314 protein-coding genes, 9 tRNA genes, 1 other RNA gene and 1 pseudogene are annotated in these 351,005 nt (G+C 64.2%); 109 read left to right on the top strand and 216 right to left on the bottom strand.

Going from position 1 to position 351,005, the window contains the following annotated elements; all coding sequences use genetic code 11:
• Positions 1-923 precede the first annotated feature (923 nt).
• Both rng and API01S_RS12170 read left to right on the top strand, forming a co-directional pair.
• Positions 924-2,405, top strand: a complete 1,482-nt coding sequence (gene rng / locus API01S_RS12175) for a ribonuclease G (protein WP_061304602.1) — start codon at positions 924-926, stop codon at positions 2,403-2,405.
• A gap of 183 nt (positions 2,406-2,588) precedes the next feature.
• Positions 2,589-3,290 carry a DUF3053 domain-containing protein gene (locus API01S_RS12170; RefSeq protein WP_006218494.1) on the top strand — a complete coding sequence of 234 codons (702 nt, stop codon included), beginning with the start codon at positions 2,589-2,591 and terminating at the stop codon, positions 3,288-3,290.
• An 18-nt stretch (positions 3,291-3,308) separates the two neighbouring features.
• Here the strand turns inward: API01S_RS12170 and API01S_RS12165 are convergent, their stop codons facing one another.
• From API01S_RS12165 to msbA, 3 genes are all read right to left on the bottom strand, one after another.
• Positions 3,309-4,775, bottom strand: a complete 1,467-nt coding sequence (locus API01S_RS12165; RefSeq protein WP_050727658.1) for a sensor domain-containing diguanylate cyclase — start codon at positions 4,773-4,775, stop codon at positions 3,309-3,311.
• A gap of 560 nt (positions 4,776-5,335) precedes the next feature.
• On the bottom strand, positions 5,336-7,144 hold the full coding sequence (locus tag API01S_RS12155) for a monovalent cation:proton antiporter-2 (CPA2) family protein (RefSeq protein ID WP_061304600.1): 1,809 nt from the start codon (positions 7,142-7,144) through the stop codon (positions 5,336-5,338).
• A 220-nt stretch (positions 7,145-7,364) separates the two neighbouring features.
• Positions 7,365-9,140: a lipid A export permease/ATP-binding protein MsbA gene (msbA, locus tag API01S_RS12150; protein WP_050727660.1), complete on the bottom strand. Its 1,776-nt coding sequence runs from the start codon at positions 9,138-9,140 to the stop codon at positions 7,365-7,367.
• A gap of 107 nt (positions 9,141-9,247) precedes the next feature.
• Between msbA and API01S_RS12145 the strand changes: the two genes are divergently transcribed.
• Genes API01S_RS12145 through API01S_RS12135 form a run of 3 tightly spaced genes read left to right on the top strand, consistent with a single transcriptional unit; the run spans position 9,248 to position 11,279 of the window.
• Positions 9,248-10,219 carry a glycosyltransferase family 9 protein gene (locus tag API01S_RS12145; RefSeq protein ID WP_050727661.1) on the top strand — a complete coding sequence of 324 codons (972 nt, stop codon included), beginning with the start codon at positions 9,248-9,250 and terminating at the stop codon, positions 10,217-10,219.
• Between the two features lie 17 nt (positions 10,220-10,236).
• Positions 10,237-11,001, top strand: a complete 765-nt coding sequence (locus tag API01S_RS12140; protein ID WP_006218488.1) for a YdcF family protein — start codon at positions 10,237-10,239, stop codon at positions 10,999-11,001.
• Positions 10,998-11,279: a YkgJ family cysteine cluster protein gene (locus API01S_RS12135; RefSeq protein WP_006218487.1), complete on the top strand. Its 282-nt coding sequence runs from the start codon at positions 10,998-11,000 to the stop codon at positions 11,277-11,279. The genes API01S_RS12140 and API01S_RS12135 overlap by 4 nt, the downstream gene beginning before the upstream one ends.
• 24 nt (positions 11,280-11,303) lie before the next feature.
• On the opposite strand, the gene API01S_RS12130 is transcribed toward API01S_RS12135, so the two are convergent.
• The 7 genes from API01S_RS12130 to dnaE are packed head-to-tail and all read right to left on the bottom strand — an operon-like array spanning position 11,304 to position 20,474.
• The gene (locus API01S_RS12130; protein ID WP_061304598.1) at positions 11,304-12,458 is read right to left on the bottom strand and encodes a glycosyltransferase family 4 protein; all 1,155 of its coding nucleotides are present in this window, start codon (positions 12,456-12,458) and stop codon (positions 11,304-11,306) included.
• Positions 12,433-13,158 carry a polysaccharide deacetylase family protein gene (locus API01S_RS12125; RefSeq protein ID WP_085947650.1) on the bottom strand — a complete coding sequence of 242 codons (726 nt, stop codon included), beginning with the start codon at positions 13,156-13,158 and terminating at the stop codon, positions 12,433-12,435. The genes API01S_RS12130 and API01S_RS12125 overlap by 26 nt, the downstream gene beginning before the upstream one ends.
• Before the next feature lie 9 nt (positions 13,159-13,167).
• Positions 13,168-14,292, bottom strand: a complete 1,125-nt coding sequence (locus API01S_RS12120) for a glycosyltransferase family 4 protein (protein WP_061304596.1) — start codon at positions 14,290-14,292, stop codon at positions 13,168-13,170.
• Positions 14,289-15,041 carry a glycosyltransferase family 2 protein gene (locus API01S_RS12115; protein WP_061304593.1) on the bottom strand — a complete coding sequence of 251 codons (753 nt, stop codon included), beginning with the start codon at positions 15,039-15,041 and terminating at the stop codon, positions 14,289-14,291. Before API01S_RS12115 ends, API01S_RS12120 begins: the two co-directional genes overlap by 4 nt.
• The gene (locus API01S_RS12110; protein WP_061304591.1) at positions 15,038-15,886 is read right to left on the bottom strand and encodes a polysaccharide deacetylase family protein; all 849 of its coding nucleotides are present in this window, start codon (positions 15,884-15,886) and stop codon (positions 15,038-15,040) included. Before API01S_RS12110 ends, API01S_RS12115 begins: the two co-directional genes overlap by 4 nt.
• Positions 15,883-16,983 carry a glycosyltransferase family 4 protein gene (locus API01S_RS12105; protein ID WP_061304589.1) on the bottom strand — a complete coding sequence of 367 codons (1,101 nt, stop codon included), beginning with the start codon at positions 16,981-16,983 and terminating at the stop codon, positions 15,883-15,885. Before API01S_RS12105 ends, API01S_RS12110 begins: the two co-directional genes overlap by 4 nt.
• On the bottom strand, positions 16,983-20,474 hold the full coding sequence (gene dnaE, locus API01S_RS12100; protein ID WP_050727666.1) for a DNA polymerase III subunit alpha: 3,492 nt from the start codon (positions 20,472-20,474) through the stop codon (positions 16,983-16,985). Before dnaE ends, API01S_RS12105 begins: the two co-directional genes overlap by 1 nt.
• 126 nt (positions 20,475-20,600) lie before the next feature.
• On the opposite strand from dnaE, the gene lpxO reads away from it, so the two are divergent.
• Positions 20,601-21,500 carry a lipid A hydroxylase LpxO gene (gene lpxO / locus API01S_RS12095; RefSeq protein ID WP_006218479.1) on the top strand — a complete coding sequence of 300 codons (900 nt, stop codon included), beginning with the start codon at positions 20,601-20,603 and terminating at the stop codon, positions 21,498-21,500.
• Between the two features lie 65 nt (positions 21,501-21,565).
• On the opposite strand, the gene hrpA is transcribed toward lpxO, so the two are convergent.
• The gene (gene hrpA / locus API01S_RS12090; protein WP_082305929.1) at positions 21,566-25,756 is read right to left on the bottom strand and encodes an ATP-dependent RNA helicase HrpA; all 4,191 of its coding nucleotides are present in this window, start codon (positions 25,754-25,756) and stop codon (positions 21,566-21,568) included.
• Between the two features lie 215 nt (positions 25,757-25,971).
• Between hrpA and argA the strand changes: the two genes are divergently transcribed.
• The 3 genes from argA to API01S_RS12075 all read left to right on the top strand — a co-directional run bounded on the left by argA (position 25,972) and on the right by API01S_RS12075 (position 29,825).
• The gene (argA, locus tag API01S_RS12085; RefSeq protein WP_061304587.1) at positions 25,972-27,330 is read left to right on the top strand and encodes an amino-acid N-acetyltransferase; all 1,359 of its coding nucleotides are present in this window, start codon (positions 25,972-25,974) and stop codon (positions 27,328-27,330) included.
• Between the two features lie 114 nt (positions 27,331-27,444).
• On the top strand, positions 27,445-27,717 hold the full coding sequence (locus API01S_RS12080; protein ID WP_006218476.1) for an oxidative damage protection protein: 273 nt from the start codon (positions 27,445-27,447) through the stop codon (positions 27,715-27,717).
• Between the two features lie 158 nt (positions 27,718-27,875).
• Complete coding sequence (locus API01S_RS12075) at positions 27,876-29,825, top strand: phosphocholine-specific phospholipase C (protein ID WP_082305930.1); 1,950 nt, start codon at positions 27,876-27,878, stop codon at positions 29,823-29,825.
• A gap of 151 nt (positions 29,826-29,976) precedes the next feature.
• Here API01S_RS12075 and phoU read toward each other — a convergent pair whose 3' ends face one another.
• From phoU to rmuC, 5 genes are all read right to left on the bottom strand, one after another.
• Positions 29,977-30,699 (bottom strand): phosphate signaling complex protein PhoU, encoded by a 723-nt coding sequence (phoU, locus tag API01S_RS12070; protein WP_006218474.1) that lies wholly within the window; start codon positions 30,697-30,699, stop codon positions 29,977-29,979.
• Between the two features lie 240 nt (positions 30,700-30,939).
• Positions 30,940-31,623 (bottom strand): ribose-5-phosphate isomerase RpiA, encoded by a 684-nt coding sequence (gene rpiA, locus API01S_RS12065; RefSeq protein WP_061304586.1) that lies wholly within the window; start codon positions 31,621-31,623, stop codon positions 30,940-30,942.
• Between the two features lie 39 nt (positions 31,624-31,662).
• Entirely contained in the window at positions 31,663-33,348 is a 1,686-nt protein-coding gene (locus API01S_RS12060) for an isovaleryl-CoA dehydrogenase (RefSeq protein WP_061304584.1), read from the bottom strand.
• A gap of 21 nt (positions 33,349-33,369) precedes the next feature.
• The gene (locus tag API01S_RS12055) at positions 33,370-34,899 is read right to left on the bottom strand and encodes an amidase (RefSeq protein WP_061304582.1); all 1,530 of its coding nucleotides are present in this window, start codon (positions 34,897-34,899) and stop codon (positions 33,370-33,372) included.
• 210 nt (positions 34,900-35,109) lie between these two features.
• Complete coding sequence (rmuC, locus tag API01S_RS12050; RefSeq protein WP_409360605.1) at positions 35,110-36,495, bottom strand: DNA recombination protein RmuC; 1,386 nt, start codon at positions 36,493-36,495, stop codon at positions 35,110-35,112.
• A 144-nt stretch (positions 36,496-36,639) separates the two neighbouring features.
• Between rmuC and API01S_RS12045 the strand changes: the two genes are divergently transcribed.
• Positions 36,640-37,350 carry a PhoP regulatory network YrbL family protein gene (locus API01S_RS12045; RefSeq protein ID WP_006218469.1) on the top strand — a complete coding sequence of 237 codons (711 nt, stop codon included), beginning with the start codon at positions 36,640-36,642 and terminating at the stop codon, positions 37,348-37,350.
• A 43-nt stretch (positions 37,351-37,393) separates the two neighbouring features.
• Here API01S_RS12045 and API01S_RS12040 read toward each other — a convergent pair whose 3' ends face one another.
• The 9 genes from API01S_RS12040 to API01S_RS12000 all read right to left on the bottom strand — a co-directional run bounded on the left by API01S_RS12040 (position 37,394) and on the right by API01S_RS12000 (position 46,310).
• Positions 37,394-38,161 (bottom strand): DNA-3-methyladenine glycosylase, encoded by a 768-nt coding sequence (locus API01S_RS12040; protein ID WP_061304578.1) that lies wholly within the window; start codon positions 38,159-38,161, stop codon positions 37,394-37,396.
• 16 nt (positions 38,162-38,177) lie between these two features.
• Positions 38,178-38,534 carry a Spx/MgsR family RNA polymerase-binding regulatory protein gene (locus API01S_RS12035; RefSeq protein WP_061304576.1) on the bottom strand — a complete coding sequence of 119 codons (357 nt, stop codon included), beginning with the start codon at positions 38,532-38,534 and terminating at the stop codon, positions 38,178-38,180.
• Positions 38,531-39,340: an ABC transporter permease subunit gene (locus API01S_RS12030; RefSeq protein WP_006218466.1), complete on the bottom strand. Its 810-nt coding sequence runs from the start codon at positions 39,338-39,340 to the stop codon at positions 38,531-38,533. Before API01S_RS12030 ends, API01S_RS12035 begins: the two co-directional genes overlap by 4 nt.
• Positions 39,337-40,257, bottom strand: coding sequence for an ABC transporter permease subunit (locus API01S_RS12025; RefSeq protein WP_006218465.1), 921 nt, complete (start codon positions 40,255-40,257; stop codon positions 39,337-39,339). Before API01S_RS12025 ends, API01S_RS12030 begins: the two co-directional genes overlap by 4 nt.
• Positions 40,254-41,381: an ABC transporter ATP-binding protein gene (locus API01S_RS12020; protein ID WP_006218464.1), complete on the bottom strand. Its 1,128-nt coding sequence runs from the start codon at positions 41,379-41,381 to the stop codon at positions 40,254-40,256. Before API01S_RS12020 ends, API01S_RS12025 begins: the two co-directional genes overlap by 4 nt.
• Before the next feature lie 6 nt (positions 41,382-41,387).
• Positions 41,388-42,491, bottom strand: a complete 1,104-nt coding sequence (locus API01S_RS12015) for a polyamine ABC transporter substrate-binding protein (RefSeq protein ID WP_006218463.1) — start codon at positions 42,489-42,491, stop codon at positions 41,388-41,390.
• A gap of 141 nt (positions 42,492-42,632) precedes the next feature.
• A complete protein-coding gene (locus tag API01S_RS12010) occupies positions 42,633-43,367 on the bottom strand; it encodes a 3-deoxy-D-manno-octulosonic acid kinase (RefSeq protein WP_050727671.1) in 735 nt (244 codons plus the stop codon).
• The gene (locus API01S_RS12005; protein ID WP_006218461.1) at positions 43,357-43,779 is read right to left on the bottom strand and encodes a group II truncated hemoglobin; all 423 of its coding nucleotides are present in this window, start codon (positions 43,777-43,779) and stop codon (positions 43,357-43,359) included. The genes API01S_RS12010 and API01S_RS12005 overlap by 11 nt, the downstream gene beginning before the upstream one ends.
• Complete coding sequence (locus tag API01S_RS12000; RefSeq protein ID WP_082305931.1) at positions 43,779-46,310, bottom strand: ABC transporter permease; 2,532 nt, start codon at positions 46,308-46,310, stop codon at positions 43,779-43,781. Before API01S_RS12000 ends, API01S_RS12005 begins: the two co-directional genes overlap by 1 nt.
• 101 nt (positions 46,311-46,411) lie before the next feature.
• Here API01S_RS12000 and API01S_RS11995 point away from each other — a divergent pair, with 101 nt between their 5' ends.
• From API01S_RS11995 to API01S_RS11985, 3 genes are all read left to right on the top strand, one after another.
• Positions 46,412-47,386: a TRAP transporter substrate-binding protein gene (locus API01S_RS11995; protein WP_050727673.1), complete on the top strand. Its 975-nt coding sequence runs from the start codon at positions 46,412-46,414 to the stop codon at positions 47,384-47,386.
• A 102-nt stretch (positions 47,387-47,488) separates the two neighbouring features.
• A complete protein-coding gene (locus API01S_RS11990; RefSeq protein WP_006218458.1) occupies positions 47,489-47,989 on the top strand; it encodes a TRAP transporter small permease in 501 nt (166 codons plus the stop codon).
• Between the two features lie 36 nt (positions 47,990-48,025).
• Positions 48,026-49,303, top strand: coding sequence for a TRAP transporter large permease (locus API01S_RS11985; protein WP_050727674.1), 1,278 nt, complete (start codon positions 48,026-48,028; stop codon positions 49,301-49,303).
• A gap of 101 nt (positions 49,304-49,404) precedes the next feature.
• Here the strand turns inward: API01S_RS11985 and API01S_RS11980 are convergent, their stop codons facing one another.
• The 8 genes from API01S_RS11980 to API01S_RS11945 all read right to left on the bottom strand — a co-directional run bounded on the left by API01S_RS11980 (position 49,405) and on the right by API01S_RS11945 (position 58,510).
• The gene (locus tag API01S_RS11980) at positions 49,405-50,388 is read right to left on the bottom strand and encodes an ABC transporter ATP-binding protein (protein WP_050727675.1); all 984 of its coding nucleotides are present in this window, start codon (positions 50,386-50,388) and stop codon (positions 49,405-49,407) included.
• On the bottom strand, positions 50,378-51,397 hold the full coding sequence (locus API01S_RS11975) for an ABC transporter ATP-binding protein (protein WP_050727676.1): 1,020 nt from the start codon (positions 51,395-51,397) through the stop codon (positions 50,378-50,380). The genes API01S_RS11980 and API01S_RS11975 overlap by 11 nt, the downstream gene beginning before the upstream one ends.
• Positions 51,394-52,881, bottom strand: a complete 1,488-nt coding sequence (locus tag API01S_RS11970) for an amidohydrolase family protein (protein ID WP_061304575.1) — start codon at positions 52,879-52,881, stop codon at positions 51,394-51,396. The genes API01S_RS11975 and API01S_RS11970 overlap by 4 nt, the downstream gene beginning before the upstream one ends.
• Positions 52,881-54,074: an amidohydrolase family protein gene (locus tag API01S_RS11965; protein WP_061304573.1), complete on the bottom strand. Its 1,194-nt coding sequence runs from the start codon at positions 54,072-54,074 to the stop codon at positions 52,881-52,883. The genes API01S_RS11970 and API01S_RS11965 overlap by 1 nt, the downstream gene beginning before the upstream one ends.
• A gap of 25 nt (positions 54,075-54,099) precedes the next feature.
• A complete protein-coding gene (locus API01S_RS11960; protein ID WP_006218452.1) occupies positions 54,100-55,041 on the bottom strand; it encodes an ABC transporter permease in 942 nt (313 codons plus the stop codon).
• Positions 55,031-56,023, bottom strand: coding sequence for an ABC transporter permease (locus tag API01S_RS11955; RefSeq protein ID WP_006218451.1), 993 nt, complete (start codon positions 56,021-56,023; stop codon positions 55,031-55,033). The genes API01S_RS11960 and API01S_RS11955 overlap by 11 nt, the downstream gene beginning before the upstream one ends.
• A 76-nt stretch (positions 56,024-56,099) precedes the next feature.
• Positions 56,100-57,677, bottom strand: a complete 1,578-nt coding sequence (locus API01S_RS11950) for an ABC transporter substrate-binding protein (RefSeq protein ID WP_050727680.1) — start codon at positions 57,675-57,677, stop codon at positions 56,100-56,102.
• 95 nt (positions 57,678-57,772) lie between these two features.
• Positions 57,773-58,510, bottom strand: coding sequence for an aspartate/glutamate racemase family protein (locus API01S_RS11945; RefSeq protein ID WP_061304570.1), 738 nt, complete (start codon positions 58,508-58,510; stop codon positions 57,773-57,775).
• A gap of 260 nt (positions 58,511-58,770) precedes the next feature.
• Here API01S_RS11945 and API01S_RS11940 point away from each other — a divergent pair, with 260 nt between their 5' ends.
• Positions 58,771-59,490 (top strand): GntR family transcriptional regulator, encoded by a 720-nt coding sequence (locus tag API01S_RS11940; RefSeq protein WP_039883046.1) that lies wholly within the window; start codon positions 58,771-58,773, stop codon positions 59,488-59,490.
• A gap of 283 nt (positions 59,491-59,773) precedes the next feature.
• Here the strand turns inward: API01S_RS11940 and API01S_RS11935 are convergent, their stop codons facing one another.
• Positions 59,774-60,064 carry a DUF3579 domain-containing protein gene (locus API01S_RS11935; RefSeq protein ID WP_013392635.1) on the bottom strand — a complete coding sequence of 97 codons (291 nt, stop codon included), beginning with the start codon at positions 60,062-60,064 and terminating at the stop codon, positions 59,774-59,776.
• A 187-nt stretch (positions 60,065-60,251) separates the two neighbouring features.
• Here API01S_RS11935 and API01S_RS11930 point away from each other — a divergent pair, with 187 nt between their 5' ends.
• Positions 60,252-61,433: an aspartate aminotransferase family protein gene (locus tag API01S_RS11930; protein WP_061304568.1), complete on the top strand. Its 1,182-nt coding sequence runs from the start codon at positions 60,252-60,254 to the stop codon at positions 61,431-61,433.
• Between the two features lie 57 nt (positions 61,434-61,490).
• A complete protein-coding gene (argF, locus tag API01S_RS11925; RefSeq protein WP_039884000.1) occupies positions 61,491-62,432 on the top strand; it encodes an ornithine carbamoyltransferase in 942 nt (313 codons plus the stop codon).
• A 187-nt stretch (positions 62,433-62,619) separates the two neighbouring features.
• Here the strand turns inward: argF and API01S_RS11920 are convergent, their stop codons facing one another.
• The 5 genes from API01S_RS11920 to API01S_RS11900 form a co-directional block, all read right to left on the bottom strand.
• Complete coding sequence (locus API01S_RS11920) at positions 62,620-63,480, bottom strand: alpha/beta fold hydrolase (RefSeq protein ID WP_084802413.1); 861 nt, start codon at positions 63,478-63,480, stop codon at positions 62,620-62,622.
• A 30-nt stretch (positions 63,481-63,510) separates the two neighbouring features.
• Positions 63,511-64,074: a DUF4286 family protein gene (locus API01S_RS11915; protein WP_061304566.1), complete on the bottom strand. Its 564-nt coding sequence runs from the start codon at positions 64,072-64,074 to the stop codon at positions 63,511-63,513.
• A 12-nt stretch (positions 64,075-64,086) separates the two neighbouring features.
• Positions 64,087-64,617, bottom strand: coding sequence for a carboxymuconolactone decarboxylase family protein (locus API01S_RS11910; protein WP_061304565.1), 531 nt, complete (start codon positions 64,615-64,617; stop codon positions 64,087-64,089).
• 2 nt (positions 64,618-64,619) lie between these two features.
• Entirely contained in the window at positions 64,620-65,573 is a 954-nt protein-coding gene (locus API01S_RS11905) for a Bug family tripartite tricarboxylate transporter substrate binding protein (protein ID WP_061304563.1), read from the bottom strand.
• Positions 65,574-65,639: 66 nt separating this feature from the next.
• On the bottom strand, positions 65,640-66,506 hold the full coding sequence (locus API01S_RS11900; RefSeq protein WP_174544673.1) for an amidohydrolase family protein: 867 nt from the start codon (positions 66,504-66,506) through the stop codon (positions 65,640-65,642).
• Between the two features lie 96 nt (positions 66,507-66,602).
• On the opposite strand from API01S_RS11900, the gene API01S_RS11895 reads away from it, so the two are divergent.
• Positions 66,603-67,511, top strand: coding sequence for a LysR family transcriptional regulator (locus API01S_RS11895; protein ID WP_061304559.1), 909 nt, complete (start codon positions 66,603-66,605; stop codon positions 67,509-67,511).
• A 146-nt stretch (positions 67,512-67,657) separates the two neighbouring features.
• Positions 67,658-68,998, top strand: a complete 1,341-nt coding sequence (gene argG, locus API01S_RS11890; RefSeq protein WP_006218438.1) for an argininosuccinate synthase — start codon at positions 67,658-67,660, stop codon at positions 68,996-68,998.
• A gap of 100 nt (positions 68,999-69,098) precedes the next feature.
• On the opposite strand, the gene API01S_RS11885 is transcribed toward argG, so the two are convergent.
• The 12 genes from API01S_RS11885 to rnr form a co-directional block, all read right to left on the bottom strand.
• Positions 69,099-71,027: a potassium transporter Kup gene (locus tag API01S_RS11885; RefSeq protein ID WP_006218437.1), complete on the bottom strand. Its 1,929-nt coding sequence runs from the start codon at positions 71,025-71,027 to the stop codon at positions 69,099-69,101.
• The gene (locus API01S_RS11880) at positions 71,024-72,139 is read right to left on the bottom strand and encodes a sensor histidine kinase (RefSeq protein ID WP_085947649.1); all 1,116 of its coding nucleotides are present in this window, start codon (positions 72,137-72,139) and stop codon (positions 71,024-71,026) included. Before API01S_RS11880 ends, API01S_RS11885 begins: the two co-directional genes overlap by 4 nt.
• Before the next feature lie 66 nt (positions 72,140-72,205).
• Positions 72,206-72,877: a response regulator transcription factor gene (locus API01S_RS11875; protein ID WP_006218435.1), complete on the bottom strand. Its 672-nt coding sequence runs from the start codon at positions 72,875-72,877 to the stop codon at positions 72,206-72,208.
• Positions 72,878-72,943: 66 nt separating this feature from the next.
• Positions 72,944-73,438, bottom strand: coding sequence for an ExbD/TolR family protein (locus tag API01S_RS11870; RefSeq protein WP_006218434.1), 495 nt, complete (start codon positions 73,436-73,438; stop codon positions 72,944-72,946).
• Complete coding sequence (locus tag API01S_RS11865; protein ID WP_006218433.1) at positions 73,438-74,376, bottom strand: MotA/TolQ/ExbB proton channel family protein; 939 nt, start codon at positions 74,374-74,376, stop codon at positions 73,438-73,440. Before API01S_RS11865 ends, API01S_RS11870 begins: the two co-directional genes overlap by 1 nt.
• Position 74,377: 1 nt before the next feature.
• Positions 74,378-75,175 (bottom strand): energy transducer TonB, encoded by a 798-nt coding sequence (locus tag API01S_RS11860; RefSeq protein WP_039883042.1) that lies wholly within the window; start codon positions 75,173-75,175, stop codon positions 74,378-74,380.
• A gap of 419 nt (positions 75,176-75,594) precedes the next feature.
• Positions 75,595-75,670, bottom strand: a tRNA-Val gene (locus API01S_RS11855).
• A gap of 169 nt (positions 75,671-75,839) precedes the next feature.
• Positions 75,840-76,112 (bottom strand): HU family DNA-binding protein, encoded by a 273-nt coding sequence (locus API01S_RS11850; protein ID WP_003812968.1) that lies wholly within the window; start codon positions 76,110-76,112, stop codon positions 75,840-75,842.
• Positions 76,113-76,467: 355 nt separating this feature from the next.
• A complete protein-coding gene (locus API01S_RS11845) occupies positions 76,468-77,148 on the bottom strand; it encodes a Fe2+-dependent dioxygenase (RefSeq protein WP_050727687.1) in 681 nt (226 codons plus the stop codon).
• 55 nt (positions 77,149-77,203) lie between these two features.
• Positions 77,204-78,448: a cystathionine gamma-synthase family protein gene (locus tag API01S_RS11840; RefSeq protein ID WP_061304557.1), complete on the bottom strand. Its 1,245-nt coding sequence runs from the start codon at positions 78,446-78,448 to the stop codon at positions 77,204-77,206.
• A 51-nt stretch (positions 78,449-78,499) separates the two neighbouring features.
• Positions 78,500-79,237: a 23S rRNA (guanosine(2251)-2'-O)-methyltransferase RlmB gene (gene rlmB / locus API01S_RS11835; protein WP_006218429.1), complete on the bottom strand. Its 738-nt coding sequence runs from the start codon at positions 79,235-79,237 to the stop codon at positions 78,500-78,502.
• A 140-nt stretch (positions 79,238-79,377) separates the two neighbouring features.
• Positions 79,378-81,843 (bottom strand): ribonuclease R, encoded by a 2,466-nt coding sequence (rnr, locus tag API01S_RS11830; RefSeq protein WP_050727689.1) that lies wholly within the window; start codon positions 81,841-81,843, stop codon positions 79,378-79,380.
• A 255-nt stretch (positions 81,844-82,098) separates the two neighbouring features.
• Between rnr and API01S_RS11825 the strand changes: the two genes are divergently transcribed.
• A tRNA-Leu gene (locus API01S_RS11825) sits at positions 82,099-82,183 on the top strand.
• Between the two features lie 113 nt (positions 82,184-82,296).
• Positions 82,297-82,381, top strand: a tRNA-Leu gene (locus API01S_RS11820).
• Positions 82,382-82,613: 232 nt separating this feature from the next.
• Here API01S_RS11820 and API01S_RS11815 read toward each other — a convergent pair.
• Entirely contained in the window at positions 82,614-83,225 is a 612-nt protein-coding gene (locus tag API01S_RS11815) for a tRNA-uridine aminocarboxypropyltransferase (protein WP_050727690.1), read from the bottom strand.
• 161 nt (positions 83,226-83,386) lie between these two features.
• Between API01S_RS11815 and API01S_RS11810 the strand changes: the two genes are divergently transcribed.
• Positions 83,387-83,471 (top strand) — tRNA-Leu (locus tag API01S_RS11810).
• Positions 83,472-83,616: 145 nt separating this feature from the next.
• On the opposite strand, the gene API01S_RS11805 is transcribed toward API01S_RS11810, so the two are convergent.
• The gene (locus API01S_RS11805) at positions 83,617-84,066 is read right to left on the bottom strand and encodes a GNAT family N-acetyltransferase (protein WP_409360607.1); all 450 of its coding nucleotides are present in this window, start codon (positions 84,064-84,066) and stop codon (positions 83,617-83,619) included.
• Between the two features lie 112 nt (positions 84,067-84,178).
• Here API01S_RS11805 and API01S_RS11800 point away from each other — a divergent pair, with 112 nt between their 5' ends.
• The 5 genes from API01S_RS11800 (at position 84,179) to API01S_RS11780 (ending at position 90,470) form a co-directional block, all read left to right on the top strand.
• On the top strand, positions 84,179-85,069 hold the full coding sequence (locus tag API01S_RS11800) for a DMT family transporter (RefSeq protein WP_050727691.1): 891 nt from the start codon (positions 84,179-84,181) through the stop codon (positions 85,067-85,069).
• 33 nt (positions 85,070-85,102) lie between these two features.
• A complete protein-coding gene (locus API01S_RS11795; RefSeq protein WP_006218424.1) occupies positions 85,103-86,044 on the top strand; it encodes an AEC family transporter in 942 nt (313 codons plus the stop codon).
• Between the two features lie 11 nt (positions 86,045-86,055).
• Positions 86,056-87,336 carry an arsenic transporter gene (locus tag API01S_RS11790; protein WP_039883996.1) on the top strand — a complete coding sequence of 427 codons (1,281 nt, stop codon included), beginning with the start codon at positions 86,056-86,058 and terminating at the stop codon, positions 87,334-87,336.
• Positions 87,337-87,490: 154 nt separating this feature from the next.
• Positions 87,491-88,714 (top strand): YeeE/YedE family protein, encoded by a 1,224-nt coding sequence (locus tag API01S_RS11785; RefSeq protein ID WP_039883995.1) that lies wholly within the window; start codon positions 87,491-87,493, stop codon positions 88,712-88,714.
• Between the two features lie 115 nt (positions 88,715-88,829).
• Positions 88,830-90,470 (top strand): FMN-binding glutamate synthase family protein, encoded by a 1,641-nt coding sequence (locus tag API01S_RS11780; protein WP_061304555.1) that lies wholly within the window; start codon positions 88,830-88,832, stop codon positions 90,468-90,470.
• 40 nt (positions 90,471-90,510) lie between these two features.
• On the opposite strand, the gene API01S_RS11775 is transcribed toward API01S_RS11780, so the two are convergent.
• Together API01S_RS11775 and API01S_RS11770 are read right to left on the bottom strand one after the other, a co-directional pair.
• The gene (locus tag API01S_RS11775; protein ID WP_254598566.1) at positions 90,511-92,013 is read right to left on the bottom strand and encodes a phospholipase D-like domain-containing protein; all 1,503 of its coding nucleotides are present in this window, start codon (positions 92,011-92,013) and stop codon (positions 90,511-90,513) included.
• 14 nt (positions 92,014-92,027) lie between these two features.
• Positions 92,028-92,360: a DUF883 family protein gene (locus API01S_RS11770; protein WP_006218417.1), complete on the bottom strand. Its 333-nt coding sequence runs from the start codon at positions 92,358-92,360 to the stop codon at positions 92,028-92,030.
• A 333-nt stretch (positions 92,361-92,693) separates the two neighbouring features.
• Between API01S_RS11770 and egtD the strand changes: the two genes are divergently transcribed.
• The 5 genes from egtD to API01S_RS11750 all read left to right on the top strand — a co-directional run bounded on the left by egtD (position 92,694) and on the right by API01S_RS11750 (position 96,133).
• On the top strand, positions 92,694-93,671 hold the full coding sequence (gene egtD, locus API01S_RS11765; protein ID WP_050727693.1) for an L-histidine N(alpha)-methyltransferase: 978 nt from the start codon (positions 92,694-92,696) through the stop codon (positions 93,669-93,671).
• Between the two features lie 35 nt (positions 93,672-93,706).
• Entirely contained in the window at positions 93,707-95,023 is a 1,317-nt protein-coding gene (gene egtB / locus API01S_RS11760) for an ergothioneine biosynthesis protein EgtB (protein WP_039883035.1), read from the top strand.
• A gap of 128 nt (positions 95,024-95,151) precedes the next feature.
• Positions 95,152-95,228, top strand: a tRNA-Met gene (locus tag API01S_RS11755).
• A 178-nt stretch (positions 95,229-95,406) separates the two neighbouring features.
• Positions 95,407-95,700 (top strand): type II toxin-antitoxin system RelE/ParE family toxin, encoded by a 294-nt coding sequence (locus API01S_RS28820; protein WP_006218414.1) that lies wholly within the window; start codon positions 95,407-95,409, stop codon positions 95,698-95,700.
• Positions 95,701-95,788: 88 nt separating this feature from the next.
• On the top strand, positions 95,789-96,133 hold the full coding sequence (locus tag API01S_RS11750) for an addiction module antidote protein (protein ID WP_006218413.1): 345 nt from the start codon (positions 95,789-95,791) through the stop codon (positions 96,131-96,133).
• A gap of 297 nt (positions 96,134-96,430) precedes the next feature.
• Here the strand turns inward: API01S_RS11750 and API01S_RS11745 are convergent, their stop codons facing one another.
• The 3 genes from API01S_RS11745 to API01S_RS11735 all read right to left on the bottom strand — a co-directional run bounded on the left by API01S_RS11745 (position 96,431) and on the right by API01S_RS11735 (position 98,181).
• A complete protein-coding gene (locus API01S_RS11745; protein WP_050727694.1) occupies positions 96,431-97,339 on the bottom strand; it encodes a hypothetical protein in 909 nt (302 codons plus the stop codon).
• A gap of 197 nt (positions 97,340-97,536) precedes the next feature.
• Positions 97,537-97,728: a hypothetical protein gene (locus API01S_RS11740; RefSeq protein WP_006218410.1), complete on the bottom strand. Its 192-nt coding sequence runs from the start codon at positions 97,726-97,728 to the stop codon at positions 97,537-97,539.
• Positions 97,729-97,863: 135 nt separating this feature from the next.
• On the bottom strand, positions 97,864-98,181 hold the full coding sequence (locus tag API01S_RS11735) for a hypothetical protein (protein WP_231689313.1): 318 nt from the start codon (positions 98,179-98,181) through the stop codon (positions 97,864-97,866).
• Positions 98,182-98,377: 196 nt separating this feature from the next.
• On the opposite strand from API01S_RS11735, the gene API01S_RS11730 reads away from it, so the two are divergent.
• On the top strand, positions 98,378-98,569 hold the full coding sequence (locus API01S_RS11730; protein ID WP_006218408.1) for a hypothetical protein: 192 nt from the start codon (positions 98,378-98,380) through the stop codon (positions 98,567-98,569).
• Positions 98,570-98,602: 33 nt separating this feature from the next.
• Here the strand turns inward: API01S_RS11730 and yddG are convergent, their stop codons facing one another.
• On the bottom strand, positions 98,603-99,508 hold the full coding sequence (yddG, locus tag API01S_RS11725; protein ID WP_050727695.1) for an aromatic amino acid DMT transporter YddG: 906 nt from the start codon (positions 99,506-99,508) through the stop codon (positions 98,603-98,605).
• Positions 99,509-99,684: 176 nt separating this feature from the next.
• Here yddG and API01S_RS11720 point away from each other — a divergent pair, with 176 nt between their 5' ends.
• A complete protein-coding gene (locus tag API01S_RS11720; RefSeq protein WP_039883032.1) occupies positions 99,685-99,924 on the top strand; it encodes a hypothetical protein in 240 nt (79 codons plus the stop codon).
• A 34-nt stretch (positions 99,925-99,958) separates the two neighbouring features.
• On the opposite strand, the gene API01S_RS11715 is transcribed toward API01S_RS11720, so the two are convergent.
• Positions 99,959-101,533 carry a sensor domain-containing diguanylate cyclase gene (locus API01S_RS11715; RefSeq protein ID WP_050727696.1) on the bottom strand — a complete coding sequence of 525 codons (1,575 nt, stop codon included), beginning with the start codon at positions 101,531-101,533 and terminating at the stop codon, positions 99,959-99,961.
• Between the two features lie 258 nt (positions 101,534-101,791).
• Here API01S_RS11715 and API01S_RS11710 point away from each other — a divergent pair, with 258 nt between their 5' ends.
• The gene (locus API01S_RS11710) at positions 101,792-103,690 is read left to right on the top strand and encodes a DUF4153 domain-containing protein (protein ID WP_061304553.1); all 1,899 of its coding nucleotides are present in this window, start codon (positions 101,792-101,794) and stop codon (positions 103,688-103,690) included.
• Between the two features lie 30 nt (positions 103,691-103,720).
• On the opposite strand, the gene API01S_RS11705 is transcribed toward API01S_RS11710, so the two are convergent.
• From API01S_RS11705 to API01S_RS11695, 3 genes are all read right to left on the bottom strand, one after another.
• The gene (locus tag API01S_RS11705; RefSeq protein ID WP_061304551.1) at positions 103,721-104,818 is read right to left on the bottom strand and encodes an AI-2E family transporter; all 1,098 of its coding nucleotides are present in this window, start codon (positions 104,816-104,818) and stop codon (positions 103,721-103,723) included.
• A 67-nt stretch (positions 104,819-104,885) separates the two neighbouring features.
• On the bottom strand, positions 104,886-105,590 hold the full coding sequence (locus API01S_RS11700) for a DUF3053 family protein (RefSeq protein ID WP_061304549.1): 705 nt from the start codon (positions 105,588-105,590) through the stop codon (positions 104,886-104,888).
• Positions 105,591-105,773: 183 nt separating this feature from the next.
• A complete protein-coding gene (locus API01S_RS11695) occupies positions 105,774-106,280 on the bottom strand; it encodes a GNAT family N-acetyltransferase (RefSeq protein WP_061304548.1) in 507 nt (168 codons plus the stop codon).
• Between the two features lie 114 nt (positions 106,281-106,394).
• Between API01S_RS11695 and API01S_RS11690 the strand changes: the two genes are divergently transcribed.
• The 3 genes from API01S_RS11690 to API01S_RS11680 all read left to right on the top strand — a co-directional run bounded on the left by API01S_RS11690 (position 106,395) and on the right by API01S_RS11680 (position 108,581).
• The gene (locus API01S_RS11690; protein WP_061304546.1) at positions 106,395-106,754 is read left to right on the top strand and encodes a hypothetical protein; all 360 of its coding nucleotides are present in this window, start codon (positions 106,395-106,397) and stop codon (positions 106,752-106,754) included.
• A 733-nt stretch (positions 106,755-107,487) separates the two neighbouring features.
• Positions 107,488-107,769 carry a hypothetical protein gene (locus tag API01S_RS11685; protein WP_006218399.1) on the top strand — a complete coding sequence of 94 codons (282 nt, stop codon included), beginning with the start codon at positions 107,488-107,490 and terminating at the stop codon, positions 107,767-107,769.
• Positions 107,770-107,888: 119 nt separating this feature from the next.
• Positions 107,889-108,581: a cytochrome b/b6 domain-containing protein gene (locus tag API01S_RS11680; protein ID WP_006218398.1), complete on the top strand. Its 693-nt coding sequence runs from the start codon at positions 107,889-107,891 to the stop codon at positions 108,579-108,581.
• A 104-nt stretch (positions 108,582-108,685) separates the two neighbouring features.
• On the opposite strand, the gene API01S_RS11675 is transcribed toward API01S_RS11680, so the two are convergent.
• Positions 108,686-109,144 (bottom strand): c-type cytochrome, encoded by a 459-nt coding sequence (locus tag API01S_RS11675; RefSeq protein WP_061304544.1) that lies wholly within the window; start codon positions 109,142-109,144, stop codon positions 108,686-108,688.
• Between the two features lie 58 nt (positions 109,145-109,202).
• Positions 109,203-110,579: an adenylosuccinate lyase gene (gene purB / locus API01S_RS11670; RefSeq protein ID WP_050727702.1), complete on the bottom strand. Its 1,377-nt coding sequence runs from the start codon at positions 110,577-110,579 to the stop codon at positions 109,203-109,205.
• 161 nt (positions 110,580-110,740) lie between these two features.
• On the opposite strand from purB, the gene API01S_RS11665 reads away from it, so the two are divergent.
• A complete protein-coding gene (locus API01S_RS11665; protein ID WP_006218395.1) occupies positions 110,741-111,352 on the top strand; it encodes a glutathione S-transferase in 612 nt (203 codons plus the stop codon).
• Between the two features lie 145 nt (positions 111,353-111,497).
• Here API01S_RS11665 and API01S_RS11660 read toward each other — a convergent pair whose 3' ends face one another.
• The 3 genes from API01S_RS11660 to API01S_RS11650 form a co-directional block, all read right to left on the bottom strand.
• Complete coding sequence (locus API01S_RS11660; RefSeq protein ID WP_006218394.1) at positions 111,498-112,319, bottom strand: sulfite exporter TauE/SafE family protein; 822 nt, start codon at positions 112,317-112,319, stop codon at positions 111,498-111,500.
• A gap of 107 nt (positions 112,320-112,426) precedes the next feature.
• A complete protein-coding gene (gene mnmA, locus API01S_RS11655) occupies positions 112,427-113,545 on the bottom strand; it encodes a tRNA 2-thiouridine(34) synthase MnmA (RefSeq protein ID WP_061304542.1) in 1,119 nt (372 codons plus the stop codon).
• 7 nt (positions 113,546-113,552) lie between these two features.
• Positions 113,553-114,479, bottom strand: a complete 927-nt coding sequence (locus API01S_RS11650; RefSeq protein ID WP_006218392.1) for a LysR substrate-binding domain-containing protein — start codon at positions 114,477-114,479, stop codon at positions 113,553-113,555.
• A gap of 258 nt (positions 114,480-114,737) precedes the next feature.
• Between API01S_RS11650 and API01S_RS11645 the strand changes: the two genes are divergently transcribed.
• The 5 genes from API01S_RS11645 (at position 114,738) to API01S_RS11625 (ending at position 119,766) form a co-directional block, all read left to right on the top strand.
• The gene (locus tag API01S_RS11645) at positions 114,738-115,727 is read left to right on the top strand and encodes a Bug family tripartite tricarboxylate transporter substrate binding protein (protein ID WP_006218391.1); all 990 of its coding nucleotides are present in this window, start codon (positions 114,738-114,740) and stop codon (positions 115,725-115,727) included.
• A gap of 70 nt (positions 115,728-115,797) precedes the next feature.
• Positions 115,798-116,673: an N-formylglutamate amidohydrolase gene (locus API01S_RS11640; RefSeq protein WP_006218390.1), complete on the top strand. Its 876-nt coding sequence runs from the start codon at positions 115,798-115,800 to the stop codon at positions 116,671-116,673.
• Between the two features lie 218 nt (positions 116,674-116,891).
• Positions 116,892-118,010, top strand: coding sequence for a Re/Si-specific NAD(P)(+) transhydrogenase subunit alpha (locus API01S_RS11635; protein WP_006218389.1), 1,119 nt, complete (start codon positions 116,892-116,894; stop codon positions 118,008-118,010).
• Positions 118,011-118,012: 2 nt separating this feature from the next.
• A complete protein-coding gene (locus API01S_RS11630; protein WP_050727705.1) occupies positions 118,013-118,330 on the top strand; it encodes an NAD(P) transhydrogenase subunit alpha part 2 in 318 nt (105 codons plus the stop codon).
• On the top strand, positions 118,327-119,766 hold the full coding sequence (locus API01S_RS11625; RefSeq protein WP_050727706.1) for an NAD(P)(+) transhydrogenase (Re/Si-specific) subunit beta: 1,440 nt from the start codon (positions 118,327-118,329) through the stop codon (positions 119,764-119,766). The genes API01S_RS11630 and API01S_RS11625 overlap by 4 nt, the downstream gene beginning before the upstream one ends.
• Positions 119,767-119,878: 112 nt before the next feature.
• Here API01S_RS11625 and glcF read toward each other — a convergent pair whose 3' ends face one another.
• The 6 genes from glcF to tldD all read right to left on the bottom strand — a co-directional run bounded on the left by glcF (position 119,879) and on the right by tldD (position 128,222).
• A complete protein-coding gene (gene glcF, locus API01S_RS11620; protein ID WP_050727707.1) occupies positions 119,879-121,114 on the bottom strand; it encodes a glycolate oxidase subunit GlcF in 1,236 nt (411 codons plus the stop codon).
• A 3-nt stretch (positions 121,115-121,117) separates the two neighbouring features.
• A complete protein-coding gene (glcE, locus tag API01S_RS11615) occupies positions 121,118-122,224 on the bottom strand; it encodes a glycolate oxidase subunit GlcE (RefSeq protein WP_050727708.1) in 1,107 nt (368 codons plus the stop codon).
• A 12-nt stretch (positions 122,225-122,236) separates the two neighbouring features.
• On the bottom strand, positions 122,237-123,736 hold the full coding sequence (locus API01S_RS11610) for an FAD-linked oxidase C-terminal domain-containing protein (RefSeq protein ID WP_006218384.1): 1,500 nt from the start codon (positions 123,734-123,736) through the stop codon (positions 122,237-122,239).
• A 163-nt stretch (positions 123,737-123,899) separates the two neighbouring features.
• Positions 123,900-125,309: an FAD-binding oxidoreductase gene (locus API01S_RS11605; protein WP_039883027.1), complete on the bottom strand. Its 1,410-nt coding sequence runs from the start codon at positions 125,307-125,309 to the stop codon at positions 123,900-123,902.
• Positions 125,310-125,409: 100 nt separating this feature from the next.
• Complete coding sequence (gene aroG, locus API01S_RS11600; RefSeq protein WP_006218382.1) at positions 125,410-126,483, bottom strand: 3-deoxy-7-phosphoheptulonate synthase AroG; 1,074 nt, start codon at positions 126,481-126,483, stop codon at positions 125,410-125,412.
• Between the two features lie 278 nt (positions 126,484-126,761).
• The gene (gene tldD / locus API01S_RS11595; RefSeq protein ID WP_006218381.1) at positions 126,762-128,222 is read right to left on the bottom strand and encodes a metalloprotease TldD; all 1,461 of its coding nucleotides are present in this window, start codon (positions 128,220-128,222) and stop codon (positions 126,762-126,764) included.
• 813 nt (positions 128,223-129,035) lie between these two features.
• Between tldD and API01S_RS11590 the strand changes: the two genes are divergently transcribed.
• A complete protein-coding gene (locus tag API01S_RS11590) occupies positions 129,036-129,419 on the top strand; it encodes an H-NS histone family protein (protein WP_006218380.1) in 384 nt (127 codons plus the stop codon).
• An 88-nt stretch (positions 129,420-129,507) separates the two neighbouring features.
• On the opposite strand, the gene API01S_RS11585 is transcribed toward API01S_RS11590, so the two are convergent.
• On the bottom strand, positions 129,508-130,146 hold the full coding sequence (locus tag API01S_RS11585; RefSeq protein ID WP_039883024.1) for a DUF4136 domain-containing protein: 639 nt from the start codon (positions 130,144-130,146) through the stop codon (positions 129,508-129,510).
• Between the two features lie 150 nt (positions 130,147-130,296).
• Between API01S_RS11585 and pepN the strand changes: the two genes are divergently transcribed.
• Positions 130,297-133,002, top strand: coding sequence for an aminopeptidase N (gene pepN, locus API01S_RS11580; protein WP_061304540.1), 2,706 nt, complete (start codon positions 130,297-130,299; stop codon positions 133,000-133,002).
• A gap of 10 nt (positions 133,003-133,012) precedes the next feature.
• Complete coding sequence (locus API01S_RS11575) at positions 133,013-134,032, top strand: class 1 fructose-bisphosphatase (protein ID WP_006218377.1); 1,020 nt, start codon at positions 133,013-133,015, stop codon at positions 134,030-134,032.
• 73 nt (positions 134,033-134,105) lie between these two features.
• On the opposite strand, the gene API01S_RS11570 is transcribed toward API01S_RS11575, so the two are convergent.
• The 4 genes from API01S_RS11570 to alaC form a co-directional block, all read right to left on the bottom strand.
• Complete coding sequence (locus API01S_RS11570) at positions 134,106-134,327, bottom strand: YgdI/YgdR family lipoprotein (protein ID WP_006218375.1); 222 nt, start codon at positions 134,325-134,327, stop codon at positions 134,106-134,108.
• A 182-nt stretch (positions 134,328-134,509) separates the two neighbouring features.
• Positions 134,510-135,919 (bottom strand): threonine synthase, encoded by a 1,410-nt coding sequence (gene thrC / locus API01S_RS11565; protein WP_061304538.1) that lies wholly within the window; start codon positions 135,917-135,919, stop codon positions 134,510-134,512.
• Positions 135,916-137,220, bottom strand: a complete 1,305-nt coding sequence (locus tag API01S_RS11560) for a homoserine dehydrogenase (protein WP_050728147.1) — start codon at positions 137,218-137,220, stop codon at positions 135,916-135,918. Before API01S_RS11560 ends, thrC begins: the two co-directional genes overlap by 4 nt.
• A 47-nt stretch (positions 137,221-137,267) precedes the next feature.
• On the bottom strand, positions 137,268-138,455 hold the full coding sequence (gene alaC, locus API01S_RS11555) for an alanine transaminase (protein WP_006218372.1): 1,188 nt from the start codon (positions 138,453-138,455) through the stop codon (positions 137,268-137,270).
• Between the two features lie 328 nt (positions 138,456-138,783).
• Here alaC and API01S_RS11550 point away from each other — a divergent pair, with 328 nt between their 5' ends.
• Genes API01S_RS11550 through API01S_RS11540 form a run of 3 tightly spaced genes read left to right on the top strand, consistent with a single transcriptional unit; the run spans position 138,784 to position 141,466 of the window.
• The gene (locus API01S_RS11550; protein ID WP_050727711.1) at positions 138,784-139,245 is read left to right on the top strand and encodes an Mth938-like domain-containing protein; all 462 of its coding nucleotides are present in this window, start codon (positions 138,784-138,786) and stop codon (positions 139,243-139,245) included.
• Positions 139,242-139,706, top strand: a complete 465-nt coding sequence (locus API01S_RS11545; protein ID WP_061304536.1) for a peroxiredoxin — start codon at positions 139,242-139,244, stop codon at positions 139,704-139,706. The genes API01S_RS11550 and API01S_RS11545 overlap by 4 nt, the downstream gene beginning before the upstream one ends.
• Before the next feature lie 56 nt (positions 139,707-139,762).
• Positions 139,763-141,466, top strand: coding sequence for a PhoH family protein (locus API01S_RS11540; RefSeq protein ID WP_061304534.1), 1,704 nt, complete (start codon positions 139,763-139,765; stop codon positions 141,464-141,466).
• Positions 141,467-141,545: 79 nt separating this feature from the next.
• Here the strand turns inward: API01S_RS11540 and API01S_RS11535 are convergent, their stop codons facing one another.
• From API01S_RS11535 to API01S_RS11505, 7 genes are all read right to left on the bottom strand, one after another.
• Positions 141,546-141,677, bottom strand: a complete 132-nt coding sequence (locus API01S_RS11535) for an entericidin A/B family lipoprotein (RefSeq protein ID WP_006218367.1) — start codon at positions 141,675-141,677, stop codon at positions 141,546-141,548.
• 39 nt (positions 141,678-141,716) lie between these two features.
• Entirely contained in the window at positions 141,717-142,412 is a 696-nt protein-coding gene (locus tag API01S_RS11530; protein ID WP_061304533.1) for a fumarylacetoacetate hydrolase family protein, read from the bottom strand.
• Positions 142,413-142,582: 170 nt separating this feature from the next.
• A complete protein-coding gene (locus API01S_RS11525) occupies positions 142,583-142,885 on the bottom strand; it encodes a Dabb family protein (protein WP_006218364.1) in 303 nt (100 codons plus the stop codon).
• Positions 142,885-144,762 (bottom strand): ABC transporter permease, encoded by a 1,878-nt coding sequence (locus API01S_RS11520; protein WP_039883019.1) that lies wholly within the window; start codon positions 144,760-144,762, stop codon positions 142,885-142,887. The genes API01S_RS11525 and API01S_RS11520 overlap by 1 nt, the downstream gene beginning before the upstream one ends.
• A gap of 13 nt (positions 144,763-144,775) precedes the next feature.
• Positions 144,776-145,468 (bottom strand): ABC transporter ATP-binding protein, encoded by a 693-nt coding sequence (locus tag API01S_RS11515; RefSeq protein ID WP_061304531.1) that lies wholly within the window; start codon positions 145,466-145,468, stop codon positions 144,776-144,778.
• Between the two features lies 1 nt (position 145,469).
• Positions 145,470-146,240, bottom strand: a complete 771-nt coding sequence (locus API01S_RS11510; protein WP_006218360.1) for an ABC transporter ATP-binding protein — start codon at positions 146,238-146,240, stop codon at positions 145,470-145,472.
• 10 nt (positions 146,241-146,250) lie between these two features.
• The gene (locus tag API01S_RS11505; protein WP_061304529.1) at positions 146,251-147,030 is read right to left on the bottom strand and encodes an SDR family NAD(P)-dependent oxidoreductase; all 780 of its coding nucleotides are present in this window, start codon (positions 147,028-147,030) and stop codon (positions 146,251-146,253) included.
• A 175-nt stretch (positions 147,031-147,205) separates the two neighbouring features.
• Here API01S_RS11505 and API01S_RS11500 point away from each other — a divergent pair, with 175 nt between their 5' ends.
• The 4 genes from API01S_RS11500 to API01S_RS11485 all read left to right on the top strand — a co-directional run bounded on the left by API01S_RS11500 (position 147,206) and on the right by API01S_RS11485 (position 150,520).
• Entirely contained in the window at positions 147,206-147,604 is a 399-nt protein-coding gene (locus API01S_RS11500) for a cupin domain-containing protein (protein ID WP_006218357.1), read from the top strand.
• Positions 147,605-147,695: 91 nt separating this feature from the next.
• Positions 147,696-148,907, top strand: coding sequence for an ABC transporter substrate-binding protein (locus tag API01S_RS11495; RefSeq protein WP_006218356.1), 1,212 nt, complete (start codon positions 147,696-147,698; stop codon positions 148,905-148,907).
• Positions 148,907-149,668, top strand: a complete 762-nt coding sequence (locus tag API01S_RS11490) for an SDR family oxidoreductase (RefSeq protein ID WP_006218355.1) — start codon at positions 148,907-148,909, stop codon at positions 149,666-149,668. Before API01S_RS11495 ends, API01S_RS11490 begins: the two co-directional genes overlap by 1 nt.
• 15 nt (positions 149,669-149,683) lie before the next feature.
• On the top strand, positions 149,684-150,520 hold the full coding sequence (locus API01S_RS11485; protein WP_050727717.1) for an IclR family transcriptional regulator: 837 nt from the start codon (positions 149,684-149,686) through the stop codon (positions 150,518-150,520).
• On the opposite strand, the gene ppa is transcribed toward API01S_RS11485, so the two are convergent.
• The 13 genes from ppa to metE all read right to left on the bottom strand — a co-directional run bounded on the left by ppa (position 150,521) and on the right by metE (position 166,982).
• Positions 150,521-151,051, bottom strand: a complete 531-nt coding sequence (ppa, locus tag API01S_RS11480) for an inorganic diphosphatase (RefSeq protein WP_006218353.1) — start codon at positions 151,049-151,051, stop codon at positions 150,521-150,523.
• A 32-nt stretch (positions 151,052-151,083) separates the two neighbouring features.
• Entirely contained in the window at positions 151,084-152,697 is a 1,614-nt protein-coding gene (locus tag API01S_RS11475) for a heme biosynthesis HemY N-terminal domain-containing protein (RefSeq protein ID WP_061304527.1), read from the bottom strand.
• Between the two features lie 5 nt (positions 152,698-152,702).
• Complete coding sequence (locus API01S_RS11470; RefSeq protein WP_050728148.1) at positions 152,703-153,896, bottom strand: uroporphyrinogen-III C-methyltransferase; 1,194 nt, start codon at positions 153,894-153,896, stop codon at positions 152,703-152,705.
• Between the two features lie 37 nt (positions 153,897-153,933).
• On the bottom strand, positions 153,934-154,734 hold the full coding sequence (locus tag API01S_RS11465; protein WP_061304525.1) for a uroporphyrinogen-III synthase: 801 nt from the start codon (positions 154,732-154,734) through the stop codon (positions 153,934-153,936).
• Positions 154,734-155,681, bottom strand: a complete 948-nt coding sequence (hemC, locus tag API01S_RS11460; RefSeq protein ID WP_050727719.1) for a hydroxymethylbilane synthase — start codon at positions 155,679-155,681, stop codon at positions 154,734-154,736. Before hemC ends, API01S_RS11465 begins: the two co-directional genes overlap by 1 nt.
• 9 nt (positions 155,682-155,690) lie before the next feature.
• Positions 155,691-155,813 carry a hypothetical protein gene (locus API01S_RS29520; RefSeq protein ID WP_006218348.1) on the bottom strand — a complete coding sequence of 41 codons (123 nt, stop codon included), beginning with the start codon at positions 155,811-155,813 and terminating at the stop codon, positions 155,691-155,693.
• Entirely contained in the window at positions 155,800-156,519 is a 720-nt protein-coding gene (locus tag API01S_RS11455) for a TerC family protein (RefSeq protein WP_039883011.1), read from the bottom strand. The genes API01S_RS29520 and API01S_RS11455 overlap by 14 nt, the downstream gene beginning before the upstream one ends.
• Positions 156,520-156,630: 111 nt before the next feature.
• Positions 156,631-157,329, bottom strand: coding sequence for a TerC family protein (locus tag API01S_RS11450; protein ID WP_050727720.1), 699 nt, complete (start codon positions 157,327-157,329; stop codon positions 156,631-156,633).
• A 289-nt stretch (positions 157,330-157,618) separates the two neighbouring features.
• Positions 157,619-158,500 carry a succinate--CoA ligase subunit alpha gene (gene sucD / locus API01S_RS11445; protein ID WP_006218345.1) on the bottom strand — a complete coding sequence of 294 codons (882 nt, stop codon included), beginning with the start codon at positions 158,498-158,500 and terminating at the stop codon, positions 157,619-157,621.
• A 103-nt stretch (positions 158,501-158,603) separates the two neighbouring features.
• A complete protein-coding gene (gene sucC / locus API01S_RS11440; RefSeq protein ID WP_006218344.1) occupies positions 158,604-159,764 on the bottom strand; it encodes an ADP-forming succinate--CoA ligase subunit beta in 1,161 nt (386 codons plus the stop codon).
• Between the two features lie 10 nt (positions 159,765-159,774).
• Positions 159,775-160,377: a DUF2889 domain-containing protein gene (locus API01S_RS11435; RefSeq protein ID WP_039883991.1), complete on the bottom strand. Its 603-nt coding sequence runs from the start codon at positions 160,375-160,377 to the stop codon at positions 159,775-159,777.
• Positions 160,378-160,536: 159 nt separating this feature from the next.
• A complete protein-coding gene (locus tag API01S_RS11430) occupies positions 160,537-164,499 on the bottom strand; it encodes a Pls/PosA family non-ribosomal peptide synthetase (protein WP_061304523.1) in 3,963 nt (1,320 codons plus the stop codon).
• A gap of 185 nt (positions 164,500-164,684) precedes the next feature.
• Positions 164,685-166,982: a 5-methyltetrahydropteroyltriglutamate--homocysteine S-methyltransferase gene (metE, locus tag API01S_RS11425; protein WP_050727722.1), complete on the bottom strand. Its 2,298-nt coding sequence runs from the start codon at positions 166,980-166,982 to the stop codon at positions 164,685-164,687.
• Positions 166,983-167,126: 144 nt separating this feature from the next.
• On the opposite strand from metE, the gene API01S_RS11420 reads away from it, so the two are divergent.
• Positions 167,127-168,047, top strand: a complete 921-nt coding sequence (locus tag API01S_RS11420) for a LysR family transcriptional regulator (protein ID WP_061304522.1) — start codon at positions 167,127-167,129, stop codon at positions 168,045-168,047.
• A 12-nt stretch (positions 168,048-168,059) separates the two neighbouring features.
• On the opposite strand, the gene recX is transcribed toward API01S_RS11420, so the two are convergent.
• Both recX and recA read right to left on the bottom strand, forming a co-directional pair.
• Positions 168,060-168,827 carry a recombination regulator RecX gene (recX, locus tag API01S_RS11415; protein WP_061304519.1) on the bottom strand — a complete coding sequence of 256 codons (768 nt, stop codon included), beginning with the start codon at positions 168,825-168,827 and terminating at the stop codon, positions 168,060-168,062.
• A 164-nt stretch (positions 168,828-168,991) separates the two neighbouring features.
• Positions 168,992-170,053 carry a recombinase RecA gene (gene recA / locus API01S_RS11410; protein ID WP_006218338.1) on the bottom strand — a complete coding sequence of 354 codons (1,062 nt, stop codon included), beginning with the start codon at positions 170,051-170,053 and terminating at the stop codon, positions 168,992-168,994.
• A 347-nt stretch (positions 170,054-170,400) separates the two neighbouring features.
• On the opposite strand from recA, the gene API01S_RS11405 reads away from it, so the two are divergent.
• The 3 genes from API01S_RS11405 (at position 170,401) to API01S_RS11395 (ending at position 174,462) form a co-directional block, all read left to right on the top strand.
• Entirely contained in the window at positions 170,401-171,090 is a 690-nt protein-coding gene (locus API01S_RS11405) for a response regulator transcription factor (RefSeq protein ID WP_006218337.1), read from the top strand.
• 112 nt (positions 171,091-171,202) lie between these two features.
• On the top strand, positions 171,203-172,579 hold the full coding sequence (locus tag API01S_RS11400; RefSeq protein WP_156487109.1) for a sensor histidine kinase: 1,377 nt from the start codon (positions 171,203-171,205) through the stop codon (positions 172,577-172,579).
• Positions 172,580-172,800: 221 nt separating this feature from the next.
• Positions 172,801-174,462, top strand: a complete 1,662-nt coding sequence (locus API01S_RS11395; protein ID WP_050727726.1) for an MFS transporter — start codon at positions 172,801-172,803, stop codon at positions 174,460-174,462.
• A gap of 411 nt (positions 174,463-174,873) precedes the next feature.
• Here API01S_RS11395 and API01S_RS11390 read toward each other — a convergent pair whose 3' ends face one another.
• A complete protein-coding gene (locus API01S_RS11390) occupies positions 174,874-175,083 on the bottom strand; it encodes a hypothetical protein (protein WP_039883006.1) in 210 nt (69 codons plus the stop codon).
• A gap of 151 nt (positions 175,084-175,234) precedes the next feature.
• On the opposite strand from API01S_RS11390, the gene API01S_RS11385 reads away from it, so the two are divergent.
• The gene (locus API01S_RS11385; protein ID WP_006218333.1) at positions 175,235-176,134 is read left to right on the top strand and encodes a recombination-associated protein RdgC; all 900 of its coding nucleotides are present in this window, start codon (positions 175,235-175,237) and stop codon (positions 176,132-176,134) included.
• Between the two features lie 104 nt (positions 176,135-176,238).
• Here API01S_RS11385 and API01S_RS11380 read toward each other — a convergent pair whose 3' ends face one another.
• The 5 genes from API01S_RS11380 to API01S_RS11360 form a co-directional block, all read right to left on the bottom strand.
• Complete coding sequence (locus API01S_RS11380; protein WP_050727727.1) at positions 176,239-177,660, bottom strand: diguanylate cyclase; 1,422 nt, start codon at positions 177,658-177,660, stop codon at positions 176,239-176,241.
• A 125-nt stretch (positions 177,661-177,785) separates the two neighbouring features.
• Positions 177,786-179,078 (bottom strand): aspartate carbamoyltransferase, encoded by a 1,293-nt coding sequence (locus API01S_RS11375; RefSeq protein WP_006218331.1) that lies wholly within the window; start codon positions 179,076-179,078, stop codon positions 177,786-177,788.
• A 107-nt stretch (positions 179,079-179,185) separates the two neighbouring features.
• On the bottom strand, positions 179,186-179,596 hold the full coding sequence (locus tag API01S_RS11370) for a hypothetical protein (RefSeq protein ID WP_061304515.1): 411 nt from the start codon (positions 179,594-179,596) through the stop codon (positions 179,186-179,188).
• A 3-nt stretch (positions 179,597-179,599) separates the two neighbouring features.
• The gene (locus API01S_RS11365; RefSeq protein ID WP_006218328.1) at positions 179,600-180,031 is read right to left on the bottom strand and encodes a BPTD_2524 family lipoprotein; all 432 of its coding nucleotides are present in this window, start codon (positions 180,029-180,031) and stop codon (positions 179,600-179,602) included.
• Positions 180,032-180,160: 129 nt separating this feature from the next.
• Positions 180,161-180,289 carry an entericidin A/B family lipoprotein gene (locus API01S_RS11360; RefSeq protein WP_039883990.1) on the bottom strand — a complete coding sequence of 43 codons (129 nt, stop codon included), beginning with the start codon at positions 180,287-180,289 and terminating at the stop codon, positions 180,161-180,163.
• A gap of 263 nt (positions 180,290-180,552) precedes the next feature.
• On the opposite strand from API01S_RS11360, the gene API01S_RS11355 reads away from it, so the two are divergent.
• Both API01S_RS11355 and API01S_RS11350 read left to right on the top strand, forming a co-directional pair.
• Positions 180,553-180,912, top strand: a complete 360-nt coding sequence (locus API01S_RS11355) for a hypothetical protein (protein WP_006218326.1) — start codon at positions 180,553-180,555, stop codon at positions 180,910-180,912.
• 61 nt (positions 180,913-180,973) lie between these two features.
• Positions 180,974-181,381 (top strand): hypothetical protein, encoded by a 408-nt coding sequence (locus tag API01S_RS11350; protein WP_061304513.1) that lies wholly within the window; start codon positions 180,974-180,976, stop codon positions 181,379-181,381.
• Positions 181,382-181,399: 18 nt separating this feature from the next.
• On the opposite strand, the gene API01S_RS11345 is transcribed toward API01S_RS11350, so the two are convergent.
• The 4 genes from API01S_RS11345 to API01S_RS11330 form a co-directional block, all read right to left on the bottom strand.
• Complete coding sequence (locus API01S_RS11345; RefSeq protein WP_255221296.1) at positions 181,400-182,662, bottom strand: TIGR03862 family flavoprotein; 1,263 nt, start codon at positions 182,660-182,662, stop codon at positions 181,400-181,402.
• A 305-nt stretch (positions 182,663-182,967) separates the two neighbouring features.
• A complete protein-coding gene (locus API01S_RS11340; RefSeq protein ID WP_006218323.1) occupies positions 182,968-183,312 on the bottom strand; it encodes a hypothetical protein in 345 nt (114 codons plus the stop codon).
• 182 nt (positions 183,313-183,494) lie between these two features.
• Positions 183,495-183,571 (bottom strand) — tRNA-Met (locus API01S_RS11335).
• A 24-nt stretch (positions 183,572-183,595) separates the two neighbouring features.
• On the bottom strand, positions 183,596-183,973 hold the full coding sequence (locus API01S_RS11330; protein WP_061304512.1) for a hypothetical protein: 378 nt from the start codon (positions 183,971-183,973) through the stop codon (positions 183,596-183,598).
• A gap of 168 nt (positions 183,974-184,141) precedes the next feature.
• On the opposite strand from API01S_RS11330, the gene API01S_RS11325 reads away from it, so the two are divergent.
• Positions 184,142-185,581 (top strand): aminotransferase-like domain-containing protein, encoded by a 1,440-nt coding sequence (locus tag API01S_RS11325; protein ID WP_061304509.1) that lies wholly within the window; start codon positions 184,142-184,144, stop codon positions 185,579-185,581.
• Positions 185,578-186,141 carry a DedA family protein gene (locus API01S_RS11320; protein WP_006218319.1) on the top strand — a complete coding sequence of 188 codons (564 nt, stop codon included), beginning with the start codon at positions 185,578-185,580 and terminating at the stop codon, positions 186,139-186,141. Before API01S_RS11325 ends, API01S_RS11320 begins: the two co-directional genes overlap by 4 nt.
• A gap of 7 nt (positions 186,142-186,148) precedes the next feature.
• Here the strand turns inward: API01S_RS11320 and API01S_RS11315 are convergent, their stop codons facing one another.
• On the bottom strand, positions 186,149-186,421 hold the full coding sequence (locus API01S_RS11315; protein WP_231689314.1) for a hypothetical protein: 273 nt from the start codon (positions 186,419-186,421) through the stop codon (positions 186,149-186,151).
• Between the two features lie 198 nt (positions 186,422-186,619).
• Entirely contained in the window at positions 186,620-186,865 is a 246-nt protein-coding gene (locus tag API01S_RS11310) for a hypothetical protein (RefSeq protein WP_006218317.1), read from the bottom strand.
• A 173-nt stretch (positions 186,866-187,038) separates the two neighbouring features.
• Here API01S_RS11310 and API01S_RS11305 point away from each other — a divergent pair, with 173 nt between their 5' ends.
• The 5 genes from API01S_RS11305 to API01S_RS11285 all read left to right on the top strand — a co-directional run bounded on the left by API01S_RS11305 (position 187,039) and on the right by API01S_RS11285 (position 190,638).
• Entirely contained in the window at positions 187,039-187,644 is a 606-nt protein-coding gene (locus API01S_RS11305; RefSeq protein WP_006218316.1) for a hypothetical protein, read from the top strand.
• A 77-nt stretch (positions 187,645-187,721) separates the two neighbouring features.
• Positions 187,722-188,180 carry an Lrp/AsnC family transcriptional regulator gene (locus tag API01S_RS11300; protein WP_006218315.1) on the top strand — a complete coding sequence of 153 codons (459 nt, stop codon included), beginning with the start codon at positions 187,722-187,724 and terminating at the stop codon, positions 188,178-188,180.
• Positions 188,181-188,274: 94 nt separating this feature from the next.
• Positions 188,275-188,583 carry a hypothetical protein gene (locus tag API01S_RS11295; RefSeq protein WP_050728150.1) on the top strand — a complete coding sequence of 103 codons (309 nt, stop codon included), beginning with the start codon at positions 188,275-188,277 and terminating at the stop codon, positions 188,581-188,583.
• Positions 188,580-189,560 carry a 4-hydroxythreonine-4-phosphate dehydrogenase PdxA gene (pdxA, locus tag API01S_RS11290; protein WP_082305936.1) on the top strand — a complete coding sequence of 327 codons (981 nt, stop codon included), beginning with the start codon at positions 188,580-188,582 and terminating at the stop codon, positions 189,558-189,560. The genes API01S_RS11295 and pdxA overlap by 4 nt, the downstream gene beginning before the upstream one ends.
• A 100-nt stretch (positions 189,561-189,660) precedes the next feature.
• Positions 189,661-190,638 (top strand): bile acid:sodium symporter family protein, encoded by a 978-nt coding sequence (locus tag API01S_RS11285; RefSeq protein ID WP_006218312.1) that lies wholly within the window; start codon positions 189,661-189,663, stop codon positions 190,636-190,638.
• A gap of 72 nt (positions 190,639-190,710) precedes the next feature.
• On the opposite strand, the gene API01S_RS11280 is transcribed toward API01S_RS11285, so the two are convergent.
• The 12 genes from API01S_RS11280 to API01S_RS11225 form a co-directional block, all read right to left on the bottom strand.
• Entirely contained in the window at positions 190,711-192,093 is a 1,383-nt protein-coding gene (locus API01S_RS11280; RefSeq protein ID WP_006218311.1) for a replicative DNA helicase, read from the bottom strand.
• Positions 192,090-192,929, bottom strand: a complete 840-nt coding sequence (locus tag API01S_RS11275; protein WP_061304508.1) for an RIO1 family regulatory kinase/ATPase domain-containing protein — start codon at positions 192,927-192,929, stop codon at positions 192,090-192,092. Before API01S_RS11275 ends, API01S_RS11280 begins: the two co-directional genes overlap by 4 nt.
• Before the next feature lie 129 nt (positions 192,930-193,058).
• On the bottom strand, positions 193,059-193,514 hold the full coding sequence (gene rplI, locus API01S_RS11270) for a 50S ribosomal protein L9 (RefSeq protein ID WP_006218309.1): 456 nt from the start codon (positions 193,512-193,514) through the stop codon (positions 193,059-193,061).
• 15 nt (positions 193,515-193,529) lie between these two features.
• A complete protein-coding gene (gene rpsR / locus API01S_RS11265; protein WP_006218308.1) occupies positions 193,530-193,802 on the bottom strand; it encodes a 30S ribosomal protein S18 in 273 nt (90 codons plus the stop codon).
• Positions 193,803-193,920: 118 nt separating this feature from the next.
• Positions 193,921-194,244 (bottom strand): primosomal replication protein N, encoded by a 324-nt coding sequence (gene priB / locus API01S_RS11260; RefSeq protein WP_046802801.1) that lies wholly within the window; start codon positions 194,242-194,244, stop codon positions 193,921-193,923.
• 51 nt (positions 194,245-194,295) lie between these two features.
• Positions 194,296-194,670: a 30S ribosomal protein S6 gene (rpsF, locus tag API01S_RS11255; RefSeq protein WP_006218306.1), complete on the bottom strand. Its 375-nt coding sequence runs from the start codon at positions 194,668-194,670 to the stop codon at positions 194,296-194,298.
• Between the two features lie 244 nt (positions 194,671-194,914).
• Positions 194,915-195,838 (bottom strand): DUF817 domain-containing protein, encoded by a 924-nt coding sequence (locus API01S_RS11250; protein ID WP_061304507.1) that lies wholly within the window; start codon positions 195,836-195,838, stop codon positions 194,915-194,917.
• Positions 195,839-195,845: 7 nt separating this feature from the next.
• Positions 195,846-196,643, bottom strand: coding sequence for a GTP cyclohydrolase FolE2 (gene folE2 / locus API01S_RS11245; RefSeq protein WP_050727738.1), 798 nt, complete (start codon positions 196,641-196,643; stop codon positions 195,846-195,848).
• Positions 196,644-196,825: 182 nt separating this feature from the next.
• Positions 196,826-198,694, bottom strand: a complete 1,869-nt coding sequence (dxs, locus tag API01S_RS11240; protein WP_061304505.1) for a 1-deoxy-D-xylulose-5-phosphate synthase — start codon at positions 198,692-198,694, stop codon at positions 196,826-196,828.
• Between the two features lie 53 nt (positions 198,695-198,747).
• Positions 198,748-199,659, bottom strand: a complete 912-nt coding sequence (locus API01S_RS11235) for a polyprenyl synthetase family protein (protein ID WP_006218302.1) — start codon at positions 199,657-199,659, stop codon at positions 198,748-198,750.
• A 7-nt stretch (positions 199,660-199,666) separates the two neighbouring features.
• Positions 199,667-199,933, bottom strand: coding sequence for an exodeoxyribonuclease VII small subunit (locus API01S_RS11230; protein ID WP_006218301.1), 267 nt, complete (start codon positions 199,931-199,933; stop codon positions 199,667-199,669).
• A gap of 82 nt (positions 199,934-200,015) precedes the next feature.
• Positions 200,016-200,870: an IclR family transcriptional regulator gene (locus tag API01S_RS11225; protein ID WP_050727741.1), complete on the bottom strand. Its 855-nt coding sequence runs from the start codon at positions 200,868-200,870 to the stop codon at positions 200,016-200,018.
• A gap of 170 nt (positions 200,871-201,040) precedes the next feature.
• On the opposite strand from API01S_RS11225, the gene API01S_RS11220 reads away from it, so the two are divergent.
• The 3 genes from API01S_RS11220 (at position 201,041) to API01S_RS11210 (ending at position 204,818) form a co-directional block, all read left to right on the top strand.
• Positions 201,041-202,009, top strand: a complete 969-nt coding sequence (locus API01S_RS11220) for a Bug family tripartite tricarboxylate transporter substrate binding protein (RefSeq protein WP_050727742.1) — start codon at positions 201,041-201,043, stop codon at positions 202,007-202,009.
• A gap of 211 nt (positions 202,010-202,220) precedes the next feature.
• Entirely contained in the window at positions 202,221-203,231 is a 1,011-nt protein-coding gene (locus tag API01S_RS11215; protein ID WP_050727743.1) for an acyltransferase, read from the top strand.
• A 441-nt stretch (positions 203,232-203,672) separates the two neighbouring features.
• Positions 203,673-204,818, top strand: coding sequence for an aromatic ring-hydroxylating oxygenase subunit alpha (locus tag API01S_RS11210; RefSeq protein WP_006218295.1), 1,146 nt, complete (start codon positions 203,673-203,675; stop codon positions 204,816-204,818).
• Between the two features lie 90 nt (positions 204,819-204,908).
• Here the strand turns inward: API01S_RS11210 and API01S_RS11205 are convergent, their stop codons facing one another.
• The 5 genes from API01S_RS11205 to API01S_RS11185 all read right to left on the bottom strand — a co-directional run bounded on the left by API01S_RS11205 (position 204,909) and on the right by API01S_RS11185 (position 210,964).
• A complete protein-coding gene (locus tag API01S_RS11205; RefSeq protein ID WP_061304503.1) occupies positions 204,909-206,039 on the bottom strand; it encodes a TIGR03364 family FAD-dependent oxidoreductase in 1,131 nt (376 codons plus the stop codon).
• 13 nt (positions 206,040-206,052) lie between these two features.
• Positions 206,053-207,075, bottom strand: a complete 1,023-nt coding sequence (locus API01S_RS11200) for a putative 2-aminoethylphosphonate ABC transporter substrate-binding protein (protein WP_050727745.1) — start codon at positions 207,073-207,075, stop codon at positions 206,053-206,055.
• Positions 207,076-207,204: 129 nt separating this feature from the next.
• Positions 207,205-208,026 (bottom strand): phosphonoacetaldehyde hydrolase, encoded by an 822-nt coding sequence (gene phnX, locus API01S_RS11195; RefSeq protein WP_061304501.1) that lies wholly within the window; start codon positions 208,024-208,026, stop codon positions 207,205-207,207.
• Between the two features lie 24 nt (positions 208,027-208,050).
• Positions 208,051-209,883 (bottom strand): putative 2-aminoethylphosphonate ABC transporter permease subunit, encoded by a 1,833-nt coding sequence (locus tag API01S_RS11190; RefSeq protein WP_254598565.1) that lies wholly within the window; start codon positions 209,881-209,883, stop codon positions 208,051-208,053.
• Between the two features lie 7 nt (positions 209,884-209,890).
• Positions 209,891-210,964, bottom strand: a complete 1,074-nt coding sequence (locus API01S_RS11185) for a putative 2-aminoethylphosphonate ABC transporter ATP-binding protein (RefSeq protein ID WP_006218290.1) — start codon at positions 210,962-210,964, stop codon at positions 209,891-209,893.
• Positions 210,965-211,107: 143 nt separating this feature from the next.
• Here API01S_RS11185 and API01S_RS11180 point away from each other — a divergent pair, with 143 nt between their 5' ends.
• Together API01S_RS11180 and API01S_RS11175 are read left to right on the top strand one after the other, a co-directional pair.
• The gene (locus tag API01S_RS11180) at positions 211,108-211,971 is read left to right on the top strand and encodes a LysR family transcriptional regulator (protein ID WP_039883985.1); all 864 of its coding nucleotides are present in this window, start codon (positions 211,108-211,110) and stop codon (positions 211,969-211,971) included.
• Between the two features lie 54 nt (positions 211,972-212,025).
• Positions 212,026-212,595 carry a phosphonate degradation HD-domain oxygenase gene (locus API01S_RS11175; protein ID WP_006218288.1) on the top strand — a complete coding sequence of 190 codons (570 nt, stop codon included), beginning with the start codon at positions 212,026-212,028 and terminating at the stop codon, positions 212,593-212,595.
• 64 nt (positions 212,596-212,659) lie between these two features.
• Here API01S_RS11175 and API01S_RS11170 read toward each other — a convergent pair whose 3' ends face one another.
• Together API01S_RS11170 and API01S_RS11165 are read right to left on the bottom strand one after the other, a co-directional pair.
• Complete coding sequence (locus tag API01S_RS11170; RefSeq protein WP_061304499.1) at positions 212,660-213,511, bottom strand: sulfurtransferase; 852 nt, start codon at positions 213,509-213,511, stop codon at positions 212,660-212,662.
• Positions 213,512-213,542: 31 nt separating this feature from the next.
• A complete protein-coding gene (locus tag API01S_RS11165; protein WP_006218286.1) occupies positions 213,543-214,397 on the bottom strand; it encodes a DMT family transporter in 855 nt (284 codons plus the stop codon).
• A 153-nt stretch (positions 214,398-214,550) separates the two neighbouring features.
• On the opposite strand from API01S_RS11165, the gene htpX reads away from it, so the two are divergent.
• A complete protein-coding gene (gene htpX / locus API01S_RS11160) occupies positions 214,551-215,432 on the top strand; it encodes a protease HtpX (protein WP_050727747.1) in 882 nt (293 codons plus the stop codon).
• Between the two features lie 90 nt (positions 215,433-215,522).
• On the opposite strand, the gene API01S_RS11155 is transcribed toward htpX, so the two are convergent.
• Positions 215,523-216,914, bottom strand: a complete 1,392-nt coding sequence (locus API01S_RS11155; RefSeq protein WP_039883984.1) for an L-serine ammonia-lyase — start codon at positions 216,912-216,914, stop codon at positions 215,523-215,525.
• Positions 216,915-217,088: 174 nt separating this feature from the next.
• On the opposite strand from API01S_RS11155, the gene API01S_RS11150 reads away from it, so the two are divergent.
• A complete protein-coding gene (locus tag API01S_RS11150) occupies positions 217,089-218,750 on the top strand; it encodes a Na/Pi cotransporter family protein (protein ID WP_050727748.1) in 1,662 nt (553 codons plus the stop codon).
• A 42-nt stretch (positions 218,751-218,792) separates the two neighbouring features.
• On the opposite strand, the gene API01S_RS11145 is transcribed toward API01S_RS11150, so the two are convergent.
• The 3 genes from API01S_RS11145 to polA all read right to left on the bottom strand — a co-directional run bounded on the left by API01S_RS11145 (position 218,793) and on the right by polA (position 223,313).
• Entirely contained in the window at positions 218,793-219,581 is a 789-nt protein-coding gene (locus tag API01S_RS11145) for a dienelactone hydrolase family protein (RefSeq protein WP_050727749.1), read from the bottom strand.
• Positions 219,582-219,637: 56 nt separating this feature from the next.
• Complete coding sequence (locus API01S_RS11140) at positions 219,638-220,477, bottom strand: ZIP family metal transporter (protein ID WP_006218280.1); 840 nt, start codon at positions 220,475-220,477, stop codon at positions 219,638-219,640.
• 118 nt (positions 220,478-220,595) lie between these two features.
• Entirely contained in the window at positions 220,596-223,313 is a 2,718-nt protein-coding gene (gene polA / locus API01S_RS11135; protein WP_061304497.1) for a DNA polymerase I, read from the bottom strand.
• Here polA and API01S_RS11130 point away from each other — a divergent pair.
• Positions 223,312-223,992: an LOG family protein gene (locus tag API01S_RS11130; RefSeq protein ID WP_006218278.1), complete on the top strand. Its 681-nt coding sequence runs from the start codon at positions 223,312-223,314 to the stop codon at positions 223,990-223,992. The two genes, polA and API01S_RS11130, sit on opposite strands and share 2 nt — an antisense overlap.
• A 68-nt stretch (positions 223,993-224,060) precedes the next feature.
• Here the strand turns inward: API01S_RS11130 and API01S_RS11125 are convergent, their stop codons facing one another.
• Entirely contained in the window at positions 224,061-224,924 is an 864-nt protein-coding gene (locus API01S_RS11125; protein ID WP_006218277.1) for a LysR family transcriptional regulator, read from the bottom strand.
• A gap of 107 nt (positions 224,925-225,031) precedes the next feature.
• On the opposite strand from API01S_RS11125, the gene API01S_RS11120 reads away from it, so the two are divergent.
• Positions 225,032-225,430, top strand: a complete 399-nt coding sequence (locus API01S_RS11120; RefSeq protein ID WP_061304495.1) for a tautomerase family protein — start codon at positions 225,032-225,034, stop codon at positions 225,428-225,430.
• A 96-nt stretch (positions 225,431-225,526) separates the two neighbouring features.
• Here the strand turns inward: API01S_RS11120 and typA are convergent, their stop codons facing one another.
• The 8 genes from typA to scpB all read right to left on the bottom strand — a co-directional run bounded on the left by typA (position 225,527) and on the right by scpB (position 237,314).
• Positions 225,527-227,350 carry a translational GTPase TypA gene (gene typA / locus API01S_RS11115; RefSeq protein WP_006218275.1) on the bottom strand — a complete coding sequence of 608 codons (1,824 nt, stop codon included), beginning with the start codon at positions 227,348-227,350 and terminating at the stop codon, positions 225,527-225,529.
• The gene (truB, locus tag API01S_RS11110; protein WP_061304493.1) at positions 227,347-228,099 is read right to left on the bottom strand and encodes a tRNA pseudouridine(55) synthase TruB; all 753 of its coding nucleotides are present in this window, start codon (positions 228,097-228,099) and stop codon (positions 227,347-227,349) included. The genes typA and truB overlap by 4 nt, the downstream gene beginning before the upstream one ends.
• Before the next feature lie 38 nt (positions 228,100-228,137).
• Positions 228,138-228,539, bottom strand: coding sequence for a 30S ribosome-binding factor RbfA (rbfA, locus tag API01S_RS11105; protein WP_006218273.1), 402 nt, complete (start codon positions 228,537-228,539; stop codon positions 228,138-228,140).
• A 23-nt stretch (positions 228,540-228,562) separates the two neighbouring features.
• Positions 228,563-231,619, bottom strand: coding sequence for a translation initiation factor IF-2 (gene infB, locus API01S_RS11100; protein ID WP_061304491.1), 3,057 nt, complete (start codon positions 231,617-231,619; stop codon positions 228,563-228,565).
• A gap of 95 nt (positions 231,620-231,714) precedes the next feature.
• Complete coding sequence (nusA, locus tag API01S_RS11095) at positions 231,715-233,193, bottom strand: transcription termination factor NusA (protein WP_006218270.1); 1,479 nt, start codon at positions 233,191-233,193, stop codon at positions 231,715-231,717.
• The gene (gene rimP / locus API01S_RS11090) at positions 233,190-233,690 is read right to left on the bottom strand and encodes a ribosome maturation factor RimP (RefSeq protein WP_039882985.1); all 501 of its coding nucleotides are present in this window, start codon (positions 233,688-233,690) and stop codon (positions 233,190-233,192) included. Before rimP ends, nusA begins: the two co-directional genes overlap by 4 nt.
• 571 nt (positions 233,691-234,261) lie before the next feature.
• Positions 234,262-236,088, bottom strand: coding sequence for a pseudouridine synthase (locus tag API01S_RS11085; RefSeq protein WP_061304488.1), 1,827 nt, complete (start codon positions 236,086-236,088; stop codon positions 234,262-234,264).
• Between the two features lie 35 nt (positions 236,089-236,123).
• Positions 236,124-237,314 carry an SMC-Scp complex subunit ScpB gene (scpB, locus tag API01S_RS11080; RefSeq protein WP_061304486.1) on the bottom strand — a complete coding sequence of 397 codons (1,191 nt, stop codon included), beginning with the start codon at positions 237,312-237,314 and terminating at the stop codon, positions 236,124-236,126.
• Between the two features lie 62 nt (positions 237,315-237,376).
• On the opposite strand from scpB, the gene API01S_RS11075 reads away from it, so the two are divergent.
• A tRNA-Met gene (locus API01S_RS11075) sits at positions 237,377-237,453 on the top strand.
• Between the two features lie 773 nt (positions 237,454-238,226).
• Here the strand turns inward: API01S_RS11075 and API01S_RS11070 are convergent.
• From API01S_RS11070 to API01S_RS11060, 3 genes are all read right to left on the bottom strand, one after another.
• The gene (locus API01S_RS11070) at positions 238,227-239,132 is read right to left on the bottom strand and encodes a LysR family transcriptional regulator (RefSeq protein WP_156487100.1); all 906 of its coding nucleotides are present in this window, start codon (positions 239,130-239,132) and stop codon (positions 238,227-238,229) included.
• Positions 239,133-239,235: 103 nt separating this feature from the next.
• Positions 239,236-240,249 (bottom strand): CobW family GTP-binding protein, encoded by a 1,014-nt coding sequence (locus API01S_RS11065; RefSeq protein WP_061304484.1) that lies wholly within the window; start codon positions 240,247-240,249, stop codon positions 239,236-239,238.
• 204 nt (positions 240,250-240,453) lie between these two features.
• A tRNA-Asn gene (locus API01S_RS11060) sits at positions 240,454-240,529 on the bottom strand.
• 256 nt (positions 240,530-240,785) lie between these two features.
• Between API01S_RS11060 and API01S_RS11055 the strand changes: the two genes are divergently transcribed.
• The 4 genes from API01S_RS11055 to API01S_RS11040 all read left to right on the top strand — a co-directional run bounded on the left by API01S_RS11055 (position 240,786) and on the right by API01S_RS11040 (position 244,565).
• Positions 240,786-240,861 (top strand) — tRNA-Thr (locus tag API01S_RS11055).
• 192 nt (positions 240,862-241,053) lie between these two features.
• Entirely contained in the window at positions 241,054-241,713 is a 660-nt protein-coding gene (locus API01S_RS11050; RefSeq protein WP_006218264.1) for a response regulator, read from the top strand.
• Complete coding sequence (locus API01S_RS11045) at positions 241,710-243,044, top strand: ATP-binding protein (protein ID WP_061304482.1); 1,335 nt, start codon at positions 241,710-241,712, stop codon at positions 243,042-243,044. The genes API01S_RS11050 and API01S_RS11045 overlap by 4 nt, the downstream gene beginning before the upstream one ends.
• Before the next feature lie 78 nt (positions 243,045-243,122).
• Positions 243,123-244,565 (top strand): DegQ family serine endoprotease, encoded by a 1,443-nt coding sequence (locus API01S_RS11040; protein WP_061304480.1) that lies wholly within the window; start codon positions 243,123-243,125, stop codon positions 244,563-244,565.
• 20 nt (positions 244,566-244,585) lie between these two features.
• Here API01S_RS11040 and maiA read toward each other — a convergent pair whose 3' ends face one another.
• From maiA to API01S_RS11025, 3 genes are read right to left on the bottom strand one after another with little or no spacing between them, the layout of a single operon-like run.
• Positions 244,586-245,230, bottom strand: a complete 645-nt coding sequence (maiA, locus tag API01S_RS11035; RefSeq protein WP_039882979.1) for a maleylacetoacetate isomerase — start codon at positions 245,228-245,230, stop codon at positions 244,586-244,588.
• Positions 245,231-245,274: 44 nt separating this feature from the next.
• Positions 245,275-246,252, bottom strand: coding sequence for a 4-hydroxy-3-methylbut-2-enyl diphosphate reductase (gene ispH, locus API01S_RS11030; protein WP_006218260.1), 978 nt, complete (start codon positions 246,250-246,252; stop codon positions 245,275-245,277).
• Positions 246,252-246,728, bottom strand: a complete 477-nt coding sequence (locus API01S_RS11025; protein WP_006218259.1) for an FKBP-type peptidyl-prolyl cis-trans isomerase — start codon at positions 246,726-246,728, stop codon at positions 246,252-246,254. Before API01S_RS11025 ends, ispH begins: the two co-directional genes overlap by 1 nt.
• A 50-nt stretch (positions 246,729-246,778) precedes the next feature.
• On the opposite strand from API01S_RS11025, the gene radC reads away from it, so the two are divergent.
• The 6 genes from radC to API01S_RS10995 all read left to right on the top strand — a co-directional run bounded on the left by radC (position 246,779) and on the right by API01S_RS10995 (position 252,981).
• Positions 246,779-247,456: a RadC family protein gene (radC, locus tag API01S_RS11020; protein WP_061304479.1), complete on the top strand. Its 678-nt coding sequence runs from the start codon at positions 246,779-246,781 to the stop codon at positions 247,454-247,456.
• A gap of 135 nt (positions 247,457-247,591) precedes the next feature.
• Complete coding sequence (gene kynB / locus API01S_RS11015; RefSeq protein WP_006218257.1) at positions 247,592-248,218, top strand: arylformamidase; 627 nt, start codon at positions 247,592-247,594, stop codon at positions 248,216-248,218.
• Between the two features lie 183 nt (positions 248,219-248,401).
• On the top strand, positions 248,402-249,250 hold the full coding sequence (kynA, locus tag API01S_RS11010) for a tryptophan 2,3-dioxygenase (protein ID WP_006218256.1): 849 nt from the start codon (positions 248,402-248,404) through the stop codon (positions 249,248-249,250).
• A gap of 212 nt (positions 249,251-249,462) precedes the next feature.
• Positions 249,463-249,729: a type B 50S ribosomal protein L31 gene (locus API01S_RS11005; RefSeq protein WP_006218255.1), complete on the top strand. Its 267-nt coding sequence runs from the start codon at positions 249,463-249,465 to the stop codon at positions 249,727-249,729.
• 124 nt (positions 249,730-249,853) lie between these two features.
• Positions 249,854-251,584, top strand: coding sequence for an ArnT family glycosyltransferase (locus tag API01S_RS11000; RefSeq protein WP_039882974.1), 1,731 nt, complete (start codon positions 249,854-249,856; stop codon positions 251,582-251,584).
• A complete protein-coding gene (locus API01S_RS10995) occupies positions 251,581-252,981 on the top strand; it encodes an MATE family efflux transporter (protein WP_061304477.1) in 1,401 nt (466 codons plus the stop codon). Before API01S_RS11000 ends, API01S_RS10995 begins: the two co-directional genes overlap by 4 nt.
• 81 nt (positions 252,982-253,062) lie before the next feature.
• On the opposite strand, the gene paaK is transcribed toward API01S_RS10995, so the two are convergent.
• The 9 genes from paaK to paaA all read right to left on the bottom strand — a co-directional run bounded on the left by paaK (position 253,063) and on the right by paaA (position 261,261).
• Positions 253,063-254,382, bottom strand: coding sequence for a phenylacetate--CoA ligase PaaK (paaK, locus tag API01S_RS10990; RefSeq protein ID WP_006218252.1), 1,320 nt, complete (start codon positions 254,380-254,382; stop codon positions 253,063-253,065).
• Positions 254,383-254,519: 137 nt separating this feature from the next.
• Positions 254,520-254,990, bottom strand: coding sequence for a hydroxyphenylacetyl-CoA thioesterase PaaI (paaI, locus tag API01S_RS10985; RefSeq protein WP_039883982.1), 471 nt, complete (start codon positions 254,988-254,990; stop codon positions 254,520-254,522).
• Positions 254,990-255,778, bottom strand: coding sequence for a 2-(1,2-epoxy-1,2-dihydrophenyl)acetyl-CoA isomerase PaaG (gene paaG / locus API01S_RS10980; RefSeq protein WP_061304475.1), 789 nt, complete (start codon positions 255,776-255,778; stop codon positions 254,990-254,992). The genes paaI and paaG overlap by 1 nt, the downstream gene beginning before the upstream one ends.
• A gap of 14 nt (positions 255,779-255,792) precedes the next feature.
• Positions 255,793-257,457: a phenylacetic acid degradation protein PaaN gene (paaN, locus tag API01S_RS10975; protein WP_061304473.1), complete on the bottom strand. Its 1,665-nt coding sequence runs from the start codon at positions 257,455-257,457 to the stop codon at positions 255,793-255,795.
• Between the two features lie 45 nt (positions 257,458-257,502).
• The gene (paaE, locus tag API01S_RS10970; RefSeq protein WP_006218248.1) at positions 257,503-258,588 is read right to left on the bottom strand and encodes a 1,2-phenylacetyl-CoA epoxidase subunit PaaE; all 1,086 of its coding nucleotides are present in this window, start codon (positions 258,586-258,588) and stop codon (positions 257,503-257,505) included.
• A gap of 13 nt (positions 258,589-258,601) precedes the next feature.
• Entirely contained in the window at positions 258,602-259,108 is a 507-nt protein-coding gene (gene paaD, locus API01S_RS10965) for a 1,2-phenylacetyl-CoA epoxidase subunit PaaD (RefSeq protein ID WP_039882971.1), read from the bottom strand.
• Positions 259,105-259,869, bottom strand: a complete 765-nt coding sequence (gene paaC, locus API01S_RS10960; RefSeq protein WP_061304472.1) for a 1,2-phenylacetyl-CoA epoxidase subunit PaaC — start codon at positions 259,867-259,869, stop codon at positions 259,105-259,107. The genes paaD and paaC overlap by 4 nt, the downstream gene beginning before the upstream one ends.
• 15 nt (positions 259,870-259,884) lie before the next feature.
• Positions 259,885-260,169 (bottom strand): 1,2-phenylacetyl-CoA epoxidase subunit PaaB, encoded by a 285-nt coding sequence (gene paaB, locus API01S_RS10955; protein ID WP_006218245.1) that lies wholly within the window; start codon positions 260,167-260,169, stop codon positions 259,885-259,887.
• Between the two features lie 102 nt (positions 260,170-260,271).
• Positions 260,272-261,261, bottom strand: coding sequence for a 1,2-phenylacetyl-CoA epoxidase subunit PaaA (paaA, locus tag API01S_RS10950; RefSeq protein ID WP_006218244.1), 990 nt, complete (start codon positions 261,259-261,261; stop codon positions 260,272-260,274).
• Between the two features lie 172 nt (positions 261,262-261,433).
• On the opposite strand from paaA, the gene paaX reads away from it, so the two are divergent.
• The gene (gene paaX, locus API01S_RS10945) at positions 261,434-262,363 is read left to right on the top strand and encodes a phenylacetic acid degradation operon negative regulatory protein PaaX (protein ID WP_050727763.1); all 930 of its coding nucleotides are present in this window, start codon (positions 261,434-261,436) and stop codon (positions 262,361-262,363) included.
• Positions 262,364-262,426: 63 nt separating this feature from the next.
• Here the strand turns inward: paaX and API01S_RS10940 are convergent, their stop codons facing one another.
• Together API01S_RS10940 and orn are read right to left on the bottom strand one after the other, a co-directional pair.
• Positions 262,427-263,056, bottom strand: a complete 630-nt coding sequence (locus tag API01S_RS10940; protein ID WP_061304469.1) for an NAD(P)H-hydrate epimerase — start codon at positions 263,054-263,056, stop codon at positions 262,427-262,429.
• A 78-nt stretch (positions 263,057-263,134) separates the two neighbouring features.
• Complete coding sequence (gene orn / locus API01S_RS10935; RefSeq protein WP_006218241.1) at positions 263,135-263,680, bottom strand: oligoribonuclease; 546 nt, start codon at positions 263,678-263,680, stop codon at positions 263,135-263,137.
• A gap of 61 nt (positions 263,681-263,741) precedes the next feature.
• Here orn and API01S_RS10930 point away from each other — a divergent pair, with 61 nt between their 5' ends.
• Both API01S_RS10930 and rsgA read left to right on the top strand, forming a co-directional pair.
• On the top strand, positions 263,742-264,992 hold the full coding sequence (locus API01S_RS10930) for a M48 family metallopeptidase (RefSeq protein ID WP_050727766.1): 1,251 nt from the start codon (positions 263,742-263,744) through the stop codon (positions 264,990-264,992).
• Entirely contained in the window at positions 264,989-265,945 is a 957-nt protein-coding gene (gene rsgA / locus API01S_RS10925) for a ribosome small subunit-dependent GTPase A (protein WP_006218239.1), read from the top strand. Before API01S_RS10930 ends, rsgA begins: the two co-directional genes overlap by 4 nt.
• 81 nt (positions 265,946-266,026) lie before the next feature.
• Here rsgA and API01S_RS10920 read toward each other — a convergent pair whose 3' ends face one another.
• Positions 266,027-266,758 carry a CoA pyrophosphatase gene (locus tag API01S_RS10920; protein ID WP_085947646.1) on the bottom strand — a complete coding sequence of 244 codons (732 nt, stop codon included), beginning with the start codon at positions 266,756-266,758 and terminating at the stop codon, positions 266,027-266,029.
• Positions 266,759-266,881: 123 nt separating this feature from the next.
• Complete coding sequence (rplS, locus tag API01S_RS10915; RefSeq protein ID WP_006218237.1) at positions 266,882-267,262, bottom strand: 50S ribosomal protein L19; 381 nt, start codon at positions 267,260-267,262, stop codon at positions 266,882-266,884.
• 211 nt (positions 267,263-267,473) lie between these two features.
• Here rplS and API01S_RS10910 point away from each other — a divergent pair, with 211 nt between their 5' ends.
• Complete coding sequence (locus tag API01S_RS10910; protein WP_006218235.1) at positions 267,474-268,346, top strand: DMT family transporter; 873 nt, start codon at positions 267,474-267,476, stop codon at positions 268,344-268,346.
• Between the two features lie 163 nt (positions 268,347-268,509).
• Here the strand turns inward: API01S_RS10910 and API01S_RS10905 are convergent, their stop codons facing one another.
• From API01S_RS10905 to API01S_RS10825, 17 genes and pseudogenes are all read right to left on the bottom strand, one after another.
• Positions 268,510-269,094 (bottom strand): hypothetical protein, encoded by a 585-nt coding sequence (locus API01S_RS10905; protein WP_061304467.1) that lies wholly within the window; start codon positions 269,092-269,094, stop codon positions 268,510-268,512.
• Positions 269,095-269,465: 371 nt separating this feature from the next.
• Positions 269,466-270,758, bottom strand: a pseudogene (locus API01S_RS10900) (PA0069 family radical SAM protein); the annotation flags it as partial.
• Positions 270,759-270,970: 212 nt separating this feature from the next.
• Entirely contained in the window at positions 270,971-272,269 is a 1,299-nt protein-coding gene (locus API01S_RS10895) for a sulfate adenylyltransferase subunit 1 (protein WP_061304464.1), read from the bottom strand.
• A gap of 40 nt (positions 272,270-272,309) precedes the next feature.
• Entirely contained in the window at positions 272,310-273,218 is a 909-nt protein-coding gene (gene cysD / locus API01S_RS10890) for a sulfate adenylyltransferase subunit CysD (protein ID WP_061304462.1), read from the bottom strand.
• 43 nt (positions 273,219-273,261) lie between these two features.
• Positions 273,262-274,008, bottom strand: a complete 747-nt coding sequence (locus API01S_RS10885; protein WP_061304460.1) for a phosphoadenylyl-sulfate reductase — start codon at positions 274,006-274,008, stop codon at positions 273,262-273,264.
• Positions 274,005-275,069, bottom strand: a complete 1,065-nt coding sequence (locus API01S_RS10880) for a sulfate/molybdate ABC transporter ATP-binding protein (protein WP_050727771.1) — start codon at positions 275,067-275,069, stop codon at positions 274,005-274,007. Before API01S_RS10880 ends, API01S_RS10885 begins: the two co-directional genes overlap by 4 nt.
• A 23-nt stretch (positions 275,070-275,092) precedes the next feature.
• A complete protein-coding gene (gene cysW / locus API01S_RS10875; protein WP_006218228.1) occupies positions 275,093-275,995 on the bottom strand; it encodes a sulfate ABC transporter permease subunit CysW in 903 nt (300 codons plus the stop codon).
• Positions 275,992-276,882, bottom strand: coding sequence for a sulfate ABC transporter permease subunit CysT (gene cysT, locus API01S_RS10870; protein WP_061304647.1), 891 nt, complete (start codon positions 276,880-276,882; stop codon positions 275,992-275,994). Before cysT ends, cysW begins: the two co-directional genes overlap by 4 nt.
• Positions 276,883-276,906: 24 nt before the next feature.
• Complete coding sequence (locus API01S_RS10865) at positions 276,907-277,935, bottom strand: sulfate ABC transporter substrate-binding protein (protein ID WP_061304458.1); 1,029 nt, start codon at positions 277,933-277,935, stop codon at positions 276,907-276,909.
• A gap of 214 nt (positions 277,936-278,149) precedes the next feature.
• On the bottom strand, positions 278,150-278,791 hold the full coding sequence (locus tag API01S_RS10860; RefSeq protein ID WP_006218225.1) for a peroxiredoxin: 642 nt from the start codon (positions 278,789-278,791) through the stop codon (positions 278,150-278,152).
• Between the two features lie 150 nt (positions 278,792-278,941).
• Entirely contained in the window at positions 278,942-280,768 is a 1,827-nt protein-coding gene (locus API01S_RS10855) for an acyl-CoA dehydrogenase (RefSeq protein ID WP_006218224.1), read from the bottom strand.
• Positions 280,769-280,837: 69 nt separating this feature from the next.
• A complete protein-coding gene (gene aspT, locus API01S_RS10850; RefSeq protein ID WP_061304455.1) occupies positions 280,838-282,538 on the bottom strand; it encodes an aspartate-alanine antiporter in 1,701 nt (566 codons plus the stop codon).
• A 25-nt stretch (positions 282,539-282,563) separates the two neighbouring features.
• The gene (locus API01S_RS10845) at positions 282,564-284,411 is read right to left on the bottom strand and encodes a bifunctional aspartate transaminase/aspartate 4-decarboxylase (protein ID WP_061304453.1); all 1,848 of its coding nucleotides are present in this window, start codon (positions 284,409-284,411) and stop codon (positions 282,564-282,566) included.
• Positions 284,412-284,523: 112 nt separating this feature from the next.
• Positions 284,524-286,215, bottom strand: coding sequence for an aspartate-alanine antiporter (gene aspT / locus API01S_RS10840; protein WP_061304452.1), 1,692 nt, complete (start codon positions 286,213-286,215; stop codon positions 284,524-284,526).
• Between the two features lie 199 nt (positions 286,216-286,414).
• On the bottom strand, positions 286,415-287,344 hold the full coding sequence (locus API01S_RS10835) for an electron transfer flavoprotein subunit alpha/FixB family protein (RefSeq protein WP_006218220.1): 930 nt from the start codon (positions 287,342-287,344) through the stop codon (positions 286,415-286,417).
• A gap of 2 nt (positions 287,345-287,346) precedes the next feature.
• Entirely contained in the window at positions 287,347-288,096 is a 750-nt protein-coding gene (locus tag API01S_RS10830) for an electron transfer flavoprotein subunit beta/FixA family protein (protein ID WP_006218219.1), read from the bottom strand.
• A 70-nt stretch (positions 288,097-288,166) separates the two neighbouring features.
• Positions 288,167-289,090, bottom strand: a complete 924-nt coding sequence (locus tag API01S_RS10825; protein ID WP_081451514.1) for a histone deacetylase family protein — start codon at positions 289,088-289,090, stop codon at positions 288,167-288,169.
• A 10-nt stretch (positions 289,091-289,100) separates the two neighbouring features.
• Here API01S_RS10825 and mltB point away from each other — a divergent pair, with 10 nt between their 5' ends.
• A complete protein-coding gene (mltB, locus tag API01S_RS10820) occupies positions 289,101-290,255 on the top strand; it encodes a lytic murein transglycosylase B (RefSeq protein WP_050727777.1) in 1,155 nt (384 codons plus the stop codon).
• A 93-nt stretch (positions 290,256-290,348) separates the two neighbouring features.
• Here mltB and cysM read toward each other — a convergent pair whose 3' ends face one another.
• The 15 genes from cysM to gyrA all read right to left on the bottom strand — a co-directional run bounded on the left by cysM (position 290,349) and on the right by gyrA (position 307,085).
• Positions 290,349-291,257, bottom strand: a complete 909-nt coding sequence (gene cysM, locus API01S_RS10815; RefSeq protein WP_006218216.1) for a cysteine synthase CysM — start codon at positions 291,255-291,257, stop codon at positions 290,349-290,351.
• Positions 291,258-291,338: 81 nt separating this feature from the next.
• Positions 291,339-291,815: a ComEA family DNA-binding protein gene (locus API01S_RS10810; protein WP_254598564.1), complete on the bottom strand. Its 477-nt coding sequence runs from the start codon at positions 291,813-291,815 to the stop codon at positions 291,339-291,341.
• Between the two features lie 170 nt (positions 291,816-291,985).
• Positions 291,986-292,975, bottom strand: a complete 990-nt coding sequence (gene rfaD / locus API01S_RS10805) for an ADP-glyceromanno-heptose 6-epimerase (RefSeq protein ID WP_061304450.1) — start codon at positions 292,973-292,975, stop codon at positions 291,986-291,988.
• Positions 292,972-293,913 carry a D-glycero-beta-D-manno-heptose-7-phosphate kinase gene (rfaE1, locus tag API01S_RS10800; protein ID WP_006218213.1) on the bottom strand — a complete coding sequence of 314 codons (942 nt, stop codon included), beginning with the start codon at positions 293,911-293,913 and terminating at the stop codon, positions 292,972-292,974. The genes rfaD and rfaE1 overlap by 4 nt, the downstream gene beginning before the upstream one ends.
• Positions 293,910-295,124 carry a lipopolysaccharide assembly protein LapB gene (gene lapB / locus API01S_RS10795; RefSeq protein WP_006218212.1) on the bottom strand — a complete coding sequence of 405 codons (1,215 nt, stop codon included), beginning with the start codon at positions 295,122-295,124 and terminating at the stop codon, positions 293,910-293,912. The genes rfaE1 and lapB overlap by 4 nt, the downstream gene beginning before the upstream one ends.
• Before the next feature lie 60 nt (positions 295,125-295,184).
• Positions 295,185-295,499, bottom strand: coding sequence for a LapA family protein (locus API01S_RS10790; RefSeq protein WP_006218211.1), 315 nt, complete (start codon positions 295,497-295,499; stop codon positions 295,185-295,187).
• Positions 295,500-295,676: 177 nt separating this feature from the next.
• On the bottom strand, positions 295,677-296,036 hold the full coding sequence (locus tag API01S_RS10785) for an integration host factor subunit beta (RefSeq protein ID WP_006218210.1): 360 nt from the start codon (positions 296,034-296,036) through the stop codon (positions 295,677-295,679).
• 3 nt (positions 296,037-296,039) lie between these two features.
• Positions 296,040-297,752: a 30S ribosomal protein S1 gene (rpsA, locus tag API01S_RS10780; protein ID WP_026382780.1), complete on the bottom strand. Its 1,713-nt coding sequence runs from the start codon at positions 297,750-297,752 to the stop codon at positions 296,040-296,042.
• A 390-nt stretch (positions 297,753-298,142) separates the two neighbouring features.
• Positions 298,143-298,829, bottom strand: coding sequence for a (d)CMP kinase (gene cmk / locus API01S_RS10775; protein WP_006218207.1), 687 nt, complete (start codon positions 298,827-298,829; stop codon positions 298,143-298,145).
• A 15-nt stretch (positions 298,830-298,844) separates the two neighbouring features.
• Positions 298,845-300,167 carry a 3-phosphoshikimate 1-carboxyvinyltransferase gene (aroA, locus tag API01S_RS10770; protein ID WP_061304448.1) on the bottom strand — a complete coding sequence of 441 codons (1,323 nt, stop codon included), beginning with the start codon at positions 300,165-300,167 and terminating at the stop codon, positions 298,845-298,847.
• Positions 300,168-300,172: 5 nt separating this feature from the next.
• Entirely contained in the window at positions 300,173-301,075 is a 903-nt protein-coding gene (locus tag API01S_RS10765) for a prephenate dehydrogenase (RefSeq protein WP_050727780.1), read from the bottom strand.
• Positions 301,072-302,193, bottom strand: a complete 1,122-nt coding sequence (hisC, locus tag API01S_RS10760) for a histidinol-phosphate transaminase (RefSeq protein ID WP_061304446.1) — start codon at positions 302,191-302,193, stop codon at positions 301,072-301,074. Before hisC ends, API01S_RS10765 begins: the two co-directional genes overlap by 4 nt.
• Positions 302,194-302,201: 8 nt before the next feature.
• On the bottom strand, positions 302,202-303,287 hold the full coding sequence (gene pheA / locus API01S_RS10755; RefSeq protein WP_061304445.1) for a prephenate dehydratase: 1,086 nt from the start codon (positions 303,285-303,287) through the stop codon (positions 302,202-302,204).
• Positions 303,280-304,410, bottom strand: coding sequence for a 3-phosphoserine/phosphohydroxythreonine transaminase (gene serC, locus API01S_RS10750; RefSeq protein WP_061304443.1), 1,131 nt, complete (start codon positions 304,408-304,410; stop codon positions 303,280-303,282). Before serC ends, pheA begins: the two co-directional genes overlap by 8 nt.
• Positions 304,410-307,085, bottom strand: coding sequence for a DNA gyrase subunit A (gene gyrA / locus API01S_RS10745; RefSeq protein WP_006218201.1), 2,676 nt, complete (start codon positions 307,083-307,085; stop codon positions 304,410-304,412). The genes serC and gyrA overlap by 1 nt, the downstream gene beginning before the upstream one ends.
• Before the next feature lie 412 nt (positions 307,086-307,497).
• Between gyrA and ompA the strand changes: the two genes are divergently transcribed.
• The 5 genes from ompA to ssrA all read left to right on the top strand — a co-directional run bounded on the left by ompA (position 307,498) and on the right by ssrA (position 311,639).
• On the top strand, positions 307,498-308,079 hold the full coding sequence (gene ompA / locus API01S_RS10740; RefSeq protein ID WP_006218200.1) for an outer membrane protein OmpA: 582 nt from the start codon (positions 307,498-307,500) through the stop codon (positions 308,077-308,079).
• Between the two features lie 134 nt (positions 308,080-308,213).
• Positions 308,214-308,942: a bifunctional 2-polyprenyl-6-hydroxyphenol methylase/3-demethylubiquinol 3-O-methyltransferase UbiG gene (ubiG, locus tag API01S_RS10735; protein WP_006218199.1), complete on the top strand. Its 729-nt coding sequence runs from the start codon at positions 308,214-308,216 to the stop codon at positions 308,940-308,942.
• Positions 308,939-309,613, top strand: coding sequence for an HAD-IA family hydrolase (locus tag API01S_RS10730; protein ID WP_061304441.1), 675 nt, complete (start codon positions 308,939-308,941; stop codon positions 309,611-309,613). The genes ubiG and API01S_RS10730 overlap by 4 nt, the downstream gene beginning before the upstream one ends.
• 345 nt (positions 309,614-309,958) lie before the next feature.
• Positions 309,959-311,137, top strand: a complete 1,179-nt coding sequence (locus API01S_RS10725) for an MFS transporter (protein ID WP_006218197.1) — start codon at positions 309,959-309,961, stop codon at positions 311,135-311,137.
• Between the two features lie 112 nt (positions 311,138-311,249).
• Positions 311,250-311,639: a transfer-messenger RNA gene (ssrA, locus tag API01S_RS10720) on the top strand.
• Between the two features lie 89 nt (positions 311,640-311,728).
• On the opposite strand, the gene API01S_RS10715 is transcribed toward ssrA, so the two are convergent.
• Positions 311,729-311,974: a hypothetical protein gene (locus API01S_RS10715; RefSeq protein WP_006218196.1), complete on the bottom strand. Its 246-nt coding sequence runs from the start codon at positions 311,972-311,974 to the stop codon at positions 311,729-311,731.
• Positions 311,975-312,151: 177 nt separating this feature from the next.
• Here API01S_RS10715 and wecB point away from each other — a divergent pair, with 177 nt between their 5' ends.
• The 4 genes from wecB (at position 312,152) to API01S_RS10695 (ending at position 320,102) form a co-directional block, all read left to right on the top strand.
• Positions 312,152-313,324 (top strand): non-hydrolyzing UDP-N-acetylglucosamine 2-epimerase, encoded by a 1,173-nt coding sequence (gene wecB / locus API01S_RS10710; protein ID WP_061304439.1) that lies wholly within the window; start codon positions 312,152-312,154, stop codon positions 313,322-313,324.
• 95 nt (positions 313,325-313,419) lie between these two features.
• Positions 313,420-315,636 (top strand): cellulose biosynthesis cyclic di-GMP-binding regulatory protein BcsB, encoded by a 2,217-nt coding sequence (locus API01S_RS10705; protein WP_061304438.1) that lies wholly within the window; start codon positions 313,420-313,422, stop codon positions 315,634-315,636.
• Between the two features lie 14 nt (positions 315,637-315,650).
• A complete protein-coding gene (locus API01S_RS10700; protein ID WP_061304435.1) occupies positions 315,651-317,345 on the top strand; it encodes a glycosyl transferase family protein in 1,695 nt (564 codons plus the stop codon).
• A gap of 546 nt (positions 317,346-317,891) precedes the next feature.
• Positions 317,892-320,102, top strand: a complete 2,211-nt coding sequence (locus tag API01S_RS10695) for an NfrA family protein (protein WP_254598562.1) — start codon at positions 317,892-317,894, stop codon at positions 320,100-320,102.
• A 60-nt stretch (positions 320,103-320,162) separates the two neighbouring features.
• Here API01S_RS10695 and API01S_RS10690 read toward each other — a convergent pair whose 3' ends face one another.
• The 5 genes from API01S_RS10690 to API01S_RS10670 all read right to left on the bottom strand — a co-directional run bounded on the left by API01S_RS10690 (position 320,163) and on the right by API01S_RS10670 (position 324,540).
• The gene (locus tag API01S_RS10690; protein ID WP_084802409.1) at positions 320,163-321,113 is read right to left on the bottom strand and encodes a DUF4434 domain-containing protein; all 951 of its coding nucleotides are present in this window, start codon (positions 321,111-321,113) and stop codon (positions 320,163-320,165) included.
• 63 nt (positions 321,114-321,176) lie between these two features.
• A complete protein-coding gene (locus API01S_RS10685) occupies positions 321,177-321,590 on the bottom strand; it encodes a YidB family protein (RefSeq protein WP_039882946.1) in 414 nt (137 codons plus the stop codon).
• Between the two features lie 121 nt (positions 321,591-321,711).
• The gene (locus API01S_RS10680; RefSeq protein WP_156487098.1) at positions 321,712-322,947 is read right to left on the bottom strand and encodes a lytic murein transglycosylase; all 1,236 of its coding nucleotides are present in this window, start codon (positions 322,945-322,947) and stop codon (positions 321,712-321,714) included.
• A gap of 37 nt (positions 322,948-322,984) precedes the next feature.
• Complete coding sequence (locus API01S_RS10675; RefSeq protein ID WP_061304431.1) at positions 322,985-323,698, bottom strand: MOSC domain-containing protein; 714 nt, start codon at positions 323,696-323,698, stop codon at positions 322,985-322,987.
• Positions 323,695-324,540, bottom strand: a complete 846-nt coding sequence (locus API01S_RS10670) for a ferritin-like domain-containing protein (protein WP_050727788.1) — start codon at positions 324,538-324,540, stop codon at positions 323,695-323,697. The genes API01S_RS10675 and API01S_RS10670 overlap by 4 nt, the downstream gene beginning before the upstream one ends.
• A 95-nt stretch (positions 324,541-324,635) precedes the next feature.
• Between API01S_RS10670 and API01S_RS10665 the strand changes: the two genes are divergently transcribed.
• A complete protein-coding gene (locus API01S_RS10665) occupies positions 324,636-325,766 on the top strand; it encodes a GNAT family N-acetyltransferase (protein WP_061304428.1) in 1,131 nt (376 codons plus the stop codon).
• Between the two features lie 14 nt (positions 325,767-325,780).
• Here API01S_RS10665 and API01S_RS10660 read toward each other — a convergent pair whose 3' ends face one another.
• Together API01S_RS10660 and API01S_RS10655 are read right to left on the bottom strand one after the other, a co-directional pair.
• Positions 325,781-326,251 (bottom strand): cyanophycin metabolism-associated DUF1854 family protein, encoded by a 471-nt coding sequence (locus tag API01S_RS10660; RefSeq protein ID WP_061304425.1) that lies wholly within the window; start codon positions 326,249-326,251, stop codon positions 325,781-325,783.
• A gap of 21 nt (positions 326,252-326,272) precedes the next feature.
• On the bottom strand, positions 326,273-328,558 hold the full coding sequence (locus API01S_RS10655; RefSeq protein WP_061304423.1) for a cyanophycin metabolism-associated ABC transporter: 2,286 nt from the start codon (positions 328,556-328,558) through the stop codon (positions 326,273-326,275).
• A gap of 269 nt (positions 328,559-328,827) precedes the next feature.
• On the opposite strand from API01S_RS10655, the gene cphA (API01S_RS10650) reads away from it, so the two are divergent.
• Both cphA (API01S_RS10650) and cphA (API01S_RS10645) read left to right on the top strand, forming a co-directional pair.
• Complete coding sequence (gene cphA / locus API01S_RS10650) at positions 328,828-331,443, top strand: cyanophycin synthetase (RefSeq protein ID WP_061304421.1); 2,616 nt, start codon at positions 328,828-328,830, stop codon at positions 331,441-331,443.
• A 14-nt stretch (positions 331,444-331,457) separates the two neighbouring features.
• Complete coding sequence (gene cphA, locus API01S_RS10645; protein WP_006218182.1) at positions 331,458-334,028, top strand: cyanophycin synthetase; 2,571 nt, start codon at positions 331,458-331,460, stop codon at positions 334,026-334,028.
• A gap of 109 nt (positions 334,029-334,137) precedes the next feature.
• Here cphA (API01S_RS10645) and API01S_RS29515 read toward each other — a convergent pair whose 3' ends face one another.
• Positions 334,138-334,266 carry a hypothetical protein gene (locus API01S_RS29515; RefSeq protein ID WP_006218181.1) on the bottom strand — a complete coding sequence of 43 codons (129 nt, stop codon included), beginning with the start codon at positions 334,264-334,266 and terminating at the stop codon, positions 334,138-334,140.
• 379 nt (positions 334,267-334,645) lie between these two features.
• Here API01S_RS29515 and API01S_RS10640 point away from each other — a divergent pair, with 379 nt between their 5' ends.
• The 3 genes from API01S_RS10640 to API01S_RS10635 all read left to right on the top strand — a co-directional run bounded on the left by API01S_RS10640 (position 334,646) and on the right by API01S_RS10635 (position 335,488).
• Positions 334,646-334,846, top strand: coding sequence for a CsbD family protein (locus API01S_RS10640; protein WP_006218180.1), 201 nt, complete (start codon positions 334,646-334,648; stop codon positions 334,844-334,846).
• A 44-nt stretch (positions 334,847-334,890) separates the two neighbouring features.
• Entirely contained in the window at positions 334,891-335,055 is a 165-nt protein-coding gene (locus API01S_RS28815; protein WP_006218179.1) for a DUF1328 domain-containing protein, read from the top strand.
• A gap of 100 nt (positions 335,056-335,155) precedes the next feature.
• Positions 335,156-335,488, top strand: a complete 333-nt coding sequence (locus API01S_RS10635; protein WP_006218178.1) for a BON domain-containing protein — start codon at positions 335,156-335,158, stop codon at positions 335,486-335,488.
• 143 nt (positions 335,489-335,631) lie between these two features.
• On the opposite strand, the gene API01S_RS10630 is transcribed toward API01S_RS10635, so the two are convergent.
• From API01S_RS10630 to API01S_RS10585, 10 genes are all read right to left on the bottom strand, one after another.
• Entirely contained in the window at positions 335,632-336,504 is an 873-nt protein-coding gene (locus API01S_RS10630) for a PhzF family phenazine biosynthesis protein (protein WP_061304419.1), read from the bottom strand.
• A gap of 88 nt (positions 336,505-336,592) precedes the next feature.
• Positions 336,593-337,990: a 4Fe-4S binding protein gene (locus tag API01S_RS10625; protein WP_061304417.1), complete on the bottom strand. Its 1,398-nt coding sequence runs from the start codon at positions 337,988-337,990 to the stop codon at positions 336,593-336,595.
• A gap of 39 nt (positions 337,991-338,029) precedes the next feature.
• Entirely contained in the window at positions 338,030-338,881 is an 852-nt protein-coding gene (locus API01S_RS10620) for an FTR1 family iron permease (protein ID WP_006218175.1), read from the bottom strand.
• Positions 338,882-338,894: 13 nt separating this feature from the next.
• The gene (locus API01S_RS10615; RefSeq protein ID WP_174544672.1) at positions 338,895-339,248 is read right to left on the bottom strand and encodes a cupredoxin domain-containing protein; all 354 of its coding nucleotides are present in this window, start codon (positions 339,246-339,248) and stop codon (positions 338,895-338,897) included.
• A gap of 2 nt (positions 339,249-339,250) precedes the next feature.
• Positions 339,251-339,787 (bottom strand): iron transporter, encoded by a 537-nt coding sequence (locus tag API01S_RS10610; RefSeq protein WP_006218173.1) that lies wholly within the window; start codon positions 339,785-339,787, stop codon positions 339,251-339,253.
• A 231-nt stretch (positions 339,788-340,018) separates the two neighbouring features.
• A complete protein-coding gene (phaR, locus tag API01S_RS10605) occupies positions 340,019-340,585 on the bottom strand; it encodes a polyhydroxyalkanoate synthesis repressor PhaR (protein ID WP_006218172.1) in 567 nt (188 codons plus the stop codon).
• Positions 340,586-340,706: 121 nt separating this feature from the next.
• Complete coding sequence (phbB, locus tag API01S_RS10600) at positions 340,707-341,444, bottom strand: acetoacetyl-CoA reductase (RefSeq protein ID WP_050727793.1); 738 nt, start codon at positions 341,442-341,444, stop codon at positions 340,707-340,709.
• A gap of 77 nt (positions 341,445-341,521) precedes the next feature.
• Complete coding sequence (locus API01S_RS10595) at positions 341,522-343,156, bottom strand: PHA/PHB synthase family protein (RefSeq protein WP_039883974.1); 1,635 nt, start codon at positions 343,154-343,156, stop codon at positions 341,522-341,524.
• Between the two features lie 123 nt (positions 343,157-343,279).
• Positions 343,280-344,044 (bottom strand): peptidoglycan editing factor PgeF, encoded by a 765-nt coding sequence (gene pgeF, locus API01S_RS10590; protein ID WP_061304414.1) that lies wholly within the window; start codon positions 344,042-344,044, stop codon positions 343,280-343,282.
• Positions 344,032-345,063: an RluA family pseudouridine synthase gene (locus API01S_RS10585; RefSeq protein ID WP_082305940.1), complete on the bottom strand. Its 1,032-nt coding sequence runs from the start codon at positions 345,061-345,063 to the stop codon at positions 344,032-344,034. The genes pgeF and API01S_RS10585 overlap by 13 nt, the downstream gene beginning before the upstream one ends.
• Before the next feature lie 107 nt (positions 345,064-345,170).
• Between API01S_RS10585 and API01S_RS10580 the strand changes: the two genes are divergently transcribed.
• A complete protein-coding gene (locus API01S_RS10580; RefSeq protein ID WP_006218167.1) occupies positions 345,171-345,959 on the top strand; it encodes an outer membrane protein assembly factor BamD in 789 nt (262 codons plus the stop codon).
• Positions 345,960-346,098: 139 nt separating this feature from the next.
• Here API01S_RS10580 and API01S_RS10575 read toward each other — a convergent pair whose 3' ends face one another.
• Positions 346,099-348,201 carry an ATP-dependent DNA helicase gene (locus API01S_RS10575; RefSeq protein WP_061304413.1) on the bottom strand — a complete coding sequence of 701 codons (2,103 nt, stop codon included), beginning with the start codon at positions 348,199-348,201 and terminating at the stop codon, positions 346,099-346,101.
• Positions 348,202-348,415: 214 nt separating this feature from the next.
• Between API01S_RS10575 and tex the strand changes: the two genes are divergently transcribed.
• Positions 348,416-350,794 carry an RNA-binding transcriptional accessory protein Tex gene (tex, locus tag API01S_RS10570; protein WP_050727796.1) on the top strand — a complete coding sequence of 793 codons (2,379 nt, stop codon included), beginning with the start codon at positions 348,416-348,418 and terminating at the stop codon, positions 350,792-350,794.
• The last annotated feature ends 211 nt before the right edge of the window (positions 350,795-351,005 follow it).

Raw genomic sequence — 351,005 nt, 5'->3', positions numbered from 1 at the left:
CATTGTGCTTGTGATCCGAGACCAGGTTTAACCCCAGACTCGAAGTCACAAGCGCATCGCATCAAGCGCCCACACTTATCGGTTGTTTAATTGTTAAAGAGCGGTACTGCAAATTCGGTACTTCTTACTGCTACGCTGCTCGGCGTTTTGCCTTGCAGCGCTTGCTGTTTTCAGCAGCAGAGAGGCGAGATTATGGAGAAGTTTTTATCGCTTGTCAAGTCAGCGTCGTTTGCTTTCGCACCCTTGCTTTCCTGCCTGCGACCTCTTCAAGTCTGCTCTCTTTAGCAGCTATCGAAACATCAGAACCACCCATCCGGGTAAACCCTAAGTTTTCGGCAACTGCCAAGCCTGAAACTATAACACGACTTTTGCAGATTATGCAACCGGCTCTTGCCTAATTTGCATCCTATCTTGCAACCCCGCCACTCGCTTTTCCTTGTGGCGACTCTGGAAACCAGAGGTCGGTTACTGCTCAGGTGACTTGCAATGTTAATCCGGGCAAACCCTTAATCTTCATCACCAGCCAAGCCCAAGACTATAGCACGATTTTTGCAGATTGCGCAACTGACTTTTGCCTAATTCGCTGCAATCCATGCAATAACCGCTTCGCTGCCATTCCTGGCTGCTTGGCGGCAGGCTGGGTAGATTTCCTTGCGGATCACTGCCGTGGGGCCTGTTGCGCTGTCTTGTCTTCCCGGTTCAAAACTGTCTGAACTGCGAAGGAGCGAGACTATAGCACAAGTTTTCGAGCCGTCTGGCTGGGAACGCAAGAAAGATGCATGAATCTCAAAACGACACCCGGAGCGGACGATCACCGCTCCGGAAGTCCCTCTATATATAGATAGTTGGCCGGCGGGCTTGCCTGGGTGCGGGGTACGTTTACTATTCGCTGTACGCCGCATCTACTTGGAGACGAGCACGCTATGCCCCCAGCCATCGCCCAGAGCGAAGATATCCTGATCAATGTGACCCCTTTTGAAACCCGCGTTGCGCTGGTGGAACAGGGGTCAGTGCAGGAGCTGCATGTGGAACGCAGCATCCAGCGGGGCCATGTCGGAAATATCTACCTGGGTCGTGTGGTGCGTGTGTTGCCAGGCATGCAAAGCGCCTTTATCGATATAGGGCTGGAGCGTGCCGCCTTCATACATATCGCCGACCTGCGCGAAAACCGGGGCGAACGCAGCCAGGGGTTGACGCCGACGCCTATCGAAAAGCTGCTTTTCGAGGGACAGACCATCATGGTCCAGGTGGTCAAGGACCCGCTGGGAACCAAGGGTGCGCGCCTGTCTACCCAGATCAGCATGGCTGGGCGGATGCTGGTGTACCTGCCCCACGATCCGCACATCGGTATTTCGCAGAAGATCGACTCCGAATCCGAGCGCATCCAGCTACGTGAACGCTTGCAGGCCCTGATGCCGGCAGAAGAGAAAGGCGGCTTCATTGTCCGCACCCAGGCGGAAGGCGCCAATGATGACGAGCTGACCGCCGATCTGGAATATCTGCGCAAGCTGTGGAGCAGCGTCCAGGCCGCCGCTCGCACCCAGCCCGCCCCCGCCCTGCTGCACCAAGACCTCACGCTGGCGCAACGCGTGTTGCGTGACATGGTCGGACCGTCGATCGGCGCGATCCTGGTGGATTCGCGCACGACCAGCGCGGCGATGCTGGAATGGGCGCGCATCTACACGCCATCGGTGGTGGACCGCATCAAGCATTACAGCGGCGACCGCCCCCTGTTCGATACCGCCAACGTTGACGACGAGATCGCCCGGGCGCTGTCGCGCCGGGTGGACCTGAAATCGGGCGGCTATCTGATCATCGACCAGACCGAGGCATTGACCACGGTGGACGTGAACACCGGCGGCTTCGTCGGCGGCCGTAATTTCGACGACACCATCTTCAAGACGAATCTGGAAGCGGCCCAAGCCATTGCGCGCCAGCTGCGCCTGCGTAACCTTGGCGGCATCGTCATCCTGGACTTCATCGACATGGAAGAACAGGAGCATCGTGACACGGTGCTGGCCGAATTGAAGAAGGCACTGTCGCGCGACCGCACTCGCATGACCGTCAACGGTTTCACGCAACTGGGCCTGGTCGAGATGACGCGCAAGCGCACGCGCGATTCGCTGGCGCATCAATTATGCGAGCCCTGCCCCATGTGCGAATCGCGTGGAAATGTCCGCACGCCGCGCACGGTTTGCTATGAGATCCTGCGTGAGATTCTGCGCGAGGCCCGGCAATTCAATCCGAAGGAATTCCGCATTTTGGCGTCGCAGGACGTCGTGGATTTGTTCCTGGAGGAAGAGAGCCAGCATTTGGCCATGTTGGGCGATTTCGTGGGTAAACGGGTATCGCTGGAAGTCGAGAGCACTTATTCGCAAGAGAAGTACGACATTATTTTAGTTTGACGCGCGCGCGTAGCAGAAACAGACCGCTCATTCATATCAATGTTCCCGGTTTGTGTGACCTAACGATTCGATTGAAATCAAGTTTGAAACGAATGGCGATGGACCGAGGTAGCCGATAAGCTCGCGGGCGCTTTCCAGGGTTTACCCTGAATCGCGCCCTATTCATGCTTTCGGAGCTATTCAATGAAGTCCCTATTCCGTCCGTTCCTGCTGCTGGTAGCGGCATTGCCGCTGGTGTTGGCCGCTTGCGGCGACAAGGAACCCGAGCAACGCGCGGCGTTCACGCAGTATCTGCAGACCCGCATTGTCGACAAGCCCGGCGTGCGCGTGCCGCAACTGACGGATGAGGAAAAGAAGTCGTTCGGTGATTACACCTCGCACTACGCGGTGATCACTGACTTCAATGCCGGCATGGATGCCGCCACCAAGCCGCTGTCCGGCATCATTCAGAAAGGCGCGATGCGCTCGCTGAACGACATCGTGACCCGTCGCGACGATCTGAAGACCGTTCAGCAGTCGCTTGCCGACATGGGCGTCGCGTTGAAAGAACAAAAAGCCAAAGCAGACGCCGCGCGCGCGCAGCTCAAGCAGCCCGCAGATCTGGCTGCCGTGTATGACAAGGCTTATGAAAAGACGGTGAGCTTGCCCGCCGACACGTTCCGCGACGTACTGCCGCAATTGAGCGCGACCTTTGACAGCGGCTTGAAGATTGCCGACTACGTTGAAGCGCATAAAGCTCAGATCGAGATCTCGGGCGCGATCGTCAAAGTGAAGGATCCGGCGGTACAGGCTGAATTGAATCAGCTGCTGCAAAACCTGAATGAGCAGGCCAGGAACGTCCAGCAGGCGCATACGCGCATGCAAGCATTGATGCTGGGCCGATAAAACAGCAGTACTCAAGCATCAAGCCGCGGCGACCCGGTTGCGCCCGGCTTTCTTGGCCTGGTAGACGGCGGCATCAGCAGCCTCGACCAGACGTGACAAGGTATCCGTACCCGTCGGCACGGCGGTCGCTACGCCGATGCTGACCGTGACGACGCCGCCTTCGTTGTCTTCATGCGGTACGGCCAGTTCCGCGATGGCCCGCCGTATGGTTTCGGCGATGGCCACGGCTTGGCGCTTATCGGCGCCCGGCAGCAGCACCACAAATTCTTCTCCGCCATAGCGCGCCGCCAAATCCCTTGGGCGACGCGCTTTTTTCTTGAGCGCCAGGGCCAGCATCTTCAACAGCTCGTCACCCTCTTGATGGCCGTAGCGGTCGTTGTAGCGCTTGAAATAATCCGCATCCAGGAACAGCAGTGAAATTGGCGTGCCGTCCCGGCGCGCCACCGCCCATTCACGCTCGAGCACTTCGTCGAAGGTTCGTCGATTGGCGATGCCCGTCAAGCCATCGGTTTGCGCACGTTCTTGCAGCTGCTGTTCAAATGCCCGGCGCCAGCGCATTTCCCGGCGAAACAGCACGATCTGCGCCATGACCGAGAAGAACAGCGCCAGCGTAACCGGCACAATCAACGCCGCGCGCCGCTCCCAAGGCGCCAGGATGTCATCGACGGCCAGCGCCACGTCGATGACCAACGGCGTGTTCTCAATACTGTTGAACGTGTATAGACGGTTCACGCCGTCGGGCGTCCAAGCGCCCACGAATGTATTTTCTCGACGGATCAGAAATTGTTGGAATGCCAGCGCCCCCTGCCCGTCGTCGCCCCCGTCCACCATTGAATACGGATTGCGTACAAGCTCCACCCCGTCGTTGCGGAAAATCGTGATGACGTCGTGTGTGCCTATGGAAAGTTCGGCGAATCGATCGCGAAAATAAGCCATCCGCAACGAGCCGGTGACAACCCCGGCAAAACTGCCGTCCGGATTATCGATGCGGCGGCTGATGGCAATGCTCTCGTCGCCAGGCCGCAGGCGGCTGATATAAGGCCGGCTGACATACAAGCCCGCGTCGTGCGCGTCGCGGTGCACGCGAAAGTAATCGCGATCAGCGAAATTCAGCGGCGCAGGGTTGATCGAGGTCGAGTCGTAGCGGATATTTCCATCGCGATCCAGGACCACGATGGCGCCCAGGTATTCGGCGGAGGAAGATCGGTCGAACAGAAACCGTTGCAGCGTAGCGCGATTGACATCGTTGATATCCGCTTCGCCCAGCCGCTCCACAACGCCTCGCAGCGACAGATCGTAAATCTGGAGCGTCCGGCTGATGTCGGCCGACAGCACGCCGGTGATGTTGCGCGCGGACTTGTACGCCGACGCCCACGTCCCTTGCCGGTCGATCCACAGCAGCGCGACCGCCGCCAGACAGATGCCGATGGCCACCAGTCCAGCCAACGCGTACAACGCGCCGTGCACAAAACTGCGAGACTTCAAACCGGCGCTCCTTGGCGAGGCGTTCAAGTGTCGTGGCTTACGTCCTTGGAAGATCCAGCAAGATAATGCCGCCGCCAAGCGCGGGGCGCAAGGCTGCACTCGCAGGCGGCAAGCCTGCGGATGACCATGGCAACAGGGAAACGCCGCGGCGAATGCGCGCGGGCATCAGGGATGAACCGCAAGGCCGGGCGCGCGGCCCGGCCGGCAATCAGGAAACCGCCGCCGCGCCGATCCGGAACGGGAAGGCGCCCGCGCCACGGACCCTGTCCGTCTCCCGGTGCGCGTTGATCGCCCAGGCGGGAGCGGCGCTGCCTCCCGGCAAGAGCAGCCGGCGCATCGCGTCAGCTGAAAATCCGCACTGCAACGCCAAAGCCTGGCGTCGGGCAAGCTCAACCCCTACAGCGTGCGGTGTCGTGAAACTCCGGTCCGAATGCAGCATGGCAGCCCCCTGGCAAATGCTCTTCATAAGTGAAGAGTCAGTACGGATAAATCTAACGCAGTCGGCCAAACGTGCACGTGAAATGATACGAAAAGTTGTGCAAAGAAAGCGATATACAGCGTTACGCGAGGGGATTGGCCGCCGCTTCCGCGGCTTCGCGATCAGGTTTGTCGTTACGGCCATCGGCCGGACCGGTCATATTCCCGTACAGCAACGATCGGCCGGCAAAGAGACCGCCCGCGACCTCCAGGTCGAACCGCTCGGTGTCGCGTCGGCGCACGTCTTGCAACACCTCGGCCGCCTCGTCGGCCGGCACCCCGATGGCGCGCAGCGCGGCCTCGCCGAACACCAGCGCCGACTCCAGCGTTTCCCGGACCTGGTAGTCCACCCCTTCCTTGGCCAGCGCCAGGGAATGGATGCGGTCATAGGCGCGCACGACCACGCGCACCAGCGGGAATTCGGACTTGATCAGCCGGACCATATGGTTCACGGCCTGGGGGTTGTCGATACAAATCAGGATGGCGCAGGCGTTCTCGGCCCCGGCAGTGCGCAACATGTCGATGCGGGTACCGTCGCCGTAATACACCTTCACCCCCCATTTGGCCGCCGCCCGGATGGCGTCGGTATCGATATCCAGGATGGATACTTTCAGGTCGCGAGCCAGCATCGCCTGCGTGACGATCTGGCCAAAACGGCCGAAGCCCACGATCAGCGCGCAACCATCCAGGTCTTGCGCAACGTCCACCCCGTCCATGGACGGCTCGGGAGGCGGCAGCAACCAGCGCAGCGACAGTACACATAATGGGGTCAGAGCCATGGAGATAATGACCACAGCCGTCAGGACCGCGCCCGTGTGCGCATCGAAGATGCCAGCGGCCGCCGCTGCCCCATAGAGCACGAACGCGAATTCACCGCCCTGCGCCAGCAAGGCCGCACGAGTGACCGCTTCGGCATGCGAGGCCCGCAACAAGCGCGCGACGACGTAGACGCCCACCGACTTCACCAACATGAACGCAACGACGGCGGCCAGGATCAACGGCCATTCGCGCGCCACGGCGGACAGATCCAGCGACATGCCGACGCCCAAGAAGAACAGGCCCAGCAGAATCCCGCGAAACGGTTCGACTTCGGCTTCCAGCTGATGCCGAAAGGTGGATTCGGACAGCAGCACGCCAGCCAGGAATGCGCCCATGGCCATCGACAGGCCGCCCAATTCCATCAACAAGGCCGCGCCCAACACCACCAGCAGCGCCGCGGCAGTCATGACTTCGCGGGCGTGGGCGGCAGCAAGCAGTCGAAACAAGGGGTTCAGCAACCATCGACCGGCGGCCAGCAATGCCAGGACGCAACCCACGGCGATGGCGGACTGCGTCCAGGGGTCACCGTGGTCAGCACTGGCGCTCGCTGGCGCCAGCAACGCCACCAGGGCCAGCAATGGCACGATGGCCAGATCTTCGAGCAACAGAATGGACACGATGCGCTGCCCCTGTGCGCTGGTGCTTTCGTCCCGCTCGCCCAGGATCTGCATGACGATTGCCGTGGAGGACAGCACGAAGCCCATCGCCGCCATGAAAGCCGCTGGGCCGGACAAGCCGGCCAGCAGGCCAACCACCGTCAGCAGGCCGCCGCAGGCCACCACCTGCGCCACGCCCAGGCCGAAGATTTCGCCCCGCAGCTTCCATAGACGCGACGGCTGCATTTCCAGGCCGATGATGAACAGGAACATGACGACGCCCAGTTCCGCCACATGCAGGATGGATTTGGGGTCGGAAAAGAAACCGAGACCAAATGGGCCGATGGCCAGCCCGGCCGCCAGGTAGCCCAACACCGAACCCAGCCCCAGGCGCTTGAAGATGGGCACGGCGATGACTGCCGCGCCCAGCAGGACGACGACGTTGACGAGTTGATTACCTTCGATAGGCAGAGCCATGAGGCGCTCCTGGTTACACAGTGGCCCCGCGCCGGAAGAAGCCCGGCCCGCAGCGGATGGGGCTAGCGCCATTTTCCGACTATCCGCCGGATTGGCAATGAGAAACTACGGCGGCCCAGGGCGATCGGCGGGTCGACGCCGCCCACCGCGCCCGGTGCAACCGGAATGAAAAAGGCCGCCGCGCTGGTTGCGCGGCGGCCGGAGCCGATGAGGGTCGCGTTCAGTCGTCGCGGAACTGCATCTTGTACAGCGAGGCGTACAGGCCATTGGCAGCCAGCAGCTCGGCGTGCGGGCCTTGTTCGACGATCCTGCCCGCGTCTAGCACGATGATGCGGTCGGCGTTCTGGACCGTGGACAGGCGGTGGGCGATGACCAGCGTGGTACGGCCTTTCATCAGGCGTTCCAGCGACGCCTGCACCTGGCGTTCGGACTCGTTGTCCAGCGCCGAGGTGGCTTCGTCAAGAATCAGGATGGGCGCATTTTTGATCAGCGCGCGGGCGATGGCCAGGCGTTGGCGCTGGCCACCGGACAGGCGGGCGGCGTTCTCGCCCACCGGCGTGTTGATGCCTTGGGGCAGCCCCTCCACGAATTCGAGCAGGTTGGCCGCCGCCAGGGCGTCGCGCACCTTCTGTTCGCTGGACTTGCCCAACGCGCCGTAGCCGACGTTGGCCGCGATGGTGTCGTCAAACAGCACCACGTCCTGGCTGACCAGCGACAGATGCGAACGCAGGCTGCGCAGCGTCAGGTCATTGATGGGCGTGTCATCCACCAGGATCGTCCCGGCGTCAGCCAGCACAAAGCGAGGCAGCATATTGACCAACGTGGTCTTGCCGCTGCCCGAGCGCCCCACCAGCGCGACCGTCTGGCCGGGCTCGACGATGAAGGAAATGTCGTTGACCGTGTCGCGCTCGGCGTCCGGAAAGCGATGCTTGACGTTGCGGAATTCCACCTTGCCGCGCACGGGTTCGGGCAGTTCCTTGGTGCCGGTATCGTTTTCGGGAGTCTGGTCGATCAGCGTAAACACGCTTTCGGCGGACACCAGCATTTTCTGCATGCGGGCGGCCACGTTGGTCAGGCGCTTGATGGGATCGAAAATCTGCGCAAGCGCGGCCATGAACGACGCAAAGCTGCCGACCGTCAGCGAACCGCTGTTGGCCTGGCTCAGGGCCACGGCGATAACCGCGCCCACCGAGATCGAGATGCAAACCTGGGTCAGCGGCGTCAGGGCGGCGTCCGCCGTGGCGGTGCGCATGGCGAAACGGCGCAGGCGGCGGCTGACGAAATCGAAGCGGCCGCGTTCGACCTCATAGCCGTCGAACAGCTTGATGACGCGCTGGCCGTCGATGCCTTCGCCAACCACCCGGGTCAGTTCGGCGTTCATGTTGACCGTGTCGCGGTTGATGCGGCGCAAGCGCTTGATGAAAAAGCGCGAGATCAACACCGATATCGGCAGCATGACCAGGATGATCAGCGTCAACACCCAGGACATGTACAGCAGCACGCAGATCAGCGCGATGACCACCAGGGTTTCGCGCACCAGCACCGTGATGACGTCGGTGGCGTAGCCCGTGACGTTGCCCGCGTCGATGGTGAAGCGGTTGAGCAGCCGGCCAGTGTCGCCGCGCTTGAAGTCGGCGTCGGGCAGGCCCAGAAGGCGCTCGAACATATCCCGGCGCATGCCCAGCAGCACGTTGTTGGCCACCCAGGCGAGCAGGTAGTCGCTGAAGAAGTTGCAGATGCCGCGCAGCAGGATCAAGCCCACCACCGCCAAGGGCAATGCCCAGACATAATAGGGTTTGGCGCCTGAAAAGCCGCCATCCAGCAACGGCTTCATAATGACGGCCAGTACCGGTTGGGTCGCGGCAGCGCCCGCCATCAGCAGGACGGCCAGCAACAAGCCCTTCCAATAGGAACCCACCCGGCTGTAGATCCGGCTCCAGAGTTCGGCCTTGACGGGATTGGAGTCCGCGGGTGTGTTGCGTGCGGGAGAATTCAAAGGGAACACTCGCTTTTATACAATTGTGCCCCGGATTGTACTGGCTACGCGCCGCCGCGCTGAGTCGCCCACCCTCCGATAAGACTAATTTGCCTTCCCACCCTTCCATGTCCGATATCAGCTGTTTATACGTGCGCTTGCCCAACTGGGTGGGCGACGTCTGCATGAGCCTGCCCAGCCTGCGCGCCTTGCAGGCCAGCGGCCTGCCTCTGGTGATCTGCGCGCGGCCATGGGCCCGCGACCTGCTCGACGGCGTGCCCAAGAAGGATTTCATTCCCATGCGCGGCAAGGTCGGCCCCGATCGCGCCGCCGTCAGCGCGCACCGCCGCTCGCTGGGCGCCATGGGCCGGCGCGCGCGGGGCCTGCTGCTGCCCGACTCGCTCTCCAGCGCCCTGGTGTTCCGGCTGGCAGGCTTGCCTTGCGCCGGCTACCGCGACGATGGCCGCAGCTTTCTGCTGCGCTGGCCGGTCGCCAAGCCGGACGAGGCGCTGCATGCCGTGCAATCCTGGCATCACCTGACGCGCGAGGCCCTGACCCGCTGGGGTCTGCCCAGCGGCCCGGTCCAGCCCGGCCCCACGCTGGACCTGCCGCTGACGCCGTCCCATCAACAAGCCGCCGATGACGCGTTGCAAGCGGCCGGACTGTCCGCGCAGCGCTTTGTCCTGATTGCCCCTACGGCCACCGGCCTGCACAAAGGCAAGATCAAGGTCTGGCCGGGATTCGATACACTGACGCGCGCCTTACAGGCACAGGGCCATACCGTGGTAATGTGCCCCCCTCCGGCCGAAACCGACGAGGCGCGGCGCAACGCCCCCACGGCGCAATTGCTGCCCCCCTTGCCGCTGGGCGCGTTTGCCGCGTTGACGGCTCGCGCGGCGCTGGTGATCTGCAACGACTCCGGGGTGTCCCACGTTGCAGCCGCCGCGTCGGCCCGGGAACTCGCGCTGTTCGGCGTGACCCGTCCGGGACGCACCGGCCCCTGGTCGCCCCGGGCGGTTTGCGTCGGGTCGGAGCATGCGTGGCCGACCGTCGAAGAAGTAGAACGGCAGGCGACCAGCCTGCTGAGCGGGACGATGTAATCAGGATTGCTTTTGACATGAACCTTTCCAGTTACCTTACGAATCTGATCATTCCCTACAACCTGTGCGTGACGCTGGTCATCATCGGTCTGGCGCTGGGATGGTTCCGGCTGCGCAAGACCGGGGCGGCCATCATCGCCGCCGGCTTGCTGTGGGCGCTTGCCTGGTCATTGCCCGTCACCTCGCTATGGCTGGGCGGTGCGCTGGAGAATCGCTATCCGCACCTCGCGCCCGCCGATTCGCCCACGGCCGACGCTATCGTCGTGCTGGGCGGCAATACGGCCAATGGCCGCGCCAATTGGTTCCTGCCGTATGACAAGGACACCGCCGTCGTGCGCGTGGACACGGCCGCGCAGCTGTATCTGGCCGGACGCGCGCCCAAGGTGCTGCTGTCGGGCGGCGCGCTGGAAGGCGACGTCAGCGAAGCGCGCGGCATGGCGCATGCGATCCGCCAGCAAGGCGTGCCGGAATCGGCCTTGATCCTGGAAAACAGCAGCCGCACCACCTACGAGAACGCCGCCTTGACCGAAGACGCGCTCAAGTCTCGCGGTATCACCAAGGTGTTGCTGGTGACCTCGGCGTTGCACATGCCGCGCGCCATGGCGGCGTTTTCCAAGCAGGGCGTGGAAGCCATCGCCGCGCCGGCCCCGCCGCAGATCGTCGCGCCTGCCGACGGTTCGCTGTCGCCATGGGTGCCCGACCAGCGCACCTTCGACGCCAGCCGCTCCATCATCAAGGAATACGCAGGCCTGTTCGTCTATTGGCTGCGCGGGTGGGTATGAGCCTGACGGCGCCGGCGCTGGATTGCCGGGCGGGTTGCGGCGCATGCTGCATCGCCCCGTCGATCACCCGACCGATTCCGGGCATGCCCCACGGCAAGCCGGCCGGCGTGCCCTGTATACAGTTGCTGCCGGACATGCGCTGCGCGATTTTCGGCCAGCCTTCGCGCCCCGACTTCTGCGGCGGGCTTGAACCTCAAGTCGAGATGTGCGGGCCGGATCGGGAACACGCGATCCTATGGTTGGCCGACCTGGAGCGCGCCACGGCGCCCGGGTCTTGAAGCCTTGAAGCTGGCGCGGCGCCATCAAGCCTGTTGCCGCGCCTCCAGCACCTTTTCATACAGCGTCTCGTAGCGCGAGGCGACCGTTTCCCAGCTTTGTTCGCGCGCGATCTCCAGCCCGCGCTCGGTCAAGGCCGCCCGCAGTTCCGGTTCCGAACCCAATCGTTCCAGCGCTTGCGCCAGTTGGGCGCCATCGCGGGGGTCTTGCAGGATCAGCGCGTCCTTGCCTGCCGACAGATATTGCGCAAACCCACAGTAGGCGGGCGAGCTCACAACCACCGGCAGGCCATGCGACATGGCTTCCAGCGGCGCCATGCCATAGCTGTCATTCAGCGTGGGATGCGCGTAGATATCGGCTGCGGCGAAATACTGGGCCACGCCTGGCGTGGGGTCGATCAGCGTGACGCGATGCGCGATGCCGCCCGCGGCGCGCACGCGCTCGCGGGTGGGTTCATCGGCGCCCACCACCAGCAGCTTGTATTGCGCGGGCAGTTGCACCAGCGCGTCCAGCAAGGCCGGCAAGCCCTTGCGCAGCGGGTTTCTGGCCACCAGCAGGCAGCCGATGGTGTCGGCGTCCCAGCCCAGGCTGGCGCGGGTGGCATCGCGGCCCGTGGCCAGATCGGGCGATGGCAGCTTGACGCCCGGCGCGATGATATCCACCGGCAGCTCGGGACCATAGCTGCGATGCAATTGGTCCATGATCAGGCCCGACACAGCCACCACACGCCGTGCCGGCGACGGGCGCACGCGCCACTTTTCCAGCACCAGGTAGGTAGCCAGGCGCGGGCTCGTCCAGGCGCGCAGGCGCTGTAGCGGATTGACGCGCGCGACGCGGTTATAGCGGACCGGCGTCACGTGCATGACCTGGATTTCCCCCGCCCAGCCATTCATGTGCGAATGCACGATGTCAAAGCGGCCACGTGTCAGGCGGTCGGCGCGCCAGGCGAAATACAGCACGCGCATCCAGCTGGGCAGCCAGCCGGGAAAGCGCACGGGCAGGAAATCGAATGGCAGATCGCTGTCGAAGTCCCGCGCGACGACGGACACGTCATGACGCTCGCCCAGCACGCGCATCAGCTCCACGCCATAGGCTTCGGCGCCGCCAAAGCGGTTGCCGAAGCGATCCACCAACAGCGCGATGCGGAGCCGCCGCTCAGCGGCGCCGGCGGGTGTCTTCATACCGGGTCAGGCACTTCTGCAGGAAACGGATGATGTTGGTCGAACGCGAGACCGTCACCCGAGGCAGGCCGAAAGGATCGTCCGAGGATGCGGCCAGCCCTCGCTGGGTCAGCGTGGCGTTGTCGTAGCCGGCCTCGCGCGCCATCGCGCGATGTTCGGGACCATGATCGCCATAGGGATAGCAAAACGCGGTGACCGGCGCGCCCAGCGCCTGTTCAAGCTCGTGCTTGGATTCGACGATCTGGCGGCGCGCCTCGTCGGCAGGCAGCTCGGGCAGGTGCACGTGGTCCAGCGTATGCGAGCCCACTTCATTGCCCGCCTGCGCCCATTCGCGCATTTCGTTCACCGTCATCAGCGCGGAAAACGGAATCCCTTTTTGCAGGTCCCAGACGTTGCCGCCGTCGAACTGCCGGGCAACAAAATAGTTGGTGGCGGTGAAGCCGAGTTCGCTCAGGACGGGCATCGCGTTGTGATGCACGTTGCGATAGCCGTCATCGAACGTGATGCCGAAAACCTTGCCTTGCCGCTCGCCGCGAACATAAGGCATGACGTCGCGCATCGACAGGCCGCGATAGCCCAGCCGACGCATCCAGCGCATCTGGCGGGCGAAGCTGTCGGGGTGCACCGTCAACCCACGAAACGGCGTGCCCTTGGGATTGGGCTCGCCGATCTGGTGGTACATGAGAATGGGGATAGACATAGGTGCGGATTATAGAGCCCGACGTCCATCCAGCGTACGCTGGTAGACATCCACTGTGGCAGCCGCGAAACGTTGCAGATTGAAGTCGCGCAGGCTGGTTTCGCGAGCCCGGATTCCCATTTCGCGAACCTTCTCGGGATGGTCCAACATGAAGCGCAGCTTGTCGGTCATCGCGGCCACGTCGCGCACCGGCACGATCCAGCCGTCCACTCCGTCGGTCACGTTCTCGGGCAGGCCGCCGGCGTCCGTCACCAGCGCGGGCAAACCCAGCGCCATGATTTCGCGGCAGGCGAAGGACAGGGCTTCGCGGTACGACAGCACGAAGCCCGCATGACAGGACGCCAGTGAGGCGCGCACGTCGTCCAGCAAGCCGGGAAAGCGCACCTGATCGATCATGCCCAGTTCACGCACGCGCGCCAGCTTGGCTTCGGACGGCGGGTCGCCCGCCACCATCAACAGCACGCGGCCCTTGTCCTCGGATGGCAGGGCCGCCACTGCGGCCACGAGGTCGAGCCAGCCCTTGTCGTAGTCGGTGCCGCCTGCACTGCCCAACAACAGCTTGCCCTGCCAGCCTTCGCCGAAGATCAGCGTGCGCAGCTTTTCCAGGCTCTCGGCCGGCGGCGGCGCGAAGAAATCGGTATCGATACCGTGGCGGATCGTGGTGATGGGGCGCTTGCTGTAAGGCGAATGCTGCATCAGGCCATGAACGTAATCACTGACCGCGATGCCATGATCGGTAGCCAGCGCCACCCGCAGCTTGTGGCCAAAGCTGGAAAGCGGATGGTCGTTGTGCTTGGTGAATACGATGCGCGGACGGCGCGCCATGCCCAGGGTCGCCAGCATGACTTGCTTGTGGTCGGCCGAACCATTGGCATGGATGATGTCGAAGCGCCCGCTCTTGATCAGGCGGCGCAATTTTGCACGGTCCTTGAACCAGGACGACGGCCGCGTCGTGTACAGCATGTCCACCACCGTCACGCCAGGAATGGCGCGCGCGTAGCGATACAGCCGGCTGGTGGGCGGCGCGGCCACGGTGATCTCGTGGTCGCGCGCCAGCGCCTTGGCCAGGTTCACGATATAGGTGACGTGGCCCCCGCCGTTGTTCGCATGGAAGTTCGTGTAGAGAATCTTCACTTCTGCTTCTCGGCCAGGAACATCAGCTTGGAATAGCGAAAGAAGCTGCCGGCCGCAGCCGTCACCGCCAGCACCAGGCCGTGCCGGCCATCCAGGAAACCGCGCCGGATCAGGTAGATACGCACGAAGGTCCAGAAACCATGGCCCAGCGCGCCAAAGACAGACGTGCGGCGACCCTTGGCGTACATCATCGCGGCGGCGTCGGACGAATAGCGGTTGATCTTGTTGATCAGCGCGTCCAGGTTGTCATAGGGATAGTGATTGAAATAGCCCTGCATCTTCAGCGGCTGGCCGCTGGTGGGCACCACCCGTTCATGCACGGCGGCATCGGTGAAGCGCGCCGTGCCGCGTTTGAACAGGCGCAAGACGTAGTCAGGCCACCAGCCGCTGTGGCGGATGTCCTTGCCGCAGAAATTCGACAGGCGGGCAATTTCGTAGGCATCCGCGCGCGGCTGGGCCAGCACGTCCTGGATTTCGCGGGCCAGTTCAGGGGTCACGCGTTCGTCGGCGTCGATGGACAACACCCAGTCGCCCGTCGCCAGGTCCAGCGCGCGGTTCTTCTGCGGGCCGAAGCCGGGCCAGTCCGCAGTGATTTCCACTCGGGCGCCCAGCGCCTGGGCCAGTTCAACGGTGCCGTCAGTGCTGCCCGAATCGACCACGATGAATTCGTCGGCGAAGGACACGGACTTCAGGCAAGCGGCGATGTTGGCCGCTTCGTTCTTGGTGATGATGATGACTGATAGCTTCATCCGCGATTCCTAAGACGCTTTTTCCAGGCTTTCCAGGCGTGGTAGCGCGGTCCCCAGAACGGGTTGCGCGACAACCAGATGCGCCGGTTCAGCCAGCTTCCGCCCTGATTGCGCACGGCGAAACGGTAGATGTGTGCAGGGTCCGCGCCGGGGGTGTTCTGCCCGAAAGGGTCGGTAGTGTACAAGTGCGCGAAACCCGCCTGCCGCGCGGCGGCCACGTAGTCGGCGTCGAAGTAGCCCTGCGGCCAGCACAGATGGTCGCTGACCGAGCCCAGGCGCTGCACCAGGGTCTGGCGGGAATCGTGAAGTTCCTGCGCGATGTGCTCGCGCTTGGCTTGCAAGTCGTCGCCACAAACCTTGTCCCAGCGCGTGTGCGTGTGGGTGTGCGAATGAAATTCAAAGGTGCCCGCCGCTTGCATCGCTTCGATCTCGCTCCAGCGCAACATCGCCTCGTCGGCGCGGCCCGAGGCCACCAGTTGCTTGCAGGCATCGTGATCGGGCGTGGCCGGCAGCGCGCCGCCCTGGCCGGCATGCGGCCGCACGGGGCCGTCGCCGATCCAGCCCGTGATGGTGAACAGCACGGCGCGCATGCCATGGCGGGCCAACACCGGATGCGCGTGCACCCAGTTGTTCAGATAGCCATCATCGAAGGTGATCAGCACCGAACGCTCGGGCACTGGCTGGCCGGCCAGGTAGCCGGCGAACTGCGCGGCTGTCAGCGATTGGTAGCCCGCGCGCGCCAGCCGCGACACCTGGGCTTCGAAGACGTCGGGGGTCGCCGCGATCATGCCGCCCGCCGGGGTGACATGGTGGTACATCAGCACGGGCACGTTGGGCGCGTTCATGCGGCGCGTTCCGCCAGCCATTTCAAGTAGACGGCCTCGGTGGTCTCGGCAAGACGGGCGGGAGAAAACACGGCTTCTTCCCAGACCATCTTGCGCCCCGCCGCGCCCATCTGGCGGCGCAGGGCGGGGTCATCGATCAGGCGCTGCAACGCATCGACCAGCGCCTGGGGATTCTTGGGCGGCACCAGAATGCCTGTCTCACCATCGCGGAACATTTCGGAAACGCCGCCCACGTCGGTTCCGACCACCGGCAGGCCGCTGGCCTGCGCTTCGACAAACACGGTGCCCGAGGCCTCTTGCTGCGTGGCCAGCGCGAACACGTCGAAGCCCGCCAGCAGGTTGGGCACATCGCGGCGCATTCCCATCAGGTGGATGCGATGTTCCAGGCCCAGTTGGGCGACGTATTCCTGCGTCTGTTCGAAGACCGGCGAGCCTCCGCCGACAAACACCAGATGCAGTTTCGGACGAGTCTGCATCAAGGGGGTCATCGCGTCGATCAGGTCCTTGTGGCCTTTGGTGGCGCGCATGACCGCCACGCAGCCCACGACCACGTCGTCATCGGCCAGGCCGAGCTCGTCACGCAAGGTAGAGTGCTCGACAGGCGCCGGCAGCACGATAGGCGAATAGACCGTGGCGATCCTGTCGGCGGGCACGCCGCGTTCGATCAGATATTCGCGCACATGATCGCTGACCGTCGTGACCCGATGCGGCAGCCACGTGTAGGACCACATGGAACCGACCTTGTTCGACAGGTGCCGGGTGCGCACGATCAGGGGCGTGCCGGCCAGCCGCGCCCCCATGGCCGCGATGACCGTATCGCGCCGGCTATGCGTATTGAGCACGTCAAAGCGCCCTTCTCGCAGAATTCGACGCACGGCGGCCACGCCCTTGAAGTAATTCACCGGCCCGTCCATCTCGACCTTATGCACGGTGAACCCGGCATCCGTCAGGCGCTCGACCAACATGGCCCGTGGCTGGACGATGGCTTCAACATGATGGCCGCGCGCGCGCATGGCCGTCATTTCCTTGAATATGCGCCCTTCCTGGCCACCGAAACTGGTGGCCGCTTCCGAATGCACGATACGCAGGCTTTGCATCAATAGGTCACCTCAACCCCATCGGGTTTGGTCCAGGCGTTCAGGTTTTCGAGCAGCGTGTCGGCCATCCGGACGCGCCATTCTTCGCCCAGCCGCACGGTGCACAGAAAATTGTTCTTGGTATAGACGATATCGACCGGCACGCCGGGGATGCCGTTTTCGGGTTCGGCGCGGAACGGGTTCAGCATCTGGCGCAGGCGCGCCGCATCGGCCGATCCGTTGAGCTTGACCCGCAGCGACTTCGCGCGGGCCTCGCGCGCCAATTGCAGGTCATACAACTGTTCGGCCACGATGCGCATGCCGCCGGAATAGTCGTCGTTGCTGACCTTGCCTTGCACGATGACGAGCTGGTCTTCGCGCAGGCGGTTGCGGTGCTTTTCGTAGAGCTCGTTGAACACCGAGATCTCGACCTGGGCGGTGCCGTCATCCAGCACCGCGAACACCATCTTGCCGCGCCGCGTCATCATGACGCGCACGCTGGCCAGCACGCCGCACATCCATTGCAGATCGCGCTGCGGCTCCACGCGCGCCAGCTGCATCGGCACGATGCGGCGCACTTCGTCGCGCCAGGCGTCGAACAAGTGGCCGCTGTAGTAATAGCCCAGCGCGGATTTTTCTTCCGTCAGCTTCTTGTGCAGGTCCCAAGGCGCGACCTTGGCCAATTCGCCCGCGACCACGTCACCGCTGTCATCGCCGAACAACGACGCCTGGTTGGCGCTGCGCGCCGCCTGTTCGGCCGCTTCCATGGCGGTCGGCACCGAGGCCAGCATCGCGGCGCGGTTCGGCTCGATAGTGTCGAACGCCCCCGCCTTGATCAGCGCTTCGATGGTGCGGCGGTTGACCGCCTGCTTGCCCACGCGGCGGCAGAAGTCGAACAGGTTCAGGAACGGACCGCCTTCCTTGCGCGCGCGCAGGATGTCTTCGACGGCGCCCTGCCCCGTGCCCTTGACGGCGCCCAGGCCATAACGCATGGTGCGCGGCGGCTTGCCCTTTTCGGTGTATTTGTCCTTGACGGGTTCGAAGCGGTAGCCCGAGAAATTGACATCGGGCGGCAGCACTTCGACGCCGTTGTCCTGCGCGTCGCGGCAGAAAATCTGGACCTTGTCCGTGTCGTCCATATCGGAGGACATGGTGGCGGCCAGGAATTCGGTCGGGTGATAGGCCTTGAGCCAGGCGGTCTGGTAGGAGATCAGCGCATAGGCGGCCGAGTGCGACTTGTTGAAGCCGTAGCCCGCGAACTTTTCCATCAGGTCGAACAGCTTGACCGCCAGGTCCGGGTCATGGCCCTTTTCCTTGGCGCCCTGTTCGAACAATTCGCGGTGCTTGGCCATTTCCTCGGGCTTTTTCTTGCCCATGGCACGGCGAAGCAGGTCGGCGCCGCCTAGCGAATAGCCGCCGATGATCTGCGAGATCAGCATCACCTGTTCTTGGTAGACGATGACCCCGTAGGTGCTCTTGAGCGTGCCTTCCAGATCGTTGTGGAAATAGTCCACCGCGGCGCGGCCGTGCTTGCGGTTGACGAAGTCGTCCACCATGCCCGATTCCAGCGGCCCCGGTCGATACAGGGCCAGCATGGCGATGATGTCTTCGAACGTGTTCGGGCGCAGCTTCTTCAACAGCTCTTTCATGCCGCGCGATTCCAGCTGGAACACGGCGGTGGTGTTGGCGTCGCACAGGATCTTGTAGGCGGCCGGATCGTCCAGCTCAAGCGCCATGACGTCGAAGTCGCGCTTGTCCTCGTTGAACTGGCGCACGTAGCGCACGGCCCAGTCCAGGATGGTCAGGTTGCGCAAGCCCAGGAAGTCGAACTTGACCAGGCCGGCGGCCTCGACGTCGTCCTTGTCGAACTGCGAAACGGCGCTGTTTTCCTGGCCCGGCTGGCAATACAGCGGGCAGAAATCGGTGAGCTTGCCGGGCGCGATCAGCACCCCGCCGGCGTGCATGCCGATGTTGCGCGTCAGGCCTTCAAGCGGCTTGGCCAGGTCGACCAGCGCGCGCACTTCCTCTTCCTGCTCGTAGCGGTCCTTGAAGGCAGGCTCGTCCTTCAGTGTGCGTTCCAGCGACCACGGATCCATCGGGTTGAACGGGATCAGCTTGGACAGGCCATCGCAGAACATATAGGGCATGTCCAGCACGCGCCCGGCGTCGCGCACCACGGCCTTGGCGCCCAGCGTACCGAAGGTGGCGATCTGGCTGACGGCGGCGCGGCCGTATTTTTCCTTGACGTAGTCGATGACGCGTTCGCGGTTGTCCTGGCAGAAGTCGATATCGAAGTCGGGCATGGAGACCCGCTCGGGATTCAGGAAGCGCTCGAACAGCAAGTCATAGCGGATCGGATCCAGGTCGGTAATGCCCAGGGCATAGGCGACCAGCGAGCCCGCGCCCGAACCCCGGCCCGGGCCCACGGGCACGCCGTTGTTCTTGCCCCAGTTGATGAAGTCCTGAACGATCAGGAAGTAGCCCGGAAAGCCCATCTGGATGATGGTCTTGCATTCCCAGCGCAGGCGCTCGTAGTACTGCTCGCGCTTGGCCTCGCGTTCGGCCTCGTTGGGAAACAGGAATGCCATGCGCTTTTCCAGGCCCTCTTCCGACAGCTGGACCAGGTAATCGTCCAGCGTCACGCCGTCGGGCGTGGGGAAGTTGGGCAGGCGCGGCTTGCCCAGCACCAGGCTCAGGTTGCAACGCTTGGCGATTTCGACCGTGTTGGCCAGCGCCGACGGCACATCGGCGAAGCGCCGCGCCATTTCCTCGGAACTGAGCAGGTACTGCTCTTTGGTGAACCGGCGCACGCGGCGCGGGTTGGCCAGGATTTCGCCTTCAGCGATACAGACACGGGCCTCGTGCGCCTGGAATTCGTATTCGTCCAGGAATTGCACGGGGTGCGTGGCCACCACCGGCAGGCCGGCTTCGCCCGCCAGGCGCATCGCGGCCTGGGTGTAGGCTTCGTCGCCGTCCATGCCGGCGCGCTGCAATTCAATGTAGTAGCTGCCCGGAAACAGGTGTGCCCATTGGCGCGCCAATGCCAGCGCCGATACCGCGTTGCCGGCGTCCAGCGCCTGGCCCACGTCGCCCATGCGGCCACCGGATAGCGCGATCAGGCCCTGCTGGCCCTGGAGCCATTCGCGGCGGATCTCGGCGCGGCCCTTGCCCTGGTTCGTCAGGAACGCCTTGGACAGCAATTCGCAAAGATTCAGGTAACCCTGATGGTTGCGCACCAGCAACAGCAGCCGGAATGGCTTGGACGGATCGTCGTCGTTGCTTAACCAGACGTCGCAACCGGCGATGGGTTTGACCCCCGCGCCGCGCGCGCCTTTATAGAACTTGATCAGGCCAAACAGGTTGGACAGATCGGTCAGCGCCACGGCGGGCTGACCCAGCTTGGCCACGCGCTTGATCAGGTCGGGAATGCGCACGATACCGTCCACGACCGAGAACTCGGAGTGGACGCGCAGATGCACAAAAGGGGTCGGGTTTGTTACGGCTTCGGACATAGCGGGAATTGTACCCAGGGATCTTGGTCCAAGCCCCTGCGTCCGCATTTTCGGAATCGGCGCTTATGAACCTTGTGTAACAATAGAGGGTCGATCGGACCCTACAGTCGCAGGACGCCGCTACATATGAAATGGTTAATCCCCGGGATCTGGCTGGCCGCCATCCTGTTCGCCCACTTTCGAGGCCGGGTCAAACTGCCGCTGGGCCGGCAAATGCTGGACCACTCGGTGCTGCTGGCCCCCGTCAACGCCTTCATGGTCTTGGCATCGCGCGTGCCTTCCACGCCCTACCTGACGACCAGCGAAATCGCCGAGCTCAAGGTATTGGACGACAACTGGGAAACCATCCGCGAAGAAGCCGTGCAAATGGCGGAAATGCGCAGAATCCGCGCCGCCGACGCCCATAACGACATCGGCTTCAACTCTTTCTTCAAGTACGGCTGGAAGCGTTTCTACCTGAAGTGGTATGACGCCCGCCACCCGTCCGCCGAAGAACTCTGCCCCAAGACCGTCGCCATCCTGAAGACGCTGCCCAAGGTCAAGGCCGCGATGTTCGCCGAGCTGCCTCCCGGCGGCCAGTTGAACCCGCACCGTGACCCCTTCGCCGGTTCGCTGCGCTACCACCTGGGCCTGGTGACACCGAACGATGACCGTTGCCACATCATCGTCGATGGCGAAACCTACAGCTGGCGCGACGGCGAAAGCGTCGTGTTCGACGAAACCTACGTGCACGAAGCCTATAACCGTTCGGAACAAAACCGCATCATCCTGTTCTGCGACGTCGAACGCCCGCTCAAGTGGCGCTGGGCCGAAGCGTTCAACCGCTGGTTCGGACGTGTCGTGATGTCGGCGGCCAGCTCGCCCAATGACGGCGGCGACCAAACCGGCGCCATCAACCGCCTGACCCACGCCCACTGGGTCATCGACCAGAAGCGCAAAGCGTTCAAGGCCTGGAACCGCACGGTCTACAAGGCCACCAAGTTTGGTTTGATCGCGCTGGTGATCCTGGGCTTTATCGCTCTGTAGAGTAAGCATTCGGCCGGGCGGCCACGCGCGCTTTGCGCGCGGGCCCCCGCCAACCGGAATCCCCCTCAGCGCTTGAGCGACTCCCAGCTTTTCATCAGCCGCTTTACCGAAACCGGCATCGGCGTGCGCAGCTCCTGCGCGAACAACGCCACCCTCAGCTCTTCAAGCAGCCACCGGAACTCGTCCAGGCGCGGGTCCGGCGCGCCCTTGAGCGCCGACCGCGCGCGCTGGTACTGCGTCAGCAGCGGCGCCATCTCGGCCACCAGCTTCGCATCGCGCGCCGGATCGGCGCGCAACTTGTCGATACGGGCGACGGCCGCCTTCAGGTAGCGCGGGTAGTGCGACAGCTGCGCGTAGGGCGTATCGCGGATGAACCACTTGGGCATCAGCGCGCCCAGCTGCTGCTGCAAGTCGGCATACGCCGATGCGTGCGGCTTGGCCTGCGGCAGCTTGCGCTGCACAGCGGCGTACTCGGTCAGCACGGCGCCGGCCAGCCGGGCCACTTCCTGCGCCAACAGCCCCAGCCGTCCCTTGCCTTCCGCCCGACGGGCATCGAATTGCTGCTCGTTCACCGGCCACGGTTCGGCCAGGCACGCCTGCCCCAGCGCGCAGTCGATGATCTGGTCGCGCAATTCTTCCTGCGTGCCCAGCGTCATGTACAACATGCTGATCTTGGTCAGGTCGGCCAGGTTCTTTTCCAGGAACTTGACCTGCTCGCGCAGCCCCAGCCGGAACAGCCGCAGCAAACCTGCCCGATGATGCTTGCGGGCCTCATCCGGGTCATCGAACACGTCCAGATCGCAATGCGTGCCACGGTCCACCAACGCCGGATAGCCGATCACTGACTGGCCGCGCCGCTTGATCTCCATGATCTCGGGCAAGGGGCCGAACGACCAGGTCGTCAGGTTTTCATGCGCCAGCGCCTGCGCCACCTGCGTATCGCTGGCGGCCAGTTGCTGGAACGTGGCCTGCGCCTGCTTGCCGAATTCGGCCCGCAACTGCGCCAGATTGCGGCCGGCCGCCAGCATGCGGCCGTGTTCGTCCACCACGCGGAAATTCATGAACAGATGCGCGGGCAAGGTTTCAAGCTTGAAGTCGCCCACGGCGGGGCGCACCTGCACCTGGTCCCACATGTCGGCAATGATCGCCTCGACCAGCCCTTGCTGCGGGTCGGCTTGCCGTTCAAACCAGCGCTCGTAGAAGCCGGCGGCGTAGTCCGGCAGCGGCACGCAGTGGCGACGCAGCTTCTGCGGCAGCGACTTCAGCAGCAGATGCACCTTTTCCTTGAGCATGCCGGGCACCAGCCACTCGCAGCGGGCCGGATCGATCTGGTTCAGCGCAAACAGCGGCACCGACAGCGTCACGCCATCGCGCGGCGAACCCGGCTCGAAGTGGTAGTCCAGCGCCATGGTCACGCCCTGCCATTCCACCTTTTTGGGAAAGACATCGGTCGTGACGCCCGCGGCTTCGTGACGCATCAGCTCGTCGCGGGTCAGCATCAGCTTGGCGGCGGCGGCCTTGTCCAGGCTGGCCACCCACTTTTCCAGCGACGCCGTCTGCGAAATGTCGGCGGGTAGCTGGCGGTCGTAGAACGCGTAGATCAGCTCGTCGTCCACCAGGATGTCGGGGCGGCGAGTCTGGTGCTCCAGTTTTTCGATGCCCGCGATCAGCTTGCGGTTGTGCGCGACGAACGCCAGGCGCGTGTCGATCTCGCCGGGCACCAGGGCCTGACGGATGAACAGTTCGCGCGCCTGCGTCGGGTTGACTCGGCCGTAATGGATGCGCCGGCCGGTGTATATCGTCAGCCCGTACAGCGTGGCGCGCTCGTTGGCGACCACCTGCCCGGCCTTCTTTTCCCAACGCGGGTCTGACCAATTCTTGCGGATCAGATGCGCGCCCACCTTTTCCAGCCACACCGGATCGATGCGCGCCACGCAGCGCGCATACAGGCGCGTGGTCTCGACCAGCTCGGCCGCCATGATCCAGCGCCCCGCCTTCTTGACCAGGCGCGAGCCCGGATGGATGTGGAAGCGGATTTCACGCGCGCCCTGGTAATGGCCGCCTTCGTCGCTCTTGAAACCGATATTGCCCAACAGGCCCGACAGCAGCGCCAGATGCAGCTGCTCGTAGGTGGCCTCGGCCTGGTTCACGCGCCAGCCCTGCTCGCCCACCAGCGCCGCCAGCTGCGTATGCACATCGTGCCATTCGCGCAGCCGGATGGGCGACAGGAAGTTCTGCCGCAACAGGCCGACCAGCTTGCGCTGCGAGGCCTTGTGCTGGACCTGCTCGCCATACCAGCGCCACAGCTTCAGGAAGGAAATGAATTCCGATTTGTCGTCGGCAAACTTCGCGTGCGCGGCCTCGGCGGCTTCGCGTTCCTGCATGGGCCGGTCGCGCGCGTCCTGCACCGACAGCGCCGAAGCGATGATCAGCATCTCGGCCAGGCATTGATGTTCGCGCGCGGCCAGGATCATGCGGCCGATGCGCGGGTCCACCGGCAGCTTGGCCAGTTCGTGGCCCGTCTGCGTCAGCACAAAGGACGCGCCGGTCCGGGTGGCCTCGGCATCGTCGTCCGACGTGGACGCCAGTTCGATGGCGCCCAGCTCTTGCAGCAGGTGATAGCCGTCGGCCACCGCGCGGCCCGGCGGGGCCTCGACGAAGGGAAACTGTTCGATATCGTCCAGCTTCAGCGACTTCATCCGCAGGATGACGGACGCCAGCGACGAGCGCAGCACTTCCGGGTCGGTGAAGGGCGCGCGATTGTTGAAATCCAGCTCGTCGTAAAGCCGGATGCAAAGGCCCGGCCCCACGCGGCCGCAACGGCCCGCGCGCTGGTTGGCCGAGGCGCGGCTGATCGGCTCGATGCGCAGTTGCTCGACCTTGTTGCGCCACGAATATCGCTTAATGCGCGCCAGGCCGCTATCGACCACGAAGCGGATGCCGGGCACCGTCAGCGAGGTTTCGGCCACGTTCGTGGCCAGCACGATGCGGCGCGCATTGGTGCGCGGATGGAAGATCTGTTCCTGCTCGGCCTGCGACAGGCGCGCGTACAGCGGCAGCACTTCGGTGCCGGCCGGGTGGCGCTTGCGCAGGGCCTCGGCGGATTCGCGGATTTCGCGTTCGCCCGGCAGGAACACCAGCACGTCGCCCGGGCCATGGCGCGCGCATTCGTCCACGGCGTCGACGATGGCGTCGATCAGGTCGCGTTCTTCGTCGCCCGACATGCGTTCGCGGTCGCGGCCCGGCTTGGCGGCGGGCGCGGCCGCATCCTCGGCCGGCTCCTCACGCACGGGGCGATAGCGCACCTCCACCGGATAGAGGCGGCCCGACACCTCGATGACCGGCGCGGGCTTGTCTTCCGACGCCGCGAAATGCTTGGCGAACCGGTCGGCGTCGATCGTGGCCGACGTGATGATCAGTTTCAGGTCCGGGCGGCGCGGCAGCAGCTGCTTGAGGTAGCCCAGCAAGAAATCGATGTTCAGGCTGCGCTCGTGCGCCTCGTCGATGATGATGGTGTCGTAGCGGCGCAGCAGCGGATCGCGCTGCGACTCGGCCAGCAGAATGCCATCGGTCATCAGCTTGATCGACGCGTTCGGACCGGTGCGGTCGTTGAAGCGCACCTGATAGCCCACCACTTCACCCATCGGCGTGTTCAGCTCTTCGGCGATGCGCTTGGCGACCGAGGTAGCGGCCAGGCGGCGCGGCTGCGTATGGCCGATCATCTTCTGGCGGCCACGGCCCAGCTCCAGGCAGATCTTGGGCAACTGCGTGGTCTTGCCCGAGCCCGTCTCGCCACTGACGATCACGACCTGATGGCCCGCAATCGCGCGCGCGATTTCCTGCCTGCGCGCACTGACGGGCAGGTCTTCGGGATAGGTGACGACAGGGATCGGGCGCTCGGGACGGTCGACGCGGTCCCCGCGTTCTGGACGTTCAGCGCGCGCAGGACGGTCGCCACGTTCAGCGCGTGCCGGACGGTCCCCGCGTGCGGGACGTTCGGCGCGGGCAGGACGCCCCCCACCCTCGGGACGCTCCGCACGTGCGGCGGGGCGCTCGCCCCGTTCAGCATGTTCGGCACGCGCGGGACGTTCAGCACCCTCGGCAGTTGCAGCGCGCGCCGCACGCTCGGGGCGTTCGGCGTTTGCCGGGCGTGGCGATCGGCGGGGTGCGCGCGAAACCTCGGTCGGGGCCGACGACGCGTCGGTAGCCCCCGGAGCAGCCGCTTTGGGCGCCCGCGGGCGGGATGATTCAGGCATGTACGATAGTCCGGTTAGCCCGGCATTATAAATTTCTATGGCTTGTCTGCCGGCAAGCACTCTGATTTCGTGGAAATCCGGCACTAAATTAGCGCTGATTTTCCGCCTGCGCATCTTCCCGTGGGCCATATAATTTCGCCACGCCGTCACGCGACGGCGCTATGACGCGGCAGGCGCCGCGTTTTTACCGACTCTCAGGAATCCCTCCGCCCATCATGCCCGACCTGGAACCAGACACCGTCTCCGCCCTTGAAGCCCCAGAATTCGCACCCGCCCAGTTCGTCCGATGGTTTCGAGACGTGGCGCCCTATGTGCACGCATTCCGAGGCAAGACGTTCGTGGTGGCGTTCGGCGGCGAACTGGTGCAGGCCGGCGCGCTCAACGCGCTGGTGCAGGATCTGTCGCTGCTGTCTTCCCTGGGCATCCGCCTGGTGCTGGTGCACGGCTCGCGCCCCCAGGTCAATGAACAGCTGCGCTTGAAGGGCTACACCCAGCAATTCGACCGCGGGCTGGCTCCCACCGACGCGGCCGCGCTGGAATGCGCCAAGGAAGCCGCCGGCGAAATCCGCCTGGATATCGAGGCCGCGTTCAGCCAGGGCCTGCCCAACACGCCGATGTCGCACGCGCACATCCGCGTCATCTCGGGCAATTTCGTCACGGCCCGCCCCACCGGCGTGCTGGACGGCGTGGACTACAAGCACACCGGCCAGGTGCGCAAGATCGACGTCGAGGCGCTGAAGTTCGCCATCGAGAAAGGTTCGTCGGTCGTGCTGCTGTCGCCGCTGGGCTTTTCGCCGACCGGCGATGCGTTCAATCTGGCCATGGAAGACCTGGCCACCAGCGTCGCCGTGGCGCTGCGCGCCGAAAAACTGATCTTCCTGTCCAGCTCGCAGGGCGTGCTGAACGATGACGGCTCGCTGGATACCGAACTGGCGCGCATTGATGCCGACGCGCTCCTGGCGGGCGGCGAACTCGACGAAGAAACGCACGCCTTCCTGCAATACGCATCCCTGGCGGTCAAGCGCGGCGTAGCCCGCGCGCACCTCTTGCCCTTCGCGCTGGATGGCAGCGTGCTGCTGGAAATCTTCACCCACGATGGCGTGGGAACCATGGTGGTGGAAGACACGCTGGACGATCTGCGCGCCGCCACGATCGACGACGTAGGCGCCATCCTGAGCCTCATCGAACCGCTGGAAGCGGACGGCACGCTGGTGCCGCGCCCGCGCAGCGTGATCGAGCGCGACGTGGAAAACTTCACCGTGCTGGAGCACGACGGCGTGATCTACGGCTGCGCCGCGCTGCACACGTTCGCCGACGAACAGATGGCCGAAATGGCGTGCCTGATCGTGCACCCGGAATGGCAGGGCTCGGGCGAAGGCGAGATCCTGCTGCGCCACATGGAATCGCGTGCGCGGGCCACCGGCGCCAAGCGGCTTTTCGTGCTGACCACGCGCACCTCGCACTGGTTCATGAAGCGCGGCTTCGTGCAAGGCGGCATCACCGACCTGCCGCGCGAAAAGCAGAACAATTACAACCGTTCGCGCAACAGCCTGGTGTTCATCAAGAAGCTGTAACGGGCGAGGCAGGCACGGGGCAGCCCGGCCTTCCCCAGTGTCCGAAGGGGCTTGGCGCCCTTACCGCGCCAAGCCCGCTAAAATACGGCGTTATCCTATTTTCGGCAGCGAACCATGTCCCGTATCGTCAACTGTGTGAAATTGAAGCGTGAAGCCGAAGGGCTGGATTTCCCCCCCTATCCCGGTGAACTCGGCACGAAAATCTGGCAGAGCATTTCCAAGGAAGCCTGGGAAGAGTGGAAAGCCATCCAGACGCGTCTGGTCAATGAAAACCGCCTGAACCTGGCCGATGCCCGCGCCCGCAAGTACCTGAAGGAACAGATGGAACGCTTCCTGTTCGAAGACGGCACGGTGGAAGCCCACGGCTACGTTCCGCCCTCGGCCTGATCCAGGCGCGCCGCCCTGCCGCGCGGCGGACGGCGCCCCCCTCATCGAGCCCCTCGTTCGCGAGGGGCTTTGCTTTTTCGGACGACGTCGCGAAAGCGCGCCCAAGCCACCTGAAGCAGCCCTTAAGATCGAAGTTTGCCGGCCGTATTAATGCTGTCATGAAACAAGAATCGCGCTTGCCTCTCCCCGCCGATCCGCCGTCGTCCATCCAGCGCGCCATGGCGATCGAGCCCGACCGCCAGACGGGCACACTGCGCGACGTGCGGCACGTTGTCGTTCTGATGCAGGAAAACCGGTCGTTCGACCACTATTTCGGCACCATGCCCGGCGTGCGCGGTTTCGCCGACCCACATCCGGTTCCAACGCTTGCCGGCAACGTGCTGACGCAAACGGACGGCGCCAACGCATGCCGGCCCTATCCGCTGAACGCCGAGTACGCGAGCGACACGCCCGTCGGCTACATCACGCCGCATACCTGGAGCGACGCGCAGCAGGCATGGAACGACGGCCGCATGGACCAATGGCTGCCGGCCAAGGGCCGCCTGGGCATGGGCGCGTACACCGGCCAGGAAGTCGCGTTCCAGACCGCGCTGGCCAACGCATTCACTGTGTGCGATGCCTATCACTGTTCGTTGCACGCGGGCACCAACCCGAACCGCCTGTTCCTGTGGACCGGCACGAACGACCCGACAGGCGCGGCAGGCGGACCGGCACTGGTGAATCATTACGACCGCCTCGGCCCGGCCAGCGAAGGCTATCGCTGGACCACCTACCCCGAGCGCTTGCAGGATGCCGGCGTGGACTGGCGCATCTACCAGGACATGGCGGACAACTTCAATGACAATCCGCTGGCGGGTTTCCGGCAGTATCGCGAGGCCTACGCCAGCAGCGCGGAATCCGTCGCGCTACGCGACCGTGCGCTGTCCACCCATACGTTGCAGGATCTGGCGCGCGACGTGGCTGCGGGCCAGTTGCCGGCCGTCTCCTGGATCATCGCGCCCACAGCCGACTCCGAGCATCCGGAAGTCTCTTCCCCTGGACGGGGCGGCGCGTATGCGGAGCGTGTGCTGGACATTCTGACCAGCAATCCGGAATCCTGGAGCCGCTGCGTCTTCCTCGTCACCTACGACGAGAACGATTGCTTCTTTGACCACGCCCCTCCCCCCGCCCCGCCCGCGCGTCATACGGACGGTTGCTCGGGCGGACTGTCAACCGTGGAGTTGGACGGTGAATACCATGACGCCCGGCTGGGGCGCAGCGCCATTTCCGAAGACCCGGTGGCCTTGCATGGCCGCGCGTTCGGCCTCGGGCCGCGCGTGCCGATGCTGGTGGTGTCGCCCTGGAGCCGTGGCGGCTGGGTCAATTCGCAGGTGTTCGACCACACCTCGGTGATCCGCTTTCTGGAAGCGCGCTTTGGCGTGACGGAACCGAACATCAGCCCGTGGCGGCGTGCCGTGGCGGGCGACCTGACTTCGGCCTTCGATTTCAGCGGCGACCGCGGACCGCACCATCCCGACAGCAACCGCCACGCGTGCGCGCTGCCCTACGCGCTGGAGGCCGTGGGCCGCATGACCGCCGACGCCGAGCACTATCGGCTCACCTTGCGCAACCCCGGCAGCGCGGCCGCCGTGCTGCACGTCTACGACCGCCACGACCTGGCCCGCGCGCCCCGCCGCTACACCATCGGCTCCGGCGCGCGGCTGGATGACGGCTGGCGGGTTGGCCCCGGAGGCATCTACGATCTGTGGCTGCTTGGTCCCGACGGCTTTCATCGCCAGTTCAAGGGCGATGCGCAGGACGGCGGCACGCTGGAAGCGCAGTTGGTGCCGGTGACCTCTGGCGTGCGCGTGCGGCTGGTCAATCACAGCGACACGCCGCAGCCCGTGAAGCTGGAATCGCGCATGGGCGACGGGTGGCGCGCGATGGCGCACGTGCCCGCCGGCGGCGCGCTGGAACTGAAGTACACGGGCTGCGAAGGTTGGTACGACGTGGAAGTCAGCGCTCCCGCCCTGCCCGCATTCGGACGCCGGCTGGCCGGACGCATCGACGCGGGCAAGCCGGGCGTGCCGGACCCACGGCTTTGCCAGGGCGCGACGCTGCCGCTATAGCAGTTGCGGTTGCTGTTTTTGCTGCCGCAAGCGCTGGCCCAAAAAAAGACCCCGTCGCATATCGCGCGGGGTCTTTGTCTGTTGATATCCAGGCAGGCAATCGCAGCCTGACCGCGTGGCGGCGTACTGCCTGGCTACCGCGAGGACGTGATCAGGCGTCGTCTTCCGACTCTTCTTCGCCGCGAGCCAACCGCTCGGTGTTCTTCACGCCCGTGTGACGCACATCGGCGCCCTTGACCATGTAGATGACGCGTTCGGACATGTTCTTGGCGTGGTCGCCAATGCGCTCCAGCGCGCGCGCGATGAAGATCATGTCGATAGCGCGCGAGATGGTGCGCGGGTCTTCGATCATGTAAGTGATCAGGTGGCGCAGCGCGCCCTTCCATTCCTTGTCCACTTCCTTGTCGCTGCGCACCACGGCGGCGGCCTGGATCGGGTCAAGGCGCGCGAACGCATCCAGCGCCTGATGCAGCATGGTGCGCACATTGGCGGCCATGTGGCGCAGTTCGATCACCGGAATGTGGCGCAGCTCGGCCTCGTGAATGCGGCGCGCCACGGTGGCGACCTTCTCGGCCTCATCGCCCGAACGCTCCATGTCGGTCAGCATTTTCGAGACGGCCATCAGCATGCGCAGGTCGATTGCGGTGGGCTGGTGACGAGCCAGGATGCGGCTGATGCTTTCGTCGATCTCGACTTCGTGGCGGTTGACTTCCTTTTCCCGCTCACGGACCTTCTCCACCAGCGACAGGTCGCCCGTGGCCAGCGCGTCGATCGCTTCCTGAATCATGGCTTCCACCAAGCCGCCCATTTGCAAGAACTGCGAACGGACGCTTTCCAGGTCGGCGTCAAACTGCTTGTTTGTATGCTCCGTCATCCGGGCTCCCTGCGTAGTTGATCTCATTGCATTGCCCCGAAATAAGAGAGTTACGAGATGGGCCTGCACAACCGGCAAGGTTATGACCCAAGTGTGACAGGATTATGAATCGAGGCCCCGCCGCCCGCAAGGCGGGGCGGCAGGCGCGGTACGCAGGTGAAGCAAGAGCAACCTGGGGGGTATCCGGCCCGGCTATCGGCCGAGGTACAGACGCCACCCCGAGTAAAGACCGCCCCTGATTTACGCCGCCGCGCGATCCAGGCGACGGATACCCGATTGCGTGGCCAGCAACGCCACATCGGCGCCGGCCAGCGCGAACAGGCCGCAGGTGACCACGCCGGGCAGATTGTTGACCCGCGCCTCGAACGCGCGCGCATCGGAAATTGCCAGGCCGGACACGTCGAGGATGATATTGCCGTTATCGGTGACGAAACCTTCGCGCAGGCGCGGCTGGCCGCCCATGGCCGCCAGCGCGCGCGCCACGGACTCGCGCGCCATCGGAATCACTTCGAGCGGCAGCGGAAACTTGCCCAGCGTCTGGACCAGCTTGGATTCATCGGCGATGCAGATGAAGCGTTCGGCCACCGAAGCAACGATCTTCTCGCGCGTCAGCGCGCCGCCGCCGCCCTTGATCATGGACAGATCCGCGTCGATTTCGTCCGCGCCATCGACGTAGATGGGCATCGTCGCCACGTCGTTCAGGTCCAGCACCTTCAGGCCGTGGCGGGCCAGACGTGCGGCGCTGCGCTCCGAGCTGGCGACGGTGCCGCCGATGCGACCCTTGAAACGCGCCAGGCCGTCGATGAACAGATCGGCGGTCGAGCCGGTGCCCACGCCGATGATGACGTCCGGGCCGGCGACCTCTTCAACGAATTGCAGGGCGGCGTCGGCGGCTTGTTGCTTGAGTTCTTGCTGGGAGAGCATGGCGGAAATGATGCGGAAAGGTTGTTCAAGCGGGGAAATTTAGCATGCGGCGGCGGCCGGCCAGGCGCGGGCCAGGATCGCCGTGGTGTCGGTGTCCGCCGGCAGCTCGCCGAAAATGCCGCCATCGGCCCGCAGGCGGCTGGCAACGAATGCCTGCGAAACCGCCGAGGGTGCATGCTGGATCAGCAGCGCGGCCTGCCACAGCCGCGCCAGCCCGCAAGCAATGCGGCGCGCCTGGAATTCGGCCTGCGGGGCATCGGCCAGCAACGTCCGCCATGCCGCCAGCGCGCGGGCGTATGCCTCGTTATGCATCGCCGGCGCAAATTCGCGGTCCAGCGCGGGCATCGCGTCGGGTTCGCGCTGCAAGGCCCGCAGCACATCCAGCGCCATGACGTTGCCCGACCCTTCCCAAATGGAGTTGACCGGCGCCTCTCGATACAGGCGCGGCATCGGGCCTTCTTCCACATAACCGTTGCCGCCCCACACTTCCATGCATTCGGCGATGGCGTTGATGGCGCGTTTGCAAATCCATAGCTTGGCCGCGGGCGTGCCCACGCGCACGAGCGCACCGGATGACGCATCGGCGCGTTCATCGACCGCGCGGGCCAGCCGCAATGCCAGCACCATCGCCGCCTCGCTTTCCAGCGCCAGATCGGCCAGCACGTTGCGCATCAGCGGCTGCGCGATCAGCGGCTTGCCAAACGCCTGCCGATGCTGGGCATGATGCAGCGACTGCACCACCGCCTGGCGCAGCAAGGCCGCGCTGCCCAGCACACAATCCAGCCGCGTGGTGGCCGCCATCTCCAGCAACACCGCCAGGCCGCGTCCGGGCTCGCCCACCATGACGCCCCAGGCGTTTTCGAACTCCACTTCGGCGCTGGCGTTGCTGCGGTTGCCCAGCTTGTCTTTCAGGCGGCGCACGCGGATGGCGTTGCGCGGCCCCTCGGGAATCCAGCGCGGCACGAAAAAGCAGCTCAGGCCTTCATCCGTCTGCGCCAGCACCAGGTGCGCGTCCGCCTGCGGCACCGAGAAGAACCATTTGTGGCCTACCAGCTGATACGCGTTGCCACGGCCTGATGCGCCCAGCGGCGCGGCGCGGGTGCTTACCGCGCGCAAGTCGGAACCGCCCTGCTTCTCGGTCAGGCCCATGCCGATCAGGGCGCTGCGCTTGGCCGTCAACGGCGCGTCGGCCGGGTCGAACTCGCGCGAATACAAAGCCGGCAGCCATTGCCCGGCGAAGTCCACCGCGCCCGCGGGCTCGCGTTGCAGCAGCGGCACGGCCGCGAACGTCATCGTGGTGGGGCACAGCGTGCCGGCTTCGACCTGCCCTTGCATCAGGTACGCGGCCGCGCGCGCCACCTGGGCGCCGGGCACCGGTTGCGCCCACGCGCGGCTATGCAGGCCGCGCGCCAGGATGCCGCCCATCAGCAGGTTCCAGGCCGGATGAAAGTCCACGTGATCGATGCGATGGCCGCCACGGTCATACGCGACCAGCCGAGGGGGACAGCGGTTGGCTTCCTGGCCCGCCGCCAGCGTCTGCGCCCGGCCCAGCCACGCGCCGTGCGCCGCCAGGTCCCCGTCCCAGGCCTGCCCGCCTTCGCGCCGCACCGCCTCGCGCAAGGCGGGGTCGGTGTCGTACAGCGAATAGTCTTCCAGCACGGGCACTTGGTTCTGCACGGTGTGCGTAGCAAAAGTGGCGGACGTGGTCGACGCGAACGAAGACATGGGCGACTCCAGGAAAGAGGTCTATCTGGCCATGGGCGCCACCCGGGCCCACGGCCGCAAGGTTTCGACCTGCGCCGCCAGCTCCAAAAGCAACGCCTCGCTGCCCAGCGGACCCATCACCTGGATGCCGATGGGCAGGCCATCGGACGACATGCCGAAAGGAATCGAGATGGCGGGCATGCCGGTCAGGTTGGCCAGCGGTGCGAACGGGGAATACCCGATCACGCCCTTCTTGCCAAGACGGTAGGCCAGGTAATCGGCGTTGTCCATGGCGTAGCGACCCAGCGGCGCGGGCGGCTGCGCCAGCACGGGGCTGAGGAAAAGATCATGGCCCTGGGCGCCGTCCCGATGCAGGAAACGGCCGATGCGGCGGGTGATCTCGTGGCAGGTGTCCACGCACGCGACGTACTGCGCCCCCGAGATGGCCCGGGCGTATTCGCGCGCGCCCAGCGTGGTCGGTTGCAATTCGTCGGCGGCCAGCCGGCGGCCGCGCTCGGCCACGAAGCCGTCGATGGCATTGGCCGCCGCGCTGGCGATCAGCGGCAGCATGGGCGACAGCACCTCTTCGGACCCCACGGGCGGCAGGGCCGGCGTCAATTCGTGGCCCAGCGATGCGAAAAAGCGAGCCGCTTCGTCCACGGTGGCGGCCACTTCCGGATGGATCACGCCGCCTTCATAAGTGGTGTTGATGAAGGCAATGCGCCGGCGCGTTGCGCCGTGGGGGTCCGCCGCGACGCGCGCCACGACCGCCCGGTAGGACGGGGCGGCCAGCGCCGGCGCGGCATAGGGCGCGCCCACGTCCGCCCCCGCGCTGATGTCCAGCGACGCGGCGCAGTCGCGGACCGAAATGGTCATCATGTGTTCGGTGGCCAGACCGCCCCACCCTTCGCCCTTCAACGGGCCCAGCGGCATCAGCCCGCGCGAGGGTTTCAGGCCAAGCACACCGCAGCAGGACGCGGGAATACGGATCGAGCCGCCGCCGTCGCTGCCGTGTGCGATGCGCACCATGCCGCTGGCCAGCGCCGCGCCGGCGCCGCCGCTGGAGCCGCCCGCGCTATGGCCGGCCTTCCAGGGGTTTTGGGTGGGTGGCCCGTAGGCGGGCGATTCGGTCGTGGGGCTCAGGCCCAGTTCGGCGCTGGTGGTGCGGCCGAACGGGATCAGGCCGGCGCGGCGATAACGTTTGACGATTTCGGCGTCCAGGTCCCATTGCACCTGGCCATACAGAACCGAGCCCATGGCGCTGGGCAAACCCAGCGCCGCCGTGCCCAGGTCCTTGAGCAGCGTGGGCACGCCCAGGAAAGGCCGGCTTTCCAGTTGCGCTAGCCGCTGTTCGGGTGACAGCGCTGCCAGCTCTTCGTCCAGCGCTTTTGCCAGGCGCAGCCCGGCCTCTGCCTGGACGCCGCACGCCGCATTGATGGTGGGATTGCGCGCCGCCACCCGTTCCAGCGCCTGCTGCATCGCAGCAAGCGCTGTGGTGACCCCCTGGGCGATATCGGCGCCCAGCGCCGTCGCGTCGAGGGATGAGGAATCATGGCGGTCAGCGGTGCTCATGCTTGCGATGCTCCAGGGTTCGACGGCGAAATGCCGCACACCCCAGGATATCGACAGTCTGCGCCAGCAACAAGCCAGCGCGGCCCGCGTTCGGCGCGGTGTCACCGCAGGGACGGATGAACCCGCCCCGCGAGCGCGGAGAAAACTGGCGCCCCGTGGTGTTCGAGCGCGCCGCCATCCGCGCTACGGCAGCCCCGGTCGCAAGCCGCGTTATGGCCGGGAGTTGCTGTCCGCGCTGTCGTCCGCGCTGTCATCGGCCTCGTTGCCGGCCACATCCGCCTCACCCTCTCCCAACAGCCGCAAGGCCTCCGCCTCCGGCAGCGCCTCGACGTTCTTCAGGTTTTTCAACATGGCGCGCGTGCGCACTTCGGTCTGGCCGATTTTGTTGCTGGCGGTATCCAGCGTCTTCTTGACGCTCGCCAGCGCATCGCCGAACTTGCCGAACTCGGTTTTGACCGCGCGCAGCACCTGCCATACCTCGGACGACCGCTGCTCGATCGCCAAGGTGCGAAATCCCATCTGCAAGCTGTTCAAAAGCGCCGCAAGATTGCTCGGACCCGCCACATTGATGCGCAGGTCGTGCAGCTTGTCCAGCAGCCCGGGGCGACGCAGCACTTCGGCGTACAGGCTTTCGGTGGGCAGGAACATGATGGCGAAGTCGGTCGTGTACGGCGGCGACACGTATTTGGTGGCGATCAGCCGCGCCTGCACTTCCACCGCGCGGCCCAACGCCGCACCCGCCGCCTTTACGCCTTCGGCGTCGGCGGCGTCTTGCGCGTCCATCAGGCGCTCGTACTCTTCCTTGGGAAACTTGGCGTCAATCGGCAACCAGACAGGCGCACCGCCGTCGCCGCGACCCGGCAGGCGGATGGCGAATTCAACCGCCGCATCGCTACCCGGGACCGGCTTGACGTTGCTGGCGTACTGGTCCGGGGTCATGTTGTCTTCAATCAGGCGAGCCAACTGCACTTCGCCCCAGGTCCCGCGCGACTTCACGTTCGTCAGCACGCGCTTCAGATCGCCCACGCCCGCAGCCAGCGCCTGCATTTCACCCAGGCCCTTGTGCACGGCTTCCAGCCGATCCGACACCAGCTTGAACGATTCGCCCAGGCGCTGTTCCAGCGTGGCGTGCAGCTTTTCGTCCACGGTACGGCGCATCTCGTCCAGCTTGGCGCTGTTTTCCGTCTGCAACGATTGCAGGCGCTGGTCCACCGTGGCCCGCACCTCCATCAGACGGCGCTCGTTGATCTGGATCAGGCCTTGCAACTGCTCGCCGAAGCCTGCGGCGAAACGCGCCAGCGACTCGGCCGATTCCGCGCGCGCGGCCTGGGCGTCGCGCGCCAGGCCCGAACGCAGTTCGCCTTGGGACTGCGCAAGTTCCACGCGCAATGCGCGGGTCGATTCCGAAAATTCGCTGCGCAGGCCGCGCTGGCTTTCCGCGATGTCGGCGCGCAACGCGCGTTCCGTCCTTTCCAGGCCTTCCAACAACGCGTCCAGCCGAGCCTGGTCGGCCGAGGGCCGCAACCAGGCCAGCAAGGCCACCACGCAAGCCAGCACCGAGCCGCTCGCGGCCACCCAAAGCAGAATTTCATTCAAAACAGGCATCTCCAAAGGCGCAAATTGTAGGCCGCTTCATTACCACGTTGTAACCAAACGAAATGCGCTGACGCACGCCAGCCCGACCGTGCCGTCGCAACGGGATTAAACTGCCCCAACCTTGAACAAGACGTTCGACCAAATTTGAATTCCGCCGATCCTTTCTCTCGCCGGCCCAGCACATCGTTCCAGTCGGTCTTCGGCCCCCTGAACCTGGATGCCGAAACGCCGCTCGTCACGGGCGGCGACCGCCACATTTTCCAGCATCCGCACTTTCCCGCCCTGCTCGTCAAGGTCATGGACATGCAGGCCCGCGCTGCCTACCTGGAGTCCCGCCCTTTCAAGCGCTGGTACAAGCAATACCAGCGGGAAAGCGCCTACCGCGTCTATCTGAACGAAATATCCGAGTATGTCACCACCACCACGCGCCCCTCCGGCGTGTGGCAGGTGCCGATGGCGCGCATCCTGGGCGTGGCGCAAACGTCGCTGGGCCTGGGCCTGCTGGTCGAGAAGATCGTCGACGCGGATGGCAATATGGCCCCGACGGTGGCCGATCTGGCCAGACAGGGTCAGGTGGACGCACGTTTTTTTGAGCAATTGGACGAATTCTTCAACGACCTGGCCGACGCGCACGTGGTCCTGAACGATATTTCCGCCAGCAACGTCGCCTGCGGCATGAATGCGGACGGCAAGCTGGGCTTGTACCTGATCGATGGGTTTGGCGTGATGCCCCTGGTGCCGCTGTACGCGTGGAGCAAAAGGCTTAACCGCAGCCGCATCAACCGCAAGTACCGCTTGATGCGCCAGTCGCTGCAAGCCCGCATCCAGGCCGCTGGCAAGGCCTCGGGCGCCTAGCGCGCGGCGGGGCTTTGGCGGCGTCCGAGCCTGCTGCCGTGCCCTAACCTTGCACCGCTGCGGGGCCAGCGCCCGTTTCGAATCCTGCCGGGGCGTCCGGCAGCACGATGCCCTGCCGATCGACCCACACGTAATCATGGCCGGCACGCTGGCCGCGCCGCAACGGATTGCGCGTGCAGAATGCGGCGTAGGCCGGATCCACGAAACGGTAATGCAGATGTTCGTCGCGTCCCGGCGGGATCCCCAGGCGCGTGGTGCAGATCAGCGCCTCGGGCGAATCGCCCACGTCGTGAACGTACAGCGCCTCGGGCTCGAAACGGCGCGCGTCCCACTCAGGCACTTTCAGGCCGAGCGACCGGCACAGCAAGGTCTGCCCGGCACACAGCCGCGCGGCGGGGCGCGGCAAACCTTGCGCGTCGGGGTTCAGCGCCTGCATCCGGGCCAGCGCCTCGGGGCCGGACAGCGCATCGATCCACGGATAGCCGGATTTGATCAGCACGGCATTGCCGGGGCCGGCTGCGCTGAAATTCAGCGAATCGCCGCCCCGCGCGTAATACATATAGATGACGCCGCCATCCATGAACAAGGCGCGGCGTTTATGGGTGTAGCCCAGCGAAGCGTGGCTGCCCTTTTCTTCCAGGTAGTAGGCCTCGGTTTCGATGATGCGCGCCGACAGCCACAGCCCGCTCACGCGATGGCGGATGACCTTGCCCAGCAGATCGCGCGCCAGCGTGCAGGCATCGCGATTGAAAAACGCATCGGGCAACGCCTGGCCGGCGCCGCGCGATGCCTGGCCCGGGTAAGCCGTCATCGCTGCCCGCCCGCTCTCAGGCGAAGCGCTCGCCGTAGCGCTTTTCGCTGAAGCCCACGGTGACTTCGCCGTCGGGCGTCACGGTGACGGGGCGGCGCACCAACGCTGGATATTCGGCGATCAGGTCGCTCCACTGCTTGTCGGTATGGACCGACTTGCGGTCTTCTGGCAGGTTGCGCCACGTCATCGACGAACGATTGACCAGCTTTTCCCAGCCGCCGACCTTGTCGGACCAGGATTTCAGCGTAGCCGCATCAACGGGCTGATCCCGGTAATCCACGAACGCGTGATCGACGCCATGTTCAGACAGCCAGTCGCGCGCCTTGACGCAGGTGCTGCACTTGGTCAGGCCATACAGGGTGGTTTGCTTCATTTGGATTCAGACTCCTTGCGCCATTGCAGGCGGTTGGCCAGGATCACGCAGGTGCCCACGGCCAGGATGAACAAGGTGGCAAGCGCGTTGATCTCGGGCTTGAGCCCGAGCCGCACGCGCGAGAACACTTCCATCGGTAAGGTGCTGGAGCTGGGGCCGGACAGGAACGAGGCCAGCACGACGTCGTCCAGCGACAGCGTGAAGGACAGCAACCAGGCCGATGCCAGCGCCGGCGCGATCAGCGGCAGCGTGATCTTGAAGAACACGGTGATGGGCGTCGCGCCCAAATCCAGCGCGGCCTCTTCCAGCGAACGGTCCAGGTCGCGGATGCGGGTCTGGATGACGACCGCCACGAACGCCATGCACAGCGTCACGTGCCCGACCCAGATCGTGAACACGCCGTTTTCCGACGGCCAGCCCAGGCTGCCACGCAGCTCGACGAACATCAGCAACAACGAAATGCCCAGCACCACTTCGGGAATGACCAGCGGCGCGCTCAACATGCCGACGTACAGTGAAAATCCGCGAAAACGTCCCATGCGCCCCAGCACGTAGCCCGCCCACGTGCCGATGATGACGGCAGCCGTGGCCGTCAGCGCGGCGATGCGGAACGACAGCCAGGCGGCGCGCAGCAGCGCATCGTCATTGGCCAGCGCGTGATACCAGCGGAACGAGAACCCCGCCCACGACGTGACCGTGGGGGACTCGTTGAACGAAAACACCATCAGGCTGAGGATGGGCACGTACAGGAAAAAATAGCCCAGCCCCAGCACCACGGCGCGCAACGTTTTATTGGGGCCCTTCATTTGCGGCCTCCGTTACCTTGTTCCTGCTGCTTGACCTGGTTGTACTGGAACACCACCAGCGGCACGAGCAGCAACAGGACCATCACGCAGGTCACCGCCGAGGCCATGGGCCAGTCGGCGTTATTGAAGAACTCGTTCCACATGACGCGACCCATCATCAGCGTGTTCGCGCCGCCCAGCATTTCGGGAATGACGTATTCGCCCACCGCCGGAATGAACACCAGCATCGCGCCGGCGATCACGCCCTGGCGCGACAGCGGCACGGTGATCTGCCAGAACGCCTGCCAGGGCTTGGCGCCCAGATCGTAGGCGGCTTCGAGCAGGCGCAGGTCCATCTTCACCAGCGTCGCGTACAGCGGCAGGATGAAGAACGGCAGGTACGCGTAGACCATGCCGATATATACGGCCACGTCGGTGCGATAGATTTCAAGCGGGCTGGAAATGATGCCCAGGCTTTGCAGCAGATTGTTCAGCAGCCCGTCGTTGCGCAAGATGCCGACCCAGGCATACACGCGCAGCAGCAGCGACGTCCAGAACGGCAGGATCACGCCCAGCAGCAACAGGTTGCGCACGCGCGGCGAGGACCGCGCGATGTAGTACGCAATGGGATAGCCGATCAGCACGCAGATCAACGTGGTAATGCCGGCGATCTTCACCGAGCTGAGGTAGGTCTTGAAATACAGGCTGTCGGTGAACAGCAGGATGTAGCCGCGCAGGTGCAGGCTGAACTGCACCGCCTCGTCCTGGAATTCGGCCAGCGACGTGTACGGCGGAATGCCGAATTTGACTTCGGCGAAGCTGATCTTCAATACCAGCAGGAAGGGCAGCAGCAGGAACACCACCAGCCAGGCAAACGGCGGCACCACCGCCAGCGCCCGGCCCGACGGCAACCAGTCGCGGGGCGAAAACCGGATCATGACGCCAGCACCGTCGCGCTGTCGGCGCCCCAGCTGACGAAGATTTCTTCGTCGATGCCCGGCGCGTCCATCTGGGCCAACAGCAGGCTGGGCACGCTGGCCTCGACCGTCTTGCCGGAATCCAGGCGGATCTGATAGAGCGCGTAGCTGCCCATCCAGGCCATGTGGCTGACCATGCCGTGCGCCCAGTTGTATTCGCCTTCGGGTTGGTCGCGCGACACCAGCAGGCGCTCGGGCCGGATGGACACGTGCACTTCCATGCCCAGGGGTTCGCTGACGCCGTGGTTCACGAACAGCGGCCGGGTCAGTTCAGCGCATTCGATGGCGACGTGGTCGGGCTCGTCCACCACGATCGTGCCGGTGAACATATTGGTGGTGCCGATGAAGCTGGCCACGAAGCGCGAGTTCGGAAATGCGTAGACGTCCTGCGGCGTGCCGCACTGGACGATCTGCCCTTCGGTCATCACGGCCAGCCGATGCGCCATGGTCATGGCTTCTTCCTGGTCGTGCGTCACCATGATGCAGGTCACGCCCACCTGTTCAAGAATCTTCACCAGCTCGATCTGCGTCTTCTGGCGAATCTGCTTGTCCAGCGCGGACATCGGTTCGTCCAGCAGCAACAGCTTGGGCCGCTTGACCAGGCTGCGCGCCAGCGCCACGCGTTGCTGCTGGCCGCCCGACAGCTGATTGGGCTTGCGGCGCGAATAGCCGGCCATCTGGACCAGGTCCAGCGCTTCGAATACGCGGTCGTGGATTTCGGCGCGATCGACGCCTTCCTGCTTCAGGCCGAACGCCACGTTGGCTTCCACCGTCATGTGCGGAAACAGCGCATACGACTGGAACATCATGTTCACGGGCCGCCGATAAGGCGGCACGCTGGTGATGTCCTCGCCGTCCAGCAGGATCTGCCCCGACGTGGCCTCTTCGAAACCGGCCAACATGCGCAGCAAGGTCGACTTGCCGCTGCCGGAGCTGCCAAGCAGCGCGAAGATCTCGTTGCGCTTGACGGACAGGTTGACGGAACGCACGGCGACCACATCGCCAAAAATCTTGACCACATCGGACACCCGGACGAATTCGTCCGGGTCGACCGTATGCGGCGCCGAGTAACGGCTATCGCTCATGATGACTTATCTTCCAGACTTCAGCTCGGACCACATCCGGTTTTGCAGGCGTTGAATGTTCAAGGGCAGCGCCTTGATCACGTAGAGGGTCTTGGAGACCTCTGCCGGCGGATAGATCATGGGGTTGTCCGCCACGTCCTTGACCACGTACTGCCGCGCCTCTTTGTTGGCGTTGGGATAGAACATGGTGTTGGTGATGGCGGCGTGGACCTTCGGCGTTTCAATGTAGTTGATGAACGCCAGGGCCTCTTCGGGATGCGGCGCATCCTTCGGAATGACCATCAGGTCGAACCAGGCCGGCGCGCCGCCCTTGGGGATGAAGTAATTCACTTCATACGACTTCTTGGCTTCCTGCGCGCGCTTGCGGGCGATCATCACGTCGCCCGAAAAGCCGTAGACCATGCAAAGGTCGCCCACCGCGAGTTCGTCGATGTAGCCCGACGAGCTGAACTGGCGGATGTACGGACGGATCTGCTTGAGCACGTCCAGCGCGGCCTTGTAGTCGTCGGCGTTGGTGCTGTTGGGATCCTTGCCCAGGTACTTGAGCACGGCCGGGAACACCTGCGCGGCTTCGTCCAGCATCGAGATGCCGCACTCTTTCAGCTTGGCGGCGTTCTCGGGCTTGAAGATCATGTCCCAGTTGGCCAGGTCGACGTTGTCGCCCATGATCTGCTTGACCTTGGTGACGTTGTAGCCCAGGCCATTGGTGCCGTAGCCCCATGGGATTGCATATTGGTTGCCCGGATCGACGGAGGCGACCAGCGCCATCACTTCGGGATCCAGGTATTTCCAGTTGGGGATCTTGGACTTGTCCAGCTTCTGGAACAGGCCCGCCTCGATCTGACGCGAGGCGTAATGGGTGGACGGAACAACGACGTCGTAGCCGGACTTGCCGGCAAGCAACTTGGCTTGCAGCGTGTCATTGCTGTCGTACACGTCATAGCGGACCTTGATGCCGGTTTCCTTTTCGAAACCCGGAATCGTGTCCGGCGCCGTGTACTCGGCCCAGTTATAGACGTTGACGACCTTGTTCTGCGCGACCGCCGACGATGCCGATGCCGCGACCAACACCGCTCCAAGCGCCCAGCGCATTCCCGCCCTTAGTTCCATTACAAGCCCCCTTGCCGTATGCCGTGTATGTCAGGACTACCAAAAGGCGAAATGATAAAGCCTTTTAGCGTTGACCTGCCCAACTTTACCGGCGAGTTCACGCAATTAGCGGCCGACCGCAAGACGGGCCGCGCCGGGCGGTCAAGGCTGCACGCCCACGCCCCACGCCGTCCAGTAGCTGTCGCGCAGCTTCATCCAGTAGCGATCGCCGTCTTCACCCGCCACCTTGACGAGAGAGCGGCGCAGGCGGTCCAGGTTGCCCTGGCGCTGACGTTCGGACAGCGCGCCCTGCGTGCCCCGGTCGAAGTCGATCAGCCAGACCTGGTCGTCCGCGCCGAGCAGGATGTTGAAGGCGTTCAGATCGGCATGCCACACGCCCGCGCGATGCATGCGGACGATGGCCTGCGCCACCGCGCCCCACAGCGGTTCGGCCAGTGCATGGGCCAGCGGCCGCACGCCGGGGATGCGTTCCACGATGATCGCCGCGCGGTAGATCGGACCTTGGCGCCAGTAGGCGGCGGCCAGCGGGGCCGGCACGGCCAGGCCTTGGGCGCGCATCGCGGCCAGCAAACGGAATTCACGGAAGCTGCGGGTGCGGTCTTCGCCGTTCCATAGATAGGCGTCGCGGCTGATGCGGGCGACCATGCCGCCGCGCCGGTAGCGCCGCAGCACGCCCTGCCAGCCCTGCCCCTGCACGAACCACGCCGCCTGGCGTCCGCCCGCGTCCACCGGCCGCGCCCGGTCGCCATAGTGGCCGGGGTTGAAGATGTCGGGGCCGGCGTTGCCCAGGCGCGCGGTGTCGCTCAACATGGCGCCAGCCAGTGGGCTGGGCCAGGACTGACGCAGCGCGCCCGATTGCGGGTCGTCAGCCTTCACGATTGCGCATCCAGTCGGCCACGCCGTAGAAAGATTCCAGCAGCCTGTCCGTCAGGGCCGGGTCCAGGTCCTGGTCCTGCATGGCGCGGCCGATGCACGTCACCCACTGGTCGCGTTCGATCTGGCCAATGGAAAACGGCAGGTGGCGCGCGCGCAGGCGGGGGTGGCCGAAGCGTTCGATGTAGTGGTCGGGGCCGCCAAAGTAGCCGCACAGGAACCAGAAGAGCTTGTCGCGCGCCTGGTCCAGGCTGGGGCCGTGCGCCGCGCGCAGTTCTTTCAGGTCGGGCTCCATGTCCATCAGGTCATAGAAACGGTCGACCAGCGCGCGCACGCCGGGTTCGCCACCAAGAAGGTCAAAGATACTGCGGGAATTTTCCACGGGTTCGCTAATGGTATGGACGCGGGTTGTCATCAGGTTTCTCGAAGGGTGACCAGCGGCGGGGTCCGCAACACACCGCGCAGGGCCAGCGCGCCGCCCGCCCAGGCGCCCAGCATCCCTGCGCCAATGCCGGCCAGCCAGGGCCACAGGCTCAGGGTGATGGTGAAGTCGAACACCTGGGTCGACAGCGCCCAGGCGATGGCGGTGGCTCCCGCCGCCGCCAGCAGGCCCGCCAGGCCGCCCACCGCCCAAAGTTCGATCCTCTGCGAGCGCGCCAACTGCGTGCGGGTCGCGCCCAGCGCCCGCAGCACCGCCGCCTCGCGCATGCGCTCGTCGCGCGTGGCCGTCAGCGCCGCCGACAGCACCAGCACGCCGGCCGCCAGCGTAAACAGGAACAGCAGTTGCACCGCCTTGCCCACCTCGTTCAAGACAGACTGCAACTGTTGCAGGATGGCGCCCACGTCGAACACGGTCAGGTTGGGAAACTGGCGCACCAGCGCCGGCAAGGCCGACGCTTTTTCTGGCGGCAGGTAGAAAGAAGTGATCCAGCTTTGGGGCATGTCGGCCAGCGCGGCGGGGGTCAGGATGGCGAAAAAGTTGACGCGCATCGTATCCCAATCCACGCGCCGGGTGCTGGTGACGGCGGCCTCGACCTGCTGGCCGGCCACGTCGAAGGTCATTTTGTCGCCCAGTTTCAGGCCCAGCGATTTGGCCAGCCCGGACTCCAGCGACACTTCCGACGCGCCCGGGGTCAGCCAACGCCCTCGCTCGATCTTGTTGGACGAGGGCAGCTCATCGCCATAGGACAGATTGAATTCGCGGTCCACCAGGCGCTTGGCGCGGGGCTCTTCGTAGTCGTCCGGGCCGACCGGCTTGCCATTGATGGCGATCAAGCGCCCCCGCACCATCGGCGACAGCGTGATGCGGCCCAGGCCCTCGCGGGTCAGCGCGTCTATGACGGGCTGGCGCTGGTCGGGTTGCACGTTGATCAGAAAGCGGTTGGGCGCATCGGCCGGCATGGTGCGCTGCCAGCCCTGGATCAGATCGGTACGGGTCATCGTCAACAGCAACAACGCCATCAGGCCGACCGCCAGCGCGCAGACCTGAGTGATCGTGGCGGCGCGGCGGCGGACTACGCCGGCCAGCGCGAAACGCAGCGCGGGCAGACCGCCCGCCAGCCGACGCACGCGCGCCAGCCCCAGGATGCAGAGCCATGCCACCAGCGCGAACACCGCGAACGCGCCCAGGAAGCCGCCGGCCACCACGGCGCCCAGCTTGGCGTCGCCCGCGAACCACCAGATCAGCAGCGCGAAACCGGTCGCGCCGACCGCATAGCCGAAGGCGCTGCGGGCGCTCAGGGTGTCGGCATCGCGCCGCAGGACCCGGGCGGGCGGCACGTGCCGCAATTGCGCCAGCGCCGGCAGAGCGAAGCCCAGCAGCAGCAACAGGCCGGTCAACACGCCTTGCAGAGCGGGTATCGCAGACGGCGCGGGCAGGCTCGTGTCGATCAAGGAGCCCAGCAGCATCACCAGCACCTGGTGCACGGCAAAGCCCACCAGGCAGCCGGCAGCCGACGCAAACAGGCCCACCAGCGCGAATTCCAGCGTCAGCATGCGCGAGACCTGCGTCTGCACCGCCCCCAGGCAACGCATGACGGCGATGCCGTCGCGGTGGCGGGTCATGTAGCGGCCGGCGGCCAGCGCCACGGCGACGGCGGAAATCAGCACCGCCAGCAAAGCCACCAGTGATAGAAAGCGCTGCGCGCGGTCCAGCGTGCGGCGCACTTCCGGCCGGCCCGATTCCAGCGTCGCGATCTTCTGCCCGCGTTTCAGGTTCTGGTTCAGCCACGTGGCGTAGCCCGCCACGGCGTCCGGCTGGCCGGCGATCAACATGGCGTAGCCGATGCGGCTGCCGGGTCCGACCAGCCCGGTGGCCGGCAGGTCGCTGGCGCGCAACAGCACGCGCGGCGCCACGTTGACGAACTGCATGCCGCGATCCGGCTCGTAGGTGATGACGCGGTCCACGCGCAGATGGGCGTCGCCCACGTTCAGCGTATCGCCCACTTTCAGGTTCAGGAGTGACAGCAGTTGGGCGTCCACCCACACCGCGCCTTCGGGCGGAATGTCGCGCGTGGGCGCGTCGGGCGCGAACGGGGCGTCGGCCACGCGCAGCGCGCCGCGCAGCGGATAGCCGGGTTCGACGGCCTTGATCGCGGCCAGTTGCGCGCCATCGCCAGCGCCCACCATGGACGGAAACTGCCACGTGCTGGACAGGGTCAGGCCGCGTTCGCGGGCCTGGTCCAGGAATGTGGCGGGCACAGGCTCGTCGGCATCCAGCACCAGGTCGGCGCCCAGCATCTGGCCAGCGTCGCGTTCCAGCGCCCGGCCCACGCGGTCGGCCAGGAATCCGACGCTGGTGACCGCGGCCACCGCGACCACCAGCGCCAGCACCAACAGGCGCAGTTCGCCCGCCCGGGCGTCGCGCATCATCATCCTGGCGCCCAGGCGCAGGGTGGACCAGAAACCGGGGCGCTTGGCCTGTGACATATCAGGGAAATCCATCATTCATCATTGTTAAAAACCGCGAATCGGGCGTCCGAATCCCGATATCATCCCGGGGCGGGAGGCAACGCCGCCTCTAAAGATACCTAATACCGGAGAAGACAATGCGTAAATCCTGGCTTGCGGCCACGATTCTGGCCGCCTGCGCGGCCGCCACATCCCTGCCCTCGGCAGCCCAGACCACCCTGAAGATGGCTTACGCCCTGTCGACCTCGTCGCACTATGGCGCGGGCGCCGACGCCATGGCCAAGTCCATCGAAGCCTCTTCGAACGGCAAGTACAAAGTACAGCAATTCGCCAACAGCGCGCTGGGCGGCGAACGCGAAGTGATCGAAGGCCTGCAGATCGGCACGATCGACCTGGCCATCGTTTCGACAGGCGCCACCCTGAATTTTGTTCCCGAAACCGGCGTATTCGATATCCCCTTCCTGCTGCGCGACCTGCAACATGCACGCGCCGTGCTGGACAGCAAGATCGGACAGGACATGCTGGCCAAGTTCCCCAGCCGGGGCATCATCGCGCTGGCCTGGGGCGAGCAGGGCTTTCGCCACCTGACCAACAACGTGCGCCCGGTCAAGACCCCGGCCGACGCCAAGGGCCTGAAGATCCGCACCACGGAAAACCCGATCCACATCACGGCTTTCCGCCAGATCGGCATCCTGCCCACGCCGATGGCCTGGCCCGAAGTGGCCACCGCCTTGCAGCAAGGCACCATCGACGGCCAGGAAAATCCGCTGTCGGTGATCACCTCGGCCAAGCTGTCGCAAATGCAGAAGTACCTGTCGCTGACCGGCCACGTGTATGGTCCGGCGCTGGTGCTGATGTCGGCCAACGTCTATGACGGCCTGTCGTCCGCCGACAAGGCCAACTTCGACAAGGCCGGCAAGGAATCCGCCATGGCCATGCGCGCCTACGTAGACAACATCGAGAAGACCGGCGTCGAGCAGTTGAAGAAGGAAGGCATGCAAGTGTCCGAAGTGGACCGTGCCGCCTTCGCCGCCGCCGTCGAGCCGGCCTACCCCGAGTACTACAAGAAGTTCGACAAGAAGCTGATCGACTCGATCCGCGACACCAAGTAAGCGGGCGGCGCCCGGCTCGGGCGCATCGTCCCTGGCGGCGGGATCACCCTCCCGCCGCCTGCCGTTTTCCACCCTGTGCGTCCAACGCCATCGGGATTCATCATGCGTTTGCTCTGCGCTTTCGACCGCGGCCTGTTCAAGCTGGTTTCGGTCCTTGCCCAACTTTTGCTGGTCGCCGCCGCGGCGGCCGCCTTCTACCAGGTCATTGCCCGCTTCGTGCTGCATTCGCCCGCCGACTGGAGCGAGGTGCTGACCCGTGCCCTGCTGATCTGGACCGTGCTGCTGGGTGTCTCGCTGGCCTTTCGCCACGGCGCGATGATCAGCGTTGAAATGCTGCGCAACCTGCTTGGCGGCACCAAGCGCCGCGTGCTCGAAGCCGTGATCGGCCTGATCTGCGCCAGCTTCCTGGGCTTTCTGGCCTGGATCGGCGGCAACATGACCTATCGCGTCCGCTTCCAGACCGTGCCCAGCCTGGACATCTCGATTTCCTGGATCTACCTGGCAATTCCCGTCGGCGCGACGCTGGCCGCCATCGCCGTGCTGGCTCGCTGGTGCGCCGGTGAAGAAGACGACGTGCCCGTGCGCAACGACGCGCAAGGCTGAAGCCGCCCCAATCGAATTTACGCAGCAGATATCGCCATGTCCCAATTAATGATTGTCTCGATGCTGATCTTCTTCGGGCTGTCCGTGCCGGTCGCCGTGTCGATCGGCCTGGCCAGCCTGGCGGGGGTCGGCAGCACCGGCCTGCCCTGGGTGGTGGTCGCCCAGCAGTTGTACGCCGCGCTGGACAAGTACCCGCTGGTCGCCATTCCTTTCTTCATCCTGGCCGGCAACCTGATGGAAGCCGGCGGCATCTCCGAACGCATGGTGGAATTCGCCAAGAGCGTGGTGGGCGGCATCCAGGGCGGGCTGGCCTGCACCTGCGTGCTGACCTGCATGATCTTCGCAGCAGTCGCCGGCTCCAGCGTCGCCACCACGTTCGCCGTGGGCGCCATCCTGATCCCCGCGATGATCCGCCACGGCTACCCCGCGCCCTTCGCGGCGTCGCTACAGGCCAGCGCGGCGGAATTGGGCGTGATCATCCCGCCTTCGATTCCGATGATTCTTTACGCCGTGTCCACCGACACGTCCACGGGCGAGCTGTTCATTGCCGGCGTCATGCCCGGCATCCTGATCGGCGTGGCGCTGATGTTCTACGTGTGGCTCTACGCCAAGCGCAACAACCTGGGCAAGCGCGACGGCGAAGGCCGGTTGCCGCTGTGGCCGGCGCTCAAGAACGCCTGGTTGGCGTTGATGATGCCGGTCATCATCCTGGGCGGCATCTATGGCGGCGTGTTCACGCCGACCGAGGCCTCCGTGGTGGCCGTGATGTACGCGGTGGTGGTGGGCAAGTTCGTTTACCGCCGCCTGAGCTTCAAGCAACTGTCCACGACCTTGCACAAGTCGGTCGTGTCCACCGCCGTGATCATGTTCGTGATCGCGAACGCCGGTGTCTTCAGCTTCCTGCTCAACCGCGCAGGCATCCCGGACGCGCTCGGGGTGTGGTTGTCGCAGATCTTCGACACGAAGTTCTCGTTCCTGATGGGCATGAACGCGGCGCTGTTCGTCATCGGCATGTTCATCGAGACCTCGGCCTCGATCGTGGTGCTGGCCCCCTTGCTGCTGCCGGTGGCGCTGAAGTTCGGCGTGGAGCCCGTGCACTTCGGGATCATCATGGTGGTGAACCTGGCGCTGGGCATGATCACTCCGCCGTTCGGCGTGAACCTGTTCGCCGCGTGCGCGGTGGCCAAGCTGCCGCTGGAGCGGCTCATCAAACCCTTGGTCCCGTTCGTGGGCGTGGTGATTGTCTGCTTGTTGGTGATTACGTACTGGCCCGGCCTGTCGCTGGGCTTGAGGGATCTGGTCTACGCGAAGTGATCGCGTGTGTGCCCGGGCCTGCGCGCCCGGGATGCTGATTGCAACGAGGCCCCTTCGCGGGGCCTCGTTGCATTCTGGGGCTTCGAATTGCAGCCTTCCCCTCAGGCCGCCACCGCCCTCTCCCATTTGACCGCGTGGCAGCGCAGTTGCCGTCCTCCCGTGCGGGTGACCGGCGGCGCGCTGACGCGGCATTCGTCGCGGGCCTCGGGACAGCGCGGGTGAAACGTGCAGCCGGTAGGCGGCTGGATCGGGTTGGGCACTTCACCGCCCATCGGGTCGCGGTCGCGCCGAGGGGCGTCCAGGTCGGGAATCGTGTCGAGCAGCATGCGCGTGTACGGATGCTGCGGGGCGTCGAACAATTGATCGGCCGGCGCCTGTTCGACGATCCTGCCCAGATACATCACCGCCACGCTATCGGACACGTGGCGCACCACCGACAGGTTGTGGCTGATGAACACATAGGTCAGCCCGAATTCCTTTTGCAGATCGCCCATCAGATTCAGGATCTGCGCCTGCACCGACACGTCCAGCGCAGAGGTGGGCTCGTCGCAAACCAGGAATTCCGCCTCGGTCGCCAGCGCTCGCGCTATCGAAATGCGTTGCCGCTGCCCACCCGAGAACTCGTGCGGAAAGCGGCCCGCGTCGCTGGCGGACAGGCCCACCAGTTCCAGCAGTTCGTCCACGCGGCGGCGCGTGTCGGCGGGCGATCCGCGCAGGCCCAGGGTGATGATGGGCTCGGCCACGATGTTGCCCACCCGCCAGCGCGGGTTCAGGCTGGCATAGGGATCCTGGAAGATCATCTGCGGATACAGCACGCCGCCCGTCCGGTTGCGGCCATATTGCAGCGTGCCGCGCGTGGGCGCGACCAGGCCGACCAGCAGCTTGGCCAGGGTGGACTTGCCGCAGCCGGATTCACCCACGATGCTCAACGTGGAGCCTCGGGGCACCGACAGCGACACCCCATCCACCGCCTTGAGCGTCTGCATCGGCTGGCGCGACAGCGTGCGCTCCAGCCAGGGCGGCGATACGTCGAACCAGCAGGCCAGGTCATCGGCCCGCAACAGCACATCATCGTTACGCGGCATGAGCGACTCCTTCCTGATGCAGCCAGCAGGCGCTGACCGTGGCGCCCGATGGCGTCGGGGCGAGCGGCGGCCGGGTTTGCGCGCAGCGCGGGCCCGCCAGCGCGCAACGCGGATGAAAGGCGCAGCCATCGGGCATGGCGTGCAGGCGCGGCATGGCGCCGTCGATCTGGTTCAAGCGCGCGGCCCGATGGCGCAGGCCGGGGATGGCGTTCATCAGGCCCTGCGTATAAGGATGACCGGGCCGGCGCAGCACATCCATCACCGGACCGATCTCCACGATGCGGCCGGCGTACATCACCGCCACGCGATCCGCGGTTTCGGCGATCACGCCCATGTCGTGCGTCACCAGCAGCACGGCGGTGCCCTGCTCGCGGCAAAGCCGGCGCAGCAGCGCGGTGATCTGCGCCTGCACCGACACGTCCAGCGCCGTGGTGGGTTCATCCGCGATGATGAGCTTGGGGCGCGCCGCCAGGGCCAGCGCGATCACCACGCGCTGGCGCATGCCACCGGAGAACTGGTGCGGGTAATGGTCAATACGCTTGTCGGCGGCCGGAATGCCCACCGCCAGCAACAGCTCCAGCGCGCGAGCACGGGCGGCAGATGCGGACACCTTGTCGTGATGGCGGATGGTTTCGATCAGCTGGTCGCCTACGGTAAACAACGGGTGCAGGCTGGTCAGCGGGTCCTGGAAAATCGCGCCGATCTCCTTGCCTCGCAAGCGCTGGCGCGCCTTGGGCGGCAAGTTGTCGATGCGCTGGCCCGCCAGCAGGATCTCGCCCGCGCCCAGGCGGCCCGGCGGCTCCAGCAGGCCGATCACGGCCATGCCGGTCAAGGATTTGCCCGCGCCGGATTCGCCCACCATGCCCAGGATTTCACCGGGCCGGATATCGAAGCTGATGTCGCGCGTGGCGACCAGCGTGCCATGGCGGGTCGGAAATTCCACGGACAGTCCGCGCACGGACAAGGTGGGCACGCCAGCCGGCGCGGTGTGGGGGTCGGTTGCCATCATGACGGGCTCCTTGCGGGACGCGGATAGCTGGAAGAGAAAATCTGTTCAACGGGCGGATGGCCCCAGGTGCGGTCGGGATAGCGCGCGATCAGGCCATCGAATTGCCGCTGCGCCTGCTCTTGCGCCAGACGCGCATCAAAGCCGGGGATGCGTCCGTCCACCATCACGAAGCGCCCATCGATGACCACCTGCGACACGTCGCGTCCGCTGCCGCTGATCATCAGCGTCTGGATGGGGTCGATCATCTGGCCGTTGCGGTCGTGCGAAAAATCGAAGACGACGATGTCGGCCTTGGCGCCTACAGAAAGGCGACCCAGGTCGGGGCGGCCCAGCGCGTCGGCGCCGCCGACGGTCGCCGCGTCGTAATAGTCTTCGGCGCGCACGGCCTCGGTGGAGGCTTCCTCGACCCGGCACAGCATCAGGCCCACCTGCATGTTCTGCACCATGTCGGGCGGCCACGTGTCGGTGCCCATGCCGATGTTGATGCCCAGCTTGCGATAACGCGCGAACGACGACAGCGTTGCGCCATGCCGCGCCGACACCAGCGGACAGTGGACGATGCTGGCGCCCGCGTCGCGGATGATTTCAAGGTCGCGCCCCGGCTGCGGAATATGGCGCGACCCCGACACATAGGTGCCGTGCGGCAGCAGCGCGCGCGGCGACAGAAAGCCCAGGCTTTGCAGCCATTGCGGCGGACTCATGCCGTGCTGCTCCTGAACCAGGTCGTATTCCAGGCGCGACTGGCAGCAATGCAGCCGGATCGGAATGTCGAGTTCCTGGGCAGCCCGGGCCGATGCGCGCAGCAGTTCCGGCGTGCAGGTCTCGATACGGTCGGGCGCCAGCATGGCGCGCACGCGGCCCCCATGACGGCCTTCGACTTCATCGCAAAATGCAATCGCCTCGTCCAGCCCGGCCATGCCGCGCGCCGGATCATAGTGGCAGCGGATCTTGCCCTCGGCATCCACATAGGTGTGGCCGCTGCGGTAAGCCGGCCCCAGGTAGACGCGCAGCCCCAGTTCCCCCGCCGCGTTCGCCGCCGACAGGAATTCGTCACGGGTCTCGCCCCAGACGCGGTAGAACAGCGACGCAATCGGCAGCGCCGTGGTGATGCCGTTGCGGATCAGCTGCGCAAAGGCGTAGCGCTTCTGGAACGCCAATTCGGCGGGCGTATACATCTCGTAAGGCCCCTGCTTCATGTACGTCTCGGGCCAGATGCGGCCTTTGCGCCAAGCGGGGGAATTGTCGAAACCGAGGATGGTCGTGTCCAGGTCCGACAATGCATCCAGGTCCACGAAGCCCGGCCCGATCACGGCGCGGCCATAGTCATGACGGCGCGCCACGGGACCCGGATAGCGGTGGCCGACGTACAGGATGCGATTGCCTTCAAAAACGACTTCGCCGTTCTCGTACAGGCAGTGCCGGCCGTTTTCGTGGCCCACGACCCAGCGGGCGGTCAAGAGGACGGGGCCTTGCGCATCGGGCATCACGGCGCGCTCACCAAGGCACGGCCGTCGCGCGCCACCACCTTGCCGCGCTTGACCACCAGCTTGCGCACGGGCCGGGCCGCGATGGCTTCGGCCACCGTTTCGGCATCGACCAGCACAAAGTCGGCATGGCAGCCCGGCGTCAGGCCGTAGTCGGCCAGTTGCATCACGCGTGCGTTGCCGTAGGTGGCCACGTCCAGCGCCAGTTCCAGTTCGTCGTCGCGGCGCAGGTTGTTGCGCAGGCCGACCAGCATGGTCCGCTCCAGCATGTCGGGCTTGCCGTAAGGGCCCCAGGTATCGCGCATGCCATCGTTGCCGGTGCAGACGGTGACGCCGGCCTGCCGCAGCCGCGCCACATTGGGCACCGGGCGCGAGGCCGAACCGGTGGTCATGATGTGCACGCCCGCTTGCAGCAGCCCATCGGTCAGCGCTTGGACGGCCTGCGTGTCGGGCATGCCCAGACAGAACGCATGCGACAGGGTCACCTTGCCCTGCATGCCCAGCGCCAGCACGCGGTCGATCGTCATCTGCATGGAAAACGCGCCCAGCTCGCCGGCCTCGTGCAGATGGATGTCTATCGGTTTGCCGTGCTTGTCGGCCAAGGCGAAGATCGCGTCCAGATGGCCTTTGGGATCGCGGTCCATGCCGGCCGGGTCCAGCCCGCCCACCACGTCCGCCCCCATGCGCAGCGCCTGGTCCATCAACTCCAGCGTGCCGGGCCGGATCAGCAGGCCGCTTTGCGGAAACGCCACCAGCTCCACGTCGATCTCGTCGCGGTACTGGTCGCGCGCGCGCATCACGCCTTCGATAGCCGCCACGCCGATGTCCGTGTCCACGTCCACGTGGCTGCGGATGTGGCTGGTGCCGTCGCCGATCGACATCACGATCTGACGCGCCGACTGCCGGTAGGGATCGATGCCCAGGCGTTTCTTTTCTACGCGCTCGTTCTCGATCTTGTCGATCAGCCGGGGGCCGACTTCATTGCGATACCAGGGCATGCCGTACATGGTCTTGTCCAGGTGCGCGTGGGCGTCGATCAGCCCGGGCAGCATCAGCGCGCCGCCTCCGTCCACCACCGGCACGCCCGCGGGCGCGGCGCCGCCCAGCGCCTGGATGCGGCGATCGTGCACCAGCACCGTGGTTGGCTCGCCGCCAGCCAGGCGGACTTGGGTGTGTAACGTTGCGTTTTCCATGCTTGACCTCTTTGTAGATGCGCTGTCAGCGCAGACGGGGATTGAGCGCATCGCGCAGCCAATCGCCCAGCAGGTTGACCACCAGCACGATCAGGCTCAGATACAGCGCGGGGAACACCACGACCCACCACTGCCCCGAAAACAGGAATTGGTTGCCCAGCCGGATCAGCGTGCCCAACGAAGGTTCGGTGGGCGGCATGCCGACGCCAAGAAAGCTGAGGGTGGCCTCGATCAGCACGGCCAGCCCCAGGTTCAGCGTGGCCGTCACCATCACGGGCGTCAGCGTGTTGGGCAGGATGTGCGTCAGCATGATGCGCAGCGAACTCACGCGGATCAGCCGCGCCGCCTGCACGTATTCCTTGCCGCGCTCGACCAGCGCCGACGCCCGTACCGTGCGCGCGTACTGCACCCAGTTGGTCATCGAGATGGCCAGGATCAGGATCACGGCCGACAGCGTTTCGCGCAGGCCCGGTGGCAGCAGTTGCCGAAACACCGCCGTCACCAGGATGGCCACGAGAATGGTGGGAATACTGAGCAGCGTGTCGCCCACGCGCATCAGGGCGTTGTCGACCCAGCCGCCGAAATAGCCGGCCGCCAAGCCCACCAGCAGACCGATCGCCAGCGACAGCACCACCGTGGCCAAGCCGATCGCCAGGGACATGCGCGAGCCGTACAGGATGGCCGACCACACATCGCGGCCCTGCGTGTCGGTGCCCAGCAGGAACTGCGGGTCGGCCCCGTCCACCCAGAAGGGCGGCAGCTCGGCGTTCAAGAGATCGAGCTGCGCCAGGTCATAGGGGTTCTGCGGCGCGATCCATGGGGCGAATATCGCCAGCAGCACCACGACCAGCAGTACGATGCCCGCCCCCATGGCCACGTAATCGTGTCGCAAACTCCACCACAGATCGCTTTGCAGGAAGCGGGACAGCCGGCTCTGCGCGCCGCCGGAAAAAGGTTTAGTGAGCATTGGCGCCTCCTTTGACGTGCTGGCTGCGCAGGCGCGGATCGACCACGCCATACATCATGTCCACCAGGGTGTTCAAAGCCACGAAGATGAAAGACACGATAACCAGATAGGCGGCCATGACGGGAATGTCCACGAACATGACCGACTGGATGAACAGCAGGCCCATGCCCGGCCACTGGAATACGGTTTCGGTGATGAGCGCGAAGGCGATCAGGTTGCCGATCTGCATGCCGGTCACGGTGATGACGGGCATCAGGCAGTTGCGCAGCGCCAGGCGGAAATGCACGATGCGATCCGGCAGGCCGCGCGCGCGGGCGAACTTGATGAATTCGGTGCGCAACGTTTCGAGCATTTCGGCGCGCACCAGCCGCATGATGAGCGTGATCTGGAACAGAGCCAGGGTGATCGACGGCAGCACCAGCGCGGCGCGGCCGGATGGCGTCAACAGGCCGGTGGACCACCAGCCTATCTTGACCGTCTCGCCCCGGCCGAAGCCGGGCAGCCAACCCAGCTGCACCGAGAAAATCAGGATCAGCATGATGCCGACCACGAAGCTGGGCAGCGAGATTCCAAGAATGGACACGAACTGCAAGGCCTGCGCCAGGCGCGACTTGCGGTAGATGGCGGTGAGCACTCCCAGCGGCACGCCGATCACCAGCGACAGCAGCGTAGCCATCATCACCAGCTCGAAGGTGGCGGGAAAGCGCTCGGCCACCAGCGCAAAAACGTCCTGCTGGTTGCGGTACGAGATGCCGAACTCGCCCTGCGCCGCGTTGGTGACGAAGTGCACGAACTGCATGCCCACCGACGCATTCAGCCCCAGGCGCTCGCGCAGCTCGTCGCGCTGCGTCTGCGAGGCTTGCTCGTTGAGCATCATGTCGACGGGGTCGCCGACAAAACGAAATATCACGAAGGCCAGCAACGCCACCGCCAGCATCACGCCAACCGCGTTACAGACCCGTCTAACGATGAATGCCAGCATGTGCGGCCTCCTTCAGACCCGATATCGGACTTGCATGGCGCCGCGCGCGGGGCGCGGCGCCCTCACGCACGGCGCGCTACTGCATGCGCACCGTCCACAGCCGCGCCTTGTTGTCCGGCATTTGCAGCACGTCGCCCACCTTGTCGCCCACGGCCCAGGCCATCGGCTGCTGGTGCAGCGGCAGGAAGCGCACGTCGTCATGCAGGGTCTGCAATACCTCGGCCATCATCTGCACGCGCTTGTCGCGGTTCATCTCGCCAGCCGCCGCGTCGATCTTGGCGTCCAGCGCGGCATCGCCCCACTGGCCCCAGTTGAAGACGCCAGCCGGGCCGGTGCGGCTGTGCATCACTTGCAGCAGGATCGACAGCGCATCGATCTGCGGCTCATTCGCCCAGCCGTGGATGGTGATATCGAACTCGCCGCGCGCGCGCTTCGGGTTCTGGAGCGAACGCGGTCCGCTGGCCAGCGACGCCTTCACGCCGATGCGCGCCCACATCGACGCGGCGGCCTGGCACAGCTCTTCCTCGTTCACGAACATGTCGTTCGAGCACAGCAGCGACAAGGTGAAGCCGTCGGGATAGCCGGCGTCGGCCAGAAGCTGCTTGGCCTTGGCCGTGTCGAACGGCAAGCGCACTTCCTGCTTGACGTCGTAGCCGGGAATGGACGGAGCCACCAGCGCGCCGGTGGTGCGCGAGAGCCCGCGCATCACGCGCTTTTGCAGCAGGTCGGGCGACAGCGCCATGTACAGCGCCTGACGCACGCGCAGGTCTTTCAGCGGGTTCTTGTCAGTGATGTTCGAGCCCACGAGCTTGTCGCCCAGGTTCATGCCGAAGTACAGCGTGCGCAATTCGGTGGCGGCCAACACCTTCACGTTCGAGGCGGCGCGCAGGCGGTCCAGGTCTTGCAGCGGCGCGTTCTCGGTGAAATTGATGTCGCCGGACAGCAGCGCCGCCACGCGTGTCGGCGCGGAAGCGATCGGCGTGAATTCAATGCGATCCAGGTTGTGGCGGGGCTTGTCCCACCAGTCTTTGTTCACGACCAGCACGGTGCGCGTGTCCGGCCGGTACGACTCGACCTTGAACGGGCCGGTGCCATTGGCGTTGTGCGTGGCGTAGCCTTCGATCTTCTTGGCGGCGTCGGTCGGACGGGTGCTGTTGTTGTCCACCAGCCACTGACGATTGAAGATGAAAATGTTGGTCAGATCGTTCAGCATCAGCGGATACGGATGCGTCATTTCGATGTCGACCGTGTAGTCGTCCACCTTGCGCACGGCCTTGAACGCCGGCAGATTGCCCTTGAGCGGCGAGGCCTCGTCGGACACGCGGGTCATCGAGGCCACCACGTCGTCCGCCGAGAACGACGCGCCATTGTGAAACTTCACGCCCTGGCGCAGCTTGAAGCGCAGCACCGTGGGCGAGACGGCTTCCCAGGATTCGGCCAGCGCTGGCGTGATGTTGAACTTGTCGTCGTAGCGGATCAGCGCTTCGTAGACATGGTTCAGGAAGGCCAGGTTGAATGTGCTGCCGTAGGAATACGGGTCCAGCGAATCGAGGTCGCGCGCGGCGCCCCATTTGAGCGTGTTGGCGGCCGAAGCCCCCGTGATGGCCGACAGCGCGATCACCGCGCCTGCGGTCCATTTAAGCAACGTCTTCATGGCTGCAACTCTCCCTTGTCTATCGGGCGCTTGACCCGGTTTGATGTCGCCGGGTCGGGCCCGGCGCGATTTGGATCGCGAACGGACCTGGCCCGTCAGGTCAACGCGCACAGGCGTTGCGCCCGCTCCAGCGAAGCCAGGGCCAGTACTTGCGCCAGCGCGGCGCGGTAGGAATCGATGATGGGCACGGAGGGCCGGCGCGGCAGCACCGGCAGATAGCCGGCCAGCGCGGCCCCGGCCACGATGATCACGTCGGCGCCCTCGGCCACCGCCGCCTCCAGCGCGCGGCTGACGGCGGCGGCCGATTCGGGCGAGCGCGATACGTAGTCCAGCGCATTGCCCGGCAAGGCGATGATGGCGGCGCAGCGGGCGTCCAGGCCCAGTTGGCGGATCTGTTCGCGCAACATGCCCGGCCAGCGCTGCCCCACGGTGACGATGGCGTAGCGGTCGCCGCGCTGCATGGCGGCCATGATGGAGGCCTCGGCCATGCCCACGACCGGCACGCTCAGGCATTCGCGCACGGCGCCGATGCCCGGTTCGCCGAAACAGGCCAGCACGCAGGCATCGAACGGCGCTTCGGCGCGGGCCACTTCGCGTTCCACGGTTTCCAGCACCGCGTGCGCCGCCACGGCGGCCTCGACGCGGCTGGCGATATAGGCGGGCCCGAACAAGGCCGTGACGGCATGCACGTGGGCTGCGCCATCAAAGAACACGCGCGCCTGGGCGGCCAGGCTATGGGTCAGGTCGGACGTAGTGTTGCCGTTGACCACCAGCAGGCGGTACGGGGCATGGGCGGGCCGGTCGATGGCGACGGCGTCGGTCAGGGCTGGCATAAAACAAACCTCGGTCGGTTTGTATACAAGTTGATTTATCAATACATCCATGTACGGATAGTTTTGTATAAATGTTTGTATACGATTTATGCCGACAATGTACGCCGTTGGATCCCTCATTCAAGCTATCGCTAACCCTTAGCGGCGGTTGTAGTATGCTTGCCCACACCCGCGGTGCGCAGCGGCTGCGGCACTCACAGCCGAAGTATTACAACGACAATGACAACAAGAGCGCGCCCGTTCAGGAGCCACACAAGACGATGAAACCTCTCGCGCAGCCGGCCAATGAGCCCGCCAAGAAAGACACAAATCGCAGCGAAATCGTATACATAAATTTGCGCCGCGCCATCATCGAGCAGGCCTTGCTGCCGGGCGACAAGCTGCCCGAGGACATCATCGGAGAACGTTTCGGCGTCAGCCGCACGATTGTTCGCGGGGTGTTGACGCGGCTGTTCAGCGAGGGGCTGGTGGACTTGCGCCCCAATCGCGGCGCGGCGGTCGCGCGCCCCAGTCTGGAAGAAGCCCACGATATTTTCGAAGCGCGGCGCTGCCTGGAGCGCGACGTGGCCCGGCGCCTGCTGCAACACATCACCGAGGCGGGCCTGACGCGGCTGGCGCGGCATGTGGAAGAAGAGGAAGCGGCCCGCAAGCGCAACAGCACGAATGAATCCATCCGGCTGTCCGGCGAATTCCACATCCTGATGGCCGAGCTGTCTGGCAACGCTGTCTATGCCCGCTACGTGAACGAGATCGTGTCGCGCTGCTCGCTGATCCTGGCGCTATATGGCCGGCCGCATTCCAGCGAATGCGCCGTCAGCGAACACCGCGACATCGTGCAGGGCTTGCGCGCGCGCGACGAAAAGCACGTGCTGCATCTGCTGGAACATCATCTGGAATCCGTCACCGCGCGCGCCCTGTTGAGCACCGACGGGTCCGGCGTGCGCGATATACGAAAGATCCTGGACCGTTACGGGACTTGATTGGGTCGGCGCTTGAGCGCGTTGGCTTGCCGGCGGACGAACCCGCGACGCTTGAATTTTGGCGCTTGAATTTGGCCGCTTGAATTTGGCCGCTTGAATTTGGGCGCTTGAAAATTTGGCGCCTGAATCTGGCGCTTGCAGGCCGCCCCTCTCGCGCGTGCAGGGCGCCGCGCGAAACGCGCGAGCGTCCAGACGCGGCATAGGGGCGAACCCGCCCGAGGGGCGTGAGAGTCCAGCACGAATGAGAAAAGCGCCCGGTCGGGGCGCTTTTTCGTTCGGGCACTTAGATTTCGCGTTCTTCCGTCTTGAGGTTGTTGTCGCGAGCGAAATCAACCACGAACTTGTACGCCAACGGTTCCAGGTCGCGCAAACGCAAGTCGACCACGATACCGCGCACACCGTCGATCACGACGGGCAGCACATAAGGCGAATAAGTGAGGTGGTTACCAGCACAGCCGGCGGGCCGGAACTGTGCCATTACGCCAGCGAGCCGCTCCGCCCAATCGCTGGGGCGGAATCGGCTACCGCTTTCGGTAACGCCATGAATTACGAATTGTCTGACGCGAGTTGCCATGAGTTCTTCACTACAGCGCGCCTTTCACGAAAGCCGGATCTTCGGCGTGATCAAACATGCGCCCTGCGCCGCGAATTGTATATGATTGATCCTTTGCCCTCTTCCAAAAGCCGATTCCGCCCCGCTTTCGCCGGGGAATCCATCGAATTGAGGGCGGCTTTTTGGTAATCCCCCAGGAGGATCCGCAATGACCTCGCCTCTGGCCAATATCTATGCCCGCCTGCCGGTCGCGTTCACGCACGGCCAGGGCGTATGGTTGTGGGATGCCGAAGGGCGCAAATACCTGGACGCGCTGGCCGGCATCGGCGTGTCCTGCCTGGGTCATGCCCATCCGAAATTGGTGGCCGCCATCAGCGAGCAGGCGGCGCGCGTCATCCACACCTCGAACATCTACGAAATTCCGCAGCAAACGGCGCTGGCCGCCCGCCTGACCGCGTTGTCGGGCATGCAGGAAGTGGCCTTTTGCAATTCTGGCTCCGAAGCCAACGAAGCCGCCATCAAGCTGGCGCGCTATTACGCCTACCAGCGCGGCAACCAGCACGCCCACATCATCACCATGGATTCGTCCTGGCATGGCCGCACGCTGGCCACGCTGGCGGCCACCGGCAGCGACAAGGCGCGCAAGGGTTTCGAACCGCTGCCCAGCGGTTTCATCCAGGTGCCCTATAACGACCTGGACGCCGTGCGCGCGGCGGGCGATGCCGAACCGCGCACCACGGCAGTGCTGCTCGAAGTCTTGCAGGGCGAAGGCGGCATCCGCCCTTCCGACCTGGCCTATTTGCAGGAAGTGCGCGCGCTGTGCACCGAGCGCGGCTGGCTGCTGATGATCGATGAAGTGCAATCCGGCATCGGCCGCACGGGCAAGTGGTTCGCGCACCAGTGGGCCGATGTCAAGCCCGACGTCATGACGCTGGCCAAGGGGCTGGCTGGCGGCGTGCCCATCGGCGCGATGCTGGCCGCCGGCCCCGCCGCTGGCGTGTTCACGCCGGGCAGCCATGGCACCACGTTCGGCGGCGGCCCGCTGGTCTGCGCGGCGGGCCTGGCGGTGCTCGACACACTTGAAAACGATCGATTGCTGGACAACGCCCACACCGTGGGTAGCTACCTGAAAGAGACGCTGGCAGACGCCTTGGCGGGCACCAAGGGCGTCACCGAAGTGCGTGGCCGTGGCCTGATGCTGGGCATCGAGCTCGCGCGTCCCTGCGGCGTGCTGGCGCTGCGCGCGATGCAGGCCGGCCTGCTCATCAACGTTACGCGCGACCGTGTCATCCGCATGCTGCCGCCGCTGATCCTGACCAAGCAAGAGGCGGACCAGATCGTCGCCACCCTGGTTCCGCTCATCCAACAATTTCTGGCCGAACAACCATAATCAACGTCCCGATCGGGCCACGAGCCCGGACGGGCCCAATGACCTCGCGACAACACCATGACTCCTCCCACGACTCAAAACGGCCCGTTGCGGCATTTCCTCCAGTTCAAGGACTTCTCGTCCGCCGAAATCGCCTACGTGCTGGACCGCGCACGCCTGATCAAGGAAAAGTTCAAGCGCTACGAACCCCATATGCCGCTGCACGACCGCACGCTGGCGATGGTGTTTGAAAAGGCCAGCACCCGCACCCGCGTGTCGTTCGAAGCCGGCATGTACCAGATGGGCGGTTCGGTCATCAACCTGACCTCCAACGACTCGCAACTGGGCCGCTCCGAACCCATCGAGGACACCGCGCGCGTCATCTCGCGCATGGTCGACATCGTCATGATCCGCACGTTCGAGCAAACCCGCATCGAGCGCTTCGCGTCGCATTCGCGCGTGCCGGTCATCAACGGCCTGACCAACGAATTCCACCCCTGCCAGATCCTGGCCGACATCTTCACCTACATCGAACATCGCGGCCCCATCGCGGGCAAGACGGTGGCCTGGGTGGGCGACGCCAACAACATGGCCTACACCTGGCTGCACGCCGCCGAAATGCTGGGCTTCACGCTGCACGTGTCCACGCCTGCCGGCTACGAACTCGAAGCCGCCCGCATCGGCACGCCGTCGGACAAGGTGCTGCGCCAGTTCAAGGATCCCATGCAAGCGTGCCAGGGCGCGCATCTGGTCACCACCGACGTGTGGACCAGCATGGGCTACGAGGCCGAAAACGAAGAACGCCGCGCCGCGTTCGCCGACTGGTGCGTGGACGCCGAGATGATGGCCGCCGCCGACCCCGAAGCCGTCTTCATGCACTGCCTGCCCGCGCACCGTGGCGAGGAAGTCACCGGCGAAGTCATCGACGGCCCGCAGAGCGTGGTCTGGGACGAAGCCGAAAACCGCCTGCACGTTCAAAAGGCGCTGATGGAATTCCTGCTGCTGGGCCAGATCAAATAAGCCTGCGGTAAAGAAAGAAGGGCCTGGATATCTGCTGATATCCAGGCCCTTTTGTTTGGATGGCGTTCAACCCGGGCGTTCAGCGCCAGCGTCCAGCCCAAGCGCTTAGCGCAGGCAGGCATTCAACCCAATCGTTCAGCCCGAGCATTCAACCAAAGCGTTCAACGCAGTCGATCAACCCAAGCTTTCAGCGCAGCGTGCGTTCCCACTGCGTGATGGCGTCCACCACTTCCTGCGGCTTTTCAGGCACCAGCGCGTGGCCCGCCCCGGCGATAACCACCACGGACACGCGCTCGCCGAATTCGTCGCGGATTTCGTTGCGCGTGGCCGGCGGCTTGAACAGATCCAGTTCGGCCTGCAAGTCCAGCAGCGGCTTGGCGCCGCCCGACCACCAATCGGATTGGCGAGTGGCCTTGCCCGCCAGACGCTGGCTTTCACTGACGTCCGGATACCAGCCGTTCAGCCAGACGCGCGCGTCGTTGCCGGGCGCGAAGAAGGCGTACTGGATGGAGGCCAGGCGCTCGGCGTCGGGCAAGGACAGTTCGGCGCTGCGGTCCACGTGTTCGCTCAGGCCCTTGGGATATTGCTTGGCCGCGGCCGCCACGATCACCACGCCGCGCACGAGTTCCGGGTGATCCACGCCGGTCGCGCGAGCCACCCAATTGCCGAACGCGTGGCCGACCATCACGACCGGCTCGCGCGCCACGTTGCGTATCACGGCGGCCTGGTCATCGGCCAGGTCATGCAGCGTAATGCCGGACATGGGCCCGGTACTGCCGCCGATGCCGCGCGGCTGCGGACGCAGCACGCGGTAGCCGGCCTTTGCGAAGCGAGCGGCCAGCTCGTCGAAGTCCTGCGCGCCGCGTCCGCGCGACGGCAGCAACACCAGCGCGGGCCCCTGCCCCTGCTCCAGCACTTCGATCGACGCGCCATTGCCCACCAGCACGTTGACCCGCTTGGGCACATCGGCCAGCGCCGGCGTAGCCGCCACCACCGCGCACGCCATCGTCAGCCCGGTCAGCCCGGTCAGCCATTGCTTCATCATCATGTCTCCTTGCCGGCCTGCGCCGGACTGCCCTTAAAGGATCTTCTGGAACATCGTGCGGCGGGTGTTGCGAAACGAAGGGCGCACGCGGCTGCTCCAGTCGGTGGCGCGCACGGCAAGCCACGGCGGACTGCCGAAGGTTTCGCGGGTGGCCAGGTCGTAGCAAGCCAGGTATCGCGGCGACTCGTCGCGGCATTCGTAGCGCATCGCTCGCACCGTGCCGGGCACCGAGGCCAACCCGGGCAGATGCTCCTGGTCATACCAGGCGTTCAGATCCTGCTCGGCTTCGGGCAGCACATCGGTTTCCACGATGTAGTGCCACGGGGCGTCCTGCCCTGCCGACGCGCCGGGCAGATCCAGCGTCCGGTGCAGCACGCGTGCCCGGGCGCCCGGAAAGCTCTCGGCCAAGCGCGCCTGGATTTCCGCCAGCGCGGGCGCAGCCCCTCGCACGTACACATACGTGTCCGCTTCGTCTACCGCCGCGAAGGCGCTGACGCCAACGCCGTCCAATCCGCCGGTCAGGCGCTGCGCCATGTCGGCCGCGCGCGCGTGGTCGAAGCGTTCACCCAAGGACACCAGCAATATCGTTTCCTGCACTGTCTTCTCCTTTCAATGGCCGACGCGTAACGCCACGAGGAAGCGCGACACCATGTTGTAGGCGCCCACCGTCGCGGCCAACTCGACCAGTTGCGTGTCATCGTAGCGAGCGCGCACGGGTGCGAACACCGCGTCGGGCACCTCGATGTCGCGCGTCATGGCGTCGGTCAGCGCCAGCACCTCGGCCTCGCCGGGAGCCAGACCCTGCACTTCCTGGGGCGCCGGGTTGGCGCGCAAGGCATCGATCACTGCCTGCGGCATGCCGCCCGCCAAGGCATGCGGCACGTGCGCGTCGAATTCATAAGGGGCGTTGTTCAGGGTCGCCACGCGCAGGATGATGAGTTCGCGCAAACGCGGCGACAAGGACGTCTTCTGGCGGATCGCGGTCAGCATTGCTTCCCAGCCATCCACCACGGCGGGGCTGTTCAACAACACCTGATAGAGCGGCGAAATGCGGCCGCGCGCGGCGCTGATGCGCGCTTCGAGCGGGGCCAGTTCCTGGCGCGTGCCCGGTACGACGGGCGTGACTCGGCTGGCGCTCATGCTTACTCCGGACGGATGTTCTTGCGCTGGATCAGCGCGGTCCACTTGTCGCGATCGGACGCGATCAGCGCGGCCAATTCCTGCGGCGAGCTTGGGGCGGCCTCTGCGCCGAACTTCTCAAGCTTGGCGCGTACCGCTTCGTTGCCCAGCGCCGCCCGCACGGCCTGATTCAATTTGTCGACCGTTGCGGCCGGCGTGGACGACGGCGCCACGATGCCGTACCAGTTGTTCGACTCGACACCCGCAATGCCTTGTTCCGCCAGCGTCTTCACGTCGGGCAGCAGCGGGTGGCGCGTCGGTGCGGCAATACCCAGCGGCTTGAGCTTGCCGCCCTGGATATGGCCGATCAGTCCCGGCACGTCGCCGAAGAAGCCCGCCACCTGATTGCCCATCACGTCGTTGATGACGGGCGCGGCACCCTTGTACGGCACGTGCAGCACCTTTGCCTTGCTGGCGTCGGCGAACATTTCCATCGTCAGGTGCGGAATGCTGCCGATGCCCGATGAACCGATCGCCACCGACTGCGACGCCGCCTGCGACTTTTTGACGAAGTCCGCCGCGTCGGTCGCCGGGTTGGCCGGATTCACGACGAAGACCGTCGCGTTGTTCACCACCCTGGACACTGGCGCAAAGTCGCGCACCGGGTCGTAGGGCAGGTCTTTGTACAGCGCCGGGCTGATCGCCACCGCGCCCACGCTGGTCAGAAACAGCACCGAGCCATCGCCCGGCGCCTTGGCGACGTAGGCCGCAGCGATGTTGCCGTTGGCGCCGGCCTTGTTTTCGACGATGACGTTCTGCTTGAGCTCTTTACCCAGTTGTTCGGCCAGCACCCGGCCGACCAGATCCACCGGCCCGCCGGGCGGGAATGCAATGATCAGGCGGACCGGGCCGTCAGCTTGGGCCGCGCCTACCGCGGACAGACTCAGCACGGTGGCCGAAAGCAATTTCTTGAACATGATGTCTCCTCGTTGAATCGATGTTTTTTTGCAGCCGCCGGCATCACGGCCTCGGCTTGCGGAGGGTCAGTTGAATCCGTACAGCCTGGCCGGGTTGTCCACCAATACCAGTTGGCGCTGCGCGGCATCCGGGCAGGCCTGGAAGAATGTGTCCACGAGCTCGCCATCATCGGGCATGTCGCCGGCAACATTGGGATGCGGCCAGTCCGTGCCCCACAGGCAGCGCTCGGGCATGGCGTTCACCAACGCCTGGACAAAGGGAATGCCTTCGGCAAAGGGACGCTTGCCGGATGCGATGCGGTCGATGCCGGACACCTTGACCCACGCCTGCGGCACATCGGCCAGCGTCAGCAACGCGCGCATCGCGGGCGAATCCAGGCCATCCGCCGCCTTCAGCCGGCCCATGTGGTCGACCACGAAAGGCACCGGCAAGGCCAAGAGGCGCGGCAGCAGCTCGGGCAGCATCGCGCCGTCCACATGCAGGCAAAGATGCCAGCCCAGCGGTGCGATGAGCGCGACGACGTGGTCGAACACGGCCGGGTCCGGCGCTCCGCCCAGGTGCGGCACGAAGTTGAAGCGCGCAGCGCGCACGCCGCCATCATGCAGTCGCCGCACGCTGGCCGCCGTGGCGTCGGCTCCCAGCAGCGCCACGCCGCGATAGCGGCCGCCGCTTTGCGCCAGCGCATCCAGCAGCGCGCTGTGGTCCGAACCATGGCAATTGGCCTGCACCACCACCGCGCGCTCGATGCCGAGGTGCGCGTGCAGCGCGGCCATGGCGGCATAGGGCGCGTCGGGCGGCGTGTAGGACCGGCCCTCGGCATAGGGGAAGACGTCGCCCGGCCCGAAGACATGGCAATGCGCGTCGCAAGCGCCCGGCGGCAAGGCATGGCGAGGACGGGACGGAGACGCAAGTGGCGGGCGGCAATCGGGCACAGTCGGTTCCTGCTGGAAAAACGACATCGTCGCGGATTGCGAGGCGACTAACAATGCTATATCTTTGATTTCAGATATTGAAAAAGCGTATATCTCATGGACCTCAAGCAGATCGAGTACTTCGTCTGCGTAGCGGAGCGGCGCAGCTTTTCGGGCGCCGCCCAGATCCTCGACGTGGCGCAGCCCACCTTGAGCCGGCAAGTGCGCCTGCTGGAACTGGAGCTGGGCCAGCACCTGCTGTATCGCAACGGCCGGGGCGCGGAGCCCACCGAAGCCGGCCTGCGCTTCCTGGAACACGCGCGCGCGCTGCTGACGCTGGCCGAACGCGCCAAGGAAGATTTGCAGACCTTGCGCGCCACGCCCACCGGCAAGGTGGTGGTCGGCTTGCCGCCACGCATCGCGCGCGTGTTGACGCCTCCGCTCGTGCAGGCGTTTCGACGGGGCTTTCCCGATGCGTCCATCGCGGTCGCCGAGGGCTTGAGTGCGCAGGTGCGCGAATGGTTGCTGGCCGGCCGCGTGGACCTGGCCCTGCTTTACGACCCCGCGCCCTCGCCCCAGCTTGCGTATGAATCGCTGTTCCGCGAAGACCTGGTGCTGGCTGCGGCGGCGGATCATCAGCCGCCGCTGCCTGCCCGGGTGACGGTCGCGCAATTGGGCGGTTATCCGCTGGTGCTGCCCAGCCTGCCCAATGCGATCCGGACCCTGGTTGAAAGCGTGTGCCGCGCGCAAGGCGTGCGGCTGAAGGTGGCGGCCGAGGTCGACGCGGTACAGACCATTGTGGAACTTGCCGCGCAAGGCGACGCCTACGCCATCCTGCCGCGCTCGGCCGCGCGCGGCCCTGCCGCCGAGCACGCGCTGTCGCTTTGCGACATCGAATCGCCCCGGATCACCAACAACCTGGTGCTCGCCAGCGCCCGCCACCGGCCGGCAACGCGCCTGGCGAGTGCCACCGCGCAGCTGATCCGGCAACTGAAACTTTCCGAACTGTTCGCGCCGGCCGGCTGATGCCCACTGGCGGGCTGCGGGTTGCGGGTTGCGGGTTGCGGCGACCCGTAGCTGGCCCCCCGGGGCAAAAGAGTTAAAATGCCCGCTACCTTTCTTGTTTGGCGGCTCGTTGCTGTCAAAGTCCTGTTGGCCCATCACCTCAAACAATGACCACTATCCTCCCGAACCTTCCCACCGGCCAGAAGGTCGGCATCGCCTTTTCCGGCGGCCTCGACACCAGCGCAGCCCTGCTGTGGATGCGCAATAACGGCGCCATCCCCTACGCCTACACCGCGAACCTGGGCCAGCCCGACGAGTCCGACTACGACGAAATCCCCCGCAAGGCCCTGGCCTACGGCGCCGAAAATGCCCGCCTGATCGACTGCCGCGCGCAGTTGGTGGCCGAAGGCATCGCCGCCCTGCAATCGGGCGCGTTCCACATCTCGACCGCCGGCATCACCTACTTCAACACGACCCCCATCGGCCGCGCTGTCACCGGCACGATGCTGGTGGCCGCGATGAAGGAAGACGACGTCAACATCTGGGGCGACGGCAGCACGTTCAAGGGCAACGACATCGAGCGCTTCTACCGCTACGGCCTGTTGACCAACCCGGACCTGAAGATCTACAAGCCCTGGCTCGACCAGCGCTTCATCGACGAACTGGGCGGCCGTTCGGAAATGTCCGAGTACATGCGCCAAGCCGGCTTCGACTACAAGATGTCGGCCGAAAAAGCCTACTCGACCGACTCCAACCTGCTGGGCGCCACCCACGAAGCCAAGGACCTGGAACAACTGAACTCCGGCATCCGCATCGTCAAGCCCATCATGGGCGTGGCGTTCTGGCGCGATGACGTGGCCGTCAAGGCCGAAGAAGTCACCGTGCGCTTCGAAGAAGGCCAACCGGTCGCGCTGAACGGCGTCGAATACAGCGACCCGGTCGAACTGCTGCTGGAAGCGAACCGCATCGGCGGCCGTCACGGCCTGGGCATGAGCGACCAGATCGAAAACCGCATCATCGAAGCCAAGAGCCGCGGCATCTACGAAGCCCCGGGCCTGGCGCTGCTGTTCATCGCCTACGAACGCCTGGTCACCGGCATTCACAACGAAGACACCATCGAGCAGTACCGCGAAAACGGCCGCAAGCTGGGCCGCCTGCTGTACCAGGGCCGCTGGTTCGACCCGCAAGCCATCATGCTGCGCGAAACCGCCCAGCGCTGGGTTGCTCGCGCCATCACCGGCGAAGTCACGATCGAACTGCGTCGCGGCAACGACTATTCGCTGCTGAACACCGAATCGGCCAACCTGACCTACGCGCCCGAGCGCCTGTCGATGGAAAAGGTCGAGAACGCACCGTTCACGCCGGCCGACCGCATTGGCCAGCTGACCATGCGCAACCTGGACATCGTCGACACCCGCGAAAAGCTCTTCACCTACGTGAAGACCGGCTTGCTGGCATCGAGCGGCACGTCGCTGCCGCAACTGACGGACGCCGCCAAGAAGAAGTAATGCTTCAAGGCCTATGAAAAAACCCCTCGGCTTACACCGAGGGGTTTTTTTTCGCCCCGGCCGCGCAGGGCGACCAGGACACAAGGCAGGCAAGGCAGTTTTAAAGCTCGACCTGCATACCCATTTCCACCACACGGTTGGCGGGAATCTTGAAGAACTTGGTGCTGCGCGTGGAATTGCGCGCCATGAACGAAAACACGGCCCGGCGCCAACGCCACAACGCCGGCTTGCGCGCGGCCACCACGGTTTGGCGCGACAGGAAATAAGACGTGCGCATCGGCTCCAGGTCCAGCTCGGGATACGCCTCGGCCACCAGCCGCAGCGCCTCGGGCACGTCCGGGTCTTCCTTGAAGCCGTAGTTGACCGTCGCCGTCCAACTGGACGCAGACAGCTTGTTCACGTCGAAACGCTCTTCGGGCGAAACATAGGGCACGTCGGCCACCCGGATGGTCAGGAACAGCACGTGGTCGTGCAGCACCTTGTTGTGCTTCAGGTTATGCAGCAGCGCGGGCGGCACGTTGCCGGAATTCATCGTCATGAAGATCGCGGTGCCGGGCACGCGCGACGGCGGATACTCTTCCAGCTGCTCCATGAATTCCTTGAGCGGCTGGCGATCGCGCTGCTGCATGTCCGACAGCAGCCGGCGGCCCCGGCGCCAGGTCATCATCAGCGTGAACACCACGATGGCCACCAGCAGCGGCAACCAGCCACCCTCGTGGATCTTGAACACGTTGGCCGAAAACAGCAGCACATCGAACAGCAGCAAAAAGCCCAGCACGCCAAACCACAGCATGCGCTTGACGCCCGTGGAGCCGCGCGGCAGCACGGCGAACGCCAGCACGGACGTGGTCAGCATGGTGCCCGTCACGGCAAAGCCGTAGGCGGCGGCCAGGTTGTCGGAATTGCGGAACAGCAGCACCAGCACCAACACCGCGCACAACAGCAGCGCGTTGACCTGCGGCAGATAGATCTGGCCCTTCTCCACCGCCGAGGTGTGCAGGATCTGCATGCGCGGCCAGAAGCCCAGTTGCACCGCCTGACGCGTGACGGAATACGCGCCCGAGATCACGGCTTGCGAGGCCACGATGGTTGCGATGGTAGCCAGCGCCACCAGCGGCACCAGGCCCCAGTCGGGCGCCATCAGGAAGAACGGATTGCGTATGGCCTCGGGATCGCGCAACAGCAGCGCGCCCTGGCCGAAGTAGCACAGCGTCAAGGCGGGCAGCACCATGCTGAACCAGGCGCTGCGGATCGCGGGGCGGCCAAAGTGGCCCATGTCGGCATACAGCGCCTCGGCGCCGGTCAAGGCCAGCACGACGGCGCCCAGCAGCACGAAACTGATCAAGGGGAATTCGACGACGAAGCGCAGGCCCCACATGGGATTCAAGGCCGCCAGCACTTCGGGCGTCTGCCAGATCTGCCAGCCGCCCAGCGCCGCCAGCGTGCCGAACCAGACCAGCATCACCGGCCCGAACAGCTTGCCCATCAGGCCCGTGCCGTGCGACTGGATGGCGAACAGCGCCACCAGCACCACCAGCGCAATTGGCACCACCCAGGCGTCCAGGGTATGGGAAACGATGCCGATGCCTTCGAGCGCGGACAACACCGAAATAGCAGGCGTGATCATGCTGTCGCCATAGAACAGCGCCGCGCCGAAGATGCCCAGCACGATGAGCACCCAGCGCATCTTGCCATCGCGGTTACGCACCGCCAGCTCCAGCAGCGCAAGCGTGCCGCCCTCGCCCCGGTTGTCGGCGCGCAGCACCAGCGTCACGTACTTCAATGACACCACCACCATCAGCATCCAGAACAGGATGGACAGCACGCCCAACAGATGCGCGGGTTCCAGGTCGGTGTGCACGCTGAGGCCGGTCAGGCAGGCGCGCAACGTGTACAGCGGGCTGGTGCCGATGTCGCCGTACACCACGCCCAGCGCGCCCAGGATAAGCGCGGCGCGCGAGGACGGCGCATGCACGCCGCCCGCATGGGGGCCGGTGGGAAGGGGGGCACCAGCCGTGGCTTGGCTCATGATGTGGGTTCTTGACGGGTAAGTTGCGCCCCCTTGCGGGGGCCGGGGAACACGACGGAAAGCCGGGTTCCGGAGAAATCGGGGCGGCTGGTCAACTTCCACCAGGCGCCGTGCGCGTGCGCGATCTCGCGCACAATCGCCAGGCCCAGCCCCGAGCCGCCCGCCGTGGCGGTGGGTGATCGATAAAAGGCTTCGAAGACGCGGTCGCGCTCTTCAGGGGGAATGCCGGGGCCATCGTCCTCGACCGTCAACGACGGCGGATTGGCTCCCACGATCAACGTGATGCGGCCGGTTTCATTGCCGTAGCGCAAGGCGTTGTCGATCAGGTTGCCCAGCAGTTCGGCCAGCAGCAAGGGATCAGCGTCGATCCAGATGGGCGCATCGGGCGCAACCAGATCCAGTTCGTAGCGCGCCTCGCGCACGCGCGGAAACCATTCAGCGCCATGCACGCGGACCCATTCGCACAGGTCGATGCGCACGAAGCTGTCCTGCGGCCGGGCGTTGGGATCGGCGCGCGCCAGGACCAGCAGTTGCTGACCCAGCCGGATCATCCGGTCGCTCACGGCCTTGATGCGCTCGGCGCGCGCCCGCACGTCGTCGGGCAGCGGGCGAGCCAGCATCAATTCAGATTCCAGCCGCAGGCCAGACAAGGGGGTGCGCAGTTGGTGCGCCGCATGGCCGATGAAGCGGCGCTGCGCGGCCAGCGAGGCGTCCAGGCGCAGCAGCAGGTCGTTGGTGTGCGTGACCAGCGGTTCGATTTCGACCGGCACGCCCGCCACTTCCAGCGGCTGCATGTCATCGATGGAGCGTTGCCGGATTTCCTCGGACAGATGATTGACGGACCGCAGCCCGGATCGCACGCCCTGCACAACCACCCAGGTAAACAGCGCGATCAGCGCCACCTGCCCCACCACCATCAGCCAGAAGAAGTCTTCCAGCATCCACAGCGACATGTCGATCTTGTGCGTGATCACCCACGTTGCCGCCAGGTCCAGCAGGACAAGCAGCAGAATGGGCGGCATCAGCCGGATCACCAGATGCCGGGCAAGCGAGCGGGAGGGGAGCAAGGGGCGAGTCGCCTTGGGAGCGGGAGGAGTGCGTTCGTGCGTCATGACGCGAGACCCTCGCTTGGGTGGATGCAGAAGCTCCGCCGGCGCGTGCCGGCGGCGCGCAGGCCGTCAGGCCGTTTCCACATCCAGCATGTAGCCGAAGCCGCGCACCGTCTGGATGCTGGCGCCCGTACCTTCCAGGCGCTTGCGCAGGCGGTACACGTAGACTTCGACGGCGTTTTCGCTGAAATCGGCGTCCCAGGCGGACAGCGAATTCACGATCTGGCGCTTGGTCACGACACGGCCCACGCGGGCCATCAGCATTTCCAGCACCGAGAGTTCGCGCACGGACAAGGACAGGCGTTGGCCGTTGGCGCGCACTTCGCGGCCGACCGTGTCGAACACCAGCGGACCGACTTCGATGAGCGGCTGCGCCTGACCCGCGCGGCGGCGGCCAAACGCACGTACGCGCGCGGCCAGCTCGGGCAGTTCAAAGGGTTTGGTGACGTAATCGTCGGCGCCGGCATCCAGGCCCGCGACGCGGTCTTCGATACCGTCGCGCGCGGTGAGGATCAGCACGGGGACCTGATTGCCGTCTTGGCGCAATTGCCGCAACACATCAAGCCCGCTCATGCCGGGAAGGTTCAGGTCGAGCAGCATGAGGTCGTAGGGCTGGCCAGCCAGGGCGCCCAGGACTCGGTCGCCTTCCGTTAGCCAGTCGACCGCATAACCCTGGTCGGCCAGGAATTCCTGGAGCGCATGGCCCAGGGTGGTGTCGTCTTCGATTACCAGAACTCGCATGCCGCGATTCTAGCGCGATCCGAAAAAAAAGGGGCGCGAAATGCGCCCCCTATCCGTGGGTTTCGTTCACCCGCCGGACGCTGCCCCGGCAGGAGCGGGGGTTGCGGCGCCCGCGGCAGGCGCATCGCCCGCTGCGGCGCCCCCGGAAGGCGGCGTCGTGACGAAGCCGATGCGCGACATGCCCGAACGGCGCGCCGAGGCCATGACCTTGGCCAGCGTTTCGTAGCGCGTGTTCTGATCGGCGCGAATGCGGATCTCGGGCTGCGGCTTGGTGCCGGCGATCGACTTGAAGCGATTGGGCAGGTCATCGATATTGACCGGCTTTTCGTCCCAGAACAGCGCGCCGCTGGCGTCAATGGCCAGGTCGACCGTCTTGGGCTCTTCTTCGATCTGCTCGGCGGCCACCTGGGGCATGTTGATCTTGATCGAGTGCGCCAGCAGCGGCGCCGTGATGATGAAGATCACCAGCAGCACCAGCATGACGTCGATCAGGGGCACCATGTTGATCTCGGACACCGCATGGCTTCCGGACCCTTTTCCCTCGAAGCTGCCAAAGGCCATTATTCTCTCCCGCGTTGAACCGCGGCGCCGTTACCGTTCTGGCGGCGCAGGGCGCGGACCTTGCCGTCGGACAGCGCAACTTGCTGGCCGGTGGTCAGGAACGCGAACAGGTCATGGGCAAAAGCGTCCAGGCGCGACAGGAACACGCGGTTGTTGCGCACGAACGTGTTGTACGCCAACACGGCGGGAATGGCTACGGCCAGACCCAGGCCCGTCATGATGAGCGCTTCGCCCACCGGACCGGCAATGCGGTTGATGGTCACGCCGTCCGACAGGCCGATGCCCACCAGCGCATGATAGACGCCCCACACCGTGCCGAACAGGCCGACGAACGGGGCGGTGGAGCCCACCGAGGCCAGCACCGTCAGGCCGTTTTCGAGCTTGGCGGTTTCTTCGTCGATCACCTTGCGCATGGTGCGCGTGACGAAATCGGAATTGCTGCCGGACTCTTCCAGCTTGGTGGCGCCGAATTTGTTGTGGTGCGCCTGGGCGTGCATGGCATGGCTGGCCAGGTGCGAGAACGGATCGCGCGCGCCGTGCGTGCTGATTTCGTGCTCGACCTGCTCCAGCGAGCTGGCGTTCCAGAACTTGTTCAGGAAGTCGGCCGAGCGCTTGCGCATGCTGACATTGCTGGCAGCCTTGACCAGGATCAGGTACCAGGTCACCAGCGACATCAGGATCAGGATGATGAACAGGCTCTTGCCCACGAAGTCGCTCTGCGCGACAAAGTGCAGAAAGCCCATGTCGGGAGTGGCGACAGGCGCGGTCGGGGGCAGCGCGGCGGCGGCGCTTTGCAGCGCATCGGCCGATTGCTGGACGACGCCCGCGCCAGCCGTGGCGGCTTGTTGGGCTGCGGGCGCAGCGGCGGCGGCGGCCGGCGCTGCCGGGCTGGTCGTCGCCTGCGCCACCAGGGTGGCGCCTTGCAGTGCGTTGGACATCTCAGTTCCTCATTACGAAATCGAACGGAATTTTGGCTTTGGCGGCATAGGCCACGCCGTTACGGGTATAGGGCTTGAACTTGGCTTTGCGCGCCGCGGCCAGCGCGGATTCATCCAGCCTGGAAAAGCCCGATGACGTGTCGATCGTCGCGCGCTCCACCAGACCCTGCGTGTTGATCTCCACCAGCACCAGCACCCGCCCCTCTTCCCGCATGCGGCGCGAGGCCATGGGATAGGTGGGCATGGGCCGCGCGCCCTGGAACTCGATGCTCGACACCAATACGGGCTGATCGGGCGGCGGTCCCTGTTGCGGACTCTGCGACGCTTGCGCGCCATCCACTGCGCCAGCGGGCGGCGTCTGCACAGGCGGGGTCTCGGGTTTGACTTCCTGCTTGGGTTGCGGTTTGGGCTGCGGCTTGGGTTTGGGTTTCGGCTTGGGTTTGGGGGCCGGCATCGGCGGTTTCTCAACCACCGGCTCGGGTTCTGGTTCAGGTTCGGGCTTCAATTCGGGCTCGGGCTCGGGGTCCGGCTCGACTTCGGGCTGCGGCTCGGGGGGCGGTTCCACCACCGGTTGCGGCGGCTCGGGCGTAGGCTCGGCCTTGGCCACCTGCGGAACCGGCGCGTCGATCAAACTGACCATGACCGCCTCGGGCTGCTCGAGCTCAGGACGATGCTCGGGCGCCATGAAAATGGCCCCGATCACTGCGGCATGCAGTGCGACAACCGCCAGCCCGGCGCCAGCGCGTATACCAATTGAAGACGGCGAAGAAGAATTCCAACCGCGTTGAAAACTAGGCATGAATCAGCCAGGGTGCATTGACTTATCCGGCCAGCTGGACGAAAACGCGCGCCAAAAAAAAGCGGCGTGAGCCAGCCGGTACAAGCCGATCATAATATCTTAAATGCGAATGATTCGCACGTCCTATTTCGTCTGCAATAGCGTAACACTGCCCTACCGGGCTCAACGAGAAACCACAAGAACGGATCAAAAAGGCTTGCGCGAACGCAAAGAGCGCGCGGGTGCGGCGAAGGGAGAAGGTGCCTGAGGGATGGCTTGGTTGCCGTCTGCCGGCGCATCGAGCACGGTCTTCATGCACACGGCGTGCTGCGCGTGACGTGGCTTGCCGGATGCTCAAGCATCGATGCCAAAACAAAAAACCCGCCACGGTTAAGTGTGCGGGTTTTGCGGGCAATTCAAAGAAAGTCTGACGTTGCTTCTGGTGGGTGCTACAGGGGTCGAACCTGTGACCTACGCCTTGTAAGGGCGCCGCTCTACCAACTGAGCTAAGCACCCGATCCTGACACTTTCAGCGCCGCCTCATCACGATGATACGCATGGGGCAGTGACTAACTCGCAGCCAACTCGGGGTACTCAAAAGCAATACGCGGGCCGGAGTATACCGGACCGCGTCATTGTCGGCAAATCGCTTGGGGACCATGCCCGGCGACCGCCTTGCCGTCCATTAGTTGACGGCGTCCTTCAGGGCCTTGCCCGGACGGAACTTCGGCACCTTGGCCTTTTTGATCTTGATCGTTTCGCCGGTACGCGGGTTGCGGCCGGTGCGCGCAGCGCGAGCCGACACGGCAAACGTGCCAAAGCCAACCAGCGTTACCGTACCGCCTTTCTTCAGCGTGGTCTTGACGGCACCGATCAGGGCGTCGAGCGAACGGCCTGCGGCAGCCTTGGAGATATCGGCCTTGCTGGCGATGTGATCGATGAGTTCGGTTTTGTTCATTCAGGAGTACCCCTCACAAGGTATTGAGTCTGCGAGGCCGAGCGGTTCATGGCTGTCATGCAGGGACGCCACCAACTAAACGCAAGGCCCGACAAACGACGAACAGACAGTGGATGGACTTTTTCTTGCGCTGCAAAGCACAACTTTTAAACTGCTGCGCCGCCTGGATTCAAGGGCATATTTGCCTTCAAACCGTCAGCGACGCAGACGTGTATTAGGCCTTGGCGTAGAGCGGCTGTCAAGCGAAAACCTCACCACAACCCGCGCCAATACTAGCTTTTAGCCGTTTTCGCAATAAACACAAACGCGCATTTCGGGGTTTGCGCGACACTGAAAATATCACTTCAAGCCTGAATCAAACATCGGCCCAGCGGCGCAGCAAATTGTGATAAATGCCGGTCAGTTGCACGATAGAAGCATGCCCCGCCACATCGTGATTCAAACGCTGGATGGCCACGTCCATATCAAGCAACAATGCACGCTGACTGTCTTCGCGCACCAGGCTTTGCATCCAGAAAAACGAACTGATGCGCGCCCCACGCGTCACCGGGTTCACCTTGTGCAAGCTGGTGCCGGGATACAGCACCATGTGGCCCGCCGGCAGCTTTACGGCGCGCGGCCCGTAGGTGTCGTCAATGACGAGCTCGCCGCCATCGTAGGAATCCGGGTCCGAGAAGAACAGCGTGGCGGACAGGTCCGTGCGCACGCGCTCGGCCGTGCCCGTGATGCCGCGCACCGCGTTATCGACGTGGTAGCCAAAGGCTTCGCCGCCTTCGTAGCGATTGAACAGCGGCGGAAAGATCTTGCGCGGCAGGGCCGCCGACATGAACAGGTTGTTGGTCGCCAGGCGTTGCAGAATCAGGTTGCCCAGTTCCTGCGCCAGAGGATGCTGCTCGGGCAACTGGCGGTTGCGCTTGACCTCGGCCGACTGGTAGCCCGCCGTGACCTTGCCATCCACCCATTCGGACGCATCCAGCCGCTGGCGGATATCAGCCGCCTCTTGCGGCGAGAAAACATCTGCGATCTGTATAAGCATGAGCCTGATCCTTGGACCCTGCCGTGCGCGAGCGCGCGCGGCAGGCGGTGCCGAATTATCCCTTCAGGCACCCATTGAGCGCCTGATCGAAATCAAACAGCAGATCGGCTTCGTCCTCGATGCCTACCGACACGCGGATCAGGCTGTCCGCGATGCCCATCTGCTTGCGGCGCTCGGCGCCCATTTCGTAGTAGATGGTGTGCGCGGCGGGCAAGGCCAGGCTGCGTGTGTCGCCCAGGTGCGTGGCCATCAGCACGATGCGCAGGCGATTCAGGAAATCGAAGCAGTCCACGCCATCAGCAAGCTCGATGCCCAACAAACCGCCAAACCGCGACCCGAACAGCGCCGCTGCGCGCGCATGCTGTGCATGATCAGCCAGGCCCGGGTAATGAACCTTGGCCACGCCGGGATGCTCATTCAGGAAGCGCGCCAGCGCCAGCGCGTTGGCGCAGTGCTTGGCCATGCGCAGCGCCAGCGTCTCGGCGCCGACCGCGATGCGGTGCGCGGGTTCCGCAGCCAGCGTGCCGCCCATGTCGCGCAGGCCCTTCTTCTTGATCTGGGTCAGACCCCAACCCGTGGACAGGCCCTTGCGATAGGCGTCATAGATATTGGAATAGCCGGCCCAGTCATACAGGCCGGTGTCCGTCACCGCGCCGCCCAGCGCGTTGCCATGGCCGCCAATGTACTTGGACAGCGAGTTCATCACGAGCGAAGCATGGACGGTGGACGGCCGGAACATCCAGGGCGACGTCAACGTGTTGTCGACGACGTAGACCAGATTCTTCTCGCGGCAGATTTCGCCGATGACCGCCAGGTCGGCCACTTGCGTGCCGGGGTTGGCGATGGTTTCGGTGAAGACCATGCGCGTGTTGGGCTGGATGGCGGCGCGCACTTGCGCGGCATCGGTCGCGTCCACGAAGGTGATCTCGACACCGAGTTCCAGCAGCGTGCCCAGCAAGCTGTTGGTGTTGCCGAACACGTATTGGCTGGAGACGAGGTGGTCGCCCCGGCGCAGCAGCGTCGTGAAGATCGCCGACAGCGCCGCCATGCCGGTGGCGAAGCTGACGGTGCCCTTGCCGCCTTCCATATGGTTGATCTTCGCTTCCAGCGCCGTCGTGGTGGGCGTGCCCTGACGCGCGTAGGTGAAGCCCGCCTTGCCCTGGAACACCGCCGCCAGTTCGCGCGCGTCGTCGTAGGCGAATTCCGATGACGGATGCATCGGCTTGTGCACCGCTCCGTGCTCGACGGATTGTTGGCGGTCGGAATGGAGAATCGTGGTGGTAAAGCCGTTCTGGTGCATGATGGGCAGACGCGTAAAGGAAGAGCTACAAGGTAGTCGGGGCGGGCAGGATCAGGCCTGGCGCTGGCGCACGGTTTCGTACAGGCAGACGGCGCTGGCCACGCTGACGTTCAGGCTTTCGACCGAACCGAGCATGGGGATGTTGACCAACTGGTCGCAGGTTTCGCGGGTCAGGCGTCGCATGCCCTCGCCTTCGGCGCCCATGACCCACGCCATCGGCTGACGCGCGTCGATCTTGTGCATGCTGTCGGTTGCCTGATCATCGGTGCCCACCAGCCACACGCCACGGTCTTTCAGACCGCGCATGGTGCGCGCCAGATTCGTGACCATCAGATAAGGAACGGTGTCGGCCGCGCCGCAGGCGACGCGCTGCACGGTGGCGTTCAGGCCCACGGCGCGATCGCGCGGGGCGATGACGGCGTGCACGCCCGCCGCATCGGCGGTGCGCAGGCAGGCGCCCAGGTTGTGCGGATCGGTCACGCCGTCCAGGATCAACAGCAGCGGCGGACCCTCGATGACGTCGAGCACTTCATCCACGTCCACCGCCAGTTGGCGTTCGTCGGCCAGGGCGACCACGCCTTGATGCCGCGTGCCACGCGACAAACCGTCCAGGCGCTCCATCGGCACCGGATGCACGCGCCGACCGGCCTTCTCGGCCTGTTCGATGAACGTCTGCATACGCTTGTCGCGGCGCGATGCCTCGACATAGATTTCCTTGATTGACTCGGGCGCGTGGCGCAGCCGCGCGACAACCGCGTGAAACCCGGCCAGAACTTGGGTCGACGCCATAAATGCAATACCTTTAGATAAACGAATACCCGCCCCAGAGGGGGCGGGCCACCGGACAAGCCGGCCATCAGCGCAATGTTACCCCTTATGGCCACGCCGCCCTACGGCGGGCAGGCCATGAAGAGGTCACCAAACGCCCATCAATGACGCTTGTGCGTCGCCTTCTTGGCCGGCGAGGCGCGCTTGGACGCACGCGGCGGCTTGCCTGCCTTCTTGGCGTCGGCACGTCGCTCTTTGGCGGTCTGGCCCTTGAGGGCCGCCGGCTTGGGCGCCGCAGCCTTCTTCACGCGGCGCACCGGTTCGTCGGGGCCGCGCGCCGCCGCCTTGCGCAGGGCGTCGAAGCTCGTGCCCTGCACCAGACGGAATTCGATACGACGCGCTTCCAGGTCGACGCGCGCCACCTGGACCTGAACCTTGTCGGTCAGGCGGTAGCGCATGCCCGTGCGCTCGCCGCGCAGCTCATGCAGGCCATCATTGAACTGGAAGTACTCGCCGCCCAATTCGGACACGTGCACCAAGCCTTCCACGTGCAGCGTATCCAGCGTGACGAAGATGCCGAAGCTGGCCACGCCCGTGACGGTGCCGCTGAAGTCTTCGCCCACGCGCTCCTTGACGAACCAGCACTTGAGCCAGGCCTCGACGTCGCGCGAGGCTTCGTCGGCGCGGCGTTCCGTGGCCGACAGCACCAGGCCCATCTTTTCCCAGATGGCCTGTTCGTGTTCCTTCTGCGTGCGCCCGATGACGACCGCGTGGTCATCCAGGCTGGGCACATAACGCTGCCCCGCCAGCAAGGCCTTGATGACGCGATGGGTCAACAGATCGGGATAGCGGCGAATGGGCGACGTGAAGTGGCTGTAGCCGGGATACGCCAGGCCGAAGTGGCCCATGTTGTCCGGGCTGTAGACGGCCTGCTGCATCGACCGCAGGCACATCGATTGCAGCAACTGGTAGTCGGGACGGCCGCGCACGGAGTCGAGGAAGTCGCCGTAGTCCTTGGCCGTGGGCGTATCGCCACCACCCAGCGACAGCCCCATCGTGCGCAGGAATTCTCGCAGCGACAGCAGGCGCTCGGGCGTGGGCCCTTCGTGGATGCGGTACAGGCCGGGATGCTTGCTGCGCGTCATGAAGTCGGCCGCGCAGGTGTTGGCGGCCAGCATGCATTCTTCGATCAGCTTGTGGGCGTCGTTGCGCACGGACGGCACGATCTGTTCGATGCGGCCCAGTTCGTTGCAGACGATCTTGGTTTCGACGGTATCGAAATCGATCGCGCCGCGCTTCTTGCGGCCTTGCACCAGCAACTGGAACAGCTCGTACAGGTGCTGCACATGCGGCAGCACGTTACGCATCGCCGCGGCTGCCGGGCCGCCCGGCTGCTGCAACGCGGCCCAGATGTTCGTATAGGTGGTGCGCGCATGCGAGTGCATCACCGCGTTATAGAACTGATAGGCGGTAACCGTACCCGCTTTCGCGCCGGTGGCCGGAATCACCATGTCGCAAACCAGCACCAGGCGGTCGACGTCGGGGTTCAGCGAACACAGGCCATTGGACAGCGATTCCGGCAGCATCGGGATCACGCGGCGCGGGAAGTACACGCTGGTGCCGCGTTCGATGGCGTCGTCATCCAGCGCATCGCCCGGACGCACGTAGTGGCTGACGTCGGCAATCGCCACCAACAAGCGCCAGCCAGGACGCTTGCGCTGGCCGGTGCCCAGTTCGACGGGCTCGCAATACACGGCGTCGTCGAAGTCGCGCGCGTCTTCACCATCGATGGTGATCAGCGGCACGTCGCGGAGATCGACGCGGTCTTTCAAGTCGCTCTTGCGCACCACGTCGGGCAGGCGCGCGGCCTGCTTGCGGGCGGCTTCGGAGAATTCGACCGGCACGTCGAACTTGCGCACAGCGATCTCGATTTCCATGCCGGGGTCGTCGATTTCGCCCAGCACCTCGGCCACGCGGCCCAGCGGCTGCGTATGGCGCGTGGGCTGCTCCATGATTTCCACCGCGACCACCTGCCCGTGCTGGGCGCCGTTCGTGTCGCTGGGAGGAATCAGGATATCGTGCTTGATGCGCTGATCTTCGGGCACGACGATGGACAGGCCGTGCTCGTGCAGGAATCGGCCCACCAATTTGTTGGTGCGGCGTTCAATGACTTCGACGATGGTGCCTTCCGGCTTACCGCGATATTCGCCAGTAGGTTTGACCAGCACGCGGTCGCCATGCAGCACCTTGAGCATTTCGCGCGGCGACAGGAACAGGTCCGGGCCGCCATCATCGCGCAGCAGGAAGCCAAAGCCATCGCGATGGCCAAGCACCTTGCCGGCGACAAAATCCAATTTGGTCGCCAGCAACAAAACGCCCTTGCGGTTGGGCATCAACTGGCCGTCGCGTTCCATCGCGCCCAGGCGGCGCTCGAAACCCACCATCGTCGCCGCTCGCTCAACGCCCATGCGCTCGGCCAGTTCCACCGGAGACAACGGCGAACCCGCGGAACGCAGCGCGGTCAGGATGGCTTCACGGGACGGGACATCAGGATCGAAGTCCGGCGGCGCTTCGGGCAAGGGTGTTGATCTGTTGTTTTTCGATTCGTTATTCGATCGTTTTGCCAAAGCTGAAATTTCCGTATATAATGCGCAGCTTCTGTGGTTCGCCCAAGGCTGAACACTGAAGCAGAAATGGTCAGAAGGGGTTGAAAACCAAAGCGGTTGCAAACCCCAGGTCGAAAGACCCATTGTAAAACCAAGTACGCTCAGGACGCATGTTTTAGTTAAGTCAGTATGTTGAAAACAACGTACTTGCTGTAAACCAAAACAATGCAACTAGAGCGGCAGCGTAGCACATAGTTCTGACAAGTATCTCTCAGTGCCCAGGTGGCGGAATTGGTAGACGCGCACGGTTCAGGTCCGTGTGCCGCAAGGTGTGGAGGTTCGAGTCCTCTCCTGGGCACCACGGAATTTAAATCGGATTCGCTGGCGATTATCAGCGGATCGGATAGTGAAAAGCAGTACCGGCAATATCAGAAGTACCAGCAGTAAACCTGTAGAGCTCAAGGCTCTTTCAGTGCCCAGGTGGCGGAATTGGTAGACGCGCACGGTTCAGGTCCGTGTGCCGAAAGGTGTGGAGGTTCGAGTCCTCTCCTGGGCACCACCCGCATATATGTCGGAACCGCTATACGCTGGTTCGACAGCAAGGCTCAAAGCCCCGAAAATCGCAAGATATTCGGGGCTTTTGCTTGGGCGATTGCATTCGGCTTTATGTTTTATGGCCGGCTTGTTAACTCCGGCCAAACAAATCCTGCTCTTGCCTTTGCATTATCAAAGCCGCAAGCCGGCGCCCCACCCCCGCATTAATCGCCTTCGCTTTCGCCATACCTCGCCCTTCAGCGCCACGGCACCTTGCGCTGCAAGTGATGGCGCGCATAAAGATCCGCACCCATGCCCTCGATCTGCCCGTCGATCAAGGCCTCGAAGGGACGCAGCAGCGCATCGACATTCGTCGGAAATTCAATGGCGTTCAGCGCGTGGGTCACCGCTTCGATAGTGGACAGCGCCCCGTCGATGTCCGCATGACGAACGCGATAGCGCGTCTTCAGGCCGGCAGGCAGCATCACGCGCGGCAGCGCCGCCAGCTCGGGATTGATGTGCAGCAGCTTGCGCGCATGCCCCCATGTGCCATCCGGCACGATCAACTGAATCGGCTGTTCGATATCGCGGCCGTACCCCGGACCAAGGACTTGCGCATCAGGCCCGGGAAACAACAGCCGTGGCGTGTAGCCGGGCTCGACCCAGTCGCTTGGCGTAAAGCGTTCGCCCACCACGCGCCGCGCGCCGCGCAAACCCAGCACCGCCAACCGGGCCGTGTTCAATGCGTGACGCGCTTCGCTTGGGTGCTGCAACACCACGACGCGCGTGCGGCACGACAGGCTGGGAATGAGCGCGCAAAGGCAGTGGGATTCGGGACGCAGGCAACGCGTGCAAAGGGTACGTGACATGGGGCGACACTATATCGAAAGCCGGCCGCGCGGCGCGTGCGAAAAAATCAAAAAAAGGCGGCCTGCTCGCTTGCGCACGAAATAAAAAATGTGCATAATCTCGCTTCTCTGCTGCTGAACAAGAAACGAAGCGAAAGCGACGCAACAAGTGAAGCACCAGCGCCCAGGTGGCGGAATTGGTAGACGCGCACGGTTCAGGTCCGTGTGCCGCAAGGTGTGGAGGTTCGAGTCCTCTCCTGGGCACCAATTATTACATCACGAGGTACCTGCGTGATGCGCCAAGAAAAACCCCGATCGTGCAAACGACCGGGGTTTTTTCTTTTGCGGCCAGCGTATTGAAGAGGCAGGGCCTCTGCACCACGCCCTCCTCTACATTGCGCGATGCTTCCCGCTATTTGAGTTCGCGCGTCATCACCACATGCGCGATGCCGGCCTCGACAAACTCTTCGCCTTCCACGGCAAAGCCGTGCGCCTGATAGAAACCGGCGGCGTGCGTTTGCGCGTGCAGCACCAACATGCGGTGCCCGTCGCCGTGTCCCTGCTCGATCAAGGCATCCAGCAACTGCCCGCCGACCCCCATGCCACGCGCCCGCTTTCGGACGGCCATGCGGCCGATATGCCCATCGGGCAAGAGGCGGCCGGTGCCCATCGGCGCGCCGTCCGGCCCATACGCCACCGCATGCACCGACACGGCGTCGTCGTCATCCAGCTCGACTTCGGGCGGCACCTTCTGCTCAAGCACGAATACTTCATGGCGGACGGCGGACGCGTCTTCGCGCAAGCGGTCCCAGGTACCCAGGGCAATACGCACTGCGGGTTGTTTGTTGGTCGACATCTGCATTTCCTCGCGCGCGGCAATCAACAATAAATATCCTACGCCGCATTCTCGGCAGGAATGATAACGCGGTGAAAAGGGGTACGATCGCGGCTTGCCCCCGTTGCCCCCAACCAACATGACGCCCCCCACCGCCCCGACCTGGTTGAAAGCCGCGCCCGCGCTTTTCCTCTTGTTGTGGTCCAGCGGCTTCGTCGTGTTGAAGATCGGCCTGGCCTACGCCGATCCGCTTACCTTCCTGGCCGTGCGTTACGCCTGCGTGGTGTTGATCCTGTTGCCCTTCATGCTGGTTCTACGACCGGCGCTGCCGCGCGGGGCACGCGCGTGGGGGCATCTGGCCATGGTGGGCCTGCTGCTGCAAGCGGGCTATTTCTGCTGCACGTATCTCTCGCTCAAGCTGGGCATGTCGGCGGGTGGCCTCGCCTTGATCGCCTCGTTGCAACCCATCCTGATCGGCCTGCTGGCGCCGTTGATCGCGCATGAACGGGTCGACGCCCGCCGCTGGGCGGGGCTGGGCCTGGGCGTTGCGGGAGCCGTGCTCGTGATCGTGGCCAAGGCCTCCATCGATGTGCTGGCTCCGCTGGGGCTCTTGTTCGCCGTGGGCGCGCTGCTTTGCATCACCAGCGGCACGCTCTACGAAAAGCGCTTCGGCGTGGCCACGCATCCGGTCACGTCCAACCTGCTGCAATACGCCGTCGGCCTGGCCGTGACCGCGCCTTTGGCGTTCTGGCTGGAGCCCATGCGCATCGAATGGACCGGCCCGCTGCTTGCCGCGCTGGCCTATCTGGTGGTGGGCAATTCGCTGGTTGCCATCACGTTGCTGCTGACCATGATCCGGCACGGAGAAGCCTCGCGCGTGTCGGCGCTGTTCTTCATGGTGCCGCCCTGCACCGCCGTCTTCGCGCTGCTGGCGCTGGGCGAACCCATCCCGGCATTGGCCTGGCCCGGCATGGCGCTGGCCGCCCTGGGCATCCTGCTGGTCACGCGCGGTACACGCACTGCCAAGTAGAATGAGCGCCTTCCCGCGCCCACGCTCCCATCCATGAACGCCGTCATTACCGCCGCCCTGCCGGTCTTTGCGCTGATCCTGACCGGCTGGCTTGCCGCCCGCGGCAAGGTGCTGGGGCCCGGCGCCACTGATGCGCTGAACCGCTATGTGGTCTACCTGTCGCTGCCGGCGCTGCTGTTTCGCGCGATGACGCAGGTGGATCTGGCGCACATGGCGCACTGGGGTTTCGTGTGCGCCTTCGCGGGCGGCATCGCCGTGACCTTCCTGGTGTCGTTCCTGCCCGGCCGTGGCGGACGCCGCCCGCTGACCGACCGCAGCATCGAAGGCCTGGCGGCGTCCTATGCGAACGCCGGATACATGGGCATTCCGTTGTGCGTCGCGCTGTTCGGCGCTGAAAGCCTGGCGCCTGCGGCATTCACCACCCTGCTGACTGCCAGCGTGCTGTTCGGCTTTGCCATCGCGCTGATCGAATTCGACCGGCAACAGGCCCCCAATGCCGCCGCCACGCTGCTCAAGGTCGGCCGCGCGCTGATGCGCAATCCCTTGCTGGCCGCGCCCGTGCTGGGGCTGGCGTGGGCCGCCACCGGACTGACGCTGCCCGAAGGCATCGACCGCTACGTCGCGCTGCTGGGCGCATCCGCCAGCCCTTGCGCGCTGGTGACCATCGGCCTGTTCCTGGCCCAGACCGAAACCGCCACCGCCGGCCCCGGCGTGCTGCGCCTGGTGACGGGCAAGTTGCTGCTGCAACCGGCCGTCACCGCCGTGCTGGCCTTCTATGTGTTTTCCATGCCGCCGTTGTGGGCCTGGACGGCGGTGTTGATGAGCGCGCTGCCCATCGGCACCGGCCCGTTCATGCTGGCCAAGATGTACGGGCGCGATGCCCGCGTGACCTCGCGCGCCATTCTGATTTCCACCGTCGCCTCCGTGCTCACCGTCAGCCTGCTGGTGGCATGGATCAGCGCCCATCCCATTTAGTGTTGAACGCCATGCTGCTTGCCGCCGCCATCTTCGTCTTAACCATCACGCTGGTCATCTGGCAGCCGCGCGGCTTGTCGATCGGCTGGAGCGCCGTCATCGGCGCGGGCCTTGCCCTGGCGACCGGCGTGGTCCACCTGGCCGACATCGCGGATGTCTGGCGCATCGTCTGGAACGCCACCGCGACGTTCATCGCCATCATCGTCACCAGCCTGATCCTGGACGAGGCCGGCTTCTTCGAATGGTCCGCCCTGCACGTCGCGCGCTGGGGCGGCGGGCGCGGACGCCTGCTGTTCGTGCTGATCGTGCTGCTGGGCGCGGCGGTCTCCGCGCTGTTCGCCAATGACGGCGCGGCGCTGATCCTGACGCCCATCGTCATGGAAATGCTGCTTGCCCTGGGCTTCGGGCCCGGCGCGTCGCTGGCGTTCGTGATGGCGGCGGGGTTCATCGCCGATACCGGCAGCATCGCGCTCATCGTCTCGAACCTGGTGAACATCGTCTCGGCCGACTTCTTCGGCATCGGCTTCGGCGAATACGCCTCGGTGATGCTGCCGGTCAACCTGATGGCGGTGGGGTCCACGCTGGTCGTGCTGCTGCTGTTCTTTCGCAAGAGCATCCCGCCCCGCTACGACGTCAGCCAGCTGCCCACGCCGGCCTCCGCGATTCGCGACCCCATCACCTTCCGTGCCGGCTGGATCGTGCTGGCGCTGCTGCTGGCGGGATTTTTCGTGCTGGAACCCATGGGGATACCGGTCAGCGCCATTGCCGCCGCCGGCGCGCTGGGCCTGCTCGTGATCGCCGGACGCCAGCACATCGTGGGCACCCGCAAGATCATGCGCGAGGCGCCGTGGCACATCGTGATCTTCTCGCTGGGCATGTACCTGGTCGTCTACGGCCTGCGCAACGCCGGCCTGACCGCGCATCTGGCGCAGGTGCTGGACCGCTGCGCCGAATATGGCTTGTGGGGCGCGGCGATGGGCACGGGGCTGATCACCGCGTTCCTGTCGTCCGTCATGAACAACCTGCCCACGGTGTTGGTGGGCGCGCTGTCCATCGCCGACACCAGCGCGACCGGCCCGCTCAAGGACGCGATGATCTACGCGAACATCATCGGCAGCGACCTGGGGCCGAAGATCACCCCGATCGGCAGCCTGGCCACCTTGCTCTGGCTGCATGTGCTGGCGCGCAAGGGGCTGCGGATCACCTGGGGCTACTACTTCAAGGTCGGCATCGTGCTGACGCTGCCCGTCCTGCTGTTGACATTGGCGGCGCTGGTGTGGCGGCTGCAATAACGGGCGGCGTGCCCGCTTAATGACTTTTAGTTATTACTCAAGCATTAAATTATGGTTTGAGCGATTAAAGCGCCACCGTAAACTTTCAGGCATCACCACGGGCGCCCCTCTACGCGCCCGTTTGCTTTGACGAATCAATCCCACCGGGATGCCCATGAGCTCCAACGCCTCGACCCTGCCCCTGCCCTCGGCCCTGCCGCCCATCCATATCAACCGCAAGCCGCTGTGGATCGCGCTGCTGTTGCTGCTGGCCGGCACGCTTTACCTCTTTCAAACCGTCAGTTGGCGCCAAGGCGCACTGTGGGTGATCGGCGCGTTGCTGGGCGTGACGCTGTATCACTCGTCGTTCGGTTTCACGCAGGCCTGGCGCGTCTTCGTGTCCGACCGACGCGGTGCGGGGCTGCGCGCGCAGATGTTCATGCTGGGGGTCGGCGTACTGCTGTTCTTCCCCTTCCTGGCCGCCGGCACGCTGTTCGGCCAACCCGTCACGGGCTTCGTGTCGCCACCGGGCGTGTCCGTCCTGCTGGGCGCGTTCCTCTTCGGCGTCGGCATGCAGCTGGGCGGCGGCTGCGCGTCGGGCACGCTGTTCGCGGTAGGCGGCGGCAACACCCGCATGCTGGTCACGCTGCTGTTCTTCATCGTGGGCTCGGTCATCGCCACGGCAAACTTCGGCTGGTGGTCCGCGCTGCCCGCGCTGGCGCCGACGTCCTTGATCAAGACCTGGGGGCTGGCCCCCGCGCTGATCGCCAATCTGGTGGTGTTCGGGCTGATCGCCTGGGCCGCCACCGCGCTTGAAAAGCGCCGACATGGGCACGTCATTTCCTTCGCTTCGCGCACCGCGCGCCCGGTGTCGTTGCTGCAAGGCCCCTGGCCGCTGATCTGGGGCGGCGTGGCGCTGGTCGTGCTCAACTTCGCAACCCTGGCCTTGGCGGGACGCCCGTGGGGCATCACCTCCGCCTTTGCGTTGTGGGGCGCCAAAACCCTGAATGCCGTCAGCGGCGACGTCGCAAGCTGGACTTACTGGAGCAAGCAGCCGTCGCTGGGCGCACCGCTGCGCCAGGACGTCACGACGGTCATGGACATCGGCCTGATGCTCGGCGCGCTGGCCGCCGCCAGCGTGGCGGGCAAGTTCGCCCCCGTATGGAAAGTGCCTGCGCGCTCGCTGGCCGGTGCAGTCATCGGCGGCCTGTTGCTGGGCTATGGTTCGCGCCTGGCCTTCGGCTGCAATATCGGCGCGTACTTCAGCGGCATCCTGTCGGGCAGCCTGCACGCCTGGTTGTGGCTGCCGGCCGCTTTCGCCGGCAGCGCCCTGGGCGTGCGGCTGCGTCCCGCCTTCGGCCTGGCTGTAGAGAAAACCCCTCCGGCCTCCAGCTGCTGACGCTCGATACTGAAAAACAGTGTTCCACGCACCGCCCCCTTTTTAAGGGGGCTTTCTTTTTTCGGGAGGGCTGGCTGGTGTATGGTGGCGTCACTTGCGCACCGCGGAGAGGAACATGAGTTGGATTCTTGGCCGTTACACGGCCTTTTTGTTGACCCTGATAGGCGCCGTCGTCACCGCCGTCCTGGCGTTCACCAGTTCGCTGGGCTGGCTATGGGCCGCCGTTCCGCTGGCGATGCTGGGCGTGCTGGGCGTCTATGACCTGAACCAGACGCGCCACGCCATCCGACGCAACTATCCCGTCATCGGCAACCTGCGTTTCTTGTTCGAATTCATCCGCCCCGAGATCCGCCAATACTTCCTGGAAGACGACACGCAGGCCGCGCCGTTTTCCCGCGCGCAGCGATCCATCGTCTACCAGCGCGCCAAGCGCGAAATCGACAAGCGTCCCTTCGGCACGCAGGAAGACGTGTACGGCGACCGCTACGAATGGATCAACCATTCCATGTCGCCCTCGCACATCAACGACACGGACTTCCGCGTCACCGTGGGCGGCCCGGAGTGCAAGCAGCCCTATTCCATGTCGGCCTTCAACGTGTCGGCCATGAGCTTTGGCGCGCTGTCCGCCAATGCTGTGTTGGCCTTGAACGAGGGCGCGCGCCAGGGCGATTTCGCGCACGACACGGGCGAAGGCGGCATCAGCCGCTACCATCGCCAGCCCGGTGGCAGCCTGGTGTGGAACATCGGGTCGGGCTACTTCGGATGTCGCGATGAACAAGGCGCTTTCTCGGAAGAGGCCTTCGTCAAGAACGCCTGTACGCCGCAGGTGAAGATGATTGAAATCAAGCTGTCGCAAGGGGCCAAGCCGGGCCACGGCGGCATCCTGCCCGCAGGCAAGGTCACTCCCGAAATTGCCGAAGCGCGCGGCGTGGCCGCGTGGCAGGACTGCAATTCCCCCGCCAGCCATTCGGCCTTCGACACGCCGATCGGGCTGATGAAATTCGTGGCGCGCCTGCGCGAACTATCAGGCGGCAAACCCGTGGGCTTCAAATTCTGCGTCGGCCACCCTTGGGAATGGTTCGCCATCGTCAAGGCCATGCTGGAGACCGGCATCGCGCCAGACTTCATCGTGGTCGATGGCGCGGAAGGCGGCACCGGCGCGGCCCCGGTCGAATTCGTGGACCACGTGGGCACCCCTTTGCGCGAGGCGCTGCGCCTCGTTCACAACACGCTCATCGGCGTGAACCTGCGCGACCGCATCAAGATCGGCGCGTCGGGAAAAATCATTACGGCGTTCGACATGGCGCGCGTGATGGCCATGGGCGCCGACTGGTGCAATGCGGCGCGCGGCTTCATGTTCGCTATCGGCTGCATCCAGGCCCAGGCTTGCCATACCGGCAAATGCCCCACCGGCGTCACGACGCAAGACCCCTTGCGGCAACGCGCGCTGGTCGTGCCCGACAAGGCGCAGCGCGTCGCCAACTTTCATCGCAATACGCTGCACGCGCTGGCCGAGCTATTGGCCGCCGCTGGCTTGACCCATCCCGGCCAACTGCGTCCGCACCACATCGCGCGTCGCATATCGTCCAGCGAAATCCGTTTGTTGTCGGCGTTGTTTCCGGAGTTGGCGCCGGGCGAGCTGCTGCGCGGCGAGTTCCGTCATCAGGTGTTTCGCGTGGGTTGGGGTATGGCGCAAGCACAGTCGTTCCAACCGACCCAGGACATCACGACGGCGTTGGCGGACCACCGCGCATAGCGGCACGCGTCGCCACCCTGTGCGGGTGGCGACGACGCCTCTAGAGCCAGCGTTCAAACATGCGCGAAAAGAATTCCATGAAGCGGTCGTCAGCGCCACGCTGACGCCACGCTTCCTGCGTGATGGGCACGGAATCGGCCACGTCGCGCTGGAACAGGGCTTCCATCTGGCCAGCGAATTCCGGGCCCAGCACGACCGCGTTGATCTCGTAGTTCAGCGCGAAACTGCGCCAGTCCATGTTGCTGGAGCCCACGGTGGACCAGACCCCGTCGACCACCGCCGTCTTGGCATGCAGCAAGGCATCGCGACGCTCGTAGAGCTTGACACCGGCCTCCAGCAGATCGATGTAATGCGAGCGTCCGGCGTTGAACACCAGCGACGAATCGCTGAAGCCGGGCAACACCAGCACCACGTCCACGCCCCGCCGCGCGGCAGCCGCCAACACCTCGATGAAGGCCGGGTCCGGCACGAAGTACGCCATCGTGATGTGGATAGATTTCTGCGCGCTTTCGAACGCGGACATCAGTGTCAGATAGACGGTGTAGCCGTCACTGCGATCCGGCTGATTCGCCAGGATGCGAACGGAAGTCGACCCAGACGGCGGCGCCACATACGTGCCACCACCCCTGATGGGTTCGTCGGACTGTGACGCCCAACCCGCCTGGATGACCTGCTCCAACTGCGCCACGGCGGGCCCGTCGATGCGTAGATGCGTGTCGCGCCATGGCGCCGCCTTGGCGTCCGGTTTGGAATCTGGCTTGGATTTCGACTTCGCATCCGCGCCGCTGGCGGATCCACCGCCCGAGCCCGGGCCGGAACCTGCGGCCGACCCCGGCGCCGATTCGTAAACGCTGCTGACATTGATGCCGCCGACGTATCCCACCTTGCCGTCCACGACCAGCACTTTGCGGTGGTTGCGCTGGTTCGGCGACCAGCCCGCGCGAGCGCTGACCGGGTTGACGGGATTGAACACCGCCACTTGAACCCCGGCGTCGCGCAAACGCTGGAACAAGGCGTCGGGCGTCTTGATGGTGCCTACCGCGTCCACCATCAGCGAGACTTCCGCGCCACGGTTGCGCGCGGCGATCAGCGCTTCGGCAAAGCGCGCCCCTTCGGCGTCGTCCTCGAAGATGTACGTTTCCATGTGCACATAGCGGTGCGCCTGCGCAATGGATTTCAACATTTCCCGGTAGGTGCTGGGGCCGTCCGCCAACAGCTTGACCTGGTTGCCCGCCGACAGCGGCGTGCCGCTGACAGCCTGCTCGACCGCCAGGTGCCGCGCCAGAAAATCATCTTTAGGTGTTTTCGGGTCGGCCGCAATGTGCTGGCCGCGCTGGTAACTATCGCGCGCCGCCTGGGCCGACAGCCCCGCTTGCGTTTTCCGCGCCTCTCGGTCGGCGGCATCCGGCACGCTGGCACAGGCCGCCAGCAACGTGGCGACGCAAGTGAAAGCCAGCGCACGCGCCCAACGGCAAGCGCCGGACGCCCCAGAAGGCGCGCCCGGCGCTTGTCCAATCCGGCCCGAGGCCGGCGGTACTTTCATGGCGACGGCGCGACTTAACGCCGGCCGCTGGCCACCAGGCAACCCAGCAGGGCGCCTACCAATGCCGCCACGCCTACGGACTTCCAGGCGTGTTCATGCACATATTCATCCGCGTAGGCCTTGGCGCGATACGCGCGTTCACGCGCAGCGCCTTCCCAATCGCCAGCATGGTGGCGCGCTTCGGCAAGCTGCTGCTTCAGCCGCGCACGGGCCGATTCGATTTCGGAGCCCGTATAGGAAGCCGTCGAACGCAGAAGGTCTTCGGTGCCCGACAGCAGATCGCGGAAGCTATCGTTGACGCGGTCACGGTGCAGAGCCATCTCGGCGCGTTGGTGCTTTCGATTCATAGTCGCTCCTTTTGAAGATTGGGGTCGTAAGAATTGGAAGGCGCCGCAACCCATGCCGCGTCGCCATGCCAACGTGTTGACCATGTCCCCATTGTGCCGATCATTTCGCGCTACTGCTCCAGCTTTCGCAACCAGCCGTAATTCGATATTTCAGCGGCCCGAAACTTGCTGGGGAATCTGCGTGGAGCCTGTTCCGCCCCGACTGGCGGCCGGTTCCGATTTCGTAAAAGTCCATTGCATTCAGCGGCTTAACGCTTGACACCGGAGCCCCACCGGCCGCCACAATAACCCCCTTGCAATGCGCTTCAACCGCCTAAAAAAGGAAATGAACGCATGGTTTCCCCTTCTGCAATGCTCGCTCCCGCCGCGCCGTCCTTCGTTGCGGACGACGCCCAGGCCCCCAGTCCCGAGCAGGCCGAACTGCGTGATGGGCTGCTGGACGACCCCGCCCATATCGACCCCAAATTCCTATACGACGCGTTGGGTTCCTCGCTATTCACCGCCATCACCCAACTGCCCGAGTACTACCCCACGCGCTGTGAAGCAGAGATCTTCCAGACCCATGGCCAGAACATCGCGCGCCACGTCGGGCCGGTGCAATCGATGATCGACCTGGGCGCGGGCGATTGCGTCAAGGCCGAACGCCTGTTCGCGCGCGTGCGTCCCAAGCACTACATTCCCATCGACATCTCGGCCGACTATCTGCAAGCCGCCGTCGAACGGTTGCGGCTGTCATATCCCGAATTGAACGTTACGCCCGTCGGTCAGGACTTTTCACAAATCCTGGCCCTGCCCGCTGGCGTTCCCGACGCGCAGCGCCTGTTCTTCTATCCCGGTTCCAGCATCGGCAACCTGAATCCCGAGAATGCGCTCGCCATGCTCAAGCGGATCCGCGCGCAGTGCGACGGCGGTGGCTTGCTGGTGGGGGTGGACCGCGTCAAGCCCAAGCAGGTGCTTGAACCCGCCTACGACGACGCGCTGCATCTGACAGCCGCCTTCAACCTGAACCTGCTGCGTCACGTCAACTCGGTGCTCAATAGCGATTTCGACGTGGCCGATTGGCGCCACGTCGCCTTGTTCAACAGCGCCCGCTCTCGCGTGGAAATGCACCTGGAAGCACAACGCGCCGTCCGCGTGTCCTGGCCGGGCGGCAAACGCGAGTTCCGGATCGGTGACCGCATCCACACCGAAAACTCCTACAAGTTCACACCCCAAGCGTTCTCGGATCTGCTGCAACGCGCGGGTTTTCAAGACATTGCTCACTGGTCGGATTCGCGCGGCTGGTTTTCGGTTTTCAGCGCCCGCGCATGACGCGGGCAGTTCATCAACGCCACTGGAGGATCGCCATGGAACCTGCCTGCCTGCTGACTCACCCCGCCACCGGACCCTACGCCAGCGGGCAGGCCGGCCAGCACGATCGCTACGATGCCGTGCGTTCCACCAGCACCGCGCTCGCCGCCCCGCTCAGTCCCGAAGATTGCCAGGTGCAGTCGATGCCGGACTGTAGCCCCGTGAAGTGGCATCTTGCGCACACCACCTGGTTTTTCGAAACCTTCCTGCTTACTCACTTCCACCCGGCCTATTCCGTCTTTCATCCGCAGTACCGCATGCTGTTCAATTCCTATTACAACGCCATCGGCGCGAAGCATCCGCGCCCGCAGCGTGGCCTGCTGTCGCGCCCGGCGCTGTCCGAGGTGCTGCAATATCGTCAGCATGTCGATGCGGCCATGCACGATCTGATCTCGCGCATGGGGGGTAGCGATCCCGCCTTTGACGCCCTGCTCGAACTGGGCCTGAACCACGAGCAGCAGCATCAGGAATTGATCCTGACGGATCTCAAGCACATGCTGTCCTTCAATCCGCTCAAACCTGCCTACGTGGCGGGCGGCTCGCCGGCGTTGCCGCCCGCCACGCCGGCCGGCTGGACGCGTTATGGCGGGGGCATCACGCGTATCGGTCACGACGGCCGAGGCTTTGGCTTCGACAACGAAGGCCCGGCCCACGAGGTCCTGCTGACGCCCTACTACCTGGCCGACCGCCTGGTCACGCAGCACGAGTATTTGGCATTCATCCGCGACGGCGGCTACAAGCGGCCCGAGCTTTGGCTGTCGGCAGGTTGGGACCGCGTCTGCGCCGAGGGTTGGCAAGCCCCGCTCTACTGGCAAGGCCAACGCGACGACTGGCAGGTCTTCACACTACGCGGCATGCGCGAACCGGAATTGCAGGCGCCCGTCACGCATATCAGCTACTTCGAGGCCGACGCCTACGCACGGTGGGCGCGCGTGCGCCTGCCGCGCGAAGCCGAATGGGAGCACGCAGCCCGCCAACAGACGGATCCGGTCTTTCCCGGCCGCGCGAACATGCTGGAAAACGGCCACCTGGAACCCCGCCCCGCTCCGGCGCGCAACAGCGCGGGCGGCCCCGTCCAATTGTTTGGCGACGCCTGGGAATGGACCGCCAGCGCCTACGATGCGTATCCCGGCTACAAGCCGGACGCAGGGGCGGTAGGCGAATACAACGGCAAGTTCATGTGCAATCAATATGTGTTGCGGGGCGGCTCGTGCATTACGCCGCGCGATCATATCCGCGCAAGCTATCGCAACTTTTTTCCGCCCGAAGCACGGTGGCAATTCTCGGGCATCCGCCTCGCGCGAGATGCTTGATTCGGCTTGCTGATTTTTTGCGACGCACCCGCTTGCACGCGAAAAAACTTTTATGCTAGAATTTCGTTCTTCGCTGATCAGCGCTGCGGAAATCGAACAGATGACCGGCACTGAAAGACGAAAAAGATGGCGCATTAGCTCAGCCGGTTAGAGCGACGGAATCATAATCCGCAGGTCCCCTGTTCGAATCAGGGATGCGCCACCAGAATTTGTAATGCAAAAGGCCCTCACTTCGGTGAGGGCCTTTTGCATTGGCGGACCCAGGCGACGCTGATCGCCTTGCACGTATCCTAAAGGCTACATAAACTTGGCCTTTATGTATCCCATAGGATACGATTCACTCTCATGACCGAGGAGGGAGCGAGACGTGAGGGGATCAAGAAATGAGAGTAGTAGCAAGCACCAGCGACTACGATGAGTTCGAAGCGAATTTAAAAGATCTGCGGGCTCGCGCGAGGATCCAGGCACGTATTGAAAGGTTGCGCGGAGGCAACCCGGGTGACCACCGAAACCTCGAGAAGGGTGTTGCAGAACTACGGATCGATGTAGGCCCCGGTTATCGGGTGTATTACACACAGCGCAATGATGGAACGCTGGTAATCCTCTTGGCAGGGGGTGATAAGTCTACTCAGCAAGCTGACATTGCAAGAGCTTACAGGCTAGTCGCCCGCCTTTAACCTCTTGCCTTTTAAGAAAGGCAAAGCGTGTTTGCAGTAGTGGCAAGCGCGCGTTCAGATCAGGCTCCCTGCGTAAAGGAGCGGGAACATGGAAAAGCTAAAAACTAGAAAATACGACGTTGCAGAGCGGCTTCGTACACCCGAAGAGATGGCGCTTTATCTGGATGCGTGCATAGAAGATAGCGAAGGCGATGCCGCGTTTATTGCAAAAGCGCTGGGAGATATCGCTCGCGCGCAAGGCATGACAAAAATAGCAAAGCAAACTGGCATGTCCCGCGAAAGCCTGTACAAGGCACTTTCCGGTGATAGATCCCCAGATTTCGCGACCATCCTGAAGGTTATGGGCGCGCTCGGAATTTCTTTGCACGCGGCTCCCGCCGCCCGGACAAATTCTGATGTTGCAGCCTTCGGCAACATTGTCTCTCTCGTATAAAGAGGCGAGCGTCGCAGACCTCCATCCACATCGCCGCCAACCAGGGTGCAGCCGAGAGCCGCTATCGCTCGCCCTCGCCGCCCGACCAAGGCGTAGGCCATCACGCAGGCGGCCATCATGCCGATAGACGATTGAAAAATAACACCCTCGCGACATCATGATCTGAAGGTCGCCTGTTCGAATCCGCGAATGCGCTACAAGAATACAAAAGGCCCTCACCGAAGTGAGGGCCTTTGGCATCGCAGAGCTGAGGGAACTATCAAGGCCAAGCTTGAACTCTCTAGACCCTAAGTTTCCTCAAAGCTTACGCAGCATATCGCGGCGCTTGCCGCCCCAGGTTGCGGCCAGGCTGGCGACGAAAGCGCCGATCAGCATCGATGCGAAACCCCACAGCGCGAACGCGGCGGCGGCCTTGCGTGCCTTGTCGGCAGCTTCCTTGGCCTTTTGCTTGGCGTCGTCGGCTGCCTTCTTGGCGTTGGCGATAGTCTGCTCGACGCGGCGCTGCGCAACGGCGGGATCCTGGCCGGTCTGCGCGGCCACCACCTTCACGACGTAGTCACGATCTTCGGGCGTCATGTCGCCGCGAGCCAGGCTCATCGCCACGATGCGGCCCACTTCCGTGCGGGCGGCGTCGCGATTGCCGGTGGCTTCGGGACGATCGGAACGCATCAAAGTGTCGGTGAAGTAATCCGTCGCGCGATCCATGCCGCCGCCACTGGCGCCGGCCGCTGCCGTGGCAGTGACCGCCGTACCCGCACCGGCCGCTACCGCAGCACCGGCCTTCGCCGCTCCCGAGGCCAAGGTCGCAAGAGCGGAGCCCAACAGGGCCGCGCTGACCACCGCGCTCAACGCCCAGACCAGAAAGCCATGCGCCGTGTCGCGGAAATAGATTTCATCCGAATGCACATCGACCCACTTGGTGCGCAGACGACCGGCGACGTACCCACCGATACCGTATGCCACGATCTGCGTGAACAGCATCCATGCGACGATGCTGATGCCTACGGCAGGCGCCGACATGCCCTCGTCGCCCCACGGCGAGACCGACAGAAAGCCCAGCCCGGAGCCACCGGCGAACAACGCCAGCGACAGCGCTGCGGCGATCACGGCGCCCGCGAATACCGCAGCCCAGGACACCGCCGAAACCGCCGACTCGCGCGGCGGTATGGCGCCGTAGGGTTGGCTCAAAGATGATGCGTTTTCCATGGTGATTCCTTGTTCATTGTTATTTCACGTCGGTATCGCGCAGTGCCGAACCGACGCCGATGCAAGAGCCGACCAGCATCAATGCCAGAAAAGCGCCAGCAGGATGATGATGGGAATTGGCACGCCAAGCAGCCACAGCAAAATGGAACGCATGACAGACTCCTTTTCAGACTTATCGGAAAATTCGGACGTGGCGCTCAGGCCAGGTCGATCGTGCCCGGCAACCGGGGATCCGGCGCGGGTGGCGTGGGGTCAACGGCCGGAGGATCATCCGGCGGCTGATTGGGGTCCGGCAGCGGGTCGTCGGGCGGCAGATTGCCGGGCAACGACGGATCATCCGGCGGCAGATCGTCCGGCAGGCCGGGCTCTCGATGCGGGGATTGGGACATGATGATTTCTCCTCTTGCGGCGCAAAGCGCGCTGCCCCCGTCTTCAGCAAGTGCCGTTCCCGCTCCACGCCGCGCGCGCGGCCAATAAAAAAGCCCTCATGCGAGGGCTTTTGAGCATTCATCGATAACGCGCGCCTACGGCCTGGGCTTACCGTCGCGTCCTGGAACCGCGCCGATCTTTCCGTCTCGACCCAAAAATTCCACGACCGCGGCCTTGCCGGCTACCGAGGCTTCATCCTGGCTGCCGTAGCGCTTTTCTGAATAATTGGTGCTCTGCACATTGCCTGTTTCGGGGTCGAGCAAGGTAATGATCCAGGCAAATTCGCCCGGCATCAATTGCCTGACTTGAAGCGTGGCCCGCGTGCCAGGGCGCAATCGGTTCGGCATGTTGCCGCCTTTTTCCGGGATGAGACGCCGCCATCGTAGCGCAATCCGCTCATTGCCGAAGCGCATTGCCTACGCCGTTTGAATTGCTGCGGGCGCACATGATTTATTGCTGCACACCGCGCGGCAAAAACGCCACACCGCGATCATTGCGCCAGGAAAACCCTAGGGCCAAGTCCGCAAATACAGGCGCACAATCAGCACAAACATACAGACCGCACAACGCGGCGCCGAATCCCTTTAATCAGGCGAGGACGGAGACAACATGACTTACGTAGCAGTGGTAATCAGCTGTTTGATGGTTATGGGTATCGTCGGTTTGGTGATTCAAACGATTCGAAGCGCGGGCCCCGAGCCCCTGCTGAAGATATCGGCGGCGATTGTCAGTTCAACCTTTGCATCGCTTTTGCTGATCCCGTTGGGATACGCGGTCGCGCAGTCCATGCTGATCGACTGACGGCATACACACCCCGGTTACCGCCGCGCGAGGCTACCCGCCTTGAGCGGCTTTGCTTTTCGTCGCCGCCCAGCACAACAAAGAACCGGCGGTGACCATCGCCACCCCTTGCCAGAACGACGCGGTCAGGTGGGTGGCCAGCCAAACGGCTGCGAAAAAAGTGGAAAGCACCGGGGTGAAATAGGACGCCGTCGCCAGCAACGTGAGATTGCCTCGCAGTATTCCCACGTTCCACAACGCGTATCCGGCAGCCATCGCGCCGCCGGTGACACAAAGCTCCAGCGTGGCCGCAGCGGTAAATACCAGCGGCGGCTCGGCGCTGATGAAATATTTTGCCCACAGGGCCGTGGCGGTGAGCGTAAAGAACAACGCCACGCCATTTTTTCCCTGGGCATATCGTTTGGTCACGTTGCAGTACACGGCCCAGATAATGGCGCCACCCAACGCCAGCCCATAACTGAGGGGGTTGCTGGAAATGTTCGTCAGCGTGCGTTCCCAAGACAGACTCGATCCGCCCACGACCCAAACGATTCCGCATACCGACAGCAATATGCCGGGCACTACCCATGCATTGGCGCGCTGCCCGTTCATGACGATGGCAAACAACACCGTCAGGCACGGCCACAGGTAATTGACGATGCCCAATTCAATTGCCTGGCTGCGATCCAGCGCGAAGCCCAGCGACAGCGACAGACAGATTTCATAAGCGACGAAAAGCACGCTTCCGACAATGAGATAAGGGCGCGGAAAACTTCGTAACGTTGGAAACCCGAGCAGACACACAAGAAAGGCGGAACCTACCGTATAAATTAGCGCGGCGCCTCCGATGGCGCCGAAATGCTCGCTGACGCTACGGATCAGACCAACGACCGTGCCCCACAGCAAGATCGCCAGCAGACCGAAAAATGTGGCCGTATTTCGGCCGGGAGACAATGGCATAACCGCTTCCGCTTGTTGGCTTTAACCCTTCCGCCGTCCCCGTGCACCAGCGGCGGCAGGCGGGCAGTGTAGCGAAAACCAATCGTTATCGTAGTGACCCAACCGACGCGGCGATATCCGCGTCAGGATACATAACAGACCCACAGCAGCATCCAATAAGAGGGAGTATCAGGCGCATGGCTATTTCCATACGCAGATTGAGCGATGTGTTGGCCAGCACAGAGTCTGGCCGGCTCTATCGGATCGAGGTTTTCCTGCAAGCGGATGATCCTGGCCCGTCAGACCCGCCGCCGATCGCGGCGTCGCGCTACATCATGAGAACGTCTGAAGGAGAAAGCGTTATTGCGCTGGGCGAACGGCGTTATCGCCTGACATCGGGCGAAGTGCTGACGGCTTTGGCGCCTCAGCAAACCTGACGGCCCGATGCCTGAAAGGCGCGTGGCTGGGGCCTTATCGGTCCCACGCCACGCGCCGCTTGCCCTCTTTCTTTGCCTTGTAGAGCGCCACGTCGGCCCGCTCCAGCAGTTGCAACATCGTGATGCCCGAGTCGGGATAGATGGCGATGCCAACGCTTGCCGACACCGCCACGTCGATGCCTGGATACGGCAGCGACAGGCTTTCAACCAGCGCTTCGGCCACCGCCTGCGCTTGCTCCTGACCCACGCCCATCAGCAGCACGGCAAATTCGTCGCCGCCCAATCGAGCCGCTACGTCCGACACGCGTATCGCCCGCGCCATGCGATCTGCGGCTTCCTTCAAGACGGTGTCACCCGCGGCATGGCCGTGCAGGTCGTTGACCGCCTTGAAGCCATCCAGGTCGATTGCCAACAGCGCGAAGGATTCGCCGCTGCGCTGGGCGACGGACAGTTCGCGCAATACCAGTTCGCCGAACAGCACCCTATTGCACAGGCCGGTCAACGGATCGTAATGCGCAAGGTGCTGGGCGTGGGCCAACATGCGCGACGCTTGCAGCAAGGCGGTACCGACTTCTTCGGCCTCTTTGACGCTGGTGCCAGCGAGTTCGACGGTGCGGCCTTCGCCCAACGCCAGCGCCGGCCCGACCAGGCCCTGCACGGCCGAGGTCAGGCGATTGGCCAGCCGCAGCGCCAACCATAGCCCCAGGCCGAAGGCAAACAAGGTGCCCAACGCCAGCCAGCCTATTGAACGATATAGATCCGTCGTCACCAGACTCATGGGCGCGCCAGCGGCCACCGTCCACCCCGACACGGAGGATCGGCTGAAGGCGGTGTAGACGGGCGTGCCGTCCTTGGTGATGGATTCGAACGCGCCTTCGTTTTCTTGTTGCACGGCCCGCGCAAGTGCGGGCACGGCTTTTTGCCCGACAAATTTCGCGCCGTCGCGCGTGCGCGCGACGATCGTTCCCGAGCCATCCAGCACCGCCGCCACCCAGCCTTCTGGCAGACTGCGCCGGGCCAATGCGTTGCCGATACGGTCCGGCGACAAGCCCACGTTCAAACTGTAGATGACGCGGTCCCCGCGCACGACCGGCACGCCCAGCGCGATGGTCTGCTTGCGGCTGACGCCCCCGGTGAACAGACTGGTCAGCACCGGTGCGCGCGTGGTGAACACCCGGTGCAGCTCTTCCGGCGCGCCGCTGGACGGAAGCGGCGAACCAAAAGGGGCAAGCGTGTTGATGACCTGTTGCCCGTCCGCGTCGGTCAGGACATAGCTGTCCACGATCTGAAAGCGCAAGGAATCCCGCGCACGCTGGTGAAAGCTGGCCAGGTCGCCACTGAGCAGGTCCGGCGATGCGGCCAGCATCTGCAAGCCAGATTCCACGCCCGTCATTTCGCGATCAAGTGTGGAGGCAAGGTTGCGGGCCAGGAAAATCGTGTCCCGCAAGATGCGTTCTTTCTGCACGACATAGCTTTCGTAAACCGCCACCGACGCCACCACCAGGGCCGGCAAAATACAGGCAAATACGAGTGTCAGCAGACCGGCGCGCATCGAGTACCGGTGTGGAGGGCGCGTGCGCACGCCAGGCAGGCTTTCAGCATCCGCCATTGTCTTGCCCCTTGGAACCATGCGCCTCCCGATACGTCCCCCCCGACGGGTCGGGACGGATGAAATTCAGAAATTATTGCAGATGCCCGCAACCGCACAATCCGCGCTCAGACGCCTTTTTAAGGTGCTTTCACCTCTTTCGGCTGCGATGTAGCGCGTCCCCAATTTACTCCGAAAAATCGGCGCGGGCGACGATTTGATGACGGTTTCATCCACCCCGGCGCGCGCGATGGCGGGCGGATTGCTACTATCGCCGCCATGAATAATCTGTCCCTGAAAAGCACCGGCACAACGCGTCTGGACGCGTCGGATCGGACCGTCCTGATCCATGGCGCCATCGCCGCGCTGCTCGGCGCGGGCTTGCATCAATTGATCGCGCACCGGGCCTGGCCTTGGGGCCATCCTTTCGCCTTGTATTTCCTGCTGCAATGGCTGACGCTGACTCCGCTTGCGGCGGCTTTGCTTTCCGGCATGAAAAGCCTGCGGCGCTGGGGGGTGGCACTGGTTGTCTTTGGCGTAGCGCTGCCCCTGGTCACTGCTTACGGCATGACCGCCGCGTTTGGGTCCCTGCCGAACGAAAACGGCGGATGGGCAGGCCGAGGCGAAACCGCAATGGCGCTGTTGCTGACCGGCATCGCAGGTTTCATATCGCTGCCGTTGATACAGGCTCTGGACGTCAACCGCGCTGGCTGGAACTACCCCGCCCTATTCCGAGCCGCTTGGCGCAACGCGGTCCACCTGGGGTTGAGCCTTTGCCTGGCTTCATCCGTGTACCTGCTGATGGCCGCTGCCGGAGCGATGTTCGACATGATCGGCATTCGAGCCATACGCAATCTGGTCGAAGACACGACGTTCCGCTTTCTGGTGTGGCCGATGATTCTTGCCGCGTGCCTGGTGGGCGTGCGCCGCCGGCCCGCGTTGACCGATATCCTGCAACGCGCATGGCTGACCCTCAACGCGTGGCTGCTGCCGCTGGTATCGCTGGTGGGCCTGGCTTTCACCATCGCGCTGGCCGCCAGGCTGGCGCTTGGCCTGCAAGCCGTGCAATTGTCCGCAGGCGCGTTGATCGTGTTTTCGCTGGTGTGGATCAAGCTGATCAACGCGGCGTGGCAGGACGGAGCGCATGCGGATCCCTTTGGACCACGCTTGCGCCGGCTGCTGCGCTGGGCCATGGCGTGCCTGTTGCCATTGGCAGCCGTAGCCTTGTACGGCGCGGCGGTTCGCGTCGAGCAGTACGGGTGGACGGTGCTGCGCGCGTGGGGCGTGGGCGGGGCCGCGATACTGGTGTTGTACGGAGCGGGCTATGCGTGGGCCGCGCTGCGCGGCGCGCACCATCACGCGGCGCTCGCCGTCACCAATCTGGTAGCGGCTTTTGCGACGCTGGCATTGCTGCTGGCGTTCAGCACGCCGCTTGCCAACCCGCTGCGGCTGACCGCCGACAGCCAGTTGCAGCGGCTCATCGACGGGCGCAAAGAACCGCAGGATTTCAGCTTTCACGCCATGCGCAGCGACTACGGCATATGGGGGCTCGACGCGCTGCGCCGCCTGGCCGATGGCGCGGCGGATGCGCGCGACCCTCGCATCGCCGAGGCCGCAAAAGAAACACTCAAGGGGGGTTATTTCCGCTGGGACGACCCGTTGGAACAGAGGGCAGCCCAAGCTTCTGACGAGCCCGGGCCGCTTGCCACCGTGCCCGAGGGCCGCGACATTCCGCCGGATTGGTGGCGCTACCTGCGGCGCGAATATCCCGCCTTGGCGCGGGCCTGCACAACCTCGGCGGATACACGCGATGCCGATCTACACGAGGCTGATCCGCGCGAGGCCGATCGGCGCGTGGCTCATCCCGCGCCGGCGCAGCGCTGCCGCGTGATCTTCGCCGACCTGACGGGCGACGGCAGTGATGAATTGATCCTGTACGTGGCGCCGACGGCGGCCGCACAATACCCCGAGCGCGAAAAGTTCAGCGTGTTCGCGCCCGACGCCGCGGGCCAATGGCGCCACCTGGGCAACCTGCACGCCATCAGCTTTGAACAGCCCATCGACGACGTCACGGGCGTGGACGATGTGGAACAGGCCCTGAAGCAGGGGCTGGTACGTACCCGCCCCCGCACCGACCTGGACCTGATCATCGGCGACCGGCTATTGCGCCTGCACTGACCGAAGCCGGGCAAACGCGGACCGATGCCGCTACTTTGGCGGCAGCGGCAGCTCGTCCTGGCGCTCGGGCGTGGACCTGGGCGTGGGCGTGGGCGAGAAAAGATCCCAGCTTGCCATGAACAGCGCGGCGATCAGCGGACCGATCACAAAGCCGTTCAGGCCGAACAGCGCCATGCCGCCCAACGTGGAAATCAGCACCACGTAGTCGGGCATCTTGGTGTCCTTGCCCACCAGGATCGGGCGCAGCACGTTGTCGACCATGCCGATGACCAGCACGCCGAATGCGATCAGCACCGCGCCTTTGACTACCGCGCCCGTCAGCAGGAAGTAGATCGCAACGGGCGCCCAGATCAGGCCCGCGCCAACTGCCGGCAGCAAGGACAGAAAGCCCATGATCACGCCCCACAGCAGCGCGCCCTGGATCGACAAGACCGAAAAGATGATGCCGCCCAACGCCCCTTGCGCCGCCGCTACCGCGATATTGCCCTTGACGGTCGCGCGCACCACGGTCGTGAACTTGCGGAACAGATGCTGCTTGTGCGCTTCGCTCAGAGGCATGGCGCGCTTGATGCGTGCCGACAGTTCCGGCCCGTCGCGCAGCAGGAAAAACAGCAGATAAAGCATGATGCCGAAGCTGATGACGAATTGGAACGTGTCCTGTCCGATGCTCAGTGCCTGGGTCGCCAGGAACTGGCTGGCCTGCATCGCGCCCGCACTGAGCTTTTCCTGAAGGCTGGGAATGTCGGCCAGGTCAAAGCGGGCCAGCACGTCGTGTACGGACGGGGGCAACGCCGCCATCGCCTGCTGAAAGTACGCGCCGAAATTCAACTCACCGGATTTGATGCTTTGGTAAAGATTCGCGCCTTCGCGCACCAACGAACCGGAGATCGCCACCAGCGGCAGGATGACCAGCAGTAGTACGCCCAATAATGTGATCAGCGCCGAAAGGTTGCGCCGACCGCCCATGCGCTTGACGAGGCGCCGCTGCAAGGGTCCGAAGATGATCGCAAGAATGGCGCCCCAGAAAACAGCGCCGTAGAAAGGCCACAAAAGCCAGCCGAACGCGATGGAGACCACCACGAGCAGGAGCAGAAAGGTTCTGTGGTGCAAGCTGGATGATTCGCTCATGTTCCGTTCCAGGCACGGCGAACGCCGCGAGACCCGCATTGTACAAAGCCCGCAAGTCCGCGCCGGGTCACTCGCCGCGGCGCGCGGCCAGCAGGATCGTGCGACGCGCCTGGGTCAGTGCGTCCGATTGCGCGTTCAGCCCTTGCAGGCGCAGGTTCAGCTCCTGCTGTAGCGTGGGCGTCGCCACGCGCGCCTGGCCCTCCACCAACTGGATATCGGCGGCGTTGGCCGCCACGAAGGCCGCGATGCCAAGCGCATCGCGCGCCACCGAGTCCATTCTTGAAGCAGCCCGCATGAGCTCAGTCGCAGGGTCGGTCACGGCCTCGTCATAGACGCCGTCATACACGGGCGCCAGGTCGGCCGGCAATTGCAGCTTGGCGCGCGCGCTATCGGCCTTCGAACGCGCATCCTCAAGCCGGCCCGCGCTGTCGGCCAGCGTTTTCCGCGCGACCTCGAGTCCGGCCTGCCGCTGCATGATTTCACCCACTGACCGGATCGTCTCCAGCTCAAGCACCGCATGCATGTCTTGCGCCGACTTGGCCATTTGCAGCTGGAAATCGGTAATGACCTCGTAGGCGTCGGCGTAGTCGCCCACGGCTTTTTTCTCGGCCTTGTCCAGCGTAGGCAGCGGCAACAAGGCATCGTCATTGACCCGCGCTTGCAGCAGTTGGATGAACGCTGCGCGCTCCTGGGGTTCTTTATTGACGCACGCCGCTATCAACAGCATCGACGCCATCGCCAGCCCTGTCAGGCAGGCTCGCCATAGTGACATGCGTATCCTCCTTGTCTTCAGCGGATTGATGATCGGACTTGCCTGGGTGCGCCTTACGGACAAGCGCAAGCAGGCGCATGGGGGCAGATTATCCCGAAGCGCCCGCTGCGCGCCGACCGAGGGCGGAATTTGTTGCGATCGAAGCGAGTTGACACAGAGGACTGTCGGAAGCATCAGGTGCGTTCATCGAGCCAGCGGATAGGCCATCACGCAGCGTCGTTCGGGGTCAAAGCCAGCCTGCACTTCGGCCAGCAAACGCGCCTGCAATGCCGCTGAATAGGGCGGCGCCACGTCATGAAAGCCCAGCCTCCGGTAAAACGGCGCGTTCCAAGGCAGTTGGCGATCCGTCGTCAGCAGCACGGCTTCGTATCTGGCCGCATTGCGCGCATGGTCCAGTACGGCCTGCATCAGCGCGCGGCCGCATCCCTGACCTTGCGCGGGCAAGGCCACGGACACTTCCGTCAGGAAAAGGTCGCCCTCCACAGGCGTGGCCAGCGCAAAACCACACACCTGATCTTCGCGTTCGGCGACCCAGAGCAAGCCGGCCAGCAGGGCCTGCAGTAGAACATCCAAAGACAGGGGATCGCCGTCTGCGGCCCAATCCATGGCCGTGCCGCGAAAACGTTGCGCGGCCGAACGTTCGATATCGGCCAGGCAGGCCAGGTCGCGGGAATGGGCGGGTCGGATCATAAGGCTCGAAAGTATGCCTCAAGCCCGTTGCGGCCGCAGCCGGTGCGCCCGCCCTTTCCCTTAAAATGCGCAATTCCGGCCAACCGGCCGCTCGCAACCTGGCCCGCATCACCCATGACCCAACACGCTACTCCCACCCCTTGGGGCTTCACTTTGCCCGATTGCAGAGGCGCGGCCGCGCTGCTGTACTTCATGGACGACCTGGCGCGTCTGGTGAACCAGTACCTGGGACAAGGCCAGTTGTCGGACGAGGCCCTGGCAGACGCCCAGAAGGCGGTGGATGCGCTGCTGACGCGCTACGTTGAAATCGAAGCCGCGCCCGAGGCGTTCAATGACGAAAGCATCAGCCTGGCGCTGGAAACCGAACGTCAGCCCGACGGGTCGATGGGCGCGCAAGTCGCGCTACGGATGTCCCCGCGGCTGGAAGGACTGATCATCGAAGCCCAGCGGCAGGCCCGCCCGGCCCAGCACTGACACGCCACAGGGACAGACTTGCCGCGCCCGGCGCTTCTGTCCCCTTCCAAAAAAACACTTGCCAAGCCGCACCTGACGCGATAATATCGACGACTAATGCTTTTTCGCGCCCCATATTTCGCAGAATAAATTGGCCGAAAATAGCAGATCAGGGGCATAAACATGGGTACCCGCCCGCGAAAACCGCGCGCCACCCGGCCTCCCGGACGACAGTCCGATTTGCGACAACTCCAGGTTTGCAAAAACCCATAACGCGAAAACGCAAATCGCCAGCGTCCATCCGGATCCCTTGCATTACCCCGCCTCATCTTCACCAATCCGCCAGTCCGGTTTGGCAAGAAGCGACAACACTCGTTGCAGCCCGGTCGTGATAACCCATCACAGCCCAGGTCGCACAGCACCCGCCAGAGTCAACCCGCTCTGAGCGAACCTTGAGCCCGCAGGCACATGCTTTGACATGACCGCCCACAGGCTCGAACCGATGCCGTCCAGGACTGACCGATGGCGCCGGATCGCAGCACCCCCGCAGCACCCCGTTACGCGCGCACGCAAAAAACATGAGAATGCGCAAACTGACGGCAACACTTATGCGTTAGTGTCATGCCTGCCCTGTCTGAATTAACCCGGCGACAGGGCAAACGCGAGGACGCGAGGCGCTTTTGGTACGTCCGCCCTTCGCAGCATGCGCAACACGCAGCTTTTCTAATAACTAGAACTTAAGAGAACACACACCATGAATACTCGTTTCACTACTTCGGATCTGATCCGCCGCCCGGCTCACACGACGCTGGACAACACCCCGATTCACATCGGCGACATCGTTCATCTGCAACCGGCCAATGGCCCGGCCATCCGCGCAACGGTCATCTTCAACGCGCCGATCAACGGCACGACGACCTACACCACGGAAGTCGTGGCTTGCGGCAATACCACGCAGAAGGCGCCCGGCCAGCGGATCCGCTTTCGCCACGAGCATGTGCATCGTATCGAATCGGTGCGCAACGCTTCGCACTAAAGCCCATCGGCGCGACGCGCCGATTCGCTGAAAACCTCGCCGCGCCTGATGCGCGGCGATTTCATTGTGGCGTGATAAAGTCGCTCGCAACACAGCCCCCTGCCCCTGGCAATCTCAACATGCAGAACAACCGACTCGCGGTTCGGATCTGGGATCTTCCCACTCGTCTATTTCACTGGGCGCTTGTCGTCTGTATCGTTGGCGCGTTCGTCAGCGTCAAGTTGGGTGGCCTGTATATGGACTGGCACGTGCGCTTCGGCTGTACCGCGCTGGGCCTGATCATCTTCCGCCTGCTCTGGGGCATTGTCGGCCCCCGCTATGCGCGCTTCGCCACCTTCGTGCGCGGCCCTGGCGCGGTGGCGAAGTACCTGAAAGGCGCGGCCGCCCCCGCCGGGCACAATCCGCTGGGCGCCTTGTCGGTATTGGCGCTGCTGCTGGTCATCGGCTTTCAAGCCGTCAGCGGCCTGTTCACCACCGACGACATCATGACGCAGGGCCCGCTGTTCGGTCACGTCAGCGAAGCCACCGCCGCCGCGATGACCTCATGGCACAAGCTGAACGAGTGGGTCATCATCGGCCTGATCGCGCTGCACCTGCTGGCCGTCGCGTGGTACGCGCTGGTTCGCCGCAAGCGTCTGGTGCGAGCCATCATCACCGGCAATGTCGACGCCAAGGACGTGCCCGCCGGCACGCCTCCCGCCCACGACGGCTTGGTCGTGTGGTTGCGCGCGCTGGTGCTGGGCGCGTGCGTGACGGGCCTGGTGCTGTGGATACGGTCACTGGAAATCGTGGCCGATATGTCATTTTCGTAATCAGCCAACGCGCCGATTCGTTTGCCTGAAAACAAAAAGCCCCCCGATGCATCGGGGGGCTTTTTGTTTGGCAAGCATCGACGCCGTCCGAAGACGGCAGCGGCTTACTTCTTCTTGCGATACGCGTCGTGGCAAGCCTTGCAGCTGGCGCCCACGTCGCCGAAGGCGGCACGCAGCTTGTCCAGGTCGCCAGCGTCGGCAGCAGCCGACAACTTGACGATATTGTCCTGGAAAGCCTGTTGCTTTTGCTTGAAGCCGGCAGCGTCGCTCCAGATTTCGGGGCGCGCATCGCCGCCTTCCGTTCCCGGCCCGAAAGCCGTCCACGGCAGCGCCGACAAGGTCTTGAGCACTTCGACGTTGGCTTTGATCTGCGCGGCGTCGTAAGGCGCCTGGCCCTTGACCACCGGCGTCATGCGACCGAAGTGCGAAGCCATCAGCGTCAACGCCGATTGACGATACTTGACCGCGTCTTCGGGCTTGGCGAACTGCGCCGACGCGGTCGTCGCGAGCAACGGCGCCACGGTCATACAGGCCAACGCGACAAGCGTGGACAACTTTTGCATTGCAATCTCCCGTAAGAACAACAAGTGCGCCGCGCGCATGACGCGCGCGGCATGGCGACTATACCGCCCGCGCCAGCTCGGCGGCCAGCCCGATGTATGACCGGGGTGTCATGGCCAGCAGACGAGCCTTGGGTTCTTCGGGCAATGCCAGACCCTGGATGAATTCGCGCAGGGCCTCTTCGGTGATGCCCTTGCCACGGGTCAATGCCTTGAGTTGTTCGTAGGGTTGCGGCAAACCATAGCGGCGCATGACGGTTTGCACGGGTTCAGCCAGCACTTCCCAGCAAGCGTCGATGTCGGCGTCGATCGCAGCCGTGTTCACTTCCAGCTTGCCCAGGCCGCGCATGCACGCATCCCACGCCACCAGGCAGTAGCCCAGGCCCACGCCCAGGTTGCGCAGCACGGTGGAGTCGGTCAGGTCACGCTGCCAACGGGAAATCGGCAGCTTGTCGGCCAGGTGGCGCAGCACGGCGTTGGCCAGGCCCAGGTTGCCTTCGGAGTTTTCGAAGTCGATCGGATTGACCTTGTGCGGCATGGTCGAGGAACCGACCTCGCCTTCCTTCAGGCGCTGCTTGAAGTAGCCCAGCGCCACGTAGCCCCAGACGTCGCGGTCCAGGTCCAGCACGATGATGTTGGCGCGCGTGATGGCGTCGAACAAGGCCGACATCCAGTCATGCGGCTCGATCTGGATGGTGTGGCGGTTCTGGGTCAGGCCCAGGCCGGCCAGCACGCGCTGGCTGAACGCGGGCCAGTCGATTTCCGGATAGGCCGACAGGTGGGCGTTGTAGTTGCCGGTGGCGCCGTTCAGCTTGGCCAGGGGTTCGACGGCCTGCACGGCGGCGATGGCGCGGTTCAGGCGCGCGGCCACGTTGGCGAATTCCTTGCCCAGCGTCGTGGGGCTGGCCGGCTGGCCGTGCGTGCGCGACAGCATCGGCTGATCGGCCTGAGCCACGGCCATGTCGTTCAGCTTGGCGGCCAGTTCCTGCAAGCGCGGCACCACGACCTGGTCCCGGGCGCGCGACAGCATCAGCGCGTGCGAGGTGTTGTTGATGTCTTCGGAGGTGCAGGCGAAGTGGATGAATTCGGCGGCGCGGGCAAGCTCTGCATCGTCGGCCACTTTTTCTTTCAACCAGTATTCAACCGCCTTCACGTCATGGTTGGTGACGCGTTCGATGTCCTTGATGCGGGCAGCGTCGGCTTCCGAAAAATCCTGCACCAGCTGTTGCAGGCGCTGGCGTGCGGCCTGGGAAAAGGTGGGCAGTTCGGGCAGGCCGGCGTCGGACAGGGCGACCAGCCAGGCCACCTCGACTTCGACACGGTGCGCCATGAAGCCGGCTTCCGACAGCAGACCGCGCAGCGCGTCGCTCCGGGAAGCGTAACGGCCATCCAATGGCGAAAGGGCATTAAGTTGGCTCAACTGGTCGGCGATTTGCATGGTCTGGAGAAGAAAGGGCTGCGGATGGGAAAACCCGACGATTTTATCATCCGAGGGCGCGCAACATTGTGGCAAACTGGCGAAGATTCCGGCCGGCGGACGGTGTGACCCTCTTACGGCCTGCTATACTTCGGCCGCTTTTCGACTCCGCTTGTGACTCCATGAAACTGATCGGCTCGCTTACCAGTCCATACGTACGCAAAGTGCGTATCGTCATGGCCGAGAAAAAGCTGGACTACCGGCTTGAACTCGAAAACGTCTGGTCCGCCGACACGCAGATCCAAACGTACAACCCGCTGGGCAAGGTTCCCTGCCTGGTCATGGAAGATGGCGGCGCGCTGTTCGATTCGCGCGTCATCGTCGAGTACCTGGACACCCTGTCGCCCGTCGCACGCCTGATTCCGCAGCAGGGGCGCGATCGCGCCGCCGTCAAGTGCTGGGAAGCCATCGCCGACGGCGTGCTGGATGCCTGTGTCGCCATCGTCAAGGAAAACCAGCGTCCCGAGGCGCAACGCAGCCCGGAATGGATCGAGCGCCAATACGGCAAGATCCACGCCAGCCTAGACGCCATGAACAAAAGCCTGGGTGACAACGCCCACTGCATGGGCATCAACTACAGCCTGGCCGACATCGCTGTCGGTTGCGCGCTGGGCTACCTGGATCTGCGCTTCGCCGCGCTGGACTGGCGCGCCAACCACTTGAACCTGGCTCGCCTGTACGACAAGCTGGCGCAACGCCAGTCCTTCATCGACACCGTGCCCAAGACGGCCTGAACCCCCTTCGCCTGCCCGTCTTGCACGGGCGATTGACCACCGGCCGCCTTGCGGCCGGTTTGCATTGCACGCCCGGAAAACAAGATGGGCGGCGACCACGGGTTCAACCATGGCCGCCGCCCACGCCTGCCTTGCGCAGCAGCCCTTATTGGGCCGCGAAAGTCTGCCAGGCCTTGAACAGCATGTAGGCCGCCAGCGCGAACAGCAAGCATGCGAACACCCGCTTCAAGGTCTGCACCGGCAGGCGATGCGCCATGCGCGCGCCCAGGGGCGCGGTCAAGACACTGGTGCACACCAGCGCCAGCAAGGCGGGCCAATAGATGTAGCCCAGCATGCCGGGGCGCGAGGTCCCTTCATTCAGACCCGACACCACGTAGCCCACGCTGTTGGCCAGCGCGATGGGAAAGCCCAGCGCGGCCGACGTCGACACGGCGTTGTGCAAGGCGACGTTGCACCAGACCATGAACGGCACCGACAGGAATCCCCCGCCCGCGCCAACCAGCCCGGACAAGAACCCGATGCCCGCCCCCGCCGCGCTGGTGCCCACCACGCCTGGCATCTGACGAGCCGGCTTGGGCTTTTTGTTGCGCAGCATGCTCCAGCCCGAATAGCCGACGAACAACGCGAAGAACAGCGACAGCCACAATGTGCTGAGTGCGGCAAACACCGCGCCGCCGGACACCAGGCCGCCGATGATGATGCCGGGCGCCATGGCCCACACGATGTTCCATTTGATCGTGCCGCGCTGCTGGTGCGCCCGCACGCTGGAGATCGAGGTGAACAGAATGGACGTCATCGACGTGGCGATGGCGGCGTGCACGACAAGCTCGGGCGGCATGCCCTGCCAGGCGAACAGCATTGTCAAAAATGGCACCAGCAGCATCCCGCCGCCGATGCCCAGCAAACCCGCCGCGAAGCCGACCACCGCGCCCAGCACCAGCAGGCAAATCACCATCGAAACATCCACAACCTTCTCCTCTCGTTTTGAATTCTTGGTCTTATGAACAAGGCCCCGCAGGCGTCGCGCCCACGGGGCCTTGCTGATACACGCACGCACCCGGCCGGTGCGCCTCGCTACAGAATGATGCCGCCACCCAGGCAGACTTCGCCATCGTATAGCACGGCCGACTGGCCCGGCGTGACGGCCCACTGCGGCACTTCGAAATCCAGCGCGAACGTGCCGTCGGCGGCCTGATCCAGACGGCAGGCCGCGTCCGCCTGGCGGTAGCGCGTCTTGGCGCCGTAGCTGGCAATCGCTGGCGGGTGGCCCGCCACCCAGCTGGCGTCCTGCGCCTGCAACTGGCTGGACAGCAGCCAGGGATGGTCATGCCCCTGCACCACGTACAGGATGTTGCGTTCCAGATCCTTGCGCGCCACGTACCAGGCTTCGGCCGTGCCGTCTTCGCGCTGGCGTCCCTTCACGCCGCCCACGCCCAACCCCTTGCGCTGGCCCAGCGTGTAGAACGAAAGACCCTCGTGACGCCCGACCTGCTGGCCTTCCGGCGTCAGGATCGGACCGGGCTCGGTAGGCAGGTAGCGGTTGAGGAATTCGCGGAACGGGCGTTCGCCAATGAAGCAGATGCCGGTGGAATCCTTTTTGGCGGCATTGTGCAGGCCGATCTCGTGCGCGATGCGGCGCACTTCGGTCTTGTGGATGTCGCCCAGCGGGAACAGCGTGCGCGACAACTGCGCCTGATTCAGCCGATGCAGGAAGTAGCTCTGGTCCTTGGACGCGTCCAGCGCCTTGAGCAGCTGGAACTGCGTGCCGCCGCCTTCGGCCGGCACTTCGCGCACCCGGGCGTAGTGGCCCGTGGCGATGTGTTCCGCGCCCAGCGCCATCGCGTGGTCCAGGAAAGCCTTGAACTTGATTTCGGCGTTGCACAGCACGTCGGGGTTCGGCGTGCGGCCAGCGGAGTATTCGCGCAGGAACTCCGCGAACACGCGGTCTTTGTATTCAGCGGCGAAATTGACGAACTCGAACTCCACGCCGACCAGATCGGCGACGCTGGCGGCGTCCAGCAGATCCTGGCGGGTGGAGCAGTATTCGGAATCGTCGTCGTCTTCCCAGTTCTTCATGAACAGGCCGACAACCTCGTAGCCCTGCTGCTTGAGCAGCCAGGCGGTGACCGAAGAATCGACGCCGCCCGACATGCCCACGACAACGCGGCCTTTCTTGGTAGATATTTGACTCATGATGCGGCTATTTTAGTTCGGACAAAGCGTCTTCTTGAGGCTGCGGTTCAGCCGCGCGCGACACTTCCATCAGCCAGGCGCGAAACGCCTGCAAAGTGGGCAGGTTTGCTTTCTGCTCGGGATAACACAGGTAGTAGCCCATGCGCGCGCGGATCGGCAACTGCATGGCGACGGCCAGCTTGCCATCGCGCAACTCGTCTTCTATCAGGCAGCGCGGGATCAGCGCGACGCCAAAACCGGCCGCGGCCGCCTGCGACAGCAGCGCGTACTGATCGAAGCGCGCGCCTTCCAGGCTGCGCCGGCTATCGCAACCGGCCTGCTCGAACCAATCGCGCCAGCCTTCCAGCGCCGACGTGTGATGCAGCAGCGGATAGGCCAGCAACGCTTCCGGCGAAGGACAGCCACCGGGGATCAGGCGCGGACTGCATACCGGGACGATCTCGCGCCCGACGATGTAGTCGGCCCCGCTTCCCGGCCAGATGCCTTCGCCGAAGCGGACGGCGGCATCCAATTCAGGCGTGGAAAAATCGTAGCCCTGACGGTGGGGCAGGAATTCGACATGGATGTCCGGGCGCAGCCGCATGAAGGCCGTCAGGCGCGGAATCAACCAGCGCGCGCCGAAGGTCGGCATACAGGTCAGGTTGAGCGTGCCGCCCTGCCCTTGATGCGCAATCAGCTCCACCGTGGCCGCTTCAATCTGGCCCAGCCCCGCTTGAACCTTGGTCAGATAACTGCGGCCCGCCTCGGTCAGCACCAGGCCTTGCCTGATGCGCAGGAATAGTTCGACGCCTACGAACTCTTCCAGATGTTTCACCTGTTTACTGACCGCGCCTTGCGTGACGCACAGTTCCTGCGCCGCGCGCGTGAAACTGCTGTGCCGCGCGGCCACTTCAAACGCTTGAAGATCCGTTAATGAGGGACAGAAACGTCGCATATATCGCCCCCACGTCGTGTGGGGCTCCCGCCCCGGCGGGGCTTGATCGGGGGAGCTTCCCCCCTGCCTTCGGACGGCCTGCCGCAGGCGGAAAAGTTACACAAAAGTAACGCCCGAACCGTGCTGGCAAACCGGAGGCATGAAAAAAAGTCATAGCTTACGGAGAAACTTTCGTTTGCGCAAACCGCCCCGCCAGGAAAGAATCGTTGCGTTTGCGAGTGCCTTTGCGCATTCGCTTTCCATTTATTAGGGGAATCCATGCAACGCCGTAACGTAGTACTGGGCCTGTGTGTCGCTGCCGCGACCCTGGCCATGCCGCTGACCTCGGGTATCGCGCACGCTGAAGATGCGTATCCGACCAAGCCCATCCGCCTGATCGTTCCCTTCCCGCCCGGAGGCACCACCGATATCGTCGGCCGCCTGTTCGCGGACAAGCTGGGCAAGGAACTGGGCCAGACCGTCGTGGTGGAAAACCGCGGTGGCGCCGGCGGCTCGATCGGCAGCGCCTTCGTTGCCAGCAGCGCGCCGGACGGCTACGTCCTGGGCATCGCCACGGTCAGCACGCACGGCATCAACCCGGCCATCTACCCGAACCTGCCGTTCGATGGCGAGAAGGACTTCACGCCCATCTCGAACCTGGCTGCCGTGCCGAACATCATGACGATCAACCCCAAGGTTGACGCCAAGAACATCGCCGACTTCATCAAGCTGGCCAAGAGCCAGCCGGGCAAGCTGACGTACGCGTCCGCCGGCAACGGTTCGGTTTCGCACATGATGGGCGAACTGTTCAAGATGGCCTCGGGCACCGATCTGATGCACGTTCCTTACCGTGGCGTGGGCCCGGCGCTGAACGACGCGCTGGCCGGCCAGGTCGATGTCATGTATGACAACCTGCCGTCCACGCTGCCGCACGTTCAGTCCGGCCGCCTGATCGCCATGGCCGTCGCCTCGCCCAAGCGCGTCGCCAGCCTGCCGAACGTGCCCACGTTCGCCGAAGCCGGCCTGCCGGCCGTGAACGACGCGTCGTGGTTTGGCCTGGTTGCCCCGGCCAAGCTGCCGGAACCCATCCTGGCCAAGTTGAACGCCGCCGTGCAGAAGGTCAGCGCTGACGCCGACGTGAAGTCGCGCCTGGAAGGCCTGGGTGCTGAACCCGCCGCCAACAGCTCGGCTGACTTCGGCAAGCAGATCGCCGCTGAAATCGCCAAGAACAAGCGCATCGCCAAAGAAGCCAACGTGAAGATCGACTAAGCGATCTTCGGCCCGCGCCATGCCACAAGGCGCGGCGCGGGCCTCCGATACACGAACGCAACACCTCTATATGCGAATTACCCAACCCCTGTCTTACCGGCTCGACCTTCCGCAGCAATATCCGGATTCGGAGTCCTCGGCCCCGCTTGTGCTGGACTCTCCGCACAGTGGCACCGCCTACCCTCCCGACTTCGCCGCCGCGGTGGACTTTGGCGCGCTGCGCACTGCCGAGGACACCTGGGTTGACGACTTGTGGGGCGACGCGCTCGACATGGGCGTGCCGATGGTTGCCGCCGCGTTTCCGCGCGCCTACATCGACGCCAACCGCGCGTCCGACGAGATCGACGAACTGCTGCTGGACGCCGCCTGGCCCGATGCCATCAACGCATCGCCCAAGGTCAAGCTGGGCAAGGGCCTGATCTGGCGCATGCTCGATGACGGCACGCCGCTGTACAACCGCAAGCTGACGGTTGAAGAAGTGCGCCATCGCATCGAAGCCTGCTGGAAGCCTTACCATGCGGCGCTGGCCCAGGTGCTGGATTCGGCGCACAAGAAATTCGGCAAGGTCTGGCACATCAACTGTCATTCCATGCCCAGCGTTGCCGGCGCCTTCGCCACCGACCGCCCCGGCCTGGTCCACCCCGATTTCGTATTGGGCGACCGCGATGGCAGCACCAGCGATCCGGCTTTCCGCGAATTCATCGCGGCCTGGCTGCGCGAGCGCGGCTACAACGTCACGGTCAACGACCCGTACAAGGGCGTCGAACTGGTGCGCGCCTTCGGCCGCCCCGAGGAAGGCCGCCACAGCTTGCAGATCGAGATCAACCGCAAGCTGTACATGGACGAAGTCTCGCTGCGTCCGACTGAAAACTATGGCCGCCTGAAGGCCGATCTGCGCGACCTGACCGCCGCGCTGATCAACTGGACTCGCGCGCAAACGGCCTGACGCCGGACGTTTGCGTGCAAGTAGCCGGCCAGCGGCGTGGTAAGACTGGCCGGAGCAAGTGGGTTGCAAAACCCGAGCCCCATGGTTCGCCATGGGGCTTTTTTTTGCCCGTCCCAACGCGAACCCTCGGTCCCGATCGCCGCGCGCATTTGCAATGAGTGCGCGTGGCGGCGGCAAAGGCTGTATAACTACGGCGAACCTTCTGAGGAGAGGCGTCGATGCACATCGGGATACCCAAAGAGACCCGAGACGGGGAAACCCGTGTCGCAGCAACACCGGAGACCGTCAAGAAGTACATAGGCGGCAAACACACCGTTGTCGTGGAGCGTGGAGCCGGCGCCGCCGCCCGCTATCCCGACGACGCCTACGAGGCCGCGGGGGCCACGCTCGGTTCCGCCCAGGATGCCTTGGGCGCGGACCTCGTCATGAAGGTTCGCGCCCCCTCCCCCGAAGAATTGCCCCATATGAAACGGGGCGCCGTCGTCATCGGCATGCTCGATCCGTTCGACGCCGAGGGCATGGAACAGATGGCCGCGGCCGGGTTGACCGGCTTCGCGCTGGAATCCGCGCCGCGCATCACGCGCGCGCAAAGCCTGGACGTGCTGTCTTCCCAGGCCAACCTGGCCGGCTACAAGGCCGTGCTGCTGGCCGCGCACCACTACGGCCGCTTGATTCCCATGATGATGACCGCCGCTGGCACGCTCAAGGCCGCGCGCGCCGTGGTGCTGGGCACCGGCGTTGCCGGCTTGCAGGCCATCGCCACCGCCAAGCGCCTGGGCGCGGTGGTCGAGGCCTCGGACGTGCGCCCCGCCGCGCGCGAACAGGTGGAATCCCTGGGCGCCAAGTTCATCGACGTGCCCTTCGAAACCGACGAGGAACGCGAAATCGCCGAAGGCAAAGGCGGCTATGCGCGGGCCATGCCACCCGGCTGGATGGCGCGGCAGGCGGCGCTCGTCTCCGAACGCTGCAAGCAGGCCGACATCGTCATCACGACCGCGCTGATTCCGGGTCGCCCGGCCCCGACGCTGGTGTCCGCCGACACCGTCGCAGCCATGAAGCCCGGTTCGGTGCTGGTCGATCTGGCGGTGGAACGTGGCGGCAACTGCCCCTTGTCCGAACGCGGCCAGATCGTCGAAAAGCACGGCGTGACGATCATCGGCCTGACCAATCTGCCCGGTCTGGTCGCCACCGATGCGTCCGCGCTCTATGCGCGCAACATCATGGACTTCCTGAAGCTCATCATCAATGCGGACGGCGCGCTGGCCATCCAGCGCGACGATGAAATCGTGGCGGCCTGCCTGGTATGCGAAGGCGGCAATCTGATGCAAAGGACCTGAACATGGAAGTGATCAACCCCACCCTGATGAATCTCATCATCTTCGTGCTGGCCATCTATGTCGGCTACCACGTCGTCTGGAACGTCACGCCCGCCTTGCACACGCCCTTGATGGCGGTGACCAACGCCATTTCAGCCATCATCATCGTGGGCGCCATGCTGGCGGCCGCGCTGACCGAAGGGGGGCTGGCGCGCGGTATGGGTGTGTTCGCCGTCGCGCTGGCCGCCGTGAACGTGTTCGGCGGCTTCCTCGTCACGCGCCGCATGCTGGAAATGTTCAAGAAAAAGGATCGCAAGCCGGGCAAGGAGGAAGCGAAATGATCTCGCTCAACCTCGTCACCCTGCTCTACCTGATCGCCTCGGTCTGCTTCATACAGGCGCTCAAGGGGCTCTCGCATCCGACGACTTCGCGCTTGGGCAACGCCTTCGGCATGGCGGGCATGGCGATCGCCGTACTGACCACGGCGGCGCTCATCATTGGCCTGGCACGCGAGGGCACGGCCACCATCGGCCTGGGCTGGGTCTTGCTGGGCCTGCTCGTGGGCGGCTCGATCGGCACCTTGATGGCGCGCCGCGTCGAGATGACGAAGATGCCCGAACTGGTCGCCTTCATGCACAGCATGATCGGCCTGGCGGCGGTCGCCATCGCGGTCGCGGTCGTGGCCGAACCGCATGCGTTCGGCATCGTGCCGGCCGGCATGCTGATTCCCACTGGCAACCGCTTCGAGCTGTTCATCGGCACCTTCGTGGGCGCGATCACGTTCTCGGGCTCGGTCATCGCGTTTGGCAAACTGTCGGGCAAGTACAAGTTCCGGCTGTTCCAGGGCGCGCCCGTGGTGTTTCCCGGCCAGCACATGCTGAATCTGGCGCTGGCTCTGGTGATGCTGGGCTGCGGCGTGTGGTTCATGCTGACCCAGCAATGGACGCCCTTCATCATCATGACGCTGGTGGCCTTCGTGCTGGGCGTGCTGATCATCATCCCGATCGGCGGCGCGGACATGCCGGTGGTGGTGTCGATGCTCAACAGCTACTCGGGCTGGGCGGCGGCCGGCATCGGCTTTTCACTGAACAATCCGATGCTGATCATCGCCGGCTCGCTGGTGGGATCCTCCGGCGCAATCCTGTCCTACATCATGTGCAAGGCGATGAATCGATCGTTCTTCAACGTGATCCTGGGCGGGTTTGGCGGGCAGGCGGGCGCTGCGGCGGACGCGGGCTCGGGGCAGCAGCGCAGCGTCAAGTCTGGCAGCGCGGACGACGCGGCGTTCCTGATGACCAACGCCGAAAGCGTGACCATCGTGCCCGGCTATGGCCTGGCCGTGGCGCGCGCGCAGCACGCGCTGAAAGAGCTGGCCACCAAGCTCACGGAACGCGGTGTGACGGTCAAGTACGCCATCCACCCCGTGGCGGGCCGCATGCCGGGCCACATGAACGTGTTGCTGGCCGAAGCCGAAGTGCCCTACGACCAGGTCTTCGAAATGGAAGACATCAACAGTGAATTCGCGCAGACCGACGTGGTGCTGGTGCTGGGCGCGAACGACGTGGTCAACCCCGCCGCCAAGAACGATCCCAAGTCGCCGATTGCGGGCATGCCGATCCTGGAAGCCTACAAGGCGCGCACCGTGATCGTGAACAAGCGCTCGATGGCATCGGGCTACGCCGGCCTGGACAACGAGCTGTTCTACATGGACCGCACGATGATGGTGTTCGGCGACGCCAAGAAGGTGCTTGAGGACATGGTGAAGGCGGTGGAATAGACCGCCGTCTTGCCGCGAACGCCCAAGGCCGGGCGTTCGTGGCAAGCCGTACTGCGCGGCGACTTCGCCATTGGCCCTTGGCTCTTAGTCCTTGGCCCTTAGCCCTAATCCCTTATGACGCGTCCGCGCGGCGCAGTTGCTCGTCGACCACTTCCACCCAATGCCGCACCGGCGTGTCGGTGCCGCTTTGCAGATGGCCGATGCAGCCGATGTTGGCCGACAGGATCACGTCCGGCCCACCCGCCGCAATCGCGTTCAGCTTGCGGTCGCGCAGTTGCAGCGCGATGTCCGGGTGCAGCACGGAATAGGCGCCCGCCGAGCCGCAGCACAGATGCTTGTCGGCGAAGGGTTGCAGGTCAAATCCCAGGTCTGCCAGCAGTTGCTCTGACAAGGGCCGCAGCCCCTGCCAATGCTGCAACGTGCACGGCGGATGGAACGCGGCGCGCGTGCCTTCGGCCAAGCGCGCGCGCAGTTGCGCGGCATGCGGCGCCACGATCTCGGCCACGTCCTTGACCCGTGCAACGATGTCCGCGGCCTTCTGCGCATAGGCGGGATCGTGCTTGAGGTGATGCGCATATTCCTTGACCATCGCGCCGCAGCCCGAGGCATTCATGACGATGGCCTCGACCGCCGTGTCCTGCAACAGCGGCCACCACGCATCGACGTTGGCGCGCATCTGTGCCAGCGCGGCCTCTTGCGCGTCCAGATGGAAACTGACGGCGCCACAGCATCCTGCGCCGGGCGCCATGCGCGCGCCGATGCCCACCGCATCCAGCACGCGAATGGTCGCGGCATCGATGGTTGGCATCATGGCCGGCTGCACACACCCGGTCAGCATCAGCACTTGCCGTGCATGCCCGGACACGACGGGCAACGCGCCCGCATCGCGCCGCTCCGGCACCTTGCGCTTAAGCGCATCGGGCAGCATCGCCCGCATGGCCTGCCCGACCCGCATCGCGGGCGCGAACATGGGCGACAACATGGCGCGCCTCAACAGGTTGCGCTTGGACTTGTCCGCCCACGAACGCGGCACGCGTTCGTCGACGATCTTGCGGCCAATGTCGATCAGATGCCCGTACTGCACACCCGACGGGCAAGTGGTTTCACAATTGCGGCAGGTCAGGCAGCGGTCCAGGTGCTGCTGCGTGGATTGCGTGGGCTCGGCGCCTTCCAGCACCTGCTTGATCAGATAGATACGGCCGCGCGGACTGTCGAGCTCGTCGCCCAGCACCTGATAGGTGGGACAGGTGGCCGTGCAGAAACCGCAATGCACGCAGCGCCGCAAGATGGCGTCGGCCTCGTTGCCCAATTCGGTATCGCGGGCCCAGGATGCCAGGTTGGTTTGCATGCGTTATAGCTCCAGAACCAGGCGGCCAGGATTGAACAGGCTGGCCGGATCAAGCTCTTGCTTGAGCCGGCGTGTGATGGCCGCGATGCCGGGCGCCAGCGGATGGAATACGCCATCGGCCGGCGGCCTGCCGTTGCCCACGCGGAACAAGGTGGCGTGCCCTCCCAGCCGCGCGGCGGCGTCGCGCAATTCGGTGGCATCATGCATGCCCGAGAGCCAGCGCTGCCCGCCGCCCCACTCGATCAGCGTGGGCCCCAGGTCCAGCGCCGTGGCCGTTGGAGGCAGGGCCAGCCGCCATAGCGGGCGGTTCGATTGGAAAAATTCGTGGGTCTGCTCTCGCAGCGACCGCCACCACGCAATCGCCGCATCCGGCAGCAGCGGATCGCCCCCGATGACCCGGCGCGCGCTGGCCAGGGCTGGCGGTGCGCCCGACAGACGCACGTGCATGAGGCCTTCGGCATCGCCATCGCCCCCCGTCCAGTTGGTGGCAGAAATCGGCAAAGGCTTGCCACGCCACAACGCAAAACTGGAAAGCGCCTGCGCCTGCGTGGCGGGCAGCACCAGCGTCAGCTCTTCCATAGGCCGGGGAACCACCTTCATCGACACATCCAGAATCGCGCCGAAGATGCCGTGCGACCCCGCCAACAGTCGCGACACGTCGTACCCCGCCACGTTCTTCATGACTTCACCGCCGAACGACAGCATGCGCCCTTCGGAGTCCAGCAACCGGGTGCCCAGGACAAAGTCGCGCAAGGCGCCCGCGTTCATGCGCCGTGGCCCGGACAGCCCCGCCGCCACGCAACCGCCCACCGTGGCAGCTTCGCCAAAGTGCGGCGGTTCAAACGCCAGCATCTGGCCGTTCTCAGCCAGCTCCGCTTCCAGCTCGGACAAGAGCGTGCCGGCACGCACCGTCACCACCAGCTCGGAGGGGTGGTAGCTGACGATGCCGCGATACGGCGTCATGTCCAGCAGGCAATGGCCGTCTTGCGGCCTGACCGGCCGATAGTTGCCGTAGAACGCCTTGCTGCCACCGCCCATCACGAACAGCGGCTTGTGGCCGGCACGAGCCGTCATGACCTGGTCGCACAATTCCGACAGGACAAATTCCATGGGGGATACGTCCTAGAATCGGGCGAGGTCGGGGAATCGCAGCTCGCCCGCATGGACGTGCATCTTGCCGTATTCGGCGCAACGAGCCAGCGTGGGAATGACTTTTTCAGGATTCAGCAGACAAGGCGGGTCGAACGCCCGCTTGACCGCCAGGAACGCGTCGAGTTCTTCGCGAGAGAATTGCACGCACATTTGATTTATTTTCTCCATACCCACACCGTGCTCTCCGGTCACGGTGCCTCCTACCTGCACGCACAGCTCAAGGATCGCCGCGCCGAATTTCTCGGCGCGCTCGACCTCGTCCGGCTTGTTCGAATCAAACAGAATCAGCGGATGCAGATTGCCGTCGCCCGCATGGAAAACGTTGGCGCAGCGCAAGCCGAATTCATCTTCCATCTGCTCGATGGCGCCCAGCACGCGCGCCAGATGGCGACGCGGAATCGTGCCATCCATGCAGTAGTAATCGGGCGACACGCGCCCTGCCGCGGGGAATGCGTTCTTGCGGCCGGCCCAGAATTTAAGGCGCTCGGCTTCCGATGTGGACACCTGGCAACGCGTGGCGCCGGCGTCACGAAACACCGCTTCCATGCGCGCGATCTCGTGCGCCACTTCGTCGGGCGTACCGTCCGATTCGCACAACAGGATGGCTTGCGCGTCCAGGTCGTATCCGGCGCAGACAAAGGGCTCGACCATGTGCGTGGCGCGGCGGTCCATCATTTCCAGACCGGCCGGAATCATGCCAGCCGCGATCACCTGCGTGACGGCGTTGCCCGCCGCCTCGACACTGGAAAAACTGGCCATCACGACCTGCGCGCACGCAGGCTTGGGAATCAGCTTGACGGTCACTTCGGTGACCACGCCCAACATGCCTTCGGATCCGATGAAGACCGACAGCAGATCCAGGCCTGGCGCATCGGGAGCCTCGGAGCCCAGTTCGACGATGTCGCCATCGATGGTGACGACTCGCACGCGCAGCACGTTGTGCACGGTCAGCCCGTATTTCAGGCAATGCACGCCGCCGGAATTTTCGGCGACGTTGCCGCCAATCGAGCAGGCGATCTGGCTGGAAGGGTCCGGCGCGTAATACAAGCCGTAGGGCGAAGCGGCCTCGGAGATGGCAAGGTTGCGTACGCCGGGCTGCACGACGGCCGTGGCGCTGGCCAGGTCGATGTGCTTGATGCGGTTGAATTTCGACAGGCCCAGCAACACGCCCTGGCTGTGCGGCATCGCGCCGCCAGACAAGCCGGTGCCCGCGCCGCGCGCGACCAGCGGCGCATTGAGCCGCTTGCAGATCCGCATGACGGCCTGCACCTGTTCTTCGGTTTCAGGAAGCGCCACCACGGCGGGCAGCGCGCGATACAGAGAGAGGCCGTCGCACTCGTAGGGACGGGTATCCTCTTCGCGGAACAATACGCAGTGCGCGGGCAACGCGGCCGACAACGCCTCGATGAGCTGCTGCAACGAATAAGGCGCCTGCACTTGTGCCAGGCCGGTTTCGACCAGTGAATTCATGAGCGCAACAATAGCGCGAGCGCTCTATGAAAACAGGCCGGGATTTACCCGCATCCATGGGATCATCGCCGTGACAGAGTCGTAACCAGCGGTAATCGAACCCGGCGAGGACGTAAAAAAGCCGACGGCAAAACCGTCGGCTTTCAGGGATGATCTGGCCGGATTACCAGGACACGATCTTGCCCGGGTTCAGGATGTTGTTCGGATCAAAAGCGTGCTTCAGGCTACGCATCAGATCCAGCGCATCGTCGCCGTGCTCTTCTGCCATGAACTGCATCTTGTGCAGACCCACGCCGTGTTCGCCCGTGCAGGTGCCATCGGCCGCAATGGCGCGGCGCACCAGGTTGTGGTTGATCGTTTCCGACTCTTCCCATTCCTTGGGGCTGTCTGCGTCCAGCAACATCAGCACGTGGAAATTGCCGTCGCCCACGTGGCCGACGATCGTGTACGGGAAGCTGGCGCGTTCCAACTCTTCGACGGTGTCGCGCACGCAGTCGGCCAGGCGCGAGATCGGCACGCACACGTCGGTGGTGCTGGCGCGGCAACCCGGGCGCAGTTGCAGTCCGGCAAAGTAGGCATTGTGGCGCGCCGTCCACAAGCGGCTGCGGTCTTCGGGGCGTTCGGCCCATTCGAAGTCCATGCCGCCATGTTCGGCGGTGATGGCTTGCACGGTTTCGGCCTGTTCCTGCACGCCCGCCGGGCTGCCATGGAACTCGAACACCAGCAGCGGGGTTTCGCGCAGGCTCAGCTTGCTGTAGAGGTTCACCGAGCGCACGCTGGCAGCATCCATGAATTCCACGCGAGCGATCGGCACACCCATCTGGATGATTTCGATGACGCTTTGCACGGCGTCATCGAGCGTCGGAAAGTTGCAGACCGCCGCCGACACGGCTTCGGGCTGCGGGTACAACCGCACGGTCACTTCCGTAATGATGCCCAGCGTGCCTTCGCTACCCACGAAGATGCGCGTGAGGTCGTAGCCCGCCGACGATTTGCGCGCGCGGCCGGCCGTGCGGATGACGCGGCCATCGGCCGTCACCACGGTCAGCGACATGACGTTTTCGCGCATGGTGCCGTAGCGCACGGCGTTGGTGCCGGACGCGCGCGTGGCGGCCATGCCGCCCAGGCTGGCGTCGGCGCCCGGATCGATCGGGAAGAACAAGCCGGTGCTGCGGATTTCTTCGTTCAACTGCTTGCGCAGCACACCGGCCTGTACGGTGGCGGTGAGGTCTTCGGCGTTGATCGCCAACACCTTGTTCATCTGCGACAGGTCAAGGCTGATGCCGCCCTGGATCGCCAGGACATGGCCTTCCAGCGACGAACCCGCGCCGTAGGGAATCAAGGGAACACGGTGTTCATTGCACAGCTTGGCCACGGCGGCCACATCTTCGGTGCTGTGCGCGAAGACCACGGCGTCGGGCAACATGGCGGGATAAGGCGATTCATCGCGGCCGTGATGTTCGCGCACGGCGGCGGATTCGGACAGGCGGTCGCCAAAGCGCGCGCGCAAGGCATCAAGACAGGCGGCCGGCACCGCACGGCGCAACGTTTCAGCGTGCAAGGGAGCGTTCATGATCAGCGTGTTCTCGGGTTTCGTTAAGCTGAATATTCTACGCCGCCAAGCATGCTGCACCGCAAACCGCCCCAGGAAGACGGTTTGCGGTGCAAAGCGCTTACTTGCCCGAGGTCAACGCAACGCGGCGGCGCTCGCGCACGGCATGCGCCAGGCGTTCCAGCACAGCGACCGATGCATCCCAATCGATGCAGCCATCGGTGATGCTCTGGCCGTACACCAGCGGCTTGCCAGGCACCATGTCCTGACGGCCGCCCAGCAGATGGCTTTCCACCATGACGCCGACCAGCCGCGCATCGCCCGCTTCCATCTGGCGCGCCACGTCTTCGATCACGCGCGGTTGGTTTTCCGGATCCTTGCTGCTGTTGGCGTGGCTGGCGTCCACCATGATGCGCTGCGCCAGACCCGCCTTGGACACGTCCTGGCAGGCGGCATCAACGCTGGCGGCATCGTAGTTCGGCGTCTTTCCGCCACGCAGGATGACGTGGCAGTCTTCATTGCCGGCGGTCGACACGATGGCCGAATGTCCGCCCTTGGTCACCGACAGGAAATGATGCGGCTGCGAGGCAGCCTTGATCGCATCGACGGCGATCTTGACGTTGCCATCCGTGCCGTTCTTGAACCCCACCGGACACGACAGTCCGGAAGCCAGTTCGCGGTGCACCTGGCTTTCCGTCGTGCGTGCCCCGATCGCCCCCCAGGAGACCAGATCCGCGATGTACTGCGGCGTAATCATGTCCAGGAACTCGCAACCCGCCGGCAAGCCCAGGCTGTTGATGTCCAGCAGCAATTCGCGGGCGACGCGCACACCCTTATTGATGTCGAAGCTGCCGTCCAGGTCCGGATCGTTGATCAGGCCCTTCCAGCCGACCGTAGTGCGCGGCTTTTCGAAATACACGCGCATCACGATTTCCAGATCGGCGGAGAGGCGGTCACGCACCGGCTTCAGACGCTTCGCATATTCGATGGCGGCGCGCGTGTCGTGAATCGAGCAGGGGCCGATCACGACGATCATGCGGTCGTCCATGCCGTGCAGGATGCGGTGCATGCCCTGGCGGGCGGCGAACACGGTGTCGGACGCCTCCTTGGTGCATGCGAATTCACGCATCACGTGCGCGGGCGGATTCAGTTCCTTGATTTCTCGAATGCGAAGGTCGTCGGTATTGTGTGACACGGTACTGCTCCTGGGTTGCCCGCCAACGGGTCCAATCCGATCGGTTCATTCCGATTCTGGCGGCACAAAAAAAGCCGCCAGTTCGCTGGCGGCTTTTTTGGGGGGGATTCTTTCCAAACTTCAGATTGAGTGCGTCCCTTCCTCCGCCAGCGGCTTCAGAAAACCATAAAAATAAAAGTAAAAGGCGGGGGACGCGAATTTCATGGGAAACGACTCTAGCACAAAATTTTCGGGCCGTCACATCGTTTTTTATCGATCATGGCGGCCCGATTGGTGGTTCAGGCGGTGCCGCCCACGGTCAGCCCTTCCATGCGCACGGTCGGCATGCCCACGCCAACCGGCACGCTCTGGCCGTCCTTGCCGCAGGTGCCCACGCCCGAATCCAGTTGCAGGTCGTTGCCGATCATCGTGACGCGCGTCATGGCGTCCGGGCCGTTGCCGATCAAGGTGGCGCCCTTGACCGGGTAGGTCACCTTGCCGTCTTCGATCATGTAGGCCTCGGATGCCGAGAACACGAATTTGCCGCTGGTGATGTCGACCTGGCCACCGCCGAAGTTGACGGCGTAAAGGCCCCGCTTGACCGAGGACACGATTTCTTCGGCGGGCTTGTCGCCAGCCAACATGTAGGTGTTGGTCATGCGCGGCATCGGCAGATGCGCGAACGATTCGCGGCGGCCATTGCCGGTCGCGGCGGTTTTCATCAGGCGTGCATTCAAGGTGTCCTGCATGTAGCCGCGCAGGATGCCGTCTTCGATCAGTACGTTGCGCTGGGTGGCGTTGCCTTCGTCATCGATATTGAGCGAACCGCGGCGGTCGGGCAGCGTGCCGTCGTCCACCACCGTGACGCCCTTGGACGCCACGCGTTCGCCGATGCGGCCCGAAAACACGCTGGAGCCCTTGCGGTTGAAGTCGCCTTCCAGGCCATGGCCCACGGCTTCGTGCAGCAGGATGCCCGGCCAGCCCGAGCCCAGCACCACCGTCATCTCGCCGGCGGGCGCGGGGCGCGCTTCCAGGTTCACCATGGCTTCATGCACGGCGCGCTCGACGTAGCCTTGCAGCATTTCGTCGGTGAAGTAGGCCAGGCCCAGGCGTCCGCCGCCCCCGGCATGACCCATTTCGCGGCGGCCATTGCGTTCGGCGATCACGGTCAGCGACAGGCGCACCAGCGGCCGCACATCGGCGGCCAAGCGACCATCGCTGCCAGCCACCAGCACCACGTCATATTCAGCGCCCAGTCCCGCCATCACCTGGATGACGTGAGGATCGCGCGCCCGGGCCATGCGCTCGATGCGTTCCAGCAGCGCCACCTTTTCAGGCGCGCTCAGGGTGGCGACGGGATCGATGTCGGCGTACAGGCTGCGGCCCATTTCGGCTTCGACCTGGGCGGCCACCTTGACCTTGCCGGCGCCGCGCCGGGCAATGCCGCGCACGGCGTGCGCCGAGGACAGCAGCGCGTCGGCGGACAGGGAATCGGAATAGGCGAAGGCGGTCTTCTCACCACTCACGGCACGCACGCCGACGCCTTGGCTGATCGAAAAGCTGCCGGTCTTGACGATGCCCTCTTCCAGGCTCCACCCCTCGCTGCGCGTGTACTGGAAGTACAGATCGGCGTAGTCGACTTTGTGGGTGAAGATCTCCCCCAGTGCGCGCGCCATGTCAGCTTCGGTCAGGCCCCAAGGGTCGAGCAAAAGCGATTTGGCGGTGGCAAGGGAAGCAATAGCGGGATCAGTGATTTTCATAGGCTCTATTCAGGGGGCATCGGCGCGCCACGGGCGCACGCGCGTTGCGTGGATGCACAAGACCGTATCGTACCGCCGACCGGGGCCCCGCGTCCCGGTTCCGACCAACATTCGGGGATCCTGGGGGCCGCACATTATTCACGCGTGAATAAGATGGGGCCGTCGCGGTAAGTATCAAGCCAAGCAATTACAACCAATATTGTTTCGCCACATAACAGCCTGGTACGCCGATCCGTGGATTCTTGGGCTTCCATTTCCCTTGGCCTACAAGACAGCTCATTGCCTAGGATTGGTCTTACAAGTGCGGCGCAAAATGCGGAATCGGACGAATTCAGGCGCCTTGCTCGTCATATCAATCCAGGAAATTGTGAATGCCAAAATGCATGCCTGGAGAAAGAAAGCGGGGAACCAGGGTCAATTCGATCCCGCCTCACGGGTGTGGGAAAGCCGGCTTCTGAATTGCCATGTTAAATAGCTGATAACCCTGCCGTACCGGGCCTGGGATGCCACATACCGCGTGATTTTTTCGTGAATTGAAACAAAACGCACCTGAATCCCTGCCTCTTTGGGGTATTCGTCCGCCTTGTGAACCAAATCGCCCATTGTTTCCAATCGTCCCAAATTTGGGAATATTCTTCCCAAAACTTGCTCCTGCCGCTGGTCCGCATACCGACAGGCTTTGCGGCCCTTTTGATACAAAGTAATTAGCTTGAAAATAGAGAAGTCAACCCGTAACTTCTGTATTATGCGAAGCACAACAATTAAACATTACTTCGCCGGCGATTAAAGCAGTTCCATAATCAGGAACAAACCATGGCCCGAGAAACATACGCAGCTCTGCAAGCAAAGATCGAGAAGGAAATCAACAAGCTTCAAAAGAAGGCGGAAGTCCTTCAAACGAAGCGCCGCAAGCCCGTGATCAGCTCCATCATCACGTCCATGCGCGAATACGACATCACCCCGGAAGAAATCATTGCGGCATACGGTTCGGGCAAGCCCGCACGTGTGGCTCCTGGCGGCCGACGCAAGGCTGGCGCGGCTGCGCGCCCCGCCTCCGCCGCGAAGCGCGCCGTTGCCCCCAAGTATCGCCACCCGCAAACCGGTGAAACCTGGAGCGGCCGCGGCAAAGCTCCGCGTTGGCTCGCCGCCGAAGAAGCATCGGGCGCGACTCGCGATAGTTTTCTTATCAAAGAATAAAACCTATTCTGCAGTAAGAAATAAATCGGCGCACCAATCTGGTGCGCCGATTTTATTTTGAAGCCCCGTCTGGAAGAGCCGCTGCGGCTTACCGCAGCGGGAATTCGATTTCGCGTTCGGCCCCATTATTCCCAGGGAAATTGTCGAATATCGCGCGCACCAGATACGGCATCGTGCGCACGAAATCATCGCCCTGGCTGAGTATGAAGGCGGTGGAACGGTATACCTCGGCGCCGCCGTGCTGCGTGTCACGGATCTTCAGGCTCAGGGTGTTTCGTTGGACTGCCATGGGCACATCCACCCATTCCGGGCCCCAGTATCCATAGCCGCCGCCCCAGGGACGCGGCCCATAAAAGCCGCCGTAGCCGTAGCCGCCATAGAAGTAAGGATCGTAGGCGCGACGCACCATCACCTGAGTCTGGCTGGTGCCGTAGGTAAATGACACGTCAAAACGCGCCTTGACGCCCGGCTGCGCCTCGACCAGGCCGGTTGCGCCGATGCCGGCGCGCACCATGTCCTGATAGGACTGGTATTCCAGATTATTCAGTTGGTTGGGATCGGCAGCGACGAATTGGTAAGTCTGTCCTTCAACGCCCGCAGGCCATTGCTGAAACGATGTCACCCGCGCGGAAACGGAAGGCGCGGCGCAACCTGTCAATGCCAGCGTTCCGGCCAAGGCCATTAATCCGGCCCAACGGCCAACACTGAACAACGACTTTCGGAACATTTTGCGACTCCTGTTGCGCGCGACGGCGCCATCATACTGAGCTTTGACTTGGCGGGCGGCAAAAAGTTTGCCGTAGTCCGCACGCCCCAGACTGCGGCCCACGCCCAGCTACTACAATAGACTCCTTGTTCAAACCAGGACTGCAACTCCATGCGCACCGACACGCCCATTACCGTTTATCGCAAGGATTACCAGCCCTACCCCTACGACATTCCTGAAGTCGCCCTGGCCTTCGACCTGGCGCCCGACGCCACCGAAGTGCGCTGCTCCATGCACGTGCAACGCAAGCCCGGCGCCAGCGCCGACGCCGCCCTGATCCTCGACGGGGAAGACCTGGAACTCGTGTCGGTAGGTGTCAACGGCGCCCCCTTGGCGGCCGACGCTTATCACCTGTCCGAGCACAGCCTGGCCATTTACGGCCTGCCGGCCGACGCCACGGTCGAAATCGTCAGCCGCTGCAAACCGTCCGCGAACTCCACGCTCATGGGCCTGTATGTATCGGGCGGCAATTTCTTCACGCAGTGCGAAGCCGAGGGGTTTCGTCGCATCACCTGGTTTGCTGACCGTCCCGACGTAATGTCGCGCTACCGCGTGACGCTGCGGGCGCAGCCGCAATATCCCGTGCTGCTGTCCAACGGCAACCTCCTGGCCTCGCGCCAGTTGCCCGACGGCCGCAACGAAGTCGAATGGGAAGACCCGTTCCCCAAGCCCTGCTACCTGTTCGCCCTGGTGGCCGGCAACCTGACGCACCGCGAAACCACCGTCAAGACGGCCAGCGGCCGCGACGTGCTGCTACAGGTCTATAGCGACCCGGGTTCTGAAACCAAGACCGAATGGGCGCTGGATTCGCTGGTGCGCGCGCTGCGCTGGGACGAAACCCGCTTTGGCCTGGAGTTGGACCTGGACCGCTTCATGATCGTCGCCGTCCATGATTTCAACATGGGCGCGATGGAAAACAAGGGCTTGAACATCTTCAACGCGGCCTACGTGCTGGCCGACGCCGCCAGCGCCACGGACGCCAACTACGAAGGCATCGAGTCCGTCATCGGGCATGAATACTTCCACAACTGGACCGGCAACCGCGTCACGTGCCGAGACTGGTTCCAACTGAGCCTGAAAGAAGGGTTGACGGTTTTCCGCGACCAGGAATTCAGCGCCGACATGATGGCCCACGACATGGACGCCGCCGCGGCAGCCAGCGCGCGCGCCGTCAAGCGCATCGACGATGTGGTGGCGCTGCGCGCCGCGCAGTTCCCCGAAGACGCGGGCCCCATGGCCCACCCCATCCGCCCCGAGAGCTACCAGGAAATTGGCAATTTCTACACGGCCACCGTGTATGAAAAAGGCGCCGAGGTCATCCGCATGCAGCACACGCTGCTGGGCGAGGAAGGTTTCCGCGCGGGCATGGACGAGTATTTTCGCCGGCACGACGGCCAGGCCGTCACGTGCGACGACTTCGTCGACGCCATGGAATCGGTCTATATCCGCCAACACCCGGGCCGCGACCTGTCGGTATTCCGTCGCTGGTACCGCCAGGCAGGCACGCCGCGCGTCGCTGTCAAGCTTGAGCACGACGCCACCACGCGCCGCTGCACCGTCACGCTGACCCAGCAATGCCAGCCCGTGGGAGTCGAAAAAAAGGCCGGCGCCGATTATGTGAAAGCGCCGTACCACATCCCCTTCGCGCTTGGCCTGCTGGACCAGGACGGCCGCGCCCTGCCGCTGCGCCATGAAGGCGCCACGCGCGACACCGCGCTGCTTGAACTGACCACGGCCAGCCAGCAATGGGTATTTGAAGACATCGATGAACGGCCCGTGCCGTCCTTGCTGCGTGACTTCTCGGCCCCCGTCATCGTCGACTACGACTGGACCGACGAAGAACTGGCGCTGCTGTCCGCGCACGACACCAACCCGTTCGCCCGCTGGGAAGCCGGCCAGGAATTGGCCACGCGCCAGATCCTGGCCTTGGCCGAAGCCCGTCAGGCAGGCCGCACCCTGCATGCCGACACCGCGTTCATCAACGCGTGGCGCGCGCTGCTGACCGACCCGGCGCTCGACGCCGCCTACCGCGCCCGCGCGCTGGCGTTGCCGTCTGAAAAGACGCTGGCCGAACGCATGCACGCCGTCGACCCGCCCGCGTTGGCCGTGGCCCGCGACTTCCTGCGCGCCGAACTTGGCCGCCAGTTGGCCGAGCCCTTGCGTCAGGCTTTTGACGACAACCAGACGCCGGGCGAATACAGCCCCGCGCCAGTGCCAGCCGGCAAGCGGGCACTGAAGAACCTGGCGTTGAGCCATTTGCTGGCCGCGGGCGAGCACGATGCCCAGCGCCTGGCCGAGCACCAGTACGAGCATGCCGGCAACATGACCGACAGCATGGCCGCGCTGTCTGCCCTGATCAACTTCGGCCAGGGCGACTTCCCGCAGCAGGCATTGGCGGCGTTCTACGACAAGTGGCGCGACAACCCGCTGGTGGTGGACAAGTGGTTTGCCTTGCAGGCGGCCGCCCGCTCGACCACGGTGCAGACCGCGCGCGCGCTCATGACGCATCCCGCCTTCACGCTGCGCAACCCCAACCGCGCCCGCGCGCTGATTTTCCAGTTCTGCCTGAACAATGCGCGCGGCATGCATCACCCGGATGGTTCGGGCTATGCGTTCTGGGCCGAGCAGGTCCTGGCGCTGGACGCATTGAACCCCGAAATCGCGGCCCGGCTGGCGCGCGCGCTGGATAACTGGTCGCGCTTTGTGCCAGCCCTGCGCACGCCCATGCAGGCCGCGCTGCAACAAGTGCGCGCCCATGAGGGCTTGTCGCGCAACGTGCAGGAAATCGTATCCAAGGCTTTAGAATTCGCAGCATAGGGAGACCCTCTTGAAACGTAAAACACTCACTCAATACCTGGTGGAGCAACAACGCTCCGCCCAAGCGCTGCAACCGGAAGTCCGGCTGCTGATCGAAGTGGTCGCGCGCGCCTGCAAGGCCATCAGCCACGCCGTCAGCAAGGGTGCGCTGGGCGGCGTCCTGGGCAGCCTGGAAAGCGAAAACGTCCAAGGCGAAGTGCAGAAGAAGCTGGACGTGCTGTCCAATGAAATCCTGCTCGAAGCCAACGAATGGGGCGGCCATCTGGCCGCGATGGCCTCGGAAGAAATGGAAACCATCCATCTGATTCCGAACCGCTACCCCAAGGGCGAATACCTGCTGCTGTTCGATCCCCTCGATGGTTCGTCCAACATCGACGTGAACGTCTCCATCGGCACCATCTTCTCGGTGCTGCAAGCGCCGCACAACGTGTCGGGCGCTCCGGTCTGCGAAGACGACTTCCTGCAACCGGGCAACAAGCAGGTCGTGGCCGGCTACGCCGTGTACGGCCCGCAGACCATGCTGGTGCTGACCATCGGCAACGGCGTGGTCGGCTTCACGCTGGACCGCGAAATGGGTTCGTGGGTGCTGACGCACGAGAACATCCGCGTGCCGGAAGACACGAAGGAATTCGCCATCAACATGTCGAACATGCGCCACTGGGCCCCGCCCGTGAAGCGCTACGTCGACGACTGCCTGGCGGGCACGACCGGCCCTCTGGGCAAGGACTACAACATGCGCTGGATCGCCTCGATGGTCGCGGACGTGCATCGCATCCTGACCCGTGGCGGCATCTTCATGTATCCCTGGGATGCGCGCGAACCCGGCAAGGCCGGCAAACTGCGCCTGATGTATGAAGCGAACCCGATGAGCTTCCTGGTCGAACAGGCCGGCGGCGCATCGATCAATGGCGTTCAGCGCATCATGGACATCCAGCCCGACAAGCTGCACCAGCGCGTCAGCGTGATCCTGGGCTCGAAGAACGAAGTCGAGCGCGTGGGCCGTTACCACGCTGAAGAAGCGGCGAAGTAATTCCGCGTCGCAAGCAAAAAGCCCCTTGATTGCTCAAGGGGCTTTTTTTATCGCGCCACTGGCGCAACGGCGGTCACTTGACCTCTTCGATGGACTTTACGTCGTCCTTGTTGATCTGGACCTTCTTGCCGTCCTTGTCGTACTCATACATGCCGGACTTCTTGTCGTAAGTCGGCTCATCGGGCGTCACGGTCGAGCTACCGTCCCGTTGCTGAATGACCGAGGGCGACGAGCATCCGGCCAGTACCCCAACTCCGGTCACCACCAGGGCCAACGTCATGGTCTTCAGGTTCATGGGCGTGTTCTCCAAGTGTGAATAGGTGATTCACTGTATCGGGAACCTGGCCCCGATATCGTGTCGGGTTGTGGGCAAATTGCGAAAGAACGTAAACCGCTACGCCCCGATCGTAAAAAAACCCCTCGCGGACGCGCCGGCGAGGGGTTTTACGCTTACAGACGGCAGAAGCCGTTACAGGTTCAGACCTTGGCGTTCGCCTCGATGAAACGGCGTACGTTGGCCAAAGTGCAGTCCATGACCTCGACGCGTTGCGGCAGCGATTCCAGATTGGCCAGATTGCCCGGCGGCGTGGCCGGACGGCCCAGCGCTTCTTCGATGGTTTCGGAGAACTTCGCCGGCAAGGCGGTTTCCAGCACCAGCATCGGCACGCCCGGTTCGACGAACTCGCGCGCCACCTTCACGCCATCGGCCGTGTGCGGGTCGACCAGCACGCCGGTCTCGTCGTAGAGCGAGCGGATGGTCGCCAGGCGGGCCTCGTGCGAGCTTTGGCCGGACACGAAGCCGTAGCGCGATTCGAACTGCGGCTTCAGGTCGGACAGATCGAACGAGCCGTCTTGCGCCAGCGCGGCCCACAGCGCTTTCACGCGCGCGGCGTCGCGGCCCACCAGATCAAACACGAAACGTTCGAAATTGGACGCGCGCGAGATGTCCATCGACGGGCTGGAGGTGGCGTAGGTCTGTTCGGCCGGACGCGGACGATAGACGCCCGTGCGGAAGAATTCTTCCAGCACGTTGTTCTCGTTCGTGGCCAGCACCAGGCGGCGCACCGGCAAGCCCATGCTGCGCGCGATATGGCCCGACAGGATGTTGCCGAAGTTGCCCGACGGCACGGCAAACGAGACCTGCTGGCCCGGTTTGTCGGTCGCGCGCAGCCAACCGTGGAAGTAGTACACCACCTGCGCGGCGATGCGCGCCCAGTTGATCGAATTGACCGCGCCCAGGCGGTACTTCGTCTTGAATTCCAGGTCGCTGGCCAGCGCCTTGACGATGTCCTGCGCTTCGTCGAACACACCACGCACGGCGATGTTGTGGATGTTCTCGTCTTGCAGCGAGTACATCTGCGCGCGTTGGAACGCGCTCATGCGGCCATGCGGCGACAGCATGAACACGGCCACGCCCTGCTTGCCGCGCAGCGCGTATTCGGCGGCCGATCCCGTGTCGCCCGAGGTGGCGCCCACGATGTTCAGCGTGGTGCCGCGCTTGGCCAGCACGTATTCGAAGACCTGGCCCAGGAACTGCATGGCCATGTCCTTGAACGCCAGCGTCGGACCTTCGGACAGGCCCAGCAACGACAGGCCTCCGTCCAGCGGACGCAGCGGGACGATATCTTCGCTGTTGAAGATTTCGTGCGTGTAGGCTGCGCGCGTCAGGCGGCGCAGGTCCTCGGCGGGAATATCGGTGGCGAACAGCGACAGCACTTCGAACGCCAGATCCGCGTAGGACAGGCCGCGCCAGGATTCCAGCGTTTGCTCGGACACCTGGGGCAGTTGCTCCGGCACGGCCAGGCCGCCGTCGGGCGCCAGGCCTTCCAGCAGGATGTCGGAAAAGGGCTGGGCGGCCATGCCGCCCCGGGTCGAGACGTATTTCATGTCAGGTTCTCCACGCGCAAGCGGGTGACCTTGGACCGTACGAACGGCATCGCCTCGATGCGCTCGATGGCCTGGTTGATATTGCCTTCCACGGCCTCATGCGTCAGGAAGATGATGTCGGCGCCGCCGATATGCGAGGGCTGCTGGATCATCGACCCGATCGAAATGGAGCGGTCGGCCAGAATGCGGGCGATGTCCGCCAGCACGCCCGGCTGATCGTCCACGCGCAGGCGCAGGTAGTACGACGTGCTGACCAGTTCGATCGGCAGGATCGGCGTGTCGGACATCGCATCGGGCTGGAACGCCAGATGCGGCACGCGGTTGCCGGGGTCGGCCGTGTGCAGGCGGGTCACGTCGACCAGATCGGCCACCACGGCCGAGGCGGTCGGCTCTTCACCTGCGCCCTGGCCGTAATACAGCGTGGGACCCACGGCATCGCCCTTGACCAGCACGGCGTTCATCGCGCCCTCGACATTGGCCAGCAGGCGCTCGGCCGGCACCAGCGCCGGATGCACGCGCAGCTCGATGCCATCGGGGCGACGCTTGGTCACGCCCAGCAGCTTGATGCGATAGCCCAGGCGCTCGGCATGCTCGATGTCTTCGGCGGCCAGCTGCGAGATGCCTTCAATGTAGGCACGGTCGAACTGCACCGGCACGCCGAAGGCCAGCGAGGCCAGCAGCGTCAGCTTGTGCGCGGCGTCCACGCCTTCCACGTCGAAGGTGGGATCGGCTTCGGCGTAGCCCAGGCGCTGGGCTTCGGCCAGCACGTCGGCAAACGGCAGCCCGCGCGAACGCATTTCGGACAGGATGAAGTTGGTGGTGCCGTTGATGATGCCGGCCACCCACTGGATGCGGTTGGCGGTCAGGCCTTCGCGGATCGCCTTGATGATGGGGATGCCGCCCGCCACCGCGGCTTCGAACGTGACCATCACGCCACGCTCGTAAGCGGCGGCGAAGATCTCGTTGCCGTGCTTGGCCAGCAGCGCCTTGTTGGCGGTGACGACGTGCTTGCCATTGGCAATCGCCTTCATCACCAATTCCAGCGCCAGCGTGTCGCCACCGATCAGTTCAACGACGATATCGATTTCCGGGTCGCATACGAGTGCCTGCACGTCGGTATCGACCAGGATCGAGTCGCCCACGCGGGCGCGCGCCTTGGCCACGTCGCGCACGGCGGCGCGCGTGACTTCGATGCGGCGGCCGGCGCGGCGCGCAATTTCTTCCGCGTTGCGGGACAGCACGCTCCACGTGCCGCCGCCAACCACGCCAAGACCGAGCAGGCCCACCTTCATGGGACGCATCGCGCCGCCCTCGGGGGCTTGCGCGACGGGTGAGCGTTCAGGGGTATTCATTTCAGCAATCCGTCCTTGCGGAACATATCTTTGATGCCGCGCACCGCCTGGCGGGTGCGCTGCTCGTTTTCGATAAGAGCGAAGCGTACGTAGTCGTCGCCATACTCGCCGAAGCCGATCCCGGGGGACACGGCCACTTTCGCATCCGACAGGACACGCTTGGCAAATTCCAAAGAGCCCATCGCCCTGTAGGGCTCGGGGATCTGCGCCCAGATATACATGGACGCCTTGGGAATTTCCACATTCCAACCTGCTTCGTGCAGGCCGCGCACGAGCACGTCGCGGCGGCTTTGGTATTGGGCCACGATTTCGCTCACGCAGTCCTGCGGACCGTCCAGCGCGGCGATGGAAGCCACCTGGATGGGCGTGAACGTACCGTAGTCGTGATAGCTCTTGATGCGCGCCAGCGCGTTGACCAGCTCGCGGTTGCCGACCATGTAGCCAATGCGCCAGCCCGCCATGTTGTAGCTTTTGCTCATCGTGAAGAACTCGACCGCGACATCGCGCGCGCCGGGCACCTGCATGATGGACGGGGCCACGTAGCCGTCAAAGGTGATGTCGGCGTAGGCCAGGTCATGCACCACCAGGATGTCGTGTTCCTTGGCCAGCGCCACCACGCGTTCGAAGAACGACAGGTCCACGCACTGCGCGGTCGGGTTGCTGGGAAAACCCAGCACCATCATCTTGGGCTTGGGGATGGACTCGCGTACCGCGCGTTCCAGCTCTTCGAAGAAATCCACGCCGGGCGTCATGCGCACCGAGCGGATGTTGGCGCCGGCGATGACCGCGCCATAGATGTGGATCGGGTAGCTGGGGTTGGGCACCAGCACCGTGTCGCCGCGATCCAGCGTCGCCAGCATCAAGTGGGCCAGGCCCTCTTTCGAGCCGATCGTCACGATGGCTTCGGAGTCCGGATCGAACTCGACCGCGTAGCGGCGCTGGTACCAGTCGCAGATCGCCTTGCGCAAACGCGGGATGCCCTTGGACACCGAATAACCGTGGGTGGTCGGGCGCGACGTGGCCTCAACCATCTTGTCGACGATGTGCTTGGGCGTTGCACCGTCAGGATTGCCCATCGACATGTCGATGATGTCCTCGCCCCGCCGCCGCGCCGCCATCTTGAGCTCGCCAGTAATGTTGAAAACGTACGGGGGCAAACGCTCGATGCGAGAGAACTTCCTCATGATGGGAATCCTTAGGGGCGGAAAGGGCGAAAAAACCAGGGCGCGGTCGCGCGAAGGGGAAAAGGGCTCAAAGCCGCGCCAGCACACGATTGCAGCGCAGCAAAACCCTGTAATCTAGCGCAACGCAGGCCCTGCGGCAAATGGGGCGAAAACGGGTCCGTTTCCCCATTGAAAAGACAGGCTTTTTTTCAACGTTCCCGACGCGCGAAAAAGCCGCTTGTTGCAAGGCAGGGAATCCGCGTATGGCGTCAAGCAACGAAGCCCCCAACACTGCAACCCATGGCGAGTTTGATGCGCTATCATCAAGCCCATAAAGCCGGAGTTTTTATTGAAGCTGCATACCGATCCTGCGACGGCCGCCCTTAACACCGTTACTGCATACGGTGAGGGTTATATCGAGGTCAACCAAGTTCGTTTTTCCTCGTCGGTCGCATTTGGCCCCGAAGGCGAAGTCACCGAATGGCCTGTTGACTCGCCGGCCAACATCACCTCTTCCCTGTTGCATCAGGCGGCCGGTTTGACCGAACCCGTCCGCGACCCCATGGCTTTCCTGGATGAACCGGAAGCCAGCCCCAGCCGCCCGGCCAATGCGCCCGAGGTACTGCTGGTGGGCACGGGCGCACGGCAACAGTTCCTGCGTCCCGAAGTGTTGCGTCCCCTGTTGGCTATGGGAATCGGCGTCGAGATCATGGATACCCACGCCGCCTCTCGCACCTACAACATCCTGATGGCAGAGGGCCGACGCGTGGTCGTCGCTCTCATCCCCCCCAATGGAGATCCACAGAAATGACGCCCAGCATCGGCAAGCCCGCCCCGCAATTCACCGCGGAAAGCACCATTGGTCCGATCAGCCTGGAACAGTGCCAGGGCCGTGCCGTAATTTTGTATTTCTACCCCAAGGACAATACGCCTGGCTGCACCAGTGAAAGCCAGGACTTCCGCGACCTGCACGCCGAATTTTTGGCAGCCAGCGCCGTGGTCATCGGAATCTCGCGCGACTCCATCAAGTCGCATGAGAACTTCAAGGCCAAGTACGAACTTCCTTTCCCGCTCATCTCCGACGCCGACGAAACCGTGTGCAATCTGTTCGGCGTCATCAAGCAGAAGAATATGTACGGCAAGCAGGTGCGAGGCATCGAGCGCAGCACCTTTTTGATCGACGCCTATGGCGTGCTGGTGCAGGAGTGGCGCGGGGTGAAGGTCCCGGGTCACGCCAAGGAAGTCCTGCAGGCCGCAAAAAGCATCGGTTAGCCGTACAGGAACAGCCGTCAGGCGCTATAGCCGGCCCACACTGGAGAGTGACGCATATGCCGCTTCCGAAGTTGCCCACCCGTCCCGCAGCCATCCTGACCTTCCCCTCGGGCGAATCCGCCCGGGCGCAGGCCCGCACCACCAAGACTGCCGCTGCGCAGTCCAACACTCAAGCCGCTCTTGCCGACGACGACGACGACGAGCTGATCGTGCAGCCCGAACTCGACGGCATGGCCCCGCCGGCCCGCAAGGCGCAGATTCCCGCGCGCCAGGTGCCTCCGCCCGCCCCCGCCGCCCCTACCGCCGTCCGCGCCGAAACGCGTCCGGCCAAGGCCGCCCCTGCTCCTGCCAAGCGCGGCAAGCCGCGCGCCCAGAACGAACCGCGCAAGCTGTTCGTGCTGGACACGAACGTGCTGCTGCACGACCCCAGCTCGCTGTTCCGCTTCGAAGAGCACGACATCTTCCTGCCGATGATGACGCTGGAAGAACTGGACCATCAAAAGAAGGGCATGTCGGAAGTGGCGCGCAACGCGCGCCAGGTCAGCCGCTCGCTGGATGCGCTGGTGCAGGACGCCACGCAGCTGGATGAAGGCCTGGAGCTGGCCAAGCTGGGCAACAAGGACGCCACCGGCCGGCTGATGTTCCAGACGACCGCCATCCACAGCACGCTGCCCTCGGACCTGCCCATGGGCAAGGCCGACAACCAGATCCTTGGCGTCGTGCGTGCCTTGCAGGAAAAATTCCCGCAGCGCGAGGTCGTGCTGGTGTCCAAGGACATCAACATGCGCCTGAAGGCGCGCGCGCTGGGCATGGCCGCGGAAGACTACTTCAACGACCACGTCCTGGAAGACTCGGACCTGATGTATTCGGGCGTGATGCAGTTGCCCGAAGACTTCTGGAACAAGCACGGCAAGGACGTGGAATCGTGGCAGCAAGGCGGCACCACCTTCTACCGCATCCACGGCCCGCTGTGTTCGCAGTTCGTCGTCAACCAGTTCGTCTACTTCGAAGGCCAGATGCCGCTGTATGCGCAGGTGCGCGAAGTCAGCGGCAAGATGGCGGTACTGGCCACCTTGCGCGATTACACCCACGGCAAGAACAACGTCTGGGGCATCACGGCGCGCAACCGCGAGCAGAACTTCGCCATGAACCTGCTGATGAACCCGGAATGCGATTTCGTATCGCTGCTGGGCCAGGCGGGCACGGGCAAGACGCTGCTGGCGCTGGCGGCCGGCATCACGCAGGTGCTCGAGACCAAGCGCTACACCGAAATCATCATGACGCGCGTCACGGTGCCCGTCGGTGAAGACATCGGTTTCCTGCCCGGTACGGAAGAAGAAAAGATGTTGCCCTGGATGGGCGCGCTGGAAGACAACCTGGACGTGCTCAACATGGGCGAAGGTGAAGGCAACGGGGACTGGGGGCGCGCCGCCACCATGGACCTGATCCGTTCGCGCATCAAGGTCAAGTCCCTGAACTTCATGCGCGGCCGCACCTTCCTGAACAAGTACCTGATCATCGACGAGGCCCAGAACCTGACGCCCAAGCAGATGAAAACGCTGGTCACGCGCGCCGGCCCCGGCACCAAGGTGATCTGCCTGGGCAACGTCGCCCAGATCGATACGCCCTATCTGACCGAAGGCAGTTCGGGCCTGACCTTCGTGGTGGACCGCTTCAAGGGCTGGCCGCATTCCGGCCATGTCACCTTGCAGCGCGGGGAACGTTCCCGCCTGGCCGACTATGCGGGGGACGTGCTGTAACGCGCCACGCACGCCGCATGAAAAAAGCCCCTTGATTGCTCAAGGGGCTTTTTCTTGCCATGGACCAAGCCGTCGACGATTACTTGTCGGCTGCGTTGGTGATGGCATTGCCGGCCCGGGACATATCGCGGCCCATGCCCGCTACGGTATTACAACCGGCGAGCACGAATCCGAATACGACAAAGGCGGTCAGCACGATCTTGCCGCGCATGCTGTCAACTCCTGAACAAAAACTATCGAAATCGGGGGATCAGACGATCTGCACGCGCAGTTCGCCCAGCCCTTCCACGCCGCCCGTGATCACATCGCCCTGCACCACGGCGCCTACGCCTTCCGGCGTGCCGGTGTAGATGATGTCGCCCGGTTGCAGTTCGAACAGGCCCGACAGGTAGGAAATGCTTTCCGGAATGTTCCAGAGCATTTGCGAAATGTCGCTGGACTGCTTGCGCTGGCCATTCACATCCAGCCAGATCGCGCCCTTGTCCAGGGTGCCCACGACGCTGCGCGGGTGGATCGGGCCGATCGGGGCCGACTCGTCGAAGGCCTTGCCGATTTCCCAGGGGCGGCCCTGCTTTTTCATTTCGCCTTGCAGATCGCGGCGGGTCATGTCCAGACCCAGCGCGTAACCCCACACGCATTCGTTGGCCTGCTCGACCGGGATGTCACGGCCACCCTTGCCCAGCACGACGACGAGTTCCATCTCGTAGTGCAGGTTCGAGGTCTTGGGGGGATACGACATCTTGCCGGTTTCACCGTCGGCCACCGGGCGCACCGCATCGGCGGGCTTGCAGAAGAAGAACGGATCTTCACGGCCGGTGAAGCCCATTTCCTTGGCGTGTTCAGCGTAGTTGCGGCCCACGCAATAGACGCGGCGCACCGGAAACAACGCGGCGCTGCCGGCCACGGGCACCGCGACGGGCGGCTGGGGAGGTAATACGTAGTCCATGAGCGATCAACCTATGACAAATACGTGACTGAAAACCGGCCAAATATCTTACCTCCGCGCCCGGCCCGCAGCGCGGGCCGCGAGGGCATGCGCCCCTGGCTCGGCGCGGAAGGTAAAAATCATCCGCGAGTTTATCCCTTTCCGGCCGGCATGGCGCGGCCGCATTTCGTTCAGGAAAACGTAGGGATGTCCCCATCGAAAACCACCAGGCGCTCGATGAAATCCGCCATATAGGTTTTCATTTCCTGGTGCGCGGGCGAGACCTGGTAGCGGTCGTGCGCGGCCTCGTCGGCGAAGGCCGCCACCACCGCGTGCGTCAGGCCGTCGGCGCGGCCGGCCTGATTGGGCCTGAACGCATAACCCGACACCCCCTCGCATTCGGCCAGCACGCGGTCGCAATAGCCTTGAACGCGCTCATGAAAACGGGCATCGGCGGCGGCCGACAGTTGCAACATCACCACATGCAGAAACATCAGGACTCCTTGTTAGCGCGCGTCGCGGCCAGCCAGGCGCGCGACACCAATCCCATGATGCCGTCTCGCAACAGCAGCACGCACAGTACGAAGATGGCGCCTTGGACGATCAGCACCCACGACCCCAGCGGCGCCAGATAGTTTTGCAGCGAGACGAACGTGAACGCGCCGGCCAGCGGCCCGAACACCGTGCCGATGCCGCCCAGCAGCGCCATCAGCACCACCTCGCCGTTGGCGTGCCAGTGCACATCGGTCAGCGAAGCCACCCCGAACACCAGCACCTTCAGCCCGCCCGCCAGCCCCGCCACCGATGCCGACAGCGTGAACGCCAGCAGCTTGTAGCGCGACGTCGAATAGCCCAGCGAACGTGCCCGCTGCTCGTTGTCGCGCACCGACCGGATCACTTCGCCGAACGGCGAATTCAATACGCGCAGCACGAATGCGTAGCCCAGCGCGAACACGGCCAGCGTGAAGTAATACATGGGCATCACGTTTTGCAGGTCGAATATGCCGAACAGCTTGCCGCGCGGCACGCTCTGCAAGCCGTCCTCGCCCCCCGTGAAGCCGGCCTGCACCGCGATGAAATAGACCAGTTGCGATAAGGCCAGCGTGATCATCGCGAAGTAGATGCCCTGGCGGCGAATGGCGATGGCGCCGAACGCCAGCCCCAGCAGCCCGCCCGTGACCACGCCCGCCAGCAGTCCGAGTTCAGGCGTGGCGCCCAGCACCTTCATGACAATGCCGGTGGCATACGCCGCCGCGCCGAAGAACGCCGCATGGCCGAAGGACAGCAGGCCCACGTAACCGACCAGCAGGTTGAACGCCGCGGCAAACAGCGCGAAGCACAGCACCTTCATCAGGAACGTGGGATAGACGAACCAGGGCGCGGCCAACGCCACCACCGCCAGCACCGCCATCGACACCCGCATCGCGCGGCGGCTCAGTTGCACCGGCTGGCGCGTGGCTTCGGCCGCCAGCACGTTCTGCACCTGCAAGGGCTTGCCGAACAGACCGGCCGGTTTGCACAGCAGCACCAGCACCATGATGATGAAGATCGCCAGGTTGGCGGCTTCGGGGTAGAACACTTTGGTCAGGCCTTCGATGATGCCCAGGCCGAAGCCGCTGAGGATGGCGCCCATGATGGACCCCATGCCCCCGATCACCACCACCGCGAACACCACCACCACAAGGTTGGATCCCATCATCGGGCTGACCTGGTAAATGGGCGCGGCGATCACGCCGGCCACCGAGGCCAGCGCCACGCCCAGCGCGTAGGTCAGCGTAATGAGCAGCGGCACGTTGATACCGAAGGAACGCACGATGGTCGGGTTCTCTGTTGCGGCGCGCAGCATGGCGCCCACGCGCGTCTTCTCGATCAGCACCCATACCGCCAGGCACAGCACCAGCGACACCGCCACCGCCCATCCGCGATACCAGGGCAGGAACATGAAGCCCAGGTTCACGCCGCCGGACAAGGCTTTCGGGATCGTGTACGGCAGGCCGGACACGCCATAGGCCTGTCGCAGACCGCCTTCGATCAGCAGCGCGATGCCGAAGGTCAGCAGCAGCCCATATAGATGGTCCATGCGATACGTGCGGGAAATCAGCAGCCGCTCGACCACGACGGCGAACACCGCCATGATGAGCGGCACCAGCACCAGCGCGGCCCAATAGTTCACGCCCAGGTAATTGAGCAGCATCCAGGCCAGGAACGCGCCGGCCGTGTACTGCGCGCCATGGGCGAAGTTGATGATGTTCAACAGGCCGAAGATCACCGCCAGCCCGATCGAGAGCAAGGCGTAGAAAGACCCGTTGATCAGGCCCAGCAACAGCTGGCCGAACAGCGCCGTGGACGGCACACCGAAAATTTCGAACACAGGGATTCTCCTTTCAGACGCCCAGGCGCCGGGCGATCCGGGCAGGATCGCGACGCGCTTCTTCCGCCGACAACTGATCGACCACGCAGCCGTGCTCCATGACGTAGTGGCGGTCGGCCACCTTGGTCGCAAAGCGGAAGTTCTGCTCGACCAGCACGATGGTGAAGCCGCGTTCTTTCAGCGTGCGGATGGCTTGTCCGATCTGCTGCACGATGACGGGTGCAAGGCCTTCCGTGGGTTCGTCCAGCAGGATCAGCTGGGCCCCGGTGCGCAGGATGCGCGCGATGGCCAGCATCTGCTGCTCGCCTCCCGACAGGTTGCCGCCGGAACTGGCGCTGCGTTCGCGCAGGTTGGGAAACAGCGCGTAGATCTCGTCCAGCGACATGCCGCCGTCGGCCAGGCGCGGCGGCAGCAGCAGGTTTTCCGTGACGCTCAAGCTGCGGAATACGGCGCGCTCTTCCGGGCAATAGACCACGCCCAGGCGCGGAATGCGGTGTGGCGCCATGCCCACCGTTTCCTGGCCGTTCAGCCGGATGGAGCCGCGCCGCTTGTCCAGGATGCCCATGATGGCGCGCAGCGTTGTCGTCTTGCCGGCGCCGTTGCGGCCCAGGATGGTGACGAGTTCGCCGCGCTTGACGTCGATGTTCACGCCGTGCAGCACGTGGGATTCCCCGTACCAGGCGTTCAGGTCGTTGATGTCCAGCATGTCAGTGCGCCTCCTCGTCCGAGCCCATGTACGCGGTAATGACGCGTTCATCGCGCGACACGGCGGCGTAGTCGCCCTGGGCCAGCACGGCGCCGCGCGCCAGCACGGTGATGGTGTCGGACAGGTCCGCCACCACGGACAGGTTGTGCTCGACCATGAGAATGCTTCGATTCACCGCCACGCGCCGGATCAGCGCGGCGATGCGGGCCACGTCTTCCTGGCCCAGTCCTGCCATCGGTTCATCCAGCAGCATGATGTCGGGGTCCAGCGCCAGCGTCATCGCGATTTCCAGCGCGCGCTTGCGGCCATACGGCAACATGGCCGCTGTCGTGTCCGCCAGATTGGCCAGGCCGACCGCGTCCAGCAATTCCATTCCGCGTTCGTTCAGCCGGTCGACGCTACGGCGGCTGCGCCAGAAACGCATGCCGTCGCCGTGCTGGCGCATCAGCGCCACGCGCATGTTCTGCAACACCGTCAGGCCCAGGAACACCGCCGAAATCTGGAACGAGCGCACGATACCCAGACGCGCGATCTGCTCCGGCGCCAGCGCCGTGATGTCGCGGCCCCGGTAATGGATGACGCCCTCGTCCGGCGTCAGGAATTTGGTCAGCAGGTTGAAGCAAGTGGTCTTGCCGGCGCCGTTGGGGCCGATCAGCGCATGGATGGAGCCTTCGTGCAGGGCAAGGGTCACGCCATCCACGGCATTGAAGCCGCCGAAGCGCTTGACCAGCCCCTGCGCGGACAGGACCGCCGGGGTGCTTGAGGTCGTCATGGCGCGCCCCTTACATGCGGGCCAACAGGCCGCCGTCGATCGCCAGGACATGCCCGTTGACGAACGAAGCGGCCTTCGAGGCCAGGTACACCACGGCGGGCGCGACATCTTCCGGCGTAGCCCAACGCCCCACCGGCACCGAGGCCGACAGGAAGGATTGGAACTGCGGATTGTCTTGCAGGCCCTGCGTGAAATCGGTGCGCACGAAACCCGGCGCCAATGCGTTGCAGGTGATGCCGCTGGCGCCATATTCCACGGCCAGTGCACGCGTGAAGGCGGCGATGGCGCCTTTGGCGGTGGCATAGGCCGCGATGTTCGGCATGGTCGCCTGCCCGGCCACCGACGACATCAGCACGATACGGCCGAAGCCGCGCTTGCCCATGCCGGGCAACACGGCGCGCGCGCAATGGAAAGCGCCGTTCACGTGTACGTTCTGCAAGGCCTGCCATTCGGCCGGAGACATCTCGACGACCGGCTTGCGATTCTGGTTGCCTGCGTTGCTGACCAGCACATCGACGGACAGGCCGGCATCGTCCAGCCGCGCGATGGCATCTTCCACCGCGGCCGCGTCGGCCACATCGAACGGCATGCCATGCGCGTCGATGCCCAGCGCGGATAACTTGGCGGCGGCCGCATCGCAAGCGTCCTGCGACAGGTCGTTGACCACCACGCGCGCCCCCGCGCGGCCCAGCGCATGGGCGATGGCGTAGCCCAGGCCCCGCGCGGCCCCCGTCACCAGCGCGACGCGTCCCGCCAGCCCGAACGTCTGGTCCAGATAGTCGTGTTTCAAGCTTGTCTCCTTGTTTTATATGCACCGGATCTCTAGGTCCGGCCTGTGTCGTCCTTGCTTTCCAGATGCAAAAACAAAGTTGACATCAATCTCAATATACGCGACTATTTTTAAACACTCAATAACAAGATTTTTGCTTTATCTTCGATAACGAAGTTTTGGCTAGGAGACAATCATGGCCCTCGAAACCCCCGGCTGCGACGCCGCCAATGCGCTGCCGCCCTTGGCATCGCGCTTTCTCAAAGTGGCCGAGCTGCCCTGGAAACCCACGCAGGTGGAAGGCATCGAGATGAAGGTGCTGATGCAGGACAAGGAAACCGGCCTGCTCACCGCACTGTTCCGCTGGCAGCCCGGCACCGAGCTGCCGCTGCACGAGCACGTGGAAGTCGAACAGACCTATGTGCTGGAAGGCTCCATCGTGGATGCCGAAGGCGAGGTCTGCGCGGGCGACTACGTCTGGCGTCCGCGCGGCAACCAGCACGTGGCCCGTGCGCCCAACGGCGCCCTCGTCCTGAGCTTTTTCCTGAAGCCCAATATGTTCATCGACGCCTACGCCGGCCAGACGCTGGAGTAGACACACCGGCTTTCTCAACCGTGCAATACCCCGCATGACCGCCCGGCACAGGGCGGCGCGCACAAAATCAAAGCCCCCAAGGAGACACCCCATGAAGACCCGTTTCAAGAACAGCCTGGCCGCCTGCGTGCTGGGCGCCCTGTCCGTGCCCGCCATGGCGCAGGTATCGGACGATGTCGTGAAGATCGGCGTGCTGGGCGACCAGTCCGGCATGATGGCGGACCTGTCCGGCAAGTTCGGCGTCGAGGCCGTGAAGATGGCGGTCGAGGATTTCGGCGGCCAGGTGCTGGGCAAGCCCATCGAGGTGATCTCGGCCGACCATCAGAACAAGGTCGACATCGGGGTGTCAGTGGCGCGCCGCTGGTACGAAAACGACAAGGTGGACCTGATCCTGGACGTGCCCAACTCGGCCATCGCCCTGGCGGTGCAGGACCTGACCCGTCAGATGAAGCGCGTCGTCATCTTCACCAGCGCCGGCTCGGCCGACCTGACCGGCAAGGCGTGTTCGCCCAATGGCATGCACTGGACCTACGACACCTATGCCTACGCCACGGGCGTAGCCAATGGCGTGATCGAGGACGGCGGCAAGAGCTGGTTCTTCATCACCTCGGATTACGCGTTCGGCCACTCGCTGGAACGCGACGCCATGGCCGTCGTGAAGGCCAAGGGCGGCCAGGTCGTGGGCAGCGTGCGCCACCCCATCGCCAGCTCGGACTTCTCGTCGTTCCTGTTGCAGGCGCAGGCATCCAAGGCACAGGTCATCGGCCTGGCCAACGGCAGCGGCGACACCATCAACAGCATCAAGCAGGCGTTCGAATTCGGCATCATGGGCAGCAAGCAACGCGTGGCCGCGCTGTTCATGAGCATCGTGGACGTGCGCAGCGTGGGCCTGGAATACGCGCAGGGGCTCAACCTGGTCGAACCGTTCTATTGGGATCAGGACGACAAGGCGCGCCAATGGTCGGAGCGCTATTTCAAGCGCACGGGCCGCATGCCGTCGATGGTGCAGGCCAGCAACTACAGCGCCACCATGCACTATCTGAACGCTGTGAAGGCCGCGGGCACGGACGCCTCCGAACCCGTACTGAAGAAGATGCACGAGACCCCCATCAATGACTTCATGACCGAGAACGGCCGCATCCGCGAAGACGGCCGCGTGATGCGCGACCTGTATCTGTTCCAGGTCAAGAAGCCGTCGGAATCCAAGCGGGACTGGGACTACTACAACCTGGTGCGCAAGATTCCGGCTGAACAGGCGTTCCGTCCGCTCAAGGATGGCGGCTGCTCGTTGGTGAAGTCGTGATGGACGGCGCGCTTGCGCTGCTGGCCGGCAAGCGCGCCGTGGTCACGGGGGGCGCCAACCCCCGTGGCATCGGCGCGGCCGTCGTCGAACTCTTCCTGGCGCAAGGCGCCAGCGTCGCGGTGCTGGACTACGCCTACCCCGAAGGCGGCGCCAACGCGCTGGTGGACCGCCGCCTGAACCTGCATTGCGACGTGTCGCACAGCGCTTCGTGCGAAACCGCAATCGCGCGTGCCACCGCGGCGCTGGGCGGCATCGACGTGCTGGTCAACAACGCGGGCATCGTCGCCGCCACGCGCATCTGGGACCTGCCCGAAGACGAATTCCGGCGCATGCTCGACGTCAACCTGACCGGCACCTACAACGTCACGCACGCCGCCCTGCCCGCCTTGCTGCAAAGCACGCGGCAACCGGCCATCGTCAACCTGGGGTCCACCGCCGCCTTGCGCGGCGGCGGCCTGCTGGGCGGGTCGCATTACGCGGCCTCGAAGGGAGGCGTCATCAGTTTCACCAAGGCGCTTGCACGCGAACTGGGTCCGCGCGGCGTGCGCGCCAACTGCGTGGCGCCCGGCATTATTGAAACCGACATGACGCTGGGGAAATTCGGCGAAAATTGGGAACAAGAACTCAAACAGGGCATTCCGCTGCAACGTTTCGGCTCGCCCGCCGAGGTTGCCCAAGCCATCGTTTTCCTGGCCTCGGACCTGTCCTCTTATTCAACCGGCATCGTGGTCGACGTCAACGGCGGCTTCCACATTCACTAGGCACGTCCCCGCGCAATGAGCACTCCCGATCGCATGCTGTCCATCCTTGACCTATTTCGCGACGACACCACCGCCGCGTTCCAGGAGGACGTCATGGCGCATCTGGATTGCTCGCGCGCCACGGCCTATCGCTACCTGAAGTCGCTGACGGAAAGCGGCTTGCTCGCGCCCACCGCAGGCGGCGCATACGTGCTGGGTTCGCGCATCATCGAGCTGGACCGCCACCTGCGCCAGCACGATCCGCTGATGCGCGCCGCGCGCGACGTCATGCGCGCCACCGGCGACGAACTGCACGCCAACCTGATGTTGTGCAGCTATTACGGCGACAAGGTCATGTGCGTGGATCGCTACTGGACCGACAACTCGATCGAATCCAGCTACGCACGCGGCCGGCCCTTTCCAATGTTCCGGGGCGCTACCGCAAAACCCATCCTGGCCAATCTGCCGCCTTACCAACTGCGCAACCTGATGCTGTGGCACGCGGCGGAAATCCGCGAGGCCGGGCTGGGCGAGGACTGGGATGAATTCCGCGCCAACCTCAAACGCTTGCGCAGCGCCGGCGTGTGCGTGTCGCACGGCGAAGTCGACCCCGGCCTGATGGGCATTGGCGCGGCCATCTTCAGCCCCGAGCAAAAAGTGGTGGGCAGCCTGGTGTTCATCGCGGCGCAGGCGAACACGTCGGCCTCGCGCCTTGAGCAGTTGCAGGCTCGCATCCAGGTGGCGGCGGCCGAGGTATCGCAGAATTTGCAGGCCCCACAAAGCAACGGCGCGGCGGCGATCGGCATCATGCCGTCGCGGCCGCGCCGCATCAGGGCCCCCGCCGGTGCAGCACCGGCGCGGACCAAAGCCTGATCAGGCCTGGTTGTAGCGTTCGGCGCTTTTCACGATTTCTTCGTGAGCGGCGTCCACGCCCTTCCAACCCTTGACCTTGACCCACTTGCCCTTTTCGAGGTCTTTGTAGTGCTCGAAAAAGTGCTGGATGCGAGCGACGTCTTCGGTCGGCAGGTCCTCGTACGACTTGATGTTGCGGTACGGGGGGTAGAGCTTTTCGATCGGCACGGCCAGCAGCTTGGCGTCACCGCCCGACTCGTCGTCCATTTCCAGCACGCCGATGGCGCGGCAGCGCACGACGGCGCCGATCTGGATGGGGAACGGGGTCAGGACCAGCACGTCGGCGGGGTCGCCGTCTTCCGACAGGGTTTGCGGGATGTAGCCGTAGTTGCACGGGTAGTGCATGGCGGTCAGCATGAAGCGGTCAACGAAAATCGCGCCCGTGTCCTTGTCGACCTCGTACTTCACCGGGTCGGCGTTCATGGGGATTTCGATGATGACGTTGAAGTCTTCCGGCAGCTTCTTGCCAGGGGAGACGCGATCAAGACTCATGATTCAACCTTGTTGTTTGTCTGAAGAAATGTTCAAAGCGAGCCGTCGTCCTTGAACGGCGGCTTGGTCGTCGGCGCCGGAGCCGGCGCCGGGGTGGGCGCGGGCTTGGCGGGGGCGGCGGGCGCCGGCGAATACGTGGGCACGGGCTCATCGAAAGCGGCCGCCGGAATGGGGGCGCTGTCGAAGTACTCGTCGATATCGGACGTGCCACCCGCCAGCGGCGCGTCTTCGGGGGCCAGCGCGCGGTCACGCTGGTCGCGGCTGACCCGGGCGTCCGGATCCAGCACGTAATCAGAGGCCGATGCCGCTACGGCGGGAGGCAGCGACGGATAGTCGCCAGCGATGTCGCCGTCCGAATCCGACAGGCCCACCGCATAGCCGCCCTCGGCGTCCACGCGGTACGGGTCCGAACCGGTGTCGGCGGCGGGCAAGGCAGCGTCAGCCGCCAGCACCGGCAACGCCATGCTCGCCGCCGTTGCCAGGCGCCAGTGGCGCACCGCGTCGGCGGGCCGGTTCAGGCGGTCATACAGGCTGCCCAGCAAAGCGTGCGTCTGCGCATCGCTGCGGCGGCTCAGGCTGCGCAGCAGATAGCGCTCGGCCTGCCCCCAGAGCTGGCCGTTCAGGCAGAGCATGCCCAAGGCGGTAAGCAGGTCGGGATCGGTCGGGCGTTGCTGCAACCAGGTCTCGGCCTTGGACAGACGGCGCGACACCTGTTCGGCATCGCAGCGGGCGTAGGCCGCCACCAGCGCCGGGTTGAACTTCACCGCGATGGCCGCTTCCAGCACGCGCGCGGCTTCGTTGGCCTCGCCGGCGGCCTCGAAAGCGGCCGCGCCCGCCAGCGCGACATCAGGCAGCAGCCGTTCTTCGGCCTTCAAGTCCTTCCAGATGGCGCGCCAGGCATCGCTGTGCGCCGCCGCGCGCAAACGCGCCGCGCCGGATGCGTCGATCAGCACGTCGGCTTCGGAACGAGGCAGCGCATTACGCCGCACCAGCCCCCGCGCAAGCGTGAAAACCTGTTCGTCGTGATGCAGGGCGGTGTGCGCGCGCAGCAGCAGGCGCATCGTGTGCAGATGGCGTGCGCCGCCATCGGCCAGGGGCGCCAGCACGGCCAGCGCGCGCTCGGCGCGGCCCTGATCCAGCAGCATGTCGGCCGACACCGTCGCCGTGGCTTCCACCAGGCCGGGGTCGGTGCCCGCCTGTTCTTGCGCGGTGGCAAGCAGACGGTCGCGACGATCGAATTCACCCAGGCCGTGCGCGGCGCGAGCTGCCGACAACGCAGCCAGCACGCGGCGCGTCTGGACCTTGGTTTGATCGAGCAGCTTGGTCAGATCTTTTTCGGCGACGGCGTAGCGGCCCTCGAGCAGGCCGATCCAGCCGCGTTCCAGCAATTCGTGATCGCGAGCCTGGGCGCGCTTGCCGCGCCACACGCGGACGCGGTCCGGAATCGCAAGCAGCCACGCCAGCAGGCGCAAACCGACGTAAAGCATGATGAACGTGGCCACGATCAGCAGCACAGCCAACGTCAGCGACATCCCGATGCGCCACGGCCAAACCAGCAACAGCACGTTGCCGGAATGCGAGCGCAGCACCACCGCCAGGGCGACGGCGACAACGGCGAGCAGCAGTGTCCAGAACCAGGTACGCATAAGGCTCAATCCTGCCCGCTAGTCTTGAAACCCGCGGCGCGCAAGGCGGCCACGGCGTTCAGGCTGTCGGCCACGTCCGGCATGCGCACGGCGATGTCCGTCTGGGCCAATTCGCGCGCCAGCGTTTGCGCGGCGACGGTATCGGGCGAGCGGGTGTCGAAGTATTTGGACAAGGTGACGCCGACGTTGTCGAGCTCGCTCTTCCAGATGGCGGGCTGACGCATCAGCATGGCCAACTGGACCGTCAGCAGACGCTGGCGCAGCGTGGCGCGAACCTGATCGGCTTGCTCGGGGGACAGCAGCAACGCGGCGGGTTCATCCACGCGCTGGATGGTGATCAAGCCACCAAGCTCGTGCGCCAGGGCCGACCCGGCGCGGCCGGGCCACGACACGACTTCGGCGCGCCAACGCTGCCACCACGGCGCGTCGGCGGGCAAGCCGGCCTGCGGATCCACGGCCGGCGCGGGGGCAGCGGCGGGCTGGGTTTCGCCAGCGGCGACCATGCCCGGCGCGGCGGAGTCCGGCACCAGCAGCGGCGCCCTGCCCACCAACGCAACCAGGCGTTCGATGCGGGCGGATTGAGCGGGGATGTCGACGGTGGAAACGGCACGCAGGCGATCCAGGTCGCCGTTGATGGCTTGTTGCAGGCTGGCAAAGCGCGGACGGTCGGCTCGCGCCAGACGTGCCTGCGCGGTTTCCAGCGCGACGATGGCGTTGGACACGTTGCCGGCCAGGCGCAGTTGCTGGTTGCCGATGGTCAGCAGGCGTTCGATGTCGTTGGCCAGCAGTTCGTCGCTGGCGCTGTCGTTGAAGTTCTGCCAGGCCTGTTGCAGGGCGTTGTATTGGCTTTGCGTTTCGCGGACGGTGTCTTCAAGTTCGCCGACACGGCCGGCTTGAGCCTGTGCCAGCGCCAGCGCTTCGCGCGTGTCCTTGCGAGCCTGCGCCACGTCGGCGGTCAGCGTGTCGATGCGCGAAGCGACCTCGCGCCCTGCCGACACGAACTGGGTGCGCTGCTTCCACAGCGCATAACCCAGGCCTACAGCCAGCAGGATGACGATTATCAGGGCGGTGACCAGTGGGCCACTGCCGCGTTTGGCCGGACGGGCCTTGACGGGATCGGCCGGGGCCGATGCGGGCGCGCTTGCGCCCGGGGCGGCCGTGTGAACGACCGGATCGGTAGCGGGAGTCTTGTCTGTCATGACGCGATTGTATTCGGTGTCAGTCCGATGCAACGAATCAAGCAGCAACAAAAGCCTGGAATATCGACTCGTCGTTGGGCAAGCAGATTTTTACCATTGCCGGCGCGCTGGCGCCATCGCAGGCCGGCGGCACGCGCCGCGCCAGCGACGGATGCGTCAGCACGAAGCGGCATTGCCGCCACCACGATGCCAGGCCCGCATCCTCCAGATTCGCGCGCACGGCATCCGCGCCTTCGCCACTGGTGATCAGCCAGGTCGCGAATATGCCCGCATCCGCCCAACCCCGCAGGGCCTCCAGCGCCTCGGCATCCCACACAGCGGGACGCCGCAGATACGCCGCGTGACGCGTCACGGCCACGCCGTGGGCTTGCAACTGGTCGCCCAGCCAATCCCTGCCCTGCGTGCCGCGCACCAACAGCACGCGGCCCGGCAAGGCCGGCAGGCGGCCAAGCACGGCCCACAGGGCCTCGGAATCGTGGCTGGGGGCATCGTCACCAGGGTGCAGAACTGTTGTATTCGCGCCAAAGGCGGCGAGAACGCGCAGCGCTTGCGCGCTGGCCGGACCGACCGTGGCGGCGATCACGCCGTCGGGCCAGGGGGCCGCACCGTGCGCGGCCGCCAATTGCCCCAGGTACTGCTTGGCCGCGTTGCCGCTGACGAACACGACCATGTCGAAGTCGGCCGGACGCGGCAACTGCGCGGCCGGGACATCAAGCGAGTGGATTTCCAGCGCGGGCAGGATTCGGGCGGCCCAGCCGGCGTCGGCCAGACGCCCGGCCAACGCCTCGTTGCGGCCCTCGGGCCGCGTCAGCACGGCGACTTGGGCGGGGCTGGACATCAGTCCGGCCGAGGGTCGGCTTGCAGCAGTTCCTGGAGGATGGCGGCAGCGCCGGCATCCAGCAGCTCTTGCGCGGCGGCTTCACCCAGCGCCTGCGCATCGGCCACCGGCCCGCTGCGGCGGGTGTGAACCATGCGCACGCCGTCCGGCGAGGCCACCAAAGCACGCAATGACAGCGTATCGCCCGAGATTTCGGCAAATGCCGCCAGGGGCACCTGACAGGAGCCGCCCAGCTTGCGCGACACCGCGCGTTCGGCTTGGACGCACGAGGTGGTTGCCGCGCTGATCAGCGGCGCCAGCCATGCGCGCATGTCGTCGCGGTCGTTACGGATTTCGATGCCCAGCGCGCCCTGCCCGGCGGCCGGCAGGCTATCGGCCGGATCCAGCAGGCTACGGATGCGCGACTCCAGGCCCAGGCGCTGCAGGCCGGCCGCGGCAAGCACGATCGCGTCGTATTCGCCCTTGTCCAGCTTGCCCAGACGCGTGTCCAGATTGCCGCGCAGCGGCTTGACCACAAGCGTCGGAAAGCGCGCGCGAATCTGGGATTCGCGGCGCAGGCTGGACGTACCCACGACCGCGCCCGCTGGCAGATCAGCCAGGCTGGCGTAGCGATTGGAGACGAAGGCATCGCGCGGGTCCGCGCGATCGAGGATGGCGCACAGCTCGAACGGAGCTTGCAGATCCACCGGCACGTCCTTCAAGGAATGCACGGCAAGATCGGCGCGCCCGTCGAGCAACGCGTTTTCGAGTTCCTTGACGAACAGGCCTTTGCCACCGACCTTGGACAAGGTGCGGTCGAGGATCTGATCGCCTCGGGTTGTCAGGGTAAGAAGCTCAACCGCGCACGCTGGGTACAGCGTGCGCAGCCGGTCGCGCACATGCTCGGCTTGCCACAGGGCAAGCCGGCTGGCGCGGGTCGCGATGACCAGGCGTTGCGGAAGAGACACGTGCGGTCATCAAACGAAATTGGAGACGATGACCGTCGCGACTACCCCGAGGATGGCCAGCACGAAAAGGCCCTGAAGGAGGCTCAGGCCCGATTCGGATTGCTGGGGATCGACGGATCTACGCAGACTCATGTGCTGATTCCTTGGAAGCGGTTTTGCGGCTTGCCAGCCACCGTCCAAGGACAACAACGAGCAAGGCGCCAATAATTTCTGCAGCGATTTTAACCGTAGTCGGCTGAACACCGAATTGACGTTCGACAACCACATCGGTAATCAGCATGCCGCCGGCGATCCAGCCCAGCAATGCGGCGCCGAAGGTCACGACCAGCGGATACTTGTCGATCAGCTTCAGAACCAGGGTGCTGCCCCAGATGATGATTGGCACGCTGACGATCAGGCCGAAGGCGACCAGGCCGATCTGGTGGTCGGCGTGGGCATTCTGGGCCGCGCCGGCGATGGCGATGACGTTGTCCAGGCTCATCACGAAGTCAGCAATGATGATGGTCTTGATGGCGGCCGCGATGGACGTTCCGCCCTTCACGTTGCCATGCGCATCGTCTTCGGGGATCAGGAGCTTGACGCCGATCCAGACCAGCAGCAGACCGCCAACGACCTTCAGGAACGGAATCGACAGAAGCGTCAATGCGAAGGCAATCAGTACAACGCGCAGGATGATGGCGCCCGCGGTGCCCCAAAGAATGCCCTGCATGCGCTGCTTGGGCGCCAGATTGCGGCACGCCAGCGCGATGACCACCGCGTTGTCGCCACCGAGCAGGATGTCGATGAGGATGATCTGGAATACCGCTGCCCAACTCAGCGTCTGGAAAAACTCAAGCACTATGAACCCCCGAAGGCATTTTATGAAAAGAAAGGCCGGTCCCGAGCCGGCCATCCCGCCACGCGCTGCGCGGCGGGAGTATTCAAACAGCTAATTATTGTAATTCAGCTTTCATTCAGCTTTCTGGCGCATCAGCAAAACTTTACCAATTGCCAACACCAGCATCGCGCCCAGCGCGCCCGTCATCAGTTCGACGCTGTGATGGGATACGCCCAAGGCCGCGTCCAGACGCGCCACCGGTTCCTGCAAGGCGGGGTCACCCACCAGCAATTCACCAGCGATAAAGCCCAGCAACGCCGCGCCCACCCAGACGATGAGGGGGAAGCGCTCGATGACTTTCAACAGCAGCGTGCTGCCAAAAATGACCAGCGGGATGCTGATGGCCAAGCCAAGTACCAGCAAGGTCGTGTCGCCCATCGCGGCGGCAGCGACGGCCACCACGTTGTCCAGGCTCATGACCAGGTCGGCAATCATGATAGTGCGAATCGCGGTCAGCAAATTGCCTTGCGTCTTGCCCGCGCCATCTTCTTCGCCTTCCGGCATCAGCAGCGTGACGCCGATGTAGACAAGCAGCAACGCGCCGATCAGCTTGAGCCACGGCAGCAGCAGCAACTTGGCCGCAACCAGCGTCAGCACGATACGCATGATGATCGCGGCGGCAGAGCCGATCGTGATCGCTTTCTTTTGCTGCGCCGGAGGCAGCGAGCGCGCCGCCAGCGCAATAACCACGGCGTTGTCGCCCGATAGCAGAATGTTGACCCAAATGATCTGGAGCAGCGCTATCCAGAATGCCGCTGAACTGAGTTCCATGCCTCTCTTTCCTAGGTGTTGATCCCCCTAGGACGAACCAAATTAATGGATGAAAAAAAATATAAAAGCCGTACTGACCGTCTTGGTGCGAGCCCGACGGCATTCTTGCTGGGTACGAGCGAAATTTCTTTCATTATAGTTTCGTTCAGCTTTCCGTATGCTTGGACGACCGCGATATGGACACGGGATTACCCTAGGAAAGCTGCCGAAATATCGTGCTCGCTGCGGCCCGACAAGCGAAAAAAAGCCCGCCGAAGCGGGCTTTTCTGGCGACGCAATGCTGAAAGACTTACAGCACCGACTTGAGCAGCTTGCCCATTTCGGAGGGGTTGCGCGTGGTGCGGATGCCGCAAGCTTCCATGACTTCCAGCTTGGCGTCGGCCGTGTCGGCGCCACCGGAGATCAAGGCGCCAGCGTGGCCCATGCGCTTTCCAGGAGGCGCGGTGACACCAGCGATGAAGCCGACAACCGGCTTCTTCATGTTGTCCTTGGCCCACTCGGCGGCGTTGACTTCGTCCGGACCGCCGATTTCGCCGATCATGATGACGGCGTCGGTGTCGGGATCGTCATTGAACATCTTCAGGACGTCGACGTGCTTCAGGCCGTTGATGGGATCGCCACCGATGCCGACGGCGCTGGATTGACCCAGGCCCAGCTCGGTGACTTGCGCCACGGCTTCGTACGTCAGGGTGCCCGAACGGCTGACGATGCCGATGCGACCCTTGCGGTGGATGTGACCGGGCATGATGCCGATCTTGATTTCGTCCGGCGTGATCAGGCCGGGGCAGTTCGGGCCCAGCAGCAGCGTCTTGCTGCCCTTGGCCTTCATGCGGTTCTTGACTTCCAGCATGTCGCGGACCGGGATGCCTTCGGTAATGCAGATCACCAGATCCAGTTCGGCTTCGACAGCTTCCCAGATGGCGGCGGCGGCGCCGGCGGGCGGCACGTAGATGACGGACACGGTTGCGCCGGTGTCGGCCTTGGCTTCCTTGACGGAAGCGAAGATCGGCACGCCTTCGAAGTCTTCACCCGCTTTCTTCGGGTTCACGCCGGCCACGAAGGCGGCTTTGCCATTGGCATACTCACGGCACATACGGGTGTGGAACTGACCCGTCTTACCCGTGATGCCCTGGGTGATGACTTTGGTGTCCTTGTTAATCAGAATCGACATTTGTGAATCCTTGGCAATTTTCTTTTAACGCCGGGCCGCCCCAAGGTATCAACCGTCACTTGGGGGGCAGCAAGCCCCGAAGGGCCGCGGCGTATGGGCATTGTTACTTGACGGCGGCGACGACGCGGGTGGCGGCTTCGGCCATCGTGTCGGCGCTGATGATCGGCAGACCCGAGTCGGCCAGCATCTTCTTGCCGAGTTCTTCGTTGGTGCCCTTCATGCGCACGACCAGCGGCACGTTCAGGTTGACGGCCTTGCAAGCAGCGATCACGCCTTCGGCGATGACGTCGCAGCGCATGATGCCGCCGAAGATGTTGACCAGGATCGCCTTGACGCTCTTGTTGGCCAGCATGATCTTGAACGCTTCGGTGACCTTCTCGGCCGTTGCACCGCCGCCGACGTCCAGGAAGTTGGCCGGCTCGCCGCCGAACAGCTTGATGGTGTCCATCGTGGCCATGGCCAGACCGGCGCCGTTCACCAGGCAGCCGATGTTGCCGTCGAGCTGGATGTAGGCCAGGTCGAACTTGCTGGCTTCGATTTCAGCCGGATCTTCTTCGTCCAGGTCGCGGTAGGCGACGATTTCCGGGTGGCGGAACAGGGCGTTGGGGTCGAAGTTGAACTTGGCGTCCAGGGCGATGATGTTGCCCTTGCTGTCGCGGTTCAGCGGGTTGATTTCAACCAGCGACGCGTCCGTTTCCATGTAGCACTGGTACAGCTTCTGGAACACGTCCACGGCTTGGGCGGTCGAGTCGGCGGGCAGGCCGATCGCGTTGGCGATCTTGGTGGCTTGCTCGGCGGACAGGCCGGTCAGCGGGTCGATGTATTCGGTGATGATCTTCTCGGGAGTGGAGTGAGCCACTTCTTCGATGTCCATGCCGCCTTCGCTGGAAGCGATGAAGGCAACCTTTTGCGTGGCGCGGTCAGTGACCAGCGACACGTAGTATTCCTTCTGGATGTCGGCGCCGTCTTCGATGTACAGGCGACGGACCTTCTGGCCTTCGGGGCCGGTCTGGTGCGTGATCAGCTGCATGCCCAGGATTTCCGAGGCCAGCTTGCGCACGTCTTCCAGCGAGCGCGCCAGCTTGACGCCACCGCCCTTGCCACGGCCGCCCGCGTGAATTTGTGCCTTGACGACCCACACCGGTCCACCCAGCTTTTCAGCGGCAGCCACGGCCTCGTCGACGGAAAGAGCGGGAATACCGCGGGGCACCGGGATGCCAAATTGCTTCAGCAGTTCCTTGCCTTGATACTCGTGGATTTTCATGTGTTACCTGTCAGGACGTATGAGAAAGAGAAGGTGAATCGGAGGACGAATCGGCCGATGTCTCAGCGCTACCCCCCGTGTACCACTTGGGATAGTGCTCAGACACGACCGCGCCGTCAGTGCTCAATGCATGACAACCATCCAATTGGAATGGACGCCGGTTCGGGTTCGTTTCCTGCCGCCGACGGTTGGCCATGGTCTGCACCGCCGCAGTGGGAAGCACCTGCGACAGCTCGGTCATGTGCGTACAGCCCTTCACATGCCCGAATCGCTCTTTGACCTGGCGGCGGAATCCCTTGAGCAGATTCATGCCGATCAAATCAGTGTAAGCCGGCTCGATGGCCATGCAATGACCGTCATACGGGGCCGCATCATAGACAGCCTGAGCGTCCACGATCGAGAATTCCTCGTCGATGGTGATGCGCAGATGCATGTGGTGGATGGGCTGCCCGGCTTCGAACATCTTGCCGTCGCGCTTGGGAAAATCGTACGCCTTGACGTCGATCAGCTCGGCTTCCAGGTCCCAATTGCCGTCCTCGCGCGCATACGACTGCACGCGTATGGAACGCGTATGCAGCGGTTGACGAGGGTAATCCGGCGGTGGCAAGGGCATGCTGGGGGCCTGCGGGGCGAAGATGGCCTGCGCATGGTGCGCGGCAACAAAACCTTCAAAGTATAGCGCAGGCGGCTGCCGATCAAGCGGCAGGATTGCGCTGGCGGCCCCAAGCGGGCGGCGCGCCACGCCGCGCAGGCCGCCCTGCCCCCTCGGCCGTCAGTCCGTCCACGGCGTGGCCGGACTGCCCATCCAGGCCTGGCCCGCCGGAATGGTCTCGCCCTTGAGCACCAGCGTCAGCGGCCCCAGCCGGGCGCCGGCTTCGACATGGGTGCCGTACAGGATAGTGCTGCGGGGGCCCACGTTCACCCCTTGTCCGATATGGACCGGCCCGATCTTCATGACTCGGTCCTCAAACAGATGGGTCTGCGGCCCCGAGCCCGCGTGCAGCACGGCGTCATCGCCGATGAACACGCAGTCGTATTCCGTGATGTCGGTGGTGTCCATGAACACCCGCTTGCCAATCCGCGCCCCCATGCAGCGCAGGGCCAGGGGCAGCCACGGCGTGGCGCGCAGGAAGTTGAAGAAGTTCGGCACCGCGATGGATTCGTACAGGCTGGTGACCGCTTCGCTTTTCCAGACGAAGGGCGTCCACATCGGTTCGGCGCGGGCGCGGTAACGCCCCATCAACAGCCACTTGAGCAACACCAGGAACAAAAAGGTGCCCACGCCGTACAGCACCCCGGCCAGCATCAATTCGTCGAACGCCCCCACGAAACCCTGGTTGACGGCAACGGGGATCACCCGCATGACGGTCAGGTAGCCGACCGCGATGACCACGGCCAGCGGCAGGATCATGCGCAAGCCCTCGACCGCGCCGCGCGCCAGCTTGCGCGCCGCACTGGGCCGGAAGGTCAGGTGATCGGGGAAACCGGCGGTCTGCTCGCGCGCCGGCAGCGCCAGCGGCGGGTTGCCCAGCCATGTCTGGCCGCTGGCCATGACGCCGTTCGCCGGGGCGCGGCTTTGCACGCCGATCAGCACGTCGTCGGGCAACACCGAACCGTCGGGCACGTAGGCCCCGTTTCCGACAAAGCTGCGATTGCCGACGACGGTGGGCCGCAGCCGCATCCAGCCCCGGTCGATTTCTTCGTCGCCCAGCATCACGCCATCGGCGATGAAGCTGTCGCGCCCCAATGTCAGCATGTCCGGCACGATGCCCATGGCAGTGGAAATCTCGGTGCCGCGCCCCACCTTCGCGCCCAGCAGCCGATACCACGAGCCGGCATAGATGGACGCATACAGCCCATGCAGGACGCTCAGGCTGGCCTCCTGAATCTGGTTGGTCAACCAGCGGCGCAGATAAATCTGGCCATACACCGGCCACTGCCCCGCCGACAGCCGGGGCAAGAGCGACCAGCGCAGCACGGCGCAGGCCAGCACGGTCAACAGCAACAGCAACGCGCTGGCGGGCAGCGCCAGCAGCAGGTAGCACAAGAAGGCATAGGGCCAGGAGGCGCGCGTGCCCATCAGGTCCAGCCAGCGCGCGTCGATCCAATCGATCAGAACGAAGCTGGGAAACACCGGCATGAAGAACAATGCCGCGATCAGCGTGCCGCCTGCCGCATAAGCCAACACGTCCAAGCGGCGCCAGCTCCCGCTGCGTTCGGGCCTGGGCGGCAAATCGGAAGGCTGCGCGCGCGGATCGTGACGCGCCGGCGCGCCCGTCCAGGTCTGCCCGGCGGGCACGCGCGCACCGGAGGCCAGCGACGACAGGCCTTCAAGCCGGGCCCCCTCGCCCATCGACACGTCGCCCTGCAACACCGCGTACGAGCCCACGTAGGCGTTGTCGGCCAGGGTGATCGGGGCGACTTCCCAGATGCCTCCGCGCACGGCGAAGTTCTCCAGGTTGACGGCCGCGCCGATGCTGACGCCGTCGCCCACCGTCAAGAGATCCGGCGCGCGCACCGACACTCGGCTGATGGCGGCGTCGCGCCCAATGCGCGCACCCAGCGCTCGCAGATACCAGATCTGTAGCGGCGAACCTGCCAGCAGATGCGCGGGCGGAATATCCAGGATGCGGTCGACCAGCCACCAACGATAAAAGCGCCACCCGTACAGCGGATAGCGGCCGGGCTTCTGCCGTCCGACGATGGCCCATTTGCATGCCACCGCCACGCCGAAGCTCAGAAGATTGCAGGCGAGAAAACTGGCAATGGACAGCGCCACGGCGCGCCATACCGAATCGCCATCGTCGCCCGTCAGGTAGTGATAGGTGAAAAACGGCGTCAGCCAGATCAGCATGCGCACGCCGATCAGCAGGGGCAGCACGGCCAGTTGCGCCAGCCCGCAAGCCCAGCGGCGCCATTCCGGCGCGCGTGCCTCGGTGTCCACGGGCGCAGCGTCCGCAGGGCTGGCCGCCATCAACGCATCCAGGCGCGCGGCCAACGCGCCCACGCCGGCATGCTGATAAAGCTCGTGCATGCTCAAGGCCGATAGCTTCGGATGCTTGCGCAGCGCCGACACCAACCGCGCCGCCAATAGGGAATGGCCGCCCAGGTCGCGGAAGAAATCGCTGGCCAGGTGCAGCGGTTGCCCGGGAAACAACGGCCGCAGCGCATCGAACAGCGCCTGCTGGCCCGGCGTGGCCGGTACGTCGTCTTCGCCAGACGGCCGCGCCTCCGTGTCCAGATCGCGCGTCCGCAAGGCCTTGCGGTCGATCTTGCCCGAGGTCAGGCGCGGCACCTCGACCACCCATTCAAAGCGGGCGGGAATCATGTAAGCGGGCAGCTCGCGCGACAAGGCCGCGCGCAAGGCGTGCAGATCCAGCCGCGCCTCGCCCTCGGGGGTCAGGAAGGCAACCAGTTGCTCGATGCCCGCCAGATCACGCAGCACCACGGCGGCGGCCCCCACGCCAGGCTGGCGGTACAGCGCCGCCTCGATCTCGCCCAGCTCGACGCGAAAGCCCCGCACCTTCACCTGATCGTCGCTGCGACCCAGGCAATGGATCTGACCGTGCTCGTCGATGCGCGCCAGGTCGCCGCTGCGATACATGCACGTATCGTGGTCGCCACTGGGCCGGGGATTGGCCAGGAATTTTTCGGCGGTAAGCTCCGGCCGGCCCAGATAGCCGTCGGCCACGCCCGGGCCCGTGATGCACAATTCGCCCACCTGGCCCACCGGCAATACCGCGCCATCTTCACCACGCACCAGCATGCCGTAGTTGGGTAGCGGCACGCCGATCGTCACCGCTTGGCCCGGCAGCAGTTCAGCCAGGCTGGCGGACACCGTGGTCTCGGTCGGGCCATACGTATTGAACAGCCGGCGGCCCGGCGTGGCCCAGCGCGGCACAAGGAATTCAGGGCAGACTTCACCCCCAAGATTCACGATACGCAGGCCGGGTACGTCGTGCGCGAACAAGGCCAGCAACGTGGGCACCGCATGCAGCACCGTGATGCCTTCTCGCACCAGGGCATCGGGCAAGCCTTCCGGATCGGTCGTGAGCAACTTGGGCGCCACCCACAGGCTCGCGCCCACCAGGTAGCTGATCCAGATTTCCTCGAAGGACATGTCGAACGCCACCGAAAAACCCTGGTAGACCTTGTCGCCATGACGCACGCCCAGCACTTCGTTTTCGCTGCGCAGGAAATGACAGATGCTGGCCTGGTTGATCGGCACGCCCTTGGGCTTGCCGGTCGAACCTGACGTATAGATGACATACGCCGGATGTTCCGGCCGCAGCCCTTCCCGCTTCTTCAACGGACCGTCGACGGGCATCGCCAACGCCCATGGCGTGTAGGTCTGCATGCCGTCGAGCCGCACATCGGGACTTGCGATCAAGCCCTGTGCGCCCGCATCCTGCAAACACACCAGCATGCGCTCGGGCGGTGTGTCCGCTTCGAACGGCAACCAGGCCGCCCCCGCCAATGCGATGGCCGCCTGCATCACCAGCAGGTCCGCGCCGCGCGGCAGGCACAGGCCCACGATATGCCCGGGCCGCACGCCGGCCTCGATCAGATGGTGCGCGGCCAGGCTGGCGCGTTGGCCAAGCGTGTCGTAAGTGAGGGATTGATCCTGCCACTGAATGGCGATGGCGGCGGGAACCCGCAGGATCGTGGCTTCCAGAATATCGGGCAGCGTTTCCGCAACAAGCAAATCCGGCCGATAAGGGCCTTGAAGAATCATAGTGACGGCGACAATCCAGCGGCTGAAATTCGGTGGCGTAAGGATAGTGGCTTAATGGACCGCTGCTGTAAGAATTCGTTCACGTCCTTCAAAGAAAAAACCCCTTGCGCAATGCCCGTGGGCAGCATGCAAGGGGTCGATGACGGCGCCTCGCTTGCGCGAGGCACGCCGATGCCGGATTGGCCTTATGCAGATTGGCGCAGGGCGCGCGCGGCTTGCACCATGCCGATCAGCGCGGCTTCGGTTTCGGGCCAGGCACGCGTCTTCAGGCCGCAGTCAGGATTGACCCACAGACGTTCCTTCGGCAAGCGGGCCGCCGCCTTTTCCATCAAGCCAACCATCCAGTCGACTTCGGGCACGTTGGGCGAGTGAATGTCATACACACCCGGGCCGATGTCGTTCGGATAGTCGAAGTCTTCGAACGCCTTCAACAATTCCATGTTCGAGCGCGACGTTTCGATAGTGATGACATCGGCGTCCATGGCCGCGATGGATTCGATGATGTCGTTGAATTCCGAATAGCACATGTGCGTGTGGATCTGCGTTTCATCGCGCACGCCGGCCGTGGCCAAGCGGAAGCAATCCACGGCCCAATCCAGGTACGTCTTCCAGTCGGCGCGGCGCAGCGGCAGGCCTTCACGAATCGCTGGCTCGTCGATCTGTATGACGCTGATGCCGGCGGTTTCCAGGTCGACCACTTCGTCGCGCAAGGCCAGCGCCAGTTGGCGGCAGGTCTGCTCACGCGGTTGATCGTCGCGCACGAAGGACCATTGCAGGATCGTGACCGGACCGGTCAGCATGCCCTTGACCGGCTTGTCCGTCAGCGATTGCGCGTACGACGACCAGCCCACCGTCATCGGCGCGGGCCGGGCAACGTCGCCAAAAATGATCGGCGGCTTGACGCAGCGCGAGCCATAGCTTTGCACCCAACCGTTCTTGGTGAACGCGAAGCCGGCCAGCAGTTCGCCGAAATACTCGACCATGTCGTTGCGTTCGGGTTCGCCGTGCACCAGCACGTCCAGCCCCACCTTTTCCTGGAAGCGGATGACTTCCTCGATCTCCTTGCGGATGGCGGTCTCGTAACCCGAATCCGTCAGCGCGCCGGCCTTCCAGTCGCGGCGCAGCGCGCGGATTTCAGCGGTCTGCGGGAAGGATCCGATCGTGGTGGTCGGGTAGGCGGGCAGACCCAGTTGCTCTTGCTGACGTGCGATGCGGCCAGTGAAAGGAGCACGATCGCGCGAGACAGAAGCCGCGCCGGCCATGCGTTGGCCGACAACGGGGTTGTGAATGCGCGGCGACGAGCGGCGAGCCGCCAGCGCAGCGCGCTGCTTGATCAGGCCATCCTGCGCGGAGCTATCGGTGGCGTTGTCCAGGGCGCGGCCCAGCAGGTTCAGCTCTTGCAGCTTTTGCGCGGCGAACGCCAGCCAGCTTTTCAGTTCGGCATCCAATTCCGTTTCATTGGCCAGATCCACCGGCACGTGCAGCAACGAGCACGATGGCGCCAGCCACAGGCGATCTCCCAACTGCTGCTTGATGGGCGCCAGCATCGCGATGGCGGCATCCAGATCCGTGCGCCAGATGTTGCGGCCATTGATGATGCCGGCGGACAGCACCTGATCGGCACGCAGGCCGGCCACCACGTCAGCCAGTTGTTCCGGCGCACGGACGAGATCCACGTGCAAGCCCGCCACGGGCAGCGCTTGCGCGGTCGCCAGATTGTCTTTCAGGCCATCGAAGTAGGTGGCGATCAGCAACTTGACCGGGCTTGCCGACAAGGTGGCATACACCGACTTGAACGCGTCGCGCCAGGCTTGCGGCAGGTCGAGCACCAGGATGGGCTCGTCGATCTGCACCCATCGCACGCCTTGCTTGGCAAAGCGCGCGAGGACTTGCTGATACACCGGCAGCAAAGCAGCCAGCAATTGCAGCTTGCCTTCATCGGCAGCGCCGCCCGCGAAGGCGTCGCCCTTGCCCTGGTACAGCCAGGTCAGCGGACCCGGGATCACCGGCTTGACGTCGTGGCCCAGCGCTTGCGCTTCCTGGACCTGCTCGAACAGCGATTCGCGGGCGATGCGGAAAGTCTGGCCGGGCACCAGCTCCGGCACGATGTAGTGGTAGTTGGTATCGAACCACTTGGTCATTTCGCAAGCGGCGGCCGGCTTGCCCGATGGCGCGCGGCCACGGCCCATGCGGAACAGCGTGTCCAGCGATACGGCTTCGTTGTCTTTCTGGCCAAAGCGCGCGGGCACGGCGCCCAGCAGCGTGCTCCATTCCAGGATCTGGTCGTACCAGGCAAAGTCGCCCACCGGCACGAACTTCAATCCCGCGGCCGCTTGCAGCTTCCAGTGCTTGGCGCGCAATTCACGGCCAGTCTCTTCAAGCGCCTCGGCGGTCTGCTTGCCGGCCCAGTAAGCCTCGACAGCGCGCTTGAGTTCGCGTTGCGCGCCGATTCGGGGGAAACCAAGATTATGAATAGTAGTCATGACAACACCGCCGTTAGACAAAATTTGTTCAAGTGGCAGTTATTGTGCCGACAAAGTTATATGAATCAAAATCAATGTTCACATCCATAAGATGAGGGAATCTCATACAATCCAGATTCACTCCCCGCCACGCCACATGCCCTCATGCTAGAAATCCGCCACCTTGAAACGCTGACCGCCATCCGTGAGGGCGGCAGTCTGCAAGAAGCCGCTGAACGCCTGCACCTGACGCAGTCCGCCCTGTCGCATCAATTGCGCGACCTGGAAACGCGGCTAGGCACGCCGCTCTTGAATCGCCGCACCCGCCCTGCCCGCTTGACCACTGCGGGGCTGCGCGTGCTGGCGTTGGCGGATGAGGTGTTGCCCCGGATCCGTGCAACGGAACGCGACCTGCAAAGGCTGGCGGCCGGACGCACGGGAAGACTGCATCTGGCGATCGACTGCCACTCGTGCTTTCAGTGGCTGATGCCCGCGCTGGACGCGTTCCGGGTGCAGTGGCCCGACGTGGCGCTGGACTTGTCGGCGGCGTTTTCATTTGCCCCCTTGCCGGCGCTGGTGCGCGGCGACCTGGACCTGGTCATCACGTCCGACCCGCAGCCGCTGGATGCGGTGGAATACCTGCCCTTGTTCAAGTACGAACTGGTGCTGGCGGTATCGGAATCCAATCCGCTGGCGGGCAGCAAATTCATCATGCCCGACCAGTTGGCGGACCAGACGCTGATCACGTACCCCGTGGACAAGCAACGATTGGACGTATTCACTGCCTTCCTGGATCCCGCGGACGTCGAGCCCGCTTCAGTCCGCAAGGCCGAGCTGACTCCGATCATCGCGCAACTGGTGGCCAGCAACCGGGGCGTGGCGGCGCTGCCGAACTGGGCGCTGACCGAATACATGAACCAGGGGTGGTTGCGGCTGTGCAGGCTGGGGCCTCAAGGCGTGTGGCGCACGCTGTACGCCACCGTCCGCAGCGAAGATACGGACGCGTCCTACATCGACGAATTCCTGACCATCACGCGCGACGTGTGCTTCAAGACGCTGTCGGGCATCAAGTCGGCGAAGGCGTAGCTAAACGCGGGATCAGTCTTCGTCGCCCTCGCCCAGGATGCGGCGAATGACGTCGTGCGCGAATCCTCGGCTGGCCAGGAACCGCGCCTGTCTGGCGTAGACCGTGCGGTCTTGCGGCTTGGCGTCGAAGCGCTTTTTCCAGACTTCCAGCGCGCGGTCGTATTCGGTGGCGCGCAGTTGCTCGCGCAATTCGGCGACCTGGGTATCGTCCACGCCATGCTGGCGAAGTTCCTGCACGATGCGGGCAGCACCTTGGCGCGAGGCGCGGCGATGCACCAGGCTTTGCGCGAAGCGCTCGGTCGACAGCCAGCCTTCCTTTTCCAGCGCATCCAGCACGCTTTCGATTTCATCGGCGTCTTCGGCGTAGGCGGCCAATTTGCGCGCCAGTTCCTCGCGCGCATGCTCGCGGCGCGACAGATATCCCACCGCGCGCATCTTCAAAGACGGGCCCCGGCGAGCCTGCTTGCCATCATCGGCGGCCGCGTCGTCGGAACCGACAGACGCGGTCTCGAAGCCGGCATCGGATTCAGATTCGGATTGACGGGCCGAGCGTGGCCCGCCCCGCGCCGCGCCCCGCTGCCCGGACGCACGAGGCTGGGACGCACGCTGTTCGGAGCTGCGCTGCCACTGGTCTTTGTCGGGGGCAGGCTCGGCCGCTTCTTGCGCGCGGCGCGCGTCCGAACTACGCCGCAAGCCTTGAGGCTTCGCGACGGTTTCAAACTCGTCGTCCAACTTGGCACGAAGACGGTCGGCTGACGCGGGGGTCGATTTCCAGCTCATGCGCTTCCTGCTATGCAAAACGGCAGGCCCATCATGGCGCCTGCCGTGTATGGCCGGGCGATAACGCCGCCCGACGCAATCAGCGCCCGACGCAGACGGCGCCCGACGCCAGCCATCTTGAATCCCGGCCGCCAGCGCAACAGCGCTGATGACCGGAAGACGGCTTATTCGGCGGTGTCTTCCGCCGTGGGCACGAATTCAGCGGCGCGGCTGACGATGCCCTGGTTCTCACGAACGCGGTTTTCGATCTCGATCGCCATGTCGCGGTGCTCTTTCAGGTATTCGCGCACGTTGTCCTTGCCCTGACCGATGCGGTTGCCGTTGTAGCTGTACCACGCGCCGGATTTGTCGACCACGTTCGCGGCCACGCCCAGGTCGATGATTTCGCCTTCGCGCGAAATGCCGGCACCGTACATGATGTCGAATTCGGCCTGCTTGAACGGCGGCGCGACCTTGTTCTTGACGACCTTGACGCGGGTTTCGTTGCCGACGACCTCGTCACCCTTCTTGATGGAGCCGATACGGCGGATGTCCAGACGCACCGAGGCGTAGAACTTCAGCGCGTTGCCGCCCGTCGTGGTTTCGGGATTGCCGAACATGACGCCGATCTTCATGCGGATCTGGTTGATGAAGATGACCATGCAGTTGGTGCGCTTGATCGTGGCGGTCAGCTTGCGCAGCGCCTGGCTCATCAGGCGGGCTTGCAGGCCGGGCAGGGAATCGCCCATTTCGCCTTCGATTTCAGCCTTGGGCACCAAGGCGGCCACCGAGTCGATGACGATCAGGTCAACCGAGCCCGAACGCACCAGCGCATCAGTGATTTCCAGCGCTTGTTCGCCCGTGTCCGGCTGCGAGATCAGCAGGTCGGTCAGATTCACGCCCAACTTGTTGGCGTATTGGACGTCCAGCGCGTGCTCGGCGTCGACGAAGGCGCAGGTGCCGCCAATTTTCTGCATTTCTGCAATGACTTGCAGCGTCAGCGTGGTCTTGCCCGAGGATTCCGGGCCGTAGATTTCGACCACGCGGCCGCGCGGCAGGCCGCCAACGCCCAGTGCGATGTCCAGACCCAACGACCCCGTGGAAACCACCTGGATATCGTGCGAGACCTCGTTATCGCCGTAACGCATGATCGAGCCCTTGCCAAACTGCTTTTCGATCTGCGAAAGCGCGGCGGCAAGCGCCTTGGCCTTTTCCGATGCGGCGGCCTTGGTGGTTTTGTCGTCCATGTAAAGTCCTGTCTGTAACGTATCTGGTGGTTGCGGCGTCAAGCGGGGGCCAGTTAGGGTGGTTACCCTGGGAAGTGCCTGAACGTGGACCGCAGCGTTGCTGTGTTGATTCAGGTTCAGATTATTGCACCGGATTGTACTGTACAAAAAACCAGTGTGCCAGAGTTTTGCACGTATTCCCTGAGTGGGCAAGGTTCTCGTCGTATGACAGAATCGAAGCCGACCCCGGCGTTTCGTCCCTTTTCCACCGCCGGGCCGCCCACAAGGCGGCGCCCTCCGCAGCGGGGGCAGCCAACGCGCAACGCGCTGGCGCCACAGGGACCTTTTTGCAGCGCCTTTGCAGCCCCATGCGTATCCTGATCGCCGAAGACGACAGCATTCTGGCCGACGGCCTATCCCGGTCATTGCGGCACAACGGTTATGCGGTTGACGCCGTGCGCGACGGGCTTGCCGCCGATTCCGCCTTGGCGGCCCAAGCGTTTGATTTGCTCATCCTGGATCTGGGCCTGCCGCAACTGGCCGGCCTGGAAGTGCTGCGCCGGTTGCGCGCCCGCAACTCCGCCCTGCCCGTCCTGATTCTTACCGCCGCCGACAGCATCGAACAGCGCGTCAAGGGCCTGGACCTGGGCGCGGACGATTACATGGCCAAGCCTTTCGCTCTGTCCGAATTGGAAGCGCGCGTGCGCGCACTGACCCGGCGCGGCGCGGGTGGCGGAGCCACGATGCTCAAGCATGGCCGGCTGCTGTTCGACCAGACCGGCCGGGTCGCCATCGTCGACGACCAGACGCTGGACCTGTCGGCGCGTGAAGTCAGCCTGCTGGAAATCCTGCTCACGCGCAGCGGCCGCATGGTCAGCAAGACGCAATTGGTGGACCACCTGTGCGAATGGGGCGAAGAAGTCAGCACCAACGCCATCGAGGTCTATGTGCATCGCCTGCGCAAGAAACTCGAACCCAGCGGCGTGAAGATCGTCACGGTGCGCGGCCTGGGCTATTGTCTGGAGCGGGACCAGGGTGCCGCGTACCTCGCCAGCTGACCCTCGGCCCGAGCCGCTGAATCAGGAAGCGCTGGATATCATGCAGGCCGGGTCCAAGGGCCCAAGCTTCGCACCGCCGCAGCGCTCGCTGCTGGGCGAAATCCTGGACTGGATGCTGGCGCCCCTGTTCCTGCTGTGGCCCATGAGCGTCGCGATCACCTACGTGGTTGCGCAGAACATCGCCAACGTGCCCTATGACCGCGCGCTGGCCAACAACCTGCATGTCCTGACCCGGCAAGTCCATGCCCAGGACGGCCGCGCGGTGCTGAAGATGACCGACGCGGCGCGCGACGTGTTGCGCGCCGACGAGACCGACAGCGTGTTCTGGCTGGCGCTGGGCAGCCGCGGCGAATACCTGGGCGGCGACCGCGCGCTGCCGCTGCCCGCCACCGTGGGCCAGCCTCGTCCCGGCGAAGTCCAGTACGAAGACGACACCATGCGCGGTTTCGGCATACGCCTGGCGTTCACCTGGGTGGACCTGAATCTGCCCAACACGCAGCCCGCGCTGCTGATCGTGGCCGAGACCGTGGAAAAGCGCACGCAGTTGGCCAACGACATCATCAAGGGCGTCATCATTCCGCAGTTCGTGGTGCTGCCCATCGCGGTGCTGCTGGTGTGGTTCGGCCTGTCGCGCGGCGTGGCGCCGCTGAACGCGCTGCAACAGCGCCTGCGCGCGCGCCGGCCTGACGACCTGTCTCCCATCGACGAACGCGCCGCGCCATCCGAAATCGCGCCGCTGGTGGCCGCCATGAACGACCTGCTGGATCGTTTGTCGGCCAACGTGCAGGCGCAGCGCCGTTTCGTGGCGGACGCGGCCCACCAATTGAAGACGCCGCTGGCCGGCTTGCGCACGCAGGCCGAATTGGCGTTGCGCGACGCCAGCCCCGAGGAAATGCAATCAAGCCTGCGCCAGCTGGTGACCGGGTCCGAACGCGCGACGCGGCTGGTCAATCAGCTGCTGTTGCTGGCGCGCGCTGAAAACCCCAGCGCCATCGGCCTGACCCGCACCGACCTGAACGCGATTGCCTACGAACAGACGATGCACTGGGTGCCGCACGCGCTGTCGCTGAACACCGACCTTGGGTTCGAGGGTTCCGATGACCCGGTCGACATCAACGGCAACCCGCTGCTGCTTGCCGAATTGCTGAACAACCTTGTCGACAACGCGCTGCGCTATACGCCGCGCGGCGGCCACATCACCGTGCGCGTGCAACGCAGCGGTGAAGACGCCGTGCTGGAAGTGGAAGATTCTGGTCCAGGCATCCCTCCCGACGAGCGCGAACGCGTCTTCGACCGCTTCTACCGCGTGCTGGGCACCGCCTCTGATGGCAGCGGGCTGGGCCTGGCGATCGTGCGCGAGATTGCGCAGAAGCACCAGGCGACGGTGTTGATCAACGACCACCCCAGTCCGCATTCGGACCTGCCGGGCACGCGCATCAGCGTGGTGTTCCCGCCCTACGCCGAATCGCCCGATCTGCTCGACAACTGACGTTTTCCTGCCCCAAGCCCGGCTAAGGACTATCCCTAGCTCCGGGCGCATAGCTTACATATGGTTTCAATTTTAAGATTCAGGTAAGGGTCCCGTCAGAACCTCGTCAGCCTCGCGGCTCAATGTTGCGCATAGCTCGATGTCGGCTCGCCGGCAGAAGGGCCAAGCACGGCGGAAAACCGCCGGCCATAAAACGAGGAGACATCATGAGCACAACAACCATGGCAGGCCGCGGTCCTTCCGCGGAACCGCGCCCGATGACCAAGGATGAACGCCGCGTCATCTTCGCATCATCGCTGGGCACGGTTTTCGAGTGGTACGACTTCTACCTATACGGCTCGCTCGCAGCCATCATCGCGCAACACTTTTTCTCGGGCGTGAACCCCACCGCGGGCTTCATCTTCGCGTTGCTGGCGTTCGCGGCCGGCTTTGCCGTGCGTCCGTTTGGCGCGCTGGTGTTCGGCCGACTGGGCGACCTGGTCGGACGTAAGTACACCTTCCTGGTCACGATCGTGATCATGGGCCTGTCCACGTTCCTGGTAGGTGTTCTGCCCAGCTACGCCAGCATCGGCCTGGCCGCTCCGGCCATCCTGATCGTGCTGCGCCTGCTCCAAGGCCTGGCGCTGGGTGGCGAGTACGGCGGCGCGGCGACGTATGTTGCCGAACACGCCCCGCACGGCCGCCGCGGCTTCTACACGTCGTGGATCCAGACCACCGCAACGCTGGGCCTGTTCCTGTCGCTGCTGGTGATCCTGGGCATCCGCACGGTCATGGGCGAAGATGACTTCAAAGCCTGGGGCTGGCGCATTCCGTTCCTGATCTCGGTCGTGCTGCTTGGCATCTCGGTGTGGATCCGTCTGCAACTGAGCGAATCGCCCACCTTCAAGCGCATGAAGGAAGAAGGCAAGGGTTCGAAGGCGCCGATCGCTGAATCGTTTGGCCAATGGAAGAACCTGAAGGTCGTGATCCTGGCGCTGCTGGGCCTGACTGCCGGCCAAGCCGTGGTCTGGTACACGGGCCAGTTCTACGCACTGTTCTTCCTGACGCAGACGCTGAAGGTCGAGGCCAATACCGCCAACATCATGATCGCCATCGCGCTCTTGATCGGCACGCCGTTCTTCGTGATCTTCGGTGCGCTGTCGGACAAGATCGGCCGCAAGCCCATCATCATGGCGGGCTGCCTGATCGCTGCGGCGACCTACTTCCCGATCTTCCAGGGCTTGACGCACTTCGCCAACCCGGCGCTTGAAAAGGCCCAGGCGACGGCGCCGGTCACGGTCATCGCCGACCCCAGCACCTGCTCGTTCCAGTTCAATCCGGTGGGCACGTCGGCGTTCACCAGCTCTTGCGACGTCGTGAAGTCCTTCATGGCCCGCAACTCGGTGAACTACAAGAACGAAGCGGCTCCGGCCGGGGCGCTGGCCAAGGTCAAGATCGGCAACGACGAATTCACCTCGTTCGACGGCAAGACCATGGCCCCCGCCGACTTCAAGGCCAAGGCGGCGGAACTGGACAAGGCGCTGACCGCCGCGATCCGTGGCCACGGCTACCCCGCCAAGGCGGACCCGGCGCAAAGCAACAACGTCATGGTGGTGGTGCTGCTGACGATCCTGGTCATCTACGTGACCATGGTCTACGGCCCGATCGCGGCCATGCTGGTGGAAATGTTCCCGACCCGCATCCGCTACACCTCGATGAGCTTGCCGTACCACATCGGCAACGGCTGGTTCGGCGGCTTCCTGCCCCCCGTCGCCTTCGCTGTGGTGGCCGCCACCGGCAACATCTACGACGGCCTGTGGTACCCGATCATCATCGCAGTCATGACCCTGGTCATCGGCACGCTGTTCGTGCGCGAATCCAAGGACAACGACATCAACGCGTAAACGACCATCCCCCGCCGGGCGGGACTGCTGCGCCTGCCCGGCCTTGAAAGCTCCCTAGGGAGCTTTTTTTTTCGCTCCCGCGCAGCGCATTCAACCCAGGGCATCAATCTCTTCCGCACTTTCAGGACGATGTCAGACCCTCGCGCTTAGACTGGCGCCTCAGATTACGGCCTTGCTACAGATCGAATGACGATTGATCCCCCTGTCAGGCGATTGCAGGGCCAGTGTTCTGACACCGATACCGCGTTCCCCGCGAGCCTTTTATGACGCGGTATTGTGTGCTCCCGTACCGGCCCGGCCTTTATTGAGCCGGGCCGCTTTTTTTTGCGCCGCCCAAAAAAATGATGGCCGCCAGTCAGGCGGCCATCATTGCTTGCGTTCAAGTGCAGGCCGGACGTGCCGGCCGCCCAATCAACGGCGCATGCCCACGCCGATGACCAGCACGCCCGCCACGATGGCGGCAATGCCGGCCCAGGTGGGGATCGGTACCGACTTCTCGGTTTCGGCCGTAGCCTTGACCGAGCCGATCTGCAAAACAGTCTCTTCGGACTTGTAGTTAAAGCCCTTGTAGGCCAAAGCCACAATGCCCAGGACGATCAGGATGGCGCCAACGATTTTCATGTTTTTCCTCTCCGATTCCATGTCGGTGCGCGCAAGTTAACGCAACGGCCGCCATGTGTCAGTGACAGAACGTGTCGCCTGTCGCAACGGTATTGCAGCACTTCGGCAAACCGGCCGCGTCGTATAGAATCTACCCTTTTGGCCGACGCTCATGTGGTTCAAAAACCTCAAGATTTACCGCCTCTCCTCGCCGTGGACTCTCGTTGGCGATCAGCTTGAAGAAACGCTTGCGCGCCACGCCTACCAAGCGGGCAACAACCTTGAAATGCAAAGCCTGGGCTGGGTGCCGCCCCGCGAAAATGGCGGGCTTGCGCACGTTGTGAACGGGCAGATCCTGCTTAGCCTGCGCGCAGAAAAGAAGCTCCTGCCGGGCACCGTCGTGAACCAGGTCGCCAAGGCGCGCGCCCAGGAAATCGAAGAGCAGCAAGGCTACAAGCCGGGCCGCAAGCAGATGAAGGAAATCAAGGAACGCGTCACGGACGAACTGCTGCCGCGCGCCTTCAGCGTCTACCGCGATACGCGCGTCTGGATCGACCCGCAGAACCATTGGCTGGTGATCGACGCCGCCGCGTCCGCGAAGGCCGACGAAGTCATCGGCCTGCTGGCCAAGTGCGTGGACCCCTTCCCGCTTGAAAACCTGTACGTTGCGCAGTCTCCCGCGTCCGCCATGACGGGCTGGCTGGCGGAAGACGAGGCGCCGTCCAACTTCAGCATCGACCAGGACACCGAGCTGCGTTCGTCCGGCGAAAGCGGCGCGGCCATCCGCTACGTCAAGCATTCGATCGACGCCGACGACGTGCGCCGCCACATCCAGTCGGGCAAGCAGTGCACGCGCCTGGCCATGACGTGGGCCGACCGCATTTCGTTCGTCCTGACCGAAGGCCTGGACGTCAAGCGCGTGTCGCCGCTGGACGTGCTCAAGGAAGGCAACGAAGGCGTCGCGGCGAACGACGACGAAAAGTTCGATTCCGACATGATGCTCATGACCGGCGAGCTGGCCAAGATGATGGCCGAACTGGTCGAAGCGCTGGGCGGCGAAAAGAAGATCTGATCGCAAGCGCGCTGCGCGCTCCACGCCAAGGCCGCCCCTGATCGGGCGGCCTTTTCATTACCGCTGACGAACGCTGCCTTGCGTGGCGTATTTCAGGCCGTACTTCAGGCCGCCACGCAGCGGTCGCGGCCAGCCAGCTTGGCTTGGTACAGCGCCTTGTCGGCCCGGTCGATCAAATAGGCGTAGTCGGGATGGCCGTCGAAGGTGGCCACGCCGATGCTGGCGGTGATGCGCCGCGCGCCCACTTCAGGAATGGTGAAATCGTGGCGGCGAATCTCGGCGCCCAGCTTCTGCGCGGCGGCCAGCGCCGCTTCCTGCCCCGTGTCCACCAACACCACCAGGAATTCTTCGCCACCGTAGCGGAACACGAAATCGCTGGACCGGCACGACTGATGAACCACCTCGGCGAACTGGCGAAGAATATGATCGCCGCCGGAATGCCCGTGCTCGTCGTTGATGGCCTTGAAGTGATCGATATCCAGCAGCAGCACCGAAAAACGACTGTGCTGCCGACTGGAAATCGCGATCTCGCGCCCGATCACCGAAGGCAGAAAGCGCCGGTTCAGCACGTTGGTCAGCGGGTCGCTGCCGCTCTCGATTTCGGCCACCATGTCGAACAGGCCATTGAGCAGATGCTTGATCCGCGCCACCAGTTCCTGCAACTGGCGCACCTGATCGGGCATCGACATCTGGCGATCTCCCTCGTTCATCATCAAGCGCGGCAGCACCACGTCGTCCAACTGCGTGACCGCCTCGGTGATCTGCCGCAGCGCCGGCGCGCTTTCGAACAGCACGCCGCCCTTGTGCTGCAACCACAAGCCAAACTCCGAAGCGGCCAGGCGCGGCAGCGCCTGCTCCGGCGCGCGGTAGTGCAGGCCAATCAATACCGACTGGCTCCATTCCAGCAACGCGGCGCGCTGGCGCTCGCGCTCGGTGGAGATGTTCTGCCCCAGCGCGAACAGCCGATAGGCTTCGTCGTTGCGAGCCCCCCGATTGATGTCGCGCATGAAGGCTCGGCTCATCTGCTCGATGGCGAGGTCAAAGAGATTACAGACGTATTGCGTGGCGATGGACGCGGCCATGCCGTCCAGGTCGCTGGCGCGCAGACGTTCGGCGATTTCGTTTTTCAACACACGGGCGCCCGCCATCACCAGATGGATCGGGATGTGGACGCGTGCATGCACCTCACCCACCTTTTTCTGGGTCGCCATCAACGCTTCGATGTCGCCCTGGTCGCGCACGCAGAGCAGGCCAAGCAGCCAGTGCTTCATGCCCTTGTGCAGGCGCGTCGCGACGATTTCGTGCGACAGACGGGGGCCGGCTTCCACATCGGCCAGCAAGGTGGAATAGAAGGCGTCCACCAGTTCCTTGGCGCTGTCGGCGACCACGGCGGCCACTTGGCCTCGGGTGTAGGCATCCACTGATTGGTAGACCGCTACCCAGGCTTGCGCATTGGACGCGCTCAGGTAGCACGCCTGGTCGGCGCCGCTCTTCCACACCGGCAACGCGCTCTTGCTCGAAGACATAAATCATCCGCCCCAAAAACTTCGCGCACGCCCAAAGCGACTCGCGACGAAAAACCAGCGCGGATTATGCGCCAAAAGAAGCGGGCCCCTGTCGGGGCCCACTCGGTTCTGGCAGATGCGGCGGGTTATTCCAGGCCGTGGAAGACGGAATCGTCCGGCCCCACGTGCGACGGATGCTGCCACGTCACATCGCGCAGCGAATGCTGCACCAGCCCTTCGACGCCCAGCAACACGGCGAAGATGGCCATGCGGATCGGAATGCCGTTGTCCGTCTGGCGGAAGATGGCCAGGCGCGGATCGTGGTTCAGGTCCACGCTCAGGTCGTTGGCGCCCGGGCGGCTATCGCGCGGCAGCGGGTGCATCACGATGGTTTCGGGGCTGCAATACGCGTCGATGATGGCGCGGTTGATCTGGAAGTCAGGCGTGTAGCCTTCGTTTTCCTCGTTGGCGAAGCGCTCTTTCTGGACGCGCGTCGCGTAGATCACGTCCGCGCCCGCCAGGCCTTCCGCCAGCGAGGTCTTCTGTTCGATGATGTTGCCGTTGCGGCTGGCCTGCTCAATGATGTAGCTGGGCATTTCCAGCCCCTTGGGCGACACCAGCGAGAACTTCACGTTCTTGTACAGCGCCATCAGCTTGATCAGCGAGTGCACGGTACGACCGTATTTCAAGTCGCCGACCATCGCGATGTGCGCGCCATCCAGCAATTTGCCCAGGCGCGAAAACTCGGTCAGGATCGTGTACAGATCCAGCAGCGCCTGGCTGGGGTGTTCGCCAGGGCCGTCACCGCCGTTGACCACGGGAATATTGGTGGCGCGTGCAAATTCCGCCACCGAGCCCTGCTCGGGGTGACGGATCACCATGGCATCGACATAACCGCTCATGACGCGGCTGGTGTCGTAAATCGATTCGCCCTTGGCCATCGACGAAAAGGTGAAGCCGGTGGTGTCGCACACCGAGCCGCCCAGGCGGCAGAACGCGGAACCGAAGCTGACGCGGGTGCGGGTGCTGGCCTCGAAAAACAGGTTGCCCAACACCGCGCCTTCCAGCACGCGCGACACCTTCTGGCGGCGGGCGATGGGCTGCATCATGTCGGCCACGCGGAACAGGTCTTCGACCGATTCACGGGTGAACTGGTCCACCGACAGCAGCTGATTCTTGCCTTCCACCGCGATGCGATCACGCAGCGGGCCATCTTGTACGCTTTGCGTATATTTTTCCAGCAGCACGCCGTTTTGCACGATTTCGCTGACAAAGCGCTGCACCACTTCCGGCATGGCGCGGAATTCCTGCGAGCCCTCGGGCAGCAGCCAGGTATCCAGTGCCCGGCGCTTGACGCCGATCCGCGTGGCGAACACGTCGCGCGTGAGGTTCAGGCGTCGCATGGCGTCGCGCAGGAAAGCTTGCTGGGAGATGGTCATGACAGGCCCCGAGGAAGAGGAGTTATATACGCACCGCGCATATTATTTCCAACGCAAGTGCAAGTCCAACACTTTTGCGTACAGGGGTTTACCCCTGAATTTCAACGCTACCGGCTGGCGTAAGACGTATTCTGCTGCACGCCCGGGGCCACCTGCCCCAGCGCGAACCAGCACGCGGCGCAGAAAGCCATGGCGGCCAGCAGATAGCAGATCATGGCCAGCAATTGGGCAGGCCAATGGCCGCGTGTCGCGTGGCCGATGTCGCCTTGCCGCAACAGGCTGACGTGCGCCAGATACGCGAACAAAAGACCCATGCAGGAAGTCAGCAGCCCGGCCAGAAACAGGGCCAACGGTAATTGAAGATCAGGCGCGGCGATGTCGCCACCGACGATACCCAGGGAAAAGGCCACCAGCGCCAAGGCGGCGGCGCCATTGAGCCAGCCCAGAAAGCGGAATCCGCCCGCTAGCAGCGCGAAAGACATGCTGGATGATCGGCGCTGCGGGGTGCGGGCGTCCATGAATCAGCCGCCGTTGCCGCTGCGGCAGGCCGGCGTGGCGCTTTGAATCGACGCGCGGGCGGCGGCGATTTCGGCGGCGTCCCAGCGGCCCTTGCCCAACACGGTCACGGTGACCTTGGACTTGGCGGGGCCGTCGGACTCAGCGGAAATCAGCTCAAGCACGGTGGCCGGTTCGCCCACTTTGTAGACCTGGATTTCGTCAGGCGCGCCCTTCTCGCCCAAGCTGTGGCGCCATGCGTAGGCCAGGCCATACGGATGCTGCACGTTCACGTGGCAGGTACGCACATATTCGCCACCCCGGCGGAATGCGGCCTGGTAGTTGGTGTCGACGCTGAAGGTCTCTTTCTGCACGGCGTCGGACTCGTAGACCCCCTTGCTCGCGCAGCCGGCCAACAGGACCGCCAGCGTTACACCCACCCATACTGACTTGCGCATGATTCTTCCCGCATTGAAATTCGCACTTCCGCGATTATGCCAGCGGCTGCAACAAGGCCACGCGGGAAATGCGGGAGCATTTCGCGCGTGGCCTCGGACAGACTCATCAGCAGCTGGGGCGTTACGGCCTTATTTCGCAGCGCCTTCGATCTTCTCACCGCCCCGTTGGATATCCTTGCCGGCGCCCGCAACGGTATTGCAGCCCGCCGAGAGGGCGGCGATCGAAAGCAACATGACGAGAACGACTTTGTTTTTCATAAACATCTCCTGTCTGGGCGTGGAAAGCGAAGCCAGCATACCGCAAAGGGCCAGATTTGGGCATCCTTCGGATACGGCGGCGAAGACCGCTGTCAGCATGAATCGTTCCCGCCTACAATGCGGCCCGCCGCCCGGGCCGCCGCCAGGCGGGTGCAATTTGTAACCCGCCTGGACCAAACCCCGTAACCGCCCTTACGCGGTCGTGACAAACCGCGCCCCGGCGCGGTGTCGCGTATTTGCCGGCAATGGATTAGGATGCGCAAATGAACAAAAAACCCCTATCGCAGAACGCTGGCGCCGCCCCACAGGGCTGGGGCTGGGAACAGCCTCAGTGCCGCGGACAAGCGGCTTTGGCGCTGTTTATCGACGATCTGCACCGAATTCTGCAAGCCCATGCCGCCGGCAAGCTCGCAGACAGCAGCACCCTTGCCGATGCCCAAGGCCATGTCAACGAATTGCTGGCCCGCTACAACGAAATCAACGCCGCGCCCGAGATTTTCCTGGGGCAGTCGGTGGAACTGAAAGAAGGTGTCGACCGCAACGGCGTGTCGCACACCGTGCCGATTTTTTCGGCACGCCTGAAACAATCACTGGTGTCGATGCTGGGGCAAAGCCCCGGCTGACGCGCTCGTGCAGGCCGACTGAAGGCGGCCGCGGACCAGACCAGCTCTAAGGAGAACCACAATGAATTCAGACAACGTCGTAGAGTTTCTCCGCTTGCTGTCGCTGGACGTCACGCTGGGCTCTGCCGCCCAGCACGCCGCGAGCCAGGCGGATGCACCTCTGGCTTTGGCCCGTTTGGCCACGGCGCACGGCTTGCCCTGCAGCGCATCGGACTGGTCCTTCTTTGCTCGCAGTTGCCTGGATTCCTCCATCGAAACCATGACGGACGCGGGCCCCGCCGACGCCACGGTCTGGCAGTTGGTGCAAGATCCGGCCGACGGCACCGGCATTCCCGCCAGCTCCATCACTCGCGTGATCGGCATCATTTCGCAACCCGGAGCGGGCGCCCCCCCGGTCGTCGGCCATGTCGTGGGCGACCTCGCCCCACGTGCGCCGCTGGGCATGGTGCCCTACCCCACCGGCTCTTGAAGACGGGCGCGGCCCGCCTCAGCGCGGGCCCGCCAGATATTGACGCACGCCGTTCGCGGCCACGACGCCGCTGGCCATGCAGGCCGTCAGCAGATAGCCGCCCGTCGGCGCTTCCCAATCCAGCATTTCGCCAGCGCAGAACACGCCGGGAGCCGATGCCAGCATCAGCCCCGCCGTCAGGGCATCAAACGAAACGCCGCCCGCCGTGCTGATCGCTTCGTCCATCGGACGCGGGCGCAGCAGCGTCACCGGCAGCGCCTTGATGCGCATCGCGAGGCGCGAGGCGTCCTTGAAATCTTCGGCGGACGCGCATTCGCGCAGCAAGCCCGCCTTCACGCCCGTCAACCCCATCCGGCTTTGTAGATGACTGGACATGGAACGCGCTCCACGTGGATGCGTGACGGCCGCGTTGACCTTTTCCTGCGACCAGTCAGGCGCCAGGTCCAGCCACGCGACCGCGTGACCACGTGTCTCGATCTCGTCGCGCAAGGCTGCGGACATCGCGTAAACAAGGCTGCCCTCGATACCGCTTGCCGACACCACGAATTCACCTTGTCTTGCCGGCATCCCCGCACAGCTCATCGAGACAGATTTCACCGGTTGGCCCGCGTAGCGCTCGGAGAAATGCGGCGACCACGCCACGTCGAACCCGCAATTGGCAGGACGCAGCGGCGCAACATCGACACCGTGTGCCTGCAAGCCCGCCACCCACGCGCCGTCGGATCCCAGCTTGGCCCAGCTGCCTCCGCCCAACGCCAGCACGACCGCGTCGGCGGCTAGCGTGCGCACGCCGTCCGGCGTCTCGAAGCTCAAGGTCTGCGGGGACACCGCGTCGCCTTGGGGCCAGCCCAACCAGCGATGCCGCATATGGAAATGCACGCCGCTCGCCCGCAATCGCGCCAACCAGGCGCGCAACAGCGGCGCGGCTTTCATCTCTTGAGGGAACACCCGGCCCGAGGAACCCACGAACGTTTCGATGCCCAGCCCATGTGCCCATGCGCGCAGTGCGGTGGCGTCCATGGCTTGCAACCAGGGCGCCACCTGGTCGGCCCGCGCGCCGTAGCGCGCCAGAAAGGCAGCCGGTGCTTCGCTGTGCGTCAGGTTCAACCCGCCGCGTCCGGCCATCAGGAACTTGCGTCCCACCGACGGCATGGCGTCGAACACGTCGACCTGCACGCCCTTGCCGGCCAGTCCCTCCGCCGCCATCAACCCGGCAGGCCCGCCACCGATGATGGCGACGCGCGGCGGCACGGGGGCCGCCACATCCATCGAGGTCGTCATGGCAGCAATACCGTCATGGCAGTCGGATGAAAGGGCAGAAAACAAGGCATGGGGCAATTCGATGAGGTCGGGAACGACGCGGCGCACCGCGGCGCAGCGGGAGCGAATTGTCGCATGCCCCACGCGCCAGGCCGCGCGATGTAGCAGTCGGCCTCAGCGCGAAGGTCGCGACCACCATAGAAAAAGGCCTGGCGCCGGCCACTTATTGACCGCAGGCGCCAAGCCCTTGTTATGACTGGACAAATTGGACATGCACAAAGGCTATCCCAAGGCTTGTCCACAGTCGCTGTGGGTAACTTCCGACTTCAGGCGTTGACCGCCGCCTGCATCGGACCGGACCATGGTTCCGCATCCAGTTCAAAGCGCAGTTCCTGGTATTCGCCATCCACGGCCACCGTCCGCAGCAAACCCGCGCCCATGGCCTGGCCCATTGCACGACGGCACAGGGTTTCGGGATCATCCGGCAGCGATTGGAAGACGCCATCTGGAATGCGCAGGCGCAGCAGCGCTTGGGGATCACCGCGTTCGGCCGGCCGACCGATGTGGATGTGGGCCGGGTAGCCGTGCGGGCACCAGATGCCTACGTGATATTTGCCTTCAGCGCCTGTGTCGGCGACAAAACCGGGATGATCGTATTTTGCTGTACCCATGGACCCTCCTCCTGTGCGGCAAACTAGCGCGCGTGACCCATGGTAGCTCAGGGTTGCGGCGCTGTGCGGGCAGGATCATCCGGGAAACTCCGGACTGGAACATTAGGTTGACCCAGGGCAAGTACGAACAAAAAAAGCATAAAAAAAAAGCCGCGATATGCATCGCGGCTTTTTCTTGAAACTGGTTGCGGGGGCAGGATTTGAACCTACGACCTTCGGGTTATGAGCCCGACGAGCTGCCAGACTGCTCCACCCCGCGTCTGATGTGATGAATCATACACCATTATGAAATCTTGTGCAGCGCACCCAGGCGATTTTTCGTGGATTCAGGCGTTTTTTGCCGAAATATTTTCGCGACCAGCGCAAAAAGGCGGTGGATGGGCCCCGGTACATCAAGACAGATCACGTCAGCGGCATGGATGCCGGTAACGCACACCACTCCCCCTTCCATCACCCCGTGCGCTTCGCCCGCGTTGATGCGCACGGATACCGGCAGAGGCAGGCTGCTCGCGGCTTCGAAGCCCGCGGCCAGTTGCTCCACACGGATGCTGCCCGCCACGCAGATGACGTTTGCCCCTGCCTTCAAGACGAACGTGCGGGTGGCGCCGGCATCGATCTGGACGCGCTGCGAGGGGGGCTGGGAAGGAAAGTCGGCGTGCATGATGTTCTCCAATCGGACAGTGACAGGCTACGCGCGCCCTGCTTTGCGCAACAGCCACACCCGCTGCCTTTCTGTACCGAAGCAGACGCTCGATTTGGCCACTGTTATGGTGTACTTTTCACCAATCTGTGCCTTCTTCATTCCAACCTTGGGGAGCATGATCGGCGCATGGACCCACAACCGCTGTATCTCCGCCTGGCGAACCACTATCGGCGCGCCATCCAGACGGGCGTCCTCGCGCCCGCGCAGCGCATGCCGTCCGTGCGCACGCTGGTGCGCACGCATCATGTCAGCCTGTCCACCGCGCTACAGGCCTGCCGCCAGCTGGAAGACGACGGCCTGATCGAAGCGCGGCCGCGCTCGGGCTATTTCGTATTGCAGGCGCGCCGCAACAGCATCCCCCCGGTCAATGAACCCGACATCCGGCAGACGCTCGGCGCGGCGCAGTATGTCGGCATCCACGACCGCGTGTCGGACTTCATCGCCAAATGCGAGGCACATCCCGTCAGTGCCAACTTCGCGCTGGCGGCGGCGGTGCCCGAGGCCTATCCGATGGACGCGCTGAAGCAGGCGATGACGCGCGCGCTGCGTGTCTCGCCGCACGTGCTGGTCAGCCCGGTGCCGCCACAAGGCCACCCGGATCTGCGCACGGTGCTGGCGCGCCGGGCGCTGGCCAACGGCATCAACGCTACGCCGGACGACGTCATCGTCACGCACGGCTGCATCGAGGCGCTGAACCTGGCGCTGCGGGCCGTGGCCCGCCCGGGCGACACCATCGCCGTCGAATCCCCCACTTACTTCGGCCTGCTGCAAATTCTTGAAAGCCTGGGGATGCGCGCGCTGGAAATTCCGACCAGCCCGCAACATGGGCTGTCCATCGAGGCGCTGGATCTAGCCTTCCAGACGCACGGCAATATCCGCGCGGTCGTCGTCGTGCCGAACTTCCAGAATCCGTTGGGCTGCGTCATGCCCGATTCGGAAAAGGCCCGGCTGGTCGCGCTGTGCGAACGCCAGCAGGTGCCGCTGATCGAAGACGACACGTATGGCGCCTTGACCGATGACGACGCGCCGCTGGCTGCCGCCAAGTCGTGGGACGCAACGGGCAACGTGATCTATTGCTCATCGATGCACAAGACGCTTGCGCCCGGCATGCGGCTGGGCTGGTTGTTGGGCGGACGCTGGAAGGCCCGCATTGCCATGCTCAAGTTCGCGCAAAGCCGGCCGAATGAACCGCTGGCGCAGATCGCCGTGGCCGAGTATCTGGGGTCGCGCGCCTATGATCGCCATCTGACGCGCTTGCGGCGGCAATTGAAGACGCAGCGCGACCAGACGGCGGAAGCCATCGCCGCCCACTTTCCCAGCGGCACGCGCTTGAGCGTGCCGCAAGGCGGACTGCTGCTATGGGTCGAGATGCCCAACGGCCGGTCCGGCATGGACGTGTTCGAGGCGGCGTTGCGACAAGGAATACGCGTTGCGCCCGGCGCCATGTTTTCCAACGGCGCGCGCTACAACCACTTCCTGCGCATCAGTTGCGGCCAGCGCACCACGCCTGACCTCGCGCGCGCCCTGCTGGCCCTGGCGCGCATCGTCGGCGAGGGCGCCGCATGAACGCATCCCTGCATCAGTTCATCGTCGACTACGGCCTGTGGGCGGTATTGGGCGGCACCTTTCTGGAAGGCGAAAGCGTGGTGGTGTTCGCCGGCTTTCTGGCGCACCAGCACCTGCTGCACCTGCCCTACGTGATGCTGTGCGCCTTCGCCGGCTCGTTCATCGCCGATCAGTTGCTGTTCTTTCTGGGACGCCGCTATCGCGACCACCGCTTCGTGCGACGCATTCGTGAAAAGCCGGCCTTCGAAAGAGCGCTGGCCGCTATCGACCGCTACCCGCACGGCTTCATCCTGAGCCTGCGTTTTCTGTATGGCTTGCGTACCGTCGGCCCGGTCGCGCTGGGCATGTCGCGCGTGCCGCCGCTGCGCTTCCTGGTGCTCAACGCCATCGCCGCCGTCATTTGGGCGGTGTGCTTCAGCGTGGTGGGCTACGCGTTCGGCCAGACGATCGAGTCGTTGCTGGGCCGGCTGCATGGCGTGGAAACCAAGCTGGCCGTGGCGTTGGCCATCGGGGTGGTGATCGGTTTGGCCTATCACCTGCTTGCGAGGCGACGGCGCTGATCCGCTGTCAGCAGAAGAATCTGCCGCTGGCGCGCAGCACGTGCCGGCGGCGCGCCTTGCGATACCACTTGCCGATGAACGGCAGCAGCGCCAGGCGGCGCAGGATGGGATGGCGTTGGTCGAAATCGTGCCACGCCTTGAAGCCATGCCCCATGCGTTCCCAGCTCTCACGCGCTTCGGGTGAGAGTTTGCCGGGGTCGAACGCCGCCAGCTTTGCCGCTTCCGAGACGCGCGCCAACATGGCGTTGCCCGGGTGTTCCAATCGATACTGATTACGCATGGGGCCGCATATTACCCGGCTTGGCGGCGGTGTGGACACAACACAATCGCGCGCTTGCAACACGCAAATGGAGCCACCTTTGACCGCCCATTCCAAGCCCTTGTAAACAAAGGGAAATGCGGATCTATGCCCGCACTATCCCAAGGCTTGTCCACAGAAGCTGTGGGTAACTTCCCGCCACGGCGGGTCCGTGCAGGCTTACTTCAACGCCGCAACAATCATGTCGCGCACGCTTTCGAAACCCGCCACGTACTGGGGATTTTCGGAGCGGGCCAGCAGGCTGGAATAGTTCTGTTCCAGCTGGGCTTCGATGGCTTCGCGCAGGCCCGGCGATCCCTTGACCAGATGCAGCATCGACAGCAGGGTCGAATTCAGTGCGTCGATGCGGCCGCCCTGGTGAGAAATGGTGTGGACGATAACGGCAATTTGTTCTTGGGTATCCATGGCGAAAACTCCTGGCATTGATGATCGGCGCAAATCCTAGCATGGCCCGCCGACGCGTCTGGCGCGCTAGGCAAGCAGCAGGCACCGCGCTAGCATAAAGCGTGCCGCTGTGGCTGCGCGGCACATGCCGCCGGGCGCCATCCACGGCGCCCCGGGGCCACCGGAGCGCGCGTATGAAGACGATTCAGAACTATGCCCCGCCAGACGTCCAATCCCTGCAACGCCTGCAAGACAGGCTGGGATTCAGCGACGCGCGCATGGCCGAGCTGGCCGGGCTGGATGCCGCCACGCCATGGCCCGGATTCGTTGGCGGACCCGAGCCTCGCACCCTGGGACGGCAACGCCTCTTTTACATGATGGCGCGCCTGACGCTGGATGAACGGCAATGGCAGCGCGTGCTTGATGCGATGCGCGAAGCCGGCGCGCGCTTCGATTACGAAGTTCCCTTGGCGGCCAGCGCCGAGCCCGCGCCGCAACCCGAGGCCGACGAGGACCGCAAGTTCGGCATGCTGCTGGTCAGCCGCAACGGCGCCTTCCACGAAATGGAGCAGCTACGCGAATTCGCTCATTTCGCGCACGAAGCCGACGTCAGCCGCTTTATCAATTCGGTGTTCTATGACAGCGACATCGACCTATGCCGCTTTCGCTTCGCAGACGACGAAGGGCTCACGGACGCCAGCCGCGACCGCATCTTCGACGCAGCGCACCGGACCATCACGCGATTCGAATTCGATGGACGCATCTATCACGGCGGCATTCCGCCCGAGTCCGACGGTTAGCACGGCGTCAATTCATTGACGCGCGCGGCCCGCCGCCTGTACCGTCGGCTCTTCGCCTATCGCTGCACGCCTTTTGCATGAACGAACGACTCGACGACATTGACCGAAAACTGCTCAGCCTGCTCTCGGCCAACGCGCGCGAGCCGGCCGCGATCCTGGCGCGCAAGCTTGGGCTGGCACGCACCACCGTGGTCGCGCGCATCGCCCGGCTGGAACGCGAACACATCGTTTCGGGCTATGGCGTGCGCCTGGGCCGTCGGCTGGAAGAGGCTGCGGTGCGTGCGTACTGCTTCATCAGCGTGCTGCCCAAGACGCCGGCCGCCGTCATCCGCGAACTGGAGCGGATGCCGGAAGTGGAAGAGGTGTCATCCGTCAGCGGCCCCTACGACTACCTGATCTTCCTGCGCTGCGAAACGCACGAACAACTGGACGATCTGCTGGACCGCATCGGGCTGATCGACGGGGTCAAGCAAACACAGACATCCATCGTCCTGAGCCGCAAGGTCGACCGCCGCAGCGCCGTCGCCGCGCCCTGACGGACCGGCCGCCTGCGCCGTGCCGGATCGGGCGTCTTTTCTCGCGGACCGACATGGTGTTGTAATGGCGGATATCGCGTTTTCTGGATGCTCCATGCTTGCACGACTTGCCCCCGCCGCCGCCTTGCTGACCCTGCTTGCCGCCTGTTCGAGCATGAGCGAGGTCACATCCGTCGGCAAAGACACCTACAGCGTCACCTACAGCTCGGGCACGCAGCTGCTGACGTGGGTGGAACTCAAGAACCAGACGCTGCAACGCGCGGACCAATATTGCCAAGGCATTGGTCGCAAGCTGCAAAAGCCGAAGGTCACGTCGAACCACGCCACCGGCCTGGGCTCCAAGCGCGCCACGGTCACGTTTGAATGCGGCGTGATCGATCCGCCCAAGGACACGGCATCGTGAACGCGTCACTGCCCGTGGGCATCACCATGGGCGATGCCGCCGGCATCGGCCCTGAAATTGTCGTGAAGGCAGTTGCACAAGGCCTCGCCGCTCCCTGCGTGGTGTATGGCGACGCCGGCGCGCTGCGCCGCGCGGCCGCGCAACTAGGCGCGCGGCTGGAAGTCGTCGAAATTGCCGACGTCGGCCAGGCCACCGCCGATGCCGGACGCATCCATGTCATTGCCTGTAGCCCCGCATTGCCGGCCGACCTGCCAATGGGCAAGGTCAGCGCGGTCGCCGGGCGCGGCGCCTATGACTACGTCTGCGCCGCGATCGACGACGCGCAGGCTGGCCGTATCCGCGCCATCGTTACCGCACCGCTGAACAAGAAGTCCATGCACGAAGCCGGCATCGACTACCCCGGCCACACTGAAATCCTGGCTGACCGTTCGGCCACGCAGGACTTCGCCATGATGCTGGCCAATGACGAGCTGCGCGTGCTGCTCGTGACCATCCACGTGGCCCTGGCCGAGGTCATCGCGCGCATCACGCCCGAAGCCGAACTGACCGCCATGCGGCTGGCCGACCGCGCCTGCCGCCAGATGGGCATCGCCGCACCACGCGTGGCCGTCGCTGGTCTGAACCCGCACGCGGGCGAAGGCGGCAAGTTCGGCCGCGAAGACATCGACATCATCGAACCGGCAATCGCCCGCGCACGGGCCGAAGGCATCGACGCCAGCGGCCCGTGGCCGGGCGACACCATCTTCATGCGCGCCCGCCGGGGCGAATTCGACATCGTCGTGGCGCAGTATCACGACCAGGGCCTGATCCCGGTGAAGTACCTGGGCGTGGACCACGGCGTGAACGTCACGGTAGGCCTGCCTTTCGTGCGCACCAGCGTCGACCACGGCACGGCCTTCGACATCGCCGGCCGAGGCGTGGCCGACCATGCGTCGCTGGTCGCTGCATTCGATCTGGCGCTGGCGATGACTCCCTGAGGCGCGCGGCGGCGGCGAGGACTACAATACGCCCCGTTTCCGGCGCGCCCCTGCGCCACCGCATGTTGCGCCCGCTTTTCGTTCGCCCTTCTATCCGTCCATGTCACGCCTAGTCCGCCTTCTGCCCGACCGCTTCACCCTCTACCTGATCTGCACCGTCATCATCGCCAGCATCGTGCCCGCGCACGGGCAAGGCGTGGTGGTGTTTGGCTGGATCACGAACATCGCGGTCGGCCTGCTGTTCTTCCTGCACGGCGCCCGCCTGTCGCGCGAGGCCATCATTGCCGGCCTCACGCACTGGAAGCTGCACCTGACCATCTTCTCGGCCACGTTCCTGATGTTCCCGCTGCTGGGCCTGGCGCTCAAGCCCGTGCTGGAACCGCTGGTCACTCCCGAGCTTTACCTGGGCATCCTGTTCCTGTGCTGCCTGCCGGCCACGGTGCAGTCGGCCATCGCTTTCACCTCGATGGCGCGCGGCAACGTGCCGGCGGCGGTGTGCAGCGCGTCGGCCTCCAGCCTGCTGGGCATTTTCCTGACGCCGCTGCTGGTAGGGACAGTCGTGGCCAACGCGGGCAGCGCACCGATTTCGTTCGATGCGGTCGGCAAGATCATGCTGCAACTGCTGCTGCCCTTCGTGCTGGGCCAGTTCGCCCGCCGCTGGATCGGCGCGTGGGTACATAAGCACAAGGCCATGCTGAAGTTCGTGGATCAGGGTTCGATCCTGCTGGTGGTGTACACGGCCTTTTCCGAGGCCATTAACGAGGGCCTGTGGAGCACCACGCCGATCCCGGCGCTGGTCGGCCTGGTGGTGTGCTGCGCGGTCATCCTGGCGCTGGCGCTGGGCTTGTCGGCGCTGGCCGGAAAGATGTTCGGCTTCAACGTCGAAGATCGCATCACCTTGCTCTTCTGCGGTTCGAAGAAAAGCCTGGCCAGCGGGATTCCGATGGCGCAGGTGCTGTTCGCCGGGCATGCCGTGGGCGCTATCGTGCTGCCCCTGATGCTGTTCCACCAGATTCAGCTGATGGTGTGCGGCGTGCTGGCCGCGCGCTATGGCAAGCGGCCGGAAATCGAAAACTGATCTTCGACTTTCCACGCATAAAAAAACCGCGCCCCATTCAAACGGGCGCGGTTTTTTTTGGCGGTTTGACCGTCAGTACATGTCGCGCGGCTGGGCGCCCGAGAAGTTCAGGAAGCGCGTGCTGGAACCCTGGAACGTCAGGCGTACGGTGCCGATCGGGCCGTTACGCTGCTTGCCGATGATGATCTCGGCCGTGCCCTTGTCGGGCGAATCCGGGTTGTAGACTTCGTCGCGGTAAATGAACAGGATCACGTCGGCGTCCTGTTCGATAGCGCCGGATTCACGCAGATCGCTCATCACGGGGCGCTTGTTGGGGCGTTGTTCCAGGCTTCGGTTCAACTGCGACAGCGCGATCAGCGGGCAGTTCAGCTCTTTGGCCAGACCCTTCAGGGAACGGCTGATTTCCGACACTTCGGTCGCGCGATTCTCACCCGAGCCATTGCCGGACATGAGCTGCAGGTAGTCGATGATGATCAGCCCGAGCTGGCCGCATTGCCGCGCAAGACGGCGCGTGCGTGCGCGCACTTCCATGGGGCTCAGTGCGGGGGTTTCGTCGATGTAGACCTGCGCATCCTGCATCAATTGCACGGCGTGCGTCACGCGAGGCCAGTCATCGGCGATCAGCTTGCCGGTACGCATGCGATGCTGGTCCAGCAAGCCGACCGAACCCAGCATACGCATCGCCAATTGCACGGCGCCCATTTCCATGGAGAACACCGCCACGGGCAGGCCCTGCTCGATCGCAACGTGTTCGCCGATGTTCATCGAGAACGAGGTTTTGCCCATGGACGGGCGGCCGGCCACGATGATGAGGTCACCGCCCTGCATGCCGGAGGTCATCTTGTCCAGGTCGGTAAACCCGGTGGGCACGCCCGTCACGTCAGAGCTGCCCTCGCGGTGGTAGAGCTCGTCGATGCGTTCGACCACCTGGGTCAGCAGCGGTTGGATTTCCTGGAAACCGGCGGCGCCGCGCGAGCCTTCCTGCGCGATCTTGAACACCTTGGATTCCGCTTCATCCAGCAGTTGGCGTGCTTCCTTGCCTTGCGGATTGAGCGCGGCGGATGAGATCTCGTCGGCGATGGACACCAGCTTGCGCAGCATGGCGCGCTCGCGCACGATCTCGGCGTAGCGGCGGATGTTGGCGGCCGACGGCGTGTTGTGCGCCAAGGCATTCAGATAAGCCAGGCCGCCCGAATCCTCGGCCTTGCCGGCGCTGATCAGCGATTCGTTGACGGTAATGACGTCGGCGGGACGCGCCAGCCCGATCAGGCGGGCGATGTGGTGCCAGATGAGGCGGTGGTCGTGGCGATAGAAATCTTCTTCGACCAGCACATCGGCGATGCGGTCCCACGCGGTGTTGTCCAGCAGAAGGCCGCCCAGAACCGACTGCTCCGCCTCGATGGAATGAGGGGGAACGCGCAGGTATTCAAGCTGGGGATCGGCAGGTGTGTTCATGACTTCAATAGTAACGGCTGCAGGATATCCGCAACGCGGAAAAATCCCTGCACATCGCGCGACGGCAGGCGTCGCAACAGGGGACGCAAAGGCGCGGCAATGCCGCACAGCACGCGCGCAAGACGTGTCAGGCGGGCTTTGACGGCGGCATCCGGGTTGCTTTCCAGGTACACGTTGAGCGCCAGTTTACCCAGGGTGACGGCGACGTCATCGGGCAATTTACGCAAAGACACCAGCGAGGACAACATCTGGAAAAGGTCATACGCCTGCGCCAGCGGGCGGGATAGCGTCGATCCGATATTCTCTTCGAAGTCGATGCGCCACAGCTCGCCGTCCTGCAGCGTGACGTTACGGATCTGAGCGCCGCCGTGCCACATCCCGCGCGCGTGAAACGCCGCCAGATCGGCGGCGGCCGCGCGCGTCAGCCACAGCTGCGAGGTCGCGTCTTCGTTGCGGATCAGGTCGGCAAGATCTTCGCCAACATACTCAAGCACCAGCAGGTTCTGCTCGCGCCACCACACCTCGGGCACGCGGCAGCCTGCTTGCAGCAGCATCGACAAGCGCTCGGCCTCATGCGTGAGGCCGTTACGCAGCAACACGCCGGGGCGCGGAAACTCGCCCAGGAACACCTTGCAGCCCACGCCCAACAGAAAGGCGCGCACGTAGCGCAGCGCATAGCTCACGCCACGCGCCAGGCTCGGGCGCCGTCGCTTGACGATGCAGCGCACGCCGTCGATCGTCACGTCACGCACCGAAGGTTCACGCAAGGCGTCGACACTGTCGAGCCAGGCGCGCAGGCCGGGCGGCGCGTTGTGATGGACGGGCGGCAGGGTCAAGGAGGTCCTCTGTACAAGGCAAGATGGCGCGCGTTGGGTGCGGCCGATAGGGCGGCACGTAGCGGCGCCCAGTCAAAAAAGAAAAAAAGCCGGCGCGCGGGCCGGCTTCTTTCTACTGCGGGTACCGGCTTAGGACAGTTCGCCTTCGACCAGAACCGTGACGTCGACGACAACGTCGGCGTGCAGGGCGACCTGGATGGGGAACTCGCCAACCGACTTCAGCTGGCCGTTGGGCAGACGCACTTGCGCCTTTTCAACGCCTTCGAAACCGGCCTTCTTCAGCGCTTCAGCGATGTCGGCGTTGGTGACCGAGCCGAACAGACGGCCGTCAACACCAGCCTTCTGAGCGATCTTCAGCTGGAAGCCGGCGATGCGCTCGCCCAGAGCTTGGGCAGCGGCCAGCTTTTCAGCCTGGGCCTTTTCCAGCTCGGCGCGGCGAGCTTCGAATTCCTTCAGGGCGGCGTCGGTAGCACGACGGGCCTTGCGCTGGGGAATCAGGAAGTTGCGAGCGTAACCATCACGCACGCGAACGACTTCACCCAGGTTGCCCAGGTTGACGACTTTTTCGAGCAGAATAACTTGCATTTTCAGTGCCCCGGATTAGTTGTGGTTGTCGGTGTAAGGCAACAGAGCCAGGAAGCGCGCGCGCTTGATGGCCGTGTCCAGCTGGCGCTGGTAGATTGCCTTGGTGCCGGTCAGGCGAGCCGGGATGATCTTGCCGTTTTCTTGCACGAAGTCGCGCAGGGTGTCCAGATCCTTGTAGTCGATCTCTTCGACGCCGGCTGCGGTGAAGCGGCAGAACTTACGACGCTTGAAGAGCGGGTTCTGCTGCGTGAATTTGCGTTTTTCTTTGCGTTTTCCGAAGAAAGCCATGATATGTGCCTCTATGTTTGAGGGGGCGGGTTTTACCCGGGGTTTTTAGAAACCGGGCCCAGCTCCCCATAACCTATCCGTATTCAGAAGGCGCTCTCGCACCCTTTGCCCTACCTTTTCAAGCCACCTGCGGATCGCGTCCTGCGCTACCGCTGATCTTGCGCGCCTGCTGCAAATGCAGCTTGATCTTCACCGAGTCCTTGCGGGCGGGGGCCAAAAACCCCTGCACCAGCAATTCAGACCCTAAAGCGGTGTTTTTCAACAGCAACGCCAGATCGCCCAATGCCACGGCCGTAATCGTCAATTCAACACGGCGCGGATGGCCGGCTTCGATGACTTCGGACTCGTGCGCCAACACCATTTCCAGTGCGGGCAAGCCGGCGGGAGTGTGGCGCAAAGGCTCGCATTCGAGAACGCGGGCGCTAAGTTCCAGCTGATTCATCCTGCCAGGCACCGAGGGGACTTCATTGGGTGAGCTCTGCGTGAGCCCTGCTTACTCGGGCTGAACCGCGACAGCCTCAGCCGAAGCCTTGCGGGCTTCTTCGCGCTCAACCGACTTCATCATGATCGAGGGCGTGGTCTGGGCTTTCTTGGTCTTGATGACCAGGTGGCGCAGAACGGCGTCGTTGTAGCGGAACGAGTGTTCCAGCTCATCCAGCGTGGCTTGGCCGCACTCGATGTTCAGGCAGACGTAGTGAGCCTTGACGAGCTTCTGGATCGGGTAGGCCAGTTGACGGCGACCCCAGTCTTCCAGGCGGTGAACCGAGCCGCCTTGGCCCGTGACCAGCGCTTGGTAACGTTCGACCATGGCGGGCACTTGCTCGCTTTGGTCGGGGTGAACAATAAACACTACTTCGTAGTGACGCATGAGTAAAACTCCTTGAGGATGTCTTGCTGGCCTGTCGTTTTGCGCCCGCGCTTTCCATCATGGGCGATTGCAAACATCACATTTGCATGAGATTGCATGGCTATGGCCTTCATGGCTATGGCCCTTGGCATACCTCAACGACTAGCCCGCAAGGGGCAGCCCGCTACCCAAAAACCATGGGCGGTCGAGCAAGAAAGCCCTCGATTATTACCGATTGGGCGGCGCTTCGCAAGCGGGCGGGGGCTCAGGAAATCGGGGACGGGGCTTTGAGCGCACCCTGCCCGGCTGCTTGCGGCAGATCGGCAACAGTGATGGCGCGCGGCCGGTTGACCACGCTGACCATGACGTAGCTGATGATCATCAACAGGAACCACGACCCCAGTTTGGCGCTCGACACCCATTGCCAGGCGTGGGACTGGTTCGGATAGCGCCACGCGTTTGCAAAGGTGCCGATGTTTTCGGCGAACCAGATGAACAGGGCGACCAGCACGAAACCCAGCAACAGCGGCATGCGGCGGTAGACCCGCCAGATCCGGAAAAAGACCCAGGTGCGCGCGAACAGCACGGCAGTCAGCGCAAACAGCAGCCACCGGAAATCCATGACGAAATGGTGCGCGAAAAAATTGATGTAGATCAGGACCGACAGCGCGACGGTGGCCAGCAGCGGGGGATGCGCCCGAAAGCGGAAATCAAACAGTCGCCAGACGCGCGCCAGATAACTGCCCACCGCCGCATACATGAAACCCGTGAACAAGGGCACGCCCCCGATCCGCAGAACGCTGGCCTCGGGGTAGATCCAGGAGCCCGCCGACGTCTTGAAGATTTCCATGCCGGTGCCGACCAGATGGAACATCAGGATCACCCGGGCCTCGCTCCACGTTTCCATTCGCAGCGCCAGCAGCACGGCCTGGATGCCCAGCGCGGCCAACGTCAGGAAATCGTAGCGCGCAAGCGCCGCGTCTTTGGGATACCACCAATGCGTGCCCAGCAGCAGCGCACACATCAGGCCGCCAAACAGGCAGGCCCAGGCTTGCTTGACGCCAAAGCGGAAGAACTCGTAGAGCGCCACGCCCAAACGACCGCGGCCGGCCAGATTATTGGCCAGCCGCGATTCCCAGGCTTGCAGCCCCGCGATAAGCGGCCAGTCGCTGGCCGCCGGATGATTCACGGCAGTGTCAGCCTTCCACGACGGCGTAGGCCGAGTGGTTGTGGATCGATTCGAAGTTTTCGGCTTCCACGCGGTAGCGTGCGATGCCGGGATGGGCGGTCAGGCGCGCGGCCACGTCACGCACCAGATCTTCGACAAACTTGGGATTGTCGTAAGCGCGTTCGGTCACGTACTTTTCGTCGGGGCGCTTGAGCAAGCCCCACAGTTCGCACGAACCTTCCTCTTCGATCAGGCGGATGACGCCGTCCATGCTGACGTCGCCATTCAGGATGGCCGACACGGTGACGTGCGAGCGCTGGTTGTGCGCGCCGTATTCCGAGATGGCCTTGGAACACGGGCACAGGCTGGTGACCGGCACCTGCACGACCAGTTCGAATTCAACGCCGTCGCCCTGGGCACGCGCGATCCACTGGACTTCGTAGTCCAGCAGGCTTTGTACGCCAGAGATGGGGGCCGATTTGTTGATGAAGTACGGGAAGGCCGCGGTGATGTCGCCACGTTCGGCATGCAGCAGAGGCAGCATGTCGGCTGCCATGGCGCGAAACAGCGCGGGCGTCATGGGAGTGCTGCGGTACTTTTCCAGCAGCGCCACGAAGCGGGACATGTGCGTCCCCTTTTCTTCGGGCGGCAGCGCGACGGTCAGCGTCCAGTTGGCGACGGTGCCCTGGGGCGAACCATCACCGCTTTCAATCAGCATGGGGTGGCGCACGCCACGGATGCCCACGCGCTGAATCGGGATGTGCCGGGTGTCCGCCGAACTTTGGACGTCGGGCATCACGATGGCGGGGTCGATCGGAGAATTCATTTCAGCGTACCTGTCTAGGCAATCCGTCGCTTGCGCACGCGCCTAGGAAACTTTGAGAGGGGGCCATTATCGCCCAAAGCCCTGCCACCGCCCGGGAAAACCCTTCTATTCGTAGGTCGGTGACGACGGAACAGTGTGTTTCATATGCCGGACGACGGCGCCGCCATCGCCCGGACGAGAGTCTAGCCTTTTGCCAGCAGATCGGCGTAGCGCTTGCGGATCGACTGCTCGATGCCCTCGGCATCCAGGCCAAGGCCGGCCAGCAGCGCGGACTGCTCGCCGTGATCGATGAAGACGTCCGGCAGCCCCAGTTGCAACACCGGGATCTGCACGCCCTCGGCGCTCAGGACTTCCAGCACCGCGCTGCCCGCGCCGCCCATGATGGCGGCGTCTTCGATCGTGACCAGCGCGTCATGGCGGCGCGCCAGGTCCAGGATCAGTTCGCGGTCGATCGGCTTGACGAAACGCATGTCGGCGACGGTGGCGTCCAGCTTGCCCGCTGCCGCCAACGCCGGTTGCACCAGGGTGCCGAACCCCAGGATGGCGATCTTCTTGCCCTCGCGGCGCACGATGCCCCGGCCAAGCTCGACCGTGTCCAGGCCCTCGCCTTCCACCGCGCCGCAACCCGCGCCACGCGGATAGCGTACGGATGCCGGGCCGGGATGCTGATAACAGGTCGACAGCAACAGACGCGTTTCGCTTTCGTCGGACGGCGTGGCCACAACCATGTTGGGCACGCAGCGCAGGAAGGCGGTGTCGTAATTGCCAGCATGGGTGGCGCCGTCGGCGCCCACGATGCCGGCGCGGTCCAGCGCGAAGGTCACGTCCAGGTTTTGCAACGCGACGTCATGGATGAACTGGTCGTAGCCACGCTGCATGAACGTGGAATAGATCGCCACGACGGGCTTTTGCCCTTCGCAAGCCACCCCGGCCGCGAACGTCACCGCGTGCTGCTCGGCGATGCCGACGTCGAAATAACGCAGCGGAAAGCGCTTTTCGAATTCGACCAGGCCGCTGCCTTCGCGCATGGCCGGCGTAATGGCGACCAGCCGCGTGTCCTGCTCGGCCGTGTCGCACAGCCAGTTGCCGAACACTTGCGTAAAGGTGCGCTTGCCCGGCGCCTTCGATTGCTGGATGCCGACCGCCGGATCAAACTTGCCCGGGCCGTGATAAAGCACCGGATCCGCTTCGGCCAGCTTGTAGCCCTGCCCTTTCTTGGTGACCACGTGCAGGAATTGCAGGCCTTGCAGCGCCTTCAGGTTCTGCAAGGTAGGCACCAGCGCGTCCAGGTCGTGGCCGTCGATCGGGCCGACGTAATTGAAGCCGAACTCTTCGAACAGCGTGGCCGGCGTGACCATACCCTTGGCATGCTCTTCAAAGCGGCGCGCCAGCTCAAGCACGGGCGGCACATGTTGCAGCACGGCGCGGCCCACGTTCTTGGCGGTGGCGTAGAAACGGCCCGACATCAGGCGCGCCAGATAGCGGTTCAGCGCCCCGACCGGCGGCGAGATCGACATGTCGTTGTCGTTCAGGATCACCAGCAGGTTGATGTTGGGCGTGACGCCGGCATTGTTCATGGCTTCGAAGGCCATGCCCGCCGACATCGCGCCGTCGCCGATGATGGCGATGTGCTGGCGTTGCACGCCTGCATTACGCGAAGCGACCGCCATGCCCAGGGCCGCCGAGATCGACGTGGACGAGTGAGCCGTGCCGAAGGCGTCGTACTCGGATTCGCTGCGCTTGGGAAAGCCGGAAATACCGCCCTGCTGGCGCAGTTGCGCCATGCCGGCGCGGCGGCCCGTCAGGATCTTGTGCGGGTAGGACTGGTGGCCCACGTCCCAGACGATGCGGTCATGCGGCGTGTCGAACACCTGATGCAAGGCCAGCGTGAGCTCGACCGTGCCCAGGTTGGACGACAGGTGCCCGCCCGTTTTGGATACCGACTCCAGCACGAAGCCGCGCAGCTCGTCCGCAAGCTTTTTCAGCTCGCGACGATCCAGGCGCTTGAGGTCTGCCGGGGATTGAATGCGGTCCAATAAATCAGTCGTCATGCTTTTTTGGGGTTCGTTGACCCGACCTGGACTCAGGCCGGGCTGGTCACGGGTCAGCGGTCTCGAAGGACGATGAAATCGGCCAGTTGCGCCAGGCGCAAACCAGCATCGCCCAGCGGCTCCAGCGCGGCCTGCGCGGCCACTCGCAATTCTTCGGCAAATGCGCGCGCTTCGGACAGGCCCAGCAGCGACACGTAGGTGGGCTTGTTCTCGGCCGCGTCCTTGCCGGGCGTCTTGCCCAGGCTGGCCGTGTCGGCAGTGACGTCGAGAATATCGTCCACGACCTGGAACGCCAACCCCATGGCTTGTGCGTAAGCGTCCAGCGCCTGGCGCGAGGCCGAGCTGGCGCCCGCGACGATGCCGCCCAGCGCCACGCTGCAAGCAAGCATCGCGCCGGTCTTCATGCTGTGCATGGTTTGCAGTTCGTCGCGCGACAGCGAATGGCCGACACTGAGCAGATCAATGGCTTGGCCGCCCGCCATGCCCTGGCTGCCGGCAGCACGCGCCAGCGACTGGGTCGCCTGCACAATGAGCGCGGGCGCGATGGGCATCGAGGCCAGCAGATCGAAGGCCAGCGGCTGCAAGGCGTCGCCCGCCAGCATCGCGGTGGCTTCGTCGAATTGCACGTGCGTGGTGGGCCGGCCACGGCGCAACGTGTCGTTGTCCATGCACGGCAGGTCGTCATGCACCAGCGAATAAGCGTGGATCAATTCGACCGCAGCCGCGGCGCGGTCCAGCGAGGCCTCGATGGCCAGCACGCTGCCGCTGACCGGGCAGGCTTGCCCGGCGGCGTAGACCATCGCGGCACGGACCCGCTTGCCACCGCCCAACACGGCGTAACGCATGGCTTCGTGCAGACGGACAGGCAGCACTTCCGCGGGCGGCATCAGGTCGTCCAGAACGTCTTCGACGTGCCGCACGCGCCCCTGCAACCACTCCGCGAAGGGGAGTTGAGTGGTCTTCATCGGTTTCTTATTCGTCATCCAGCGCCGCCGGGTCCAGCGGGCGCAGCAGGTCGCCTTCCAACACCTTGACCTGCTGTTCGGCCTGCGCAAGGCGTTCCTGGCAGACCCGAGTGAGCGCCACGCCGCGCCGGTAGGCGGCCAGCGATTGCTCCAGCGGCAACGAGCCGTCTTCCATGGCCGCTACCAGCGATTCCAATTCGGCAAGGGCCGTTTCGAAATCCTGGGGCAAGGGACGGTCATCGATCTGCGGATCGGCTTGCATGGGGTTGGCCAAACGGGTCTCCGAGGGCGCTAGGGGTGGATCAATTTGTGAATTGTACGAGATACCCACACATGGCCCGGATGCACCGCGACGATCAGGCCGACGCCCCCGCCAGTCCTGCAATCGCGGCCCGCAGCGCGGGGCCTACGCGGGTCCGCAGGTCGGGCTCGGGCAAGAGGCTCAAGGGGCCGCCGCAGCTCATGACGAAGACGCCTTCGCCCGTGATCGAGGTGAACGGGACGGCGACGGCGTTGATGCCCGACTGCCATTCCCCCAGCGCGAAGCAGCAGCCGAATTCCTGCAACTCGGCGCGGGCGCGCTCGATGGCCGCGACGGGCGGCGCCACCTGCCCCAACCTGGCCACCACTTCCTGGCACGCGGACTCGGGCAAGCTGGCCAGATACGCCCGACCCATGGCGCTGTCCAGGCTGGCGCGATAACCCACGGGCAAGCGCAGGTACAGCGCCGAGGAACCGTGGATGGCCTCGACATAGGTCATCGCGTCGCCATCGAAGGCCCCCAGCGCGACGGCGCCCCCCGTTTCGCGCGCCAGCTCGGTCATCGACGCCTTGGCCAATTCGCGCACTTCCAGGCCGGCCAAGAGTCCGAAGCCCAGCGCCAGCACACCGTAGCCGGGCGAATATTTGCCGGTGTCGGGGTGATAGCGCAGATAGCCCAGCTCGGTCAGCGTGTAGGTGATGCGGCTGATGGTGGGCTTGGGCAGTCCGGTCAACCGGGCCAGGTCCAGATTACCCAACGCCGTGACGCCGTGACGAAAGCACCGCAATACGTCCAAACCGCGAGCCAGCGCCGTGATGAAGTCGGGGGAATTGGCGCCCTCGCCCACGCCGGCCGTGCGCTTGCGGCGCGCCGGCTGACTCAGCTCAAGCGTTTCGTCCGGCTTGGAGGCAGCGTGCACGACCCGCTTGGCGTCAGAAAAAGATTGCATTTCTATACACTTCGTTTTTATAGTTTATTTCGAATGACAAAACTAAATTCCATAAAGCGGAATTTAAATCATCCAAGGAGACCTGGCAAGCCACTGCGACGCCCCCGTGCGACGCAAGCGCCAAGCCAGGCCCGGCGATTCACTCAAGCACGCGATTTCAAGGGGAAAACATGATTCGCACGAGCCTCAAACTGCTGGCCACCGTCTTACTGAGCGCCGCTGCGCTAGGCGCACAGGCCGAGACCTATCCCACCCGGCCCATCAAGGTCATTTCGCCCTTCCCGGCGGGCGGCGCCACCGACGTGTTGACCCGCATCCTGGCCGAACGCATGGCCAAGTCGCTGGGCCAGCCCATGATCGTGGAAAACAAGGCCGGCGCCGGCACGTCCATCGGCGCGGCATATGTCTCGCGCGAACAGCCGGACGGCTACACCATCCTGATGGCCACCAACTCCACGCTCGTCACGAACCGCTATCTGTATAAGGAACTGCCCTACGATCCGGACGGCTTCGCCCGCATCGGCATGGTGGGCGTGGGCCCACTGGTGCTGTTGTCCAGCCCCAAGCGTCCCTTCAACAGCACGCAGGATGTGGTGGCCTACGCCAAGCAGAACCCCGGCAAGCTGACCTTTGCGACCTTCGGTCCGGGCACCTCGTCCCACCTGGCCGGTGAACTGTTCAAGTCGCGCGCGGGCATCGACATCCTGCACGTGCCGTTCAAGGGCGCGACGCAGGCTCTGCCTGCCCTGATCAGCGGCGACGTGGACCTGTTCTTCGACATGGTCGCCACGGGCATGCCGCAAGCGGACGCCGGCAAGGTCAAGGTATTCGCCATCACCAGCGGCTCGCGCCTGGCCACCTTGCCCAAGCTGCAAACGCTGTCCGAAGAAGGCTATCCGGCCTTCGACATGACCGCCTGGTTCAGCTTCGTGGCGCCCAAGGGCACGCCCGCGCCGGTCCTGGAAAAACTGCAAGCCGCCTTGACGGAAACGCTGAAAGACGAAGCCGTGAAGAAGCGCATGCTTGACATGGGCATCGACCCGCGTTCGGGCACGGCGGCCGAACTGGACAAGCAGATCAAGACCGAACAACCCATCGTGTCGCAGCTGATCAAACAGGCCAACATCGTCCTGCAATGATCTCTGCGTCCCGGACGCCAACGGTTTCGTGACAATTCGTTGGCGCGCCGGCCCGGCCGTGAAAACGGTGCGGCCCCGGGGCGACACCCTTTGAACCGACAGCGCCCAATGAGGCGCTGTCGGTTTTTCATGCCTTGCCTAACCGCTGGATACAGAAGCGGGTACGGGGTCGCTGCTATGGTGAAAAAGCGAAAACACCAGCGGGAGCCCGATGCAACACTCCGAAGACCGTTACGCCCGACTGGACGCCGCCCGCTGGCTGGCGGCCGTAGCCGTCGTCCTGCTGCATAGCGCGGCCCTCATCGTCAGCGATCCGGCCGCCTATGGCGGCGGCGCGTGGCTGGCCGCCAATCTGTACGACTCGGCGGCGCGCTGGTGCGTACCCGTCTTCGTCATGGTCAGCGGCGCCCTGCTGCTGGATCCCGACAAACCGCAAGACGCCCGCAAGTTCTACAGCCGACGCATGGCGCGCATTTGCGCCCCGCTCCTGTTCTGGACGTTGTTCTACCTGATCTGGCGCACCGGCCTGGATTGGTGGGACGACGGCCGCATCGACTTTTCGTTCTGGCCGCGCAAGGTCGCGCAGGGCGAGCCCTACTACCACCTGTGGTACCTGTACATGATCGTGGGGCTGTATCTGTTCGCCCCGCTGGCGCGCCTGCTGTATGCGCGCAGCACGCCGCGCGGCCGCGCGCTCTGGGTCGTCGGCATTCTGGGCGTCGCCATCCTGGATGCGCTGTACCGGCGTGCGCTGGGCGCGCCGCACGGATTCTTCCTGACCTGGTTCCTGCCTTACCTGGGCTACTTCGTGGCGGGCCGCCTGATTTTCGACGGCGACATGCGCATCCCCCGGCCGGGCCTGGTGCTGGCAGGCAGTGTTGCGGCCACGGCGCTCGGGGTCACCGTGATGTCAGATGGCCACACGCTGGACACCTATTTCTATGACTATTTCAGCCTGACCGTGCCCTTCATGTCCTTGGCTGCCTTCCAGTGGATCGTGTCCTCGCCCCGTCTGCCCCGGCTGTCCGCCCTGGCGCCTCTGACCTTCGGCGTGTATCTGATCCACCCGGTATTCCTGGACGTGGCGCGTCGGGCGGGCGCCATCTCGGGCAACCCGCGCGACGCCTGGGCGGTGCCTTTGCTGACCCTTGCGGTGTTTGCTTTGTCGGCGGCCAGCAGCTGGCTGTTGAGGCGTCATCCGGCCACGCGCAAACTCGTCTGAATAGCCTACGGCGTAAAGGGTTAATCGGACGCGGAATCGGGCGTCGACACGCGCCCTGCCATAGGGCCGGCAAGCCCCGTCGCTGCTGCGCAAAGCCCCACCCATCTTCACGGGCGTGAGGGATGCCCTTGGGGTACAATTCACGGCTTATTTGATCGGCCAGATACCGATTTTTCTTCGCGCCAGCACGTATGTAGCCAAGCTCAAATTGAGCTCAGAGCTTTTTTAAAGCGTTTTTTGAAGCGTTTTTGAAGCGTTCATCGAAGCCGTTTATCGAAGCCGTTTAGCGAACGAAGCCGTTCATGAAAGCGGTCTCCAAAACGGTTTTCCAAAGCGGTTTTCAAAACGGTTTCCAAAGAGTTTTTGAAAACGCCGGGCTTGAACAAAAACGCTTGGCAGAGCTCAAACCGTCCTGGCTTTTTTATCCGAGCGGAGGGAATCATGACCGACATCGGTCGGATGGCACATGTCGTGCCAGCTCGCACCCAGCTACCCGTCAGTGCATATTTTGACGAAGCCCTCTTTGCCCGCGAGCAAGAACTCATTTTCAAGCAATCCTCGCAATATGTCGGCCATCAGAAGTTGGTGCCTGAAATCGGGGATTGGCGGTCGTTGGTCCAGGAAAGCGGAGGACGCGTGCTGGTTCGCAACCAGCAAGGCGTTGAACTCATCTCAAATGTCTGCCGCCACCGTCAGGCATTGATGCTGGGCGGCGAAGCCGGCAATGTGGCCGGCAACTGCAATACGCAAGGCAATCTGAAGGCAACCGGCGGCAACATTGTCTGCCCGTTGCACCGTTGGACGTACAACAACCAGGGTGAGTTGTTGGGCGCGCCTCAGTTCGAGACCACGCCTTGCATGAACTTGCAGAAATTCCGCCTGCGCGATTGCCACGGCCTGCTGTTCGAAGGCCCGCGCGATCCGGCATCCGACATGGCCCCGCTGTTCTCGCGTCCCGAATTCAACTTCGGCGATTACGTGCTGGACCACGTCGAAGTGCATCAGTGCAACTACAACTGGAAGACCTTCATCGAGGTCTACCTTGAGGACTACCACGTTGGCCCGTTCCACCCGGGCCTGGGCCGTTTCGTCACCTGCGACGATCTGACCTGGGAATTCAACGACTGGTACAGCCTGCAGAAAGTGGGCGTGCACAAGGCATTGGCGCAACCGGGTTCGGATGTGTACAAGCAATGGCACGACCGCCTGCTGTCGTTCCGCGACGGCGACGCACCGGATTTCGGCGCGGTCTGGGTCACGTATTTCCCGACCCACATGATCGAGCTCTATCCCCACGTGCTGGTGCTGTCGACGCTGTATCCGAAGAGCCCGCAGGAAACGGTGAACGTGGTCGAGTTCTACTACCCTGAGGAAATCTCGGCGTTCGAACGCGAATTCGTCGAGGCGCAGCGCGCCGCCTATATGGAAACGGCCATCGAAGACGACGAGATCGCCGAACGCATGGATGCAGGCCGCAAGGCGCTGATGCTGCGCGGCGTGAACGAAGCCGGCCCGTACCAGTCGCCCATGGAAGACGGCATGCAGCATTTCCACGAGTGGTATCGCCGCATCATGCAGGACGTGTAGGCACGGCAACAGCACACAAAGCAAAAGGGCCTTGCATCCGCGCAAGGCCCTTTTTTCGTGCAGCGCCGCCGCCGGCATATCGGTGCGGCGTCAGCGCCCCACCACGCCCGCCACGGTGCGCTCGCCAATCGCCAATCCTACCGTCATGCCCACGCCGGAATGCATCACCGCCACGGTCGTGGCCGCATCCACCGGCAACACCGAGAACGGCGCCGGACCATGCGCGCCATACACACCCTGCCAGCGCTCAAGCACGCGCAGGCGCGCCCCCAGCGCCTGCGACGCCAGATCCAGCATGGTGTTGTCGACGGCCTCGTCGTTGAAGGGAAAGGCGTCCGTTCCATAACGATGCGAATCGCCGATGATCAGCTCGCCATTGGGCGTCGGGCTGATCAGCAGATGGATGCCGTTTTCCAGCAGCATCGGCGTGCGCTCCTGGATGACCTCGCGCAGCGCGCGCGCGGTCGGCAGGTCCGAGAACGCGCCGTAGTGGACGCAGGACAGCCCCGTGAGGATCGGCCGGTCCAGGTCGATGGGGTGCGTCTCGAAGGCCGCACGCAGCATTTGCAGCCGCGTGACTTCCAGGTTCATCGGCGCAAAGCGTTCGGGCAGCAGCGTCAGGTAGTCATGGCCGGGGCACACAAACACATGTCGGCCTTGGAACTCGCCCGCGGTGGTGCCGACATATCCGTTCTCGACCGCGCGCGCCAGGGTGCCGGTGATGAAGCTGACACCCAGCGACTCGGCCAGGAAGCGCGTGATGGCGGGCAGCGCTTCGCGCGAATAGATTTGCAGGTCGTCGCGGCCGCGCAGCGCCAGGCAGTGATGCGCCAACTGACCGCCGTACAGGCCGGCCACTTCGCGCGCGGACAGCAGATCGGCGCGGTAGCCTTCCTGCATCAAGCGCGTGTCCGCGAATTCCTGCAACACGCTGGCCTCGTCGATATTGCGCGCCAACACCAGCGCGCCATTGGCCCGCACATGAAATCCCGCCTTGGCGGCAAGCTCCAGCCACAGCTCGCGCGCCTGCTGGGCATGCGACAGCATCATGCCCGGCGCCTGGCCCGTCACGATGACCTGGCCAAAGTTGCGGATGGTGGCGCCATGCGCCTGACGGCTGCGTTCGATCACCGCCACCGACAGGCCACGCTTGGCGGCCGCCCAGGCGTGGGCGATGCCAAGCATGCCCGCGCCCACCACGATTACGTCATACGTTTTCATTGCGGGCCGCGCCTTACTTCTTCTTGGGTTCCGACTTGCCGTCGTAGCGGCGGGTCCACTCGGCGATGATGCGCTCGCGGTTCGTCGCGGCCCAGACAAAGTCGTTCTTGATCATGCGCTTGGTCAGATCGGCCGGCAGATTGGGGTTGACCGTGGCGATGGACGGAATCGCCAGCACCGCGAAGTTGGCCTTGTACAGCTCGTTGGCTTCGCGGCTGGCCGAGAAGTCCGCCAGCTTGCGCGCGGCGTCCAGGTTCTTCGTGCCCTTCATGATGGCGGTGGCTTCCACTTCCCAGCCCAGGCCTTCCGACGGGAACACGGCTTCGACCGGCGCGCCGTCGGCCTTCAGCTTGGCCGCGCGATAGTCGAACGACACGCCGATCGGGAATTCCCCGGCGGCTGCCATGTTGCAGGGCTTCGAACCCGAGTGCGTGTACGAGCCGATGTTCTTGTGCAGGGCGTCCATATAGGCCCAGCCCTTCTCTTCGCCGAACATCTGCAACCACGCGCTGACATCCAGAAAGCCCGTGCCCGACGAGGCCGGATTCGGCATGACGATCTTGCCGGCGTAGACGGGCTTGGTCAGGTCTTGCCACGACGTGGGCTTGGGCAGCTTCTGCTTTTCGGCTTCGATGGTGTTCCAGCAGATGGCGGCAGCGTAGCCGTCCATGCCGACCCACGACGGCTCGGCCTTGGCGTCGCGCATGTTGGCGGCGATCTGGTCCAGGCCCTTCGGGGCATACGGTTGCAGCATGCCTTCCTTGTCCATCAAGCCCAGCGCCGTGCCCGCCAGACCCCAGATCACGTCGGCCTTGGGGTTGCTCTTTTCAGCCAGCAGCTTGGCGGCGATGATGCCGGTGGAGTCGCGGACCCACTGGATCTTGATGTCGGGATTGGCCTTTTCGAAGGCGGCCTGGTAGACCTTGATCTGATCGGCTTCGAGCGCCGTGTAGACCGTCAGCGTGGTCTCGGCGGACGCGGCGCCCATGACGCCCGTCAGGGCGGCGGCCAGTGCAAGCAGCTTGTAGCGATTCATGCGGAACTCCGTGGATAAGCGGAAAAAAGGGTGAAGAAGGCCCCCACTGCCAGCGGCTGCCGGCTGCGGTGCAAGGCAAGAAAGAGATGAAAATCCGCCGATGCCGGCGGCAGTGCTCAGACGATCAGTTCAAGGGCGTTGACCTCGCGCCAGACGGGCTTCGATGTCGATGATGACGGCCGGAAGATCGGCCACCGTATCGATCAGGTAATGCGGCGCGGCGCTCGCGAGCTCGCGGCTGGCGTCGGCGCGAACCAGGTCGCGGCCGGCTTCGTCCAGGCACAGGTATTCGTCCAGCGTCAGGCCGGCGGCATTGCCCGACAGCAAGAGGCCGACCGACCACATGCCAGCGCGCCGTCCTTCTTCGATACCGGGCGCGGTGTCGTCCACCTTGATGCAAGCCGCCACGTCCGAGAGGCCAAGCTCGACCACGTTCTTCAAGGCCATGGCCGGCGCGGGTCGCGCGCGCGGCACGTCGTCGCTGGCCACGATGCAGTCGGGTTCCAGGCCTTCGGACGCCGCGCGCTCGACCACCCGGCGCATCACGCTGTCCGGGTAGCCCGAGCACGAACCGATCTTCAGGCCTTGGCGCCGCAGCGCACGCAGCAGCTCGGCCGCGCCGGGAATGGCCGCCGAATATTGCGCAACCTTCTCCATCTGCATGGGTAGGAAGCGTTCGTAGATGGCGGTGACGTCGTCGTCGCTGGGCACGCGGCCGAACTGGGCCTGGTACTGGCTGGCAATCGCGGGCTGATCGCACAGGGCGCGGATGTGATCCCATTTGCCCATGCCCATCGGGCCCCGGGCTTCACGCAGCGACACCTGCATGCCGAACTGCGCGAACGCGTCCACGAACACTTTAGTGGGGGCAAACGAACCGAAGTCGACCAGCGTGCCGGCCCAGTCGAAGATCACGGCTTCCAGCTGCACGGGCAAGGAAGGAACAGTCATGAGGGTCATCCTAGAATCAATTGTTCAAAGGGCCACGGGGCGGCGCCAAGCCTGGCTGCGCGCCACCAGCGCGCGGCTGGCCAGATGCAGCACCAGGGCTGCTGCGGCGGAACTGGCCATGATCACCGTGCACATGGCGGCAGCCGGGCCGATGAAGCCGGCATCGTCCATGTTAAGCACGGCGACGGCGGCCAGCACCGTGGACGGGCTGTACAGGAACACCACGGCCGACACCGTCGTCATGGCGGAGACAAACAGATAGCGGGCAACGTCCAGCGCGGCGGGCAGGCACATTGGCAAGGTCACGCGCAGGAACGTGGTCATGCGCGGCACTTTCAACGACGCGGACGCGGCTTCGAATTCCGGGTCCAGGGCGTTCAGGGCCGTCGCGGCTGTCAGGTGCGCGCTGGTGTAGAAGTGGACGACCGTGCACAGCACCAGCAGCGGCATGGTTCCGTACAACACGTTCAGCGGATTGGCCAGGCTATTGAAAAAGAAGATGTAGCCCAGGCCCAGCACCAGGCCGGGCACGGCCATCGGCATCAGGGCCAACATGCGGACCATGCCGCGCAGGCCACCCGCCAACTGGCCACGCGCCGGCACTTTTTCAACCATCCACGCGCCCACGAAGACCACGGCCGTGCCGATCACGGCGGTGCAAAACGCCAGCAGCAGGCTGTTGCGCCAGGCGAGCCAACCGCCGCCGTCCATATTGTCGAAATCGTAGGAACGCAGCGACATCGACAGGTTGTAGGGCCACATCTTGACGAAAGAGGCCCAGACCGCCACCCCGATGATCAGCATCAGAAACGCGGCTACGACGCCGGCCAGCGTGAAGAACGCGGCGTCGCGGCGGCGGTTCGGGCCGGCTGCGTACGCTTGGGCGCGTCCGCTCATCTGCGCGCCTTGCCGGGCGCGCAGGCGGCGGTCCAGCACGAAGGTCAGCAAGGCGGGCAGCAGCAGCAAGATGCCGATCGCCGCGCCCTTGGGAAAGTTCTGCTGGCCCACCACTGCTTTGTACGCTTCCATGGCCAGCACGTTGTAATCGCCGCCCACCACCTTGGGAACGCCGAAGTCGGTGACCGTCAGCGTGAATACGACGCAGCAGGCCGAGAACACCGCGTAGCGCGTGCCGGGCAGCGTGACGGTCAGGAACGTGCGCCACGGGCCCGCGCCCATGGCGCGCGCCGCGTCGTACAGCCGGCCATCGGCCAGCGTCAGGCCGGTCAGCAGGATCATCAACGCATGCGGAAAGGTGTAGAACGCCTCGCCCACCACGATGCCCCAGAAGCCATAAATGGTGGCGCCGCCGGTCAGCCCCTTGAGCAGACCCTGGTTGCCCAGCAGGTACACCAGCGCGATGCCGGGCAGCAGCGAGGGGGCCAGCAGCGGCAGCAGCGCAATGGTCCGAAGCATGCCCTTGCCCGGCAGGCGCGTACGCGTCAGGCCATAGGCGAACCCATACGCAGCGGGCACCACCAGCAGCATCGTGACGATGCCGACGGTCAGGCTGCGGCCGACCATCGGCAAAAAGCCGTCCGCGCCGATGATGCCGGTGACGACCGCCAGCCCCGCCCAGGAGCCCTCGCCGTCCGTCACGGACTTGGCCAGGATGGCGGCCAGCGGCAGCGCCAGAAACAGCAGCAGGAACAACGCCAGCGCGCCCTGCCCCACGTTCAGGCCGAGGGATCCGATCCAGGCGGGCAAGGGGCGGCGGCCCAAGGCCGGAGCGAAGGACGCCGGGGAAGCGGAAGCGGGCCGCGCAGCGCTGGCGGCCAACGCGCCGGGCGTGCCGACGTCGGGGCCAGCTGGAGTCGGCGCCGGAGTCGGTTCCGCGACGGACGGGGAGCCGGTCATGGGGGTATCAAGCGTAGGCGCGAATCGCATGGCGCGGCAGCTCCACCCAGCAACGGCTGGCAGCGTGAGGGCCCAACAGGGCGTCTCCGATTTCGGGGGACACAATGGAATGCACGGTCGAGCCAGGCACGCCTTCGAGTCTGAGAGCCAGCCGGTAACCGCGCCCCAGGAACACGCCGTCCAACACATCGGCCAGCATCGAATTGGCTTGCTCCGGCCGCGCCATGCTGACTCGCACCGCTTCCGGCCGCACGAAGAGCTTGCCTGCGGGGCCTTGCAGCGTTTCGTCCACGGCCAGCTCCTGACGCCCGACCCGCGCGCGATGCGCGTCCACGCGTTCGAACGGCAGCCAATTGGCTTCGCCCACGAAGTCGGCGATGAAGGCCGAGCCCGGCTGGCGATACAGCTCTCGCGGGGTGCCGTACTGTTCGATGACCCCGCCGTTCATGACGGCGATGCGGTCGGCCATCACCATGGCCTCTTCCTGGTCATGCGTCACCATCAGCGTGGTGATGGACAGGCGCTTTTGCAAAGCGCGCAGCTCGATGCGCAGATGCTCTCGCACGCGGGCGTCCAGCGCAGACATGGGCTCGTCGAGCAGCAGCAGCGAAGGGGACGGCGCCAGCGCGCGGGCCAGGGCCACGCGTTGCTGCTGGCCGCCCGAGATCTGACCCGGATATTTGTCGGCGGCCCCCGCCAGCCCCACCAGCGTGAGCATTTCCTCGACCCGGTGCGCCACATGCCTGCGATGCGCGCGCTTGCCGCTCAGGCCGTAGGCCACGTTCTGCGCGACGGTCAGGTTGGGAAACAGCGCATAGGACTGGAACAGGATGCCGTAGTCACGCTCCTGCGGTTCGGCATGGGAAATATCCCGGCCGGACAAGACGATGGCGCCGCTGTCCTGGCGTTCGAGGCCGGCGATGGCGCGCAGCAGCGTCGTCTTGCCGCAACCCGACGGACCGAGCAGGCACACGAGTTCTCCTGCGCGAATGTCCAGCGAAACATCGGCCAGCGCCGTGTGGCTGCCGAACTTCTTCACTAGGTTTCGGACGGTGAGAAATGCGCTATCGGGCTGGGGCATGCGGCCTCCGGACTGGGAACGAAGCCAGTATGGGAGGCGCGTATTGAGCGTTTATGACACTTCGCGCAAATGCAGTAATAAAAACATCAAATTATTTTGGTGTACTGGCGGTCTTGCGCATTGCGTCCTTTACCGCCCCCATCGTGCTTGTCGCCGAACTCAAATCTTTCTACGCCGTGGCCCGCTGCGGCACCGTCACCAAGGCCGCCGCCCAATTGGGCGTCAGCCAACCCACGGTGACGGGGCAATTGCGTCAGCTGGAATCGCGCTACGGCATCGAACTGTTCCACCGCCAGGGGCGCGGCATGCGCCTGTCGGACGCGGGGCAGAATCTGATGCCCATGGTGGAAAAGCTGGTGCAACAAGAGACCGAGATCGATTTCCGCCTGCGCGATGCGAGCGACCTGCGCGAAGGCAATCTGCGAGTCGGCGCCACCGGGCCCTTCTACATCATGGACACGGTGCGTCGGTACAACCAGCGCTATCCCGGCATTGATCTGGCCGTGACGATCGGCAATTCGCAGTCGATGCTCCAGGCGCTGCACGACTACCGCATAGAGATTGCCACGTCGTCCTTTCTGATGGATGACAAGCACCTGTATCGCCGGATGATCGCCGCCGATCCGATCCGCGTGGTCACTCATCGCGACCATCCGCTGGCGCGCCGAGGCCGCGTGCGTCTGGCGGACCTGGCCGAGCACGCGCTGCTGCTGCGCGAGCCGGGCTCGATGACGCGCAAGTTGACCGAAGACGCGTTGCAGGCGGCGGGCGTCGCGGTGCGGCGCACGCTGGAGATCGGCAGCCGGGAATCGATCCGGCAGGCCATTCTTTGCGGCCTGGGGATCAGCCTGATCCCGTCCCGCGAAATTCCGTCGCATCCCGATCTGGCAGCCCTGGATATCGACGGCGCGGACATTGTGATGAACGAGTACCTGTACTGCCTGCGCGAGCGCCAACCGGTGCAGTTGATCGCGCGCTTCCTGGAGATGGCGCCGGCAGCCGGCTGACCCGCCAGGGTCACTGCCCGCCCCCTCCCCCTTGCGGCCAATCAGGAGACAACCATGGCCTTGACCTTGCAAGACATCGAGCAGATCTTTCTGGAACGCGGACACCGTTCCTATCACGGCGAATCCGTCAGCCATCTGCGCCACGCGCTACAGACGGCATCGCTTGCAGAGCGCCACGGCGCCAGCGCGCACCTGATCACGGCCAGCCTGCTGCATGACCTGGGCCATCTGATCGCGGATCGCCCTGGCACGCCCACGCTGCGCGGCATCGACGACAAACATCAGTATTTCGTGCTGCCGTTCCTGCGGGGGCTGTTCAGTTCGGCGGTGCTGGATCCGATCCGGCTGCACGTCGAGGCCAAGCGTTACCTGTGCTACGTGGAGCCGCAATATGAAGCGTCGCTCTCCGAGGATTCCAAGCGCAGCCTGGCATTACAGGGCGGCAGCTTCGATGCGAGCCAGGCGGTGGATTTCGCCAGCATGCCGGGCGCGCCGGATGCGATTCGCTTGAGGCGCTGGGATGACATGGCCAAAGTGCCCGGGCTGGCGACGCCGCCGCTGGACCACTTTCTGGAAATCGCGGAAAGCGTGTCGGGCCGCGTGAAGCTGGCCGCGATCTGGTAGCGGCCGCCGCAGGGCCACGGCGGGAAAGCGGCGACGCCCGGCTTGCGCAGGGCGTCCGCCGTCGTCAAGCCCCCTTGGCTACCGGGCGGGACGGGTCACTGCACCATTCGCTCCACGACCCCGGATAGAGCCGCGAACCGGACAGGCCGGCAATTTCCATCGACAAGAGGTTATGGCAGGCCGTGATGCCCGACCCGCACTGGTGCACGATCGCGTCAGGTTCGCGGCCATCGAGCAGGCCGGAAAATTCGGCGCGCAGTTGTTCGGGCGACTTGAAGCGCCCGTCGGCTTGCAGGTTTTCGCCGTTGGGGCGATTCAGCGCGCCGGGAATATGGCCGGCCACCGGATCCATGGGTTCGACCTCGCCGCGATAACGATTGGCGGCGCGCGCGTCGACCACGGTGAAGGCCGCGCGATCGATATTGTCCAGTACCGCCTGCGCGTCGACGGCTTCGACAAGGGCTTTGCCGGGTTGCACCGGCTGGCCGGCCGTCACCTGGGGCGCGGGGTCTGTCGTCGTCGGCAGCCCTGCGGCCAGCCACGCCTGCCAACCGCCGTCCAAGACCACGACGCGGTCGTGGCCCAACCAGCGCAACATCCACCACAGATGCGCCGCATACATGCCGCCGCTGGCGTCATAAGCCACGACCAGGGTCTGCGGCGTCACTCCATGGGCGGCCATCAGCGCACCAAATTCGGCGCGCGAGGGCAGCGGATGCCGGCCATTCTTGCCGGTGCGCGGCGCGGCCAGTTCGGTTTCGTGATCCAGATGACGGGCGCCGGGGATGTGCCCCGCATCGTAGGCCTGGCGGCCTGCGGCGTGGTTGGTGAGGTCGTGGCGCACGTCGAACACGCGTACATCTGGCGAGTCGAGGCGGGCGGCCAGGTCGGCGGCGCAAATCAGTGTCATCGTCATTCGGAGTGCTCCTGTTTCAGCGTGTGCCCGGTCAGGCCGGCTTGGGGTCGCGCATGGTGCGCCACACCGATAGCAGGCCCGCCGAAATGATCAGCCCCATGCCGGCCCAGGCCAGACCATCCAGGTGGTCGCCCCAAAAGCCCATGCCCAGCAAGGCCGCGAAAATAATGGTGCTGTATTGCAATGCCGCCGTCAGCAGCGCCGACCCCACGCCAAAGGCCCGGGTCATGGCAAGCTGGCCGAACATGCCCGCCACGCCTACGCCAAACAGCGACGCGTAGCCCTGCCAGTCGGCGTGGCCCCAGCCTTCGAACCACAAACCGGCGATGCTGGACACGCAGACCGCTACGGAAAAGAACAGCACGGTGCGCCACTCGGGCTCGCCGATGCGGCCCAGCTGGCGGATCTGCAGCATGGCGATGGCGGACATCGCGCCCGCTCCCATGCCCATCAGCGCAGCCAGCCACTGGTCTTCGTTGATACTGGGGCGCAGAACGGCGATCACCCCCAGGAAGCCGAGCGCCACGGCCAGGATGCGAACCGGGTCGCGCTGCGCGCCGCCCCACCCCAGCATCCAACAGGCGATGAACAGCGGCGCGGTGTAGTTCAGGCTGGTGGCGGTGGCCAGCGGCAGGTGCGAGATGGCGAAAAACCCCAACCACATCGACGTCACCCCGGACAGGTTGCGCCACAGATGCAGCTTCCAGCTGGTCGGCACGATGGATTGCCGGCCGGCGCGCGCCCAGAGCAGCAATAGCAGGACAGAAGGTAGCCCGCGAAACAGCACGATCTGCGGCAACGAGGCGCCGTGTTCCGTGCCGAACTTCACGAACGACCCCATGATGGCGAACATGGCGGACGCCAACAACATCCAGAGAGCCTGCATTGGGGGTCTACGCTAAGGGAAAAGTGGGGAGGAATAGGGGAAAGCGATACTATACTCTTGCCCACCGGGAGCGGTGCCGGCGAGTCGGGGAACTGGCGGGCCGCCGCCATGTCGAACCCGGGAATTTCCCGCTCGCAGAGGAACACAAAAAACATGAAACGCATTGTCTTGTTCGTCATCACCAACCTGGCCGTCATGCTCGTGCTGTCGGCCACGCTGCGCATCCTGGGCGTAGATCGATACATCACCGCCAACGGCCTGAACCTGAACGCCCTGCTGATCTTCTCGGTCGTCGTGGGCTTCACTGGCGCGATCATCTCGCTGCTGATCAGCAAGCCAATGGCCAAATGGAGCACCGGGGCACAGGTCCTGGACCCGAACGCGCCGCGCAGCCAGCGCGAAGCCTGGCTGCTGGACACCGTCCACCAACTGGCTGACCGCGCCGGCATCGGCCGCCCGGAAGTCGCCATCTACGAAGGCGCGCCCAACGCGTTCGCCACCGGCGCTTTCAAGAACGATTCGCTGGTCGCCGTGTCGACGGGCCTGCTGGAAAGCATGAGCGAAGAGGAAGTGGCGGCGGTGCTGGCCCACGAAGTGGCCCACATCGCCAACGGCGACATGGTCACGCTGACCCTGATCCAAGGCGTGGTGAACACCTTCGTCGTGTTCCTGGCCCGTGTCGTGGGCTATTTCATCGACCGCGTCGTGTTCAAGAACGAACGCGGTATCGGCCCGGGCTACTACATCACCGTGCTGGTCTGTGAAATCATCTTCGGCGTGTTGGCGTCGATCATCGTGGCCTGGTTCTCGCGCCAGCGCGAATACCGCGCCGACGCCGGCTCTGCCCACCTGATGGGCGCGCGCGAACCCATGATCCGTGCGCTGGCCCGCCTGGGCGGACTGGAACCGGGCGAACTGCCCAAGTCCTTCGAAGCCTCGGGCATCACCGGCCGCGGCGGTCTGGCGGCCATGTTCGCCTCGCACCCGCCCATCCCGGCGCGCATCGCCGCCCTGCAAAACGCGCGCGTGGTCTGATCCTTGCCGGATTGATTCCGGCATCTGGCCAACGCAGACGATAAAAAGCCCCTCGGGTCCCGGACCCGAGGGGCTTTTCATTTGGGTGCGTCAGCACTCGACGATGTTCACCGCCAAGCCGCCGCGCGCGGTTTCTTTGTATTTGGTCTTCATGTCCGCGCCGGTCTCGCGCATGGTCTTGATGACGGAATCCAGCGACACGTAGTGCTGGCCGTCGCCACGCAAAGCCATGCGGGCGGCGTTCACGGCCTTGATGGACGCCATCGCGTTGCGTTCAATGCAGGGAATCTGCACCAGGCCGCCCACGGGGTCGCACGTCAGGCCCAGGTTGTGTTCCATGCCGATTTCGGCGGCGTTCTCGACCTGTTCCACCGTGCCGCCCAGCGCTGCGGCCAGGCCGCCGGCGGCCATCGAACAGGCGACGCCCACTTCGCCCTGGCAACCCACCTCGGCGCCCGACAGCGACGCGTTGTACTTGTAGAGCAGCCCCACCGCCGCAGCCGTCAGCAGGAAGTCGCGCACGCCTTCGCGGTTGGCGCCGGGCACGAACCGATCGTAATAATGCAGCACGGCCGGAATGATGCCCGCCGCGCCATTGGTGGGCGCCGTGACGACCCGGCCGCCCGCCGCGTTCTCTTCATTGACCGCCATGGCATAGAGGTTGACCCAGTCCATGACCGACAGCGGATCAGACAGGGTGCGCTCGGCGCGCTGGGTCAGATTGCGGTAAAGCTCGGGCGCGCGCCGGCGCACGCGCAAGGGGCCGGGCAGTTCGCCATCGGCTTCCGGGTAATCGATGCCGCAGCCGCGCGCCACGCAGTCCTGCATGACCTGCCAAATGCGATCCAGGCCGGCGTGCGTGTCGGCGGCTTCGCGCCAGGTCAGCTCGTTCTGCATCATCAGCTGCGCCACCGTCAGGCCGCTTTCCCGGCACATCGTCAGCAGTTCGCGGCCCGAGCGGAACGGATAAGGCAATTGATTGTGCGCGGCGATCACCTGGCTGTTGGACGCCCCCGCCGTCACCACGAAGCCCCCACCCACCGACAGGTAGCGCGATTCGCGCAGCGACTCGCCGTTCGCGTCGATCGCATGGAACTTCATGCCGTTGGGGTGCTCGGCCATGGCTTCTCGGCGGTAGAACACCATGTGCTCTTTTTCGATGAAAGCGACCGGGTAGCGCCCCAGCAGCGGCAGTTGGCGGCTGGCGCGCACGGACGCGATCATGCCGGCGATGGCGGCCGGGTCCACCGTGTCAGGCGCTTCGCCCATCAATCCAAGCAGCACGCCCTTGTCGGTACCGTGGCCCTTGCCGGTAGCGCCCAGCGACCCATAGAGTTCAGCGCGGACATAGGCCACGCGCGGAATCAGGCCGTCGCGTTCCAGGCCTTGCGCAAACAGCAAGGCGGCCCGCATCGGACCCACCGTATGGGAACTAGACGGGCCTATGCCTATCTTGAACAGATCGAATACGGAAACGGCCACGCGGAACTCCATGCATCAAAGAATAGTCAGGCAATGATACGCGGTGCCATCCCCACGCGCAGGAATGCTTTGCCGGGCGTATGCTGTATCGCTGTCCCCGGTTCCGCCACCCGGTCAGGCATGCGATCATTACAGAATTATTACTTGTCATAAAAAGAACGGGAACACCCCTGGATGTCTGGACTTATCACCCTGCTTGACTTCGCCGGCTATGTCGCCCTGCTCCTTTGGGGTGTGCACATGGTGCAAACCGGCGTCCAACGCGCGTTCGGCGCGGCCTTGGGCGCGGCGCTGGGCCGAGCCCTGGGCACGCGTCTGCGCGCCTTCGCCGCCGGCCTGGGCATTACCGCCGCCCTGCAAAGCAGCACTGCCACGGGCCTGATGATCACCGGCTTCGCCGCGGGCGGCGTCGTCGGCCTGGTGCCTGCGCTGGCCGCCATGCTCGGGGCGAACGTCGGCACGACGCTGATCGTGCAACTGCTGTCGTTCGACCTGACCTCGCTTGCCCCCATTCTTATCCTGGCGGGCGTCTGGATGTTCCGCCGCTATCCCCCCGGCCGTACACGCGACCTGGGCCGCGTATTCATCGGCCTGGGCCTGCTGCTGCTTTCGCTGCATCAGCTGGTTGAACTGTTCGAACCGTTCCAGACCGCGCCCATGCTGGGCATGATTCTGGACGCCTTGTCCACGCAACCCGTGGCCGCCGTGCTGCTGTCGGCCGCCTTTACCTGGGCCGCGCACTCCAGCGTGGCCGTCGTGGTGCTGGTGATGTCGCTGGCCAGCCATCACATGGTGGCGCCACACGTGGCGTTCGCGCTGGTGTTGGGCGCCAACCTGGGCACCGCCATCAATCCCATGATCGAAGGGGTCACCGGCGACGATCCCGCCGCCCGTCGCCTGCCCCTGGGCAACCTGTTGACGCGAGTGCTGGGCGTGCTGGCCGGCCTGATCCTGCTGCCGGTGCTGCAACCGCTGATGAGCGACCTGGCCAGCGACCCGGCACGTGCGGTCGCCAACTTCCACACGCTATTCAATGCGGTCATCGCTATCCTGTTCCTGCCGCTGCTGTCTCCCTACGCGGCGCTGTTGACGCGCTGGCTGCCCAAACGCGCCGATCCCAACGACCCGTCGCGCCCGCAATACCTGGACGAGTGGGCGCATGACGTGCCCGCCGTGGCCCTGGGCAACGCCGCGCGCGAAGCGCTGCGCATGGCGGACATGGTGCAGACGCTGCTGCTATACGCGCGCGCCGGTTTCAAGCGCGACAACCGCCATCGCATGGTGCAGGCGCGCCAGCTCGATGCCGCCCTGGACAAGCTGGAAAACGCCATCACGACCTACCTGGCCACGCTGGACCAGGAAAACATGACGCGCGACGACATCCAGCGCATGGACGACATCCTGGCTTTCACCAGCAATATCGGCCACGCGGGCGACATCGCCCATCATGGCCTGTTGAGTCATGTGGCCAAGCTGCGCAAGCAGGGCTGGGCGTTCTCGCCCGAGCAGCGCGCCAGCCTGGACGAAACCCTGGGCCAGCTGATCGCCAACGAACGCCAGGCCGCCGCGCTGTTCGTCAACGACGACCTGCGCCAGGCCCGCGCCCTGGCTGGCGAAAAGGCGCGTTTCCGGACGATTGAAACGCAGGCATCCGACACGCATCTGCAGAAGATCAAGTCGGGCCAGGTCGACGCGGCGGAAGTCGGCGCGCTGTACCTGGACATTCTGCGGGATATGAAGGGGATCAACTCCCACCTGGTGGGCGCCGCCGCCTACCCCCTGCTGGCCCGCCACGGCGAGCTTCTGCCCAGCCGCTTGCGGGAAGCAGGCAACTAAGGAAGTGGGCGGCCTGCCCTTCCAAGGCAGCCCGCTGAACGCTTAGAGGTAGCGCTGGAACCAGGCCAGCATGCGGCTCCAGCCGTCCTTCGCGGCCTCGGGCTGATAGCTGGCCCGATAGTCCGCCAGGAACGCGTGGTCGGCATTCGGATACACGACGAATTCCGACTGACGCGCGGCGGCGTTGCCCTCGGCCAGCTTGGCCTTCATGGTTTCGATATCGGCCACGGGGATGCTCGCATCCTTGGCGCCATACAGGCCCAGCACCGGCGCGTGCAGCTCATTGACCACGTCGAACGCCACGCGCTTGATCAGCGGGCCGTGGCCCACGCTCAACTTGCCATACCAGGCGACGGCCGCCTTCACATCCGGGTTGTGCGCCGCGTACATCCAGGTCAGGCGTCCACCCCAGCAAAAGCCGGTGATGGCCACGCGCTTGGGGTCGCCGCCGTGTTCCGCGGCCCAGGCCACGCTGGCATCCAGATCCGAAAACACCTGTTCGTCAGGTACCTTGCTGACCAGTTCGGCGATCAGTTTCGGAATGTCGGTATAGACCGACGCGTCGCCCTGGCGCTCGTACAGGTTGGCGGCAACGGCCAGATAGCCGGCCTTGGCGATGCGCCGGCAGAGGTCCTTGATGTGTTCGTGCACACCGAAGATCTCCTGCACCACCAGCACGATGGGCAGGTCGCGGCGGCCTTCGGGCGCGGCGTAATAGGCGGCAATGGATCCGTCAGCCACGGGCAGCTTGAAGTCGGCGGAGACCAGGCCTTGCGTGTCGGTGTGGATGACGGTGGGGGCAACATTGCCCGCTGCGGCGGAAAAGCTCATGGGGGACGCTCCTGTTGGGGGATGGACGGCAAGCAGGCGTCCCGTCCGCGCGCGCCCTAGTGCGAGTGGGCGTGCTCCGCATGAGGCGCGCCATTGCTGGCGTCGGCCTCGTGCTCATGCCCATGGTGCATCAGGGTGGTCACGCCGTAGATCAGCGCAACACCCAGGCCCACCAGCAGCAATTGCGGGACGGCATCCGAAAGGGACACCCGCTCGTGCATCTGCGGCATCAGGTCGGCCACCGAGATATACAGGAAGCTGCTGGCGGCAATCACCAGGATATACGGCACCCAGTCCTGCGCCTGCTGAAGCACGAAGTATCCTATTATGCCGCCCACCGCTGAACACAAGCTGGTGAACAGGATCAACGAAAACGCACGCCGGCGGGCCAGCCCGGCGTTCAGCAGCACCACGAAGTCGCTCAGTTTGTGCGGCACTTCATGCACGATGATCGAGGCGGCTGTCAGCACGCCCAGCAGCGGATCCGTCAGGAACGCGGCCGCCACCAGCACGCCATCGCACAGATTGTGCAGCGAACTTCCAATCAGGATCAGCATGCCTCCACGCCCCGCTTCGTGGTGGTCGTGACCCTTGTGATGGTGATGGCCGTCGCCCTCGTGGTGATGGCTATGGCGCAGCAGCGCGATCTTTTCCAACACGAAAAAGCCGATCAGCGACGCCAGCATCAGCCCGAACAGCGCGTGCGCGTTGCCCACCGCGCCCTCGAAGGCTTCGGGCAGCAGATGCAGCAGCGCCACCGACAGCAGCACGCCTACCGAGAGGCTCACCATGTGATGCAGGTATTGGGCGAACACCTTGTAGGCCAGCCAGCTGGCGACAAGGACGGCGATAAGCCCGCCGGTTACGGTGGCAAGCAGGACCCAGAGCAGCAACATTTGGGGGACGCAATATAGGCGGGAGGGAAGCGCAACATTATATTGTTGCAATCCCGAAATCGGAAATGGGCCGTCCAGAGACGGCCCATCGCAGGCGCCGCAACCTCGTCGCGTAGGGCTAGTGCGCCTGCTCCCAGTTCTTGCCCATGCCCACTTCCGCGACCAGGGGCACGCGCAGTTCGGCCACCGAGCACATCAGGCGCGGCAAGGCTTCCTTGACGACCTCGATCTCGTTGTCCGGCGCTTCCAGGACCAGTTCATCGTGCACCTGCATGATCATGCGGGTCTGGAGTTTTTCGGCTTCCAGCCAGTCCTGCACGGCCACCATCGCCAGTTTGATCAAGTCAGCGGCCGTGCCCTGCATGGGCGCGTTGATGGCGGCGCGTTCGGCGCCTTGCCGGCGCGGCCCGGACGCTCCGCGAATTTCGGGCAGTTGCAGACGCCGGCCGAAAACGGTTTCCACATAACCCTGTTCGCGTGCCAGGCGGCGCGTGTTTTCCATGTACATCGCCACGCCCGGATAGCGCGCGAAATAGCGGTCGATATAGGCTTGCGCGGCGTCGCGCGTGATGCCCAGGTTGGACGCCAGGCCGAACACGCCCATGCCGTAGATCAAGCCAAAGTTGATGGCCTTGGCCGCCCGGCGCTGATCGGTCGACACGTCGGCCAGGGCCACGCCGAACACTTCGGCCGCCGTGGCGCGGTGGATGTCCTCGCCGGCGGCAAACGCGCTTTGCAGGTTCGCATCGTCGGATACGTGCGCCATGATGCGCAGCTCGATCTGCGAATAGTCCGCCGACAGCAGCATGCCCTGCTCGGCAATGAAGGCTTCTCGCACTCGGCGACCCGCCTCGGTGCGCACGGGAATGTTCTGCAGGTTGGGATCGGACGAAGCCAGTCGGCCGGTGATGACCGCCGCCTGGGAGTAACGCGTGTGCACGCGCCCGGTCGCCGGATTGATCATGCGCGGCAGCTTGTCCGTGTAGGTGGACTTCAGCTTGGACAAGCCGCGGTATTCCAGCAGCACCTGCGGCAGCGGGTAATCCAGCGCCAGCTTGGTCAGCACGTCTTCGTCGGTGGACGGCGCGCCGCTGGCGGTCTTGCGCACCACCGGCAACTGCATGCGGTCAAACAGGATTTCGCCCAACTGCTTGGGGGAATTCAGGTTGAAGGGCTGACCGGCCAGTTCATAGGCCTTCTGCTCCAGCCGCAGCATTTCCTGGCCCAGCTTGTGGCTCTGGCGGCCCAGTTCCTCGGCATCGACCTTCACGCCATTGCGTTCGATCGTGGTCAGCACCGCCGACACCTTGATCTCAAGCTGGTAGATGCGGTCCAGGCCTTCGTTGGCCGCTACCATCGGGCGCAGCACATGATGCAATTGCAAGGTGAAGTCGGCGTCTTCGGCGGCGTAATGCCCGGCCTTGTCAACGGCGACCTCGTCAAAACCGATCTGCTTGGCGCCCTTGCCGCACAAGTCTTCGTACGATATGCCGCTGCGCCCCAGATAGCGCTGCGCCAGGTCGTTCAGCCCCACGCCGCGATGCGATTCCAGCACGTAGGCTTGCAGCATCGTGTCGTCGGTGATGCCGGCCAGCGCAATGCCCTCGTTGGCGAACACGTGGGCGTCGTACTTGGCATGATGCAGCAGCTTGGCGCGCGAGGCGTCCTCAAGCCAGGGCTTCAGGCGCGCCAGCACCTCGGCCTTGGGCAGTTGCGTGGCGCCGTCCGGGCCGCGATGCGCGACGGGGATGTAGCAGGCCACGCCCGGTTCCACCGCCAGCGACAGGCCGACCAGCCGCGCCTGCATCTGGTCCAACGAGGTGGTCTCGGTGTCCAGCGCCACCAGCGAGGCGTTCTGCAAGCGCTCGAACCAGGCGTCGAACTCGGCCCAGTCGGAAATGATGCGGTAGTCCAGTTCGGTGGGCACCTGCGGCACGTCGACGGCGATGCGCGCATCGCCGGCGGGAACGCGTTCGGCGTCGCCCGTCAGGTCGCGCAGCCAGGTACGAAAGCCGTAGCGTTCGTACAGCTCGGTCAGCGTGGCGGTGTCGCGCTCGCGCGGGATCAGGTCGTCCACGCTTTCGACATGGCCGGTCAGGTCGCAGTCGTACTTCACCGTCAGCAGCTGACGGGTCAGCGGAAAGTTGGGGATGGCCTCGCGCAAGTTGTTGCCTGCCACGCCCTTGATGGTCTCGGCGCCTTCGATCAGCTTGTCGATGGAACCGAATTCAGTCAGCCACTTCACCGCCGTCTTCGGCCCGACCTTGGTGACGCCGGGCACGTTGTCGACGGTATCGCCCACCAGCATCAGATAGTCAACGATGCGGTCGGGAGGCACGCCAAACTTGTTGACCACACCGGGCTCGTCCAGCACTTCACCGGTCATGGTGTTGACCAGCGTGACATGGCTGTTGACCAGCTGCGCCAGGTCCTTGTCGCCCGTGGAGACGATGGTGTGCACATCGTGTTCGGCGGCGCGCTTGGCCAGCGTGCCGATGACGTCGTCGGCCTCTACGCCTTCGATGGCCAGCACCGGCCAGCCCAGCGCGCGGACCGCGCGGTGGATGGGTTCGATCTGCGCGGCCAGGTCTTCGGGCATGGGAGGACGATGCGACTTGTACTCGGGGTACAGGTCGTCGCGAAAAGTCTTGCCGCGAGCATCGAAAATACATGCGGCATACTCTGCCTTATGATCAGATACAAGCTTGCGCAGCATATTGACCACGCCGTACAGCGCACCCGTGGGTTCGCCTTGCGCGTTGCGCAAATCAGGCATAGCGTGGAAAGCGCGGTACAAGTAGCTTGAACCGTCGACCAGTAATAAGGTTTTTTTCATGGTTACAAAGGCAGATATGGAAACACCCGCCGGCAAACAAATTCCGCTGATTATGTCAGAGATACGGACGGCGGCAGACAAGCTCGCGAACATCGGGCCCGCAGTCAGCGTATTCGGCAGTGCACGCGTCAGCCGCAACTCCCCCCACTATGAAACCACCGTCGCCATTTCGGCTGCCTTGGCCGGCGCCGGGTTCGCGGTCATTGCAGGGGGTGGCCCCGGCATCATGGAGGCCGCCAACAAGGGCGCCTTCGAAGCGGGCGGCACCAGCATCGGGCTGAACATCAGCCTGCCGCATGAAGCCCACAACAACGAATACCAGACCATCAGCCTGTCATTCGAGTATTTCTTCTCGCGCAAGGCCACGTTCTTCATGCACAGCTTCGCCTATGTGGCGATGCCGGGCGGCTTTGGCACGCTGGACGAGCTCTTCGAAGCGTTGACGCTCATCCAGACGGGCAAGGTGCCGCCCGCGCCCATCGTACTGGTGGGCAGCGAGTACTGGTCCGGCATGGTCGAATGGCTGGGCGACCAGGTACTGGGCAACGGCATGATCGGCGCCCACGACCTGGAGCTTTTCATCATCGAGGACGACCCCGTCAAGGTGGTTCGCCGCGTGGTGGAGTTCCACGACAAGGTCCATTCCGAAGCGCAATACGCCCCTTCCCTGCCCGCTTGAACGCAGACGGCGGCCTTGACGGGCCGCCGTCTGGCGCTCGCTTCAAGCCAGCGTTTCAAGCCAACGGTTCAGGCCATGGCTTTGACAATGGCTTCGCGCGCCAGCGCGATGAACTCGCTTTCGCCTGGGCGCGCGGGCAGCAGCCGGAATTCTACCGATGGCAGCGTTGGCAGCCCGGCTGCGTGCAGCCGCGCGATGCCTGGCGCCAGCGCGGACTCGTTCAGGCAGGCCACGCCCAGGCCCGCCGAAATTGCCAACTGCAAACCGGCCACGCCAGACGCAACATGAGCCACGGTATAGGGCACGGCGCGCCGCGTGAGCTGGCGTTCCACGTACTGGCGCAACGCGCACGTCTCGGGCAGCACCAGCAAGGGCAAGGGTCCGTCAGGCGGCGTGCTTGCTCCTTCGGCAGCCATCCATAGCAGCGGCTCGCGGCGCAGCAATGCGCCCTGAGCCCGCGCCCTCGGCGCCCCGCGTTCCTGAATCGACATGGATATGCCCACGTCGATCTCACCACGCTCGTACGCGGCCTCGATCGCCCCGCTTTTCATGATGGTGACGTGCAGCCGCACCTGCGGGTAATGCTCGTTCAAGCGCCGCAGCATGCGCGCGACGTCGCCCGGCCGAAAATAATCCGTGATGAAAAAGCGCAACTCGCCGCGCAGCGCAACACCGCGCAAATCGCGATAAGCCTCGTCGCTCAATGCAAGAATGGCGCGCGCATGGCGCAAGAGCCGTTCACCTGCCGGGGTCGCGGTCACGCCGGTCTTGGCGCGCACCAGCAGCGGCTGGCCAGCGCGATCCTCCAGCTTGCGCATTTGCTCGCTGACGGACGACTGCGACAAAAATACCTTCGGCGCCGCCGCCGTCAGGCTTCCCGCATCAAGCACGGCGACCAGGGTGCGCAACTGGTCCAGATCAAAGCCAGACATGGCGTCATCCAACGGATTAATCGATGGATGGAATCGTAATTTCCCGCTTTTCCGATGTCAATCGACTTCCTACACTGGCCTTGTACCCCTACTCACAGGAGCCTGTCATGCCCCATATCGTTGTCCATGTTTCCGGTCAATCCGACCCCGCCGTCAACCGTCGCATCGTCGATTCCGTGGCGCAGTTGACGCAATCCGTCCTGGGCAAAAAGCTGCCGGTCATCGCGATCACTTTGCAGCACATCCCCCACGATCTCTGGTTCATCGGCGGCCAGCCGCTATCGGAACTGGGCAAGAACGCCTTTCACCTGGACATCAGCGTCACTGACGAAACCAATACCAAGGCGGAGAAAGCGCGTTTCATCAAGGAGATCTACGCGTCCTTCCAGCAGATATTGGGCGAGCTGCACGAATGCTCGTATGTGCACGTCATCGATGCGCGAGCGGCCGCGTATGGCTACGGTGGGGCCACGCAGGAATACCGGCATCAGAAAGCGGGCCTATAACGCTGCCGCCCGATGCAAAAAAGCCGCGCACCCGAAGGTGTGCGGCTTTTTTTGTACAGCCCAAACGCCAGGGTCCAAGACCCCGGGTTCGTCGCCTTAGACGGCGGCTTCGCGCGCGGCGCGCTTGCGTTCGTTTTCCAGCAGGTGACGCTTGCGCAGACGGATCGACTTGGGCGTGATTTCCACGAGTTCGTCGTCGTCGATGAATTCAACGGCGTATTCCAGCGACATCTGGATCGGCGGAACCAGGCGCACGGCTTCGTCGGTACCCGAGGCGCGCACGTTGGTCAGCTGCTTGCCCTTGATCGGGTTCACGACCAGATCGTTGTCGCGGCTGTGAATGCCGATGATCATGCCTTCATACAGCGCATCGCCCGGGCTCACGAACATGCGGCCGCGATCCTGCAGCTTCCACAGCGCGTAGGCCACGGCATCGCCCTGGTCCTGGCTGATCAGCACGCCGTTGCGACGCTCGCCGATCGAACCTTCCTTGACCGGGGCGTATTCGTGGAAGATGTGGCTCATCAGACCCGTGCCGCGCGTCAGCGTCAGGAACTCGTTCTGGAAGCCGATCAGGCCACGGGCCGGGATCAGGTATTCCAGGCGGGTACGGCCACGGCCGTCCGGCTGCATGTCTTGCAGGTCGCCCTTGCGGCGGCCCAGCTCTTCCATCACGCCGCCCTGGTGGGCATCTTCAACGTCGATGGTCAGCGATTCGAACGGCTCGCACTTCACGCCGTCGATTTCCTTGAACACCACGCGGGGACGCGACACGGCCAGTTCATAGCCTTCGCGACGCATCGTTTCCAGCAGAATCGTCAGGTGCAATTCGCCACGGCCCGACACTTCGAACACCGTGTCGTCGCCCGTGTCGCGCACACGCAGCGCCACGTTGGACTTCAGTTCGCGATCCAGGCGATCACGCACTTGGCGGCTGGTCACGAACTTGCCTTCGCGGCCGGCCAGCGGCGACGTGTTCACCATGAAGTTCATGGTCAGCGTCGGCTCGTCGATGCGCAGCATCGGCAGGGCTTCCTGCGTGACGACGTCGGTCACGGTGCAGCCAATGCCCAGTTCTTCGATGCCGTTGATCAGCACGATGTCGCCGGCTTCGGCTTCGTCAACCACCACGCGCTCCAGGCCATGGAACTTCTGGACCTGGTTGATGCGGCCACGGCCGCTCTGGCCGTCCGGACCGAACTTGTAAGCCACTTCCATGCCGGGGCGCATGCGGCCACGGTTGATGCGGCCCACGCCGATCTTGCCGACGTAGCTGTTGTAGTCCAGCGAGATGATCTGCATTTGCAGCGGACCGTTGGGATCGTCGTCACGCTGCGGCACGTGCTGCAGAATGGCTTCGAACAACGGACGCATGTTGCCTTCGCGCACGTCCGGGGTCAGACCGGCGTAGCCCGACAGGCCCGAGGCGTAAACCACGGGGAAGTCCAGCTGCTCTTCGGTCGCGCCCAGCTTGTCGAACAGGTCGAACGTGGCGTTGATGACGAAGTCGGTGCGAGCGCCGGGGCGATCGACCTTGTTGACGACGACGATCGGCTTCAGGCCCAGGGCCAGCGCCTTGCGCGTCACGAAAATGGTCTGCGGCATCGGGCCTTCAACGGCGTCAACCAGCAGCAGCACGCCGTCGACCATGGACAGCACGCGTTCGACTTCACCACCGAAGTCGGCGTGACCCGGGGTGTCGACGATGTTGATGTGCGTGCCTTCGTATTCAACGGCACAGTTCTTGGCCAGAATCGTGATGCCGCGTTCTTTTTCCAGATCGTTCGAGTCCATGACCCGTTCGGTCAGCGCCTGGTTTTCGCGGAAGGTGCCGGATTGGCGCAGCAGCTGGTCGACCAGGGTTGTTTTACCGTGGTCCACGTGGGCGATGATGGCGACGTTGCGCAAGGCGCGAGTCATAGCGAGTCCTTTAAGGTCAGGGTGGAGGGCAGCAAGCCCTCCGGCAATTCGTTCAGTGCAAGCAATGCCTGCTTCGGGTCTGGCATGGCCTGCAAGGCTTCCAGCTCAACGGCGCGTTCCAGAGAAAATGGCCCGACATGCGTGCGCCGCAGCGCCGTCAGGTGGGCGAAACAGCCCAGCACGCGCCCGATGTCCTGGGCCAGTGTTCGGATGTATGTGCCTTTACTGCAAGCCACATCGATCTCTGCCTGCGTCCCGGAAAGGGACAACAGCTCGATGCGGTGAATCGTGATCTGGCGCGGGGCCCGTTCCAGCTCGATGCCGGCGCGCGCGTACTCGTACAGCGGCTTGCCATCGCGCTTGAGCGCGGAGTACATCGGCGGAATCTGCTCGATCGTGCCCGAGAAACGTGACAGCGCGTCGCGCAGCGCCGGTTCGTCAACGGTGAAGCCCGGCTCGGCGGTCGACACGACGTTGCCGGTCAGGTCGCCGGAATCGGTTTCGCTGCCAAATTGCAGCGTAGCGCGATACGCCTTGTCGGCGTTAAGCATCGCGCCGGAAATTTTTGTTGCGCGTCCCATACAGCACACCAGCAAGCCGGTAGCGAAGGGATCCAGCGTGCCGGTATGACCGGCTTTCGCCGCGTCCATGGCACGCTTGGCGCGTTGCAAGGCGTGGTTGCTCGACAAACCTACGGGTTTGTCGAGCAACAGCACACCGTCGAGCAAAAGCCCGCGTCGTTTAGCCATCGTCGGAATCCGGTTGAAAAGCAGTGACGACAGCCCGATCAGGACTGGTCTTCAGGTTCGTCAGGCACGCCCGAGTGCGGGCCGGGCCGGTTTGCGCGGTCGATGAGGATCGACATTTCGATGCCACGAGCGATTTGCTCGTCGTGGAAGAAGCGCAAAGTGGGGACAGTGTGTATGTGCAGCAGCTTGTAAAGCTGGGAATGCAGCCAACCGGCTTTTTCGTTCAGCAAGGCGGTGGCGGCTTCGGGCTCGGCGCCCAAAACCGTGAACCACACCTTGGCATGCGCGTAGTCGGTCGACAATTCCACACCGGAGAGCGTGATCAGCCCAGCGCGAGACATATCGATTTCGCGCTGGATGATCTCCGCCAGATCCTTCTGGATCTGGTCGGCCAACCGCAGATTGCGGCCGGGGATGGCTTTGGACTTGTGACGGCTCATTAGCAATAATGCCTCGCGACGCTTTACAGCGTACGCGCGATTTCCTTGATTTCAAAGACTTCCAGCTGGTCACCCACCTGGATGTCGTTGTTGCCGCGCAGCGTAAGACCGCAATCGAAGCCCGACTTGACTTCCTTGACGTCGTCCTTGAAGCGGCGCAGCGATTCAAGATGCCCCGTCCAGTGAACCACGTTGTTGCGCAGCAGGCGTACCTGGGAATCGCGGCGGACGATGCCGTCAAGCACCATACAACCAGCGATGTTGCCAAGGCGCGAGATGCTGTAGACCTCACGGATCTCGACCAGGCCGATGATTTCTTCTTTCTTCTCGGGCGCAAGCATGCCCGACATGGCGGCCTTAACTTCATCCACGGCGTCATAGATGATGTTGTAGTAGCGCACGTCGATGCCGTTGTTCTCGGCCAGCTTCTTGGCGCTTGCTTCCGCACGCACGTTAAAGCCGATGACGACCGCATTCGAGGCGATGGCCAGGTTGATGTCGGTTTCCGAGATGCCGCCAACAGCCGCGTGCACCACTTGCACACGGACTTCGTCGGTCGACAGCTTGACCAGCGACTGCACCAGCGCTTCCTGCGAACCCTGCACGTCGGTCTTGACGATAAGCGTGAGCGTTTGCGTGCCCTCGCCCAGGTTGTCGAACATCGATTCCAGCTTGGCGGCCTGTTGGCGAGCCAGCTTGACGTCGCGGAACTTGCCTTGGCGGAACAGCGCGATTTCGCGCGCCTTGCGCTCGTCGGACAGCGCCATCAGCTCGTCGCCGGCGGCCGGCACTTCGGTCAGGCCCTGGATTTCCACCGGGATGGAAGGACCCGCCGATTGGATCGGCTTGCCGTTTTCGTCCAGCATGGCGCGCACGCGGCCAAAGCTTGCGCCGGCCAGCACCACGTCGCCACGCTTGAGCGTGCCGCTTTGCACCAGGATCGTCGCGACCGGGCCACGGCCCTTGTCCAGACGGGCTTCGATGACCAGGCCCTTGGCGGGCGCGTCTTCCGGAGCCTTCAGTTCCAGCACTTCGGCTTGCAGCAGCACGTTTTCCAGCAGATCGTCGATGCCTTCGCCGGTCTTGGCCGACACGCCCACGAAGGGCACGTCGCCACCGTATTCTTCCGGCACAACCTGTTCCGCCACCAATTCCTGCTTGACGCGTTCCGGGTTGGCGGACGGCTTGTCGATCTTGGTCACGGCCACGACCATGGGCACGCCCGCAGCCTTGGCATGGTGGATGGCTTCACGCGTTTGCGGCATGACGCCGTCGTCGGAAGCGACCACCAGGATGACGATGTCGGTGGCCTTGGCGCCACGGGCACGCATGGCGGTGAACGCCTCGTGGCCCGGAGTGTCAAGGAAGGTCACCATGCCGCGTTCGGTCTGAACGTGGTAGGCGCCGATGTGTTGCGTAATGCCGCCGGCTTCGCCCGCGGCAACCTTGGCGCGGCGGATGTAATCCAGCAGCGAGGTCTTGCCGTGGTCGACGTGGCCCATGACGGTCACGACGGGAGCGCGCGGCAGTTGTTCGGCTTCGGAAACCGTTGCGGATTCGTCCAGGAACGCTTCCGGATCGTCCAGCTTGGCGGCGATCGCGACGTGGCCCAGTTCCTCGACCACGATCATGGCCGTTTCCTGGTCCAGCACCTGGTTGATGGTGACCATCTGGCCCAGCTTCATCAGATGCTTGATGACCTCGGCGGCCTTCACGGACATCTTGTGAGCCAGATCGGCCACGCTGATGGTTTCCGGCACGTGAACTTCGCGTGCAATGAATTCCTGCGGCGCGGGCTCGTTGCGGCGGTCGTTCTGCTGGTTGCGGCCACCACGGCCACCGCCCTTGCCGCCACCCTTGCCACCCGCGCGCCAGCCGTCGCGGCTGGCCGGAGCGGCCGGCTTGTCGGCGGGCTTCTTGCGCGAGGCGTCATCGGACCAGGTCGAAGCGACTTCGGCGGTCTTGATGGTCTTCTTCGCGCCAGGAGCGGCGGGTTTGGCGTCCTTCTTGGCGCCAGGCGTGGCGCCCGGCTTGCCGGCCGGCTTGTGCAGCGTGCCCGAAATCGGAGCAGCGGCGGCGGCGGGCGCCTCCGGCTCGGGGGCGCGCAGCACCTTGCGCGGACGGTTCAGCATCTCGCGCAGCGCGGCGGCTTCGGCCTCGGCGGCACGGCGCGCTTCGTCGCGGCCTCCCGTCGTGGCAGAGGCGGCGAGCGGCGGACCGGCGCGGCGGTTGTCGGCACGATTGCCCACCTTGGCGGCAGGCGCAGGCGTGGCCGGCGCGGGCGCAGCGGTCTTTACGGGTTCGGACTTCGCGGCAGGCTGCGCCTGGGCGATCGGCGCAGTGGCCTCAGGGGAAGGTGTTTCGGACTTATTGGCTAGCACAACGGGTTCCGGCTTGGCTTCTTCAGCCTTGGGCTCGGTGGATTCAGTCTTAACTTCGGGCTTGGCCTCTTCGGCCACGGGCTCGGCAGGAGCAGGCGCCGGCGTCGGTTCGGGTTCAGGCTGGGCCTGGACTTCGGGGGCTTGCGCCTCGACGGGGGCGGGCACTTCGGCCGCGACGGATTCAACAGGCGCGGGCGCTTCAACCGGCGCGGGCGCTTCTACAGCAACGGGCTCTTGCGCCGCAGCGGCGGCCGGGGCCTCCGCTTGCTCGGCGACGGCCTCGCGGGTTTCAGCCGCGACGGAAGCCTCGGGGGCAGCCGGTGCGGACACCTGCTGCTCGTCTTCGATCGCAACTTCATCTTCGGCGCGCGCGGACGCGGCCTGCTCAAGGGCGATTTCGGAGGGATCACGCTTGACGAACACGCGCTTCTTGCGCACTTCGACCTGAATCGTGCGCGAGCGGCCGGTGGCGTCAGCCTGCCGGATCTCGGACGTCTGGCGGCGCGTCAAGGTGATCTTCTTGCCTTCGGTCGCGCCATGGGCGCGACGCAGCGATTCGAGCAATTTCGCCTTGTCGCTGTCGGTGACGGAATCGTCAACCGATTTGAGGTCAACACCAGCCGAGCGCAGCTGATCCAGCAGCACATTGGCAGGCATTTTCAGCTCGGTAGCGAACTGGGCGACGGTGTTACTCGACATTAGGCTCTCTCTTCCCTATATGCAGCTATTACAAACAACGTGAACTTGCGGTGGATGAAACCAGCACTACCCACCGCAGACCCGTGTCCTTTTGGTTATTCTTCGTCGAACCAATGGGCACGGGCACGCATGATGAGGTCGCTGGCTTCCTGCTCGGTCAAGCCGGCGATTTCCGCCAGTTCGTCCGTCGCCAATTCGGCCAGATCATCACGCGTATGCACTTGACGCTCGGCCAGCTTCGCAGCCAGTTCTTGCGTCATGCCTTCGAGTTCAAGCAAATCCTGTGCGGTCTCAAGGCGCTCTTCCTGGGCAATTGCCTCAGTCAGCAGCGCATTGCGGGCACGGGCGCGCAATTCATTGATGGTGTCTTCGTCAAACGCTTCGATTTCCAGCAGTTCCTGCATGGGCACGTAAGCGATTTCCTCGATACCGGTAAAACCTTCGTCGATCAGGATGTCCGCGACTTCCTCATCAACGTCCAACTTGCTCATGAACGTGGTGCGCAGGCCCGAACGCTCGACTTCCTGGCGGTTCAGGCTTTCTTCCGGCGTCATGATGTTGATCTGCCAGCCAGTCAGCTCGGACGCCAGGCGCACGTTCTGACCCTTGGCGCCAATGGCCTTGGGCAGGTTTTCTTCATCAACCACGACGTCCATCGCGTGCTTGTCTTCGTCAACGACGATCGATTCGACGTTGGCAGGCGCCAAGGCGCCAATGACAAACTGCGCGGGATCTTCGGACCACAACACGATGTCGACCTGTTCGCCGCCCAGCTCATTGCGCACCGCGGTAACGCGCGAGCCGCGCATGCCGACGCAGGTGCCGATCGGGTCGATACGCTTATCGTATGCCACCACGGCGATCTTCGCACGCACACCGGCGTCGCGAGCGGCAGCCTTGATTTCAAGCAGGCCCTGCTCGATTTCAGGCACTTCGTTCTCGAACAGCTGGCGAATGAATTCGGGCGATGTACGCGACAGAATCACTTGCTGGCCACGCGCGGCGTGGTCAACACGCAACACGTAAGCGCGAACGCGGTCGGCAACCCGGAGGTTTTCCTTCGGGATCATTTCGGAGCGCGGCAGGCGCGCTTCGATCTTGCCCGTTTCGACGATGGCGTCGCCCTTGTCCATACGCTTGATCGTGCCGGACACGATGGTCTCGCCACGGTCCAGGAAGTCGTTCAGCACCTGTTCGCGTTCCGCATCGCGGATTTTTTGCAGGATGGCCTGCTTGGCCGCCTGCGCGCCGATGCGGCCGAATTCGATGGGCTCAAGCGGCTCTTCGATGTATTCGCCTTCCTGGATATCAGGAACGATCTCTTGCGCGTCCGACAGCATTTCCTGCTTGTCGGGTTCTTGCAGGCCCGCTTCGTCGGGCACCACCAGCCAGCGGCGGAAGCCCTCGTGATCGCCGGTTTCCCTATCGATGGCGACACGAATGTCCGCATCATCCTTGAAGCGCTTTTTCATGGCCGAGGCCAGCGCACTTTCCAGCGCACCGAACACGACGTCACGCGTGACGTTCTTTTCACGCGCCAAGGCATCGACCAACAGAAGAATTTCGCGACTCATCGCTTTTTGCCCTTGAAATCCAGAACGGGATCCAGTTTTGCACGCTCGATATCTTCGACCGTGAAATTCAACACCTGGATTTCGTTCTTTTTTGCCTCAAATTCGAGACCGAAGACGGTCCTGTGCATCCCAGCATCGGCGTCCGAGGCGGCGGCGTCTTCGGGCACGGTCAACGTGCCGGAGAAGACCTTACGTCCGTCTAATGCCTCGCGCAGCTTGATCTCGATGCGTTCGCCTGCAAACCGGCGGAATTCGGCTTCGTTGCGCAACGGGCGGTCAATGCCCGGCGAACCGACTTCCAGACGTTTGTAGTCGACGTTTTCGACTTCGAACACCCGCGACAATTGGCGGGAAACCTGTTCACAGTCTTCGATGCGCACACCGCCGACCCGATCGATCGTTACGCGCAAAAGGCCCAGGGCGGCACGCTCGACGTCCACGAGTTCGACGTCCATGCCGGCCAGAGCCTCTTCGGTCAATGCGAATAAATCAGCCATATACTCAAAAAAAATGGGCTGCACGCCCAGCCCACCGATATTGCGCAGAGCCCAGCCGCTTCCCTACTACACGTAAGGAGCAATGCTGGGCAGCGCCCTATATTGCGACCTAATTTGATGCGCCACGGGTTAATCCAACCCTTGCCCCGCGCCCTGAACGTCATTATGAAGTTCCGGCCCAGCGACACTTGGCGCATATCCGATGCCAACTGCTTTTGAACAACGCTTGCTTTGAACAACCGCCTGCTTTGAACAGCGGCTTTGTGCCTGCGAGCTTGGCGCATGCTACTTAGCTACCGTAGCTACTTAGCCTACCTTAGCTACTTAGCCTACCTTAGCTACTTATGCGCACTTCACTCTCATATTCAGCCACACCATCCAGCCACACCGCTCACTTGGCTGCCAAAGCCTTCACCGCCAGCCCATCGCCTGCAAAAAGCGATGACGCGAAGCCATGAAAACCATTGATTTTACCAGATAAACCGGAAAAACGCCTGATTCGTCACGGGCTTACGTTTATGCGGGACATATCGATGCCAGCGGCGCGGCCAACGCGCCGCTGACTAGCCAATCAACGGCCCTGACGACCACGCCCGCCCATCACGCCCAAGCGGGATTCGTGCGCCGAAGCGCCGCGCGGTTGCCAGTCATCGCCACGCGGCGCCGACGAGGCGCTACGCGGTGCGCGCGGCTTGCCGCCAGCACCAGGACCCTTGTTGGCCGACGGACCGCCAGAGCTGCGCGACCCTTCTGCCTTGTTGCCGCCACGACCGCCTGCGCCGGCAGGCTTGCCGCTGGCATTGCGACCGCCGTTTGCGCCACGCGCGCCAGCCGGCTTGCCACCGGGCTTGCCGCCCGACGGTTTGCGACCACCACCCAACGGAGCTTCGGCCACATTGCCAGCGCCCACATCGACCGATGCCACATTACCGGGCTGGCCGTTGGCCGCCGCTGCACGCGGACCGCGCGGACCACGCGGCTTGCCGCCAGGTTTGCCACCGGGCTTGCCGCCTTGCTTGCCACCCGGGCGACCACCGCCAGCCGCAGCCGAACGGTCGCCGCCAGGCTTGCCGCCCTTGCGATTGCCGCCCGCACCTTCCGATGCCAGCGGATGGCCGTTGGCGTAACCGCCAGCGATCATCAGGCCGGTGCCGAACGGATCGGACGGACACGCCGCCGCTTGACCCGCGCTGCCCACCCGACCACCTTGCAGCTTGCCACGACGCCCGATCCGGGCGCCATTCATGCCGTTGCGATCCATCGTCCCAAAGCCCGGGGGCAGCGCACTGTCGTGCGAGACCGGCTGCTTGGAACGGCGGCGGTTACCACCCGATTCGTCGTCATCACGCAACAGTCCAAGCTGGACCATCAGCGCGGTAACGAGCGAACCATCCAATTCTTCCCAACGACCGCGACGCAGCGTGCGCGGCAGCACCACATCGCCGAAGCGCGTGCGGATCAGCCGGCTGACCGTGACGCCCACGGCTTCGAACATGCGGCGGACTTCGCGGTTGCGGCCTTCCTGCAAGGTCACGCGATACCAGCGGTTGCTGCCGTCGCCACCCAGGTAATCCAGCGCGCCGAACGCCGCCACACCGTCTTCCAGCTCAATGCCGTCGACCAGCGACTGGCGCTGCGCCTCGTCCATCTCGCCCAGCACACGGACGGCGTATTCACGTTCGGTGCCATAGCGCGGGTGCATGATGCGGTTGGCCATGTCGCCCGACGTCGTGAAGATCAGCAGACCTTCCGTGTTCAGGTCCAGGCGCCCCACCGACAACCACTTGCCGGTGCGCAGCTTGGGCAGGCGCGCGAAAACGCTGGCGCGGCCACCCGGGTCGTCATGGCTGACAATCTCGCCGGCCGGCTTGTGATACAGGATCACGCGCGGCGGCTTTTTCGTGTTCGTGCGCATGATGGGCTTGCCATTCACGCGGACCTGGTCGTTGGGCGCAACACGTTGGCCGATATGGGCCGGCTCGCCGTTGACCGACACACGGCCAGCCACGATCAGTTCTTCCATTTCGCGGCGCGAGCCGATACCGGCGTCCGCCAGCACTTTGTGCAGCTTGGGCATGACCGAATCGCTGTTCAGGTACTTGCCCAGCCGCTGCTCCATGCGGTCGGTGTTGTCCAGATACGACAACGCCTGCTCCGCTTCCTGCTCGCCGCCCCGGGAGTCGGCCGACTCAACCGGTTGTGCAGCCGAAGCGGCCTGGCCTTCTGCGGCCGGAGCCTGCTCTGCCGTGGCATCGCCACGACGGCGGCGGAACGGCGTCCTCAGCTTGCGACCGCGTCCACGCGCGCCATCGCCTTCGGCAGAGGGTTCGCGCGCGGCGGAGGCGTCCGATTGACCGCTGGAAGCGGTGTCATCCGAACGGGGATTGTCGTCCTGCATTGCTGTATTCGTTGTCACTGGGACAGCTCCGAATTTCAAACTTGGGTAGGCCTGCCAGGGGCGGGCTCGTCATCATCAAGGGACGCCGAATCGTGATCGGCGCCAGGATGCGCCGGATCCGATTCGCCCGAGGCCGGGGAAGCGGCATCGGGTTCGGGCCGAACAGGATCATCAAGGCCGATAGCGGGCTCATGCCCGGCGGCGCCAGGCGCTGCGTGATCGGTCTCGTCAATCGGGTCGGTCGGTTCCGCGTGTTTTGCGTTCTCGACACTTTCCTTTGCAGCACCGGCCGTAGAGGGGTCGGCGGCTATATCGGAAATGTCGTTACCGGCCCTGTCGTCGGGAAAACCGGACGGGGTCGGCATATTGGACAAGCCTTCGGCTTGCTCCCGGACGGTGGGTTCGTCGTCGGGATTCGCGCCTTCTTCTGTGCGCGAAACGACGGATTCTACGCTATCGACCGGGTCTATGGGTGCATCCTGTTCCGAAACTGACAATTCCGCAACTGGGATATCGCCATTTTCCGATTCTTCAGACATATTTTCGACAGCCAATTCGCCCTGGACAGAAGCGTCTCCGGCCTCATCAGCCGCATCTTCGGCAATGGCTTGTGTATCAGCGGCCTGCTCGGGCGCAGCGGCGCCCTCGCCCGTCAGCTGCTGCACTTCGCCCAGATCCAGCCCGGCCAGCGCGGCGGCGGCTTGGGCGGATTCCAGCGGCGGCAGCTCATCGAGCGCCCGCAAGCCCAGATCATCGAGGAACTGACGCGTGGTACCGAAAAGCGCAGGGCGACCCGGCGCATCCCGATGCCCGATGACCTCGATCCAGCCCCGGTCTTCCAGCGCCTTCACGATCTGCGACGACACGGTCACGCCACGGATATCTTCGATATCGCCCCGCGTGACCGGCTGGCGCCACGCCACAATGGCCAAGGTCTCCATGACCGCGCGCGAATACTTGGGCGGCTTTTCCGGGCTGAGTCGCTCAAGGTAGCGCTGCATATGCGGACGGCTTTGGAATCGCCATCCACTAGCCAGCTGCACCAGCTCCAGGCCGCCATCGGCCCAATTGGCCTGGAGCGTCTCCAACAGCCCGCGCAGCTTGCTGTTATCGAACTGTTCATCGTCCCCGAATAGCTTGCGCATATCGGACAGTTGCATCGGCTGCACCGCGCATAACAACGCGGTTTCCAGCACGAGTATTGCCTCGCTATCGTTCATCGACATTCAAATTCACTAAGGGCTGACTTGCGCTAGGTTGAAAATAAGGTTAATATTCTTTTCTCAGACGCGGGGTGGAGCAGTCTGGCAGCTCGTCGGGCTCATAACCCGAAGGTCGTAGGTTCAAATCCTGCCCCCGCAACCAAATTTGATGAAGGCCCAGCAAAACCGCTGGGCCTTTTTCATTTGGGCTTCAAACGAATTGCTTTTGAGGCGGCGCGCACCAGCGCAGGACTGTGCGGCATGTGCAATGCGGACAACGCCAGCAATCACGTTCGCGCCACGTCCGGCCACACACCCCGCCCTCACGATCCAAACGCCAACCTCGGCCCGCCAACCCGCCATCGAGACGGAACTGCAATCGACGGCATTGATTGGCGTAGTGCTCACAAGATTCCTGGGTTGACTGCCATGAATGGCGAACTGGCGCCTGGCAAGACGCGTGGGTAGGGATAAAGGCGACGCCCCTACGTACCGATAAAACGGAAGACGCAGCAGGCAAATTCTGGAAAAGCTGGCGCCACAGCCAACAGGCTAGCGTCACAGCCTACAAACCGTGGGACGCGCCGTAATCCGGCGCCTACATCCACGGCGACAGTATCAAGAGTCCGAACCAACGGCCAATGACTGGGGCGATATGACATCCGCCGCACCACCGCGCACCCGGCGCCATCTGAAGCGCCGACCGGCTCTGCCATGCCCGGATCAGATCCGAACCAGACTTACTATTCTTGGATATTTTCGAAGGTACATACCAGTGAACGCCAAACTACCCAGGCCAGTAATGACGCCATGGCGAGCGTTCACGCATTGGCGGATTATAGCGCCATAAGCCCGCCCCTCAAGCCTCGCGCCACTCAGTAAGCGCAACTCGAACTGCCCTGAAATGCTGTTGCAACGCGCCACCGCGAATCAAATCTACGTGACCGCCTTGTCCCACGGCGCGGAACCCAGCCGCTCTACCAGGAAGTCCAGCATGGACCGCAATATCAGGGGCATTTGCCGGCGCGACGCATAAACGCCGTAAATCCCCAGTTCCTGCGGCTTGCATTGCGGCAGGATCGTCTTCAAACGGCCCGCCGCAATATATTCATTTGCATAGTAAGTGGGCAGCATCGCAATACCCGCGCCCTCTAGTGCCGCCTGCAACAGCACGGACACTTCGTTGGCGCTGATATTGCCGCTAACCGGCACGTCCACAGGCTGGCCATCGCGCTCGAATCGCCACAGACTCTTGCCAAAATAAGAATGGGTCAGGCAATTTCGCAGGGACAGGTCTTCCACCCGGGCCGGCACGCCCTCGCGGGACAGGTATTCGGGCGACGCGCACACCACCGACCGGCACACCGCCAGCTTGCGGGCAATCAGATTGGGATCCAGATCATTGGTGATACGCACCGCGAGATCGACGCGCTCTTCCACAAGATTGACGGCGCGCTCGACCAGCATCAGATCGACCGAGGTGCCGGGATGCTGTTTGACGTAGTCGGTCACGGCGCTTGCCAGATGACGCGCCCCAAACGACATGCTGGTGGTGATGCGCAACAGGCCTCGGGGGGTGTCCTCGGGGGTGGATACTGCGCTGCGCAGATCCCCCACCATATCGAGCATCTGACGGCAGCGCGGCAACGTCTCCGCGCCTGCGGGGGTGAGACTGAGGCGACGAGTGGTACGGTGCAGCAAGCGCACCCCAACCCATTGCTCCATTTCAGCCAGGTAGCGCGATACCATCGCACGCGACATATCCAGATGAACCGCCGCCGCCGACAGGCTTCCCCGGTCGGCAACCTCCACAAACACTTGCATCGCCTTCAAACGATCCATGATTGTCTCGATTCGTGCATCAGACCGTACCGTTTATACCGTATTTGGATGCAACATTCGTGCCTAAATGGCGACATTTTGAGCACTTGCCGAGCCGCCGGATTCAGCTCGATGCCTGGCCCAGCGCCTGACTGACATCCGCACGCACCTGGTCTACATCGAGGCCGCGCACGATATAGACCAGCTGAGAAATCCGATCGTCCGCAGGCCATTGCGGCAGCATCCGCAAGGGGTAAAGCTCGCCATGAACGCCGTGCACCTCGCAAGGCAGCGTCTCGCCCTCGAAGCAAACCAGGCCCTTCATGCGCAGGATGCCTTGCCCGTAGCGCTCCTGAATGCGAGACACTCCCGCCAGAAACGCCGCCCGCCCCAACGGCGAGGACAGAATCAACGAAAAACTGGCGACCTGGGCGTGCCGATCAGCCACCGGCCGGGCGAACGCCTGCAACCAGCTGGACAGCGCCACCCCGTCGCGTCGCGCCGAGACATCCGGCCCGTCGCGCAACACGCCGGCCAAGGGCGCATCCTGACGCTGCACACAGCGCTGCGCCCCGGGGTTGATGGCGATGACAGCCTGCTCTACCCGCCGCAATTGCGCCGCGTCAGCCAAGTCGGATTTGCTCAAGACGACGGTATCGGCCAAGGCCAATTGCCGCGCCGCTTCAGGCTGGCTCACCAATTGCGATTCGCCCTGCCGCACATCCACCAGCACGATCGCGCCACGATACACATAGCGCTCAGACAGAAACCGATCGTGCTTGAGCATGAACAGCGTCGATGCGGGATCCGCGAGACCGCTGGTTTCAATGATCACCCGGCGAAACGGCTTGATCCGCCGGCTGACCGCCAGCATGAAAAGCTCGCGCAGCGTGTCCACCACCGCGCCACTGACGACGCAGCACAGACACCCCCCTTCAATCAGCACCACGTTGGCGGGCGCCAGCCGGACCAAGTGATGATCCACGCCTATGTCGCCGAATTCATTGACGATGACGACGGCGTCGGCGTATGCGGGTTCATGCAGCAGGCGGTTAAGCAGCGTGGTCTTGCCGCTGCCCAGAAAGCCCGAAATCACGGTGACGCCAATGCGCGTGTCCTGTTCGATTTGCCCTGGCATCGCCTCTGGTCCTGCACGGTTACGTTGGTTCTGACGAAGCGTACAACAACCCCGGCTGCCTCGGCTGCGCCGGTTGCCCCTCCCCCAGCGGCGACAAAAACCAAAAGGGCCACTCGCTTTCGCGAGTGGCCCTTCAGTTCGGCTTTGGGGTCTGCTGGCGTTGCCACGCTTGCGCGTTGCGGCCTGCCGACCTTGAAATTCTTTTGGCTCCCCGAGCTGGGCTCGAACCAGCGACCTGCGGATTAACAGTCCGTCGCTCTACCGACTGAGCTATCGGGGATCTGCCAAGAACGCAATTATGAACTAAATTTTTGGCGCGCGCAAATCGCGATTTTTTTAATTCTTTTTGGGCCGAACGTTTCCCATCGCCAAAAAACTCTGATATGATTTCGGTCTTTCCAGATCAGGCCCCATAAACAGGGCGGCGAACTGGAAAGAACAAAGATGTTTTGCTTGTACGTTTTGCTTATGACCCGCAGCGCCGAAACCTCGGTTTCTCAACGCGGAAAGGCAGACGAAATAAAGCAAATGGTCTTGCCGGCATAGCTCAGTTGGTAGAGCAGCGCATTCGTAATGCGAAGGTCGTAGGTTCGACTCCTATTGCCGGCACCAAATTCTAAAAGCAGCCCTCTCGGGCTGCTTTTTTCATTTCCGCGTCTGCGCGTAGCGGCACCCCAAGCCGAAACCAGTCCCCCGCCCCAAATTCGCACCCATCCCTGCCTGCCACCCCCGCCTGCCGGGAACTCCGCGCACCCCTCGCACGTCCAACTTCCTGGATTTTCATTCAGCCTAGCGAAGACCACCATGCGCATTCTCCTTGTCGAAGACGACGTCATGATCGGTGAAAGCGTGCTGGATTGCCTGCGCGCCGAGCACTACGCGGTCGATTGGGTCAAGGATGGCAACGCCGCCGAATTGGCCCTGCGCACCGATACCTACGACCTCATCCTGCTTGACTTGGGCCTGCCCAAGCGCGACGGCCTGGGCTTGTTGCGCGATCTGCGCGGGCGCAAGGATCGCACTCCCGTCCTGATCGCCACCGCGCGAGACGCCGTCAGCGATCGCATCGCCGGACTGGACGCGGGCGCCGACGATTACATCGTCAAGCCCTATGACGTGGACGAACTGCTGGCCCGCATGCGCGCACTGATCCGCCGTAGCGCGGGCCGCGCCGAACCGGTGTTTGAACACGAAGGCATCACTATCGACCCCCAGGCGCACGCAGCCATGGTCGACGGCACGCCCGTTGCGCTGACCGCTCGTGAATGGGCCGTGCTGGAACCGCTGATCGCCCGCCCCGGCATGATCTTTTCGCGCGCGCAACTGGAAGAAAAGCTCTACAGCTGGAAAGACAGCGTCAGCAGCAACGCCGTTGAGGTTTATATTCATGGCCTGCGCAAAAAACTGGGTCCCAACCTGATCCAGAACGTCAGAGGCGTCGGCTATGTCATACCCAAAACATGAGCATCAGGCTTAGCGGCTCGCTACGCGCCCGCCTGCTGTTTTTTCTGTTGGCCACCATCGTGGTCGGCGCGTTGGCGCAAGGCGTGATCGCCTACCGCAGCACGCTGGCTCAGGCGGACGACATCTTTGATTCGCTGCTCCAGCGCACCGCGCTGTCGCTGGGCACGGGCGATGGCCTGCTCAGTACCGGCCCCACGCAAAGCCGAGGGGCCGCAACGCCCATGGCCGATGACCTCATCATCCAGATCTGGACACCCGACGGCCTGCGGGTCTTCAACTCCCGCTCGCGCCGCCCCCTGCCCGACCAGATCGTGCTGGGCTTCTCCGACGCGCGAATGGAAGGCACCACCTACCGCGTCTATGCATTGGCCACCCCGTTCCAGGTCATCCAGGTCGCTCAGGACATGAGCGTGCGCCGGCACATGGCGCGCGAGCTGGCGTTGCGCACGGTCGCGCCCATCGCGGCGGCGGCGCCATTGCTGATGCTGGTCGTGTGGTGCGTGGTCAGCTGGTCGCTTCGCCCCGTCAAGCGCGCCCGCGCCCAGGTGGCCGCGCGGCAACCCGAAGACCTGTCTCCGGTAAGCGTGCAGGGACTGCCCGACGAGATCCGGCCACTGATCCTGGAATTGAACCTGCTGCTGGAGCGCATGCGCGCCGCGTTCGCGCAGCAAAAGCAATTCGTGGGCGACGCTGCGCACGAGCTGCGTTCCCCCCTGGCGGCGCTGCGTTTGCAGTTGCAGGCGTTGCAGCGCGCCAGTGATGGCGAAAACCGGCGCATCGCCGAACAGCGCTTGGCCGCGGGCATAGACCGCGCCACCCGCCTGGTCGAGCAACTGCTGTCCATGGCGCGCCACGAAAGCGCCGCCCAGCCCGTGCCCGCCGCGCCCGTGGACCTGGCCGACGTGCTGCGCCAGGCGCTCTCCGAAACCCTGGCCGAGGCCAATGCCAAGTCCATCGACATCGACATGGATGGGGCACAGGAGGGTCGCGTGCAAGGCCACCGCGACGCGCTGATCCTGCTGGCCCGCAACCTGCTGGACAATGCCATCAAGCACTCGCCCCAGGGCGGCCACATCCGGCTGCATCTGGAGGCCACCCGTGACGAGGCGTCGTTCAGCATCGACGACGAAGGCCCGGGCATCCCGCCCAATGAACGCGAGCGCGTGTTCGACCGCTTCTATCGCGCCGAAGGCAACACGCAGCACGGCAGCGGCCTGGGTCTGTCGATCGCCCGCGCCATCGCCGATCGCCACGGCGCCACCATCCTGCTTGAAGACGCGCCGGGCGGCCAGGGACTGCGCGCGCGCGTGCGGTTTCCCATTTCCAAATGATTGCGGCGATTTAAGATTCGCCTAAGTGTCAGGCCCGAACATAGCGTCATGTCCACAAACATGAACGCAGGAGCCGACATGAAGACCTCGCAAATGAAACCCTCGCGCCTCGTAGTGGCGCTGCTGGCCGCTGGCGCCATTGGCGGCGCCGGTGCAACCGCCGTGATGGGCGGCGTGTCGATGGCGGCCAACGCGCCGACCGCGATCGCCGCACCGCAATCCATCAGTACCTCCAGCCCGCCCAATTTCGCGCAGATCACCCGCGATTTTGGCCCGGCCGTCGTCAATATCAGCGTCAGCGGCACCCGCAAGGTGTCGGCCGACGACGAAGATCCCTTCGCCCAATTCTTCGGCCAGATCCCCGGATCGCGTGGCCGCATGCCGTCGCGCGAAGTGCCGATGCGCGGCGAAGGCTCGGGCTTCATCATCAGCGCCGACGGCATCATCCTGACCAACGCGCACGTGGTGCAGGACGCCAAGGAAGTCACGGTCAAGCTGACCGATCGCCGCGAGTACAAGGCCAAGGTGTTGGGCGCGGACCCGCAAACCGACGTGGCGGTGCTCAAGATCGACGCCAAGAACCTGCCCGTGGTCAAGGTGGGCGACGTCAATCAATTGCAGGTGGGCGAATGGGTGTTGGCCATCGGCTCGCCCTACGGCCTTGAAAACACGGCCACGGCCGGCATCGTCAGCGCCAAGGGCCGTTCGCTGCCCGATGACACCTCGGTGCCCTTCATCCAGACGGACGTGGCGGTGAACCCCGGCAACTCGGGCGGCCCGCTGTTCAACGATCGCGGTGAAGTCGTAGGGATCAACTCGCAGATCTACAGCCGCACCGGCGGCTTCCAGGGGCTGTCGTTCTCGATCCCCATCGATGTGGCCTACAAGATCAAGGACCAGATCCTTGAGCACGGCAAGGTGCAACATGCGCGCCTGGGCGTGACGGTGCAGGAAGTGAACCAGGATCTTGCCAATTCGTTCAAGCTGGATACGCCGTCCGGCGCACTGGTGTCGAGCGTTGAAAAAGGCAGCGCCGCCGACAAGGCCGGCCTGCAGCCGGGCGACGTGGTGCGGCAGATCAACGGCAAGACCATCGTTTCTTCGGGTGACCTGGCGTCGATGATCACGCTGGCTTCGCCGGGCGAAAAGATCAAGCTGGACGTCTGGCGCGCCGGCTCACCGAAGGAACTGGTTGCAACGCTGGGTGGCGTCCCCAAGGACAAGACCCAGACGGCCTCCGGCGATCAAGAGGTGCAACGCGGGCAGTTGGGCCTGGCGCTGCGCCCCCTGAGCCCGCAGGAACAGCAGGCCTCGGGCACTGAAGGGCTGCTGATCGAGCGTTCCGCCGGGCCGGCCGCCAAGGCGGGCATTGAACCGGGCGACGTACTGCTCTCGCTCAATGGTGTGCCGGTGCACAACGTCGGGCAGGTCAAGGAAGCGCTGTCGAAGGCGGGCAAGACCGTGGCCCTGCTGGTTCAGCGCGGCGAAGACAAGATCTTCGTGCCGGTGCAGATCGGCTGACCGCCGCGCTTTGCCGTGAGTTACTCCGCGTCGGGCTGCTTGCCCGGCGCGGCGTCTGCAAAAGCGGGCAGCTCACGGCAGTTGGCGTCGATACGCAAGACATGCGGCATCGACGACAGATCACATTCGAAACGCTGCGCATTGGCCACCTGCGGCACCAGGCACAGGTCGGCGATGGTGGGCGTGTCGCCATGGCAAAAACGGCCGGTGGCGCTGGAGCCCGCCAACTGCGCCTCCAGGGCCTGCAAGCCCTGATGCACCCAATGCTTGTACCAGGCCGTCTTGGCGGCTTCGTCCACGCCCAGCGTGTGCTTCAGATATTTCAGCACGCGCAGGTTGTTCAACGGATGCGTGTCGCACGCAATGCCCAGGGCCAGATCGCGCACCCGCGCGCGACCGATCGGATCGGCCGGCAGCAACGGCGCCTGAGGCTGCGTTTCTTCCAGATATTCAATGATGGCCAAGGACTGGCCGATGACGGCGTCGCCGTCGATCAAGGTCGGCACCAGCGCCGTCGGGTTCAGCTTGCGATAGCTGTCCGACAGTTGCTGGCCGCCATCTTTCAGCAGATGTACGGGCAGGGTTTCGTAAGTCAGGCCCTTCAGATTCAGGGCGATGCGCACTCGGTACGCGGCCGAGCTGCGGAAATAGCTGTACAGCTGCATGTAGTCTCCTTGATGTGTTCTGGGCGCCCCGCCGGGCGCCTGCTTCATTCGAGCGATTCGGTCTGCGCAGCCTTGCGCGACAGGCCCTTGGGCAAGGGAAACGCCACGTTTTCTTCCAGGCCGGGCATGGTGCGCACGGACACCGCGCCCAATTCCTTCACCCGGTCGATGACCTGCTGCACCAGGATCTCGGGGGCCGAAGCGCCCGCCGTGACGCCGATGCGCTTGCGGTCCACCAGCCACGCCGGGTCGATGGAATCCGCGCCGTCGATCAGGTAGGACGCGACGCCCTTGCGTTCGGCCACTTCGCGCAGCCGGTTCGAATTCGAACTGTTCGGGCTGCCCACGACCAGCACCAGATCGCATTCAGGCGCCAGCACCTTGACCGCGTCCTGGCGGTTCTGCGTGGCATAGCAGATGTCGCTTTTCTTGGGCTCGGCAATATTGGGAAACCGCGCCTTCAACGCTTGCGACACGGCCGCAGCATCATCCACGGACAGCGTCGTCTGCGTGACGAACGCCAGGTTTTCGGGGTCGGCCACTTGCAGATTGGCCACGTCTTCCACCGTTTCGACCAGGTACATGCCGCCTTGCGCCTGCCCCAGCGTCCCCTCGACTTCAGGGTGCCCCTTGTGGCCGATCATGATGATTTCACGGCCTGCCGCGCGCATGCGGGCAACCTCGATGTGAACCTTCGTGACCAGCGGGCAGGTAGCGTCAAACACCTGCAAGCCACGGGCCTCGGCCTCGGCCCTCACCGCCTTGGACACGCCATGGGCCGAGAACACGACGATGGAGCCGGTGGGCGCGTCGTCGAGTTCGTCGATGAAGATGGCGCCCTTGGCGCGCAGGTCTTGCACCACATAGCGGTTGTGGACGATTTCATGGCGCACGTAGATCGGCGCGCCATGCAGTTCAATCGCGCGCTCGACGATGTCGATGGCGCGGTCCACGCCGGCACAGAAGCCGCGCGGCTGCGCCAGCAGGACTTCAGCGTCGGAGGCGGTAACGGCCTTGCTCATCAGAGAACTCCCAGCAGCGCCACGTCCAATTGCAAGCGGACGCCCGCAAGCGGATGGTTGAAGTCGAACAGCGCCGACTCATCATTGATTTCTTTCAGCACGCCCGAATAGCGGCCACCGTTGGGCGCGGTGAATTCGACCAGGTCGCCCGGTTCGAACGTGGCGTCGGCGCCGGCATGCTCGGCCAGCATCGCCCGCGTGACGCGCTGGATCAGTTCGGGGTTGCGGTCGCCATAGGCGTCGGCGGGTTCGAGCGTGACGCTGAACTTTTCGCCTTCGGCGTGGCCGATCAGCGCGGCCTCCAGGCCGGGCGCCCACTGCCCGCTGCCCATTTGCAGCGTGCCCGGACGGCCATCGAAAGTATTGGTGAACACCGAATCCTTGCCAGGACCGGATGCAAGCGTGATTCGGTAATGCAGCGTCAGGTAGGAATCCGGACGGACAAAAACGTTCACTTCGTTAGAGGCGATGCTCAAGATCTGCCACCGTATTGGATATTGGATAAACCCTGATTTTAGAGCCTCTTATGAAATTGTCTGTCCGGCTGTCAAAACACGAGCGTCCACGCGAGCGTCTACTGCGTCACGGGGCCGGCGCCCTGCAGAATGCGGAGCTGCTGGCGCTGGGGCTGCGCACCGGAATTCCCGGCCTCAATGTGGTGGACCTGTCCAATCGGCTGCTTGAACGTTTTTGCGGCTTGCGCGGTCTTTTGGGGGCCACACCCGAAGAACTCATGACTGTCCCCGGTTTGGGCGCCGCCAAGGCGTGCACCCTGGCGGCGTTGCTGGAACTGGCGCGCCGCGCCATCGAGGAAGACCTGACCCGGCCTGAGTCCCTGCGCCATCCCGGCCAGGTCAAGCAATACTGCCTGACGGCGCTGGGCCATCGGCGGGTCGAGCACTGCATCGCCCTGTATCTGGACAACCAGTTGCGGGTGATCGCCACCGGCGAACTGGCTCGCGGCACGCTGTCGCAGGCTTCGGTCTACCCGCGCGAGGTCGTGCGCGAGGCCCTGCGCCATCACGCGGCGGCGCTGATCGTGGCGCACAACCACCCTTCGGGCCTGGCCGAGCCCAGCGCGGCCGACCGGGGGTTCACGCAGCAGTTGAAGCAGGCGCTGGCGCTGGTGGACGTTAAACTTGTCGACCACCTGATCGTCGCCGGCGCGGCCGTGATTTCCATGGCGGAACTGGGCGGTGTCTAGACCAGCCTCACGCAGCGGGCGCGCTTGCCCGCGCCGACGGGATTTCGTTAGACTGCCGCCGCAAATTGCTTTAGGCTTTAACCTATTGCGGCATCGACTTTTCCCCTTCTACAGCCCGACACGAAACCGCTTCTGATGAAACGCTTGTGGGACATTTCCCCGCCCGTCTCCACGGCGTCACCCGTCTTTCCGGGCGACACGCCGTACCGCCAGCAATGGAAGTGGTCGCTGACGCCCGGCTGTCCGGTCAACGTCAGCGAGATCACGCTGTCGCCGCACATCGGCGCGCATGCGGATGCTCCTCTGCACTATCAGAATGGCGCGGCCGCGATTGGCGCGGTGTCGCTGGAACCTTTCCTGGGCCCCTGCCGCGTCATCCACGCGATTGATTGCGGCCCGCTGATCACCACCGACCACCTGGCGCATGCCGCCTTGAACCTGCCGCCCAGAGTGCTCGTGCGCACCGCCAAGCACGCCGCGCAGGATTGGTGGACCGATGACTTTTCGGCTTATGCGCCCCAGACGATCGAATGGCTGGCCGAACGCGGCGTCATGCTGATCGGGTTGGATACCGCCAGCATCGACCCCGCATCCAGCAAGACCCTGGACAGCCACCATACGATCTTGCGGCACGACATGCGGGTACTGGAGAATCTGGTGCTCGATGACGTGCCCGAAGGCGATTACGAATTGATCGCCCTGCCGTTGGCGCTGGTCCAGGCCGATGCCAGCCCGGTTCGCGCCGTCTTGCGCGAACTGTAGGCTGGTCCGCTGGCCTTCGGGTGGTCGCCTTGTGCTGGCCACCCGCCTTGAAAGACGCACGACCATGAACGTAACCCTTGATTGCTCCATGGCGCCGACCCGCGCCCGCCCCCGCTCGACCGGCTGGCGGGCCTTGCCCGCCTCTGCCCGCCGCGCCGCCCCGCCCTGCCACGGAGGCCAGGCATGAGCTGCCCACACCGCCCCGAAGACATCGTCCACCAGGAAAAAGCGCAGCTGGATTTCACGCGCGACATGACCTACGGCGACTACCTGCATCTGGATCAGGTGCTGGGCGCGCAGCATCCGCTGTCGCCCGAGCACAACGAGATGCTGTTCATCATCCAGCACCAGACCAGCGAGCTCTGGATGAAGCTGATGCTGCACGAGCTGCGCGCGGCCATCGCCAGCGTGGCGGCCGATCGCCTGCAACCGGCCTTCAAGATGCTGGCGCGAGTCAGCAAGATCATGGAGCAGCTGGTTCACGCCTGGGACGTGCTGGCCACGATGACGCCGCCTGAATATTCGGCGCTGCGCCCCTACCTGGCGCATTCCAGCGGTTTTCAAAGCTACCAATATCGCCAGATCGAATTCCTCCTGGGCAACAAGAACGCGGCCATGCTGCGCCCGCACGCCCACCGGGAGGACCTCTTGGCGCAGGTGCGCAGCGCCTACGACATGCCGTCACTGTACGACGAGTCGCTGCGACTGCTGGCTCGCCATGGCATCGCCGTGCCGGCGGACCGCCTGGAGCGCGACTGGACCCAGCCCTATGAATCGTCGGACGGCGTGGAAGCCGCCTGGTTGACGGTCTATCGCGACACCGACCGCTACTGGGACCTGTATCAGCTGGGCGAAAAGCTGACCGATCTGGAAGATGCGTTCCGCCTGTGGCGATTCCGCCACGTCACGACCGTCGAACGCGTGATCGGGTTCAAGCGCGGCACGGGCGGCACATCCGGGGTGGATTACCTGCGACGCATGCTGGATGTAGTGCTGTTTCCCGAAATCTGGAAACTGCGCACCGATCTGTAAGGGCCCGTCCCCTTTTCGTCCCGGGCTGCGGGCTGGCAAAACAGGCCAGCCCGCCCTGGCGTACCCGGAAAAACCCATGCTAGAATTTGGGGTTACTTTTTGGATACGTGGCTGGAATCCTTGCGTAGGCGTTCAAATGTGAACGGCAACACGCGTCCTGGCTGGCGACCCTACAACTTGAAAGACCCCTGGCGGGTCCTAGGATAAGCACCATGAAAGAAGGCATTCACCCCGAATACCGCGAAGTCGTTTTCGCCGACCTGCAAACGGGCAACAAGTTCATCACCCGTTCGACCGTGCACACGCGCGAAACCGTCGAAATCGACGGCAAGACGTACCCGCTCTTCAAGTGCGACGTGACCTCCGAATCGCACCCGTTCTACACGGGCGCCCAAACGCGTATCGTCGAAACCGGCCGTGTGGAAAAGTTCCGCGCCCGCTTCGCCCGTACCGCCGGCACGGTCAAGTCCGCTTCCTGATCCTGTTGCTCCTACGGGAGTCACAGCAAAAAGGCAGCCTTCGGGCTGCTTTTTTTTCCTCCCTAGCCTGCTTTTTGCCGGCCAGGGGCTGGCGCAACCAGATCCCTCGGTTACATTAACGCCCGTGTCCCCACTTTCATTTTCCACTCCTGCCCGGCTCACGTCCGTGGCGACCGCGAAGCTTCCCAGACTGATTTTGCTGGGCTTGGCGCTGGCCTATATCGTGGCCGGCCTGTTCATGCGCGACCCGTGGAAAACGGACGATGCGGTTGGCCTGGCGACGATGATCACCGCCATCCGGGAAGGCGGCATCACCTGGTTGCTGCCGCAGGTGGGGCTGCTGGCCCATGCTGAAGAAGGCCCGCTGATCACCTGGGTGGGCGCCATCTGCATCTGGTTGTTCGGACCCTTCATCGGCGACATCACCGCAGGACGCCTGCCCAACCTGCTGTGGTTCGGCATCACGGCCTCCAGCGTCTGGTACGGCACGTATCTGCTGGGCCGCCGTAGCGAAGCGCAACCGCTGGCGCTGCCTTTCGGCGGCGAACCTGAACCGCGCGACTACGGCCGCATGCTTGCCGACGCCGCCCTGCTGCTGCTGCTGGCCACCGTCGGCATTTTGCAGCGCACGCATGAAACCACCGTCGTGCCGGCCATCATGGCTTGCCAGGCGCTGGCGTTTTACTCCCTGGCGCGCAGCGTTGACCGCCCCTTCACCGGCACGACCACGCTGGGCATCGCCCTGGCCGCCAGCTTCCTCACGCGGGGCTGGGTGGGCGCAGTCCCCATCATGATCGGCGCGTTGCTGGCCTTCTATCCGCGCAGCCAATTGTGGAAGTGCAAGCGCTGGCTGCCGTGGGCGGCCCTGGTGACGGCGGTTCTGATCCTGGCCTGGTGGATCCCGGCAAGCGAAAGCAGCCAGTACTGGATTCGCAACTGGAAGACCTGGAACCTCACGTCCTTCGCCCTGCCCTCCTGGCACGACGTCGGCCGCACGCTGCGCGACCTGCCCTGGTATCTGTGGCCGACGTGGCCGCTGGCCCTGCTGGCCGTCTGGCGCTGGCGCGAATGGATTTACGCCCCCCACATCTGGCTACCCCTGATGCTGCTGGTGTGTGCCGCGCTGGTGCTGTTCGGGCTGGAAGAAGCCACCGATTCCGAATATGTGTTGCTCGCGGTGCCCTGCGCCGTGCTGGGCGCGTTCTCGTTGCCGACTCTGCGCCGTGGCGTCGTCAATACGCTGGACTGGTTCGCCGTCATGTGTTTTTCGCTGACCGCCGCTACCGCCTGGCTCGGCTGGGTCGCTTTGCACTTCAATTGGCCGGCGCAGATTTCGCGCAACATCGCCCGCCAGACCACCGGCTACGAGCCCGTCATTTCTTGGGGCGCCTTCACGCTGGCGGTCATCTTTACCGTGGCCTGGATCGCGCTGGTCGTATGGCGCCTGCGGGTACGCCCCCAAGCGCTGTGGCGCGGCACCGTGCTGTCCGCAGGCGGCCTGACCGTCACGTGGATCCTGCTGGTGCTGCTGTGGCAGCCGGCGGTGGACTACGCGCGCAGCTACCGGACCGTCTCGGGCCAACTGGCCCAGGCCTTGGCACAAAATACCCGGCCCGGCGAATGCGTGCGCGGCCTGAGCCTGGGCAGCGGACAGCGCGCCTCGTTCCTGATTTTCGACAACCTGTCCTTCACGTTCGACGCGAAGTGCACGTTGATCCTGCAACAGACCAGCAACCAGAGCCTGCGCGACAATACCGCCGCCTATAGCGACGGGGCCGACGTGCTGTGGCAAGGCGGCCGCCGCGCCGATCGACAGGAAGTGTTCCGACTGCTGCGAGTCGGCCCGAACCGATGAACGCCGTCAACGCGGCGCCGATCTCTTTCGGCGCCACTTTGCGCGGCATCGCCAAGCAAGCCTGGCCCGTGCTGATCAGCCAGTGGGCCGGCATCTCGTTCGGCGTGCTGGACACCGCCATGACGGGCCACTCCAGCGCCAGCGACCTGGCCGCGATGGCTTTGTCCGTCTCTATCTACATCACCGTTTTCGTCGGGTTGATGGGCGTCGTGCACGCGCTGATCCCCATCCTTGCCCAGCATTTCGGCGCGGGCAACAACGACGAAGTCGGCCGCAGCTGGGGCCAGGGCGTGTGGCTGGCGCTGGGCTTGTCCGGCGTCGGCGCGGTGCTCATGCTGTTCCCGGACGTGTGGCTGTCGATGTCGGGAGACGTCGCGCCGGCCGTGCGCGAACGGGTCAGCTCCTACCTGCAGGCCTTGGTGCTGGCCCTGCCGGCCGCGCTGGTGTTTCGCACCATCTACGCGCTGGGCACCTCGGTGTCGCGGCCGAAGCTGGTCATGGCCATCAACCTGTCGGCCATCGCTTTCAAGGCGTTTTTCAACTGGCTGTTCATCTACGGCAATCTGGGCCTGCCCGCCATGGGCGCCACCGGCGCGGGCCTGGCCACCGCCGGGGTGTCATGGATGAGCCTGGGATTGGGCCTTTGGGTGATTACGCACGACCGCTTCTATCGCCGCTTCAATCTGCGTATCGGCAAGCCCGATTGGAAGACGCTGAAAGAACTGCTGCGTCTTGGCATCCCGATGGGCGGCTCCTACCTGGTTGAAGTATCCGCCTTCACCTTCATGGCGCTGCTGGTGGCGCGTGAAGGCACCTACGTCACGGGCGGGCACCAGATCATGTCGAACCTGGCCGCGCTGTGCTACATGATGCCGATGGCGCTGGGCGTGGCGACTGCCGCGTTGACCGCGCAGGCCATCGGCGCGGGCAATCTTGCGCATGCGCATCGCACCGGTATGGCGGGGTTGGTGCTGGGACTGATCGGCGCGCTGTTGACCGCCGCCGTGCTGTTGGTCGGCCGCCCCCTGATTCTTGCCGCCTACACGGATGACGCTGGCGTTGCCGCCGTGGCCACCACGCTGCTGGCGGTCTTGCCCCTGTTCCACCTGTTCGACTCGATGCAATGCATCAACTCGTACTTGCTGCGCGCCTACAAGGTCGCCGTGGTGCCCCTGCTGTTGCAAGTGGTGGCGCTGGCGGGCGTGGGTCTTGTAGGCGGCTGGTGGTTTGGATTTGGTCCTGGCAAGGGCGGCCTGGACGGCATCCGCAACGCGCTGTTGCCCGGCTCGCCGCAAGGTGCGGGCAGCATGTGGCTGATGGCGATGGTGGGCCTGGCGCTATCGGCCATCCTGCTGCACTTCTGGTATCGGCGCCTGGTGCGGACGCTGGCGCAGTAAGTCGCCCTGCCCCGCTTGCGCGGGCGTCATAAAAAAAAGCAGCCACATGGGGCTGCTTTTTTCGACTGCGAAACACAGGCCTCAGACGACCTTCGGACGCTTGTCGATCACGCGACGCGCCTTGCCCGTCAGGGTGCGCTCGACATGGCCCGCGTCCGACACCTGGATACGCGCGCTGACGCCGATGTGCGTCTTCACGGCATGCTGCAACTGCTTGCCCAGGTTGTTGCGCTCGGCATCCGACAGCCCCGAGAACTCGGCGCGCACTTCCGTCAGGATTTCAAGCTCGTCCATGTTGCCGGTGCGGGACAGCACCAGCTGATAATGCGGCGCCAGTTGCGCAATCTTGAGCACCAGTTCTTCCACTTGCGTGGGGAACATGTTCACGCCGCGCACGATCAGCATGTCGTCGCTGCGGCCCGTGATCTTGCCGATGCGGCGCATGCTGCGCGCGGTGGCCGGCAACAGGCGCGTCAGGTCGCGCGTGCGGTAGCGGATGATCGGCATCGCTTCCTTGGTCAACGACGTGAACACCAGTTCGCCCGCTTCGCCGTCGGCCACGGGTTCGCCGGTATCGGGGTTGATGATCTCGGCGTAGAAGTGGTCTTCCCAGACGACCGGGCCGTCCTTGGTCTCGACGCACTCGCTGGCCACGCCCGGCCCCATCACTTCCGACAAGCCGTAGATGTCCACCGCGTCGATGCCCGCTTCGGCCTCGATGTCAGCGCGCATCTGGCCAGTCCAGGGTTCCGCGCCGAAGATGCCGATACGCAGCGAGCTTTGACGCGGATCAATGCCCTGGCGACGCTGTTCTTCCAGAATATTGCAGAAATAGGAGGGCGTGACCATGATGATGTCCGGACGGAAATCGTTGATCAGCTGCACCTGCTTTTCGGTCTGTCCGCCCGACATGGGAATGACCGTGCAGCCCAGGCGTTCCGCGCCGTAATGCGCGCCCAGGCCGCCGGTGAACAGGCCGTAGCCGTAGGCGATGTGCACGGTGTCGCCCGGCTTGCCGCCTGCCGCGCGAATCGATCGCGCGACCAGGTTCGCCCAGTTGTCCAGGTCGCCCTTGGTGTAGCCCACCACCGTCGGCTTGCCCGTGGTGCCACTGGATGCGTGGATGCGCGAAATGCGCTCGCGCGGCACCGCGAACATGCCGAACGGATAGTTGTCGCGCAGTTCCTTCTTCGTGGTGAAGGGAAACTTCGAAATGTCGGACAGCTGCTTCAGGTCATCGGGATGCACGCCCGCTTCGTCGAAGGCCTTCTTGTAGTGCGGGACATTGTCGTACGCGTGCTTGAGCGACCACTTCAGACGCTCAAGCTGCAACGCGCGCAGCTCGTCCTCGCTGGCATGCTCGATGGGGTCCAGCCCCGGCTTGCTCATGGTGTTGGACATGGTTATCTCTCTCCTGAAATTCTCTCTACGCCGGTCGGGTCGGCGCGCGGAATTCTCGTCCCGCGCTCATGCCGTCCCGCCGTTGGCCTTGTCTTTGGTTGGATGACGACTGTGTTCTTGGCTGGGGCTCACCGTCCTCAGCCTTCGGCCGGAACTCCCACGATCTGGCCTTTGATGCGATAGGAACGTCCACGGAACAGGGCGACATTGCGGCCGTCCTGGTTGGTGACCGTGACGTCGTAGACGCCCGTACGGCCCGCCAGCGAACGCTCTTGCGCCACGGCGGTCAGCAGGTCGCCCTCGAATCCCGGCGCCAGGTAATCGATGGTGCAGCCCGAAGCCACGGTGCTGACATTGCGGGAATTGCAGGAGAACGCGAACGCGCTGTCGGCCAGCGCGAAGATGAAGCCGCCGTGGCAGGTCTTGTGGCCGTTCAGCATGTCGGCGCGCACGCGCATCGTCAGCCGCGCATAACCGGGCGCCATTTCCTCGACTTTCATGTCCAGACCCTGCGAGGCCGCATCGCCCGCATACATGACGGTACCAACGGCCTGCGCCAATTCCTGGGGATCGCTGGGCGCTTCAACGGGGGGAACGTGCACGGTCATCATTGCCCCTTGAATTGCGGTTCGCGTTTGCCCAGGAAGGCCGCCACGCCCTCGGCGTAGTCGGCGCTCTGGCCCAGCTCGCGCATCATGTCCCGTTCCAGGTCCAGCTGCGTCGACAGGTCATTGCCCAGGCTTGCCTGCATGGCGCGCTTGGTGAACGCCAGGCCCTTGGTGGGCGCGGTCGAGAAATGCTGCGCCAGGCGCTCAAGCGTTGCGTCGAATTCTTCGTCCGCCACGCATTGCCAGATCAGGCCCCATTCCTCGGCCTGCTTGGCGCTGAGCTTGTCGCCCAGCATCGCCAGGCCCATGGCGCGCGCGCGGCCCACCAGGCGCGGCAGCGCGAACGTGCCACCGGTATCGGGGATCAGGCCCAGCCGGCAGAACGACTGAATGAAATTGGCCGATGCCTTGGCGATCACGATGTCGCCGGCGAACGCCAGGTTGGCGCCCGCCCCGGCGGCGACGCCATTCACCCCCACCACGACGGGCATGGGCAACGCGTTCAGGCGACGCACCAGCGGCGCGTAGAACTTGTCCACGGTTTCGCCCAGGTCTGGCGGCGTGCCGTCGGCCGAGGGCTTGCGTTCGCTCAGGTCCTGGCCAGCGCAAAAGCCACGGCCCGCACCGGTCAGCACCAGCACCCGCGCGCCTTCGGTTTCCACGCGCGTCAGTGCGTCGGCGACTTCACCGTGCATGTTGGCGGTGAAGCTGTTCAGCTTGTCCGGGCGGTTCAGCGTCAGGCGGACAATGCCGCCCGACAGGTCGAATTGAATATCCTGATAGCTCATAAGCGTCGCCCTGCTCAGACGTGACGGCGGGTTTGCACCACGCGGAAGCGGTTCGACACGAACGCGGTGTCGGACAACGCCGCATTGGCGGCCGGATTGGCGCCGGTGCCATGGAAGTCGCTGAATGCCGCGGTCTGGTTGACGAACACGGGGCCCGTCAGGTTCAACGACAGCGACACGCCCGACACTTCCGCCGCGTCCTGCACCTGGTCTGCCACTTGCGGATCAGTGGTGTAGGCCGACAAGGACAGCGCGCCATGTTCGATGACGCTGTCGCGCGCCAGCTTGATGCTGTGCGCGGTGGAATCGGTGGCGACCACGAACGCGATCGGGCCGAACCATTCCTGGCTGATCGCCGAATTGCCCGCTTCCGTGCGCAGCAGCAGCGGGGTGCGCACGCGTGCGTTTTCAAACTGCGGGTGCGTCAGCGTCTTGCTGTCGGCCACCACCGGCAGGCCCAGCGCGCGGGCCTTTTCGATACGTTCGACGATGCCGTCATTCTGGATGGCGCCCGTCAATTCCACGGCGCGGGCGGCATCGGCGCCCAGCTTGTCCAGCGCCACGCCCAGCGCGGCGGCCACGTCGTCGAAGCTGACCCGGCCTTCCGGCGTGTTGATGCCATCGCGCGGCACATAGATATTCTGCGGGGCCGTGCACATCTGGCCCGAGTACAGCGCCAGCGAGAAGGCCAGATTGCGCGCCACGCCCTTCAGGTCGTCGGTGGAATCGATGATGACCTGGTTGACGCCTGCCTTCTCGGTGTAGACCAGCGCCTGGCGAGCGTTGTTCTCCAGCCAGTCGCCGTTGGCGGTGCTGCCGGTGAAGTCCACGATTTTGACGGCCGGATCCAGCGCCAGCTTCTGCGCCGTGTCGTCGCCCGCTTCATGCGCGGCAAGCAGCACCACGTCGGGATCGAAGCCGGCTTCTTGCAGCACTTCGCGCGCGACCTTCACGGTGATGGCCAGGGGCAGGATTGCGCCGGGGTGCGGCTTGACGATGACGGTGTTGCCGGTGGCCAGGCTGGCGAACAGGCCGGGATAGCCGTTCCAGGTCGGGAAGGTCGAGCAGCCGATCACCAGCGCGACGCCACGCGGCACCACGGTGAATTGCTTTTCCATGCGGATCGGGTCGTTCTTGCCTTGCGGCTTTTCCCAGATCGCCACGCCCGGAATGCGCGACATTTCCTGCCATGCGTAGGTCACGGCTTCAAAGCCGCGATCCTGCGCGTGCGGGCCACCGGCCTGGAAGGCCATCATGAAGCCCTGGCCGGTCGTGTGCTGCACGGCGTAGGCGATTTCGAAACTGAGCTTGTTCAGGCGCGCCAGGATCTCCAGCGACACGCCCACCCAGGCTTGCGGGCCGGCGCGGCGCCAGTCTTCCAAGGCGCGCTTGGAAGCGGCGATCAGCTTGTCGACCGGCACGTGCGGATACGTAATGCCCAGGTCGAAACCATAGGGCGACTTCTCGCCACCCACGGTGCCATCGGCGTCGTGCAGGTTCAGAGGAAAGGGCTTGCCCTTGAGCGCTTCAAACGCCGCGCGGCCGTCGTCATTGGCGGTTTCGCCATAGTTGCGCGGGCTGGGCGATTCGGCAAACGGGCTCCAGTAGCCGCGCAGCGCGGCAGCCGCCAGGGATTGTTCCAGCACGGGCTGGTGACGCTCGAAGAATTTTTGGGACACTCTTGTCTCTCCAATGAATTAGGGGTCTGACTGGCTCGGGCCGCGTCAGGTTTCCTGGTCGAAGTCGATGACCAGGCGGTCGCTGACCGGAAAGCTCTGGCAACTCAATACGAAACCGCGCGCCACTTCGTAATCTTCAAGGGCGAAATTGGCATCCATGTCGACTTCGCCTTCGATGACCTTGCAGCGGCAGGTGGAACACACGCCGCCCTTGCACGAATACGGCAGCTCGATTCCCTGCGCCAGCGCCGAGTCCAGCACGCTGTCTTTATTCTTATCAATCACGAACATGCGGCTGTGGCCGTCCTGCACCACGGTCACTTCGCACTGGCCCTTGCCCGGCGCCTGCGGGGCATCGTGGCCGGTGCGCAATGCGCGCGGGCCCTTGGGCGCGCCGAACAGTTCGAACTTGATATTCGACTTCGGAATGCCGCGCGCCTGCAAGCGCTCGACCACGCTTTCCGTCATGGTCTGCGGACCACAGACAAAAGCGTAATCGATGTCTTCGGGGCTCATCCAGGCCGACATCAGCTGGTCGACCTTGTCGCCGTCCAGACGTCCGTTGAACAGTTCGATGTCCTGCGTCTCGCGGCTCATCACGTAGACCAGCGAGAAGCGTTCCATGTACTGGTTCTTCAGGTCTTCGATTTCTTCGCGGAACAACACGGCCGACGAGGCGCGGTTGCCGAAGAACAGCGTGAATTTGCTGCGCGGCTCGATGGACAGCGCGGTTTTCACCAGCGAGAACACCGGCGTGATGCCGCTGCCCACGGCGAACGCGACGTAATGGCGCTGGTTCTCGGGCGAGAAATCAACGGTGAAATTACCCGCCGGCGCCATCACTTCCAGCGTCTGGCCCGGTTGCAGTTCCTGGTTGGCCCAGCTTGAGAACGCGCCTTCATCGACCTTCTTGATGGCGACGCGCAGCAGCTTGTCGTGGGGCGCGGAACAGATCGAGTACGAGCGACGCAGTTCCTCGCCGTTCAGTTGCGTGCGCAGGGTCAGGTACTGCCCCGGCAGGAAGGCGAACTCGTCGGTCAGCGTGTCGGGCAGATCGAAGGTCACGACGACGGCGTCGCGCGTATTGCGCGCCACCGAGGCCACCTTCAAGGAATGAAATTGGTTGCTCATCTTGAAACCGCTCTCAGTGAGTCTTGAAATAGTCGAAGGGTTCGCGGCAAGACACGCAGCGATACAGCGCCTTGCACGAGGTGGACCCGAAGTTGCTGACCATGCGCGTATCGCTTGAACCGCAGCGCGGGCAAGCGATAGCGGGCGCGGCGGCGCGGCGGCTGATTCCCGAAATGTCGATGGCGCGCTCGGCGGGCGCGGCGATGCCGTAGCCCTTGAGCGCCTCGCGCCCCTTCTCGCTCATCCAGTCGGTCGTCCAGGCAGGAGCCAGGCGGGTATCGACACGAACGTCGGCCACGCCGTGGCGGGCCAGCGTCTGCTGGATGTCCTGGGTGATTTCGCGCATGGCGGGGCAGCCGGAGTACGTGGGGGTGATGACGACGACACAGGTGTCGCCTTCCCAGGTGACGTCCCGCACCACGCCCAGATCCACCACGGACAGCACGGGGATCTCCGGATCGGGGACCTCGTGCAGCCAGGCGTAGACCTGGTCGGCGGAAATGGGCGCCAGCGCGTTCACCACGTGGCTCCGGGATAGGCGCGCGGCAGGTACTGCATTTCGGCCAGCACGTAGCCCAGTTCTTCGGTGTGCTTGCCCTGGCGGCCGCCGCGATAGGCCAGATGATTGCCGGCCGCGTCTTCGGGCAAGGTCAGCGTGGCCTCTTCCAGCACTTCGCGCACGTGGGCCAGCCACGGTTCGCGCAGAGCGGCAAGCTCACAGCCGATGCCGCGCGCGGCCACGTCCTGGTCGACTGCGTCGTCGGCGAACAGTTCACCGGTGAAGCGCCAGGCGTCGTCGATGGCGGCCTGCATCTTGGCGTGGCTTTCTTCGGTGCCGTCACCCAGGCGCACCACCATGTCCGACGAGCGGCGCACGTGGTAGGTGACTTCCTTGATGGACTTGGCGGCGATGGCGGCGACGCGCTCATCGGACGATTGTTCCAGGCGCTGCAGCAGGAAGTAATGCCAGACGTCGAACAGGAACTGGCGCGCCATGGTGTCGGCGTAGTTGCCGTTGGCCCGTTCGACCAGCAATACGTTGTGGAATTGATGCGCGTCGCGGTGATAGGCCAGCGCGTCTTCGTCGCGGCCAGCGCCTTCGACTTCGCCCGCCAACGTCAGCCACATGCGCGCCTGGCCCAGCAGGTCCAGCGCGGTATTGGTCAGCGCCAGGTCTTCTTCGAGGATGGGGCCGTGCCCCGTCCACGCGCCCAGGCGCTGCGACAGGATGAGCGAGGAATCGCCCAGGCGCAGCAGGTATTCAAACAGATTCTTGTCCATGTCTCCCCCGCCGCCTTACATGTGCTTGATTTCTTCGGGCATCGGGAAAAACGTGGGATGCCGATAGACCTTGCTGTTGGCCGGCTCGAACAAGGGTTCCTTGTCGCCGGGGCTGCTGGCCGAGATGTCCGAGGCGCGCACGACCCAGATGCTCAGGCCTTCATTGCGGCGCGTGTAGACGTCACGCGCGTGGTTGATCGCCATTTCGGCGTCCGGGGCATGCAGGCTGCCGACGTGCTTGTGGGCCAGGCCGTGCTGGCTGCGGATGAACACTTCCCACAAAGGCCAGTCTTTGCTCATGATGAATATCCTTGGAAGACCGGGCGCGCGCGGCGCGCACCGGTTTGCAGTGAAGGTTGCTTAAGAGTTGTGCGGTCAGAAAGGTGCGCAGGCGAAGACGCTTCAGGCGGCCTTGCGTTGCGCCTTCTTGTCGGCGTGGGCCACCAGCGCGTCGCGCACCCAGGCGCCGTCTTCGTGCGCCTTGACGCGCGCGGCCAGCCGTTCGCGGTTGCACGGGCCGTTGCCCTTGAGCACGGCGTAGAACTCGCTCCAGTCGATCTCGCCGAAGTCATAGTGGCCGCGTTCGGCGTTCCACTTGAGATCGGGATCCGGCACGGTCAGGCCCAGGTATTCGGCCTGGGGCACGGTCTGGTCGACCATCTTCTGGCGCAGCTCGTCGTTGGAGAAGAGCTTGATCTTCCAGGCCATCGATTGCGCGCTGTTGGGCGAATCGGCGTCCGACGGGCCAAACATCATCAGGGCGGGCCACCACCAGCGGTTCAGAGAATCCTGGACCATCGCCTTTTGCTCGGGCGTGCCGTGCAGGCACATTTGCATCAGCAGATCGTAGCCCTGGCGCTGGTGGAAGGACTCTTCCTTACAGACCCGCACCATGGCGCGGGCGTAGGGGCCGTAGGAGCAGCGGCACAGCGGGATCTGGTTGATGATGGCCGAGCCGTCGACCAGCCAGCCGATCATGCCGATATCGGCCCAGCTGAGGGTCGGGTAGTTGAAGATGCTGGAGTACTTGGCGCGACCCGCGTGCAGGTCGTCGATCAGGTCGTCGCGCGACACGCCCAGCGTCTCGGCGGCGCTGTACAGATACAGCCCGTGGCCGGCCTCGTCCTGCACTTTGGCCAGCAGGATCGCCTTGCGCTTGAGCGACGGGGCGCGGGTGATCCAGTTGCCCTCGGGCAGCATGCCAACGATTTCAGAATGCGCGTGCTGCGAGATCTGGCGCACCAGCGTCTTGCGGTAGGCATCGGGCATCCAGTCCTTGGCCTCGATGCGCACGCCATCGTCTATGCGGCGCTGAAACGCCTGTTCGGGGCCTTCAAGCTGGTCTGCGGTCTTGACCTGCTTGACGCCGGTTTCGACGAGTTGAGCGTACATGTTTGTCTCCTTGAGACGGTTTGCGAAAACGCAAGGCAAACGTTCCACAGCGCCGTCATGTCATAGGCGGATTATTTAATACAAAAAAACCATTGTCAAACGCAAAGCTGTATCACATTGGATTTATGTATCATATTGCGGATCCTGATAACGGCCGCATCTGGCCCCCCTTATGGCAAACCCTCAGTCCCCCCTGGACCGTTTCCTGTCCCGCTTGTTGAAAAGCGATCCGCCTCGCGCCAAATCGCTCTGCGTCAGCTTGCTGGGGGACGCGCTCGCGCCCCATGGCGGAGCCATCTGGCTGGGCGATCTGATCGAATTGCTGGCCCCGCTGGGCATCAATGAACGCTTGTTGCGCACCAGCGTCTTCCGGCTGGTTGCGCAGAATTGGCTGCAATCGGAACGACATGGCCGCCGCAGCCTGTATCTGATTTCCGACCAGGGGCTGCGCCACACCGCCCACGCGTCGCAGCGCATCTACGAAGGCGCGACGCAGGACTGGAACGGCGAATGGACACTCGTGGCCTTGCCGCGCACCGGCAACGGGCTGGCCGAACGCGCCGAGCTGCGGCGCGAGCTGGTCTGGGAAGGTTTTGGCATGATCGCGCCGGGCCTGTTCGCGCATCCGCATACCGAGGCGAGTGCCGCGCACGACATCCTGGAAAAGCTGGGCATCCCGGACAAGGCGCTGGTGCTGTCAGCCCGCGACCTGGCGGGCGCGGGCGGCTTGCCCATCGCCAGCCTCGCATCGCAATGCTGGAACCTGGACGATGTGGCCGAGCAGTATCGCCAGTTCTCGCGCAATTTCGGGCCGCTGGAAAAGTTGCTGGAGGAAGCGCCCCCACCCGCCGACGCCTTTGTCGTGCGGGTCATGCTGCTGCACAACTGGCGCCGGATCGTGCTGCACGACCCGCAATTGCCCGGGCCCATGCTGCCCGACAACTGGCCGGGCCATGCCGCTCGCGCGCTATGCGGCCGTATCTACTGGAAGGTGTTCGACGCGTCGGAAACGCATCTGAACGCACGCGCCGGGCAGGACAACGAGCGTTACACGCCGTTGACGGCCGACGTCGAATCGCGTTTCGGGGGACGGCCGGCCTGAAAGGGCTAGTTCCATCGGTGCCGCGCCGCCGACTTGTCACCTGCGCAGGTATGGAACCCTCGCTTATCCGGCAGCGTCGTCGGGCGGCATCGACACGCCCAAGGTGTCAAGATGGCATTCGCCCGCGGCCTCACGGCCCGGCCCGATGCGGGTCAGGCCCCGCGCGGTGGCAATGAAAGACAACGTCCACGTCGCCAGGACCGGGCGGCCCAGCGCCGCGCCGCTGTCGGCGTCGATGCCGCTGGGCACATCAAGCGCCAACACGGGCACGCGCCAGCCATTGATCGTATCGACCAGCGCTTGCCAATATGCGTCCAACGGGCGATTCAGGCCTATGCCGAACATGCCGTCGATGAGCAGATCAGGACGTTCGGCAGGCAACGTGACAAGGCGTTGGCCTCCGGACGCAAGCCAGCCGGCCCAGGCGGCGGCCGCATCGGCGGGCAAGCTGGCGGGATCGGACGGCAATAAGACTTGAACGGAATAGCCCAACGCCCGCAGGCGCGTTGCGGCAACGACCGCATCGCCGCCATTGTTGCCGGGCCCTGCCACTGCCAGGATGGTTCCGCCCGGGCGCACCCGCTGGGCGACAAACGCGGCGGCCGCCGCGCCCGCCAAAGGCATCAGCGATGCGCCCGCCGCCAAGGCAGATTGCTCGGCGCGGCGGATCTGGGCGACGGAATGACAGGTCATGACAAAGCAACAGATAAGAAGCGGCTTGGTGGCGGGTTGCTGGAGGCGGCCCGGGCTACGCCGCCTGTCGCCGCGTGCTTACACTTTCAGCAAGTTTTCGCGGTAGTACTTGAGTTCGTCGATGGATTCGTAGATATCGGCCAGCGCTTCGTGGCGGCTCTTTTTCTCGAAGCCCTTGTACACCGCAGGCGCCCAGCGGCGCGCCAGCTCTTTCAGCGTGCTGACGTCCAGATTGCGGTAATGGAAGAATTGCTCCAGGCGCGGCATGTACGCAAACATGAAGCGGCGGTCCTGGCTGATGGTATTGCCGCACAGCGGCGATTTACCCGCCGGCACATGCTGCGCCAAAAACGCCAACAGCGTATCCTCTGCCTGCGACTCCGACACCGTGGATGCGCGAACCTTGTCGATCAAGCCACTTTTGCCGTGGGTCGATTTGTTCCAGTTGTCCATGGCGTCCAGCAGGGTGTCGGGCTGGTGTATGACCAGCACCGGGCCTTCTGCCACCACCGTCAGGTCGGGTTCCGTCACCACGACGGCCACCTCGATGATGCGTTCTTTCTCGGGGTCCAGCCCGGTCATTTCCATGTCCAGCCAGACCAGGCGATTTTCGTTCACAGCCATATAATTTGCCTATAAAACACGCGATTTTCGCACATCCCTATTTGAGCTAACCGCTTCGCCCATGTTCACACTGCTGTTCGTTGCTTTCCTGCTGGCCGATATCGCCGTGCGCCTGTGGCTGGCCGGTCGCCAGATCCGCCACGTTGCGCGCAACCGCGATCGCGTGCCGGATGAATTCTCGCCTCGCATCGGCTTGACCAGCCATCAGCGCGCGGCGGACTACACCATTGCACGCGTCAAGCTGGGCATGCTGGAACGCACCTACGACGCCATCTTGCTGGTGTGCCTGACCTTGATGGGCGGGCTGCAATTCATCGACCTGATGGTTGGCCAGCTTACCAGCAATGACTTTTTGCGCCAGTTGCTTTTGCTGGTCGTGGTGGCGCTGGTGCTGGGTGTGCTGGGGCTGCCATTCACGCTGTGGCGGCAGTTCAAGCTTGAAGCGCGCTTCGGCTTCAACCGGATGACGCCTGAACTCTTCATCGCGGATGCCGCCAAGGGCTTGCTGGTTGCCGCCGTGCTGGGCCTGCCGCTGGCCGCCGCCGTGCTGTGGCTGATGGGCAGCGCGGGCGCTTACTGGTGGGTGTGGGCCTGGGCGCTGTGGACCGTGTTCAACCTGGCGCTGCTGATCGTCTACCCGATGTTCATCGCCCCGCTCTTCAATAAATTCACACCACTTTCCGATCCGGAATTGGCCGGCCGCATCCAGCGCCTGGCGCAACGCTGCGGCTTTGCGCTCAATGGGCTGTTCGTGATGGACGGCTCGCGCCGCTCGGCGCACGGCAATGCCTATTTCACCGGCTTCGGACGTGCGCGCCGCATCGTGTTCTTCGACACCTTGCTCGCCCGCCTGAACGGCGACGAGATCGAAGCGGTGCTTGCGCACGAGCTGGGTCATTTCGCCAAGCGCCACATCATCAAGCGCATCCTCTTCAGCTTTGGCGCCGCGCTGGTCTTCTTCGCCATCCTGGGCTGGGTGTCACAACAGCCGTGGTTCTATATGGACCTGGGCGTGGTGCCTCAGCTGGGCGGACGCAACGACGCAATGGCGCTGCTGTTGTTCTTCCTGGTCATTCCCGTTTTTACTTTCATGTTCACGCCGTTGGCCAGCTGGTACTCGCGTCGCGACGAATTCGAAGCGGACCGCTATGCGGCCTCGCAAAGTTCGCCGCAACACCTGGTGTCCGCGCTGGTCAAACTCTACGACGACAACGCTGCTACGCTGACCCCCGACCCTGTGCATTCTGCCTTCTACGATAGCCATCCCCCCGCCGCCGAGCGCATCCGCCACCTGATGGCGTCCGCCGCATGAGCGCCCCGCGTAATGCCAGAAACGGCGCTCCGGCACCCGCCTCCGAGGCCGTGAACGGCCAGCTCGACGGCCGCATCATCGCGGCGCACGGGCGCCATTACACGGTAGAGCTTGCAGACGGCTCGCTGCGCAAGTGTTTCCCGCGCGGCAAGAAGGCCGGCGCCGCCGTCGGCGACCGCGTGCGCATCGCCCCGCAGGGCAAGGACGAAGGCGCGATCGACGCCATCCTGCCGCGCAGCAACCTGCTGTACCGCTCGGACGAAATGCGCTCCAAGCAGTTCGCTTCCAACGTCGACCAGCTGTTGATCGTGATCGCGGTGCAACCGACGTTCTCGGACGACCTGACCGGACGCGCGCTGGCCGGCGCCTGGAGCGCGGGCATCTCGCCGCTGATCGTCCTGAATAAAACCGATCTGACCGAAGAGCTGCCCGCCGCGCGCGCGCGTCTGGCGCCGATCGCCGCGCTGGGTGTGCCCGTCGTCGAACTCAGCGCGCTGGAACCTGAAAAGGTGCATACGCTGCTGGCGCCGCGTCTGGCGGGCCGCACCAACCTGTTGTTGGGACAAAGCGGCATGGGCAAATCCACGCTGCTCAATGCGCTGATCCCCGATGCGCGCGCCGCCACGCGCGAGCATTCCACCGCGCTGGACATGGGCAAGCACACCACCACCAGCACGCGCCTGTATCACCTGCCCGACCCGGGCGGCGACCTGATCGACTCTCCCGGGTTCCAGGCGTTCGGACTGCAACACCTGACGCGCGACGACATCATCCGTGGCTTCCCGGAGTTCACCAAGCCCATCGAACAATGCCGTTTCTACAACTGCACGCACCGGCGCGAACCGGGTTGCGGCGTGGTGGCCGCGCTTGAGGCGGGCCAGATCAATCCGCTTCGCTATGCGCTCTATGAGCGCATCCTGGAAGAAAACCTGGCCGGCCAGCAGCGCTATTGATTGCTGCGCGGCTTGAATTCGCGAACAAGCAAAACGGCCCGCAAGGGCCGTTTTCTATGCGGGCCTGGAAAACCGGGCGTGTCAGCGCGGCTGCAATCCGTTGCGCAACAGGTGGTACAGGTTGCGCAACATGCCGGCAGTCGCGCCCCAGATGAAATGCTTGCCGTAGGGCATCCCGTAGTAATTGCGCACACGTCCGTCGTCCAGCCTGGCTTCATACAGCCGATGGTTGGCCGGGTCCATCAGGAAAGACAGCGGCACCTCGAAGACTTCAGCCACTTCGAACGCGTCGGGCGCCAATTCAAAGCCGGGCCGCACCAGCGACACCACCGGAATGATCGAAAAGCCCGTTGCCGTCAGGTAAGGCGGCATGCTGCCCAACACTTCCACATGGTTGGCGGGCAATCCGGTTTCCTCGTGCGCCTCGCGCAAGGCGGCGGCAACCGGCGTCGGATCACTGGTTTCGATGCGCCCGCCTGGAAAGCTGATCTGCCCGGCATGATCGTGCAGATGGGCAGCGCGCTGGGTCAGCATGATGTGCACGCCGTTCTCGCGCGTGACCAGGGGAATCAACACGGCCGCTGGCACGGGCGTGCCCTCGCGTCCGGGATAGCGCAGGTCGGTGTCGCGCGAAAGTTCCAGCGTCCAGGTGGACGGCTGGTTCAGCGTGCCCCGCAGGCGATCCGGGGTCAACAGGCCCGCAGGTACGGCCGGCAAGGATTCGTTGGCAACGACCCACGGTTGCGTCGCCGGATCGAAGCCGGGGCGCACGAGCGGCCGTCGGGGCCGCGCAGAATACGAGGAATCAGACATACGGCTTTGCAAAAAGAAAAAGGCACCCTTGCAGGTGCCTTTTTAACCCGGAAACCTGTACCGGACGGAAACGCTGAATGGCGCGGACGTCCGACACTGGTAGGGCCGTGTGCCGATAAGCGATCAAGCCGCCGAGGCTTGCTTGCTGACCAGCTTTTCCTTGATACGCGCCGACTTGCCCGAGCGGTTGCGCAGGTAGTACAGCTTGGCGCGGCGCACGTCGCCGCGGCGCTTGACTTCGATGCCGGCGATTTGCGGCGAGTACAGCTGGAACGTACGTTCCACGGCTTCACCCGACGAAATCTTGCGCACGGTGAACGCGGAGTTCAGGCCGCGATTGCGCTTGGCGATAACAACGCCTTCGAAAGCCTGCACGCGCTTGCGGGTGCCTTCAACGACGTTCACGCTCACGATGACGGTGTCACCAGGAGCAAATTCAGGCTTGGCTTGGCCGCCGGTCAGACGGGCAATTTCTTCCTGTTCCAGGATAGCGATAAGGTTCATTAGAACTCCTAGATCATCATGTCTTTGCGGACTAAAGATTTTTGCCGTTCGATGTTGTTGCTCGTGCCGCAAGCAGAGGATGAGAGATTTGGCAAACCAATGATTCTACACCAAAAATTCCATCGGGCGTCGGGTAGAATGGCGCCCTTCCCGCAGCTTGCTGTACCCTTGCTGCTTCTGTAACAAACACGTCATCTGACGCTGTTCCCTCATGTCGTATACGTCCCTGATATTGGTCGTCCTGGCGGCGATGGCCCACGCAACGTGGAACCTGCTTGCCAAGCGCGCGGCCATGGTGGGCGCGCCTTTCGTGTTTGCCTACGGGCTGTGCGCATCGGTGCTCTATGCCCCCTGGGTGATCTGGGTATTGATCCACGACGGCATGACATGGACCTGGCCGGTCGTAGCCGCGATCCTGACTTCCAGCCTGTTGCACCTGGGCTACAGCCTATGCCTGCAACGCGGCTATCAGGTCGCCGACCTGTCGGTGGTGTATCCGATCGCGCGAGGCACCGGCCCGCTGCTTTCCACGACGGGCGCGTTCCTGCTGCTGGGTGAACCTGCCACCAGCACCGGCATCATCGGCATGCTGTGCGTGGTCATTGGCGTGCTATTGATCGCCACGCAGGGGCGCCTGACCATATTCAAGCAGGCGCAAGCCTGGGTCGGCGTGCGCTGGGGCGTGGTGATCGGCCTCTTCATTGCCGCCTACACCGTCGTGGACGCCTATGGCGTAAAAGTGCTGCTGATCAGCCCTGTGCTGTTCGACTGGTTTACCTGCGTCACGCGCACCGCCATGATGACGCCACACATGATGGGTCGACGCGCCCAAGCCTGGCAGTCCATGCGCGGCCATTGGCATTTGGCGTTGGCGGTAGGTCTGCTGTCCCCGCTGGGCTACATCCTGGTGCTGTACGCCTTGCGCAACGGTGCACCGTTAAGTCTGGTCGCGCCTGCCCGGGAAATGTCGATGATGCTGGGCACCTTGGCGGGCATGTTCCTGCTGCGTGAAAAAGTCGGGCCGGGCCGCCTGGCCGGCTGTCTGTCGATCCTGATCGGCGTGGTGCTGCTGGGCTCGAGCTGAAACGCCATTCTTGCGCGGTGAACGCTACTGTCGTTGCGGCATCCGACTCACAAGCGTATGTCACGGATCACTGAGGTGCATCGTCACATGCTGGCGTGAGAACGCGGTGATCAACTGGCGCTACGGGCGAACTTGACGGCCGGCCTCGGCAACTCAGCCACACTCAAAACCCGGCGGCTGCGCCCAACCACATCAGGCCGGGGATGATCGCGCCCCACGCCAATACCATCACCACATCCAGCACCATCGCTTTCATCGTGACCTGCGACGACACAGGCTCGACCGTGGCGTTGCCCAGGCTACGTTCGCGCGGCGCAGGCGTTGCAAAGGCGGGGGCAAACGCGGGCGCCAGGGCGCCAGCGCGGGCGGGATCCAGGGCCGGCGCAAATGCAGACGTGACAGGCGACGCGAGGGCGGAAGCCGAAGCGCGAGCCAACACCGGCTCTGCCGTGGGACGTCCGGCAGGTATCGAAGCTGGCGTGGGGATGTTCGCGGATGCAGGCAGCGTTGCGCCCTGCTCCACCAGCGCGCTCTCTTCTACCGGCGCGGGCGGAAAAGGCCAGCGCGCGGGCGACGTGCCCGAGCGGCTGCGCTGACGCGGTTCAGCGTTCGACGACGCCGTGTTCCAGGGCAAGGCCAGACCCGCAAGCCTGGCGCACACAGCACGGGCGCGATACGCGCCACGGCGCAGCGGATTGAGCGTGACGACGAGCTCGTCCGACAATACAGAAAAATCAGCGGTGTTCATAAGAACTCCTTGAAGAAGCGATTCCACGCCGCCGCAGCGGCCGACACGGCGACTGGCCGCGATCAATCGAACAGCGACAACTGGCCGGCCGCCAGCGCGCGCAACTGGCGCGCACCGCGCCCATATGCACCACTGACCGCCGGCAATCCGCCAGGAAGGGGGACCCCTGAAGACGCTTGCGCGCCAACCGGGGATAGGAAATCGGAAGTAGTCGTAGCGACTGAAGGCGTTGCTACCGACGAAAACTCAGCGGCCAGCGATACACCGGCCGGGGAATCCGCATGCGACGCTGCGGACCGCAATGGACTCACCTCGGCCGAACCCGCAGGGCGCTCTGCAAAAGATCGATGGCTTGCCCCGGCCGCGAACAGCGACGGCGTGGCGCCAGCGGCAAGCGGCGGCTGAAAGCGATCGCAATCCAGTTCGAGCCGGTGGCGGTTCAAGCCAAGCTTGCGCGTGGCGACGGTAAAGCGCTGGCGCAGCAGATCCGCCCAGACGCCCGTCCCACGCATGCGCGAGCCGAAATTCGGATCGTTGCGGCGGCCGTTGCGCAGGTCTTCTATGCGGTGCAGCACACGCTGGGCGCGATCCGGGTAATGGGCGTTGAGCCAGTCCTCGAACAGCGTCTTGACCTCCCAGGGCAGGCGCAAGACGGTGTAGCTGGCGTAGTGCGCGCCGGCCGCCTTGGATTCCTGGAGGATGTGCTCCATGGATTCATCGTTGATGAATGGAATGACGGGCGCCACCAGCACGCCCACCGGCACGCCCGCGTCGGTCAAGCTGCGCACCGCCTCAAGCCGGCGCCACGGCGCGGCGGCACGCGGTTCCAGCGTGCGGGCCATGCCGGCGTCCAGGGTGGTGATGCTGATGTAGACCACGACCAGATTCTGCTCGGCCAAGGCCGCCAGCAGATCGAGATCCCGAGCGACCAGCGCATTTTTCGTGACGATGGTGACGGGGTGGCGCGTTTCCAGCATCAGTTCCAGGATGCCGCGCGTCAGGCGCCAATCCCGCTCGATGGGTTGATACGCGTCGGTCGCCGAGCCGATATTGATGGGCGAAGGCTTATAGCCCGGGCGTCCGAGTTCGGCGCGCAGCGCATCGACGGCATTTGCCTTGGCCACCAGACGGGTTTCGAAGTCCAGCCCGGGCGACATGCCCAGATACGAATGCGTGGGCCGGGCATAGCAGTACACGCAGCCGTGCTCGCAACCCCGGTAGGGATTGACCGCAACGTCGAAGGGAATATCGGGCGAGTCATTGCGCGACAGCATCTTGCGCGCCGCTTCGGCGGTGACCGTGGTCTTGGGCGCGGGCGGAGCCAGCCGCGAATCGGGCACGATCGGAATGACCATTGCGCCGTTGCGCCCCCGGACTGCATCCAGGGCAGAGGGATCCGAAGATCGGTTTTGAGCTTGGTCTGAAGGCGGGTGTGAAGCCGGGTTTGAAGCCTGGTCGGCGAACTGATCCGGCAGATTATCGGGGACGGACTCTACAAAATCCGCCGGCAACCCGGAGCCGGACCAACCATCGTCGACCTGCACACGGTCATCGCGTTCAAAGCGATGCCGAACATTAGTAACCGCACCCCGACCGCGCAAGGCGGCGGGGGCGGCAGCCGGGGACCCAGAACCGGCGGGAAAAGAATGATCGGTGCGTGCCATAAAAACTACTGTACAAAAACACAGTGGTTTTGACAAGCACCAAAAGCCTTTTCGTAAGACAGCCCCACTTTACCGCAAGACGCGGAGCGCGTCTGAACAAATCGATTTCATCAGGCGATATCGCCCGGAAACCCGCGCCCGCATTGGGTTTGGAATAAAAACAACACCAAAAAACCCAGCTGAAAACCGTTGTTTTCCGGCCCGCTTGCGGCCTACCGCAACATGCCCGCGGCAGCGGTCTGATGCGTGGCTTCATCGATCAAAATAAACGCGCCAGTGGTCGGCACATCGGCATAGCGATCGACGGCCAGCGCCTCGCGCGTCGTGAACGTCACCCGCCCGATGTCGTTCATGCGCAAGGTGCCTTCAGTGTTCTCGACTTCCTGCAATTCGTGTATGTCGCGATGCGTGATCACGGCGCGGATCTTTGCCGACGTCAACCGCGTGCCCGACTTCAACAGATACTTGCGCGCCGGATTCAACGCTTGCGCATCCAGCCAGCACAACTCGGCTTCGAACTCGCGCGTGACTTGCGCGGGCGCTGCCGTATGCACGATCACGTCACCACGCGACACGTCGACATCGCGGTCCAGCACCACCGTGACCGAATCGCCCGCCACCGCCTCATCCAGCACGCGATCGAAGACGCGCACTTCGCGCACCACGGCGCTCACGCCCGAGGGCTGCACCGTGACGGCATCTCCCGCGCGCAACACGCCGCTGGCGACACGGCCCGCATGGCCGCGAAAATCTTCCTTGCGATCGCCGTCATGCCGGGCGACCCACTGCACCGGAAAACGCAGCGGCAGCGCGCGTCCGTCGCTGGCCAGGTCCAATGATTCCAGCAACGCCAGCAAGGGCTGGCCTTCATACCAGGGCGTCTTTGGCGACAGCGTCACCACGTTGTCGCCGTTCAGCGCAGACAAGGGCAGCGCGTCGAAATGCGCGATGCCCAGCTTGGCGGCCAGTTCGGCATAGGCATCGCGTATGCGGTCGAACACCGCGCGGTCCCAATCCACCAGGTCCATCTTGTTCACGGCGACCACGATGTGGCGGATGCCCAGCAGGCGCGCGATGGTGCTGTGGCGCTTGGTCTGCGGCAGCAGCTTGCCGTCCGCCGCGCGCGTGGCGTCGATGAGGATGACCGCGACGTCCGCCGTCGACGCGCCGGTGACCATGTTGCGCGTGTATTGCTCATGGCCGGGCGCGTCGGCAATGATGAATTTGCGCGCGGGCGTGGAGAAGTACCGATAGGCCACGTCGATGGTGATGCCCTGCTCGCGCTCGGCCTCCAGGCCATCTGTCAGCAGGGAAAAGTCGATCCCGTCGCCCGCCACCCGCTTGTGCTTGGCGCGCGAGATGGCGTCGAGCTGATCGGCGAACACGCCCTTGCTGTCGTAGAGCAGTCGGCCGATCAACGTGGACTTGCCATCATCGACGGAGCCCGCCGTGATCAGGCGCAGCACGCCGGTGCCGGCGCCGGAAAGAAAAGAATCGTTCAGTGCATTCATGGTGCGTCCCCTGCCGCCGGCTTTGGCCGGCGTTGTGCATTCAGAAATAGCCTTCCTTCTTGCGGCGCTCCATCGAGGCCTCGGAAGTCTGGTCGTCCATGCGCGTGGCGCCGCGCTCGGTGATGTCGGTCACCGCCGTCTCGGCGATGATGGCGTAGGTGTCGGCGGCGTCAGAAGCCACCGGGCAGGTGCACGAGATATCGCCCACCGTGCGAAAGCGCACGGGCAGCCGCTCGACCTGCTCGCCGTCTTGCGGCGGGGTCAAGCGCGTCACCGGCACAAGCAGTCCCTTGCGGCGCACGACCTCGCGTTCGTGGCTGAAATAAATAGGCGGCAACGCCAGTTGCTCGCGCTGGATGTACTGCCAGACGTCCAGTTCCGTCCAGTTCGAAATCGGAAACACGCGCATGTTCTCGCCGCGATGCACGCGGGTGTTGAACAGGCTCCACAACTCGGGGCGCTGCGCCTTCGGATCCCATTGGCCGAATTCATCGCGGAACGAAAAAATGCGTTCCTTGGCGCGGGCCTTTTCCTCGTCGCGGCGCGCCCCGCCGATGCAGGCGTCAAAGCCGAATTCCTCGATGGCTTCCAGCAGCGTGACCGCCTGGGCCGCGTTGCGCGAATCGGTTTCGCGGCGCAGCACCACGCTGCCGCGCTTGATCGAATCCTCGACGCTGCGCACGATCAGGGTCTCGCCCAACTCGGCGGCGCGCTGGTCGCGGAAAGCGATGACTTCGTCGAAGTTATGGCCGGTGTCGATATGCATGAGCGGAAACGGAAAGCGCCCAGGACGGAACGCTTTTTCCGCCAGGCGCAACAGCACCACGGAATCTTTACCGCCCGAGAACAGCAGCACGGGCTTTTCGCTTTCGGCGGCTACCTCGCGCATGATGAATATCGCTTCGGATTCCAGCCAATCCAGATGGCTGCGTTGGATTACGGCAGACATGGGTTATTCCCCTAAGACACAGATTTTGAATTCATGGACGGCGTCATGCGCCGCGCGTCACGACATTGATGACGCGGTTGCCCGCGTGCAGCCCGCATTCCTTGGAGTCCGACGACTCCCACCACCAACGCCCCGCTCGCACGTCTTCGCCCGGTCGGATGGCGCGCGTACAGGGCTCGCATCCGATCGACGGATAGCCCTGGTCATGCAAGGGGTTGTAGGGAATGTCCAGCGCGCGGATCACGCCCCAGACCTCGTCCTCGCTCCATTCGGCCAGCGGATTGAACTTATAGAGACCGAACACGGGGTCTTGCTCCTGCAACGGCAATTCGCCGCGCGTGGTGGACTGCTGGCGCCGCTGCCCGGTGATCCAGGCGCCGCGTCCGGACAACGCACGGCGCAGCGGCTCGACCTTGCGGATCTGGCAACAGGCCTTACGCAGTTCGACGCTCTCGTAAAAGGCATACGCGCCGTGCTCCGCCACATGCTGCTCGACCGCTTCTGCCTCGGGCCGGTACACCGTGACGTCGCGCCCATAGCGCGCGCTGACGGCTCCCAGCACGCCCAGCGTTTCGGCATGCAGCCGCCCCGTGTCCAGGGTGAACACTTCCAGGTCCAGTCCCGAGTCGTAGATGGCGTGGGTCAAGAGCATGTCCTCGGCCGCCAGCGACGACGCTAGCGCGGCGTCCGGATAACGTTGCTGCACATCGGCCAGCCGCTGTACCAGCGCCTGCCAGCGTTGCGCCAGGGCGGCGTCTTGAAGCGAGGGAGTATCGAAAGTCGTCGTCATGGTTGCACCGCAAAAATCCGGGCACGCCGAGGACGCGCCAACAAGGTATCGCCATCGCGCAGATCCAGTTCCCGGTACAGGTGTTCAGGCACTTGCGCTTCGATGATGGCGTCGGAATCCTGGCGCGCCAGCTCCAGATAGGCGCTGGGTCCCGCCAGATAGGCATGCGACAGGCGCACCGCAATGCCCTGCCCACCGGCCTGATAGCGCTCGATGTCGAATTCGTGCGGACGCACGTAGGCGGTGGCGCGCCGGGCATCGTCTTGCGCCAGCTCCGGCGCGGGCAGCGACAGCCCTGCGCCTTCCCACACGCCGCGCGCAGCCATCCCCTGCAACTGGTTCACGTCGCCCAGGAAGCCGTAGACGAACGGCGTCGCGGGGCGTTCCCACACTTCGCGCGGCGAGCCCACCTGTTCGATGCGGCCCGCGTTCATCAGCACCACGCGGTCGGAAACCTCAAGCGCTTCTTCCTGGTCATGCGTCACGAACACACTGGCCACGTTCAGCTCGTCATGCAGGCGGCGCAGCCAGCGACGCAATTCCTTGCGCACCTTGGCGTCCAGCGCGCCGAAGGGTTCGTCCAACAGCAGCACGCGCGGCTCCACTGCCAAGGCGCGGGCCAGCGCGATACGTTGTCGCTGTCCGCCCGACAACTGCGCGGGATAGCGATCAGCCAGCCAATCCAGCTGCACCAAGGTCAGCAGGTCATGCACCTTGCGCTGGATCTGGTCTTCGGACGGGCGCTGCGAACGGTGCTTGACGCGCAGGCCGAAGGCCACGTTCTCGAACACCGTCATGTGCTTGAACAGCGCGTAGTGCTGAAAGACGAAGCCGACCTGGCGCTGGCGCACGTCCACCGCCGTAGCGTCTTCGCCCGCAAACAGCACGCTGCCCGAATCAGGCGATTCCAGGCCAGCGATGATGCGCAGCAGCGTGGTCTTGCCGCAGCCGGACGGCCCCAGCAATGCCACCAGCTCGCCGGTTTCAATGTGCAGCGACACGTCGTCAAGCGCCTTGAACTGGCCAAACCGCTTGGATAGATTTCGAACCTCAATACTCATGTCTGTCTCCGAGGGCCGTCGCGTCACGCGACGGCCGGCTTGATCGTGGCCGTCGCCGCGCCGGGATACTCGACCGGCACGTCGGCGGCACGCAGCAGGCGCGCGTTGCGCCACTCGACCACGTTCTTGGCCACCAATGTCACCAGCGCCAGCAGCGCCAACAGCGAGGCCACGGCGAACGCCGCCGAATACTGGTATTCGTTGTAGAGAATCTCAACGTGCAGCGTCATCGTGTTGGTCAGCCCGCGCACCTGCCCCGACACGACCGACACCGCGCCGAATTCGCCCATGGCGCGCGCATTGCACAAGATGGCCCCGTACAGCAGTCCCCACTTGATGTTGGGCAGCGTCACGCGCCAGAAGATCTGCCAACCGCTGGCGCCCAGCGTCAGCGCGGCCTGTTCCTCTTCGCTGCCTTGCGCCTGCATCAGCGGGATCAGTTCGCGCGCGACAAAGGGAAAGGTCACGAACAAGGTCGCCAGGACGATGCCGGGCACCGCGTAGACGATCTTCCAGTCGTGGTCCTGAAGCCAGCCGCCCAGCCACCCCTGCGTGCCGAACAACAGGATGAAGACCAGGCCGGCCACCACGGGCGACACCGAGAACGGCAGGTCGATCAGCGTGATCAAGAATTGCTTGCCGCGAAATTGGAACTTGGTGATGGCCCACGCGGCGGCCACGCCAAACACCAGATTGACCGGCAGTGCGATCGCCGCCACCAGCAAGGTCAACCGGATGGCGGACAGCGCATCGGGCTCGACGATGGCGTCCAGGTACAGTTGCCAACCTTTCTTGAAGGCTTCGGCGAACACCGCCGCCAGCGGCACCAGGAGGAACAGGGTCAGAAAAGCCAGCGCCACGAACAACAAGATGCCGCGCACCCAGCGCGGTTCGGTCAAGTGAGCAGGACGATCCGATGCGCTCATGCCAGCCTCCCGAGATTGCGGCGGGCCTGCCAGCCTTGCAGCATGTTGATGACAAAGAGCATGACGAAGGACAGCAGCAGCATCACGGTGGCGATGGCGGCCGCGCCCGCATAGTCGAACTGCTCAAGTTTGGAGATGATCAAAAGCGGCGTGATCTCGGACACCATCGGCATGTTGCCCGCGATGAACACCACCGATCCGTATTCGCCCACCGCGCGCGCGAACGCCAGCGCAAAGCCCGTCATCAATGCCGGCGCGATGGTCGGCAGCAGCACGCGCCGGATGGTCTGCCAGCGGCTGGCGCCCAGGCTGGCGGCGGCTTCCTCGATCTCGCGCTCCACGTCTTCCAGCACGGGTTGCACCGTGCGCACGACGAAAGGCACGCCAATAAAAATCAGCGCAATCACGATGCCTAGCGGCGTGAATGCGACCTTCAACCCGAACCACTCCGACAACGGCCCGCCCAGCCAGCCCTTTTGCGAATACAGCGCGGTCAGCGCGATGCCGGCCACCGCCGTGGGCAACGCGAACGGCAGGTCCACCAGCGCGTCCAGGATCTTCTTGCCGGGAAAGCGATAACGCACCAGCACCCAGGCCACCACGGACCCGAACACCAGATTGACCAGCGCGGCAACGAGCGACGCGCCAAAGGTCAGCTGATACGAGGCCATCACGCGCGGCGCAGTCACCGTATCCCAGAACCCCTGCCAACCCAGCTCCGCGCTCTTGATGGGCAAGGCGGCAAGCGGAATCAGCACCAGCAGGCTCAGGTACAGCACCGCATACCCCATGGATATACCGAAGCCGGGCAGCACGCCCGGGCTGTTGCGCCGCACGGCAAAAGGCGCTTGCGCGCCGTTCGCCGTCGGGGGGGAGGCAGTCGTCATGGCCATCGTCCGAAGCTCGTTCCGTTATTTCTTTTGCGGCAGGTAGATCTGGTCGAAGGTGCCGCCATCACTGAAGTGATCTTTCTGCGCCTTGCGCCAGCCACCGAAGATCTTGTCGTCGATGGTGACGAGCTTGACCTTGGGAAACTTGCTTTCGTATTTCGCCGCCACGGCTTTGTCGATAGGCCGGTAGTAGTTCTTGGCGATGATCTCCTGGGCGGCGGGCGTGTACAGGAATTCCAGATAGGCCTGCGCGGCGGCGCGCGTGCCCTTCTTGTCGACGATCTTGTCGACGATGGCTACCGGCGGCTCGGCCAGGATGGACAGCGACGGCACCACGATGTCGAACTTGTCCGGACCCAGCTCTTCCTGCGCCAGGAAGGCTTCGTTTTCCCAGGCCAGCAGCACGTCGCCCACGCCGCGTTCCACGAACGTGGTCGTGGCGCCGCGAGCGCCGGTGTCCAGCACCGGCACGTGCTTGAGCAGGTCGCCGACAAAGGCGCGCGCCTTGTCTTCGCTGCCGCCGTTCTTCTCCAGCGCATAGGCCCACGCGGCCAGGTAATTCCAACGCGCTCCGCCCGAGGTCTTGGGATTGGGGGTGATGACCTGCACGCCATCCTTGATGAGGTCGTCCCAGTCCTTGATGGCTTTGGGGTTGCCCTTGCGCACCAGGAACACGATGGTGGACGTATAGGGCGAGCTGTTCTGCGGCAGGCGCGATTGCCAGTTCTCGGGCACCAGGCCGCGATCGGCGATGGCGTCGATGTCGTAGGCCAGCGCCAGCGTCACCACGTCGGCTTCCAGCCCGTCGATGACCGAGCGCGCCTGGCGACCCGAACCGCCATGCGATTGGCGGATCGTCAGGTCCACATTCGCCGTGTCCTTGTACTGCTTGATGAATGCCTCGTCGATGGCGCGGTACAGCTCGCGCGTGGGGTCATAGGACACGTTCAACAACGTCTGCTTTTGCTGCGCCTGGGCCGGCATCGCGGCCGTCAGAGAAACCGCCACTGCCGCCAACGCGGCCAACCAACCCGCTTTCCCGAAAGACATCCCTTGCTCCCTGTGTTTGGCAATCTGGAAGCAAGTGTGCTGGCTGCGCATTCTGAACGGAACGAATCATTATTTGATTGCTCATCGCTCGCAGGCATATAGGACGGCCGTCCCAAGCCAAAAAAAATCGCCGCGTTCTCCTATGGAGAAGGCGGCGATTCGGGCGGTTGAAAACCGCCTGTGGAGCCGGGAGGCGACCCCCCGGAATCCGAATTTACTTATTCGGTTGCGGCGTGATGCGCAGGTACGGGCGCACAGCTTTGTAGCCCTTGGGGAATTTCTGCTTGATGACGGCCTCGTCCTGCAAGGACGGCACGATGATGACGTCGTCGCCGTCTTCCCAGTTGACCGGCGTGGCCACGCTGTGGCTATCGGTCAATTGCAGCGAATCGATGACGCGCAGGATTTCATTGAAGTTGCGGCCCGTGCTGGCGGGGTACGTGATGATCAGGCGCACCTTCTTGTTCGGGTCGACGATGAACACGGAACGCACCGTCAAGGTCGCGTTGGCGTTCGGGTGGATCATGTCGTACAGCTCGGAGACCTTGCGGTCCTTGTCGGCCAGGATCGGGAAGTTGACCTTGGTCGATTGCGTGTCGTTGATGTCTTCGATCCACTTCGAATGCGAATCGGCGCCGTCCACCGACAGGGCCAGCACCTTCACGTTGCGCTTGGCGAATTCGTCGGCGAGCTTGGCGGTGTAACCCAGCTCGGTCGTGCACACGGGCGTGAAATCGGCCGGATGCGAAAACAGCACCCCCCAGCTATTGCCCAGATATTCGTGGAAACGAATGGGACCGGCCGAGGAATCCTGTTCAAAATCAGGGGCGGTATCGCCCAGACGTAGATGACTCATGGTGTCTCCTTTATGCGGATTCAGTTGGGAGGGACCTGGCCACCCGCCTTGTTGGGCAGCGCAGAATGGCATTTCAATGCGGAATTTACCGCTTGCGAAACGATTCTTCCATCAAACCTTCGGTAGCGGAAATACGCAAGCCATATAACCTTATGCAATATCCGCGGCCGCGCCGCAAGCGTCCGCCACCACACCCGCGCGCACGGCGGCGGATAGCGCGAGCGCACGCGGAAGGATGTGCGCGGCGTAGAACAATCCGGTGGCGATTTTCGTTCTGTAGAACGGATCGGTCGAGCCGGCAGCAAGATGCTTACGGCACGCCAGCACGGCGCGCGCCATCTGCCAGCCGCCGTGCACCACGCCCGCCAGCATCAGATAAGGCACGCTGCTGGAAAAGACTGCGCGCACATTCGAGGCCGATTGTTCAAGAATGAAGCCGACGCCGGCCTCGTAGGCCTGAATGGCGCCGTCCAGGTTGTCGCGCAACAGGCGCAGCGCATCGCGTTCCGGGGCGGCGGCTCGCGTCGATTCCGCCTCGACCGCGCGCAGTGTTTCGCGCATGGCGGCGATGGCCGCGTAGGCGGTGGCGCCGCCGTCGCGTTGCGTCTTTCGGCCGACGAGATCATTGGCCTGGATAGCCGTGGTGCCTTCGTAGATCGGCAAGATGCGCGCGTCCCTGTAGAACTGCGCCGCTCCGGTTTCCTCGATGAAGCCCATGCCGCCATGCACCTGGATGCCCAGCGAGGCGACCTCGACGGCGGTCTCGGTCGAATAGCCTTTCACGATGGGCACCATGTATTCGTAGAACGCCCGATTGCGCGAACGCTGTTCGGGGTCGGGATGATGCGTGCCCTTGTCATGCGCGGCGGCCGTCACATAGGACACGGCACGGGCAGCCTCGGTCAGCGCCTTCATGGTCAGCAACATGCGCTGCACGTCGGGATGCCGCACGATGGCCACCGGACCCGGCGAGCCCTCCACCGCGCGGCCCTGCACGCGCTCACGTGCATAGGCAAGTGCATGCTGATACGCGCGTTCGGACACGCCGATGCCCTGCTGGCCCACCGAATAGCGGGCCGCGTTCATCATGATGAACATGTATTCCAGGCCGCGATTCAATTCGCCCACCTGGTAGCCCACCGCGCCCTCGCCCACTTCGCCCTGGCCCGTGCCATACAGCAGCACAGCGGTCGGACTGCCATGGATGCCAAGCTTGTGCTCCAGCGACGCGCACCAGACGTCGTTGCGCTTGCCCACCGCGCCATTGGCGTCGACCAGGAACTTGGGCACGATGAAAAGCGAGATGCCTTTCACGCCAGCAGGCGCATCCGGCGTGCGGGCCAGCACCAGGTGGATGATGTTTTCGGCCAGGTCGTGCTCGCCGAAAGTAATGAAGATCTTTTGGCCGAACAGACGAAACGTGCCGTCGTCCTGGCGCACCGCGCGCGTGGCGACCTGCGCCAGGTCCGAGCCCGCCTGCGGTTCGGTCAGGTTCATGGTGCCCGTCCACTTTCCCGCGATCAGGTTGGGCACGTATTCCTTGCGCTGCGCCTCCGAGCCCACGGTCAGCAGCGCTTCGATGACGCCGTCGGTCAGCATCGGGCACAAGGAAAACGCCAGGCTGGCGGCCTGGATGTTCTCGCTGGGCGCGGCGGCGACCAGCTTGGGCAGGCCTTGGCCACCCCACTCCTGCGGATGCTGAAGGCCCTGCCAGCCGCCAGCCGCGTAGTCCTTGAAGCCCTGGGCATAGCCCGGGGTGGTGGTGACCTGCCCGTCCTTCCAGACCGGAGGCTGCGTATCGCCGGGCACGTTCAACGGAGCCACCGCCTGCTCCACGAAGCGGCCGTTCTCTTGCAGGATGGCGTCGACCAGATCCGGCGTGACGTCTCCGAAGCCGGGCAAGGCAAGAATTTCGTTCAGGCCGGCCAGTTCATTCAGCGTGAAGCGGAAATCCTGTAGGGGGCTTACGTAGGGCATGATGTCTCCGTGTGCAAAACGACAGCGAGGCGCCTGGCGCCTCGCTTCTGCGTCTTTCAGATACGCGTCTTAACTCAGATGGTACGCCAACGACACGATGATCGGTCCCAGCACGGGCAGCAGCACGTTGGCGATCGCATAGGTCACGGTGTAGCCCAGCAGCGGCACCGAGCTGCCGCTGGAATTCAGGATGGCGCTGATGGCGGGCGTGCTGACGTGCTGCCCCGCGATGGCGCCCACCAGAAGCGGCCCTTCGATCTTCAGTATCTTGTGGCCCACCCATAGCGACAGGCAGGCGGGCCCCAACGACACCAGCAAGCCGATCAACGGCAGCACCGCGCCATGTTCACGAATCAGCGATACGGCCTCCGGCCCCGCCGACAGCCCCACGCAGGCCACGAACACGGCCAGCCCCAGGTCTTTGAGCAGTTGCACGGCATGATCGGGCATATGCCCCAACGAGGGCCGCTTCGCATTGATCCAGCCGCACACCAGGCCGCTGACCAGCGCCCCGCCGCCGCTACCCAGCGATACCGGAATGCCCCACAGGCGCGCGCTGAGGCTGCCGATCATCAGGCCAGCCAGGATGCCGAAGGCCAGGAACACCAGATCGGTGACGCCGCTGCGACGCAACTCGTTGCCCAGCGCCGCGCCGGCTTCCGACAGTTCGGGTTCGGTGCCCACCAGTGTCACCAGGTCGCCGTACTGCACGACGGTCGCCGGCGTCAACGGCAGCACATGCCCCGACCTGGTGATGGATTGCACGAAGACTCCCCGCGCGCGCTTCGCGTTGGGTCGTTGAGCCAATTCGCCCACGGTGTGCCCATTGACCGTCTTCTGGTTGACGATGACGGCAAGCTCGCTCAGTTGCAGGTCGTCGGCATGCGCCTCGGGCAACTGGATTTCCGGGCCGACCACCGTACCCGCGCGCAGCGCGAAACGGCGCAAGCCCAGCACCACCACGACATCGCCGGTGGCCAGCGTATCGCCGGGCGTAGCGCTCACCGCTACGCCATCGCGCAGGATACGGCTGATCACGGTGCGGCCGCCCAGCTGCGCTTCGACATCGCCGACCTTCATGCCGTCGGCGTCCTTGACGACGTGGGCGCGTCCGACAAGTCGGGGCAACGACGGCAGATTGACCTCATCGTCGTCCCCGGAAGCCACGCCCAGCTTGGCTTCCAAGGCCTTGGAGGCCTCGCGCAGGTTGATGCGCAGCAGTGCGGGCGCGATCTGGCTGGTGAAGAAGACGATGCTGATCAAGCCCACCAGATAGGTCAGCGTGTAGGCCGTCGCGATGTTGGCCTCCATGCGCTGCACCTCGGCATCCGCCAGGCCCAGGTGCTTGAGCGCCTCGGCAGCGGTGCCCACCACGGCCGACTCCGTCGCCGCCCCCGCCGCCAGCCCCGCTGCCGTACCGGCATCCAGGCCAAACAGCGGCACGGCCGACAACACGATGGTCAGCACAAGCAATGCTTCGATGATCGGCAGCGCGATGTAGCGCAGGCTGGATCGGTTCAGATTGGCGAAGAACTGCGGGCCGCCCGAGTAGCCCATGGCAAAGATGAACAGCGCGAAAGCGACCTCTTTCAGATCGCCGCGCATCTGGCAACCCGTCTGGCCGATCAAGAGGGCGACGATCAGCGTTCCGCACACGCCGCCCAGTTGAATCGGACCGACCTTCAACTTGCCGATCAGATATCCCAAGCCCACCGTGACAAACAAGACTGCGATGGGGACGCTATTGAAAAATCCGATCGAGCAAGTCATGGGTCGGGTCGCCTTTGGTGGGCTGCTAGCGAGCAGTCGCCTTCTTGGCGGATCTGGCGGCGGTGTCTGCTTGCTTGACTGCCTTCTTCACCGCCTTCTTCGCCGCCTTCTTCACCGCCGTCTTGGCGACCGCCTTCTTCGCCGCCTTGCCCGCGCGCTTGGCTCCGCTCGCCTTCACGGTCTGGCCCTTGCCCGCCATCGGGCCCGAACGCACCAGTTCGGACGCCTTCCATGCCTCGACGTATTCGGACCCGCACTCGATCATGTATTTGCCGATCTTGGCGTAGTCGCCATCGTCAAGATTGGCCAGCGAGATGCGGATCGACCACGGCGGCCCGCCAAAGCCGCCACCGTCCATCAGCACCACGCCCGTCTTCTCGGCCAGGCGGAACAGGAAGTCCACCGGCTCGTAGTTCGACGTCATGTACTTGCAGAAGGCGTCGCCATACATGATCTTGGCCCAGACCATGAAGTCCAGTTCCACGTAATACCAGGCGCGCATGGGGTCTTCCGGCGGCACCGGTATGCCCAGCCCGCTCCACAACGCGTCGCGGCGATCGCGCACGATCTGCATGGTCAGGTGCTTGTAGCTATCCTTCAGATCCAGCAGGTGGGACAACGCGAACAGGCCCATCTGCACCTGCTGCGGCAAGGACAGGCCAGCGGTGTGGTTCAGCGCCACATTGCGGCTGTCAGCCACCATACGGTCGACGAACTTGAGCTTTTCGGGTTCCATCGTCATGGCGCCGTACCGCTTGTTCAGGCGCTGCTTCCACGCTGCCGGAAGCTCGGCAATGCGTCGGTCCATGACGTTTTTCTCGTGCGTGGCGATTACGCCCAGACGCCATCCCGTGCAGCCGAAATTCTTGGAGAAGGAGTAGACGCAAATGGTGTTGTGCGGCACTTCGGCCATCAGCGAGCGGAAGTTCGGCACGAAGGTGCCATACACATCGTCCGTGACCAGCACCAGATTGGGATTCTTGCGGATCAGGCGCACGATCTGCTTCATCTCGACCGGGCTGAACGCCACCGACGGCGGGTTGCTCGGGTTGACCGTCACGGCAAGCTTGATCTTCGGATTTTCCAGCTTGGCGATTTCAGAGGCGGGATAGTGCCAGTCATGCGTGCCATCGGCGCGCATGCTGTTGGCGTTGATGGCGACGATCTTGAACTGAAAGCGCTCAAGATGCGCGATTTCGATGTAAGGCGTGAAGGTCGGCAGGAACAGCGCAATGGTGTCGCCCTGTTTCAACAAGCCGTTCTGCATCAGCGAATCAAAGATGTAGCACATGGCGGCGGTGCCGCCTTCGACCGGGAACAAGTCGAACTTGCCCTTGGGCGGCTGGCCGTCGCACATTTCCTTGATCAGGTAGTCATGCACGATCTGCTCGATGTGCACGAGCGCGCGCGGCGGCACGGGATAGTTGTCCCCGATGATGCTGTCGGTCAGTTCGTGGATCCACTCGTCCGGATCGAAGCTCTTGATCTTGACGCCGTATTCCAGCACGCCCAACAGGAAATCGTAGCCGTCCTCACCCTTGTGCTTGGACAGGAATTTCTTCAACCGGTCAGCGCAGCCCTTCTTGGGCGGCATGCCCGCCAGAATGCCTTCATCGCGCACGCGGCGCGCTTCCTTCATGGCGAACTGGCCCAACAGGAAGAAGGCGTCGCGCGGTTCGGTGGCGATCCAGTTCGGATTGCCCCGGCCTGCATTCAACATGGTCAGGGCGGCCGTCTGCTGGTTTTCCTTGGCCAGCGTAATCAGATAGTCCTTCAGTTCGAAAGGCGAGAGCTGTTCCAGGTCGCGTTGGCGCGAACGGGTGGTTTTCAAGGCCGAGGCCAGACTGACAGTGAGAGGCGCGGTAGAAGCCATTATTCAGTACTCCTGGTTTGCGAATTGACAAGCGCTGGCCGGGGCGGCTCGTTCGGGACACGCCCGCCGACCCGATATGCAGCCCGCAAGCGCGAAGCTTGCGGGCGTCCCACTAGGTCATGAGCATGACAATGACAATCCCCCAGATAATGAGCAGGGTATTGCCGATCGCATAGGGCACCGTGTAGCCCAGTGCGGGCACCTGGCTCTTGGCCGTCTCGGTGATCTGGCCGATCGCAGCCGTCGTGGTCCGGGCGCCAGCGCAGACGCCCAGCGCGATGGCCGGATGGAACTTGAAAACATATCGGGCGATAAGCACGCCCAATATCATTGGCACGCTGGTGGCGATGATGCCGGCCACGAAAAGCTTGGCGCCCAATTGCTGGAAGCCTGCCACGAAACCCGGCCCCGACGAGATGCCGACCACCGCCACGAAGGCGGTCAGCCCCACGGATGTGAGAAACCAGTGCACGGGCTCTGGCACGCGGCCGAAAGTGGGATGCACCGATCGCAGGTAGCCGAAGACCAGGCCTGAAATCAGCGCGCCGCCCGAGGTCGACAAGGTGATGGGTATGCCGCTGACCGTCAGCACCAGAGAGCCAAACAAGCCGCCCAGCAAGATGCCGAAGCCCACGAACACCATGTCGGTCTGCTCCGTGGCGCGATCCACATAACCCAGCTTGCCCACGGCGCGCTCGACATCCCGCTTGGCGCCCAATACGACCAGCCGGTCGCCCCGGTCCAGTTTGAGGCCCCAGTTGACCGGCATTTCGTGGCCGCCACGTATGACTTTGCGCAGGAACACGCCACGGCCAAGTTGACGGACGGTTTCGTTTTCCGCCAGTTCTTTGACCGTCTTGCCGGCCACGTTCTTATTGGTCAGCACCACCTCGACGATCTCGGCGGGCAAGTTGATCACTTCCCTGTCCTCGACTTCGCCACCGATGATGCCGCCCGCCTGCAGGACCAGCGCGTCATGGCGCCCCGTGACGCCCAGCACATCGCCCGCTTGCAGCACCGTCGTGGAGTCGGCGTCGATGACCTGATCGCCACGGCGGATGCGCTCGACGAACACGCGCGCCTCGACAAAGCGCGCTTCAAGGTCGCCCACCGTCTTGCCGACCAAGTCGACGTGATCCAGCCGATAGGCGCGCGCCGTGAATTTCCGGTAACCGGACAGTTCCATGGAATCGCCGCTGCCGGACATCTTGGCTTCGTATTCCTTGCACTCTTTGACGATGTCCACGCGCATCAGCTTGGGCCCAAGCGAAGCCAGCAGCCAAGCGCTGCCAACCGTGCCGAAGATGTAGCAGACGGCATAGGCGACCGGGATATTGTCGATCCACTGTTTCTTCGTCGCAGCGTCAACGCCAAGCCCGTTAATGGTGTCCGTCGCTACCCCCATCACTGCCGAAATGGTTTGCGCGCCCGACAACAGTCCGGCACCCGTGCCCGCGTCGAATCCAAACCCGACAGCGGTGCCCCAGGTGACCAGCAGGCAGATAACGCATATGACAACCGCGAAAATGACCTGGGGAAGGCCATCGCTTTTCATGCCGCGGAAAAATTGTGGTCCGACGCCGTAGCCAAGACCAAATAAAAAAAGCAGGAAGAACACCTGCTTGAGGATTGGAGCGATGGTGAGGTTGAGCTGGCCGACCAGCACACCTACCAGCAACGTCCCTGTGACTGCGCCGAGATTGAAACCGAAGATTTTTTTGGCTCCGATCCAATATCCCAACCCGAGGGTAAGAAAGACCGCCAACTCTGGATACTTCCGCAATGTGTCAAAGAACCATTCCATCCCGAATCTCCTTCGTTCTGTACAGGTCGAGCACGTGCGCGAAAAATCCTGCTGCGCGCGAAATACATTATCAGAATCTTTCGAATTCCCAAAGAAATACTACGGAAATCTCAAACTATCTCAATTCATCGCTCATCAAAAAAAACCCCGCGGACTATGCGTCCGCGGGGCTTTCGTATTTATCTGGCTGCGATGTTTCTTACAGCGCGCCGGTCAGTTCAGGCACGACCTGGAACAGGTCGCCGACCAAACCATAATCGGCCACACCGAAGATCGGGGCTTCGGGATCTTTGTTGATGGCAACAATGACCTTCGAATCCTTCATGCCGGCCAAGTGCTGGATGGCGCCGGAAATACCGACGGCCACATACAGCTGCGGCGCAACAATCTTTCCGGTTTGACCAACCTGCCAGTCGTTCGGCGCGTAGCCGGCATCGACCGCGGCACGGGAAGCGCCCAGTGCGGCACCCAGCTTGTCAGCCAGCGGATCCAGGATCTTGAAGTTTTCCGCGCTGCCCAAGCCACGGCCACCCGACACCACGACGCGAGCGCCGGCCAGTTCGGGGCGATCGCTCTTGGCGACTTCACGGCCGACGAACGAGGACAAGCCCGAGTCCGCCACGGCAGCCACGTCTTCCACGGCAGCCGAGCCACCTTGCGCGGCGACGGCGTCAAAGCCCGTCGTACGCACGGTGATGACCTTCACGGCGTCGGCCGATTGCACGGTGGCGATGGCGTTGCCGGCGTAGATGGGGCGCTGGAACGTGTCGGCGGATTCCACGCCGATGATGTCCGAGATCTGCGCCACGTCGAGCTTGGCGGCCACGCGCGGGGCCACGTTCTTGCCCGAGGCGGTAGCCGGGAACAGGATGTGGCTGTAGTTGGAGGCAACGGCCAGCACTTGGGCTGCGACGTTTTCGGCCAAGCCATCAGCCAGTTGCGGCGCGTCGGCCAGCAGGACCTTGGCGACGCCTGCGGCAGCGGCGGCCTGGTCGGCCACGGCGCGCGCATTGGCGCCGGCGACCAGCACGTGCACATCGCCTCCGATCTTGGCGGCGGCGGCGACGGCGTTCAGGGTTGCGCCCTTGAGCTGGGCGTTATCGTGTTCGGCAATAACCAGCGTCGTCATGTTCAGACCACCTTCGCTTCGTTCTTGAGTTTGTCCACCAGAGCTGCAACGTCGGCCACCTTGATGCCGGCCTTGCGGGCGGGCGGCTCGCTGACCTTCAGCGTTTTCAGGCGCGGCGCGGGATCAACACCCAGTTCTTCGGGCGTGACGGTGTCCAACTGCTTCTTCTTGGCCTTCATGATGTTCGGCAGCGTGACATAACGCGGCTCGTTCAGGCGCAAGTCGGTGGTGACGATGGCCGGCAGCTTGAGCGTCAGCGTTTCCAGCCCGCCGTCCACTTCGCGCGTGACGGTGACCTTGCCGTCGGCAAGCTCAACCTTGCTGGCGAACGTGGCTTGCGGCCAGTCGAGCAGCGCGGCCAGCATCTGACCGGTTTGATTGGCGTCGTCGTCGATGGCTTGCTTGCCAAGGATCACCAGTTGCGGCTGTTCCTTATCGACCAGCGCCTTCAACAGCTTGGCCACGGCCAGCGGCTGCAACTCGGCATCGGTCTGAACCAGCACGCCGCGATCGGCGCCGATTGCCATGGCGGTGCGCAGCGTCTCCTGGCATTGCGCAACGCCGCAAGAAACCGCCACGACTTCAGCGACGGCACCCTTCTCTTTGAGTCGGGTCGCTTCTTCGACGGCGATTTCGTCAAAGGGGTTCATGGACATCTTCACATTGGCGATATCCACGCCAGTCTGATCCGACTTGACTCGCACCTTGACGTTGTAGTCAACGACGCGCTTGACAGGTACCAACACCTTCATCCCGCTGCCTCCAAATGGAAATAAATACCCGGCATGCGCCGGGATCGCATTGCACAATTTTTTCCTGATTCTACAGCTTCGCCAGCGCTCGTATATGCGCAACCACGCTGCGACCCAGCGCAGATAAGTTGTAACCACCTTCAAGCGTGCTGACGATCCGGCCTTGACTATGGCGTTCGGCCACCTCGACAAGCCGTTCTGTGATCCAGGCGTAGTCCGCTTCCACCAGGCCCATCTGGCCCATATCGTCTTCCCGGTGCGCGTCGAATCCGGCCGACACCAGGATCAGTTCCGGGCGGAATGCTTCTAGCCGGGGCAGCCACTGTTCCGTGACGATCGCCCTGACCGCGGGCCCCACCGTATATGCGGGCACCGGCACGTTCAGCATGTTGTCCGCAGGGTGTTCGACGCCGCTGTTGGGAAACAGCGGATGCTGGAAGAAGCTGCACATCAGCACGCGTTCGTCGCCAGCGAAGATGTCTTCGGTGCCATTGCCATGGTGGACGTCGAAGTCCACGATGGCCACGCGCGACAAGCCGTGGAAATCCAGCGCATGGCGCGCCGCGATGGCGACATTGTTCAGGAAACAAAAGCCCATGGCTTGCGAGCGGCAGGCGTGGTGGCCAGGCGGACGCACCGCGCAGAACGCCGTTCGGGCTTCGCCGCCAATCACCGCGTCCACCGCCGCCACCCCCGCGCCGGCCGCATAAAGGGCCGCTTCGTAGGTGTGCGGATTCATCAGCGTGTCGGGATCGATTGGGTAATACCCTTGGTCCGGCGTATGTTCGCGCAAACTGTCCAGATACTGGACGGTGTGCACCCGCAGGATGTCATTTCGGGACGCTTGCGGCGCTTGCCGGTCGTCCAGATAGGGCATCAGGCCGCTGGCCAGAAGCTGGTCGGAAATGGCATCCAGCCTCTGCGGGCTTTCAGGGTGCCAACTGCCCATTTCATGCAAGCGGCAGGCCGGGTGGGTAAGATACATGGTCTCCATAAGGAAGATTATGTTCATCTGTCGGCGATTACTGCAACTCGGAACGCTTTCCGCCCTGCTGGCGGGCTGTTCCACCACCGCTCCCTCTGCTCCGAATTCCCTTACTACCGCCTCCACGGCCGCCTCCGCCAACACCGCCATCCGCATTGGACCCACGACGCCGACACCGGGATCCGAACTGCCGGACGACGCACCTGCCACCCTGACCGCCACCGGCGCGTTACGCCCGGAAGTGCGCAGTTTCGTAGAAGACCTGGCGGCCGAACGCCAGTTGCCGCTGGACCCGATGGTCAAGGCGCTGGAAAGCTCGCGCTACAACGCCACCGTCTCGCGGCTGATCGCGCCCGCCGCGCCCGGCAAGAAAATCTGGCGCAGTTGGCTGACCTATCGGTCGCGCTTCGTCGAACCCAAGCGCATAGGCTGGGGCGTGGAGTTCTATAACGAAAACCGCGACCTGCTCAATCAGGCGGCCCAACGCTTTGGCGTCCCCGCGCCCATCATCGCGTCCATCATCGGCGTGGAAACGCTGTACGGCCGCAACATGGGCAACTTCCGGGTGCTGGATGCGCTGGCCACGCTCGCCTTTGACTATCCCGATCCCAACAAGCCCGAGCGCGCAGCGATGTTCCGGGGGCAACTGGCGGACTTCCTGACGCTGGTCATGAAAGACAAGCTGGAACTGGAGACGCGCGGCTCGTATGCGGGCGCTATCGGCATGCCGCAATTCATGCCGACCAGCATCATGCATTACGCGGTGGACGGCGACGACAACGGCCACATCGACCTGACCAACAATACCCAGGACGCCATCATGTCCGTGGGCAGCTTCCTGGCCCAGCACGGCTGGCAGCGCGGCTTGCCCGTGTTCGCGCCAGTGGTGCTGCCGGCGGACCCGACGGCATTGGTCGACGGCGGCCTTGAACCCAAGCAAACCTGGAGCACGCTGTCGGCGGCCGGCGCCCGACTGCAACCCGGGGCCAGCAGCGCAGGCTGGGGCAGCCAGCCCCTGGGCGTGGTGGACCTGGTCGAAGAAGCGCGCGGCACGGCGCAATACCGGGTTGGCACACCCAATTTCTTTGCGCTGACCAAATACAATCGCAGCTACTTCTACGCGACCTCGGTTGCCGATCTGGCTTACGAGATCGAAGCGCGCGTCACACGTTGAGCTTGTCCCGCGCCAAAGAAAAACGCCCCGTCGGAATTGAACGGGGCGTTTTCATTCAGGGCGCTGGCTGGCGACCCGTTACGCGGGTGGGCCTCAGTTGAAGACGCCCGTGGACAGGTAGCGGTCGCCACGATCGCAAACGATGAATACGATGGTCGCGTCATTGACCCGTTCGGCCACGCGCAGCGCGGCAACCAGCGCGCCGGCGGACGAGATGCCGCCAAAGATGCCTTCTTCGGCGGCCAGCCGGCGCGCCATGGCTTCAGCTTCCGTCTGCTGGATGGATTCGTAGGCGTCCACCCGGCTGCGGTCGAAGATCTTGGGCAGATAGGCTTCCGGCCACTTGCGGATGCCCGGGATCTGCGACCCTTCGGCAGGCTGCGCGCCGACGATCTGCACCGCGGGATTGCGCGATTTCAGGTAGGTCGATACGCCCATGATGGTGCCCGTCGTGCCCATGGCGCTGACGAAGTGCGTGATGCGCCCTTCGGTTTGCGTCCACAGCTCAGGCCCCGTGGTTTCAATGTGCGCACGCGGATTGTCGGGATTGGCGAATTGGTCCAGCACCACGCCCCTGCCGTCGGCCTGCATCTCGGTGGCCAGATCGCGCGCGTATTCCATGCCGCCCTTGTCGGCCGGCGTCAGGATCAGTTCCGCGCCATAGGCGGTCATGGCCGCGCGACGTTCCACAGAAAGGTTGTCCGGCATGATGAGGATCATGCGGTACCCCTTCATCGCCGCCGCCATGGCCAGCGCGATGCCGGTATTGCCGCTGGTGGCTTCGATAAGGGTGTCGCCCGGCTTGATGTCGCCACGCGCTTCGGCGTGGTGGATCATCGACAAAGCCGGCCGATCCTTGACGGAACCGGCTGGGTTATTGCCTTCCAGTTTGGCCAGGATGACGTTGCCACGCGCGGCGCCCGCGGCACCGGGAATGCGCTGCAATCGCACCAGCGGCGTATTGCCGACGGTCTGCTCGATAGTGGGGTAGGTAGTAGTCATGCAAAAGATAATAACTCTGCCTGGCGCCGGGCGCGGACAAAAGCCGCGCTCGCGCCAGGGGTTAGCTGCCGGCCCGGTGTATCAGGGCCGGGCAGCCGCTGGCGGCGCGCCGGGCTTGCCCTTGGCCGGCTTGGCAGTGGTTGCCGCGCCTGCAGCGCCTTGACCGGTGGCGGCCGGGGCATCGCCCTCGCCCACCTGCAAACCGGCCGCCTTCAGTGCCTGCGCCTTTTTCTCGCCGATGCCGCGCACGCGGTCGGCAAGGTCCTCGAAAGAGTCAAACCGACCTCCGCGCTCGCGTTCGTTGATGATGATCTCCGCCGTGCGGGGACCGATGCCGCGTATGGTTTCCAATTGCTGTGCGCTGGCCTGGTTGACGTCCACCGCGCGGGCGTCGTTCGACGCGAACCCCAGGGCGGCGGTCACCAGCATGACGCCCAGCGCCTGACGCCAAGGGCGGCGCACGCCGTGTGCGCCCGCTGGCGACTGCGCCGAACGGATCTTGCGCCAGGGCATGGGCGAGCCGCGGCGGGCAATGGTGGATACGAGAAAAGGATTCATGTAGGTCTCCGGGTGGGATGGGCGCGGCTGAATGCCGAACCACCCCCGGATCATGGACGCCAGCCCGCTCGCCAGGCCGCGCAGTGAATGGTTTGATCCACCTCGGAAACTACGCGGGCAAAAAAAAGACCACCCCCAAGGGTGGCCTAATTTTCAAGCGGCGATGCGGTTCAGCGGCGAGCGCGCCAATAGCGCACGTACTCGGCAACGCCAGTCTGCACATCTCGCATGGGCGCATCGAAACCCGCCGCGCGCAATTGCGAGACATCCGCCTGCGTGTAGCTTTGATAGCGGCCCTTCAGGTCGTCAGGGAACGGGATGTAGCGGATCAGGTCCAGCTCGACCAACTGCGCCAGCGTCAGCGCCGCCTCGCCACGTTCGGCGCGCAGCGTATTCACCACGGCGGCCGCCACGTCATTGAAGGGCTGCGCCCGGCCCGTGCCGCAGTTGAAGATGCCCGACCGTTCGGGATGTTCCAGGAAATGCAGGTTCACGGCCACCACGTCTTCAACGGAAATGAAGTCGCGGCTTTGGCCGCCGTCCACATAACCATCCCATCCGGCAAAGAGGCGCACATGGCCGTGTTCGAGGAACTGGTTCATGTTGTGGAACGCCACCGAGGCCATGCGGCCCTTGTGCTGTTCATGCGGTCCATAGACGTTGAAGTAGCGCAGGCCCACAACTTGCGCCGTGAGCGTATCCATGCGCTTGCGCAGCACCTGGTCAAACAGCAGCTTGGAATAGCCGTAGACGTTGAGCGGGCCTTCGTTGGCCGGATCCTCGACGTAGACCGACGAGCCGCCGTAAACAGCGGCCGACGAGGCATACAGGAACGGAATGCGCCGCGTCTGGCAGAACTCGAACAGTTCGAGCGTGACGCGATAGTTGTTGTCCATCATGTAGCGGCCGTTACGCTCGGTGGTGTCCGAGCACGCGCCTTGATGCAGCACCGCGCGCACGGCGGGCAGGCTGCCATCGGCCACACAACGACGGAAGTCGTCCTTGTCCATGTACTCGGCGATCTGGCAATCGACCAGATTGACGAACTTGTCGCCTTCGGTCAGATCATCCACCGCGATGATGTCATGGATGCCACGGCGGTTGAGCCCGCGCACCAGGTTGCTGCCTATGAAGCCTGCGGCTCCGGTTACGACGATCATGAAATTTCTCCTGCGAGTTCGGCGGCGGTGACGACAGAGGTGCCCAGCTTGCCCACGGCGATGCCGCCAGCCTTGTTGGCCCAGCCCATCGCCTCGGCCCACGGCAAGCCTATGGCCCGCGAAACCGCCAGCGTGGCCAATACCGTATCGCCCGCGCCGGACACGTCGAACACTTCGTGCGCCTGCGCGTCGATGTGGTCCCGCCCCGCATCGGTAAATAAGGTCATGCCTTGCTCGGAACGGGTCACCAGCAGGGCTTCAAGGTCCAGATCGGCGCGCAAGCGCTGCGCGCGTTCGGTCAGTTCGGCTTCGGAATTCCAGCGGCCCACCGCCTGCTGCATTTCGGCACGGTTGGGGGTGACGAGGGTTGCGCCCCGATAGCGCGAATAATCGTCGCCCTTGGGGTCCACCAGCACCGGTATGCCGGCATCGCGCGCCAAGGAGACCAGAGATTCAACGCGAGCCAGCACGCCCTTGGCATAGTCGGACAGCACCACCACGTCGTGGTTGGCCAGATGACGCGCGAGCGCGGCGTCCACGCTGTCCAGCGCGGCTTGCTCGGGATGCTGCTCGAAATCGACGCGCAGCAATTGCTGTTGGCGGCCCAGCACGCGCATTTTCAGCGTGGTGTGCAGCGATGGATCGGCGATGAGTTCGGTACGGATGCCGGCCTCGGCGGACAATTTGCGGATGCTGTCGCCGGCCTCGTCTTCTCCCAGCACGCCCACCAGCGTGACCTGTCCGCCCAGCGCCGCGACGTTGCGCGCCACGTTGGCGGCGCCGCCCAGACGGTCTTCGCGGCGGGCGACCCGCACCACGGGCACCGGCGCTTCCGGAGAAATACGTTCGACTTCACCGAACCAGTAGCGGTCCAGCATCACGTCGCCAACCACTAGGACACGGCTTTGCGAAATGGCTTCGGCGGGAAAAGGCTTCATTCAAGTTCTTCCAGGCGGCGCGGCGCGTAGGTCTCCCAGGCGTTGCAGCCGGGACATTGCCAGTAAAAGCGACGCGCTTGAAAACCGCAACTGCGGCACGCATAGCGGTCCAGGCGTTGCGTATGCTTGTGGATCAGGCTGCGCAGCAGCGTCAGGTCGGCGCCGGGCACGGGGCCGCTTTCAGCGCCGCTGTCCGGGTTGGCCAGTTCCGCTTCCAGCAGACGGTCCAGACCCAGCAAAGACGGATGGCTGCGCAAAGCGCCACGCGCGAACGTCCATGCCACTTCCGAACCCTGCTGGACGCGCAATTCGCGGAACACCACATTGAACAGGTCCAGCGAGGCGTGCCGTTGATACTGCTTGAGCAGGAAATCGAGTCCTGCTTCGACCTGATTGGCAGCGCGGTAATTGGCCAGAAGCTGCTCGGCCACCAGCCCGGCGAATTCCGGCGCATCGGTCATGACCGATTCCAGGTAGAGCCGTTCGCGCTTGGGGTCTTGTTCCATCGACGCCAGGCGGGCGCGCAATATGGCGGTACGCACCATCGCACCCTTGCCCGCTGCTGCGTCGGTCGTGGACAACGCGTGGTCGGCGGCATCCAGCGCCTTGTGAGCGGCGTCCACGTCGGCGGGCTTGGCCGCCAGCGCGGTCTGCGCCTGCTCGCAGTAGTAATGCACGATCTGCGGCACCGGCTCATCGACCAGGCCCTGCAAGGTCTTGACGGCTTCGATGGCGCGCGGCCAATCGTGTTCGGATTCGTAGATGCGGATCAGCGAGCGCAGCGCCGGCAAGGCGTAGCGCGTGTCCTTGAGCTGTTCAAAACCACTTTCGGCGCGGTCCAGCATGCCGGCCTTGAGGAAGTCCTGCGCCAGTTCGTGCTGCGCATGGTCGCGTTCGGCGTCGGGCAGATCCGAGCGACTGAGCAGGCTTTGATGCACGCGGATCGCGCGTTCCATTTCGCCGCGGCGACGGAACAGGCTGCCCAGTGCGAAGTGCAGCTCGGTCGTTTCAGGGTCCAGCTTGGCCACTTCGACAAAGGCGTCGATGGCGCGGTCCGGCTCTTCGTTGAGCAGGAAGTTCAGCCCCCGGAAGTACGAGTCGGGCAGGCTGCGCGTCTCCCGAAGCATCTGCCGAACGTCGAAGCGCGCGGCCAGCCAGCCCAGCGCGAACAACACCGGCACGAAAATCAACCACCAAGGTTCAAAATCCACGGTTCGGGCTCTTGCTGAAATTCAGTACGGAATGCGGGAAGTGCGGAAAGCGGCGCGCCATCAGAGCGGCGACATCGGTGCGACGGCTTCGGGCGGCACGACCGGCGTCGTGCCATTGACCGCTGCCTGGACGCGGTCCAGCTCGCGGCGCAAGCGCATGGCTTCGCGGCGGCGGCGCATGGCGGCAGGCACGGTCAGCAACAGGCCGAACAAGGCGCCAGCGACGAACACGACCAACATCACGACGATCAGCGGCACATCTTGCACGACGTAGTCCGCGTAGAACTTCACGGCAACGGGATCGGTGTTCTTCAAGGCGAACATCAAGACCGCAACAAACACGAGCAATCGCAGGGCCCAGACTAGATAGCGCATGACGCATGCTCCAGAGAATTCAAGACTGTCAATTGTAAGCGACGTCTTATCCGTCCAAGAAAAAAAATCCCCGACAAAGCGGGACGAATCAAGCCGGAAAAAACAAAGCCCCTTGATTTCTCAAGGGGCCTGTTCTCGGTCCGATCTGCCCGTAGGCAGCCTTTAGACGATGGTGAGTCAGTGCATGGCGTGCAAACTTGCCATTGACGTCATCGTCTCACCCGATCCGGAAGATTGGGCGTCCTCGTCATTGCCGCCGACCAGGTCCACCCGTTCGCGCAATTCCTTGCCTGCCTTGAAGTGCGGCACCTGTTTGCCAGGCACCAGCACTTGTTCGCCAGATTTCGGATTGCGACCGATGCGGGGAGACCGCTGCGACAACGAGAAGCTGCCAAAACCCCGGATCTCGATGCGCTGACCCGAGGCCAAAGCCTGGGTCATTGCATCCAGCACGGTCTTGACGGCGTAATCGGTGTCGCGGGCGGCCAGCTGAGGATAGCGGGCCGCCAAGGCGGCGATCAGCTCCGACTTGGTCACGAATTAACCGTCGTTGCGCTGTTGGTCCAGCTTGGCCTTCAGCAGCGCGCCGAGGTTGGTGGTGCCGGACGAAGCGCTGGCGTCGGACATGCGCTGGATCGTTTCGGCGGTCTCGGCGTTGTCACGGGCCTTGATCGACAGTTGGATCGAACGCGTCTTGCGGTCGATGTTGACGATCATGGCTTCGATGTTTTCACCGGCGGTCAGAACGGTGGTGGCATCTTCAACGCGGCCCGAGGAGATCTCGGAAGCGCGCAGGTAGCCTTCAACGTCCACGGACAGCGTGACAACAGCGCCCTTGGCTTCGACGGACTTGATGGTGCCCGGAACAACCGCGCCCTTGTCAAACGTGGCGACGAAGTTGTTGAAGGGGTCGCCTTCCAGCTGCTTGATGCCCAGCGAGATGCGTTCCTTGTCGGTATCGATGCCCAGAACCACGGCTTCGATCTCGTCGCCCTTCTTGAAGTTGCGCACGGCTTCTTCGCCGGTTTCCGTCCACGACAGGTCGGACAGGTGAACCAGGCCGTCGATGCCGCCAGGCAGACCGACGAACACGCCGAAGTCGGTGATCGACTTGATGGCGCCGCGGACCTTGTCGCCGCGCTTGAAGTTCGTGGCGAACTCTTCCCACGGGTTCTGACGGCACTGCTTCATGCCCAGCGAGATACGACGACGGTCTTCGTCGATTTCCAGGACCATGACTTCGACTTCTTCGCCCAGGGTAACAACCTTGCGCGGGTCGACGTTCTTGTTGGTCCAGTCCATTTCGGAGACGTGAACCAGGCCTTCGATGCCGGCTTCGACTTCAACGAACGCGCCGTAGTCGGTCAGGTTCGTGACCTTACCGAACAGGCGGGTGCCTTGCGGGTAGCGGCGAGCCAGACCCACCCACGGATCTTCGCCCAGCTGCTTGACGCCCAGCGAGACGCGGCTCTTTTCCTGGTCGAACTTGAGGACCTTGGCTTCGACTTCCTGACCCACTTGCAGGACTTCGGACGGGTGACGCACACGACGCCATGCCATGTCGGTGATGTGGAGCAGGCCGTCGATGCCGCCCAGGTCAACGAACGCGCCGTAGTCGGTGATGTTCTTGACCACGCCCTTGACCACAGCACCTTCGTGCAGGGTTTCGAGCAGCTTTTGACGCTCTTCGCCCATGCTGGCTTCCAGCACTTGGCGACGCGACAGCACAACGTTGTTGCGCTTGCGGTCGAGCTTGATGACCTTGAATTCGAGGGTCTTGCCTTCGTACGGGGTGGTGTCCTTGACCGGACGCAGATCCACCAGCGAACCGGGCAGGAACGCGCGGATGCCGTTGGTCATGACGGTCAGGCCGCCCTTCACCTTGCCGGTGATGGTGCCGGTAACCAGCTCGCCGTTTTCCAGGGCCTTTTCCAGTTGCAGCCAGGCCGACAGGCGCTTGGCGCGGTCACGCGACAGGATCGTGTCGCCGTAGCCGTTTTCCAGGGAATCGATGGCCACCGAGACGAAATCGCCGGGTTGCACTTCGAGCTCGCCCTGGTCGTTCAGGAACTCTTCCAGGGGGATCAGCGCTTCGGACTTCAGGCCGGCGTTGACGACGACGAAATTATGGTCGACGCGCACGACTTCGGCGCTGATGACCTCGCCGGACTTCATGTCCTGGCTCTTGAGGCTTTGGGCGAAAAGGTCGGCGAAGCTTTCGCCGCCGGTGGCGGTAGTGGAAACGGAAGACATGGGGTTGAAATCCATTGGGCCGAAATGGCCGTTAAGAACACACCGCAGCGGATTGCCCGCCACAGTGGAGTCAAAATACCTGCCTGCCGGTTTGCCCTGCGGGGTGGCCCGTGGGGGTTGCGCCTGGCTAGGACAGGGCCTAATCAAGTAAAACTTGGGGCCCGAACGTTTTATGGTCCGGGCAATTTCGCATCACAGGTGATGAAAGCGCAGGATCGGAAAAAGACTCTTGCGACCTCCAGCGGCTTTGCGGCACTTCAGCTATTCGCTTCACTGCCGGCCCGTCAGTTGGCTACCGTGGTTGCCTGCCGTTGGGGTTACTTGCGCCGTTGAGGTTGCATGCACCTTGGGGGGTGCCTGCCTTCGGACTGCAACCTTTCGATTGCGGCCCTACCGCTTGCCTGCCTGCTGCCAAAAATCCAGTATTGCCTGCACCGTCTCTGCAATCGTCAAATTGGACGAATCCAGTACGTGTGCGTCTGCTGCGGGAGCCAGCGGCGCCGTGGCGCGTTCGGTATCGCGGGCGTCTCGCTCGCGCATGTCTCGCAGAAGGTCGTCTAGATTAGCAGAAATTCCCTTTTCGATCAACTGCTTACGCCGCCTCTCGGCCCGAGCCACCACGTCGGCGACCAGGAAGACCTTCAGCGAGGCGTCCGGGAACACCACGGTGCCCATGTCACGACCGTCGGCAACCAGCCCCGGAGGCAGGCGAAACGCGCGCTGACGCTCTAGCAAGGCCCGGCGCACGCCAGGGAACGCGGCGACGCGAGAGGCGAAATTACCCACCTCTTCGCGCCGGATGTCATGCCCGACATCGACGCCGGAAAGGTACACGTGCGGGCCGTCAAAACGCACATCCAGCGTTTCGGCCACGCGCGCCACGCCGGGCTCGTCGTCAGCGGCTACGCCCTGCTTGATAGCCGCCAGGGCGGTCAGGCGATACAGCGCGCCGCTGTCCAGCACGGCCCAGCCCAACGCCTTGGCGACGCGGTGCGCCACCGTGCCCTTGCCGGACGCAGTGGGGCCATCGATCGTGATGACGGCAGCGGGAGTTTCAGTCAATGAAGTCGAAGTCATGTAGAGGAGTGCGCGCTAGGCCGACACGAGGCTTGCGTAAACATCAAAGTAACCCGGGAACGTCTTGCTGACGCAACCGGGGTCCAAAATTCGGACGGCGGCGGGCCCGAAGGCCGCCAGCGAGAAGCACATGGCCATGCGGTGATCGTCCCACGTGCCGATGTGGGCGTCGCGCCAGGCGTCCTGGGCCGGCGGAATCACGCGCAGCCAATCCGGCCCCGATTCCACCAGCGCGCCCAGCTTTTCAAGCTCGGTCTGCATGGCGTGGATGCGATCCGTTTCTTTCACACGCCAGCTTCCGATATTGCGCAGGCGGCACGGGCCGTCGGCGTACAACGCCAGCGCCGCGGCCGTCATGGCAGCGTCCGGGATCAGGTTGAAGTCGGTGTCGAATGCTTTCAGGCGCGCGCCATCGGCAACGCGTACGCCCGAAACCTCGATCCAGTCCGGGCCGTAACTCACGTTGGCGCCCATCTGCGCCAGCGTGTCGGCAAAGGCCACGTCGCCCTGGATGCTGTTCGCGCCCACGCCCGTCACGCGCAGCGGCCCGCCGCCAATCGCGCCCAGCGCCAGGAAGTACGACGCGGTGGACGCATCGCCTTCCACCGCGATCTGGCCCGGGCTGCGGTAGCCGGCCCCGCCTTCGATCACGAAGCGGCTCCAGCCCTCGCGCCGCACCTGCACGCCAAAGCGCGCCATCAGGTTCAGCGTGATTTCGATATAGGGCTTGGAGATCAGCTCGCCTACGACTTCGATCGTGACGGGCTTGCCGCTACGTCCGGCCTGTAGCGGCGCGGCCAGCAACAAGGCTGTCAGGAACTGGCTGGACACGGACCCCTGCACGCGCGTCACCGCGTCGTCGGCAATTTGACCTTGGCCGATATGCAGCGGCGGATAGCCGGGCTGGCCCAGGTAATCGATGCGCGCGCCCAGCGCGTTCAACGCGTCGGCCAGGTCACCGATGGGCCGCTCGTGCATGCGCGGTACGCCCGACAGGCGGTAGTCGCCGCCCATCAGGGCCAGCGCCGCCGTCAGCGGACGGATCGCGGTGCCGGCATTGCCCATGAACAGGTCCGCGCTTTGCACGGGAAAGCGCCGCACCCCTTCGACCGTAACGCGGCCGGCATCCAGGTCGGACACCTGCACGCCCAACTGACGCAGGGCAGCCAGCATGACGCGCGTGTCATCGGAATCAAGCAAGCCGGTAATCAGCGTGCTGCCTTCGGCAATGGCCGACAACAACAGCACGCGGTTGGAAATGCTCTTGGAACCGGGCAAGGCCATCACGCCATGCGCCTGCCGCACGCGCGGCAGGTCCAGATAAGGCAAAGCGCCCATGTCAGCTACTCCTTTTGCCAGTTGCGGCGCGCCTGGGCCGCGGAATCCAGCAATGCCAGCAACGCCGCGTCGTCGCCGTCGGCGATGGCGCGTTCGGCGCGATCCAGCACGGCGCGCACATCGGCAAGCTCTGCCAGCATCGCGTCGCGATTGGATAGGAAGATATCGCGCCACATCTCGGGCGAACCCGCCGCGATGCGCGTGAAATCACGAAATCCGCTACCCGCCAGATCCAGGCGGGTTCGGGCATCGGCGGCCGTGGCCACCTGCTCCATATAGACCGCCGACAGCAGATGCGGCAGATGGCTGACCGAAGCCAGCACGCGGTCGTGCGCGTCGGCGTCCATATTGATCACGCTGGCGCCGCAGGCCTGCCACGCACGCCGCACCAAGTCGATGGACTCGGCGCTGTTCTGGGGCAATGGCGTCAAGATGACGGTGCGCCCGCGATACAGCGCGGCGTCGGCCGCTTCGGGGCCCGTGCGTTCCGCGCCGGCGATCGGGTGCCCTGGCACGAAACGCCCGACTTGATCGCCCAGCGCCTCGCGCGCTGCGTCGACCACCTCGGCTTTGGTGCTGCCTGCATCGGTCACGACCGTCGCCGCGCCCAAATGGGGCAGCATGCGCGACAACACGTTTTTCAGACCACCGACCGGCGTGGACAACAGGACGATATCGGCGCGCTTGGCCGCGTCTTCGGCGCTGACTGCCTCATCGATCAAACCAAGCTCGACGGCGCGGGCCAGCGACGCGGCATTGCGCCCCACCCCCAGCACGCGGCCCACCTGCCCGGCCTGGCGCAATGCCGCGGCGAAGGAACCGCCAATCAAGCCCACGCCTACGACGGCCAATACAGGAATCAGGGGGCCAGCGGCCCCCTGATCGGAAGAAGGTAACGCGTCGTTCATGTGGCCAGGATGTCGGTCAGGGCATCGATGAAGCGGGCATTCTCTTGCGGCAAGCCGATAGATACGCGCAACCATTCCGGCAGGCCATCGCCCGCCACGGGGCGCACGATCACGCCGCGCTTGAGCAGTTCGAGATTGATGCGGGGCGCGTCGCCCACATGCACCAGCACGAAGTTGCCGAAGCTGGGCACATAGCGCAAACCAAGCCGGTCGAACGCCGCGCATAGCTGCGCCTTGCCCGATTTGTTCGACTCATAGGCCTCTTGCAGATAGGCGGCGTCGCCCAGTGCAGCGATTGCCGCAGCCTGCGCCAGCGTGTTGACGTTGAAGGGCTGGCGAACGCGGTTCAGCAGATCGGTCAATGGCGGCTGGGCCACCGAGAAGCCCACGCGCAGTCCGGCCAGGCCATAGGCCTTGGAGAACGTGCGCGAGATGATCAGGTTCGGAAAACGGCGCGCCAGCGCGGTGCTGTCGAAGCGGTATTCCGGATCCAGGTATTCGTTGTAGGCCTCGTCCAGGACCACCGTGACGCGGTCGCCGTGAGCGGCGTGCACGCGCTCAAGGAAGGACGCCACCTGATCGCCAGGCACGAAGGTGCCCGTGGGGTTGTTCGGATTGGCGATGAACAACAAGCGCGTGTCGTCCGCGATGGCGTCGAACATTGCGTCCAGATCGTGGCCGTAGTCTTTGGCGGGCACCACGATGTGGCGCGCGCCGCGCGCCTGCGTGGCCAGCCGGTAAACGGCGAACGAGTGTTGCGCGTACACGGCCGACGATCCGGGTTCCAGCAGCGCCAGCGCCGCGATTTCCAGGATGTCGTTCGAGCCATTGCCCAACGTGATCCAGCTCATCGGCACGCCATAACGCTCGGCCAGCGCGGCTTTCAGATCGAAACCGTTGGGGTCCGGGTAGCGGGCCAGGGACTCGGCGGCAGCCAACATGGCAGCGCGCGCCGACTTGGGCATGCCCAGCGGGTTTTCGTTCGAGGCCAGCTTGACGATGCCGGCCGGATCCAACCCGAATTCACGGGCCAGTTCTTCGATGGGCTTGCCTGCTTGATATGGGGCGATGGCGCTGACGTGCGCGGGGGCAACGAGTGGCTTGGATGCGGTGGTCATGGTGGGGCTCACGGCGCCGGGTAGGAACCCAGCACCTTCAGGTAGGCAACCTGCGCCTGCAAAGTGGCAAGCGCGCGCTCGACGTTCGGATCGTTGCGGTGACCCAGCACGTCAACGTAAAAATAATATTCCCACTGGCCAGTGCGCGCGGGACGCGACTCGAAGCGCGTCATCGAAACGCCATTGGCAGCCAGCGGCGCCAACATTTCATAGACGGCGCCGGCGCGGTTCGGCACGGCCAGGATCAGGCTGGTCTTGTCCTTGCCGCTGACCAGCGGCTGGATATTGCCGATGGCCAGAAAGCGGGTGCGGTTGTGCGGATCGTCCTGGATGCCGGCCGCGATGACCTGAAGATTCCAGGCCGGCGCAGCCACTTCGCCCGCAATCGCGGCGATGGTCGGGTCCCCCGCCGCGGCTCGCGCCGCCTCGGAGTTGCTGGACGCGGCAACGCGGTCCACATCGGGATAGTTGCGCGTCAGCCAACCCTGGCATTGCGCCAGCGCCTGCGGATGCGCGGAGATGGTCTTGATGCCCTCCATGCTGCCCGACTGCGACATCAGGCAATGGCGGATGACCAGCGAACGCTCGCCCAGAATCGTGAGCGGCGTATTCAGCAGCAGGTCCAGGCTGCGGTTGACCGCGCCTTCAGTGGAATTTTCGACGGGCACCATGCCCACGTCGGCCTGCCCACCCTCGACCGCGCGAAACACCTCATCGAACGACACGCACGGCAGCTTTTGCACGGCATGGCCGAAATGCTCCAGCGCGGCCTGCTCGGAAAACGAGCCTTGCGGACCGAGATAGGCGACCGTCATGCCACGCTCCAGCCCGCGACAGGCCGAGATGATTTCAGTCCATACCGAGGCCACGCCCGCATTCGGGAACGGACCGGGGTTGATCTGCTGCAAGCGGCGAATGACTTCGGCTTCGCGCTCGGGGCGCAACACCGGGCCGTCCGCTTGCGCGGCGTGCTTGGCCTCGCCCACTTCCAGCGCGGCGCGAGCGCGCTGCGAGAGCAGGTCAAGGATCTGCGCGTCCAACGCATCGATGCGCTCACGCAAGGGACGCAGCTTGCGCTGCAGATCTTCATCCATAGCGGCGCTCGAATTCCTTCAGGTACTCGACCAACGCGGCCACCCCGGCAAGGGGTACGGCGTTGTAAATGGAGGCACGCATGCCGCCCACGCTCTTGTGACCCTTCAACTGGGTCAGACCAGCGGCATCGGCGCCTTGCAGGAAGGCGTCGTTGAGCGATTCGTCACGCAGTACGAACGGCACGTTCATGCGCGAGCGCACGGGCGCGTGAATGGGATTGCGATAGAAATCGCTGCTGTCCAGGTAGCCGTACAGCAGGTCGGCCTTGGCCTTGTTGGCGGCTTCCATGCCCGCGACGCCGCCGTTCGCCTTGACCCACTTGAACACCAGGCCGGCGACATAGATGGCGAAAGTGGGCGGCGTGTTGTAGCGCGAATGCTCGGCTGCGACGTTGGCGTAATCGAACGCCGACGGGCAGATCGGCAATGCGTGACCGATCAGGTCGCGGCGGGCGATCACCATGGTGACGCCAGCCGGGCCGGCATTTTTCTGCGCGCCGGCATACACCATGCCGCAACGCGCGACGTCCATCGGACGCGACAGGAAATGCGACGAGGCATCGACCACCAGAGGCACGTCCGGCGCGCCCAGCGCGGCGGTGTCGGGCCAGTCCATGAACTCGACGCCACCGATGGTTTCGTTGCTGCAAAGATGCAGGTAGGCCGATTCCTTGCGCACGTTCCAGGTGTCGACGGGAGGCACCCAGGTCAGCGGCGCCTGCTCGCGTCCATCCAGCTGGATGGGCTGCTCGCTGCTGGCCGCCACATGCGTGCTGCCGTAGCGGCCTGCTTCCTTGTACGAACGCTTGGACCAATGGCCCGTCACGACGAAGTCGGCGGCAGGCGTGCCACGGCGTCCCATGAGATTCATGGGAACGATGGCGTTCTCCCCGGAACCTCCGCCTTGCATGAACATGACCGCGTAATCTGCGGGCAGGCCCAGCAGGTCACGCAGATCGGATTCCGCTTCGTCGCAGATCTGCACGAAGTGCTTGCCGCGATGGCTCATTTCCATCACCGACATGCCGCTGCCGTGCCAATCCAGCATCTCAGCTGCTGCTTGCTGCAATACCACCTCGGGCAAGGCCGAGGGGCCTGCCGAGAAGTTCCAGGGGCGGGCCATTATTGCTCCGTAGGTTCCGTCGAATCCGCTGCGCCGTTGGTATCGTCGCCGCCTTGCGCCTGACCGTCTTCGGCCTGGACATCTTCGTCCAGTTCGCCGTCGTCGTCCGCGTCGCTTTCCACAACACGACGCACGCCGGACAGCGTGCTGCCGTCATCAACGTTGATCAGCGTGACACCCTGCGTCGCGCGGCCCATTTCGCGGATTTCCGCGACACGGGTACGCACCAGGACACCGCCGGTGGTGATCAACATGATTTCATCAGTCGGGTTGACCAGCACCGCGCCCACCACCTTGCCGTTACGCGAGGTGGTCTGGATGGCGATCATGCCCTTGGTGCCACGGCCGTGACGCGTGTATTCGCCGATCGGAGTGCGCTTGCCATAACCGTTTTCGGTGGCGGTCAGCACGGTCTGCGTTTCGTCGCCGGCAACCAGCAGCGCGATGACGGTCTGCGTTTCTTCCAACATCATGCCGCGCACGCCGCGGGCGTTGCGGCCCATCGGACGCACATCGTTTTCGTCAAAGCGCACGGCCTTGCCCGAGTCCGAGAACAACATGACATCGTGCTTGCCGTCGGTGAGGTCGGCGCCGATCAGGTAGTCGCCGTCGTCCAGGTCCACGGCGATGATGCCGGCCTTGCGCGGATTGGAGAAGTCGGACAGCGGGGTCTTCTTGACCGTGCCGCGCGACGTCGCCATGAAGACGTAGTGATCTTCGCTGAATTCCTTGACCGGCAACACCACGGTGATCTTCTCGCCGTCAGCCAGCGGGAACATGTTCACGATCGGCTTGCCGCGCGAATTGCGGGTGCCTTGCGGCACTTCCCAGACCTTCAGCCAGTACACGCGGCCGCGGTTCGAGAAGCACAGCAGGTAATCGTGCGTGTTCGCGATGAACAACTGATCGATCCAGTCGTTTTCCTTCATCGCAGTGGCCTGCTTGCCGCGTCCACCGCGCTTTTGCGAACGGTATTCGGACAACGGCTGGCTCTTGATGTAGCCACCGTGCGACAGCGTCACGACCATGTCGGTGGGCGTGATCAGGTCTTCGGTGTCGAGCTCGGTCGCGTTCAGTTCGATTTCCGAACGGCGCGAATCCTTCGTGTTGGTCGAGAATTCGGCCTTGATGGCTTGCAGCTCGTCGCTGATGATGGTCGTGATGCGCTCGGGGCGCGCCAGGATATCCAGCAGGTCGGCGATGGTGGACATGATGTCCTTGTATTCGCCGACGATCTTGTCCTGCTCAAGCCCGGTCAGGCGTTGCAGGCGCATGTTCAGGATTTCCTGAGCCTGCGTATCGCTCAAGCGGTACATGCCGTCGCCCTGCAGCCCGAATTCCGTGCCCAGATCATCGGGACGGAAGGCCGCGCGGCCGCCGGGGGTGTCGCCATCGGCGCGCGAGAGCATGTCGCGAACCAGGGACGAATCCCACGATTTGGCCATCAATTCCTGACGCGCGACGGGAGGCGTCGGCGCAGCCTTGATGATCGCGATGAAATCGTCGATGTTGGCCAGCGCAACGGCCAGGCCTTCCAACACATGGCCGCGCTCGCGCGCCTTGCGCAGTTGGAATACCGTGCGGCGGGTGACGACTTCGCGGCGATGCTGCAGGAAGTAGTCGATCATCTGCTTCAGGTTGAGCAGGCGCGGCTGGCCATCGACCAGCGCCACCAGGTTCATCCCGAAGGTGTCTTGCAACTGCGTGTTCTTGTAGAGGTTGTTCAGCACAACCTCGGGCACTTCACCGCGCTTGAGCTCGATGACCAGGCGCATCCCGTCCTTGTCGGACTCGTCGCGAATGTCGGAGATGCCTTCGATCTTCTTGTCGTTGACGAGTTCGGCGATACGTTCCTGCAGCGTCTTCTTGTTGACCTGGTAGGGGATGGCGTCGATGACGATGGCTTGGCGATTGCCCTTTTCCATGTCTTCGAAGTGCGTCTTGGCGCGCATGATGACGCGGCCACGACCCGTGCGATAGCCCTCGCGCACGCCGGACATGCCGTAGATGATGCCACCCGTGGGGAAGTCCGGCGCCGGGATGATCTCGATGAGTTCATCGACCGTGCAGGCCGGATTGCGCAGGCAGTACAGGCAGCCGTCGACCACTTCTTGCAAGTTGTGCGGCGGAATGTTGGTTGCCATGCCCACCGCAATGCCCGAGCTGCCGTTCACCAGCAGGTTGGGCAGGCGCGAAGGCAACAGCAGCGGTTCTTGTTCGCTGCCGTCGTAGTTGGGGCCGAAGTCCACCGTCTCCTGGTCGATGTCGGCCAGCAGCTCGTGGGCGATCTTCGCCAGGCGGATTTCGGTGTACCGCATCGCGGCGGCGTTGTCGCCGTCGATGGAGCCGAAGTTGCCCTGGCCGTCGACCAGCATGTAGCGCATGGAGAAATCCTGCGCCATGCGGACAATGGTGTCATAAACGGATTGGTCACCGTGGGGGTGGTATTTACCGATCACGTCCCCGACGATACGCGCCGACTTCTTGTAGGCGCGGTTCCAATCGTTGTTCAGCTCATGCATCGCGTAGAGCACGCGCCGGTGGACGGGTTTGAGCCCGTCCCGCACATCCGGTAGCGCACGCCCAACGATCACGCTCATCGCGTAATCGAGGTAACTGCGGCGCATCTCTTCTTCCAGCGAAACCGGAAGCGTCTCCTTGGCAAAGGAATCCATATATATAACGACAGAATCGTGTAAGGAGGAACCCGGGCCGGGTAAACAGGAAATTCTATCATTCGATTCCATTCCCGTTTGCGGCCGCCGCTTACGGTGTACCGCAAGGCGGCCGGTCGGCCGATGGACCTGGACGGTTGATCGGCCGCCAGCCGCGCCCGCCGGCCCTGTTGTCAAAAACCAACATGGAAAACCGAACGAGCGCCGAAATAGCCGTATCCAGCGTTAATGCGCCTCTCCAGGGAAGCCAAAGGTGCCCAAATGCCTTAAGATTGTTTCCAGCACGCAGGAAACCCAGTAGCTAATCCTTTGAACCAGCTCTTGGCGTTGCTATACTGGCCCCGTTTTCCTGATATGCGGCGGGGGTTCGCTGCGAGTCACTTATCCAGCTTCAAGCTCAACGAGGAGAAACATGAACAAACCCTCCAAATTCGCTCTGGCGCTCGCCTTCGCCGCCGTCACGGCCTCTGGTGTAGCTTCCGCGCAAACCGTGGACAACTGGCGCAACCCGTTCGGTAACGTTTGGAAAAACGGTACGAACGAACTGTGCTGGCGCGATGCTTTCTGGACCCCTGCCACCGGTATCCCCGGTTGCGACGGTGTCCCGGTTGCACAACAGAAGGCGAAGCCGGCCCCGATGGCGGCAAAGGTCGTGTTCAATGCTGACACGTTCTTCGACTTCGACAAGTCGACCCTGAAGCCCGAAGGTCGTCAGCTGCTGGATCAAGTCGCCCAGCAAGCTCGCGGTATCGAGCTGGAAACCATCATTGCTGTTGGCCACACCGACTCGATCGGCACGGAAGCCTACAACCAGAAGCTGTCCGAGCGCCGCGCCGCTTCGGTCAAGACCTACCTGGTCAGCAAGGGCATCGACCCGAACCGTATCTACACGGAAGGCAAGGGTGAGCTGAACCCGATCGCTTCCAACAAGACGAAAGAGGGCCGCGCCCAAAACCGTCGCGTTGAAATCGAAATCGTGGGTAGCCGCAAGTAATTGCCGGACTAGCTACAATAAGGGGCCTCGCATAGCGAGGCCCTTTTTTTCGCCCGTCATGCACCAGCTTGGTGCCGTGACGCGTGGCTGCCGCCTCCCTCTATATATAGCGTCGCCTTTCGCTGGACCTTCCCATGACCACGCAAATTCACGACTCCGACCGCCCTGCAGTCAATGCCGATCAGGCTGAACTGGACAAGTTCAGCGCCCTGGCCAGCCGCTGGTGGGATCCCGAAAGCGAGTTCAAGCCGCTGCACGCGATCAATCCGCTGCGGCTGGAATGGATTCAGGAATGCGCGGGCAACCTGGCTGGCAAAAAGGTGCTGGACGTCGGGTGCGGCGGCGGCATCCTGTCCGAAGCCATGGCAAGAGGCGGCGCGGAAGTGACCGGCATCGACTTGGCCGACAAATCGCTCAAGGTGGCGCGCCTGCACGGCCTGGAATCGGGCGTCAAGGTGGAATATCGCAAAGTTCCCGTGGAAGAGCTGGCTGCGGAGCAGCCCGCTCAATATGACGTGGTCACCTGCATGGAAATGCTGGAGCACGTACCTGATCCGGCCTCTATCGTGCGCGCCTGCTCGACGCTGGTGAAGCCGGGCGGCTGGGTGTTCTTTTCGACGCTGAACCGCAACGCCAAGTCGTTCCTCTTTGCGATCGTCGGCGCTGAATACGTCCTGCGCTTGCTGCCGCGCGGCACCCACAGCTATGACCAGTTCATCAAGCCCAGCGAACTGTCGGCTGCGGCCCGCGCCGCGAACCTGGAACCGGTGAGCATGCGCGGCATGGAATACAACCCCATTACGCAGATCTACTCGCTGTCGTCCGACACTTCGGTCAACTACCTGATGGCTACCCGCAAATGAGCGCTCTGATCCTGTTCGACTTCGACGGCACCCTGGCCGATACCGCCCCCGACCTGGCCGCCGCCGCCAACCAACAGCGCGTTCGGCGCGGCCTGGAGCCCATGGCCTACGAGGCCCTGCGCCCGGTGGCCTCGCAAGGAGCGCGAGGCTTGCTGCGCGTGGCGTTGGACCTGGCGCCCGGGGATCCCGATTACGAGCCGACGCGCCTCCAGTTCCTGGAAGACTACGCCGCCAGCTCCACGGTACACAGCAAGTTGTTCCCGGGCATCGAGCAATTGCTGACTGATATCCGCGAACGCGGCCTGTCCTGGGGCATCGTCACCAATAAAGTGACGCACCTGACTCTGCCGATTGTGGAATTCCTGGACTTGACACGCGACAGCGCCGTGCTGGTCTGCGGCGACACGACCGCGCACGCCAAACCGCACCCCCTGCCCTTGCAGCATGCCGCGCGCGAAGCGGGCTTTTCCACCGACCGCTGCGTCTATGTGGGCGACGACCTGCGCGACATCCAGGCGGCGCACGCAGCCGGCATGCCCGCCGTGGCGGCCGCCTATGGGTACGTCGGCGAAGAAGACAACATCGTCAGTTGGCAGGCCGAAACCTGCGCGAACACGCCTGAAGAACTCTGGTCGGCAATCCATCCCTTGCTGCCCAGCGACCTACGCTGAGATGGGATCAGGCGGGCCGCAACGGCCCGCCGTAGCACCCTCCCCGCTGGTCGGCTCGCCGATTAGTTGTTCAGGGTGAATAATCTTTCCGCACATGCCCGCTTTATCCGACTTTTGAAGTCCCTTAAAGTGTGAACCGTGCAAAGCAGTCGGGTGCTTCCCGATTGCCGATCCGGCCGATGCCGGAGGTGGCCAGGTCCACTGCACCACCCCATTCCCTTCATGCCGACGTACCAACCCCGTCGAGCATTGCGCCCGGTTCCTGCCGCCGCGCTCCTCAGACCTTTTCACTCACCACGCCCTGCCCCGCGTGTCGCCATTTGGCGTCGCGCCAGAGGAATGCCTATGCTTTTGCCCATCCTGCTACTTTCCGCCGCCGGCTTCACCATCCTGACCACCGAATTCCTGATCGTGGGCCTGCTACCTGCGCTGGCCCGCGACCTCGATGTGACGGTTTCTCAAGCGGGCCTGCTGGTATCGCTGTTTGCGTTCACGGTTGCCGCGACCGGCCCATTGCTGACCGCCTTGATGGCCAATATGGAACGCAAACGCCTGTTCATCGGCGTGTTGGTTCTGTTTGGCGTGTCGAATGCCGTCGCTGCCCTGGCGCCGAACATCTGGGTCATGGCCGTGGCCCGTTTCGTGCCGGCACTGGCCTTGCCCGTGTTCTGGTCACTGGCCAGCGCCACCGCCGTTGAACTGGTCGGCCCCGCCCGCGCGGGCCGCGCCATTTCGATGGTCGCCTTCGGCATCGTGGCCGCCACCGTGTTCGGCATCCCGATCGGGGTGTTGATCTCGGATGCGTTTGGCTGGCGCGCCGCATTCTGGGTGCTGTCGGGCGTGGCGTTCGCCAAAGCCCTGCTGCTGTTGTTGACCTTTCCCAGCACGCGGATCCGCGCCGACAGCGTCAAGCTGGTCACCCAGCTGAGTATCCTGCGCGACCCGATCGTGCTGGGCCACGTCATGCTGTCGCTGCTGGTGTTCACTGGCATGTTCACGGCCTACACGTACCTGGCCGACATGCTTGAGCGTCTGGCCGGATTCAACGGCCAGATCGTGGGCTGGACGATGATGGCGTTTGGCGCCGTGGGCCTGGTCGGCAACACATTGGGGGGCCGCATGGTCGATCGCAGCCCCTTGGGAGCCACCGCGCTGTTTTCATCCCTGATGGCGGCGGGCCTGGTATTCGTGGCGCCGGTCATGCAGTCGCACGGGTTGCTCGCGATTGCCTTGGGCATGTGGGGCATTGCGCAGGCGGCCCTGTTCATCGTATGCCATGTCCGGCTGATGAAGGCGGCGCCCCAGGCACCGGCCTTTGCCGCTTCGCTGAACATTTCCGGAGCCAATATCGGCATCGGCCTGGGAGCCGTCGTGGGCGGCAACGTCATCGACCACTATGGACTGGCGTCGCTGGGATGGGCTGCCGCGCTCATCGTCGCGGTTTCGGTGGGACTGGCGCTGGCGCTGATGGCGGCGTCGCGGGGCCGGGCGACCTCCGATGCCGCCTGCGCCAACGCTGCGTAGGCCCGAGAATTCAGAATCCCCTGCGCGCTGTCGCCACCGCGCCACGGCACATAAATAGGCCGGTTGACAGTGCAGCAGGCTATGACGTTTACCAGTACAATAGAAAGTTCTTGGGGCCGATCCGGATTCGACGTGGGTCGCGAAACAACTCAGGGCATGCCGAGCACCAGTTCGCTCGTTAAACCACTGGAAACACTACAAACGCCAACGACGAGCGTTTCGCTCTCGCCGCTTAAGCGGTGAGCCGCTGCACTGATCTGTCCTTGGGTCAGGCGGAGGAAGGCAACTTCCTAGGGGGGTAACCCTCGAACCGCAGCAGCGACATTCACAAGGAATCGATCTGCGCTGGGGTCACACGGCTCAGATTTAAATTACGTGAATCGCTTTGGTCCGGCCTGTCGGTTGGCTAAGTCCAAAGTTAAAACTAAATAAATCGACTACGCATGTAGAACTGATTGCAGAGGGCTTGCGGACGGGGGTTCAATTCCCCCCGGCTCCACCAAAATACCCTAGTGCTATCAAGCACTTGAAAAAGGCCAACCCTTAAAGTTGGCCTTTTTTTTCGGCTGTTTTTTGTGTCTATTCGGTTAATCAGATACTGAGCCACGTCACCAGCGGCGACAGCGACAGCACCAGGCCAACCCACGCAATCTTGCTGTTGTCTTGATGAATGGCATAGATGCCGAAACCCACCCCCGGCAGGCCCGGCAGCAATTCGAAGACGATGTAGGGCCACAGCCCCAGGTGCATCACCACCCACCAGTGCAGCCAGGCAGTCGCGACCCCGCATATCAACGCGACGACGCTGGAGAAAGACCACCCCAGATTGCGCAGCATATTCAAGTTTCCCCTACGCCAGACACCGGATGTTAGCGGACGATGCGCCCCCCGCTCGCTATAGGGCAGCCTATATGTCGCTGAATATCCCAGTTACGGAAATAATCCGTCACATATTACGAATACTTTCAAGACATAATTAACGCCACCAAGCTTTTGGGAAGGGGTCATCTTGTGATGAAAGTCCTATCCATCTTCGGGACCCGTCCCGAAGCGATCAAGATGGCGCCGCTTGTCACCGCGCTTTCTATAGAGCCGACGATCCAAAGCGTAGTGTGCGTGACCGGCCAGCACCGCGAGATGCTGGACCAGGTGCTGGCGCTGTTCGAATTGCGCGCCCAACATGACCTGGACATCATGGTGCCGAACCAGACGCTGAACGGCCTGTATGCACGGCTGATCTCGCGCGTAGATGACGTGCTCCAGACTGAACAACCCGATTGCGTGCTCGTGCACGGCGACACCAGCACTGCCTCGGCCTGTGCACTGGCCTCGTTTCACCGGCGCGTGCGAATCGGTCACGTGGAAGCCGGTTTGCGCACCGGCAATCTGGCGATGCCTTTCCCCGAAGAAATGAACCGGCGCGTCGTCGATGCCGTTGGGGATTGGCTGTTCGCCCCCACCGCGCAATCGCGCGCCAATCTGCTGCGCGAAAACCTGGCTGGAAAAATCACCGTCACCGGCAATACCGTGATCGACGCGTTGGCGATGACTTGCGCCAAGCTTGATCCGACCGGTCCTCTCGCGCGCGACCTGGCAGCCCGCTACGACTGGCTGGACCCGTCGCGGCGGCTGCTGCTGGTTACCGGCCACCGACGCGAAAGTTTCGGCGGCGGCTTCAAGAACATCTGTGCGGCGCTGTCGGAACTGGCTCGCCGCACGGATCTGCAAATCGTCTATCCGGTGCATTTGAACCCACAGGTGCGCAACGTGGTCATGACGGATCTGGCCGGGCTGTCGCACGTGCATCTGATCGATCCGCTGGATTACCTGGACTTCGTCTGGTTCATGCAGCGCGCCCATCTCATCCTGACCGATTCGGGCGGGGTGCAGGAAGAAGCGCCCTACCTGGGCAAGCCGGTGCTGGTGATGCGCGACGTGACCGAGCGGCCCGAGGCGGTCGAGGCCGGCACGGTGGCGCTGGTCGGCACCGATACGGGCCGCATCGTGGCGCAGGTGAATCGGCTGCTGGACGACGGCGACCTGCATGCCGCTTACTCGCGGCGCATCAATCCCTACGGCGACGGCCGCGCCAGCCAACGCATCGTGGATGCGCTATGCGGGCGCGCGGTTTCCGAATTCGATCCTTATGCGACGGCAAAGGGGGCCGCGCCGGAGCCCACCTCTTGACGCCTCGATCTCCGCTGAATTCCCCGATCAGATCCGCCCCAATACTGCCCAATTCGCCTGACGTCATTCGCGACGCATTCCGCCCCGGAGCCCCCATGCACCCAAGCGCCCTGCCCGTTCCCGCCGCCCGAGTCCTTTGCCGCGCCCTGATGATGGCGGGGATGATGCTTCCCCTGACCGGTCTGGCCAGCCCCGCCGGCGACGCGTTACGGCGCTTGCAGGGCGACGACTGGGTGACCCGCAGCACCACGCTTCAAGACTTGGGCGTCAAGGAACCCGTCGTTCTCAGCAACAGCGACGCGCGCCAGGAGTTCTATCTGCCCGTGCCGCGCGGCGTGCCCATCTCGAACGCCACGTTATCGTTCGACGCCAAGTACGCCAAGGGGGAGCCTGGGCGGACCACGATGGTGCTTTGGGTGGACGGCGTGCCGCAGACCGCGGAACGCATCGCCGATGGAGACGGGTCGGCATCCCGGACTCTGGGCATCGAGCCGCAGCGCCGTGAGTCCGGCTTCCTGCGGCTGGGCGTGGATTGGCAGTCCGAGATTGCATTGCGCCGTTGCGAAAGCAACCGCGCCACCGCCAACGCCTTGACCATATCGCCGCAAACGCGCCTGAGCTACCGCTATGACGCCTCGGCCATCGGCAGCCTGGATGACGCCTGGGGCACGCTGCCCGGCCAGCCCGTGCTGATGGTGGCGGGCGCCAAGCTGGATCAGCAGGCTTTCGACAGCGCCTGGCGCCTGGGCGTGGCATTGGAGCGCGCGGGCAAGCGCGTCATGGTGCGGGCCTTTCCGTCGGTAGGCGACCAGGTCGACACAAGCGGCTTGCAAGCACCGGCCGGCCTGGAACAGGTCGCGGCGTTCGCCGCCGTCGCCAACAAACCCGCCTACAAACTGGCCAGCCCCGCCGAGATAGGCGCGCTGCTGGTGCTGGGCGCACCCGCGGTCAGCGGCGACGTGGTGATCGCCGACGCCGCGCTGCGCGGCCGGTACAACGAAGCGCTGGACGCGCTGGCTGCGCAACTGGCCTCGGATGCCGATGCATCGGCCGCATTCAAGGCATGGCGCCAGGCGCGCATGCCTTTGGCGGGCGCCGACCTGCCCGCGCAGGATATCCGCTTGCTGCCGCTGGGCCGGCAGGCGGTGATCGCCGTAGCGGCCGGCGCCGGCGCGCAAGCGGCTGGCGTCTTCGACAGCGCGTGGCGCCGCATCCTGGTCACCCGGCAGGTCAACGTCAAAGCTGCGACGACGCCGCAGACCTTCGCGGACGGCGCGGTGCGCCTGACCTCGCTGGGCGGGTCGGCCACCAGCTTTGATGTCGTGGCGCGTGGCGATTGGACTACTACATTCCCGCTTGGGACCGTATCCTCCGGCGGCCAGATGCCCGATGAACTGGTGCTGGACCTGGCGGCCGCGCCCGGAGCGTCGTCGACGCGCCCCGTGGCGTCCGTATTCTGGAACGGCATTTTGCTGGCGGCCCGACAGATGGACGCCGACGGCAAGCCGGAACGCCTCACCGCCCGCGTGCCAGGCTATGCGCTGGGCGTGAACAACGCGGTGCGTGTCCAATTCCAGCGCCAACCCGTCTCGGTCGATTGCAATGAAATTCCGCAGGGCTACCCCGTCAGCGTGCTGCCCACCAGCTATGTAAAGCCGGGCAAACCTCAGCCGGACGGCACGTTCGTCGGACTGTTGCCGCTCATGGCAGGCACCCCGCAAGTGATCGTTCCCGACAGCTATCTGGCCGACGCGCCCGACAACATCAAGCGCGTGATCGGCATTGCGGCGGCCAGCGGCGTGTCGCCCGTGCGCGCACAATTGTCCGTGACGCCAGCGGGCCAGGCGGTCAAGCCCACGCAGGCATTCCTCGCGATGGAAGTGCCGGTGGACGGCGCCAAGCCCATGGTGCAGGTCACCGACCGCAAGCAACTGAAGGTGGACGGCAAGAACGCAACGTGGCTGGACATCTCCGGCCTGGACCATCTGAGCACCGCCGAAGTGGTTCGAGGCAATGGCCAGGACGGATTGCTTTGGCACACCATCGGCCGACACCCCGGCATGGTGGACGCGCCCTTCGTGCTGAACCGCGGCGACGTGGCCGTCATCGGCGCCAGCGGCCCGATCGCCTGGATAGACAGCGCTAATCCCGAAGCCAGTTCCCCCCTGGGCGCGGGCGATAGCGCGTTCTTCGAATGGCGTCGATACATCGCGTGGAGCGTGCCCGCGATCAGCGTCGCGCTGCTGGTCCTGATCTTCATCCTGATTCTTGCGCGGCGCGTGAATCGCAAGAAAAACAGCGGCAACCCGTAAGCCCGGACAGCGCCATGCCTTCGCTTTACTGGCCCTACTTCATCGCGGACTATTACCGCGGGCTGGAAGTCGTGACCGCCATCGTGGGGGTCATCATCCTGCTGTCCAGCCTGGATGACCTGTTCATCGACGGCTGGTTCTGGTTGCGCGAACTGCGACGGTCTCTGACCATCAAGCGCCGCTACGCGGCGTTGACCGCCGAGCAGCTGCGCGCCAAGCCCGAGCAGCCCCTGGCGATCATGGTGCCGGCCTGGCTCGAGTACGACGTGATTTCGTCGATGCTCGAGACCATGGTGTCCACGCTGGAATACAAGGACTACATGATCTTTGCCGGCACCTACCAGAACGATCAGCGCACGATCGACGAGGTAGAGCGGATGCGGCGGCGCTACCGCAAGCTGATCCGCGTGGAAGTGCCGCACGATGGGCCCACTTGCAAGGCGGACTGCCTGAACTGGATCGTGCAGGCCATCTTCGCGCAGAACGCGAAACAGCCGGTGCCGTTTGCCGGCGTCATCCTGCATGACAGCGAAGACGTGCTGCACCCGCTGGAACTCAAGTACTACAACTACCTGCTGCCGCGCATCGACTTCATCCAGTTGCCGGTCACGTCGCTGGAACGCCACTGGCACGAACTGGTCGCCGGCACCTATATGGACGAATTCGCCGAGTGGCACACCAAGGACCTGGTGGTGCGCGAAAGCCTGTCCAAGATGGTGCCATCGGCCGGCGTGGGCACGTGTTTCTCGCGGCGCGCGCTTGAACAGCTGGCCGAGGAAACCAACAATCAGCCGTTCAACACCGACACGCTGACGGAAGACTACGACATCGGCGCGCGCCTGGCCCAACGCGGCATGAAGCAGATCTTCGGCAAGTTCGAGGTGGAATACGTCACTCGTCGACGCGCCTGGTTCGGACTGGGGCGCGAAAAAATATCCACCGTCCGCATGCCGCTTGGCGTGCGCGAATATTTCCCGAACACGTTTCGCACGGCGTATCGGCAAAAGGCGCGCTGGACGCTGGGCATCGGCTTGCAAGGATGGCAACAGGTGGGCTGGACCGGCTCGCTGGCCAATCGCTATTTGCTGTTTCGGGATCGCAAGGGGCTGGTGACATCGTTCGTCGCCATTCTGGCCTACGTGTTGCTGGCGAACTTCTTCGTGTTTTTCCTGGCCGACAAGTTCGGATGGTGGAAGGTCTATTACCCCTCGTATTTCCGGCCCGGCGGATGGCTGGTGACGCTGATGTGGCTCAACGCCATCGCGCTATTGCTGCGGGTCGTGCAGCGCGCTTACTTCGTGGGGCGCATGTATGGATGGGAGCACGCCGTGCTGTCGATTCCACGCATGATCGTGGGCAACTTCATCAACGCCATGGCAGCGGCGCGGGCCTGGCGCCTGTTCATCGCCCATCTGGTCACCGGCAAGCGACTGGCCTGGGACAAGACCATGCACGATTTCCCCAGCACCGATCAGCTATCGCAACAGCGCCAGCGGCTGGGCGAACTGCTGCTGTCCTGGCAGGCCATCGACCAGGACACGCTGGCGCGCGCGCTTGAGATCCAGGCCCGCGAGAAAAAGCCCTTGGGACAGATCCTGACCGAACAAGGCTGGCTGGACGAAGGCACCTTGAACGAAGCCATCGACTTTCAACAATCGGGGCAGCTGACGCCGCCGCCGCACTCCGACGATAAACCCGCGACGACATGACTCCGTTGACCCGCTCGCTTATCTTGTCCGCCGCCCTGGCTTGCGTGGGCACCGCCCCGCTCGCCACGGCGCAGACCGCTTTGAAAGCGGAGGCTCCGCTGGAAGGCGCGGCATGGCGGTTCGCCGAAGAGGCGTATAAGAATTTCGATGCCGGTAAATTCGATCTAGCCGCCAAGCAGGCGGCGTCGGCCCTGGTATTGCGGCCCGACGTGGAACGCCTGCATCTGCTGCTCATCTACGCACTGCAAAAACAAGGCAAGTTGAAAGAGGCCGATCAGGCCGCCGCCGACACCATCAAGGAGGGCATCGATACGCCTGCGTTGCGACAGGCCCGCGCCAACCTGAGCCCGCCGACACCGACGGCCGCGCCGGCCCCCACGGCGGCCCCCGCAGCGCCCCCCCCGGGCTCCCGCTGCGTCGGCCTACAGCCGGGGCTATCCCATCGCCACCCGCGCCTACGCCGATTACAAACGTGGCGACTACCCCGCCGCCGCGCGTGGCGCCGAACAGGCGTTTCGAATCGATCCCAAGCAAGGCGCATGGGCCATGCTGTGGCTGGACTCTCTGGAGGCCCAGAACCAGTACGCCCAGGCCGAAGCCGCCATCGACAAGGCCATCGCGCTTGGCGCGCCAAACAAAAAAGATCTGGCCGCGCGCCGCCAGACGATGCAGGCGCGGACGGCGGCCAAGCAGGCGGACGCGGCCTATCAGGCATTGAGCGACAACCGCGCGCACGACGCCGTGCCCTTCGCGCGTCAGGCCGTGGCGGCCGCGCCCGGCAATGCCAGCTACCGCATGCTGCTGATCACCGCGCTGATGCAGGCCGACCAGTTGGCCGACGCCGAAGCCGCCGCCACCGACGCCCTGCAGTCAGGTGGCGACAGCGGCGCGGCGCTGGTCATGCGCGGCTATCTGCGGCAACGCCAGGGCAAGACCGATCTGGCGAATGCGGACTTCGACGCCGCGCTCAAGCAGGGCTCGCTGACCGACGCCCAACGCCGCAACATCCGTCTGCTGGCGGCCGACGCGGCGCTGGCGGCAGGCGAAAATGCCCGTGCGCTGGCGTTGATGGCCCCCTTGGATAACCGCGGTGTCCAGGACGACGCTGCCCAGGCGCGCGTCAAGCGCGCGCGGTCCCGACCCGCCATCCCCGCGACCCTGACGCTGACCAATTACCCCGCCCCTGTGCAGGACTGCCGCAACACGCCTTCCGGTGCCTATTGCGAACTGCTGCCGTCCGACGCGGCTGGCAGTGGTGGCCCGGCCGCCCTAGCCTATGCTGCCTATGCCCGCGAAGATTACGTCGAGGCCATCGCCCAGGCCCGCAAAGCCGTTGCGCAAGACCCCGGCAATCAGGAATACCAGCGGCTCTTGACGACCACGCTCGCGGCCGGAAACGGCGCGCAATTGGCCGAAGCCAATCAGCGCATGACCGAAGCCCTGGCGGCGCAACCGAATGACCCGACTCTGCTGATGCAGCGTGGTTATCTGTACCAGCGCATGAAGCAGCCGGCGCTGGCGTTGCAAGACTTCCAGGCCGCGCGCGCCACCGGCAAAGCGCCGCCCACCGTCATTCTGGACGAGGGCTACGCGCGCGCCGGCGCAGGCGACAAGCGCGGCGCGGTAACCGACCTGAAGCAGGCCATCGACCAGGCCGACGCCGGCACGCTGGAGTTGACGCCGCAACAGCGCTTTGACACCCGCAGCGGCATCGCAGAACTGTCGCGCGAATGGGGCGGTTACGTGTCCGCCGGCTATCGGGGAGCGCGGCCGGCCTCCGCAGGACTGGGCGGCGCGGCGATCACCGTGCCCGGCGACGCCATCTTCAGCACGGCTGAAATCTTCTGGCGGCCGGCCGATTTCCTGAACTCGGCCACGCGGACCTTCGAACTCTACGGCCGGTTCTCCAACACGTTGTATGACAAAGGCGGCACCACCACGGGCCAGACCGTGACCGACCCTTGCGGCGGCAGCATCGATGTGGCCGAAACCCGCAACCAGGGTGTCGCCGGCTTTCCCACGACGATCGGATCCTTGGGCATGCGCTTCACGCCGTCGACCGAAGTGGGCCTGACATTCGGTATCGAACGCCAATTCAACCTGGGCACCGCCACGCGTCGAGGCACCTTCAGCCCCGCGCCGGCCGCCCTGCGTTGCGCGCTGAATCAGGCAAATCAATCGCCGCACTACGAGACCACCGCCGACAATGACGCGTGGCTGGCCTACGTCACCTATGGCTTGTACGAAGGCACCACGCTGCGTATTGACCGGCCCGACTGGTTCACGATGGAAGGCTATGTGCAGGCGGGCTATTCGTGGCAGGACATGCCGGCCAAATTCTGGTTGCGCGACAACGCTACGGGCGAAGACGGCGACAAGGTCTCGGGCCGCCTGAAACGCGACCAGGCATTCGGCGCGGGGGAACTGCGCGTAGGCCGCAGCTATCGGGTGGATGCCTTGAGCGACCGGCTGGTGTTCTTTCCCTACGCCGTGGTGGGCGCCGACTGGTTGTGGAACAAGAACCGCGCCAATGCGAACTTCGGCGACCAGTCGTATTCCGTGGACCAATTGGGCAATGGCTCGTCGTGGTCGCTGGGCGCGGGCCCCGGCTTCAATGTGCGCTACTGGTTCCGCGAGGACCACTACAACGCGCCGCGCTCCTATCTGGATCTGACCACGCAATACCGATTCAACATTGGCGGAGGCGCGGCAGATCGGGCGCGGGGCCTGTTCATCAACCTGACGCTGTCTTATTGAGAAAGGACTGCGTCGGCTGGCGATGAGCGCCCAACGCATGCACGCCCTGCCCCGACACCCTCACACACGCGCGTCGAGCCATGCGCGCATCAGCGCCTTCGCCTCCGGCGTGTTGTCGATGACCCAGGGGTCGATCGCAAACGCCACCACGCGCTGGGCGCCGTAGCTACGCGCCACTTCCCACTGCTGCTTGACGCGATCGAAGTCCGCCGACCGCGCCTTGAAGGTAGACCCGTCGGTGCTGCCCGACGGCAGTTCTTCGAACAGCTCCAGGATCAGGTCGAACGAGGCCCGGCGCGCCAGCAGCATGTCGTGCAGCGGTGCCAGCGCCTGGTAGTTGGCAAGGCCGGACACGCCCACGCCGTCCTGGATCATGGGATGTATGGCCACCCGGTCCAGGATGGCGCTCCAAAGACTCATCAACGAGCCTTTGCTGGGCAGACGGGAATGGTAGGTGGAAATGCAGGGCGGCCGCCCCCGGCTGGTGGCCTGCGCCACGCGCGAGAGCCCGTCCAGCCACGGAATCAACAAGGCCTGCCGTTCAGGAGAGGCCCAGTTGTATTGCTCCAGCTCGTAGGGCAGATACCAGCCTCGGAACGCTTTGCGCTTGGGCCAGCCCACCGCTTGCATGTAGGCCACGCCACGCGCGCGGGTGTGGTCCAGGTAAGCCGCCAAGGCCGTCGGGTTGGAACCCGCCAGCATGTCCCACCAGCGCTGGTCGTAGGGCAGGCCCACGTGCACGCCCAGGCCCTGGTGTTCGGCCTCGTCGAAAATCATGCGCAGCACGGCATCGGACGCCATCCAGTCGTCCGGCCGGCCGCCTTCCAGGCCCACCCATTGCAGGAAGATTTCGCGGCATCCCAGGCGGCGATACGCCGACAGCCGCACGCGCCAATCGTCCGGCGTCAGGTCCAGGTGGCTGCGCCACAGTTGCAGGAACGTCGCGTTCAACGACAGCGGCGGCGCACAGGCGGCCAATGGCGCCAGCGCACCCACGGCCAGCGCCTGCAACAGGCGCCGGCGAGTGGGAGAGGCAAGCAGTGGGCGTTTCAGGGGGTGGTCCGTCCCGCGCTCTTAGCCCCGGCTGCCGAACATGCCGGACAGCGAAGCCAGCAGATCGGTCGGGTTGAAGCCCTGGCCGGGCTGCACTTCGCCTTGCGGCGTGGCCTTATCCACCAACTGCGGCAATAGCGAGGACAGCGAACCCAATACCGAATCCGTATCCTGGCCGGTTTTGGCGGCCAGTTCATTGACGACGCCAGGATCCAGCACCGAGCCCAACTGGTCGGGACTGACGGGCAGGTTCGGCCCGGTGCCCACCCAGGACGCCACGATTTCGTTCAGGCCGCCCTTCTGAAAACTGGCGATCAGGCCAGTGATTCCTCCGGGATATTTATTCAATTGTTCGATCAGCGCCGGCAGCAGCGATGCCGAACCTCCTTGCTGACCGCCACCGGCCATCGAGGCCAAGGTATCCAACAGGCTCATCGCAGTGCTCCTGAAAAGTCGGAAAACCAGTATAGGGCCGTGATGGGCGTCCAGCATGTCAAGGTCGTTACCCGGGGCCGGATCTTTGCAAAACTTGTAAATCCAGACAGCGCTCGCGGGATCAGCGCGGAGCCGCCGAGGCCCGCAACGCCTGTAGCGCCTTCTGCCCCGCGCGCCCGTCGGCGGGCAGGCCCAGCGACTCTTGCGCCGCCTTCAGGGCCTGGCGCGTGCGGGCGCCCACCATGCCATCGGGTTCACCGACCTCATAGCCTTTGGCGATCAACAAGCGCTGCAATTCTCGCCGTTCCGCGCGCGACAGGCCGGGATCGTCCGTGGGCCAGGGTTGAATTAGCGGGCCCGCGCCGCGCAGGCGGTCCGACAGATGCGCGATGGCCAACGCATAGCTTTCCGCCGCGTTGTACGAATACAGCGCATCGAAGTTGCGGGTGACAAGGAATGCCGGCCCCTTCCTGCCTGCGGGCAACAGCAGGCCGACCGGCGTGTCGCCGGCAGGCAGGGCCTGGCCGTCGGCGCGCGTCACGCCCTGCTTGGCCCAGGCGGACATCGGGCGCTTGTTCTTGCGCCCTGCTCCTGACGTGTCCAGCGCGGCGGGCAGCCGCACCTCGTAGCCCCACGCCAGTTGCGGGTTCCATCCTGCGCGGGCCAGGAAGTTGGCGGTGGAGGCCAGCGCATCGGGCACGCTGTCGATCAGGTCGCGGCGGCCGTCGCCGTCGAAATCCACGGCCAGCCGCAAGTAGGTGGACGGCATGAACTGCGTCTGCCCAAAAGCGCCCGCCCACGAGCCCACCAGCCGCTGCGGATCGATGTGCTCGTCCTGGATGATTTTCAAGGTCGCAAAGAACTCGCCACGGAAATACGCCTGCCGCCGCCCGAAGCACGACAGCGTGGACAGCGATGTCAGCAAGGGACGTCCGCCCAAGGTGCGGCCGAAATTGCTTTCCACGCCCCACACCGCCGCGATGGTGGCCGGGTCCACCCGATAGCGCGACGCCGCGCGCGCCAGCTCTGCCTGCCAGCGCGCCATGCCAGCCTGCCCGTCCGTCACGCGCTCGTCGTCGACCAGGCCCGCCATGTAATCCCAGATGGGCGTCTTGAATTCGGGCTGGGCGTCCAGCAGGTCGATGACAGCCATATCCGGGGCCAAGCCCGCCGTATGGGTATCGAAGGTGGCGGCGGACACGCCGGCTTTCTGCGCCGGTGCACGCAGCTGCGACAGGCAGGCGGCATAGGGGTCGGCAGCTTGGGCGGCGCTGGCTGGCAACGCAAGCGCTGCGCCGCAAAGCGCCATGGCCAGGGCCGGCATCGAGCGAATGGGATTCAGGTAAACGGACGTCATGGCGATTTCACGTGGGAGCGATTCTGTGGGGCAGCGTTCAACGATTATTGGGGGGCACAGCCACGGCGTCGCCTTCCAGGCGGCGGGTCCAGTCCTCGACCTGCCCGGCCTCCGCGCGCTTTTCAAAAAGCGCCCGCCAGTTGGGCGACAGCTCGGGCAATGCGGCCAGGGCATGCAGCACGTCCGTGTCCAGCACGCGCCGGTTCAGGACGTCTTGCACGCGGGCAAGCGACCACTGCGGATGAGGCCGTTCGCACAGCGCCAGCGTATCGCCCGCGCACAGCCAGCCCTCTTGCAGCACTCGGTAATACCAGCCCGTTCTGCCGCTGGCCTGCACGCGCGCGGCCATGCCGCGCTGGCCAAACCGGTGATCCAGTTTCCAACACGGCTGGCGGGCCTGCGAGACCTGGATCAGCGCCGTACCGGCGCGGAACACGTCGCCCACGCACACGTCGGCTTCGGTCAGACCCGAGGTGGAAATGTTCTCGCCGAACGCACCCGGGGCCGCCAATATCGCGCGCTCGCCCAACTCGGCGAGCCAGCCGGGATAGTGGTCGCGCGCGTAGTGATGCAGCGCCTTTTCCGGGCCGCCGTGAAAGCGGCGATCGGCTTGTTCGTCGCCGCGCAACCCTTCTGCGCCCAGCCACAGGGGCGCGGATACCGGGTGCTTGTCGATGCCGCTATCGCGGCCGGAATCGCCCAGCGGGCGCACGGTGCCCGTCAGCAGCGCATCAATGGTAATTGGGGTCATCGGCTGTTGAGCTCCGGCTGATTGGCTTGCAATGCTGCCAATTCGGCATCATCGAATCCCGCCGCGCGGCGCGCTTCAAGATTGAACGGCCCACGCAGCCGGGGCGCGTCGTAACGCCGTGCAAGCTCGGCGTAACAGGCCACGGGCTCTTGGTCAGACTGCGCGCAAAGCTGCTTGAACCAATGGTTGCCGATGGCGACGTGGCCGATCTCGTCACGCAGGATGATGTCGACGATGCCCGCGCTTTGCGCGTCGCCCGCGCCAGCCAATTTATTGCGGATCATCGGCGAAGCGTCCAGGCCGCGTGCTTCCAGGGTGCGCGGCACCAGCGCCAGGCGCGCCAGCAGATCGCCGCGCGTGCGCTCGGCCATGTCCCACAAACCGTTGTGCGCCGGAAAATCGCCATAGTCATAGCCCAGGGTCGCAAGCCGCTGGCGCAGCAGGTCGAAGTGATAGGCCTCTTCGCGCGCGACACGCAGCCAGTCACGATAGAAGGCCTCGGGCATGCCGGCAAAGCGCCAGAGGATGTCCAGCGCCAGATTGACCGCATTGAATTCGATATGAGCCAGCGCGTGCAGCAAGGCGGCGCGGCCCTCGACCGTGGCCATGGACCGGTGCTTGACCTCGGCGGGTGCGACCAGCTCGGGGCGCGCAGGCCGGCCGGGCAAGCCGGCGGGCGCGGCGAATTCGCGGTGGCAATCCAGCGGCGCGGTGTCGGCGATGTTGTTTACTGCCGCCATTTTTTCCGGCCATGCCTGGGCGGCAAGCGCAGCCAGCGCCTGGCCGCGCAGGCAGTCCGTGATCGGCGCAGGCTCTGACACGCCGATTGTGTTGCTGTCCATGGTGTTTCCCAATCCAGGCGGCCGGCGCCGCCGCAAACCCTGAAAAAGCCCGCGGTTTCAAACCTGCGTGCAGGCGAAGACTTTATCATTCACGGATGGATTCCCTGCGCCTGACCATTGAAACCGACCTGTCCCGCATCGACGCCCATGAATGGGACGCCCTGGCCGGTGATCAACCCTTTCTGCGGCACGCATTCTTGCGCGCGCTGCATGAAACCGGATGCGCGGCGCCCGCTTCCGGCTGGGCGCCGCACTACCTGGCGCTGTGGCGCGACGGCGCGCTGGCGGCCGCCACGCCGCTCTATCTGAAATCGCATTCGCGCGGCGAATACGTATTCGACTACGCGTGGGCCGACGCCTTTCAGCGCCACGGCATGCGCTATTACCCCAAGCTGCTGTCGGCCATTCCCTTCACGCCCGTGACCGGGCCGCGCCTGTTGGCCACCAATGACGAAGACCGCGCCACGCTGGTGCGCGGCCTGGTTGCCTTTGCCGAGGAAATCAAGGTGTCGTCGCTGCACCTGCTGTTCCCGGCGGACACCGACATGCTGGTGCTGCGCGAGGCCGGGTTCATGATCCGCGAAAGCGTGCAGTTTCATTGGACCAATCCGGGCTGTGCGGATTTTGATGCGTTCCTGGCGCTCATGAGCCACGACAAGCGCAAGAAGATCCGCCAGGATCGCAAGAAGGTCAGCGCGGCCGGTTTGTCATTTCGCTGGCTGCGCGGCGCGCAGATCGGGCCCGACGAACTCGGTTTTTTCTACGACTGTTATTGCCGTACCTATTTCCAACACGGCAACCCGCCTTATCTGAACCGCGATTTCTTTGAACGCGCGCATCGGGAGCAGCCCGAGGCTTTCGTGCTGATCCTGGCCGAACGCGATGGCGTGCCGGTGGCGGCGGCATTGAACCTGGCCGGGGGCGACGTGCTGTACGGCCGCTACTGGGGCGCCACGGAATACGTGCCGGGACTGCACTTCGAAACCTGCTACCTGCAATCGATTGCTTATTGCATCGCGCACGGCATGCGCCGTTTCGAAGGCGGCGCGCAAGGCGAACACAAGATGGCGCGTGGCCTGCTGCCCACGCCAACGTGGTCGGCACACTGGGTCGCGCACCCGGGGTTTGCCGAGGCGATCCAGAACTTCCTGGATGAAGAAACCTCGGCCGTCACGGACTATCTGGGCGAACTGGAATCGCACACGCCGTTCAAGGGCAGCGCATAACGCGCGGCGCCTGGCTACAGGAAGCGGTCCAGCAATTTGCGGCTGTGCTTGTCCAGCGACAGGATGTCGCGCACCAGATAGAAAATGCCGTGGCTATCGGCGATCAGCAGCGTTTGCGGACTCAGACGGCGTATGTCTTCCTCGCCGCGCAGCGTGAAAGACGTGGGGCCGCGATCCGTCTCGACCTTCCACGTGCTGGGCGTGGCGAAGCTGGACACGCTGGCCAGCTTGCGAATCTCGGGCATGAATTCGCGCCCGGCAAGCTCTTCCTCGATCAGCGCACGTTGCGGCGCCGGCACGTCGGACAGGTGTTCGATCCACACCAGTTCGTGGCCATCGCTGGTGACCAGCGACAGGCCGCGTCCCGCTTCGCTGATGGGAAAGGCGCGCACGGGGATGACCCCTTCGTACGTCTGGCCGTCGGCGGACGTGAATTCCAGACGCCCAAAGGCATTGCGGCGCAGCTGAAAGGTCGGCAACTTCATGAAGATAATCCCGGTTCCGCGTCAGGCCACGGCGGCCATGTCTTCGCTGCCCGACGCTTGCGCGTCGGCTTCCGCCTGGCGCGCCTGCGCCTGGTAGAGACGGTAGTACGCGCCCTCGCGAGCCATCAGTTCTTCGTGCGGCCCTTGCTCGATGATCTGGCCACGGTCCAGCACGACCAACCGGTCGGCCTTGCGCAAGGTGCTCAGGCGGTGGGCGATGGCAATCGTGGTGCGCCCGCGCACCAGGTTGTCCAGCGCCTTCTGGATTTCCTTTTCGGTCGTGGTGTCCACCGACGAGGTGGCCTCGTCCAGGATCAGGATGCGCGGGTCGATCAGCAGCGCGCGCGCAATCGAGATGCGCTGGCGTTCGCCGCCCGACAAGGCCTGGCCACGCTCGCCCACCAGCGAGTCATAGCCATGCGGCAGGCGCAGGATGAATTCATGAGCATGGGCGGCGCGAGCGGCGGCGACGATTTCATCGCGCGTCGCGTCGGGTTTGCCGTAGGCGATGTTCTCGGCGATGGTGCCGAAAAACAGGAAAGGCTCTTGCAGCACCAGCCCGATGTTGCGCCGGTAATCGGCGACACGCACCGAACGGATGTCGATGCCGTCCACCAGCACCGCGCCTTCGGAAACGTCATAGAAGCGGCAGATCAGGTTGATCAGCGTGCTCTTTCCCGATCCGCTGTGGCCCACCAGACCAATCATTTCGCCCGGCGAGATGGTCAGGTCCAGGCCGCGTATCACCTGGCGGTTGCCATAGCGAAAGCCCACGTCACGCAGTTCGATACGGCCGTTGATGTGGGGCAGCGTGGCCGGTTTCTGCGGTTCGGGAACGCTGGACACATGGTCCAGCACGTCGAAGATGCGCTTGGCGCCCGCCGCTGCTTTCTGCGTGACCGACACGATGCGGCTCATCGAATCCAGGCGCAGATAAAAGCGCCCGATATAGGCAAGGAACGCGGCCAGCACACCCACGGTGATCTGCTTTTGCGACACCTGCCAGATACCGAATATCCACACCACCAGCAGCCCCACTTCGGTCAGCAACGTGACCGTGGGCGAAAACAGCGACCACGTCGTATTCACGCGGTCGTTGACTTCCAGGTTGCGATTATTGGCTTCACGAAAGCGCGCGACTTCACGCTTTTCCTGCGCAAATGCCTTGACCACGCGTATGCCGGGAATAGTATCGGCCAGCACATTGGTGATCTCGGACCAGATGCGGTCGACCTTTTCAAAGCCATGCCGCAAGCGATCGCGCACCGCGTGGATCATCCAGATAATGAAGGGCAGCGGCACCAGCGTGACCAGGGCCAGCCAAGGATTGATCGACACCAGGATCACCGCCGTCATGACGATCATGAGGATGTCGGTAGCGAAGTCCAGCAAGTGCAAAGACAGGAACACACAAATGCGGTCGGTCTCGCTACCGATGCGGGAAATCAAATCACCCGTGCGCTTGCCGCCAAAGTATTCCAGCGACAGCTGCTGAAGATGCTCATAAGTAGTGGTGCGCAGGTCTGCCCCGATGCGCTCGCTGACCCAGGCCAGGATGTAGGTCCGCGCCCAACCCAGCCCCCAGGCCAGGAAGGCGGAAGCCAGCAGCCCGCTGAGATACAGACGGACCTTGCCATAGTCGATCGGCGCGCCGTTCTGGAACGGAATCAGCACGTCGTCCATCAGCGGCATGGTCAGGTAAGGCGGCACCAGGGTGGCGGCCGTACCCAGCAGCGTCAGGATGAAGCCGGCCAGCAAGGGGCCGCGATACGGGCGCGCGAAACGCCACAAGCGCAGCAAGGCCCAGGTCGAGGACGGCGCGGCTTGTTCCTGGTTGCAGGTCGGGCACTCTTCTTCGCCCGCCGGAATAACGTTATTGCAGACGGTGCAGTTGCGTTCCTGAGGCGTTTCCTGCTGCTGGCCGGACAGCCGGATCGCCTGTTGCGATTCAAACTGCGCCAACAGGCGCAGCGCCGCCGGATTACGCGCCAGCGTGAAGCGCCAGATTGCCAGACGCGCGGTATCGTCGTGCAATTCCAGCACGGCGGCGCCTGCGTGATCGGTCAGGTTAAGCGTCAGTTGCGGCCCATAGACCCAGGATTCCCAGCCGTTGTCGGCGGCGTTACGGGCCAGCAGGCGTCGATCGGTCGCGGCAACCAGCCCAGGCTGGAACTTCAGCCGCTGGTCCAGGTCTATTTCGACCCAGGCCAGCAAGTTTTCGCCGTCCGCTAATTCTGCGCGGATTTCATCCCGCCAGCGGGCAGGAAAGGCATCGGCAAGGCCGGAAAGCAGGTGTGGTTTTTTCATTGGAACGCATACCGGGCCAGGACTCTGCCCTACTAGGCGGCAACCGGTTTACCACCCAGGGCGGTAAACGTGTCCCTTCCTTACAACACAACGAGTTCACGCCTTGAAGGCGTCGTATAGTAGCAGCCGATTTTTCTAATTAGGAATATCTGGGATCCCCCACTCGTTGGCATTATTCTTACAGCGCAACCCCAAAAATTCGTAATAAATTCGCGGTCTTACATAGGGGCGTCCGCGCGTGCCAACCTGCTTCTCAAGTAAATTAAAACATGAAAAAGAAAGACATTGAATTTCTCGATGTCGTGGCTTTGCGCGGCCCGAACATTTGGACGTATCGCCCGGTCCTGGAAGCGTGGGTGGATATTGGTGAGTTGGAAGACTATCCGTCCAACACCATTCCCGGGTTTTACGAGCGCTTGTCCGAATGGCTGCCGACCCTGATTGAACATCGATGCAGCCCCGGTGTACGCGGCGGATTCCTGGCTCGCCTGAAAGAAGGCACCTGGCCCGGCCACATTCTTGAACATGTCACGCTGGAATTGCAGAACCTGGCCGGCTTGCGCGGCGGCTTCGGCAAAGCCCGCGAAACCTCGACCCGCGGCGTGTACAAGGTTGTCGTGCGCGCCTGGCAGGAACAGGTCACCCGCACCGCCCTGAACGAAGCCCGCGACCTGGTCATGGCCGCCATCGAGGACCGCCCGTTCGACGTGCCCGCCACCATCGCCAAACTGCGCAGCCTGGTGGACAAGCATTGCCTGGGACCCAGCACGGCCTGCATCGTGGATGCCGCCGACGATCGCGATATTCCCTATATCCGCCTGTTTGAAGGCAACCTGGTCCAGTTCGGCTACGGCTCGGCGCAACGCCGCATCTGGACGGCCGAGACCGACCGCACCAGCGCTATCGCCGAAGGCATTTCGCGCGACAAGGATCTGACCAAGGAACTGTTGTCCACCTGCGGCGTGCCCGTGCCCGAAGGCCGCCTGGTGCGCAGCGAGGACGACGCCTGGGAAGCCGCCGAAGACATCGGCCTGCCCGTGGTGGTCAAGCCCTATGACGGCAACCATGGCCGGGGCGTCTTCACCAACCTGACTACCCGCGAAGAGGTTGTTTCCGCCTACCGCGTGGCGGTGGACGAAGGCAGCGGCGTCATCGTCGAGCGCTTCGTGCTGGGCAACGAACACCGCTTGCTGGTGGTGGGCAATCGAATGGTGGCCGCCGCCGCCGGCGAGCCGGCCTGGGTGACGGGCGACGGCAAGTCCACCATTGCCGAACTGATCGACTGCCAGATCAATATCGATCCGCGTCGCGGCCGCACTGAAAACCATCCGCTGAACTTCGTCCGGCTGGATTCGGCCGCGCGGCTGGAAATCGCGCGTCAGGGCATGTCGGAAGACAGCGTACCGGCCGACGGGCAGCGTGTGTTGGTGCAGCGCAGCGGAAACGTCGCTTTCGACGTCACCGACCGCGTGCACCCCAGCATCGCCGCCACCGTCACGCTGGCCGCCCGCGTGGTGGGCCTGGACATTGCCGGCGTCGATCTGGTGGCGGAAGACATCACGCGTCCGCTGGACGAACAGCGCGGCGCCATCGTCGAAGTCAACGCCGGCCCGGGCTTGCTGATGCACCTGAAGCCGGCCGACGGCACGCCGCGCCCGGTGGGCCGCGCCATCGTCGACCACCTGTTCCCCGAAGGCGACGCGGGCCGCATCCCCATCGTGGGCGTGACCGGCACCAACGGCAAAACCGTCGTGGCGCGGCTGGTGTCGCGCCTGCTGCACCTGTCCGGCAAGCGCACGGGCCTGGCGTGCAGCGAAGGCCTCTACCTGGACCGCCGTCTGGTGCAAAAGGGCGACCGCGCGGACTTCGCTTCCGGCACGCGCCTCTTGATGAACCGCAACGTGGATGCAGCCGTCATTGAAAACGACAGCGGCGTCATCCTGGGCCAGGGTCTGGCCTACGACCGCTGCCAGGTCGGCGTGGTGACCAACATCGACGACGCCGACCACCTCGGCGACTTCGACATCAACGAAACGGAGCGCATGTTCAATGTGTTCCGCACGCAGGTCGACGTGGTGCTGCCGACCGGCGCGGCCGTGCTCAATGCGCGCGACCCGCGCGTGGTGGAAATGGCCGAGCTGTGCGATGGCGCCGTGATTTTCTTCGGCATCGATCCCGCCCTGCCCGCCATCGCCGCGCATTTGCAGCAAGACGGCCGCGCGGTGTTCGTGCGCGACGGCGGCATCATCCTGGCGCAAGGCGCGCGCGAAGAACGGCTGGCCGATGTGGCCGCCATTCCGTTGACGCATGGCGGGCGCGTGGCGTTCCAGGTCGAAAACGTGCTGGCTGCGGTCGGCGCCGCCTGGGCGCTGGACATCCCCGTGGAGCTGATCCGCGCTGGCATCGAAACGTTCGACATCGACCAGGCCGATGCGCCCTGGCAGTTCACGCTGTTCGAGCGCAACGGCAGCACCGTGGTGGTGGACGACGTGCACAACGCGTCGGCCCTGCGCCCGCTGATCGCCGCCATCGACCAGTTCCCGGCAGCACGCCGAGCCGCGGTCTATTCCGCTGGCGCCGACCGCCGCGACGCCGATCTGATCGAACAGGGCCGCTTGCTGGGCGACGCCTTTGACCGCGTCGTGCTCTATGACGACAAGACCGTGCAAAGCAAGCGTCCCGAAGGCCAGGCGCGCGCGCTGCTGCGCCAGGGGCTGTCGCAAGGCAGCCGCGTGAAAGACATCCAGGACGAGCCGGACCATGGCAAGGCCATCGAGAGCGTGCTGAACGGCATCGCGGCGGACGATTTCGTCCTGCTGCAATCCGACGAAGCGTTCTCCGGGCCCACCATCGATCTGGTGCGCCGCTGGATTCAACAATACTGACAGGAATACCTGCCATGGAAGTTTCCCGTATCCGTGCCCTGCGCGGCCCCAATCTGTGGAGCAAGAACACGGCGATCGAGGCCATCGTTTCGTGCGCCGACGCCGAATGCTCCATCGATAACCTGCCCGAGTTCGAAGCCCGTCTGCGCGCGCGGCTCCCGCAAATGGGCCTGATGCGGCCGGAAGGCCATCAAGGCGCGGTATCGATCGCGCACGTGTTGCAGATGGTCGCGCTGACGATGCAGGCACACGCCGGCTGCCCCGTGACGTTCGGGCGCGCTTCGTCCACCGTCGAACCAGGCGTCTTCCAAGTCGTGGTCGAGTACAGCGAAGAAGAAGTCGGCTTGCTGGCCATGGAACTGGCGCAGCAACTGGTGCGCTCCGCGCTGGACGACACGCCGTTCGACCTGCCCGATGCGCTCAAGCGCCTGCGCGAGCTGGACGAAGATGTGCGCCTGGGACCCAGCACCGGTTCCATCGTGAACGCCGCCGTCGCGCGCAACATTCCCTATCGCCGCCTGACGCAAGGCAGCATGGTGCAGTTCGGATGGGGCAGCAAGCAGCGCCGCATCCAGGCCGCCGAAACCGACCTGACCAGCGCCATCTCGGAATCGATCGCCCAGGACAAGGACCTGACCAAGATGCTGCTGGACGCCGCCGGCGTGCCGGTGCCGATGGGCCGTTCCGTGACCACGGCCGAAGAGGCCTGGGAAGCCGCGCAGGAGCTGGGCGGCCCCGTGGTCGTCAAGCCCCGCGATGGCAGCCAGGGCCGGGGCGTGGCCGTCAACATCGAAACGCGCGAACGCGTCATCCAGGCCTTTGAAGTTGCCGAGGAAGTCAGCTCGGAAGTCATCGTTGAACGCTACATTCCCGGCCACGACTTCCGCCTGCTGGTGGTGGGTGGCGCGCTGGTCGCGGCATCGCGCCGCGATCCGCCGCAAGTGACGGGCGATGGGCAGCACACCATCCGCGAACTGGTCGATCAGGTCAACGCGGACCCCTTGCGCGGGGACGGCCACGCCACCTCGCTCACCAAGATCCGCTTTGACGACATCGCGCTGGCCACGCTGCAAAAGCAGGGCTTCGACGCGGATTCCGTCCCGCCTCCCGGCACCCTCATCTTCCTGCGCAACAACGCCAACCTCAGCACGGGGGGATCGGCCACCGACGTGACCGATGAAGTGCATCCCGAGATGGCGGCGCGCGCCGTGTCGGCCGCCCGGATGATCGGGCTGGATATCTGCGGCGTGGACGTCGTGGCCGAAAGCGTGCTCTATCCCCTGGAAGAGCAGCACGGCGGCGTGGTCGAAGTGAACGCCGCGCCCGGCCTGCGCATGCACTTGAACCCTTCGTTCGGCAAAGGCCGCCCGGTGGGCGAAGCCATCATCGCCAACATGTACGCGGACGGCGACGACGGCCGCATTCCGGTGGTGGCCGTGGCCGGTACAAACGGCAAGACCACGACGGTGCGCCTGACGGCTCACCTGCTGGGCGCTGCCGGCAACCGCGTCGGCATGACGAATTCCGACGGCGTGTATATCGACAACCTGCGCATCGACACGGGCGATTGCAGCGGCCCGCGCAGCGCCCGCAGCGTGCTGATGCACCCGGACGTGGACGCCGCCGTCTTCGAAACCGCGCGCGGCGGCATCTTGCGCGAGGGCCTGGCGTTTGACCGGTGCAACGTGGCCATCGTCACCAACATCGGCATGGGCGACCACCTGGGCCTGGGCTACATCAGCACCGTTGAAGACCTGGCCGTGGTCAAGCGCGTCATCGTGCAGCACGTGCATCCGTCCGGCACGGCGGTGCTGAATGCCGCCGACCCCATCGTTGCCGAGATGGCCGCCAGTTGCCCCGGCTCGATCACCTACTTCGCCGAAGACCGCAACCACCCGGTACTGGCCACGCACCGCGCGCAAGGCCTGCGGTCGGTGTACCGCGATGGCGATGCGATCGTGGCGGCACAGGGCGCGGAAGAAATCCGCTTCCCGCTGGCCGACATTCCGTTGACCCGCAATGGCACGATCACCTTCCAGGTCGAGAACGCCATGGCGTCGATTGCGGCGGCGTGGGCGTTGAACCTGGACTGGGAGGTGGTGCGCCGTGGGCTGGCCACCTTCGTGAACGACGCGCAGACGGCGCCGGGCCGCTTCAATGTGTTCGACTACCGAGGCGCCACGGTCATCGCCGACTACGGTCACAACCCGGACGCCATCCTGGCGCTGGTGCGCGCGGTGGACGCCATGCCGGCCAAGCGCCGTTCGGTCGTGATCAGCGGGGCGGGCGACCGCCGCGATGAAGACATCCGCATGCAGACGGAGATCCTGGGCGCTGCCTTCGATGACGTGCTGCTGTACCAGGACCAATGCCAGCGCGGTCGCGCCGACGGCGAGGTGCTGGCGCTGCTGCAGGAAGGCCTGGTCGGTGCGCCGCGCACCCAGCACATCGAGGAAATCCATGGTGAATTCCTGGCCATCGATACCGCCTTGGCGCGACTGCAAGCCGGTGATCTTTGCCTGATCCTGGTGGACCAGGTGGAAGAGGCGCTGGCGCATATCGCCGAGCGCATCGCCCAGTCCTGATGTCTGGCGCGCGGCGGGGCGACACGCCCGCCGCAAACGAATAACGGGGCGCGCAAGCGCCCCGTTTGCATTGGGCAAGCGAGCGGCCGGCCGCCCTCGCCTTGCGCGATCAGGTGCTCGGGGCCTGCGCCACAACAGCAGGCACAGCCGCTTGATAACGGTCCGTGACGTGCGTGCATCCCACCGCCGCCAGGGCGGCCAGCGTCAGCAAGATAGCGCTGCAAAGTCGTTGCGTCATGCGTGCTCTTCCTCTTCGTTGATGAATCGCTTGTGGTCCCGCACGACTATACCGGGCGCGACAGACGTCGACCAGCGCAGAAGAACACGCAAAAACACCCCGAAAACGTCGCATCTTCCGTTACTAGCCCCGCTCAAAAGGGGACAAGACATTGCCGGAATGTAACTCCTGCCGAGCGCGCCGGTTCGCGTTTCTTCGGGCGGAAAGCCTATCTGGAATGGGCCATCGCGCTGTTACATTTACCCACAGCGGCGTTTGACAGCCCCTGGGGAGCGCTCGTACGTTAGGGGCTAGCTGATCAGCGTTCAAGTCAACCGCGACAGCAGGCACTTATAGGCCATAAGCCCTGCAACGCACGAAGATAAGAAGAGAGGTCACCATGAATAACGACATCATCGCCGGCAAGTGGAAGCAACTGACTGGCAAGGCCAAAGCCGCCTGGGGTGAGCTCACCGATGACGAACTGACCCGCACGGAAGGCAACGCCGAACGTCTGGCTGGCCTGATCCAGGAGCGGTATGGCAAGACCAAGGATGAAGCGCAAAAGGAAGTCCGGGATTTCTTCGACCGCAATCCCTGAATCCGCCCCCGCCTTGATCGGTCGAACTCACAGGAGAAGCTGACATGTTGCATTACGCCGTAGTTTTCTTCGTCATCGCGATCATCGCGGCGGTTCTCGGCTTTGGTGGCATTGCCGCCGGGGCCGCGGGTATCGCCAAGATCCTGTTCTTCGTCTTCCTGGTGCTGGCGCTCTTGTCCATCTTGAGCGGCGCGCTGCGAAAAAAATAGAACACGCCGATAGAACGCATACCCTCATCTAGAAATTTGATTTGATTGCCTGCCGCGCCGACACCTGACGCGGCAGACCATACTAATAAGGAGCACGACTATGGAATTTCGCAAGCTGATCGCCGCCGCCGCACTGGGAACTGGCGCTGTCTTCACTTCCATGGCTTTCGCAGCGGATGATGGCAAGCCCAAGCAATCCGTGGGCGAATACGCCTCCGATGCGACCGTAACGACCAAGATCAAGGCCGCCTACGTTGCCGACAAGCAACTGAGCGCGTTGGACATCGCCGTGGAAACCAACAACGGCGTCGCGACGCTGACCGGTACCGTGGGCACGGCGGCAGAAGCCGATCATGCCGCTACCGTCACCCGTGGCGTTGAAGGGGTCAAGCAGGTGAAGAACAACATCAAGGTCGACCCGACCAAGAAGTAAGGACGGCCCCGTTCCATACCGAGGCCTAGAGAGAAAGGCGGCGCCTGTGGTGACACAGGCGCCGTTTTTTTTATGGGTGGCGCGGTCGGCATGCACGCCAACGCTCAGAGACCGACGATGCTCAGGCCTGCCACCGCCCCAACTCAGAGGTTGACGACGCCCCGGCCGATCTCCAGGGCACGGCCGCCCACCTGGATGCGGCCATCGTCATGCACATCCAACAGCAGCCGGCACGGCCTGCCCATCTGATCGCCCTGTTCGACCAGGATGCTGGCCGGCAACGCCCGCTTCTTGTGGATCAGCCAGCCACCCAGATTGGCGCAGGCCGAACCCGTGCCGGCATCTTCGTCCACGCCACCGCCCGCCTTCGCAAAGAAATAGCGCGCCACCACGACTTGGCGCGCGTCGTGGACGCGGCCTTCGTCGAACGCAAACAGGTACATGGTTTTGCGCCCCAGGCTGCTGGCCTGCCAGCGGCTTAACCGGGACGAGTCGGGCGCGGCGCGGCGGACGGCGTCCACGCTGGCCAAGGGCACGAGCAGCTGGTCGGCGCCGGTATCCACCCAGATCGGCTCGTCCGCCAGATCGTCGGACGTCAATCCCACCAAGGCCGCGATGTCCGCGCGATCCATTTCCGGAGCCGCCGTGCGCACGCCGCCGGGGCACGGCGCGGTGAAGGTCCAGGCATCTGCCTGGGCTTGAACGGGCACGACGCCCGCCGCGAATTCCAGGGTCAAGGCGTCGCCGGTGCGACGCAGATCGCGCACGACTTGCGAGGTGCCGATCGTGGGATGGCCGGCGAACTTCATTTCGTAGCCCGGCGTGAAGATGCGCACGCGTGCATCGGCCTTGTCGGAAGGCAGGATGAACGTGGTTTCGGAAAGATTGAATTGCGCCGCGAGATTCAGCATCGTGGCGTCGTCCATGCCGCGCGCGTCTTCAAACACGCAAAGCTGGTTGCCGCCGAAAGTGGTCGAGGCGAATACGTTAAGCAGGCGAAAGGCGTAGGAGCTCATGAAGGACATCAAGGCGGGAAGGCGCCGGAGATCCCGGCAGGGCTTCCCACTTTATCGCAGCGCCGCGCCGCGATCCATCGCCTATCGCTTACCAGATTGCAAAGAAATACACCCAGGCCATGCAGAACGGCGCCAGGCCTGCAGCCAGCACGATCCACGCGGCAAGCTTGCGCGTGACGCTGACGGGGCGCGGCGACAGCAGCCGCGCGAACAGGCGCAAGGTCCACAGCACGGCCAGCGTCAACAGCGTGAAACGCACCGGGCCGGCCCAGGCGGCTTGCACGCCTTCATGCTTGAGCAGATTGATGGTGGTGGCTGACAGGCCGAGGAACACGCCGATGCCCGCGGACGGAATCAGCGCCTGCGCCAGCTTGTGCACGCCCGGACGGATCCAGCGGGCCGCCGGAGCATTGACCGGCGACGCCGCGGGCGCCAGACGGTCGGCCAACCACAGCGACAGAAAGCTGGCGCCGCCCACGATCACGGTCGCGCCGATGACGAACATCAGGATGCCCGCGCCGTCCAGCCACGAGAAGCTGTCATTGACGTCGGGGTAATGCGTCAGGATGTACCAGGGCGCGTTGTCCATCAACGGCCACATGATGTCATGCTCGACCAGCCACGTCGCTGCCCACTGCTTGGCCGTCACATACCACGGGCTGGCGCTCCAGAGGAATGCGCCGATGGCGATGCCCATCAAGCCGAAGCACAGCAAGGCCGTCTGCCACGCGTCGCCGTCGGCGACGTGCACGATCTCTTCTTCGGGCGAACGCGGCGTCAGCGCGATGGCGCCGCGATAGCCGCTGCACCGGCCGCAAACGTGGCAATCGCCCGCGCCCTTCATGTGGCGCAGCGGAACCAGCGGCGCACAGTTGATGGGCTCGATCCGGATGACCGGGTGGCGCCACTTTTCTTCGTCGACCTTGAAGTGCCACGGCGCCAGCTTGGCCAGCAGGTTGAACACGCCATTGACCGGGCACAGGTATTTGCACCACACGCGCTTGCTGCGGCCATAGCGCCAGCCGACGATCATGGCCGCGACGGTCGAGCCGCCCAGCACGGCCAGCACGGCCAGCGGGTATTGATACACGCTGACCAGTTGGCCGTACACCGTCGTCAACGCAAAGGCCACGAACGGCCAGCCGCCCCAGCGCATCCATTTAGGAATGGCGCGCCCCTGTCCGCGCTCGCTGGCCCATTCGGTCAGCATGCCTTCCGGGCAAAGCCAGCCACACCAGGCGCGGCCCAGAATCGGCATCGAGATCAGCACGAAGGGCCACCAGACGCCCCAGAAGGCGAACTGCGCCACGATGGTCAGGTTGTTGAAGACCGAGGCCGCATTGCCCGGCAAGGGCAGGATCGCGGGCACGATCAACAAGAACGCGTATATCGCAACAATGCCCCACTGCAGCTTGCGCAACAGCGGGGCATGGTCACGGAGAAAATCGGCGATCCGGGAGGTCACCCTCCCGAGTACAGCTGCCATGGTCAAACCTTCAATGTTCAGTCCGGCATCACGTCGGAATCAGGATGCGTTGCCCACCGGCGCCGGCGCCCGGGCAGGCTTGCCGCCTACCCAGCGCAGCAACGCCCAGACCACGATCCAATAAGCCACCCACAAGAGCACCGAGATCAGGGCTGGCAGGGCGCGGTAGCCAGCAAAGTCCGCCAGGATCTTACCCACGCCGGTGCTGTCGCTCAACAGCCACGAGCTGTCCCAGACGGGGTCGATGATCGTGGGCAAAACGTCCAGCGAAATCAGATGATCCAGGCCGCCCACCAGCAGCGATCCGGCCAGCAGCAACAGCAGGATTTCGGTCACGCGGAAAAAGCGCCGCCAGGTAATCAGCTTGCCGCCCAGTTGCAGCAGCCAGAAAGTCAGCAAGGCAACGGCAAAACCGGCGACGCCCGCCAGGGCAAGCTTGAACATGTCGCCGCCGCCCTCGCCGGCCGAGACGGTGCCATACAGGAACACCACGGTCTCGCTGCCTTCGCGTGCCACGGCGATAGCCACCAGCACGAACAAGCCCCACCAGTTGTCGTTGGCGATGGAACTGCGCGCGCCGCTTTCCAGTTCGCCCTTCAAGGTGCGGCCATGCTTTTTCATCCACACGACCATCTGCACGACCAGCGCGCACGCCGCCAGCGACATGATGGCCTGGAACCATTCCTGGCCTTCGTCACTGAGCCAGGTCGACACACCCAGCAGTACCAGGGCCAACGCGACGGCCAATGCCAGGCCCGCCGCCACGCCGCCCCAGAGGTAATTGAGCCCGCGCTTGCCTTCGGGCGTCGCGCGCAGCCAGGTGTACAAAATGCCCACCACCAGCATGGCTTCGACGCTTTCACGCCAAACGATAAAGAGGACCTGTTCCATTTATAGCTACCGCTTATTCCTTGGGCTTGACGACCAGGGTGCCTTTCACGCTTTGGTGAAAGTCATCAAAGAAGGGATACTCGCCGGGACGGGAAATGGTGATGACGACGAAGGATTTCACCCCCGGCCCCAGCACTTTTTCCTTGCGCAGGGGAATGCTCTCGAATTCCACCGGCTCGTTGCTTTCATTGATGAGTTCAATCTTGAAACGGCCGGCCGGCACTTCCAGCGTGGCCGGCTCGAACGTTCCGTCCGGTTTGAAGCGCAAGGTGAACGTGGGCAATTCATCCGCCTGCGCGGGCGCCGTGCCGGCAAAGCCGGCCAGGCCGATCAGCGCGGCGGCAACAACGCGAAGCAGGCGGCGCACGATCAATATCCGCCCTTCTTGCCAGTGCCGGCATAGACGAATTCGTATTCCAGTTCAAAGGGTTCGAACCACGGACCCACACCGGTTTCCTTGTCGACGTGACGGCCGAAGTGCGCCATCTTGTTCTCGGACGGCGGCAGGATCGAATACTTCAGCTTGTACTTGCCCGGGCCTTCCAGCTTGACGTTGTCGCCATAGTGCGGCCCGTCGTTGGCGACCATCGGCATGAAGGTGCCTTTCTGCACGTTCTGGCTGCCGACCTTCTGGATCTCAAAATTCACGACCAGGTAAGGCACCCACTCGCCTTCCGGAAAGCCCGTCTTGTTGCCAGCGGTGGCGTGGATGTCGGCCTCAAGGTGGACATCGGAATCCTTGGCGGGGCGCATCATCCCGGGCGGGTCCATTTCGATCGGCTGCAGGTAGACCGCGCCAATTTCCATGCCACCCTTCTCAACCGGCTTGCCGATGGGGTATTCGGCTGCGTTGGCGGCCGACACGCTCAGGGCGACAATGGCCAGCGCCAAGGCTTTCTTGATCATGTGCTTAATCCTTGAGACACAAATGAGAAATCGGCTCTAGAAACATAAACAAGAACCGTTTGCATTAATGTATCGAAAAAAACTGACATATCCCTGAACCCAGAGGGTCGGAATGCATCAGTTCATTGCGCAACCTCAACGAAAGAAGCGTCCACAAAAAAGCCGGCGGGGCAACGCCGCACCGGCTGCTGTCAGAGCAAAGGCGTGGGAAGCGCCCTTGCCTCTTGGCGCTTACTTGCGGCCCTGGCCCGGCGTGCTGCCGGGCGTGAACGGGAACGTCGAAAACATGGCGCGCGTCTGGTCCTGCATTTGATCCTGCATCTGCACGAACAGGTTTTTGCTCTGGTCGATGTAGTTGTTCATCATGTTTTGCAGCATGGGCGTTTGCACGTTCATGAACTGCGTCCAGGCTTCCGGACCGAACTGGCTGCCGTACAGCCCCTTGGACTGTTCCGCCATGCGCGTCTGGATTTCCATGAAGGCCTGGATGTTCTTCTCAAGGTAAGAACCCATGATGCCCTGCATGGCGTGCCCGTAAAAACGGATGATCTGCGACAGCATGTTCGACGAGAACATGGGCATGCCGCCGCTTTCCTCTTCCAGAATGATCTGCAAAAGGATGCTGCGGGTCAGATCTTCGCCGCTCTTGGCGTCGACCACCTGGAATTCTTCATTGGCCAGAACCAGTTGCTTGACATCTGCCAGAGTGATGTAGGTGCTGGTCCGGGTGTCGTATAGGCGACGGTTGGGGTATTTTTTAATCAGGCGCAGGCTGGCGCCGGTTTGTGCTTGCGTCATGTGTGTCCCCGGATCGGGCGATCTCTTAGACTTCGAATAAGGTTGAGTGTAATGCCGGAAGGCCCTCTCCCCGAGGCCTTCCAGCGCCTTGAGCCGCCGGGGGGCAGCCCGCTAGCCTTCATCAGCCCATGTGCAGGCCGCCGTTGAGCGAGAAGTCCGCGCCGGTCGAAAAACCGGATTCGTCCGACGCCAACCACGACGTCATGGACGCGATTTCCTCCGGCGTGCCCAGGCGGCGCACGGGGATGGTGGCCACGATCTTTTCCAGGACTTCGGGACGAATGGCGCGAACCATGTCCGTACCGATGTAGCCCGGCGAAATCGTATTGACCGTGACGCCCTTGCTGGCCACTTCCTGCGCCAACGCCATGGTGAAGCCGTGAATGCCGGCCTTGGCGGTGGAATAGTTGGTCTGGCCGAACTGGCCCTTCTGCCCGTTCACCGAGCTGATGTTGATGATGCGGCCCCACTGCCGTTCAACCATGCCTTCGATGACCTGCTTGGTCACGTTGAACAGGCTGTTCAGGTTGGTGTCGATCACCGCGCGCCAGTCGTCGGCGCTCATTTTGCGGAACAGGCCATCGCGGGTGATGCCCGCGTTATTGACCAGCACGTCGACCGGGCCCAGGTCCGCGGTGACCTTTTCGAAGGCCTTCACCGTGGATTCCCAATCGGACACGTTGCCTACCGAAGCATAGAACGTGTAGCCCTGCGCAGCCTGCTCATCCAGCCATTGCTGGTAGTTGCGGCTGGGGCCGCAACCTGCCACGACGCGAAAGCCATCCTTGGCCAAGCGCTGGCAAATAGAGGTGCCGATACCGCCCATCCCGCCTGTTACGTAAGCCAGTTTTCCGCTCATTGGACTTCCTCCTGTGTGCGACGGACGCCTCGTTGATTAACTTCTTCTTGTCCCGGGGTAAACCGCGTCGTGCGGTTTCAGGCTGCCCGGACCTTTACATACCTGCCAGGGGCCGGCTCGATCGGCTGGTACCTGGCATTGCCTAATTTTGTTCGTGCCTTGACCTGCTTGCCCGAGTGGTCGGCCAGCCAGGCCGTCCAGTCCGGCCACCAACTGCCCGCGTGCTCGGTGCTTTGCGCGAACCAGGCGTTGGGATCGCCCGGCATGTCGTGCCCCTTCTTGCCCAAATCGTCGGCGACCCAGTAGCTGCGGCGCTTCTTGGCAGGCGGATTGACGACGCCCGCAATGTGGCCCGAGGCCCCCAGCACGAAACGTTGCGGCCCGCGCAGCAGTTGCGTGGAAGCATAAGCCGACACCCAAGGCACGATATGGTCTTCGCGCGACCCGAAGATATATGCCGGCATCGTCAGGCGCGTCAGATCCAGAGGCAGGCCGGCGGCCTGCGCGCGGCCCGGCACCTTCAGATTGTTCTCAAGGTAGGTATTGCGGAAGTACCAGGAAAAGAACGGCCCCGGCAGATTCGTGCTGTCGCCATTCCAGAACAGCAGATCGAAGGGGGGCGGCTTCTGGCCCTTCAGGTAGTTGCCGACCACGTAGTTCCAGACCAGCTCGTTGGGCCGCAGGAACGAGAACGTGGTGGCCAGGTCGCGGCCGGGCATCAGCCCGCCCTTGCCCAATTGTTGATCGCGCAACAACGCATGGGCTTCGTCGACAAAGACGTTCAGGATGCCGGTGTCGTGAAAGTCCAGCAACGAGGTCAGCAGGGTCAACGACGCCACCGGCTGTTCGCCGCGCGCCTCGGCCAGCGCCAGCGCGGCGGCCAGCATCGTGCCGCCCACGCAAAAGCCCAGCGCGTTGACCTTGGGTTGCTTGGTGATGTCGCTGGCCACGCGCAGCGCTTGCAGCACGGCGTCGTCAAGGTAGTCGGACCAGGTGGCGCGGTCTACGCCGTCGTTGTCGCTGGCGACCGGGTTGCGCCAGGAAATCAGGAACACCGTATAGCCCTCGCCCACGGCATGGCGCACGAAGGAGTTTTCGGGCTGCAAATCCAGGATGTAGAACTTGTTGATGTTCGGCGGGACGATCACCAGCGGGCGCTCGTACACCGTGGCGGTCGAGGGCGCGTACTGGATCAGCTGGAACAGCCTGTTCTCGAACACCACCTCGCCGGGCGTCACGGCCACGTTGCGGCCGATCTCGAATTGCGTTTCGTCGGTTTGGGTGATGCGGCCTTTCTTGACGTCACCCAGCAGGTTGGCCAGCCCTTCGTTCAGCGCGCGGCCCGCGCTTTCCACGATGGATTGCTGGGCGTCAGGGTTCAGGGCAAGGAAGTTCGACGGCGAGAGCGCGTCGACCCACTGCATGATGGAAAAACGAAGCCGGTCGCGCATGGGTTCGCTGACCTGCGCTGCATCGACCATGCGCTGCATGGCCCGTGCCGACAGCAGGTAGGTATGCGCCAGCAGAAGATGCGAACCGTTGCTTGCCCAGGCATCGCCGGCAAAGCGGCGGTCGGCGGGGGGCGCGAGCGCGCCGCGCCGGGCGTCGTCACAAAGGCGCTGCCACTCGCGAGAGAATTCGGCCTGAATGTCGGCCAGGATTTCCGGTGCCACGCTCACCGGAATGGGTCCTGCGGAGAGATTGGCGTTCACTTCCACACCTTGTTATCGACACTGCTCGATTGATGTTGCATTCCGGGTCCACCACTGTCAATGCGGGTATACAAGGAGTTTCGCGGCACGGGTTCAAGCCATCTGCGAGGCCCTTGCGCCAGATCAAACCGGGTCGAGCCAAGCCAGCAACGCCATGCGTCCGGTTTCCTTATCGCGCCGGTATGAAAAGAAGCGCTGCGGATCCGAGACCGTGCACATGCCGCTCTGGGACACTTCTTTTACCCCGGCGCGGCGCAGGCGGAAATCAGCCAAGCCGGCGAGGTCCGCCAGCCACTTGCCCGACAGGCCCGGCCGGGGCTCGAAGAACCGGCGCGTGGCCGGGTCGTCCGCCGTGAAGGCATCCAGCACGTCCTGGCCCACTTCAAATTCGCGCGGGCCAATGCCGGGGCCCACCCAGGCGCGCCAGCCGGTGGCCTCGGGCGCCTTGGCGCGCATGGCCGCCAAGGTATGTTCCAGCACGCCGCCCGCCAGGCCGCGCCAGCCGGCATGCGCCGCGCCCAGCACCCGGCCATCGGCGTCGGCGATGACGACCGGCAGGCAATCGGCCACCATGATGGCCAGCACGCGGCCCGGTCGCGCCGTGACGCTCGCATCCACGGCGGGTTCGTCGGGCAGGTCGGCGACGTCGGCATCGACGACCTCGCTGCCATGGACCTGGCGCAGCCACAGCGGCTCGCCCGGTACGGCGGCGCGCACTCGGCGGCGATTTTCAGTGACGGTGTCCGGGTCGTCGCCAGCACGGCGCCCGAGGTTCAGCGTGTCGTGCGGCGCCACACCCACGCCCCCGGCGCGCGTCGTGCAGAAGTACGACACGCCCGGCCAGGCCGGGCCGGTGACAACAGGCAGGTTGGCGATCACGCGGTCCATGCAATGGTTTCCTGAACTAGCGCCATGTCGGCGGGGACCTCGGCGGCAAATTGGACGTCGCCGCTGCCGCCCGGGTCGTCGAAATGCAGAGCCCGCGCATGCAGCATCTGGCGCGTGGCGCCGGCGATGTTCTTGCCGCCATAGATCGTGTCGGCCAGCAGCGGATGCCCCAGGCTGGCCATGTGAACGCGGATCTGGTGGGTGCGGCCCGTTTCCAGGCGGCACACCACTTCGGTAACCCGACCGCCCGGATCCACCTGGCCGCGCCGCGCAGGCGCATAGTTGGTGATGGCGGGTTTGGGAGCCACGGGGCGCTCGACGCTCATGCGTATCGGCACGCGCGGATCGCGCCCGATCGCGCGGTCGACCCGGCCGGCGGCCGCCAGCCAGCCGTGGGCCAGGGCGATATATTCGCGCCCCATGCTGCGCGCCTGCAATTGGCGCACCAGATGCGTCTGGGCCTTCTCGTTGCGGGCCACCACCATGAGTCCGGAGGTGTCTTTGTCCAGCCTGTGAACGATGCCCGCCCGCGCCACCGCCGCCAATTCCGGGTAGCGATACAGCAGGCCGTTGAGCAGCGTGCCGCTCCAGTTGCCGGCGCCCGGGTGCGTGACCAAACCGGCAGGTTTGTTCACGACGATCCAGTCGGCGCTTTCATCCACCACGGTAAATTCGACGGGTTCGGGGGTGAAGGCGCGCGCGTCGGGCGCGGGCTGCGCCCAGACCAGAAGCTCGTCGCCGGGGCCTACCGTCTGCCGGATCTTGCCGGGCGCGCCGTTGACGTGCACGTTGCCCGATTCGATCCAGCCTTGCAGCCGGCTGCGGGAATGGTCGGGCAACAAACCGGCCAGCACCTTGTCCAGCCGGTCGGCGCGGGTACTGGAAGGCACCGTTACACGTTGCGGTTCGCCCCGGTTTTCGGCGGGGTTTGCCTCGGTGATTTCGTCGGAGTTTTCGTCAGGAAGGCCCAGGAGTTCGTCGTCGGAAACGAGATCTGTGCCGGCGGCTGTATCGGACATGGAGACAAATCATATAATCAGCCTGCCATGCTAACACCAAGGATACGATTCTCGTGATTCACCACTCCGCAGCTCCCTCGAACCCCGCATCCCGAAGCGGGCCGGTTTTGCGCGTGGTTATCGCGCTATTTGCCGTCATCGTCATCGCCGGTTGCGGCTCGACCAACAGCAAATACGACAAGACCACCAACTGGAGCGCCGAACAGCTCTACGCTGACGCCAAGTCCGAAATGTCCTCGGGCGGTTGGAAGGAAGCCCGCGAACGGCTGACCGCCATCGAAAGCCGCTACCCATTCGGCGTGTACGCCCAGCAAGCCCTGCTTGAGCTGGCCTACGTCAACTGGAAAGACGGCGAAAACGAACAGGCCCTGGCTGCCATCGATCGCTTCCAACAGCTCTACCCGAACCACCCCGGCACCGACTACGCGCTCTACCTCAAGGGCCTGATCAACTTCACGCCGGCCAGCGCGTTCATGACCAGCATCACCGGTCAGGATCCCGCCGAACGCGACCCCAAGGGCCTGCGCGCGTCCTACGACGCCTTCAACGAGCTGATCAAGCGCTACCCGGACAGCAAGTATTCGGTTGACGCCGAAAAGCGCATCGCGTGGCTGGTCAACACCATCGCCATGAACGAAGTGCACGTCGCGCGCTACTACTACGAGCGGGGCGCCTACGTGGCCGCCGCCAACCGCGCGCAAACCGTCATCACCGACTTCGAGGGCGCCCCCGCCACCGAAGAGGCGCTCTACCTGATGGTCGAGTCCTACGACAAACTGGGCATGACCGACTTGAAGAACGACGCGCAGCGCGTCTACGACAAGAACTTTCCCAACAGCGACTTCAAGTCCAAAGGCTTGAAGGCCGACCGCAGTTGGTGGAACCCGTTCGACTGATTGATCGGCGCGTTCAAGCGCATGGGAAAAAAAGCCCCTCGAAGTAATTCGAGGGGCTTTTTCATGGGTGGTGCAACAGGCAGGCGTGATCCGGGGCAGCGATCCAAGCCTGCCGCGATCATCGCCCGGAGGCGTCTCGTCAGTCGTCCTGATCGCCCTGCTTGCGGCGATAAAACGCCAGCACTTCTTCCAGTTCGCGGGTGCGTGCAAACGGCGGCAGGCCCCGCCACAGGCGCTTGCCATAGGGCTTTTCGACCAGGCGCGCATCCCCCACCATCAACACGCCCCAGTCGGATTCCGTGCGGATCAGGCGGCCCGCGCCCTGCTTGAGCGAAATGGCGGCTTCGGGCAGCTGGTATTCCGAAAACGGGTTGCCTCCCTGTGCGCGGCAAGCGCGCAGGCGCGCTTCGATGACCGGGTCGTCAGGCGGCGCGAACGGCAGCTTGTCGATCGCCACCAGCGTCAGCACGTCGCCCGGCAGGTCGATGCCTTCCCAGAAGCTGGCGCTGCCCACCAGTACCGGATGCTTGAGCTTGCAGAAGCGGTCAAGCAGATCGCGGCGCGTGCCTTCGCCCTGCTTGAGCAAGGGCCAGTCATGGCCCGCGTCATCAAAAGCGTCGGCCAGCAACGTGGCCACTTTTTCCACGGCGCGCAGTGTCGTGCACAGCACCAGCGTGCCGCCCGGGCTGGCTTGCAGCAAGGGCATCAACGTATCGACGAAACGATCGAGGAACTGCGGCGACTGCGGCTCGGGCATGCCGCGTGGCACGAACAGCAGCGCCTGCTCGGGATAATTGAACGGGGATTCCCACTTGCCCGTGCGCGCGCGCTCCAGGCCGAGCTGGCTGGTGAAGTGGGTGAACTCGCCGTTCACCGACAGCGTGGCGGACGTCATGATCCAGGCCTGTCCCGGCTTGCGGTATTTGGAGAACGCCTGCGCCACGGACAGCGGCGCGGAGTGCAGCCGCACATGGTGCAAGCCGTGTTCCACCCAGCGCACCGCCGGGCCCGTCCATTGCTCGGTGGCCGCCGCCACGCCTTCCAGGATAGCGGTGGGCGTGGACGGTCCATCGGGCAACGCGGCGTCGGCGCCAAGCTCGGGCGCCTGGTCATCCCGGCCCCAACCTTCGTCGTCCGTGGCACCGCCCGCGCGGCCCGGCGTGCCCCAGCGCTTGAGCCGCACCGAGATCTCGGCGCCACTGCGCGCCGCTGCCATCAGGTCAGGATGTTTTTCGGCGACCGCGCCCAAGGCCTTGGTGGCCGTATCCACGGCGTCGCGCAAGGCGGCCAGGGCCTCGTCGAATTCTTCGGGGTTGGGGATGGCTTCAAACGTCGCCTTGCGGCCTGGCATGCGGTCCAGCGGCGCACAGGCCAGGCGCAATTCGCGCGCGGCGGTTTCCAGATGCCGGCTGACGTCGCTCCATTTGGCGGCCTCGCGCGCATAGGCCAGGCCGGCCACTTCCAACGCGCGGCCGAAATCCATCAGCTGGTGCGTGGACACGCTGCTGCCCAGGAACCGCGTGGCGGTATCGGGCAACTGATGCGCCTCGTCGAAGATGACGGTGTCGGCCTCCGGCAGCAGATCGGTCACGCCCTCTTCGCGCAGCACCAGATCGGCCATGAACAGCGCGTGATTGACCACGACCACATCGGCCTCCTGGGCCTGCCGGCGGGCCTTGACGACAAAGCAGTCGCGGATGCGCGGGCATTCCTGGCCCAGGCAGTTCTCGCGCGTCGAGGTCACGCGCTGCCAGATGTCGGCGTCTTCGGGCACCTGCGCCAGATCGCTGCGGTCACCGGTCTTGGTAATGCCCGCGAACACCTGGATCTGGCGCAGTTGCTGGATTTCAGTGCGCGACTTGAGCGCGCGCTCATCGCCTTGCAGGCGTTCAAGATGGTAGTGGCAGACGTAGTTGCCGCGCCCCTTGAGCAGCGCGGCGGTGACGGGCGCAGCCAGCGCCGCGCGCACACGAGGCAGGTCGCGCGCGAACAGCTGATCTTGCAGCGTGCGCGTACCCGTGGAAATCAGCACCTTGCCGCCCTGGATGAAGGCGGGTACAAGATAGGCCCAGGTTTTGCCGATGCCGGTGCCGGCTTCCGCCACCAGAGTGGCGCGGTCTTTGATGGCATCGCCGATGGCCTGTGACAGCTCCACCTGCGAAGGGCGAGGCTTGTAGCCGGGCATGGCCGTAGCCAACGGCCCGTCCTCGTCGAAAAATTCGGATATATCCAGGTCCAGCATTACGGCAGCCTAGTGTCGGTCGGAGTCTATGGTGAACCGGTACCGATAACGGTTCGGGCGCCAGACACTGATGTGGGAAAGGACCAAATGATACCCCCTGCCCGTCGCCCTTTCCGGCTGGCTGAGGGACAGAAGGGTCCACCCTGGCACGTTCTGTAACAGCCGCTTATGGCACAATCCGCCCCTTGTTTTTCCTTTTTGCCGTCGTATAGAGATGTCTGAAACTTCCGCTATCACGTACGTCGCCGCTGGCGTCGACAACGCCCGCATCATCGCGCAGCTTGCTACCGAGCTGGGCGCGCGCGCCTCCCAAATCGCTTCGGCGGTGGAACTGCTGGATGACGGCGCCACCGTGCCGTTTATTTCGCGCTATCGCAAGGAAGCCACCGGCGGCCTGGACGATACCGTGCTGCGCAACCTGGAAGTGCGGCTGGGCTATCTGCGCGAGCTCGAAGAGCGCCGCGGCTCGATCCTTGAGTCCATCTCGCAGCAAGGCAAGCTGACGTCCGAATTGCAGCAGGAAATCGCCACCGCCGACACCAAGCAACGCCTGGAAGACTTGTACGCGCCGTACAAGCCCAAGCGCCGCACGCGCGCCCAGATCGCTCGCGAGGCTGGCCTGGAACCCTTGGCGGACGCCATCCTGGCCGACATGGCCTGCGATCCCGCCGCGCTGGCTGCGCAATACCTGAACCCCGAAGCGTCGATCAACGACGCCAAGGCGGCGCTGGACGGCGCGCGCGACATCCTGGCCGAGCGCTACGCTGAAAATGCGGACCTGCTGGCCGACATGCGCGAGCACCTGTGGTCCACCGGCCTGATCTATTCCAAGATGATCGACGGCAAGGAAACCGAAGGCGCCAACTTCCGCGACTGGTTCGATTTCAACGAACCTTTGCGCACCTTGCCCTCTCACCGCATCCTGGCGCTGCTGCGCGGCCGTCAGCAAGGCGTGCTGGAATTGCGCCTGGGCCTGGAAGCCGAACTTGAAGCGCAGTTGCCGCACCCGTGCGTCGCGCGCATCGCCAATTTCCTGAAGCTAGGCAACGGCCTGTTCGCGCTGGACGCCACGCCGCGTGCGCGCTGGCTGGGCGAAGTGTGCCGCTGGACGTGGCGCGTGAAACTGTTGACGGCGTTTGAAAGCGAGCTGATCGGTCGCCTGCGCGAAAGCGGCGAGGCCGAAGCCATCCGCGTGTTTGCCGCCAACCTGAAAGACCTGCTGCTGGCCGCGCCGGCCGGCCCCAAGGCCGTGCTGGGCCTGGATCCGGGCATCCGCACCGGCTGCAAGATCGCCGTGATCGACCAGACCGGCAAGGTCGTGGACACCACCACCGTCTACCCCTTCGAACCGCGCCGCGATCGCGACGGCACCATCAACACGCTGGCCGCGCTGGTGGCGCGCCACAAGGTCGACCTGATCGCCATCGGCAACGGCACCGCCTCGCGCGAAAGCGAGAAGCTGGTGGGCGACATGATGGAACGCTTCCCCGACCTGAAGGTCACCCGCGTGGTGGTCTCCGAAGCCGGCGCATCGGTCTATTCCGCCTCGGAAACCGCCGCGCTGGAATTCCCCGACCTGGACGTGACGCTGCGCGGCGCCGTGTCGATTGCCCGCCGCCTGCAAGATCCGCTGGCAGAGCTGGTCAAGATCGATCCCAAGGCCATCGGCGTGGGTCAGTACCAGCACGACGTCAACCAGCGCGAACTCGCGCGGTCGCTGGACGCCGTGGTCGAGGATTGCGTGAACGCCGTCGGCGTGGACGTGAATACCGCATCGGCTGCGTTGCTGGCCCGCGTCTCGGGCTTGAACTCGTCGCTGGCCAAGAACATCGTTTCCTGGCGCGACGAAAACGGCGCGTTCCCCACTCGCGAGGTGCTGCGCAAGGTGCCGCGCTTCGGTGAGAAAGCCTTCGAACAGGCCGCGGGCTTCCTGCGCATTCCGAACGGCGACAACCCGCTCGATGCCTCGTCGGTCCACCCCGAAGCCTATCCCGTGGTCGAACGCATCGTTGCCAAGATCAAGGCCGAGGTCAAACAGATCATCGGCCAGCGCGATGCGCTCAAGGGCGTGTCACCGTCCGACTTCACCGACGAACGCTTCGGCCTGCCGACGGTGCGCGACATCTTCGCCGAACTTGAAAAGCCTGGCCGCGATCCGCGTCCTGAATTCAAGACCGCGCAGTTCAAGGAAGGCGTCGAAACGCTCAACGACCTGTACCCGGGCATGGTGCTGGAAGGTGTCGTGACCAACGTGGCCAACTTCGGCGCGTTTGTCGATATCGGCGTGCACCAGGATGGCCTGGTCCACATTTCCGCGCTGGCCGAGAAGTTCGTCAAAGATCCGCGCGACGTGGTGCGCGTGGGCCAGACGGTCAGCGTGAAAGTGCTGGAAGTGGACGCCGCCCGCAAGCGCGTCGCACTGACCATGCGCTTGAACGACACCGCCGCTCCGGCTCGCCGCAGCGGCGACGCCCCCAAGGGCGGCGATCGTCCCCGCCGCGCGCAGGGTGATGGCGGCCGTGGCAACGCGGCCGGTGGCGCCAGTGGCATGAACAGCGCCATGGCGGACGCATTCGCCAAGCTCAAGCGCTGATCGCCAAGCTCACGCATCGCGTGTCGACAAAAAACCAGGGCCTTGCGCCCTGGTTTTTTTTGCCTGTTTTTGACCCTGGGACTTTCCCGTAGATTGAGAATTTCCTTGCGCCTTCTCAATCAGGAATTAGAAAAATAAGGGAAAATATCGGATTGTGTCCAAATAATAAAAGCTGGTGGCGTTGGGGAACACGGCAGACACAAACACCATG

This window comes from Achromobacter piechaudii NBRC 102461, assembly GCF_001571245.1.
GTDB classification, from domain to species: Bacteria; Pseudomonadota; Gammaproteobacteria; order Burkholderiales; family Burkholderiaceae_B; genus Achromobacter; species Achromobacter piechaudii.
The sequence above is the reverse complement of the archived record's forward strand: the minus strand, read 5'-3'. Positions and strand labels throughout refer to the sequence as shown.

Coding starts and splice junctions, on each gene's coding strand:
- API01S_RS11985 (WP_050727674.1), top strand. CDS start 48,026: ATGTCCCAATTAATGATTGTCTCGATGCTGATCTTCTTCGGGCTGTCC.
- API01S_RS10665 (WP_061304428.1), top strand. CDS start 324,636: ATGGATTCCCTGCGCCTGACCATTGAAACCGACCTGTCCCGCATCGAC.
- paaC (WP_061304472.1), bottom strand. CDS start 259,869: ATGGACAAGAATCTGTTTGAATACCTGCTGCGCCTGGGCGATTCCTCG.
- lpxO (WP_006218479.1), top strand. CDS start 20,601: ATGAAATGGTTAATCCCCGGGATCTGGCTGGCCGCCATCCTGTTCGCC.
- phaR (WP_006218172.1), bottom strand. CDS start 340,585: ATGACGCAAGCACAAACCGGCGCCAGCCTGCGCCTGATTAAAAAATAC.
- ubiG (WP_006218199.1), top strand. CDS start 308,214: ATGACCACGCAAATTCACGACTCCGACCGCCCTGCAGTCAATGCCGAT.
- API01S_RS10640 (WP_006218180.1), top strand. CDS start 334,646: ATGAATAACGACATCATCGCCGGCAAGTGGAAGCAACTGACTGGCAAG.
- API01S_RS10830 (WP_006218219.1), bottom strand. CDS start 288,096: ATGAAGGTGTTGGTACCTGTCAAGCGCGTCGTTGACTACAACGTCAAG.
- API01S_RS10655 (WP_061304423.1), bottom strand. CDS start 328,558: ATGAAAAAACCACACCTGCTTTCCGGCCTTGCCGATGCCTTTCCTGCC.
- rpsF (WP_006218306.1), bottom strand. CDS start 194,670: ATGCGTCACTACGAAGTAGTGTTTATTGTTCACCCCGACCAAAGCGAG.
- rplI (WP_006218309.1), bottom strand. CDS start 193,514: ATGCAAGTTATTCTGCTCGAAAAAGTCGTCAACCTGGGCAACCTGGGT.
- paaE (WP_006218248.1), bottom strand. CDS start 258,588: ATGAGCAACCAATTTCATTCCTTGAAGGTGGCCTCGGTGGCGCGCAAT.
- API01S_RS11865 (WP_006218433.1), bottom strand. CDS start 74,376: ATGTCCAACGCACTGCAAGGCGCCACCCTGGTGGCGCAGGCGACGACC.
- API01S_RS12035 (WP_061304576.1), bottom strand. CDS start 38,534: ATGAAGCAAACCACCCTGTATGGCCTGACCAAGTGCAGCACCTGCGTC.
- API01S_RS10905 (WP_061304467.1), bottom strand. CDS start 269,094: ATGAACACCGCTGATTTTTCTGTATTGTCGGACGAGCTCGTCGTCACG.
- API01S_RS11940 (WP_039883046.1), top strand. CDS start 58,771: ATGAAACCTCTCGCGCAGCCGGCCAATGAGCCCGCCAAGAAAGACACA.
- rimP (WP_039882985.1), bottom strand. CDS start 233,690: ATGGCTGATTTATTCGCATTGACCGAAGAGGCTCTGGCCGGCATGGAC.
- API01S_RS11380 (WP_050727727.1), bottom strand. CDS start 177,660: ATGTCTTCGAGCAAGAGCGCGTTGCCGGTGTGGAAGAGCGGCGCCGAC.
- API01S_RS11345 (WP_255221296.1), bottom strand. CDS start 182,662: ATGACGACCTCGATGGATGTGGCGGCCCCCGTGCCGCCGCGCGTCGCC.
- ppa (WP_006218353.1), bottom strand. CDS start 151,051: ATGAGTCTTGATCGCGTCTCCCCTGGCAAGAAGCTGCCGGAAGACTTC.
- API01S_RS11720 (WP_039883032.1), top strand. CDS start 99,685: ATGGCTATTTCCATACGCAGATTGAGCGATGTGTTGGCCAGCACAGAG.
- API01S_RS12110 (WP_061304591.1), bottom strand. CDS start 15,886: ATGAACGCGCCCAACGTGCCCGTGCTGATGTACCACCATGTCACCCCG.
- API01S_RS11220 (WP_050727742.1), top strand. CDS start 201,041: ATGATTCGCACGAGCCTCAAACTGCTGGCCACCGTCTTACTGAGCGCC.
- API01S_RS10725 (WP_006218197.1), top strand. CDS start 309,959: ATGCTTTTGCCCATCCTGCTACTTTCCGCCGCCGGCTTCACCATCCTG.
- API01S_RS11625 (WP_050727706.1), top strand. CDS start 118,327: ATGATCTCGCTCAACCTCGTCACCCTGCTCTACCTGATCGCCTCGGTC.
- API01S_RS10675 (WP_061304431.1), bottom strand. CDS start 323,698: ATGACCCCAATTACCATTGATGCGCTGCTGACGGGCACCGTGCGCCCG.
- API01S_RS11840 (WP_061304557.1), bottom strand. CDS start 78,448: ATGCACCAGAACGGCTTTACCACCACGATTCTCCATTCCGACCGCCAA.
- API01S_RS11640 (WP_006218390.1), top strand. CDS start 115,798: ATGCGAATTACCCAACCCCTGTCTTACCGGCTCGACCTTCCGCAGCAA.
- API01S_RS11705 (WP_061304551.1), bottom strand. CDS start 104,818: ATGAGCGAATCATCCAGCTTGCACCACAGAACCTTTCTGCTCCTGCTC.
- API01S_RS10630 (WP_061304419.1), bottom strand. CDS start 336,504: ATGAGCTCCTACGCCTTTCGCCTGCTTAACGTATTCGCCTCGACCACT.
- pheA (WP_061304445.1), bottom strand. CDS start 303,287: ATGGATGAAGATCTGCAGCGCAAGCTGCGTCCCTTGCGTGAGCGCATC.
- API01S_RS11610 (WP_006218384.1), bottom strand. CDS start 123,736: ATGAATTCACTGGTCGAAACCGGCCTGGCACAAGTGCAGGCGCCTTAT.
- rfaE1 (WP_006218213.1), bottom strand. CDS start 293,913: ATGAAGCCTTTTCCCGCCGAAGCCATTTCGCAAAGCCGTGTCCTAGTG.
- rng (WP_061304602.1), top strand. CDS start 924: ATGCCCCCAGCCATCGCCCAGAGCGAAGATATCCTGATCAATGTGACC.
- API01S_RS11485 (WP_050727717.1), top strand. CDS start 149,684: ATGAGCACTCCCGATCGCATGCTGTCCATCCTTGACCTATTTCGCGAC.
- paaX (WP_050727763.1), top strand. CDS start 261,434: ATGGCAAACCCTCAGTCCCCCCTGGACCGTTTCCTGTCCCGCTTGTTG.
- API01S_RS12170 (WP_006218494.1), top strand. CDS start 2,589: ATGAAGTCCCTATTCCGTCCGTTCCTGCTGCTGGTAGCGGCATTGCCG.
- phnX (WP_061304501.1), bottom strand. CDS start 208,026: ATGACTGTTCCTTCCTTGCCCGTGCAGCTGGAAGCCGTGATCTTCGAC.
- API01S_RS11340 (WP_006218323.1), bottom strand. CDS start 183,312: ATGGGTACAGCAAAATACGATCATCCCGGTTTTGTCGCCGACACAGGC.
- API01S_RS11815 (WP_050727690.1), bottom strand. CDS start 83,225: ATGTCACGTACCCTTTGCACGCGTTGCCTGCGTCCCGAATCCCACTGC.
- API01S_RS11675 (WP_061304544.1), bottom strand. CDS start 109,144: ATGCAAAAGTTGTCCACGCTTGTCGCGTTGGCCTGTATGACCGTGGCG.
- API01S_RS11005 (WP_006218255.1), top strand. CDS start 249,463: ATGAAAGAAGGCATTCACCCCGAATACCGCGAAGTCGTTTTCGCCGAC.
- API01S_RS11170 (WP_061304499.1), bottom strand. CDS start 213,511: ATGACGATGACACTGATTTGCGCCGCCGACCTGGCCGCCCGCCTCGAC.
- API01S_RS11935 (WP_013392635.1), bottom strand. CDS start 60,064: ATGGCAACTCGCGTCAGACAATTCGTAATTCATGGCGTTACCGAAAGC.
- API01S_RS11125 (WP_006218277.1), bottom strand. CDS start 224,924: ATGTCTGGCTTTGATCTGGACCAGTTGCGCACCCTGGTCGCCGTGCTT.
- API01S_RS11750 (WP_006218413.1), top strand. CDS start 95,789: ATGGAAAAGCTAAAAACTAGAAAATACGACGTTGCAGAGCGGCTTCGT.
- API01S_RS11360 (WP_039883990.1), bottom strand. CDS start 180,289: ATGAAAAACAAAGTCGTTCTCGTCATGTTGCTTTCGATCGCCGCCCTC.
- API01S_RS11070 (WP_156487100.1), bottom strand. CDS start 239,132: ATGGATCGTTTGAAGGCGATGCAAGTGTTTGTGGAGGTTGCCGACCGG.
- API01S_RS11400 (WP_156487109.1), top strand. CDS start 171,203: ATGCTGGCGCCCCTGTTCCTGCTGTGGCCCATGAGCGTCGCGATCACC.
- API01S_RS11225 (WP_050727741.1), bottom strand. CDS start 200,870: ATGCAATCTTTTTCTGACGCCAAGCGGGTCGTGCACGCTGCCTCCAAG.
- egtD (WP_050727693.1), top strand. CDS start 92,694: ATGGTTTCCCCTTCTGCAATGCTCGCTCCCGCCGCGCCGTCCTTCGTT.
- API01S_RS11920 (WP_084802413.1), bottom strand. CDS start 63,480: ATGATGATGAAGCAATGGCTGACCGGGCTGACCGGGCTGACGATGGCG.
- sucD (WP_006218345.1), bottom strand. CDS start 158,500: ATGTCGATTCTGATTAACAAGGACACCAAAGTCATCACCCAGGGCATC.
- API01S_RS10880 (WP_050727771.1), bottom strand. CDS start 275,069: ATGAGTATTGAGGTTCGAAATCTATCCAAGCGGTTTGGCCAGTTCAAG.
- API01S_RS11685 (WP_006218399.1), top strand. CDS start 107,488: ATGAATACTCGTTTCACTACTTCGGATCTGATCCGCCGCCCGGCTCAC.
- metE (WP_050727722.1), bottom strand. CDS start 166,982: ATGACTACTATTCATAATCTTGGTTTCCCCCGAATCGGCGCGCAACGC.
- aspT (WP_061304455.1), bottom strand. CDS start 282,538: ATGACTTGCTCGATCGGATTTTTCAATAGCGTCCCCATCGCAGTCTTG.
- API01S_RS10715 (WP_006218196.1), bottom strand. CDS start 311,974: ATGCTGCGCAATCTGGGGTGGTCTTTCTCCAGCGTCGTCGCGTTGATA.
- paaA (WP_006218244.1), bottom strand. CDS start 261,261: ATGTACGCTCAACTCGTCGAAACCGGCGTCAAGCAGGTCAAGACCGCA.
- cysT (WP_061304647.1), bottom strand. CDS start 276,882: ATGACGACTGCCTCCCCCCCGACGGCGAACGGCGCGCAAGCGCCTTTT.
- rlmB (WP_006218429.1), bottom strand. CDS start 79,237: ATGGCGTCGACCCAAGTTCTGGCCGGGTTTCACGCGGTTGTCGCGCGG.
- orn (WP_006218241.1), bottom strand. CDS start 263,680: ATGGCTGTGAACGAAAATCGCCTGGTCTGGCTGGACATGGAAATGACC.
- API01S_RS10685 (WP_039882946.1), bottom strand. CDS start 321,590: ATGAGCCTGTTGGATACCTTGGCCTCGATGGCCGGTGGCGGTCAGCAA.
- typA (WP_006218275.1), bottom strand. CDS start 227,350: ATGACTCGCGCCTTGCGCAACGTCGCCATCATCGCCCACGTGGACCAC.
- API01S_RS11710 (WP_061304553.1), top strand. CDS start 101,792: ATGAATAATCTGTCCCTGAAAAGCACCGGCACAACGCGTCTGGACGCG.
- API01S_RS11355 (WP_006218326.1), top strand. CDS start 180,553: ATGAACAAAAAACCCCTATCGCAGAACGCTGGCGCCGCCCCACAGGGC.
- API01S_RS11740 (WP_006218410.1), bottom strand. CDS start 97,728: ATGTCCCAATCCCCGCATCGAGAGCCCGGCCTGCCGGACGATCTGCCG.
- API01S_RS10930 (WP_050727766.1), top strand. CDS start 263,742: ATGTTCACACTGCTGTTCGTTGCTTTCCTGCTGGCCGATATCGCCGTG.
- API01S_RS11975 (WP_050727676.1), bottom strand. CDS start 51,397: ATGATGGCAACCGACCCCCACACCGCGCCGGCTGGCGTGCCCACCTTG.
- API01S_RS11435 (WP_039883991.1), bottom strand. CDS start 160,377: ATGCCCTTGCCACCGCCGGATTACCCTCGTCAACCGCTGCATACGCGT.
- API01S_RS11905 (WP_061304563.1), bottom strand. CDS start 65,573: ATGTTCAAGAAATTGCTTTCGGCCACCGTGCTGAGTCTGTCCGCGGTA.
- API01S_RS11910 (WP_061304565.1), bottom strand. CDS start 64,617: ATGAGCGCCAGCCGAGTCACGCCCGTCGTACCGGGCACGCGCCAGGAA.
- API01S_RS11980 (WP_050727675.1), bottom strand. CDS start 50,388: ATGCCGCGTAACGATGATGTGCTGTTGCGGGCCGATGACCTGGCCTGC.
- wecB (WP_061304439.1), top strand. CDS start 312,152: ATGAAAGTCCTATCCATCTTCGGGACCCGTCCCGAAGCGATCAAGATG.
- API01S_RS11570 (WP_006218375.1), bottom strand. CDS start 134,327: ATGAACCTGAAGACCATGACGTTGGCCCTGGTGGTGACCGGAGTTGGG.
- API01S_RS11395 (WP_050727726.1), top strand. CDS start 172,801: ATGGCAGGCCGCGGTCCTTCCGCGGAACCGCGCCCGATGACCAAGGAT.
- API01S_RS11780 (WP_061304555.1), top strand. CDS start 88,830: ATGAGTTGGATTCTTGGCCGTTACACGGCCTTTTTGTTGACCCTGATA.
- API01S_RS11465 (WP_061304525.1), bottom strand. CDS start 154,734: ATGTCCAGCCCCGCCCAAGTCGCCGTGCTGACGCGGCCCGAGGGCCGC.
- API01S_RS11150 (WP_050727748.1), top strand. CDS start 217,089: ATGTCTGGACTTATCACCCTGCTTGACTTCGCCGGCTATGTCGCCCTG.
- API01S_RS11120 (WP_061304495.1), top strand. CDS start 225,032: ATGCCCCATATCGTTGTCCATGTTTCCGGTCAATCCGACCCCGCCGTC.
- API01S_RS10700 (WP_061304435.1), top strand. CDS start 315,651: ATGCCTTCGCTTTACTGGCCCTACTTCATCGCGGACTATTACCGCGGG.
- API01S_RS11525 (WP_006218364.1), bottom strand. CDS start 142,885: ATGTTTCTGCATGTGGTGATGTTGCAACTGTCGGCCGCCGCCGATGCC.
- rfaD (WP_061304450.1), bottom strand. CDS start 292,975: ATGATCGTCGTAACCGGAGCCGCAGGCTTCATAGGCAGCAACCTGGTG.
- API01S_RS11420 (WP_061304522.1), top strand. CDS start 167,127: ATGCTAGAAATCCGCCACCTTGAAACGCTGACCGCCATCCGTGAGGGC.
- API01S_RS12140 (WP_006218488.1), top strand. CDS start 10,237: ATGAACCTTTCCAGTTACCTTACGAATCTGATCATTCCCTACAACCTG.
- API01S_RS10680 (WP_156487098.1), bottom strand. CDS start 322,947: ATGACGTCCGTTTACCTGAATCCCATTCGCTCGATGCCGGCCCTGGCC.
- API01S_RS12055 (WP_061304582.1), bottom strand. CDS start 34,899: ATGAGCACCGCTGACCGCCATGATTCCTCATCCCTCGACGCGACGGCG.
- API01S_RS10940 (WP_061304469.1), bottom strand. CDS start 263,056: ATGACCTGTCATTCCGTCGCCCAGATCCGCCGCGCCGAGCAATCTGCC.
- API01S_RS28820 (WP_006218414.1), top strand. CDS start 95,407: ATGAGAGTAGTAGCAAGCACCAGCGACTACGATGAGTTCGAAGCGAAT.
- API01S_RS11305 (WP_006218316.1), top strand. CDS start 187,039: ATGAAGACGATTCAGAACTATGCCCCGCCAGACGTCCAATCCCTGCAA.
- API01S_RS11330 (WP_061304512.1), bottom strand. CDS start 183,973: ATGCACGCCGACTTTCCTTCCCAGCCCCCCTCGCAGCGCGTCCAGATC.
- egtB (WP_039883035.1), top strand. CDS start 93,707: ATGGAACCTGCCTGCCTGCTGACTCACCCCGCCACCGGACCCTACGCC.
- rpsA (WP_026382780.1), bottom strand. CDS start 297,752: ATGTCTTCCGTTTCCACTACCGCCACCGGCGGCGAAAGCTTCGCCGAC.
- API01S_RS11515 (WP_061304531.1), bottom strand. CDS start 145,468: ATGCTGGACATCAACGACCTGAACGCCTGGTACGGGGAATCCCACGTG.
- cysW (WP_006218228.1), bottom strand. CDS start 275,995: ATGAGCGCATCGGATCGTCCTGCTCACTTGACCGAACCGCGCTGGGTG.
- API01S_RS11965 (WP_061304573.1), bottom strand. CDS start 54,074: ATGGAAAACGCAACGTTACACACCCAAGTCCGCCTGGCTGGCGGCGAG.
- API01S_RS11860 (WP_039883042.1), bottom strand. CDS start 75,175: ATGCCTAGTTTTCAACGCGGTTGGAATTCTTCTTCGCCGTCTTCAATT.
- purB (WP_050727702.1), bottom strand. CDS start 110,579: ATGCAAATCGCCGACCAGTTGAGCCAACTTAATGCCCTTTCGCCATTG.
- API01S_RS28815 (WP_006218179.1), top strand. CDS start 334,891: ATGTTGCATTACGCCGTAGTTTTCTTCGTCATCGCGATCATCGCGGCG.
- API01S_RS11995 (WP_050727673.1), top strand. CDS start 46,412: ATGCGTAAATCCTGGCTTGCGGCCACGATTCTGGCCGCCTGCGCGGCC.
- API01S_RS11200 (WP_050727745.1), bottom strand. CDS start 207,075: ATGAATCGCTACAAGCTGCTTGCACTGGCCGCCGCCCTGACGGGCGTC.
- paaG (WP_061304475.1), bottom strand. CDS start 255,778: ATGAGCTATCAGGATATTCAATTCGACCTGTCGGGCGGCATTGTCCGC.
- paaI (WP_039883982.1), bottom strand. CDS start 254,990: ATGACCGTGCACGTTCCCCCCGTTGAAGCGCCCAGCGATCCCCAGGAA.
- API01S_RS10995 (WP_061304477.1), top strand. CDS start 251,581: ATGAACGCCGTCAACGCGGCGCCGATCTCTTTCGGCGCCACTTTGCGC.
- API01S_RS11190 (WP_254598565.1), bottom strand. CDS start 209,883: ATGACCGGCTCCCCGTCCGTCGCGGAACCGACTCCGGCGCCGACTCCA.
- glcF (WP_050727707.1), bottom strand. CDS start 121,114: ATGCAAACCAACCTGGCATCCTGGGCCCGCGATACCGAATTGGGCAAC.
- API01S_RS11665 (WP_006218395.1), top strand. CDS start 110,741: ATGAAACTGATCGGCTCGCTTACCAGTCCATACGTACGCAAAGTGCGT.
- sucC (WP_006218344.1), bottom strand. CDS start 159,764: ATGAAAATCCACGAGTATCAAGGCAAGGAACTGCTGAAGCAATTTGGC.
- API01S_RS11540 (WP_061304534.1), top strand. CDS start 139,763: ATGCCGCTTCCGAAGTTGCCCACCCGTCCCGCAGCCATCCTGACCTTC.
- API01S_RS12005 (WP_006218461.1), bottom strand. CDS start 43,779: ATGACAACCCGCGTCCATACCATTAGCGAACCCGTGGAAAATTCCCGC.
- API01S_RS11870 (WP_006218434.1), bottom strand. CDS start 73,438: ATGGCCTTTGGCAGCTTCGAGGGAAAAGGGTCCGGAAGCCATGCGGTG.
- thrC (WP_061304538.1), bottom strand. CDS start 135,919: ATGAAATACGTCTCGACCCGGGGCGGCATGGCCGCCCAGCCCTTTTCC.
- API01S_RS11795 (WP_006218424.1), top strand. CDS start 85,103: ATGAACGCCGTCATTACCGCCGCCCTGCCGGTCTTTGCGCTGATCCTG.
- argF (WP_039884000.1), top strand. CDS start 61,491: ATGACTCCTCCCACGACTCAAAACGGCCCGTTGCGGCATTTCCTCCAG.
- API01S_RS12125 (WP_085947650.1), bottom strand. CDS start 13,158: ATGTCTATCCCCATTCTCATGTACCACCAGATCGGCGAGCCCAATCCC.
- API01S_RS11645 (WP_006218391.1), top strand. CDS start 114,738: ATGCAACGCCGTAACGTAGTACTGGGCCTGTGTGTCGCTGCCGCGACC.
- API01S_RS11300 (WP_006218315.1), top strand. CDS start 187,722: ATGAACGAACGACTCGACGACATTGACCGAAAACTGCTCAGCCTGCTC.
- API01S_RS11280 (WP_006218311.1), bottom strand. CDS start 192,093: ATGAACACACCTGCCGATCCCCAGCTTGAATACCTGCGCGTTCCCCCT.
- API01S_RS11385 (WP_006218333.1), top strand. CDS start 175,235: ATGTGGTTCAAAAACCTCAAGATTTACCGCCTCTCCTCGCCGTGGACT.
- API01S_RS11875 (WP_006218435.1), bottom strand. CDS start 72,877: ATGCGAGTTCTGGTAATCGAAGACGACACCACCCTGGGCCATGCGCTC.
- aspT (WP_061304452.1), bottom strand. CDS start 286,215: ATGGAATGGTTCTTTGACACATTGCGGAAGTATCCAGAGTTGGCGGTC.
- cphA (WP_006218182.1), top strand. CDS start 331,458: ATGGAAGTTTCCCGTATCCGTGCCCTGCGCGGCCCCAATCTGTGGAGC.
- API01S_RS11590 (WP_006218380.1), top strand. CDS start 129,036: ATGGCCCGAGAAACATACGCAGCTCTGCAAGCAAAGATCGAGAAGGAA.
- dxs (WP_061304505.1), bottom strand. CDS start 198,694: ATGACGACTGATTTATTGGACCGCATTCAATCCCCGGCAGACCTCAAG.
- API01S_RS11470 (WP_050728148.1), bottom strand. CDS start 153,896: ATGACAGACAAGACTCCCGCTACCGATCCGGTCGTTCACACGGCCGCC.
- API01S_RS11850 (WP_003812968.1), bottom strand. CDS start 76,112: ATGAACAAAACCGAACTCATCGATCACATCGCCAGCAAGGCCGATATC.
- API01S_RS11585 (WP_039883024.1), bottom strand. CDS start 130,146: ATGTTCCGAAAGTCGTTGTTCAGTGTTGGCCGTTGGGCCGGATTAATG.
- yddG (WP_050727695.1), bottom strand. CDS start 99,508: ATGCCATTGTCTCCCGGCCGAAATACGGCCACATTTTTCGGTCTGCTG.
- API01S_RS11430 (WP_061304523.1), bottom strand. CDS start 164,499: ATGATTCTTCAAGGCCCTTATCGGCCGGATTTGCTTGTTGCGGAAACG.
- API01S_RS10625 (WP_061304417.1), bottom strand. CDS start 337,990: ATGGCAGCTGTACTCGGGAGGGTGACCTCCCGGATCGCCGATTTTCTC.
- API01S_RS10845 (WP_061304453.1), bottom strand. CDS start 284,411: ATGGCTTCTACCGCGCCTCTCACTGTCAGTCTGGCCTCGGCCTTGAAA.
- API01S_RS11845 (WP_050727687.1), bottom strand. CDS start 77,148: ATGCTTATACAGATCGCAGATGTTTTCTCGCCGCAAGAGGCGGCTGAT.
- API01S_RS11990 (WP_006218458.1), top strand. CDS start 47,489: ATGCGTTTGCTCTGCGCTTTCGACCGCGGCCTGTTCAAGCTGGTTTCG.
- API01S_RS11210 (WP_006218295.1), top strand. CDS start 203,673: ATGACCGACATCGGTCGGATGGCACATGTCGTGCCAGCTCGCACCCAG.
- hrpA (WP_082305929.1), bottom strand. CDS start 25,756: ATGCCTGAATCATCCCGCCCGCGGGCGCCCAAAGCGGCTGCTCCGGGG.
- API01S_RS10705 (WP_061304438.1), top strand. CDS start 313,420: ATGCACCCAAGCGCCCTGCCCGTTCCCGCCGCCCGAGTCCTTTGCCGC.
- API01S_RS10860 (WP_006218225.1), bottom strand. CDS start 278,791: ATGAGTCATCTACGTCTGGGCGATACCGCCCCTGATTTTGAACAGGAT.
- API01S_RS10920 (WP_085947646.1), bottom strand. CDS start 266,758: ATGTCTGATTCCTCGTATTCTGCGCGGCCCCGACGGCCGCTCGTGCGC.
- recA (WP_006218338.1), bottom strand. CDS start 170,053: ATGGACGACAAAACCACCAAGGCCGCCGCATCGGAAAAGGCCAAGGCG.
- hisC (WP_061304446.1), bottom strand. CDS start 302,193: ATGACCACCGCATCCAAGCCACTCGTTGCCCCCGCGCACGTCAGCGCC.
- API01S_RS11165 (WP_006218286.1), bottom strand. CDS start 214,397: ATGCAGGCTCTCTGGATGTTGTTGGCGTCCGCCATGTTCGCCATCATG.
- argG (WP_006218438.1), top strand. CDS start 67,658: ATGACCACTATCCTCCCGAACCTTCCCACCGGCCAGAAGGTCGGCATC.
- API01S_RS12025 (WP_006218465.1), bottom strand. CDS start 40,257: ATGATCCGGTTTTCGCCCCGCGACTGGTTGCCGTCGGGCCGGGCGCTG.
- API01S_RS10575 (WP_061304413.1), bottom strand. CDS start 348,201: ATGCTGGACCTGGATATATCCGAATTTTTCGACGAGGACGGGCCGTTG.
- API01S_RS11635 (WP_006218389.1), top strand. CDS start 116,892: ATGCACATCGGGATACCCAAAGAGACCCGAGACGGGGAAACCCGTGTC.
- API01S_RS10810 (WP_254598564.1), bottom strand. CDS start 291,815: ATGAATCCTTTTCTCGTATCCACCATTGCCCGCCGCGGCTCGCCCATG.
- gyrA (WP_006218201.1), bottom strand. CDS start 307,085: ATGGATTCCTTTGCCAAGGAGACGCTTCCGGTTTCGCTGGAAGAAGAG.
- API01S_RS11770 (WP_006218417.1), bottom strand. CDS start 92,360: ATGAATCGAAAGCACCAACGCGCCGAGATGGCTCTGCACCGTGACCGC.
- API01S_RS11130 (WP_006218278.1), top strand. CDS start 223,312: ATGGTTACAAAGGCAGATATGGAAACACCCGCCGGCAAACAAATTCCG.
- API01S_RS12000 (WP_082305931.1), bottom strand. CDS start 46,310: ATGATGGATTTCCCTGATATGTCACAGGCCAAGCGCCCCGGTTTCTGG.
- priB (WP_046802801.1), bottom strand. CDS start 194,244: ATGAATCAGCTGGAACTTAGCGCCCGCGTTCTCGAATGCGAGCCTTTG.
- API01S_RS10635 (WP_006218178.1), top strand. CDS start 335,156: ATGGAATTTCGCAAGCTGATCGCCGCCGCCGCACTGGGAACTGGCGCT.
- API01S_RS12030 (WP_006218466.1), bottom strand. CDS start 39,340: ATGAAGGGCCCCAATAAAACGTTGCGCGCCGTGGTGCTGGGGCTGGGC.
- API01S_RS29520 (WP_006218348.1), bottom strand. CDS start 155,813: ATGAGTCTGCGTAGATCCGTCGATCCCCAGCAATCCGAATCGGGCCTG.
- API01S_RS11530 (WP_061304533.1), bottom strand. CDS start 142,412: ATGGACTACGTATTACCTCCCCAGCCGCCCGTCGCGGTGCCCGTGGCC.
- rbfA (WP_006218273.1), bottom strand. CDS start 228,539: ATGAGCCGTCACAAGTCCAAAGCCATCCCCGGCCGCAATCTGCGGTTG.
- API01S_RS11950 (WP_050727680.1), bottom strand. CDS start 57,677: ATGAAGACGTTGCTTAAATGGACCGCAGGCGCGGTGATCGCGCTGTCG.
- API01S_RS11885 (WP_006218437.1), bottom strand. CDS start 71,027: ATGAGCCAAGCCACGGCTGGTGCCCCCCTTCCCACCGGCCCCCATGCG.
- API01S_RS12040 (WP_061304578.1), bottom strand. CDS start 38,161: ATGACGGCTTACCCGGGCCAGGCATCGCGCGGCGCCGGCCAGGCGTTG.
- API01S_RS11805 (WP_409360607.1), bottom strand. CDS start 84,066: ATGCAGATGTCGACCAACAAACAACCCGCAGTGCGTATTGCCCTGGGT.
- API01S_RS10695 (WP_254598562.1), top strand. CDS start 317,892: ATGCTGTGGCTGGACTCTCTGGAGGCCCAGAACCAGTACGCCCAGGCC.
- radC (WP_061304479.1), top strand. CDS start 246,779: ATGAAATTGTCTGTCCGGCTGTCAAAACACGAGCGTCCACGCGAGCGT.
- API01S_RS11040 (WP_061304480.1), top strand. CDS start 243,123: ATGAAGACCTCGCAAATGAAACCCTCGCGCCTCGTAGTGGCGCTGCTG.
- API01S_RS12115 (WP_061304593.1), bottom strand. CDS start 15,041: ATGAAGCTATCAGTCATCATCATCACCAAGAACGAAGCGGCCAACATC.
- API01S_RS11500 (WP_006218357.1), top strand. CDS start 147,206: ATGGCCCTCGAAACCCCCGGCTGCGACGCCGCCAATGCGCTGCCGCCC.
- API01S_RS11895 (WP_061304559.1), top strand. CDS start 66,603: ATGGACCTCAAGCAGATCGAGTACTTCGTCTGCGTAGCGGAGCGGCGC.
- tldD (WP_006218381.1), bottom strand. CDS start 128,222: ATGAAAATCACTGATCCCGCTATTGCTTCCCTTGCCACCGCCAAATCG.
- API01S_RS11365 (WP_006218328.1), bottom strand. CDS start 180,031: ATGCGCAAGTCAGTATGGGTGGGTGTAACGCTGGCGGTCCTGTTGGCC.
- API01S_RS11945 (WP_061304570.1), bottom strand. CDS start 58,510: ATGCCAGCCCTGACCGACGCCGTCGCCATCGACCGGCCCGCCCATGCC.
- API01S_RS11405 (WP_006218337.1), top strand. CDS start 170,401: ATGCGTATCCTGATCGCCGAAGACGACAGCATTCTGGCCGACGGCCTA.
- API01S_RS11140 (WP_006218280.1), bottom strand. CDS start 220,477: ATGTTGCTGCTCTGGGTCCTGCTTGCCACCGTAACCGGCGGGCTTATC.
- API01S_RS11175 (WP_006218288.1), top strand. CDS start 212,026: ATGGCCTTGACCTTGCAAGACATCGAGCAGATCTTTCTGGAACGCGGA.
- API01S_RS11375 (WP_006218331.1), bottom strand. CDS start 179,078: ATGACCATCTCCCAGCAAGCTTTCCTGCGCGACGCCATGCGACGCCTG.
- API01S_RS11970 (WP_061304575.1), bottom strand. CDS start 52,881: ATGCCCGATGCGCAAGGCCCCGTCCTCTTGACCGCCCGCTGGGTCGTG.
- API01S_RS11700 (WP_061304549.1), bottom strand. CDS start 105,590: ATGTCACTATGGCGAGCCTGCCTGACAGGGCTGGCGATGGCGTCGATG.
- dnaE (WP_050727666.1), bottom strand. CDS start 20,474: ATGTCCGAAGCCGTAACAAACCCGACCCCTTTTGTGCATCTGCGCGTC.
- API01S_RS11495 (WP_006218356.1), top strand. CDS start 147,696: ATGAAGACCCGTTTCAAGAACAGCCTGGCCGCCTGCGTGCTGGGCGCC.
- API01S_RS11310 (WP_006218317.1), bottom strand. CDS start 186,865: ATGGATACCCAAGAACAAATTGCCGTTATCGTCCACACCATTTCTCAC.
- API01S_RS11285 (WP_006218312.1), top strand. CDS start 189,661: ATGTCACGCCTAGTCCGCCTTCTGCCCGACCGCTTCACCCTCTACCTG.
- API01S_RS11955 (WP_006218451.1), bottom strand. CDS start 56,023: ATGCTGGCATTCATCGTTAGACGGGTCTGTAACGCGGTTGGCGTGATG.
- API01S_RS10765 (WP_050727780.1), bottom strand. CDS start 301,075: ATGAACGACGCGTTACCTTCTTCCGATCAGGGGGCCGCTGGCCCCCTG.
- API01S_RS12060 (WP_061304584.1), bottom strand. CDS start 33,348: ATGTCTTCGTTCGCGTCGACCACGTCCGCCACTTTTGCTACGCACACC.
- API01S_RS12075 (WP_082305930.1), top strand. CDS start 27,876: ATGAAACAAGAATCGCGCTTGCCTCTCCCCGCCGATCCGCCGTCGTCC.
- API01S_RS12130 (WP_061304598.1), bottom strand. CDS start 12,458: ATGAAGACACCCGCCGGCGCCGCTGAGCGGCGGCTCCGCATCGCGCTG.
- cysM (WP_006218216.1), bottom strand. CDS start 291,257: ATGACTACTACCTACCCCACTATCGAGCAGACCGTCGGCAATACGCCG.
- API01S_RS11235 (WP_006218302.1), bottom strand. CDS start 199,659: ATGAAGACCACTCAACTCCCCTTCGCGGAGTGGTTGCAGGGGCGCGTG.
- API01S_RS12020 (WP_006218464.1), bottom strand. CDS start 41,381: ATGAGCGATAGCCGTTACTCGGCGCCGCATACGGTCGACCCGGACGAA.
- API01S_RS11735 (WP_231689313.1), bottom strand. CDS start 98,181: ATGCGCTTCGGCAATGAGCGGATTGCGCTACGATGGCGGCGTCTCATC.
- API01S_RS11370 (WP_061304515.1), bottom strand. CDS start 179,596: ATGGACGCCCGCACCCCGCAGCGCCGATCATCCAGCATGTCTTTCGCG.
- mltB (WP_050727777.1), top strand. CDS start 289,101: ATGTTCATCTGTCGGCGATTACTGCAACTCGGAACGCTTTCCGCCCTG.
- API01S_RS10895 (WP_061304464.1), bottom strand. CDS start 272,269: ATGAATGCACTGAACGATTCTTTTCTTTCCGGCGCCGGCACCGGCGTG.
- rpiA (WP_061304586.1), bottom strand. CDS start 31,623: ATGCTCTCCCAGCAAGAACTCAAGCAACAAGCCGCCGACGCCGCCCTG.
- API01S_RS12145 (WP_050727661.1), top strand. CDS start 9,248: ATGTCCGATATCAGCTGTTTATACGTGCGCTTGCCCAACTGGGTGGGC.
- API01S_RS10660 (WP_061304425.1), bottom strand. CDS start 326,251: ATGAAGTTGCCGACCTTTCAGCTGCGCCGCAATGCCTTTGGGCGTCTG.
- API01S_RS11475 (WP_061304527.1), bottom strand. CDS start 152,697: ATGCGTACCTGGTTCTGGACACTGCTGCTCGCCGTTGTCGCCGTCGCC.
- API01S_RS10670 (WP_050727788.1), bottom strand. CDS start 324,540: ATGGACAGCAACACAATCGGCGTGTCAGAGCCTGCGCCGATCACGGAC.
- scpB (WP_061304486.1), bottom strand. CDS start 237,314: ATGTCGATGAACGATAGCGAGGCAATACTCGTGCTGGAAACCGCGTTG.
- kynB (WP_006218257.1), top strand. CDS start 247,592: ATGAAACGCTTGTGGGACATTTCCCCGCCCGTCTCCACGGCGTCACCC.
- alaC (WP_006218372.1), bottom strand. CDS start 138,455: ATGAGGAAGTTCTCTCGCATCGAGCGTTTGCCCCCGTACGTTTTCAAC.
- serC (WP_061304443.1), bottom strand. CDS start 304,410: ATGGCCCGCCCCTGGAACTTCTCGGCAGGCCCCTCGGCCTTGCCCGAG.
- API01S_RS11745 (WP_050727694.1), bottom strand. CDS start 97,339: ATGGAAAACGCATCATCTTTGAGCCAACCCTACGGCGCCATACCGCCG.
- API01S_RS11560 (WP_050728147.1), bottom strand. CDS start 137,220: ATGCGTCCCATGAAGGTGGGCCTGCTCGGTCTTGGCGTGGTTGGCGGC.
- API01S_RS11205 (WP_061304503.1), bottom strand. CDS start 206,039: ATGAAAACGTATGACGTAATCGTGGTGGGCGCGGGCATGCTTGGCATC.
- API01S_RS10835 (WP_006218220.1), bottom strand. CDS start 287,344: ATGACGACGCTGGTTATTGCCGAACACGATAACGCCCAGCTCAAGGGC.
- cysD (WP_061304462.1), bottom strand. CDS start 273,218: ATGTCTGCCGTAATCCAACGCAGCCATCTGGATTGGCTGGAATCCGAA.
- API01S_RS11045 (WP_061304482.1), top strand. CDS start 241,710: ATGAGCATCAGGCTTAGCGGCTCGCTACGCGCCCGCCTGCTGTTTTTT.
- htpX (WP_050727747.1), top strand. CDS start 214,551: ATGAAACGCATTGTCTTGTTCGTCATCACCAACCTGGCCGTCATGCTC.
- rpsR (WP_006218308.1), bottom strand. CDS start 193,802: ATGGCTTTCTTCGGAAAACGCAAAGAAAAACGCAAATTCACGCAGCAG.
- API01S_RS12105 (WP_061304589.1), bottom strand. CDS start 16,983: ATGCAAAGCCTGCGTATCGTGCATTCGGAAGCGGCCACCAGTTTCGGT.
- aroA (WP_061304448.1), bottom strand. CDS start 300,167: ATGGGCGCTTTGCCTTATCTGGACCTGCCGCGCGTGCGGCAGGCGCAT.
- API01S_RS11320 (WP_006218319.1), top strand. CDS start 185,578: ATGAACGCATCCCTGCATCAGTTCATCGTCGACTACGGCCTGTGGGCG.
- paaB (WP_006218245.1), bottom strand. CDS start 260,169: ATGAGCAAAGACTGGCCTTTGTGGGAAGTGTTCATCCGCAGCCAGCAC.
- API01S_RS11775 (WP_254598566.1), bottom strand. CDS start 92,013: ATGAAAGTACCGCCGGCCTCGGGCCGGATTGGACAAGCGCCGGGCGCG.
- maiA (WP_039882979.1), bottom strand. CDS start 245,230: ATGCAGCTGTACAGCTATTTCCGCAGCTCGGCCGCGTACCGAGTGCGC.
- API01S_RS10730 (WP_061304441.1), top strand. CDS start 308,939: ATGAGCGCTCTGATCCTGTTCGACTTCGACGGCACCCTGGCCGATACC.
- API01S_RS10585 (WP_082305940.1), bottom strand. CDS start 345,063: ATGTCCGATACAGCCGCCGGCACAGATCTCGTTTCCGACGACGAACTC.
- tex (WP_050727796.1), top strand. CDS start 348,416: ATGTCTGAAACTTCCGCTATCACGTACGTCGCCGCTGGCGTCGACAAC.
- API01S_RS10855 (WP_006218224.1), bottom strand. CDS start 280,768: ATGCCCTACGTAAGCCCCCTACAGGATTTCCGCTTCACGCTGAATGAA.
- argA (WP_061304587.1), top strand. CDS start 25,972: ATGCCCGACCTGGAACCAGACACCGTCTCCGCCCTTGAAGCCCCAGAA.
- API01S_RS11680 (WP_006218398.1), top strand. CDS start 107,889: ATGCAGAACAACCGACTCGCGGTTCGGATCTGGGATCTTCCCACTCGT.
- API01S_RS11690 (WP_061304546.1), top strand. CDS start 106,395: ATGACCCAACACGCTACTCCCACCCCTTGGGGCTTCACTTTGCCCGAT.
- cmk (WP_006218207.1), bottom strand. CDS start 298,829: ATGACTTCGACTTCATTGACTGAAACTCCCGCTGCCGTCATCACGATC.
- recX (WP_061304519.1), bottom strand. CDS start 168,827: ATGAGCTGGAAATCGACCCCCGCGTCAGCCGACCGTCTTCGTGCCAAG.
- folE2 (WP_050727738.1), bottom strand. CDS start 196,643: ATGAATTCTCCGATCGACCCCGCCATCGTGATGCCCGACGTCCAAAGT.
- API01S_RS10865 (WP_061304458.1), bottom strand. CDS start 277,935: ATGTCTTTCGGGAAAGCGGGTTGGTTGGCCGCGTTGGCGGCAGTGGCG.
- API01S_RS11215 (WP_050727743.1), top strand. CDS start 202,221: ATGCAACACTCCGAAGACCGTTACGCCCGACTGGACGCCGCCCGCTGG.
- API01S_RS11050 (WP_006218264.1), top strand. CDS start 241,054: ATGCGCATTCTCCTTGTCGAAGACGACGTCATGATCGGTGAAAGCGTG.
- API01S_RS11490 (WP_006218355.1), top strand. CDS start 148,907: ATGGACGGCGCGCTTGCGCTGCTGGCCGGCAAGCGCGCCGTGGTCACG.
- API01S_RS10620 (WP_006218175.1), bottom strand. CDS start 338,881: ATGGAACAGGTCCTCTTTATCGTTTGGCGTGAAAGCGTCGAAGCCATG.
- ispH (WP_006218260.1), bottom strand. CDS start 246,252: ATGAGCAAGGCCGTTACCGCCTCCGACGCTGAAGTCCTGCTGGCGCAG.
- API01S_RS10885 (WP_061304460.1), bottom strand. CDS start 274,008: ATGACGACGACTTTCGATACTCCCTCGCTTCAAGACGCCGCCCTGGCG.
- API01S_RS11650 (WP_006218392.1), bottom strand. CDS start 114,479: ATGCGACGTTTCTGTCCCTCATTAACGGATCTTCAAGCGTTTGAAGTG.
- API01S_RS11065 (WP_061304484.1), bottom strand. CDS start 240,249: ATGCCAGGGCAAATCGAACAGGACACGCGCATTGGCGTCACCGTGATT.
- API01S_RS11450 (WP_050727720.1), bottom strand. CDS start 157,329: ATGGAACTCAGTTCAGCGGCATTCTGGATAGCGCTGCTCCAGATCATT.
- kynA (WP_006218256.1), top strand. CDS start 248,402: ATGAGCTGCCCACACCGCCCCGAAGACATCGTCCACCAGGAAAAAGCG.
- API01S_RS11295 (WP_050728150.1), top strand. CDS start 188,275: ATGCTTGCACGACTTGCCCCCGCCGCCGCCTTGCTGACCCTGCTTGCC.
- nusA (WP_006218270.1), bottom strand. CDS start 233,193: ATGAGTCGCGAAATTCTTCTGTTGGTCGATGCCTTGGCGCGTGAAAAG.
- API01S_RS11960 (WP_006218452.1), bottom strand. CDS start 55,041: ATGCTCACTAAACCTTTTTCCGGCGGCGCGCAGAGCCGGCTGTCCCGC.
- API01S_RS11325 (WP_061304509.1), top strand. CDS start 184,142: ATGGACCCACAACCGCTGTATCTCCGCCTGGCGAACCACTATCGGCGC.
- ompA (WP_006218200.1), top strand. CDS start 307,498: ATGAACAAACCCTCCAAATTCGCTCTGGCGCTCGCCTTCGCCGCCGTC.
- API01S_RS10610 (WP_006218173.1), bottom strand. CDS start 339,787: ATGATCAAGAAAGCCTTGGCGCTGGCCATTGTCGCCCTGAGCGTGTCG.
- infB (WP_061304491.1), bottom strand. CDS start 231,619: ATGTCGAGTAACACCGTCGCCCAGTTCGCTACCGAGCTGAAAATGCCT.
- paaK (WP_006218252.1), bottom strand. CDS start 254,382: ATGTCCAACACCATGAGCAAGCCGGGGCTGGACCCCATCGAGCATGCC.
- API01S_RS11715 (WP_050727696.1), bottom strand. CDS start 101,533: ATGGCGGATGCTGAAAGCCTGCCTGGCGTGCGCACGCGCCCTCCACAC.
- API01S_RS29515 (WP_006218181.1), bottom strand. CDS start 334,266: ATGACGCAACGACTTTGCAGCGCTATCTTGCTGACGCTGGCCGCCCTG.
- API01S_RS10825 (WP_081451514.1), bottom strand. CDS start 289,090: ATGGAGACCATGTATCTTACCCACCCGGCCTGCCGCTTGCATGAAATG.
- API01S_RS11185 (WP_006218290.1), bottom strand. CDS start 210,964: ATGCCCCAGCCCGATAGCGCATTTCTCACCGTCCGAAACCTAGTGAAG.
- API01S_RS11350 (WP_061304513.1), top strand. CDS start 180,974: ATGAATTCAGACAACGTCGTAGAGTTTCTCCGCTTGCTGTCGCTGGAC.
- phoU (WP_006218474.1), bottom strand. CDS start 30,699: ATGACGGAGCATACAAACAAGCAGTTTGACGCCGACCTGGAAAGCGTC.
- API01S_RS11145 (WP_050727749.1), bottom strand. CDS start 219,581: ATGAGCTTTTCCGCCGCAGCGGGCAATGTTGCCCCCACCGTCATCCAC.
- API01S_RS11880 (WP_085947649.1), bottom strand. CDS start 72,139: ATGACGCACGAACGCACTCCTCCCGCTCCCAAGGCGACTCGCCCCTTG.
- rsgA (WP_006218239.1), top strand. CDS start 264,989: ATGAGCGCCCCGCGTAATGCCAGAAACGGCGCTCCGGCACCCGCCTCC.
- API01S_RS11510 (WP_006218360.1), bottom strand. CDS start 146,240: ATGACGACCTCAAGCACCCCGGCGGTCCTGTCCGCGCAGGGGCTGGTC.
- API01S_RS11730 (WP_006218408.1), top strand. CDS start 98,378: ATGACTTACGTAGCAGTGGTAATCAGCTGTTTGATGGTTATGGGTATC.
- API01S_RS11545 (WP_061304536.1), top strand. CDS start 139,242: ATGACGCCCAGCATCGGCAAGCCCGCCCCGCAATTCACCGCGGAAAGC.
- rplS (WP_006218237.1), bottom strand. CDS start 267,262: ATGAACCTTATCGCTATCCTGGAACAGGAAGAAATTGCCCGTCTGACC.
- API01S_RS12015 (WP_006218463.1), bottom strand. CDS start 42,491: ATGGAACTAAGGGCGGGAATGCGCTGGGCGCTTGGAGCGGTGTTGGTC.
- pepN (WP_061304540.1), top strand. CDS start 130,297: ATGCGCACCGACACGCCCATTACCGTTTATCGCAAGGATTACCAGCCC.
- API01S_RS12080 (WP_006218476.1), top strand. CDS start 27,445: ATGTCCCGTATCGTCAACTGTGTGAAATTGAAGCGTGAAGCCGAAGGG.
- glcE (WP_050727708.1), bottom strand. CDS start 122,224: ATGGAATTTGTCCTGTCGGAATTGTGCGACCAGGTCATGACGGCTCGT.
- API01S_RS11315 (WP_231689314.1), bottom strand. CDS start 186,421: ATGCGTAATCAGTATCGATTGGAACACCCGGGCAACGCCATGTTGGCG.
- mnmA (WP_061304542.1), bottom strand. CDS start 113,545: ATGAGTCAAATATCTACCAAGAAAGGCCGCGTTGTCGTGGGCATGTCG.
- pgeF (WP_061304414.1), bottom strand. CDS start 344,044: ATGGACCGCGTGATCGCCAACCTGCCTGTTGTCACCGGCCCGGCCTGG.
- API01S_RS11790 (WP_039883996.1), top strand. CDS start 86,056: ATGCTGCTTGCCGCCGCCATCTTCGTCTTAACCATCACGCTGGTCATC.
- API01S_RS11800 (WP_050727691.1), top strand. CDS start 84,179: ATGACGCCCCCCACCGCCCCGACCTGGTTGAAAGCCGCGCCCGCGCTT.
- phbB (WP_050727793.1), bottom strand. CDS start 341,444: ATGAGCGGAAAACTGGCTTACGTAACAGGCGGGATGGGCGGTATCGGC.
- API01S_RS11695 (WP_061304548.1), bottom strand. CDS start 106,280: ATGATCCGACCCGCCCATTCCCGCGACCTGGCCTGCCTGGCCGATATC.
- truB (WP_061304493.1), bottom strand. CDS start 228,099: ATGGCTAAACGACGCGGGCTTTTGCTCGACGGTGTGCTGTTGCTCGAC.
- API01S_RS11085 (WP_061304488.1), bottom strand. CDS start 236,088: ATGCAGGACGACAATCCCCGTTCGGATGACACCGCTTCCAGCGGTCAA.
- polA (WP_061304497.1), bottom strand. CDS start 223,313: ATGAAAAAAACCTTATTACTGGTCGACGGTTCAAGCTACTTGTACCGC.
- API01S_RS10790 (WP_006218211.1), bottom strand. CDS start 295,499: ATGCGCTATCTAGTCTGGGCCCTGCGATTGCTCGTGTTTGTTGCGGTC.
- API01S_RS11535 (WP_006218367.1), bottom strand. CDS start 141,677: ATGCGCGGCAAGATCGTGCTGACCGCCTTTGTCGTATTCGGATTCGTG.
- API01S_RS11630 (WP_050727705.1), top strand. CDS start 118,013: ATGGAAGTGATCAACCCCACCCTGATGAATCTCATCATCTTCGTGCTG.
- API01S_RS11785 (WP_039883995.1), top strand. CDS start 87,491: ATGAGCTCCAACGCCTCGACCCTGCCCCTGCCCTCGGCCCTGCCGCCC.
- API01S_RS11390 (WP_039883006.1), bottom strand. CDS start 175,083: ATGAAAATCGTTGGCGCCATCCTGATCGTCCTGGGCATTGTGGCTTTG.
- API01S_RS11605 (WP_039883027.1), bottom strand. CDS start 125,309: ATGAACGCTCCCTTGCACGCTGAAACGTTGCGCCGTGCGGTGCCGGCC.
- cphA (WP_061304421.1), top strand. CDS start 328,828: ATGAAAAAGAAAGACATTGAATTTCTCGATGTCGTGGCTTTGCGCGGC.
- API01S_RS12155 (WP_061304600.1), bottom strand. CDS start 7,144: ATGGCTCTGCCTATCGAAGGTAATCAACTCGTCAACGTCGTCGTCCTG.
- API01S_RS11930 (WP_061304568.1), top strand. CDS start 60,252: ATGACCTCGCCTCTGGCCAATATCTATGCCCGCCTGCCGGTCGCGTTC.
- API01S_RS10910 (WP_006218235.1), top strand. CDS start 267,474: ATGTCGTATACGTCCCTGATATTGGTCGTCCTGGCGGCGATGGCCCAC.
- API01S_RS12135 (WP_006218487.1), top strand. CDS start 10,998: ATGAGCCTGACGGCGCCGGCGCTGGATTGCCGGGCGGGTTGCGGCGCA.